Origin of the sequence: Streptomyces sp. NBC_01267 (assembly GCF_036241575.1) — a bacterium.
GTDB lineage: Bacteria > Actinomycetota > Actinomycetes > Streptomycetales > Streptomycetaceae > Streptomyces.
Genome location: NZ_CP108455.1, coordinates 7,311,157 through 7,772,529, shown reverse-complemented (window position 1 = coordinate 7,772,529; position 461,373 = coordinate 7,311,157). Strand labels below are relative to the sequence as shown.

The 461,373-nt window shown below is 70.0% G+C and carries 373 protein-coding genes, 18 pseudogenes and 1 riboswitch (2 of these 392 cut by a window edge); of the genes and pseudogenes, 200 read left to right on the top strand and 191 right to left on the bottom strand.

Translation table 11 applies throughout. The annotated features are described in order from the left end of the window. Positions 1-2,529, top strand: partial view of a BTAD domain-containing putative transcriptional regulator gene (locus OG709_RS34630; protein ID WP_329168962.1) — the 3' portion only. 735 nt of this gene lie to the left of the window's left edge; the window shows 2,529 of its 3,264 coding nt (coding positions 736-3,264); the start codon falls outside the window, past its left edge; its stop codon occupies positions 2,527-2,529. A 158-nt stretch (positions 2,530-2,687) separates the two neighbouring features. Here OG709_RS34630 and OG709_RS34625 read toward each other — a convergent pair whose 3' ends face one another. Continuing rightward, positions 2,688-2,831, bottom strand: a complete 144-nt coding sequence (locus OG709_RS34625) for a hypothetical protein (protein ID WP_266645295.1) — start codon at positions 2,829-2,831, stop codon at positions 2,688-2,690. Between the two features lie 14 nt (positions 2,832-2,845). Here OG709_RS34625 and OG709_RS34620 point away from each other — a divergent pair. Further along, a pseudogene (locus OG709_RS34620) lies at positions 2,846-2,956 on the top strand (winged helix-turn-helix domain-containing protein); the annotation flags it as partial. 11 nt (positions 2,957-2,967) lie between these two features. On the opposite strand, the gene OG709_RS34615 reads toward OG709_RS34620, so the two are convergent. The 4 genes from OG709_RS34615 to OG709_RS34600 all read right to left on the bottom strand — a co-directional run bounded on the left by OG709_RS34615 (position 2,968) and on the right by OG709_RS34600 (position 6,476). Beyond that, on the bottom strand, positions 2,968-3,750 hold the full coding sequence (locus OG709_RS34615; protein WP_250301413.1) for an isoprenyl transferase: 783 nt from the start codon (positions 3,748-3,750) through the stop codon (positions 2,968-2,970). A gap of 226 nt (positions 3,751-3,976) precedes the next feature. Beyond that, positions 3,977-5,464 (bottom strand): MFS transporter, encoded by a 1,488-nt coding sequence (locus OG709_RS34610; RefSeq protein WP_329168960.1) that lies wholly within the window; start codon positions 5,462-5,464, stop codon positions 3,977-3,979. 128 nt (positions 5,465-5,592) lie between these two features. Continuing rightward, entirely contained in the window at positions 5,593-5,952 is a 360-nt protein-coding gene (locus OG709_RS34605; RefSeq protein ID WP_326693445.1) for a hypothetical protein, read from the bottom strand. A gap of 47 nt (positions 5,953-5,999) precedes the next feature. After that, positions 6,000-6,476 carry a nuclear transport factor 2 family protein gene (locus OG709_RS34600; protein ID WP_250301417.1) on the bottom strand — a complete coding sequence of 159 codons (477 nt, stop codon included), beginning with the start codon at positions 6,474-6,476 and terminating at the stop codon, positions 6,000-6,002. Positions 6,477-6,760: 284 nt separating this feature from the next. Here OG709_RS34600 and OG709_RS34595 point away from each other — a divergent pair. From OG709_RS34595 to OG709_RS34585, 3 genes and pseudogenes are all read left to right on the top strand, one after another. Further along, positions 6,761-7,285, top strand: a pseudogene (locus OG709_RS34595) (transposase); the annotation flags it as partial. A gap of 453 nt (positions 7,286-7,738) precedes the next feature. Then, positions 7,739-8,311: a GNAT family N-acetyltransferase gene (locus OG709_RS34590; RefSeq protein ID WP_329169269.1), complete on the top strand. Its 573-nt coding sequence runs from the start codon at positions 7,739-7,741 to the stop codon at positions 8,309-8,311. Between the two features lie 360 nt (positions 8,312-8,671). Then, the gene (locus OG709_RS34585) at positions 8,672-8,890 is read left to right on the top strand and encodes a hypothetical protein (protein WP_250301419.1); all 219 of its coding nucleotides are present in this window, start codon (positions 8,672-8,674) and stop codon (positions 8,888-8,890) included. 9 nt (positions 8,891-8,899) lie between these two features. Here the strand turns inward: OG709_RS34585 and OG709_RS34580 are convergent, their stop codons facing one another. The 3 genes and pseudogenes from OG709_RS34580 to OG709_RS34570 all read right to left on the bottom strand — a co-directional run. Continuing rightward, positions 8,900-9,586, bottom strand: coding sequence for a transposase family protein (locus tag OG709_RS34580; protein ID WP_329168955.1), 687 nt, complete (start codon positions 9,584-9,586; stop codon positions 8,900-8,902). A 156-nt stretch (positions 9,587-9,742) separates the two neighbouring features. Then, positions 9,743-10,953, bottom strand: a protein-coding gene (locus OG709_RS34575; protein WP_266624355.1) for an IS3 family transposase whose coding sequence is annotated in 2 segments (ribosomal slippage) — positions 9,743-10,662 and positions 10,662-10,953 — 1,212 coding nt in all. Because the reading frame shifts where the segments join, the coding sequence is not laid out codon by codon here. Between the two features lie 88 nt (positions 10,954-11,041). Next, positions 11,042-11,851 (bottom strand): annotated as a pseudogene (locus OG709_RS34570) (SDR family NAD(P)-dependent oxidoreductase); the annotation flags it as partial. Between the two features lie 306 nt (positions 11,852-12,157). Here OG709_RS34570 and OG709_RS34565 point away from each other — a divergent pair. Continuing rightward, a pseudogene (locus tag OG709_RS34565) lies at positions 12,158-12,254 on the top strand (site-specific integrase); the annotation flags it as partial. Positions 12,255-12,285: 31 nt separating this feature from the next. Here OG709_RS34565 and OG709_RS34560 read toward each other — a convergent pair. Beyond that, the gene (locus OG709_RS34560; protein ID WP_326695672.1) at positions 12,286-12,597 is read right to left on the bottom strand and encodes a hypothetical protein; all 312 of its coding nucleotides are present in this window, start codon (positions 12,595-12,597) and stop codon (positions 12,286-12,288) included. After that, positions 12,594-13,850 (bottom strand): annotated as a pseudogene (locus OG709_RS34555) (IS256 family transposase). Before OG709_RS34555 ends, OG709_RS34560 begins: the two are co-directional and overlap by 4 nt. A 125-nt stretch (positions 13,851-13,975) precedes the next feature. Between OG709_RS34555 and OG709_RS34550 the strand changes: the two are divergent. Further along, positions 13,976-14,242, top strand: a pseudogene (locus tag OG709_RS34550) (site-specific integrase); the annotation flags it as partial. A 12-nt stretch (positions 14,243-14,254) separates the two neighbouring features. On the opposite strand, the gene thrS reads toward OG709_RS34550, so the two are convergent. The 3 genes and pseudogenes from thrS to OG709_RS34535 all read right to left on the bottom strand — a co-directional run. Then, a complete protein-coding gene (gene thrS / locus OG709_RS34545) occupies positions 14,255-15,490 on the bottom strand; it encodes a threonine--tRNA ligase (protein ID WP_329168953.1) in 1,236 nt (411 codons plus the stop codon). Positions 15,491-16,317: 827 nt separating this feature from the next. Next, positions 16,318-16,440: pseudogene (locus tag OG709_RS36140) on the bottom strand (DUF1214 domain-containing protein); the annotation flags it as partial. A 32-nt stretch (positions 16,441-16,472) separates the two neighbouring features. Further along, positions 16,473-16,709 (bottom strand): annotated as a pseudogene (locus OG709_RS34535) (transposase); the annotation flags it as partial. A 162-nt stretch (positions 16,710-16,871) separates the two neighbouring features. Here OG709_RS34535 and OG709_RS34530 point away from each other — a divergent pair. Beyond that, entirely contained in the window at positions 16,872-17,480 is a 609-nt protein-coding gene (locus OG709_RS34530; protein WP_250301424.1) for an ArsR/SmtB family transcription factor, read from the top strand. Continuing rightward, complete coding sequence (locus OG709_RS34525; protein WP_250301425.1) at positions 17,477-18,790, top strand: MFS transporter; 1,314 nt, start codon at positions 17,477-17,479, stop codon at positions 18,788-18,790. Before OG709_RS34530 ends, OG709_RS34525 begins: the two co-directional genes overlap by 4 nt. A gap of 32 nt (positions 18,791-18,822) precedes the next feature. Here the strand turns inward: OG709_RS34525 and OG709_RS34520 are convergent, their stop codons facing one another. From OG709_RS34520 to OG709_RS34510, 3 genes are all read right to left on the bottom strand, one after another. Continuing rightward, positions 18,823-19,317 carry an AAA family ATPase gene (locus OG709_RS34520; RefSeq protein ID WP_250301426.1) on the bottom strand — a complete coding sequence of 165 codons (495 nt, stop codon included), beginning with the start codon at positions 19,315-19,317 and terminating at the stop codon, positions 18,823-18,825. Between the two features lie 77 nt (positions 19,318-19,394). Beyond that, positions 19,395-20,825, bottom strand: coding sequence for an alpha/beta hydrolase (locus tag OG709_RS34515; RefSeq protein ID WP_401279299.1), 1,431 nt, complete (start codon positions 20,823-20,825; stop codon positions 19,395-19,397). Positions 20,826-21,212: 387 nt separating this feature from the next. Next, a complete protein-coding gene (locus OG709_RS34510) occupies positions 21,213-22,220 on the bottom strand; it encodes a LacI family DNA-binding transcriptional regulator (RefSeq protein WP_250301428.1) in 1,008 nt (335 codons plus the stop codon). A 154-nt stretch (positions 22,221-22,374) separates the two neighbouring features. Between OG709_RS34510 and OG709_RS34505 the strand changes: the two genes are divergently transcribed. The 5 genes from OG709_RS34505 (at position 22,375) to OG709_RS34485 (ending at position 27,888) form a co-directional block, all read left to right on the top strand. After that, positions 22,375-23,670: a sugar ABC transporter substrate-binding protein gene (locus OG709_RS34505; RefSeq protein WP_326693451.1), complete on the top strand. Its 1,296-nt coding sequence runs from the start codon at positions 22,375-22,377 to the stop codon at positions 23,668-23,670. After that, a complete protein-coding gene (locus OG709_RS34500) occupies positions 23,667-24,581 on the top strand; it encodes a carbohydrate ABC transporter permease (RefSeq protein WP_266645305.1) in 915 nt (304 codons plus the stop codon). Before OG709_RS34505 ends, OG709_RS34500 begins: the two co-directional genes overlap by 4 nt. Positions 24,582-24,585: 4 nt before the next feature. After that, complete coding sequence (locus OG709_RS34495; protein WP_250301431.1) at positions 24,586-25,473, top strand: carbohydrate ABC transporter permease; 888 nt, start codon at positions 24,586-24,588, stop codon at positions 25,471-25,473. Positions 25,474-25,530: 57 nt separating this feature from the next. Beyond that, on the top strand, positions 25,531-26,442 hold the full coding sequence (locus OG709_RS34490) for a nucleoside hydrolase (RefSeq protein WP_329168950.1): 912 nt from the start codon (positions 25,531-25,533) through the stop codon (positions 26,440-26,442). A gap of 498 nt (positions 26,443-26,940) precedes the next feature. Next, on the top strand, positions 26,941-27,888 hold the full coding sequence (locus tag OG709_RS34485; protein ID WP_326693454.1) for an NAD(P)-dependent oxidoreductase: 948 nt from the start codon (positions 26,941-26,943) through the stop codon (positions 27,886-27,888). A gap of 210 nt (positions 27,889-28,098) precedes the next feature. On the opposite strand, the gene OG709_RS34480 is transcribed toward OG709_RS34485, so the two are convergent. Then, positions 28,099-28,326: a hypothetical protein gene (locus OG709_RS34480; RefSeq protein WP_326693455.1), complete on the bottom strand. Its 228-nt coding sequence runs from the start codon at positions 28,324-28,326 to the stop codon at positions 28,099-28,101. Between the two features lie 157 nt (positions 28,327-28,483). Next, positions 28,484-28,867, bottom strand: coding sequence for a hypothetical protein (locus tag OG709_RS34475; RefSeq protein ID WP_266645311.1), 384 nt, complete (start codon positions 28,865-28,867; stop codon positions 28,484-28,486). Positions 28,868-29,042: 175 nt separating this feature from the next. Here OG709_RS34475 and OG709_RS34470 point away from each other — a divergent pair. From OG709_RS34470 to OG709_RS34460, 3 genes and pseudogenes are all read left to right on the top strand, one after another. Beyond that, positions 29,043-29,292: pseudogene (locus tag OG709_RS34470) on the top strand (GNAT family N-acetyltransferase); the annotation flags it as partial. Between the two features lie 119 nt (positions 29,293-29,411). Further along, positions 29,412-29,990, top strand: a complete 579-nt coding sequence (locus OG709_RS34465) for an RNA polymerase sigma factor (protein ID WP_250301435.1) — start codon at positions 29,412-29,414, stop codon at positions 29,988-29,990. Beyond that, positions 29,987-30,649, top strand: a complete 663-nt coding sequence (locus OG709_RS34460) for a hypothetical protein (protein ID WP_329168947.1) — start codon at positions 29,987-29,989, stop codon at positions 30,647-30,649. The genes OG709_RS34465 and OG709_RS34460 overlap by 4 nt, the downstream gene beginning before the upstream one ends. A gap of 85 nt (positions 30,650-30,734) precedes the next feature. On the opposite strand, the gene OG709_RS34455 is transcribed toward OG709_RS34460, so the two are convergent. The 5 genes and pseudogenes from OG709_RS34455 to OG709_RS34435 form a co-directional block, all read right to left on the bottom strand. After that, positions 30,735-31,844, bottom strand: a complete 1,110-nt coding sequence (locus OG709_RS34455; RefSeq protein WP_329168945.1) for an NAD(P)/FAD-dependent oxidoreductase — start codon at positions 31,842-31,844, stop codon at positions 30,735-30,737. A 203-nt stretch (positions 31,845-32,047) separates the two neighbouring features. Next, positions 32,048-32,245 carry a hypothetical protein gene (locus OG709_RS34450; protein WP_266646245.1) on the bottom strand — a complete coding sequence of 66 codons (198 nt, stop codon included), beginning with the start codon at positions 32,243-32,245 and terminating at the stop codon, positions 32,048-32,050. Beyond that, positions 32,220-32,494 (bottom strand): annotated as a pseudogene (locus OG709_RS34445) (GNAT family N-acetyltransferase); the annotation flags it as partial. The pseudogene OG709_RS34445 and the gene OG709_RS34450, both read right to left, overlap by 26 nt. A 276-nt stretch (positions 32,495-32,770) precedes the next feature. Further along, positions 32,771-33,367, bottom strand: a complete 597-nt coding sequence (gene thpR, locus OG709_RS34440; protein ID WP_266645315.1) for an RNA 2',3'-cyclic phosphodiesterase — start codon at positions 33,365-33,367, stop codon at positions 32,771-32,773. 672 nt (positions 33,368-34,039) lie between these two features. Beyond that, a protein-coding gene (locus OG709_RS34435) for an IS3 family transposase (protein WP_266624355.1) occupies positions 34,040-35,250 on the bottom strand; the annotation gives its coding sequence in 2 pieces (ribosomal slippage) (positions 34,040-34,959 and positions 34,959-35,250; 1,212 coding nt in all). A 43-nt stretch (positions 35,251-35,293) separates the two neighbouring features. Between OG709_RS34435 and OG709_RS34430 the strand changes: the two genes are divergently transcribed. The 12 genes from OG709_RS34430 (at position 35,294) to OG709_RS34375 (ending at position 47,325) form a co-directional block, all read left to right on the top strand. Next, positions 35,294-35,560, top strand: coding sequence for a hypothetical protein (locus OG709_RS34430; RefSeq protein WP_329168943.1), 267 nt, complete (start codon positions 35,294-35,296; stop codon positions 35,558-35,560). Positions 35,561-36,291: 731 nt separating this feature from the next. Then, positions 36,292-38,898, top strand: coding sequence for a rifamycin-inactivating phosphotransferase (gene rph / locus OG709_RS34425; protein WP_329169265.1), 2,607 nt, complete (start codon positions 36,292-36,294; stop codon positions 38,896-38,898). A gap of 304 nt (positions 38,899-39,202) precedes the next feature. Then, positions 39,203-39,673, top strand: a complete 471-nt coding sequence (locus tag OG709_RS34420; protein WP_326693458.1) for a MarR family winged helix-turn-helix transcriptional regulator — start codon at positions 39,203-39,205, stop codon at positions 39,671-39,673. Further along, on the top strand, positions 39,670-41,088 hold the full coding sequence (locus OG709_RS34415; RefSeq protein WP_250301442.1) for an MFS transporter: 1,419 nt from the start codon (positions 39,670-39,672) through the stop codon (positions 41,086-41,088). Before OG709_RS34420 ends, OG709_RS34415 begins: the two co-directional genes overlap by 4 nt. Positions 41,089-41,129: 41 nt before the next feature. Further along, the gene (locus OG709_RS34410; protein ID WP_326693459.1) at positions 41,130-41,741 is read left to right on the top strand and encodes a cysteine hydrolase family protein; all 612 of its coding nucleotides are present in this window, start codon (positions 41,130-41,132) and stop codon (positions 41,739-41,741) included. Between the two features lie 914 nt (positions 41,742-42,655). Then, entirely contained in the window at positions 42,656-43,261 is a 606-nt protein-coding gene (locus OG709_RS34405; RefSeq protein ID WP_250301444.1) for a transglycosylase SLT domain-containing protein, read from the top strand. A gap of 415 nt (positions 43,262-43,676) precedes the next feature. Then, positions 43,677-43,820 carry a hypothetical protein gene (locus OG709_RS34400; protein ID WP_250301445.1) on the top strand — a complete coding sequence of 48 codons (144 nt, stop codon included), beginning with the start codon at positions 43,677-43,679 and terminating at the stop codon, positions 43,818-43,820. A 258-nt stretch (positions 43,821-44,078) separates the two neighbouring features. Further along, positions 44,079-44,519 (top strand): MarR family winged helix-turn-helix transcriptional regulator, encoded by a 441-nt coding sequence (locus OG709_RS34395; protein ID WP_329168940.1) that lies wholly within the window; start codon positions 44,079-44,081, stop codon positions 44,517-44,519. 29 nt (positions 44,520-44,548) lie between these two features. After that, on the top strand, positions 44,549-46,312 hold the full coding sequence (locus OG709_RS34390; protein ID WP_329168938.1) for an MFS transporter: 1,764 nt from the start codon (positions 44,549-44,551) through the stop codon (positions 46,310-46,312). 59 nt (positions 46,313-46,371) lie between these two features. Continuing rightward, positions 46,372-46,497, top strand: coding sequence for a hypothetical protein (locus OG709_RS34385; protein ID WP_284348180.1), 126 nt, complete (start codon positions 46,372-46,374; stop codon positions 46,495-46,497). Then, positions 46,494-47,066 carry a YbhB/YbcL family Raf kinase inhibitor-like protein gene (locus tag OG709_RS34380; RefSeq protein WP_266645324.1) on the top strand — a complete coding sequence of 191 codons (573 nt, stop codon included), beginning with the start codon at positions 46,494-46,496 and terminating at the stop codon, positions 47,064-47,066. The genes OG709_RS34385 and OG709_RS34380 overlap by 4 nt, the downstream gene beginning before the upstream one ends. A 100-nt stretch (positions 47,067-47,166) precedes the next feature. Continuing rightward, a complete protein-coding gene (locus OG709_RS34375; RefSeq protein WP_374211277.1) occupies positions 47,167-47,325 on the top strand; it encodes a hypothetical protein in 159 nt (52 codons plus the stop codon). Positions 47,326-47,599: 274 nt separating this feature from the next. Here the strand turns inward: OG709_RS34375 and OG709_RS34370 are convergent, their stop codons facing one another. Next, positions 47,600-48,337: a chitinase gene (locus OG709_RS34370; RefSeq protein ID WP_250301449.1), complete on the bottom strand. Its 738-nt coding sequence runs from the start codon at positions 48,335-48,337 to the stop codon at positions 47,600-47,602. A gap of 412 nt (positions 48,338-48,749) precedes the next feature. On the opposite strand from OG709_RS34370, the gene OG709_RS34365 reads away from it, so the two are divergent. Both OG709_RS34365 and OG709_RS34360 read left to right on the top strand, forming a co-directional pair. Beyond that, positions 48,750-49,223, top strand: coding sequence for a hypothetical protein (locus tag OG709_RS34365; RefSeq protein ID WP_250301450.1), 474 nt, complete (start codon positions 48,750-48,752; stop codon positions 49,221-49,223). A gap of 196 nt (positions 49,224-49,419) precedes the next feature. Further along, a pseudogene (locus OG709_RS34360) lies at positions 49,420-49,722 on the top strand (dienelactone hydrolase family protein); the annotation flags it as partial. 77 nt (positions 49,723-49,799) lie between these two features. Here the strand turns inward: OG709_RS34360 and OG709_RS34355 are convergent. The 4 genes from OG709_RS34355 to OG709_RS34340 form a co-directional block, all read right to left on the bottom strand. Beyond that, the gene (locus OG709_RS34355; protein WP_266646215.1) at positions 49,800-50,888 is read right to left on the bottom strand and encodes a MerR family transcriptional regulator; all 1,089 of its coding nucleotides are present in this window, start codon (positions 50,886-50,888) and stop codon (positions 49,800-49,802) included. A 246-nt stretch (positions 50,889-51,134) separates the two neighbouring features. After that, a complete protein-coding gene (locus OG709_RS34350) occupies positions 51,135-52,145 on the bottom strand; it encodes a JmjC domain-containing protein (RefSeq protein WP_266645330.1) in 1,011 nt (336 codons plus the stop codon). Positions 52,146-52,296: 151 nt separating this feature from the next. Next, complete coding sequence (locus tag OG709_RS34345; RefSeq protein ID WP_266645331.1) at positions 52,297-53,340, bottom strand: cytochrome P450; 1,044 nt, start codon at positions 53,338-53,340, stop codon at positions 52,297-52,299. Between the two features lie 627 nt (positions 53,341-53,967). Beyond that, a complete protein-coding gene (locus OG709_RS34340; RefSeq protein ID WP_250301452.1) occupies positions 53,968-54,699 on the bottom strand; it encodes an SDR family NAD(P)-dependent oxidoreductase in 732 nt (243 codons plus the stop codon). 92 nt (positions 54,700-54,791) lie between these two features. Between OG709_RS34340 and OG709_RS34335 the strand changes: the two genes are divergently transcribed. Next, positions 54,792-55,652 carry a LysR family transcriptional regulator gene (locus tag OG709_RS34335; protein WP_250301759.1) on the top strand — a complete coding sequence of 287 codons (861 nt, stop codon included), beginning with the start codon at positions 54,792-54,794 and terminating at the stop codon, positions 55,650-55,652. 464 nt (positions 55,653-56,116) lie between these two features. Here the strand turns inward: OG709_RS34335 and OG709_RS34330 are convergent, their stop codons facing one another. The 4 genes from OG709_RS34330 to OG709_RS34315 form a co-directional block, all read right to left on the bottom strand. Beyond that, positions 56,117-57,079, bottom strand: coding sequence for a phosphatidylinositol-specific phospholipase C (locus OG709_RS34330; protein WP_329168930.1), 963 nt, complete (start codon positions 57,077-57,079; stop codon positions 56,117-56,119). A 252-nt stretch (positions 57,080-57,331) separates the two neighbouring features. Next, a complete protein-coding gene (locus OG709_RS34325; RefSeq protein ID WP_250301454.1) occupies positions 57,332-58,882 on the bottom strand; it encodes an ArnT family glycosyltransferase in 1,551 nt (516 codons plus the stop codon). A 369-nt stretch (positions 58,883-59,251) separates the two neighbouring features. After that, positions 59,252-59,509 carry a hypothetical protein gene (locus OG709_RS34320; protein WP_266645335.1) on the bottom strand — a complete coding sequence of 86 codons (258 nt, stop codon included), beginning with the start codon at positions 59,507-59,509 and terminating at the stop codon, positions 59,252-59,254. Positions 59,510-59,772: 263 nt separating this feature from the next. Beyond that, positions 59,773-60,342, bottom strand: a complete 570-nt coding sequence (locus OG709_RS34315) for a TetR/AcrR family transcriptional regulator (RefSeq protein ID WP_266645338.1) — start codon at positions 60,340-60,342, stop codon at positions 59,773-59,775. A gap of 105 nt (positions 60,343-60,447) precedes the next feature. Here OG709_RS34315 and OG709_RS34310 point away from each other — a divergent pair, with 105 nt between their 5' ends. Then, complete coding sequence (locus tag OG709_RS34310) at positions 60,448-61,314, top strand: SCO6745 family protein (protein WP_266645339.1); 867 nt, start codon at positions 60,448-60,450, stop codon at positions 61,312-61,314. Positions 61,315-61,544: 230 nt separating this feature from the next. Here the strand turns inward: OG709_RS34310 and OG709_RS34305 are convergent, their stop codons facing one another. From OG709_RS34305 to fabV, 4 genes are all read right to left on the bottom strand, one after another. Then, on the bottom strand, positions 61,545-61,715 hold the full coding sequence (locus tag OG709_RS34305; protein WP_374211284.1) for a CsbD family protein: 171 nt from the start codon (positions 61,713-61,715) through the stop codon (positions 61,545-61,547). Between the two features lie 53 nt (positions 61,716-61,768). Beyond that, positions 61,769-62,245 (bottom strand): DJ-1/PfpI family protein, encoded by a 477-nt coding sequence (locus tag OG709_RS34300; RefSeq protein WP_266645341.1) that lies wholly within the window; start codon positions 62,243-62,245, stop codon positions 61,769-61,771. Then, positions 62,233-62,877, bottom strand: a complete 645-nt coding sequence (locus OG709_RS34295; protein ID WP_266645342.1) for an HD domain-containing protein — start codon at positions 62,875-62,877, stop codon at positions 62,233-62,235. Before OG709_RS34295 ends, OG709_RS34300 begins: the two co-directional genes overlap by 13 nt. 519 nt (positions 62,878-63,396) lie before the next feature. Further along, positions 63,397-64,611, bottom strand: coding sequence for an enoyl-[acyl-carrier-protein] reductase FabV (gene fabV, locus OG709_RS34290; RefSeq protein ID WP_266645344.1), 1,215 nt, complete (start codon positions 64,609-64,611; stop codon positions 63,397-63,399). Between the two features lie 340 nt (positions 64,612-64,951). Here fabV and OG709_RS34285 point away from each other — a divergent pair, with 340 nt between their 5' ends. Continuing rightward, the gene (locus OG709_RS34285) at positions 64,952-65,227 is read left to right on the top strand and encodes a hypothetical protein (RefSeq protein WP_266645346.1); all 276 of its coding nucleotides are present in this window, start codon (positions 64,952-64,954) and stop codon (positions 65,225-65,227) included. Between the two features lie 341 nt (positions 65,228-65,568). Here the strand turns inward: OG709_RS34285 and OG709_RS34280 are convergent, their stop codons facing one another. From OG709_RS34280 to OG709_RS34270, 3 genes are all read right to left on the bottom strand, one after another. Further along, complete coding sequence (locus OG709_RS34280) at positions 65,569-66,777, bottom strand: MFS transporter (protein WP_250301461.1); 1,209 nt, start codon at positions 66,775-66,777, stop codon at positions 65,569-65,571. A gap of 65 nt (positions 66,778-66,842) precedes the next feature. Beyond that, positions 66,843-67,031 carry a hypothetical protein gene (locus OG709_RS34275; protein WP_250301462.1) on the bottom strand — a complete coding sequence of 63 codons (189 nt, stop codon included), beginning with the start codon at positions 67,029-67,031 and terminating at the stop codon, positions 66,843-66,845. A gap of 39 nt (positions 67,032-67,070) precedes the next feature. Next, entirely contained in the window at positions 67,071-68,075 is a 1,005-nt protein-coding gene (locus OG709_RS34270) for a helix-turn-helix transcriptional regulator (protein ID WP_250301463.1), read from the bottom strand. Between the two features lie 63 nt (positions 68,076-68,138). On the opposite strand from OG709_RS34270, the gene OG709_RS34265 reads away from it, so the two are divergent. Then, complete coding sequence (locus OG709_RS34265; RefSeq protein WP_266645349.1) at positions 68,139-68,525, top strand: VOC family protein; 387 nt, start codon at positions 68,139-68,141, stop codon at positions 68,523-68,525. Positions 68,526-68,569: 44 nt separating this feature from the next. Here the strand turns inward: OG709_RS34265 and OG709_RS34260 are convergent, their stop codons facing one another. Beyond that, complete coding sequence (locus tag OG709_RS34260) at positions 68,570-68,977, bottom strand: VOC family protein (RefSeq protein WP_250301465.1); 408 nt, start codon at positions 68,975-68,977, stop codon at positions 68,570-68,572. Positions 68,978-69,315: 338 nt separating this feature from the next. Between OG709_RS34260 and OG709_RS34255 the strand changes: the two genes are divergently transcribed. Continuing rightward, positions 69,316-69,897 (top strand): DinB family protein, encoded by a 582-nt coding sequence (locus tag OG709_RS34255; RefSeq protein ID WP_250301466.1) that lies wholly within the window; start codon positions 69,316-69,318, stop codon positions 69,895-69,897. Between the two features lie 181 nt (positions 69,898-70,078). Here the strand turns inward: OG709_RS34255 and OG709_RS34250 are convergent, their stop codons facing one another. Next, complete coding sequence (locus tag OG709_RS34250) at positions 70,079-70,477, bottom strand: SDR family NAD(P)-dependent oxidoreductase (RefSeq protein WP_266645350.1); 399 nt, start codon at positions 70,475-70,477, stop codon at positions 70,079-70,081. A gap of 425 nt (positions 70,478-70,902) precedes the next feature. Here OG709_RS34250 and OG709_RS34245 point away from each other — a divergent pair, with 425 nt between their 5' ends. The 6 genes from OG709_RS34245 to OG709_RS34220 all read left to right on the top strand — a co-directional run bounded on the left by OG709_RS34245 (position 70,903) and on the right by OG709_RS34220 (position 77,407). Further along, positions 70,903-71,529, top strand: coding sequence for a hypothetical protein (locus OG709_RS34245; RefSeq protein ID WP_308409486.1), 627 nt, complete (start codon positions 70,903-70,905; stop codon positions 71,527-71,529). Then, positions 71,526-73,289: a GH3 family domain-containing protein gene (locus OG709_RS34240; protein ID WP_329168923.1), complete on the top strand. Its 1,764-nt coding sequence runs from the start codon at positions 71,526-71,528 to the stop codon at positions 73,287-73,289. The genes OG709_RS34245 and OG709_RS34240 overlap by 4 nt, the downstream gene beginning before the upstream one ends. Then, a complete protein-coding gene (locus OG709_RS34235; RefSeq protein WP_250301468.1) occupies positions 73,286-74,143 on the top strand; it encodes a class I SAM-dependent methyltransferase in 858 nt (285 codons plus the stop codon). The genes OG709_RS34240 and OG709_RS34235 overlap by 4 nt, the downstream gene beginning before the upstream one ends. A gap of 137 nt (positions 74,144-74,280) precedes the next feature. Next, positions 74,281-75,399 carry a hypothetical protein gene (locus OG709_RS34230; protein WP_266645352.1) on the top strand — a complete coding sequence of 373 codons (1,119 nt, stop codon included), beginning with the start codon at positions 74,281-74,283 and terminating at the stop codon, positions 75,397-75,399. Continuing rightward, entirely contained in the window at positions 75,396-76,184 is a 789-nt protein-coding gene (locus tag OG709_RS34225; protein WP_250301470.1) for a DUF6182 family protein, read from the top strand. The genes OG709_RS34230 and OG709_RS34225 overlap by 4 nt, the downstream gene beginning before the upstream one ends. A 635-nt stretch (positions 76,185-76,819) precedes the next feature. Then, entirely contained in the window at positions 76,820-77,407 is a 588-nt protein-coding gene (locus tag OG709_RS34220) for a hypothetical protein (RefSeq protein ID WP_250301471.1), read from the top strand. A gap of 339 nt (positions 77,408-77,746) precedes the next feature. On the opposite strand, the gene OG709_RS34215 is transcribed toward OG709_RS34220, so the two are convergent. Further along, on the bottom strand, positions 77,747-78,205 hold the full coding sequence (locus tag OG709_RS34215; RefSeq protein WP_250301472.1) for a MarR family winged helix-turn-helix transcriptional regulator: 459 nt from the start codon (positions 78,203-78,205) through the stop codon (positions 77,747-77,749). Positions 78,206-78,317: 112 nt separating this feature from the next. Here OG709_RS34215 and OG709_RS34210 point away from each other — a divergent pair, with 112 nt between their 5' ends. The 17 genes from OG709_RS34210 to OG709_RS34130 all read left to right on the top strand — a co-directional run bounded on the left by OG709_RS34210 (position 78,318) and on the right by OG709_RS34130 (position 100,037). Further along, complete coding sequence (locus OG709_RS34210; protein ID WP_266645354.1) at positions 78,318-78,929, top strand: UbiX family flavin prenyltransferase; 612 nt, start codon at positions 78,318-78,320, stop codon at positions 78,927-78,929. Between the two features lie 77 nt (positions 78,930-79,006). Then, on the top strand, positions 79,007-80,518 hold the full coding sequence (locus tag OG709_RS34205; protein ID WP_250301473.1) for a UbiD family decarboxylase: 1,512 nt from the start codon (positions 79,007-79,009) through the stop codon (positions 80,516-80,518). A 138-nt stretch (positions 80,519-80,656) separates the two neighbouring features. Continuing rightward, positions 80,657-81,244, top strand: a complete 588-nt coding sequence (locus tag OG709_RS34200; protein ID WP_329168920.1) for a hypothetical protein — start codon at positions 80,657-80,659, stop codon at positions 81,242-81,244. 333 nt (positions 81,245-81,577) lie between these two features. After that, positions 81,578-82,093, top strand: coding sequence for a lytic polysaccharide monooxygenase auxiliary activity family 9 protein (locus OG709_RS34195; protein ID WP_250301475.1), 516 nt, complete (start codon positions 81,578-81,580; stop codon positions 82,091-82,093). Positions 82,094-82,357: 264 nt separating this feature from the next. After that, positions 82,358-82,813, top strand: coding sequence for a DoxX family protein (locus OG709_RS34190; RefSeq protein WP_250301476.1), 456 nt, complete (start codon positions 82,358-82,360; stop codon positions 82,811-82,813). A 166-nt stretch (positions 82,814-82,979) separates the two neighbouring features. Further along, the gene (locus tag OG709_RS34185) at positions 82,980-86,195 is read left to right on the top strand and encodes a glycoside hydrolase family 2 TIM barrel-domain containing protein (protein ID WP_329168918.1); all 3,216 of its coding nucleotides are present in this window, start codon (positions 82,980-82,982) and stop codon (positions 86,193-86,195) included. Positions 86,196-86,476: 281 nt separating this feature from the next. Then, on the top strand, positions 86,477-87,265 hold the full coding sequence (locus tag OG709_RS34180; protein WP_266645362.1) for an HAD family hydrolase: 789 nt from the start codon (positions 86,477-86,479) through the stop codon (positions 87,263-87,265). Continuing rightward, complete coding sequence (locus OG709_RS34175) at positions 87,262-89,673, top strand: glycoside hydrolase family 65 protein (protein ID WP_266645364.1); 2,412 nt, start codon at positions 87,262-87,264, stop codon at positions 89,671-89,673. The genes OG709_RS34180 and OG709_RS34175 overlap by 4 nt, the downstream gene beginning before the upstream one ends. A 191-nt stretch (positions 89,674-89,864) precedes the next feature. Continuing rightward, positions 89,865-90,653: an SAM-dependent methyltransferase gene (locus OG709_RS34170; RefSeq protein ID WP_326693482.1), complete on the top strand. Its 789-nt coding sequence runs from the start codon at positions 89,865-89,867 to the stop codon at positions 90,651-90,653. 425 nt (positions 90,654-91,078) lie between these two features. After that, entirely contained in the window at positions 91,079-92,032 is a 954-nt protein-coding gene (locus tag OG709_RS34165) for an urea transporter (protein ID WP_250301481.1), read from the top strand. Between the two features lie 4 nt (positions 92,033-92,036). Continuing rightward, complete coding sequence (locus OG709_RS34160) at positions 92,037-92,342, top strand: urease subunit gamma (RefSeq protein WP_250301482.1); 306 nt, start codon at positions 92,037-92,039, stop codon at positions 92,340-92,342. A gap of 25 nt (positions 92,343-92,367) precedes the next feature. Then, the gene (locus OG709_RS34155) at positions 92,368-92,778 is read left to right on the top strand and encodes an urease subunit beta (RefSeq protein ID WP_250301483.1); all 411 of its coding nucleotides are present in this window, start codon (positions 92,368-92,370) and stop codon (positions 92,776-92,778) included. Further along, positions 92,778-94,502, top strand: coding sequence for an urease subunit alpha (gene ureC / locus OG709_RS34150; protein WP_250301484.1), 1,725 nt, complete (start codon positions 92,778-92,780; stop codon positions 94,500-94,502). The genes OG709_RS34155 and ureC overlap by 1 nt, the downstream gene beginning before the upstream one ends. An 83-nt stretch (positions 94,503-94,585) precedes the next feature. Next, positions 94,586-95,272, top strand: a complete 687-nt coding sequence (locus tag OG709_RS34145; RefSeq protein ID WP_250301763.1) for an urease accessory protein UreF — start codon at positions 94,586-94,588, stop codon at positions 95,270-95,272. A 77-nt stretch (positions 95,273-95,349) separates the two neighbouring features. Continuing rightward, entirely contained in the window at positions 95,350-96,027 is a 678-nt protein-coding gene (gene ureG / locus OG709_RS34140; RefSeq protein WP_250301764.1) for an urease accessory protein UreG, read from the top strand. 59 nt (positions 96,028-96,086) lie between these two features. Next, complete coding sequence (locus tag OG709_RS34135; RefSeq protein ID WP_266646216.1) at positions 96,087-96,965, top strand: urease accessory protein UreD; 879 nt, start codon at positions 96,087-96,089, stop codon at positions 96,963-96,965. Between the two features lie 315 nt (positions 96,966-97,280). Further along, positions 97,281-100,037: a helix-turn-helix transcriptional regulator gene (locus OG709_RS34130; protein WP_329168915.1), complete on the top strand. Its 2,757-nt coding sequence runs from the start codon at positions 97,281-97,283 to the stop codon at positions 100,035-100,037. A 60-nt stretch (positions 100,038-100,097) separates the two neighbouring features. On the opposite strand, the gene OG709_RS34125 is transcribed toward OG709_RS34130, so the two are convergent. The 8 genes from OG709_RS34125 to OG709_RS34090 all read right to left on the bottom strand — a co-directional run bounded on the left by OG709_RS34125 (position 100,098) and on the right by OG709_RS34090 (position 111,644). Beyond that, positions 100,098-101,267 (bottom strand): thiopeptide maturation pyridine synthase, encoded by a 1,170-nt coding sequence (locus tag OG709_RS34125; RefSeq protein WP_266645367.1) that lies wholly within the window; start codon positions 101,265-101,267, stop codon positions 100,098-100,100. Next, on the bottom strand, positions 101,264-102,283 hold the full coding sequence (locus tag OG709_RS34120) for a lantibiotic dehydratase C-terminal domain-containing protein (RefSeq protein WP_329168913.1): 1,020 nt from the start codon (positions 102,281-102,283) through the stop codon (positions 101,264-101,266). Before OG709_RS34120 ends, OG709_RS34125 begins: the two co-directional genes overlap by 4 nt. Next, complete coding sequence (locus tag OG709_RS34115) at positions 102,270-104,876, bottom strand: lantibiotic dehydratase (RefSeq protein ID WP_329168912.1); 2,607 nt, start codon at positions 104,874-104,876, stop codon at positions 102,270-102,272. The genes OG709_RS34120 and OG709_RS34115 overlap by 14 nt, the downstream gene beginning before the upstream one ends. 12 nt (positions 104,877-104,888) lie before the next feature. Beyond that, positions 104,889-106,829: a TOMM precursor leader peptide-binding protein gene (locus tag OG709_RS34110; protein WP_250301489.1), complete on the bottom strand. Its 1,941-nt coding sequence runs from the start codon at positions 106,827-106,829 to the stop codon at positions 104,889-104,891. A gap of 78 nt (positions 106,830-106,907) precedes the next feature. After that, entirely contained in the window at positions 106,908-107,090 is a 183-nt protein-coding gene (locus OG709_RS34105) for a hypothetical protein (RefSeq protein ID WP_250301490.1), read from the bottom strand. A gap of 144 nt (positions 107,091-107,234) precedes the next feature. After that, on the bottom strand, positions 107,235-108,845 hold the full coding sequence (locus tag OG709_RS34100) for a SagB family peptide dehydrogenase (RefSeq protein WP_329168910.1): 1,611 nt from the start codon (positions 108,843-108,845) through the stop codon (positions 107,235-107,237). Then, positions 108,838-110,742, bottom strand: a complete 1,905-nt coding sequence (locus tag OG709_RS34095) for a hypothetical protein (protein ID WP_329168908.1) — start codon at positions 110,740-110,742, stop codon at positions 108,838-108,840. The genes OG709_RS34100 and OG709_RS34095 overlap by 8 nt, the downstream gene beginning before the upstream one ends. A gap of 203 nt (positions 110,743-110,945) precedes the next feature. Next, the gene (locus tag OG709_RS34090) at positions 110,946-111,644 is read right to left on the bottom strand and encodes a FadR/GntR family transcriptional regulator (RefSeq protein ID WP_250301493.1); all 699 of its coding nucleotides are present in this window, start codon (positions 111,642-111,644) and stop codon (positions 110,946-110,948) included. Between the two features lie 175 nt (positions 111,645-111,819). On the opposite strand from OG709_RS34090, the gene OG709_RS34085 reads away from it, so the two are divergent. The 4 genes from OG709_RS34085 to OG709_RS34070 all read left to right on the top strand — a co-directional run bounded on the left by OG709_RS34085 (position 111,820) and on the right by OG709_RS34070 (position 115,478). Continuing rightward, positions 111,820-112,779, top strand: coding sequence for a dihydrodipicolinate synthase family protein (locus tag OG709_RS34085; RefSeq protein WP_250301494.1), 960 nt, complete (start codon positions 111,820-111,822; stop codon positions 112,777-112,779). Beyond that, positions 112,776-113,720, top strand: a complete 945-nt coding sequence (locus OG709_RS34080; protein WP_266645376.1) for an ROK family protein — start codon at positions 112,776-112,778, stop codon at positions 113,718-113,720. The genes OG709_RS34085 and OG709_RS34080 overlap by 4 nt, the downstream gene beginning before the upstream one ends. Then, a complete protein-coding gene (locus tag OG709_RS34075) occupies positions 113,717-114,403 on the top strand; it encodes an N-acetylmannosamine-6-phosphate 2-epimerase (RefSeq protein WP_250301496.1) in 687 nt (228 codons plus the stop codon). Before OG709_RS34080 ends, OG709_RS34075 begins: the two co-directional genes overlap by 4 nt. A 268-nt stretch (positions 114,404-114,671) precedes the next feature. Then, positions 114,672-115,478, top strand: coding sequence for an HAD family hydrolase (locus OG709_RS34070; RefSeq protein WP_329168906.1), 807 nt, complete (start codon positions 114,672-114,674; stop codon positions 115,476-115,478). A gap of 39 nt (positions 115,479-115,517) precedes the next feature. Here the strand turns inward: OG709_RS34070 and OG709_RS34065 are convergent, their stop codons facing one another. Further along, positions 115,518-117,032 (bottom strand): FGGY-family carbohydrate kinase, encoded by a 1,515-nt coding sequence (locus OG709_RS34065; RefSeq protein WP_250301498.1) that lies wholly within the window; start codon positions 117,030-117,032, stop codon positions 115,518-115,520. After that, a complete protein-coding gene (locus OG709_RS34060) occupies positions 117,029-118,072 on the bottom strand; it encodes a 2-hydroxyacid dehydrogenase (RefSeq protein WP_266645383.1) in 1,044 nt (347 codons plus the stop codon). Before OG709_RS34060 ends, OG709_RS34065 begins: the two co-directional genes overlap by 4 nt. A 158-nt stretch (positions 118,073-118,230) precedes the next feature. Between OG709_RS34060 and OG709_RS34055 the strand changes: the two genes are divergently transcribed. From OG709_RS34055 to OG709_RS34025, 7 genes are all read left to right on the top strand, one after another. After that, entirely contained in the window at positions 118,231-118,875 is a 645-nt protein-coding gene (locus OG709_RS34055; RefSeq protein WP_250301500.1) for a histidine phosphatase family protein, read from the top strand. Further along, positions 118,872-119,645 carry a DeoR/GlpR family DNA-binding transcription regulator gene (locus OG709_RS34050; protein WP_250301501.1) on the top strand — a complete coding sequence of 258 codons (774 nt, stop codon included), beginning with the start codon at positions 118,872-118,874 and terminating at the stop codon, positions 119,643-119,645. The genes OG709_RS34055 and OG709_RS34050 overlap by 4 nt, the downstream gene beginning before the upstream one ends. Positions 119,646-119,753: 108 nt before the next feature. Next, a complete protein-coding gene (locus tag OG709_RS34045) occupies positions 119,754-121,079 on the top strand; it encodes an MFS transporter (protein ID WP_250301502.1) in 1,326 nt (441 codons plus the stop codon). 46 nt (positions 121,080-121,125) lie between these two features. Continuing rightward, positions 121,126-122,595, top strand: coding sequence for an FGGY-family carbohydrate kinase (locus OG709_RS34040; RefSeq protein WP_326693492.1), 1,470 nt, complete (start codon positions 121,126-121,128; stop codon positions 122,593-122,595). A 215-nt stretch (positions 122,596-122,810) separates the two neighbouring features. Beyond that, positions 122,811-124,115: an MFS transporter gene (locus OG709_RS34035; RefSeq protein WP_266645389.1), complete on the top strand. Its 1,305-nt coding sequence runs from the start codon at positions 122,811-122,813 to the stop codon at positions 124,113-124,115. A 288-nt stretch (positions 124,116-124,403) separates the two neighbouring features. Then, on the top strand, positions 124,404-124,880 hold the full coding sequence (locus OG709_RS34030) for a TlpA family protein disulfide reductase (RefSeq protein WP_266645391.1): 477 nt from the start codon (positions 124,404-124,406) through the stop codon (positions 124,878-124,880). Positions 124,881-125,562: 682 nt separating this feature from the next. Then, positions 125,563-126,270, top strand: coding sequence for a transglycosylase SLT domain-containing protein (locus tag OG709_RS34025; RefSeq protein ID WP_250301506.1), 708 nt, complete (start codon positions 125,563-125,565; stop codon positions 126,268-126,270). 229 nt (positions 126,271-126,499) lie between these two features. Here the strand turns inward: OG709_RS34025 and OG709_RS34020 are convergent, their stop codons facing one another. The 4 genes from OG709_RS34020 to OG709_RS34005 all read right to left on the bottom strand — a co-directional run bounded on the left by OG709_RS34020 (position 126,500) and on the right by OG709_RS34005 (position 129,773). Further along, entirely contained in the window at positions 126,500-127,273 is a 774-nt protein-coding gene (locus OG709_RS34020) for a GNAT family N-acetyltransferase (RefSeq protein WP_250301507.1), read from the bottom strand. After that, positions 127,270-128,190: an NADP-dependent oxidoreductase gene (locus tag OG709_RS34015; RefSeq protein WP_266645392.1), complete on the bottom strand. Its 921-nt coding sequence runs from the start codon at positions 128,188-128,190 to the stop codon at positions 127,270-127,272. Before OG709_RS34015 ends, OG709_RS34020 begins: the two co-directional genes overlap by 4 nt. A gap of 157 nt (positions 128,191-128,347) precedes the next feature. Then, positions 128,348-128,830, bottom strand: coding sequence for an SgcJ/EcaC family oxidoreductase (locus OG709_RS34010; RefSeq protein WP_250301509.1), 483 nt, complete (start codon positions 128,828-128,830; stop codon positions 128,348-128,350). 73 nt (positions 128,831-128,903) lie between these two features. Then, the gene (locus OG709_RS34005; RefSeq protein WP_250301510.1) at positions 128,904-129,773 is read right to left on the bottom strand and encodes a D-alanyl-D-alanine carboxypeptidase family protein; all 870 of its coding nucleotides are present in this window, start codon (positions 129,771-129,773) and stop codon (positions 128,904-128,906) included. Between the two features lie 283 nt (positions 129,774-130,056). On the opposite strand from OG709_RS34005, the gene OG709_RS34000 reads away from it, so the two are divergent. From OG709_RS34000 to OG709_RS33990, 3 genes are all read left to right on the top strand, one after another. Beyond that, positions 130,057-130,710 carry a TetR family transcriptional regulator gene (locus OG709_RS34000; RefSeq protein WP_250301511.1) on the top strand — a complete coding sequence of 218 codons (654 nt, stop codon included), beginning with the start codon at positions 130,057-130,059 and terminating at the stop codon, positions 130,708-130,710. After that, the gene (locus OG709_RS33995; protein ID WP_250301512.1) at positions 130,707-131,471 is read left to right on the top strand and encodes a glucose 1-dehydrogenase; all 765 of its coding nucleotides are present in this window, start codon (positions 130,707-130,709) and stop codon (positions 131,469-131,471) included. Before OG709_RS34000 ends, OG709_RS33995 begins: the two co-directional genes overlap by 4 nt. Before the next feature lie 310 nt (positions 131,472-131,781). Continuing rightward, positions 131,782-133,815: an ATP-binding protein gene (locus OG709_RS33990; protein WP_329168900.1), complete on the top strand. Its 2,034-nt coding sequence runs from the start codon at positions 131,782-131,784 to the stop codon at positions 133,813-133,815. Positions 133,816-133,918: 103 nt separating this feature from the next. On the opposite strand, the gene OG709_RS33985 is transcribed toward OG709_RS33990, so the two are convergent. Both OG709_RS33985 and OG709_RS33980 read right to left on the bottom strand, forming a co-directional pair. Beyond that, positions 133,919-134,419 (bottom strand): GNAT family N-acetyltransferase, encoded by a 501-nt coding sequence (locus tag OG709_RS33985; protein ID WP_329168898.1) that lies wholly within the window; start codon positions 134,417-134,419, stop codon positions 133,919-133,921. Positions 134,420-134,432: 13 nt separating this feature from the next. Then, positions 134,433-136,571 carry a phosphocholine-specific phospholipase C gene (locus tag OG709_RS33980; RefSeq protein ID WP_250301515.1) on the bottom strand — a complete coding sequence of 713 codons (2,139 nt, stop codon included), beginning with the start codon at positions 136,569-136,571 and terminating at the stop codon, positions 134,433-134,435. 446 nt (positions 136,572-137,017) lie between these two features. Here OG709_RS33980 and OG709_RS33975 point away from each other — a divergent pair, with 446 nt between their 5' ends. Continuing rightward, on the top strand, positions 137,018-137,344 hold the full coding sequence (locus OG709_RS33975) for a (2Fe-2S)-binding protein (protein ID WP_250301516.1): 327 nt from the start codon (positions 137,018-137,020) through the stop codon (positions 137,342-137,344). 166 nt (positions 137,345-137,510) lie between these two features. On the opposite strand, the gene OG709_RS33970 is transcribed toward OG709_RS33975, so the two are convergent. After that, entirely contained in the window at positions 137,511-138,188 is a 678-nt protein-coding gene (locus OG709_RS33970) for an SDR family NAD(P)-dependent oxidoreductase (protein WP_250301517.1), read from the bottom strand. Between the two features lie 200 nt (positions 138,189-138,388). Here OG709_RS33970 and OG709_RS33965 point away from each other — a divergent pair, with 200 nt between their 5' ends. Then, positions 138,389-139,300, top strand: coding sequence for a helix-turn-helix domain-containing protein (locus tag OG709_RS33965; protein ID WP_326693497.1), 912 nt, complete (start codon positions 138,389-138,391; stop codon positions 139,298-139,300). A gap of 129 nt (positions 139,301-139,429) precedes the next feature. Continuing rightward, a complete protein-coding gene (locus OG709_RS33960; RefSeq protein WP_250301519.1) occupies positions 139,430-140,500 on the top strand; it encodes a PhlD in 1,071 nt (356 codons plus the stop codon). A 47-nt stretch (positions 140,501-140,547) separates the two neighbouring features. Here OG709_RS33960 and OG709_RS33955 read toward each other — a convergent pair whose 3' ends face one another. After that, positions 140,548-141,228, bottom strand: a complete 681-nt coding sequence (locus tag OG709_RS33955) for a class I SAM-dependent methyltransferase (RefSeq protein WP_250301520.1) — start codon at positions 141,226-141,228, stop codon at positions 140,548-140,550. A gap of 338 nt (positions 141,229-141,566) precedes the next feature. On the opposite strand from OG709_RS33955, the gene OG709_RS33950 reads away from it, so the two are divergent. Further along, positions 141,567-144,692: a GH92 family glycosyl hydrolase gene (locus OG709_RS33950; protein ID WP_329168894.1), complete on the top strand. Its 3,126-nt coding sequence runs from the start codon at positions 141,567-141,569 to the stop codon at positions 144,690-144,692. 111 nt (positions 144,693-144,803) lie between these two features. On the opposite strand, the gene OG709_RS33945 is transcribed toward OG709_RS33950, so the two are convergent. From OG709_RS33945 to OG709_RS33920, 6 genes are all read right to left on the bottom strand, one after another. Further along, on the bottom strand, positions 144,804-145,070 hold the full coding sequence (locus tag OG709_RS33945) for a hypothetical protein (protein ID WP_250301522.1): 267 nt from the start codon (positions 145,068-145,070) through the stop codon (positions 144,804-144,806). Between the two features lie 143 nt (positions 145,071-145,213). Further along, positions 145,214-147,532: a DUF4838 domain-containing protein gene (locus OG709_RS33940; RefSeq protein ID WP_329168892.1), complete on the bottom strand. Its 2,319-nt coding sequence runs from the start codon at positions 147,530-147,532 to the stop codon at positions 145,214-145,216. Then, positions 147,529-148,557 (bottom strand): aliphatic sulfonate ABC transporter substrate-binding protein, encoded by a 1,029-nt coding sequence (locus OG709_RS33935; RefSeq protein ID WP_250301524.1) that lies wholly within the window; start codon positions 148,555-148,557, stop codon positions 147,529-147,531. The genes OG709_RS33940 and OG709_RS33935 overlap by 4 nt, the downstream gene beginning before the upstream one ends. Then, on the bottom strand, positions 148,554-149,336 hold the full coding sequence (locus tag OG709_RS33930) for an ABC transporter ATP-binding protein (protein WP_250301525.1): 783 nt from the start codon (positions 149,334-149,336) through the stop codon (positions 148,554-148,556). The genes OG709_RS33935 and OG709_RS33930 overlap by 4 nt, the downstream gene beginning before the upstream one ends. 2 nt (positions 149,337-149,338) lie before the next feature. Beyond that, entirely contained in the window at positions 149,339-150,265 is a 927-nt protein-coding gene (locus OG709_RS33925) for an ABC transporter permease (RefSeq protein ID WP_329168891.1), read from the bottom strand. Then, a complete protein-coding gene (locus tag OG709_RS33920) occupies positions 150,262-151,749 on the bottom strand; it encodes a sulfatase-like hydrolase/transferase (protein WP_326693500.1) in 1,488 nt (495 codons plus the stop codon). Before OG709_RS33920 ends, OG709_RS33925 begins: the two co-directional genes overlap by 4 nt. 222 nt (positions 151,750-151,971) lie before the next feature. On the opposite strand from OG709_RS33920, the gene OG709_RS33915 reads away from it, so the two are divergent. Both OG709_RS33915 and OG709_RS33910 read left to right on the top strand, forming a co-directional pair. Then, positions 151,972-153,261 carry an ROK family transcriptional regulator gene (locus OG709_RS33915; protein WP_250301528.1) on the top strand — a complete coding sequence of 430 codons (1,290 nt, stop codon included), beginning with the start codon at positions 151,972-151,974 and terminating at the stop codon, positions 153,259-153,261. After that, positions 153,258-154,235, top strand: coding sequence for a formylglycine-generating enzyme family protein (locus OG709_RS33910; RefSeq protein WP_329168889.1), 978 nt, complete (start codon positions 153,258-153,260; stop codon positions 154,233-154,235). The genes OG709_RS33915 and OG709_RS33910 overlap by 4 nt, the downstream gene beginning before the upstream one ends. 11 nt (positions 154,236-154,246) lie before the next feature. On the opposite strand, the gene OG709_RS33905 is transcribed toward OG709_RS33910, so the two are convergent. Next, positions 154,247-156,505 carry an FUSC family protein gene (locus OG709_RS33905; RefSeq protein ID WP_250301530.1) on the bottom strand — a complete coding sequence of 753 codons (2,259 nt, stop codon included), beginning with the start codon at positions 156,503-156,505 and terminating at the stop codon, positions 154,247-154,249. 191 nt (positions 156,506-156,696) lie between these two features. Beyond that, positions 156,697-157,380: an SRPBCC domain-containing protein gene (locus tag OG709_RS33900; protein WP_250301531.1), complete on the bottom strand. Its 684-nt coding sequence runs from the start codon at positions 157,378-157,380 to the stop codon at positions 156,697-156,699. A 390-nt stretch (positions 157,381-157,770) separates the two neighbouring features. Here OG709_RS33900 and OG709_RS33895 point away from each other — a divergent pair, with 390 nt between their 5' ends. The 3 genes from OG709_RS33895 to OG709_RS33885 all read left to right on the top strand — a co-directional run bounded on the left by OG709_RS33895 (position 157,771) and on the right by OG709_RS33885 (position 160,985). Beyond that, complete coding sequence (locus OG709_RS33895; protein ID WP_266645409.1) at positions 157,771-158,544, top strand: GntR family transcriptional regulator; 774 nt, start codon at positions 157,771-157,773, stop codon at positions 158,542-158,544. 80 nt (positions 158,545-158,624) lie between these two features. Then, complete coding sequence (locus OG709_RS33890; RefSeq protein WP_329168888.1) at positions 158,625-160,163, top strand: MFS transporter; 1,539 nt, start codon at positions 158,625-158,627, stop codon at positions 160,161-160,163. A gap of 348 nt (positions 160,164-160,511) precedes the next feature. Then, positions 160,512-160,985, top strand: coding sequence for a VOC family protein (locus OG709_RS33885; protein ID WP_266645412.1), 474 nt, complete (start codon positions 160,512-160,514; stop codon positions 160,983-160,985). Positions 160,986-161,119: 134 nt separating this feature from the next. Here the strand turns inward: OG709_RS33885 and OG709_RS33880 are convergent, their stop codons facing one another. The 7 genes and pseudogenes from OG709_RS33880 to OG709_RS33850 form a co-directional block, all read right to left on the bottom strand. After that, positions 161,120-161,956 (bottom strand): hypothetical protein, encoded by an 837-nt coding sequence (locus tag OG709_RS33880; protein WP_250301535.1) that lies wholly within the window; start codon positions 161,954-161,956, stop codon positions 161,120-161,122. After that, positions 161,956-163,221: a VWA domain-containing protein gene (locus OG709_RS33875; RefSeq protein ID WP_266645414.1), complete on the bottom strand. Its 1,266-nt coding sequence runs from the start codon at positions 163,219-163,221 to the stop codon at positions 161,956-161,958. Before OG709_RS33875 ends, OG709_RS33880 begins: the two co-directional genes overlap by 1 nt. A 133-nt stretch (positions 163,222-163,354) precedes the next feature. Then, positions 163,355-163,924 carry a hypothetical protein gene (locus OG709_RS33870; protein ID WP_250301537.1) on the bottom strand — a complete coding sequence of 190 codons (570 nt, stop codon included), beginning with the start codon at positions 163,922-163,924 and terminating at the stop codon, positions 163,355-163,357. 131 nt (positions 163,925-164,055) lie between these two features. Next, positions 164,056-164,157: pseudogene (locus OG709_RS33865) on the bottom strand (nitroreductase family protein); the annotation flags it as partial. A 44-nt stretch (positions 164,158-164,201) separates the two neighbouring features. Further along, positions 164,202-165,092: a methyltransferase domain-containing protein gene (locus OG709_RS33860; RefSeq protein ID WP_329168885.1), complete on the bottom strand. Its 891-nt coding sequence runs from the start codon at positions 165,090-165,092 to the stop codon at positions 164,202-164,204. Beyond that, complete coding sequence (locus OG709_RS33855) at positions 165,092-165,892, bottom strand: maleylpyruvate isomerase family mycothiol-dependent enzyme (RefSeq protein WP_329168884.1); 801 nt, start codon at positions 165,890-165,892, stop codon at positions 165,092-165,094. Before OG709_RS33855 ends, OG709_RS33860 begins: the two co-directional genes overlap by 1 nt. A 113-nt stretch (positions 165,893-166,005) precedes the next feature. Next, the gene (locus tag OG709_RS33850) at positions 166,006-167,496 is read right to left on the bottom strand and encodes a UDP-N-acetylmuramoyl-L-alanyl-D-glutamate--2,6-diaminopimelate ligase (RefSeq protein WP_250301540.1); all 1,491 of its coding nucleotides are present in this window, start codon (positions 167,494-167,496) and stop codon (positions 166,006-166,008) included. A 478-nt stretch (positions 167,497-167,974) separates the two neighbouring features. Between OG709_RS33850 and OG709_RS33845 the strand changes: the two genes are divergently transcribed. Beyond that, entirely contained in the window at positions 167,975-169,336 is a 1,362-nt protein-coding gene (locus OG709_RS33845) for an NAD(P)/FAD-dependent oxidoreductase (protein ID WP_250301541.1), read from the top strand. 55 nt (positions 169,337-169,391) lie between these two features. On the opposite strand, the gene ligD is transcribed toward OG709_RS33845, so the two are convergent. Then, positions 169,392-170,408 (bottom strand): non-homologous end-joining DNA ligase, encoded by a 1,017-nt coding sequence (ligD, locus tag OG709_RS33840; protein ID WP_266645420.1) that lies wholly within the window; start codon positions 170,406-170,408, stop codon positions 169,392-169,394. A gap of 74 nt (positions 170,409-170,482) precedes the next feature. On the opposite strand from ligD, the gene OG709_RS33835 reads away from it, so the two are divergent. The 3 genes from OG709_RS33835 to OG709_RS33825 all read left to right on the top strand — a co-directional run bounded on the left by OG709_RS33835 (position 170,483) and on the right by OG709_RS33825 (position 173,961). Then, positions 170,483-171,547, top strand: a complete 1,065-nt coding sequence (locus OG709_RS33835) for an ATP-dependent DNA ligase (protein WP_250301543.1) — start codon at positions 170,483-170,485, stop codon at positions 171,545-171,547. A 307-nt stretch (positions 171,548-171,854) separates the two neighbouring features. Next, positions 171,855-172,058, top strand: coding sequence for a cold-shock protein (locus OG709_RS33830; RefSeq protein WP_030072012.1), 204 nt, complete (start codon positions 171,855-171,857; stop codon positions 172,056-172,058). Between the two features lie 370 nt (positions 172,059-172,428). After that, the gene (locus tag OG709_RS33825) at positions 172,429-173,961 is read left to right on the top strand and encodes a DEAD/DEAH box helicase (RefSeq protein WP_329168880.1); all 1,533 of its coding nucleotides are present in this window, start codon (positions 172,429-172,431) and stop codon (positions 173,959-173,961) included. A 77-nt stretch (positions 173,962-174,038) separates the two neighbouring features. Here the strand turns inward: OG709_RS33825 and OG709_RS33820 are convergent, their stop codons facing one another. Beyond that, positions 174,039-174,563: a flavin reductase family protein gene (locus OG709_RS33820; RefSeq protein ID WP_266645424.1), complete on the bottom strand. Its 525-nt coding sequence runs from the start codon at positions 174,561-174,563 to the stop codon at positions 174,039-174,041. A gap of 607 nt (positions 174,564-175,170) precedes the next feature. Beyond that, positions 175,171-176,055, bottom strand: a complete 885-nt coding sequence (locus tag OG709_RS33815; protein WP_329168879.1) for a glycoside hydrolase family 19 protein — start codon at positions 176,053-176,055, stop codon at positions 175,171-175,173. Between the two features lie 200 nt (positions 176,056-176,255). Here OG709_RS33815 and OG709_RS33810 point away from each other — a divergent pair, with 200 nt between their 5' ends. Next, positions 176,256-177,017 (top strand): MgtC/SapB family protein, encoded by a 762-nt coding sequence (locus OG709_RS33810; RefSeq protein WP_250301547.1) that lies wholly within the window; start codon positions 176,256-176,258, stop codon positions 177,015-177,017. Between the two features lie 108 nt (positions 177,018-177,125). Here the strand turns inward: OG709_RS33810 and OG709_RS33805 are convergent, their stop codons facing one another. The 3 genes from OG709_RS33805 to OG709_RS33795 form a co-directional block, all read right to left on the bottom strand. Then, positions 177,126-177,320, bottom strand: a complete 195-nt coding sequence (locus OG709_RS33805; protein ID WP_250301548.1) for an antitoxin — start codon at positions 177,318-177,320, stop codon at positions 177,126-177,128. Positions 177,321-177,417: 97 nt separating this feature from the next. Continuing rightward, positions 177,418-178,059, bottom strand: coding sequence for a DUF6629 family protein (locus tag OG709_RS33800; protein WP_329168877.1), 642 nt, complete (start codon positions 178,057-178,059; stop codon positions 177,418-177,420). A 166-nt stretch (positions 178,060-178,225) separates the two neighbouring features. Further along, positions 178,226-179,008: a DUF1275 family protein gene (locus OG709_RS33795; protein WP_266645428.1), complete on the bottom strand. Its 783-nt coding sequence runs from the start codon at positions 179,006-179,008 to the stop codon at positions 178,226-178,228. A gap of 306 nt (positions 179,009-179,314) precedes the next feature. Between OG709_RS33795 and OG709_RS33790 the strand changes: the two genes are divergently transcribed. Both OG709_RS33790 and OG709_RS33785 read left to right on the top strand, forming a co-directional pair. Continuing rightward, a complete protein-coding gene (locus OG709_RS33790) occupies positions 179,315-180,304 on the top strand; it encodes a PRC and DUF2382 domain-containing protein (RefSeq protein WP_326693507.1) in 990 nt (329 codons plus the stop codon). Positions 180,305-180,532: 228 nt separating this feature from the next. After that, complete coding sequence (locus OG709_RS33785; protein WP_250301766.1) at positions 180,533-180,985, top strand: SRPBCC family protein; 453 nt, start codon at positions 180,533-180,535, stop codon at positions 180,983-180,985. Positions 180,986-181,121: 136 nt separating this feature from the next. Here the strand turns inward: OG709_RS33785 and OG709_RS33780 are convergent, their stop codons facing one another. The 8 genes from OG709_RS33780 to OG709_RS33745 form a co-directional block, all read right to left on the bottom strand. Next, the gene (locus OG709_RS33780; protein ID WP_250301552.1) at positions 181,122-181,661 is read right to left on the bottom strand and encodes an ATP-binding protein; all 540 of its coding nucleotides are present in this window, start codon (positions 181,659-181,661) and stop codon (positions 181,122-181,124) included. A 264-nt stretch (positions 181,662-181,925) separates the two neighbouring features. After that, the gene (gene asnB / locus OG709_RS33775; protein ID WP_266645433.1) at positions 181,926-183,767 is read right to left on the bottom strand and encodes an asparagine synthase (glutamine-hydrolyzing); all 1,842 of its coding nucleotides are present in this window, start codon (positions 183,765-183,767) and stop codon (positions 181,926-181,928) included. Positions 183,768-184,086: 319 nt separating this feature from the next. Next, a complete protein-coding gene (locus OG709_RS33770; protein ID WP_250301554.1) occupies positions 184,087-184,593 on the bottom strand; it encodes a DinB family protein in 507 nt (168 codons plus the stop codon). A gap of 28 nt (positions 184,594-184,621) precedes the next feature. Next, positions 184,622-184,972, bottom strand: coding sequence for a nuclear transport factor 2 family protein (locus OG709_RS33765; RefSeq protein WP_329168871.1), 351 nt, complete (start codon positions 184,970-184,972; stop codon positions 184,622-184,624). 159 nt (positions 184,973-185,131) lie between these two features. Further along, positions 185,132-186,340 (bottom strand): hypothetical protein, encoded by a 1,209-nt coding sequence (locus tag OG709_RS33760; protein ID WP_329168869.1) that lies wholly within the window; start codon positions 186,338-186,340, stop codon positions 185,132-185,134. A 113-nt stretch (positions 186,341-186,453) separates the two neighbouring features. Beyond that, positions 186,454-187,194 carry a Clp protease N-terminal domain-containing protein gene (locus OG709_RS33755; RefSeq protein WP_329168866.1) on the bottom strand — a complete coding sequence of 247 codons (741 nt, stop codon included), beginning with the start codon at positions 187,192-187,194 and terminating at the stop codon, positions 186,454-186,456. Between the two features lie 31 nt (positions 187,195-187,225). Then, positions 187,226-188,266, bottom strand: coding sequence for a DUF6397 family protein (locus OG709_RS33750; RefSeq protein WP_329168865.1), 1,041 nt, complete (start codon positions 188,264-188,266; stop codon positions 187,226-187,228). Positions 188,267-188,386: 120 nt separating this feature from the next. After that, the gene (locus OG709_RS33745) at positions 188,387-188,800 is read right to left on the bottom strand and encodes a roadblock/LC7 domain-containing protein (protein ID WP_250301559.1); all 414 of its coding nucleotides are present in this window, start codon (positions 188,798-188,800) and stop codon (positions 188,387-188,389) included. A 140-nt stretch (positions 188,801-188,940) separates the two neighbouring features. Between OG709_RS33745 and OG709_RS33740 the strand changes: the two genes are divergently transcribed. Both OG709_RS33740 and OG709_RS33735 read left to right on the top strand, forming a co-directional pair. After that, positions 188,941-189,369 carry a PPOX class F420-dependent oxidoreductase gene (locus OG709_RS33740; RefSeq protein ID WP_250301560.1) on the top strand — a complete coding sequence of 143 codons (429 nt, stop codon included), beginning with the start codon at positions 188,941-188,943 and terminating at the stop codon, positions 189,367-189,369. A 58-nt stretch (positions 189,370-189,427) separates the two neighbouring features. After that, complete coding sequence (locus OG709_RS33735; protein ID WP_266645441.1) at positions 189,428-191,065, top strand: molybdopterin-dependent oxidoreductase; 1,638 nt, start codon at positions 189,428-189,430, stop codon at positions 191,063-191,065. Positions 191,066-191,074: 9 nt separating this feature from the next. On the opposite strand, the gene OG709_RS33730 is transcribed toward OG709_RS33735, so the two are convergent. Beyond that, complete coding sequence (locus OG709_RS33730) at positions 191,075-191,605, bottom strand: DUF4383 domain-containing protein (RefSeq protein ID WP_374211278.1); 531 nt, start codon at positions 191,603-191,605, stop codon at positions 191,075-191,077. 137 nt (positions 191,606-191,742) lie between these two features. Between OG709_RS33730 and OG709_RS33725 the strand changes: the two genes are divergently transcribed. Next, on the top strand, positions 191,743-192,345 hold the full coding sequence (locus OG709_RS33725) for a class I SAM-dependent methyltransferase (protein WP_266645443.1): 603 nt from the start codon (positions 191,743-191,745) through the stop codon (positions 192,343-192,345). Between the two features lie 65 nt (positions 192,346-192,410). Continuing rightward, positions 192,411-193,238 carry a hypothetical protein gene (locus OG709_RS33720; protein ID WP_329168863.1) on the top strand — a complete coding sequence of 276 codons (828 nt, stop codon included), beginning with the start codon at positions 192,411-192,413 and terminating at the stop codon, positions 193,236-193,238. A 128-nt stretch (positions 193,239-193,366) separates the two neighbouring features. On the opposite strand, the gene OG709_RS33715 is transcribed toward OG709_RS33720, so the two are convergent. Both OG709_RS33715 and OG709_RS33710 read right to left on the bottom strand, forming a co-directional pair. After that, positions 193,367-193,549: a hypothetical protein gene (locus OG709_RS33715; RefSeq protein ID WP_250301565.1), complete on the bottom strand. Its 183-nt coding sequence runs from the start codon at positions 193,547-193,549 to the stop codon at positions 193,367-193,369. A 68-nt stretch (positions 193,550-193,617) separates the two neighbouring features. Further along, entirely contained in the window at positions 193,618-194,670 is a 1,053-nt protein-coding gene (locus OG709_RS33710; RefSeq protein WP_250301566.1) for a fatty acid desaturase family protein, read from the bottom strand. A gap of 247 nt (positions 194,671-194,917) precedes the next feature. On the opposite strand from OG709_RS33710, the gene OG709_RS33705 reads away from it, so the two are divergent. The 8 genes from OG709_RS33705 (at position 194,918) to exaC (ending at position 207,288) form a co-directional block, all read left to right on the top strand. Continuing rightward, a complete protein-coding gene (locus tag OG709_RS33705; RefSeq protein ID WP_329168861.1) occupies positions 194,918-197,806 on the top strand; it encodes a DEAD/DEAH box helicase in 2,889 nt (962 codons plus the stop codon). Continuing rightward, the gene (locus OG709_RS33700) at positions 197,803-199,074 is read left to right on the top strand and encodes an SWIM zinc finger family protein (RefSeq protein ID WP_329168859.1); all 1,272 of its coding nucleotides are present in this window, start codon (positions 197,803-197,805) and stop codon (positions 199,072-199,074) included. The genes OG709_RS33705 and OG709_RS33700 overlap by 4 nt, the downstream gene beginning before the upstream one ends. Positions 199,075-199,522: 448 nt before the next feature. Further along, complete coding sequence (gene xylB, locus OG709_RS33695) at positions 199,523-200,977, top strand: xylulokinase (protein WP_329168858.1); 1,455 nt, start codon at positions 199,523-199,525, stop codon at positions 200,975-200,977. 137 nt (positions 200,978-201,114) lie between these two features. Further along, positions 201,115-202,596 (top strand): APC family permease, encoded by a 1,482-nt coding sequence (locus tag OG709_RS33690; protein WP_329168857.1) that lies wholly within the window; start codon positions 201,115-201,117, stop codon positions 202,594-202,596. Further along, complete coding sequence (locus tag OG709_RS33685) at positions 202,593-203,609, top strand: acetamidase/formamidase family protein (protein WP_250301571.1); 1,017 nt, start codon at positions 202,593-202,595, stop codon at positions 203,607-203,609. Before OG709_RS33690 ends, OG709_RS33685 begins: the two co-directional genes overlap by 4 nt. A gap of 96 nt (positions 203,610-203,705) precedes the next feature. Further along, the gene (locus OG709_RS33680; protein ID WP_250301572.1) at positions 203,706-204,308 is read left to right on the top strand and encodes an N-acetylmuramoyl-L-alanine amidase; all 603 of its coding nucleotides are present in this window, start codon (positions 203,706-203,708) and stop codon (positions 204,306-204,308) included. A gap of 76 nt (positions 204,309-204,384) precedes the next feature. Beyond that, positions 204,385-205,638: a GAF domain-containing protein gene (locus OG709_RS33675; RefSeq protein WP_329168855.1), complete on the top strand. Its 1,254-nt coding sequence runs from the start codon at positions 204,385-204,387 to the stop codon at positions 205,636-205,638. Positions 205,639-205,764: 126 nt separating this feature from the next. Next, the gene (exaC, locus tag OG709_RS33670) at positions 205,765-207,288 is read left to right on the top strand and encodes an acetaldehyde dehydrogenase ExaC (protein ID WP_250301574.1); all 1,524 of its coding nucleotides are present in this window, start codon (positions 205,765-205,767) and stop codon (positions 207,286-207,288) included. Positions 207,289-207,430: 142 nt separating this feature from the next. Here the strand turns inward: exaC and OG709_RS33665 are convergent, their stop codons facing one another. Both OG709_RS33665 and OG709_RS33660 read right to left on the bottom strand, forming a co-directional pair. Further along, positions 207,431-207,811 carry a hypothetical protein gene (locus tag OG709_RS33665; RefSeq protein WP_250301575.1) on the bottom strand — a complete coding sequence of 127 codons (381 nt, stop codon included), beginning with the start codon at positions 207,809-207,811 and terminating at the stop codon, positions 207,431-207,433. Between the two features lie 191 nt (positions 207,812-208,002). Next, positions 208,003-208,461, bottom strand: a complete 459-nt coding sequence (locus tag OG709_RS33660; RefSeq protein WP_250301576.1) for an ATP-binding protein — start codon at positions 208,459-208,461, stop codon at positions 208,003-208,005. Positions 208,462-208,770: 309 nt separating this feature from the next. Here OG709_RS33660 and OG709_RS33655 point away from each other — a divergent pair, with 309 nt between their 5' ends. The 3 genes from OG709_RS33655 (at position 208,771) to OG709_RS33645 (ending at position 210,786) form a co-directional block, all read left to right on the top strand. Beyond that, on the top strand, positions 208,771-209,637 hold the full coding sequence (locus OG709_RS33655; protein ID WP_250301577.1) for a helix-turn-helix domain-containing protein: 867 nt from the start codon (positions 208,771-208,773) through the stop codon (positions 209,635-209,637). Further along, positions 209,634-209,885, top strand: coding sequence for a DUF397 domain-containing protein (locus tag OG709_RS33650; protein WP_250301578.1), 252 nt, complete (start codon positions 209,634-209,636; stop codon positions 209,883-209,885). Before OG709_RS33655 ends, OG709_RS33650 begins: the two co-directional genes overlap by 4 nt. A gap of 82 nt (positions 209,886-209,967) precedes the next feature. Next, positions 209,968-210,786, top strand: a complete 819-nt coding sequence (locus OG709_RS33645; protein ID WP_250301579.1) for an SAM-dependent methyltransferase — start codon at positions 209,968-209,970, stop codon at positions 210,784-210,786. Positions 210,787-210,866: 80 nt separating this feature from the next. Here OG709_RS33645 and OG709_RS33640 read toward each other — a convergent pair whose 3' ends face one another. The 3 genes from OG709_RS33640 to OG709_RS33630 all read right to left on the bottom strand — a co-directional run bounded on the left by OG709_RS33640 (position 210,867) and on the right by OG709_RS33630 (position 217,211). Continuing rightward, a complete protein-coding gene (locus OG709_RS33640; RefSeq protein ID WP_250301767.1) occupies positions 210,867-211,826 on the bottom strand; it encodes an ROK family protein in 960 nt (319 codons plus the stop codon). 487 nt (positions 211,827-212,313) lie between these two features. After that, the gene (locus OG709_RS33635) at positions 212,314-215,964 is read right to left on the bottom strand and encodes a glycoside hydrolase family 3 C-terminal domain-containing protein (protein ID WP_329168854.1); all 3,651 of its coding nucleotides are present in this window, start codon (positions 215,962-215,964) and stop codon (positions 212,314-212,316) included. 467 nt (positions 215,965-216,431) lie between these two features. Then, on the bottom strand, positions 216,432-217,211 hold the full coding sequence (locus OG709_RS33630; protein ID WP_250301581.1) for a FadR/GntR family transcriptional regulator: 780 nt from the start codon (positions 217,209-217,211) through the stop codon (positions 216,432-216,434). A 617-nt stretch (positions 217,212-217,828) separates the two neighbouring features. Here OG709_RS33630 and OG709_RS33625 point away from each other — a divergent pair. Beyond that, a complete protein-coding gene (locus tag OG709_RS33625; RefSeq protein ID WP_374211285.1) occupies positions 217,829-218,989 on the top strand; it encodes a Gfo/Idh/MocA family protein in 1,161 nt (386 codons plus the stop codon). Between the two features lie 863 nt (positions 218,990-219,852). Further along, positions 219,853-220,896: an enolase C-terminal domain-like protein gene (locus OG709_RS33620; RefSeq protein ID WP_250301583.1), complete on the top strand. Its 1,044-nt coding sequence runs from the start codon at positions 219,853-219,855 to the stop codon at positions 220,894-220,896. A 586-nt stretch (positions 220,897-221,482) separates the two neighbouring features. On the opposite strand, the gene OG709_RS33615 is transcribed toward OG709_RS33620, so the two are convergent. The 3 genes from OG709_RS33615 to OG709_RS33605 are packed head-to-tail and all read right to left on the bottom strand — an operon-like array spanning position 221,483 to position 224,603. Further along, positions 221,483-222,310, bottom strand: coding sequence for a carbohydrate ABC transporter permease (locus tag OG709_RS33615; RefSeq protein WP_250301584.1), 828 nt, complete (start codon positions 222,308-222,310; stop codon positions 221,483-221,485). Positions 222,311-222,312: 2 nt separating this feature from the next. Next, positions 222,313-223,311, bottom strand: coding sequence for a carbohydrate ABC transporter permease (locus OG709_RS33610; protein ID WP_374211279.1), 999 nt, complete (start codon positions 223,309-223,311; stop codon positions 222,313-222,315). Next, positions 223,311-224,603, bottom strand: a complete 1,293-nt coding sequence (locus OG709_RS33605) for an extracellular solute-binding protein (protein WP_250301586.1) — start codon at positions 224,601-224,603, stop codon at positions 223,311-223,313. Before OG709_RS33605 ends, OG709_RS33610 begins: the two co-directional genes overlap by 1 nt. 573 nt (positions 224,604-225,176) lie before the next feature. On the opposite strand from OG709_RS33605, the gene OG709_RS33600 reads away from it, so the two are divergent. The 3 genes from OG709_RS33600 (at position 225,177) to OG709_RS33590 (ending at position 230,383) form a co-directional block, all read left to right on the top strand. Next, on the top strand, positions 225,177-227,555 hold the full coding sequence (locus tag OG709_RS33600; protein WP_250301587.1) for an Ig domain-containing protein: 2,379 nt from the start codon (positions 225,177-225,179) through the stop codon (positions 227,553-227,555). Between the two features lie 162 nt (positions 227,556-227,717). Continuing rightward, entirely contained in the window at positions 227,718-229,412 is a 1,695-nt protein-coding gene (locus OG709_RS33595) for a class I mannose-6-phosphate isomerase (RefSeq protein ID WP_329169261.1), read from the top strand. Beyond that, positions 229,409-230,383: an ROK family protein gene (locus tag OG709_RS33590; RefSeq protein ID WP_329168851.1), complete on the top strand. Its 975-nt coding sequence runs from the start codon at positions 229,409-229,411 to the stop codon at positions 230,381-230,383. The genes OG709_RS33595 and OG709_RS33590 overlap by 4 nt, the downstream gene beginning before the upstream one ends. A gap of 112 nt (positions 230,384-230,495) precedes the next feature. On the opposite strand, the gene OG709_RS33585 is transcribed toward OG709_RS33590, so the two are convergent. From OG709_RS33585 to OG709_RS33575, 3 genes are all read right to left on the bottom strand, one after another. Then, positions 230,496-232,661 (bottom strand): Ig-like domain-containing protein, encoded by a 2,166-nt coding sequence (locus OG709_RS33585; RefSeq protein WP_329168849.1) that lies wholly within the window; start codon positions 232,659-232,661, stop codon positions 230,496-230,498. 291 nt (positions 232,662-232,952) lie between these two features. Beyond that, positions 232,953-234,401 (bottom strand): argininosuccinate synthase, encoded by a 1,449-nt coding sequence (gene argG / locus OG709_RS33580; RefSeq protein WP_250301590.1) that lies wholly within the window; start codon positions 234,399-234,401, stop codon positions 232,953-232,955. Between the two features lie 98 nt (positions 234,402-234,499). Next, positions 234,500-235,240: a hypothetical protein gene (locus OG709_RS33575; protein WP_250301591.1), complete on the bottom strand. Its 741-nt coding sequence runs from the start codon at positions 235,238-235,240 to the stop codon at positions 234,500-234,502. A 214-nt stretch (positions 235,241-235,454) separates the two neighbouring features. Between OG709_RS33575 and OG709_RS33570 the strand changes: the two genes are divergently transcribed. Next, positions 235,455-236,510: a LysR family transcriptional regulator gene (locus OG709_RS33570; protein ID WP_329168844.1), complete on the top strand. Its 1,056-nt coding sequence runs from the start codon at positions 235,455-235,457 to the stop codon at positions 236,508-236,510. 94 nt (positions 236,511-236,604) lie between these two features. Here OG709_RS33570 and OG709_RS33565 read toward each other — a convergent pair whose 3' ends face one another. Continuing rightward, the gene (locus OG709_RS33565) at positions 236,605-238,647 is read right to left on the bottom strand and encodes a phosphocholine-specific phospholipase C (RefSeq protein ID WP_266645473.1); all 2,043 of its coding nucleotides are present in this window, start codon (positions 238,645-238,647) and stop codon (positions 236,605-236,607) included. A 357-nt stretch (positions 238,648-239,004) separates the two neighbouring features. Between OG709_RS33565 and OG709_RS33560 the strand changes: the two genes are divergently transcribed. After that, positions 239,005-239,703 (top strand): esterase/lipase family protein, encoded by a 699-nt coding sequence (locus OG709_RS33560; protein WP_250301594.1) that lies wholly within the window; start codon positions 239,005-239,007, stop codon positions 239,701-239,703. A 32-nt stretch (positions 239,704-239,735) separates the two neighbouring features. Here OG709_RS33560 and OG709_RS33555 read toward each other — a convergent pair whose 3' ends face one another. Both OG709_RS33555 and OG709_RS33550 read right to left on the bottom strand, forming a co-directional pair. Next, on the bottom strand, positions 239,736-240,815 hold the full coding sequence (locus tag OG709_RS33555) for a MerR family transcriptional regulator (protein WP_329168843.1): 1,080 nt from the start codon (positions 240,813-240,815) through the stop codon (positions 239,736-239,738). 134 nt (positions 240,816-240,949) lie between these two features. Then, positions 240,950-242,173, bottom strand: coding sequence for an MFS transporter (locus tag OG709_RS33550; protein WP_374211280.1), 1,224 nt, complete (start codon positions 242,171-242,173; stop codon positions 240,950-240,952). A 244-nt stretch (positions 242,174-242,417) separates the two neighbouring features. Here OG709_RS33550 and OG709_RS33545 point away from each other — a divergent pair, with 244 nt between their 5' ends. Beyond that, on the top strand, positions 242,418-242,957 hold the full coding sequence (locus OG709_RS33545) for an AAA family ATPase (RefSeq protein ID WP_250301597.1): 540 nt from the start codon (positions 242,418-242,420) through the stop codon (positions 242,955-242,957). 40 nt (positions 242,958-242,997) lie between these two features. Here the strand turns inward: OG709_RS33545 and OG709_RS33540 are convergent, their stop codons facing one another. Next, a complete protein-coding gene (locus tag OG709_RS33540) occupies positions 242,998-243,702 on the bottom strand; it encodes a hypothetical protein (RefSeq protein WP_329168842.1) in 705 nt (234 codons plus the stop codon). Between the two features lie 362 nt (positions 243,703-244,064). Here OG709_RS33540 and OG709_RS33535 point away from each other — a divergent pair, with 362 nt between their 5' ends. Genes OG709_RS33535 through OG709_RS33515 form a run of 5 tightly spaced genes read left to right on the top strand, consistent with a single transcriptional unit; the run spans position 244,065 to position 247,980 of the window. Next, positions 244,065-244,250, top strand: coding sequence for a hypothetical protein (locus OG709_RS33535; RefSeq protein WP_250301599.1), 186 nt, complete (start codon positions 244,065-244,067; stop codon positions 244,248-244,250). A gap of 28 nt (positions 244,251-244,278) precedes the next feature. Beyond that, positions 244,279-244,953, top strand: coding sequence for a hypothetical protein (locus OG709_RS33530; RefSeq protein WP_250301600.1), 675 nt, complete (start codon positions 244,279-244,281; stop codon positions 244,951-244,953). Further along, positions 244,950-246,005, top strand: a complete 1,056-nt coding sequence (locus OG709_RS33525) for a DUF6895 family protein (RefSeq protein ID WP_250301601.1) — start codon at positions 244,950-244,952, stop codon at positions 246,003-246,005. Before OG709_RS33530 ends, OG709_RS33525 begins: the two co-directional genes overlap by 4 nt. Beyond that, positions 246,002-246,925, top strand: coding sequence for a DUF6895 family protein (locus tag OG709_RS33520; protein ID WP_250301602.1), 924 nt, complete (start codon positions 246,002-246,004; stop codon positions 246,923-246,925). Before OG709_RS33525 ends, OG709_RS33520 begins: the two co-directional genes overlap by 4 nt. Beyond that, positions 246,922-247,980, top strand: coding sequence for a serine hydrolase domain-containing protein (locus OG709_RS33515; protein ID WP_329168839.1), 1,059 nt, complete (start codon positions 246,922-246,924; stop codon positions 247,978-247,980). The genes OG709_RS33520 and OG709_RS33515 overlap by 4 nt, the downstream gene beginning before the upstream one ends. 53 nt (positions 247,981-248,033) lie before the next feature. On the opposite strand, the gene OG709_RS33510 is transcribed toward OG709_RS33515, so the two are convergent. Further along, the gene (locus OG709_RS33510; protein ID WP_329168838.1) at positions 248,034-248,957 is read right to left on the bottom strand and encodes a glycosyl hydrolase family 18 protein; all 924 of its coding nucleotides are present in this window, start codon (positions 248,955-248,957) and stop codon (positions 248,034-248,036) included. A 517-nt stretch (positions 248,958-249,474) separates the two neighbouring features. Here OG709_RS33510 and OG709_RS33505 point away from each other — a divergent pair. Then, positions 249,475-249,663, top strand: a complete 189-nt coding sequence (locus tag OG709_RS33505; protein WP_329168836.1) for a hypothetical protein — start codon at positions 249,475-249,477, stop codon at positions 249,661-249,663. Positions 249,664-249,722: 59 nt separating this feature from the next. Here the strand turns inward: OG709_RS33505 and OG709_RS33500 are convergent, their stop codons facing one another. Continuing rightward, on the bottom strand, positions 249,723-250,514 hold the full coding sequence (locus OG709_RS33500; RefSeq protein WP_250301606.1) for a transglycosylase SLT domain-containing protein: 792 nt from the start codon (positions 250,512-250,514) through the stop codon (positions 249,723-249,725). A gap of 3 nt (positions 250,515-250,517) precedes the next feature. Continuing rightward, positions 250,518-250,683, bottom strand: a riboswitch (cyclic di-AMP (ydaO/yuaA leader). 835 nt (positions 250,684-251,518) lie between these two features. Then, positions 251,519-252,982: a purine-cytosine permease family protein gene (locus OG709_RS33495; protein WP_329168834.1), complete on the bottom strand. Its 1,464-nt coding sequence runs from the start codon at positions 252,980-252,982 to the stop codon at positions 251,519-251,521. A gap of 67 nt (positions 252,983-253,049) precedes the next feature. Here OG709_RS33495 and OG709_RS33490 point away from each other — a divergent pair, with 67 nt between their 5' ends. The 5 genes from OG709_RS33490 to OG709_RS33470 all read left to right on the top strand — a co-directional run bounded on the left by OG709_RS33490 (position 253,050) and on the right by OG709_RS33470 (position 257,970). Continuing rightward, the gene (locus tag OG709_RS33490; protein WP_329169259.1) at positions 253,050-253,745 is read left to right on the top strand and encodes a TetR/AcrR family transcriptional regulator; all 696 of its coding nucleotides are present in this window, start codon (positions 253,050-253,052) and stop codon (positions 253,743-253,745) included. A gap of 31 nt (positions 253,746-253,776) precedes the next feature. After that, positions 253,777-255,438, top strand: coding sequence for an amidohydrolase (locus OG709_RS33485; protein ID WP_329168832.1), 1,662 nt, complete (start codon positions 253,777-253,779; stop codon positions 255,436-255,438). Positions 255,439-255,843: 405 nt separating this feature from the next. Further along, positions 255,844-256,176 (top strand): hypothetical protein, encoded by a 333-nt coding sequence (locus OG709_RS33480; RefSeq protein ID WP_250301609.1) that lies wholly within the window; start codon positions 255,844-255,846, stop codon positions 256,174-256,176. Positions 256,177-256,238: 62 nt separating this feature from the next. Next, a complete protein-coding gene (locus OG709_RS33475) occupies positions 256,239-256,859 on the top strand; it encodes an L-threonylcarbamoyladenylate synthase (RefSeq protein ID WP_250301610.1) in 621 nt (206 codons plus the stop codon). A 76-nt stretch (positions 256,860-256,935) separates the two neighbouring features. Next, complete coding sequence (locus OG709_RS33470; RefSeq protein WP_405688051.1) at positions 256,936-257,970, top strand: cytochrome c oxidase assembly protein; 1,035 nt, start codon at positions 256,936-256,938, stop codon at positions 257,968-257,970. A gap of 55 nt (positions 257,971-258,025) precedes the next feature. On the opposite strand, the gene OG709_RS33465 is transcribed toward OG709_RS33470, so the two are convergent. Beyond that, a complete protein-coding gene (locus tag OG709_RS33465; RefSeq protein WP_250301612.1) occupies positions 258,026-259,537 on the bottom strand; it encodes a right-handed parallel beta-helix repeat-containing protein in 1,512 nt (503 codons plus the stop codon). Positions 259,538-259,649: 112 nt separating this feature from the next. Next, the gene (locus OG709_RS33460; RefSeq protein ID WP_250301613.1) at positions 259,650-260,231 is read right to left on the bottom strand and encodes a TetR/AcrR family transcriptional regulator; all 582 of its coding nucleotides are present in this window, start codon (positions 260,229-260,231) and stop codon (positions 259,650-259,652) included. Between the two features lie 122 nt (positions 260,232-260,353). On the opposite strand from OG709_RS33460, the gene OG709_RS33455 reads away from it, so the two are divergent. The 3 genes and pseudogenes from OG709_RS33455 to OG709_RS33445 form a co-directional block, all read left to right on the top strand. Next, a complete protein-coding gene (locus OG709_RS33455; protein ID WP_250301614.1) occupies positions 260,354-261,544 on the top strand; it encodes a cytochrome P450 in 1,191 nt (396 codons plus the stop codon). Between the two features lie 2 nt (positions 261,545-261,546). Then, complete coding sequence (locus OG709_RS33450) at positions 261,547-261,762, top strand: ferredoxin (RefSeq protein ID WP_250301615.1); 216 nt, start codon at positions 261,547-261,549, stop codon at positions 261,760-261,762. A 162-nt stretch (positions 261,763-261,924) separates the two neighbouring features. Continuing rightward, positions 261,925-262,272 (top strand): annotated as a pseudogene (locus tag OG709_RS33445) (DUF779 domain-containing protein); the annotation flags it as partial. 21 nt (positions 262,273-262,293) lie between these two features. On the opposite strand, the gene OG709_RS33440 reads toward OG709_RS33445, so the two are convergent. The 4 genes from OG709_RS33440 to OG709_RS33425 all read right to left on the bottom strand — a co-directional run bounded on the left by OG709_RS33440 (position 262,294) and on the right by OG709_RS33425 (position 265,871). Then, positions 262,294-262,488 carry a hypothetical protein gene (locus tag OG709_RS33440; RefSeq protein WP_250301616.1) on the bottom strand — a complete coding sequence of 65 codons (195 nt, stop codon included), beginning with the start codon at positions 262,486-262,488 and terminating at the stop codon, positions 262,294-262,296. Positions 262,489-262,615: 127 nt separating this feature from the next. Next, positions 262,616-263,707, bottom strand: a complete 1,092-nt coding sequence (locus OG709_RS33435) for an acyl-CoA dehydrogenase family protein (protein WP_329168829.1) — start codon at positions 263,705-263,707, stop codon at positions 262,616-262,618. Next, complete coding sequence (locus OG709_RS33430) at positions 263,704-264,906, bottom strand: acyl-CoA dehydrogenase family protein (protein WP_250301618.1); 1,203 nt, start codon at positions 264,904-264,906, stop codon at positions 263,704-263,706. Before OG709_RS33430 ends, OG709_RS33435 begins: the two co-directional genes overlap by 4 nt. Continuing rightward, positions 264,903-265,871 (bottom strand): NADPH:quinone oxidoreductase family protein, encoded by a 969-nt coding sequence (locus tag OG709_RS33425; RefSeq protein ID WP_250301619.1) that lies wholly within the window; start codon positions 265,869-265,871, stop codon positions 264,903-264,905. The genes OG709_RS33430 and OG709_RS33425 overlap by 4 nt, the downstream gene beginning before the upstream one ends. 150 nt (positions 265,872-266,021) lie before the next feature. Here OG709_RS33425 and OG709_RS33420 point away from each other — a divergent pair, with 150 nt between their 5' ends. Beyond that, positions 266,022-266,909 (top strand): SDR family oxidoreductase, encoded by an 888-nt coding sequence (locus OG709_RS33420; RefSeq protein ID WP_326693523.1) that lies wholly within the window; start codon positions 266,022-266,024, stop codon positions 266,907-266,909. Between the two features lie 3 nt (positions 266,910-266,912). On the opposite strand, the gene OG709_RS33415 is transcribed toward OG709_RS33420, so the two are convergent. The 3 genes from OG709_RS33415 to OG709_RS33405 are packed head-to-tail and all read right to left on the bottom strand — an operon-like array spanning position 266,913 to position 269,848. After that, entirely contained in the window at positions 266,913-267,746 is an 834-nt protein-coding gene (locus OG709_RS33415) for an enoyl-CoA hydratase/isomerase family protein (RefSeq protein ID WP_266645499.1), read from the bottom strand. Between the two features lie 47 nt (positions 267,747-267,793). Next, the gene (locus OG709_RS33410) at positions 267,794-268,525 is read right to left on the bottom strand and encodes a PIG-L deacetylase family protein (RefSeq protein WP_329168827.1); all 732 of its coding nucleotides are present in this window, start codon (positions 268,523-268,525) and stop codon (positions 267,794-267,796) included. Positions 268,526-268,549: 24 nt separating this feature from the next. Continuing rightward, positions 268,550-269,848: an alpha/beta fold hydrolase gene (locus OG709_RS33405; protein WP_329168825.1), complete on the bottom strand. Its 1,299-nt coding sequence runs from the start codon at positions 269,846-269,848 to the stop codon at positions 268,550-268,552. A gap of 179 nt (positions 269,849-270,027) precedes the next feature. On the opposite strand from OG709_RS33405, the gene OG709_RS33400 reads away from it, so the two are divergent. Next, on the top strand, positions 270,028-271,185 hold the full coding sequence (locus OG709_RS33400) for a betaine/proline/choline family ABC transporter ATP-binding protein (protein ID WP_250301624.1): 1,158 nt from the start codon (positions 270,028-270,030) through the stop codon (positions 271,183-271,185). 26 nt (positions 271,186-271,211) lie between these two features. On the opposite strand, the gene OG709_RS33395 is transcribed toward OG709_RS33400, so the two are convergent. The 3 genes from OG709_RS33395 to OG709_RS33385 are packed head-to-tail and all read right to left on the bottom strand — an operon-like array spanning position 271,212 to position 273,507. Continuing rightward, positions 271,212-272,153 (bottom strand): ABC transporter substrate-binding protein, encoded by a 942-nt coding sequence (locus OG709_RS33395; protein ID WP_250301625.1) that lies wholly within the window; start codon positions 272,151-272,153, stop codon positions 271,212-271,214. 11 nt (positions 272,154-272,164) lie between these two features. Further along, complete coding sequence (locus OG709_RS33390; protein ID WP_250301626.1) at positions 272,165-272,839, bottom strand: ABC transporter permease; 675 nt, start codon at positions 272,837-272,839, stop codon at positions 272,165-272,167. Beyond that, a complete protein-coding gene (locus tag OG709_RS33385) occupies positions 272,836-273,507 on the bottom strand; it encodes an ABC transporter permease (RefSeq protein WP_250301627.1) in 672 nt (223 codons plus the stop codon). Before OG709_RS33385 ends, OG709_RS33390 begins: the two co-directional genes overlap by 4 nt. A 184-nt stretch (positions 273,508-273,691) precedes the next feature. Between OG709_RS33385 and OG709_RS33380 the strand changes: the two genes are divergently transcribed. The 3 genes from OG709_RS33380 (at position 273,692) to OG709_RS33370 (ending at position 275,745) form a co-directional block, all read left to right on the top strand. Next, a complete protein-coding gene (locus OG709_RS33380; RefSeq protein ID WP_329168822.1) occupies positions 273,692-274,657 on the top strand; it encodes a pirin family protein in 966 nt (321 codons plus the stop codon). A gap of 411 nt (positions 274,658-275,068) precedes the next feature. Further along, positions 275,069-275,605 (top strand): DUF4158 domain-containing protein, encoded by a 537-nt coding sequence (locus tag OG709_RS33375; protein ID WP_329168821.1) that lies wholly within the window; start codon positions 275,069-275,071, stop codon positions 275,603-275,605. Then, positions 275,578-275,745 carry a hypothetical protein gene (locus tag OG709_RS33370; protein ID WP_326693529.1) on the top strand — a complete coding sequence of 56 codons (168 nt, stop codon included), beginning with the start codon at positions 275,578-275,580 and terminating at the stop codon, positions 275,743-275,745. The genes OG709_RS33375 and OG709_RS33370 overlap by 28 nt, the downstream gene beginning before the upstream one ends. A gap of 516 nt (positions 275,746-276,261) precedes the next feature. Here OG709_RS33370 and OG709_RS33365 read toward each other — a convergent pair. Both OG709_RS33365 and OG709_RS33360 read right to left on the bottom strand, forming a co-directional pair. Further along, the gene (locus OG709_RS33365) at positions 276,262-276,669 is read right to left on the bottom strand and encodes a (2Fe-2S) ferredoxin domain-containing protein (RefSeq protein WP_266645514.1); all 408 of its coding nucleotides are present in this window, start codon (positions 276,667-276,669) and stop codon (positions 276,262-276,264) included. Beyond that, complete coding sequence (locus tag OG709_RS33360) at positions 276,666-278,645, bottom strand: heavy metal translocating P-type ATPase (protein WP_326693530.1); 1,980 nt, start codon at positions 278,643-278,645, stop codon at positions 276,666-276,668. The genes OG709_RS33365 and OG709_RS33360 overlap by 4 nt, the downstream gene beginning before the upstream one ends. A 95-nt stretch (positions 278,646-278,740) precedes the next feature. Between OG709_RS33360 and OG709_RS33355 the strand changes: the two genes are divergently transcribed. Then, positions 278,741-279,121, top strand: coding sequence for an ArsR/SmtB family transcription factor (locus OG709_RS33355; protein WP_266645518.1), 381 nt, complete (start codon positions 278,741-278,743; stop codon positions 279,119-279,121). 876 nt (positions 279,122-279,997) lie between these two features. Here the strand turns inward: OG709_RS33355 and OG709_RS33350 are convergent. From OG709_RS33350 to OG709_RS33340, 3 genes are read right to left on the bottom strand one after another with little or no spacing between them, the layout of a single operon-like run. Further along, a complete protein-coding gene (locus OG709_RS33350; protein ID WP_326693531.1) occupies positions 279,998-280,573 on the bottom strand; it encodes a hypothetical protein in 576 nt (191 codons plus the stop codon). Further along, complete coding sequence (locus tag OG709_RS33345) at positions 280,563-282,215, bottom strand: hypothetical protein (RefSeq protein WP_329168818.1); 1,653 nt, start codon at positions 282,213-282,215, stop codon at positions 280,563-280,565. Before OG709_RS33345 ends, OG709_RS33350 begins: the two co-directional genes overlap by 11 nt. A 52-nt stretch (positions 282,216-282,267) precedes the next feature. Continuing rightward, complete coding sequence (locus tag OG709_RS33340; protein ID WP_329168816.1) at positions 282,268-282,813, bottom strand: hypothetical protein; 546 nt, start codon at positions 282,811-282,813, stop codon at positions 282,268-282,270. A 1,002-nt stretch (positions 282,814-283,815) separates the two neighbouring features. Between OG709_RS33340 and OG709_RS33335 the strand changes: the two genes are divergently transcribed. Next, positions 283,816-284,706, top strand: a complete 891-nt coding sequence (locus OG709_RS33335) for a universal stress protein (protein ID WP_266645530.1) — start codon at positions 283,816-283,818, stop codon at positions 284,704-284,706. A 10-nt stretch (positions 284,707-284,716) separates the two neighbouring features. Then, positions 284,717-285,673 carry a universal stress protein gene (locus tag OG709_RS33330; RefSeq protein ID WP_329168815.1) on the top strand — a complete coding sequence of 319 codons (957 nt, stop codon included), beginning with the start codon at positions 284,717-284,719 and terminating at the stop codon, positions 285,671-285,673. Positions 285,674-285,879: 206 nt separating this feature from the next. Here the strand turns inward: OG709_RS33330 and OG709_RS33325 are convergent, their stop codons facing one another. Then, the gene (locus tag OG709_RS33325; protein ID WP_326693534.1) at positions 285,880-286,911 is read right to left on the bottom strand and encodes a zinc-dependent alcohol dehydrogenase family protein; all 1,032 of its coding nucleotides are present in this window, start codon (positions 286,909-286,911) and stop codon (positions 285,880-285,882) included. Positions 286,912-287,055: 144 nt separating this feature from the next. Here OG709_RS33325 and ppk2 point away from each other — a divergent pair, with 144 nt between their 5' ends. The 5 genes from ppk2 to OG709_RS33300 all read left to right on the top strand — a co-directional run bounded on the left by ppk2 (position 287,056) and on the right by OG709_RS33300 (position 290,954). Then, the gene (gene ppk2 / locus OG709_RS33320) at positions 287,056-287,874 is read left to right on the top strand and encodes a polyphosphate kinase 2 (RefSeq protein ID WP_326693535.1); all 819 of its coding nucleotides are present in this window, start codon (positions 287,056-287,058) and stop codon (positions 287,872-287,874) included. A gap of 151 nt (positions 287,875-288,025) precedes the next feature. After that, positions 288,026-288,694 carry a CBS domain-containing protein gene (locus OG709_RS33315; RefSeq protein WP_266645534.1) on the top strand — a complete coding sequence of 223 codons (669 nt, stop codon included), beginning with the start codon at positions 288,026-288,028 and terminating at the stop codon, positions 288,692-288,694. A gap of 342 nt (positions 288,695-289,036) precedes the next feature. Next, on the top strand, positions 289,037-289,669 hold the full coding sequence (locus OG709_RS33310; protein WP_266645536.1) for a CBS domain-containing protein: 633 nt from the start codon (positions 289,037-289,039) through the stop codon (positions 289,667-289,669). A 12-nt stretch (positions 289,670-289,681) separates the two neighbouring features. Next, entirely contained in the window at positions 289,682-290,143 is a 462-nt protein-coding gene (locus OG709_RS33305; RefSeq protein ID WP_266645538.1) for a Crp/Fnr family transcriptional regulator, read from the top strand. 106 nt (positions 290,144-290,249) lie between these two features. Beyond that, positions 290,250-290,954, top strand: a complete 705-nt coding sequence (locus OG709_RS33300; protein WP_266645540.1) for a response regulator — start codon at positions 290,250-290,252, stop codon at positions 290,952-290,954. Between the two features lie 11 nt (positions 290,955-290,965). Here the strand turns inward: OG709_RS33300 and OG709_RS33295 are convergent, their stop codons facing one another. The 4 genes from OG709_RS33295 to OG709_RS33280 form a co-directional block, all read right to left on the bottom strand. Further along, positions 290,966-292,681, bottom strand: a complete 1,716-nt coding sequence (locus tag OG709_RS33295) for a sensor histidine kinase (protein ID WP_266645542.1) — start codon at positions 292,679-292,681, stop codon at positions 290,966-290,968. A 99-nt stretch (positions 292,682-292,780) separates the two neighbouring features. After that, complete coding sequence (locus tag OG709_RS33290) at positions 292,781-293,827, bottom strand: zinc-dependent alcohol dehydrogenase family protein (RefSeq protein WP_266645544.1); 1,047 nt, start codon at positions 293,825-293,827, stop codon at positions 292,781-292,783. 84 nt (positions 293,828-293,911) lie between these two features. After that, complete coding sequence (locus OG709_RS33285) at positions 293,912-294,775, bottom strand: universal stress protein (protein ID WP_266645546.1); 864 nt, start codon at positions 294,773-294,775, stop codon at positions 293,912-293,914. After that, a complete protein-coding gene (locus tag OG709_RS33280; RefSeq protein WP_266645548.1) occupies positions 294,772-295,449 on the bottom strand; it encodes a CBS domain-containing protein in 678 nt (225 codons plus the stop codon). The genes OG709_RS33285 and OG709_RS33280 overlap by 4 nt, the downstream gene beginning before the upstream one ends. 232 nt (positions 295,450-295,681) lie before the next feature. Between OG709_RS33280 and OG709_RS33275 the strand changes: the two genes are divergently transcribed. From OG709_RS33275 to OG709_RS33265, 3 genes are read left to right on the top strand one after another with little or no spacing between them, the layout of a single operon-like run. Continuing rightward, positions 295,682-296,668, top strand: coding sequence for an Acg family FMN-binding oxidoreductase (locus tag OG709_RS33275; protein ID WP_442815252.1), 987 nt, complete (start codon positions 295,682-295,684; stop codon positions 296,666-296,668). Positions 296,669-296,710: 42 nt separating this feature from the next. Further along, positions 296,711-297,619, top strand: a complete 909-nt coding sequence (locus OG709_RS33270; protein ID WP_329168809.1) for a universal stress protein — start codon at positions 296,711-296,713, stop codon at positions 297,617-297,619. Between the two features lie 26 nt (positions 297,620-297,645). Continuing rightward, entirely contained in the window at positions 297,646-297,930 is a 285-nt protein-coding gene (locus tag OG709_RS33265; protein WP_266645552.1) for a DUF1876 domain-containing protein, read from the top strand. Positions 297,931-298,044: 114 nt separating this feature from the next. Here the strand turns inward: OG709_RS33265 and OG709_RS33260 are convergent, their stop codons facing one another. Beyond that, a complete protein-coding gene (locus OG709_RS33260; protein ID WP_329169255.1) occupies positions 298,045-298,710 on the bottom strand; it encodes a universal stress protein in 666 nt (221 codons plus the stop codon). After that, positions 298,647-298,949, bottom strand: coding sequence for a universal stress protein (locus tag OG709_RS33255; protein WP_329168807.1), 303 nt, complete (start codon positions 298,947-298,949; stop codon positions 298,647-298,649). The genes OG709_RS33260 and OG709_RS33255 overlap by 64 nt, the downstream gene beginning before the upstream one ends. Positions 298,950-299,284: 335 nt before the next feature. On the opposite strand from OG709_RS33255, the gene OG709_RS33250 reads away from it, so the two are divergent. Further along, positions 299,285-299,989 carry a helix-turn-helix domain-containing protein gene (locus OG709_RS33250; protein ID WP_266646220.1) on the top strand — a complete coding sequence of 235 codons (705 nt, stop codon included), beginning with the start codon at positions 299,285-299,287 and terminating at the stop codon, positions 299,987-299,989. An 87-nt stretch (positions 299,990-300,076) separates the two neighbouring features. Here the strand turns inward: OG709_RS33250 and OG709_RS33245 are convergent, their stop codons facing one another. Continuing rightward, a complete protein-coding gene (locus tag OG709_RS33245) occupies positions 300,077-300,439 on the bottom strand; it encodes a helix-turn-helix domain-containing protein (RefSeq protein WP_266645556.1) in 363 nt (120 codons plus the stop codon). Positions 300,440-301,623: 1,184 nt separating this feature from the next. Between OG709_RS33245 and OG709_RS33240 the strand changes: the two genes are divergently transcribed. The 4 genes from OG709_RS33240 (at position 301,624) to OG709_RS33225 (ending at position 304,549) form a co-directional block, all read left to right on the top strand. Beyond that, positions 301,624-301,839 (top strand): DUF6243 family protein, encoded by a 216-nt coding sequence (locus OG709_RS33240; RefSeq protein ID WP_030988248.1) that lies wholly within the window; start codon positions 301,624-301,626, stop codon positions 301,837-301,839. 367 nt (positions 301,840-302,206) lie between these two features. After that, a complete protein-coding gene (locus OG709_RS33235; protein WP_329168801.1) occupies positions 302,207-302,638 on the top strand; it encodes a DUF7878 domain-containing protein in 432 nt (143 codons plus the stop codon). Positions 302,639-302,680: 42 nt separating this feature from the next. Continuing rightward, positions 302,681-303,448, top strand: a complete 768-nt coding sequence (locus OG709_RS33230; RefSeq protein ID WP_329168800.1) for a transposase — start codon at positions 302,681-302,683, stop codon at positions 303,446-303,448. A 72-nt stretch (positions 303,449-303,520) separates the two neighbouring features. Then, positions 303,521-304,549, top strand: coding sequence for an NAD(P)/FAD-dependent oxidoreductase (locus tag OG709_RS33225; protein WP_329168798.1), 1,029 nt, complete (start codon positions 303,521-303,523; stop codon positions 304,547-304,549). Positions 304,550-304,695: 146 nt separating this feature from the next. Here the strand turns inward: OG709_RS33225 and OG709_RS33220 are convergent, their stop codons facing one another. Together OG709_RS33220 and OG709_RS33215 are read right to left on the bottom strand one after the other, a co-directional pair. Then, the gene (locus tag OG709_RS33220) at positions 304,696-308,655 is read right to left on the bottom strand and encodes an endo-alpha-N-acetylgalactosaminidase family protein (protein WP_329168797.1); all 3,960 of its coding nucleotides are present in this window, start codon (positions 308,653-308,655) and stop codon (positions 304,696-304,698) included. A gap of 271 nt (positions 308,656-308,926) precedes the next feature. Continuing rightward, the gene (locus OG709_RS33215; protein ID WP_329168796.1) at positions 308,927-309,112 is read right to left on the bottom strand and encodes a hypothetical protein; all 186 of its coding nucleotides are present in this window, start codon (positions 309,110-309,112) and stop codon (positions 308,927-308,929) included. A gap of 71 nt (positions 309,113-309,183) precedes the next feature. On the opposite strand from OG709_RS33215, the gene OG709_RS33210 reads away from it, so the two are divergent. Beyond that, positions 309,184-310,338, top strand: a complete 1,155-nt coding sequence (locus OG709_RS33210; protein ID WP_329168794.1) for an oxygenase MpaB family protein — start codon at positions 309,184-309,186, stop codon at positions 310,336-310,338. A 503-nt stretch (positions 310,339-310,841) separates the two neighbouring features. Here the strand turns inward: OG709_RS33210 and OG709_RS33205 are convergent. Further along, a complete protein-coding gene (locus OG709_RS33205) occupies positions 310,842-311,030 on the bottom strand; it encodes a hypothetical protein (RefSeq protein ID WP_326693540.1) in 189 nt (62 codons plus the stop codon). Positions 311,031-311,238: 208 nt separating this feature from the next. Between OG709_RS33205 and OG709_RS33200 the strand changes: the two genes are divergently transcribed. After that, positions 311,239-312,192 carry a helix-turn-helix transcriptional regulator gene (locus OG709_RS33200; protein ID WP_250301633.1) on the top strand — a complete coding sequence of 318 codons (954 nt, stop codon included), beginning with the start codon at positions 311,239-311,241 and terminating at the stop codon, positions 312,190-312,192. Positions 312,193-312,241: 49 nt separating this feature from the next. On the opposite strand, the gene OG709_RS33195 is transcribed toward OG709_RS33200, so the two are convergent. Further along, on the bottom strand, positions 312,242-314,149 hold the full coding sequence (locus tag OG709_RS33195; RefSeq protein WP_329168792.1) for an AfsR/SARP family transcriptional regulator: 1,908 nt from the start codon (positions 314,147-314,149) through the stop codon (positions 312,242-312,244). A 407-nt stretch (positions 314,150-314,556) separates the two neighbouring features. On the opposite strand from OG709_RS33195, the gene OG709_RS33190 reads away from it, so the two are divergent. The 6 genes from OG709_RS33190 to OG709_RS33165 all read left to right on the top strand — a co-directional run bounded on the left by OG709_RS33190 (position 314,557) and on the right by OG709_RS33165 (position 321,144). Beyond that, a complete protein-coding gene (locus OG709_RS33190) occupies positions 314,557-315,624 on the top strand; it encodes a radical SAM protein (RefSeq protein WP_266645571.1) in 1,068 nt (355 codons plus the stop codon). Further along, a complete protein-coding gene (locus OG709_RS33185) occupies positions 315,621-316,325 on the top strand; it encodes an iron-containing redox enzyme family protein (RefSeq protein WP_266645573.1) in 705 nt (234 codons plus the stop codon). The genes OG709_RS33190 and OG709_RS33185 overlap by 4 nt, the downstream gene beginning before the upstream one ends. Further along, the gene (locus OG709_RS33180) at positions 316,306-316,515 is read left to right on the top strand and encodes an aroma-sacti cluster domain-containing protein (RefSeq protein WP_250301637.1); all 210 of its coding nucleotides are present in this window, start codon (positions 316,306-316,308) and stop codon (positions 316,513-316,515) included. Before OG709_RS33185 ends, OG709_RS33180 begins: the two co-directional genes overlap by 20 nt. Before the next feature lie 89 nt (positions 316,516-316,604). Then, positions 316,605-319,679 (top strand): AAA family ATPase, encoded by a 3,075-nt coding sequence (locus tag OG709_RS33175; RefSeq protein ID WP_329168789.1) that lies wholly within the window; start codon positions 316,605-316,607, stop codon positions 319,677-319,679. Beyond that, a complete protein-coding gene (locus tag OG709_RS33170) occupies positions 319,676-320,536 on the top strand; it encodes a S8 family peptidase (RefSeq protein ID WP_250301639.1) in 861 nt (286 codons plus the stop codon). Before OG709_RS33175 ends, OG709_RS33170 begins: the two co-directional genes overlap by 4 nt. Further along, complete coding sequence (locus OG709_RS33165) at positions 320,533-321,144, top strand: GAF domain-containing protein (protein WP_250301640.1); 612 nt, start codon at positions 320,533-320,535, stop codon at positions 321,142-321,144. Before OG709_RS33170 ends, OG709_RS33165 begins: the two co-directional genes overlap by 4 nt. A gap of 21 nt (positions 321,145-321,165) precedes the next feature. Here OG709_RS33165 and OG709_RS33160 read toward each other — a convergent pair whose 3' ends face one another. The 5 genes from OG709_RS33160 to OG709_RS33140 all read right to left on the bottom strand — a co-directional run bounded on the left by OG709_RS33160 (position 321,166) and on the right by OG709_RS33140 (position 327,532). Beyond that, the gene (locus OG709_RS33160) at positions 321,166-322,284 is read right to left on the bottom strand and encodes a glycosyltransferase (protein ID WP_326693544.1); all 1,119 of its coding nucleotides are present in this window, start codon (positions 322,282-322,284) and stop codon (positions 321,166-321,168) included. Beyond that, complete coding sequence (locus tag OG709_RS33155; RefSeq protein ID WP_329168785.1) at positions 322,281-324,428, bottom strand: prolyl oligopeptidase family serine peptidase; 2,148 nt, start codon at positions 324,426-324,428, stop codon at positions 322,281-322,283. Before OG709_RS33155 ends, OG709_RS33160 begins: the two co-directional genes overlap by 4 nt. 42 nt (positions 324,429-324,470) lie before the next feature. Beyond that, on the bottom strand, positions 324,471-325,958 hold the full coding sequence (locus OG709_RS33150; protein WP_250301643.1) for an MFS transporter: 1,488 nt from the start codon (positions 325,956-325,958) through the stop codon (positions 324,471-324,473). Further along, the gene (locus OG709_RS33145) at positions 325,958-327,151 is read right to left on the bottom strand and encodes a radical SAM protein (protein ID WP_250301644.1); all 1,194 of its coding nucleotides are present in this window, start codon (positions 327,149-327,151) and stop codon (positions 325,958-325,960) included. Before OG709_RS33145 ends, OG709_RS33150 begins: the two co-directional genes overlap by 1 nt. A gap of 111 nt (positions 327,152-327,262) precedes the next feature. Next, a complete protein-coding gene (locus OG709_RS33140; protein ID WP_250301645.1) occupies positions 327,263-327,532 on the bottom strand; it encodes a hypothetical protein in 270 nt (89 codons plus the stop codon). 325 nt (positions 327,533-327,857) lie between these two features. On the opposite strand from OG709_RS33140, the gene OG709_RS33135 reads away from it, so the two are divergent. The 3 genes from OG709_RS33135 (at position 327,858) to OG709_RS33125 (ending at position 332,964) form a co-directional block, all read left to right on the top strand. After that, the gene (locus OG709_RS33135; RefSeq protein WP_250301646.1) at positions 327,858-329,105 is read left to right on the top strand and encodes a cytochrome P450; all 1,248 of its coding nucleotides are present in this window, start codon (positions 327,858-327,860) and stop codon (positions 329,103-329,105) included. Positions 329,106-329,429: 324 nt separating this feature from the next. Beyond that, the gene (locus OG709_RS33130) at positions 329,430-330,329 is read left to right on the top strand and encodes an aldo/keto reductase (RefSeq protein WP_266645591.1); all 900 of its coding nucleotides are present in this window, start codon (positions 329,430-329,432) and stop codon (positions 330,327-330,329) included. Positions 330,330-330,591: 262 nt separating this feature from the next. Further along, positions 330,592-332,964 carry a hypothetical protein gene (locus OG709_RS33125; RefSeq protein WP_329168783.1) on the top strand — a complete coding sequence of 791 codons (2,373 nt, stop codon included), beginning with the start codon at positions 330,592-330,594 and terminating at the stop codon, positions 332,962-332,964. Between the two features lie 53 nt (positions 332,965-333,017). Here the strand turns inward: OG709_RS33125 and OG709_RS33120 are convergent, their stop codons facing one another. Continuing rightward, positions 333,018-333,431, bottom strand: coding sequence for a MarR family winged helix-turn-helix transcriptional regulator (locus OG709_RS33120; RefSeq protein WP_250301649.1), 414 nt, complete (start codon positions 333,429-333,431; stop codon positions 333,018-333,020). A gap of 672 nt (positions 333,432-334,103) precedes the next feature. On the opposite strand from OG709_RS33120, the gene OG709_RS33115 reads away from it, so the two are divergent. The 3 genes from OG709_RS33115 to OG709_RS33105 all read left to right on the top strand — a co-directional run bounded on the left by OG709_RS33115 (position 334,104) and on the right by OG709_RS33105 (position 340,055). Next, a complete protein-coding gene (locus OG709_RS33115) occupies positions 334,104-335,444 on the top strand; it encodes an amidohydrolase family protein (RefSeq protein ID WP_250301650.1) in 1,341 nt (446 codons plus the stop codon). Continuing rightward, complete coding sequence (locus OG709_RS33110; protein WP_250301651.1) at positions 335,441-336,961, top strand: DHA2 family efflux MFS transporter permease subunit; 1,521 nt, start codon at positions 335,441-335,443, stop codon at positions 336,959-336,961. The genes OG709_RS33115 and OG709_RS33110 overlap by 4 nt, the downstream gene beginning before the upstream one ends. A gap of 121 nt (positions 336,962-337,082) precedes the next feature. Beyond that, positions 337,083-340,055: a helix-turn-helix transcriptional regulator gene (locus tag OG709_RS33105; protein ID WP_329168779.1), complete on the top strand. Its 2,973-nt coding sequence runs from the start codon at positions 337,083-337,085 to the stop codon at positions 340,053-340,055. A 52-nt stretch (positions 340,056-340,107) separates the two neighbouring features. Here the strand turns inward: OG709_RS33105 and OG709_RS33100 are convergent, their stop codons facing one another. The 4 genes from OG709_RS33100 to OG709_RS33085 are packed head-to-tail and all read right to left on the bottom strand — an operon-like array spanning position 340,108 to position 347,915. Beyond that, positions 340,108-341,463 carry a cytochrome P450 gene (locus OG709_RS33100; RefSeq protein WP_329168777.1) on the bottom strand — a complete coding sequence of 452 codons (1,356 nt, stop codon included), beginning with the start codon at positions 341,461-341,463 and terminating at the stop codon, positions 340,108-340,110. Between the two features lie 50 nt (positions 341,464-341,513). After that, positions 341,514-343,136 carry an FAD-dependent monooxygenase gene (locus OG709_RS33095; protein ID WP_329168775.1) on the bottom strand — a complete coding sequence of 541 codons (1,623 nt, stop codon included), beginning with the start codon at positions 343,134-343,136 and terminating at the stop codon, positions 341,514-341,516. Between the two features lie 37 nt (positions 343,137-343,173). Continuing rightward, a complete protein-coding gene (locus tag OG709_RS33090) occupies positions 343,174-346,410 on the bottom strand; it encodes a ferritin-like domain-containing protein (protein ID WP_329168774.1) in 3,237 nt (1,078 codons plus the stop codon). Beyond that, on the bottom strand, positions 346,407-347,915 hold the full coding sequence (locus tag OG709_RS33085) for a flavin monoamine oxidase family protein (protein ID WP_266645602.1): 1,509 nt from the start codon (positions 347,913-347,915) through the stop codon (positions 346,407-346,409). The genes OG709_RS33090 and OG709_RS33085 overlap by 4 nt, the downstream gene beginning before the upstream one ends. A 373-nt stretch (positions 347,916-348,288) precedes the next feature. Here OG709_RS33085 and OG709_RS33080 point away from each other — a divergent pair, with 373 nt between their 5' ends. The 3 genes from OG709_RS33080 to OG709_RS33070 are packed head-to-tail and all read left to right on the top strand — an operon-like array spanning position 348,289 to position 350,952. After that, a complete protein-coding gene (locus tag OG709_RS33080; protein ID WP_329168772.1) occupies positions 348,289-349,299 on the top strand; it encodes a methyltransferase in 1,011 nt (336 codons plus the stop codon). Between the two features lie 3 nt (positions 349,300-349,302). Beyond that, positions 349,303-350,478, top strand: a complete 1,176-nt coding sequence (locus tag OG709_RS33075; RefSeq protein WP_329168771.1) for a tryptophan 2,3-dioxygenase family protein — start codon at positions 349,303-349,305, stop codon at positions 350,476-350,478. Between the two features lie 60 nt (positions 350,479-350,538). Beyond that, complete coding sequence (locus tag OG709_RS33070) at positions 350,539-350,952, top strand: GlcG/HbpS family heme-binding protein (RefSeq protein ID WP_250301659.1); 414 nt, start codon at positions 350,539-350,541, stop codon at positions 350,950-350,952. Between the two features lie 174 nt (positions 350,953-351,126). Here the strand turns inward: OG709_RS33070 and OG709_RS33065 are convergent. After that, positions 351,127-351,401, bottom strand: a pseudogene (locus OG709_RS33065) (MBL fold metallo-hydrolase); the annotation flags it as partial. 248 nt (positions 351,402-351,649) lie between these two features. Here OG709_RS33065 and OG709_RS33060 point away from each other — a divergent pair. The 5 genes and pseudogenes from OG709_RS33060 to OG709_RS33040 form a co-directional block, all read left to right on the top strand. After that, the gene (locus tag OG709_RS33060) at positions 351,650-352,051 is read left to right on the top strand and encodes a nuclear transport factor 2 family protein (protein ID WP_266645608.1); all 402 of its coding nucleotides are present in this window, start codon (positions 351,650-351,652) and stop codon (positions 352,049-352,051) included. Between the two features lie 97 nt (positions 352,052-352,148). Beyond that, positions 352,149-352,679 (top strand): DinB family protein, encoded by a 531-nt coding sequence (locus tag OG709_RS33055; RefSeq protein WP_329168770.1) that lies wholly within the window; start codon positions 352,149-352,151, stop codon positions 352,677-352,679. 37 nt (positions 352,680-352,716) lie between these two features. Further along, complete coding sequence (locus OG709_RS33050; protein ID WP_443068564.1) at positions 352,717-353,598, top strand: endo alpha-1,4 polygalactosaminidase; 882 nt, start codon at positions 352,717-352,719, stop codon at positions 353,596-353,598. Between the two features lie 123 nt (positions 353,599-353,721). After that, the gene (locus tag OG709_RS33045; protein ID WP_250301663.1) at positions 353,722-354,231 is read left to right on the top strand and encodes an FBP domain-containing protein; all 510 of its coding nucleotides are present in this window, start codon (positions 353,722-353,724) and stop codon (positions 354,229-354,231) included. A 94-nt stretch (positions 354,232-354,325) separates the two neighbouring features. Next, positions 354,326-354,709 (top strand): annotated as a pseudogene (locus OG709_RS33040) (helix-turn-helix domain-containing protein); the annotation flags it as partial. 168 nt (positions 354,710-354,877) lie between these two features. Here OG709_RS33040 and OG709_RS33035 read toward each other — a convergent pair. The 3 genes from OG709_RS33035 to OG709_RS33025 form a co-directional block, all read right to left on the bottom strand. Beyond that, positions 354,878-355,483, bottom strand: coding sequence for a ClpP family protease (locus OG709_RS33035; RefSeq protein WP_250301664.1), 606 nt, complete (start codon positions 355,481-355,483; stop codon positions 354,878-354,880). 1 nt (position 355,484) lies between these two features. Next, complete coding sequence (locus OG709_RS33030; RefSeq protein WP_250301665.1) at positions 355,485-356,138, bottom strand: ClpP family protease; 654 nt, start codon at positions 356,136-356,138, stop codon at positions 355,485-355,487. Between the two features lie 188 nt (positions 356,139-356,326). After that, positions 356,327-357,961 carry an alpha-L-fucosidase gene (locus tag OG709_RS33025; RefSeq protein WP_250301666.1) on the bottom strand — a complete coding sequence of 545 codons (1,635 nt, stop codon included), beginning with the start codon at positions 357,959-357,961 and terminating at the stop codon, positions 356,327-356,329. Positions 357,962-358,179: 218 nt separating this feature from the next. Between OG709_RS33025 and OG709_RS33020 the strand changes: the two genes are divergently transcribed. Further along, positions 358,180-359,304, top strand: a complete 1,125-nt coding sequence (locus tag OG709_RS33020) for an RICIN domain-containing protein (protein ID WP_329168767.1) — start codon at positions 358,180-358,182, stop codon at positions 359,302-359,304. 94 nt (positions 359,305-359,398) lie between these two features. On the opposite strand, the gene OG709_RS33015 is transcribed toward OG709_RS33020, so the two are convergent. The 4 genes and pseudogenes from OG709_RS33015 to OG709_RS33000 form a co-directional block, all read right to left on the bottom strand. Then, positions 359,399-360,214: an MIP/aquaporin family protein gene (locus tag OG709_RS33015; RefSeq protein WP_250301668.1), complete on the bottom strand. Its 816-nt coding sequence runs from the start codon at positions 360,212-360,214 to the stop codon at positions 359,399-359,401. Between the two features lie 184 nt (positions 360,215-360,398). Continuing rightward, the gene (locus OG709_RS33010; protein WP_329168766.1) at positions 360,399-361,598 is read right to left on the bottom strand and encodes a mannosyltransferase family protein; all 1,200 of its coding nucleotides are present in this window, start codon (positions 361,596-361,598) and stop codon (positions 360,399-360,401) included. 244 nt (positions 361,599-361,842) lie between these two features. Then, positions 361,843-362,337, bottom strand: a pseudogene (locus OG709_RS33005) (GtrA family protein); the annotation flags it as partial. Positions 362,338-362,394: 57 nt separating this feature from the next. Then, complete coding sequence (locus OG709_RS33000; RefSeq protein ID WP_329168764.1) at positions 362,395-363,828, bottom strand: dihydrolipoyl dehydrogenase family protein; 1,434 nt, start codon at positions 363,826-363,828, stop codon at positions 362,395-362,397. A 117-nt stretch (positions 363,829-363,945) separates the two neighbouring features. On the opposite strand from OG709_RS33000, the gene trxA reads away from it, so the two are divergent. Then, positions 363,946-364,311: a thioredoxin gene (trxA, locus tag OG709_RS32995; RefSeq protein ID WP_250301671.1), complete on the top strand. Its 366-nt coding sequence runs from the start codon at positions 363,946-363,948 to the stop codon at positions 364,309-364,311. 45 nt (positions 364,312-364,356) lie between these two features. Here trxA and OG709_RS32990 read toward each other — a convergent pair. The 3 genes and pseudogenes from OG709_RS32990 to OG709_RS32980 form a co-directional block, all read right to left on the bottom strand. Then, positions 364,357-365,792, bottom strand: a pseudogene (locus tag OG709_RS32990) (aldehyde dehydrogenase family protein). A 248-nt stretch (positions 365,793-366,040) separates the two neighbouring features. After that, positions 366,041-367,225: a thiolase family protein gene (locus OG709_RS32985; protein WP_329168761.1), complete on the bottom strand. Its 1,185-nt coding sequence runs from the start codon at positions 367,223-367,225 to the stop codon at positions 366,041-366,043. A 140-nt stretch (positions 367,226-367,365) separates the two neighbouring features. Beyond that, entirely contained in the window at positions 367,366-368,448 is a 1,083-nt protein-coding gene (locus OG709_RS32980; RefSeq protein ID WP_329168759.1) for a glycosyl hydrolase family 18 protein, read from the bottom strand. A 71-nt stretch (positions 368,449-368,519) separates the two neighbouring features. Between OG709_RS32980 and OG709_RS32975 the strand changes: the two genes are divergently transcribed. The 5 genes from OG709_RS32975 to egtD all read left to right on the top strand — a co-directional run bounded on the left by OG709_RS32975 (position 368,520) and on the right by egtD (position 373,439). Beyond that, positions 368,520-368,972, top strand: coding sequence for a type II toxin-antitoxin system PemK/MazF family toxin (locus OG709_RS32975; protein WP_329168758.1), 453 nt, complete (start codon positions 368,520-368,522; stop codon positions 368,970-368,972). A 192-nt stretch (positions 368,973-369,164) separates the two neighbouring features. Next, positions 369,165-370,418 carry an ergothioneine biosynthesis glutamate--cysteine ligase EgtA gene (gene egtA, locus OG709_RS32970; protein ID WP_326693554.1) on the top strand — a complete coding sequence of 418 codons (1,254 nt, stop codon included), beginning with the start codon at positions 369,165-369,167 and terminating at the stop codon, positions 370,416-370,418. Further along, positions 370,415-371,716 (top strand): ergothioneine biosynthesis protein EgtB, encoded by a 1,302-nt coding sequence (gene egtB, locus OG709_RS32965; protein ID WP_250301681.1) that lies wholly within the window; start codon positions 370,415-370,417, stop codon positions 371,714-371,716. Before egtA ends, egtB begins: the two co-directional genes overlap by 4 nt. After that, positions 371,716-372,471 (top strand): ergothioneine biosynthesis protein EgtC, encoded by a 756-nt coding sequence (gene egtC, locus OG709_RS32960; RefSeq protein WP_266645623.1) that lies wholly within the window; start codon positions 371,716-371,718, stop codon positions 372,469-372,471. The genes egtB and egtC overlap by 1 nt, the downstream gene beginning before the upstream one ends. Continuing rightward, positions 372,468-373,439: an L-histidine N(alpha)-methyltransferase gene (gene egtD / locus OG709_RS32955; protein WP_250301684.1), complete on the top strand. Its 972-nt coding sequence runs from the start codon at positions 372,468-372,470 to the stop codon at positions 373,437-373,439. The genes egtC and egtD overlap by 4 nt, the downstream gene beginning before the upstream one ends. Positions 373,440-373,484: 45 nt before the next feature. Here egtD and OG709_RS32950 read toward each other — a convergent pair whose 3' ends face one another. Beyond that, positions 373,485-374,738, bottom strand: coding sequence for an extracellular solute-binding protein (locus OG709_RS32950; protein WP_266645626.1), 1,254 nt, complete (start codon positions 374,736-374,738; stop codon positions 373,485-373,487). Between the two features lie 226 nt (positions 374,739-374,964). On the opposite strand from OG709_RS32950, the gene OG709_RS32945 reads away from it, so the two are divergent. The 7 genes from OG709_RS32945 to OG709_RS32915 all read left to right on the top strand — a co-directional run bounded on the left by OG709_RS32945 (position 374,965) and on the right by OG709_RS32915 (position 384,317). Further along, positions 374,965-375,180 (top strand): dodecin, encoded by a 216-nt coding sequence (locus OG709_RS32945; RefSeq protein WP_250301688.1) that lies wholly within the window; start codon positions 374,965-374,967, stop codon positions 375,178-375,180. A gap of 99 nt (positions 375,181-375,279) precedes the next feature. Continuing rightward, a complete protein-coding gene (locus tag OG709_RS32940; protein ID WP_329168756.1) occupies positions 375,280-376,308 on the top strand; it encodes an MsnO8 family LLM class oxidoreductase in 1,029 nt (342 codons plus the stop codon). A 301-nt stretch (positions 376,309-376,609) separates the two neighbouring features. Beyond that, entirely contained in the window at positions 376,610-377,707 is a 1,098-nt protein-coding gene (locus OG709_RS32935) for a 3-deoxy-7-phosphoheptulonate synthase (protein ID WP_250301692.1), read from the top strand. 199 nt (positions 377,708-377,906) lie between these two features. After that, positions 377,907-379,880, top strand: a complete 1,974-nt coding sequence (locus OG709_RS32930; RefSeq protein ID WP_250301693.1) for an amino acid transporter — start codon at positions 377,907-377,909, stop codon at positions 379,878-379,880. A gap of 180 nt (positions 379,881-380,060) precedes the next feature. After that, positions 380,061-380,495 carry an SAV_915 family protein gene (locus OG709_RS32925; RefSeq protein ID WP_329168754.1) on the top strand — a complete coding sequence of 145 codons (435 nt, stop codon included), beginning with the start codon at positions 380,061-380,063 and terminating at the stop codon, positions 380,493-380,495. 9 nt (positions 380,496-380,504) lie between these two features. Next, positions 380,505-381,866, top strand: a complete 1,362-nt coding sequence (gene lysA, locus OG709_RS32920; RefSeq protein ID WP_326693557.1) for a diaminopimelate decarboxylase — start codon at positions 380,505-380,507, stop codon at positions 381,864-381,866. Positions 381,867-381,974: 108 nt separating this feature from the next. Continuing rightward, positions 381,975-384,317, top strand: coding sequence for an ATP-binding cassette domain-containing protein (locus tag OG709_RS32915; protein ID WP_250301696.1), 2,343 nt, complete (start codon positions 381,975-381,977; stop codon positions 384,315-384,317). Between the two features lie 106 nt (positions 384,318-384,423). Here the strand turns inward: OG709_RS32915 and OG709_RS32910 are convergent, their stop codons facing one another. From OG709_RS32910 to OG709_RS32900, 3 genes are read right to left on the bottom strand one after another with little or no spacing between them, the layout of a single operon-like run. Then, positions 384,424-385,170, bottom strand: a complete 747-nt coding sequence (locus OG709_RS32910; RefSeq protein ID WP_250301697.1) for a succinate dehydrogenase/fumarate reductase iron-sulfur subunit — start codon at positions 385,168-385,170, stop codon at positions 384,424-384,426. Next, a complete protein-coding gene (locus tag OG709_RS32905) occupies positions 385,167-387,116 on the bottom strand; it encodes a fumarate reductase/succinate dehydrogenase flavoprotein subunit (protein WP_329168749.1) in 1,950 nt (649 codons plus the stop codon). The genes OG709_RS32910 and OG709_RS32905 overlap by 4 nt, the downstream gene beginning before the upstream one ends. Position 387,117: 1 nt before the next feature. Continuing rightward, the gene (locus OG709_RS32900; RefSeq protein ID WP_250301699.1) at positions 387,118-387,822 is read right to left on the bottom strand and encodes a succinate dehydrogenase cytochrome b subunit; all 705 of its coding nucleotides are present in this window, start codon (positions 387,820-387,822) and stop codon (positions 387,118-387,120) included. An 85-nt stretch (positions 387,823-387,907) separates the two neighbouring features. Between OG709_RS32900 and OG709_RS32895 the strand changes: the two genes are divergently transcribed. Beyond that, positions 387,908-388,810 (top strand): LysR family transcriptional regulator, encoded by a 903-nt coding sequence (locus OG709_RS32895; RefSeq protein ID WP_329168747.1) that lies wholly within the window; start codon positions 387,908-387,910, stop codon positions 388,808-388,810. On the opposite strand, the gene OG709_RS32890 is transcribed toward OG709_RS32895, so the two are convergent. From OG709_RS32890 to OG709_RS32880, 3 genes are all read right to left on the bottom strand, one after another. Beyond that, on the bottom strand, positions 388,780-390,969 hold the full coding sequence (locus tag OG709_RS32890) for a putative bifunctional diguanylate cyclase/phosphodiesterase (protein ID WP_250301702.1): 2,190 nt from the start codon (positions 390,967-390,969) through the stop codon (positions 388,780-388,782). The genes OG709_RS32895 and OG709_RS32890 overlap by 31 nt on opposite strands. Further along, a complete protein-coding gene (locus OG709_RS32885; RefSeq protein WP_250301704.1) occupies positions 390,966-391,778 on the bottom strand; it encodes an SAM-dependent methyltransferase in 813 nt (270 codons plus the stop codon). Before OG709_RS32885 ends, OG709_RS32890 begins: the two co-directional genes overlap by 4 nt. 450 nt (positions 391,779-392,228) lie before the next feature. Further along, positions 392,229-392,558 carry a hypothetical protein gene (locus OG709_RS32880; RefSeq protein WP_250301705.1) on the bottom strand — a complete coding sequence of 110 codons (330 nt, stop codon included), beginning with the start codon at positions 392,556-392,558 and terminating at the stop codon, positions 392,229-392,231. Positions 392,559-392,643: 85 nt separating this feature from the next. Between OG709_RS32880 and OG709_RS32875 the strand changes: the two genes are divergently transcribed. The 4 genes from OG709_RS32875 (at position 392,644) to OG709_RS32860 (ending at position 395,374) form a co-directional block, all read left to right on the top strand. Beyond that, a complete protein-coding gene (locus OG709_RS32875; RefSeq protein ID WP_329168744.1) occupies positions 392,644-393,408 on the top strand; it encodes a bestrophin-like domain in 765 nt (254 codons plus the stop codon). Between the two features lie 32 nt (positions 393,409-393,440). Then, complete coding sequence (locus tag OG709_RS32870) at positions 393,441-393,902, top strand: universal stress protein (RefSeq protein WP_250301707.1); 462 nt, start codon at positions 393,441-393,443, stop codon at positions 393,900-393,902. 166 nt (positions 393,903-394,068) lie between these two features. Then, complete coding sequence (locus OG709_RS32865; protein WP_308409485.1) at positions 394,069-394,650, top strand: sigma-70 family RNA polymerase sigma factor; 582 nt, start codon at positions 394,069-394,071, stop codon at positions 394,648-394,650. A 214-nt stretch (positions 394,651-394,864) separates the two neighbouring features. After that, on the top strand, positions 394,865-395,374 hold the full coding sequence (locus tag OG709_RS32860; protein WP_250301710.1) for a hypothetical protein: 510 nt from the start codon (positions 394,865-394,867) through the stop codon (positions 395,372-395,374). An 80-nt stretch (positions 395,375-395,454) separates the two neighbouring features. Here the strand turns inward: OG709_RS32860 and OG709_RS32855 are convergent, their stop codons facing one another. From OG709_RS32855 to OG709_RS32810, 10 genes are all read right to left on the bottom strand, one after another. Continuing rightward, positions 395,455-396,645, bottom strand: coding sequence for a sensor histidine kinase (locus tag OG709_RS32855; protein WP_266645638.1), 1,191 nt, complete (start codon positions 396,643-396,645; stop codon positions 395,455-395,457). After that, on the bottom strand, positions 396,642-398,132 hold the full coding sequence (locus tag OG709_RS32850) for a sodium/solute symporter (RefSeq protein WP_329168740.1): 1,491 nt from the start codon (positions 398,130-398,132) through the stop codon (positions 396,642-396,644). Before OG709_RS32850 ends, OG709_RS32855 begins: the two co-directional genes overlap by 4 nt. Then, the gene (locus tag OG709_RS32845; RefSeq protein WP_250301716.1) at positions 398,129-398,491 is read right to left on the bottom strand and encodes a hypothetical protein; all 363 of its coding nucleotides are present in this window, start codon (positions 398,489-398,491) and stop codon (positions 398,129-398,131) included. Before OG709_RS32845 ends, OG709_RS32850 begins: the two co-directional genes overlap by 4 nt. A gap of 128 nt (positions 398,492-398,619) precedes the next feature. Beyond that, entirely contained in the window at positions 398,620-399,372 is a 753-nt protein-coding gene (locus tag OG709_RS32840) for a LytR/AlgR family response regulator transcription factor (RefSeq protein ID WP_266645642.1), read from the bottom strand. Between the two features lie 34 nt (positions 399,373-399,406). Next, entirely contained in the window at positions 399,407-400,249 is an 843-nt protein-coding gene (locus tag OG709_RS32835) for an amidohydrolase family protein (protein ID WP_250301719.1), read from the bottom strand. A gap of 4 nt (positions 400,250-400,253) precedes the next feature. Then, positions 400,254-401,210 carry an aldo/keto reductase gene (locus OG709_RS32830; RefSeq protein WP_266646224.1) on the bottom strand — a complete coding sequence of 319 codons (957 nt, stop codon included), beginning with the start codon at positions 401,208-401,210 and terminating at the stop codon, positions 400,254-400,256. Positions 401,211-401,229: 19 nt separating this feature from the next. Beyond that, positions 401,230-402,633 (bottom strand): wax ester/triacylglycerol synthase family O-acyltransferase, encoded by a 1,404-nt coding sequence (locus OG709_RS32825; protein ID WP_250301722.1) that lies wholly within the window; start codon positions 402,631-402,633, stop codon positions 401,230-401,232. 139 nt (positions 402,634-402,772) lie between these two features. Then, positions 402,773-404,845 carry a SpoIIE family protein phosphatase gene (locus OG709_RS32820; protein ID WP_250301724.1) on the bottom strand — a complete coding sequence of 691 codons (2,073 nt, stop codon included), beginning with the start codon at positions 404,843-404,845 and terminating at the stop codon, positions 402,773-402,775. A gap of 148 nt (positions 404,846-404,993) precedes the next feature. Next, positions 404,994-407,363: an alpha-L-fucosidase gene (locus OG709_RS32815; RefSeq protein WP_250301726.1), complete on the bottom strand. Its 2,370-nt coding sequence runs from the start codon at positions 407,361-407,363 to the stop codon at positions 404,994-404,996. 216 nt (positions 407,364-407,579) lie between these two features. Further along, positions 407,580-407,750 (bottom strand): hypothetical protein, encoded by a 171-nt coding sequence (locus OG709_RS32810; RefSeq protein WP_250301774.1) that lies wholly within the window; start codon positions 407,748-407,750, stop codon positions 407,580-407,582. A 292-nt stretch (positions 407,751-408,042) separates the two neighbouring features. On the opposite strand from OG709_RS32810, the gene OG709_RS32805 reads away from it, so the two are divergent. Further along, the gene (locus OG709_RS32805) at positions 408,043-408,585 is read left to right on the top strand and encodes an inositol oxygenase family protein (RefSeq protein ID WP_250301728.1); all 543 of its coding nucleotides are present in this window, start codon (positions 408,043-408,045) and stop codon (positions 408,583-408,585) included. Between the two features lie 75 nt (positions 408,586-408,660). Here the strand turns inward: OG709_RS32805 and OG709_RS32800 are convergent, their stop codons facing one another. Continuing rightward, entirely contained in the window at positions 408,661-410,115 is a 1,455-nt protein-coding gene (locus OG709_RS32800) for an SDR family NAD(P)-dependent oxidoreductase (protein ID WP_266645646.1), read from the bottom strand. Between the two features lie 273 nt (positions 410,116-410,388). On the opposite strand from OG709_RS32800, the gene OG709_RS32795 reads away from it, so the two are divergent. Next, positions 410,389-410,802, top strand: a complete 414-nt coding sequence (locus tag OG709_RS32795) for an SH3 domain-containing protein (RefSeq protein WP_250301732.1) — start codon at positions 410,389-410,391, stop codon at positions 410,800-410,802. A gap of 67 nt (positions 410,803-410,869) precedes the next feature. Here OG709_RS32795 and OG709_RS32790 read toward each other — a convergent pair whose 3' ends face one another. Both OG709_RS32790 and OG709_RS32785 read right to left on the bottom strand, forming a co-directional pair. Then, entirely contained in the window at positions 410,870-413,215 is a 2,346-nt protein-coding gene (locus tag OG709_RS32790; RefSeq protein ID WP_250301733.1) for a GH92 family glycosyl hydrolase, read from the bottom strand. A 245-nt stretch (positions 413,216-413,460) separates the two neighbouring features. Beyond that, positions 413,461-416,001 carry a PA14 domain-containing protein gene (locus OG709_RS32785; RefSeq protein WP_405688605.1) on the bottom strand — a complete coding sequence of 847 codons (2,541 nt, stop codon included), beginning with the start codon at positions 415,999-416,001 and terminating at the stop codon, positions 413,461-413,463. A gap of 198 nt (positions 416,002-416,199) precedes the next feature. Here OG709_RS32785 and OG709_RS32780 point away from each other — a divergent pair, with 198 nt between their 5' ends. Next, a complete protein-coding gene (locus OG709_RS32780) occupies positions 416,200-417,225 on the top strand; it encodes a LacI family DNA-binding transcriptional regulator (protein ID WP_326693566.1) in 1,026 nt (341 codons plus the stop codon). A gap of 396 nt (positions 417,226-417,621) precedes the next feature. Next, entirely contained in the window at positions 417,622-418,644 is a 1,023-nt protein-coding gene (locus OG709_RS32775) for a DMT family transporter (RefSeq protein ID WP_266645651.1), read from the top strand. Here OG709_RS32775 and OG709_RS32770 read toward each other — a convergent pair. Continuing rightward, positions 418,614-419,966 (bottom strand): transglycosylase family protein, encoded by a 1,353-nt coding sequence (locus tag OG709_RS32770; protein WP_329168731.1) that lies wholly within the window; start codon positions 419,964-419,966, stop codon positions 418,614-418,616. The genes OG709_RS32775 and OG709_RS32770 overlap by 31 nt on opposite strands. Positions 419,967-420,113: 147 nt before the next feature. On the opposite strand from OG709_RS32770, the gene OG709_RS32765 reads away from it, so the two are divergent. Together OG709_RS32765 and OG709_RS32760 are read left to right on the top strand one after the other, a co-directional pair. After that, positions 420,114-422,603, top strand: coding sequence for a glycoside hydrolase family 3 C-terminal domain-containing protein (locus OG709_RS32765; protein WP_329168729.1), 2,490 nt, complete (start codon positions 420,114-420,116; stop codon positions 422,601-422,603). Positions 422,604-422,775: 172 nt separating this feature from the next. Further along, positions 422,776-423,555: an SAM-dependent methyltransferase gene (locus tag OG709_RS32760; protein WP_326693568.1), complete on the top strand. Its 780-nt coding sequence runs from the start codon at positions 422,776-422,778 to the stop codon at positions 423,553-423,555. Positions 423,556-423,562: 7 nt separating this feature from the next. Here the strand turns inward: OG709_RS32760 and OG709_RS32755 are convergent, their stop codons facing one another. After that, positions 423,563-424,891: an ROK family transcriptional regulator gene (locus tag OG709_RS32755; RefSeq protein ID WP_250301740.1), complete on the bottom strand. Its 1,329-nt coding sequence runs from the start codon at positions 424,889-424,891 to the stop codon at positions 423,563-423,565. Between the two features lie 141 nt (positions 424,892-425,032). Between OG709_RS32755 and OG709_RS32750 the strand changes: the two genes are divergently transcribed. Genes OG709_RS32750 through OG709_RS32735 form a run of 4 tightly spaced genes read left to right on the top strand, consistent with a single transcriptional unit; the run spans position 425,033 to position 429,642 of the window. Next, on the top strand, positions 425,033-426,358 hold the full coding sequence (locus OG709_RS32750; RefSeq protein ID WP_266645659.1) for an ABC transporter substrate-binding protein: 1,326 nt from the start codon (positions 425,033-425,035) through the stop codon (positions 426,356-426,358). A gap of 11 nt (positions 426,359-426,369) precedes the next feature. Continuing rightward, complete coding sequence (locus OG709_RS32745; protein ID WP_266645661.1) at positions 426,370-427,377, top strand: carbohydrate ABC transporter permease; 1,008 nt, start codon at positions 426,370-426,372, stop codon at positions 427,375-427,377. Beyond that, positions 427,370-428,239, top strand: a complete 870-nt coding sequence (locus OG709_RS32740; RefSeq protein ID WP_329168728.1) for a carbohydrate ABC transporter permease — start codon at positions 427,370-427,372, stop codon at positions 428,237-428,239. Before OG709_RS32745 ends, OG709_RS32740 begins: the two co-directional genes overlap by 8 nt. Before the next feature lie 47 nt (positions 428,240-428,286). Then, positions 428,287-429,642, top strand: coding sequence for a GH1 family beta-glucosidase (locus OG709_RS32735; protein ID WP_250301744.1), 1,356 nt, complete (start codon positions 428,287-428,289; stop codon positions 429,640-429,642). A gap of 136 nt (positions 429,643-429,778) precedes the next feature. Here the strand turns inward: OG709_RS32735 and OG709_RS32730 are convergent, their stop codons facing one another. Beyond that, entirely contained in the window at positions 429,779-430,225 is a 447-nt protein-coding gene (locus OG709_RS32730; protein WP_250301745.1) for a nitroreductase family deazaflavin-dependent oxidoreductase, read from the bottom strand. A 333-nt stretch (positions 430,226-430,558) separates the two neighbouring features. On the opposite strand from OG709_RS32730, the gene gndA reads away from it, so the two are divergent. Next, entirely contained in the window at positions 430,559-432,016 is a 1,458-nt protein-coding gene (gene gndA / locus OG709_RS32725) for an NADP-dependent phosphogluconate dehydrogenase (protein WP_250301746.1), read from the top strand. A gap of 206 nt (positions 432,017-432,222) precedes the next feature. Here gndA and OG709_RS32720 read toward each other — a convergent pair whose 3' ends face one another. After that, positions 432,223-432,552, bottom strand: coding sequence for a hypothetical protein (locus tag OG709_RS32720; RefSeq protein ID WP_326693572.1), 330 nt, complete (start codon positions 432,550-432,552; stop codon positions 432,223-432,225). Between the two features lie 505 nt (positions 432,553-433,057). On the opposite strand from OG709_RS32720, the pseudogene OG709_RS32715 reads away from it, so the two are divergent. Continuing rightward, positions 433,058-433,272, top strand: a pseudogene (locus OG709_RS32715) (NADP-dependent phosphogluconate dehydrogenase); the annotation flags it as partial. Between the two features lie 338 nt (positions 433,273-433,610). On the opposite strand, the gene OG709_RS32710 reads toward OG709_RS32715, so the two are convergent. From OG709_RS32710 to OG709_RS32680, 7 genes are all read right to left on the bottom strand, one after another. Then, the gene (locus tag OG709_RS32710) at positions 433,611-434,228 is read right to left on the bottom strand and encodes an aspartate/glutamate racemase family protein (RefSeq protein WP_266645665.1); all 618 of its coding nucleotides are present in this window, start codon (positions 434,226-434,228) and stop codon (positions 433,611-433,613) included. 10 nt (positions 434,229-434,238) lie between these two features. Then, positions 434,239-434,709, bottom strand: a complete 471-nt coding sequence (gene panD, locus OG709_RS32705) for an aspartate 1-decarboxylase (RefSeq protein ID WP_250301749.1) — start codon at positions 434,707-434,709, stop codon at positions 434,239-434,241. A 618-nt stretch (positions 434,710-435,327) separates the two neighbouring features. Continuing rightward, complete coding sequence (locus OG709_RS32700; protein ID WP_250301750.1) at positions 435,328-435,528, bottom strand: hypothetical protein; 201 nt, start codon at positions 435,526-435,528, stop codon at positions 435,328-435,330. Next, positions 435,528-436,286, bottom strand: coding sequence for an SRPBCC domain-containing protein (locus OG709_RS32695; protein WP_250301751.1), 759 nt, complete (start codon positions 436,284-436,286; stop codon positions 435,528-435,530). Before OG709_RS32695 ends, OG709_RS32700 begins: the two co-directional genes overlap by 1 nt. A 30-nt stretch (positions 436,287-436,316) precedes the next feature. Next, complete coding sequence (locus OG709_RS32690) at positions 436,317-437,564, bottom strand: cytochrome P450 (RefSeq protein ID WP_250301752.1); 1,248 nt, start codon at positions 437,562-437,564, stop codon at positions 436,317-436,319. 10 nt (positions 437,565-437,574) lie between these two features. Continuing rightward, entirely contained in the window at positions 437,575-437,790 is a 216-nt protein-coding gene (locus OG709_RS32685; RefSeq protein WP_123467710.1) for an MbtH family protein, read from the bottom strand. Between the two features lie 3 nt (positions 437,791-437,793). Continuing rightward, positions 437,794-461,373, bottom strand: partial view of a non-ribosomal peptide synthase/polyketide synthase gene (locus OG709_RS32680; RefSeq protein WP_329168719.1) — the 3' portion only. The gene runs 363 nt beyond the window's last position; 23,580 of the gene's 23,943 nt are visible here — the last part of the coding sequence; its start codon lies off the right edge, out of view; the stop codon is at positions 437,794-437,796.

The following is a 461,373-nucleotide window of genomic DNA, read 5'->3' as shown; positions in this document are numbered from 1 at the left end:
CGGTCACACACCGTGCTGAGTGACGATTTGCTGACCAGGGCCACCGAATTCCCCAGGCCCGTCCGGACCGTGCTGTCCGGCGGAGCGGAGCGGGTGGCAGAGGCGTCTCCCGTGGCCGGGAAGACCGCCATGCGCAGTGTGGGGAAGCCGCAGGAGCCGGGCCGTACGGCACCGGCCACGTCCATGGCCCCCGGGATCCCGCCCTTCGAACCCGTGCTGCCCCCGCCGTTGACAGGCCGGGAGCGGGAGTTGCGGCGCCTGGTCGCCGCGACAGCCGGTGCGGCGACGGGTCGTGGACGTCTTGCCTGCGTGTTCGGCTCGTCCGGGCTGGGCAAGTCCCATCTCATGATGGAGCTCGTCCAGCGCCTCCAGAGTATCGACGAGGGCATCGAGACGATCCGGAGCAGCTGCTTCTCCGGTGAGGGAGTCCCGCCGTACTGGCTGTGGACCCAGGTGCTGCGCCGGCTCTCGGCGGCGCGCCCCGACGCCTTCGAGGCCGCTGCAGCGCCGTTCGGCTCACTGCTCGCCTCTCTGCTGCCCGGACCGCAGGCCGGGACGGGTGCCAGGAGCGGCCTGGACCCCGACGGCTCGCAGAGCCCCTTCCGCACGCACGACGCGCTCTGCGAAGTACTGCTCGCGCTGGCCGCGCAGCGTCCGCTGGTGCTGCTGCTGGAGGACGTGCACTGGGCGGATGCCGTCTCCCTGGATCTGCTCCGGCTGCTGGCCGCCCGCCGCCAGGGGCATCCCCTCAGCATCGTGCTGACGGGCTGGGACCTGGAGGCCTGGCCCGATGCCTCGCGGTTCCGGGTGATGACCGAGATACTCAAGGGCCCGGACGCAGAGATCCTGCGGCTCGCCGGTCTGGCCCGCACGGACGTCGCCACGCTGGTCGACGCGCACGCGGGACCGGGCGTCGACGAGCGGGTCATCGACGCACTGCACCGCCAGAGCACGGGCAGTCCGTACTTCGTCCTGCAGATGCTCTCCCTTCTCTGCGACGCCAGGGACCTGCGCGAGCCCGGCGCCACGGACGAAATCCTCACCCTGATAGTGACGTGCACGCGCAAGGTACTGCGCCAGGAGTTCGCCATGCTGCCGGAACCGCTCCTGCGGCTCCTCCGGCTGTGCGCGGTCGTCGCACCCGATATCGACCTGGATACGGTCTGCCGTGCTACCGGCTGCAATTCGGCCATCGCCATCGTGGAGTCGGCCATCCGGTACGGCCTGCTCGCCCCTGACCGGCAGCGCGCCGGACGGCTCCGCCTCGTCCCTCTGCAGGCTCAGGAGGTACTCATCGGCGAGCTGAAGGACGAGGAGCGCCAACGACTGCACGCCCGGTACGCCGATGCCCTGTCCCCGCACGGCCAGGTCGGCAGCGATCCGGAGGACATCGATCGTGTCGCTCACCACGCCTGGCTCGCCAGGGACGTCATGCCCGCGGAGCGGGTGCTGCCCTGGCTTCTGCGCGCGGCCGAGAACGCGGAACTGCGCCTGGCCTCCGAGGACCGCGAGATGTGGCTGCGCCGCGCGGTCGGCACGGCCGGTTCACTGCCCGACGGCACGACCGCCCGCGATCTGGAGCAGCGGCTCCACCTGGAGCTGGGCCATGTGCTGGGCCAGGTACGCGGATTCGGTGACGTGGAGGCAGAGGAGGAGATCGCCCGGGGACACGCCCCGCGTACGACGCCTCATACGCCGGACGACCCGGCGGTCCTGTCGATGCTGGCCATGTCGCTTCTCGTCCGCGGCTGTTACGACGAGTCACGGCAGCTGTCCGGCCTGCTGAGGAACATCGCGGAGCGTACCGACGGCCCGACGGCCCGGCTCGGCGCGGCGTACGGCGAGGGTATGACGCTGTTCGTCCACGGGCACCTGCCCGATGCGCTCGAAGAACTGGAACGCGGCGCGGAACTGGCGGAGCGCCTCGCCTGTGAGGGCCGATTACCGGACGCGATCTACCGGTCCGACCCACGTGTCTACTTCCGCTGCTACTGCGTCTTCGCCCGCTGGTTGCTGAACGACCGCGCGGCGGCGGCGGAACAGCGCCGGCGCCTGCTGCGGCTGACGAGGTACGACAGCAGGCCGTGGGACCGGGCGCAGGCTCTCTACGTCGACGCGGTCGTGGCCGCTTGGGAAGGCGACGTGGAGACAGCGCTGACGTCCGGGACCGAGGGCGTCGGGCTGGCCGCCGAGCACGGGCTGTACTACTGGAAGGCGATGCTCCATCTGCCGCTGGGCTGGGCCCTCACGTACACCGGCCACCTGGAGGGGATCTCCGACATGCGCAACTCGCTGGCCGAACTGCGGCGGTCCAGAACGAACATACGTCTTCCGCTGCATCTGGGGCTGCTGGCCCAGGCCCAGCACCACGCCGGACAGCGGGAGGACGCCGTGGACACCCTGCGCACCATGGTCGCGGTGGTCGAGCACCGGCGCGAGTACGTGTACCTCAACTCCGCGCTGCCTGCCACGCACCTGCTGCACGAGCTTCTGGGCCCGGAGCCGGCAGAACCGGTACTGCCGGACTGAGCGGTGCTCCGCGCCACTGCCCGGTCCGGCTCGAAGAGGAGCCCGGCCGCGGGCCCGCTGCACCACTCGGAGAGGCAGCCGCCCGCTGCGGCCCGGCCAGTCGGCCACCCCGCCGGCCGGATCGAGTACGCGCGTCCCCACGGAGGCCCGAGCGCCGGCTACGCGTCGCGCCTCTGCAGCAGCAGGCCGCCGGCCAGCAGCGCGGCCGTGGCCCACGCGGCGAGCACGCCCAGGCCGTCCCACGGGCCGATGGGCATACCGGGCAGATCTACGGTGGCCTGGACCGCGAGTCCGGCGGTCATGGGCGCGATACACGGTCACGGTGACCATCAGCCGTCTGCGCCGCAAACTTGGCGACCCTCCGGTCATCGCCACCACACCCGGCGTGGGGTATCGGATCATCGACCCGGCTGCCCCACCCGGCTGAGCGGCTAACGGTCACTTGCCGAATCGCCGTTCACGGTTCGCGTACGAGCGAAGTGCGCGCAGGAAGTCCACATGGCGGAACGCCGGCCAGAAGCAGTCCACCCAGTGCATCTCGGCGTACGCGGACTGCCAGAGCAGGAAACCGGACAGCCGCTGTTCCCCGGAGGTTCGGATGATGAAGTCGGTGTGGTCGGCCGTTGGCGAGTACAGATGCCTGGAGATGTCCTCGATCTCGAACCGTTCGACCAGCTCGGCAGGGTCCCCACCGGCAGCGATGTGTTCCTCGAAGGCGCTCTTCACCGCATCGACGATCTCCCGTCGGCCGCCGTAACCGACCGCGACATCCACCTTGAGTCCGCCGCGCCCCACAGTCGCGGCGGTGGCCTCCTTGAGTACTCGGGCACTTTCACCAGGAAGCATGTCGAGCGAGCCGATCACCTGGACCTCCCAGGGACGACCTGCGGCCGTGATGTCCCGGACGGTCTCTTCGATGATCTCCAACAGCGGGCCGAGTTGTTCGGCAGGGCGCCCGAGGTTGTCGTCGGAAAGCATGAAGAGGGTCACGTGCTCGATTCCGTCGGCAGTGCACCACCCCAGGAACTCGGTCGTCTTGGCGCCGCCCGCCCGGTACCCCTCCCGCACGTCCGCGTGGCCCGCCTTCCGAGCCCAGCGCCGATTGCCGTCGAGCATGATTCCGACGTGCTGCGGGCGTGGCAGCCCAGCCAGAGTGGCGGCCAGTCGGCGCTCGTACACCGCCTCTATCGGCCGTCGGAGAAATAGCGGGAGCAGCCTCATGAACGATCTCCATCGCGTTGTGGTTACGCTCCGCGGACCTTACCAGGGGCTCTTCGGTGAGGTCCGCGAGCATCCTGAACAGCACTGCCACACGAGATACTTGGCCAGGAGAAAGCGCTGCGGTGGGCCTGTTCCGCAGGGAGATACATCAGTTCGGGGAAGAAGCCGACGACTCGGGGAAGTGCCGGACGTTCCGGGCCCGGGAGCACTCAGAACTGGCGAATCGTCAGGAAAGTGCCTCGGTCCGCGTGTTCGCACCCGCCCGCACGTTCTGCCGCGAATCCCTCGCCCCAGCTCCCGGCTTCGGCAGCGCGAGAGCGAGGAAGAGCGCAATCACCGAGGCTCCGCAGGCGATGAGGAAGGCGATCCGCATGCCCCCGTCGCTGTAGAAGTCGTAACCCCCCTCCACGGCCGCGATATGCCCGTTCAGTACGGCGAAGGCGACAGCCGGCAGAAGGGCGGCCAGGGTGCTCTGGAACACCTGGACCATGCTCGACATCGACGCCTGGAGCTCGGAGGGCACCGCATCGATGACGAGGTTCGGTGCGGCGGCGTACGAGACTCCGAGGCCGAGCCCCTCGATCAGTGCCCACACCATCAAGGGCCCCTGGGCGTCGTGCCGGAGAGCGGTGAGCGCGGTGCCCACGACCAGCAGGGCATGACCGGTGATCATCAGGTTGCGCGGAGCGGTCCTGCGCATGGCCCGCCCCACGAGATACCCGCCGACCACGGCTCCGGCCGCGACCGGCACCTGGAACAGGGCGTACCCCTTGGCATCGACACCGAAGCCGTACCCCAGGCCGAGGGCGAGCGGCGACATGCACATCGTCGGCAGCAAAGCATTGAACACACCGGTGTTCGCCGACGCCAGACCGGCGGTGAGCGCGGTGAGGACCATCGGCCGACGCTTGAAGAATCGGATATCGATGAGCGGGTTCCGGCTGCGGAGGGCGGAGACGATCCACACACCGATCAGCACCGCTCCACCCACCAGGACCCAGACTGTCGGTGCCGCACCCCATCCCCATTCGGGGCCGAAGCTGACGCCGATCAGCAGACACGCCAGGCCCGCGCCGAGCTGCAACGCACCGAGGAGATCCAGCCGGGAGCGGTTGCGTACGGGACTCTCGTCCGTGGTCAGCGCCAGCGGCGCGAGCAGCACGGCGGGCACGAGGGCGAAGAACCAGAACACGCCGCGGAAACCCCAGTTGCCCATCAGCCAGCCGGTGATCCAGGGCGCGGGGATGTTGATGAGGCCCATCCCCGCCGTCATGAGTGAGACCGCCATCGGCAGGATCCTGGACGGATACACGTCACGCATCAGGGAGTACCCGAGGAAGGTGCAGGGCACGAGCAGCCCCTGCAGCGCCCGGCCGGCGATGACGACCCCGAAGTTCGGCGCCAGCGCCGTCAGCAACGCCCCGAGTGTGGCTCCGGCGACGGCGAGCACCAGCACCAGGCGCTTGCCGTACGTGTCGGCGAGCTTCCCGGCGATCGGACTGACCACCGCGCCGACCAGGAGGAACGCGGTGAGCAGCCAAGCGCTCTGGTGGGTCGCGTAGTGCGCGCTGATCTCTGACCGCGCCGTCGACGTCATCTGGTAGTTGGCGGCTATGAGCTCCTGGACGCCGACGATCGAGGCGAAGGAGAGAACGAGGCGGGGCGTCCAGCCACCACCGGTTACTGGAGGACGTGCGGCGCCATTCTTCACCATGCGGACGGTTCCTCTCGAACGCACCAAACAATCGTTTGTTTGAGTCGAGGGTCAGCTAACATCCTCACGCCGGGCAGGGTCAACGGAAATGATCGTCAGTCGGACGAGGAGTTCGCGTCGTCCGTGCCTCACGAACCCGGCGACCGGCGGCGCTCACGCCGAAGACGGTGCCGCTCGGCGCACCGGGCGGCCCAACGGGCACATTCGGTGCCGAGTCCCAGCAGCAGAACGAGCAGGACTGCCGCGGCCATCACCATCTGGGTGGTCGCGGTCACCAGCAGATCCGCCCAGTAGAACCCGACACCGATTGCGCCGAAACCGGCAGTCGCGACAGCCAGGACCAGGCAGAAGCGGGCCGTTGGAGCGGCGGTGCGCTGCTCCGCGGCCCACTGTTTGAGGCTCTCCGCGAACCAGTACCCGGCAAGGAGCAGCACATCGAGCATCGTGATCCAGGCCGCCACGAAGATGTCCAGGACCCAAGAGAGCATGAGCGCATCGTCCTGCGGCGCCCTCTCCCCAGCTTGAGTACAACTACTCAGAAATGAAGGGCACTTGGTTCTTCCGTAGAACGGGGACGCGCGGGGAAGGCGATTCCGAGGGCGTCGAGGACGGCCAGCGGGTCGAGGTAGTCCCGCCAGTGCGTGATCCTGCGGTCCCGGATGGTGATCACGGAAACGAAGTGGTTGTCGTACGCCCGGCCCGTGCCGACAGCGCGACCGTGCACCACGTATTCGAGGACGACGACGGAGGTCTCGCGGTCATGATGGACGGCGAGCCCGTCGGCGCTCTCCGCGACCATGGTGTCCCCGTACCCGCGGTACAGCTCGGCCAGGGCGTCCCGGCCGTCGATCCTCCTCGGGTAGCCGGGCACGGTGACCACGTACTCGGTGACGGCGTCCTCGGTGAACCAGTCGAAGAAGTGGTCCCCGTCGACCAATCCGTCGAGCCCTTCCCCGACAACGCGGAAGAACGGATCCAGCGCTTTGAAGTCGTCCAGATCCTTGGCGGTCATGACGATCCCTCGATTCCTGAGGTGAGTGGGGGCACGGGGAAGCCCGGACCGGAACCGGCATCTTCCTCGTCAATCGACGTTACGACGGGATCAGGACAGCTCCGGTCCTGATGAGGCTCCGCCAGCACCTCGACACGCCTGCTCCGCCGTGACCCGCATCAGGCGGCGGCCCGGTGCCGGAGATATGAGAGGGCGGTACGTGGCCTGATGTCCGGTTCGGTTTCGCCGTGTGATTGTGGGAACTCTCAGCCGGTCGACGGACTCGGCCGTGCTGGAGTGGCGGGGTGAGCGACCGCAAGCCCTGCAAGAGCGACCTATCCGAGGAACGCTGGGTGCTGATCGAGCCGGTGACCACTGCATGGAGGGCGAAGCACCCGTCCGTCAGCGGCCGTCAGGGCAGCTACGAGATGTGAGAAATCGTCAACGCGCTCCTGTACCCAGTCCGGACCGGCTACCAATGGGACTACCTGCCCCGCGACCTGCCACCGCCCGGCGCGGTGACGTACTACTTCTGCAAATGGCGCGACGACGGCACCGACGAGGTCATCCATGACCTGCTGCGCTGGCAGGTACGTGAGAGCCGGGGACGATTAGCCGACCCGAGCATGGTGGTGCTCGACACCCAGAGTCTGCATGCCGCCGCGGGGGTACCCGCGCCCACGACCGGGCGGGACGCGGCCAAGAAGGTGCCGGGTCGCAAGCGGGGGCTGGCCGTTGACGTGCTGGGCCTGGTGGTCGCCGTGGTGGCGCTGGCCGCTTCCGTGCACGACAACGCCTTCGGTACCGCGTTGCTGGACAAGGTCGCCGCGGGGACCTCTGACCGCGCTGCTGGACGGACTCGCCCAGGCCGTCGAGCACATCACTATCACCCGCAAGACGCTCCTGGAACTGCCCGACGAAACGCCCTTGGCACCGGCCACACCGACTCCGGCCCTGCCGGACGGCCCCGCCTACCAGCAGATCATGGCCGTTTCGCCGAAGCCGACGCTCCGCTACGGGCGAGGAACATGTGCGAGGCGATGGACCTGAATCTCGTGCCGAACAACATCAACAACGTCCGCATCAAACTGAAGCGCCTGACCGGGGGCAGAATCCTCGATGCGACCGGGCCGGGACTGTTTACCAGCCCGCGACCGTAACCGCCCGGCAAACCCACCACCGGCCCCCTCATCGTTCTGCCAGCCCGCCGAGGAAGCCCGTTGCGAGTGAGCCGCATCGGATGTCTGATTGATCGGCCACCGATCACGGGATGGAACATGATTATGTCGCTGCCCGCCCCCTCGTTGCACACTGCTCGCCTGCGACTGCGTGCCTTCGAAGACGCGGACGCGAACGACCTGTTCGCGCTGCAGAGCAACGCCTACGTGTTGCGCTACTGGGACGATCCACCGTGGACCGAACGCGCGCGCGCCGAGAAATTCATCACCCGTTGCCGAGAGATGGAAAAGGAAGGCACCGGGGCGCGGCTGGCCGTGGATCGTGTCTCCGACGGGGCGTTCATCGGCTGGTGCACCCTGAACAGGTGGAATCCGGACTTCCGCAGTGCGTCGCTGGGCTACTGCTTCGACGATGCAGCGTGGGGCAACGGTTATGCGACCGAGGCCACGCACGCTTTGCTGCGGTGGGCATTCGACACGCTGGACCTGAATCGCGTCCAGGCTGAGGCCGATACGCGCAACGTGGCTTCTGCCCGCGTGCTGGAGAAGCTCGGCTTCGTGCGTGAGGGGACGTTGCGGGAAGACTGCGTTGTCAACGGCGAGGTCTCTGATTCGTGGGTCTACGGGCTGATCAGGCGGGAGTGGCGGCCGTCGTCCGAGTCGGCTCCCGCCCGCTGAGTCCCCTTGCCCGGTACCTGGTACCGACCACGCCCCGAACCACTGATCACTGCGCCTCATCCAAACTCAACCACGAACCGGGAAAAGGCTCCCATCTCGCCCCCTCAGAGGCCCTGAAGGCAATCACCGAAGACTTCGAGCAACCGCACGGCTATCCTCCGGGCGCCAACGAGGTCCGGCCGACCGGTCACGACGATCAGGCCGCGGTTCGCCTGCTTGCCCAAGTGAGTCTCGCTCCTGCCGACCCGGTCACCTTCTACGACAGCATCGGTGATGTCACCTGGGCGGACGTCGGCAACGGCTACTTCGTTGCCCCGGCAGAGGAGGTCCTTCTGCAGCTGGAGGAGTACGGCGCTGTCGATGGGCGCGGGCCAGAAGGCCCGCGGCCTGGTCATCGGCTCGAACGGAGGAGGCCAGTCGTACGTCGTCGTCCCTGGTGGGGCGATCTACCGGACGCGAACAGCATCGCTGGACGAGCCTGAGCTCGACCGCGTGGTCGATGACCTGCGGCAGTTTCTGGAGCTGCTGGAGCATGTCCTGACCCAGTTCGTCGACAGCGGCAAGCCGGGATACCTCTAGGGACGGACCTCAGCGCGTCAATGTGTTAGCCGTTGTTACTTGGCCGGGGAACTCATTGGTCAGACCCCGGTATCCCTCGTCCACCTCGGCTTTCACCGTCGGGTGCTGATGGAACTGCTCGGCGATGCCTTCGCTGCGCACGCACGTCTGGTCGTGTATCCGGCCCGGGCGGAGGGCCCCGGAGAACAGCACACGGCCCTGGTGGTCGCTGAGCGTGGTGGACTTCATGGTGTTCTGCCTCTTCTTGCCGGAGACGAATGGCTTGCGGCCCGGGCGTCCCGCTTGCGGTCGGCGGACCTGGACTTCGGTGCCTTCGATGCACACCGTGACGTCCTCGGCCTCGGCGTAGGCGTAGGCGTAGGCGAACAGGTCTTCCAGGGTGCGGATGCGTACTCCCGGCCGGTCGGGGACGGCGAACCCGCGGTCCGCGAGCATGGCCCTGACCTGGCGGACGGCACTGGAGACGGTGGAGCGGTCGACGCGGTACAGGACGGCCAGCGCCTGGTGCGGCAGACCGAGCCGCAGATGGACCAAGGTGACCAGCAACCGGTCGATGAAGACCAGCTTCGGCTTGCGCCCGGCACCCTCAGCCCGCTTGCGCGGACCGCCCCGCAGGGCCTCCAGTGCGGACTCGCGCGCCAACTCCCTGCGTGGCGCAAGTTCTTCGAGCAACTCGGCGAAGTGTTGGCGCCGCACACCAGTAAGGGCAGGATGGGACATGGCCGTGCGGAGTACCTCGTGATTCACACCCTGAAAACCAGCGTGGCCACCGCCATGTCACGGCTCGTGGCCATCGGTCACAGAACCCACTTCGCAAGATCATGGGGCCTTGACCCCGGATGTTGAACACGTCTATGCGGCTTGGGTCAGGGTAGTTGCTGCTGCTTGGACGGCGTTCTCGTAGGCAATCGGAGACCGCTGACCGAGGCGGGAATGCCGGCGCCGGGTGTTGTAGCGGGTCAGCCAGCGGAAGGCGTCGAGCCTGGCCTCACGCTCGCTCGACCAGGCTTTGCGGCCTTTGAGCGTCTCCCTCTTGAAGGCGGCGTTGAAGCTTTCCGCGGCAGCGTTGTCGGCGCTGGACCCGATCGCGCCCATGCTCTGCCGGACCCCAGCTGACCTGCAGAGTTCCGCGAAGGCCCTGCTCGAATATTGAGATCCGTGGTCGGTGTGCATGATCACTCCGGTCAAGTTTCCGCGGGTCCGCTCGGCGGCCGTGAGGGCGTCGATGACGAGTTCTGTCCGCATGTGGTCAGCGATCGCCCACCCGGCGAGCCGACGTGAGGCGAGGTCGATGACGGTCGCGAGGTAGAGCGGCTTCGCGCCGCTGACCGGCAGGTATGTGATGTCGCCGACGTACTTTCTGTTGACTGCGGCCGCGGTGAAGTCACGGCCGATCAGGTCTGGCGCCTTCGCTGCGGTCTGGTCCGCGACGGTGGTGCGGTGCCGGCGGCGCAGACGGACTCCCTCGAGCCCGATGGACCGCATGATCCTCGCGACGCGCTTGTGGTTGACCACCGGGCCGCCCTCGTCGCGGAGTTCTGCGGTGATCCTGGGGGCTCCGTAGGTGCCGTCGGAGTCTTGGTGGACCTTGCGTATCCGGGCCGCGATCCCGGCTTCGACGGTCTGGCGGGCCGCTCTCGCGGATGCGGTGCGGCGCCAATAGTAGAAGCTCGAGCGGGCCAGGCCGAGGATGTCGCAGAGCCGCTTCACGCCGTGTCGGCGCTGGTGATCGTCAACGAACTGGTAGCGGTTCACCAGCGCGTCTCCGTCGCGAAATACCGGGCCGCCTTGCGGAGAATGTCCCGTTCTTCCTCGAGCTCACGGATCCTCTTGCGAGCGGCGGCCAGCTCCGCCTGAACAGCGTCGCCGCCGGTCTGCGAAGCGGCCGGCGGTGCGGAGTGGGCGCCGGGCCGGCGCCCGTCGGCGGCCCGGATCCAGTTCCGCAGCGTCTCGGTGTTCACCCCGAGATCACCGGCGACGGACTTGATCGTCGCTCCCGGCCTCGATCGGTACAACGCGACCGCATCCGCTTTGAACTCGGCGGGGTAATGCTTCATCCCCACGGGGACTCCGTTCTCCTGGACCATCAAGATCCAAGTGTCTCCGGTGTCCAAAACCCAGGGTCAAGGCCCATGACCCCAGTTCGGGTGATCCGGTCAGACTGCGGGTCAGCTCCATGAGGCGCTGGCGGGCCTCGATGTCGTACGCCTGCTGGTGCGCGCGAGCGTCCGTGAACTGGTCGAAGTAGCGGCCGGTAGTGGATTCCAGTTCCGGGTCGGTGATCAACCGTACGGTCGGCCGTACACCCTCGTCGATGCTTGTCGCCGGGGTGAGGCCGTATTCGCGTACGCCGTCGGTATCCATCAGATGGGCCGGGTGGAGGGTGTTCACGGTGACGCCGGTGCCGTCGAGTTCGGCGGCCAGCTCGAAACTCGCCATGATCAGCGCGAGCTTGCTCCTGCAGTAGGCGCGCAGTCCCTCGTAGTCCTGCTCCAGCATGACGTCGTCGAAGTCGATGGCGTCCTGCCCGATCGAGGCCACATTCACCACGCGGGCGGGCGCGGATGCGGTGAGCAGCGGCAGCAGATCGCGGGTGAGGGCGTGCGGGGCGAGGTGATTCACTGCGAACCGCAGCTCGTACCCCTGCCTGCTCAACTCCCGCCGCAGGGGCTCAGAGCCGCCACCGGCAACCGCGTTGTTGACCAGCGCGTCGAGCCGGGGCTCCGCCGCACGTACTTGGGCGGCCATCGCGTGCACCTGATCGAGGTCGGCCAGATCCGCGAGGTAGGTGCGGACTGCGGCGGCAGGCGCGGTGGCGCGGACCTCAGCTGCAACTGCATCGAGGCGGGTGCTGTCGCGGCCGTGGAGTAGGACGGTGCCGCCGCGTGCGGCAAGGCCGAGTGCGATACCGCGGCCCAGCCCTTGGGTCGCACCAGTGATCAAGGTGGTGTGCCTGTTCATGGTCGCGATCCTGGCATGTCTGGTGCAGCGCTCGGGAGTGTGTGCTGATCCTGGTGTTGCCACCACCAGCCGGGGATTCCCCAACGTCGTTCGCGACAGGCACCCTGCCGAACTGCCCGCCGGACCACCCGCCAACGTCACAGCACCGAACTCGTGCTCGCCCGGCACACCCCAGCCCCAATTTCACCCAAGGTCGTTAGCGCGCTGCTGGGAGTCCAGAGCGTGTGAGGCCGAGGAGACAGAACACCCTGGCCACGGGAACAAGGAGTCAGCACGGCTCAGAGGAACTCACGGGATGTCGCACAGAAGGGCCGCACACGTGGGCCGGTGTTCGTCACCCACCGCCGCCCGGGGCCGGGCAAGGTCGTCAGCCCGCGTGACGTGTGCCCGGACACCGGGCGAGTAATTGTCAAGACCTGTGGATTGATGCTTGATCAGGGGGTCGGGTTGGTGCCCCGCAGGACGTCCCCGGGCTTGAAATGGAGATCGTCCGCTCCAGCACCGGTGAGGACGAGACGGGCGCCGTGAGGCGGGTCCACCTCGTCGACTGGCACCTGGGGGTAGCGGCGAATCTCCGCCAGTACCAGGTCGACGGCTTGTCCGTCCGGACTGGAGCAGCGGAAGCGCGCGCCCAGCCGCGTGGTCGCCAGGCATCGCACGACGACAGCCAGGAGGGCGGTGCCAGTGGCATCCACCTGCACGATCTGGACCTCGGGGCTGGGTGCTTCCGCTGGAGTCATCGTCACGCCGCCATGATCTCAGGGCGTTCGACAAGCTGGCCGCGTTCGAAGTGGGCCCCGGCGCGGACGAGGGCGACGAGGTGGGGTGCGTTCACGGCTCGACAGCGGGCCTGGGCGGACTCGACGAGCTTGAAGACCATCGCCAGGGCAGCGGCTCGGGAGCCGGCCCCCTTGGTGACCTTCTTCCGCAGTCGGACGGTCGCGAAGGTCGACTCAATGGGGTTGGTGGTGCGTAGGTGAATCCAGTGTTCGGCGGGGAAGTCGTAGAACGCCAGCAGCTCATCCTCGTCATCGACGATCTTCTTGACGGCCTTGGGGAACTTCGCCCCGTACTGCTTGGCGAACGCCTTGACCGCGGCGGCTGCGTGCTCCTTGTCTTCGGCGTTGTAGATGTCCTGAATGGCCTTTTTCGCCGCGGGCTGGGCCGACTTCGGCAGGCTGTCGAGGCAGTTGGCCGTCTTGTGAACCCAGCATCTTTGGTGGCGGGTTTCGGGGAAGACCTCGTTGATGGCGTTCCAGAAGCCGAGGGCGCCGTCGCCGACGGCCAAGGGGGGAGCGCGCATGCCGCGCCGCTGGCAGTCCCGCAGCAGACTCGCCCAGGACTCCGATGATTCCCGGTAGCCGTCCGCCATCGCGATCAGCTCCTTCGTGCCGTCCACCCGAACGCCCATGACGACCAGGACGGCGGCCTTCGCCTCTTCGAGGCGTATGCGCAGGTGGATGCCGTCGGCCCAGACATAGACGTAGTCGGTGGCGGACAGATCACGCTCGCCGAACGCCTTGTGGTCGGCCTGCCACTACTGCGTGAGGCGAGTCACCGTGGCCGGGGACAGGCCGGCCGAGGAGCCCAGGAACTGCTCGAGCGCGGGCACGAAGTCTCCGGAGGACAGGCCGTGCAGGTAGAGCAGTGGCAGAACTTCGCTGATCTTCGGGGACTTCCTGGCCCAGGGCGGCAGGATCGCCGAGGAGAACCGTCTGCGCTCACCCGTCGCCTCATCGACGCGCTTATCGTTCACCCGCGGCGCTTTCACCTCGACCGTCCCAGCCGCGGTGGTCACTGAACGGGGCTGGTGATAGCCGTTGCGGACCACCAGACGACGACCCATCTCATCCAACTGATCAGCCAACTCGGCAAGATAGGTGTTGACCTCGGCCTCCAAGGCCGCGGCCAACATCCGCCTCGCACCCTCCCGGACGATCTCGTCGATGAGCGAGGAGCTGTTGGCGGTGCTGCCGTCGGCGTTGACTACGCTGAGCACGGGCGTGCCTTCCCGACCGGTGTTCGCAGCACCGGCCTACTCGATGACCATCAATCGACCACTCGGGAAAGTACGCCCTTCGCGTTCGACCCGATGTCGATCCACAGGTCTTGAGCATTGCTCACACCGGGCTGGCCCGGCTGTCGTACGGGCAGGCCCGCGTCCTTCTCGACGAGTACCCAGCCCGTGCGCGGACCGGGCACGGGTGGGACGTGCACGAATATCGTCACCCCGGCCTCACCCACCTGGGCGAGGCCGGGGCCAGCCTGCTGATGCTGATGGCCAAGTCGAGACACAAGAAGCCGGAGAACGACCGCCGCTACTTCACGCCCTCGCCCGACGCCATTGCGGAGATCACCAGTCTCCTCGCGCCGGGCGACAGCAGGCGCTGATCGCGACGCCTGCTATGAGGCGGGGTCGGCCCACAGGTCGGTGCTGTGGGCCCCGATGAGAGCGCTGATGTGGGTGAGTGCATCATTGACCGGCTGCGGGTCGAGTCGGCGTCCATCACGCAAGCGCAGCGCGGCGTGATCGTCAGCGGCCTCCTTGGCACCGATGACGGCTTGGTAGGGAACCAGGCGGGCCTCTCGGATACGAGCGCCCAGGCTGCCGCGGTCCGGTCCCGCGATCTGGGCACGCAGTCCGAGACGAGTGCAGCGTTGGGCAAGGGCTGCGGCGTTCGGCAGTTCGGTGTCGGAGATCGGGAGGATCACCAGCTGAGTGGGGGCGAGCCAGGCAGGGAAAGCGCCGCCGTGCTGTTCGATGAGATGGGCGACGGCTCGCTCCACACTGCCGATGATGCTGCGGTGGACCATGACCGGGCGGTGCTTGGCGCCGTCCGCGCCGATGTAGTGCAGGTCGAACTGCTCGGGCTGGTGGAAGTCGACCTGGACGGTGGACAGGGTGGACTCCCGGCCGGCGGCATCGGTGACCTGGACGTCGATCTTGGGACCGTAGAACGCGGCCTCTCCCTCGGCCGCTTCGTAAGGCAGGCCGGAGCGGTCGAGGGCGTCGGTCAGCAGCGCGGTGGAACGTTGCCACTTCTCGGGTGCGGCAACGTACTTGCCGCCGGGGCCCGGGAGGGAGAGCCGGTAACGGGTCGGGGTGATGCCGAGCGCCTCGTACGCCCGGCGAATCATCTCCAGCGCCGCCTGCGCCTCCTCGGCGACCTGGTCCAGGGTGCAGAAGATGTGCGCGTCATTGAGCTGGATGGCCCGCACCCGGGTCAGTCCGCCGAGCACGCCCGAGTGCTCGGAGCGGTACATGCCGCCCAGTTCGGCCATCCGCAGGGGCAGTTCGCGGTAGCTGTGGGAGCGGGAGCGGTAGATCACCGCGTGATGGGGGCACAGGCTCGGCCGCAGGACGACCTGCTCCCCGCCGAGGTCCATCGGGGGGAACATGTCGTCGCTGTAGTGCGCCCAGTGCCCCGAGATTTCGTACAGCTCCCGCTTGCCGAGTACCGGTGAGTACACGTGCTGGTAGCCCGACCGCCGCTCGGCGTCACGGATGTACTCCTCCAGGGTGTGCCTCACGGCCGCGCCGTCGGGCAGCCAGTACGGCAGGCCGGCGCCGATCAGCGGATCGGTGTCGAACAGGCCCAGTTCACGGCCCAGTTTGCGGTGGTCGTGCTTGGTGGTCATCGCGGTCTCCTTGCTGGTTGCGGAGCAAGTGACCGGGCCTACGACAAAGCCCCGGGGCACTTGCCCCGGGGCTTCGGATCAGATCGTCTGTCAGCGCGCCGGGACACTCTCCGGCGTCGTCGTCATAGCAGCGCGCTTCATGGCGCAGACGTTAGCAGGATGTAGCGATGTCCACACGGTCATTCCTCATCAGGAGTGCCCGGGTCACTCAGGGGTCGCAGGCCGCCGGGTAGGTCAGGCAGTTGGAAGGAGTACCGGCCGAGCATGTTGATGTGGTGCCGTACAAACGGTGAGAGGCGGGCCACGTCCTCGTCACGCCGTACGCCCCCGCACCCGGGGCTCCGGCCGGACTCCTCGCCCAGCGGCGCGCCGCGCAGTGGGTGCCGGACTTCGAGCGGGATGTGCGACATCCCGTCCGTTCGCGGGTCAGGCCGATCGCGTGTCTGAACAGGGTCAACTTCCATCCCGCCGTACGGGCCGCATGGAGCACAGCAGGAAGCTGGGAGTTGTGGCATCGTCATGCTGACGCGCGAGCGGAAGCAGTGGCTCACGGCCTTCCGTAGCGCCCAGTCTGTCCTTTGTCCGATCCTCGCGAGAAGGGACAGCTCTCTTGGCATCGGCCGGTCCCGGGCGTCAGCGCGTGACCTTGATGACCGCAGGGGGACGCCAGGTGCCGTCGAGGGCTGCCGGTTCGGGCCAGTAGGCACGCAGGTAGAGCGCGAACGGTCCGGTGGGGGCGGGCAGCCAATTGGGCAGGTCTTCGTCGGCGGGCGGGCGGGGGGGCCGAAGTGGAGTGCCAGGGAGCCGTCGGCGCCCGTGCGCAGGCCGGTGTTCTTGGTGCCGAGCGAGTAGCGGTGCAGCTCGTTGCGGTGGAAGAAGTGGTGCTCGTTGTAGAGCGTCACCGACCAGAAGCCCTTCACCGGAGGGAGAGCGCCGACGGGGAAGACCAGCGTATAGCTGTGCTCGCCGGTGAGCCGGTCTTCTTGAACCCCTGGTCCACCAGCGCCTCCGTCACCGTGGAGGTCCCCGCGGCGACCTTGTCCAGCAACGCGGTACCGAAGGCGTTGTCGTGCACGGAAGCGGCCAGCACCACCACGGCGACCACCAGGCCCAGCACGTCAACGGCCAGCCCCCGCTTGCGACCCGGCACCTTCTTGGCCGCGTCCCGCCCGGTCGTGGGCGCGGGTACCCCCGCTGCGGCATGCAGACTCTGGGTGTCTTGCAGGGCTTGCGGTCGCTCACCCCGCCACTCCAGCACGGCCGAGCCCGTCGACCGGCTGAGAGTTCCCACAGTCACACGGCGAAACCGAACCGGACATCAGGTCACGTACCGCCCTCTGAGGCTTGACTCTCGCAATATGTGAGAGGAACCTCTCACATCATGGACTCTGGTAATCGTCTGGGCGATATCGAGATCACTGATCCGCAGGCGATGCGGGCGCTGGCGCACCCGGTGCGGCTGGCGATCCTCGAACGCCTTCAGCGGCACGGGCCGGCGACGGCGACGCAACTCGCGCCCGACGTGGGAGCGACCCCGTCAGTGACCAGCTGGCATCTGCGGCACCTGGCGGGCTTCGGCCTGGTCCGCGATGCCGAGCCCGCCCCGGACCGTCGCCAGCGGCGCTGGGAGGCGGTGGCGCGCGGCTTCCGGTTCGAGGTACCGGAGGACCCGGACGACGAGGAGGGCAGGTCGGCCGCGCGGGTGCTGTCCCGGGAGATGTTCCTGCGTTCCGGAGACCTGCCGAACCGGTGGGCTGCCGAGGTCGAGCCCGAGCTCGAACCGGCGTGGCAGCGGCTTGCGGGGCTGGCCAACACCCGCGTCGTCGTGTCCGCCGACGAACTCGCCGCCATCGAGGACGCGATCCAGTGCATTCTCGCGCCCTACGTGACACGCGACGAGGCCGCGCGTCCGGCCGACGGACGTGGCGTCCGGCTGCTGCGGTACGCCCTGCCCGAGGGTGCGGAGGATCGGACGGGCGGGACGTCATGAACGCTGCAGACCAGCCCGTAGTCATATCGCTCTGGCGCGATCAGCGGTTCCGCCGTTTCTGGGCCGGCCAGTCGATCTCGCAGTTCGGCGACCGGATCACCGAACTGGCCCTGCCACTGATCGCGGTGGGGGCGCTGCGCGCTTCGGCCAACCAGGTGGCGTGGCTGACCGCACTCATCTGGACTCCGAACCTGCTCGCGATCGTCCTCGGCGCCTGGGTCGACCACCGCGTCCACAAACGGCGCCTGATGGTTCTCGCCGACCTGGTGCGCGCCGCAGTACTGCTCTCCCTCCCCGCCGCCTATCTGCTGGGGGCGGTGAGCCTGAGCCAGCTGTACGCCGTGGCGTTGCTGACCGGCGCCGCAGGGGTGCTGTTCAACACCGCCTACCCGCCGTTCTTCACCCACCTGGTGCCCCGGTCGTCCTACGTCGACGCGAACAGCAAGCTCAGTGCCAGCCGTTCCGCGTCATACGTCGTCGGCCCGGCGATCGGTGGCGTGCTGGTCCAGGCGTTGACCGCTCCCGTCGCCGTCGTCGTCGACGCCCTGACGTTCCTGGCGTCCGCGATTCTGGTCGGCCGGGTTTCGACCCACGAATCGCCGGCCGCCCCCGCCCAGGCGACACCACCACTGCTGCGGCGTGCCAGGGAGGGACTGGTGTTCGTCGTCCGTCACCCGGTACTGCGGGCGAGCCTCGGGTGCGCGGCGACCGTCAACTTCTTCACCTTCATCGGGGGCAGCGGACTGATCGTGCTGTTCGCCAGCCGGAACCTCGGACTGACCGCGGGAGCCATCGGCACGGCATTCGGGATCGGCGCCACCGGCTCGCTCCTCGGCGCGGTGATCGCCCCGAGGATCTCGCGAACGCTCGGCTTGGGCCGCAGCATCGTCGTGGGCGCGGTGTTGTTCCCGGCGCCGATCGCCATCGCCGCTCTTGCCGGTGGCCCCCTCTGGACCCGCGCCGGAGCCCTTGCCGTGACCGAGTTCCTCTCCGGCGTCGGCGTCATGCTGTTCGACGTCAACCTCAACTCCCTTCAGGCGGACGTGATCCCCGACGGCATGCGCAGCCGTGTCGCCGGCGCGTACAGCACGATCAATTACGGCTCACGCCCGGCGGGCGCCGTCCTCGGCGGCCTCCTCGCCACCCTCGTCGGCCTCCGGGCGACCCTCCTCATCGCTGCCGTCGGCGGAGCACTGTCGCTGCTCTGGCTGCTGCCCTCGCCGATACCACGCATCCATTCCCTGACTCCCGACGATCCGGCAGCTCCGGACAGCGCGGCGGACTCGGACGCGCGACCATTGCCCTGCTGACCGCCGCGGAACTGTCCGGGTCCGACGGACCGTCAGGCTGAATTGGGAAGTACTGGGGGTTCTTCGCCCTCACCCACAGGGGCTTCGGAGTGCTCGGCGATCCAGGCCAGCGTCTCCGGCGAAATCACGCCATGCTCCTGCTCGTTGTTCCGCTTGGCCAGTCTCCGCAACAACTCGTCGTGATCAGCCTGGAAGTGGACGAGCCGCCACCTGGCGCCGTGCTCCGTGACCAACTGCTTGTAGTCGTCCCGGACCGCGCGGGTGCCCAGGCCGTGATCCAGCACTACCGAACGCCCCTCCCGCAGGAGTGCGACGAGTTGTCGCCGGACGTCCTCGATCACGGGAGCCTGAAGCGCGAGGTGTTCGCGCTCGGGGTGGTCCTTGCCGATCCGTCCGTGCCGGGCCGTCATCTGGTCATCCACCGACAGACGGACGACACCGCCTCGCGCCAACGCCTTCGCGAAGGTGGTCTTTCCCGAGCCGGGCATGCCGGTAAGTAGCCATACGACGGGCTGAAGATCACTCATCCGCCTGACCCTAATGGTCCCGACGTCCTGGCCCCCGGTCGGCGCCGTCCACCAGGATCGTCAGGAGGCCGGCCCGCTCAGGACGGCACGGCCGGGCAGCTGGTGCCGCGTGGTGGCACCGCCAGGTCGGTCAGGTAGTCGTCGACGGCGTGCTCCATGCAGGGGCCGCTGGTGACGCTGCCGTGCCCCTGGCCCTCGTAGGTGAGGAGGGCGCCGCTGCGGCCGAGTTGCCGGGCCACCGAGACCGCCCACGGGTAGCCGGTGGCAGGGTCGTGGAGTGCGTTGGACACCAGGATCGGCGGGGCGCCGTGGGCATCCAACTGGTGCTGCGGGTTGGCGGTCGGTGCGCCCAGGCACGCCGCTGTCATCCGGATCGGCAGCAGGGAGGGCAGGTCGGGTGCGGTCCTGTTCATCACGCCGACGAGTGAGGAGTATTCCTGGTAGTCGTGCACCGGCAGGTGCCAGTCCGCGCAGAAGACGGGGGTCGCCGGCGGCAGCGGCGACATCGAGGGGTGCGAGGCGGGGAGCGGGCTGCTCGATGCCATTCCGGCGATGGTCCTTGCCAGGCCTGCGTAGTCGGCGTCGTAGAACTTCTTGAAGGCTTCCCTGTTGACCAGGTCCGCTGACGAGAGAGGGGTTCCCGGCTTGTCGGGGTTCTCCAGCTCACCGCGTCGGGCCCGGGTCAACAGCCCCTGCCAGACCGCGCGGACGTCGCGACCGTGCAGTGCGCAGGTGGACTCGCGGGTGCACCATTTCACGAACTCGTCGAAGGAGTCCTGGGCGGCGGTCGCCTCGGACCGCAGGAACTCACGGGTGGTGGAGACGCTGTGGTCCATCACGCTCTCCAGCACCATCGCCCGGACCCGGTGCGGATAGGTCTCGGCGTACTCCGCTCCGAGCAGTGTGCCGTACGAGCTGCCGTGGAAGGTCAGTGCGGCCTCGCCGAGGGCGGCCCGCAGGGCGTCCAGATCCTGGACCGTCTGGGCGGTGTCCAGGTGGTCGAACACCGGGCCGGTGCGTGCCCGGCAGTCGGCGCGGAGCTGCTTGTTGTAGACGAGGGTGGCGTCGAAGTCCGCTTGGCTCGCCCACTCTGATGACGGCCGTCGGGCGAGCAGGTCGCCGGAGCAGGTCACCGGGTTGCTGCGGCCCACGCCGCGCGGGTCGAAGCTGACGATGTCGAACCTGCGCCGGATCCCGGAACTGAAATGGCTGATGCCGGTCACCACCCGCTCCACGCCGGAGTCGCCCGGGCCCCCGGGACCGAACACCATCGAGCCGACGCGTGCACCGGGGTCGGTGGCCTGACGGCGGGCCACGGCCAGGCCGAACGTCGGCCCGTCCGGGCGGGCCCAGTCGATCGGCACCGTGAGGGTGGCGCACTCGGCGCCCGGGTGGTCCGGGTCGTCGCACGGAGCCCACTGCAGGGCCTTCGCGGTCACCGGGGCCGCGTTCACGAGGGGTGCGGCGGCGAAACCGGCGACGGCGGCAATGGCGGTTCCCGCAGCCATCGCCGTGCCGCGTACAGCGGCGCGCCGTAACACGGACCTGCCTTTGAACAGCATGAATCGTCCTCCTGACGAGACGGGGAGCGAGAGACGTGCTTCAAGAAATGCGCAGACCCGGCCGGGACTCCTTGAGCACCCTAGGTGCGCTGTCGGCCGCCCGGTGCCGTTGTCAGGGGCCGTTCCGGGGCGAGTCAGGGACGCACCAGGGGTGCCCCTGGTGCGTCCCTGCCGGACAGAACACCTGGCGCACCACGCGGTAGGCGGAGGTAGACGGCTCGCGAACTGAAGGTGCGGGTCTCGGCACGGCGACCCGAGGGCGGCCCCATGGGCACACTCAGTGGCGCTGACCTCGCATCGGCGCGCAACACGAGTCCGGGGCCGGGCCGTCCGTCACGCCGACTCCCTCGGCATCAAGCGGTGCGCCAGCACGATTTCCCTGGCCGTGCCGGGCGAGGTCTCGTCCAGCCGGTCAAGGAGCAGCCGGGCAGCCGAACTGCCGATCTCACGGGCCGGGTTGAGCACGGTGGTCAGCGCGGGTGAGACGAGTGACGCCGCCTCGATGTCGTCGTACCCGGTGATCGCCACATCGTCGGGCACCCGGTATCCCGCGGCCCGTGCGGTGTCGAGTGCGCCGATGGCGATCAGATCGTTGGCGCACACCACGGCGTCGGGGGGCGTGCGGGCGTTCAGGACGGTCCGTGCGCCGAGGCGCCCACCCTCGCGCGTGAAGCCGGTCCAGGCGACGAGTTCGTCGGCCACGGGCAGCCCCGCCGTCTCCAGCGCCTGCCGGTAGCCGAGGAAGCGTTCCTGACCCGGTTCCACCCCGGGAGCACCGCCGATGAAGGCGATACGGCCGTATCCGCGCCCCACCAGATGGTTCACCAGGTCGCACATGCCCTCGGTCTCGGCGGCCCGCACCACATCGCCGAGGCCCGGTTCGAGGTGGCCGCCAAGGCGTACGAGTTTCGATCCTGACGTCACGATGCGTTCGAGGTCGCTATGGGTGGCGCCGTATCGTCCGACCACGATGCCGTCGATGCGGCGTGCGACGAGTTGACGGATCACCGCGGGCAGATGCGGGCCGTCCATCGGCGCCTCGCAGACGACGGTGAGGTAGTCGTGGGCCAGTGCGATCTCCTGCATACCCGCGGCGATGGCCGTGTTGAACGGGTTCGTGATGTCGGGGACGACCAGGCCCAGGGTGTGCGTGCGCTGGGTGCGCAGTCCGCGTGCCGAAGGGTCCGCCTGGTAGCCCAGCCGTTCTATGACGTCCTCGACACGGGCACGGGTCGCGGCCGACACCGGGCGGCGACCGCTGAGCACATGGGAGACCGTCGTGACACTGACGCCCGCCGCGGACGCCACGTCGTTGATCTTGATCCGGCCGCCGCCGCTCACATCGACCTCCCGCTGTTCCCCTGGTGTTCGACGTCACTCTATCCATAATGCAAAACGTTTTGTATCGTGCTTCCTGTTGCGCCGCACCGGGGCGGAGCCAGGTTGTGCAAAACGATTTGGAGATCGCGTTGTCTATCGTACGCAAGAGGGCCGCATGACGCGCCCTCTCAGTCGCAGAAGCCTGCTCGGCGCGGCACTCGGAACGGTCTCGGCCGCCGCGCTGGCCGGGTGCTCGGGCGGCCGGCCGACCGACGGCGCGACGACCGTACAGTTCCTCGGGCCGGAGGCCGCCGAGACCTTCGCACCGGTGATCCGCGGCTTCGAACTCGCCCGTCCCGGGCTGCGGATCGCGTACACCCCGGTCCCGCCCGACCAGCTCAACGATTCGCTCCAGCTGCGGCTCTCCGCGAAGGACAACGCGATCGACGTGTACTGCGTCGACCAGCCGCGGGTCCCCGCGCTGACCGCCCGCGGCTTCCTCACCGACCTCACGGACATCGCGGACCGCGCCAGGCCGCTCGTCACGCCGGAGCAGTACGACGTCAGCTCCTGGGAGGGCCGGCTGCGCTCACTGCCGGTCTGGACGTCCACGCAGTACCTCTTCTACAACGCGGACCTGCTGGACAAGGCCGGGATCGCCCGCCCCGGATCTGCGCCGAAGGACCGATGGAGCTGGGAGCAGACCAAGGCCGCGGGCCGCCGGGCGATGACGCGGGCGGGCGCCGACTACGCCCTGCTGCTGGAACAGACCGATCTCTATTACGGGTTGCAGCCGCTGGTGGAGTCGCTCCACGGCGGATCCGGCATCACCGGCGGCGACATGCTCACGCCCGCGGTCACCACCCAGGGCTGGATTGACGCCCTCACCTGGTACCGCACACTCTTCGCCGACGGTTCGTCCCCGCGTGGCATGCCGTCGACCCAGCTCTCCTCGCTCTTCACCTCGGGCCGGGTGCCGTTCTTCGTCGGCGGCCCCTGGAACCTCGGCGCGTTCGCCTCGCTCAAGGACTTCACCTGGGGCACCGCACCGCAGCCGATGTTCGCCCACGGCCGTGCCGTCACGCCGACCGACTCCTGGTCCTGGGGCGTGAGCCCGTACGCGCAACACCCTGACGCAGCACGGCAGTTCATCGAGTACGCCGCCCTGACCACCGAGGGCAGCCTCGCAACCGTCGCGGCGTCCCCCCTCATCCCGTCCAACCGCGCGGCCTTCGGACGCTATGCGGCGCAGCTGGCGGACGACTCCACCAGGAGCACCGAGGGAGTGGCCGAGATCATGCGGTACGAACTCGCGCACACGGCCGTCAGCAGGCCGCGCAGTATCGGCTACACCCAGTTCGAGTCCGTCATGGGCTCCGCGTTCTCCGACATCCGCAACGGTTCCGACGTGGAACCCCGGCTGGCGAAGGCCTCCGGTGAACTGGTGCGTACCTGGGAGCGCCTGCGATGACCACACCCACACCACCCCTGCGTACCAGGACCGCCTCGCGCAGGAACCGTTCCTCGCAGGGCAGGACCGCCTTCTGGTTCCTCGCGCCCGCGCTGCTCGCCCTGCTCGTGCTGCGTCTGCTGCCCGCCGCGATGGCGATCGTCAGCAGCCTGCGCCACCACAGCCTGCTCGACGGCCGCACCACCTTCGTCGGCCTCGGCAACTACGCCGATCTGTTCTCCGACACCCAGTTCTGGCAGAGCGTCCGGGTGACGCTGCTGTTCAGCCTGATCATCAATCCGCTCCAGGTACTGGTGGCACTCGGCCTCGCGGTCCTGCTCAACCGCAAGTTCGCGGGCGTCCGGTTCTGGCGTTCGCTGGTCTTCGTACCGATCGCGGTGCCACCCGCGGTGTCCGCCGTCATCTGGGGCATCCTGTACCGCCCCGAGGGACCGGTCAACGCGATCCTGGGCACGATGGGAATCGGGCCGCAGCCCTTCCTCACCAGCTCGCAGCAGGCCCTCTTCGCCCTGATCGTGGTGATGTCCTGGGTCGGCGTCGGCTACTGGATGATGTTCCTCATCGCCGGTCTCCAGGACATCCCTCAGGAGTGCTACGACGCCGCGGCGGTCGACGGCGCCTCCTCCTGGCAACGCTTCGTCCACGTCACTCTGCCCCTGCTGCGCCGCCCGCTCGCGTTCGTCCTGGTCGCCGACACCGTCTCCAACTTCCTGGTGTTCGCGCCCGTGCAACTGCTCACCGGCGGCGGCCCCGAAGGCTCCACCAATCTCATGATGTACGACGTGTTCCGCCGCGCCTACAGCGTCGGCGACATCAACTACGCCCAGGCCGAGGTGGTGGTGCTGGTCGCCATCACACTCGCGGTCGTCGCCGTCCAGTTCCGGATGATGCAGGGCAAGGGCGAGGAGTGACCCAGTGAAGACCACGAACTCGCCGTCCGGGGAAGCCCCGGCGCCACCCACCGCTCCCCCGCACCGCCTCTCACCGCTCCGACACATGCCGCTGCTCACCGCTGTCGTCATCGGTGTGCTGTTCGCGCTGCCTCTGCTGTGGGTGCTCACCGGATCGCTGCGCCCCGGCGACAAGGTACTGGCCGGGCTCGACCAGGTCTCCTGGCGCACACTGATCCCGACCGATGCCACCCTGCACAACTACGTGGTGCTGTTCCAGGGCGACTTCGGGCGCTCCGTCCTCAACTCGGTCGGCGTCGCCGTGGCCACCGTGCTGCTCGGCCTGCTGCTCTCCGCGATGGCCGCCTTCGGCCTCTCGGTGTTCCAGTTCCGCGGGCGCGGTGTGGTCTTCGGCGTGATCCTGCTCAGCTTCATGATCCCGTTCGATGCCATCGCCATTCCGCTCTCGGACGTCTTCCGCGACTGGGGTCTGCAGAACACCTACACGGGGTTGATCCTGCCCGGCATCGGCAACGGTCTGGCCATCTTCCTGCTGCGCCAGTTCTTCCTGGCTGTCCCGCGTGAACTCGTGGAAGCCGCCAAGATGGACGGCCTCAGCTGGTGGGGGATCTTCTGGAAGATCTATCTGCCGCTGTCCAGGCCCGCTCTCATCGGCGCCGGACTGACCCTGTTCACCTTCCAGTGGCAGTCCTACATGTGGCCGCTGCTCGTCGGCACCGAACCCTCCAAGCAGCTCGGGCCGATCGCGCTGGGCACCCTCCAGGGCCAGATGGTCGTCGACTACGGCCAGGTCTTCGCCGCAGCCGTCGTACTGACCGCCATCCCGCTCGTCGTCCTGCTGCGCCTGCAGCGGTACTTCACGCAGTCCATCGCGGGCAGCGGTCTGAAGTGACCAGCCGGTGAGGGGCCCAGGCCTTCTCTCCCTATCCGCAACCACCCGAGGAACACCGTGAATCATCCCCTTGCCGCAGTACCCGAGGGCATCACCGCCGATGTCCTCCTCGACACCGACATCGGCAGCGACGTGGACGACGCACTGGCACTCGGCGTTCTCCTCGGCTCGCCCGAGGCCCGTATCACCGGTGTCACCACCGTCTACGGCGACACCCTGCTCAGGGCCAGGCTCACCCACCGGCTCGGCGCCCTCGCCGGACGTGACCTCACCGTCGTACCCGGCGCGAAGGACACCCTGTCGGGCAAGGACGTGTGGTGGGCCGGGCACGAGGGCAAGGCCTTCACCGACCTGGAGCGCGAACCGGTGCGCGAGGACACCGCCGCCGACCGCTTCCTGGTCGACTCGGTACTCGCCAGGCCCGGCGAGATCGACGTCATCGGCATCGCGCCGCTCGCCAACATCGCCCGCGCGATCCGTCTCGACGACCGCTTCGCCGCAGGCGTACGCGGCCTCTACCTGATGGGCGGCAGCTTCGGCCCCGATGCCCGGCCCGAGCACAACATCGTCAGTGACATCACTGCGGCCCGCGTCGTCTTCGGCTCCGGGATCCGCACCGTGGTGACCGGCCTCGAGATCACCACTCGGCTGCGTATCGAGTCGGCAGGCATCGAAACGATCCGCGGAGCCGGCGCGTACGGCGAAGCGCTCGCCCGCGAGATCGACGGCTGGACGGGCTTCACCGGCGAGCCGTGGAGCGTTCCGCACGACCCGATCACCGCACTCTCCCTGCTGCGCCCGGACCTGTACACCACCGAGCGCGGCACGGTGGAGATCACCGACGACGGCCTGACCGTCTTCACCGCCGACCCGAACGGCAACGTCGACCTCGTGGTCGACGCCGACGTCGAGGCAATCGCCGAGGAGATCGTCGCCCGGATCGTCCGGGCCTCCGGTCCCCTCGACTGAGCACGGTGTTCGCGCACACCAGGTGCGCGAACACCGGTGCCCCGGACCCGAATCGACGGGTCCGGGGCACCGCCACGATCAGACGGAGAGGCTGCCGCCGCGCTCGAAGAGAGCGCTCTTGCCCGGCCGGAGGACCGGCAGCAAGCGACCTCGGTCAAAGTTACCTCCGTTCTTCTGCGGGACCTGGCGAGCGCTTCGTACGGTCGGCCCTCCCGGAGGGGCGCGCCGGGTGCGGCCTTCAGCGTTCTGCCGCTCACGGCTGCTGCGGATATACCCGGCTTCGGGCGTTCGGTCGACCGGTTCCATCGAGGGGTTCCGCGTGCTGGAGGCCATCGACGCCGCGACGGATCCGACTCGTGCAGCGATAATCGCTGGGGAACCGCTGACCGCTGAAGGATGTCTGGCACGTGCTCGCGGTACTCGGTCTCATGCCGCGGTCCCGGCTGCAAGCTGCGGGGCCACACAGGTCGAGCCGTCTTCCAGGATCGAGGTACAGAAATGACGTACACCGCCCAGGATCACCCGCGCATCGGCTGGATCGGTACCGGTCGCATGGGCTTCCAGCTCGCCGCTCGGCTGCTGGACGCGGGGCACGACGTAGCCGTCTACAACAGGACCCGCACCAAGGCCGAACCGCTGGCTGAGCGGGGAGCCGCGATCGTCGACCGGCCCGCCGATCTGGCCGACCGTGACGTCGTCTTCACCATGGTCTCGGCCTCGCCCGACCTGCAGGCGGTCACCACGGGCCCTGGCGGCGTGCTGACCTCACCGGACGCCGCGCCGAAGGCGCTGGTCGACAGCTCCACGGTATCCACCCAGACATCCGCGCTGATCCGCGCCGCAGCCGCCGAGCGTGGTACCGACTTCCTGGCCGCCCCGGTAAGTGGGAATCCGCAGGTGATCGCCGCAGGCAAGTTGACCATCGCGGTCTCCGGCTCGCACGAGGTATTCGACCAGGTCGAGCCGTTGCTGGCGCTACTGGGGCGTGGGGTGACCTACGTCGGCGAGGACGAAGTCGCCCGTCTCGTCAAGATCGCGCACAACGTCTTCCTCGGTGTCGTCACCCAGTCGCTCGCCGAGATCACCGTCCTCGCGGAGAAGGGCGGTGTCAGCCGTGCCGCTTTCCTGGAGTTCCTCAACGGCTCCGTGCTGGGCTCGACGTACACCCGCTACAAGTCGCCGGCGATGGTCAACCTGGACTTCACGCCGACATTCACCATGCCACTGCTGCGCAAGGACTTCGATCTGGGGCTGTCCGCAGCTCGCGACCTGGAGGTCCCGATGCCGCTCGCCGCCGCCACCGCTCAGCTCGTCGCGAGTGCCATCGGGGCAGGGCATGTGGAGGAGGACTTCGCGGCCCTGATCCTTGAGCAGGCCAGGAACTCCGGCATCACGCTGGAAGCCCAGAATGTCCCCGTGGACGACGGCCTGTCGCCGCACGCCTGACCGGCTACAGCTCGACCGGTTCGGATGAGACAGCAGGCGACGAACCGGAGCAGCAGACGGTGGCAGGGCGGGCCCGATCGGTCCCGGTTCGCTCCTGCCGGGCTGCACCGGTCAATGTCCGGTGCTCATCCCAGATGTCCGAATCGCCTCGGCCGGTGGCACGGGACGACGGGGCGCCCCCGTACGCGCGGTACGGGGGCGCCGATGGAATCAGGCCGTGGTGACGTCCTGGGCGGTGATGGTGGCCGGGGCCTGGAGGTCGGGCAGCGCGGCGCGTATCGCAGCGATGGCGGCTTCGAGGACGGCCTGGCGCTCGGCCGGGCTCAGGTCGCCGTAGATCGGCTGCCCCTGCTCGATGACGACCGTGATCGCGGCCTTGTACTTGTCCGGGTCGGACCCGGAGTACGGACGGAGTTCAGCGCTGACAGGAGTGGACATACGGATCTCCTTCGGTGCACCTCGCCGGGGTGGCGAGGAAGTCTGAGTAACGCCCCGTGCGTCGATGCGACGGAGCGACCGGCGGGGAGCCCCTGTTCGAGGCATGGCAGGGCCGCGCAGGACCACGGGTGACATACGGTTCACGGCGTAGGCCGCCTCACGCAGGGCAGAGCGTCTTCCGCAGAACAGCGTTCAGCTTCTTACCCTGAGCGATCGTGACCGGGTGCGCGTCGGTCCCGAACCGGGCAGCGGCACATTCGTCCGGGCTCTTCCGGCCACCGCTGAGCGATGAGCACCGATTGCGACCCGCATCGATGACCGTCTCCTCGTCCGTGACGAGTGCCGGGTCAACGGCTCCTGTCGCCTTGAGACAGGCGTCCCGGTCGGCGCCGGTCGGCTTCGGCGGTATCCCGTCGTCAGCCGCGGGGGCGCTGCTGCTCGCTGCCGGTTCGGCGTCGCCCGTCGTGTCTTCGGACGAGCAGCCGGTCAACGACACCACGGCAACGGCGGCGAGGCAGGCGACGGCGGCAGACTTCTTCAACAGGGACTCCGGAAGGGGTGGTTGTGTGTCACTGATGTGACGATCCTGTGCGGTGAATGGTTGCAGGCGGAGCGGCGCCAAGTAGGTTTCCTCTGCTGAAGGTTGGCGTCCGGCCAGACGGTGCGCACCGCCGCGGAGTAGGCGGGGTGTTGGCGTACGCCGCCGACTCCCCGCGGCCGAGGTCGAGGGATACATCAACGCTCAACTCACCCGCGCTGCTACCGGGAAGCTGGCCCCGTACGCGCAGGTGGACCGAGCATCGGGGCGAGCAGTCGGGGCCACGCCACGGCCTACTGGGACCCACGACTGTGGCCGACCGGAGACGGTCTGTGCGCGATCGAGATCGGTTTCACTGGCTCGCGGCGCCCGCCCAGCGCACGGGGACGAAAACCGAGGCCAAGTACTTGTTGTTCAAGCACGCGTTCGGCTGGCCGGCGGACTGCGGATGTGCGAGCGACGGACTGCGGATGTAACGCTTTCCCGCGCCGCGGACTAGTACGGGGTGTAAGGCATCGCACCTTTGACCTGTCCTGAGGAGACGTCCGTGCCAGCGGAGCATCCGACATCACCACCCGCGCGGGATCCAGCCGGGTTCGCCGCGTTCTACGAGCAACAGTTCGACACCGTGCTCGGCTTCGTCACCAGGCGCGTCGACAACGCGCACCTGGCCGCCGACCTGACCGCGGACATCTTCGTGGCCGCCCTGGAAGGCGCGCACACCTACGACGCCCGGCGCGGCGCACCCATCGCCTGGCTCTACGGCATATCCCGCAACGTCATCCACGCCCACTTCCACGGCACCGCACGTGAACAGCAGGCGGTCGCCCGGATCAGCGGGCGGCGGCTGCTGGACGACCAGGACGTCACCGCCATCGAGGCGCGGATCGACGCCGACCGTGCCGCCCGGCAACTCGCCTCCGCCCATGCCGCGCTCTCCGACCCGCTGCGTCAGGTGCTCGACCTGGTCGCCCTGGACGGACTCACGACCCGCGAGGCGGCACAGGCGCTGGGCATCAGCTCGACCACCGCCCGCGTACGGCTGCACCGCGCCCGCAAGGCCCTGCACACCGCCGGCCAGTCCCACGCCGCCACCTACGACACTCTTCTGGAGGCTGCCCAGTGAACGCCCCCACGCACTTCAAGCAGCAGCTCGCCGACGAGCTGAACGCCCGTGCCACTTCCCTGTCCGCCCCAGCGGGCCACCGGGCCCTGCTCCGGCTCCGCACGCCCCGCCGCCGGGTGGCTCTGACTGTGGGCGTAGCCGCAGCGACCGCCGCTGTGGCCGTCGCTCTGCCGCAGGTGTCCGGCTCGCACAGCGCGGAGCGCGCTGCGTCGGCTCCGCACAGCACCGCGAGCCCCGACCTCGGCGCGTCGGCCGCGCCGACCCCGCAGGACACCTTGCGCACTGACGGCCTGAACATCGTCAACGCCGACTACGCCGTGCAGTCCAAGCCGGGCGGCGTGGTCTCCGTGCACCTGTTCAACCTGCGGGGCGCCCCCGGCCTGCAGGCCGCGCTGGACAAGGCCGGCGTCCCCGCGAAGGTGATGACGCCCTCAGCCTCCTGCCCCGCCACCGGCCACACTGCCAACAGCCCGCACGGCAGCCTCCTGAAGGTGGCGCCGCTGTCGGGATTCCACCGCAACGGGGCCCGCGACATCAAGCCCCGTGCCATCGTCCCGGGAGACCACCTGCTGTTCATCCCGGACTCGAAGAGCGGCCCCGTGACATTGCTGGCCATCACACTGGTACGCCAACTGCCCAGCTGCATTCCGGCGAACTAGTAGGACCCGTCCGGCCGATCTTGGCCCCGCGAGCAGATCAGCCGTCACGCCGAGCTCCGGCGGGGGCGTCGAATCGCGGGGCCTGTCAGAGTGGGAACCGCTCCGGGCGGAAGTCCGCGAGCATCTCGTCCCTCTTCCCGCTGAGGATCTCCGAGGCAAGCAGCCGCCCGATCACCGGCCCGAGCGTGATGCCGCTGTGGGAAACGGCCTCGTAGTAGCCCGGCACGGAGGGCACTGCTCCCACCGAGGGGAATCCGTCGGCCGGGATGGGCCGGTCAGCTACCCGTGTCTGTGCGATGCGGGAGTTTCCGAGCTCGGGAACGACGTGTCGCGCAGATGCGTGGAGCAGCCGTGCGAGTTCCGCCGGGTCTTCGCCCGTGTCGATGAGTGCGTCGATCTCGCGGCTGTGAAGGACCACCGAAGCGTCTCCGTCAGGACGGATCTCGATGTGAGGAGCGTGCATGGCCCGGTGAACCGGGACCTGATCACAGCCGATCCGCGTGACGACGCCGGGTTCCCGGCGCATCGGCAAGTGGCGTCCGATGAGCCCGGCGACGTGGGAGGCGCTGGGGCCTGCCGCGTTCACGACGATGTCGACGTCGAGACAGCTCCCATCGGATAGAGCAACTGTCCGGATGCTCCCATCGGCATCGGTACCGATGCCGCGGACCTCGGTGCCGGACCGGAGGTCGGCGCCGGATGCAACGGCCTGGCCGACCAGGCGGCCGACGAGATGACGTCCGTGCACCCAGGCTTCGTCGGGGTAGAACACGACTGGCGCCTCGCCGGGCAACGTGAGAGCTGGTTCGAAGCGGCGGCGTACCTCGGCCCCCGTGTACTCCTCGACCCGGTAGTCCCAGTCAGCCAGCAGTTCAGCTGTTTCGAGGAGCTTCGCCTCCGCTGCGGGATCGTCCGCCCAGCGCAGGTGGCCGTGGGGATACCACCATGAGTCCGGCCCGATGGTCCGGGCAAGCTCACGGTACGCTGCCATGCTGGCGACGTTCAGGTCGAAGTAGGATTTGCGCGCGGTCTTGTTGCTGGCGTTGACCCATGAGAAAGACCAGTTGGTGGCGCCTTCGCCTGGCCGGCCTGCGTCGATGAAGACCACCTTGGCACCGTGCCGGGACAGGTTCCAGCCCACGCCGGCTCCGAGGACGCCCGCTCCGATCACAGCAACACGTTCAGGCCGCTTCACGGATCCGATCCTCACGAACGCCCCCTTCCTCGGTCACGGGAGAATCCCGTTTCCAGCATGCAAGCACGCGTTATCCGTTCAAGCCAGACACCGCCCGCGGAGACCTCGGTGCCCAAAGCACCACTGGAGTGGAATCCGGGGCCGGTCAGCCACACGCGGGTGACCGGCCCCTGACTTCTCCCGTGAGTGAGTGTGTGAGCCAGTCAGTTCCAGCTGCACTTGGCGTTGGTGAGTGGGTCCATGGCCTTCAGAGGCGGCTTCTCCCCACCCATCTCCTGGTACTTCACCAGGATCGCGCCCTGAACGTGGTGTCCACAGATCACGGCGTCATCAGCGGCGGCACGCGGAACCTGGACGACCAGGGCGAGAAGCACACAGACGACGCCCGAGACCGGTGCCACGGACGTCGTCCCGCGTGGCGATCAGATGCACGTAGCTTGTGCCGTCCGGGGTGACGAACCCGAGGACGTACCCATGGATTCCGTCCTCGGCTCGGGCGACCAAGCAGGTCGGTCCAACTCCTGCACCAGTGCCAGAAGGTGCAGCGACCGAAGATCGCGTTCGCCCCGGTAACGGGCGTGATCCGTCAGGACCTGATGCAAATCGTCCACCGCGGCCGGTGCGGTGTGTATCCCCATGATGACGATCATGGCAGGCACTCTGGCCGCGGCAGAACGAAGGTCCGTACGAGTCGGGCAAGTTGTGACGCAAGCCTGGACCCGTGCGGCCGGTTCCCACGCTGCTCCGTCCAGGTCTCCCGCACACGTTCCGGCGAGCCGATCGAATTCCTCGCCTGTCAGGGGGAAGGCCGCCCGTGAGTTGGCCTTGCGTGAGCTGAGCCGGAAGGCTGCGCCGAAGGATTGGGCGCGTCGTGGTTCGACGGCACCGTGCCGACCGGGGCTGCTCAGGCATCGCCATTGGTTCGTTCAGGATCCAGGGGTGTTCCCGCTGCCGAACGCCCATGCCTCGATGTCGCGATAGTGGATCGGTCCGCGGCTACGGCCGACGTTGCTGCCGACCAGGTGCAGACGTTCGGCAGACCATCGGCTGCCGGAGAATTCAGCAAACCCTTCCGCGATTTCCCCTGCCGACGATCGATCCCCTCGGCGGGCACGAGCCAGCGTCAGATGGGGCCGCAGCGGTCGGTCCTCAAAGCTGACCCCGCAGTTCTTGACAGCCGTGCGTACATCGGCGGCGAGCATGCGCAACTCATCGAGGTCTCCGTCGATTCCGCTCCACAGCACGCGGTCGTCAAAGCTTCCGCTGCCGTGCAGTGCCAAACGGAGGGGTCGATGGTCGGCTGCGAGAGCGGCAAGGGGCGGTCGCAGGAGCGGAACCGTCTCGGCCGGCAGCTCGCCGAGGAACGCCAGGGTGATGTGCCAGTCTTCAATGCGGTTCCATCGCATGTGAGGGTGTGTGTCGTAAGCGGGGCGCAGCTCCCTGGCTAGTTCTTCCTTCGCGTGATCAGGCGGGGCGAGGGCGATGAACACGCGAACGGTCGGTCGGTCAGTCTGATTGTTCACACCGGACTTCCTACCGCACCGGATGGTGAGTGCAATGGCCAGGTACCGCAGCAGAACCGCTCAGGGATGATCCCGAAGAGGCGGACGAGATCGACCGGGCCGGCAAGATACCCGGTCTCGTCCAGGATGTGGTCGGCTCACACCTGTCACGACAGGAATTCCGATCCGGTCGGACTCGGCTCGCACGGCGCAGTTACTGATCACTGACAGGGTGATCGTCCTCCAGAGCAGATTCGCCATCTGGATCAAGGACCGGCTCCGGCGCCCGAGGCAATTCCAGTACACGTCCTGTGGGTGCGGCACGACGGCAACCGAGGGCGACCGCGGCGTAGACGCCCGACAACACGCAACGGGCCTTGGCTCAGGGCGAGTTCGACCAGTCCAGTCCAGTCCGGTCCGGTCCCGGTCGTGACCGTCGGCCGCACTCCCGGTATCGGCTGGTCTTCTCAACGCTCCACCCCCCGAAGCCCGCAACGAAGGGTCACGGATCGGCAATGTCAGCGCATGGTCTCCGTCACACTGGCACATTTGGTTGACCGACCAGTGAATGGGGCCTGAATGTCTCCGAATCCACCTCAGCCGCCTCGAGGTACTCCGATATCCCTCGACAGCAACGGAACCCTGACAGTCGGCCAGTGGCATACGGGCCTTGACCCCGGATGTTGAACACGTCTATGCGGCTTGGGTCAGGGTAGTTGCTGCTGCTTGGACGGCGTTCTCGTAGGCAATCGGAGACCGCTGACCGAGGCGGGAATGCCGGCGCCGGGTGTTGTAGCGGGTCAGCCAGCGGAAGGCGTCGAGCCTGGCCTCACGCTCGCTCGACCAGGCTTTGCGGCCTTTGAGCGTCTCCCTCTTGAAGGCGGCGTTGAAGCTTTCCGCGGCAGCGTTGTCGGCGCTGGACCCGATCGCGCCCATGCTCTGCCGGACCCCAGCTGACCTGCAGAGTTCCGCGAAGGCCCTGCTCGAATATTGAGATCCGTGGTCGGTGTGCATGATCACTCCGGTCAAGTTTCCGCGGGTCCGCTCGGCGGCCGTGAGGGCGTCGATGACGAGTTCTGTCCGCATGTGGTCAGCGATCGCCCACCCGGCGAGCCGACGTGAGGCGAGGTCGATGACGGTCGCGAGGTAGAGCGGCTTCGCGCCGCTGACCGGCAGGTATGTGATGTCGCCGACGTACTTTCTGTTGACTGCGGCCGCGGTGAAGTCACGGCCGATCAGGTCTGGCGCCTTCGCTGCGGTCTGGTCCGCGACGGTGGTGCGGTGCCGGCGGCGCAGACGGACTCCCTCGAGCCCGATGGACCGCATGATCCTCGCGACGCGCTTGTGGTTGACCACCGGGCCGCCCTCGTCGCGGAGTTCTGCGGTGATCCTGGGGGCTCCGTAGGTGCCGTCGGAGTCTTGGTGGACCTTGCGTATCCGGGCCGCGATCCCGGCTTCGACGGTCTGGCGGGCCGCTCTCGCGGATGCGGTGCGGCGCCAATAGTAGAAGCTCGAGCGGGCCAGGCCGAGGATGTCGCAGAGCCGCTTCACGCCGTGTCGGCGCTGGTGATCGTCAACGAACTGGTAGCGGTTCACCAGCGCGTCTCCGTCGCGAAATACCGGGCCGCCTTGCGGAGAATGTCCCGTTCTTCCTCGAGCTCACGGATCCTCTTGCGAGCGGCGGCCAGCTCCGCCTGAACAGCGTCGCCGCCGGTCTGCGAAGCGGCCGGCGGTGCGGAGTGGGCGCCGGGCCGGCGCCCGTCGGCGGCCCGGATCCAGTTCCGCAGCGTCTCGGTGTTCACCCCGAGATCACCGGCGACGGACTTGATCGTCGCTCCCGGCCTCGATCGGTACAACGCGACCGCATCCGCTTTGAACTCGGCGGGGTAATGCTTCATCCCCACGGGGACTCCGTTCTCCTGGACCATCAAGATCCAAGTGTCTCCGGTGTCCAAAACCCAGGGTCAAGGCCCTACTCCCGCGAGCGGCGCAACAGTCCAGACCATCGACGGCACAGGTAAACGGATCACCGTGACGCGGCTGTTCGCGACCGGCCTGTTCGCCTTCGCGCTCAAGAAGAAGACCGGTGCACTGTCTGTCGTGATCTGCGGAAGGGACGGAGACAGCACAACGGTGAAGGTCTCAGCCAAGAAGGCGCAGGATGTCATGGCCTGGGCTGTCGCGTTCAACGGCTGGTCCGAAGCCAACAGCTGACAGGCGTCCGCCTTTTGGGCAGTGCGGATCATCGGGAACGGATGGTTGGGACGGTCGACGTGATTGGTCGGCCCCGCACTCGCGTGGCGCGGCCACTCCGCGAGATGGCCGCGCGCTCGACGCTCGGGCCTTGCCCCACGAGGGACAGACCTTCTGATTCCACGGCTGTGTCCGTAGGCCGGTGGGACATCGCCCCTACGCCGGCGACGCGTACCCGTACACGGCGCGCCGCCGCATCACGAGAAGATTGCCAGTTCCATCGGAACGGCGCTGTGCCGGTCGAGCGACTGGCGTCCGGCCGACCCGCCTGCGGCAAACGTTGGACGACTCAAGGCAAAGGCAAGGAGAGCCCTCTCCTTGCCACTTTCAACTTATAGCGCACCGGGGGGCTTGCCACAAGACCCGGGTCACGGCGCAGAATCGTCTGCCGATGCCACAACCAGCAGAAATGAGAGCGCGGCGTGCGTGTGTTGTTGTCGACGTACAGGGGTCGCGGTGACGTCGAACCAGCGGTGGGACCAGCGGTGGGACCAGCCGTGCAGTTGCGGGTGATCGGCGAGGTGCAGGAGTGCGCGCCGCCCGGCTGGGCGGAGCAGTCGGCCGACTCGTCAGAGGGAAGGCAGCCAGGGATGAGGACGTGCTCGACATGAAGTTCGACAGAGTCGGAGGCGCCGGTGATTCGATCGGCCACCCCGGTACAACGGAGCACGGCTACCTCGGAGGTAGCGCAAATGATTGAGCAGTACGTGTGGGATCTTCAAGCGGTCGACGAGACGCAGGTCGCAGTCGTTGGCGGCAAGGGCGCGCACCTGGGCGGGCTGTCGCGGATCGAAGAGATCCGCATGCCGAGTGGCTTCTGCGTAACGACGGACGCCTTCCGGCGGATCATGGCGGAAGCGCCGTCGATCGAGGAGCGGCTCGACCAGTTGTCGCGCTTGAACCCGGACGATCGGAAGGCGATCCGCACGCTCAGCGCGCAGATTCGTCGGACCATCGAAGACATTCCTGTCCCGGACGATGTCGCGGCGGCGATCACCGGCGCGCTCGCCCAGCTCGGCGAGCAAGCCGCCTACGCCGTCCGATCCAGCGCGACGGCAGAGGACCTCCCGACGGCCTCCTTTGCCGGCCAGCAGGACACATACCTGAACGTCGTGGGGCCGACGGCGATCCTCCAGCACGTCAGCCGGTGCTGGGCCTCGCTGTTCACCGAGCGGGCCGTGACCTACCGCCAGCGGAACGGCATCGACCACCGTACGGTCCATATGGCCGTGGTCGTGCAGCAGATGATCTTCCCGCATGCGGCTGGCATCCTGTTCACGGCCGACCCCGTCACGGGCAACCGGAAGGTGGCCACCGTGGACGCCGGCTTCGGCCTCGGCGAGGCCCTGGTCTCCGGCCTGGTGAACCCGGACGTCTTCAAGGTGCGGCACGGCGAAGTCGTCGCCAAGACGATCGCCCCCAAAAAGCGTGCCGTTCATGCCCTGCCGACCGGCGGTACCCAGGAAGTGGCGATCGACGCGCAGCAGCAGGAGCAGCCGGCGCTGACAGATGCGCAGGTCGTGCGGCTCGTGCACCTCGGGCGTCGGATCGAAGCGCACTTCGGCCGCCCGCAGGACATCGAATGGTGTCTGGTCGACGATGACTTCCAGATCGTTCAGAGCCGGCCGATCACGACGCTGTTCCCCATCCCCGAGGCCGGCGACCAGGAGAATCACGTCTACGTCTCCGTCGGTCACCAGCAGATGATGACCGACCCCATGAAGCCCCTGGGGTTCTCCATGTGGCAGCTGACTGCCATGGTGCCGATGCACGAGGCCGGCGGGCGGCTGTTCGTCGACACCACCCGGCGCCTGGCCTCGCCCGCGAGCCGCGCCGCCCTCCTGGACGTCATGGGGAGAGGGGATCCGCTGGTCAGGGACGCGCTGGAGACCGTCCTCGACCACGACGATTTCGTCCCGTCGCTCCCGGACGCCCCGGACGCGCGTCCCGGTGGGCCGCCGGTCGGCGGTGCGCCCGCCCCGATCGAGGCCGATCCTGCCATCGTCACCGAGCTGATCGAGCGCAGCCAGGTGTCCATCGCCGCCCTGGAGCGGGACATCCGGACGAAGACCGGAGCGGCGCTGTTCGACTTCCTGCTGGAGGCCTTCGAAGAGCACAAGCGAGTCCTCGGTGATCGGCAGAACATGCAGGCGATCATGGCGGGGATGGACGCCACGTGGTGGCTCAACGACAAGCTCCAGGAGTGGCTGGGCGAGAAGAACGTGGCTGACACGCTCACGTTGTCCGCCCCCGACAACATCACGTCGGAGATGGGACTGGCGCTGCTCGACGTCGCGGACGTGGTCCGCCCGCATCCGGAGGTGGTGACGTTCCTGCAGGGTGTCGAGGACGAGGGCTTCCTGGACGAGCTGGCGAAGGTCGCGGGTGGGAGCGCGGCGCGCGACGCCATCGAGGCCTACCTCGACCGGTACGGCATGCGCTGCGTCGGTGAGATCGACATCACGAGGCCACGCTGGCGCGAGCGCCCCACCACGCTCGTGCCCGTGATCCTCGACAACGTCAGGAACTTCGAGCCGGGCGCCGCCGAACGGCGCTTCGAGCAAGGGCGCCAGAAGGCGCAGAAGAAGGAACAGGACGTGCTGTCACGCTTGCGGGCCCTGCCGGACGGGGACCGGAAAGCCGACGAGGCCAAGCGGATGATCGACCAGGTCAGAACTTTCATCGGGTACCGGGAGTACCCGAAGTACGGCATCGTCAGCCGCTACTTCGTCTACAAGCAGGCCCTGTTGGCGGAGGCCGAGCGGCTCGTGCAGGCCGACGTGCTTACTGAGAAGGAGGACATCTCCTTCCTCACGTTCCAGGAACTCCACGACGTCGTGCGCACGAATCAGGTGGATGACCGGCTCATCCAGCAGCGCAAGGATGCGTTCCGCTCGTACCACGCGCTCACTCCGCCCCGGGTGCTCACATCGGATGGTGAGGCCGTCACCGGGGCGTACCGGCGCGACGACGTGCCGGTCGGCGCTCTGATCGGCCTGCCGGTTTCCACCGGAACCATCGAGGGACGGGCCCGCGTCGTGCTTGACATGGCGGAGGCCGATCTCGAAGCGGGCGACATCCTGGTCACCACTTTCACGGACCCCAGCTGGTCGCCGCTGTTCGTCGGAATCGCGGGCCTGGTGACGGAGGTGGGCGGCCTGATGACCCATGGCGCAGTGATCGCCAGGGAGTACGGCTTGCCGGCCGTCGTCGGCGTGGAGCAGGCCACCCGGCTGATCCGGGACGGGCAGCGGATCCGTGTGCACGGAACCGATGGGTACGTCGAGATCCTGCCTTGACCCATGGCCCTTGACCCTTGGCCCTTGACCCTGGCCCTTGACCTGGGCCGACAACGCCGAGAAGCCTCGTCCGGCGAGTGATGCCCGAACCCAACGACACATGCTCTCGCTTGAGATCTGCGCAGGCCCGCAGCGGATCCCGAAGGCGCGATGGAGGCCGGCCGACAGGCAGGAGGCGAAGGCGGTCGGTGCCGCCTGTCGCGCGGGACGTCCCTCTGCTGCGGCTTGGGCTTGGGCTGCTCAGCGAACGAAAAACTACACAAGTAACTTGGCAAAGTTACTTGTGTAGTTTTACGTTGGGGGCATGACCAAGAACCCTGGGCCGCAAGAATCCATCGCAACCGCGCAACGCCTCAATGACGCCATGAAGCGGCTTCGGGCGCGGATGCGCGCGGAATCAGGTCAGCATGCGACCGGGCTGAGTGCCACGCAGCTCGGCGTTCTGGCGAGCGTCGTTCGCGAGGGTCCGATCACTGCGGCCCGGCTGGCCGCCGTCGAACACGTCAGCGGCCAGGCCATCGCCCAGAGCCTGGCCGTACTGAAGGCCGCAGGGCTGGTGCACAGCGAGCCTGATCCGAAGGACGGCCGCAAGAAGCTGATGAGCGCAGACCCGTCCGCGACCGAGTTGATCGACAAACTACTCACGGGACGCGCCACCTTCTTGGCGCACGCCATCGCTCAGGTCATCGCTCCGCACGAACGCGCGGACATGGACAAGGCGGTCGAGCTGCTGGAGCGGCTCGCCGACGCCGACCTGAACGAGGCCGCCATATGACAACGGACGCCGTCGAGACCGAATCCGCACCTCACGGCCTCGCCCGCAAGCCCTTCGCCTGGACCTTCACCGCGCCGCTGTACGTGGGCTCCAGCCTCAACCCGATCAACAGCTCCATCATCGCGACCGCGCTGGTTCCCATCGCGACCGAACTGAACGTCACCGTGGGTGCCACCGCCGTCCTGGTCTCCTCCCTCTATCTCGCCAGCGCCATCGCCCAGCCGACGGCCGGCAAACTCGCCGAGGCCCTCGGCGCCCGCCGCACCTTCCTCGCAGGCATTGTGCTGGTGCTGCTCGGCGGTGTGGTCGGTGGCCTGGGCCAGAACCTCACGATGCTCACCGTCGCCCGGGTCCTGATCGGGCTCGGCACGTCGGCCGCGTTCCCCTGCGCGATGGTCATGATCCGACGCCGTGCCGAGCAGGCCGGACTGGACGAACCGCCAGGCGGAGTGCTCGGCGGACTCGCCATCGCAGGTATGGCCACTGCCGCGATCGGCCCGCCCATCGGAGGTCTTCTGGTGGGCGCGGCGGGCTGGCGCTGGTCCTTCTTCATCAACATCCCGGTCACCGCGATCGCGCTGCTGATGGCTCTGCGGCTGCCCAAGGACCCGCCACTCACGTCCACGGACAGCGGGTTCCGCCGCATCGCACAGCGGATCGACCTGCTCGGCATCCTGGGCTTCGCCACCTCGATGACCTCCCTGGTCGTCTTCCTCATGGCTCTGCCCCACATCCGGTGGACCGCCCTCGCCGTCTTCGTCGTGGCTTCGGTCCCGACCGTCTGGTGGGAGCTGCGACGGCCCGCGCCGTTCTTCGACCTCCGTGGCCTGGCCTCGAACGGCGCCCTGAGCCGCACCTACCTGCGCCAGGCGCTCACCCTGCTCGGCGTCTACTCGATGATGTACGGCTTGACCCAATGGATGGAGGCCGCCTACGGCCTGTCCACGGTCCAGACGGGCCTGATGCTCCTGCCGATGGGCGCCGTCTCCGCACTGCTCTCGCGGCCACTCGCACGGCGCAACCTGGTACGCGGGCCGTTGATCGCCTCCGCGCTGAGCATGCTGCTCGGTTCGATCGGCATCATGGTGCTCGATTCCGACAGCCCGGTGATCGCGCTCGTGCTCGTCTCGCTGGTCTTCGGCGTCACGACCGCCACGACCACCGTCGGCAATCAGACCGCCCTCTACAAGATGGCGCCCGCCGAGCAGATCGGCACGGCCTCCGGCCTGTTCCGGACCTTCGGCTACCTCGGCACCATCACCTCATCCGTGATCGGGGGCATTGTCTTCCGCGACGGCGCCAGCGACCACGGACTGCACAGTCTCGGCATCGTGCTCGTCGCGGCGGGGCTCCTGGTCCTGCTGCTGACCGTCCTGGACCGCAGCCTGATGCGCCACCGCGACGCAGCCGCCTGAACCGCGCCGCGTCACCATCCCCTCCCAAGGAGAGACACCGCATGGCCACCCCCGTCCCCACCGTCCCCACCGGTCCCGCCCTCGCTCCCGAGCGGACCGCACTGCTGGCGATGGACTTCCAGAACGGCATCCTCCCGCTCGCCCCCGAACCCGACTCGCTCCTCGTGCGGGTGAAGGATGCGATCGCCGGCGTCCGAGCCGCCGGCGGCACCATCGGTCACGTCCGCGTGGCCTTCACGCAGGACGACTGGGAGGCCGTCCCGGACCGCAACAAGTCCTTCAGCGCCATCGCGGCCGCGAAGGCCATGCACCACGAGCTCGATGCCACGCAGATACACGAGGAGATCGCCCCGCAGGACGGCGACATCATCGTCCGCAAGATCCGTTACGGCGCCATGTCGACCACAGACCTGCACGAACAGCTGGCCAACCGCGGCATCGACACCCTGATACTCGCCGGAATCAGCACCAGCGGCGTCGTCCTGTCGACCCTCATGGAGGCCGCCGACCGCGACTACCGCGTCTACGTCCTGTCCGACTGCGTCGCAGACCGCGACCCCGAAATCCACCGGGTCCTGGTCGACAAGGTGTTCCCGACCCGGGCGCACGTCATCGACACCGCCGTGCTGCACGAACTGCTGCGCACGCCCTGACAACGGCCTGGCCTGCTACCGAGCCACGCACACCAGCCGCGGGGCAGGACCCGCACGCACGAACTGCCCGGTTGCTCCTCAAGAATCCGTCACGGATCAGTGACGCAGGGCAGCTGGCGGGCGCAGGACAACTACGTTCCGTCTCGCAAGGTGCCTCGATCCGGGCCGCCGGCTCCGGCCTTCGCCGGATGCCGAGGAGGCCTCTGTCCGGTCAGGTGCGCCGACCACGGTGCACCTGACCGGACGAACGCCGTGATGGCGCGTATCACGGGGCCCGACGGGACAGCTGATCAACGCTTCCCGGCTCGGTACGGGCCTGGGCAGGCCTTGACTCGGTGATGCAGAGCAGTGCGGCTCGGTGAACCGGCCGCTGCTCCGGTGTGCGTCACAGCGGCAGCCAAGGGCGAGGTGCCGCGCGCACAACCGATCGCCACCGGCACGGGGAACACCCCGATCACGCTCCAGCCGCTTCGCCACGACGGGCGGGCTTGTGGTCGAGACGGCCTCGGCGGCGGGCGGGAGCGGGGCGGGGTTTTGCTGTGTACGGACTGTGACGCCGAGTAGGAAATCGGGGCGCCGGGGCCGGTGGTCTGTGAGCTCGGGCATAGGGCGCCCGTCACATAGGACGCCGCCTAGTAGACCCGCGGCGGGGCTTCCCCCTCTATCACGGGCCCCCATCCACCCCTGTCCGTTTTGTCACTATTTGCGGTCGTAGGTCACATGATTGCCAACGGCCGGGGCTGTCTCGCAAGGTGTTTGACGTACCGGGGAGCCGAGCGCCGGACCGGGCAGAGCACACCGCCCGCCATCCAGACACCGGCCCCACGACACGAACCACGGCCTCCACGCCTGACCCGTGTCGCCGACCCCCCAGTCGGCCTCCCCACGACGTCCCCGAATGGAGAGGTACACCCATGACTGCCACCACCCGCCGCATCCTGAACTTCCGCAAGACCTCCGTGGTCGGCATCGCCGCCGTCGGCGCCGCCGCTTGCGCACTGACCCTGGCCCCGCACCCGGCCCAGGCCGCCGAGCCCGCCCAGGCCGCGCCCGCGTCGGTCTCCACCGTCATCGCCGCCCAGGTCGCCCAGCAGGCCGACCACGCCGAGAAGGCCGCCCAGCACACCGCCGCGGCGAAGAAGGCCCCGAGCGCCAAGCACGCCGACGCCGTCGCCGAGATCGTCAAGAGCACGAAGTACAGCAACAACCTCGACGGCTGGATCCGCGAGTCGCTGGCCATCATGAAGGTCAAGCACATCCCCGGCAGCTACGAGGGCCTGCACCGCAACATCATGCGCGAGTCCAGCGGCGACCCCCACGCCCAGAACAACTGGGACATCAACGCCCGCAACGGCATCCCCTCCAAGGGTCTGCTCCAGGTCATCCAGCCCACCTTCGACACCTACCACGTCAAGGGCACCAAGGACAGCCTCACCGACCCCGTCGCCAACATCGTCGCCGCGGCCAACTACGCCGCCGACAGGTACGGCTCGATGGACAACGTCAACTCCGCCTACTGATCAAGCGGATTGACCGCACACCCCCACGACCACCTGAGTCCGTGGGACGGCTGGCTCCTTCGGGAGCGGCAGGACTCAGGTCCTGACGAGGGCTGGAACAGGTTCACCCATGAACCCGTTCCAGCCCTCGCTGCGTACGGGGCCCGGCCTCCGTACAACTGAGACGCGCACTGCTGCCCCAGGCCGCGAACAACCCAGCGCTACCCAACAGCCCTACCACGGAGCCGAAGTGGGACGGCTGCCGGACCTCGGTGGCCCGCTACGCGGACCGCCGACCAGCGATCCGCTCCATGCACGTCACGGATATCGAAACCATTCCTTGGTATGCAGGTTGCGGTCGTCACGATTGCCCGAAAAAACCACATCCCGAATTTCGCGTCTCTCCCATAGAGATACCGTTGATAATGTCAGGATCATGACACCGGCAATGACGCAGTACTTCCGCACCCCGGACGACGTACGCCTCGCCTACCTCGACCTGGGCGGCGCAGGCCGCCCCGTCCTCGCACTGCGCTGTCGGCCATGGAGCGAATTCCGGCGCGTAGTCGCCAGCGGCTGATGAAGCTCGCCGCCGCTCGGGGGCCCGGTATCCCAGCACGACTACCCGGTGACACCTCACCGTTCCCCGCGAGAACTCAAGACCAGCACGGGTTCAACCACTCGGCGCCGAGCGCCCCATGAACCACGGCCGACGCCGCCACGGTGGCGTACGCGGCGGTGTACGCGGCGGACAGTCCCGCACCGGGCCGCACCGCTCCCTCCCTGGCAGCGCGATGAAGAAATTTACTAAGGCAGGCTGATAAAGTAACCTTAGTATGTGAACAATGACCTGGACCCTGACGGAGTCGCCTCAGCCCTGCTGGCGAGTATCAGCGTGCTGGTGCGACAGGTACGCCAAGTACCGACCGAGGGCGGACTCACGATGCCCGAGCGGACCGCCCTGTCGCACCTGAACCGCTCGGGCCCCACCACCTCCTCGGCGCTGGCCCGGGAGGTACAGATCACCGCACAGGCCATGGGGGCAACTCTCAGCACGCTACGGGCCCGTGGCATGGTCGAACGCCGCCCGGATCCGAACGACGGCAGGCGCGTGGTACTGACGGTGACCGACGCCGGTCTGCAGGCACTGAAGGACAAGCGCAACGCGCGGACCGAACTCATCGCGCGGGCCCTGACCGGCGGCACGTTCACCCCGAGGGAGCTTGAGCAACTCGCAGCGGCCGCGCCGCTGCTGGAGCGGCTGGCCCAGAACACCTGACGCCGACAGAGCCACGAGGAAGCAAGGTGATGACGGATCCTCCCACGGCGCGTGCCTCACGCCGCTCAGCCGATGACGACCGGTACAAGTGGACGGCGCTGACGAACACCACCGCTGCGGTCTTCATGTCCGCACTGGACGGCTCCATCGTGCTGATCGCCCTGCCGGCGATCTTCCGTGGCGTGCACCTGGACCCCCTGGCTCCGGGCAACATCGCCTATCTGCTCTGGATGATCATGGGGTACCGGCTGGTCCAGGCCGTCCTGGTGGTCACGGTGGGCCGCCTGGGCGACATGTACGGCCGGGTCCGGATCTACAACTCCGGGTTCGCGGTCTTCACCCTCGCGTCGATCCTGCTGTCCTTCGACCCCTTCGACGGCGGCCACGGCGCGATGTGGCTGATCGCGTGGCGAGTGGTGCAGGCCGTCGGCGGATCGATGCTGACCGCGAACTCGGCTGCGATCCTGACCGATGCCTTTCCCGATGAGCAGCGCGGCTTCGCCCTGGGAATCAACCAGGTCGCAGGACTGGCCGGGATGTTCATCGGCCTGGTCGCCGGCGGTCTGCTGTCGGCCTGGGACTGGCGGGCGGTGTTCTGGGTGAGCGTGCCTGTCGGCGTGTTCTTCACGCTGTGGGCGTACCGCACCCTGCGCGAGACCGGTAAGCGGGGCGGCGGCCGGATCGACTGGTGGGGCAACATCACCTTCGCGGTGGGCCTCAGCGCGGTCCTGATCGCGGTCACCTTCGGCCTGCAGCCCTACGGCGGGCACACCATGGGCTGGACCAACCCACTGGTCGACGGACTGATTGCCGGCGGACTGGTCCTTCTGGCCGCATTCGTCGCCATCGAGAACCGCGTCTCCGCACCGATGATCCAACTGAGCCTCTTTCGCCTTCGGGCCTTCACCTTCGGCAACCTCGCAGGCCTGGCCATCTCGATCGGCCGCGGCGGGATGCAGTTCGTGCTGATCATCTGGCTGCAGGGCATCTGGCTTCCGTTGCACGGCTACGACTACAGCGCTACACCGCTGTGGGCGGGCATCTTCATGCTGCCGCTGACCGCAGGTTTCCTCGCCGCGGGCCCGGTGTCCGGCTACCTGTCCGACCGGCTCGGCTCCCGCGGCCTGGCCACCGGCGGCGCGCTGCTCTTCGGCGCCAGCTTCCTGGGCCTGATGCTCCTGCCGATCAACTTCAGTTACTGGATCTTCGCGGTGCTCATCGCGCTCAACGGGATCGCCAGCGGCATGTTCGCCTCCCCCAACTCCTCCTCGATCATGGGCAGCGTGCCCGCGCAGTTGCGCGGCGTGGCCTCCGGCATGCGCGCCACCTTCCAGAACTCCGGGACCGCCGTCTCCATCGGTGTGTTCTTCTCCCTCATGATCGCCGGGCTGGCCGGCGCCCTCCCGCACACCCTCACCAGCGGACTGCAACAGCAGGGTGTCCCGGCCCACATCGCCACCCAGCTCGGAAGCCTGCCCCCGGTCTCATCCCTGTTCGCCGCCCAACTCGGCGTCAATCCGGTCCAGCACCTGCTCCAACCCAGCGGCACCCTGACCCACCTGACGGCAGCGCAGCAACAGACACTGACCGGAAGCGAGTTCTTCCCGACGCTGATCGCCGGCCCCTTCCACTCCGGCCTGGTCATCGTGTTCGCCTTTGGCGCCACCCTCGCCTTCCTCGCCGCGATCGCCTCCCTCCTACGCGGTACCAGCGCCGCCGCCAAAGCCACAGGAACGCAAGAGACCACCGCCGGCGCCCCCGCGCTCGAACCGGACAGGCGCACCAGCCTGTGAGACCACCGCGCCCCTCCGAACCCGGCAACCAGCCCACCTGCACAGGAGAAACAACCACCATGGCATTGACAACGATCGACCCCGACGCCGACTCCCACCGCCACAGCATCGAGCGCGTCTTCCCCAAGCTCGGCGAAACAGCCACCACCGCCGAGGTCATCGACCGGGTCGGGGCAACACGATGACTCTGCTCGGCCGACTCCTGAAGAACCGCAGAGCAGGCGAGACCCACGTGGCGTGGAATCTGCCCAACCTGCAAGGCCCCGAGCTGCTGGCCCTCACCAGCCAGCACTTCGGCGACGGCGACACCATGCCACTGGAGCACTGCGCGAAGAACATCGGTGGCGACGACCTGTCCCCTCACCTGGCCTGGACCCCGCCGCCACCCGGCACCGCCCAACTCCTCCTGGTCGTCGAAGACATCGATGTGCCCCTGACCAAGCCCGCCGTGCACTGTGCCGCACTGATCGACCCGGAAGTCGGTCACCTGGAACCCGGCGCCCTGGCCGGGCGGCGGCCCGCTGCCGGGGTGCGGATACTCCGTTCCACCATCGGACGGGGATACCACGGCCCTGCGCCCATCAAGGGCCACGGACCTCACCGGTACACCTTCCAGTTGTTCGCTCTCGCAACTCCGGTGGGCACCGACCCGAACGCAACGCCCCCGGACCGGGCACGGCCCCGCGCCCTCCTGCCCGCCATCACGGCACCCGTTCTCGGCCGCGCCCGACTGACCGGCGTCTTCGAACGCTGACCCGAGGCGCAGGCCCGGGGCACAGATAGCGTGCCGCAGCTGCCGCCGCACGCTCTGCCGAGGCCCGCGGTGAGGGAGTCCAGACCTTCTCCCTCTCTGGATGAGCGTGGAAGCGTTCCAGAACGCCCGCACCCCGAAGGAGCTCCACTGGATCGACGGCGCCGGCCACGTCGACCTCTACGACAAGGAGCAGCACGTGGGGCCCGCGGTCGAGAAGCTGACCGACTTCTTCCGGGCCCAGCTGGCCGACGCAGAGTAGACGCCATCGCGGCCCGCCGCTCGGCCCCCTTCTTCGCCTTCCACTTGGCGAATGGCACCATCGACGTCGGTTCGCCCGCCGGTGTCGACCACCGTCCGACTCTCTTGCCGTCCGGTTCGCCCTTGGTCGGGCAGGCCGGGCCACATCGCTATGACCCGGCCACATCAACCGTCGAGAGTTCCTGCACCCTCACCGACGAACGTCCGCGGAAAGACGTCGACCAGGCTGCTGCCTGAGCTTCCATAGCCACGAGCCGGTTTCAGGGCCGACCGGATCAGCAGGAAATGTTGCCGCCGCCCACGTCGGTACCGAGAACGCCGACGAAATTCGTGTACAGGTTGATCCGGTCCTGGCGCTCGTCCGGGTTCTGGCCGTTGCACTCCAGGGCACCGTTGATGCTACGGATGGTCTCCCCGAAGCCCTTGCCGTTGACCATCGCGTCGTGCGGGGTCATCGTCCCGGCGCCGCTCTGGGTGTCCCAGAACCACAGGCCGGTCTTCCACGAGACGGCGGAGTCCCGCTCGACCTGGTACGGGTCGTTCAGCAGGTCGATGTGCAGGGCGTCACCAGCCGCCTTGTAATTGAAGTTCCAGCTGAGCTGCAGCGGCCCACGCCCGTAGTAGGCACTCTGCCCGGCCGGACAGCCGTACGGCTGTGAGGCGTCGCAGTAGTGGCTGTAGTTGGCCGTGTTCTGCTCGACGACGTACTTCAGGCCGCCGGTCTCATGGCTCACGTTGGCCAGGAAGGCCGCCGCCTCCCGCTTCTGCGTCGCATCGTCGCCGGTAGTGGCGAAGCCCGGGTAGGCGCTCAGTGCGTTGACCAGACCGTCGTAGGTGTAGAAGGGGTTCCGGTTCGGGAACATCTGGTTGAACTGCGCCTCGCTGACCACGAACGACCCGGCGGCTGAGGCGGGCACTGCCGGAACGGCGGCGGCCAACCCGCTCGCGACTGCTGCGGCGCTCAGCACGGCCAGAACACGGGACCGGGTTCGGGGCATGACGGATACGGACATCTGTACTCCTTCGATGGTACGTACCGAGCCGCTTGAGTCTCCTGACCAGCGGACTCGGCTATCCAGAGATTCGAGGACGAAGTAACGGCCGCAGCGTTCCCCGGGTTCGGCTCCAACAAGCGGAAAGCGACGGGAGATCACCCGTTGGAAGAATCTTCCGATCTGTGAGTTGACGATCCGGCGGTCTTCGTCCCACGGCCCGGACGCCGAGCCCGGCCCAACTGATCGCGGCTGCGGTGACGTCGGCCGCGGAGACGCCCAATGCCCCGGACCACACGTGTGCCGAACCGTCGATTGTCCCCGCGGTATGACGGTTGTCACCGTCCGGTCACAGCCGACAGTTGATCGAAACCCCTACCTGTTGTCCGGTATCTCCCACGGTGTCAACCGACCTTCGTCACAGGGGAAGTTCATGAACCACCGTTACGTTTCCACCGCGGTCGTCCTCGGCTCCGCCGCCGCACTCCTCGCCACCATGTGCGGGTCCTCCAGCGCCAGCCCGCGCCCGGCAACAAGCGCTCCAGCCGTAACCTCCGGAAAGGCGGGCGGCAGCTGGCAGCCGTGCCACCTGCCCGCGGGGTACAAGCACTTCTTCAAGCTGGACTCCGCCAAGAACGTCAAGGGCAACACCGTCGTCCGCGTCACCCCGGAGACCTGCCGGGTGAACACGAAGAACGACGAGGACGTCATCTACACCCCGAGCGGAGCGGCCCAGTCACTCGTCTTCGCCTCAGGCGCCTCCGTCAAGGTCCTCAGCGACACCACAACCCGGAAGGTCACACCGAAGTGGTTGGTGAACCACAAGCTTGCCAACACCCCGTACTTCTACTACCGCGTCAACGGCCAGAGCCAGATCAGCGCCATGGAGGAGATCTACCACCCGTAGCGGTTGCGACGTGCCGGTGCCGAAGGCTCCATCTCCCGAGCAGTCCAAGGCTGCGGCCTGTGCAGATCCCGCTGTCGTGGTCTGCTGCGGCTTGCCGGGACCAGCTCACCGGCTCCTAGCCGCACCGGTCCCCGGGTAGTGCTTCGCCCCGCCGCACATCAGCGGGGCGAAGCGATCTGCCCGGATCAACCAGCAGGCATCCCCCGCCGGATTCCACGGCCCCGTGGGCGCCGACGGGCCCGACAGCCTGCGCCGCCTCCTCTCCGGGTTCACCGCCCAGGTCCACCTCGGCCACGCCGAGACCGACATGACAGCCGAGGCCCTCGGCGAGCTCGACCGGGCCCTGGACGCCTCGGGTGTCCGCTACACCTCCGAGATCTACCCCGGCACCGTCCACGGCTTCACGATGTCCGACACCGACGCGTTCAACCCCTCGGCACTGCAACTCCACCGGGACCGCCTGCTGCCCCTCCTCGACCGCACCCTGCCCAGCAGTTGAGGCTCCGGGCCCGATCGAGGTAGTCGTAGCGCGCTCCACTGATGCTCTGATGGGCTGATGCGAGCGGGCACGCTGGTTCAGGCTACGAGCAGGCGGAGGCCGAGCTCTGCCGCGTCGAGGGCGACGAGGTCGCGGTTGCGCTCGGCCCACCGGCCTGAGGAGAGGTCGTCGCGCAGCCTGTTCACTGCCCGTTGCTCGGCCTCCGGCCCGACTCTGGTCCATACCGATACCGCGCGGCGTACATGTTCGTCCAGGTATGCCTCGGGCCGGCGCCAGTGTGCCTCGAAGAAGCCGTCCGCGCAGTCCCACGGGATCAGCACCGGCTCCGCCCTGCCCCCGATCGCGTGGGTCAGGTCGGCCAGCGAAGGCCAGTCGACGAGAAGGTCAGCGAATTCAGGCAGGTAGTCGCGCGTGAGCCAGAACCGCTGAAGCCACCCGGTGCTACTGGCGTCGTATGTGAACACCACCACGCGGCGGGCCACGCGCCGCATCTCGCGCAGGCCCGCGATCGGGTCCTGCCAGTGATGCACCGTACTGAAGGCCATCGCGGCGTCGAAGGACCGGTCCTCGAACGGGAGACTCTCCGCAGCGGCGGCCACGCACGGCGCCGCGCCCGCAGGACGCTGTGCCCGCATGACCGCCGACGGTTCCACCGCGGTGACATCGCGGTCGGTGGGCTCGTAGGAGCCGGTTCCGGCTCCGACGTTCAACACCGTCCGTGCGTCCCCGAGCGCGTCCCAGACCCTTGCGGCGATCCGCGGCTCGGTACGCCGCGTCGCCGGGTAAGCGGACCCGATGGTGTCGTACAACTGCGTGCCCAGCACTTTCAATTGTTCCTCCGGCGTCGTCCTGATTCCCATGGCCCGTGTCTCCAGTTCTGTGTCGATGGCCGTCACCATGGCAGCAGCACGGTCGCGCTGTTCCAGCAGCAGACCGCGCAGTCGGCGCAGGTGCGCGACCGTATCGGTGGCCGGGTCGTCGACCAGATCCGCGATCTCGCGCAATCCGAAGCCCAGCCGGCGGTAGGTGAGCACCTCCCGCAGCCGCTCCACGTCGACCGCCGAGTAGGCCCGGTACCCGGCCGAGCTCCGCGCGGACGGCCGCATGAGGCCGATCTCGTCATAGTGATGCAGCGTGCGGACGCTCACTCCGGCCAGTTCGGCCACGTGCCCCACGGTCAGGTGTTCCTCCACACGACCGACAATGCGGTATGACGCGGCGTGAGGGTCAAGCGCCTCGCTCCTGGGCTCGCCCAGCACGGGGGCGGAAGTCGCGAACCGCTGCTGGGGCAGCAGGTCGCACCGGCGAAACCGACCTGGAGGCTTGAGACGCCACCGAGCCGGCCTCCCACTCGGCCTGGCCACTGCGCCCGGGGGCACGCTCCGGCTGCCGGGGAGCCTGTCGGCTGTGCGTCAGTGCTCGGTGGTGCGTGCCTCGTCGCGCAGCCTGCGCCAGGTGCGAGTCACGGACGTCAGCCCGGCGCGCCTGGCGCCGGGTCCACCGGTCTCCCAGTTCCGGGCCGTCTCGGCGAACGTCTCCGCCCGCGTCATCGTGACCGGCCGCCGCGCCTGCGCGGCCCGTGCGGCGAGCCGCAGGTCGTCTGGTTCGATCGTGTCGAGCTTCGCCCGGACGTGACTGAGCAGCGTGGCGCAGGCGTCGACGATCGCGGCCTCGCCCAGGGGGCGCGGCGGGAGGTCCAGCCCTTCGGACAGCCGCTGCTCCAGGGCCGTCCGCAGGTCCTGCAGGGAGATGTCGCGGATCGTCAGCGACAGGTGGGCGGACAGTCCGGTGGCGCCCACCGCACGGTGCGCGAAGCCGCGCGGAACGTAGAGCACGCTGCCGGGTTCGAGGACGCTGCGCAGGAGCCGCGGGGAGCGCTCGTCGTCCGGGAGTTCTCCCGGCGCCCAGTCCGCCACCGTCGGTGCGTCGTGGACGTACCAGGTCTTGCGTCCGGACACCTGGAGTACGAACACGTCGGCGTCGTCCCGGTGCACCGCGAGGCCCTGACCGCCGGCGGGCGTGACGAAGAAGAAGGCCTCCACACGCCGGTCGATCTCCTCGGACAGTCGCGCCACCAGTGCGCCGGTAGGACGGTGCCACTGGTCGACGTGTCGCAGAAGGAGCGTCGCCCTGGCGCGCAGGAGAGCGAGGACTTTCGCGCGGTCGGCGAAGTCATGGTGCGTTGTGCCGTTGACCACCCGTGCCGTGGTGTAGGCATCGGACGGGATGACGACCTTGTTGGAGCGGACCATCTCCAGGTAGGGGGTACGCAGCAGCCCTCCGTCGAAGGCGGCGTCCAGCTCACCGAGGTCGAACGGTGGGGCGAGTGTCGCCGGCCTGAAGACCGCGGGTTCGCGCTGCCACTGGCAGTCGGAGAAGCTCTTGATGTCGCCGACCCAGTCGGCCAGCGTGGGCGATTCCATGGCGTCTTCCCGTGGTGTCAGGGTGTTCGGTGCTCGTGGTCGGCAGCGCCCACCCGGTACGAGGGTGTGTGCGGGCTCCGTGGCGGGAGGGGGGTGGTGGCCACACTGTCCTCGTCGGGAACTGCGGGTGGCACGAGGGAACGACGCCGTGTCATGCCCCGGCTTCCGCGTCGAACCGCACGGAGAGCAGGGAGCGCAGGGGGACGGGTGCCTCCTGCTGCGGGCTGCGAATGACGAGTCGGTTGTCGAAGGCGACGGTCAACAGGCGCTCGGCCAGGGGCACGACCAGGTGCTTGGCCCAGCAGCGGGCACCCTCGAACCCGAACGGCATGAATGCGGGCGTCTTCTCCGGGTCCGCCACCCCGGCCCACCGCTCGGGCCGGAACTCCAGCGGGTCGGGCCAGTAGTCCGGATGACGGTGCATCAGGAGCGGGAAGAGCGCGACCCTGTCCTCGGGCCGGATCTCAGGGTGCAGTCCGGTGTACGCGTCCCCGCCCTTGCGGAACAGCATCCACGCGGGCGGGAGCAGCCGCAGCGTCTCCCACAGGACCGCGGTGAGGTCGGCGCGGGCCGCCTCCGGTTCGCGCTCCTGCCCCATGAGCCACAGGGCGTTGCCGGCCAGTGCGGCCACGCCGTCGCAGAGGGTGGCCGTCGCTCTCCGGTACAGCGCGATGGCCTGCCTTCTCTCCTGGGTGCCGGAAGCATCTCGGATCTGTTCGGCCAGCGCGGTGCCGCCCTCGGTGTCGGACCCCGGCCAGACGGTGACGGCGCGGTCGACGATCCGGGAGAGCGTGTCCGAGCGTGTGACACCGCGTTTCGACAACAGGGAGACCGGCAGGGGGTCGGACGAGAAGAGCCACCGGCGCAGGTAGGAGGTGGGCGCGTAGGGCCAGGAGCCGGACAGCCCGCGCGTCGGGGGCGGCGGGGTCCGGATGCCCTCCATGACGTCCTGCCCCAGCGCGCGGATCGTCCGTGTCGCGCTGTCGTGGGGGATGTCGGCTCCTGCGGCGGGCTTGTAGACCGAGCGCTCCATCGCCGACACAGGGCGTTCCGCGACGATTTCGGCGATCAGGTGGCAGTCGGAGACACCTACCGTGGTCGCGTCGATCCGGAATACTTTCTCGCCCCTGGCCAGCAGGTCCTGAATCCGCGGGGCGTACACGACGGAGTGGCCGCGCACCGGTGCCGACGCCATTTCTTCCACGAGAATCCCGCCTCCATTGGAATGGCAACGAAATGCGTTCCCCACGGCAGGCGGAGAACTCCGGGCATGGAACGGGCAGGACCGTCGCTCCGCGCCGCGCCGCGGCCCGGTCTGCGGCGGACTCCGGCCCGGTCGTGGCCGCCGCGGGCCGCGGCAGACAGGGGCGCCTTGCAACGTCGGCGGAGGCAGTGGCATGGCCGCGTCCTCCGCCGACGGGCGGTGCATGAGATCGGACGGCCCGTCAGACCAGACAGTGCGTCAGATCAGACATTGCGTCAGATCAGATGGTGCGTCAGATTACGTGCAGCACCCACGCGTGGCTGGCGAGGTCCTCATCCTTCTTGAACTTGCTCACAAGTGCCTTGATCATCTTCATGGCTACTCCGTTTCAAGGGATTGCGGGAGTCGATCACGCGGAGCCGCAGTACTGGCCGACCTGCGGCTGCCCAAGCCATTCTGGCCGCCTCCCCTTGCGTTCGACTAACGTTTCACTGACGTCCACCAGCTGTGCAGTTCGTGAGCGACAAGCCGAACTCCCTCTGTTCACAAGCGATTTGAAGCAGCAGCCAGGTGCGCGGGCGAAGCCGCCTCACCAGGCGGGTGAGGCGGCTTCGCACATCACCAGGGCACTACGCCGGCGTCTTCGAAGAACTTGCCGGTCGGGCCGCCGTCGGGGAGGGTCGCGAGTTTGATGGCGATCGCCGCGCCCTGTTCAGGGGTACGCACACCGCGGAAGCCGTTGAGATCGGTCGCGACGTAGCCGGGGCAGCCTGCGTTGATCAGGATGTTCGTGCCACTCAACTCCCGGGCGTACTGGAGGGTGACGGCGTTCAGGAACGTCTTCGACGGCGCGTACGCCACGGCCACCGGACCCGTCGACTGCTCAGCGGCGATTCCTGACTGCCGGGTGAGGGAGCCGACGCTGCTGGACATGTTCACGATCCGGGGTGACGCTGAGCGGCGCAGCAGCGGCATCATCGCGTTGGTGACGCGGATGACGCCGATCACGTTGGTCTCCACGACCGCCCGGATGACGGCGGGATCGACCCGGGTGGGCTCCTGCGGCATGCCGCCGGTGATCCCGGCGTTGTTGACGAGCACGTCGAGGCGCCCGGACTGCTCCTCGATCAGCCGTGCGGCGGCTGTCGCGCTCGCGTCGTCGGTCACGTCCAGCGGTACGCCGAACGCGTCGACGCCGGACGCGCGCAGTCTCTCCACCGCGTCCTTGCGGCGCCGATCGTCGCGAGCGCCGATGCCGACGCTCCAGCCCAGGGCCCCCAGGCCTGCGGCGATCTCGTAGCCAATTCCCTTGTTCGCGCCGGTGACCAGCGCAATCGTCCGTTCGCTCATGGGTTCCATGCTGCCCCGGCCACCGACGGAGGGTCCAACACCGATAGGGTGGGCGGCGATACCGTCCAGGTATGGATCTGGGGTGTGGCTGCGTGGAGACCCGGGAACTGCGCTATTTCGTCGCTGTCGCCGAAGAGTTGCACTTCGGGCGTGCCGCGCAGCGGCTCGGGATCGCACAACCGCCGTTGTCACGGGCGATCCAGCAGCTCGAACGCCGACTCGGGGCAGTGCTGCTGAATCGGACCAGTCGCGCTGTCACGCTGACCGAGGCCGGTTCTGTGCTGTTGACCGAGGGCCGGACGGCCCTCGCCGCGGTAGAGGCCGCCGAGCGCCGGACCCGGCGCGCCGCACACTCCACGACCGGCCGTCCCGGCCTGGTCCTGGTCACGAAAGCCAGCGCGTCCCGCGAACTGCTGGCGAAACTCCTCGACACGTACGCCGCCGAACCCGGCGCGGTCCCCGTCGACGTCATCCTGTGCGGCCCGGCCGAGCAAGCACGATTCCTGCGCGAGGGCCGGGCCGACGTGGCGCTGCTGCACCTGCCGTTCGACTCGACCTCCGGGTTCCACACCGAAGAGCTGAGCACGGAGAGCCAGGTCGTGGTCCTACCGACCGGGCACCCGCTGACCTCCAGGGCCCATGTCCACATGGCCGACATCACGGGGCTGCCGGGCCTGCCCATGCCACGTTGGCCCGATCCTGACGGCACCTACCCGCCCGGCCCCGGTCCGCAGGTCCGCGACCACGCGCAGTTGTTGCAACTCGTCGCGCTCGGGCGGGCTTGCGCGGTCTCACCGGAGTCGTGCCGAGCCCAACTGCATGGTGACGTCGCCGCCGTGCCCGTGCTGGACGCGCCAAAGGTCACCACGGTGATCGCCTGGCCACCGCACAGCCGGTCCAGAGCCGTCGCTGACCTCGTACGGACTGCGACACGTCTCCAGGCCGTGTTCTGACCACGAACGTTGCCGGGATCGAACAGGCAACTGCGGGGCGCGAGCCGCCCCGATCGGCTGTCGATGACACCGGGGCTGTGGTCGGCGCCTTCGTGACGGCGGACGCGACCTCCAACCCATCGGATGAGCTCCAGCCCACCGGATGAGCTCTGGCCCACCGGGTGAGCTCTGGCCCCCTCGATCGGGATCGGCCCCAACTGCTGTCCAGGGAACCCTGGTTGAACCCGCCGAGGTGATGTCGCCCGGTCAGCAGGACCCCGTTCAGGTGCGCTACGACCTGGAGCGGCCGGCGAACCAGCTGGAGCCACATTTCAGGTACGAGGAGGCGGCGATCGTCACGGATCTCAACGCCACGGCCTCCGCTCCCCGACGTCGGCTGATCCCCCACCAGCGTCCCGGGTCCGGACCGGTCCCCGGTGCCGGAAGTCCGGCGGCGCCGGGGAGCGGCGATCGGCCCCGTGGTGTCAGTGCCAGTTCCAGTCGATGAGGGTGCGCAGCGTGTCCGAGTGGAAGTCCGGGAAGTCCAGCGGGACGACGCCGAGGTGCGTTCGGTCCGACAGTCTGCCGTTCAGGTAGCTCTGTACCCCGGGCATGATCGCGTCCGCGTTGGTCTTGGGCCAGCCGCCGCCCGCGTAACTGGTGAAGTTGATGTACATCAGCGCCGAGTTCTGGTCCCCGGCGGCGTTGTCGAACTGCTGGGTGACCTTGGCGGTCTTCTGGGACGGCCAGGACAGTCCCTGGTAGATGTCCTGCAGCGAGAACCACTGATTGGACAGGAAGTCGTTGTCGCCGCCCGGCCATTGCAGGACCGGCCAGTCGTTGTCGAACTGGGCGATCAGAACGATCCGTCCGCGCGCCTCGCCGAGCGACGGCACCTGGTCCGCGAGGAGGAACCAGGGACGCCAGCCCTTGGTGTCGAGGTAGACGTTCAGGACGTCCTTGAAGCGCGCGCCGACGTCGTTGTTGGTGCCGTTCTCCTTCTTCAGCCGCATCACGATCGTCTCGTGCGGATGCTGCAGGAGGAAGTCGCGGCACTGCGCGAGCACCCCGTCGAAGGTGATGCCCTGGTAGTACCCGGCGTGGTAGATCCCGAACGAGTCGTCGAGATGGTCCTGGAGGCCGTTGGCCCGGATGTCCAGGAACCGTACGCCGCGCTGGAGTTGTTCGGTGATCCCCCAATTCTGGGTGTGCGACCACTCGGTGCCGTTGGCGGGGTCGGTGCAGCCGGAATCGTGGGTGCCGGGGATTGTCATCCGGAGCAGGGACAGCGCGTCGGGCAGCGCGCCCATCCAGTCGGCTGGAAACTCGCTGCCGGTGGATGCGGCGGTGCGCGGGGCGGTCGCGGCGCGCGCGGGCGTCATGCCGCCGCCGACCACGAGGGCGGTGGTGGTAACGGCGGCGGAGCGTATGAGGGATCGACGGCTCATTGTCATGAAGCGGTTATTGCCCCACCGGAGGGTGTTCTCAACATCCTTTCCCGGCAAGACTGTGAGCGGGTGGACGGGTGGACGGATCCGAACGCCACCCCGGGGGCCGCTCGGCGGGCCGCAACGCGTGGATCGCCGCGAGTTGAGGAGCGGGCACCTGGACCCGAGCCCGCCGTGGACGACACGCTCCGGCTCTACCGACGCGTTGCCGACGGCGAAGGTCAGCGGCGAGCCCACGGCCCGGGTCGCGCGTCACGCGTAGGTGCGCAGTTCGGGCCATATCTCGCCCCAGGGACGACGGGGACCGGTGCAGACGTAGACGTGGCCGCCCCATTCGATGTTGTGCACGCCCTGGGGATTGGAGAGGGTGGCGGCTACGCGGACATGCCGGAAGTACCGGCCCAGGTGGGCAGCGTACTCGGGGGCGTGGTCGGGGCCGGGGGCGACAGCCACCACGGTCGAGGCGTGCGGGTTGCCGGGGCCCCACCACCAGTCGGTGTTGTGGACGCTCACAGCGGTGGGCAGCCCGGTACCGCGGCCGAGTTCGTTGATGGCACCGGCCTCGCCGTAGTCCGCCGCAACGATCACCGCGTTCGCACGCTGCTCGGACGGGAGCCCGGTCCACACCTGCCGTACGGTGCCGACCAGTTGGGGCCAGCCCAGGGATTCCCCCGAATTCGAGCTGATGCCGTACGTCCAGCCCACGTCGGAGGGCGGCAGCACCGGCAGCACGATCACGGCGGACAGCGCGGCCGATACGGCGGTTCCGATCGTCAGGCTGCGCAGCCGGTCCGGGCGGGAGTACAGCCACCCGTCGAGCCCTACCGCCCCGGCCGCGAGCAGACACACGTACAACCCGCCCAGGTAGTACACCTGCGCTCCGGTCGTCACGGCGAACAGCACGAACAGCACGGCGTACGCGGTCACCAGGCACCGCCACAACGGCCGGCCGGATCGCCACAGGAACCGCAGTCCCGCCACCCAGAACACCGCCATCGCCAGGCAGGACATGCCGATCTGCCCCACGATCCAGGTGGGGATGTTCCCCGGGCCGCCGTGTTCCCCGTTCAGTGCCCGCGTCATCGCGAACATGGCCCAGCCGTGGTGCGCCTGCCACCACAGGTCGGGAAGCACGAGCAGCACGGCGATCGTGGCGCCCGCGAGCAGTCGACGGTCGGCCACGGTCCGGCGGGCCGGGCCGAGCAGCACCGCGGCCAGCAGGACGATCCCGAAAAAGGCCGCGAGGTGGTTGAATTCCGCGCCGATGCCGACCAGCGCTCCCACGGCGAGCCACCACCGCGTGTCGCCGGTGCGGCCCATCCGTACGACCACGAGCGCGATCGCCGCCCACGCCAGCGCTTCGTACGACGACGTGTTGGCTACGTGCGCGCCGCCCAACACCACGGGCATGGTGCCCGTCGCGATCGCCGCGAGCAGCTGTGCCCGCCGTGCTGCGCCGAACTCCCGCGCAGTCAGCGCGCCGACGACCACCGTGCCTGCGGCGGCGAGCGCGGGCCACAGCCGAAGGCCCGCCTCCGAGACCCCGAACAGCGACAGCGAGACCCGGGCCAACAGCGGTGCCAGCACCGGCTGGTCCACATAGCTCGCCTGAAGGTGCCGAGCGCAGTCGAGGAAATACAGCTCGTCGATGTGGAAGCCGTAGCGCGAGGACAGCGCCATCAGCACGGCGAAGACCACCCCCGCGACGGCGAACACCCGCCGGTCCAGCGGTGCTGTTCGTCCGCCGTCCTCCCCGGCCCGGCCCGCACGCCCCAAGTCCGCTAATTCTGCCGCGTCCGCCATCCCCGACACCCCCCGGTACCAGGCCCCTCCGTCGCTTCGTCCGCACGGCCGGGGCAGCCCGGCGCGCACAGCTCCCGGGCCGCTCGTACCTTACGCAAGCGGGAGCTGGAGGGGCGAGGGGGTGGGAGCCGGTTCTCACGCTCCGGGTCCCGCACCCCGCTTCCCGTCTCACCGCCTCACCGTCTCGGATGCTCGGCGGCTGATCCGGTGCTGTCGCCTTCCTGTCGACCCTCCCGGGGGCACCGGACCGGCGCCACTACTGGCATCCCGCAGCACCGGACAGCGCGTGACCGTGGACGAGCCGCATCCACACTGGACGCGCGAGTCACTGGAGCCCAAGAGCCCGATGTCGGCTCCGGGCCTGCGTGATCACGCCTGCGCTTCCATGCCCTCCAGCAGGTTGTCGTGCGGAGCGTCCGGGTCGGCGTCCGCGCCCGGTAGCGGCCGGTGGCCCTCCGACCAGTGGTTGGACCACCCGCACACCCCGCACGAGTACCGACCGTCCAGGCCTGCGATGGTCGCTTCGCAGATCCGGCATTCGGATTCGGTGATCTCAGGGGTGATCGCGATGTCGGGAGCGGGGAGCGGGTCGAGTTCCGGTTGCCACTGGGATCGCTTCGCGGTCATGGGTGGGAGGGTACCCAGCACCGGGGCAGTGAGAGCAGTGATACGTGCCGTCCGGGCCCTGAATCATGACGGCCCCGCATCTTGAGCAATTCATGCTTGCCCCCCCCTCCGTCGCCGTACGGACAGGGTGCTGCGCGGCGGATGCCCGTACAAGGCTCGGGCACCATCAGCCCTCCTGCGGTGGGGAGTCCTCGACGTAAGGTGGCCGGTCCGCCGGATCAACACCGCACACACCGACGGTCACGATCGGTGCGGTGGACAAGTCAGCCCGTCGCGGGCCTTCCAGCCGTCCGGAACATCTCGCCCGCCAGGGCCCGGAACGTCTCTTCGGGGTCCCGTCCGTCCAGCGGGCCGTCAAGGTTGTGGGAGAGCAGCAGCGTCGCGAAGCCGTGAGCCATGGACCAGGCCGCCATGAAGCCGATGGCCGGATCGTCACTGCGGCCTTCCACAGCCGTACCGAGACGACTCCGCGTCCGCTCGCGTGCCGCGAGGAGCTCCGGGTCGTCGGGGCGCAGGAGTTCCGGGCGGAACATGACCTGGAAGTGCGCCGGGTGCGCGGCGGCGAAGCGCACGTATCGGATGCCCAGGTCGCGCAGGTCCTCCGCCTCCGCCAGGGCGGCGGACAGGAGGTCGTAGCCCTCGGTGGCGATGGCGGTGAGAAGGCCCGCACGGTCCTTGAAGTGGTGTGCTGGTGCGGCATGGGAGACCTGTGCGCGGCGGGCGAGGTCACGTAGGGACAGGGCCGACGGCCCTTCAGAGGCGATCACGTGAAGGGCTGCCGCGAGTACGGCCCGCCGCAAGTCACCGTGGTGGTACGCGCGTTCGGTGGTCATGACGAGCAGGCTAGCGCAATCTAGGCATTGACTAAATCCCCTGTCGGATGCAATCTGGTCAGCGTCAAGATGAGGGTGTCGCGGAGAGCGGAACGAGGAGCCGGTATGGGTGATGACGAAGGACGCGTGCGGCAGATGTGGCACCTGCTGGAGCCCCTGCACGCCGTCGTCTACTACGCGCCGCAGGTCTTCGAGGAGGCCGAGTCACTCGGTTACGACACCGGCGAGCGCTGGCCGAGCTACTTCGCCTTACGGGCGGCGCCACTCGGGGCCGTGGGCTCCCGCCAGGTGGCCTCCGCGTTCTACAGCTTCAGCCCGCGCATGGTCGCCGAGCACGCCCCGGCCGCCTGGGACATTGCCGCACCGCGCGAGGTGATCGCGGCCCGGACGCGCGGCGTCGACCGGGCGTACCGCGCACTCCTCGGCGAGCGGACGGACAGTCCCGATCTCGCCGAGGCCGCCGCGCTCGCCCGCCGGGCAGCGGAGGCCGCGCGCACCGAGGGCCGCCCGCTCGCCGCCGCCAACGCCGAACTGCCCTGGCCCGGGGAGCCGCACCTCGTGCTGTGGCAGGCCGCGACCATCCTGCGCGAACACCGCGGCGACGGCCATCTCGCCGCCCTCCTGACCGCAGGCCTCGATTCCGTGGAAGCGCTGGTGTCCTTCGCCTCGATCGGCGCCGCGCCGGTCGGCGTTTTCGCCAGCCGCGGCTGGAACGAGCACGAATGGGCTGCCGCCGGTGAGCGGCTCCTCGCCCGCGGTCTGCTGAACGCCGACGGCGCCGCGACCGACGCGGGCCGCGCCCTGCGCGCCGAGGTCGAGCGCCGCACCGACCAACTCGCCGCTCACCCCTGGCAGGAACTCGGCGCCGAGAACACCGCACGGCTCGCCGAACTCCTCGGCCCCCTCTGGCTGGAGGTCCTCGGCTCAGGGCTGCTGCCCCGTGAGACCACGCTCGGTATCGGGAAGGTCTGAGATCTCCTGCCGTGCGGTGATCTCGTCGCGGCCGGCCGGCCCTCCGGAGGATTCGAAGCACCTGCGTGTCGGCCGCCGCGGTGGTTCACGAGCGCTACGGACGGACGGGTGAACACTCACGACCGCGAGCGTCCGGTCGCCACGCACGCCGGGTGGAATGCGCCGCCGGACCAAGCGGGCGACGCCGGGCGGGCCCCGCCAGGAGTAACGGGGCCCGCGGGAACGGCGCCTCAGCCGTCGTTCTGCATGGAGTCCTTCATGCCCTTGGCTCGGTCCCTGGCCTCGTCAACAGCGCCCTTGACCTTGCCCTTCGCCTGATCGGTCTTGCCCTCGGCCTCTTGACGGCGGTCGCCGGTGACCTTCCCGGTCATCTCCTTGGCTTTTCCTTTGGCCTTGTCCATCGGGCTGTCGCTCACTGGAGCTCCTCGGTGGGGCGAATAGAGACGACCCCAAACTAAGACATGTACGACATACGCGCCTGGCGGGCGAACCGCCTCCGACGGGCAGCGATTCCTCCTCGCCCCTGCGGGGGCAACGTCACGGCCGCGAGGCCGCCCCAGTCTCTCCTTCGGCCGTACCTGCCCCGACGGCGGCGTGAGAGCGCTGGGGCGCGGTGGCCGAGGTTCACCCACTGGACATGGTCCTGCCGTGCGCCGGGGAACTCGCCGAGGACCTGGCCGCGGCCGACCTCGCCTACCAGAGCTGAGCTCACCTCGCCCAGCGCCCCGTCGGCACCGATCCGCACACCCGAGGAGGTGCGTACGTCGGTGCCGGTGGGCGAAACAACGCGTACGTCGTACCGGGCGCCATAGGTGTTGGCGGTCGTGAACACCTCCGCGGGGCCGGTGACGTCCAGCAGTTGCACGCCGTCGAAAGCCACCACGACGACCACCACCCGGTCCGACGGTGAGCGGGTGGCTAGTCGGCCCACGGGGAGTCCAGGATGGTGCGTACGAAGTCACCACGCCGGAATCCGGGTACGTAGTGGGCGAGCACGTCGGCCTTGACGTTGCCGAACGTGGTCTGCGGCTTGGACCGGATCCCGTCGGTGAAGGCCTCCAGGATGCGTCCCTTGAAGCCTGGGCGCGGGTGCAGGGCGATGACCGCGGCGCGGTCCGTCTCGTCGAGGTCGTCGTAGCCGATCCCGAGGACGTCGTACTCCACACCCGCCGTCAACAGCGCCACCTCCGGCTCCATGAACTCGGGGATGCCCGGGGTGGTGTGCAGGGCAATGGCGGTCCATACCCGTCGGATGCTGTCCTCCGGCAACCGGTGGCCCTGCAGGAAGCGGCGGGCTTCATCGGCGCTGTCCACCTCGAAGCGTCGCCCGCTCTCGTGGAAGGGTTCGCTCAGGCCCAGGTCGTGGAACATGGCCGCGATGTACAGGAGTTCCGGGTCGTGGCTGAGGTCCCGGTTGCGCCCCTGGAGGCTGCCGAAGAAGTAGACACGGCGTGAGTGGTGGTAGATCAGTTCGCTGGTGCTGTCCCGTACGAGTTCGGTCGCCTCCCGCGCGAGCTTCGTGTCCGGCACACGCACCCCTGCCAGTACGGACGAGTTGTCCATCACCGCAATCACCCGGTCCTTCGGTGTGCCGGTCCCTCCGGCAACAGCTCCAGTCTCGGATTCGCCGGATCGCCGCGCCATCGCTGTGAGGCCAGAGATCCCACAGATACGGACACTCCTGGGCGAGGCCGCGGATGCCCGTACGGGTTCCACCGGCGAGGGGGCCAGCGGCCGGCCGGCACACCATCCCCGGTAAGGCCGCCGCGGGCCGTCCACGGTCCGGCACCCGTCCAGCGCGGCGACGCTGCGGGCCGGGCCCGGACAGCCCCGGCCCGGCGGAATCGGCGCCACCGCACCCGCCGTCGCACAACGGCACCCGCACCGCGCCGAGAGCGTCCATGACATCGACAGCCCAACAGCCTTGAGACGACCGGCCTGTTGCCCCTGCCGCCCGACGGCCCGCCCGTGGCCGCCGCACCCGCTGGCGACGACCGGGCAGGCCTGGGCCGGTTCCTCGCGGCGGAGCCCGTCCGGGCAGGCCGGGCTCCGCGTGCGTGCATGCGGCTTCTGCGCCAGGTGTCAGGGATTGGTGGGGTGGGGCCAGGGGATGTCGGTCTCGATCGGTGCGGTGTAGTCGATGCCGGGCACCGCGAAGCCGTACAGCTGATGGACCTGCTCGCGGAACCAGTCGAGGTCCGCGAGCCCGGCGATGTCCGTGGTGGTGGCTGCCTGCCAGCGTTCGGCGACCTCGGCCTGCACGTCGGGGGCCAGTTCCCAGGTGTCCAGACGTACGCGCCCCTCGTCGTCCAGGTCGAGGGCAGCGGCGCCCGTGAGCTGGTCCCACAGGGCGGTCAGCTGGCCGATCGGGGGCACCATGCGGTCTCCGAGAACACCGCGCAGCAGCCCGGCGTAGAGGGCGATTCCGGGGATCGCCGTGGACGACTGGGTGACGGCGGCCCCGTTCACGGATGTCACAGCGCGGCCCCCGCACTCCTCTGCCAGCAGTTCGTCGAGGTCGCGGGCGGTCTGTTCCAGATCGGCCTTGGCCGCGCCGATGGTGCCCTGCCGGTACAACCCGGCGGTGAGAGGCGAGCCGATGTACGACAGCGCGGCCGTGGTGAAGCCGTCGGCAAGGAGGCCGCGGCCGGTGAGGTGGTCGATCCACCGGCGCCAGTCGGCTCCGCCCATCACGGCGACCGTCTGCTCGATGTCGTCGCCGTCGGCGGCTGCGGTCTCGACGATCGCCACCTCGGCTGTCCCGTTGTCGTCGAACGACAGCGACTTGGTGCGGTACGCCTCACCTATCGGCTTGAGGACCGAGGCGTACTTCCTGCCGGTGTCGGGATCGGTCCGGCGCGGGGCAGCGACGGAGTAGATCAGGTAGTCGATCTTCCCACCGAACCGTTCGGTGACGAGGTCTGCGACGGTGTCCTTCATCCCGTCGGAGAAGGCATCACCGTTGAGGAACACGAAGTCGCGGTCGTGCTTCGCCGCCAGTTCGGCGGTGGCCGCGGTTCGGTACCAGCCCGCGGTACCCGTACGCCGGTCGGGGCCCTTCTCGAAACACACCCCGATACCCCGGACACCGGTATGCGCGAGCCCGGCGACAGTGGCCGCCAGCCCGTACCCGGCCGAGGACCCGATGACCAGCGCCACCGGCGCCACCGCGCCGAGACTCGGCACAGTGGCCGGCACGGCGTCCCACATGTCTCCGACGAGGCGCGCACAGCCCGACGGGTGGGAGTCGAGGAACAGGAATCCGCGGTTGCGAGGGGCGATGACTCGTTCACTCATGAGGCTTCCTTGCAGGCCGAAGTGTCCGCCGCGGAAGGGCGACGGGAGACCACTGATTCCTGCAAGTCTCCGACGGTCCGTACCCGGGCAGTCAGCTCATCGGGGACAGTAATGCCCAGGCGCACTTGGAGGGTTTCCACGACTGCGGAGACCGAACCGGGCCGACTGGCCGCGAAGTACCCGCTGGTCCACGGTGGTCGTCCAGCAGGCCGGGCGTACGCCCGTCGCGTCCCTCTTCGCGCTCCGCCGAATGCCGTAACGGTCGCTGGGAAGCGCTCGCCATGATCAATAACCTGACGCCCGGACCGACACGGGGACACGGCACATCTCCGACATCTCGGTGACCAACTCCGGCCGGATCCTTGCGAGTTCGGCAGCCGATGCCGGTGACGACGGCCCGTTCGACTCCGCGGTGAGCGATGCCGGGCGGGTGACCGTGTCGGCTGCCGGCCGGGTCCGGGTGACGCTCGCGGCGCACCCGACCGTGCTCGGGACTTTCCCGCAGTACAAGATCGAAGGAGTGGAGTGCCTACCCGGGTCCGCCGACGCCCTCCTGGGCACCGACGACGAGAACCTCGGCGGATTCCTGCGGACCATGTCGTTCTGCGAAGCCTGACCCGGGTCGCCGTAGGCAGCCCGCACCGAAACGGTGGAGGTCGGCCGGCTGATTCGGGGGCCGCGTGACGTGGCGTCGGTCGCCAAGGGCCCGATGGGGGTAGTGGAAACCGGCGTTGCGCGCCAGAACAGTGCCATGTCAGGCCCCCGCCGTCCGCTCGGCGGGCACGACCGGGGCCTGACGTGGCTGTCGCGGCTTGCCTTGTCCGTCCCCGGGATCGCGTCGAAGCATGGCATCCGGCGCACCGGAACAACCTGAAGCCGCCTGGGCGGACAGCGGTGGTGCCTGACCGGGCGGAGCGACACAATGCCGGGTCACCGCGGGGTACACCTGCCGGAACCTCACAGGTCCAGGCCGTCGGCGCCGGCGGAAACGGGCTGCTTGCTGATCCCGAAACGGGCGAGGCCGGATGCGGCCGCCATCGAAGCAGCCGCGACGACGAGCACCGTCCCTGAGCCGAACGCCCGGGAGACCAGGCCGGTGACCGCGGCGCCCACGGCTCCCCCGAGCGACATGAACGAACTGATCCAGGACTGCGTCTCAGCTGCCATGTTCGCCGGGGACAGATCGCCCGCGGTGGCGAAGAGGGCTACGAACGTCGGGCCGAGGGCGAGGCCCATGACCGCTGCTGCCGCCACGAGCAGACCCCCACCACCTTGACTGGCCGCGGCGACAAGGAGCGTCCCGAAGCACAGAGCGGTCAGGGTCACCGGCAGTCCGGCCCGGCCGGCCCAGACAGGCGGCAGCGCGCCCAGGACCAGGCCGCCTACGACGCTCCCGACCGCCATGCCGCTCAGCAGTACGCCGCTCATCATGGGCGAGCTGTGTTCCTGGGCCCAGGCCGGGAAGGCCAGTTCGACCGCTCGGACCGCGAGAAAGAACAGCACTGCCGCGGTCATCGTGTGCCTGAGCGGGACGCTGCGCAGCGGTCCCATCCAGTCACGCGCGGCGGGCTGCTGATTCCGTTGCTGAGGAACGTGGCGCGAGAGCAGCAGAAGCGTCGCACTCGTGCTCAGCAGGGCCGAGGCTGCCAGGCCCGCCCACGGGGCGACGGCGGTCACCAGGAACGCCGCGAGCGTAGGACCGGCGACGAAGCCGACGTCGGTCAGGACTGCATCGAGTGACAGGACGGTGGTCCGCAGATCACCTGTTGCCAGCGAGCGCCACATGAGCCGGGTGACGATCTGGACGGGCGGGGCCGAGATCCCTGCGACCGTGGCGCAGGCCGCCGTCGCGGAGAACGAACCGCGAGCTCCTTCGTTCAGCACGAGACCGGTCAGCGCCGTCAGATAGAGCAGCAGTGCGGGACACATGACCCGGGCGTAGCCGTACTTGTCCATGAGTCTGCCGCGCAACGGCAAGGTCGCACTGGCCAAGGCGGACATGGAGACGACGGCAGCTGCCCGCCCCATGCCGCGGTAGTGACTGACCTCCAGCAGGAGAGCGAGTGCAAAGATTCCGGGCTGGAGCTTTCCCGCGACCGCGGCGAACAGGGACGGGCCGAATCCCGGTAACGAGAACAGGCGCCGGTAAGCGGAAAGCAGTCTCATACGTCCCCCATGGGCCTTGCACGATTTCGTACGTCGGGCAGTCGGCTCTTTCATACCGCCCTGGATCAGTCGCCGTGAGCGAACCGGCCAGGAGGACAGCAGCAAGCCCGCAACCGTCGCAGGTCCGGAGCGCCCGTTCCGCCGTTGATCCCGGATGGGAATGAATCTTTCGCGCCGATGTCGAGACCGGCGCGCTGACGGAAGAGGAGCGCAACGCCGTGATGCAGGGGCACGGCGATCAGCGTGTACTTCACACCTGCGCTCCTGACCTCGCGGACGCCCTCCCGCAGACGTCACTCGCCTACAAGTCGGTTCCGGTGGACGGGATTCGACGTCGTTCCGCCGCCGCTCTCGTTGTCCGTGACGAGCTCCCGGGTACGGCGCAGCAATGCCTCCCGTACGTCGTCCGGGGACAGCACCCGTAGCGGGGTGGCCAGGCTGAGCAGGTATCCGGCGAGCCCTTCCGCGTCAGGACCACCGATCTCGACGACGGTGGCGTCGGGGCTCTCCGGGCGATGGGTGCCGACCGTCGGCGGGACCAGCCGCAGCGCCTCGTCCATGGGCAACGGGAACCGGACGGTCGCACAGAGCGTGTAGACGCCGCTCGCGATGGACCGGGAGACGAGCAGGACCGGATCGGGCGGGTCGCGGAGTTCCACCCGGTGTCCGGTCGGCCGTATCCGAGTCACCCGGTCGGCGCGGAACGTCCGCCACTCGCACCGTGCCACGTCCTGGGCGACGAAGTACCAGCGGCGCCCTGTGTGTACGAGGCGGTACGGATCGACCTCACGGGTGGTGGCCTTCCCCTCCCGGTCGCGGTACGAGAGGGAGGCGCGCTCGCTCCGGCGGCACGCGGTGGCCAGTTCCAGCAGCATGCCGGGCGCGACCTGCGGCTCGTCGGGCCTTGGGGTGTGCACGAAGGCGGCGTCCATCTCACCCAGTCGGTCCGCGATCCGCGGTGGAAGGACCTGCCGCAGTTTCAGCAGCGCCGACAGCGCGGCCTGGTCACCACCGAGCACGCCGCTGAGCGCGGCCTCGCGCAGCCCGACGGCCACAGCGAGCGCCTCTTCGTCATCGAGGATCAATGGCGGTACCCTGGCCCCGGCTCTGAGGCGGTAGCCGCCCCACGGTCCGGGGTCGGACTCGACTCCGTAGCCGAGTTCCCGGAGTCTCGCGATGTCCCGCCGTACCGTGCGCTCGGTGACCGCCGTCCGGTCGGCCAGTTCGCCGCAGGTCCACGACGGCCGCGCGGACAGCAGGGAGACCAGTCGCAGCAGGCGGACGGAAGTGCTGTTCACACTCCGAAGTCTCCCGCATGACCAGGACCGGACCTGTCCTGGTCACGTCGTAGCTTCTCTTCCATGAGCACTGGAAACACATCCGCACCCGCGATCCGCTACTCGGCCGTCACCTTCGACTGCCCGGACCCCGCCGAACTGGCCCGCTTCTACGGCGAAGCCCTTGGCCTGCCCATTGCCTTCTCCACCGACGACTTCGTCCTGCTCGGCCAGGAGGGATCAGCCGGACTGGGATTCAACCGGCTGGCCGACTACCGGCGTCCCACCTGGCCGGACCCTTCGCAGGAGAAGCAGGCTCACCTGGAGATGGGCGTCGACGACTTGGATGCCGCCCAGGCCCGGCTGCTCGCGCTGGGGGCCGTCGAACCTGCGGCCCAGCCGGAGCCCGACCGGTGGCGGGTCCTGCTGGACCCCGCAGGGCACCCGTTCTGCATCTCCACCCTGGTTTGAGGAATCCCCCACCTGTCCCGGCCGGTCGCCACTTCACCAAGCCGTCAGCTACTGCTCGTGGTTTCCGTGAGGTGGTTTCCGTACGGACGGGTGATGATCTCCATCCCGTGCCCGGCCGGGTCCATGAAGTACAGGCCGCGCCCGCCGTGGTGGTGGTTGATCTCTCCCGGCTGCTTCCGACGGGGATCGGCGTAGTACGTGATCCCGGCCTGCTCGATACGGGCGAAGGCCGCGTCGAACTCCTCGTCGGAGATGAGGAAGGCGTAGTGCTGCATGGTGATCGACTCCGCCGGGACGGTGGCGAAGTCCAGGGTGACGCCGTTACTGGTGGCGACGGGAATGAACGGGCCCCACTCGGCCCCGACCTCAAGTCCCAGTACATGCGCCAGGAACGCGGCCGACTCCCGGTTGTCCCGGGCATGGATGATGGTGTGATTCAGCTCGACTGACATGCGTGGAATGCCTCCGTAAGGCAGTCTCACGGGCACCTCCATGCCTCACCCGGTCGGTGACCGACACGCGATGCCGTGCCCGTGATCCTAGGCAACGCTGTCAAGGGTGTCGAGAGCGTAATTGAGTGCTCGCCGATGGCGACGGCACAAGGTCACCAACACGCCGGAGCGGAACGAGAAATGGTGACGGGCGGATACGAGCGAGGGGCGTTGGTGGAACCAGCGTGACCGGGCTCGGCGAGAGGCCAGAACGTGCATGCCGCTCTGGCCGGTGCCATGTGCGGCTGAGCTGAGCCCGGACACGCGACCACCGACGGCGCGTGGCAGGCTCATGGCCCATGATCGATGAATTCGCGAAGGAATACCTGCACGGCGACCTGCGGGAAGCCCGCGAGGCGATACTGCGGAAGCTCGACGGGTTGCCCGAATATGACATCCGTCGCCCCCTGACCGTGACGGGAACGAACCTTCTCGGCCTGGTCAAGCACCTGTCGGTCTGGGAGTCCAGGTACTTCGGCGAGGTCTTCGGCCGCCCGTTCCCCGAGCCCCTGCCCCGATGGGACGACGTCGCCCAGCGCGGCGCCGACCTGTGGGCGACCAAGGACGAGACGCGCGAGGAGATCATCGGCCGTTACCGCCGCGTGTGGGAGCACTCGGACGTGACGATCACTGCGCTCGCCATCGACTCCCCCGGTCACGTGCCCTGGTGGCCACGCCCTGACGTGAAGCTGTTCAACATCCTGGTCCACGTGCTCACCGAGACCAGTCGGCACGCAGGACACGCCGACATCCTGCGCGAGCAGCTCGACGGCACCACGGAGGCAGCAGCGGAACACTCAGATCCGCAGCGTGAGGCGGCATTCCGGGAAGAACGGCGCGCGACGATCGAGCGGGCCGCCGAAGCGGCCTCCCAGGCCTGACCGGCCAACGACCCGGCCCGGCCGGTGCGCCACGAGAAGCAGTCGCTCATCGGCCCGCTGCGCGGCGATACCCCCTGGCAATGACCGTCTCGATCACGGCGTGTTGGGCACGGTGTTCACCCGGCCGCCACGGGCGCCCGTCCCCGTACCGGGCCGGCGTCCTCCGCCTGCCGTCCCTCTCTCACCAGGGAAGAAGTCCCGCGACGTCGAAGTAGCCACCGGTGGGACCGTCGGGGCGCACCTGCGCCATGCGGACGATGATCTCGGCGCCCTGACCGACGGTCTGCATGCCGGTGTTCCGGTTCAGGTCGGTCTTGGTGAAACCGGGCTCGATGCCCGCTGCGTTGTTGACCAGTACGTCCAGCCCTCCGTCGGCCGCCACGGCCTCGGCCGCCGCCTGCACGGAGGCGTCGTCGGTGACATCGAGCCGGACCACCCGCGCACCCAGCTGCTCGGCGGCCCGGCGCCCGCGTCCGGCATCCCTGCTTCCGATGTAGACGGTGTGGCCCACGGCGACGAGCCGACGGGCGGTCTCGTAACCGAGGCCCTTGTTCGCTCCGGTGATCAGTGTTGTTGTCATGTCTCCACGATGCGGCGCAGCCGCGCGGTCAGCCATCGGTGTGCGGCCGGGCTGCGCCGGGAGGAGCCGGCGCTGCCTGGCCGGCATCCCGGCCGGGGCGCAGCCCAAGACCATCGGCCATCCGCAGGTGGGCGCCTTGACGCTGGACGGCGACGTACTGGGTCGCGGGCAGCGGCCTGCGCGTCGTGGTCCACAGGGCCGAGCCCGGCACCGAGGACGCCGAGTCCCGAAATCGTTGCAGCCGCACCAGGCTCTCTCCACCACGGCCCGAGACGATTGATCTCCACTGTCCGACGAACGTGCAGGACGCACTCAAGGCGGACGCGATTGCCATCGGCTTCAGTGGTGGCGCGGGTTTCACCTGGTCGTGCCCGGTTGTCCAGCGGGTCACCGACCGAGCGCGCGGAAATCGAGGGAGTGTCATGATGGACCGTCAACTCGTTGTACTGCTGGGGCCCGACTATGCCGGGAAGTCCTCCGTCATGGCGGAACTCTCGGCCGCCCTGCCTGGCTGGCAGACGCTGTCGACCGACAGTGAACGCGTCGGTGCCGAACACCAGTTGATCGCCCGGCTGCGCCGCAATGTGGTCGAGGACGTCCTGCCGGAACTCGGAAAGGCCTACTCGGCCGAGTTCCTCGCAAGTCTGCTGCAGACAGCGGTCGTGCACCTGCGGGACCAGGTGGAGCGCGCGGATCCCGGCACACCGCTGCTGGTGGACTCCTACTACTACAAGATCCTCGCGAAGTGCCGGCTGGCCGGCCTCAAGGACCACCCCCTGTACGGCTGGTGGCGTGCCTTCCCCCGACCGAGCGCCGTGATCTATCTGGACGTTTCCCCGGAGTCCGCCTGGCGCCGCTCGGACGGCGGACGGCGTCTCAACTCTCTGGAGCACTACGGCGAGAGCCCCGAGTGGTTCGCCTTCGAGAACTACCAGACGGACCTCCGCAAACTGATGCTGGAGGAGATACGGGGGCTACCGGTCACCATGATCGGGGAACAGCCGGACGCGGCCGGGACCGCCGACGCCGTGCGGGAGGTGCTTGCCGCATGAACGCCCTCCAGGGCTGGGCCTCCCCGGACCACGCCGACCGGTACCGCCGCCGGGTGTTCGCCGAGCGCAGCCGGCTCGCCGCGGAACACACCGACATGCGCGGCATGCAGCAGCGGGTCCTCGCCGATCTTCTCGAATTCAACGCGGACACCGAGTTCGGCAGGCAACACGGCTTCCGGAACATCCGCACGATCGACGACTACCGCAAGGCCGTCCCCGTGCAGGACTACGCCGCGCACGGCCCGCTGATCGAGCGCATGGCCGCCGGGGAGGAGAACCTGCTGAGCGCTGATGCTCCGGTCGTGTACTTCACCAGCAGCGGCACCACGGGCGCACACAAGAAGATCCCGGTCACCCGACGGTTCATGCAGACGACGTTCTTCCCCTTCTACTACGCGGCGTGGGCGCCGCTGATAGAGCACTACCCGGACGTGATGCGTCGGCCGGACGCCGTACTCAACCTCAAGCACGACCCGCTGAGCGCGCCGACCACCACCGTCAGCGGGCACCCGCACGTCGGCGCGAGCCAGGTAGATCTCGGCACCCGGTTCGGCGAACCGCTCTCGGCCGAGCTGGGCACGGCGGCGCCGTGGGCGACCCTGCCGGTGGACGTCGCTCCCGACGACCATGTGCAGAAGATGTATCTGCGCCTGCGGCTTGCGGTCCAGAGCGATCTGCGGGGTCTCATCGGTATCAACCCGGCGATGATCGCTGCTGTTCCGCACCAGTTGAACCTGTGGTGGCCGCGGATCGTGAAGGAGGTACGCGACGGCACCGTGGGCGGGGCGCCGCACGGCTCCCCGGATCCGGAGCGCGCCGCCGAACTCGAACGTCTCGCCGAGTACTTCGGTGTGGTCCGGCCGGCCCACGTGTGGCCCCATGTGCGTGCGCTGTTCTGCTGGACCACCGGGGTGGCCTCGCTCTATCTGCCGGCTCTGCGCGAGCAGTTCGGTACCGGTGTTGCCGCGCTGCCCGCCCCGGTGGCCGCTTCCGAGGGTCCGGTCGGCGTGCCGCTGGACCGGAACGGCTCAGCGGGCAGCCTCGTCCTGTCCGCGTCCGTCTACGAGTTCGTGGATGCCGAGGCCGACCTCGGCCCCGACGCCGAGACACTGCTGCCGCACGAACTCCAGGAAGGCCGCGACTACCACGTGCTCTTCAGCCACGTCGGCGGGCTCTACCGCTACGCGGGCGGCGATGTCGTACGCGTCGTGGACCGTGTCCGCGGCGTCCCCCGTGTGGAGTACGCGGGGCGCGGGACGCGGTCCGACGCGGTGGGCGAGCGGCTGCGTGAGGCACAGGTGATCCGGGCCCTGCAGGCCGCGTCGTCGAGTACGGGGCTGCCCCTGCGGAATGCGGCATGCCGGGTGGAGCAGGATCCCCGCGACGCCGCCGCGGCCGTGCAGGCACGGCCGGGTACCGCGGCTGCGCGGTATGTGTTCGCCGTCGCTCCCGAGACTCCCTGGGACGCGGCCGAGACCGAGCGGTTCACCTCTCTGGTCGACTCCGCCCTGTCGGCGGAATCCGCCGGATACGCGCGGGCACGGTCGGACGCCGCACTCGCACCCGCACGGCTGCGGCTGCTGGACTCCGATTCCTTCGCCCGTGACTGGCACACCTCGGTCGGCCGGGGCATCCGTCCCACACAGGTCAAGGACCGCCTGTTCCGGCAGAGCGACGCCCAGTGGCAGCAGCTGACGGGCACCGACACCACGACACGGCCCGCCGGGCGGGGACACGACGAGGGAGGACAGCAGGCATGACGGACACTCTGAATCCGGTCGAGAAGACCGCCCTGCTCACCGCCGCACTGCGGGCCGCCGAGACGGCGCGGGACGACCGGCTCTACGACGACCCGTACGCCGCCCGGCTGGTGGGCGAGACGGGCCCCGAGCTGCTGGCGGAGGTACGCAGGGCGACCTTCCCGGCGGACCGGCCGGGGGATCTGCCCAGTACCCCCGACTACAACGCGATCAGGACCCGGTTCTTCGACGACTACCTCCAGCGGGCAGCCGCGGAGCCGGGCATGACCCAGATCGTGCTGGCCCCCGCCGGTATGGACTCCCGGGCCCACCGGCTCGCGTGGCCCGGTCACATCCGCTACTTCGAGGTCGACCGTCCCGCCGTACTGGAGTTCAAGGCCGGCCGGCTGCGGGGCGCGGTCCCGCAGGTCACCCACACCACCGTCGCGGTCGACCTCACGGCGGACGACTGGGAGGATCAGCTTCTCGCGGCCGGTTACGACCCGGCTCTGCCGTCCACCTGGCTCCTCGAAGGCCTGCTCTACTACATCCCCGAACGCGACACACGCCGCCTCCTCCAGCGCGTCGCCGCGCTCATGGCCCCCGGGAGCCGCATCGCCGCGGATCTTGTCAACACCGCGGCCCTCACCCTTCCCGACATGCGCGGACTGCTGGACGTGTTCGACGGCTGGGGCTGTCCTTGGGTGTTCGGCAGCGACGAGCCGGAAGCGCTGTTCGACGGCTACGGATTCGACACCTGCGCCGTGCAGCCGGGCGAGCCCGGGGCCGACTTCGGACGCTGGCCCGACCCCGTCCCCGAACGGCAGGTCAAGGATGTGAGCAGGGTGTTCCTCGTGCACGGACAGCGGCGATGACCGCCGCCTCGGCCGTTGGGCGGACCTGCCCGACCGGGCCAGTCACGGCGTCGGCGCCCTCCGGGGCCGACGGGCCGCCCCCACCGGTCCGAGGGGCGCTGCCGCACCCCACCGCCACGGCTGCGGAGGCGTGAACCGTGCTCAGCCGTCACCGTGTCCTGCTCGCCCCCATCACCGTCACGCCCTCCAAGCCATTGACGCCCAGTCACCTCAAAGGGCTGCTGTGGACGGACGTGATGTTCCGGGCCACCGCACACCTGGCAGATGTGACCTACCGGTACAGCCACACCACCTACCATCCCACCGAACAGACCCTCGGATTCTGGGAGTACCTCGACCGGACCCGGGGTGACATCGACTACTCCGCACTCTCGGAGGAGGAGATCGGCGAGTTCTACGTGCAGTACCGGGGCGAGACGACCCGCCCCGGCGCCGATGCCCTGCGTCCGTACGCCGAAGCCGTCGAGATGAACGGCTGGGTGCACGCCGCCGGCGCCCGCGTACTGAGCCTCTGGGCAGACCATTACGCCCGACTGGGCATGCACGACCCGGGCCTGACGAGGCATCAGCCTCCGGGGCTCGGAACGGAGGACATGCTGAAGCAACTGGCCTCCCTCGACATGGGGCTGGACCAGCGGGACAGCGGCGGGCCCGTGTATCTCGACGCGACCCGGTACGGCCTGCCGCTGCGCCAGATCATCGCCGCGGACGGGCGTCCGAACTATCTCGCCTGCGCCCTGCGGGAATTGCTGCCGCTCGCCGCCGACCACGACGAGGTGGTTCTCCTGTACGACCGGGAACTCGATCCGGACTACCAGTTGCTGGAACGCGTACTGGCCGCCACCGGGGCATCGGTGCACCGGATCCAGATCGGCCGGGTGCCCATCGACGGGCGCGTCACCTCCGCACGGCACGGTGGCTGGCACGACCACACCGTGGGCGCCCTCCTCCGCTCGACCGGTCCGGACTGCGACCCGTCGGTGCTCCGGCTCGGCATGCGACTGTACTTCGTCGCTGTGCTCGGACCGGGCCAACAGCAGTCGTTCCGGAAGGACTTGCTGATGAAAAGTCTCAGACGGGCCGAACAACTCCTCGACCGGGCCACCACCGGGGGCGACGCGGAGGACAACCGCGACACACTGCGGCGGCACCGGGGGGACCACACCTACGTCGACCCCTACCGGCTGACGTCGTCCCTCCTCGGCAAGGGGCGCCAGGCACCCGACCACACCCTGCTCACCGGGGTGTTCGTATGACTCTCACACCCGAACTGCTCCTGTCCACAGCCGCTCGGCGGCTCCGGGACGTGCGCCCCGACCTGGCGGATCTGGACCTGTCGAGCCCGGAGTGTCTGCAGGCCGCGAAGAAGCAGATCGCGGACCGCAGCGCTGCCGAGCACCGCGACGAGGCGAGCGTCGTGGCGGTCATCAACCGATTCCGGCTCGACGACTGGGTACGCGAGACCTGCCGATTCGCCCTGTCCCTGCCGTCCGAGCAGGCAGAACGCTGGCGACGCTCCTTCACCCGAACCATCTACCTCGCGGGTCGCCCGGACAACCTTCAGGAGCGGTTCTCGTTCGCCCACATCGCCGCCGACGGATCAGCGGCCTGGACCGGCCCGGCCGTCGACGGGGACACGGCAGCACTGCGCAGACTGCTCAAGACGTTCAACGGGCCGCGCCCCCTGGCCATGTGGTCCCCGATGACCGTCGAGGTCCCCGGGCCGGACACGGTGGACGGCACGGATCCGACCCACGAGACGCAGAATCGCGGCCCGAAGCGCCCCGAGCGCCGTTCCGTGCACCGCGACCTCTACGTCGCCACGGCGGGGCTGACGGTCGCCGACGTGCTGGTCCAGCTGAACCACCACCTCGCCGAAGCGGTCCTGGACTCACTCGTCGCCCCGGGAGACCACCTGACCCTGCACTCCGTACCGCGCCTGCCGGGCCCTCCCACCGCCTACGCCGCACTGCGTGTCGACACCGACATACGCCGCCCACACGCACTCCAGGCGTACGCAGGGCTGACCGAGGAGACCTGACCTGGCGGGTTCTCCTGCCGGACGTCAGGGAGTTGTCGGGTCCTCCACCAGAGCAGGACGGACGCCGTGACCGTCACATACCGTCCGCTGAGCGCGCTGCTGGACTTGCGCCCGGCGGACGGCGAGTGGTGACGCCGGTCCCGTCGGGCGAACAGCGCTCCGAGACATACCAGCAGCGGCCCACACGGTTATGCCCGCGGACGACGAGGGTGATCGCGTAAGTGGCGCGCGAGTTGCAGCGGGTGTGGCGTGTGCACCTCCCGGGCAACCCACACCATGTCTGTTCGGACGATCCGAAGCTGCCGCAGCCGCCACGGTCGAAATACGACTCGAACTTGGTTGCTCCGGATTTCGAGGTGGCGTTCCCCGTCGTCACACGGACGGCGCCGCCCACCGGGACCAGCACCTGGAGCCGTACCCGCCGGGTCCCTGCCCGACCACCTGCAACCTCGTGGCACGGCAGGTAAGACTTTGAATACTCGTGCAACGTGATCGAACAGAAATGGTCCCGCCCGCATTCAATCGGGTACCGCTGAAGAATTGTCTTCGATGGTGTGAGTAGCATCCCCACCACACCCATTCGACACACAGCGAAAGACGAGGACCTCATGTCTACGGTCAACACTGCCTCCGGTGTGAAGGCTGAGTACACACAGAAGGTTGCCAGTGATCTGGCAGCCAATCAGAGCGAGCAGGACCGCGTCCGGGCGGAACTGTCCCGGCTTCAGGAGGAATTGGTTCAGCTGGAGGACAGCGGACAGGTTCTCGTGAAGATGCAGAACCTCCTTGAGACCTCTGCCGGGACGGTGACTGCCGCCGGCAAGAAGTCGGCCAAGGTGCCCGGAGCGCGCAGCCCCAAGAGCAAGGACGCGGGCAAGAAGGCGGGGCGCTCGTCGAAGACCGCAGCGGAACCCGCACGCCGCGGGGCGGCCCGCGCCAAGAAGGCTGCCCCCGCACAGGGTGCGAACCAGCCGACGTGGATCGAGCTGATCAACACCTACCTCGCCGGGCAGAACGAGCCCAAGTCCTCCACCGAGATCGCCGCCGGGGTGGCCGAGGCACACCCCCAGCGAGGTATTCAGGTGACCGTCGTGCGCAACACGCTGGAGCAGGGCGTCGCACGCGGTCTCATCGAGCGCTCCAAGCAGGGCCGGAACGTGTACTACCAGGCCGCACCCACCGGGGCCGGGACCGCGGACAGCGACAAGGCCGCCACGGCGTAGGGAGAGCCCGCGCCAGGCGCCGGGTGAATCGTTCCTGCCTGTGGGGTACGGACTCGGGCTGCCGCCCGGGTCAGCGTGCTCGATCCGACAGGGCCCACCACTTCGGCGCACGGCGCGTCCCACCCACCGGACCGACATCCCCCGGGCGTACCACCAGCCGCGCTGACAGACCGGTTCGGACCGATCGGCGCGGACGAGCGGTCAGCTGCGCCCGGCAGTGACTGCCGACACAGATCAAGAAACACGCCGCCGGTGCGGTGCGAGCGGAAGCGTCCAGGACGCCGGCGGCACGAAGGCGCGCACAGCCTCCCGGACGCACCGGGAGGCGTCGGGGGGGCGTTACCGCTCCGAACGCTGAACCGCCCGTCGCAGCAAGCTCAGGAACTGGTCGCGTTCCTCGGCGGTGAACGGCGCCAGCAACTGCTCGTTCACCTCGGCGACCGCGGGAGCGAGACGGACGGCCAGCTCCCGGCCGGTTCCGGTGATGCGTACGAGCTTGCGCCTCCTGTCGCTCTCGTCCCTGCCGATCTCCACCAGACCCCGTCGGCGCAGTCGGTCAAGGAGCGGCGCCGCGGTCGACTTGTCCAGATGAGCCAGCGCGGCGAGCGTGCCCTGGTCCATGTCACCGCGGGTACGCAGCAGGCTCAGGACGGTGAACTGGGGCCCCGTCAGGTCCTGGTGCACCTGCTCGTACCAGAGCCTCGTATGCGCCTGGTTCAGCTGACGCGCCAGGGGGCCGAGCCCGGCAATCGCGGCAGTCAGAACTCCGGCCTCGGAGTCCGCTCTCTCCTGTGACATCACTCGCCGCCGTTCCCCCGAATTGATTAGGACGTACACGTACTATACCGTGCATCAAATAGGACGTGTACGTAATAACTGTTCGTGACGAAACCGAGAGGAAGGTGACGGCGTGAGACTCGTCGTCGCAATGACAGGGGCCACCGGCGCGCCCATCGGGGTGCGCCTGCTCGAAGCCCTGGGAGAACTCGACGTGGAGACCCACCTGATCGTCAGCCGCTGGGCGCGGGTCACGCTCGCGCAGGAGACCGGGCACTCGCTGCGGGACGTGGAAGCTCTGGCGTCGGTGCATCACAGCCCAGAAGACCAGGGAGCCTCGATTTCCAGCGGATCGTTCCGGACCGACGGCATGGTGGTCGTGCCGTGCAGCATGAAGACGCTGGCCTCCATTCGCACCGGTTACGGAGAGGGCCTGATCGGCCGGGCGGCGGACGTGATGCTCAAGGAGCGGCGTCAACTCGTCCTGGTGGCCCGGGAGACCCCGTTGTCGTCCGTGCACCTGGAGAACATGCTGGAACTCACGCGGATGGGCGCCACCGTGATGCCACCGGTCCCCGCGTTCTACAACCAGCCTTCCAGCATCGCCGATCTCATCGATCACACCGTCGCGCGCATCCTCGACCAGTTCGGCCTCGACCTGCCCACGGCCCGGCGGTGGCACGGCATCAAGGCGACCGCGCGCCGTGACCCGGTTCCGCCGGCGCGGACCTCAGACGCCCCCTGATCCCTTCCCCGGCCGCACGCGGCGCCGCGTGCGTCGCACGGCCCCTTCACACCCCTTACCGAAAGAAAGGTCCTGTCATGACACAACGCGGCAGCGCGCTCAACTTCCGTGACTTCGTCGCGGAGTTGCTTGCCTCCGGCGACGCGGTCGCCGTCAGCGCTCCGGTCAGCCCCACACTCGAAGTCGGCGCTGTCACCCGGCGCGTCTACGAGACCCGAAGCCCCGCCCCGCTGTTCGGCAACCTCACCGAAGGCGCCGCCGGGTTCCGGATCCTCGGGGCGCCTGCCGGCCTCAGCGGTCCCGGTGGAGGGACGTACGGCCGGCTCGCGGCGCACTTCGGCCTGGAGCGTAAGGCCACACCGCGCGCACTGCTGGAGAAGCTCATCTCCGCCATGCACGCCGATCCCGTCGCCCCGCGGGTGGTGGAGACCGGTCCCTGCAAGGAGAACGTGCTGACCGGCGACGAGGTCGACCTGGAACGGTTCCCCGTGCCGTTGCTGCACGCCGAGGACGGCGGCCGGTACTTCGGGACGTACGGCTTCCATGTGGTGCGCTCCCCCGACGGGCAGTGGACGAGCTGGTCGGTGAGCCGCACCATGCTGCACGGGCGCACCACCCTGGTCGGCCCCGCGATGCCGCAGCAGCACCTCGGCAGGATTCACCGGATGTGGCGCGAGAGGGGTGAGCCCACGCCGTGGGCCATGGTGCTCGGCGCCCCGCCGGCAGCGCTGGCCGCGGCGGGGATGCCGCTGCCCGCCGAGGTGAACGAGGACGGCTATGTCGGCGCGCTGACCGGCACCCCCGTCGAGGTGGTCCGCACCGAGATGCACGACCTGTACGTTCCGGCCAACTCCGAGATCGTGCTGGAGGGATACATCAGCCCCGACGGGACCGCTCCCGAAGGTCCGATGGGCGAGTACCACGGATACTCCTTCGCGGAGAGCAAGCCACAGCCCGTCTTTCACGTCGAGACGGTGACTTACCGCGACGATCCCATCCTGCCGGTCTGCGTGGCGGGCCTCCCGCCGGAGGAGAACCACACCATCTGGGGCACGATGATCTCGGCTGCCAGTCTCGATCTGCTGCGCTCCAGCGGGCTGCCGGTCGACCTGGCCTGGTGTTCCTACGAAGCCGCGACCTGTTGGATCGTCGTGTCCGTCGACATCCGGCGGCTGGCGGCGATGCGCATGACCGAACGGGAACTGGCCGACGCCGTGGCCGATGTCCTCTTCAACTCGCACACCGGGTGGCTGGTGCCCAAGGTCCTTCTGGTGGCCGACGACATAGACATCACCGACATCGACCAGGTGGTGTGGGCCATGGCCACCCGGTACCACCCCGGCACCGGCGAGTACGTCTACCCGCAGGCACCGGGCATCCCCATGGTCCCGTACCTCACTCCCGACGAGGTGCACAGCGGACGGGGCGGCAAGTCCGTGCTGAGCTGCCTGCTCCCCGAACAGTTCGACGGTGTCACCAGGGGCGTCACCGCGTCGTTCCGGCATTCGTTCCCCGACGAGATGCAGAAGCGGGTCGTCGAGGGCTGGACCGATTACGGGTTCCCGGCGCCGGGGCTTCCGACCCGCTGAGCGTCGTCCATGACAACCCCTCCCCACCATCGGCCGATTGCACTCTGGCAGGATCGTGTGCTCAAGCACGGCGGCCGTGCGGGTTGCGCCGCCCGGCCGGGCAACGGAAACGTTTTTACGGGGACATGCGATATGGATATGCGCACATGGACGCGTGCTGTTCCGGCGGCGGCGGGTGCTCTGGCACTCGCGGTGGCGCTGACCGGCTGCAACAACTCGGATTCCGGGAAGGACAAGCGCAGTTCCGACTCGGCGGGCCACAAGAAGGCCTACCGGCTGGGCGAAGCCAGCCCGCCGCAGGAAAGCACCATGCAGAGCTCGAAGGGCAGCAAGTTCACGGTTACCCCCACGAAGGCGCAGACCGGGACCAAGGCCGACATGGACAAATCCGGTCTGGACACGAGCAAGGAAAAGAGGCCGGAAGTCCCGGTGTACGTATGGGCCACCGTCACCCACCAGAGCGGAAAGGCCATGGAAGTCGGCGACATGGACGAGGACCTGGTCGTCAGGACGGACAAGGGCGTGCGCACCAGGGCACTCGTCGTCGTCATGGGTGAGGCCGAGTGGCCGAACTGTCCCGCCCCCGACACCGGGAAGAAGCTGAGCCCGGGGCAGTCGGAGAAGATCTGCACCGCGTTCCTCATCCCCGAGGGGCAGAAGGCCGCCGCGGTCGAACTCAGCCAGGGCTTCTCCAGCGACCCGCTGGAGTGGCCGGTCACCGGCTGAACGTCGATCGGGGTCTCGTGGACTCCCACAACGGGCCGGCATCCAGGCGCGATTGAGCACGGATGGCTCAATCACTCCGGGTGCCGGCCCGTTCGTGCGCGACGGGTCGGACGGACGGATCCCCTTGACGCGAACACGTCGGCCTGTATGGTCTAGTCCAAGGTGGTAGAGACCACTGAAGCTCCACTCCGCCCAGCCCGGGACACACCCAGGTTCAGGCGGAGTTCGCACCGCCGCCCTTCGCGTCTCTCGCCCACACGAGAGGCCAGCCTGCCGCAGTTGTGTCCCCCCACGGGCCTTGCGTGCAGGAAGACTTGATGTGAAGGAGTTCTCATGCATGCGAAAAGGAAGACAGCTGCTGCCATCGGCGCCGTTCTCGCGCCGGTACTCGCACTGAGCCTCCCCGCGAGTTCCGCGAGTGCTCACGGATATGTCTCATCGCCTCCCAGCAGGCAGGCACAGTGCGCGGCAGGCACGGTCAGTTGCGGCGCCATCACCTATGAGCCGCAGAGCGTCGAAGGACCCAAGGGCCTCCAGAGCTGCAGCGGTGGCAACGCGCGGTTCTCGGAGCTCGACAACGACGCCAAGGGCTGGAAGGTCACCCCCGTCGCCAGCACCACGCAGTTCAAGTGGACGCTGACCGCCCGGCACGCGACCAGCACGTGGCAGTACTTCGCCGGTGGGCGGAAGATCGCCGAATTCGACGACCACGGCGCGCAGCCCGGTGCGACCGTCACCCACTCGGTGAACTTCGGCGGCCTCAAGGGCAAGCAGAAGGTCCTGGCCGTGTGGAACATCGCGGACACGGCCAACGCGTTCTACACCTGCATCGACGTGAACGTCGGCTGACGCAGCACCTCACCACCGCACATCCGCTCCCACGCGCGAGGAGCCCCTGAACCACCCGTCCAGGGGCTCCCTCGCAGGTACGCTCGCGCGAACTCCTTTCACCCCCTGGCCACTTCCTTCCTTTCGGCTCGCGCCCAAGGGGTGGCCCGGCGCGCACATCAGCGCTTCCTCGGGCTGCTCGCGTCCGGTCCGCCCGGGACCGGCCGGGCCCATCTGCCCGGGAACCCGCCTCACGAATCCACCAGTTGACGGAGGCTCGACGTCATGCAGGAGAAGCTCTGGCCACGCACCCTGTCCCTCTTCCGTGTCATCGTCGGGGCGCTGTTCGTGTGCCACGGCACGGCGACCGTCTTCGGCATTCTCGGCGGAACTCCGGGCACCGGCGCTGCCACCCCGGTGGGAACGTGGCCCGGATGGTGGGCCGCCCTCATCCAGCTCGCCGGCGGCGCCTTCGTCGTCCTGGGCCTGGCCACGCGCCCGGCGGCCCTGCTGTGCTCGGGCTCCATGGCCTATGCGTACTTCACCATCCATCAGCACAAGGCGCTCCTCCCGATCCAGAACGGGGGTGAGCCGTCCGTGATGTTCTGCTGGACCTTCCTGCTGATCGCCGTCGCCGGTCCCGGCGTCTGGGCCCTGGACACGCTGCTCCTGCGCAGCCGTCGAGCGTCCGCCCGCCCGGCTCGAAGTGCCGGGTCCGACGCCGGCAAGGTGGCGGTCTGACTGCTCTCGTGCGGCGCGCCGGTGGCGCCGCGCGGCCACGGGCGGCGCCCGCCACCCGCCAGGCGGACACGGGCCGTGATGCCATCCGTACGGTTCGAAGTCTTGTGCGTTGAGTGCTTCCGTCTGATGCTGGTGGTTCTTGTTGCCTTCCGTTCGGAGTCGCCGCATGAGCCCAAACCGTCCGAGCCGCCGATCCGTTCTGTCGACCGGTGCAGCCCTCGCGGGCTGGTCCGTCTTCGCGGCACAGAAGCAGGCCTTCGCCTCGACCAGTTCCACAGCGACCAGTTCCACAGTGGGCAGTTCCGCGACGGCCGGTACTGCGGACAGTGCCGTATGGGACGGGCAGCCGCGTGTCTTCCAGATCAACAGAGAGGCTGCGCGAGCCCGGCTCGTGCCGTACGCGAGTGCCTCCGACGCGCTGCGCGGAGACATGGAGAAGTCCCCCTACTTCCGCTCGCTGAACGGGAGTTGGCGCTTCCATTGGTCCAAGAACCCGGACGCCCGGCCGACCGGCTTCGAAGCGCCCGGCTACGACGACAGCAGTTGGGACCACATACCCGTACCGTCCAACTGGGAGATCGAGGGCTACCCGGAGCCGATCTACCTCAACATCCGCTATCCGTGGACCGGCTACGAAATCCCCGTACCCCCCAACGTCCCGCACGACTTCAACCCGGTGGGCTCCTACCGCCGTAGCTTCACCGTCCCCCGCGACTGGTCGGGGCGGCGCACCCTGATCTCGTTCCAAGGCGTGAAGTCGGCGTTCTTCCTCTGGGTCAACGGCGAGAAGGTCGGCTACAGCGAGGACAGCTACACCCCCGCCGAGTTCGACATCACCGACCATGTACGGCCGGGCGCCAACACCCTCGCCGTCGAGGTGTACCGCTGGTCCGACGGCAGTTGGCTGGAAGACCAGGACATGATCGACCTGTCCGGGATCTTCCGCGACGTGTACGTCTACGCGATCCCGACCGTCCATGTGCAGGACCTGTTCGTGAGGACCGCGCTGGACGATTCCTACCGTGACGCGGTCCTCACGGTCACCGCGACGGTGCGCAACCGGGGCACCGCCGAGGCCACCGGCCACCGGATCGAGGCGGTGCTCCACGACGGCCGGGGGCGCCGCGTGGGCCGGCCGCTCGCCGGGGACGTCCCGATGGGATCCGGGGACGCGGAAGTGGTGCTGAAGGCCGACGTCGAGGCGCCCGCACTGTGGTCGGCCGAGGACCCGAACCTGTACACCCTGATCGTCACACTCACCGACGGTACGGGAAAGGCTGTCGACATCCAGCGGATCCGTACCGGCTTCCGCCAAGTCGACTACGGACCGGGCACGTTCACCGTGAACGGCAAGCCGATCATGTTCCGTGGCACCGACCGCCACGAGAGCGATCCCGACCACGGCCAGGCGATCCGTGAGCCGCGGATGGTCGAGGACATCCGGCTGATGAAGCAGCACAACATCAACGCGGTGCGCACCTCGCACTACCCGAACCATCCGCGCTGGCTGGAGCTGTGCGACGAGTACGGCCTGTACGTCATCGGCGAGACGAACCTGGAATCGCACGGGGTGCGCGACATCGTGCCGACCTGGTTGCCCGAGTGGACCGACGCCTGTGTGGACCGGCTCCGCTCCATGGTCGAACGCGACAAGAACCACCCGAGCATCGTCGTCTGGTCGCTGGGCAACGAAGCCGGTCAGGGTTCCAACTTCCAGGCCATGGCCGACTGGGCACACGCCAGGGACACCTCGCGGCCCGTGCACTACGAGGGCATGAACGCGGTCGCCGACCTGCACAGCGAGATGTACACGAAACCGGCGGACGTGGAAGCGTACGGCAAGTCGGGCAACCCGACGCCGTTCATGCTCTGCGAGTACGCGCACGCCATGGGCAACAGCAGTGGCAATCTCAAGGAGTACTGGGACGTCTTCGAGCGCTACCCGAATCTGCACGGGGCGTTCGTGTGGGACTGGGTGGACCAGGCCATCCGCCTCCCGGTGCCGGGCGACGCCAAGCACACCTACCTGTCGTACGGCGGGGACTGGCACGCCGGATACCCGACGGACGCCAACTTCTGCTGCAACGGTCTGGTCTCGGCGGACCGCATCCCGCACCCCGGTCTGCTGGAGCTCAAGAAGGTCTACCAACCGGTCGGGGTCGCCGCCGCGGATCTCTCGGCGGGCACGGTCACGGTGCGGAACAAGCACCTGTTCAGCACCCTGGGCGCGTACGAGCTGCGGTGGGACGTGACCTGCGACGGCCGGAGCGTGCAGCACGGCACACTCGCCGCGCCGGACGTGCGGCCGGGCAGCGAGGGGATCGTACACATCCCGTACCGGAAGCCGTCATCGCCCGAGCCGGGCGCCGAGTACTGGCTGAACGTGTCCTTCGTACTGAAGTCCTCGGCCAGTTGGGCCGAGGCCGGGCACACCGTGGCCGCCGAACAGCTCGCGCTGGACTGGCACACCCCGGCCCCCGCCGACCCGCCCCCGGACACGCTGCCCACCCTCACCGTCGACGAGACCGACGCGCGCGTGCTGATCAGCGGGCGCGACATGGAGGTGGTACTGGACAAGTCCACCGGAACGCTCGCGTCGTACCGGGTGAAGGGGCAACTGCTCCTGGCCGGCGGCCCCGTGCCGAACTTCTGGCGCGGTCCCACCGACAACGACATCGGCCGCGGCGCCCAGACCTCGCTGCGGACCTGGCGGTCCGCCGGTACCGACCGCAAGGTGACATCCGTGAAGACCGGCCGTCCGTCGCCGGGAGTGGTCACCGTCGAGGTGGGCTGCTCCCTGCCCACCTCCCCCGCGGCGTCCACCTGGACCACCGTGTTCACGGTGCGCGGCGACGGCGAGATCCGGGTCCGGCACACCTTGGACGCACCCGTCGGACTGCCCGATCTGCCCCTGGTGGGCGCCCTGCTGACGGTTCCCGAAGGCTTCGAGCAGATCGACTGGTACGGGCGCGGACCGCAGGAGAACTACTGGGACCGGCACACCGGCGCGTTCGTGGGGCGCTACCGCTCCACGGTCGATCAGCAGGTCGCGGCGTACGTCCGGCCCGAACAGACCGGCAACATGACCGACGTACGCCGGCTCACGGTGACGGACCGTGCGGGCACCGGGCTGCTGGTGCAGGCCGATCCGGGCGAGGGTGAGCCGATGCTGGAGACGAGCGTTCTGCACTACTCGCCGTTCGATCTGGAGGGGCCGAAGCATCCCTACGAACTGAAGCGGCGCGACGAGACGATCCTGGGGGTCAACCACCGGCAGATGGGAGTCGGCGGCAACGACTCGTGGGGAGCCCCACCGCTCGCGCAGTACCTGCTGCACGCGGGGCGCACCTACACGTACGCGTACCGGCTGCGGGCCGCCTGACCGGAGCCCCGGTCCGTCTGCTCCTCACGGCAGGCGGACCGGGGGGCCGGTCCCGGTGATCCGCCCTCCGGTCAGTGGGGCTTCGTCTTCTGCCGGGTGCATGCCTCCAGCCTCTCGCCCGGAGGGCGCCCGCGACAATTCAGTTGCGGGCACGGGGTCCCCGTTCGAAGCGGTGCACGCCCTGTACGACGTGCCCGGCCGTAGAGCCGTGGTGCCGACGTGCCACGGCCGTACAGCCGTGGTGCCATGGAGTGGACGCCCCCACGAAGGGACCCGTCCACATGACCGCCGAACTGGTGCCGATGCCGCGACTGCGGTCCCTGCGCGCCGTGGTCTTCGATACCGACGGAGTCATCACCGATACCGCCCGGCTGCACGCGGCGGCCTGGAAGCAGGCATTCGACAGCCTCCTTTCGGCACGGGCCGGGCAGCGCCCGTTCGACTCCGGTCAGGACTATCTCCGGTACGTCGACGGCCGGTCGCGGCTGGACGGGGCGGTGGCGTTCCTGGAGTCGAGGGGGCTGGAGCTGCCCCTGGGTGACCCTGACGATCCTCCGGGCACCTCGTCGGTGTGGGCAGTGGCGGCGCACAAGGACGAACTCTTCACGAACGGTCTGCGTGCCCACCCGGTCAGGACCTATCAGGGCACGGTGCGTCTGCTGCACGCTCTTCAGGACGCCGGAACAGCGGTGGCGGCTGTTTCCGCGTCCCGGCACGCGACGGAGTTGCTGTCGAGGGCCGGCCTGCTGAGCCTCTTCGATGCCGTGGTGGACGGCAACGAGGCCCTCAGGCTGCGGCTGCCGGGAAAGCCGAACCCCGCGCTGTTCCTGGCGGCTGCCGACCGTCTGAGCTGTCCCCCGGACGCGGCAGCGGTGGTGGAGGACGCGCTGGCCGGGGTGGAGGCGGGCAGGCAGGGCGGCTTCGCCCTGGTGGTCGGGGTGGACCGTACCGGGGGTCCGGACAGCGCCGAGAACCTTCGTCGGCACGGGGCGGATCTGGTGGTGCCGGACCCCGGCGATCTGCTCGTGCCGGGGACCGGTGCGTCTGCGCCGCCGAGGGCCCGCCGATGACGGCGCCCGCCTGGGTCTGGTCGTACGAGGGCTACCGTCCCGAGGAGGAACGGCTGCGCGAGGCGCTGTGCACGCTCGGCAACGGGTACTTCGCCACCCGGGGAGCCGGGACGGAATCCGGCGCGTCCGGGGTGCACTACCCGGGGACGTACGCGGCGGGGTGCTACAACCGGCTGACGTCCACGGTGGACGGCCGTCAGGTCAGTAACGAGGACATGGTCAACCTGCCGAACTGGCTGCCACTGCGCTACCGCATCCGGCCCGCCGGCCGCGGAGCGGGTCCGTGGCTCACGCCTGATGACAGCGGGTTGGTGGAGCACGGGCAGGACCTGGATCTGCGTGGCGGCACGCTGACCCGCCGGTCGGTCTACGAGGACGGCGCGGGCAGACGGCTGACAGTGGAGGAGTGCCGCCTGGTTCACATGGGCGATCCGCATCTGGCCGCGCTGCGCACCCGGTTCACGGTCGACGGGTGGACCGGCGAGGTGGAGGTGGAGACCGGGCTCGACGGAGATGTCCGGAACAGCGGTGTGGCACGGTACCGGGACCTGGCGAGCCACCATCTGACCGGCTGGACGACGGGCTCCGAGCGGGCGGACCTGCTGTGGCTGCAGTGCCGCACCAGGACCTCGGACATCGGCGTGGCGCTGGCCGCGCGGACTGCGGTGACCTCTCCCGCCGGGGACCACGATGCCGCCCGCCCGACCCTCACGGCCCGGACCGCCGTGCAGCGGCTGGCCCTGCCGGTCGCACCCGGAGAGGACGCGGTCGTCGAGAAGACAGTGGCGCTCTACACCTCCCGCGATCCGGCGATCGGCAACCCCCTGGCCGCGGCCCGCGCAGCCGTGCGCGACGCCCCCGCCTTCGACGGGCTGCTGGCCGGCCACCACCGGGCCTGGGACGCCCTGTGGAGCCAGGTCCGGATCGAGGTACCGGGTGAGGCGGGCCGCATTCTCCGGCTGCATCTCTTCCATCTTCTGCAGACCCTGTCCCCGCACACGGTCGAGCTCGATGTGGGGGTGCCGGCGCGGGGCCTGCACGGGGAGGCGTACCGGGGCCATGTCTTCTGGGACGAACTGTTCGTCCTGCCCTTCCTGAATCTGCATCTCCCGGAGGTGTCCAGGTCGTTGCTCGACTACCGCCACCGGCGGCTGCCCGCGGCGTGCCGGGCGGCGCGCGCTGTCGGCCGCCGGGGCGCGATGTACCCGTGGCAGAGTGCCGGCGACGGACGGGAGGAGACCCAGGAGCTGCACCTCAACCCGCGCTCGGGCCGGTGGCTTCCGGACCGTTCACGGCTGCAGCACCATGTGGGGTCGGCCGTGGCCTACAACGTGTGGCAGTACGCCCAGGCGACCGCCGATACCGAGTACTTGTACACCAAGGGTGCGGACATGCTCGTGGAGATCTCCCGGTTCTGGGCCGACACCGCGGCCTGGGACCCCTCGCTCTCCCGCTACCGGATCACGGGCGTGGTCGGCCCGGACGAGTACCACGACGCCTACCCGGGGGCCGGGGCGGGCGGGCTCGACGACAACACGTACACCAACGTGACCGCGGCCTGGGTGCTGGCACGGACGACGGAGCTGTGCCGCGCTCTTCCCGCCGTCCAGCAGGGGCAGTTGTTCGACCGCCTGCAGGTGAGTGCGGATGAAGTGACTCGCTGGGAGGACGTCTCCCGCCATCTGTACGTACCGCATCACGACGGCGTCATCAGCCAGTTCGCCGGTTACGGGGAGCTGGCCGAGCTGGACTGGGCGGACTACCGCCGCAGGTACGGGGACATCAGGCGCCTGGACCGGATCCTGGAGTCCGAGGGGGACAGCGTCAACCACTACCAGGCGTCCAAGCAGGCCGATGTGCTGATGCTGGGCTACCTCTTCTCCCCCGGCGAACTCGCCACCACGTTCCAGCAGCTCGGATACGACCTGGACGACGATCTGTGGCGCGGCACGGTCGACTACTACCTGGCGCGCACCAGCCACGGCTCCACGCTGAGTTCGCTGGTGCACGCGTGGGTCCTGGCGCGGTTCCGGCCCGCTGACGCCTGGGCGTTCTGCGAGGAGGCCCTCACCGGTGACGTGGCCGACATCCAGGACGGCACCACCGAGGAGGGCATCCATCTGGGGGCCATGGCCGGCACCCTGGATCTGGTGCAGCGGGGCATGACCGGGCTGGAGACCCGCGAGGACACCTTGTGGCTCGCTCCGGCCGCGCTGCCCCAGCTCTCGAAATTCGATGTCCGCATCCGCTTCCGCCGGCACTGGAACGTCGAGCTGCGCCTTCGCGCCCAGCGTCTGCGTATCGCCGTGCCGGACGAGGACGCGGCTCCCGTGCATGTCGCCCTGGACGGCAGCTCGTTCACGATCCCTCCGGGCGCGTCGCGGTGGCTGGACCTGCCCGAATCGTGAAGACCTGCACCCACTACGCTCCCCGAACGGATACGTTGACGGTTATTTTCGTACGTACGCCCGGGACTTGGAGCCCTCACGTCCACGGACTCCGGCCAACTCACCTGAAGGCGAAGGGCGCAGGAGGCGGAGCACCGTGTCCGTCGGGGCGGACACCGGCAGGAATCGACAGACGGATCAGGCGGTAGAGGATGAACAACCAACAGGCCGAACGGGTCGGCAGCCGAGCCCACTCGGCGCGGGTGTACGACTGCATCCTGGGTGGCAAGGACCACTACGAAGTGGACCGCCTCGCGGCCGAGGCGTCGCTGGCGGCCTGGCCCGGCCTCCGGTCGAGCATGCTGGCGAACCGGGCAGCCATGCGGCGCATGGCGCACTGGCTGGCGGCGGAAGCCGGGATCCGGCAGTTCCTGGACATCGGCACCGGGATACCCACCGAACCGAATCTGCACCAGGTCGTGCAGCAGGTGGCCCCCGAGACCCGGATCGTCTACGTCGACAACGACCCGGTCGTCCTGGCCCACGCCGACGCTCTGATGCGCAGCACGCCCGAGGGCCGGACCGACTACATCCAGAGCGACATGAACGCGCCGGAAACCCTGCTGGCCGATCCCGCCCTCGGCCGGACCCTGGATCTGGCGGAGCCCGTCGCCCTGACGGTCATCGCCATGCTGCAGTTCGTCGCGGACGCGCAGAACCTGGTCGAGACCCTGATGGAGCCGTTGGCGCCCGGCAGTTACCTCGCGGTGACCCTCGCCACGGCCGATCTCGCTCCGGGGTCGGAGGCCCTGGCCCGCGAGTACACGCAGCGGGGCATCCCCATGTATCTGCGTGACCGGGCCGAGGTGGAGGGGCTGTTCGCCGGGCTGGACCTGGTGGAGCCGGGCGTCGTACCGATGACCTCCTGGCGGCCCGCCCCCGGCGACGAAGTGCCCGACACCACGACCAACATGTATGCCGGAGTGGCACGGAAGCCCTGACGGTCTTCTCGGCGCCTCCTCGCAACTACCGTCGGCGGAGCACCGGTCCGGCCGCCCCCAGGGGTGTCCGGCCGGTGCTCGGCCGTTTTCCGTTCCTTCCCGCGGTCCCGGCGACACGTGCGAAATACCCGAAGCCGTAGACCCGGTTCGGTCAAATGACCGTCAAATGACAGGTACGAAAGGTTCAACCCCTGACCAAGGATTCCCCGAATCGGGTCTGAACTCCCCCATGGGGAACCGAAGGAACCCGCCCCCGAGCAGCGGTGATGCCCGATCGCGCCCACCTGATCACGCTGCGCGTCCGGCTTCCTGCGCCGCTGTCCCGCTTTCGCCGGGCGTACCGTCTCAACAGAATGTTGATCAAGATCCATAGCCCCCGAAAGCGGGAGTTCTGGTGAATTCGCCATGTCCTCGAAGGAGAAGACATGCCTGTAGCGGAACAGGTGGTGCAGGCAGAGAGCTGGGCCCCTGCCGACACCGGGCGGGCGGGGCTGCGCGGCGTCGCACAGGTCGCACTCAGCTCGAACGCGTGGTCCGGACTGCTGTTCACCGTCGCGCTGTTCGTCGACGGGTGGCAGCTCGGTCTGTACGGTCTGCTCGGCGCGGCGTCGTCCACCGTCGCCGCAGCGCTGCTCGGCGCCGACCGGAAGGGGCTGACCGAAGGGCTGCAGGGCTACTGCGGTTGCCTGACCGGGATCGCTCTCATGGTCCGGCTGGGAGGCTCGTGGCAGACCGCGGTACTGACCGTTCTCGCCGCAGCGGTGTGCTCGGTGCTGAGCGGCGCGGCAGGTCGCTTCCTCGGCCCCCGCGGGCTGCCCGTACTGACGGCCCCCTACTGCCTGGTCGCCGGAGCACTGGTGGTCGCGCTGTCGAAGGCCCCGGTGACCGCCGGTGCGACCACTCGTATCTCCGGGTTCACGAACTTGACGGTCACGGAGACCGGGCGGGCGCTCTGCAACAACATCGGCCAGGTCTTCTACCTGGACAAGTGGTACGCGAGCCTGCTCGTGCTCGTGGGGCTCTTCGTCGCCTCGCGGATCGCCGGCCTCGCGGCGATCGGCGCGAGCGCCCTGACACTCCTGACCTCCTGTGTGGCGGGGCTGCCGGCCGACCGGATCGTCGAGGGGCTGTACGGCTACAACGGCGTGCTCTGCGCTGTCGCGCTGGCAGCCACCTTCCTGACTCTCACCCCGTGGACCGCCGGGTACGCGGCGCTCGCCGCCGTGGCCTCGGTCCCCTTCACCGCCGCCTGGGAGGTCTTTGCCCAGCCGTCCGGTGGATACCCCTTCACCTGGCCGTTCACCGTGACGACCTGGCTCTTCCTGGCGGCCGGTCCAGCTCTGGGCCGGCCCGGCATCTCGTTCGAGAAAGCAATGTGACGCCATGAACCTCGCACCGCGGGAAATCGACAAACTCCACGTCTACGTGGTGGCGGACCTGGCCCGCCGCCGCCGAGCCCGGGGAACCAAACTCAACTACAGCGAGGCCGCCGCGCTGATCACCGAGGCCGTACTGGAGGCCGCGCGCGACGGCCACACCGTCGCCGAGTGCATGGAACTGGGCCGCAAGGTCGTCTCGGGCGACGACGTGATGCCCGGCGTACGGGAGATGCTCACCGTCCTGCAGGTCGAGACGGCCTTCATCGACGGCACGAAACTCGTCACCTGCCACGACCCGATCAGCGCCTGAACACCCGAGGCAAGAGGAGACACAGATGTCGGGCGGAGCCCACTACCTCTACGGGGACGATCCCGTGGAGATCAACGCCAACCGGGCCAGGACCAGGCTCTCCGTCGCCAACACCGGCGACCGGGCCGTCCAGATCGGATCCCACTACCACTTCTTCGAGACCAACCGCGCGCTGCGCTTCGACCGTGAGGCCGCCTACGGCATGCGCCTCGACATCCCCTCCGGCACCGCTGTGCGCTTCGAGCCCGGCGACACCCGCGAGGTGGACCTGTGTGCCTTCGCGGGCACCGGGCGGCTCACCGGCTTCGCCGGACTCGTCAACGGGGGCCTGTCGGCCCCGGACACCAAGCGCACCGCGCTCCGCCGCGCCGAGGAGCTGGGTTTCATCCACCCCGACAGCGCGGACGACACCGACAACGAGGGGGACCGGAACTGATGGCCATCATCCCGCGCAAGCAGTACACGGACCTGTTCGGTCCCACCGTGGGCGACCGGTTCCACCTGGCGGACACCAACCTGGTCGTCGAGGTCGAGTACGACCACAACGCCGGTTCCTACGGGGAAGAGGCCGTATACGGCGGCGGCAAGGCCATCCGGGACGGAATGGCGCAGGACCCGTCCGCGCTGAACCGCGAGGGCGCCCTGGACCTCGTCATCACCAATGTCGTGGTCATGGACCCGGTCCTGGGCGTCGTCAAGGGCGACATCGGCGTCCGCGGCGGCCTGATCGTCGGCGTCGGCAAGGCGGGCAACCCGCACCTCCAGACCGGTGTGGACCCCAAGCTCGTCATCGGCCCCGGCACCGAAGTGATATCCGGTGAGCACCTCATCGCCACCGCCGGCGGCGTCGACACGCACATCCACTTCATCTCGCCGCAGCAGGCCCAGGAGGGCCTGTCCAACGGCATCACCACCTTCTTCGGCGGTGGCACCGGTCCGACCGACGGCAGCAACGGCACGACCTGTACGCCCGGTCCGTGGAACATCCACCGGATGCTGGAGGCCGTGGAGGATCTGCCGGTCAACGTGGGACTGCTCGGCAAGGGCAACGGCAGCCTGCCCGAGGCCCTGCGCGAGCAGGTCGAGGCAGGTGCGGCCGGGCTGAAGGTGCACGAGGACTGGGGCGCCACCCCCGCCACCATCGACACCGCGCTGCGGGTCGCCGACGAGTACGACGTCCAGATGGCCATTCACACCGACACCCTCAACGAGGGTGGCTTCTACGAGGACACCCTGTCGGCGATCGACGGCCGGACCATCCACACCTTCCACACCGAGGGCGCGGGCGGCGGGCACGCCCCGGACATCATCCGGGTGTCGGGCGAGGCCAACGTGCTCCCGGCCTCCACCAACCCCACGCTGCCGTACACGGTCAACGCGGTGGACGAGCTGCTGGACATGGTGATGGTCTGTCACCACCTGTCCCGCGACATCCCCGAGGATGTCTCGTTCGCCGACAGCCGGGTGCGTGCCGAGACGATCGCGGCCGAGACCGTGCTGCACGACCTCGGCGTGATCAGCATCTTCTCGTCGGACTCGCAGGCGATGGGGCGGGTCGGTGAGTCCTTCATCCGCGCCTTCCAGACCGCGCACCACTGCAAGGCGCTGCGCGGCCCGCTGGCGGAGGACAGCTCCCGCAACGACAACGCGCGTGTCCTGCGGTACCTGGCCAAGCTGACGATCAACCCCGCGACAGCGGTCGGCGCCGCGGACGTGATCGGTTCCCTGGAGCCCGGCAAACTCGCCGACATCGTGCTCTGGCCGATCCACTCCTTCGCGGCCAAGCCCAAGATGATCATCAAGGGCGGCATGGTCAACTGGGCCCTGATGGGCGACCCCAACGCTTCCCTGCCGACGCCCCAACCGGTGTACTACCGGCCGATGTTCGGCACCTACGGCCGCGCCAAGCAGCGTACGTCGGTGACGTTCATGTCGCAGGCGTCGATCGCCGCGGGCGTCCCCGGCGAGCTGGGGCTCCAGCGGCGGATCGAGCCGGTTCAGCGCTGCCGGACCATCGGCAAGGAGCACATGGTGCGCAACGACGCGCTACCGCGCATCGAGGTGGACCCGGAGACGTACAAGGTCACCGTCGACGGCGAGCCCGCCACCATCGAGCCTGCCGAGCGGCTCCCGCTCAACCACCTCTTCTACATCGTCTGACCGTCCCCTTCGACGGCCCGCAACGGCCGGACGACATCGGACGGCCAGCTGGCACGAACGGAAACCCCGGCGTGAACGACCCGATGCCGATCCCGGCGCTGCTGACCGGACTTCAGCTCACCGACTCGGCCTTCCCCAGCGGCTACTACACCCTCTCCCACGGTCTGGAGGGCTTCCAGCAGGCCCGCGCGGTCACCCCGCGCGGCCTGCCGGACCTCCTCCACGACCTGCTGCGTCACAGCGCGGGGCCGGCCGACGCGACCGCCCTCGCCCTCGCCCACCGTGCGGTCACCACCGACGCGTGGGACGAGGTGGTGGCCGTGGAACAGCGGCTGCACGCCACCAAGCTGGGCCGTGAGGCGAGGCAGGCCACCGTCCGCACCGGGCGGCAGTTGCTGGACCTGGCCGACGAGGTCTACGCCACTCCCCCGATCGAGCGGTACCGGGCCCTCTACCGGGACGGCGCCGTACGCGGCTGCCAGCCGGTCGTCGCCGCCGTCGTCCACGCGGGCAACGGAGTACCCGCCCGCCAGGCGGTCACCTGCGAACTGTTCGCCTTCGCGGCCAGCTTCGTGGGGGCCGCCCTGCGGCTCCGGCTGACCGACCACCGCCGGGCGCAGGTCGTCCTGCACGGGGCCGCCGCCGTGATCGAGGAGACCGTCGACGCCGCCCTGCGGCGGGAATTGGCCGACCTCGGCGGCTGTGTCCCGGTGGCGGACATCATGTCGGGCCGTCACGAGCGGGCCGAGGCCCGGCTGTTCGCCAGTTAGACCCGCGTCCCCGTCCCCTTCCGTGTCCCCTCCCCCGCGAAGACACCACACCAGACAGGATCACCATGCACGACCCCATGCAGGCCAGGCACCACCACAGCCACGACGAGCTCATCCGGCGGCCCAAGGACGGCGTGCTGCGCGTCGGCATCGCCGGACCGGTCGGCTCCGGCAAGACCGCCCTGATCGAGGCGCTCGTCCCGGTGCTGATCGAGCGCGGCCGGATCCCTGCCGTCATCACCAACGACATCTACACCACCGAGGACGCCGCCCATGTGCGCCGTACTCTGGCCGGGCTCCTGGACGCGGAGCGGATCGTCGGCGTGGAGACCGGGGCCTGTCCGCACACCGCCGTACGGGACGACCCGACGATGAACCAGGCGGCGGCTGACGAACTCCTGGAACGCTTCCCCGAGGTGGACACCCTGCTCTTCGAGAGCGGCGGCGACAATCTGACGCTCACCTTCAGCCCGGCGCTGGTCGACCTCTTCCTGTTCGTGCTGGACACCGCCGAGGGCGACAAGATGCCGCGCAAGAGGGGCCCCGGCATCACCGAGTGCGAGCTCCTGGTGATCAACAAGGTCGACATCGCCCAGTACGTGCGGTGCGATCTGGGCGTCATGGAGTCGGACGCGCGCCGGGTCAGGGAAGGACGGCCGGTGGTGCTGACCAACTCGCTCACCGGGGAGGGGCTCGGCACCATCGCCGACTTCCTCCTGTCCCACGAGGCCGCCGGGGCGGCGGCTTCCGCGTGACCGAGGCGCCCGCGCGGCTGGACCCCGCGCACTACGAACCCCGGCGGGTACCGGCCCGGATGCTCGACCTGGCCGGCCCACCGGACACCCTGGCCGCCGGGCGCCCCGGCAAGGTCGGGCTGCTCGAACTGCGCTACGCGCGGGTGGGCGACCGGACCGAACTCGTCGACCGCTACCAGAAGTCACCGCTGCAGATCATGCGCCCGCTGTACATCGACCCGCAGCGGCCCGACCTGCCGGTGACCTATCTGATGTCGACCGGGGGCGGCATCATCCAGGCCGACCGCAACCGGATGGACATCGACTGCGGCCCCGGCACCGCGGTTCACCTGACCACGCAGGCCGCCACCAAAGTGCACCGGATGGAGTTCGACCACGCGACCCAGGTCGTCAACCTCGCTGCGGGGGAAGGCAGTTACGTCGAGTACCTGCCGGACGCCCTGATCCCGTACCGGGACGCACGCTTCTACCAGCAGACCCGGGTGACCGTCGACCCGACCGCCACCGTGCTGCTGAGCGAGACGATCGCGGCCGGACGGCTGGCCCGCGGTGAACGGCACGCCTACCGCCTGCTCTTCAGCGACCTGGAGATCCAGCGCCCGGACGGGACACTTCTGGCGCTGGACACGGTCCGCCTCGATCCGCACGGCTCGGGGCCGGTCACCGGGCCTGCCGTCTTCGCGGACCACGACCTGATGGCCACGCTGTACGCGGTCACTCCGCTCGCCCCCGCGGCCGAGGTCGCCGACATCCTCCACGAGGCCCTGCTGACCACCGGCCTGGCCTTCGGGGTGAGCACCCTGCCCGACGACTGCGGGGCGTGGGTACGCGTCGTCAGCAGTGACTCGCCGGCCCTGACGCGGGCGATGCGCGTCGCGTGGGACGCTCTGCGGCGGTTGCTCATCGGCGTCCCGGCCCCGGACCTGCGCAAGACCTGACAGCGCTTCACCACAGGGCTGTTGAGCCACCGGGCCGTCGAGCGGGCCCGCGCGCACAGTCACGATGCCGGGCGGGCTTGCGCGGGCCCCGAACTCACCCTCGCCCGGCACGGAACGTACACGCCTCCACACGTCGCGTCACGAACACCATTGAGGCCGACACCCCTGCGGTGTAGGGTGATCATGCATGAAATGGTGGCTTATGGGGCCGGGGTGCAAGGGCTCGCGACTCCGCGTCCGAGTGCCGACCACGACACCGAACTCCGCATCCCGGTGCGGTGGTTGAAGCGCGACAGGTCGTGCGGGGAGGGGCGGATGACCTTGACCGGGCTGACCGGCCGTGGCACCGAACTGGCGCGACTGCGTGCCGCGATCGACAAGGCCCGTACGGGGCGTCCGGTCACCCTGCTGGTGCGCGGCGAACCGGGGATCGGGAAGTCGGCGGTGCTGGAAGCACTCTCCGTGCTCGCCGCCGACACCGGCTTCGAGGTGGCCGTCGCCCGCACCCGGGCCTACCCCGACAGCCCGTTCGCGGCAGCCGATCACCTCCTCGGCCGTCTGCTGAGTGCGGGCGCCCCGGCCACGCCGTCCACGGACCGGCCGGCCCTCCTGGAACATCTGCGGCACCTCGTCGATCTGGTGCGGACACACGCACACCGTTCCCCGGTCGTCCTCTGCCTGGACGACGTGGCCGACGCGGACCCCTGGTCGTTGCGCTGGCTTCTCGCCCTGGCGGGCTCCGCGTATCCCACCCAGGTGGTCATCGCGTTGTCCGCCGACGACTTCGGCGTGGGCCACGAACCTCCGGGCGGAGCCCGGCTCACCGCCCTCGCCGAGCACATCGACCTCACCGGTCTGCCGGCGGCAGCACTCAGCGACTTCGCGGCGGCCCGTTGCGGGGTCGCACTCGACGAGAACTCCGCTTCCGCCTGCCACGAGTTGACCGGGGGCAACCCCAGCCTGGTAGTGGCTCTGCTGTCGGCCCACACCGGCCGCGCCCCGACCGCTGGAGAGCTGCGCGCCACGGTGGGTTCCGCGGTGCTCCCGGGGACCGAACGCTGGCTGGGAGAGCTGAGCCGACCCGCACTCGCACTGGCGAGGGCGGTCGCCGTGCTCGGCACCGACGCGGAGATCGCCCAGGCCGCCGACCTCGCCCGGCTGACCGTCAGCGACACGCTGTCCGCGCTGGACGAACTGTCCGACCGCTGCCTGTTGGCCAACCGCACGCCGCCGGCCTTCCGTCACCCGCTACTGGCCGCGATGGTCATCGGCAGGATCCCGGTCGGCACCCGCGCCGCCCTGCACCTGCGGGCGGCCGAGATTCTGCGCGACGGGCACTTCGGCGCGACCTCCGTCGCCCGGCAGTTGGTCGCGGCCGGGCCGCTCGGCCTGAGCTGGACCGTCCGGCCGCTGCGGACCGCGGCCCGCAGACTGGCGCAGGAGGGCCGGGCCGACGACGCCGCCCAGCACCTCCGCGGAGTGCTGCGGGACCGGTTACGGCCGCGTGTGCGGTCGGCCGTGCGGCGCGAGCTGGCCCGGCTGGACGCGTTCGTCGACCCGGACCTCACCGCACATCAGCTGGACGCGGCCCGACAGGAGGCGGCTGATCCGGTGATCGCGACCGACTACGCCGTGGCCCTGGCCGGTCTGCTGACCGAGTGCGGGCGGCCCGCGGACGCGGTGACGGTCCTCGACGACACCTCGGTCCGGCTGGGCACAGCGGCACCGGAACAGTGCTGGCGGCTGCGGCTGCACAAGGCGTACATCTGTCTGGACGGTCCTGGCCGGCTGGTGGGGACCGCCGACCCGCTGGACGAACTGATCGCCCGGAGCCCGCAACACGCCGCCGCCCGCCGGGAACTGGCCGGGCTGCGGGCCGCCGACGCGGTCCGCACGGGCAAGGACCGCGCAGCGGCTGTGCGATTCGCCGGACAGGCGCTGGCCGAGAACCAGGACGGTCCGGGAAGGTCCTGGTGGCACGGGTGTATCGCCCTGATCCGGGCCGACGAGCTGACCGAGGCGTGGACACACTGCAGCCGGATCCGGCCGGCCGACGGGGCCCGGCCCGGACACTGGGACCATGTCACCGCGGAACTGCTGCGCGCCACGATCCACCGTGTCCGCGGCGACCTGACCCGTGCGGCGGACGCACTGGCGCCCATGACGGAGCTGTTGAGCGTGGCGGCGTCCACGTCCCGGCTGCCGGCGGCGCTCGCCGTGTCGGTCCTGGCCGAGGCGCGGGCCCTGATGGGCGACACGAGCACCGCTCTCGCGCTGCTCACCGGCTGCGGGCTGGACCAGGAGCTGCCGTTGCGGCAGGACACCCCGGCCGTACTGGCCGCGCGTGCGGTGGTGCGGGAGTGCACCGGAGAGCTGTCACGTGCGGTCGAGGACCACCTCGCCGTGGGCCGGCTGCTGTCCGGTCGCCGGGTGCGCAATCCGGCGGTGGTGCCATGGCGGTCGCGCGCCGCGCAGTTGCTCGCCGCGGCGGGTGAGCCCGCCGAGGCCGCCCATCTCGCTGTCGCCGAGTTGGAGGACGCGCGGCAGTGGGGCACCGCCCGTGCGATCGGGACCGCCCAGCACGCGGTCGCCATGGCCGCGACCGGCCCACAGCGCATCGGCCTGCTCGCAGCCGCCGTCGGCACCCTGGCACGCTCACCGGCCAGACTGGAGCTGGCCGCCGCCCGGTTCGACCTGGGTGCGGCACTGGGCGCGGCGGGCAGGCTGAGCGAAGCGCGGACCGAGCTGACCGCCGCCCTGTCGACCGCCACGTCGTGCGGCGCACAACCGCTGGTGCACCGGATCGAGACCGTACAGCAGGAGGTCTTCCCCGAGGGCCCGGACGAACCGCTGCATCCGACGCTGCGGAACCTCACCCCGCAGGAGCTGCGGATCCTGCGCCTCGCGCGGAACGGCCACACCAACCGGGCCATCGCCGGAAAGCTGTTCGTCACCGTACGCACCGTGGAGTTCCACCTGTCCGGCGCCTACCGCAAACTCGGCATCTCCGGACGCCGGCAGCTCGCCGAGATCATCCCGGCGACGCTGACGGCACAACCCGGAGGCCGCTGAGTCCCGTCCGCCCTCCCGGAAGGGGCGGACGGACCGTCGGACCGGGACGGCCGGTACGGCTCACGTCGTCCCCTCCGCCCCCTGTGTGCCTGTCCGCACCCACTCGGGTGTACCGGCCGCGGGCGCCCCGACCACGTACCGCTGGAAGTTGCCGACGGCGGAGACACCGTGCACCGTTTCGACGGTGTTCGCCGCCAGGTGGCAGAGCAACCCACGGTCCACCGGCTTCAGCCCGAGGCGGTTGAGGTGGATGTACAGGTAGTTCACCACCAGCCGGAAGGACGCGAACCAGTGGTCGGCCCGGATGAAGTCCTCGTGTCCGTGGTCCGTCTGCAGCAACTGGTGGAACTCACTGACCTGCTGGGTCGGCATCCGGGGCGCGAGGGCGGCCCCGCCCATCGACACCTCGCCCGACGCCAGCAGCGGGTGCGCCGTCCGCTGATGGCGGCGGACCGCCTCGGCCCAGTCCAGGACGAACGGTGGTGCCGTACCGCTGCCGGCCAGTGCCGACTCCACCGCGCGCAGCCGCTCGGACAACGCGTCCGCCTGCCGCAGGTAGCGCTCGTCGAACGCCGCCCGGTACCCGGCCGGGTCCTGGGTCCGGGACAGGAAGGCGTCCGCGTGGGATCGCAGCGACATGAATCCGCGCTCGATCGGCGCTCCGCCCGCGTCGAAGGGGATGGCCGCCACCGACACGGTGGTCCACATCAGGTCCAGGGCCAGCAGCGGCAGCGCTCCCCCGCGGTCGACGTGGTCGTACATCCGGAACGCCAGCTCGTTGGTGTCACTGAGGAATCCGGCCAGCAGGTCACTGGCCCGCATCGAACCCAGTACCGGAAGCCGGTGGTCATAGGGCTGTTCGAGAACGGTGTTGTCCGCCACCCACGGGTGCCGCGGTCCGGTCTCCATCTCCAGCTCCGCCAGCCTCGCGTGCACCGGAGCCAGCGCGGACTCGTCCGACCGGGCAGTGGAGGGGTGGGCGTCCAGGTACTCGCCGATCACCGAGATGACCGTCGGTCGCACCCGGGCGGCCCACAGCTCCCCGGAGGTGAGGAAGTTGAGCCGCAGATGCGGGCCGCGCAGCCAGTGACGGCCGAACCAGGCGCCGTCGACCCAGGTGCGCACGGCGTCGAACGCCGGTCGGACGGCGTGCAGTACGAGGGCGGGCTCCGCGTTCTCGGCGTGGTGGTGGACGTGGATGCTGTGCCACTGGACGGGCGCTCCGTTCACGAGGCGGCCAACGCCTCGGGCAGCTCCGCGAGGACCCGTCCCACCAGGAAGCGCAGCTGGTTCTCCTGCCACAGGGTGAGTCCGAGCCGGTTGTTGACCAGGTGTGCGCAGCGCAGCAGCACCAGACTCGTGGCCGGGTGGTCGGTGGCTGCCAGGTCGAGGGGGCCGGCCAGCGGAGAGTCGGCCCACTCGGAGACGAAACCGCCGGCTTCCTCCAGGCTGTGCAGTTCGTCCCGGAGCCGGCGCACCGAAGCCAGCCAGTAGGCCCGCTGGTCCCCGACGGCCGTCGGCCGGGTGGCCAGGTGCCAGGTACGCAGGGCCCGTTCGCGGAGCTTCGCACGCTGGGCCCGGTATCGCGGCTCGACGTCGGCGGCCTCCGGGCCACTGCCGAACGGCAGGGGTGGGCCGCCGTGCCGGGCCCATCGGTCGCGCACCTCGTCGCACAGCGCGAACACCCCGATGACGAGGTCGAACGCCAGCAGCGCGCGTTGTTCCACGGTCGTACCGGCGGCCACCACGGACTGGGCCAGTTCGCTGGACTCGAAGAAGTGCTGCTCCACGGCGCCGATGGCCGCGCCGTATCCGTAGTCCGCGTGTTCCCGCTCGTAGGGCCGCAACTCCACTGTGTTGTTGGCCCGGACCACCTGGTCGTGGCCGGACCGGCCCTCCAGACCGGCCAGTCCCTCGGCCACCTGGGCGAAGTGTGAGCGGTCCACCACGTCCGGGGCGGGACTGCGTGCCAGGAACGCCTCGATCCGTTCGACCGCCCGCCGCTCCACCTCGGCCCGGTCGGCGGTGCGGGCGGGCAGCAGCCGCAGCCGGATGTGCGGGCCGCCCTCCCAGTACCGCAGGTAGAAGTACCGCTGCACCAGGCCGTCGTCCGTCAGTGTCCCGACGAGCGGTCGGACGCAGTCGGTCAGCAGCAGGTCCTGGTCGGTGTCGTAGAAGATGTGTGCGCACACCCAGTCCGAGCCCTCGGCCGTACTGGGGTCCAGCCGGTCGCTAACGGTCAGCATCGCGTCCTCCGTTGATCTCGACGAGGTATTCGGTCACCCGGGATCCGTTGTCCCCGTAGCTCGGCGCGTCCGCCGGTCCCGGCAGAGCTTCCTGAAGGAACAGGAGGTGTCGCGGGTCGGTCAGCATCCGTTCGAAGACGCCGACCAGCAGCAGGCTGGCGAAGTCGACGTACAGCGGCTTGCGTGACTTGATCCGCCATACGCTGCCGCCGACCACCGAGTCCGGGTCGAGGCCGCGGACGAAACAGCGCTGCGGCATTCCGTGCGTGTGCAGCCATGCCGCCAGCCTCACCAGACGGGCCCGGTCGCTCTCGCCCTTCTGCCGCGAGGGCACGGCACTCACCGGGAACACCCACTGGCGGCGGCTGACCGTGGTCCTGCCGATGACCACCCTGGGCTGGGCCAGCACACCGTCGACCCCGTCCAGCGAGGTGTCGCCGAACATCCGGCGGCCCGGGATGAGCAGGTTGGCTGTCGCACCGAACGCCTGCATCAGCAGCCGGATCGCGGGCGGAAGCCACAGCTCGGCGATGAGGTTGGGGTGCACCGGGCGCACCACGGCATCGCGGCTGCGCGACCGCAGGGTGAGCAGCTCCAGGTCCGGATCGTGTCGTACGACGAGGTCCCCGACCGGGATGCGCTCGGCGGCGCTCCGTCGGCTGAGTCCCCCCGGATAGTCGATCTCGCAGGCCAGGGCCGAGGTGCGCAGCCCGACGTTGCTCCCGTAGTGGCGGCAGGTGTCCGCGAGGATCTCGTCGGCGGGCGGCGGCGCCGTGGCCACCTCCGCGGCGGTCCCCGCCTGGGCCAGCAGACGCCGTACCCGGTCGCGTCCCCGGCCGTGTCCGGAGTTGACGGCGTTGATCACGAACTGTGGTTCGCCGGCGCCGCCGACGGGCTGTCCGTAGAAGGCCACCGAGTCCGGCGGGCGCATCCAGGCCGGCCACTGTCCGGCCGCCGCGGACAGCTGTTGCGGGTCCAGGCGCAGCACACCTCGCTCGTCCGCCTGCCCTTCGAGTACGGTGGCGCACAACTCCGCCCGGATCCGGGACAGTTCACGGATCCGGGGCAGGCGGTGGTGCGCCAGGGCCTGGTAGCCATGGGTGGCGATGGACAACACGCCCGGCAGATCGGGGTCCTCGCGCAGCCACTGCTGCACCGCCCGGTGGAACACCAGGAACGGCACGGTGGCGCCCGGTCCGATCCGTTCGGCGAACGCCTCGGTGAGTGCGACCCGGCCGGGCAGCGCCGGGTCGAGCACGGCGTAGCAGCGGCGTACGGCGTCCAGGTCCCTCAGCACCGGCGTCCAGCGCTGCCGGTCGGGTCCGTCGGCGGGCGCGGTCAGCAGGGCGTTCTCGATGATGCTGTTCTTGGCCGGCAGGTCGATGCGGTCCGGTCCGGCCAGCGTTCTGATGCGGAGCAGCTCGGCATCGATCTCCCTGGAGCGCCGCAGCCGGTCCGAGGGGCGCGCGAGCACCGGGTAATCGGCGAGGTGACCGGCCAGTTCGGCCAGGGCACTGCTCAGCTCTTCCAGGGGCGGCCCCGCGCTCGCCACCCAGGTGCGGAGTTCACCGAGTGGGTCGAGCGCCTGATCGGCGAAGGGGCGCTCGGCTTCCAGAAGTCCGAGCTCCACCAGCCTGCCCAGGTAGGCATCGGCTGCGGCGGGGGTGCTCCCGGTCCGGGCCGCCGTCTCGTCGACGGCGTCCTCACGGACCCGTCCCGCTCCCGTCACCGCGTCCACGCACGCCTGGACCGGTGCGGTGGCCGCCAGGCTGCGCAGCGGCTCGTCGGATCCGGGGCCGAGGAACTCCCAGCAGTCTCCGGCCAGCAGCGCGCTCGGGTTGAGCCGTAGCCGCAGGCGCCCCGCGAGGGCCGGATGCCCGCTGAGTTGCCTGACCAGTTGCTGCACCACCCAGACGTTGATCTCCACGACGCTCCGCACGGCTGGGCCGGTCGCGGGGGCAGCGGTGTTCCGTCCGTGCCAGTGGCCGATGCCGCTGATGGTGAAGGTGCTGAACGGGCTGGTCTTCGTGGTGATCCGGGCGAGGTACTTGGTCAGCCGGAGCGCCAGGCCGCGGTCCGGTGCGGTGTCGTCCGGCCGGGCCAGCCACTTGCGCAGTTGGCCGTAGCACACCGGGCTGCTCAGGATCAGTCCGTGCTGGAAGGCCGGATCGGCGACCGCCTTCCTCAGCAGGATGTGCTGGTTCCTGGTGTGGTGGCCGACCAGTTCGTCCAGGTGCGCCACGTCGTGCCGGTGTGCGGCCACCAGTTCCAGCCAGGCTCGTACGCCGTCGGCCACGTGGGCCGGCAGGAGCGCGCGAATCCCGTCGTTCCAGCAACGGGCCGCCAGTGGCCTCCCGTTGTGGATGGAACGACGCAGCGCGACCAGTTCCGGTTTTCCTGCCGGGCCTCGTCCGATCAGCTCGAACAGCGCGTCGGACAGCTCGTCCGCGGTGGCCGCCAGTCTTCGTTCACCGGCCAGCACCGTTTCGACCTGGTCCCACAGTTCCGGCGACCGCATGTCGTCCAGCATCGGTACGGGCAGCCCGCCGATCCGGATGCCGAACGTGTCCGGGGTCGAGAAGTCCTCTGTCATGACCGGCTCCAGTCACGGGAACGGGTGCGGATGCGGGTTGATGTCCGCCAGGGGCATGGGTCCGGCGCGGTAGCCGAGGTCGCCGGGCAGCTGGCTCAGCCGGGGCAGACCGTGGGTGCGGCGCATCCGGTGTCCGAACGTCATCGGCAGCAGTCCCGGGATGATCACCTTCGCGCAGGCGAGGCCGCCCGCGCGGTGCTCGTCCGTGGTCTGGTCCACCACGATGACGTCCTGGCCCCGGTCGGTGAACCGTGCCACCACCTCGGCCAGGTCGGCGCGGATGTCGTCGCCGCGCGGCCGACAGGTGGCCCGTCCGAACGCCTCGGCCACCGGCCGTCCCACGTCGTCCTCCAGCAGGAATCCGAACCGGTCGAACGCGGCGGGGTGGCAGTACAGCAGGGCGTGGTCGCGCATCTCCCGCACCAGGGACGGGTCGGCGACCATCGCCTCGATCCTGGCCAGTTCGTCGCGGTACGCGAACCGGTTCCAGCCCAGATTCGCCGCGAGCTCCAAGACCCCGTTGAGCAGGGCCTGTTCGGGATCGAAGTGCGCACCGGCAGCGCAGATCGCCGCGGGCTCCAGGCCGGGAGAAGGGTGCACCGCCATGACCCAGGCCGTGGGGATGCCGTGCTCCGGGGTGGTGGCGAAGGCCAGGACGTGGTGACCGCTGTCCTGGCGGATCCGTTCGGCCAGCATGCCGATGCGCGGGTCGGACACGGTGTTCAGGTCCACCCTGGGTGCGGGCAGCCGGGCGTACCAGGTGAGCAGGAAGGCGTCCCGTTCCGCCAGCTCCGCCACCCCGTGCAGTGCCGCCTCCTCCAGACAGCCGCCCAGAGCACACCCGTTGGACACCTCGTACGCCAGCGGCCGGGCGAGCGGGTTGTCGTGCCGGGTGCGGTAGTAGGCGTAGTCCTCGGGCACCAGTACCGGGGCGTCGCGGGCGAAGGAGTGGCCCCACACCCAGTTCAGTTCCAGATCCGGATCGAACGGCGGGTAGGGGAATCCGGGCTCGGCGTACCGGTCCGGTGGGTACAGTCCCAGCGTGGTCGGGCAGACGGCCCATTCGCCCAGATCCCCGTAGCCGGCCCGCACCGCCGTGCGGTGGCCTCCCGGCCGGGCGCCGCCGAGCCGCTCCAGCGCCTCCGCCAGTGCGGTGCGCCCGCAGCCGGCGTAGTCGAGGTCACGGCCGAAGCCCGCCTCCTGCTCCTGCCCGGGGAGGTGCACGGGGGCGGACACCATGGGATAGCGGTAGTCGGTCCGTACGTCGAGTTGGCGGACCACCCCGGTGTGACCGTCCACGTACGTCTTCACCAGCGTGTCCCAGTCAGCCTTGAGATCGCGGACCCGGTAGGTGTCCCTGGAGAGCTTCGTGCGGGGCTTCGCCATGAGGGTGGGCGGCCGGTCGGCGGGCAGAGCGCCGCACCGGGGGCAGCACGGATCGGCGAGGAACGGGTGCGCGTCGACCGCCATGTCGGTCAGCGACAGGAGTACGACGGCGTTCGTCGTCCACCGGCCGGGTGGATCGTCGAATTCCGCCGCCACCAGGTCACCGACCGCATCGCACGCCCAGGAGGACAGCAACGGGGCCGGGCGTTCGGCCAGTTGACCGCTGAACCGGCGTACCAGTTCGGTCCTGGGGCTACCGGGGCCGAGCGCGCGGTCCCGCCGGGTCCGGGCGCACTGCGCGCAGCCGGCCCGGCCCGGGACGACGGAGGGCCCGATGACGACGTTGCCCAACTCGACCCGTACCGGCAGCCACCTGGTGTCGGTACGGTCCGGCGCGGTGCCGGTGCGCCAGCCGTCGTACGCGGTGACGATCCCGGCGCAGTCGGCGTCCGGACGGGCGACCAGCCGGTGCGTCCGGGAGACGGAGGTCCGGATCGCGGCGGCGAGTCTGCCCCGGCCGAGCACGGCGACACCGGGGGCTGGGGGCGCTCCTGCGGCCTCGGTCAACGTCTCATTCCTCGTCGGTCGGTACGGCGCCGTGCCCGGCGGACGGACTGTCCGCCAGGCACGGCCGTGCGGAACGCGTCAGCAGCAGCAACAGGAGCAGCAGCTCGCGGGTGTGCCGGTCGAGGTGCAGTTGGACGCGCCGATCTCGACCATGGCGTGGCCGACGTTGATCGACTCCAGGCTTGCGCCCGGCGAGGTCGGCAGGATGTCGAGCTCGTTCACGCTGAGGTCAGCGAGGTCCAGGACGAGGTCCGTTGGCATCGATGTCCCCTCTCTCAGTTGTCGGTTCTGGCTCGGACCAAGGGATGGTCCACTCCGATCGTGGGACGAGGGACGGGAGTTGGTCTTCACGGTGCGACCGAAGCCGGGCCGTAGGATCGGCGTGCCGCCGACCCGTGGTCCGGGTCACCAGGTCAGCGGTGGCTCGTACTGAGCGCTGTCCCGGCGGCGGCCCAGGACCAGGGTGAAGACGGGCACGTGGGCCTCGTCCGCGCCGATCAGGGACCGGACCATGCCCTCGTGGTACCCGTTGGTGACACGTGCGGACAGGCCGGTGGCAGCGGCGAGCACGCTGATCCGCTGGGCGACGATCCCGGCCTCGTGGTGCAGGATCCGGTACCCGCGGTCGCCGAACCAGCGGTCGCCCTCGGCCCGATTCACGCTCAGGAACACGATCGCGTGGGCCTTCGCGGAGTTGACCGCGGGGGTCCGGTCGCAGAGCATCGCCAGCACGGCGCGCCAGTCCCGCCCCGGCAGTGCGGTGAGTGCGGGCGTGGTGTCCAGCCGGTAGAGGCCGGCATCGGCACCGGCGGCGTTGAGTACCAGTACATGGCAGTCCGCCAGGGGGCGGCAGGGCGTCTCGGCGTGGTCGGACGGCACGGGCTCCAGTGCGTGCCTGAGCAGGGAGCCCAGTTGGGGAAGGGGCAGGGCAGCGGAGTCGGGCAGGAACATCCGGCCGCCCGAGTCCCGTGCGCGGATCGCCTCGGCCAGTTCCACCTGGCCGGGTGAGGGTTCCCCGAGAGGGACCGGCGTCGGACCAGGGCCGTCGGGCGGAAGGTGGAACGCGGCCTGGTCCACCGGTGTGTTCCAGCCGGTGCCGGTGAGCCGGGCGGCGCGGTTCAGCGCGGTCAGTCCGGACCATGCGGCCGGGTCCGCCGCGTCGGTACGGAGCTGATGCGGCCGGATGACCGGCTGCGGCTCCTCGGGCTCCGCACGGAGTGGCGCCTGCCCGGTCCCGGCCGGCTGCCAGGGAAACAGGTCGAGCACCGCGAAGGCGGTCTCCTCGTCCCCGTCCAGGCCCAGTGCGCGGTTGACGACAGCATCGTCGAACCGGTGGTGCACCCGCCCGCGCAGGCCCAGCGCCCCCGCCACCAGCAGCATGTTCCCCACGGTCAGGCCGACTTCCTGCGCGCAGAGCCGGTAGGCGTAGTCCCGGTAGCGGAACGCCGTCTTACGGAAGCACACGGCCGCCACCATCAGGGCCAGCGTGCCGTCCCGGCCTGTTCCGGTGGCGGTCCGCAGCTCGTCGGGGACGCCCCCCGTACGCAGCCGGGTCAGCGCGTGGTGTGCCGGGTCGTAGTGGTAGCACCCGGCCGGCCGGTTCCCTGCCGGGCGGGCGAGCCACAGGTACAGCTCCACCGGGTAGAAGCACCGGGCGGATGCCACGGCCCGGTGGTAGGGCCAGGCGGCATGGGGTCCCAGCTCCATCCGTTCCAGACCGTAGCTGTGGTGGAGCAGGGCCGACAGAGCTGTCCCGTCCAGGACTTCGCGGTTCGGACCGTCTTCGGACCGGGTCCGGCGGAACCCCGCGAAGGACCAGCGCGCGTCACCGATCCGTCGGGAGGGCTCGCTCAGGACGTGCCGTGGCAGACCCCGGTAGGTCTTGGTCGGCAGCGGGTCGTCCGGGCCGCCCTCCTCGCCGTGCCCCTCGGCGAACAGTTCCTGAACTCCTTCGAAGGTCCGCCACCAGAACCGGAGACCGACGGAGCCGGCGGCCCCGGACGCCGGTTCACCCATCGGCCAGCACAACGCGCAGTACGCCGGGCAGCACCTCGTGCACCGCCGGATCGTGGTCGAGCGGTACCACGACCGGACACAGCCGGCGGAGCCGCAGGGCGCGCATCATCTGTTGCCGGCCGGGTTCGCCGGGCCGTCGCGCACCGGAGGCCGGGTCCGGCACTCCGTGCAGTCCGGTGACCGGGGCAGGCGCGTAGTCGGGCTGGTCGGCCAGGACCGCCTGCCGGTCCAGGACGGCCCGCTCCAGTCCTTCGGCCACCGCGTCCGGGCCGCAGGTCACCGCGATCGGCCGGCCGTCCTGCCACCAGGCCAGCACCGGCACCCCGAGCGCACCACCGATGTCGGCGACCCGGACGGAGCCCCGGGCCGAACGCAGCAGGCCGAGAAGGCGCGCCGCCCTCCCGGTCAGGGCCGCGCCCGCGAGATCCAGGGCCACCGGGTGCGAACGGCGGGCCCGTACGTCGGCCACGGCCAACCGGGCCAGCTGCTGCCCGATTCCATCGGTCACTGCGTGGTGCCAGCCCAGCCGCGCCGCCAGGCCCGCACCCGTACCGAAGGCCTCGGCCGCCGGTACCGCTCTGGCGCGCCGGGTCGCGAGGTCCCAGCCCCACACGGTGGAGCCGGGGCCGAACCTGCGCGGGTCGGGTGCGCCCGCCGCGTACACCGCGAGACCGCGCAGCGCGGCACGGTGTCGTGCCTCGGCGAAACTCGTTCCCGCGCCGAAGACGCGGCCCCCTCGGGCGGTACGGGTGACGGCCTCGGTGACGTGCAGCGGCAGCTGGGTGAAGTCCTGTTCGTCCAGCTTCCGCATGAGGCCCACGTGCGGGTCGAAGCAGCGGGCGGCCCGAGCGGAGAAGTCCTGCTCGGTGACCGGCTCGGCCGTGCCCAGCCGGTCGATCCGGTCGGTGAACTCCTGCTCGGTCTCCGGCCGGGCCGGCCGGGTGGCCGGGTGCGGCAGGAATCCGTGGACCGATGTCCGCAGGGTCTCCAGGTCGATCCTGGTGAGGTCGGTGCCGTCGGCAGGGGTGACGCCCGTCAGCAGCTGGAACGCGGCGAGCCCGAGATGTCCGGCCACCACCGCGGCGGCCGGACCGGTGAGGAACTCGCCGGGTCCGGCCGGACCGGGCGCCCCCAGGACGTGTCCCAGCCGAAGCCAGGCCGACTCCCAGGCCGGGCCGACGGGACCCAGCCACGCGACATCGTCGAGCACGAGGCCCTGCACCAATGGCGTGTCCGAGTCCCTGCACAGTCGGTCCAGGCGCAGCGCACGGTCCACCCCGGGCTCCGACGAGGCCACGTGCAGCACCAGGTCCACGTGGGCCAGCCCGGCCTCCTCCTCGTCGGACAGCGGTACCTGGACGAGTGTCTGCTCCGGGTCCCGGCACGCGGCCTCGGCTGCCAGCTCGGCCAGCCGGTCCGTGTTCGTCGCGGTCTCGGCCGTCCGGACGGCGCGGAGCCGGCGGACCCCCGAGTGCAGCGCCGAGCAGACCAGCGCGGTGAACGCGGGGCCCGCGCCCACGACGACCACCGCGCTGTTGCGGTAGGACTCGAAGCGCCGGGCGGCCGAGTCGCGGTGGTACTCGACGAAGGCGATCTCCGCCGCGTAGGTGGCCAGTTCCCGTTCGGTGAGACCGTGCGGCCGGTCCTCGGCGGCGTCCCGCACGCAGCCGGCCGCGTGCAGCCGTCGTACCAACGCGTCCACCGCCGCGCGTTTGTCGTCCGGCAGGTTGCGCACGAGGTCGTCGAGTTCGGTCGAGCCGTCGAGGTGCGGAGCGAGCCGGTCGAGCCACTGGTAGGCGGTCCGGCCGCCCAGCGCGACGTCAGCTCCCGCACCGAACACGTGCACTCCGTCGGCGGTCGGCACGTACAGCACGTCGGACTTCAGTTTTGGTCGCATCGCCAGCCTTCGGATCGGTGATCAGCCGAGTATCACGGCCGTGCACCCCACCGTCTTGACGGCTGTACCGCAGGCCGACCGCAGGATTACCTTGGCGGCCCATCGGTACCTCAACTCGCTTGACGTCGCTGCAGATTGATCCTGGCGCCGACGGCGCGACCGGCACGGGTCGCACCGCCCGGACCGTCGCGGCGGAGTTCCCGTCAGGCGTCGGACCCCGGGGCCAGGCGTTCCCTGATGCCGTCGAAGTGCGTGCGCATCGCGGCGGACGCGCGGGGGCCGTCCGCCGCGGCGATCGCGTCGACGATCTCCCGATGGTGGGCAAGGGTCACGGCCGTCTCCTGGTGACTGTCGCCGACTTCGCCGCGCACCTGGTCCATGGCGGCCCAGAAGGCGTCGAGCACCTCACTGAGCAGGTGGTTGCCGAAGGAACGGTAGAGCGCGAGGTGGAAGGCCCGGTCGGTGGAGCGGGCGATCCGCCCGCCCGCCGCCTCGCGTTCCATGACCGCCACGATCCCGCGCAGGTCCATGAGGTCCTCCTGCGGCACCGCCGCCGCCGCGACACTGTCGATCAGGCCCACTTCCAACGCCTCACGTACCCGCATGAGTTCGTACAGGCTCGCTTCCCCGCTGCGGTGACGTACGGCCGCCCGGAACGCGAGACCCTCCACCAGGGGTGCCAGGGACAGCGAGCCGACATAGGTGCCGGACCCGCGACGGATCTCCACGACCTGCAGTGCCTGCAGCGCCTTGAGCGCCTCACGGACCGACACCCGGCTCACACCGAAGAGCTCCGTCAGTTCACTCTCGGCGGGCAGGAGGCCGCCGGGCGACAGCTCACGGTCCAGGATCAGCTGCCGGATCCGGGCCTGGATGTCTTCGGACACCGTACTGCGGACCATTTCGGGGGCTCCTTCCGGGCGCTGGGCGGTGTGTGACCCAAGACGCTCTTGACGATTCGTGCCGGGCCGGGACTATTCTAGCTCCAGACATAGGACATCTGACGTCTCATGTTGTGGATGGTTCCACGCCCTCGCAGTACCAGTTCCACGCCCTCGCAGCACCAGGAGTACCGAAATGCCGCTGACCGCCCCCCTCCGCGGGGTCGTACCGCCCGTCTGTACCCCGCTCGACGCCACCGGGGAGGTCGACACCGCGTCGCTCTCCCGTCTGGTCGAGCACCTGATCGGCGGAGGTGTGCACGGTCTGTTCGCCCTGGGATCGACCAGCGAGGTCGCCTACCTCACCGACACACAGCGCAGGACGGCCCTGGACACCGTGGTCCGCACGGCGGCCGGCCGCGTTCCGGTGCTCGCCGGTGTCATCGACACGACGACGCCGCGCGTGATCGACCACGCCCGCGTCGCCGCCGAGGCCGGCGCGGACGCGATCGTCGCCACCGCGCCCTTCTACACGCGCACCCACCCCAAGGAGATCGCCGGGCACTTCCGGCGCATCCGGTCGAGTGTCGACCTGCCGCTGTTCGCGTACGACCTTCCGGTGTCCGTGCACACCAAGCTCTCCGCATCCCTCGTCCACGCGCTCGCCGAGGACGGCACCCTGGCGGGTCTCAAGGACAGCAGCGGCGACGAGGGCGGCCTGCGCCGCCTCATCGTCGAATTCGGTGGCCGCGACGGGCGCGCCGAAGGACCCGCGCCCCGCTTCAGCATCCTCACCGGCTCCGAACTCACCGTGGACGCCGCGCTGCTGGCCGGTGCGGACGGTGTCGTGCCCGGCATCGGCAACGTCGACCCCGCCGCGTACGTGCGCCTGTACGAGGCCGCCCGCGCGGGTGACTGGGCGCTGGCCGCCAAGGAGCAGGAGCGCCTCGTCGAGCTGTTCGCCCTCGTCGACGCGGGTCCGGACGCGGACATGGGACGCAGTTCCTCGGCGCTCGGGGCGTTCAAGGGCGCTCTGAAGCTGCTCGGCGTCATCGACTGCGGCGACACCGCGTTCCCGCAGATCCAGCTCGACACCCGGTCCCTCGCACTCGTCGACCAGCGGCTGCGCGCCGCCGGGCTGACGCCGGTCCGATGAGTACCCGCCGACTGCCCCTGCCGGGCCCGGTGATCGGGCTCGACCTGGGCGGCACGAAGATCGCCGCGGCGCTGGTGGGCCCGGGTGGCACGGTGCTCGCCCGGCACACCCGGCCGACGCCCGCGACCGAGGGCGCCGAAGCCGTGCTCGACGCCTTGCGTGACGCCGCCCGCACCGTCGACGACGGTGCGACGGCGATCGGGGTCGCGGCGGCCGGTGTCATCGATCCGCGTTCGGGCATGGTCACCAGCGCGACGGACTCGATCCGCGGCTGGGCGGGCACCGCCCTGGGCACCGGCCTGGCGGACCGCACGGGCCTTCCGGTCGCCTGCGACAACGACGTCCGCGCCACCGCCGGACCGGAACTCGCGGCTGTCGACGGTGACCGTGCTTCCCTGCTGTTCGCCGCCATCGGCACCGGGGTCGGCGGAGCGCTCGCCTGTGACGGGCGCATGCTGCACGGAGCGGCGGGTATCGCCGGGCACATCGGGCATCTGCCGAGCCCGGAGGCCGCTGGCCTCGACTGCACCTGCGGCGGCGCGGGGCACCTGGAGGTCATCGCCTCCGGACCCGGCATCACCGCCCTGTACGAGCGTCTCGCGGGCCGCACCGCCGACCGGCTGCAGACCGTCGCCGAGCGGGCCGCACAAGGCGAGGACAGCGCGGTCCGCGCCGTCGTCACCGGCGCGCGGGCCGCGGGCCGCGCCCTCGGCGGGCTCGCCAACGCCTTCGGCCCGGACCGGGTCGTGGTCGGTGGTGGTGTCCCGCAGATCGGCCCGCTGTACTGGGACGCGCTGACGGACGCCTTCACGCACGAACTCATGCCGCCGCTGCGGCGGCTGCGCCCCACCGCACCGCTGTACGGCCACGACGCCGCCGTGATCGGCGCCGCTGTCCTCACCACCACCGTTCCTCTCCACCGACCGGGAGTACCGCAATGAGCACACCGTCCTCAGCACTGGTCCAGGCATTCGAAGGCCGGCTGATCGTGTCCTGCCAGGCCCCGCCCGGCGACCCGATGCGGGAGACCGCCACCCTCGCCCGCCTGGCGGAGGCCGCCGCAGCCGGCGGGGCAGCGGCGATCCGCGCCAATGAGCCCGAGGTCCTGGCCGCCATCCGGAAGTCCGTCGACCTCCCCCTGATCGGGCTGTGGAAGGACGGCGACACCGGCGTGTACATCACACCGACCGTCCGGCACGCCCTGGCCGTCGCCGAGGCGGGTGCCGACGTGGTCGCCGCCGACGCCACCGCTCGGCCGCGCCCCGACGGCAGTACCTTCGCCGAGCTGGTCGTGGCGGTCCACGCGGCGGGCGCACTGGTGATGGCCGACGTCGCGACCCTGGCCGAAGGCATCACCGCCGCCGCCGAGGGCGCCGACATCGTGTCCACCACCCTGTCCGGCTACGTCCCTGGTTCACCCCAGCAGGACGGACCGGACCTCGATCTCGTCGCCGAGCTCGCCGCGGTACTGGACGTGCCGGTGGTGGCCGAGGGCCGCATCCGTACTCCCCAGGAGGCTGCCGAAGCCCTGGCACGCGGCGCCCACAGTGTCGTCGTCGGCACGGCCATCACCGCTCCCACCGCACTGACCAGCAAGTTCGTTGCAGAGCTGGCTCAGCGCTGACGCCGGCCCGCCGGGTTCGTCGGCGACCGGATCGGCACCAGGAAGGCGGGTACGGCATCGACTCCGAACGCGCCCTCAAATACGCCGTCCAGCAAACGCGTTCACGTTGCCGGCCTCGCTGGTCTTCGTGTTCCCGGTGAGCCCGGCGACAGGTACTCCCGCCGACACAGCGCCGTGTCGGCGGGAGTACCTGTCGCGGCTCCGGAACCTGACCGTCGTCGCAGGTCAGGGCCGTACGGCCGAAGGCCGATCTCCATAGGCTTGAGCCATGCGCATCCCGCCCGCCCCTGCCATCGTCGCCACCGATCTGGACGGCACCCTGCTACGCCGCGGTGACACGGTGAGCCCCCGGTCCCGTGCCGCACTCGCAAGGGCCGTCTCGGCCGGAGCCAGACACCTGATCGTCACCGGCCGGCCCGTGCCGGGCGTGCGGGACGTGCTCGCCGGTATCGGTTACCGCGGCCCGGTCGTCTGCGGCCAGGGGACGCAGCTGTACGACTCCGACACGGCCCGGCTGCTGCGTTCGGTGACCCTGGACCGGGAGCTGGCCGACACCGCGCTCGGCAAGATCGAGGCAGAGGTCGGTCCGGTCTTCGCCGCCGTCGACCAGGACGGGACCGACGGCCGGACACTCATCGAGCCGGGCTACCGCATGGCCCACGTGGGACTTCCCGCCGTGCGCGTCGGGCTCCGCGCCGAGCTGTGGGCAGCGCCGGTCATCAAGGTCCTGGTGCGCCATCCGGAGCTCTCGGACGACGAACTGACCGCCGCCGCCCGTGCGGCGACCGGGGATCTGGCCACCGTCACGATGGCGGGTCCGGGCACGGTGGAGCTGGCGCCGCACGGGGTGGACAAGGGCACCGGGCTCGCGCTGGCCGCCGACGTGTGGGGGCTGGACCCGATGCACACGATCGCGTTCGGCGACATGCCCAACGATCTGCCCATGTTCCAGCGTTCCGGACACGGGGTGGCCATGGCCAACGCCCACCCCGAGCTCAGGGCGGCTGCGGACGAGGTGACGCTGTCGAACGAGGAGGACGGCATAGCGGTGGTGCTGGAGCGGCTGTTCGCCTGAGCGGGAGCACGCGTTCCGGGCGCTCCCCCTGCGCAGCGGTCATTCCCGCTGGACAGGCATGGGCCGGGGGGCGCGCACCGGCTCGCCCGTGTCCTGCGGACCCGGCTCACCCCACCGTGCGTCGCGGGCCGCGGCGAGTGCGGTGCGGTAGGCGGCGTAGCCGTCCTCGTACACCGCACGTGAGCCCCGGCGCGGCTGCACGGCGCGGAACGCCTGGGGCGCCGTCCCGGCCGGTTCGCCGAGGAACCGGCGAGCCACCCGGACCGCGCCCAGCGCGCCCACCTCGTTCTCGACCGGTACCCGGATCTCGCGCCCCAGCACATCGGCGAAGAGCTGCACCCACGGGCCCGAGCGGGTGCCGCCCCCGCAGGCGGCGAGAGTCCCGGTGAGACCGGCGGCCTCCAGACAGTGGCGGGCGGCATAGCCGATGGCCTCGCACATGGCGCGTACCGCGTCGGCGCGGGTGTGCGCCAGGGTGAGCCCGTCGAGGCGACCGGTGGCGCGCGGGTCCACGAAGGGCGCGCGCTCCCCCGCGTCGGAGAGGAACGGCAGTGAGGTGACCCCGTTCGCGCCCGGCGGGCTGTCGGCGAGCAGACGGTCGAGGTCGGCCATGGCCGATCCGGTGAGGGCGAGCACCCACTCCAGGGCGGCCGTGCCGACCATGGCGGGCATGGAACGCAGCCAGCGGCCCGGATCCGGGGTGCACAGCCACATGCCGGCCGGCTCGGCGGAGCGGTCGGGACGGACCTGGTCGGTGAGGACCTGGCAGGCGAGGGTGGTGCCGACGATCAGCAGCCCGTCCCCGACGTCGCGCACGCCGCTGCCGATGGCGCAGGCAGGAAGGTCGTACGGGCCTGCGGTGAGCGGAGTTCCGGCGGGGAGGCCCAGCAGGTCGGCGCCGTGCGCGTCCAGGGTGAGGACGGTTCCCGGCTCGGCCGGAGCGGGCAGCAGACGGGCCTGGTCCTCGATGCCGCAGGCGGCCAGCGCCTCGTGGGAGTAGGTGCGGGTCACCGGGTCGAGGAAGGGCAGGGTGGCGTCGGAGGCGTCCACGCTGATCCGGCCGGTGAGGCGCTGGGCCACGGCGTCCACGCAGTAACCCGCGGTGGCCGCGCGCCGCAGGGTCTGCGGCTCGTGTTCCTGGAGGTGCGCGAGGAGCGGGGCGTGGCAGCCGGGAAACATGCCGGAGCCTGTCCTTCCGTACACCTGCTGGACGGTGCCGTCCGCCAGCCACCGCGCGACACGGTCGGAGGCGCGCCCGTCCATCCAGGAGATCGCCGGGCGGACCGCGCGGCCGTCGGCGTCGCGCAGCCACAACCCGTCGCCCTGACCGGTGAGGGCGAGCGCGGTCGGCGGCTCGGGCAGCGCGGCGGCGGTCTCCCGCACGACTTCGGCGACCGTACGGACCACGTCGTCGAGGTCCTGTTCGACGCGGCTGCCGGACAGCCGGTGCAGGTGGCTGCGGCGGTCCGCCGAGCCGAGCGGGGCCCCCGAACTGTCGAAGGCGACGGCTTTGGTGACGGAGGTGCCGATGTCGACGCCGATGATCACGCTCATGGCCGTGGGACCTCCTGGACCTCGGGGTTGGCGGGGTGGGCGAGCTTCTCGCCGCGTACGAAGCGGCCCGCCTCGGACGCGGTGATGGCGGCGGCCCGGTGCGCGGTCTGCCGGGTGGCACCGGCCAGATGCGGCGCGGCGACGACGTTCGGAGCATGGTGCAACGGCCAGTCGGCGGGCGGCGGTTCGATGTCGTACACGTCGAGGGCGAGGGCGCCGAGGCGACCGCTCCTCAGCAGTCCGGGCAGCGGGGCGTAGTCGAGGAGGCCGCCCCGGGCGGTGTTGACCAGTACCGCTCCCGGGGGGAGCAGTGCCAGTTTCCCGGCGTCGATGAGCAGGCGGGTCTCCGGGGTGAGCCGGGCGTGCAGGCTCACCACGCTGCTGCGGCGCAGGAGTTCGTCGAGCGCGACCGGTTCGACGCCGTCGGCGCGGGCGGCCGTGGGGTCGGTGTAGGGGTCCGCGACCAGGACGTGGGCGCCGAAGGCGCGCAGGACACGGGCGACGATGCGGCCGACCGCCCCGTATCCGACCAGTCCGACGGTCGCGCCGTCGAGTTCGATGCCGCCCTCGTCATAGGCGTAGAAGTCGCCGCGCCACCTTCCGCGTTTGAGTTCGGCGTCGGCGGTGGTGATGCGCCGCATGGCGGTGAGCATCAGTCCGACGGCGAACTCGGCGGCGGCCGGGGCGTTGCGGCCCGGGGCGAACGACACGGCGACGCCGTACCGGGTGGCGGCTGCGAGGTCGACGTTGACCGGGCCCCCGCGGGAGACGGCGACCATGCGCAGGTCCGGGCTGGCCGCGAACACCTTCTCCGTGAAGGGAGCCATCTGGGTCACGCAGATCTCGGCGCCGGCCAGCGCCTCGATGATGTCGTCCTCCGTACCGCTGGCCTCGTGGACGTCGCCGACCGGGCCGAAGGGCTCGTGCGGCCAGGGCAGGGTGAGTTCGGTGATCTCATGAGCGGCGCCGAGTTCCCCGATCAGGGCGGCGCGGAGGAGGTCGGGGCGGACGAAGTGGTCACCGGCGGCAAGGATGCGCATGGAGCAGGGCCCTTCTTCGGGTCACGGCGTCGCTGTGATCGGTGCTGCCGCAGCATCACCATCATTGGCGCTGTTAGATCTAACAGCATTATGTTGAGGAATCAATGCGGTGACACGGTCGCCGGTCGGCGCGGACCGGCTGTGAGGGAGAACGTCCGATGGAGTCCCGGCTGTTGCTCGTACGGCACGGCGAGACCCGGTGGCATGCGGAGAACCGGTACGCCGGGGTCTCCGACGTACCCCTGACCGCGAAGGGCCTGCGACAGGCGGAGGAGCTGGGGAACTGGGCGCGGCAGCGCGGCGTCGACGTGGTGGCGTGCTCGCCGGTGAGCCGTGCCCTGCTCACCGCGCGGCCCGCCGCACGGGCGCTCGGCGGCGAACCGGAGGTCGTCGAGGCGCTGCGCGAGGTGGACTTCGGCTGGGGGGAGGGCCGCACCGTCGCGGAGATGGCGGCCGAGGACCCCGAAGCCGTACGGCGTTTCCGCGAGGACGCCGAGACGGGCGCCTTCCCGGGCTCCGAGCTGCCGTCCGCCGCCGCTGCCCGCGCCACGGCGGCGCTGCGCGGGTTGGCCGCGGAACACCCGGGAGGCACGGTGCTCGTGGTGGCGCACAACACACTGCTGCGCATGGCCCTGTGCGCGATGCTCGGCATCCCGGTGGGCCGTTACCGGCTGGTGTTCCCGCGGTTGGACAACGCGGCCGTGACGGAGATCGGGGTACGGGGCGCCCGCACCGCTCTTCGTTCGCTCAACGTCCCCACCTGGGCGCCCTCCCCCGGGGGTACGCGAGACTTGGACGCATGACGACGACCGGCGCGGAAGCCCGCAGGCAGATCATCACCGAGCATGTCCTCGAACACGGGACGGCGAGCGGGGCCGACCTCGCCGAGCTGACCGGGGTGAGCCTGATGACCGTCCACCGCGACCTGGACGAGCTGGCCAGGCGCGGGGTGCTGCGCCGCTTCCGAGGCGGGGTCTCCGCGCTGCCGTCCACCGTCTTCGAGTCCAACCTCGAATACCGGCTCGGCGTCAACACCGCCGAGAAGGAGGCCATCGCCGAAGCGGCGGCCGAGCTGATCGAGCCGGGCATATCAGTGATGCTGGACGACTCCACGACGGCGCTCGCACTGGCCCGGCTGCTGGTGGACCAGGGGCCACTGACCGTGGTGACCAACGCGCGACGGGTCATCGACCTGTTCGTGGGCCGGGACGACATCCGGCTCATCTCGCTGGGCGGGGAGTACTCGCAGCCCCACGACTCCTTTCTCGGCGTCCCCTGCCTGGAGGCCATCGAGGCCCTGTCGGTGGACATGGTGCTGGTCTCGACCTCCGCGATGGACGCCCGGATGACGTACCACCAGGAGCAGGACGTGGTCCTGGTGAAGCGGGCGATGCTGGCCTCCGGCACCCGCAAGGTGCTGCTGATGGACCGTACGAAGCTGGCCAGGACGGCGCTGCACCGGCTCGGCCCCGTCCGGGATTTCGATCACCTGGTGGTGGACGACCAGGTGGACGGCGAACTGCTCGCCGCGCTCAAGGAACACACGGACGTCCGGGTCGCGGCCACCGGCTGACAACGAGGCATCCTAAAGTCTTGCGTGTTAATTTCACAGAGGTCATGATGCGTTCTCGTTGCGGCGTAGGTCCGCAGGCCCATGGCACCTCACTGTGGAGGCACGAGCATGAGCAGCACCGCCGCGCGCACCGCGAGCACGGGAACGGTCTGGAACCGCGTCGGCATCCCCCGGCCGCTGCTGTTCGGCTTCATCGGTGTGCTGATCTTCATGATCGGAGACGGCGTCGAGTCCGGCTTCATCGCCCCGTTCATCGAGGGCCACGGGGCCGGCAGTGAGGTGCGGGCCAGCTATGTGATCACGGCGTACGGCGTCGCTGTCATGCTCGCCTCCTGGCTGTCGGGCGCACTGTCCGAACTCTGGGGCCCACGGCGGGTGATGCAGCTCGGGCTCACCGTGTGGATCGTCTTCGACGTCCTCTTCCTCTCGCTCGGCGCCGCCCAGCACAACTTCGCGCTGATGCTGGTCTTCTACGGCCTGCGCGGCTTCGGCTACCCGCTCTTCGCCTTCTCCTTCCTGGTGTGGATCACCGCCACCGCCCCGGTGGCCAGGCTCGGCGCGGCCGTCGGGTGGTTCTACTTCGCCTTCACCGGGGGCCTGCCCACCCTCGGCTCGCTCACGGCGTCCGTCACCAACCCGCTCCTCGGAAAGTTCGGCACGCTCTGGATCGCGCTCGCGGTGATCGCGATCGGCGGGGCCTTCTGTCTGCTCGGCGTGCGCGAACGCACCGGGTACGCACGGCTCGCACCGCCCGGGGTCAAGCCGGTCCAGTCCCTGGCCCGCAGCCTCTCCATCGCCTGGACGAACCCCAGGGTCGCCGTGGGCTGCGTCGTACGCATCATCAACACCGCCCCGCAGTTCGGCCTCTGGGTGATCCTCCCGGCGTTCTTCACCGACGAGATGGGCTTCACCGACGGCGACTGGCTGCGGTTGTTGTCGATCATGTTCGCCACCAACATCTTCTTCAACCTGCTCTTCGGTCTGGTCAGTGACCGGATCGGATGGCGAACCACCATCAGGTGGTTCGGCGCCGTCGGCTGTGCGCTGAGCGTCCTCGCCCTGTACTTCGTGCCCAAGTTGCTGACCGGCAACTACTGGATCGCGGTCGGCGTCGGCATGGTCTACGGTGCGACCCTTGCCGGGTTCGTTCCGATCTCCGCGCTGATGCCGTCGCTGGCGCCCGGGAACAAGGGCGGTGCGATGGCGCTGCTCAATCTCGGTGCGGGCGGCGCGGCCTTCGTGGGTCCCGCCATCGTCTCGGTCTTCCTCGGCCCGCTGGGCCGGGACGGCGTCGTACTGATCTTCGCCGGGCTGTACGTCGTCGCTGCCGGGCTCACGCTCTTCCTGAAGCTGCCCAAGGAGTCGGAGGAGGCCATCGCGCAGGGCAAGACCCTGCACGAGACGACCGAACCGCTCGCCGCCCCCGCCACCTGAACGCCGCCCGTCCGGGCATCCGTGCACGAAAGGACCCACCCCGCACATGAGCTCCACGGCCGACGCCCCGCGTGCTCCCGTCCCCGTCGTGGCCGGTATCGATGTGGCCACCGCCGCGGTGAGGGTGCTGTGTGCCGACGCCCGCGGACGGGTCGTCGCCGAGGGCCGGGCGGCGCTCCCCCAGCCGGTACGCGGCGCGGGCGGCAGCAGTGAGCAGGATGCCCGCAGCTGGTGGCCCGCCACGGCCGCAGCCCTGCGGGAGGCCACGGCGAAGCTGCCGGGCGGCGGCCGGGAGGTGATCGCGGTCGCCGTCTCCGCCACCTCCGGAACGCTGGTGCCGACAGGCCCGGACGGCGAACCGGTGGGCCCGGCCCTGATGTACGACGACCGGCGCGCCGCCGCTGTCAACGCGCGGGCACAAGAACTGGGCGAGCCCCGCTGGCGGGCGCTGGGACTGTCCGTCGGTCCGACAGCCGCCCTGGGGAGGCTCGTCCAGTGCGTCGAGCGGGCCCTTCCCGGGCAACTCGTCCTGCACACACCTGAGTTGATCGGCCGCAGACTGACCGGCCACCCGGTCGCCGTCGATTGGAGCCACGCGCTGAAGAGCGGCTACGACCCGCGCGCCGGCGAGTGGGCCACCGAGGTCCTGGACGCCCTCGGCGTGCCTTCCGACCTGCTCCCCGCGGTGCAGGCCCCGGCCACCCCGGCCGGTTCGGTCTCGGTTTCCGCCGCGGCGGAGACGGGGCTGCCTGCGGGCTGCCAGGTCCGGCTCGGCATGACGGACGGATGCGCGGGCCAGATCGCGACCGGCGCCGTGGAGCCGGGCCGTTTCGTGGGCGTGCTCGGGACGACGTACGTCCTCAAGGGGGTCACCCGGGAGCTGGTCACCGATCCGGCGGGGGCCCTCTACAGCCATCGCCACCCGGACGGTTACTGGCTGCCCGGCGGCGCGTCCAACACCGGTGGCGAGGCGCTGGCCGCGGTGGATCCGGCCCGGCTTCCAGGACTGGACGCCGCGGCGGACGCCCGTGGTCCCGCTTCGTGCCTGAGCTACCCGCTGCGCCGCGAGGGCGAGCGGTTCCCTTTCGTCTCCGGCGACGCGCGCGGCTTCTCCACCGGTACGCCGCTGGACGAGGCGGACGAGCACCGGGCAGCGCTGGAGGGCGTCGCCTTCCTGGAGCGCCTCGCACTGGAGCGCGTACAGGAACTGGGTGTCGAGGTGCGGGGTCCGCTGTACACGGCGGGCGGCGGCAGTCGCAGTGCCCTGTGGACCCGTGTCCGCGCCACGGTTCTCGGCCGGCCGCTGTGCGTGGCCGAGCGGGCCGAGACCGCGTTCGGCGCAGCGCTGCTGGCCGCCGCCGGCACACTGCACCCGGACCTCTCGGCGAGCGCGGCGGCCATGGCAGGAACGGGAATCCTGGTCGATCCGGTGGAGCGGGAGCAGGCCGCACTGGAGGAGTCGTACCAGGGTTTCGTCACGGAACTGAGCACGCGTGGCTGGCTGAACACCGGCTGAAACGGCTCCGTTCCCGGGCGTCGCACGAGGGCGGGAATTCAATCAGCCCGCTCAGGAATTCAGCCGAACCGTTAGCCCGCCATTCGGCACGGCAGGACACCTCGCTCTGTTCATTGCCGGGATAATCGGTGCACGGACGCACGGTCCCGCCGTACACGTACGCGTCGATGTGACCGATCCTGCCGAAGCCGCCATGAACAGAGCCGGAGAGCCACATGTTCCCTCAGGAGAAAGACGCTTTCAGCGATACCGCTGGGGCGCCGGTGGAGGAGTCGGAAAAGACGACGCGTGAACACTGGAAGTGCTCCGCCCTCGCCGGTATGGCGGCATACATGGACGCGGGTTCGATCGTCGCGTTAGGTGCGGGACTCGTCCTGTTCCAGTCGTACCTGCACCTGAGCGACAGCGCGGTGGGACTTCTTGCCGCGTTGGGACCGAATGCCATCGGCTGCGCGATCGGCGCGTTCATCGGCGGTCGACTGGGTGACAAGCTGGGTCGCAAGCGCATTTTCAAGTACGACCTGCTGGTGTATGCGGCGGGAATCCTGTGCATCGCCCTGGCCGTCAATTCGCCCATGCTTTTCGGAGGCACTTTCGTCGTCGGCCTCGCCGTGGGAGCCGACGTGCCGACCTCGCTGGCCCTGGTCGGCGAATTCGCGCCGGCCACGGCACGCGGCAAACTCCTCGGCTTCACCCAGGTGGCGTGGTGCCTGGGCCCGGTGATCGTTCTGCTGCTCGCCCTGGTCCTGACCCCGCTGGGCCTGCTCGGCATCCGGATCGTGTTCCTGCAGTTGTTCGTCGTGTCACTGGTGACCTGGGCCCTGCGAAGGGGATTGTCCGAATCAGTGCGCTGGCAATCGGCTGCCGCCTCCCCGGCCCTGGTCAAGCGCTCCCTCGGCGCACTGTTCCGGGGCGCCAATCGCAGAGCTCTGATCTGGACGGGGACGATCTACCTCTTCTGGGGGCTGGCCGCCGCGACCAACGGAATCTTCACCCCTTACATGATCAAGACACTTCATGCCGGAAGTCAGTCCGCCGGTGTGGGCCTCTCCTGTGCGGGATTCGCGGTGACCATCGGCTCGGCGTTCTTTTTCATGAGATACGCCGACCGAAGCCATCTGACCAGGAAATGGATGTGGGGCGTGGGCGGGGCGATGCAGGTGATCGCCTACCTGATCTATCTGGTCCTTCCCTTCACCATCCCGGTGATCATCCTCAATATTCTGCTCTTCTCCGTGGGTGGGACCTTCGCAGGAGAGCCGCTCTACAAAATCTTCAGCCAGGAACTGTTCCCGACGATGCTGCGGGGCACCGCGCAGGGCCTCACCTTCGGCCTCTCGCGCACGTTCGTCGGTATCTGGAGCCTCTTCGTCCCCACTCTCGCGAGCACCGGAATCCGGCCCGTAGCCGGATTGCTGACCGTTTTCCTGCTGGTCAGCGCCGTTGTCGGATTCGCCTTCATGCCCGATACGGCGGGCAAGCCGCTGGAGGAGATCCAAGCGGAGCGCGCCTTCGCCTGAGTACTCAGCCCCTGGCCGACGGCGCCCGGACCGGCGCCGCACCTTCGTGGTGCCGACCGTGCTGGTCCGTTCCGGTGGCGGGCACACCGCCCGATGCGGTGACAGGCCCGGGAAGCCGACCGCGTAGGAGGCGTGCGAACATTTCACATGCCTCCTACGCGCCCCGCTCGCCGTAACAGCGCTCTCCGCCGCACCGCCTTGTCCGGCGCAACTCTCTTGGCCTGCACGCTCGTTCTGTCGGCCTGTGATTCCGGGACCGGAGCGGGCAGTTCCAAGGACACCGGTCGGGTGACCGACGCCGACGGCATCGTCTCCGTCCGGAAGAGCGACCGCACGTCCGCACCCGAGCTCTCGGGCAAGGACCTCCGGGGCAGTGCGCTCGATGTGCGTGCCGCCTACCGCGGGAAGGTCGTGGTGGTGAATTTCTGGGGTTCGTGGTGTCCGCCCTGTCGCGAGGAAGCCAAGAACCTGGTGAGGGTATCCGGGCAACTGGCGCCCAGAGGCGTGGAGTTCGTCGGGATCAATACCCGTGACAGGCCAGGACCCGCCAGGGCCTTCGAGAAGGACCACGGCGTTCCGTACCGGAGCCTGGACGACCCGACCGGCAAGCTGCTCCTCCGCTTCCCTCCGGGCACCCTGAATCCGCAGACCCTCCCCTCCACCGTGGTCCTCGACCGGAACGGGAAGATCGCCGCGCGGAGGGCGGGTGCCATCAGCGAGGCGCAGCTGCACAAGATGATCGATCCGGTGATCGCGGAGAAGTAGTTCCGCGCGCGTGGGCCCCTCGACAGCCGGGCCGGCGCGAGGTCCGCACGGCCGGTGCGAGGTCCGTACGGCTGCAGGGTGCGCCGTATCGCCGACCTCACGTTCCGTAGCGAGTCCGTCCCCCACCATCGGGTTCCGGGCCGGGAGCCCCTCGGCGGCACGGATCCGGCCCGTACTCCCCTCTCTGTACAGGGGAGACCGGATCCTGAGAGGCACCCGCTCGCCCAGGGCCCTGGCGGCAACGGCCCGCCCCTCCACCGGCAGAGCGGCCGAACTGTGACGGCCGTCTCGCCCAACTGCGGTCCCCCCAGCCGGATTCCCCCACCCGCGCACCCGTATTTCCGTGTGACCCACACAACTTCGGAACGCCTTCGAGGCGCCCTGCCCGGTGACGCCAGACACAGGACCTAGGTCACGTACGAAGGCGGATAGTCGACCCTCTCCCCGGGCACACACGGAAAAAACGGCCACAATTTCGGGCATTTCACACGATCTCACGATGAGGGGTAGTACAAGGGGGCATTGCCTCCACTGATGGGGCGCGCTAACCATGGATCTCGGCAAGCACCGAGAACGAGCCAGCGACCAACGCCAACCGGCGAACGCGGCCAAGCCACTCGGTCCCGCCAGATACGCGCCGCCGAAGGCCACCCCCCGTTGCCCCCGTATGGAAGAGGCCCGCATGCCCCGCTTCACCCTGCCCCGCGTCACCCTGCCCCGCACCACCCGCAAGCACAAGATCGCCACCGCTGTCCTCGTCGCGGCAGGCGCCAGCACCGCTGTGGTGGCCACCGTCGTGCCGAGCAGCGCGCAGCCCCCGGCGTCGCACGCTTCCGCAGCGGTCAAGCCGGTCTCCACCAACGGTCTCCCGGCGAAGAGCACGACCAAGGACGCGGCCAAGGACACCAAGGCGGACGCGAAGAAGACGGACACGGCGAAGCAGGCTGCGAAGAGCAAGCCCTCCACTTCCGCCGCCGACCACGCCAAGGCCGCCGCTGCCGCGAAGAAGAAGCACGTCGCGAAGGAAGCCGCCAACCGCTCCACGGTGCGCAAGGCCCCCGTGGTCTACAAGAACAACCTCGACGGCTGGATCAAGCAGTCGCTCGCCATCATGAAGGCCAAGGGCATTCCCGGTACCTACGAGGGTCTGCACCGCAACATCATGCGTGAGTCGAGCGGCAACCCGAACGCCGTCAACAACTGGGACATCAACGCCCGGAACGGCATCCCCTCCAAGGGACTCCTCCAGGTGATCCAGCCCACGTTCGACAGGTACCACGTCAAGGGCACGGCCAACAAGCTGACCGACCCCGTCGCGAACCTGACCGCTGCGGCCAACTACGCGGCCCACCGCTACGGCTCGATCGACAACGTCAACTCCGCCTACTGAGACGGGTGAAGAGAGCCACGCCACTCGACGCGTCGGCACTTCACCGCCCCGGCAGCGCGGCTCGTCGGCCGGACCGACGAGCCGCCGGCACCACGGGCGACTTCGCTTCGCCCGGCCCCGGTCAACCGCACCCGTAAGAACCGGCTCACCCGGCCCGTCCGCCGGCTGACGCCCGCGGCCCCCGGCCCGCCCGCCAACGGGGGCCCGCCCCGCACACCCGAATTCCTGCTCAAGCGAACGGCCCGGCCACGCGCCGGGCTTTCCGCTGTCCCGGCCCGGCCTGCTCGGCACCGGACCGCTGCGGCGGTACGAGCGCCGAAAGGAACGAGGTCCGGCGACGGAGCCGGAACCCCAGCGATTCGTACAACCGGATCGCGTCGGTGTTGGCCGCCGACGCATGCAGGAACGGTGTCTCGTCCCGCTCCCTGATCTCATGGGCGACAGCCCGTACGAGCCTGCTGCCCAGTCCTTGTCCGCGCACGGCCTCATCGGTGCAGACGCCGCTGATCTCACTCCAGCCCGGCGGGTGCAGCCGCTCCCCGGCCATGGCGACGAGAACACCTTCGCGCCGGACACCCAGATACGTTCCGAGCTCGACCGTACGCGGCAGAAACGGTCCCGGCCGGGTGCGGGCCACCAGTTCGAGCATCTCCGGCACATCGTCGGCGCCGAGCCGTACGGCTTCCGGGTCGGGCGCCGCCTCCACCCCGTCGTCGACGAGCTGGACGCCCTCGGCGTGGAAGGTGCGCTCCCAGCTGTCCGGTGGCGGCCGGCGGAACGCGGTGAGGGTGACAGCCCCACCGGGCCCGGCGAGCGCGGCGGCATCGGCCCAGTCCGACGCGTCCGGGGTGTCGGGCAGCGCGAACCAGGGCGACACCCCGGCCGGGTAGCGCAGTACGCGGCCCCTGCGCTCGGCGAACCGGGCGTGCGGGCCGGTCAGCGAGGCACGGACCGGATTGTCCAGCGGATGGGTCGCGTGAGCGGCCTGGTCCGGGATGGTCATCCGGCCACCTCGATCACGATCTTGCCCCGGGTGTGCCCGCCCTCCACGGCCCGCAACGCTTCGGCGGCCTCGGCCAGCGGGAAGGTCCGCGTGACATACGTGCGCAGGACGCCGCTGACGGCGAGGCCCGCCACTTCGTCGAGGACTGCGGCGTTACGGGCCCGTTCGACGGCAGCCCCGCCGAGTTCCACGGCCAGCGGCTTACCTCCGGCGCTGATCAGCCGCGTACGGTCGGTGACCAGCCCGGCCACGGCCCGCAGCGCGTCACCGCCGACCAGGTCGAAGACCGCGTCGACGCCGTTCGGGGCTACCGCCCGTACCCGCTCGGTGACGCCGGGTCCGGAGGTGATGTGCACCGCGCCGAGCGATTCGACGAAGTTCTTCTTGTCCGCGCTCGCGGTGCCGACGACGCGTACACCGAGATGGCGGGCGATCTGGACGGCGGCCACGCCGACCCCGCCACCCGCGCCGTTGACCAGCAGGGTCGAGCCGGGCGCGGGACCGAGCTGGCGCACGCCGTCGTAGGCGGTCGCTGCCGCGACCGGCAGCACAGCGGCGTCGGTGAACGACAGAGCGTCCGGCTTGTGCGCGGTGACGGCGACGGGCATCAGCGTGTACTCGGCGTAACCGCCGGTCAGCGGGTTACCGAAGACGGCCTGACCGGGTTCGAACCCTTCGACGCCCGGACCGGTCCGCTCCACGATTCCGGCGGCCTCGCTGCCGAAGACGACGGGAAACGTCGGTGGCTCGCTGCCGGGCCTGCGGTATCCGGTCCGCAGTTTCCAGTCGACCGGGTTCACCCCGGCCGCCCGGACGGCGACGAGCAGTTCACCGGGTCCGGGGACCGGTACCTCCTGCTCGACGAAGGCCTCTGCTTCCGGCCCGCCACTGCGGGTGAATACGTATGCCCTGGGCATGAGCTCCCTCACTCCGGTTCAGCACATCGGCCCCCTGCGCGGCCTCCGTCGGATCAGCAGCGAAAAGCCGGTTCCCCCTGCACGTATTCCCGGGGGCCGGAACGTTCACCGGGCCGCAACAAGTGGCGCCGCCGGATTCTCGTCGCGTCCGTACCGTCTACAGGCCCTGCTCCGGCGCGCCCTTGAGGACCTGCCGGAGCTCTTCGGTCTGCTGCTCCACGAGTTCCGGACGGCCGTGGTGGGCCGCCGGAGTGTTCTGGAACAGCGCCACCGACCAGGTTCCGTCCCGGAATTCGGCGACCAGGGTCTGTACGGCGTTCACCGCGGGCTCCAGATCCGTCTGCCCGGGTGGCACCATCCCGACGATCGCGTGGAGCACGACCGCGTCCCTGCCCAGCGGCCGTACGTCCCGCACCTTCGACACGAAGGTGGCCGTCGGATGGTTGGCGAAGATCGGCGTCAGGTGGTCCTCGACCTCCGAGCCGCGTACCTGGCTGCCGTCGAAGCCGACCAGGAGCCCGTCAGGGACGAACAGTGCCGCGAAGCCCCGCGCGTCCCGGCGGTTCCAGGCGCCCAGCACTTCCTCGTAGCGGCGGCGCGCCGCGTCCTGCGCGGAACCGCGCTCAGGTGTCCCGTCCATAACGGCATCCTGGCACAGAGGCCTGCTCGCGGCCTTCCGGTCGCGAGCAGGCCTCCTCGGAATGCTGGACGGGCTACTTCTTGAAGCCGTAGTCCATCAGCTTCTTCACGTCCGCGGTACGGGTCGTCTCCGAGGTGGAGGCGAGCACCGTGCCGATGACCGTCTTGCTGCCCCGGGTGGCGGCGAAGACCAGGCAGTACTTGGCCTCCGGGCCGGACCCGGTCTTGACCCCGATGGTCCCCGAGTAACTGCTGAGCAGTTTGTTGGTGTTGGTCCACGACATGTAGCGGTAGCCGCCACTCTTCGTCGTGACCTTCTGCTTCGTGGACTTCGTCTTCACGACCGTGCGGAACGTGGAGTACTTCATCGCGTTGCTGGCGAGCTTCGTCAGGTCGCGCGGCGTCGAGTAGTTCGAGCCGCCCCCTATGCCGTCGAACGAATCGAAGTGGGTGTTCTTCAATCCGAGGCTCTTGGCGGTGGAGTTCATCTGGCCGATGAACGACTTGACGCGTGCGGCGCGCGTGGAACCGCTGCCGTACTTGTCGGCCAGCGCGTACGCCGCGTCACAGCCGGACGGAAGCATCAGACCGTACAGCAGCTGCCGGACGGTGACCTTGTCGCCCACGATCAGGTGGGCGGACGAGGCGTTCTTCGACACGATGTAGTCGCTGTACGCCTTCTGGATCGTGACCTTCGAATCCAGATTGAGGTTCTTCTTGGCCAGCACCACCCGGATCGTCATGATCTTCGTGGTGGAGCCGGTGGAACGACGGGTGTCCGCGGCCTTGGTGAAGAGGGTCTTCCCCGAGCCGTTGTTCATCACGAAGCCGCCCTTGGCGACGATCGTGGGCGTCTTGGGCGTGGCCGCCTGCGCCGAGGCGCCGAACGCCCCAGCTGCTGTCACCGCACCAGCGGTGACAGCGACGACCGAAACGCGACGCATGCCCTTAATGCCAATTTTCAAGGTGGATGCTCCAAATGCCGCTACAGCGCGGCCCCATGGGAGGGCCGCTCGCACATGAGACGAACGAAAGGGCCCAATGGATGTGGGCTCCGGGAAGATTTCTCAGATTTCCGGACGCACCCACTTCGGACGGCTCCGCGGGTGGACGTGGCGCGCGGGCCCCGACGGCCCGCTCACACTCGCGCACGCCCCCCGACCACACCCGGTACACCCACCGGCCAGCCCATTCGCTTTTAATAATGCCCAGCATTAGAATTGCCGCATGGCGAGAACATCAGGGCCCGAGACCCGGGAGAAACTGATCCGCGCGGCCGAGGAGATCTTCGCGGCGCAGGGCGTCGACGGCGCTCAACTGCGCGACATCATCCGGCTGGCCGGGCAGAGCAACCCGTCAGCCGTGCAGTACCACTTCGGTTCGCGCAACGGCCTGCTGAACGCCGTGATGGCCGGGCGCCAGCAGCGTACGGAGCAGGTGCTGCGCACTCTGATCGGCGAGGACGATCACGACCTGCGCGGGCTGCTCACCGCACTCGTCACCGCCGAGGCGAGCGAGCTGCGTACCGAGCGCGGGCAGCGGTGCCTCCAGATCTCGGCGCAGCTCAGCCATGAGAGCGGGGTCCGCAGCCGCACCCCGCACCCCACCCTTGAGGGGACCGTCTACTGGCTGCTCATCGGACGGCTCGACGAGTGCCTGGACACCCTGCCCGAACCGGTCCGGCTGGAACGGCTGGACCTGGCGCTGACCCTGGTCGGCGCGGCGATGGCGGACCGCGCCCGCCAGTACCTCACCGGCGCGACGCCCCTCACCGGCGAGCCGCTCTTCGCCGCCGACCTGGTGGCGATGACAGCCGCCCTGCTGACGGCGCCCGTACCGGACGAATCCCCCGCACCTGAAGAACGAAGGAAAGAATCATGAACGACCTCACCGACAAGACCGTCATCATCACCGGCGGCGCACGCGGCCTGGGCGCAGAAGCCGCACGGCAGGCGGTCGCGGCCGGCGCCAACGTGGTGATCACGGACGTCCTGGACGAGGAGGGCAACGCGACCGCCGCCGAACTCGGCGCGCGCGCCCGCTTCCTGCGGCACGACGTCACGTCCGAGGAGGACTGGGCCCGGGTCACCGCGTTCGCGACCGCCGAGTTCGGCGGGATCCACGGGCTCGTCAACAATGCCGGTATCTCGACCGGCCAGCTCCTGGAGGCCGAGTCCGTCGAGCACTTCCGCAAGGTTCTCGACATCAACCTCACCGGCGTCTTCATCGGTATGAAGTCCGTCATCCCCGCGATGAAGGAGAACGGCAGCGGTTCCATCGTCAACATCTCCTCGGCCGCGGGCCTGATGGGTCTGGCGCTGACCGCCGGTTACGGCGCGTCCAAGTGGGGCGTGCGCGGCCTGACCAAGATCGGCGCCGTGGAGCTGGGTACCGCGCGGATCCGTGTCAACTCGGTCCACCCCGGCATGACGTACACGCCGATGACCGCCTCGGTCGGCATCCAGCAGGGCGAGGGGAACTACCCGAACACCCCCATGGGCCGGGTCGGCGAGCCGCACGAGATCGCGGGCGCCGTGGTGTTCCTGCTCTCCGACGCCGCGTCGTACGTCACCGGGGCCGAGCTCGCCGTCGACGGCGGCTGGACCACCGGACCGACGGTGAAGTACGTCATGGGTCAGTGAGGTGACGACGGCACGGGTGCTGGTTCCGACGGCCGAGCGTCAGCCACTCCCCCGCCGGGCAGCTCTCCCGGCTCCGCACCCGTGCCGTTCCGCTGCGCCCGGTACGCGGGCACTCGTACACGCTCCGCCGCTCCGGCCGGGGCGCATGTTCCACTCTGTTCCGTGTGGATACCAACTAAGAACTGATGTCGCCACATAACGCCAACACGTGGCGCTTCTTGAACACTTGACATTCACTATCAGCCAATTCTGGCCGTTCCTCGCCGCGGGTATCGGCCTTCGATCGCGACGGGTCCAAGATGTACGCGTGGTGGGCAATCTTCCCGTCGTGACGACCAGTTTCGTCGGCCGAATCAGCGAACTGGGCGATGCGGCACGGGCACTTGAGAAACACCGGCTGGTCACGCTCACGGGCAGTGGCGGAGTCGGCAAGAGCAGGCTGGCTCTTCGCGCCGCCGACCGGGCGAGCGAGCGGTACGCCGACGGCGTGTGGTGGGCCGACCTGTCCCATCTCTACGACGACCGATTGCTCATCGGCACCGTCTCCGATGCCGTCGGGCTCCTGGACCACGACCTGGCGCGCCCCGTGGAGGCGCTCTGCGAGCGGCTCGCCGACAGGAATCTGCTGCTCGTCCTGGACTGCTGCGAGCGGATCATCGACTCGTGCAGCCACCTGGTGCGCGAACTCCTGGCTGCCGCACCGGGACTGGCCGTCCTCGCCACCAGCCGAAAGCCTCTCGGCGTGCGCGGCGAATACCGTCTGGACGTACCCCCGCTGGCTGCGGGCGGTGACGGCGAGGAGGCCATGCGGCTCTTCCGCGACCGCGCCGCTACCGCCGCGCCGCATGTCTCGCTCGACACCCCCGGCACCACCGCGGCAGCCGTCCGGATCTGCCGCCGGCTGGAGGGAATTCCGCTCGCCCTCGAACTGGCCTGCGCCCGGCTCGCGGAGAACAGCGTCGAGCAGATCGCCGACCGGCTCGGGTCCCGGCTCGATTTCCTCACCGACCGGACCGTATGGCCCGAGCGCCACCGGGCCCTGCGCACCGCCATCGGCTGGAGCCACGAGCTCTGCACCCCCACCGAGCGCCTGCTCTGGGCCAGGCTCTCCGTCTTTCCCGGCGCCATCGAGGAAGCGGACGCCCAGGCGGTCTGTTCCGGCGGCCCGCTCCGCGCCGACGCCATTCCCGCGCTCATGGCGAGGCTCGCCACCCAGTCCGTGCTGCAGCACAACGGCTCCCGGTACCGGATGCTCGACACCCTGCGCGAATACGGAGCCATGTGGCTCGACGAACTGGACGAGCGGAAACCCCTCGCGCAACGGCACGCCGAACACTTCGCCGATGTCGCACGCCAGGCACACACCTGCTGGCTCGGCCCGCAGCAGGTCGCCTGGTACCGCAGGATCGCCGAGACCGACGCGGATCTGTGCGCCGCCCTGGACCATCTCCTCGCGGAAGGTTCCGAGAAGGCCGTGGAGATGGCGGGCTGCACCGGGCTCTTCTGGAGCTGCTGCGGCCACCTTCAACGGGCCCGCGTCTATCTCGAACGGGCCCTGCGCATCGACTCCGGCCGGAGCAAGCACCACACCCGCGCCCTGTGGGCACTGGGCATCACCCTCACGCTGCAGGGCGACCACGAGTCCGCACGGGAGTTCGGCGAGCGGTGCAGCGTCGCCGCATGGCACGACCACGACGCGGAATCCATGCTCTCCGCAGCCCATCTCGTCAGTTTCAACTACCTGATGATGGGCCGGCCGCAGACCGCTCACGACGTCAGCGACCACGCTCTGCGCAGCCTGCCCGGCGACCCGCTGGCCGCCCCCTCACAACTGCGGTGCCGGGTGATAAGAGTCTTCGCCCTGTCCGCTCTCGGCCGTCTCGACGACGCGTACGAGGACGCCACGAACCTCCAGCAACTCAGCCTGCGCTACGGCGAGTACTGGGCCCGCGCGTACGCCGACCACCAACTCGCCCTGATACACCTCCTGCAGGGTCGGCCCCGTGAGGCGGAGGACCACGCACGCTCGATGCTCGCGGGCAAGTACCAGCTGCGGGACAGCCTGGGCATCGCCCTCGGTCTCGATCTGCTGGCCGGTGCGATCGCGGCGCAGGGCGACGGCGTGGAGGCCGCCCGTACCTCAGGAACGGGCCATGTCTACTGGCGCATGATCGGCCACCCGCACCGCGGCACACCGGAACTCGGTGTGATCCGCGACGCGTGGGAGCGGCAGGCGCGTGAGGCGGCGGGAGATCCGGCGTACGACAGTGCCTACCACCGGAGTCTCACCGCCGATGCGGAAAGCGGGCTCGTGCGCGCCCTGCAGGGCCACCTGCCCTCGTAGCCCGTACCCGCCCGGCCGGGCGAACGGGCAGGCAGTCGGCCGGTGACCGGACGTCAGCACCGGTCACCGGCGACTGCTCACCGCTCGCGTACCGCGAACGCACTCACCCCGCGGTGACGCACGCGCCCGGTCGGCGCACCATGTGCACGTCGACCGGGTCCTCGTCCTCCACGGTGAATCCGTGCCGCTCGTAGAGCCGTCGGGCAGCGCTGCCCTGCAGCACGTGGAGACGGACAGGCACGCCTTCCGTATCGGTCCGCTCCAGCAGCGTGCGCAGGACAGCGGAGCCGAGCCCCCGCCCCTGGACCCCGGGGTCGAGGTAGAAGCTCTCCAGCCACTGCCCCTGCGGCGCCGGGCGGAGCGTGACGCAGCCTGCGAGAGCTCCATCGACCACGATGACCGAGGTGTACTGCGCGGAGAAGGAATCGCGCAGCCGCTGCCGGACCCGGTGCTCGTCGAACCGGCCGAGCCGTTCCAGATCCGGCCGCATCACCGTCGCCCGCAGCTCCGCGATCGTCTCCACATCGGCGGAACTCGCGGAACGCAGTGACCAGGGGGGCGTCCGGACCGCGGCGAGTTCGGCCTCCCGGGTATTCGCTTCCATGATCGACATTGTCTCAGGAGCCGTGCGGGCCCGGGTCACTGGTGCTGGGGCGGCCGTTCTCCAGATGTCCCGACCAGCGGCGCCGGTACGGCGTGCCGCTCTCCCCGGCCCCGGATTCGGTGACCGTGATGTCGTACCAGCCGGAGTGGGCGCGCACCGACACCGTGACCTCCGTGGAGGCGCCGGCGTGCAGGCGGTGGGTCTTGCCGCTGCCCTTCGTTCCGTAGGCGTCAGCGACCAGCACCGTACGTGTGGTCCGCCCGTGGTTGGTGATCCGGATCCGGATCCGGTCACCCCCGTCGTGGCTGAACCGCGCCCGCAGCCCGTCCGCGGCGGAACCGGCGAACTCGCAGAGGGTGCCGTTGGGACCGTACGCGGCGAGCTGGTAGGCACCACCGGTCGCCGCGGTCTGCCAGTAGTCGCTCAGGGTGTCCCGGGCGGAGACGGTGTAGCGGCGCGGGGCCGACTGGGGGTGCTTGCGGTCGTAGACGTAGAAGGCGGCGCCGGCCCGACCCCGGTTGGCGAGGTCCAGCTGGAACCGCCCCTTGTGCTCGTCGCCCTCGTTGACCAGCACGTCGTACGGCAGGGCGCGGGCCCGCCGGACGCCCGGCTCCTGGGACGGCATGCTCTGGGGCAGCGGCACCTGGTACGGCTTGCCCTCGGAAGTGATCGGCGCGGGAACCTGGATGGAGACCGGAGCGGGGTTCGCCCCGGAGAAGTCGAGTGCCGAGGTGAGGTCACCGCAGACGGAACGGCGCCAGGCGCTGATGTTCGGCTCGTGGATACCGAACCTGGCCTCCAGGAACTGCAGCACCGAAGTGTGGTCGAAGGTCTCCGAGCACACCCAGCCACCGCGCGACCAGGGCGAGACGACCAACAGCGGGACCCGCGGCCCGAGTCCGATGGGCTGGAGACCGCCCGGATCCGCGCCGGGAACCAGCGGGCTCATCTCGCCCGGGTACTTGCCGAGGTCGAGGATCTCGTCGCCGAGGCTCCTCACCAGGTCGCGGGAGACCATGCCCTGGGCGTCGGGCCCGCTGGTGACCGGCGGCATGGGCGGTACGACATGGTCGAAGAGGCCGTCGTTCTCGTCGTAGTTGACGATGAAGACGGTACGGCCCCAGACCTCGGGGTTGGAGGTGAGCGCCTCCAGCACCAGGTTGATGTACGTGGCCCCGTCGGTCGGCGATGCGGACGGGTGCTCGGAGTACTTGTACGGCGGGACGATCCAGGAGACCTGCGGGAGCGTGCCGTGTTCGACGTCGGCGCGGAACTCCTTGAGGGTGTGGTCCGAAGCACCCTTCTCCACGAGCGGCCCGCTCGCCCCCTCGGCCACCTGGTACTTCTCGAAGAACATCAGGGAGTTGTCGGTGTAGTTGTCCGTGGGGCTGCCCGGTTCACCGGTGCCCCCCTGGTACAGCTTCCAGCTGACCTTCGCGGCCTCCAGCCGTTCCGGATACGTGGTCCAGGTGTACCCGTTGGTGTTGTTGCGCTCGCTCAGACCGGGGCCGTTGGGCCGCCGTCCGTACACATTGCGCGGGTCGCTGGTGCCGGTCCACAGATGGATCCGGTTGGGCGCCGTGTCGGCGTGCACCGAGCAGAAATAGGAGTCGCAGATGGTGAACGCCTCGGCCAGGGCGTAGTGGTAGAGCAGGTCCTGGCGCTTGAGGTAGCCCATCGTGAGGGCGTCCTGCTTCTGGTTCACCCACTGGTCGTGGCGCCCCTGGTTCCAGGCCAGGTGGCCGCTGCTCCAGCCGTGGTCGGTGCCCGCCAGGTACTCGGAGGTGTTCTTGGGGTCGATGTACCACGGCAGCACCTCGGTCGCGCTGTCCGGCAGGCCGCGGGAGTTGTACCGTCCGGTGTGCGTCGCGGCGGCCGGCTGGTGCCAGACCGGTTTGCCGTCGGGCAGCAGTGCCGGACGCGGGTCGCCGAAGCCCCGTACCCCGCGGAGGCCACCGAAGTAGTGGTCGAAGGAACGGTTCTCCTGCATGAGGATCACCACGTGCTGGACGTCCTTGAGCGACCGGCTGCGGGAGAGCGCGGGCAGGGCCATGGCCTTGCCGATCGCCGGCGGGAACATGGAGAGGGCGGCGGCAGATGCGGCTGTCGCGCCGCCTGCCTGGAGGAAGCGCCGACGATCAAACGTGGCCATGTGTATGCAACTTTCTGCTGTTGACAAGGGAGTTCCGAGCACTCCCGATCATTCAGAGCAGCAGTGCTTTTCGAGTGGACCTCTGACGGACACTGGGTGATCGACCGGACAATTTTGCGTTTCCGCAGCTCGGACCGGGTCGAGGAATCACCTGTGCGGGACGGGCACCCGATGGACCGGAGCGGTTCACGGTTCACCACTGCCGCCCGGGGGCGACGCGCCACCGGAGAAACGGGACGCGACCGGCTGATCGGCATCATGGCGCGTTCTCGATCGTGAAGAAAAGCTGGTTTCACTAGGACTTTTTCGATATCGGTCCATCCGCCGTGAAACACCCGGTCCGTACCGTCGAATTTTGCCCAAGCTGTGTCTCAAAACATTCGTTCTGCTTGCTCAGGACCGTGAGGATCTCGACAACGGCACATCCGCGCCCATAACGTCGCGCCATGACAACCCCACCGGATGACCGGCGGTTCCGGCGCGAGATGGCCGTGGCGCACAGGTCTGGATGGCATCTCATCGACTTGCTCAGCGCATTGCCGGAGCCCGGCGATTCGCTGATGGTGACTGTCTTTGGTGAGCCCGTCGTAGTCAGCCGCAATGCTGTCGACGGTGAGCTGGAGGCATTTCGGTGCGTGCGACGGCCACGTGGCGCGCCACAGCCCGTCAGGTGTGTCATCCGCTACGGAATGATCTTTGTGAACCTGCAGCCCGACGATCACGAGCACATCTCGTCCGACACCCTACGAACAGCCACCCCCCGGAGCGCCTGAGGCGATTCCCCCCGTCACACCGGATCGCCCAGGCGCTCACCTCACACAGCGGCGCCACCGTGACCTGAACACGGTGGCGCCGCTGTGCTTTCTGCCCGCGCCTCGGCAGAGAGCCGGGCCGGAACGCCGATGCCGCTCAACAGTCGGCACAGCGCTGGGCAGGACGTCAGGAGACCATGAGCAAACGGCTTTCCACCCCGATGTATTCGCCATTAACTCCGTCGGCATCAGGCGACGCCAGCAGCTTGACGTTCTTGGCCGCCGCTGCCAGCAGCGCGGAATCGACGGACGGATGCCAGGCCGACGCCGTACGGGCGGCGCTGCGTGCGGACACGCGACGGCCCAGCGGCGAATTCAGGGTGACGACATTGCAGGTGATGCCGTGAAGTGCCTCGTCCCGGGACATCTGGCTGACGAAGCCCCGGAGCGCCGCCTCGGAGGTGCTGCCGAACTGCCTTGCGGAAAGGCCGTCCTGGCCGGAGGCGCGGAGAAAGATGATCCGCCCCTGTCCACTCGCCCGCAGGCCCGGCATGGCCCTGCGGATCAGACGGAAGGTACCGATGATCCCGTTGTCGGCGACCGAGACGAACCGGTCATCCCTGAGCATCAGATCGCAGGACAGGTCGATGGACGCGATAATGATGTCGACCGGGCCGTGACACTGTTCGACAAGTGCCAGCGCGCCGTCGATCTGGGATTCGTCCGTCACGTCGCACGGCACGGACAGATCGGGGCCCACGGGCGCATCCGGGCCGGAGTACGTCACGGCGACCCTGTCACCGCACTCTTGCAGCGCCTTCGTGATCCCCAGGCTTACCTCGCTGTGACCATCAACGATGAGCACGGACCGGTGGGATGGCATTGCAAGTCTCCTACCTTTCGCGACTGCAGCAGACACTCTGCACTGTTCACCTACGACACGGCAGAGTCTTGCGGCCGTCGCCTAGTCTTTCCACGCAAAAGACCTGCTGATAATTGCAGGCCCGCTACTCAGCGGGCAGTTACGGGGGAAATGTGACGCTCTCCGCCCAAGATGCGGCTGCGTTGAGATCCTTGCTGGAGAGCCGTCGGGCCGCCATCGCGCCCGAGACGGTGGGATACGCCGAGCGCAGCGGAGCGGGCCGCCCGGTGAACGGGCTCAGCCAGGAACAGATCGACACCCTGACCCAGCGGGCCCGGGGCACCTACGGACGACTGATCAACGGACCCGAGCACCGGCCCAATCCGGCCTATCTCGCGAGTCTGGCAAGGCTGTTGAGGATGACGGAGCAGGAATGGACGGCGCTGTACTGGCTGACGCGCCGTGAAGTGCCCGCGCCCCTGCACAACACCTCCGGAATGGAGGTCCCCGGAGCCTGGGGGGCCGTGGAGCTGATTCACGGGGTGATCGCCTACCTGGTCGACTCGGCCTGGAATCTCATCACGTGCAATCAGGAGTACCGGGATCTCTTCCCCGGGGCCGTCCCGCCGGAGAACGCCCTGCTGTTCATGGCCGCGCATCCGGAGCGCCATACCCTGCTGCTGGACTGGGAACGCAGCTGGGCGCCCTTCGTGCTGGGCCAGTTGCGCCGGGCCGCCCAGGAGAGGCCGGACAACAAGGATCTCGCCCGGATCGAGGAGTACGTGCAGCGCGACCCGGTGGCCGGCCCTCTCTACGCGGACATCCCATTTCTGGCCCTGCCGTTCCCCGATGGGGCGCAACGCCCCTTGCGTCATCCCCAGTTGGGCGAGGGCATGGTGAGTGTCTGCGCGGCGGAACCGGTGAGTTCGACGGGGGCCAGGCTCATTCTGCTGGCCTTTCGGCCGGGCCCGCCGAGCGAACACCGCAGAGACCCCGATCTACGGGCCGACCGGTCCGCCTATGCCCGATCGCCTTTCTGGAAAGGAGAATTGACGGACCAGCAGGTGATTCACGACGGCGGGACCGACCGCGAAGGAAGCGCATCCCGGGCCTGACCACGGCAGACGGTTCCCCTTCGGGCGTAGCCGGAAGCACGACCGGCCGCAGCAACTCCCATGAACGAACGGTCGTACTGACGTACGTTGTTGGCACGGAATCTCGAATACATGTGTGGGAGCTGCCCAATGCCCGTCTACGTCAGCCGTCCTGCGATCGCCCTGCCTCGATTCAGGGTGGACACGCGTGCGATCATCGATGACATCGCACGCCATCATCCGGACGATCCGCGGCTGAAAGTGTACGAGCGGGTGATCGGCAATCTCCAGGTGGACAACCGCCATTTCGTGGCCCCCCTGGATTCCCCGGCCATCGCGGGGGACGCCGACATCACGGAACGGGTCCGGTCAGGTTTCGGGCACGCCGTCCGGATGGGCGAGGAAGCCGCGCGCGGGGCCCTGGAGCGCGCGGCCGTCCAGCCGTCGGAGATCGACGCGATCGTCACCTCGCACTCCACGACCTGGGGCATACCCGGTCTCGACGTTCAACTCGCCAATGCTCTGGGACTCCCGGTCCGGGCCCGGCGCATCGCGATGACCACGCTCGCCTGCGCAGGCGGCATCCAGGCGCTGGTACGTGCCGCGGAGTTCGCCGCCGCCCGGCCGGGTTCCAAGGTCCTGGTCGTGGTCTCGGAAGTCATCAGCTCCGTCTACAACCACCGCGACACGAACATCCAGAGCATGATCTACAAGGCACTCTTCGGGGACTCGGCCGGTGCCTGCGTCGTCTCCACGGAGCCGCCGCCCGAGCCCGGCCTGCGCATCGAGGACCCGGTGGCCGCGCACACCTTCGAACTGCTCCTGCACCACACGGAGGACTTCTACAGCGGAAGCCTGGACACCAGCGGGCTCCACTTCGACAGCACCAAGGCGGGACAGAAGGGGGCAGCGGAGTCGATGCCGTACGTTCTTGACTGGCTGGACCACAAGGTTCCCGACTGGGCCGTCATCCACCCGGGAAGCCCCGGCATCATCACCGATGTGGCCAAGAGCCTGGGACTCGGCGAGGAACACACCCGGCATTCCCGTGCCGTACTGGCCGAGACGGGAAGCCTGGGCGGCGTCAGCGTGCTGGCCATCCTGGACAAGCTGCACGGCACGCCGCCCTCCGCCGGTGAATCCGGTGTCGCTCTGGCCTTCGGCCCGGGGTTCGTCACCGCCGCCCTGCGCTGCTCCTGGGCGGGGCCGGACCCCAGCTGACACACGCCCCCGCCCGGAGCGTGCGCCGCCCCGGACGCCGTCGCGGGTCATTCCGGTTTGCGTGCCGTGACGCCCATGACCACGGGAGTGGGAGCGCCGTGCTCGGCGAAGCCTTCGAGTATCAGCCCGGCGTCCAGGAACGCGTTCAGCAGACCGGGCAGCGAAAGGTGTCCGGCCCCGACCTTGTCCCGTATCCCACGGTCCGTCCAGGACTCCTTCGTCCGCCGCCCGTCGAGATAGCCGGGCCGGACCACCACGGCGTCGGGGTCACCGCGGTCGACGAACCCTCCGCAGAAGCACGGGTGAACGCCGATGTGCACGAACACGCCGCCGGGGCGCAGCACTCTGGCAGCCTCGCGGAGCACGTCCGGATAACTGGGCATGTCCGTGTGCACCATGACCGCGAGGACCGCCGGAACGGAGGCGTCGCGGACGGGGAGACACGCGGCGTCGCCCCGCACGACCGCCATACGGTCACGGGCGTGCCGCAGCATCCCGCCGGATATGTCCACACCGACCGGCGTGCGGCCGAGGCGGCGCACCCGGTCGGCGTGGATGCCGGTACCGCAGCCGATCTCCAGGCAGGTCCCGGTTCCCGCGCCGAGGAGCTGACCGAGCAATCCGCCGAGGGCGCGGGGATTGCCGTCGGAGTTCTCGGCGTCCCGGCCGCCGAGAAACTCCTGTTCGTACCAGTCCGCGATCTCGTCGTAAGCCGCCGTCGATGTCATTCGCCCGCCCGTTCCGCCGTCGCCACCGCCCTGGTCCTCCCCAGGGCCCGACCGGCCGGCTGCTGCGGCCGGTCTTCCCTCAACTGCCCCCGGCCGAGCCGCTCCATCCGGCTTCCGCTCCGGGCAGAACCTCCGGACCGGACCCCGGGGCGCGATCTTGTTTCTCCGTACGCCCTCTTGACCGGGCGGGGCCGGTACCTGAGTGTGTGGTGGGCTCGACCCTCGACCCTCAGCAGGAGGCACACGTGAGACGTTGGAAGACTCGTGGCGCAGTCGCCGCAGTCGCGGCGCTGTTGTTCGCCGGAACGGCGACACCGGCTTCATTTGCTCTGACAACGTTGTCACACGGAACGCAGGCCGGTGCGCGCCTCGTGGACGACCCGTCCGACTACGTCGACCCGCTCATCGGTACCGGAAGCGGCGGCTCGACCGTCGGCGAGATCAACAACTTCCCCGGCCCCGCAGCCCCGTTCGGGATGATGCAGTTCTCGCCCGACACGGCCGGTTCGTACGCCGGGTACCAGTACCACAGCGACTCCATCCGGGGCTTCAGCATCGATCACGCCTCGGTCGGCTGCACCGCGTTCGGTGACGTACCGATCCTCCCGGTGACCGGCGATGTCGGTGCCGCTCCGTGGGACCGGACCGAGCACTTCTCGCACACCGGCGAGAAGGCGGAGCCCGGCTACTACGCGGTCACCCTCGACGACTCGAAGGTGCGCGCCGAGCTGACCGCCACGACCCGCACCGGGCTGGCCGCGTTCACCTTTCCCGAGGGCGGGGACGCGGCACAGGTCCTGGTCAAGGGCGGCGCCAGCCTCGCGGGGGACAAGCACGCCGATATGCACGTGGTAGGCGACCGGCAGGTCACCGGGTCCGCGACCACGGGGAACTTCTGCGGCAAGGGGAACGAGTACACGGTTCACTACGCGATCACCTTCGACCGCCCCTTCACCGCACACGGCACCTGGGACGGCAAGTCCGTGTCGAAGGGCAGCGACGCGGTGGACGCGCCCAAGGCAGGCGCGTATCTGACGTTCGACACCGCCGGGACGCGCACCGTGCGCGCCAAGATCGCCATGTCGTACGTCTCCGTGGACGGAGCCAGGGCCAACATGGCCTCCGAGGTGCCGGGTTGGAGCCTCGACAAGCTGCACCAGCAGACCCGGGACCAGTGGACGGCGGCGCTGCGCAAGGCCCGGGTCGCGGGCAGGGACACCGACCAGCTGAAGACGTTCTACACCGCGCTGTACCACTCGCTGATGCATCCGAACACGTTCAACGACACGGACGGGCGCTACATCGGGTTCGACAACAAGGTCCGCACACTGCCCGAGGGGCGTACGCAGTACGCCAACTTCTCGGACTGGGACACCTACCGCTCGCTCGCGCCGCTGCAGGCCATGCTGTGGCCGAAGGAGGCGAGCGACATGGCCCAGTCGCTGGTCAACGACGCGGTGCAGGGCGGGTGGTGGCCTCGCTGGCCTTTCGCCAACGGGTACACGGGGCAGATGACCGGCGACAACTCCGTCGCTCTCATCGCCAACCTGTACGCCTACGGCGCCCGGGACTTCGACCTCAAGACCGCCCTGAAGTACCTGGTCAAGGGCGCCACCACGGTTGACTCCACGCCGGGCGCGTACAAGGAGCGGCCCGACATCGCCAACTACGTCGAGCGCGGCTACGCGCCCAACAACGACGCCTCACGCGGTGACCACCAGCGCGTCGGCGCCTCGGTCACGCTGGAGTGGGCGATCGACGACTTCGCCATCGCCCGGCTCGCGACCGCCGCCGGGGACCACAGCACCGCACGTACCTTCACGCTCCGCAGCCAGAACTGGCAGAACATCCTCAATCCGGCCACGGACTATCTCCAGCCGCGCGGTGAGGACGGCCGCTTCCCCGACGGTCCGGGGTTCCAGCCGCCGCCGGAGGGCAAGTTCGGCCAGGACGGCTTCGACGAGGGCAACGCCGCCCAGTACAACTGGCTGGTCCCGCAGAACACCGCGGGGCTGATCACCGCCATGGGCGGCCGTGCCGCCGCGTCCCAGCGGCTCGACACCTTCTTCGGCCAGCTCAACGCCGGTCCCAACGAGCCCTACATGTGGGCCGGTAACGAGATCGACTTCGGGGTGCCGTGGGTGTACGACTACCTCGGTCAGCCGTGGAAGACGCAGAAGGCGGTACGGGACGTCGCCACCACGCTCTTCAGTCCCACCCCGGACGGCGAGCCCGGCAACGACGATCTGGGTGCCCAGTCCTCCTGGTACGTCTGGGCCGCCCTCGGTGTCTATCCCTCGACCCCCGGCACATCCGATCTGGCCGTGCACAGCCCGCTGTTCGAGCGCGCCGTGCTCGACCTGCCGGGCAAGGGCCACGACCTGGACATCCGGGCCCCGAAGGCTTCGACGGGCACTCCGTACGTCCACGAGCTGAAGCTCGACGGCCGCTCCTACGAGCGCACCTACCTGCCGAAGTCCGCGGTCACGAAGGGCGGGCAGCTGGACTTCGCCCTGTCCGACAGCCCCGACACGCGCTGGGCGACCTCTCCCGCGGCGGCTCCGCCGTCGTACCGCACGGGTGAGCGTTCCTTCCTGGCGAATGCGACGCCCAACCAGGTCACCGCCGCACCGGGCGGTGCCGGGGTGAAGGTCACGGTCGACGCGCAGCGGCTCGCCGGGCGGGACCGCGACCTGACGGTGAAGGCGACCGCGCCGAAGGGGCTGTCCGTGTCCGCGGGCAGGAAGCGGCTCGCGCTCGACGCCGCGACCGGTTCGGGAAGCGTCGAGCTGACGGTCGAGGCCGGTTCCGGAACGGCCGACGGCTACTACGAGGTCCCGCTCACCGTGAGCGGAGCCGCGCCGGGCGACTCCGTGCGGCTCTCCGCGATCGTTCTGGTCGCCGCGCACGGCAGCCTGGCCGCCGCCTACGACAACACGGGCCTGTCCGACGACGCCGACCACGGGCAGGGCGACTACGACCGTGCCGGGAACACCTACTCCCGGCAGGCTCTGGCCGCGGCCGGCCTGAAGGGAGGAGCGCGGGTGGAGGCGTCGGGCACGTCGTTCGTATGGCCCGCGGCCCCGCAGGGGCGTCCCGACAATCTGGTCGCGGGCGGCCAGACGCTGGCTCTGGACGCCGAGGACGCCCGGCGGTTGTTGTTCGTGGGGTCGGCCACCAACGGGGATCACCAGGACAGCGCGACGGTGACCTTCACGGACGGCACGACCGGAAAGGCAGATCTGTCGTTCGGTGACTGGTCCCTGCCGGGCGGCGGCACGGACCCGGTCCTCGGGAACACCCTGGTGGCGCGGGCCGCCCAGCGGAACCAGTCGGGTGGTACCGGTGGTGCGGTGAGCGTCTTCGCCACCACGCCCTTCCAGGTGCCCGGGGGGAAGCACATCAAGAGCGTGACCCTGCCGAAGAACCCGGAGCTGCATGTGTTCGCCGTCGGCCTCGGCTGACGGACGACGCGGTGCCGTGTGTGGGCCGGTGATCCCTTCCAGGGGTCACCGGCCCGTACGGCTACTGCTGCTGCGCCGCAACGGCCCGCCCAGGAGGGCGGTTTCCCCCCGTCAGGGGGTGTCGCCCTCCCAGTCCCACAGCAGCGAGCCGGCTGTACGCGGGCCGTACAGTGCGTGCCCGCCGGGGCCGTGGGAGCCGATCTCGGTGGCCAGCGCGGCGGCCTCCGCCAGCCGCGGTCCGGGCCACCCGGTCACGTCCAGCAGCAGACCGTCGAGCGGTCCGCCCACCAGCTCCCGGTAGACGCGGCCCGGCCGCGGGCCCGGATCCGGGTCGTCGTGGTCGGCGCCGTACACCCGGCGCCAGGTCCGTTCATCCATGTCCGACAGCATCCCAGCCACCACTGACACTCCCCCCGCTGAGCGGTCACGAACGGTCCGGTCGCGACGGATCCGCTTCCGTCGCGACCGGACCGGTGTCACCCTGCCGTGCGTCTCATGTGGTGCGGGGCGGTGCTGTGTTGTCACTCCACGGTGAGATCCACGTACGCGGGTGTCAGCCGGGTGCCGTCAACCAGCCGGAACTCCAGCGTGATCCGGTGGTCGCCGGCCGCGGCGGACGCATCGGCGCGGGCGTCCACCCGGTGCGAGGCGCTCCTGGTGCCGCGGACCCGCAGGCTGCCACGGGCCGGGGTCAGCGTGATGCCGTCCGGGCCGGACGCGGTCCAGTGCACGGTGTGCCCGGTGAAGTCCACGTCCTGCGCCACGACCGTCAGTGCCACCCCGGCTCCACCGCGCGCCAGTGTCAGCTCACCGGGATCGCCGAACCCGGCTGCCGGACAGGAGTAGTTGTCCACGGCTTCCTGCCGGACCGTCGTGTCGCTGTACGGCACCGCGTCGTCCTCGCTGTGCCCGCGCCACCAGGCCTGGGTGTTCGGCAGGGCGACGCCGTTGAACCGGTTGCTCATCAGCTGGGTCCGGTAGGCCGCACGGGCCGCGGCCAGTTCGGGGCTGCCGGCCGGCTGCAGCCCGATGCTCATGTCGGCGAGGTTGACCTCGATCCCTCTGCGCAGCCGGTCGATCACTGTTCGCGCGGAGTCGTCCCCGGCCTGTGCGGCTGCCGTCTTCAGCGCGGCGGAGGCCTGGCTGTAGTTGTCGTGCAGCTTGGTGACCGTGTGGGTGTCGGGGTCGAAGCGGGTGAGGTCGTAGTACTCCCCCATGGATCCCGCGGCCGAGGCGCCGAAGCGCGCCTGGAGGTAACCGTCCCGGTAGGCGTCGGCGTCCAGGCTGTTGTCCCAGGCCAGTGCGGCGACCAGGCTCTGGACGTGCTCGTACGTGATCCAGTCGCCCGGTTCGCTGTACATGCCGATGCCGTTGACACCGAGCTGCGATTCGAAGGCGACATCGGCCGCGATGGTGTCGACGGGCCGTACCGGCTGGCTGCGCCAGCGGTAGCGGCGGTAGTACTCGTACATCACGAGGGAGCCGCGGAAGCTGGTGCGCCAGGCCCCCAGGGCCTTGGCCAGCCCGGTGTTGGCACTCACGGCCGGATCGCCGAGGGATCCGTCGTAATTGCGGCCGTACGGCGCGAAGTCGACGACGACCTGGGGGTCGCACGCGTAGTCGGGGTCGGGCGGCTGGATGGTGGAGTTGTAGGCGATGCGCTCCACACGGACACCGGGCAGCTCGTCGCGGAGCACCTGGGCGAGCTTGTTGACGACCACCGACTCGGCGTTCGCGGCCTTGCCGTACCGGTCGAGGATCGCCTTCTGGAACTTGGGGACGTCGGGCGGCCAGCAGTCGAAGACCGTGATCTCCGGACGGGCCCGCAGGAACGCGACCACCTTGGCTATGTAGGCGTCCAGGGCCTCGGGGTTGTAGATGTCGAAGAGCGGCCCGCCGGATGCGTAGAACTGCGGGTAGTCCGCCGGGGGCAGGAAGCTGTCGTAGCCGTGGCCGCCGGTCTCGATCCTGATGCCGCGCTTGGCGGCCTCGCGGGCGAGCACGGTCCGTACGCCGTCGTACGTGGTGACGCCGAGGCCCAGGTAGTTCGTCGGGTAGACGAAGGTGTTGAGCCGGTTCTTGGCCATCCAGTCGAGCAGCGGGGGCAGGCTCTGCGCGGTGTGGCTGAAGCCCTCCTCGGCGTACTGACGGCGGAATTCCCAGTCGGGCCGGTCGGTGAGGTGCACGGCGGGCAGCGCGAGGGTGCGGACCCGGGGAACGTGCTCGCTGTGGCCTTCGTACGCGGGGAAGGCGGGGGCGAAGAAGCGGACGCCCAGCCGTTCGAGCAGGGCGTACACCGCGTAGAGCGGGGCCCGGTCGCCGAGGCCGGTCAGCAGGATGTCCTGGTCGTCGCCGAGCAGGGTGAAGGTGTCCTCGGGCGCGCCGGAGAGTTCCTGGCCGGCTTCGGTGAGCCGGTTCCCGGACACGGTGTTCCCGGTACCGGTGCCCGCGCGCAGCACGACCAGGCCGGTGACACCCGCGGGCACCGCGCCTTCGGTGCTGCCCGCGGCGGCGCGCAGCGGCAGCGTGGCTCCGGTGATCCGCTGTACGTAGTCGCGGAGTTCGGTGGCGGCGAACCGGGCGCTGTCGCCGCCCCACCACAGAACGGTGGCCGCGGGGCGTCCTCCCGAGGCCACCAGCAGGGTGCGGGCGGCGCCTGCGGGAGCCGTGGTGGCGGTGGCAGCCGTCGCGGGGGCAGCCGCGGACAGCGGCAGTACCGTCGCGCCCGCGAGCCCGGCGGCTCCCACCAGGAACCCTCGCCGTCTCACCTCACTCGTGCCGTTCACCCGGTCCCCCTGGTTCCGGGGTGCCCCGGGGTCCGTACCTCTGCTGGTGCTCATGTGTGGTCCGCCTTTCCGGCCGATGCATACAGGTCACTGAGGTAGTAGTCCTTGGCCTTGCCTGCCTCGGGCAGCTTCTTCATCTGGACGAAGAGGTCCGAGAGATGGTCGAACCAGCCGCCGACCGTGCCGTCCTTGCTGAGCTTCGTCAGCTCCGCGGAGGGAAGGATCTTCACGTAGTCGGTGGAGCCCTTCAGCTGTCCGGCGGGCAGCTTGAGGAACTCGGCTGCCACGGTCTCCGACTCCTGCGGGTGCGCGGCGATCCAGTCGTCGGCCTGCTTGAGGACCCCGGTCACCTTCTTGACGAGTTCCGGGTTGCCCGAGGCGAGCTTGGGCTGGGTGACGAAGACATTCGGGAAGGTCGTCTTCGGGTAGTAGTCCTGGGTCCGGCTGATCTCCTTCAGACCGGGGACCTTCTTCTTCATGGTGTCGATGAGCGGGTACCAGGTGGCGGCGGCGTCGACCTTCCCGGACGAGAAGGCCGTGACGACGGTGGAGGCGTCCATGGTGACCTTCTTGACGTCGCTCTCCTTCAGCCCGGCGTCGCGGAGCGCCAGATTGAGGATCATGTCGCCCGATGTGCCCTCGGCCACGGCGATCTTCTTGCCCTTGAGGTCGGCGGGCTTCTCGATGCCTGAACCCGGCTGGGCGATGACGCGGTCGGCGAGACCCAGCATGTTGACCGAGATGATCGACGCGCGGCCGGACGCGGGCAGCCACAGGGCGCCGGGACCGAGGTAGCCGAAGTCCAGGCTGCCCGATCCGAGAGCCTGTACCTGGAGCGGACCGTTGGTGAAGACCTTCAGTTCGGGGGTGATTCCCGCCTTCTTCCACAGGCCCTGCTTCTGGGCGACCGCGAGCGCCGCGGAGCCGCTGTAGTCGGCGATGTAGCCGAAAGTCACCTTCTTCTTGCCACCGTCCGAGGCGGCGGAGGATCCGCTGGAGCAGCTGGTGGCCGCGGGGACGAGCAGCAGGGCGAGGAGCAGACCCATGGAGCGGCGGCCGATGGCGCGTTCTGTTTTCACGACGTGCTTCCTTCGAGGGGAGCTGGCTGGTGGTGGACGGCGTGCCACACCTGGGCGCGCAGTTCGGCGAATTCGGGTGACAGGCGCTGCTCCTCGGTACGGGGATAGGGCAGCGAGACGGGGATGACGGTGTGGATGCGGCCGGGGCGGGCGGCCATGACGACGACGCGGTTGCCGAGGAAGACCGCCTCGTCGACGTCGTGGGTGATGAACATGACGGTGCGCCGGTCCCGGCTCCAGGTGTCCAGCAGGGATTCCTGCATCCGGACGCGGGTCAGGGAGTCGAGGGCGCCGAAGGGCTCGTCCATGAGGAGGATCTTCGGGTCGACCGCGTAGGCGCGGGCGATGGCGCAGCGCTGTTTCATGCCGCCGGAGAGCGTTTTGGGCAGGGCGTCGGCGAAGTCGGTGAGCCCGACGAGTTCGATGACCTCGCGGGCCCGGCGCCTGCGTTCGGCCTTTTTCACCCCGGCCACCTTCAGGCCGTACTCGACGTTGCCGGTCACGGTCATCCAGGGGAAGAGCGCGTACTGCTGGAAGATGACACCGCGTTCGGGGGCGGGGCCGTGGACGGGGACGCCGTCGACGGTGACTTCGCCGTCGGAGGCGTCGAGGAGCCCGGCCGCGATGTTCATCAGGGTGGACTTGCCGCAGCCGGACGGGCCGACGACGGTGACGAACTCGCCGTCCTCGATGTCGAGGCTGACCCGGTCCAGGGCCAGGAAGTCGCCGTCCTTCACCGGGAAGTCCCGTGTGACGTCGGAGAAGTTGATGGTGGGCATGACTACCTCCGCTCCTGCCAGTGGGTCAGCCGGCGCTCGGCGAGGAGCAGCAGCCGGTCCATGACGAGTCCGATCGCTCCGATGGCGATCACCTGGACGAAAATGGTGGGCAGGTCGTAGTAGAGCTGCGCCTGCTGCATCCGGTGGCCCAGTCCGTCCTGGGCCGCGATGAGTTCGGCGGCGACCACGGTCGCCCAGGAGGCCCCGAGCCCGATCCGCATGCCGACCAGGATGAACGGGGTCGACGCGGGGACGACGACGCCGATGAAGACCTGCGGGTCGCGGGCACCGAGTACCCGTGCGGCGTTGACGAGGGTGACGTCGACGGCGACGACGCCCTGGAAGGTGGAGACGACGGAGGAGAGGAACGACGCCAGGAAGATCACGAAGATCTTCGGGGTCTCGTCGATGCCCATCAGGACGATGGCCAGCGGGATGATCGCGAGCGGCGGCACCATCCGGAAGAACTGGAGCCAGGGCTCGATGAGCCTGCGGACGACCGGGTACCAGCCCATCAGGAAACCGACGGGGATCGCGAGGACGACACCGAGGACGTAGCCGATGAGGACCCGCTCAAGGCTGGCGCCCGCGTCGGAGAACAGGGTTCCGTCGGCGATGAGCTGCCCGGTGCGGCGGGCCACGGAGACGGGCCCGGGGAAGCCGTCGATGCCGCTGTTGGCGAGGACGACCCAGGTGAGCAGTCCCAGCGCGGCGGAGGCGAAGCCGAGCAGTACGGCCGTGAGGCGGCCGGTGCCGCCCGCCTTCTTCTGCGCTTTCTTCTTCTGCGCGTTCTTCTGCGCGTTCTGCCTCTTCGCGGTCGCGGGGTCCGTGCTCACGGCGTCCGTGTTCTCCGTGCGCCGGTCGGCAGGCCCGGTGTCCGTGGCCGTGCGGTCGGACGCGGCGGGTCCGGACAGCAATTCGTCCTTCATGCCACTTCCTCCGCGACCCCGTCGACGTCCGGCGCGCGGTCGCCGCCGATGTCGGCCATGTAGCTCATCCAGGTGTAGGCCGGGTCGCCACGGCGCAGGAGCTCCCGGTAGAGCCGGACGGTGAGGTCGCGCCGGATCTCCGCGTAGGCGGGCGCCTCGTACACGTTGTGCAGTTCGTGCGGGTCGGTCCGCAGGTCGTACAGCTCGTGCGTGCTCTCCGGGTTGTGGACCAGCTTGTGGCGCCGGTCGCGGATCATGCGCTGGGAGTACGGGAAGTGATGGCCGTGGAACTCGGCGAAGATCTCGTCCCGGCCGTCCCCGGCCGGTTCACCGTGCAGCAGGGGCAACAGGCTTTCCCCGTCGCACAGTTCGGGGACAGGTGCTCCGGCCAGTTCGAGGATGGTCGGGTTCAGATCGATGAGGTTGGCGAAGTCGTCGCGGACCTGGGCGGGTGCGCCCGGCACCCGGGCGAGGGCGGGGATCCGGTAGATGTCCTCGTACATCGCCGGGCCCTTGTCGTTGAGCCGGTGGGCGCCGGTGAACTCGCCGTGGTCAGCGGTGAAGAAGACGGCCGTCTCGTCCCACAGGCCATGCGCCTTGAGCGCTTCGAGGAGCCTGCCGACCTGGTGGTCGATCATGGTGACATAGCCCCAGTACACGGCGATGAGCTTGCGCCAGGCAGCCGCGTCGAAGCCGTCGGACGACCAGTAGGCGCTGTACTGGCGCTGCACTTCGGGCTTGCCCGCGAAGGTCTCCGCCATGGACGCGGGGAGCGGGACGTCCGCCGGGTCGTACATGTCGTAGTACTGGTCGGGGATCAGGTAGGGCAGATGCGGCCCGTACCAGTGGCAGGAGAGCATGAACGGCTTGCCGGTCGCCTTCCAGTCGGCGGCGTAGCGGTCCAGCAGGCCGAGGGTGCGGTCGGTGAGGAACGCTTCCATGGTGGCCTCGGCGGGCTGCTGGAGGCGGCCTGCGATGAGGTGGCCGCGGCCGGTGCCGTTGGCGGCGGCGCCGAAGACGGGTTCGCGTACGGCGAAGGGCGGGAAGCCGTTGTCCTCCAGCCACTTCTCGTACGAGGGGTGGTGTACGGGGTTCAGCGCACCGGGCAGGTGCTCACCGTCGAGGCCGTAGAACTCGGGGCCGCGCTCCCGGCCGATGTGCCATTTGCCCGCGTGGCCGACCTGGTAGCCGTGGTCCATCAACTGGCTCCACAGCATCGGGTTGTCGTCGTCCAGCTCGTCCTTGCTGCCGCCGTTGCGCTCGGGGTTGTTGAGCAGTCCGTGGCGGAAGGGGTGCAGGCCGGTGGCGAGCGAGGCACGCGCCGGGGTGCAGATCGCGGTCGGCGTGTAGAAGCGGTCGAAACGGGTTCCCTCCGCCGCCAGGGCGTCCAGGGCCGGGGTCTCCACCAGGGGGTTGCCGTAACACCCCAGGGTGTCGACCCGGTGTTGGTCGGTCATCAGGAACAGGACGTTGCGCGGAGCCATGGACTGGCCGCCCTTTCGGTGGGGTTGTGCCTGGTGCTGTGTGCCAAGTGCCGTGCTGGGTGCGTCCGTCGGTGCGCGCACCGAGCGCCTGCCGGTGCCATTTCAGGCAAGTGCCGGGAACTGTATGGACGTCGGTTTTTTACGTCAACCCTCGGGAATTAATTCGGTGTGAATTCGTCCGGGCGGTTGACATAAACCGCGGGCCCGGCAGACCATGCGTCCATGACCGAACCCACCGACGCCTTGCAACGCCTGCGCAGGGCCAATGAAGCCGCCGTTCTCGGCGAACTGCGCCGCTCCGGCGCGCTCAGCCGCGGCGAGCTGAAGGCGAGGATCGGGCTCTCCCGTACCACCCTGTTCGCGATCGTCTCCGACCTGCTGGAGCGCAAGGCGGTCGTGGAGCAGCCGGCCGCCGAATCCGAGCAGCCGCGCGGCCGGGGCAGGCCTGCCCTGGAGATCTCGCTGAACGCACGCGGCGCCGAGCTGATCGGCATCGACCTCCAGCGCAACCGGATCCATGTGATCGTCGCGAACTGCGCCCATCAGGTGATCGGCAGGTCCAGCGCCCCGGTACCGGCGGACAGCGGCCCGGCCGAACGTGCCGCACAGGCCGTCGAGGCGGTCGAGGAGCTGGTACGCCGCGAGGGCATCAGCCTCGCACCGGTCGAAGGCATCGGCCTCGGTCTGCCGGGCTTCGTACAGAACCCGGCTTCCGGGGACCCCCGCACCATGACGCCGTTCGCCACCCATGTCGCGGCGGAGCTCGGCGAGCACTTCGGTGTCCCGGTCCTCACCGACAACAACTCACGGCTGGCGGCGCTCGCCGAAGTCACCTGGGGCGCGGCCCGCGGCCACGACAACACCGTTTTCCTGGCGTGGTCGGAAGGCGTCGGCGGCGGACTCGTCGTGAACGGAACGCTGGTGCGCGGCGCCCACGGCGCGGCGGGCGAGATCGGCCACACCAGCGTCGATCCCCAGGGGCCGGTCTGCCATTGCGGGGGCCGCGGCTGTCTGGAGGGTGTCATCAGCCTTCCGGCACTGCTGGCTGCCTGCGCCGACCGCGGCGTCAGGGCCCATGACGCGGCCGAGTTCATCGCGCTGGCCGCCGACGGACAGCCGGACAGCGCTGACGTGCTGCGCGGGGCCGCTGTCACCGCGGGTCGTGTGCTGGCCGCACTCGCCGCCCATGTCGACCCCGAGTGCATCGTGGTCTACGGCGAGCCCGCCGCCCTGGACGAGCTGGTACTGACCCCCATCCGGGAGCAACTGGCGGCCCTGTCCCTGCCGTCCGCTCCTCGCACGATCACCGTCTGCGGCTCCGCCCTGGGCGCGGACGCGGCAGCGCTCGGCGGTGTCGCCCTGCTGCTGCACACCACCGGCCAGGACCTGGCGGAACTGCTCGACCGGCCGGTCCCCGGAGCCGGCGGACCGGGCGCGGACCAGGACTCCGGCGCTCCCGGCGGCGGATCCGGCCCCACACTCCGGGCGCTCACCACCGGCGCCGGACAGTGAACGCGTGCTGCGGGCCCGCGCGGGCGACGGCCACCGAGGCTCCCGCCGGACCGGAGACGCCGGCCGCTCCCCCGGCGGACTTCGCCGTCCCCGACCGGCGGCCGGCCGAACTGCTGCGCGGCATGGTGAGCGTGCCGGGTGGCCCCTTCCTGATGGGGGGTGACGACGCGGACGCGTTCCCCGCGGACGGCGAGGGGCCGGTACGGGAGGTGACCGTCGGCCCCTTCCACATCGACGCGGCCTGCGTGACGAACGCCCGGTTCGCCACCTTCGTCAAGGCGACCGGATACCGGACCGAGGCCGAACTCATCGGCTGGTCCTACGTGTTCGGGGCTTTCGTACCGCAGTCCGCGCGCGGGGCGGTGCTTCCGGGCGGCGTCCCGGGCGCGCCCTGGTGGCGGGCGGTGACCGGCGCGTACTGGCGTGCACCCGAGGGCCCCGGTTCCTCGGTGGGCGACCGCCGGGACCATCCGGTGGTGCACATGTCCTGGAACGACGCGAACGCCTACGCCCGCTGGGCGGGCAAGCGGCTGCCCACCGAGGCCGAGTGGGAGAAGGCGGCCCGCGGCGGGCTCGTCCGGGCCCGCTTCCCGTGGGGCGACGAGCTGACCCCGCGCGGCAGGCACCGCTGCAACATCTGGCAGGGCGACTTCCCCGTACGCAACACCCGCGAGGACGGCTTCCTCGGGACCGCCCCGGTCAAGGCGTTCTCCCCCAACGGCTACGGCCTGTACAACACTTCGGGCAATGTGTGGGAGTGGTGCGCCGACCGCTTCAGCCCCGACTGGCACCGGGACGAACGTACGGAGACCCGTATCGACCCGGTGGGCCCGCCGACCGGTGCGAACCGTGTCCTGCGCGGCGGCTCCCACCTCTGCCACAGCTCCTACTGCAACCGCTACCGGGTGGCCGCGCGTACCTCCAACACCCCCGACAGCACCACGGGGCACGGCGGGTTCCGCTGCGCGCTGTGACCAGACAGGTCCTACGCGGCCTTGCGCTCCTCGCGCCCGGTGACCGGTACGTCGAGGGTGCGCGCCAGGCCGACCACACCCTCGTCGAGGCGCTGGAGATGCCGCAGTACCCGGTAGGTGACCGACCCGGACCGGAGCGTCTCGGAGTTGCTGCCCTCCAGCATCGCGGCGATGCTGGCACCGGACTCGACCTCGTCGCCGGTGTCGGCGCTTTCGTCCCGCACGTGCGCGACGATCACATCGATGTTGTGCGCGATGCGTCGGCCGGACCGGGCCAGGCGGGGGTCGGCTGCGACGGTCCTGCTGTACGGCACCAGTTCGGCCGTCGCCGCCAGTGAACGGGCGTGGTAGGCGCTGGTCTCCAGCAGCGCCACCAGGTAGCGGGCGGTCTGCCGCCGCACCCGCAGCGGGGTGATCGGGTGGATCAGCGGCTGGGTGGAACGGCGCAGATCGTCCAGTGCGGTGTCCAGGTCGCGCGCCATGTCGAGGAGATCCACGGCGGGCCCGCCGCTTAGCTGGGTCACCGCGGCCGACGCGACGTCCCGCAGCCGGGCGAGCACCGTGGCCAGGTGCTCGTCGGTACGGCGGTCGGTGTGCACCGGAAGCACCAGCACGGCGGCGATGATCCCGCAGGCGGCGCCCAGCGCCGTCTCCTCGATCCGCAGCACCAGCACGGAGAGGCTGTAGGTGTTGAGCAGGGTGTAGAGCAGTCCCAGCATCGCCGTGACGAAGAAGGACATCAGGGCGTACGAGAGCGGCGCGGTGAAGAACATCCCGAAGATGAAGAGCAGGACCAGCGCGAAGGCGGTCCAGGTGTGGTTGCCGACGAGACCGGCAAGAGCGACACCGGCGACCACGCCCAGCACCGTGCCCAGCAGCCTGCGGTAGCCCTTGACCAGGATCTCGCCCGTGGACGCGGTGTTGAGGAAGACGACCCAGCAGGTGAGCACCGCCCAGTACCAGCGCTGGCTGGAGAGGAACTCACCGCCGATGATGGCCAGGGTCGAGCCGACCGCGACCTGGAAGGCGGCCCGGGTGGTGCGCCGTTGCAGCCCGGTGCGGTCCTCTTCCGTGTCCTCGGACCCGACGATCGCCACGTCCTCGGCCTCGAACTCCTCGCGTGAACGGGTCGTCTCCGGTGTGTCGTCCGACTCGTCCTGGGGTCCGTCCAGCGCGAGCCGCAGACCCAGCACGGAACGGGCGGCCTCACCGATTCCGCGGAACACGTCCTGCACGGCGTGCGAGGCGGGCGGCAGGTTCTCCTCGTCCCGGTAGCCGAGCAGCCTGTTGCGCAGATGTGCCAGCGTGGTGCCCCGCTGGTCGGGCGTCAGCCGCGACACCACCAGATGCAGGGTGTTCAGGTCCCGGCGCAGCGTCGCGGTCGTGGCGTCCTCGGCCCGCGTGCGGTTCGCCGCTGCCGGGACCGGCGCGTTCGGCAGATGCAGGGTGAGGGTGTCGGCCCGTTCCGCGCTGCGGGCGTTGAGCAGCAGGACGCCGAGCCGCTCCGCCGCGATCTCCGCGTCCGCGATCCTGCGCTGCACCAGCGCGGCCGTGGCCGCGTCACGCGTGCCCGACTCCAGCTGGCCCTGGATCATCAGCGCCGTCTCGTGCAGCCGGGCGGTGCCCTTGCGCAGATCGTCGAGGACCTTGTCCAACTGCTCGGGAGTGGCGTCCAGCAGCGCCGCCTGGGTGGCGACCAACTGCGCGAACCGGGCCCGGAATGCCTCCCGCAACCGGCCCAGGGTGCGCTCGGGAGTCTCCGGTACGACGGCGAACCGGACAACCGCGCTGCACGCGAAGGCGATCGCCAGCGTCAGATAGAGCCCCGGCAGGGCGGAGACGGTGGCGTGCACGAAGAGCGAGATGAAGTAGACCTGAAAGCCGATCAGGCCGAGTGCGGTACCGCGGTCGCCGAACCGGCGCGAGTAGACGGCGCCGAAGATCAGCAGGACGAAGAACGCGTCACCGGCGACGACCCGGCTGTTGAGGAGCGCCCCCAGGGACATCGCCGTGAGGGCGACGGGCAGCGCGAACCCGAGCGTGATCGCCTGGCCGCGTACGTCCTTCTCCCTGATGGCGAAGGTGAAGACCATCGCGGCCATGGCACCGGCGACCAGCTGGGTGACGGCGGTGTGGAACAGTGCCAGGACGAGCAGCGCGAGCCCGATCGCACCGACCGTCCGCAGCCCCGCCATCAGTCGCAGAAGCCCGGGATCGGATGCCGCGAAGCGGTCCCAGGTACTGGTCCGTGTCCGCCGTGTTGCTGCCATCGCGCTGCCGTACTCTCCTGACTCCGACCATGATCCGGGTACGCCCCAGCATCGCACGGGCGGGTTCAGCGGGACCCGAGCAGGTCGGTCCCGGTCTGCTCCGGGCGGCCGGACCCGTCGGACGCCCCCGGGGGCCGGCGTCACGACCGCACGTTCTCCGGCTGCCCCGTCGACCCCGGACACCGCCGCTGTCAGCCGGTACGGCCTTCCCGGCCGCCGGGCGCGAAATTCTGGACCGCGAACTCGACGACCGTGGCGATGTCTTCGTCGCTGGTGCCCCAGAAGGCCTGGGATGCGGCTCCCCAGGCGTGGCTGCTCCGGCTGAACAGCTCTCGCGCTTCGGGAGTGGTCCGCCACGACGCCATGTCCCGTCCCTCGCTTCCCCCTCTTCCCTCACCCTCGCGCCTGAGGAACAGGTCCAGGCTCAGCAGTGCGAGGTCCCAGCCCGCTCCGATTCCGACCGGGCCGACGGGTCCGTACGCCCGCACCAGCTCGTCGACGACCTCGGCGGGGGAAACGTGCTCCAGCTCCAGCACGGTATTGCCGTCCGCGTCCGCCGAGAGCCGGATCTCGACCTCGGTGGCCCTGTTCTCCCCAAGTGACCAGGTGAGCTTGAGCAGATGAGGCCCGTCGCAGCGCAGGATCTCACCGGCCGCGTTTCCTTCGAGCTGAAAGGTGCCGCCCGGACGGAGCTCGCCCGAGACCGGCGCCAGCCAGCGAGCGATCCTGGAGGGGTCGGTGCACGCATTCCAGACGTCCTCGGTCGAGGCAGCGTAGGCCCGGCGGAGCAGGAGCGAGCGCCCCTCCCCGCCGGTGACCGGCCGGTCCCGGATCTCCCGGTGGACGGCGTTGATCTGCTTGAGGACGTCGGTCACGGATCTCTCCCTTGTTCTCCTGGGTGGCTTCCCGGTTCCCGGGCCGTACCGGCCGGATCTCACTGGACCACGCCGCGCCGACGTTCGCACCGACCCCCGGCGCTGCCCCGTCACCTCGTGTCGCACCCGGTCCGGGCCGGGAGGCCGCGGCGCGGCTCGTCCGTCGGCGCATTCCCTGATCCACCCGGGGCCCACCGGACGGCCGACCGCGTGGCGGATCGGAGAGCCCGTCCCGCATCACCCCAGGTCCGAGCATCACCGCAGGTCACAGCAGGTGGCGTAACAAGGGCGCAATGTTCGGTACGTAGCTTGGGCGGTCGGTGGTGAGCGTCGCTGCCGGGCGCCGCGAGCCCGGCGTGATCCGAACGAAAGGCCCTCGGGAGGTCAGGAGTGGTGCAGAGCACGGGGTACTCCCCCGGCCCGTCCGACGGCAGCCCGGCCAGACGTGCCGACCGGGCCCGCAACGTCGCTGATGTGCTGCGCCAGCAGGCAGCGTCCGGTCTCTATCCGACCGGCTTCCTGCCGGACGAGCGCCTGTTGGCTGCGGACTTCGCCGTCTCCCGGAACACCGTCCGCCAGGCGCTGTTCATCCTTCGGGACGAGGGCCTCGTCGAACGTCGGCGTGGTGTGGGAACCGTCCTGCTCAACCGTAAGTACGCCCACCCGCTGGGGCGGCTCGCCGGGCTGGCCGAGACGCTGCACGCACACGGCACCGTGGACAACCAGGTCCGTGCGCGTGGCCCCGTCGTACCGCCCGTGCAGGTCGCCCGCCGGCTGTCGGTGCCCGAGGGCGAAGAGGTGGTCCGTCTCGAACGCCTGCGGCGGCTCGACGGCGTACCGCTGTCATTGGATCTGACCTATCTCCCCACGGACATCGGCCTGCCGTTGCTGGACCTCGATCTGGAGAACCAGGATGTCTTCGCGCTGATCGAGCAGTCCACCGGACAGCGGCTCGGCGCCGCGGAAGTGACGGTCCAGGCCGTGAACGCCGATCCGCACACCGCCGGCATCCTCGCGGCCCCCGCGGGGACGGCGCTCTTCGCGGTGGAACGTCTCAGCCGGCTCTCGGACGGCCGGCCCGTCGACCTGGAATTCCTGTCCATTCGCGGAGACCGGCTCACCCTCCGGGCGGACCTGGACCGCGCCGGACGCGGTTCCGGCTGAGCGCCTGCTTCCTCATCTGCCGTCTTCTCCGGTCCGAGCTGCCGGTGCGCTTCCGCGCGCCCGCCGACAAGGAGTTCTCCGTGTGCCCTCGCCCGTCCGTCGTCGACGGTCCGCTCGGCAAACGCCCCCGCCCGCCCCGGTCCCGGTCCGCCGTCCGCCGCCCGGCAGGCGCACGCGCGACGGTCGTCGTCATGTGCCTGTGCGTCACCCTGGTGGTCGGCATGGTGTCCGCCGTCAACCTCGCCATCCCTTCCCTCTCGGCCGGGTCCCTGCATCCGTCCGCCTCGGCGGTGCTCTGGGTGGTGGACGGCTATGTGGCCGTCTTCGCCTGCCTGGTCGTCCCGGCGGGTGCGGTGGCCGACCGCCTGGGCCGCAAAGGGGTGCTCCTCACCGGCCTGGGCGTGTTCACCCTGGGCTGCGCACTCGCCGCAGCCGCACCCGATGTGGGCGTGCTGATCGCCGGAAGGATGCTCAGTGGTGTGGGCGCGGCAGCAGTCCTGCCGACCACTCTGGCCCTCATGGTCACCGGCGCCGCGCAGGAACAGCGGTCCCGGCTGATCGCGCTCTGGGCCTCCATGACCGGACTGGCCGCCGTACTGGGCAACGTCGGAGGCGGCGCGGCGATCGAGAGCGGATCCTGGCGCTCCCTCTTCGTCTACGCGGCGCCGCTGGGCCTCGTCGCGCTGGTCCTGGCTGCCGTAGTGGCCCCCACCTCGGCCCGTCTCGCCCGTCCGGTCGCCCCGCTCAGCGCGCTGCTGCTGACCACCGGCTTCCTTGGGCTGCTGTTCGGTGTCGTTTCCGGGCCGGAGCAGGGTTGGGGCAGCGCCACGGTGCTGGGCGCGTTCGGCGCCGCGGCCGTCCTGCTGGCGCTCTGGAGCAGGCGCGAACTGCGCCAGGAACGCCCGGTCCTCGACCCCCGTCTGCTGGCCGTCCCGGCCGTGCGGGCCGGGGCCCTCGGGATGGTGACGGTGTTCCTCGGCATGTTCGGCCTGTTCTACCTCAACGGCCAGTACCTCCAGTACGTGAAGGGCTACTCCGCTCTCGGCGCGGGTGTCAGGCTGCTCCCGATGGCTGCCGCCCTGCTGCTGGCCCCGCGTGGTGCGGTCCTCCTCCGGCGTCGGCTGAGCGGCCGGACCGTCGTCGGCCTCGGTCTGCTCACGCTGGCCTGCGGGCTGTGCACCGTCTCACGCGTCGCCACGCACACTCCGTACGCGGTGTACGCCCTCGGAGCGGGGCTGACCGCCACCGGGTGCGGGCTCGCCACGCCGTTGCTCTCCGAGACGTTGATGTCCGCTCTCCCGCCGAACCGCGCGGGTATCGGTTCAGGGCTGCAGAGCCTGACCAGAGAGTTGGGCAGCGCCCTCGGCGTGGCCCTGACCGGGACCCTGATCACCTCGGGCTTCACCTCCCGGCTGCCGGACGCGTTGCGCGGCCCCCACGCGCCGACCACGGTGGCCGGTGCGCAGAGTCCGACCGTCGGTCCAGCGCTGCACCGGGCCGTCATCACTGCCTTCACCGGCGCGCTCAGCACCAGCATGCTGGTCCTGGCAGGCACGGTGCTGGCGGCTGGTGCCGTCGTCCTCGCCCAGCTCCCGGCGGAGCACCGTGGCCGGGTGTGACCAGCAGCCCGGAGGCGGCCCGGTTCCGCCTCAGGCACCTGCCTGGCTCCGCGCACCCGGGGTGACGGTCCGCCGCGGCAGGGCCTTCACACGGGCCAGGACGAGAGCCACTCGGGCGAGCACCATGGCCAGACCGTGGCGACCGGCATGACCACCGGGTGCAGGCTGGATCCCGCCTCCACCCACGGTGGCAGGCACGTCCCGGAGAGTGTTCCGCCTGCCCTCTCGCCCGTCCGGTGAGCCGGGCTTCCGATAGCGATGACTTTCATCCGGCGCGAGAGTCGGTAGAGGTACCGGGAGTCGGTACAGGTACAGAGCGGAAACGGAAGACGACAGCAGGAGAGTCCCATGCCCCGAATCACACCCAACCTCTGGTTCGACACGAACGGCGAGGAGGCCGCCAAGTTCTACGTGTCGGTGTTCCCGAACTCGGAGATCAAGAGCATCACGCACTACGGAGAGGCAGGTCCCCGTCCGGCCGGCACCGTGCTGACCGTTCAGTTCTCCCTCGACGGCCAGGAGTACATCGCGATCAACGGGGGCCCCGAGTTCACCTTCGACGAGGCGATCTCGTTCCTGGTCAACTGCGCCGACCAGGAAGAGGTCGACTACTACTGGGACAAGCTGTCCGAGGGCGGTGAGGAGGGCCCGTGCGGATGGCTGAAGGACAAGTACGGTCTGTCCTGGCAGATCGCCCCCGGTGGGATGGAAGAGCTGCTCAACGACCCGGACCCGGCGCGGGGCCAGCGGGCGATGAAGGCCATGCTCGGTATGAAGAAGATCGATCTGGCCGCGATCCGCGCTGCCGCCGACGGGGTGTAGACACCGACAGGCCGGTCACCGTACTCCGTGGACCAGGGGGCGCGGTCGCGTCGTGCACGTCCTACCGGAAGTGCCCCGCATACCGGAAGTGCCCCGCCCGGCGTCGTCGCCGGGCGGGGCACTCCTCGTTCACGTCAGGCCATGGGCACCCTGCGGGAGGGGCCGGGGCCGCGCGACAGTCGGTATCCGGCGACGGCCGCGAGCGCGCCGAGGACACCGCCGCCCACGGTCCAGAGCCAGCGGTCGGACCACCAGCCGGACGACCAGCCGTCCTCCGGCTCGATACGGGAAGCCACCGGAGTCTGAGCCGCGGTACCGGTGGAGTCCGTCGGCTGCGCCGCACTCGCGGACGACGCATCGGATGTCAACGGCACGGAGAGCGCGCCGTCCACGGCGTGGGACCCGCCGCTGTCCTTCGCGGTGGCCACGACGTCTGCCTGTACCGGCAGGCCCAGGTCCTCCTGCGGAAGGTCGAGGACCGTCAGCCGGATGTAGTAGCTCCCCGGCAGCGGATCGTTCGCCCAGGGTTCCGCCCAGGACCTGACCGTCCGCAGGTGACAGGTGAGCGTGACGGACTCGGCGTCCGCGGCGGCCACTCGGGTCTGGCTGCCGTACATGCAGGACTGGCGTCGGCGCAGCCCGTCGTAGACATCGACCTGCCAGGTGGACGCGCCGTGGCGGCTAGCCGCCTCCGGCAGCTTCACCGTGGCGGTCACCGTCGCGGCCTGGCCCGAGTCTGCGGGGAAGACCCAGTAGAGGTAGTCACCGGTGGAGGCGCTCGCGGTGGCGTGCTGCCCCTGTGCGACGACCGTCGCCGTACGGAACGCGGTGCCCGCCTCCGACGGCGCGCCGTTGCTGTCCGACGACGAGGAGGGACTCGGGGACGGGGTGTCGGCCGCGGCCGTCCCCGCCGTGGCGAAGAGCGCCAGACCGGCCAACGCGGCCTGAGGAAGTATCCGGGTGATCCGCATCAGTTGGTCCTCCCGGCGAGACGCCAGCGTGAAATCCAGCCGAACAGGACACCCGAGACCAGGCCGGTGAGTGCCAGGACGCCGAGCAGCCACCAGCCGCGGCCGAGCCCGAAGGCTGCCACGTCGGACGCCGCGTCGGGTGCGTCCACCACGGCGATGTTCAGCTCGACCGGCAGACCGGGCGCGGTCTTGACCGAAGCCGGAGCCGAGAAGGAGTTGCTGACCTGGAGACAGACCGTCTCCGCCGGGGGCTGCGAATCGTCCGAGTCCGCCGGGGGTTTGGGGTAACGCAGACCGGACGAGATCACATCGGTACGGCCGGTGCCGGATTCCTGCCCCCGTACGATCTCCCGTCCGTGGAGCGTCACCGCCCGCAGCAGAACGCCGTAGTCGTTGTTGACGGCCCGGTCGGCGGCGACGCTGACCGAGGCACGCAGTTCCTGGCCGGGCCGGACATCCACCCGGTACCAGCGGTGTTCGGCGAACTTCTCCCGGTCGCTGTACAGACCGGCCTTCAGCTGCGGAGCTCCGGTGCAGCTGTCCGCGCCTTCGGTGGCCACCGGGGTGGCCACCGGATCGGCCGCGCGGTCGACCAACTGCGTCACGCGTCCTGAGAGTTCATCGGTGTGCCGCACGGAGGTGTACGTACCTCCGGTGGCCTCCGCGATGCAGGTCAGTTGCTTGCGGGTCTTGGCGTCGGGCACCAGGCCCAGTGTGTCGACGACCAGATGGATCCCCTGGGCCGCGATGTCCCGGGCGACCTCGCACGGGTCGAGCGGCGCGCAGGTGTCCTCGCCGTCGGAGATGAGCACGATGCGGCGGGTCGCTTCACCGCCCTTGAGGTCTCCGGCGGCCTGCTGCAGGGCCGGCCCGATCGGTGTCCAGCCGGTGGGGGCGAGGGTGGCCACCGCCGTCTTCGCCTCGGTCCGGTCGAGTTGTCCCACCGGGTAGAGCTGGCGGGTGTCCTTGCACCCGGTCTTCCGGTCGTTGCCGGGGTAGTCGGCACCCAGCGTGCGTATGCCCAGTTGCACTTGCTCGGGCACCGCGTCGAGTACTTCGTTGAACGCCTGCTTCGCCGCCGCCATCCGTGATCCGCCGTCGATGTCACGTGTGCGCATCGAGCCACTGACGTCGAGCACCAGCTCGACCTTCGGTGACGGCTTGTCGGACGGTTCGCCGGCGGCGGCGCCGGTGGGGAAGGCTCCGGCTGCCAGGGCCGCCAGGAGCAGACACGCCCCGGCTGCCAGCCGTTTTCTCATGATCATCACCGGATCGTACGGAGCTACCCCCCGGATCTCCAAAACGGTTCCGGGAAAGGGGAGTTCGCCCCGTCAGGACACGTCCGCCATTTCCACCGACGGGCCCGGAGGCAGCTCGGCGGGCCCGGCCGGACGAGACTCAACCGAGGGCGAACGCGGCAGCCGTGACCGCGCCGAGCGAGGCACCGGCAACCGTCTGCGCCACGGAATGGTAGACCAGTGCGACACGTGACCAGCACACGGCGAGCACCAGCGCGTACCCGCCGATCCACCACACCGAGTGGACGGCGCCGAGCATCGCGACCACCGCGGAGACCACCGCCGAGTCGACGCTGATCTTCCAGACGGTGTTGACGGCCAGCAGCACAACGGTCATGGCCCACAGGGCCAGCATCGCCACGAGGACACCCCGGGGTGCCCCACCGGCGAGCATCAACGCCGAGCCGGTGCCGATCGAACCGAGAATGACGAAGAAGATCGGAGCGCGCTGCCTGCGGTCGACCACGTGCCGGTCGCCCCACGTGCCGCGCCGGCGCTCCCACTCGATGAACGCGGCAGGGACGATACCCGCGCAGAGAGCCCCGAGAAGCCCCCAGGGGATGCCGGTCCAGTCGCCCGCGGCGGCGATGCCGATGCCGGGCATGCCCACGAGGAGGACGTTGCGGGGCTGGAGCACATCGGTGACGGTGCGGGCCACAGTGCTGCTCATACGGCGGCCCGCGCCGGCTCCGCGAGGGGAAGGTCCCTGGGACCCCGAACGGTGTTGATCTTCATGACCCCGCAGGATACCGGCCCGTGGGCGGCGCCGGTCCGCCCGCTCCCCGGCACGGCTCGGTGGCCCTACCAGCGGTCGCGGTGGATCACCTGTCGCACCGGACGTCGGCGCACAGGGCCGAAGTTACCTATCGGCAGACCCACCGGGACAGCGGCGAAGGTGCGCATTCGAAGCCCCGCCCCGGTTACGTACTGCCGAGGCGGGGCGCATCTCAGCCGGGGCGGTGCGCGATGACGCCGAACATCGTCACGGACATGTGCAGAGCGCTGCGCTCGGCGGCTGCCGTGAGGTCGGCGTACAGACGGTCCCGCTGTCGCCCGGTGATCAGCTCTTCCTGCACGGCCTTCTCCGCGAGCGCCCGGATGAGCGGCCAGCTGACCTTCCGGGGGTCCTGGATGAGGGCTTGCGAGCCGAGGTCGTCGATCTCCAGTCCCGTCGCGGCGAGTTGGCCCATCAGCTTCCGCCCGGCGTGCGGATTCGCTGCCGCGGCGAGGGCGCCGCCCGTCAGGACGGCGACGACCTCGGCCTCGCCCGGGTAGAGGATCGTGGTCGCCCAGTCCGTGTCGAGAAGGGCAACACGTCCTCCCGGCCGCAGTACACGGGCGATCTCGGCCGCTGCCCTGTCGGGCTCCGAGAGGTGCTGGAACACCCGCTCGCACCAGACCACATCGACGGCGGCATCATCCACGGGGAGCGCCGACGCGTCGCCGCGCACGAATCGGGCCGTGCTGTCCGTCGCTGCCGCGCGCTGTCCGGCGACCGTCCGCAGGCCGGGGTTCGGCTCCACTCCGGTCGCCTCTCCGCTCCGGCCCACCGCCTCGGCGAGCGCCCTGGTCTCCGACCCGGTCCCTGATCCGATGTCGAGCGCCCGCTCGCCGGGCCGCACGGCGAGTCCGGCGTGTGCCCATTCACGCAACCGGCGCACGCCCGCGCTTGCCGCCTGGGCGTCCAGTGCCCCGACCAGCCGGTCGGTCATGGAGTCGGTGATGTTGTCCGTGTGGAACGCCGATGTCGGCCGTGCGTTCCTGCTGTCCTCTGCCGCGGGGCCCGGCGCCGCGCCCCGGCCGCCGGAGTGTGTCCCGTGCTGGTGCTGGTCGTCCATCAGCCGAAACTCACCCGCTCCAGCCAGAAGTCGAGCAAGTGACCGTCGCCGAGCACGTCGACGCTGCCGCCCCGGGCCGGGCGTCGCCGGTAGACGGTCAGCAGCAGGTCGGTCAGCGGTCCGCGGACCGCGACGGCCGCCCTCTCATGAGCCCGGCGCCAGGTGACGGTGTCCCCGGTGAGGTCGACCACCCACTCGGCTTTGAGCTCCGGGGCGGTGTCGGTGGCGTGGAAGTGCAAGGTCCGCCCGGGGCCGAGGAGTTCGCGCTGCTCCGGGTGGATCTCGAAGAGCTGGGGCAGGGACCCGAGTTCCATCCACTCGTCGAGGGCGTCGACGGCCACGTCCGCCTCGACGGTGAACTCCGCGCCGACGGCCAGTGCGGCGTCCGCCCGGTGGATCAGCGTCTCGTGGGCCATGCGGCGGGCGAAGAACGCGCTGCTTCCCCCGGAGCCGGACACCGGCGTCCACAACTGCGCGTCCGGGCCCGCTTCACGCAGCGTCTCGACCAGCCGCTTCGCGCCCTCCACGAGCCAGGCGCCGAGGTCGGCGGGCTGCTCGTCGCCGGGACCGGCGGGCTCTTCCCGGAGTGCGGTGTCGGGGAGTGGCTGCTGCGCCCTGGTCCGTACGATCTCCTCGACCCAGCGGTGGGCCTCACCGAGATGCCGTACCAGTCGGCCGAGGTGCCAGCCGGGGCAGGACGGCACCGGAACCGTGAGGTCCGCCCCCTCGATACAGGCTCTCAGCAGATCGCTCTGCACGGTGATCTCGGCGCAGTGCCGCTCGTAACTCGGAGACGTCATGGCACCAACGTAGAGCCCCACGGACGACCCGCGCCGATCGACACGGGAGGGGCGGTCGGCCGCCGGTCCCGGAGCCGCGGCCCACGACAACGGTGCGGCGTGCCGCCTCTGAACTACTCCTGCGCCGAGGCCAGTTCGCGCACCGTGGCCATGTCGCTGAACGGGATCAGCTGTTCCCCGACGATCTGGTACGGCTCGCTGCCCTTCCCCGCGACCAGCACGATGTCGCCCTGTCCGGCCCCGGACAGGGCGAAGGCGATCGCCTTGCGGCGGTCGGCGATCCGCTCGAATCGGGTTCCGGTGGCCAGCAGACCGGGGGCGATCTGGTCCATGATCGCCTCGGGGTCCTCGTTCCGCGGGTTGTCCGAGGTGAGGACACACAGGTCGGAGCGGGTTCCGGCGATCGCCCCCATCTCCGCGCGCTTGGTGACGTCCCGGTCGCCACCGCAGCCGAAGACGGTGATCACGCGGCCCGTCGCGAAGTCCTGGATCGCGGAGAGCACCTTGTCCAGGGAGTCCGGCGAGTGCGCGTAGTCCACGATGACCGCCGCGCCACGGGCGGTCTCGAAGCGTTCCAGCCGCCCCGGCACCGGAGGCATCCGGTCGAGTGCGGCGATCAGCCCGGCCAGGTCATGGCCCAGCGCATGACAGGCAGCCACGGTCGCCAGGGCGTTGGACACCGAGAAGCGTCCCGGCACCGGGACACCCGCGGGGTACTTGCTGCCCGCGTGGTGGAGGGTGAACCGGGTACCGAAGGCGTCCATGCTCAGATCGGTGGCCCGGTAGTCGGCCTCGGTGTCCAGGGCGTAGGTGGTGACCGCGCCGGGCATCATCGCCAGGATCGAGGCACCCACCGGGTCGTCGGCGTTGACCACCGCCCGCCGGCACAGCCCCTGGAACAGCTTCAGTTTGGCGTCCCGGTAGTTCTCCATGGTGCCGTGGTCGTCCAGGTGGTCCTGCGTCAGGTTGGTGAAGATCCCCACGTCGATGAACGCCTGGTCCACCCGGTGCTGGAGCAGGCCCATCGAGGTCGCTTCCAGGACCACGGTCCCCACCTCGTGGTCGCGCATGTGACCCAGCAGGTACTGGAAGTCGGGCGACTCCGGTGTGGTCAGCACCGAGCGCGGCATCGGGATCAGTTCGTCCCCGATTCTGCTGCCCGCGGTCCCGATCACCCCGGCCCGTACGCCCTCGGCGCCCCGCAGCACGGACTCCACCATGGAGGAGACGGAGGTCTTCCCGTTGGTACCGGTGACGGCCACCATGTCCATGTCCCGACCCGGTTCGCCGTAATAGCGGGAGGTGACGACCGCCGCCGCCGTGCGGGTGTCCGCGACCCGTACGACACACGCGTCGCCGGCGGATGCCCAGGACACCGCGGGGAGATCCGGAGCCGCGTCCTCCACCAGTACCGCCACGGCTCCGCGTGCCAGTGCCGAGCCGACGGCCTCGGGGCCCCCTTCGCGGTGACCGGGCACCGCGATGTACAGCGAACCGGGTGAGGCGCGGTGGGCGTCGAAGCAGGCTCCCGCGGTGATGTCCGTCCCGGGATCGCCGAGAAGAACCTCGTGGTCGTGCCCGGCCAGCAACTCGCTCAACTTCACGGGGGGTCCTTTCGAGAGTGCGGCAGCCCGGCCCGGCGACCGTCGCCAGGAGCGATGCCGCCGATACGTCGAGTAGCCGCGTGAGTGGTGCGGGATGCTGCGGGTTGCTGCCGAGCGGGCAGCCTGGCGGTGCGGAAGCCCCCGTGCGCGGGGCGGAGGAGAAAGGGCGAACGGCGGCGGAGAGCCGGCTAGCCGTGGCCGTGCAACGCGCGGCACCGCGCCCTGGGCGCGCTGGGGCCGAGCGGGCGGGGAGCCTGTCGCAGGCACTCCCTCACCGCACATGTGTGACCCATGTCTGGAGTGTACGTCCCACGGACAAGCCCGGATTCCGCTCCGGACGCGCCCGGCCCCGGAACCCTTCCGCCGTGCCCAGCAGGCGGACTGCCGTCCGGCCCGCGAAGATGGGCTGTGCCAGGCAGCGGTTGAGGGGGCAGGCGGGGAGGGGACGACCGTGCAGACCTGAGAAGGGACGAACACCGTGGGACGACCCAGGATTCTCGTAGTGGGCGCAGGTTTCGCCGGAGTGGAGTGCGTACGCCGTCTGGAGCGCAGGCTCTCCGTGGGAGAGGCGCAGATCGCACTGGTGGCGCCCTTCTCGTACCAGCTGTACCTGCCGTTGCTCCCCCAGGTCGCGTCGGGTGTTCTCACTCCGCAGTCGGTCGCCGTGTCGCTGCGCCGCAGCCAGAAGCACCGCACCAGGATCATCCCCGGCGGCGCCATCGGGGTGGACACCGACGCGAAGGTCTGCGTGGTCCGCAAGATCACCGGCGAGATCGTCAACGAGCCGTACGACTACATCGTGCTGTCCCCCGGCAGCGTCACCCGCACCTTCGACATCCCCGGGCTGGCCGACAACGCCCGCGGGATGAAGACGCTCGCGGAAGCCGCGTACATCCGCGACCACGTGATCGCCCAGCTGGACCTGGCGGACGCCAGCCACGACGAGGCCGAGCGCGCCTCCCGGCTGCAGTTCGTGGTGGTCGGCGGCGGCTACGCCGGTACCGAGACGGCTGCTTGTCTGCAGCGGCTCACCACCAACGCCGTCAAGCACTATCCGCGCATCGATCCGAAGCTGATCAAGTGGCATCTGATCGACATCGCCCCGAAGCTGATGCCCGAACTGGGCGACAAACTGGGGCTCAGCGCGCTCGAAGTGCTGCGCGGGCGCGGCATCGAGGTCTCCCTCGGCGTGTCGGTCGCCGAGGCCCGGGAGGACCAGGTGACCTTCACCGACGGCCGGGTCCTGCCGTGCCGCACCCTGATCTGGACCGCGGGTGTCACCGCCAGCCCGCTGATCGCCACCCTCGGCGCGGAGACGGTACGCGGACGCCTCGCGGTCACGCCGGAGATGAACCTGCCGGGATTCGACGGTGTCTTCTCGCTCGGCGACGCGGCTGCGGTCCCGGACCTCACCAAGGGGGACGGGGCCATCTGCCCGCCCACCGCGCAGCACTCGATGCGCCAGGGCCGCAGGCTCGCGGAAAACCTCGTGGCCACCCTGCGGCACCAGCCGCTGCAGCCCTACGTCCACAAGGACATGGGGCTCGTCGTCGACCTGGGCGGCACGGACGCGGTGTCCAAGCCGCTCGGTATCGAACTGCACGGGCTGTCGGCGCAGGCCGTGGCCCGCGGCTACCACTGGACAGCGCTGCGGACGAACGTCGCCAAGACCCGGGTGATGACCAACTGGCTGATCAACGCCATCGCCGGGGACGACTTCGTACGCACCGGATTCCAGTCCCAGAAGCCCGCCACGCTGCGCGACTTCGAGTACACGGACTCGTATCTCACGCGGGAACAGATCCGCGAGCACACGGCGTCGCTCCACGCCCGCGGCTGACGGATCCCCCCGGAGCGCACAGCCGCGGACCCCGGCCGGGGTCCGCGGCTGTGCGCTACTCCTCGTGGTGCTTGGCGCGGCTGGGCTGGACGCGTTTGGGCTCGCCCGGCATCTTCGGGTACTCCGGCGGATACGGCAGGTCGCCGAGCCCCCGGTCCTGTTCGTCCTTGTCGGCGAGTTCGAGCAGGGCGTCCAGCCGGAAGGCGTGGTCGTCCATGTCCGCGTGCACATCGCCGAGTTCGGCGTAACGCTCGGGCAGGGTGGCGATGTCGAAATCAGCGGGGCGCACATCGTCCACCTCCTCCCAGCGCAGCGGGGCCGAGACCTGCGCACGGGGGTGGGGGCGGACCGAGTAGGCGGAGGCGATCGTGCGGTCACGGGCCGTCTGGTTGAAGTCCACGAAGATGCGCTCGCCCCGTTCCTCCTTCCACCAGGCCGTGGTCACCCGCTCCGGCATGCGCCGCTCCAGTTCCCGGCCGCAGGCGATGACGGCCCGCCGCACCTCGGTGAAGGTCCACCGCGGCTCGATGGGCACGAACAGATGGAGCCCGCGCCCGCCGGACGTCTTGGGCCAGCCACGCAGTCCGCCGAATTCGTCGAGCACGGACCGGAGCTCGTGCGCCGCGCGCACGGCGTCGGTGAAGTCGGTGCCCGGTTGCGGGTCGAGGTCGATACGGAGTTCGTCGGGATGGTCCGGGTCCTGCCTGCGCACCGGCCAGGGGTGGAAGGTGAAGGTCGCGAACTGCGCGGCCCACAGCACGGCGGCCGGTTCGGTGGGGCAGATCTCGTCCGCCGTGCGTCCGCTGGGGAAGGTGACCGTGCCGGTCGGGATCCAGTCAGGAAGGTTCTTCGGCGCGCGCTTCTGGTAGAACGATTCGCCGGACAGCCCGTCCGGGTAGCGCTGGAGCGTGGTGGGGCGGTCCCGCAGGGCGCGGGTGATGCCCGCGCCGACGGTGAGGTAGTAGCGGGCGAGATCGAGCTTCGTGTAGCCCCGCTCAGGAAAGTAGATCTTGTCGGGGCTGGACAGACGTACGGTCCGCTCCCCCGCTTCGAGCTCCACTGCTGCACCCATGCGCGTCACGCTAGGCGCAGGACACCTGGTGCGCATATCGGGCGCGACGCCCGGTGCGACCGCAGAATCGACGTATGGATCTGCCGGTGATGCCGCCCGTCAAGCCGATGCTCGCCAAGTCCGTGAAGAAGATCCCACCCGGTATGCAGTACGAGGGGAAATGGGACGGCTTCCGGGCGATCGTCTTCCGGGACGGTCCGGAGATCGAGCTGGGCAGCCGCACGGGCAAACCGCTCACCAGGTACTTCCCCGAGCTGGCCGACGCGCTGCTGCGGAATCTTCCGCCGCGGTGCGTGCTGGACGGCGAGATCGTCATCGTCCGGGACGGGCAGCTGAACTTCGACGCCCTCACGGAACGGATCCACCCCGCGGAGTCCCGGGTGAAGCTCCTCGCAGAGCGGACCCCGGCCTCCTTCATGGCCTTCGACCTGCTGGCCCTGGGGGACGAGTCCCTGATGGGAACCGCCCAGGCCGACCGTCGGCGCCGGCTGGTGACGGCGCTCTCCCCGGCCGGGGCTCCGGTCCATGTCGCCCCGGCCACCACCGATGCCGCCGTGGCCGAGGAGTGGTTCCGCACCTTCGAGGGCGCCGGGCTCGACGGGGTGGTCGCCAAACCGCTGGATCTGCCGTACCGGCCGAACGAACGGCTGATGTACAAGATCAAGCACGAGCGCACGGCGGACGTCGTCGTGGCCGGATACCGCCTTCACAAGAGCGGCCCGGTCGTCGGTTCGCTGCTGCTCGGTCTGTACGACGCCGACGGCATTCTCCAGCACGTCGGTGTCTGCGCGGCCTTCTCGATGAAGCGCCGCGAGGAACTGGTCACCGAACTGGAGCCGTTGCGGATGGACTCCGCCGACGCCCACCCCTGGGCCGCCTGGGCCGAGGAGTCCGCACACGAGAGCGCCCGGCTGCCCGGGGCCCCGAGCCGCTGGAGCGGGAAGAAGGATCTCTCCTGGGTTCCGCTGCGCCCCGAGCGGGTGCTGGAGGTGGCCTACGACCACATGGAGAACGGGGTGCGGTTCCGGCACACCACCCAGTGGCGCCGGTGGCGGCCCGACCGGGCCCCGGAAAGCTGTACGTACACGCAGCTGGACGAGCCGGCCGGCTATCGCCTGCCGGACATCCTCACCGGGTGAACCCCTGCCCAACAGCGGCCGAATATCTATTTCTGCCGGTGCAGAATTTGAAGTGCTGCGTGTTGAGGTTTGGCCAGTCGGAGGCCGTGCCGAGAAAGCCCGCCCCACCTCGCGACGCACAACGTGCTACTGTCGTTACCAGTTGCAGTTGTGGTTCCCAAAGACTTCAAGTGCTCTCACTGGCTTTCTGTGCCGGTGAGCGCACTTTTGTATTTCCGGATATTTCCGGACGTGGTAATCATCGCGGCGACGTGGGGTTCGCACAGTGCGGGCCTCCGGGCATTTTTGCCCCGAAGGAGAGTTTGACATGGCTACTGGCACCGTTAAGTGGTTCAACGCGGAAAAGGGTTTCGGTTTCATCGAGCAGGAGGGTGGCGGCGCTGACGTCTTCGCCCACTACTCGAACATCGCCGCCCAGGGCTTCCGCGAGCTCCAGGAAGGCCAGAAGGTGACCTTCGACGTCACGCAGGGCCAGAAGGGCCCCCAGGCCGAGAACATCGTTCCCGCCTGACGCACGAAACGCAGCTGGGCCCGCACCTTGGGGTGCGGGCCCAGCTCGTTGCTTTGTCCAGGCCGCACCCGGTTCGCTGTTACGGTTCCGGAGTCGGCCCGGCACCAGGCGTGCACCGTGGTCCTGTACGGGCCCGGGTGCACCGCCCGTCGCTCCCACAGAACGGACGAAGGCCCGCCTGAGCCTTACGAGCCAGCATTCCAGCCGCCTGTTCGGCAGGTGCTGGCTATTTCGATCTCTCCGCCCCGGCTCTTCACCGAACCGGCCGGCTTGGATTTCGTTATTTTCTTCGGCTCGTTCTTGCGATTCTTCGGCTCTGTATTCTCCGCTGAGAATTCCTCGATACGTGCCACATCGAGGGAGGATCCCTATGGACCGCACAGCGCGCACGAACGACCGTTATTCCCGTACCCGCACCGGTGGTGGCTCCGGCCGGGGCGGCTTCCGCTCCCAGGCCCCGAGCCGCTCGGGGGGGTCCGGCCGGTCCGGTGCACCCAACCGTTCCGGTGGCCGGGGCCGCCGGCCCGCCGCTCAGCAGGGCGAGTTCGCCCTGCCTGTCACCCTCACCCCGGCCCTGCCGCCGGCCGCGTCGTTCGCCGACATGGAGATGCCGTCCGAGCTGCTGAAGACGCTCGCCGGTCTGGGGATGACCGAACCGTTCCCCATCCAGTCCGCCACGCTGCCGAACTCGCTGGCCGGCCGGGACGTCCTGGGCCGCGGGCGCACCGGATCGGGCAAGACCCTCGCCTTCGGCCTGGGCATGCTCGCCCGTACCGCCGGACAGCGGGCCCAGCCCCGCCAGCCGCTGGCCCTGGTCCTGGTCCCCACCCGTGAGCTGGCCCAGCAGGTCACCGACGCTCTGACGCCCTACGCCCGTTCGCTGAGGCTGCGCCTCGCCACCGTGGTGGGCGGTATGTCGATCGGCAGGCAGGCGAGCGCCCTGCGCGGTGGGGCCGAGATCGTCGTCGCGACCCCCGGCCGGCTCAAGGACCTCATCGAGCGTGGGGACTGCCGCCTCGACCGGGTCGGCATCACCGTGCTGGACGAGGCCGACCAGATGGCCGACATGGGCTTCATGCCGCAGGTCACCGAACTGCTCGACCAGGTACGTCCCGAAGGCCAGCGGATGCTGTTCTCGGCCACCCTGGACCGCAACGTCGACCTTCTGGTCCGCCGCTACCTGCACGACCCGGTGGTGCACTCGGTCGACCCGTCGGCCGGCGCGGTGACCACGATGGAGCACCATGTGCTGCACATCCACGGCACCGACAAGTACGCGACCACCACCGAGATCGCTGCCCGGGACGGCCGGGTGCTGATGTTCCTCGACACCAAGCACGCCGTGGACCAGCTCACCAAGCACCTCCTGAACAGCGGCGTACGGGCCGCGGCGCTGCACGGCGGCAAGTCCCAGCCGCAGCGCACCCGTACCCTCGCCCAGTTCAAGACCGGCCATGTCACCGTGCTGGTGGCCACCAACGTCGCGGCCCGCGGCATCCACATCGACAATCTGGACCTGGTCGTCAACGTCGACCCGCCCAGCGACCACAAGGACTACCTGCACCGTGGCGGGCGTACCGCCCGTGCCGGGGAGTCCGGCAGTGTCGTCACTCTGGTGCTGCCCAACCAGCGCCGTGAGATGAGCCGTCTGATGGCGGACGCCGGGATCACCCCGCACATCGCGCAGGTGCGGTCCGGGGAGGCCGAGCTGAGCCGTATCACCGGCGCACAGGCTCCCTCGGGTGTGCCTGTCACCATCTCCTCGCCGGTCGCGGAACGCGCGAAGGGCAGCTCGTCGTCGGCCCGCGGACGGCGCAGCCGACCCGCTCAGGCCCGGCGCTCGTCCGGCTCGCCCCGTGGTCGCTCGGGCAATCCGCCGCAGCCGTTCAAGAACGCCGCCTGAGCCAGAACCCGCGGTAGCCGAACAGCCACGTGTCGCCGCTCCGGATTCCACGGAGCGGCGACACAGCTGTCTGCGGACTACCCGCGGTGCGCCTCCAGTGGATCCGGAGCGGCGAAGGCACCCTCGTGGTGGACCAGCCCCGCCTCCTCGCTGCGGCTGCCGCCGGTCTCGACCTCTCCCACGACGAAGAGATGGTCACCGATGCGCTCCCGCAGCGTCACCCGTGCGGTGAGCCAGGCCGGAACGGCATCGAGCAGCGGCAGCCCGTCAGGCTCCGCCGTCCAGTCGGCGCCGGTGAAACGGTCGATGCCGCTGCGGGCGAACTGCCGCGCCAGCGTGGTGTTCTGCGGGCCGAGGACATGGACGGCGAAGCGCTCGGCACTCCGTACAGCGGCGCTGGTGGATGCCGAGAGGCCCAGGCAGAAGGAGACCAGGGCCGGTTCCAGCGAGACCGAGGTGAAGGAGGTCGCGGTGAAACCGGCCGGGCCCGGCACCGTGATCACCGTGACTCCCGCCGCGTGCCTCCGGAGGGTGCGGCGGAGTATCTCGTCGGGGGCCGGGCTCCCGGCGGACTGTGCGGATCGTTCAGCGAAGACGGTCATACCGCGTCCCTCTCGGGGTGTCGATGGTAGGGGTGCTGTTCCACGGGCCGGATCCGGAGTTCGGTGCGGGCAGGCCGGCGCCGACGCAGGCACGGCACAGCGGCCACGCCGGGCAGCGGTCACGCCGGGCAGCGGGCGCTCGAAAAGCGGGAGTGACAGGAAGGCCGACGCCGGATGCGTACGGCTGCCGTCGGCGTCGGGTGACCCGCGTGGTGGGCTGACGCACTGCGGTGGACGTCAACGAGGGGGCCGGTGAACGGCCGCACGCCATCTCCGCGACGGCGGAGCGGGCCGGGGCGCCGTAGGGCCAAGAGGCCCGCTACGGCGGTGGGTTCAGCGACAGAGGGCGCTGGAGGTGCGCCGGTAGTCCACGTAGCGGCAGACCACGCCGGGGTGCATCACATGCATGCCCCGTATCCTGCTGGGCCCGCCTGCCCCTGTCAACGGACACCTTCAGGTGTCTCATCGTCCGAGTCCTGGGGCTGTACGTCCGGGCGGGCCGGATGCCTGAGCTCCGCCCCACCGGCACGGCCCGCTCGCGCGAACCCGGACGCGCGAACGGGCGGGGAGCCGACTCCGCCCCGCCCGTCCGGTCGCTGCACGCAGGTCAGCAGCTCAGGTTGGATCCCGCGGTGGTGCCCAGAATCCCGACGAACCGCTGGTAGGCGTCGATCCGGCTCTGCACCTGGGCCGGGTTGCCGCCATTGCACTCGATGCTGCCGTTGATGCTGCGGATGGTCTCACCGTATCCGGCGCCGTTGACCATCGCGTTGTGCGGGGTCATCGTGCCGGGGCCGGTCTGGGTGTTCCAGTACCAGAGGCCGGTCTGCCAGGCCACGGACGCGTCGGTCTGCACCAGGCCGGGATTGTCCAGCAGGTCGATCCCCAGAGCGTCGCCCGCCGCCTTGTAGTTGAAGTTCCAGCTGAGCTGGATCGGTCCGCGCCCGTAGTAGGCCGCCTGGCCCGCCGGGCAGCCGTAGGGCTGCGAAGTGTCGCAGTAGTGGGGGTAGTTGTCGGTGTTCTGCTCGACGACGTAGACGAGGCCGCCGGTCTCGTGGCTGACATTGGCGAGGAAGGCAGCCGCTTCCTGCTTCTTGACCGTGTCGCTGCCGGTGTTCGCGAAGGCCGGGTAGGAGCTGAGGGCGGCGGTCAGTCCGCTGTAGGTGTAGAAGGAATTCCGGTTCGGGAACATCTGGTTGAACTGGTCCTCGCTGACGACGAAGCCGGAGTTCGTGGGCGGCTCGGTACCGCCGTCACCGCAGGCACCCTGGTCCGACCAGACGTCGGAGGTGCCCGGGGTCTCGTTCTGGGTCCACCATTTCGCCGACCAGTTGTGGCCGTTGTACGAGGCGACCAGTCCGCCGGTGTACACGGACGAGGAATTCCACGCCGTGGCACACGTCGCTGCCGATGCCGATGTCATCGGCAGGAAGACCGCGAATCCGATGGCCGCCACCAGGGCGGTGAGCAGAGCCGTGATGCGTCGTGACACGTGATCACTCCTTCGTGCGGCACATCGCGACAACGATGTCCGCTTGTGGGGGTGAGGGAACTCAAACGCCTTGGTCTGGACCTGTCAAGGGTCTAGACCAAGACTGGTGCACGACAGGCAAGCCCGGTGGCGGCGGGAGTCTTCGGCGAGCCAGGCCTTAGGGTCGGACCCAGTCGTTCCGACACGGTATGGAGGGTCTGTTGCAAGCCGTAGCCCTGCCCCTGTTCGATCCCGGCGCAGGTCAGGGAGCTCGTCAGTTCGCCGAACTGGGCCTGGCTCTCCTGCTGTCGACGCTCATCGGCGCCGAACGAGCCACCAGACAGAAGAGCGCGGGACTGCGTACCCACACCCTGGTCGGAGTGGGAAGCGCCCTGTTCATGGAGGTGTCGCAGCACGGCTTCAACGCGGTTCTCGCCCTGAACAACGTCTCCTTCGACCCGTCACGGGTCGCGGCCCAGGTGGTCTCCGGGATCGGCTTCATCGGCGGCGGCCTCATCTTCGTACGCCGGGACGCCGTACGGGGGCTGACCACGGCTGCCACGGTCTGGCTCACCTGCGCCATCGGGATGGCCTGCGGCGGGGGGCTCGCCCTGCTGGCTGTCGGCGCGACCGTGGTCCACTTCCTCGTCGCCCAGGGCTACCCGTGGCTGACCCGGCGCATCCCCTCCATCGCGACCTCGGAGCAGACCCGGCTGCATCTGGCGTACACGATCGGCACCAGCGTGCTGACCCGAATCCTGGAACGCGCAACTGCCCAGGGATTCCAGGTCGTTCAGGTACGCGTGGACCGCAGCGACGAAAAAGCACCGCAGGACACGGAACTGCGGCACGACGAGGCCGGGACCGCGTTCGTGCACATGGACGTCGAGGGGACCGGCAGTGTGCACCAGCTGGTGGCGGAGCTGTCCGAGTTCGAAGGGGTGCTGAGCGTCTCGTCCGTCAAGGGCGAACTCGCCGAGTGAGCCCGGCGTACAGCGGCCCCGGGCGGCGGAACCCGGATGTACCGGATCCCACCGCCCGGGGCCGAGGTCGCCGTAGGCAGCGAACGAGGCGGGCGCGGAGCGGCGCGGTCAGGTCTTCGGCGGATCGCTCTGGTCACCCTTGGCGCCGAACTGGTTCTTGACCTGGTCCTGGGCCTTGTCGACCTGACTGGTGTACTTGCCGTCGGTCTTCTTGTCGACGGCGTCTCCCGCCTTGTCGACCCCCTTCCCTGCCTGGTCCTCATGGCCCTTCATCATCTGCTTGAGCTTGTCCAACATGGACATGAGTTGTCCTCCTCGCTGCGTTTCCCCCGCCACTCCAGGGTGTGCGCACTTGGCCCAGGGCGCATCCGGACCGGGCGCGGGGAGCGGAAGTCCGCTCTCAGCGGGTACGGAGCCCACCGGCTGCGGGGTTCCGGGGGCCGCGCCGGACCCAGCCGAGCACGATCACGGCGGACACCGCGGCGAAGGCACACCAGGTGGAGACGAATTCCAGCTTCCAGAGCAGGAAACAGACCGCTGCCCCGGCCGCGACGACAGCGCCGAACAACCGCAGCAGCGGATCACCCGCGAGCAGCAGAGATCCGACGGTGGCCAGCAGGTAGCCGACGACGATCAGCCACGGAAGCGGCAGATCGACGACGTATCCGAGGGTGTGGCCACGGACCTCGGCCGTGACGGGCCGGACCGCGACGCAGAACGCGAGGGTGATGCCGGTGGCGAGCCCGGCCGCGGCGGGCACCAGGAGACGGCGCCGCGCGGGTGGCGGTGCGGCGAGCAGTACGCCCGCCGGCACCCACATCGCGAGCAGTGGCAGCGCGATGACCGCCCAGGCCGTGGTGGCCGGGCCCGCGCCACCACCGGAGTTCCAGACGGCCGCCTCGATGATCTGGTGGATCCCCAACAGCAACGGCAGGGCCGCCAGTGGCAGATCCCGGATCCGGCGCACCTGTGTCAGACAGGCCACTCCGACCGCGGCGATACAGGAGCCCGCCACCACATCGGCCGTCGGACTCCAGCACATGGCGCCTCCCCGTGATCAGGAACGTGATCGGGAACGTGATCGGGAACGTGATCAGAAACGTGACCGGAATCCGGCACCGGAAGCCGGCACCGTCCGTCCCGTACCCCGGTCCGGCGGCCGGGCACCATCGGGGACCGTGACAGGTGGCGCCCCGCCGGACGGCCGCTCACAGCAGCCGTTCGTTCGGGCGGACCGGCAGTGCGAGCGACAGCGCCGCCACAGCCAGCAGGGGTGGCGGCAGCGCCGCCCAGGCCGGGGCCCAGGTACGGAGCGCTGCTGCGCACACCGCGCCGGCCACCAGAGCGGCGAGCCGGGCCCCGGCCCGGCCGCCGCCCGCCGGATGCGTCAGAAGGGAGCTGAGCGTGCCGGTGAAGTACGTGGTCGGAGCCCCCGCCGGACCTGCGGCGAGCATCGCGGCGGTCTGGAGGCCCATCGCCACGGACAGTACGGCGATCAGCGCACCACGTCCGGCACCGTCCGGGTGTCCGCCGACAGCCGCCCAGACAACGCCCACGGAGGCGAGCAGGACGACTTCGACGGCGAGGCAGGCATACACCCTGAGCGTCCAGCCGCTTCGCGCTGCTCCCGTGCCGGGGCCGAGGCCGGGGCCGGGACGAGAGGCAGGGCTCAGGCCGGGCCCAGGACGTGAGGCAGGGCTCGGGCCGGGGGCGCCCTCGATCCGGCGGCCCCGGCGGCCTTCGCTCCGGCAGAACCAGCCGCCGCCCCTCACGGCCAGTGAGAAGCCCGCCAGCGCGGCCAGCGGAAAGGCCGCGTCCCCCGGAGAACCACTGCCGAAACCGATCGCCATCAGGATCAGATTTCCGGTCATCACTCCTGCGAAGACATGCCCCAGAGCGATGAAGGCCAGTGCGTCCACGGCTCCCGACGCCGCCGCGAGAAGGGGCAGCACCACGGCGTCCGACCGCCGGCCGGTACCTGACTTCTGCAAGATCGACCTCCGAGCCCATGCTCGCCGCTTTCGGCAGCGGGCACAACGCCAGACGTCCGGAGCACCTTGGCACGACAGTGCAAACCAGAAACCCTCCGCGTTTCACTCGGATGGCCTAACGCGGCGCCATCTTCGCAAGAGGGGCCCGAGAGTGCGCCAACCGCGCCTCCCGCCCCCGGCGGCAGTCGTACAGGCCCGTTCGTGGTTGCCGGGAGGCGGAAATGAGGACCCGATGGAAGAACGCGTGCATCCGCGGGCGGGGCCGTCCGAGCCTCTGCCGGACCACGTACAAGGGAGTGATCACAGATGGCAGCCGACTTCCGCAGCCCCGATGAACTGACCGGCCTGATGGTCTACGACATCACCGGGGACAAGATCGGCGGCGTCGAGCAGGTCTACCTCGACGACCAGAGCGGTCGTCCCGAGTGGGCGACCGTGAAGACCGGCCTGTTCGGCACCAAGGAAACCTTCATCCCCCTCGAAGGTGCCCGGCGTGAGGAGAACGCCCTGCACATCCCCCACGCGAAGGAACTCGTCAAGGGCGCCCCGCGCCTGGACGCCGAGCAGCACCTCGATCTCGCCCAGGAGCAGGAGCTGTACGAGCACTACGGGCTCACCCATCCGGGAGTGGCCGGCGGCGTCGCGGGCGTGAGCAACAAGCGGGCCACCAGCCCCATGCACGGGGAGGCCGCGGACACCGCGGGCACTCGCGGGACGGCGAAGGCCACCGAGGGCACGGACACCCGTGCGGCGAAGCCGGCCCAGAGCGCCGGCGGCATGTACGGCGGGCTCAACTCCCCCACCAGCACCACCACCGGCGCGCGAGGCGGCCAGAGCAGCGCAGCCGCGATGAGCGCGCGCGCGGGCGCGGACGCCGACATGGAGAAGGCCGGCGCCAACGAGGAGCTCATCCGCTCCGAGGAACAGCTGCGGGTCGCCACCGAAGAGCATGTGTCGGGGCGGGCGCGGCTGCGCAAGGTGGTGGTCACGGAGAACGTGACGACCACCGTCCCGGTCAGCCACGAAGAGGTCCATGTGGTGCGTGAACCGATCAAGGAAAGCGACCGCACCGCCGCCGAACGGGCTCGCATCGGTGAGGCCGAATCCGAAGTGATCCTGCACGCGGAACGGCCGGTCATCCGCAAGGAGGCCGTGGCCGTCGAACGGGTCCGGATGGAGACGGAGAAGGTCACGGAGCAGAAGGAAGTCTCCGCGGAGGTCCGCAAGGAGCAGATCCAGTACGACGACGGTCAGGGCACGCAGGAACACGGCGACATGAAGGGCACCGGCCACTGAGCCGTCGGCCCGACGCGTTCCGGACCGGCCCCGGCGGCACGGTCGGCCCCGCACGACGGAGGGTGGTGCGGCTCCCCTGCGGAGCCGCACCACCCTCCGTCGTGCGGTTGGCTGTGACCCCGCCTCCTCACCCGGCAGTACACCTGGCGTGGGGCGGGCCCATCGAGCTCGAACGACCACGGAGTGACTGCGCCCATGCCCCAGTTCCGGCCCGCCCCGGGCCCGCGCGTGACCGGCTTCCGCATCGAACGGTTCAGTGCGCTGTCCCCGGACGAGGCCTGGCACAGGCTCACCCGGTGGGAGCTGCACGCGGCACATGTACCGCTGACCAGGATCAGAGTCGTCACCCCGGGTCCGGCCGGAACCGGGACCGGATTCGTGGCGCGTACCGGACTGGGCCGGGTCGGGTTCGACGATCCGATGGAGGTGGTGCGCTGGGAGCCGCCGGTCCCCGGCCGCGCGGGGGTCTGCCGTCTGGAGAAGCGCGGCAGGGTCGTGCTGGGCCGGGCCGAGATCGAGGTGATTCCCACGGATACCGGGTGCCGGGTCGTGTGGCGCGAGGAACTCCGTATCGCCGGGCTGCCGAGGATGTTCGACGGGCTCACCGCGTGGTCGGGCCGGTTGCTCTTCGGCCGTGCGGTGGCCGGGCTGCTCCGCGAACAGGACGCCGCCGAGGGGTGATCCACCCTCCAGGGCCGTCGTGAACGGGCCGCCCGGCACCACACGTGCCCTGCGCGGCTGAACTGCCTACGCAGGGCACGGTGGGAATCAGCACGGCCCCCGCGGTGCGGTGAGCACCACGGAGGCCGTCGACCGGCTAGGAGGTGGTGTCCACGAGCTCCGCGAACCGCACGTCCTCGACCCGCCGTTGCGGCAGCTCGGGGCTGTCGGCCGTCAGACTCTGGAGCGCCGCCGCGGAGACGGCCGGGGTGGGCGTACGGGGGCCACAGGGATGCCCGACGGCCGCTTCGGTACGGACCGTGAACCACACGACCTTGCCGTCCTCGGTGGCGTGCGTGCCCCAGCTGTCGCTGAGGGTGGCGACCATCGGCAGCCCCGTGCCGAGTGTGACCAGCGGGCTGGCGCAGCGCAGCTGCGGCAGCTGCGGGCTGGCGTCCAGCACGGCAGCGGTCAGGTTCCGGCCGGTCCAGCGCAGTTCCAGGGTGCAGTGCTTGTCCTCACCCGCGTGCCGATGGACGTTGGTGAGCAGTTCACACACGCCCAGACTGACCGGCTGGATCAGCTCTTCGAGCTGCCAGTGGCGAAGATGCGCTGCGACGATACGCCGGACCTGCGGCACCCGGGCGGGTGTTGCTTCCAGGTCCAGTACGTACTCGCGAGGTGCTTCAGTGATCACGACTGCGTCTCCTCATCAGGGTGAGCGGCGATGGGCCGACCTCACCTCGTCTGACATGACAGCCCCGAGGACACCGAAAGTAATGGGATGAACACACTCTGACTTCCACCAGGGTCACCCCATCCGGGTGAATTCGCAACGCGCAGCCACCACACCGCCCTGACCTGGGTCTTTCACCTCCCCCACGAGGACCGGATCAACCGGGAACAGCGCTGGAGCGCCATCTGTGGGCGGCCATTCGACCCGGCCGCCCACAGGTGCGGCTCAGGAGAGCGTCAGCTCCGGGTTGTACAGGTCGAGCCAGAGCGCGAGATCGAGAGTCCGCTCCAGACCTCGCCGGGACGCCTGGGTGATCTGCGGGACCTCGCGGCCCGCGGCGCGGCGTACCCGCTCCGCGTCGACGAGCTCGAAGACCCGGTGGGACGGGTTGGACAGCAGTTCCTTGGCATGCTCCTGGAGAGCGATGGCGTACTTGGGGTCCTGGGTGGAGGGGTACGGGCTCTTCACCCGGTCGTAGACCGACTTCGGCAGGACGTCCGCCGTCGCCTCCCGCAGCAGGCTCTTCTCCCTGCCGTCGAAGGACTTGAGGGACCAGGGGGCGTTGTACACGTACTCCACCAGGCGGTGGTCACAGAACGGAACCCGGACCTCCAGGCCGACCGCCATGCTCGCCCGGTCCTTGCGGTCGAGCAGGATCCGTACGAACCGGGTGAGGTGCAGATGGCAGATCTTGCGCATCCGGTACTCGAAGTCGCTCTCGCCGCCGAGCCGTTCGATGCCCGACACCGCACCCGCGTAGCTCTCACGGATGAACGACGGAAGGTCGAGCGCGGCTGTCACATCCGGGCGCAGCACACCGGCGTCGTCCCCGAAGTGCTGGGCGAAGCGCACCAGCCAGGGGAACATGTCGGCGTTCCTGGCCTCTTCGTCGAAGAACTGGAGGTAACCGCCGAAGACTTCGTCGGCCGACTCCCCCGAGAGTGCGACGGTCGACTGCTCCCGGATGGCGCGGAAGAGCAGGTACAGGGAGGCGTCCATGTCGCCGAAGCCCATAGGCATGTCGCGGGCCCGGATCATGTGGGAGCGCACATCCGGGTCGGCCAGCGCGTTCGAGTCGAGCACGATGTCGCTGTGGTCCGTACGGGAAGCACGTGCCACATCGTGGACGAAGGGGGTGTCGGGGGTGCCACGCAGTTCGTCGGCGACGAAGTTCTCCGCCTGTCCGACGAAGTCGACGGCGAAACTGCGGACCGTCTCGCCGGTCTCGGCGAGCTGGCGGGCCGCGATGGCGGTCATCGCGGAGGAGTCGAGACCGCCGGAGAGCAGCGTGCAGCGCGGCACGTCGGACACGAGCTGACGGCGGACGATGTCGTCGAGGAGTTCACGCACCTTGGCGATCGACGCGTCCTTGTCGTCGGTGTGCGGCCGGGTCTCCAGGGACCAGTACACATGGCGGCGCAGGCCGCCGTGGTCAACGGTCACCACGGTGCCCGGTTCGACCTCGTGCATGCCCTCCCAGAAGCCGTGACCAGGAGTCTTGACCATGGCGAAGAGCTCACGCATACCGTCGAGTCCGACCTTGGCCCGCGCCAGCGGGTTGGCGAGTATCGCCTTCGGCTCGGAGCCGAACAGCACTCCGTCCGGGGTCGGGTAGTAGTAGAACGGCTTGATGCCCATACGGTCGCGGATCATCACGAGCTTCTGGTGACGGCTGTCCCAGACGGCGAAGGCGTACATGCCGTTGAGCCGTTCCGCGACACCTTCGCCCCACTCCAGATAGCCGTGGAGTACGACCTCCGTGTCGGATTCGGTGGTGAACCGATGGCCGCGTCCGGTGAGTTCACGGCGCAGCTCGGTGAAGTTGTACGCCTCTCCCGAGTAGACGATCGCGACGTCGCCCTGCGGTGTCTCCACGGTCATCGGCTGAAGTCCGCCCGGCAGGTCGATAATGGCCAGGCGGCGGTGTCCGAGGCCCGCCGGGCCGCTGATCCAGGTGCCGCGGTCGTCCGGGCCACGGCAGGACATCGTCTCCGTCATCGCGTCCAACGTCCCGGACTCGGCGCGCAGATCGCGGTCGAAGGAGACCCAGCCGGTGATGCCACACATGTGATTCCTCCTGCTTCCGATCCCGGGCCGGAGCACCGGACCCCCGCGATGAGCAGCGGATCCACGAGTGAGAGGTGCCCCGGACCGGGTCAGTTGTAATCAGCACCTATGTGACGAGCGTGTGTCACACGACTGCATGCAGTCAACGCGCCGTTAACACGGCTGCCGTCGGCTACCCGGGCATTTCAGCCGTCCGGGGCAACCGACGGCGGCACCGGCCGGAAGCGGAATCCGTGTTGTTCCCGGCGGGTGGCCGTACGTCCGCACGACGGAAGGGCATGTTCAAGCCACGGGCAAAGACTTCCTCAATCCCGCGGGATCAGGCCCCGACCGTCCCGTCGACCCCTTCGCGGAGGAAGTCGGCGTGACCGTTGTGCCGGGCGTACTCGTGAATCATGTGCAGCATGACCAGCCGCAGGGAGACGTCCTCGGCCCATCTGGCGTTGTGCGCCGTCACATCGAGCGACTCGGCGTCCCGCTCGATGCGCCGGGCGTGCTCCACCTCCGACTGCCAGGCGCCGAACGCCTCGGCACGGGTGGACCCGGTCGCGTCGTACGCCACCTGGAAGTCCTCGTCGTCCGACCACACGAGGGGAATGTCCTCGCCGTTCACCACCCGGCGGAACCAGGTGCGCTCCACCTCGGCCATGTGCCTCACGAGGCCGAGAAGTGAAAGCGCCGACGGCGGCATCGACTTGAGGCGCAGCTCGTCGTCGGTGAGACCGTCGCACTTCATCGCCAGAGTCGCGCGGTGGAAGTCGAGAAAAGCGCGCAGCATCTCCCGCTCCCCCGCGATGAGAGGCGGCCCTGTTCGTTCGGTCGTCACTTTCGGAATCCCTTCGGGGGGCAACACTTCAGGACTTCGGGACGCGCCCCCCGAAGAAGACCTGTGTCTCGACGAGTTGCCCGTCCCGTACCGTGCTCAACTCCACGTTGCGATGGCGTTCGCCGGTCTTGAGCTCGTATTCGTACATGATGAAGACGCCGTCGCCACCGGCGGGTACGACCGTGCGGATCTCCTGCCACCGCAGACGGTCCGCCGTGGGGAAACAACGCTCGAAGAACGCCGCCCTGTCGATGCGGTCGTCCTGCGGGCTGGTGAAGACGAAACTCTCCGCGATCAGCTTCTCGGCCGCTGCGCGGTCCTGAGCGATATAGCTCTCCAGGCACTTGCGCACGACATCTGCATTCGGCTGCTGTGACATGGTGACTCCCTCGTCGCACGGATTCGGGTCATACCGATTCGGGGCGTACGGATTCTGGGCGTACGGATTCTGGGCGTACGGATTCGGGTCTTCTGGTTGTACGAAACCCGGCCCCGAGAAGGTACGTGTTCCCCCATGAGTCGGGCCCGCAGGTGTTTTCTACTTCTGCCGGGAGGCCCCGGTGCTGCGGATCTGCAGCTGCTCCAGGCGGCTCTCCAGCAGCTGAAGGGCCCCACGCTGACGTCCGGGAACCCGGCGGCGCAGCTCGACGAGGTCCGCGGCGAGCTCATGGGCCCGCCCCGCCTCCGTTATCTGGCCCCATTCGTGGTGCGCCCGGTCCACGGCCGCCTCGACCTCGGGGTCGTTCTCGGCCTGTCCACCGGAGAGACGCGCACCGGCGGCCATCATCCACAACTCACAGCTGCGGGCGGCGTCCTGGGCGAGGTGGGCGAGGTCGGCCCGCACCTCCAGCCAGTGGAGTGCCTGCCCGGAGCCCGGTCCGTATGTGCGCAGCGCCTCGCTCTCCCAGGCGGCGGCTGCGGCGGCGGCCTCGGTGTGCCGACCCGCGTGGGCCGCCGAGAGGATCGCCGGGTGCGGATCGGGCGTGGCAGCTACGGCGGTGGGCGGTGGCGCCCCTGCGGCGGCGTCCCTGCTGACCTGCGGCGGGACGGCCGCTCGTGCGCTCGGCTGCTCCACACCGAACGCGGGGGCCGACGGGGCGCCCGGTGCCGGGCCGAACAGCAGGGCGCCTTCGGATCCGCTCTGTGCCACGGCCAGTTCGTGGAGTTGGTCCATCGGCGGTCGGGCCCCGCTGCGCCAGATCTCGGCCATGGCCTTCAGATAGCCGGGGGCGCCGGTCGTACGGCGTCCGGGCGGCGGCGCGACACGCCCGTACATCCGGACCCCGGGGCCCAGACCGATACCGCCACCGGTGAGCTGCTGCCAGGCTTCGGCGTCGGCCACCAGGTCCACGACCACCGTCGTGCTGCCCGGCGGCCGGATTCCGAGTTCGGTCGCCAGCCAGTGCCACGGCAGGCCGGTGTAACGCACGGTCGTCGGCGTCGTACGGGCGAGCGCCAGGTGAATCAGGCGTTGTTTACGGTCGAGTTGCAGTTGTCCCGCGATGTACAGGAAAAGCGGGCCGGGGGTCGCCGCGACGGCGCGCACCCTGGTCAGCACGGTCTGCGGCTCCCTCGGATCCGCTAGTTCGACGACGGTCGCGACCTCGGTGCCGGTGAGCACGCTCGGGGGCACCACGGCGAGCGTCGCCAGCACCGATGTCGCGTCTGTCAGACGGCCTTTGCCCTCCGGAGCGGCTGCGAGCAGCAGCGCGGTTCCCGGTGTCCTGTCGTCCCCGTTGATCACCACACCAGAACCGTAGCCGGTGGGAGGCGACATCAGAACCGCAGGCTTTGGCTCCGGTTTACGGACGGGTGGTTCATAAACCCGGAGCGGCTCCGGGAACGGCTCACGGAGCCGACTCACTTCTTCTCGTGGGCGACCGCCAAGGACGCCAGCCAGCTGGCCACCTGAACCTCGGTGGCGGCCTTGTCGACACCCGTATCGGCGAGCACCCCGTTACCGTCCTCGAATTCGAGGAGCGCGAGCAGGACGTGCTCGGTACCGATGAAGTTGTGCCCGAGCCGCAAGGCTTCCCGGAAGGTCAGCTCCAGCACCTTCCGCGCGCCCGCGTCGTAAGGAACGAGATCGGGCACCTCGTCGACCGCAGGCGGCAGAGTGGCGGTCACGGCCTGGCGCAGGTCGTCCAACCGCACGCCCTGCGCCACGATCGCCTGGGCACCGAGGGCCTCCGGCTGGGTCAGGAGCCCCAGCACCAGATGCGCCGGACCGATTTCGGCGTGGCCGGCCGCTCGGGCCTCGTTCTGCGCCGCCATCACGACGTTCTTCGCCCGGTCCGTGAATCGGCCGAACCCCTGGCTGAGGTCGAGAGGTGGCGCCTCGCCGCCCGCCTTGGGGACGAACCGCTTCTGAGCCGCCTGCCTGGTCACACCCATGCTCTTGCCGATGTCCGTCCAGGAGGCGCCCGAGCGCCTCGCCTGATCCACGAAGTGGCCGATCAGGTGGTCGGCCACATCGCCCAGGTGGTCGGCGGCGATGACTGCGTCGGTCAGCTGTTCCAGTGCGTCGGAGTGAGCCTTCTTGATGGCCTCGATCAGGTCGTCGAGCCGGACCGGATTCGCCATGGGAGTTGGATTCACCATGTGTCAACCTTAGGTTGACAGTAGGCGGGTGTCAACCTGGGGTTGTCACTGATTCCGGTGTCGAAGCGGGAAGTGGTGACGGGAAGTGGTGATCATCCAACAGGGACGGACGCCGCCCGCCGCGGGCTTCGGGCCTGCCCGTCAGGCCACGGTGCGACGCACCGGGTCGGCGGCCGTTCCGGGGCCCGGGGCCACATCTCGCCGGGAGGCCCCTCGCCCGCCCTTCCTCGGCGGATCGAGGCATCGCCGCCGTTCCACGACCACTCCCCTCCGGACGGGGAGCCGGCCGGTCCGCGCGGGCTTCGTCCAGCGCGAGAATCAGGCTCCCGCGATGCCACAAGATCTCGTCCGGGTCGTCCGCCGACAGCAGCCGCTCCACCACCTCCCGCGCCACCGGAGAGTCCGGCAGCTCCCGAACGGGCTCCGGCGGCCGGAGCCTGCTCAGGTACGCGCGCTCGCACGGATCATCCACCACCTCGGCGAGCTGCACCGGATCGAGGGCACCGGCTGCCACCGCCGCCCGAGCCCAAGGATCCTCGGCCAGTCGCAGCAACAGCCCCAGACGGCGCCCACGCCAGTTGCGCGCTCGCCAGTCCTCCCCAGCGGCAAGCCTTTCCCGCAGCACCTCCGGGGTACGGCCCGTGAGCAGTTCCGGCTCGCGGGCCGCGAACTCCCTTACTTCTTCGGCGAGATACATCCAGACCACCGCGCGGTAGCGGTTCAGCCAGAACCTGACCGGCGTGAAGCAGCCCGCCCTGGCCAGCCTGGTGAAGCGGGCCGGGCCGACACCGATGAGCCCGGCCGCATCGGCCGTACCCACCGTCCTCACCCGCTCCCGCAGTGCATCGGGGAACCCCTTGAGCAACTGGAGCCGGCCGATCTCGTCACGCGTGACGCGGCGCCGCCCCCCGCCCACGCCCGGCGTGGACCGGATATGCCCGAGCTGCACGGCCAGATCGAACTCGCCCCGCCTCAGCCCGAGTTGCTGAGCCGCGTGACCGAAAGTCAATGACGCGACCGATGTGGCGAGCGCCGCGGTCACGGCACCACGATCCGCTTCGGTTACCGACATGAAGCCCTCCCCCATGAGGTACGAATACTCTCTGTAATCACCGTAACTCAGGGGAGCCGCTGCCCGCCCGGCCTGTGGACAACTCTCCGGACCGGGCGAACAGCGCAGGTCAGCCGCTTCTCACCAACGCGCGGTGGGGGTGTCGTCGGGCTGCCGGGCAGCAACAGCGAGGTGCTCGCCGACCCGGTTGACGAGCAGAGTCATCTCGTATGCGATCTGTCCGATGTCCGCGTCGGCGGTGCCCAGAATGCAGAGGCAACTTCCTTCACCCGCCGCCGTGACGAAAAGGACTCCTTCGTCGAATTCGACCATCGTCTGCCGGACTCTGCCGGTCCGGAAATGCCGCCCCGACCCCTTGGCGAGGCTGTGCATGCCTGAAGCAACAGCTGCGAGATGTTCCGCGTCCTCCTGGGCGAGCTCCTTGCTCGCTCCGGTCACCAGCCCGTCGTTGGACAGCACCAGTGCGTACCGCACGTGATCGACCCGGTTCGTCAGGTCGTCCAGAAGCCAGTCAAGTCCCTTGCTCAGCGCCATGTCCCGCCCCTCCCCGTTCAATTCGTTCCCCGTGTCCATGTATGACGGCCAGCCTTCACCACTGCCGCGCTCCGGGCAAGAAGACACATTCCCGGAGCGTTCGGTTCGCGATGCCGTCCAGGACGGCCGATGATGTCGCCATGGCACAGCAGATGAGTGAAGACCAGTGGCGTGCGTTCGTCTCGGAGTCCACGCGCACGGCCAAGCTGTCGACCGTACGGGCGGACGGCAGCCCGCACATCGCGCCTGTCTGGTTCGTCCTCGACGGCGCGGACCTCGTGTTCAACACGGGCAGGGGAACAGTCAAGGGGCACAACCTCGCACGCGACGGACGCGTCGCGCTGTGTGTGGACGACGACCGGCCGCCGTTCGCGTTCGTGGTGATCCAGGGGCGCGCGACGCTGAGTGAGGACCTGGACGAGGTGGGTCTCTGGGCCGGTCGCATCGGAGCCCGGTACATGGGCGCGGAGCGCGCCGCGGAGTTCGCCGCCCGCAACGGCGTACCGGGCGAGCTCCTCGTCCGCGTGACGATCGAGAAGGTCCTCGCCCAAGCCCGGGTAGCGGATTGAGGACCGGCCCGCCGGCCCCTCGCCGCTGGGCCGAATGCCCCTGGGATCACTCATCCGCATGAGGAAACCAATCCGGCGGGCCATCGGTTCCGAAGACCAGAGCGTGACGAAAACACCCAGCAAGTGGATCCGCCTGCCACTGGCAGCGCTCTCCGGGCTGCTCGCCGGCTACGCGGCGCTCGCCGTCGCGGAACTGGTGTCGGCGGCGGTCCGCCCCGAGTCGGAGCCGATCGTCGCGGTGGGCGCCGCAGCCATCGACCGCACTCCCCCGGGGCTGAAGGACTGGGCGATCCGCCATTTCGGCACCAACGACAAGCTGGTGCTCCAGCTCGGCATCCTCGCCGTTCTTGCCGTCATCGCCGCGCTCCTCGGACTCCTGGCGCTGTACAACCGCCGGGTCGGCGCGAGCGGCGTGCTGGTGTTCGGTGTCGTCGGGGCCTCCGCAGCGACCACCCGCCCCGACTCGACCGGTCTGGTGGACGCGGTGCCCTCGGTGGTCGGCGCGGTGGCCGGGGCCCTGCTGCTGTACTGGCTCGCCGGACGGCTCACCTCGGCCTTCCCCTTCCGGAGGTCCGGGCACCCGGCGCCCTCGGAGGCCGGCTGGGACCGCCGGGGCTTCGTCGTCGCGGCGACCGCCGCAGCCGCCGCGTCCACCGGCGCCGGGATCCTGGGCAGGGCGCTCAACGACGCCAAGGGGAACAACGCCGTCGCGTCACGGAACGCCGTACGGCTGCCCAGGCCGACGTCCCCGGCGGCTCCCGTGCCGAAGGGAGCCCAGGTCCGGGTCCCGGGCGTCAGTTCCTTCATCACTCCCGACTCCACGTTCTACCGGGTCGACACCGCACTGGTCGTGCCCAAGGTCGATGCGAACAGCTGGAAGCTGCGCATTCACGGCAAGGGCGTCACCCGCCCGCTCACGCTCGACTTCAGGGACCTCCTGCACCGGGACCTGATCGAGCGGACGATCACTCTGACCTGTGTGTCGAACGAGGTCGGCGGGCCGTACGTGGGCAACGCCCGCTGGATCGGTGTCAGGCTGGCCGATGTCCTCAAGGAGGCGGGTGTGAAGCCGCCTTCCCGGGGCGGCCCGGCGAACCAGCTGGTGGCCCGCTCCGTGGACGGAATGACGATCGGGAGTCCGGTCGAGGACCTGATGGACGGCCGCGACGCGATGCTCGCCCTCGGCATGAACGGTGAGCCGCTCCCCTTCGCGCACGGCTTCCCGGTCCGGATGGTCGTCCCCGGCCTGTACGGATATGTCTCCGCGTGCAAGTGGATCCAGGACATCGAACTCACCACGTTCGACGCCTACAACCCCTACTGGGTGAACCACGGCTGGTCCAAGCAGGCACCCATCAAGACGGAGTCACGGATCGACACGCCCAAGTCCTTCGCCCGCCTCAAGGCGGGCACCACCGTCATGATCGCCGGAGTCGCCTGGGCACAGCACCGTGGCATCGAACGCGTCGAGGTACGCATCGACGACGGACCCTGGAGCAAGGCCCATCTGGCCGCTCAGGACACCACGGACACCTGGCGCCAGTGGTCCTTCCCCTGGAAGCCCACTTCGTCCGGAACCCACACACTGACCGTCCGCGCGACCGACCGTACGGGCGCGACCCAGACCGGCAAACGCGTCGGCACCATCCCGAACGGCGCGACCGGCTGGCACTCGGTGGTGGTGACAGTGGAATGACCGGGCGCGTCAGCGTTGCGCGTGCCGGGCGCGCCAGTACGGGTTGTCGTGAGGAAGGCCGCCGGACACCCGCCCGTACATGCCGAACGTCATCAGCAGAAGGCCGACGACAAAGCTGAACAGGACGTTCTGCATGTGGAAGGCCAGGAAGTTGAAACGGGTACCGATCAGGGCGAGGTTGACGAAGCCGCTGACGATGAAGGCCACGCCGATCACCATGTTCATCATCGATGCGACGTTCCCGCCGATGGCGGCGCCCACGAGCAGCAGTCCCCCGATCACGATCGACAGGACACTGAGCGCTCCGTTGGTGTTGAGGCCGGCCACCATGTCGCCGCCGGTGTTGAAGAAGCCGATCTTGTCGATCAGGCCCAGTATGCCGAAGGCCACCAGGACCAGACCCATGAGTCCGGCGCCGAAACGGTAGACACGGCTGAGTTTGTGGTCGACGGGCAGATGCTCGTCCAGCACGAAGTGGCGTCGGGGCGCGCGCACTGCATGGCTCGTAGCCATCTCGTTCCTCCTCCGCTCCGGAGGCATCCCACCCGATCGGCCGTTCAGGAAAAACGAAGGGCCAACATGCCCCATTTGCTGCTCTTTATGGTAAGCGAAACCACGTACTGAAGAGAGACTGAAGAGAGGGGACGCCCAGGCACCGGCTGCGGGATCATCGCTCCATGGCCGATGACCACCACACACATGTCCAGCAGTTCTTCGGCGTGCGGGCTGCCGGCTGGGACGCACGCTTCCCCGACGACGCGCCCGCCTTCGCCACTGCTGTCGCCGCACTGGGGCTGCGCCCCGGTGACGCCGTCCTCGACGCGGGCTGCGGTACCGGAAGGGCCCTGCCCGCACTGCGCGAGGCCGTGGGGCCGGCCGGTCTCGTCATCGGGGCCGACCTGACCCCCGAGATGCTGGCGTCCGCCGCACGTGCGGGACGGCAGCGCGAGGCACAGCTCCTGCTCGCAGACGTCGCACAACTTCCGCTGCTCACACAGGCGCTGGATGCCGTGTTCGCCGCCGGGCTGATCGCCCATCTGCCGCGGCCGGAGGCAAATCTGCGCGAGTTGGCGCGAGTTGTCCGGCCTGGAGGCCTATTGGCGCTCTTCCACCCGATCGGCAGGGCCGCCCTCGCGGCCCGGCAGGGGCGGCAGCTCGGCGCGAACGACCTGCGCGCGGAGTCGATGCTGCGTCCGCTGCTCGCCTCCGCGGGCTGGCAGTTGACCTCGTACAGCGACGAACCCGGCCGGTTCCTCGCGGTGGCTGTGCACCAGGGCTGAACGCATCTGCCGGGCGGAGCCGGTTCGTCCGCTCCTCTCGACGGCGGGGTTACCCACTGGTTAAGGTGCGCCGACGACTGATCGACCAGGAGGCCGCCGTGACCGGGAAGGGCGCTGCCGACGAGGACGCACTGTATGTGCTGACCGCGGTACTGCTGACACCAGCGCAGTTTCCGGGTGTGCTCGGCGACGACTTCCCGGCGGCGTGCGGGTCACTCGGTCTCGATCCGCATCCGGGCGGATACGGGCTGGTACTGGGGCAGGACGGACTCGGTGCACGCTGGACCGTGGTGATCGACGACGTGCCGCTGGTCGCGGTGGCCATCGCGTCCTGGGACTGCGGTATGGAGTACGGCCTCTCGCCGGACGACCGGTCCATCGTCGTTTCCCTACCCGGCTGGCCCCTCGACGTCGCGGTCGCCGCGCCGGATGTGCCCCCACCGCACGACCCCGCAGGACTGGCGGAGGGCAGCCGCCCGCCGCTCGCCCCGCCCGGCGCCGACACCTGGGGGCCCGCCCAACGACGGCTCGGGGCCGACGAGATCGCCCTGCGGTGGGCGGACTGGCGGGCGCAGATCGGCGACGGGATCTCGTTCGTCGCCGCGGAGGGTTCCGGGGGCAGTCCGTCGGGCCCGGCCCGGCGGGTCATCGAGGAGTTGCACGGCTATGTGGACTCCCCGCCGCCGCTGGGACGTATCCGGTCGGCCTTCGCACCGGGCGGGGCGCGCACGCTGCGGGCCGACGGCCCCGGCTGGTCCCTGGTCGCCAGGACCGACGACATCGCCTTCGTTCTCCTCGACGACCGCCCCGGCGACGTGGTGCCGGTCGGGCGCGGGCCCGAGCTGCCCGGTCTGCTCGCGGCGCTGGACGAAATGGCGGCACGGCCCGCCTGACGGGGACCGTGCCGCTTCGACAGCCACGCGACCAGAAACTGTCTGTCCGGGCCGCACTCCGCCCTTCCGCGTCGGCTGCGCTTCCGGCATTCACCGACGCGGCCGACGCGGCCGGGCGAGCCGACCGGTCAGCGGCCTATCTCCTTGCGGGTGATCCTGCGCAGCCGCCTGCGCTGGCTCGGGTCGAGCAGCAGATACGCCGCCACAGGCACCCCGACCAGGACCAGCAGTGCAGGCAGGAATCCGATCAGTGGGATCAGAATGACGCCGAGGACCACACCACCGACAGCGATCATTGCGGGTTTGGACATCGCACGCCTCCTCAGCGGCCAATGCCGCTCTCTGTACATGAAACGCACAGGAGCTCCCAACAGTTCCGCTACGCGGAGCGCAACGGTGCGCCGACCTCGTACATGTGGGTCAGAGCCTGCCGGTACGAATCGGTCAGCGACGTCTGCGCGTACGGAATTCCCAGCGAGCGGCAGTGCTCGCTCACCAGCGACTGGGCGAGCCGGAGATGCGGTCGCGGCATGCTCGGGAAGAGATGGTGCTCGATCTGGTAGTTCAGCCCGCCGAGGAACCAGTCGGTGAGGACTCCCCCGCGTACGTTGCGCGAGGTCAGCACCTGACGCTGCAGGTGTCCCCAGCGGTCGCCGTCCGGGTCGGGCATCTCCATGCCCTTGTGGTTCGGTGCGAAGGTCATGCCGAGGTGCAGCCCGAACAGCGCGTGGTGCGCCAGGGCGAAGACGACCGCCTTGCCGGGTGACATCACCGTCAGTAGCAGCGCGGCGTACGCGGCGAGATGGGTGAGCAGCAGAAGTCCCTCGACGACCCGCTCGCGGGTGGGCTGGCGGCACTCGTCCTTCGAGAGCACGGTCTGGAATCCGTAGATCTTCAGAGCTATGCCTTCGAGCAGCAGCAGCGGGAAGAAGAGCTGTGCCTGGTTGCGGGTGAGCCAGCGGGAGAAGCCCTCGCGGTCCGCCGCCTGCTTCTGCGTCCACACCATGACACCGACACCGACGTCGGGATCCTTGTCCACGTGGTTGGGGTTGGCGTGATGGCGGTTGTGCTTGTCGTTCCACCAGCCGTAACTCATACCGAGCAGCAGATTGCTGTGGAAGAGCCCGACCGCCCGGCTCACCCGGCGGTCGCCGGAGATCTGCGCGTGTCCGGCGTCGTGCCCGAAGAAGGCGGTGCGCGACCAGAAGACCGCCAGCGGGAGCGCGAGCAGGAGCGTCCACCACGAGTCCCCGACGAGGACCATGCCGGCGACCGTCGCGGCGAGCGCCAGCAGATTGGTACTCATGCTGAGGACGTACCAGCCGGTACGGCGCGCCAGGAGTCCATGTGCCTTCACCGTCCTCAACAGGGGGGCGAAGTCACTGCCCGTCTTCTGCTCGGGCTCGGCGAGCATCGAGGCGGTCTCTGGCATGTCGGTCTCCGGTCTGTTGGCCCATGCGCTGACCTCATGAAACGTATGGTTTCGAGACTCCGGGGACCATGGCGTCACCACCCGGCACAGCAGGGGTGCCAGCCCCCCGTCGCAGGGGTGGGCTGCCTGCACCGTGAACCGGGGAGGGACGTGCCGCACGGTGGCGGCGTCACCGGCAGCACCTCTGGTGAGGTACCCTCGGCGATCCCGGCCCACAGTAGTCAAATTTGAGGAATGCGCTATCGCTGTGCACGGACTCCCCACGGCAACGCTCTCCGAGATCGCCCAACTGTCCCGCTGCTCCGCGGTCTTCCTGCCTGCGGACCCTGCCCGTACCGGACGGGTCGCCTTCTGGCACCCCGATAGCAACGAGCCGCCCACGAGCCCCGGCTCCATGGAGGAACTGCTCGTCGTCGGCGGCGACACACGCCCGTACTCCGTACGAACGATGGTGCTGACCGTACAGGAAGCCCTGCCCGTTCTCACCCGGGGTCGCGCTGCCGGACACTCCTCACCGGCTGTCGCCTTCTGGGGCTCGGCCGCCGTGCTCGCGCTCCAACTCGCCGCCCGTGGGCGGCTGCTGCCCGGACTGAGCGCCACCGGCCACGACGCATGGCGGGCCGGCCCCCTCGACGCCGATGACCTGCGGCGCGTCCGGGAACTCGCCGCCGCCATGCCGCCGACCGCCCACGCGGTGCCGCTGGACCCCGAGGAGGAGCCCGTACGCCTGCCCGCGCCCGAGGAGTTGGTACGCGCCTTCCTCGATGCCGTGGCCGACGCACTGCCACGCACACCCGCCGCTCCCTTCGCCGCGGGCGGCGCCGCCTTCGCCACCGCCGCACCGCAGTACCTGCCCGAACAGCAGGCCTGGGCGGCCGATGTCGCGGCAGGCCAGGACGCGGGCGTACGCATCTCCCTGCGGGTGGAGGTGTCGGGCCTCACCGCGTCAGGTGGCGAGGGGGCTGTGGGGCCCGCCTTCCGGGCGGTGTTGCAGATGCACAGCGTCAGCGACCCGTCCCTGATGGCCGATGCCGCGGACGTCTGGTCGGGTACCGCGACCGGATTCGCCCCACGGGCCCGGATGGACGCCCTGCTCGCACTGCGCCGGGCCGCGCGCGCCTGGACGCCCCTCGCCCCTCTGCTGTCGGCCGCCGTGCCCGACACGGTCGAACTCGCCGACGAGGAAGTCACCGAGCTGCTCGGTGAGGCCGCTCGGGCGCTCGCCGCCGGAGGCGTGCAGGTGCACTGGCCCAGGGAGCTGTCGCGCAAGCTCACCGCGCGCGCCGTCATCGGCCCGGCCGACAGTCCGCCGGGCGAGGACTCCGCCGCGCCCGACGCCGCACAGCGCTCCACGTCGGACCTGCCCCCTCTGCTGTCGGCCGACGCGCTGCTCGCCTTCAACTGGCGGTTCGCGCTGGGCGGTCAGCAGCTGAGCCGTGCCGAGCTGGACCTCGTCGCCGAGGCGAGCAGGCCCGTGGTGCGGCTGCGCGACCAGTGGGTGCTGATCGACCCCGAAGAGGCCCGGCGCGCTCGCGGTACCCAGGACCGCAAGGTCACTGCGATCGACGCGCTGGGGGCCGCGCTGACCGGTACGGCCGAAGTCGACGGCGCGCGGGTGGAGGTCACCGCGACGGGCTGGCTGGCCCGGTTGCGCGACCGGCTCGCCGACCCCGAGGGCCGGGAGGACACCGGACAGCTGACGATCCCTCAGCCCGCCGCGCTGGCCGCGGTCCTGCGCGACTACCAGGTGCGCGGGCTGAACTGGCTGCACCGGATGACGTCGCTCGGCCTCGGTGCCTGCCTCGCCGACGACATGGGCCTCGGCAAGACCGTCACCTTGATCGCACTGCATCTGCACCGCCAGAGCGACGAGGCTTCCGCGGGCCCCACCCTGGTGGTCTGCCCTGCCTCCCTGATGGGCAACTGGCAGCGCGAGATCGAGAAGTTCGCGCCGGGTACCGCCGTACGCCGCTTCCACGGTTCCGCACGGAGCCTGGAGGCCCTTGAGGACGGCGAGTTCGTCCTCACCACGTACGGCACCATGCGGCTGGACACCGCGAAGCTGGCCGACGTGGGGTGGGGGCTCGTCGTCGCCGACGAAGCGCAGCACGTCAAGAACCCGTACTCCGCCACGGCCCGGCAGCTGCGGACCATCGGCGCTCGTGCACGCGTGGCGCTCACCGGCACTCCGGTGGAGAACAACCTCTCCGAGCTGTGGGCGATCCTGGACTGGACCACCCCGGGACTGCTGGGCAAGCTGGGCAGTTTCCGTACCCGGTACGCCCAGGCCGTCGAAGGCGGCAAGGACCCCGGGGCGGCCGAGCGGCTGTCCCGGCTGGTCGCCCCCTTCCTGCTACGGCGGCGCAAGTCCGATCCGGGCATCGCGCCCGAGCTGCCGCCGAAGACCGAGACCGATCTGGCGGTCTCGCTCACCAGGGAACAGACCGGCCTGTACGAGGCGGTGGTACGGGAGACCCTCGCGGAGATCTCGGGCACCGACGGCTTCGCCCGCCGCGGCCTCGTGGTGAAACTGCTGACGGCGCTGAAGCAGATCTGCAACCATCCCGCGCAGTACCTCAAGGAGAACGAGCCCCGGATCGAGGGGCGTTCGGGCAAGCTGGAGCTGCTGGACGAGCTGCTCGACACGATCCTCGCCGAAGGCGCGGGCGTGCTGGTCTTCACGCAGTACGTGCAGATGGCGCGGCTGATCGAGCAGCATCTGGCGGCTCGTGGGGTGCCCACCCTGTTCCTGCACGGAGGCACGCCGATCCCGCGCCGTCAGGAGATGGTGGACCGCTTCCAGGACGGTGAAGTGCCGGTGTTCCTGCTGTCGTTGAAGGCTGCGGGTACCGGGCTCAACCTCACCCGTGCGGGGCATGTGGTGCACTTCGACCGCTGGTGGAACCCGGCCGTCGAAGCGCAGGCCACCGACCGGGCGTACCGGATCGGGCAGACCCAGCCGGTCCAGGTGCACCGGCTGATCGCCGAGGGCACCGTCGAGGACCGGATCGCCGCCATGCTCCATCGCAAACGCGAACTGGCGGATGCGGTGCTCGGCTCGGGCGAGGCCGCACTGACCGAACTGACCGACGCCGAGCTGGCGGACCTGGTCGAGCTGCGAGGGAGCCGACGATGAGTACGGACACACCCGGGCGCACCTTCGCCGCCCTGGCGCCCGCAGGTGGCCGGGGGTTCGCGCAGACCTGGTGGGGCCACGCCTGGCTGAAGGCCCTTGAGGAGACGGCGCTCGACGGCGCGCAGCTGAAGAAGGGCCGCAGATACGCGCGCGAGGGCGCGGTCGGAGCGGTGTCCGTACGGCCCGGCCGGATCACCGCTGTCGTACGGGGCTCCGACTCCACTCCGTACCGCAGTGATGTGCTGTTGCAACAGCTGACGGAGCAGGAGTGGGACCGCTTCCTGGACATGGCGGTCGACAGCGCGGGCCACATCGCGGCGCTGCTGGACCGGGAGATGCCGCCCCATCTGGTGGAGGACGCGGCGGCGGCCGGGGTGGAACTTCTGCCCGGCATCGGCGATCTGGAGCCGGAGTGTTCCTGTGAGGCCTGGGACCACTGCTCGCACACGGCGGCGCTCTGCTATCAGCTGGCACGGCTTCTGGACCAGGATCCGTTCGTACTGCTGCTGATGCGCGGCAAGGACGAGCGCGAGCTGCTCGACGAGTTGCAGGTGCGGAGCGTCGCCCGTGCGGCGCAGCCGGCGGACGGCGGGGCGCACGAGGAGCCGCGCGCGCCCGAGGGCGTGCGGGCCGACGAGGCGTTCGCCGCCTGGGACACGCTGCCTCCGCTGCCCTCTCCGCCGCCGGTGCCCGACGAGCCCGGACAGCCACCGTCCCTCGACACGGAGTCGGGCCCGGCCCCGGGGATCGACCCCGACGCCCTGGAGTTCCTGGCGGCGGACGCAGCCGCACGCGCGGCGGCCCTGCTGGCCGACGCCCTGGCACCGGAGCACGAACACCAGCCCGTCGAGGGCGAGTTGACTTCGCGGCAGGACGCTGTACGGATGGCTGCCGGCACGTCGGACATACGGATCACAGCCCGCCTCGCCACGGGCTCGGGGCGGGAGCGCGCCGAACTGGCTCTCGCCGTTCGGGCCTGGCGCTGCGGCGGTTCGACAGCGCTGTCGGTGCTGGAGGAGCGGTGGGCCCCCGGACCCACAGAGCTGACGCGGGCCCTCGCCCAGCTCGACCACGCCTGGGAGGGGGGTTCGCGCCCGAGGCTCCGGGCCGACGGCAACCGCTGGACGGTGGTGGGGACCGATGCGCAGCTCCGCTACGGGCAGGACGGCCGCTGGTGGCCGTACCGCAAGGAGCGCGGACGATGGACGCCCGCGGGACCGGCCGATCACGACCCGGCGGCGGCGCTGGCCGCGGTGGCCGACGCGTAGGGGTGGGACCGCGAAGGCCGGACAGGTGCGGCTCCGGTCCCCGGTGAACACGCCGGGGGCAGAGCGGCGGACGCCGGGGCGCGGGGGGCTGGTCCGCACGCGCCTCGAACACAGTTCCGCGCACCCACCCGCGCGGGCGATTGATCACACATCTGACCTGCGGCAACGTTATCCAAGCCGGTTCGGGGGGATCGACTCGAGGACAACGACAAAGAGCAACGTGCCCCACCACTGCTGACCATCCTCGATCTCCGTACAGGAGATGACGGCGGCGTCTCCCGTTCCTCCCGGGAGGCGCCGCCGTTCTGTTCGACGGCTCGGGGGCGTCGGCGTCGACGGGCTCCCACGACTGTTTCGTCACGGCTGTGAACAAATTAGTATCCAGAGGCATCACGATGCCCCCCGTAGCAGCGCCCGCGCGAACGGCCCTCAGAGCGGAGAACGACCGATGGCAGCACCCGAAGGCCCCCTTGTCGTCGGCGTGGACTCCTCCACCCAGTCCACCAAGGTGCTGGTCGTCGACTCCGGGACCGGGCAGGTCGTCGCGAGCGGGCAGGCGCCGCACTCCGTCTCGGGGTCCGGCGGCGCGCGGGAGAGTGATCCCGAGCAGTGGTGGCAGGCGCTCATGTCCGCGCTCCAGCAGTGCGGACCCGCTGTCGGCCGGGCCGCCGCCGTCGCGATCGGCGGGCAGCAGCACGGACTCGTCACACTCGACGGACAAGGCCGTCCGGTCCGCCCCGCGCTGCTGTGGAACGACGTCCGCTCCGCGCCGCAGAGCGAGCGCCTCATCGAAGAGCTCGGCGGCCCGGACACCTGGGCCGAGCGGACCGGGGGGCTGCCGGGACCGGCCACGACCGTCACCAAGTGGGCCTGGCTGCTGGAGAACGAGCCGGAGGCGGCCCGCGCCGCCGCAGCGGTCCGCCTGCCGCACGACTACCTCACCGAACGGCTCACCGGGCACGGGACGACCGATCGCGGCGACGCGTCGGGCACCGGCTGGTGGGCCACGGCGACGGAGGCGTACGACGAGGAGATCCTCTCGCTGGCCCGCCTCTCCCCCGCCCTGCTGCCGACCGTCGTACGCCCCACGGAACCCGCGGGCAGCGTACGCCGGCTGACCGGCCTCCCGCTCGCTCCGGGCACCCTGGTGGCCCCCGGGACCGGTGACAACGCAGCCGCGGCGCTCGGGCTGGGGCTGCGCCCCGGACAGCCGGTACTCAGCCTCGGCACCTCGGGCACGGTGTACGCGGTCTCCCGGCGACGGCCCGTCGACCCCTCGGGCACGGTGTCCGGCTTCGCCGACGCGCGCGGCGACTGGCTGCCGCTCGCCTGCACACTCAACTGCACCCTGGCCGTCGACCGGATCGCCGCACTGCTCCAGCTGGACCGGGAAGCGGTCGAGGCGGGCGGCAGCCCGGTGGTGCTGCCCTTCCTGGACGGCGAGCGCACGCCTCATCTGCCGCGTGCGGCAGGCCTGTTGTACGGGCTGCGCCACGACACCACGGGCGGTCAGCTGCTCCAGGCGGCCTACGACGGCGCGGTCTTCGCCCTACTGGCCGCGCTGGACCAGGTACTCGACGCGGACGCCGACCCTGCCGCAGCGCTGCTGCTGATAGGCGGCGGCGCGCAGGGCACGGCGTGGCGGGAGACCGTACGGCGGCTGTCGGGCCGGTCCGTCCGGGTGCCCGACGCGAAGGAGCTGGTCGCGCTGGGCGCGGCGGCGCAGGCCGCCGGTCTGCTGCTCGGCGAGGATCCGGCCGAGGTCGCACGCCGGTGGGACACCGCGCGCGGGCCCGTGTTCGCCCCGCTCGCGGTGGACGAGGCAGCTCTGCACCGGATCGGGTCCACCCTCTCGGAGGCCGGCCCACTGCTACGCCAGGAATCACTCAACTCACCCTCCTGACAAGGGAGATGGAGGATTCATTGCAACCTGGGGATCCGCCTCGTCACACGCCCTGGCCTCTTCCACCCCGCCTGGTTCTGCCCGTACGGTATGGCCCGCGGGACTCGTGCCGGCCGACGGACACAGGGAGTCGAAGAATGCCGGGGGAACCGAACCCAGGGCTACGGCGCGATGCCGTCGGGCTGCGTGAGGTCCTCTTCCAGAGCATCACGGCGATGGCCCCCGCCGCGGCCATCGCCGCCTCCATCCCGTCGGGTGCCGCTTTCGCGGGCGGGAGTCTGCCGCTGTCCGTACTGGTCGCGCTGGTCGCCTGTCTGTTCACGGCCTCCTGCGTCGCCGAGCTGGCACGGGAGTTACCCGCGGCGGGCTCGGTGGCGACCTACTCCGCGCGGGGACTGCACCCGGCGGTCGGGTTCCTGGTCGGATGGGGATACGTCTCCGTCGAGGCGCTGGTACCAGCCCTCCTGCTGCTCCAGCTCGGCTTCACCACGGCCGGCACCCTGCACCAGGAGTGGGCGTCCTTCCCGACGGACCTGTGGTGGCCGTGGTCACTGGCAGGGGCCGCGATCATCGCGCTGGCGGGCTTCTTCGGCGTACGGGCGTCCGCCCGCCTCGGCACGGTCCTCGGCATTTTCGAGGTGCTCGTCTTCCTCGTCTTCGCCGTGCTGTTGATCGCGAAGGCCGGTGACGCCAACACCCTCTCGGTCTTCGGCAGTTCGCACACGGCGAGCGGATACACCGGGATCAGCGGCGTCTTCGCCGGTTCGGTCTACACGGTGCTGGCCTTCTCCGGATTCGAGGCGGCGGCGCCCCTCGCCGAGGAGGCCAGGGACCCGCGACGGACCATGCGGCGGGCGGTGCTCGGAGCGGCGCTGGCGATCGGTCTGGTCTACGTCCTGACGACGTACGCCATGTCGGTGTACTTCGGCCCGGACCGTTTCGCCGGGTTCGGCGTGTCCGGGGCGGCCTCCTGGGAGGGGGTGGCCCGCGCGTCGTTCGGACTGTTCTGGGTGGTGCTCTTCCTCGCCGTGGTCAACTCGACCATCGCCAACGCCAACGCGTGCTCCAACGTCTCGACCCGGACCGCCTTCGCGCTCGGCCGCATCGGGGTGTTCCCGCGCCCCTTCGCCCGCGTCCATCCGCGACACCGGTCCCCGGTGGTCGGTGTCGCCGTGCAGTTCGTCGTCGCGGTGGCCGCGGTGCTGGGGCTCGGCCTCGCCTACGACCCGGTGACGGCGTTCGCCCTGCTCGCCACGGTCATCGTGACGGTGGTCATCGGGGTGTACATCGTGGTGAACCTGGCCTGCGCCGGGTACTTCCTGCGGCGCAGACGCGAGGCGTTCCGTCCGGTGCTGCATCTGCTCTTCCCGCTGCTGGGCATCGCCGCTTTCGTCCCGGCACTGCTGACGGCCGCCGGGATACCCGCCTTCGACTTCGTCTCGGAGCTGAAACCGCCCGTCTCGTACGCGGGTCCGGTCGTCGGTGGCTGGATGCTGATCGGCGTCGTGGTCCTCGCCGTACTGGCACGCAGGCATCCGGAACGGCTGGCGGAGACCGGACGGGTCCACCTGGACGAACCGCAGGACCCCGAGGAGATCACAGGAGAGGCAAACCGATGACCGATCCGCGCATCCTGAAGGTACGGCCCCAGGAGGGCGACTACGCCTGGACGTTCGGCGGGGCGGCCCCGGTGGCGCGCATCGCGCCCGGCACCGTCCTCGACCTGTTCACCGAGGACTGCTTCGCGGGACGGGTCCGCTCCACGAAGGACCTGGTGTCCGAGGTCTGCGAGTTCCCCTTCCTCAATCCGCAGACCGGCCCCTTCCACGTCGAGGGGGCGGAGCCCGGTGACACCGTGGCCGTGCACTTCGTGTCCGTCGAACCGGCCCGTGACTGGGCGGCGTCGACGACCGTCCCGCTCTTCGGGGCGCTGACCTCCACGCATACGACGGCCACCTTGCAGCCGCCGCTGCCCGAGGTCGTATGGATGTGGGAGCTCGACAGGGAGCGGCGTACCTGCCTCTTCCGGGCGCGGGACAGCGACATCGAGATCGCCCTGCCGATGGACCCGATGCACGGCACGGTCGGCGTGGCGCCCGCGAATCTGGAGGTACGGTCCGCGCTGGTGCCCGACGCGCACGGAGGGAACATGGACACCCCGGAGATGCGCGCGGGCGTCACGTGTTACCTCGGGGTGAATGTCGAGGGAGCGCTGCTCAGTCTCGGCGACGGTCATGCCCGTCAGGGGGAGGGCGAGACCTGCGGGGTAGCTGTGGAGTGCGCCATGAACACGGTCGTGGTGGTGGAACTGCTCAAGGGTGTGGCAACCCCCTGGCCCCGGCTGGAGTCCGACACCCATCTCCTCTCGACCGGCTCCGCGCGGCCCCTCGAAGACGCCTTCCGCATCTCGCAGTTGGACCTGGTGCAGTGGCTGTCCCGTGATTACGGACTGTCCGAACTGGACGCGTACCAACTGATCTCGCAGGCGGGCGAGGCCCCGCTCGCCAATGTCTGCGACACCAACTACACCTGCGTGGCCAAGATCCGCAAGGAGTGGCTGCCCGCGGGCGAACCCCACCGCGGCCTGCACCGGCACCTGAGGGAGGTCGCCGCCGTACTGCCCCGTCCGTGACCTGCGCGGACGTCGCAAACCCAGGTGCGCGCACCGGTCCTCCGGCCTCTGCGTTCCCCGACACAACGCGTTCCCCCCACACAAGGAGAGAGACACATGGCACGCAACGGATCAGGTCCCAGCCGCAGACGACTCCTCCAGAGCGCGGCGCTCGCGGTGACGGCCGGCGTGGTGCTGCCCGCCACCCACGCCGAAGCGGGTTCCACGGACGGCACCGACTACCCCCTCGCCCACTGGACACCCGCGTCGACCGCCAACTACACGGCCTCCAACCGCCCTTCGGCCTATGCCATCGACCGGGTGGTCATCCATGTCACGCAGGAGACCTTCGCCAATACACTGACGATCTTCCAGGACCCGGCGAAAGCGGTCACCGCCCACTACGTGGTGCGCTCCGCCGACGGATACGTCGCGCAGTGCGTCCGTGAGCACGACATCGCCTGGCACGCCGGGAACTGGGACTACAACACCCGCAGCGTCGGGATCGAGCACGAGGGCTGGGTCGACCAGCCCGCGTACTTCACCGACGCCCTGTACGCGAAGTCGGCGGCCCTGACCGCCTCCGTCTGCGACCGGTACGGCATTCCGAAGGACCGTACCCACATCATCGGGCACGTCGAGGTCCCCGGGACCGATCACACCGACCCCGGACCCCACTGGGACTGGGTCCGTTACATCCGACTGGTCAACCTCGCCTGACAGGAAGCTTGCCCGGCCCCGCCGCCGGGGTGACGATGGGCCGTGTCCGGAGCACCCGGGGGCCGGGGAGGCCGAGTTGACCGACACATGGGTGGCTCTCGAAGCGGGTGCCGACCCCGCACGCCGCCGCAGAGCGCTGCGCGGGGCGTACGAATCGTTCGCGGCGGCGGGACGGGTCGAGCACCCGGTACGGAAGGTGGTGGCCGACTCCTGGCAGCGCTCCGCCCGCGCGCACGTCAGCCGGGAGGGCACCGCGAGCGTCGAGCTGTCCGGTGACGGGCTCGCGGCCTACCGGGACGGGCATCCGCTGGCCCGCGTGATGCCGCTGTTCCGGGAGCTGATGGGCGCCTACGCCATGGACGGAGAACACCTGCTCGCGGTGTGCGACGCCCACGGCCGGCTGCTGTGGGTGGAGGGCCACGCCACGCCCCGGCGGCAGGCGGGCCGGATGAATTTCGTCCCGGGGGCCCGCTGGGCGGAGTCGGCGACCGGGACCAACGCACCCGGTACGGCGATCGCCGTGGACCGTCCCGTGCAGGTCTTCGCCGCCGAGCACTTCCAGCGCCCCGTCCACCCCTGGACCTGCGCGGCGGCACCGGTCCACGACCCGGTCACCGGCCGGCTGCTGGGGGCGGTGGACATCACGGGCGGCGACCGGCTCGCCCATCCGCACAGCCTGGCCTTCGTGGGAGCGGTGGCGCGGGCCGCGGAGTCGCAACTCGCGCTGCTGGCGCCGCCGCCCGCCACGGGCTCCGTACAGGTGTCCGTACTGGGACGGGACGAGGCGCTGCTCGTGGCGGACGGCCGCAAGACCGCGCTCAGCCGCCGGCACAGCGAGATCCTCACCCTCCTCGCCCGGCGTCCGGAGGGCGTCACCGGTGACGAGCTGCTGGTGCAGCTGTACGAGGACGAGTCGGTGACCCCGGTCACCCTGCGCGCGGAGCTCTTCCGGCTGCGCGGGGTGCTCGGCCCCGAGCTGCTGCGCTCGCGCCCCTACCGGCTGACCGCGCCCGTCGACACCGACTTCGACGGTGTGGCACGCCGACTGGCCTCCGGCGCGGTCACCTCGGCGATGAGCGCCTACACCGGTCCGTTGTTACCCGGGTCCCGGGCACCCGGGGTGGTCCGGCTGCGCGAGCGGCTGGCGGCCGAGCTGCGTTCGGCACTGATCGCGCGGGGCGATCCGGGGCTGCTGGCGGACTGGGCGTACAGCCCGTGGGGCGAGGACGACCTGTCCGTCTGGCGCGCCCTCGCCGTCTCGCTGCCCGTGTCCCAGCGCTCGTCCGCGCTCGCCCGGGTGCACGAGCTCGACTCCTGGCAGCGTTCCTGACCGGGTGCCCCCGGCCTGGCCGCTCTCCCGAGCGCCGCCGCAACCAGGTTGCAACCTCGCGCTCCCTAACGTCGGCCCCGGGCGCCGTCCGACGGCGGGCGGCGCGGAATCCGGGAGGCCACTGAGATGACCCGTTACGCAGCGCCGGGTACCGAGGGCGCGATCGTCACGTACGAGTCGCGCTACGACCACTGGATCGGCGGGGAGTTCGTCCCGCCCGCCCGCGGCCAGTACTTCGAGAACCCGAGCCCGGTCAACGGCCGGCCCTTCACCGAGATCGCCCGAGGCACCGCCGAGGACGTCGAACGCGCCCTGGACGCCGCCCACGCCGCGGCCCCGGCCTGGGGCCGGACGTCGGCGGGTGACCGCGCGAACATCCTCAACAAGATCGCCGACCGGATGGAGGCGCATCTGGAGGAACTCGCGGTCGCCGAGAGCTGGGAGAACGGCAAGCCGGTACGCGAGACCCTCGCGGCCGACATCCCGCTCGCCGTCGACCACTTCCGTTACTTCGCGGGGGCGCTGCGGGCCCAGGAGGGAACGCTCAGCGAGGTCGACGACGACACCGTCGCATACCACTTCCACGAGCCGCTGGGCGTGGTCGGTCAGATCATCCCGTGGAACTTCCCGATCCTGATGGCCGTCTGGAAGCTGGCGCCCGCGCTGGCCGCCGGCAACGCGGTGGTGCTCAAGCCGGCCGAACAGACCCCGGCCTCCGTCCACTTCTGGATGAGCCTGGTCTCCGATCTGCTGCCGGCCGGGGTCGTCAACATCGTCAACGGTTTCGGCTCGGAGGCGGGCAAGCCTCTGGCGTCGAGCCCGCGCGTCGCGAAGATCGCGTTCACCGGCGAGACCACCACGGGGCGGCTGATCATGCAGTACGCCTCCGAGAACATCAAGCCGGTCACCCTCGAACTCGGTGGCAAGTCCCCGAACATCTTCTTCGACGACGTGTGGTCGGCGGACGACGACTTCCGGGACAAGGCGCTCGAAGGCTTCACGATGTTCGCGCTCAACCAGGGCGAGGTGTGCACCTGCCCTTCGCGTGCGCTGATCCAGCGTGGCCATTACAGCGAGTTCCTGGAGGCGGGCATCGCCCGCACCCAGCAGATCGTGCCCGGCCACCCGCTGGACACGGACACGATGATCGGCGCGCAGGCCTCCAACGACCAGTTGCAGAAGATCCTCTCGTACCTCGACATCGGCCAGCAGGAAGGCGCCAAGATCCTGACCGGCGGGCAGCGCATCGAGTACGACGGTGAGCTGGCGGGCGGTTACTACGTCCAGCCGACGATCTTCGAGGGCGACAACCGGATGCGGGTCTTCCAGGAGGAGATCTTCGGCCCGGTCGTCGCGGTGACGTCCTTCTCGGACTTCGACGACGCGATCAGCACGGCGAACGACACGCTGTACGGCCTCGGCGCGGGCGTCTGGACCCGGGACATGAACACCGCCTACCGGGCGGGCCGTGCCATCCAGGCGGGCCGGGTCTGGACGAACTGCTACCACGCGTATCCGGCGCACGCGGCGTTCGGCGGCTACAAGCAGTCGGGCATCGGCCGGGAGAACCACCGGATGATGCTCGACCACTACCAGCAGACGAAGAACATTCTGGTGTCGTACTCGCCGAAGAAGCTGGGCTTCTTCTAGACGCAGAAGAGGGGCGCCTGACCAGGGCAGATGCCCGGCAGGCGCTCTCCACGTCGTCATCGTCCGTGACCTCCCCCTATCGCCGCACGGAGCCTTCGATCAGGGTGCCGGCGTGGTTCCGCGCATCAGCCAGGGCTTGGCATCACCGGACGTCGCAGCCCTGTGACGACAAGGGCGCCCAGGTGTACCGGACGCGCACGCCCTGGCCGTGGAGCCAGTCGGCCTCACGGTGCCGGAGTTCGCGCGCGGACTCCGGGGCGATGGCGCAGGGCCAGCGGACGAGTACCGCGGTGACGTGGCCCGTCTGTACCAGCTGTCTCACCCGCCGCCATCCTCTGCGCCGGGCCGGATCGGGCTCACCGTACGTGTCGGTGACGACCTCGGCGATCGTCAGTCCGCGCTCCTGGGCGAACGCGTGACCCTCCGCCTGCGCGCGCTGCGCGGCTCCCCCGACCGCGCCCCGGGCGCGGTCGGCGCACACGTACAGAACGACGGGAGAAGCGGTTTCACCGTGGGGAGTCATGGGCGCCCTCTGCAGACGGATCGGGGTGGAGAGGTTCCGCCCCGCGAAGGGGACGTAGCAGGCCGTACGTTCGCTGTCGTCGGACGGAGCGGCCGGCCCTGTGCGCGGCCGACCGGTTCTGGTCACGCTCCATCCGGGCTGTCGCCGACGGGACCGGCGCCATGTGCGGCGTCGTCCGGTTTGCCACCGCATCAGGGGTGGGTCGCCAACTCGGCCCAGACGAACTTCCCTTCGGCCCGTGTCGAGCGTGCGGAGCCCCAGCTGTCCGCGAGCTGCTGGACGATGAGCAGCCCTCGCCCGCTCTCCCCACCGGGACCGATGTGGTGCTCGGGCGGGCGGACCGGGGTGCTGCCCTCGTCGTGAAGTTCGATGCGCAGACGCCGCTCGTCGCTGGTCAGCGTGAGGCCGCACAGGACATGACCGCTGCCGGTGTGGAGTACGGCGTTCGTGGTCAGCTCGGAGACCAGCAGCACCGCGTCGCAACATGTGTCGCCGGGCAGCTTCCAAGCACGGAGCCGGTCGCGCACGGTGTCGCGGGCGGATCTCGCACTGGTACGCAGGGCGGGCAGGCCGAACCAGTACTCCCGGCGCGGCACGGTCCCGGCTAAGGCAGGGGTCGAGGCCGGGGCCGAGGGCGTGGACAGAGTCACGAATGTCCTTCCAGCGCCTTCCAGAGGGCGCGGTGAGGGGATGCGGGACCGAATCGAGCGGTGAGAGGCGTATGCCGGGGCAGGCACCCGGCAGCGGGGTGCTGATGCCGGCATCGACATCACACGCCCTCTCCGGACCGGATCCCGTGCCATTGCTGTGACTTGACCGCTCACCCGTCCACTATGCGCGTGACGGAGCTCATGCTGCAACCGACTCCCTGATAATTTCAGCAGCACTGTTATCAGCCTGGCGTCAACATCAAATCGCTGTAACAATGGCGCTGTTGACGGTTTCCCAGGAGGTTGGGCGTGAGCGAAGCCCGTTCCAGCACCAGTGCGCCGACAGTTCTGCGCATGATCCTCGGCCGTCGGCTGCAGGAAATGCGGCTAGGCGCCGGTGCCTCGCTGGAGGACGCGGCAAAGGCTCTGCGCGTGACGACCCTGACGGTCCGCCGGCTGGAAAAGGCCGAGGTCGCGCTGAAGCCTCTTTACGCGGAGAAGCTCCTGGAGACCTTCGGCGCGGGCCGCCAGGAGATCGACGAGTTCGTCGACCTGGCCGAGCAGGCCAACAAGCCCGGCTGGTGGCACTCCTATCGCGATGCCGTCCCCAGCTGGTTCACGGCATACATCAGCCTGGAGACGAGCGCCAAGATCCTCCGCACGTATGAACCCCAGTACGTCACCGGTCTTCTGCAGACCCCCGACTACGCGCACGCCGTACTACGCGGCGGGATGCCGAACGGCAGCGACGAGGAGCTCGCACGCCGTGTGGAGCTGCGGCTGCGCCGCCAGAGCCTGCTGGAGCGGGAGGACGCCCCCACGTTGTGGGTGGTCATGGAGGAAGCCGTTCTGCACCGGGTGGTGGACGGCCCTCACGTCATGCGCGAGCAGCTCGAACGACTTCTGGACGTCTCCGATCTCGCGCACGTCAGCCTCGACATCGTGCCCTTCACCGCGGGCGCGCATGTCGGAGCGTGCGCACCGTTCACATACTTCCGGTTCGAAGAACCCGAATTGCCCGACATTGTCTACAGCGAACTCCTGTCCGCCTCGGTCTACCTGGACCAGCGCGCGGACGTCGTCTCCCATCTGGAGGCACATTCCCGCATGGCGCTGCTGACATCGTCCGAGGACAGCAAGGCGCTCTTGAACCGCATGCGCAAGGAGTACTCATGACGATCACCGACGAGGGCGTCTACAACGGCATGCCGGCCCGCAATCTCGGGGAACAGGGCTGGGAGCACCCCTGGAGCGGGCCGAACGGCGGTCAGTGCGTCGAGGCGAAACAACTCGCCGACGGCCGCGTGGCCGTACGCCAGTCCACCGACCCGGCCGGACCGGCGCTGATCTACACGCCGGAGGAGATCGCGGCGTTCGTCCGCGGGGTCAAAGAGGGCCTGGCCGATCACTTGGCCACCGGATGATCCGACGGCGGGCAGAAGGAACGGCGGCACCGGTCCCGTACCCGGTCTGCGAACCGACCGACACACACATGAAGGGGGCAACATGACCACCAGTCAGGCCGGCCGCGATCTCGACACGAGCAAGGCACACTCGGCCCGGATGTACGACTACTTCCTCGGCGGCAAGGACCACTTCGAGATCGACAAGGAGGCGGCCCTGGTCGCCGCCCGGGCCCACCCCGGCATCTACCTGACCGCGCGCGAGAACCGGGCGTTCATGCACCGGGCCACCCGGGTCCTGGCGCAGGAGCACGGCATCCGCCAGTGGCTCGACATCGGTACGGGCATCCCGACCGAGCCCAACCTGCACCAGGTCGCCCAGTCCGTCGCGCGCGACGCCCGCATCGTGTACGCGGACAACGACCCGCTCGTCCTCAAGTACGCCGAACGCCTCATGCGCAGCACGACACAGGGACGCACGGCCTACGTCGAGGCCGACATCACCGACCCCGATGCGCTGATGAGCGCCGTGGAGGACGCGGGGGTCCTGGACTTCGACCAGCCCATCGCCCTCTCCCTCAACGCGCTCATGCACTTCATCACCGACCCGCACGACCCGTACGCCATCGTCCGCCGGCTGCTCGACCCGCTCCCGGCGGGCAGCGCCCTCGCCATGAACCACTGCACGCCCGACTTCGACCCCGTCACCTGGAACAAGGTCGCGGAGGTCTACACGAAGTCCGGGTCTCCGGTGCAGTTCCGTTCGCACAGCGACGTCCGTCGCTTCTTCGAGGGACTCGACCTGGTCGCCCCCGGCATATGCTGCTGCCACCGCTGGCGGTCCGCCGGGCCCGCCACCCAGGGGGCGGAGGTCACGGACGCGCAGATCAGCCTGCTGGCAGGCGTAGGCATCAAACGCTAGCCGGAGCCGGCCCCAAGCATCCGCCCCGCAGAGCACCATCAGGAGCGGCGTTGGGCCAGTGGCATCGGGCCAAGGTCGGTTCAGCCTGGTCGGCAGGAACGGTCGGACAGAAGCTGAGGGGCGTCGGCGAGGACGAGACCGGCGGCGCCGCGGACTTCGGCGCCGTCGCCGAGACCGCCGGTGACGATCTCGACGCTCTCCGCGGCGGAGGGCAGTGTGTGGTTGCACACGCCGGCGCGCATCGGTTCGAGGATGTCCTTGCCCGCGCGCGCGAGGTCGCCGCCGACCACGATGAGCCGAGGGTTGAGGAGGGTGACCAGGTTGGACAGGGCGCGGCCGACCGCGTCGCCGGCGTCGCGAACGGCTCGCAGGGCGCCCGGGTTGCGCTGTTCGATGAGTCCGGGCAGGTCGCGGGCGGCGACCGGATGGCCCCAACTGTCCGCCAGCAGGCGGGCGATGGCGACGGGGCTGGCCACCGTCTCCAGGCAACCGCGGTTGCCGCAGCGGCAGATGAGGCCATCGGCGATGAGCGGGATGTGCCCGATCTCGCCCGCGAGTCCGCGGGCGCCGAGCAGCAGCCGCCCATTGCTGACGATGCCCGCGCCGATGCCCGCCGACAGCCGGACGTAGACCATGTCGCCGGTCTGCCGGCCGGCGCCGTACATCCGCTCGGCGAGGGCGCCGGCGTTGGCGTCGTTGGTGACGCGGACCGGCAGCGCGGTACGGCGCTCGAGCTCTTCGGTCAGCCGCATGCCGACCCAGCCGGACATGATGCCCTCGGCACCGAGGGCGCCGCTGTCCTTCTCCACCGGCGAGGCGATACCGACCCCTGCCCCCAGCACCCGGGAGCGCTCGATCCCGCTCTCCTGGAGGGCGCGCGCGACCAGTGCGGCGACCAGGTCGAGGGTCTCCTCGGGCGCCCGGTCCACTTCCTTGGCCACGCAGTGCTCCCACTGGACCGACCCGAACAGGTCGCAAAGGATCACCCGGACGTGTTGGTGACCGATGTCCGCGCCGATCGCATAGCCCGCGGTCGGCACCAACGACAGGGACTGTGCGGGTCTGCCGGTGCGGCGCGGTTCCGGGCCCTCCGGTCCCTCGTCCTCGATGACCAGACCGACGGAGATCAGGTCGGCGATCAGAGAGGAGACGGTAGCCCGGGACAGCCCGGTGGCCCGGAGCAGCTCGGGACGGCTGCTGTGCGTGGTGGAGTGCAGGGCCTCGAGGACCCGCAGCCGTCCTACCTCACGCAGGTTGACTGGCGTTTCGATCGTGGCCCCCGGGGTGTTGCGAATGGTCAGCCGCAGGCTGCCTTCTCGGTGTTCCCGCCGTCAAGAACCTTGTCCGTGAAGCTCAGGCAGAGAGTTCGTCGGCCGCCGCCGTTCGCCGTGCTGCCGTCGGCGGCGGCACAGCCCGGCAGGAGGCAGTACCTGCTCCCCTGATCCTGGTGGGACAACCAGGCACCGTGCACCCCACGGTGCCTGACCTACGTCTGCTGCGGCTGCCGGCCCCTTCCAGCGACAGGGGTCAGCCGCCGACGGCCACGGAGAAGAGGTGCATGGCGAGTACCTTGTCGGTCGCGCTGCTGCTGACGTTCGGCAGGGTGACGGCCTGCACGGTCTTGCCGGGCAGCAGGTCGACCGTCGCGGCATAGATGTTCACGGGCTGCTGCGACTGCCCGCCGCTGTTGTTGAGGTACGGCAGGCCGGCTGCGATGTCACTGCCCGGGGAAGCGGTCTTCGACCACCAGTCGGCGAGAGTCAGCGCGTACCTCTGGGTGGTGCCGTCGGTATAGGTGATGGTGCCGCTGCCGGACGCGCTGCCGAAGGCACTCGCGCCGACGAAACCCAGCTTGGTACCGGTGCCGGTGATCTCGATCGCCTGGCCACCGGCCACCACGTTGTCGGGCCTTCCGGTACCGGCGGTGGCCGGCCACGGGAAGGAGATCCCGTCATGGGCGGTGCTCTTGCCGGGAGTCCAACCGACGGCCTGTAGCGCCTGGCTGGAGAGGCTGGCGCCCCCGCCGTCGAAGTTGCCGGCCCCGGTGTTGTCGTCGCTGCTGATTCCAGGGTTGGTGTAGGCGGCGGTCAGTGAGGCGTACGGCACGGTGACCGCCGCATCCGCGGTGTGGTCGCCGCCAGGTGTGCTGACGGTGGCGCCCAGCGTGAAGGAGGCCGGGTCGGCGGCGGCCGGGACGGTCACCGACCAGGTGGTGCTGACGGCCTCTCCTGCGCCGACCTGGTGGAAGGTGGCCGGGGTGTCGGCGGTGGCGGTCCAGCCGTCGGGCGCCGTCAGCCCAACCCTGATGTTGTTCACTGCGGCGGCCGAGCCGTTGGTGTAGGTGGTGGTCGCGGTGAGTGTGGAACCGGCCTCGGCGACCGTCGGCGCGCCGAGCTTCAGGGAGTTGCGCACCACGACGGGGGTCGAGCCGGACACCCCACTGACCGTGACGGAGATGGTGGCGACACCGTCGGCGACCGCGTGCACGGTGCCGCTCTTGTCGACGGTGGCGACCTTGGTGTCACTACTCCTGTAGGTGGGCCTGGTGGTGTTCAGGTTCACGAAGGACTGGTCGTTGTTGACCGCCTCCACGACGTTGTCCGCGGTGATCGACGTGTCGCGCTGCTCCTTGGAGTGGTCGGTGTCGTCCTTGATCCACTGGTTCTTGCCGGTGAGGCTGAATGTGTCGCCCGCGTTGTGGACGACGCTCTCCGGCTGCACCGTGACGGTCTGCACCTTCGGGGTGAGGCGACCGCTGATGCGTACGGTCGCGGTGCCCGCGGGGTGCGCGGAGTCCGGGCCGACCTGGAACTGGTAGGGACCGTTGTAGACCGTCTGCCGTGATTTCGCGGCGTCCCAGCTCGACAGGTCGGAGGCTTTGACGGTGATGTTCAGGTGCTGGGTCCGGCCGGGTTCGAGTACGTCGGTCTTCGCGAAGCCGGCCAGCCGCTTCTGCGGCAACTGGACACCCTGGACCTTGAACGGCGTGGCCGCGTAGAGCTGCGCGACGGTCGCGCCGGCAGCCTTGCCGGTGTTCTTGACGTCGACGCCGATCTTCACCGAGCCGTCCGGAGTGATCTGCGTGTGGTCGGCGTCGATGTGCGAGTAGGAGAAGGAGCTGTAGCTCAGGCCGTAGCCGAACGGGTAGGTGGGGGTGCCGGTGAAGTACTGGTAGGTGCGGCCGAGGCCACCGGTCTCACCGGGGGTCAGCCCGTAGTCGGACTTGTCCGGAAGCTGCGACTCGTCCTTGTACCAGGTGAAGTTGAGGCGCCCGGACGGGTTCTGCTTGCCGAAGAGCACGTCGGCGAGCGCGGTGCCCTGGGCCTGGCCGTTGAAGCCGCTGAAGACGATCGAGGAGACCTTCGCCTGCTGGTCGTCGATCTTCACCGGGCCGTCGGACTGGATGACCAGCGCCAGCTTCTTGTTGCCCAGAGCGGAGGTCTGGTCGATCAGCGAGTCGTAGTTGCCGGGCATGGCGAGGTTGGTGCGGTCCTTGCCCTCGTCGGCGTTGCCCGTGTTGGTACCGGCGAATATCACGACCAGGTCGGCGGCCTTGATGTCGGCCTTCGTCCGGTCGCTGAGCGTCGCCGCGGTGGTGGAGGTCGAGGAGGTGCCGGCGGCGTCGAAGACCACATCGGCGCCCGGGTCGGCGGCCTTCACCTCGTCGGTGATGCCCTGCACCGGGCTCGTGGTGTGATCCGGTTCGCCCGAATACAGTCCGAGGGAAGTGGTGTTCGCCATGTCGCCCAGGATGACGACCTTCTTCGTCTTCGACGGGTCGACCGGGAGCAACGGGCTCGCGGCGGCCGGTGCGGAGTTCTTCAGCAGCACCAGCGAGTTGTCGGCGACCTTCGCCGCCAACTGCTGGTGAGCCGGGCTTTCGATCTGGTCCTTGGTGATCGAGGTGTACTTCACGCTCCCGGCCGGGTCGAACTCACCGGTCTCCATGCGGATGGTGAAGACCTTCACCAACGCGGTGTCGATGACGCCCTCGCTGAGCGCGCCGGCGTCGATGGCCTGCTCGATGTTCGCGGTAGTGGCCTCGTCGCCGGTGCAGTTGAGGTCGGTGCCCGCCCGCAGCGAGTACGCCTGGCCGCCCGCCTGGCCCGACATGGTCCTGCCGGTGGCGGTCCGGGTCCAGGTCGGGCTGTCGGCGTCGTGGTCGGTGGTCCAGCCGGGCGGTGCCCAGTCGTGGCCACCGGGGAACTGCCTCCAGTTGGTACCGACCGCGCCGCAGTCCGAGGTGATGTAGCCGTTGAAACCGTAGGTGCGCTGGGCGAGTTCGTTGGTGGTGTAGGTGTCCGAGGTGGACGGGGTACCGTTGATCGCGTTGTACGAGGTCATCAGGCCGGACACGTGCGCGTTCTCGATGAGGTCGCGGAACTGGGCGGTGTAGTAGTCGCGCAGGTCGGTGTCGTTGACGTCGGAGCTGATGCCGGTGCGGTCGTCCTCGACGTTGTTGAGCGCGTAGTGCTTGGCGGTCGCGGCGACCTTGAGGTAGCCGGTCTGCGAGCTGCCGTCCTGGTTGTTGCCCTCGTAGCCGTCGATGAACTGGCCGGCCATCTGGCCGACGAGGTACGGGTCCTCGCCGAACGCCTCGTCCGTGCGACCCCACCGCGGGTCGCGGTCCAGGTTGACCGTCGGGGCCCAGTAGGTCAGATCGCCGTAGTCGTCGGCGGAGGGACCCAGATTGTTCTGCCCGGTGCCGAACAGGGACTTGTCCAGGAAGCCGCGCGCCTCATCCGAAATCGCGGTGCTCTCCTGGTACATCAGGTCCTTGTCCCAGGACATGGACGCGGCGAAGTTGGTCGGGAAGCTGGTGGAGTGCACGCCTCCCTTCACCCCGCCGTTGTTCTGGTCGGCACCCAGGCTGTTGACGCCGTGCTGCCCCTCGCTCCAGTACGTGTACTGCTGGACGCCCAGCCGTGGGATGGCGGGCCCGCTGTTCGTGCTGAGCTGTTGCGCCTTCTCCTGGAGCGTCATTCTCGACACCAGGTCCGCGGCACGCTCCTGGAACGAGTAGTGCGTGTCCAGGTAGGCCGGGGTACTTGGCGCCATGTGCGAGGTCTGCGCCACGGCGGGACTGCCGTAGGTGGCGCTCAGCCCCACCGCGCATGCGATCGCGCAGACCGCGGCCACGCTCGGCCGCCGAAGCCTGCGTCGCTTCCGCTCGTCCATCCTGTCCTCCGTCGTCCGTCGTCCGTCGTGCGTCGTCCGGGACGTGTCATCAGGCTTGGCCATGAAGGGCAGCCCAGGGCCTGTGCCGGACCTGAACCAGCGATGACGTCATTCGGTGCAACTCCGACACAACTCAGGCCTCACGCCCCGCAGTTCGGCAGTTTGTTGTCCGAATTGACGCATAGTCAAGTACCTGACAACACCAATGACCATCATTTTGACCAGTGGCGGAAGAAGCCTGTTGCGGCGATGCCGACCGGCGCAGGCGTCGCGCCTGCCGCCGTTCGACCCCGGCGGCAGGCTTGACGGTGGCGACAGGCCCGATGGTGGCGTCGGCCGCCTCGGTGATCGACGAACCGGCCGCACGGACCGGCACTGCGGGGAACATCTGCGGTCACAGCATCGCGGCAGGAATCAGCAGTGCCGGTGTTCCGGACGCCCGGTCCTACGGTCGGATGTCCGCCGGTTCAGGGCTTGGGCTCGTCGCCGGGTACGACGCGGCGCCAGATCTCCTGCTGGAACTGCTGGGCGGTCATGTCGATGTGCTCGGCCATCAGCGCTTCGGCGCGGCTGGTCTCTCCGGAAGCGATGGCCTCGGCGATGGCCTCGTGCTGTTCGGCGGCCACCCGCAGGGATCCTCCCGCGATGCCGGCCAGCCCTATGGTCGTGACCTGCCGCTGCAGACGCCGCATCGCCTCCACCGTCGACGCGAAGAACATATTGGCAGCAGCGGCCGCGATACCGGTATGGAAGGCCTCGTCGGCAAGGGTGAAAGCATCGATGTCACCCTGCCCCGCCGCCTCCACGGACTGGCGCGCAGCTTCGCGCACGGCCCTGACCTGCGCGGGAGTGGCACGCTGCGAAGCCAGGTTCGTGGTGGTGGTCTCCAGATGGCGGCGGAACTCGAAGAGCTCGTCCACCTGCCGCAGATCCGCGGGCAAGAAGTTGACGAGCGACTGCTGCCAGGAGGACTGCTCCGGCTCGGCCACATAGATGCCGCGCCCCTTCTGCACGGACAGCCGCCCCAACGCCGAAAGGATCTTCACCGCTTCCCGCACCACGGTCCGGCTCATCTGCACCTCATCGGCCAGATCCTTCTCCGTGGGCAGCCGGTCACCCGGCTGCAACCCCTCCCGGACGATGAACTCAAGGACACGCTCAGCTGCAACCTCGTACCCGGGACGGTAGCCGCCTCCCGCGCCCGCAGGCACAGGGGCCGGCGCGGTGGCCTTCTCTGAGTGGGTCAACGGCTTTGCCTCGCTTCCCTCTTGAGGCCGCCGGTCCGGCAGACCTTGGTCTCGACGCCGGCCAAATGTTTCAGATACATCATGCAACACTGGCTCAGTGAATCATATTCAAACCCTTGACGCCAGAATCCGATGACCCCAGACTTTCCTGCGTCCGGTCGCGCCGTCTCCTCCACGTCGTTCCATCCCTACCCGGCCGTTATACCGCTCCTGGGCGACCACTCTCGATTCTCCGCAGCACATCGTCGACGCGAGTAGAACCCCCGATGTCACCGCGCCGGCGCCGGGAGTCCAGCGGACGGCGGCGGTCGGTCCGCCGTCTCATCCACGCCGCCTCGCCAAAAGGACATCAGCCTTCATCACCCCCCGGGGGGGGAACTGCGGACATCCGTATCCCACCGTTCCCCCCAGGGCCCTCCCCCGCTGCCCCTCTGCGACGGCCCGGCCGGCCTGCAGGACGAACCCATCACCGGCCACTGGTTCCGCCGGGGCGCCGGTGGCCTCCGCATCGGAGCCGGCCCTCGTGCCGCACCACGGCATTCCCTCCAGGGCGTCGCCCTCACAACAGCAAACCATAACTTGTCGAAATCCCTTGAAAGGGGAGCACGTTGGACGACATGAAGCTCGGCGCCATCGGACTGGGCATGCGCAGCGATCTGGTCGAGCTGGCCCATCGGCCGGGCTCAGGAAGCGTGGTGGCCGCGGCCTGCGACCGCGATCCACGGATGCTCGCACAGGCCGGGAATCGCTTCGGCGAACAGGTGCGGACCACTGCGGACCACCACGAGCTGCTCGATGCCGGGCTCGACGGCGTGTTCGTCCTGACGCCCGACCACACGCACGAGGAGATCGGCCTGGACTTCCTCGCGGCCGGTGTTCCGGTGTTCCTGGACAAGCCGATGGCGATCAGCATCGAGGGCTGCGACCGGCTGCTCGCGGCGGCCCGCTCGTACCGGACCCCGCTGTACATCGGCCACAACATGCGGCACATGCCGGTCGTGGTGGCCATGCGCGAGCTGATCGACAGCGGGGCCATCGGCGAGGTGAAGGCCATCTGGTGCCGCCACTTCGTCGGCCACGGCGGAGATTTCTACTTCAAGGACTGGCACGCCGACCGGCGCAACACCACTGGCCTGCTCCTGCAGAAGGGGGCCCACGACATCGACGTCATCCACTGGCTGGCCGGTGGATACACCCGGCGCGTGAACGCCATGGGAGGGCTGACCGTCTACGGCGACATCACCTCGCGCCAGGACCGCGGCGGGCAGCTGATGATCGACTGGTTGTCGAAGGACAACTGGCCGCCCCTCGGCCTGACCGGTCTGAACCCGGTGGTGGACGTGGAGGACCTGAGCATGATGCAGATGCAGCTGGACAACGGCGTCCTCGCCAGCTACCAGCAGTGCCACTACACACCGGACTACTGGCGCAACTACACGGTGATCGGCACCGAGGGGCGAATCGAGAACTTCGGCGACTCCGAGGGAGCGGAGGTCCGGGTGTGGAACCGCCGCTCCGAATACCGCGCCGAAGCCGACCTGGTGGTCCCCGTCCACACTCCGACCGGCACCCACGGCGGTGCCGATCCGCTGCTGGTAGCGGAGTTCCTGCGGTTCGTCCGGGAGGGCGGGAGCACCGTCACCTCACCGGTGGCGGCCCGGGAAGCGGTGGCCGCCGGCTACGCGGCCACCATGTCACTGCGGGACGGAGGAAAGGCCGTCGACATCGCTCCCGTACCGGCGGACCTGGCCGCCTACTTCGCACACGGTCAGCAGTGATCCCACTCCCGGTGAATCAGTCTGTGACTGAGCGCCTCGGCATGCGCAGGTGAACGCACCGCCTGGAGAAGCCAGTTGAGCCGCACAGCGCCGCATGAGCCGGAGGGCCCGGGACGGTGACGGCCTCCGATTCCGGTGGGGGATGCGTGGACCGTCGTCCGGCCAAGCCCCGTCCTGGACGTCCTGCTCATGCTGCTCGGGGCGCTGTTGGGCATGGCGGCCAACCAGGCCACCAGTCAGACGGATCATGTCCCGTGGCCACTGCGTCTGTTGTGGGAGTGGTCGGTACCTCTGGTGGCGGTCGCGCTCTTGCTTCTCGTCGCGGGACAGGTGTGGCTGTACTTCCTGGAACGGCCCGTGGCCATCACGCGGACGTGGAACTCCTCGCTGGTGCGGGGCGGAAGTGCTGACCGCCCCGGGAGCCGCGGTACCGCCCGATACGACCGTCGAGCAGGCCCCGGAGGAAACCGGCCCTGGGGGCCGCGGGCGTACGGCGGTGCCGGGACCGGCTGCGGACCGGATACCTGCCCATTGGCGAAGGTACGGCCGCACGATAGATCTGACACATGACCAGGCCTTTACGAGCCTGAACGGCGCGAGGCCCTGGAAACCCCGACGCGGCGACAGCGGGTTCAACGGCATTGACCGGCGGCGGAGCCGCTCGGGGCGGCTCGACCGAACAACTCAGCCGAGACGGGAAGAGCCTGGAGCTACTGGACCCTGGTATCGCGAGTTTGAGTGTGATTCACTAACCCGGATCGCATCATGTATCTGAAACATACGAATGGTGCCGAGGCCGGAATGTGACGACCAGCGGCCTCGTCCTCTCCTGAACTCCGGACCTCCAGCCGTGAAGGACATCCATGCGAATCACCGATGTGACCGTGGAAATGGTCGACCTGCCCGCCCAGCCGCCCTTCCGGTGGCGGGCCGGGCTGCCCGGTTCAGAGCCTGCGGTAGTGGGCGGGATCCTGCGCGTCCACACCGACGAGGGCCTGGTGGGTGAAGCACACACACGGCGCGGAGTGATCGTCTCCGACCTGGTGAACCGTCGCATCCGTGCGGACCTGACCGGCCGCGACCCGCTGATGCGCGAACTGCTCTGGCACCGGCTGTGGGAACTCGACCGCATCGAAGAACTTCCGATCTACGCGCTCGGCCTCGTCGACGTAGCCCTGTGGGACCTGGCGGGCAAAGCAACTGGACAGCCGGTCCACCGGCTCCTCGGCCCGTACCGCGAAGCCATACCCGCCTACGCGAGCACAGTCACCTTCAACAGCACCGAGGAGTACCTCGACGTAGCCGACCAGTGCCTGGAACTGGGCTACGCAGCCATCAAACTCCACGGCTGGGGCGACCCGAAAGCAGATGCAGCACTCTGCCAGAGGCTACGCGCACACGTCGGCGACGACGTCCCGCTCATGTACGACGGATCAGCCGGATTCGATCTCGCCGACTCGATCCACCTCGGCCACGCCCTCTCCGAATCCGGGTACCTCTGGTACGAGGAACCCATGCGCGAATTCAGCGTCACCTCCTACCGCTGGCTGGCCGAACAAGTCGACATCCCCCTCCTCGTCGCAGAAACCTCCGACGGCGCACACCTGAACGCCGGCGACTTCATCGCCGCAGGCACCGCGGGCCGCATCAGGACCAGCGCACAGTACAAGGGCGGCATCACCGGAGCACTCCGCATCGCCCACCTCGCCGACAGCTACCAACTGCGTGCCGAAGTGCACGGCACCGGAATCGTCAACGCCCATCTCTGCATGGCCATACCCAACACCACCTACTACGAGTCCCTCGTCTACACGAACCCCGTCATACGCGAACCCGCAGTGGGTGCCGACGGTCTGGTCCGAGCCCCCACAGCCCCCGGCATCGGATTCGACCAGCCGGGCTGGTAACGACCGTCGGCCTGCGGTCCGTTACCGGCCCTTGGTCTGCCGCAGGCCGGTGGTCTGCCGTTGGGCCGGCTGGGGCGAGCGCCCTTGTAGGCGTACAGCCGGAGGATTTCGACGGGCAGAGTCTCGAACTCTGCTGCGGACAAGGAAGCGTCCACCGCGACAGCGCGGGCGGCCGAGGCCGCGAAGACCTCGATGAGTCGTTCCCCCACCGCCGTGCAGATGCCCCAGGACCGCAGCCGCTCTCGGCGCGATCCTGACGCCACAGCTCCTGGTCCAGTAGTGGCAGCAGGACGCGACCCAGGTACGCGCAGCGACGCCACAGCATGTCGTCGTCCGAGGTCATGTTCGATCCTCTCCGCAGCAGTTGGAGAGCTCGCAGCCCGAGCGCCGCAGGCCCTGGTCCTCGTGGGCTCCTTGCTGTTGCGGAGCAGGTGACCCGGCCTGCGCCGAAGCCCCGGGGCACTTGCCCCGGGCTTCGGATCAGATCGTCTGTCAGCACGCCGGGTCCGGTAGCAGCCGGAGCACACTGGCCCGAGCGGCCAGGCCGCCTTCGTGCGCCGGTCGCCCGACGTCGTCCTGCGGCCGATCAGCCCTTCGTCGCTCCACCCGTGAGGCCCTTGACGAATTGCTTCTGGAAGGCCAGGTAGAACACGAGGATGGGCAGTGTCGCCAGGAACATGAGGGCGAAGACCGTGCCGAAGTCCGCCTGGTGTTCGCCGATGGCGCGATAGATCCCGACGGTCACCGTGGTGCCGGTGGCCGGACCCAGGATGATCAGCGGGTTGAGGAAGTCGTTCCAGATCCAGACGCCGAGGAAGATCAGCACACTGGCCGATGCCGGTCGCATCAAGGGGAAGACCACCTGCCAGAAGGCACGAAATGCGCTTGCGCCGTCGATGGCCGCTGCCTCTTCCACTTCGCGTGGGATCGTCTTGGCGAAGCCGGCGAAGACGAAGACGCCGAACGGCATGTAGTAGCCGACGTACGCCAGGATCAGGCCGGGCACGGTACTCATGAGGCCAAGAGCCCTGAGCACCTCGGTGATCGGGGTGAGGATGACCGCCGGCGGCACCATCAGGCCGCACAGCAGCGCAACCATGGCGACCTTGGCGAGGACCCCGGTCGCCCGCGCCAGGTAGTGGCCGAGCATGGCGGAGATCGCGGTGATGACGAGGATGGAGATCACGGTGACCTCCGTGCTGTTGACCAGGCCGTACCAGAAGAGGTGGTCCGGTCGGGACAGCACACTGTGGATGTTGTCCAAGGTCGGCGGGATCGGCAGACCCATCGGGTTCGAAACGATCTCCGAACCGTTCTTGAACACATTGACCAGCACGAGGTAGATCGGCACGATGAACAGGATGCCTGCGAGCAGTGCGGCAACCGGACGGAGCCAAGTCCTGGGTTCGTTCATGATCAGGAAGAAACCTCGCGTTTCTGCAACAGCCCGAGCGCGATCACCGAAATAGCCGCTACCAGGACCAGCATCGCCACAGCCATGGCGGAGGCATAGCCGACGTGGTTCCCGTTGAACGCGGTCTGGATCACCTGAAAGGCCAGGGTGGATGTGGTGCCGGGGCCGGGGCCGCCGTTGGTGAGGACCTGGATCTGGTCGTATGCCTTGAATCCGCCGATCAGCGACATCACCGTGTTGATGGTGACGGCGGGCGCCAGCATCGGCCAGGTGACATGGCGGAACCGCATGAATGGTCCACAGCCGTCGATCGCCGCCGCTTCCTGCAACTCCTGTGGGATTCCCTGCAGTCCGGCCAGGTAGATGACCACGCAGAAGCCGAGGCTCTGCCAGGCGATGACCCACGAGACCGTGTAGAGGGCCAGGCTCGGATCGGAGAGCCATCCCGGCGGGTTGCTCACCCCCAGCTGACGCAGCATCGAATTGAGCAGGCCGTCGTCGACGAGGATCGCCTGCCAGATGACGCTGACCACCACGGCGCTGAGGACGACCGGGACGAAGAACACGCTGCGGAGTGCGTTGTACAGCCAGCCCCGCCGGTCGAGGAGCATGGCCAGAGCCAGTCCGCCCGCGTTGGTGACGACGGTCACGATTGCCGTGACCAGGGCGGTGTTCCCGAGTGCCTTGAGGAATTCGTCGTCGGAGAAGAGGCTGGTCAGATTGGACAGGCCTACCCACTGGGTCGGCGGGTTGAAGGGGTTCTTGTTGGTGAAGCTGTAGCCGACCGTGATGCCGATGGGCACGAGCACAAGGGCCAGGTAGACCAGGAGACCCGGCACCGCGAAGAGCGCGAAGCGGCTCAGTCCGTCTCTCGAACGTGCCTGCCGGGGCCGTCGTGGCGACCGCTTCAGGGCAATGGTCGGCTGCGGTCCTCCTGGAGCGCCCGGTTTCCCGGGCGTGGCAGGCGAACCTTCCGGTCGGGTGAGGGTGCGGATTCGCATTACCGGGTGGCCTTGTCCCACTGCTCGTCCATGTAGGCGCCGAACTGTGCGGCTGTCATACGGCCGCTGAGGAGTTTCTGGACTCCTGCTGCTGCCTTGTCGGACAGACCGGGCGGCATGGAGCCGTCGCCGGTCTCCTGGGAGAACGAGTTGACGATCCCGTCGGCCTTCTGGGCCTGCCGGTACGCCGCGACGGTCGCTTTGTAGACCGGCCCCATGTTGTCCGGCGGTGTGTAGCCCTTGATGTCGATGATGAGCCCGTCGGCCTTGACGGCGGCGTCGAGGTTCTTGTGGTCCTCCATGAAGGCCTTCGCCCATTTCTTGGCGAGTTTCACATCTGACGCCTTGGAACTCACCGTCATCCCGCCGCCGGTGACGCCAGGGAGCGCAGGCGCTCCCTGGTCGGTGGGCCATGCGAAGACACCCGTGTCGAAGCTCGGCTTCTTGGCGTCGGCCGAGGCGGAGAACCAACTGCCCATCGGGTACATGGCGCCCTTGCCGTCGCGGAATGCCTGCTCGGTGTCCGCGTAGGAACGCGACAGCCCCGCCCGGTCCACGTAACCCTTGTGGGCCAGGTCGGCGACCTTCCCGGCAGCGGTGACGAACGCCCGGTCGGTGAACTTGACTTTGCCCGCCGTGCGTTGGGACAGCCAGTCCGGGGTCTTCTTGTACACGTCGGTGGCCACCGTGCAGATCAGCGGGAACATATCCGCCCAGGAGTCCTTGCCGCCACCGCCGACCACCATCGGATTGATCCCCTTCGCCTTCAACTTGGCGTTGTCGGCGAGCAGTTCGGCGTAGGTACGTGGCGGAGCGCCGATGCCGGCCTTGGTGAAGTCGCCCTTGTTGTAGTAGACCAGCGTCGTCTGGGCGGCATAGGGCAGCTGGTAGACCTTTCCGTCGTACGTGTTGGCGTGGGGCTCGGCGTACGTGGCGAGCTCGCTGTCCGACCATGCCGCCAGCTTGTGCGCCTCGGCGAACCCGGCGGGGTTCAAGCCGATCATGATGTCCGGGAACTGGCCCGTACTGTCCAGTTGCTTCGCGTATCCGGTGCGGTCCGCGCTGGGTGACACGAGCTTCTTGATGGTCACCCCGGGCACCTTCGCCGAGGCCCTGGCGATCGCCGCGTCCCAGTACTTCGCATCGAGGTTCGGCGTTTCGAAGGTGAGGAAGGTCAGGGTGACTTTGTCGCCCGAGGACGCACTCCCGCCGGCGCCGCCGGCCGTGCATCCGGTCAGGACCAGTGCACCTGCGAGGGCGGCTGCCCCCAGGAGTGTCGGTTTGCGTGTCATGCGTCTCTTCCCTTACCCGTCGCTTTCGGAGGCGGCGGCGTGTCGCTGCCCTGTCGTTCCATGACGAGGTGGGGAAATCCCGCTCCCGGCCGTCCGCCGATCCCGCCACATGCTTCGGACTCCCCGGAGAGTCCTACTGCGTTCGAGGGTGGCCGCTCCCCCGAGCGTTCCTCCATCGAAAGCGCTCTGAGTATCGAAGTCCGTCCACAACAGTGTCAAGGGATAAAGCGCAACTATCTGTCGCGGATTGACACGATAGATGTGATGCATTGAATGGCCGGCTGCGGGACGAACACTCCTGCGCCTGCCCGGGAAGCCCGTACGCGAGCGATCGAACTCCAGATAGATCCTAACTAAGCCTTGACTCGCCCCGCGGTCAGCTGCACGCTAGGTCGCACTTGTGCTGGGCGTCCGCCCGGGAGAGGCAAGGGATCTCGACCCAGGCACAGCCGCAGGGATGCACGTTCGTCGTCCCCCTTGCTGTTCGTATCCCACGGAAATGCCCGAACCGTGCGGGTGCCGCCGGTCGATACCCCTTTCCGGCACGAAATTCGCTTCGGCCTCGGAGGAAATATGGACAGACGTCGCTTTCTGGCTGTCAGCGGCCTGAGTTCGATCACGGCGATGGGGACGCTGGTGCCTGCCGCCGCCACCGCTCAGGCGGTGCAGACAGGCACCGGTGGGACGTCTCAGGCGCAGCGGATCATCGCGGGCTTCCTGTCGGTGGGACTCAGCAACTCCGGCCGGGTGAACAGCCTGGTGGATCTGCGCAGTGACACCGACTATCTGGCGGCAGGCACATCGGTGCCGCTGGTCAGCGTGGTGGCCGACGGCACGCAGGAGGTTCCTGTCGAGGTGAAGGCCTCACCGCGCGACCGGCGAGTCCTGGTTTTCCGCAGCGCGAGGACGACGATCGAGGTAAAGGTCGTCAGGTTCGCCACCCACTCCACACTCGAAGTGGTCGGCCTGACGGCAGCACCCGGTGTGGACGTGCAGACACTGCTGTGGGGCCCGCTGCCGACGAAGATCGCCCAGACGATCGGTGAGACCGCCGGAGTGGTCGGTAACAGCGAAGTCGTCCTCGGGGTTCGCCCGCTCAACGACAAGACCGTGGGCGGGTGGCCGAACGAGCACCTGGCCTACGGGTTCGGCCCGGATCTCATCTGGAACCCGTACGGACTGCAGACCGGCGCGAAGGACGAGTGGCTGGCGAGCAACGTCGCGGCGAAGACCACCTGGGGCAGCGTTCTGCGTGCCACGACCTACGACTACAGCCGTGTGCGTCTCCGTCAGCGCACCAACGGATACGAGATCCCGCTCGGGCCGCTTCCCGCGCCGGAAGGCCGCATCGTCGGGTCGAAGATCGCGCTGTTCGGCAGTGCACCGGAGCTCGCGCTCACCGTGCTGAGTCAGATCGCCGAGGAGCACGGCCAGGCGTACCCGACCATCGGAGGCCAGTGGCAGAAGGCGGCCCAGCGCACGTCTCAGTCCCACTTCTGGATCCACGACCTCGACACGAGCAATGCCGCCGCCGCCGGGCGCTACGCCGTGCAGGCCGGGGTCAGGAACATCTACGCCATCACCGGCGACGGCCCCTGGGTGTCGCACGGGCACTACCAGTTCAACAGCTCGTTCGGCGGATCCGACGCCGCTGCGGCCCAGTTGGTGGCCACGGCGGCCAAGGAGGGAGCCGAGGTCGGCGTGCACACCCTGTCCGACTTCATCGACGCCGACGACCCGTACGTGAAGGCGCCTGCCGATCCGCGGCTCGCGGAGGGAGGGAGCTTCACACTGACCCGCCCGCTCGGCGGTTCGGACACCACCCTGTACGTGGACGCCGACCGCCCGCTGGGGCCCGGCGTCGATGGCACCCGGCTGCGGATCGGGGACGAGATCCTCACCTACGGCACCGTCACGAAGGTCGGTACGTCCGAGTGGCGGGTCGACGGACTGGCGCGGGCGCAGTGGGGATCGGCCGCCCGGCCCTGTCCGGCCGGCACCCGTGGCGCCCGGCTCATCCAGAACGGCTACGGCGGCGCGATAGGCGGGCTGCCGATCATCGACGAGATGGCGACCCGGCTGGCCACCGCGTACAACGACACCGGCGTCCGGGCCACGTCCTACGACGGACTGGAGTCGGCGGGCTACAACGGCTGGGGCGGTTACGGATTCGCCCGCCTGGTCAACGGCGTCTACCGGCAGCTCGGCTCCAAGGAGTTCATCACCGAGTGCAGCAACCTCTCGTCCAACACCTGGGATGCCCAGTCCCGGGCCAGCTGGGGCGAGATCGGCAGCACGAGCTACGAACAGCTCATCCGCAGCAACACGTTCTACCGCGCCAACTACCTGCCCGGGATGATGGGCCAGCAGGGATTCTCCGGCGACGACAGCCTTCAGACGATCGAAGTCACCATGGCGCGCGCGGCGTCCCTGAACGCCGGAATCAACTTCGAAACCAGCGTGCAGAGCCTCGCTTCCGGATCGAACACGGCCGCGTTGCTACAGGCGGTCAAGACCTGGGAGTCCGCGCGCAGGAGCGGCGCGTTCACCGCCGATCAGAAGCAGAAGTTGGGCGACCCGAGCACGTACTGGCACTTGAGCGAGGTGACGCCCGATCAGGAATGGTCGCTGCGCCCGGTGGACTCGTCCGGCCGGCCGATCGGCGAGCCGCAGCAGGTCAAGGCCCCGACGCCGGGGTTCACGACGCCGGAGCCGCCGGATGCCCGCGCCGGTGAGTTGTACGCGTTCAAGGTGACCTCGAGCACTCCGCAGACCACCCGGTACGAGGTCACGTCCGGTGGCCTTCCGGCCGGTCTCACCCTCAACAAGGACACCGGCGGTATCACCGGCGTTCCGACCCGCACCGGCGCGAGCAGGTTCACCATCACCGCCCGCAACGGTGGCACCACCGCCGACGCCGAAATCGCCTACCGGGTGACGACCAGGCCCTGAGTACCACGGCACCGACGGGTCTGCCCGGCATGCGCAGGGACGCTGCCTCCTCCGGGAGGGAGCAACCCTGCACCTACTGAGGGGAGTCGAGCGATGGTACCGCCACCGTTCGTTGAGGGAGCGTTCCAGGAGGATGGCGCGGTGCAGGAGCGGGATCCGCATGTGTATGACGCCGAGCCGTGCTACCCGCCCGTGGGCGGCAGCATCGGAGCGGGCTGGGCTGCGGCCGTCGCGACCTTGCCGACCGGCGGAGTCGTACTGGCCGTGGACGGCCCCGCATTCGCCGGATGGGACGCAGTCGCGACCGGTCTGTCCACTGCGCTGAGCTCGCTGGGCAGACCGGTGGATCTGCTGGATCTGCGCGCATGGTTCGCGCCCTGGGAGAAGATCGCGGCAGGAACCGCCCGCGACACCCTGGCCGACGACCCGGACTTCGCCGCCCTGGAGACCAGGATGCTGGCCGACTTCTTCGACGCGCTGCCCCAGCCGGAGCAGCGGCCCGGATCGGTGCTGGTCGTCTTCGGGCCGGGCGCAGCCCTCGTACAGCACGACGTGTTGTGGTACGCGGATCTCCCCAAGCGCTACGCCGAGGAAGCCGTCTCCGCTGGAAGAGGGTCGAATCTGGGCCGGCCCGAAGGTGGTGGCCCGGCGACGAAGCGACGGTTGTTCTACATCGACTGGCCGGTCCTGGACCGGCACCGCGATGCCATCGCCGCGGACATCGCCCTGTGGGCCGACGTCCAGGCTCCCGACCGGCCCCAGTGGCTGGACGGCCCGACCCTGCGGCGCAGTCTGGCCGCATTGGCTGGGCGCCCGTTCCGTACCCGACCGACCTTCAACTCGACTCCGTGGGGAGGACATTGGGCGCAGAACGCACTCGGCTTCCATCGGCAGCAACCCAACACCGCTCTCGGCTACGAGCTGATCGCACCCGAGAGCGGTGTTCTGCTCGGGGAACGCGGCGGCGGCCAGGTCGAGGTCCCCTTCCAACTGCTGGTGGCCCGGCATCCCGAGAGCGTCATGGGCGAGCAGGTGCATGCCGTGTTCGGCACCTCGTTCCCGATCCGCTTCGACTACCTGGACACTCTCGGCGGCGGCAATCTGTCGGTGCACTGCCACCCGCAGCAGGACTACATGAGGGAGGTCTTCGGCTGGCCCTACACCCAGCACGAGACCTACTACATGATGGTGAGCGAGCCCGGCAGCCGGGTTTTCCTGGGCCTCAACGCCCACACCGACGTCGAGGAGTTCCGGCGCGACGCGCACGGTGCCCACGACCACGGTCGCGCCATCACGATGGACGATCACGTGCAGAGCTTCCCGGCCGACCTCCATCAGCTGTATCTGATACCGGCCGGCACTCCGCACGGAAGCGGCGAGGGCAACGTCGTACTGGAGATCAGCGCCACTCCCTACCTGTACAGCCTGCGCTTCTACGACTGGCTGCGGCGCGGCCAGGACGGCACCCGACGGCCGGTGCATGTCGAGCACGCGTTCAACAACCTCGACACGGAGCGCACCGGGGAGCGGATCGCCGAGGACCTGGTCCAACAGCCGCGCACGCTGCGCCAGGGGTCGGGTTGGCGCGAGGAGACCATCGGGAGTCTCCCGGAGATGTTCTTCGATGTGCGGCGTATCGCCCTGGAGGCGGACGAGGCGGCCGACGACGACACCGCAGGCAGGTTCCATGTGATCAATGTGGTGGAAGGCGAGGGCGTGTTGCTGGAGACCGAGGACGGCCACCGTCACACCCTCGCCTACGCGGAGACCTTGACCGTCCCCGCGGCAGTGGGCCGCTACACCCTCCGCCGGCTGGGCTCCGGTCGGGTCCGCGTCGTCAAAGCACTGGTCCGGTGACGTCCCGGCGCCCAGCCCGGCCGGCCGGCCTCAGCGCCTCCTGGATCCCCGCACTGGACGTCGGTGGTACGCACGTGACGGCGGGGATGGTCGACCTCACGACGGGGCAGGTCCGCACCACGGACGCGTCGCGCCGTCCGGTGCCCCCGAACGGCTCCGCGGAGCAGATCGTGGACGCCATCGCGGAGGGCGCCCTCGGCCTCGGCGCCGGTCCGGGCAGGAGCTGGGCGATCGCGATGCCCGGCCCCTTCGACTACGAGCGGGGCATCGCCCATTTCCACGGGGTGGGCAAGTTCCAGTCCCTGTACGGGCTGGACCTGCGCGCGGAGTTGATGGCGGCGCTGCCCCGGCCCTCGGCCATCACGTTCGTCAACGACGCCGACGCCTTCCTGCTCGGAGAGCACTGGGTGGGCGCGGCCCGGGGCCATGAACGCGCGGTCGGGATCACACTCGGAAGCGGTGTCGGCTCGTCCTTCCTGGCGGAGGGCGCAGTCGTCGACCAGGGGCCCACCGTTCCCCCGCAGGGACGCGTGGATCTCCTGACCTACCGGGGTCGGCCGCTGGAGGACGCTGTCTCCCGGCGAGCGATCCGCGCCGCTTACGCGCGGGCGAGCGGGCTCGCGGACGTGCCCCTCGCCGACGTCAAGGAGATCGCCGACAGGGCGCGCGCCGGTGACCTGGTGGCCCGTCGGGTCCTGACCCGCTCCATGAGTGTCCTGGGCCGGGCGATCGCGCCCTGGCTCGCCCGGTTCCGGGCGACCGTCCTGGTGGTGGGCGGATCCATCACCGGCTCCTGGGACCTGATCGCCCCGCCGCTGCGCACCGTGATCGGCGTGCCACGACCGCTCCGGTCCACCGGCTTCGTCCTGCTCCCCGCTGCCCGTCCCGTCCAGGCGCCGCTGCTGGGAGCCGCCCTGTGTCTGGCTGCCGAGGCGACTCCCCCGCACTTGGCCCGTCGTCTCCGCAGGTGACTGGGAGAGCGGGCCGGCGCGTGCACCGCGGACACAGCCAGAACCCGATGGCCGTGGTCAGGGAAGGCGCCCGCGCCGGGCTTCCGCCCGTCAGGCGCCTTCCCTCGTACGGCTACTGACTCCTGGTGCAGCCGGCGGAGGCCGCTCCGACCTTGAGCGTGACCGGTGTGCCACGGACGTCGCCGAGCCGGCTGCTCGTGACGGGCGTGATGGTGACGGTGCCTGCGGCCTTGGCGGTGACCTTGCCGTTGCGGTCGACGACAGCGACGTGCCGGTCGCTGCTGGTGTAGGTGACCGACGGCACGAGCGGCAGGATGCGGTCGGTGCCGTTCTTGGTCACCTCGTCGGTGCTGACCTGGTCGGCGTCGGTGGCGTCGAGGTCGGCACGCAGGTTCAGTCCGTTGTCGAAGTTGTTGTCCTTGATCAGGACTCCGGAGGAACCGCGGTAGGAGAACAACGAGGTGGTGTACGGCGCGGCGGAGGCGAGGGCGCTCACCTCCGTGGTGGTGCCCGGTGCGGGGCAGAGGTTCCCGGCCTGAGCGGTGACCGCCGTCCTGCGGTCGAGCCGGAAGACGTCATTGCGCTCGAAGGTGATGCCGCCGACGCTCTTGGCGTCGAGGAGCCGTACGTCGCCGATCCTGAAGTCGTTGTCCTGGATCCGGATGTTGCGGTGCACCGGATTCGCCGCGTCGACGACCTGGTTGGTGGGTTCGACGAAGATGACCGGGTCGGCCGGGCGCAGGAAGGTGTTGTTCTTGATCAGGACATCGCGGACAGGTCCGGACTCGTACCACTGGTAGGCGTCCGAGGAGATGAAGATGCCGGCCATCTGCGTGCCGTCGAACACGTTGTCCTGGATCACGACCGGCCGCCTGGTGGTGACCAGCACACCGCGGGTGGGGATGTTCCGGAACGTGTTGCCGGCGATGTCGACGGTCGGCGTGTATGTGGTGTTCTCCACCACGAAGTTGCCCGCGGTCACCGCGGCCGGGACGGCCTGGTCGAAGGTGACCGTCATGGTGGTCAGGGGCTTGCTGTGGTCCTGCCCCGAAGGGCCGTCGACCGACACGACCTCGGCCGAGGCGCCCGGAACGGCCGCCATGGTCCGCTTGTCCACGATCTCGACCTGGTCGCCGGGGTGGAACTGCGGGAAGCCCGCGGTCTGGGGGTGCTCGTACGCGAGGGTGAGGGTGTTCGGCGCGGGGTGGCCGGTGACCTCGACGTAGGTGCCGTGGATGTTGATCGCGTCGTCGTGCGCGCCGTCGAAGAGGTTGTTGGTGACGCGCACGGTGCCCTTGACGCCGGACATCTGCACGAAGTCGGCGAAGCCGGCCGTGCTGCGCCCGGTGGCGGGGTCGGTTCGGAATTCGTTGCCGTCGATGGTGATGTTCTCGCTCATCTGCCCGAGGAACCCGAACCCGTGCAGATAGCGCGCCTTCAGACCGCGCACGGTGACGTCCTTCGACTCCCAGAAGAACGCGGACGCGGTGTCCCGGGTGTCCTCACGCATCTGGTAGACGAGCCCGCGGTCGGCGGGGACCTTCGTGTCTGCATACTCGATACGGAGCTTGTGGCCGCCCAGATCCGTCATCGAGGTCACGCCGGAGAACAGCGGATTGGCGCCGCGCCAGGTGCGGTCGGCCGCCGGGTCGTGGATCTGCGTGTAGCTCATGCCGTTGACGCCCGACCAGTACGGCTGACCGGTGGCCGGGCTGTTCTCGCCGCGCCAGGTGACCTGGTTGCCGGCGACCGAGAACGGGCTGCCCGGCGGGATGCTCAGCACCCGGTACGCGTGACCGTCGGCGACGCCCGTCTCGCTGACGGTCGCGTCGACGACTTTGGGCGCGGTCACGTCGAAGCTGAAGTTCCGGACGGAGACGTTCTGTGACCGGATGGCCGCGAACGTGGTCATCAGCCCGTGGAACTGCAGATGCGAGCCGCCGCCGTCGATGGTGACATCGTGCATGTCCTCGACAAGGATGCCGATCCGCTTGTCCCGGTACCTCTGGTCGGCGCCCACGGTGTTGGACAGGTACACCTCCCGTACTTCCGCCTGTTCGGGATAGATCTGGTACGTACCGTGCGGGAACAGCACCCGTACCGGCCCTCGGACCGTCCTGGCCCGGCGCATGGCCTTCGCCACGGCTGCGGCGCTGTCCCGTTTGCCCGTGGGGTCGGCGCCGTACCGCGTCACATCGACAACGGTCTCGGCGGTCGTTGCCGCGGTCGCGGCCGACAGCGGCGCGACCAGGGAGGCGACCACGGCGCCGACGAGCATCGCTGCCCACAATCTGGTGCGACCGCCCTTGCGTGGCGGTCGCCGCTCGGCACCTGTCGGTGCCGGCGGAGGGTCGACGCTCCGTCGCACGCGTGGAGACCGGACTGGTTCCTTCTGAGACCTACGGAAGATCACGAGCGTCACATCCAAACGGAAGCAAACATCACTCGACAGTTCCGCACATTTGAGCGTCGCGTTCCCCGCGCGTCAAGACCTGTTGCGGGATTGGGGAAACAGGAATGGCCGGGCCGGCGCCGAAGGGCGCCGACCCGGCCATTCCGGTGGGGCCGGTCAGTCCGTGCCGAACTCCATCGCGGCACGGTCCAGCAGCTCGTCGTCGTCACGGGAGACCTCGCCGCGGGACGCGATGGCCTCGGCGCCGCCCTCCGGCAGGGCGCCGATCAGCCCGGTCGCGGCTGCCTGCGCTGCACCGATGGCGGGGTTGGCGGTACCGATCAGGCCGAGCCCGGCGTACTGCTCCAGCTTGGCGCGCGAATCGGCGATGTCGAGGTTACGCATGGTGAGCTGGCCGATCCGGTCCACCGGGCCGAACGCCGAGTCCTCGGTGCGCTCCATGGACAGCTTGTCCGGGTGGTAGCTGAACGCCGGGCCCGTGGTGTCGAGGATCGAGTAGTCCTCACCACGCCGCAGCCGCAGGGTCACCTCGCCCGTGACGGCCGTGCCGACCCAGCGCTGGATCGACTCGCGGACCATCAGTGCCTGCGGGTCCAGCCAGCGGCCCTCGTACATCAGCCGGCCGAGGCGCCGTCCTTCGTTGTGGTACTGGGCGAGGGTGTCCTCGTTGTGGATCGCGTTGACCAGGCGCTCGTACGCGGCGTGCAGCAGCGCCATGCCGGGCGCCTCGTAGATGCCGCGGCTCTTGGCCTCGATGATCCGGTTCTCGATCTGGTCCGACATGCCCATGCCGTGCCGGCCGCCGATGGCGTTGGCCTTCATCACCAGGTCGACGGCCGAGTCGAACTTCTCACCGTTGATCGTGACCGGGCGGCCCTGGTCGAAGCCGATCGTCACGTCCTCGGTGGCGATCTCGACCGAGGGGTCCCAGAACCGCACGCCCATGATCGGGTCGACGGTCTCCACGCCGGTGTTCAGGTGCTCCAGGGTCTTGGCCTCGTGGGTGGCGCCCCAGATGTTGGCGTCGGTGGAGTACGCCTTCTCCGTGCTGTCGCGGTAGGGCAGCTCATGGGCGAGCAGCCACTCCGACATCTCCTTACGGCCGCCGAGCTCGGTGACGAAGTCCGCGTCCAGCCAGGGCTTGTAGATCCGCAGGTGCGGGTTGGCGAGCAGACCGTAGCGGTAGAACCGCTCGATGTCGTTCCCCTTGAAGGTGGAGCCGTCGCCCCAGATCTGTACGTCGTCCTCCAGCATCGCCCGGACCAGGAGAGTGCCGGTGACGGCGCGGCCGAGCGGTGTGGTGTTGAAGTAGGCACGCCCGCCCGAGCGGATGTGGAACGCCCCGCAGGTGAGTGCGGCCAGGCCCTCCTCGACCAGCGCCGCGCGGCAGTCGACCAGGCGGGCGATCTCGGCTCCGTAGGCCTTCGCGCGGCCGGGAACGGAGGCGATGTCGGGCTCGTCGTACTGGCCGATGTCGGCGGTGTAGGTGCACGGGACGGCACCCTTGTCGCGCATCCACGCGACCGCGACCGAGGTGTCGAGGCCGCCCGAGAAGGCGATACCGACGCGCTCGCCGGTGGGCAGGGAGGTGAGGACCTTAGACATGGGAAGAGTATGCATCATCTCGCATGACCATGCAAAGCCGGTCGGTGGCGGTGCCCGGACGGGCCCCCGACGCGGGGACCGGCCGGCCTTCGCCGCCGCTACTGCCGCGGCTTCTCGACGTCCGCGCGGATCGCCCGCATGATCGGGGCGACGTCAGCGGCCGTGAAGCCGACCTTGGTATTGGTGCCGTCGCCCTTGATGATGAGGCTGACACTCGCGGCGGTCGTCGCGGTGAACCAGGAGCAGCTGGTGACCGCCGTGGTGAGCATGGTGTTCCGGACCAGGATGGTGTTGCAGATCGCGCGGCCACCGTGCGGCCCGGGACCGGTGTCGATGGCGCTGGTGGTGATCCGGTCACCGGCACCGTCCACCTTGACGGCCGGGGCCTTGTCGAGGGCGTCGTGCAGACGGCCGGGGTCGAATCCGGTCCCGGTGACACCGTTGTAGAAGATCCACGCGCCGTCCGCGCGGTCGTCGTAGTACGCGTGGACCGGTGTGCCGGAGATGCCGAGCCGTTGGGCGGTCTGATGGAGATCGCCGTTCACCTTCTGCACCAGGTCGGCCGACGGCTGCCCCTGCGCGTACCCGGCCGCGGACTGCGGGGCGCCGAGCACGTACGAGGTGCCGCCCGCCGCGCTGCCGCCCGTCCCGCCTGCCGCGCTGCCACCTGCCGTCGCGCCGGCGGGGGTGGCTCCCGTGGTGGCGCCGCTCCGGGAGGCCGGGCCGGCCGGGGCGGCGGCCGAGTGCCCGGAAGGGCCGCAGGCCGACATGAGGGCGCAGGTCGCGGTCAGTACGGCCACGGCCGATGTACGTGTGTGCGGAGAGATGGGACGGGCCATGTGCGGCCTCCTCGGGAAACGGGACGGACCCATGTACGGCATGCGGAACCAGGGCCGACACCAGCCGGAACCCTGGGGCGCCGACAAGTCTGGCAGTGGTGGCGCCGCGAAGCAGTACCGCCGTACAGCGGTACTTGCCATCCCCGACAGCAGAACTGGTGCCGGGCGGTGCGTCCGTGGCACGATGACGTCCGGGCCGAGAGGGGCGGTGGGCATGGACCTCGATCCCAGACGCCTGCTGGTCCTGCACGCGATCGCGCAGAGCGGCGGACTGGCGTCGGCGGCGCGGACGCTCGGCCATACGCGGTCAGCGGTGTCCCAGCAACTGGCCGCCCTGGAGCGGGAGGTCGGCCTCCCACTGGCGGACCGCTCGGGCGGGCAGCTGGAACTCACCGCGGCCGGACGGCTGCTCGCCGTCACCGGCGAATGCATCGCCCAGGAACTCACGCTTGCCGCACAGCAGTTGATCACCGCGAACCATCAGGTGGTACGGGGTCCGGTGGCCATCGGGGCGACGTCCTGGGTACTCGCCCGGATCGCAGTACCGGCGCTGCGGCTGCTCGCCCGGTGGTTCCCGCAGGTCGAGCCGGCGTTCGTGGAGACCGGGCCGCAGGACGGGCTGCGGCAGCTGCGCCTCGGCGAGCTGGACGTCCTGATCATCACCGACGACCGGGACACGGCGTTGCCGCTGCCACCCGCGGTCCATGCGCAGGCGCTGAGCGAGGACGAGTACCGGGTGGTCGTCCCGGCCACGTGGGAGACACCGGCCGACGCCTCAGAACTCTCCGGACGCCCCTGGATCAGTGCTCCCGCCCACTCCGCGCGCGGCCGTGCCTTCGCCCGGTTCGCGAGCGCCCACGGGGTCACGCCGTCGGTGGAACACCTGGCCGAACACCTGATCACCGTCCGGGCGCTGCTGGCCGGGCAGCTCGGCGCCGCGGTCCTGCCCGCGTATCTCGCCGCCCAGCTCGACCAGGTGACGGTGACCACGCTGCCCGTGACCGGCAGCCAGATCACACGGACGCTCTACCGCACGGGCCACGGTGACACCGCCGCGGCGGCCAGGGCGGCGGTCGACGCGCTGCAGCAGGCGGCCCGTGACCACGCCGAGGCGATCACCGTCGCCGGGCTCGGCAGGGGCGACATCATCGTCCGCCCCCTGCACGACCCCGCGGACCCTGCTCCGGCGGCGCCCCGCCGGCCCCCGGCCGCCCCCGCGCCACGGGACGGGCAGCAACCGAGGGCGGCCCGTCGGCCGGACCGGGCCTGAGGCCATCGGCAGTGACCGGCACCGGTCCGGCGGCGGACGGCTCACGAACAGCCCCTGACCGAAAGGCCGTTCGCGAGCCCCCGTGCCGCGCGGATCAGCCGCTGATGCTCGGCGCGCCCGTCTCGATGTGGCCGGTGTACCGGCGGGACCAGCTGCTGTCGCCGTCGGCTGTGACGGTGAAGTCGTACCAGCCGTTCGCGAGAGACACCGCGTTGAAGTAGTCCTCGGCGGAGCCGCCCGCCGCGACCGTGTACGTCCAGGGGCCGTCCGACCGGTAGTTGGCCGAGGTGACCGTGAACTTCACCGTCGCCGAGGACGTGTTGGTGAACGTGAACCAGATGGCCTGCTTGCCGGTGTTCGGAGCGACGGCGTACCTGGCCGCCACCTCCACGTACTTCCCCGCCGTCGACGCGTCCCCGGTGAAGCGGCGCTGGAAGCGGTTCGGGCCCATCAGCGTGAAGTCGTACTTCCCCGACCCGTATCCCAGACCGATGTTGAAGTAGTCGGTCGCCGTACCTCCCGCGTCCACGGTGTACTGCCAGGGTTCCGTGGACCGGTAGGCGTTGGGATGGATGGAGAAGTGCGCGGCACTCTTCGCGGGGGCGCCCTGGTTCGACATGCCGAACCAGGCGAGGATCTTCCCGGCCGCACCGAATTCCAGCCGGTCGAGATTGGCGTTCGGCTGGTAGGGAATCGCGCGGGCCGGGCGGGTGCCGCTCTCCTGCGCGGGCAGTGCGTTGGTCTGCGGGGCCGGGTTGGGCAGCGGCGCACAGGTGCCGATCCCGATGACCTTCGCCGTCGACGGGAGGCCGGAGGGCACTCCGTACACCGGTTTGGTGAAGTCGAAGACCCCCGTGAGGTCGCCGGTGACCCTGCGGCGCCAGGCGCTGATGTTGGGGCAGGTGGCCGGGGTACCGAGGGCCGCGGTCCAGGTCTCCAGGAAACGGAGCACCGAGGTGTGGTCGAAGACCTCCGAGGACACCCAGCCACCACGGGTCCAGGGCGACATCACCAGCATGGGGACACGGAAACCGAGTCCGTACGGGACCCCGTTCAGGAACTCGCCCGCCTCGTCGGCGGGCGGCGACGGCGGGGGCACGTGGTCGAAGAAGCCGTCGTTCTCGTCGTAGTTGAGGAAGAGCACCGTCGAGTCGAACACGTCGGGGTCGGCCGTGAGCGCCCGGTAGACGAGGTCGACGAAGTGCGCGCCGTCCCCGGGCGGGGCGTACGGGTGCTCGGAGAATGCCTGGTTCGCGACGACCCACGAGACCTGCGGAAGCGTGCCCGCCAGGACATCGGCCCTGATGGCCGCCGCGATGTCGTCCGGGGTGGATCCGGTGGCGGCCGGTACGGAGGCCATGCCCCGGTCGTGGAGCGGGTCGCCGGGAGCTGCGTCGGTGAACTTCGTGAAGTACGCGAGGCCGTTGTCGCCGTAGTTGTCCTGGGCGTTCTGGTAGAGCTTCCAGCTGACCCCCGCGCGCTGCAGCGCCTCCGCGTAGGTCTCCCAGCCCAGCCCGGACTCGTCACCGCCGTCACTGCTGGAGGAGTCGACCTTGCCGCTCCAGAGGTAGGTGCGGTTGGGGCCGGTGGCGCTGAGCGTGGAGGAGAAGTACCCGTCGCAGATGGTGTAGTTGTCCGCCAGGGCGTAGTGGAACGGCATGTCGTCGCGGTCGAGATAGCCGAGTGTCCGGACGTTGCCGACACCGGACACCCAGTTGTCGAGCCGGCCCTTGTTCCAGGCGGAGTGCTGGGAGGACCAGCTGTGCGGCAGGTCTCCGTTGCACTGGGCGAGTGTCTCGCCGTCGACCCCGCCGGCCGCGGGGGTCGAGCTGAGCTTCCAGGGGTACTGACGGCCGAGTATGTTCGGCTGGTTGAACACGGACTGCCCGCCGGACAGCGAGATGCCGCTCCGGTCGCTGAAGCCCCGGACACCCTTGAGCCGCCCGAAGTAGTGGTCGAAGCTGCGGTTCTCCTGCATGAGGATCACCACGTGCTTGACGTCCTTGACCGTCCCGGTCGCGGCGTGAGCCGCCCGGCTCGCGGCCTCGGCGCGGCTTCCCGCACCCACGGGGACGACGGCGCCGGCCACCGCCCCCGCACCGAGCGCCACGAAGCCTCTTCGACTGATCGGTGTCATCCGCCTGCCCTCGCATAGGAATAAGTTGCGTACAAGTGATCGCCGTTACGGCATGTCGCGCACAAGAGTGCAGGCTCCGGAGGGACGCCAGCTAGACCCGTGCCACGAGAGCTCCGGAAAACCCGCTGAACGCCCCCGTCCGGACTTCCACCTGCCTGCCGTCCCCGACCATTCACGCACGACGTGGTTACCGAAAGGTAGCCGCGCGTGGTCATGCGGTCTACCATTCCCCTCCGACCGACCTGATGTGTAGTCAGCAACCTCACGGACAAGCCGATTTGTCACTCACTCCTGAAGGGCAGCACGCCGCACCGGTGTCCGGCCCCGGTTCTTTCCCCCCACCAGCAGGAGACACATATGCGACGCGGATCCACCGTACTGCTGTCCGTACTCGGCGCTCTGGCGCTGATCTTCGGCACGGCCCCCGCTTCCCTCGCCGCGAAGGGCGCCACGGCGCAGCCACCGCACAATCCGGTGATCTTCGTGCACGGTTACAACGCCGACCCGGGGGTGTGGGGCGCAATGATCGGCGACTTCAAGGCCGACGGTTACACCGACGACGAACTGTTCAGCTGGGGCTACGACACGCACCAGTCCGTCAACGAAGTCCTCGCCGGGCAGTTCACCGATTACGTGAACCAGGTACTGCGCACGACCGGAGCATCGAAGGTCGATCTCGTCGCGCACTCCTTCGGCAGCCTGACCACGCGCTGGTACGTCAAGTTCGACGGCGGCACCGACACGGTGGACCACTGGGTCTCCCTGGGCGGCCCCAACCACGGCACCTACCTCACCTGGGCGTGCGTGATCTGGGACCAGGCGTGCCGGGACATGTCGCCGGGCTCGTACGTACAGAACCAGTTGGCCGCCGGGGACGGGACACCGGGCGCCGTGAAGTACGCGACCTTCTGGTCGGAGTGCGACGAGGTCATCCTCCCGAACAGCAGCGTCGCGCTGGACGGCGCGGTCAATACGGATGCGGGGTGCCTGAAACACAATGACCTGCTGGGGGACGACGGAGTGTCGCGAGGAGTACGGGACTTCATCGCGGGGTGACCGCCGTCCCTGCGTGCGGCAACAGCGCGCTCCTACGCCTGGAGTTCCAGCACGTCGGCGACCACGCAGCTGATGTTGTCGGGGCCGCCGGAGCGGTTGGCCAGCGTGATCAGTTCGCGTACTGCCACGTCCGGGTCACCGACAGCGGCGAGCACCTCCCCGATCTCCTCGCTCGGCACCACCGCGGACAGGCCGTCGGAGCAGAGCAGGTAGCGGTCTCCGGGCCGGGCGTCGTGCAGGCGCATGTCCGGGTTCGCTCCCGGCTCGCCGGACAAGGCCCTTACCAGCAGCGAACGTTGAGGATGCGAACTGGCCTCCTCGGGGCTGATGCGTCCCTCGTCGAGCATCGACTGCACCAGGGTGTGGTCATGGGTGATCTGGAAGAACTCGCCGTCGCGCAGGAGGTAGGCACGTGAGTCGCCGATGTGGACGAGTGCCAGCTGCGATCCGGTCCAGAGCATCGCGGTGAGCGTGGTGCCCACTTCATCGGACGCCGGGCCGGCCGTGGCGATGCCGCGGACGGCCTGACGGGCCCGCTCTACGGCTTCTTCGAGAGTGTTGAGGAGAGTGCCCGCCGGGACCGTGTCGGTTTCGAGGCTCTTGAGTACGTCAACGGCGGCTTCGGCGGCATGCGCTCCCCCGCCGCCGAAGCCGTCAGCGACTGCGAGCAGGCGGGACCCGGCGTAGGCCGTGTCCTGGTTGCTCGCGCGGACTCGGCCGGTGTCGGAAAGGGCGGCGTACCGGATACCCAGGGGCTGGGTGAGGTCAGACATGGCTGGTTCCTTCCAGGACAGATGGTCGACGAGGAAGGTGGCGAGATCCCGCCGGGCAGCGATATCGGCCTCGGTCTGGGCCCAGAACGCACGGACCGCTCCGGCGGCCTCCGGCGCCTCCAGTTCGCAGACGTCCCGGATGCGGGCCAGCGGCATCCCGAGACGGCGGAGCCAGGCGACCAGCCGGGCCCGTTCCAACTGCTCCGGGGCGTAGAAGCGGTAGCCGGTCATCTCGTCCACCCGGACCGGGGTCAGTAGTCCGAGCCCGTCGTAGAGGCGCAGCGCCTTCGGCGACAGACGGGACGCCCTCGCGAACGCCCCGATGGTCAGCAGCTCCATGCTCGTCCCTCCCTCGTGCCGGGCCCTCGGCCCGGCCCCACCGATGCTGCTGCTTCCCCCAAGGTGAAGGTCAACCTGCCCGTTCCACGTGCGCCACGGGACGGTCCGGCCCCGAGTCCGCAGCTCTTCTCGCCTCAGTCTGACCCGGTGGGCTCGACCGACGAGTGGTGCAGCAGCCAGCCGCCGACCACGGCGGCGAATACCACCACACAAGCGGTGAAGACCAGTCCGGCGTCGCGGAGACCGATCGCGAGAGCGAGCGCGCCCACCCCGATCACAGGCAGCGAGATGCCCAGGTAGGCGACCACGAAGAAGGCCGAGGTGGTCTCCCCGCGCCGGTCCTTCGGCGTCCGGCCGGTCACCGCGGCCATCCCGGCCCGGAAGGACAGTCCCTGGCCGAGCCCCGACACCACCGCGCCTACCGCCAGCAGGGGCAGCGAGGCGGAGAGGAGGGAGCAGCCGATGAGCACCATGCCCACCACGAGTACGAAACATCCCGCGGGCAGTGCCCGCCGCACACCGACCCGGTTCACCGCCAGTTGCCCCACGGTGGAGGCGGCGAACGCCGCGAAGACCACCGCGCCCGAAACCGCCAGGTCGTGCACGCCCAGCGTCTGCGCCATGAAACTGGGCGCCACCGAGGTGAACAGGCCGAACATGGAGAACCCGGCGAACCCGGCCAGCGCGGCGGGCACGAACACTGCACGGACCTCCCGCGGCACGTGCGGCAGCCGAGGTCTCAGCGCCGGGCGGGACTCCCGGCGGGGAACGGTCTCGGGCAGCGGCAGGGTCAAAGCGATCGCCACCGCCAGCAGCCCCAGGTCGGCGAGGTACGGCAACCGCAGTGGCCAGGGTGCGTAGGCCGCCAGGATCCCGGCGAGCAGCGGCCCGCACCCCAGGCCGCCCATGTTCGCCGCGGTCGCCGCGAACCCGGCCCGCCCCCGCCGGTCCTCCGGTGCCAGTTCCATCACGGCGACGGTGGCCGTCCCGGTGAACAGACCAGCGGAGAGCCCGGAGAGCACCCGGCCGGTGAACAGCAGCGGCAGGCCGTCCTCGAAGACGAAGCACAGCGCGCTCGCCACGGAGAATCCGAGCGCCGCCAGGAGCATCGGCCGACGGCCGAGGAGATCGGAGAAGTTGCTCGCCAGGGTGAGCACGGCGATGACTCCGGCCGCATACGTCGCGAAGATCACCGTCACCATCAGCGACGAGAACCCGATGCGCTCCTGGTACAGCCCGTACAGCGGGGTGGGGAGGGTGGTACCGGCCATGCCCACCGCGAAAGTGAAGGCGGCGGCCTTGTAGTGCCAGGGGCGTCCCGGCAGCGTGCCCGTGGGTCCTCTATGCATATCGGTCACGCTAATCACCGGGGTGGCATCCCGCCCTGTCGGTGACGCATCGGGGCATCCCCTGGCCCTTCTCCGTCCCGCTGCCGTTGAGCTGAGTGTCTCTCCGACATCGGATTCGCCCTGCCGGTGGGGCAGGTCACCCCGCTGGTGATCTGAGGTGCAGCCACCGGATCGAGGGTGGGTTCCGGACCGTTGGTCCCCGACCCGGGAGGCCGCCGGGCTCGCCACCGCGCTGGGTCGTAAGGTCTCGTGCATGCAAGCAGACAGTTCTCCGGAACCCCGTTCTCTCCTGATCAACGGCACTGTCGGCGTCGGCAAGACGTCGGTGGCTGAGAGCGTGGGCGGGCTTCTCGCCGAGGCTGGGATACCGAATGCCGTCATCGACCTCGACTGGCTGCGCCGGTCCTGGCCGGCGCCTCCGGGAGATCGCTTCAACTTCGGCATGATGGTGCGGAACCTGCGCAGCATGGCCGGCAACTACCTCGCTGGTGGAGCGGCTCGGCTGGTCCTCGCCGGTGTGATCGAGGAGTTGGATGAGCGAAAGCTGCTCGGAGATGCGGTCGGCACTGAGCTCTCGGTGTGTCGGCTCCAGGTCGATTTGCCTGTCAACCACCAGCGACTCGTGCGGCGCCACGAGAACGAGCCCGAAGCGTTGCGATGGCACCTGGCCAGATCCAGCGAGCTGGCTGGGATCCTCGACCGAGCAGCAGTCGATGACTTCAGCGTCGACGCCACCACGCGCTCGATCGGCGAGGTCGCAGCCGATGTGGTCAAGAAGGTCGGCTGGCTGTGACGCCGTTGCCATGCCTGCGTCGGATCGACGGCGAAGGCAGTCAGAGCGCACGTGCGGCGGGCAGCCCGACCAGGGTGTACTCGAAGGCACGGTGATGGGGCATCAGCGGGCGCCAGGGGCGCGGCGGCAGCGGGTAGTCGTCACGCAGGACGCCCTCCGGGAGCACCCCGGTCGCGGGCGTCGGTGAGGTCTCGCCCGGATGGGCGAGGTAGGCCCAGACCCCGCTGTCCAGCGGCGCCACGGCCCCCTCGTCGCCAGGCCCGCGCCAGGGCGCGCCGGTGAGGGGATGGCGGGGCACGAGAAGGACGTCGGCGCGGGGTCGGGGCATGCGGATCCCCGGGCCGGCCAGCCCCACGGACCGGGCACCGGGCCCGCCCGGGAGGTACCGGCCGACGGCGTGGCCGAGCAGTTCGGCGACGGGGCCGGCCGGGAGGGTCACCGGGCGGTCCTCGGTGGCCGCCACGAGGTGGGCCAGTGCGACCCCGACCGCCGCCTCCCAGCGGCGGCTCCACGACCCGTCGGGTTCGACGGGTGGGACGCGGTGCTCGGCGCGCTCAAGGTCGTCCCGGTCGGCAGGCGGACCGGCGGGGAGCCCCGAGGGGCGGTGTACGACCGCGTCGGGCTCCAGCCACACCGCCAGAGGAGGATGGAGTTCCTCCCAGCCGCCGTGGTGGGTGTGGACGGGGAGGGCGACCCACGACACCGGCGCCGTCAACTCCGTGCCACACACGGTACATACGAACATGTCCAAAGAAATCTCCCTCGCCCTGATCCCCGCGAATTCTGCCTCGCCCCGGCGGAGGCGTGAGGTGGCTTCTGGCCATTTCTTTAGCCCGGCGGTCGATTCCGGCGGCGCAGCCTTCGTCGCGCACTGCCCGCATACCTGGCCGGGGCCCGCATCCGGTCGGGGCCGGCGGCGTGACTCCACGGACATGCGCGGGAGTTCGTCCGACCGGCAGGGCGTCGCTTCCGGGGTCCCGGCGGGGCCTGGCGCGCAGGAACCGGGCGCGGTGATCCCGGGTGGTTTGTTCCGTTTGCGAGGCTCGGTGGCCGCTGCCAGGCTGATGGGGCAGTCCGAATCGAGAAGGACGAGAAGGAGATGATCCCATGACTTCGGATCTCGCAACTCCCGTCGGAACAGCAGCCCTTGCTGCTGAGGTCGAGGGAATGTTGGACTCCACCGAGCCCGAAGGTGTGTACCGGGACACGCGCGAATGCGGCGGCGCCCTGCTGCTGGCCGCACTGCTGCTGATCTCGCCCCCCACTCCCCGTCCGAAGAAGGACGCCCGCTGAGGCAGAGGGGAAAACATTGGCCGAGCAGGTGCAGGGGAACAGTGTACTGAGCGCTGCCGTCGCCGATGTCGCACACGGAGTCGCGCTCGCCCTTGGCGAGGGCGGCTCCTATGCGCTGTCCGGTGTTCTGGTGGCGGACGAGGCAGTCGCGCTGGCGGCGATCCGCGTCCTGGGCGCCGACGTGCTGGCGCCCTACGCGGCGACCCGCCAGGCCGCCCGTGGCCGCGAGGACGAATCGATGGTCCGCGGGGCACTCGCCGCCTACCCCCCGGGCGCGGGCGCTTCCGACATCTCGGTATGGAACTACCAGGGGCTGGTGGAAGCCTCCCGGGTCTTTCTGCCCGGCGGCGCCTGGCCGCCCCCGCAGCCGGTCGGCGCGGAATGGGTCCGTCTCGCTCCCTGGCCGGCGCTGGCGCACCGCGCCTCGCAACTGGCGGCACTGTCCCTGCCCGGCCTGGCCCCCGCGCTCGCCGAGGCACTGGCCGCCCGTACGGATGACCTGGCCAGGGGATTCGTACGCGCCGTACGCCGGCGTGACTGGCTCCAGGCTGCGGGCGTGGGGCGCTGGCTGGCCCGTACGGACGTCCCGGCCTCTCTCGGCCTGGAGTCCGGGCTGGCGTTCGTCCGCCACATGAGCCGCGGCGACGCACGGGTGAGCCTGCACATCTCGGCCGCCCGGCGTTTCCGCGGACCCGGCTCGTGAGTGGCGCCGGACCGGCCCTCGACCACGTGGGCCGGGACCGCCCGAACCAGGGCCCTTCCCACGACCGCGTGGACCGGGAGCTGCTGGACCGGACGGCCGGGCGGGCGCTGCGCCGTATCGACGGCATGCGGCCGTCCTTCCGGCTGCCCGCGAACGTCACGACGGACGCCGATCCCAACACCACGATCAAACCGCTGGGTGAACTGGCCGAACTGACCCACCTGATCGGCGCGCTGCACCCGCTGCCGGAGATCCGTGGCCTGGCCGACGACCTGTTCGCCTTTGCCTGGCAGGAGTCCCGGCACGGCGATCTCTTCGCCGATCTCGTCCGTGCCGAGCCGCAGGCCACGTACCCCGTGGAGCTCTACGGCATCTTCGCCCGCGCCGGGCTGCGGAACGCGTCCGTCGAGGACCTGGTGTCGACCACGACGCGGCTGCGCTGCTGGCGGGTGGCCCGCGAGGATCACACCCGGACGCTCGCGGTGCTCAATGCCGAGCGGCGGATCGGTCTCCCGCCCCACACCGACTTCGACGCCGTGCTCGCCAAGACCGGACTCGGTTCCCGGCCCGAACCGTGGGCGCTGGACCGCCGGGCCGTGTACGGCATCACCCACGACGTCTTCCACCTCACCGACTGGGGACGGGCCTGCCATCGGATGCCCGCCGCGCTCGCCGACTACCTGCGGCTGTGGGTCCCGGCCTGGCTGGAGTGCTGGCTGGACGAACAACTGTGGGACCTGGCAGGCGAACTGCTCGCTGTATCGGCATGTCTACCCACCGCTCCGTACGACGCGTCGGCCTGGGAACGGCTGGCCACCGCGCAGGCACCGGACGGTGGTGTGCCCGAGTCGGGCACCGCACCACCGGCAGATGACTCCCCCGGCGACCCCGGCGACCCTGGCGAACCCGGCGACCCCGGCGAGGCCTTCAGGGCCTCCTACCACTCGACGCTGGTGACCGCCTTCGCTGCCACTCTGGCCCGCGCCGGAGCACAGCCGGCCCCCGCCCACCCGGGCCCCGGACCCCTCACGGAAAGCGAGGCGACACCGTGACCACCGCACCCCCCGCGCTCCTGCACGACGTCGGCGACCGGGCGCTGGCCTGGCTGGACGACAACCGCGATCTCTTCCGGCTGACCGAGGAGGACCGCACCACCGGCAGCTCCCTCGTCGAACGGCTCAAGCCGATCGGCGAGCTGGTGATCAACATGGGGGTGCTGTCCCGCGAGGGTGTGGCCGGGAGCCGGCAGCACGAACGGTCCACCAGCCTGCTCGACTTCGCATGGCGCGACCTCCTGGACGGCGGCAACGTGCTGGCCGGCCTCCAGTTCGACGAGCCCCTCTCGCCCGTGCCGCTGGAGATCTACGCGTGCTTCCACGAACTGGGATACCGGCACCCCGAGGTCGACAGCGGGATCGCCCTGTCCCGGCGCACCGAGAGCTGGCGGGCCCTGGAAATGCTGCCCAACCGACGGCTCGGGGTGCTCAACGCCGAACGCAAGCTCGGACTCCCGCCGAGCAGTGACTTCGGCCGGGCACTGGCCGACAGCTGGCTGGGCAGGACCCCCGAGCCGTGGACCGTGCAGCTGCACATCGCGTACGACATCACGCACACCGTCTTCCACCTCACGAACTGGGGCGAGTCGCCGGAAGGCATCCCGCCCGCCGTCGCCGACTACCTGGCGCTGTACCTGCCCGCCTGGCTGGAGGACTGGGCCGAACTCAGGCACTGGGACCTGCTCGGTGAACTGCTCGTCGTGGACGCCTGTCTGCCCCGTCCCACACTCGACGGCGAGTTGTGGGAACAGTACGCCGCGGCCCAGGCACCGGACGGAGCGATGCCGGTCCAGCAGGCCATGCCGGAGGGCGACCGCGCCGAGGTGTTCGACTTCGTGCACCATCCGACGCTGGTCGCGGCCTTCGCGTCCGCCATGGCCACTTCCCGGGCCCTGTCGGCCGGGACCGCCGCGTGAGCGACGACGACACCGCACTGCGTGAACGTCTGGAGCACGCGCTGACGGAGGTCCGAGCCCCGGATGTCGTCCTCGCCGTCACCCGGAACCGTCGCCGGACCGTCGTCAGCGGCGGCACCACCCCCGCTCCCGTGCTGCCGCGTGCGTCTCTGCGTTACGAACTCGGCTCGCTGTCCAAGACGTTCACCGGGTTGCTCCTCGCCGAACTGGACCGCTGCGGTGAACTGTCCGTCGACGACGCCGTCGCCGACCACCTGCCGCTGCCGCCCCGACTCCCCCGGTACGCGCGCCGCATCACCCTGCGGCACCTCGCCACCCACACCTCCGGACTGCCCCGCGTGCCCCGCGACATGATCGCCGGGGCGGTCCTGCGGCCGTACGCGAACGGCTACGCGCACTACGACACCGGCCGGCTGCTGCACGCCTTCGCCCGGACCCGCACCCGGCACGCCCCCGGCAGCCGCTGGCACTACTCCAACTTCGGTCTGGCGCTGCTCGGTTCGGCCCTGGAGCACGCCACCGGCACGCGATACGCCGCCCTGCTGGCGGACCGGGTGCTGGAGCCGCTGCGGCTGACCGGTGCCACCACGGACCCCGGCAGTGGTGACGGTGACGATTCCGCCTTCGGCGAGGCAACGGGCCATCGGAGCGACGGCCGCACCCCGCTGCCGCGTTCCGTGATGACCGGCTTCGCCCCGGCCGGAGCCGTCCGTGCCACCCCGGCGGATCTGCTCACGTACGCCGAGGCGCATCTGTACCCCGCTTCGACCCCGCTGGACGGTGCGCTGCGGAAGGTCCAGATCCCCCTGCTGCGGCGGGGGCCGGGGCACCGCCACACCCACACGCTCACCTGGTTCCGGCATCCGGCCCCGGGCGGCCCGATGTTCTTCCACGCCGGGGCCAGCTTCGGACAGCAGGTGTTCGCGGGGTACCACCCCGCTTCGGGCACCGGCATCGCCGGGACGGCGACCCGGCACGACCGCGCGTGCCGGATCGTCAAGACCGCGTACGCCCTGCTGTACGAACTGGGCTCCGTCACCCCGGCCGACGGCTGAGCCGCCTCTCCTTCCGGACGCCTCCGCCCGGCCGGGGCAATCGGCTCAGGCAGTCACCCGTTCATGGCCGAAGACATGTTCGCGGCCCACTCCCAGGGGGCAGCTGTCCCGCCCGGGTCGGAATTGAAGTACTCCCATCCCGCTACGCCGCCGAAGTCCCTGTACTCCTTGGAGAGTTGGGAGACGGTCGATGTGAGCGTGTCCATGGGGACGTATCCGCTGCCGCAGTTGGCCGGGTTGGTCAGGGTGCCCGCCACCACCTTCGAGGCCGGGACGACCCCGTGTCCGACGATGCCCTCGTAGCCCGCGGGGCTGTCCAGCGATCCCCAGCCGCAGTAGAACTGCGCGTTGAACCAGCTGATGGACGATCCCTTGTCCCGGTAGAGGGCGTCGTAACCGAACCCGGAGAGGTTCCCTCCCCCGTTCAGGGCCGTGGCGACGGGCGCCAGAGTGACGAGGAAGCCGTCACCGAAGTCGCTGTGCAACTGGTCGATGACCCGTTCGACGCCGGCCAGGGACATGCCCTCTTCGACATCGAGGTCCAGACCGTCCAGGTGGTGGGTGGACACGACGTTCTTGAGCTTCGGGTAGTAGGTGTCGAAGTCGCTGTCCAGCCGCTGGAAGCTGCCCACCGCGGCGCCACCCACCATGCCCAGTACGTGAACGCCCTTGCTCTGCACCGCCGCCAGATCGCTCCACATCTGGTCGAACTTGGCGTCGTCGGGTGAGTTGTCGTTGAGCGTGACGCTGCCGTCACCGTTGAGGTGGACGGCGCCGACGATCACGTCCGTGACACCCGTGTCGTGGTCGGTCAGTTCCTTGGGAGAGACGTACGAGCCGTTGTCGAACTGGGTCTGGTAGTAGACGACCACGCGGTGATCCGCCGCGGCCTGCGCCGATGCTGCCGTCGCCAGGGGGCCCGCCAAAGCGACGGCCACCGCCAATGACAACGTTGTCGACAATCTCCTCAAGCGCATGACCCGTCTCCTTGTGTGGGGGGAAAGTGCCATGAAAGCGTGTTTCGGCCCGGCTCACAAGCCCGCCCGGTCTCCCACGCCGTGACCGGAGTTGACGTCCGGTTCCGGCCATCTCCCGCATGTGCCGCCGGTCCCACGGCCGGCGGAGCTACCCTGCCGGCATGCCATCCGGGCAGGGCGGATTCACGATCCGCGGCAACCGTCAGTACGTAGAAGAGTCCCTGGTCATCGAGGCAGGCCTCGCCAGAGCCCTCGACGAGCACCCGGACGAGCCCCAGGGCGACACCCTTCGCGTGCAGGTCCAGCCGCTGCTCGATGCGGCAGATCGACTGTCCGCACGTGAAGGGCCGTACGCAGCCCGGGAGTTGCTGCTCCGCGAGGTACGGCAGTACACGCGCTGGCTGCGCGCGGTCGACCTCGACCTCGCGGGCAGCGGCGCTGGGCGCGGTGCGGCGCCGCCGTACCGAACGGCGCCGGTCCCGCGCGGAGGCGGGCTGGGACCGGGTCAGGACGCTGCGTGGTACGGGTCGTCCTCGATCTCCACCGGCACGTGCTGCTGCGCCATCTGGAGCTCGGCGTACCGCGCGACCCCGCGGCGGAACGCCGCCTCTGGGACGACCTCACGCAGTTCTATCTGCACTACATGCCGTTCGTCCCCGCGCAGGTGGTGTCTCCCGGAGTTCCTTCCGGACCACCGACGCCGTAAGCCCCGGCCGGTGTGGTCACACTTCCGGCCGGGGCTGCGCTGCGGGTGGAGCGGGTCGATCAGTACGGGCCGTTCACGTTGTCGATCGAGCCGTACGTGGCGGCGGCGTAGTTGCACGCGGCCGTGATGTTGGCGACCGGGTCGTAGCTGTCCATCGACGTGCCGGCCACGTGGTACGTCTGGAACGTCGGAGCGATGACCTGGAGCAGACCCTTCGACGGGGTTCCGGCCACGGCGTTGGAGTCCCAGTTGTTGATGGCCTGCGGGTTGCCCGAGGACTCACGCATCACGTTGCGGTAGATGCCGTCGTAGGTGCCCGGGATGTTGTGCGCGCTCATGATGTCCAGCGACTGCTTGATCCAGCCGTCCAGGTTGTTGGCGTACGTCTTCGTGGTGGCCGGGGTCGCGGTGGTCGCACCGGTCGACGCGTTCCGGGCGTCGGCCTGGGTGGCGCTGTGACCCGCGGTGGATCCGGCCGTCGCCTCCGACGCGGCCTTCTCGCCGAGCGTCAGCTTGAGGCCGGGGAGAATCAGCGAGGGGTTGCCGCCGACGGCCTCACGGTTGTCCTGGTACAGCTTCTTCCAGCCGCCGCCCACGGAGTGGGCCTGTGCGATCTTGGAAAGGGAGTCGCCCGAGACCACGGTGTAGGTCGCGGAGCTTCCCTTCTGAGTGGCGCCGGTCGCTGCCGGAGCAGATTCGGCGGCGACATGCTGTGCCGACGGCGTCGCCGCCGAGGCGCTGGTCGCGGCCACCAGCGGGATCGCCAGTGCGGCGCTGCCGGTGCCCACCGCGATGAGGCGTCGGGCGAGGCGGCTGTTCATGGGACGACGGTTCTTACCCAGTACGGGCATGACGAATTTCCTCTCCGTCGCCTACGAGGTGAGCTGTCGGGTTCGGGCTGGAGATGCCCGGCCGCACGTGGAGTGCGACTTAACCCCAAGCCGGTCCGTGTTCCGGATCGGCGTCTTACCTGGGTTCCCCGCTCCTGCCATAGGTGAGTGGGTTGGGTTTTCCGGACAGCGGCAGGATTCGGCGGTCCGTCCGGATCGAACGAGAACGTAAGCGAGAAGGCCGAGACAAAACAAGTCCCGAATACGGAGCGCTATGGCATGTCTGAATCCGGGCGGAATGGATTCGCATTCCCTCCCTAGATCAAACAGCTCAACTTTCCTTCCCTGCGGGGGAGGTGGCCGCGAGGGCCTGATCGGCGGTCCGCCGACGCCGTGACGCAGATCATGACCGCGCGGAAATCATCGCCTCAATCAACCGCCACAAAGTGCAACAAACCATCATAGAACCGCAGATGCCACCCCTAGTAACAAACCAGACAAATGCCCCATAAGCATTCAGGGAGTCGAAGGCCTCTCGCCACCCATGAGGGCGGATCTGCGCGATTGCGCACCCCTGCCCCACCGGCACCCGACCGACACCCGACCGGACCCGACCTCACCGATACGGTCGAATTGACCGCGCGAGCCTCGTTCCTGACTACCTGTCGCGTCGCAACTCCCGCCCCGTACACACTTCAAAAGACAGAGAGGCGGCCCCGTATGAGACAGAGAGACGGCTCCGCATTCCCGTGTGCGGGGCGGAATTCCACCGCCGAGACCGCGAGTTCCGCACCGACCGGCCAATGGGCCTCTCATAGGTTCTGCCGTCATTCGATCGGGAGTCAGGAACGGTTTCCGCACTTCGCCTTATCGGGCAAGTGATCAAATGCGAAGCCGATCCCCTTGCGATGCCGCTCGCGAATTGGAACCCAGGCCGGTGATCCGGCCGCTGCCGAGTGCGTCCGCCCGCAGTCGACGGCCACCACCGTCGCGGCCCTCTGCCGCACCCCGGCCGTCCGGCGGGCTCAGGCCTGTGGACTCGCACCGAGGCCACTGCGGGCGCGCCGTACGAGGGTCACGTAGACGGCCGAGGCCACGGCGATGCCGACCGGCAGGGCGAGGTCCACCCCGCCCAGGGCTCGGGCGAGCGGGCCCGTGTACAGGGTGTTCACGCTGAGGGCAGCCGCGGCCGTGCCCGTCGTGAGCGCCAGGGCGCCGGCCCGGTTGACGCCTCCGGTGAACCAGAAGGGGCTGCCCGGACTCTCGTCGGTCAGTGCGGGACCGTCGTAGCGGTTGCGGCGCAGCAGGATGTCCATGGCGTAGACGGCCATGCTGGGACCGAGCAGGACGACGGTGAGCTGGAGGACGTTGCTGACGGTGTCCAGGAAGTTGGACACCAGCAGCGCGTAGAGGGTCAGCGCGACGCCGAGGACTCCATCGGCGATGACGCTGAGGGAACGACGGACGCGCAGGCCCACGGCCTGGAGAGCCAGCCCGGAGCTGTAGGCGGTCATGGCGTTGATGGAGATCGTGCCGAGCACCAAGGCCAGCAGGAAGAACGGGGTGAACCAGTGGGGCAGGATCGTCTCCAGCGCGCTCCGCGGATCGGTCATGTCGACCGTGGTCGCGGCGAACGCACCCAGTGAGCAGACGACGACGCCGGGCAGGAATCCGCCGAGCGCGGTCCAGCCCACGATCGCCTTCGGGGATGTCGTACGGGGCAGGTAGCGGGAGAAGTCGGCGCTGTTGGTGTACGAGAGCGGGCCCGAGGCGATGAGGGTGACACCACCGGCGAGGGCCGCCCACAGCGCGCCGCCGGTCAGCGGCTTCGCGGGTTGGTAGCCGAAGTCGGCGTGCCCGAGCACGCTGAAGGCCACGACGGCGAAGGCGGCACCGAGGACGACGGTGATCGGGAGGTACAGCTTCACGATCATGGCGTGCCCGTAGACGCTGATGGTCAGGGTGAGCGCGGCGATGATCACCACGACGACGATCTTGACCCCCGTGTTCGGCGTGATCCCGGCCTTCTCGACGAGCGAGAAGGCTGCCAGCGCGGCGGCGGCCAGATTGAGGGCGATGTAGCAGATACAGATCATCCAGCCGACCACCGCGATGTTCACCCGGTTGCCGCGTACCCCGAACATCGCCCGCATGATCACCTCGCTCGGCGTGCCCGAGGCCGGGCCCGAGACGGCGAGCAGGCCGACCGGCACCCAGAACAGATTGCCCACGACGATCACGGCGAGCGCCTGCCCCAGGCTCAGGCCCAGCAGGATCAGCGCGCCGCCGACCACCAGGCTCAGATAGTTGACGTTCGCCGCCGCCCAGACGGCGAACAGGTCCCGGGCGCGGCCGTGGCGTTCCCGGTCGGGAATGTGGTCGATGCCGTGCACCTCGATGCGGCCCGCCCGGTCCGACGGCGCCGGTATGCCGTCTGCACCCGGCGTGCCGTGGACGGTCGGGGGCGGGTCGGGGATCGTGGACGCCATGGAGCCCTCCGGGTTCGGTCGTACCGCCTGCTTGCTTATTGGTCGCATACTCAATAGCGTTGCGGTCATGTCGTCAAGCGTTCAGCGCAAGCGAATTCGGAAATCTCCAGCCGCCCGACGTGCGGAAATCGTCGACGCAGCCGCCGCCATCGCCCTGACCGAAGGGTTGGAGTGCATCACTCTGCGGCGGATCGGCGAGGAACTCGACGTGCGGCCGGGGTTGATCAGCCACTACTTCCCGTCGGCCGAGGGCCTCGTGGCCGAGGCGTTCGGCAGCGCGGCGAGCGCGGAACTCGACGCCCTCCTGCCGGCCGAAAGACCCGCCGGCACCGTTACGCAGCACCTCGCGCGGTTCTTCGCACACGCGACGGGAGAGGCGTACGACGACATCAGCCGGCTCTGGATCAACGCCCGCCACCTCTGCCGCTACCGCCCGGTCCTGCGTGACTGGGTCGACGACCAGGAAGGAGCGTGGCGCGAGCGGCTGGAGGACCTCATCCGGGAGGGCGTCGCACGCGACGAATTCCGCACGGACGAACCGCATGTGACGGCGATTCAGATTCTGGTCGTGCTCGACGGCCTCAGCGCGCGCACCAACACGCGCGGCGGCGACCGCCCCCAGGCGGTGACACGTATGGCGATCGCCACGGCGGAGCGTGAACTCGGCCTGCCCGGCGGCGCTCTCGACCGGGCCGACGACGCGGACACCGCCTCCGAAGTCGGCGCGGACCGGCCCCCTGTTTCCCCTGCCGACCCCAACTGACCTTCCCCCGGACATCTTTCAAGGAGCTGCTGTGCGCACCCTCCCCCGAGCCCTCGACTCCGCCGGAACAGGGCGGTGCTCCCTCGTCCTGCTCTCCGCCCGGCTGCTCGACCCGGTGACCGGAGAATTCCTGCCGGACACCGCCCTGGCCGTATCAGGGGGGCAGATCTCCGCCCTGGGTGACGACCGCCGCATTCGCGCGCTGGCGGACCCGGCGACGACGGTGATCGACCTGAAGGGCGCCGTGGTGACCCCCGGCCTGGTCGACGGGCACCTCCATCCGGTCACGGGCGCGGAGCTGACCCATGGGCTGGACCTGTCGGCCTGCGCCGGTCTCGACGAGGTGCGTGAGGCGCTGGCCCGCGAGGTCCGGCGCCTCGCACCCGGAGCGTGGCTGCACGGCTGGGGGCTCGACCCGAACGTCTTCGGGGGCCGTCCCGTCGAGACCGCCGCCCTCGCCCCGGTGCTCGACGGCGTACCGGCCCTCCTCCAGCTCTTCGACGCCCATTCCATGCTGGCCAGCCCCCGCGCGCTCGAACTCGCCGGCGTCGACGGGCCGCGCACCTTCGACCAGGCCGCCGAGGTCGTCTGCGACGACACGGGGCGGCCCACCGGGCTGCTCCTGGAGGACGCCGCCGCCGAGCTCGTCGAGCGCGCCGCCCCCCAGCCCACGCACGCGGAGCGCCGCTCCCGCCTCGTCGCGGCACTGCGCGGCATGGCCGCCGCCGGGCTCACCGGCGGCCACGCCATGGACGCCAACGGCGACAGTCTCGCGCTCTACGCCGAGCTCGACGCGGCCGGCGAGCTGCCGCTACGGCTGCGGGTCGCTCCCTGGTGCCAGCCCGGCACCGGCACCGACGCCCTGCGCGCGCTCATCGGGCAACAGGGCACGGGCGGCAGGCTCTGGCGCACCGAAGGCGTCAAGCTCTTCATGGACGGCACCATCGACAACGGCACCGCCTGGCTGGAACACCCGGACTGTCACGGCGAGTCCACGCACGCCTTCTGGCCCGACCCCGATGCCTACACCCGGATCGTCGGCGAGCTCCACCGCGCCGGGGTTCCCACCGCCACCCACGCCATCGGTGACGCTGCCGTACGGCACGCCCTGGACTCCGTCGAGAAGGCACTCGCCACCGGGGGTCGCCCGGTCCGGCACCGGATCGAGCACATCGAGACGGTGCCCGACGACACCCTGCACCGCTTCGCCGAGCTCGGCGTCATCGCGTCCATGCAGCCCACCCACTGCTGCGACTTCACCCGGGCCGACCACACCGACAACTGGTCGCGCCGGCTCGGCGAGGAGCGTGCCGCCCGCGCCTGGCGCTGCCGCGGCCTGTGGGACTCCGGCGCCACCGTCGTGCTCGGCTCCGACTGGCCGATCGCTCCTTACCCACCGCTGGGCGTCATGGCGGGCGCCCGCCACCGGAGGCCGAGCCGCGATCTCGCGCAGCCCCCGCACGGCCCGGAACAGGCGCTCACCGCGCTGGAAGCCCTGCAGGGCATGACGGTGAACGCCGCTCACGCGGCGGCCGAGGAGCACGTGGCCGGCCGGATCGCCGTCGGTCACCGGGCCGACCTCACGGTCCTCGCCGACAGTCCGCTCGTCACCGCCGCCACCGACCTGCCCGACCTGCCCGTGCTGCTCACCGTCCTGGACGGCAGCCCCACCCACCGCGACACGAGTCTGTGACGGGTCCCGTCGGGGGGCCATGACGCACCGGCGGATTCCCCGTGTCGGACGGCCGTCCCGGTACGGCCGCCCGGCACCGTCCGCCCCGGTTGCGTGACCGGTACGCCACGGCGATGCTGGAACGGCTTCGACAGGCTCCGCGCCCCTTCCCCGGCCGGTCCGGCCCCTTCGCGCGACACGCCCGGACCCTCGCAGTCACCCACCGTCCGCGTCCGCACCCCGTCGTCCGCACGTACGACCGTGCCGGCGTTACGCCGGAAAGGCACCGGCAGCGCGGCACAAACACCGCCGAGGACGACATCACCCGTATGCGCGTACTCGCCGACGGCAGGTGCCCGAACGCAGGAGCCCGAGACTGGTTCAATCTCCTCGACATCACCTTCGACGAGCCGAAGGAGCTGACCCATGGATCCCGCACTCGTCCGCACCGGGCTCACCGCGGCAGTCCTCTGTGCCACCCTCGCCGCCGGTGCGGCCACGCCAGGGGTGACTCCCGACCACAAGTCCACGGGCGCCGCACCGCCCCGTGCCGCCGCCCCCCGTACCGAGGGCGACACCAACCCGCCCCCGCTCAACATCCGTACCTTCACCGAGCAGACCGTCGATCTCACCTGGGCCGGCACCACCGAGGCGGGCCGCGACCGGATCTGCGCCCACCCGCACGACTTCACCAGCCCCGCCCTCGACTCGCACTACGCCGCGAAGCTCATCGAGGCGAAGTGCCGGACGCACCGGTGATCACCGGGGAGCGCACCCCGGCGAGCGACGGCGGGGGCGGGGCAACGCCTTAGACTCGGCCAATGGCGAAGTATTTCGACGTGCACCCCGAGAATCCCCAGCGGCGCACGATCAGCACGGTGGCTGACAGCATCCGGTCCGGCGCGCTCGTGGCGTACCCGACGGACTCCTGTTACGCACTGGGGTGTCAGCTGGGCAGCCGGGACGGCATCGGCCGGATCCGGTCGATCCGGAACCTCGACGAGCGTCACCACTTCACCCTCGTGTGCCAGAACTTCGCGCAACTGGGACAGTTCGTGGTCATCGACAACGACGTGTTCCGCGCGATCAAGGCAGCGACGCCCGGCCGGTACACCTTCATCCTGCCCGCGACGAAGGAAGTGCCGCGCCAGTTGCTGCACCCGAAGAAGAAGACGGTCGGCGTGCGGATTCCCGACCACGCCGTCGCTCAGGCGTTGCTCGCGGAACTCGGTGAGCCGCTGCTCTCCAGCACCCTGCTCCTGCCCGACCAGGACGAGCCGATGACACAGGGCTGGGAGATCAAGGAACGCCTCGACCACGAAGTGGACGCGGTGATCGACTCGGGCGACTGCGGCACCGAGCCGACCACCGTCATCGACTTCTCCGGCGGCGAACTCGAAATCGTCCGCCGCGGGGCCGGCGACACCGCGCGATTCGAGTAGTCCGCAGCATCAGGGCCTCGCGTTCGGGTCAGGGGGGTGTCCGGACCCTCGCGGTGGGGGTTTAGCGTGGTCCGACGTGACAGAGACATCATTTTCTGCCCTGCCGGCCGAGTTGCCCCGATTGACCGCAGGCCACCTGGCCGGGAGCTGGCAGCTCGATCCGTACGCACTGGTGCTGGTGGTGCTGCTCGGCGGGCTGTACGCAGCGGGCGTGGCGAAGCTGGCGCGCCGGGGCGAGCGGTGGCCCGTCGCCCGCACGCTGGCGTTCGCGGGGCTGGGACTCGGCGCGATCGTGGTGGCGACGATGTCCGGACTGGCGGTCTACGACCACGAGCTGTTCTGGCCCGCCGCCGTGCAGAACATCGTGCTCGATCTCATCGCCCCGCTGGGCCTGGCGCTCGGCGACCCGCTGTCGCTGGCGCTGTCCGCACTGGCGAAGGACGGGAAGGCGGCGCGTCGGCTGCGCGGCGCGGTCTCCGGGCGCGTGGTGCGATTTCTTACCTTCCCGCTGGTCAGTACGGTCGTCGTGCTGAGCTCCGAGCTGGGGATCTACTTCACCCCGTATTTCCCCGCGGCGCTGCGGCACGACTCGGTGCATGAGCTGCTGTATCTGCAACTCGTGGTCACGGGCAGCTTGTTCGTGCTGCCGATGCTGACCCGCGAGGACCTGTTGCCGTCGTGGTGCAGTCACCCCGTGCGGGCGCTGCTGGTCTTCCTGGACGGTCTGGTGGACGCGGTTCCCGGTCTGGTGGTGATGACGAGCGGCACGCTGGTGGCAGGGGGCTGGTACGCGGCCCGGCGCCAGCCGTGGGATCCGAGTGTGCAGCAGGACCAGATGATCGGCGGTGGGCTGATGCTGACGATCGCGGAACTGATCGGGCTGCCGTTCCTGATCGCCGTGTTCGCCGAGTGGGTGCGCGCCGAGCGGGTCAGGACGGCCGTGCTGGACGCCGGCCTGGACCGCGAACTGGCCGCCGCCGCTGCGGTCCCGGCGCCGGTGACCGGAACCGCGGCTGCCGACGCCCCGGCGGTCGCCGATCCGGACCGGATGCGTCCCTGGTGGGAGACGGACCGTGGAATCGTGGGCGAGCGCTACCGGAGCGGCGGCTGACCGGACCCGATGGGGGCCCGGTCGGCACTGTGCCTGCGTCCCTTCGGGGATCCGGTCATCGCCCCTGGTAGGCGCCCAGGTGGGGAGGGTCGGGGATGAGGTTGCCGAAGTAGTCGCGGGTCGTTCCGTCGTCGACCCGGGTGCCTGCTCCGCGCGCCGGGGAGCCGGGGAGCAGGCGCACGTCGAGCGGGGTGCTGGGGTGCGCGGAGCGCAGGAGCGGATTCGCGTCGACGGCGGCGGGGTCGCGGGGCTGGGCGGTGTTCCAGTAGAGGTTGCCGGTATAGGTGCTGAGGGTGTCCGCGATCGCCGAGCCTCCCTGGGCGCCCACCAGGATGTTGTTCTCGAAGGTCACGCCGGTCTGGCCGTTGTTGGAGACCAGCGCGGTGTCCGCCTGGTCGGTGACGACGGTGTTGCGGTAGATCCGGGTGTCGGTGGTGCTGCCGCAGACGACCGAGATCACGCCGTACGGCAGTGAGGTGTTCCGGTCGTTGACGCTGATGTTGTCGTGGACGCGGTTCCCGTCGGAGGTGGTGGTCGCCCCGTTGCAGACCAGCAGGAAGCCGCCCTCGTTGTCGTGGCTGTAGTTGTAGCGGTACACGTTGCGCATGTTGCCGCCGTCGATGTCGTACGCCATGGAGTCCCGCGTCCCGTGCCCGCCGGTCACCTCGTTGTACTGGTAGAGGACGTCGTCGGAGTTCCAGGCCCACACACCGGCGTTGTAGGCCGCCGAGCGCATGTTGAAGCCGTTGACGTAGTTGTGCTCGACCAGCGCGCCCTTCGCGTTCTGTACGACGATTCCGTCACCGCCCGCGTCGCGGACCTCGTTCCGCTCGATCACCAGACCGGTGATCGCCTCCCAGCTGCTGCCGGTGCCGTCCGGGTTCTCGGCACGGTGGCTCCAGGTCGACGACGTCCCGATACCGGTACGGTCCACGTGGTCGACGGTCGAGTGCGCCACCCGTACGCCGTCGAAGCGGGTCGGCACGCCGGAGCCCTGCACCACGAAAAGGATCCCGCCACTGGGGTCCGGGTCCTTGCTGTCGGAGCCGTTGACGTCGTGCACGTCCACGCCGTCGACGACGTAGTGGTGGCCGACGCCGAAGTCCTGCAGCAGGACGAGGAGTCCGGCCCGGCGGTCCGTGGTGGTGGCCGGTCCCGTGTTGGACAGGTCGAGGTTGCGCACCTCCCAGTCCTCGGCGTTGCGCAGCAGCACGGCGGCCCGCGCACCGGCGCCCTCGATGTGCGGCTTCGCTCCGCTGCCGTAGGCATCGAGCCGGACGGGCCGGGCGGCGGTGCCGGAGCCGGTGGGCGCGAGGGTTCCCGTACAACTGGTGCCGCGTCGCAGCAGCAGCCGGTCGCCGGGGCCGTACGCCCGCGAGGCTCGGGCGAGGCTGCGCCAGGCGGTACCGCTGCTGGTACCGGGAGCGGTGTCGCTGCCACTGCGGCAGTCCACGTAGTAGGTGGTTCCTGCCCGGTCGTGAGCGACCGCCGCGGTGGGCAGCAGGGCCGCCACGGCTGCCGCTGCCGCGGTCAGCGCGGCCTTCGTACGCATGAGTTCTCTCGCCATGGCCGGACCGTAGGCGTGGCGAGGACACTCCGGCCATGGACATACAGCGCCGGTACTTGGACGTACGGCTCCTCCTGCCGACGTCCCGGACCCGGGGCCGGGAGCGCACCGGCTACGAACTGCCGGGGAGTTTCTCCAGGATGGTGCGGGCGGCTTCGAGCATGAGGCGGCAGACGTCGTCCGGATCCGCGCTCGCCAGCGGCTCCCTGCCGATCACGTTGCGCGTGAGGCCGATACCGAGCAGCCAGGCGAGGATCAGGTCGGAGCGCAGTCCGGCGTCGTCGGCACCCGTGAGCGTGGCGAGCACGCTCGCGTACTCCTGGCTCAGCAGACGGCCGGTCTCGGCAGCCGCGTCCCCGTCGCTGCTGGAACGGAGGAACACCTCCAGGGACCGGTCGTGGTGCCCGCTGCCGCCCGGTGCGAGGAGGCCGCGGAGGGCGGCTTCCAGCAGGTGTTCGGGCGGGGTGTCGCGCACCTGTTTCCGGCCGTCGCGGGCCATCACTTCGCCGAACAGCGCTTTCTTGGAACCGAAGTACCGGAAGAGCAGGGCCTGGTTGAAACCGGCACGTGCGGCGATGTCGCGCACGGTGGTGCGTTCGTAGCCACGCTCCGCGAACAGCGCCGCTGCCGCGTCGATGAGGGCCAGCCTGGTCGCCCCGGCGTCCCGTCTGCGCTCCGTTCCTTCAACCTTCATCCATCGGCCCCTCCCGTAAATGGCCGACAGCATAGCCCGGGACGGGGCGCACGCCCCGTTGACCGCCCTCCGACACCGCCCTACCGTATGTAAGCAGACGCTTACATACGGAAGGGGTACAGGTGACCGCCACCGAACTAGAGCCTGCGGCTTACCCGTTCAACGAAGCGACCGAACTGACGCTCTCCGGTCTGTACGAGGACGCCCGCAACCAGGACGGGCTACTGCGGGTCCGGATGACGTACGGCGAGCCCGCCTGGCTGGTGACCCGCTACGCGGATGCCCGGCTGGTGCTCGGTGACCGCCGGTTCAGCCGGGCCGAGGGGGTGCGCCACGACGAGCCGCGGCAGTCCGAGGCGCAGCGCAACAGCGGCATCCTCAGCATGGATCCGCCGGATCACACCCGGCTCCGTACGCTGGTGGCCAAGGCGTTCACCGTGCACCGGGTCGAGAAACTGAGGCCGGAGATCCGTGCGCTGTCCGAGGGGCTGCTGGCCGACATGGTCGAGGCCGGGCCGCCCGCCGACCTCGTCGAGGACTTCGCACTGCCCATCCCCGTCGGCGTCATCTGCCGCCTGCTCGGAGTGCCCGCCGAGGACCGGCCGCTCTTCCGCGCCTGGAGCGACGACGCCCTGTCCACCAGCTCGCTGACCGCGGAGGAGTTCGAAGCCAGCAGGGAGGAACTGCGGGCCTATATGGGTGGTTTGATCGCCGAGCACCGGAAGCAGCCCGCGGACGACCTGATGACCGCGCTGATCGAGGCGCGCGATGTGGGTGACCGGCTGTCCGAGCTGGAGCTGGTCGACCTCTGTGTGGGGATCCTGGTCGCCGGGCACGAGACGACGGCGAGCCAGATCCCCAACTTCGTCTGCACCCTGCTCGATCACCCCGAGCAGTTGGCCCTGCTGCGCGAGGACCCGGAGCTGATCCCCGCCGCGGTCGAGGAGCTGCTGCGCTTCGTCCCGCTGGGCATCGGCGCCGGCCAGCCCCGGTACGCCACCGAGGACGTCGAGGTGGGCGGCACCCTGGTGCGCACCGGTGAGCCCGTGCTCGTGGCGGTCGGCGCGGCCAACCGGGACGCCCTGCGCTTCACCTCTGCCGGGACACTCGACCTCCAGCGGGAGAGCAACGGGCATCTGGGGTTCGGACACGGCGTGCACCACTGCCTGGGAGCGCCGCTCGCCCGGCTCGAACTGCAGGAGGCGTTGCGGGCGTTGGTCCTGACGTTGCCCGGTCTTCGGGTGACCGGGGACATCGTGTGGAAGACCGAGATGCTGGTGCGCGGACCGCGTTCCATGCCGGTGGGGTGGTGAGCATGACGTGGCGCATCGAGGTCGACCGGCATGTGTGCATCGGCTCGGGGATCTGCGCGGGCACCGCTCCCGGGCTGTTCCGGCTGGAGGGCGAGCGCTCCCAGGCGCTCCGGGAGGAGATCTCTCCGCAGGAGGTCGCCCTGGACGCGGCGGATTCCTGTCCGGCGCTGGCCATCACCGTCACCGAGGGTTCGGAGGTGGTCGGCCCCCGTCCGTAGACCGGGCCGGCCGGGCCTGCAACCCTCACGCAACGTCCCGGGGCGTTGGCTGGGACATGCCGTGACGGCGGTCCGGTGGGACCGGGGGCTTCCTGGTCGGCCGCTCGCCGGAGTGGCCCGGCTTCTTCCAGGAGCTGGCCGAGCGACGACGGGGAGAGCGCGATGTCCGACACTCCGCGCGTGGAACTGACTCCCGCGGCAGCCGATCTGGTGCGGCAGCTGCGGGAGACCCATGGCCCGCTGATGTTCCACCAGTCGGGAGGCTGCTGCGACGGCAGTGCGCCGATGTGTTTTCCGGCGGGTGAATTCCGTACCGGCGACTCCGACGTACTGCTGGAGTCACTTCTCGTCGACGGGGTGGCCGAACCCGTCCCGTTCTGGATCTCGGCGAGTCAGCAGCAGGTGTGGGCGCACACCCGGCTGATCGTCGATGTGGTGGCGGGACGGGGCAGCGGATTCTCCCTGGAGGCCCCGGAAGGCGTGCGCTTCCTGATCCGGTCGCGGCTGCTCCGACCGGGCGGCTCGGGCCTGTCAGGGATGGATGCGGGCGACCATGTCAGCGGTTCCGGTGACCCCTTGCTGGATGGTCGGCGCGATGCTGGTACTCGCCAGGCTGAAGCCGAGCAGGGCGCAGACGATCGCGTGTGAGAGTTTGAGCCCGCCGCCGCGCAGGAAGATCCCTGCGAGGACCACGAGAAACAGCACGAGCGAGATCGAGATGGCCATGGTCGTCCTCCTCCGCCGCACCGGATATGCGGCATTCGGCCGCCAGTGTGGCGGAGGAGGCACCCCTCAATGGCGCAAGAGCTGTACGCCGTACGGGTGTTGACTGACGGTGATGGTCACCCTGTGGCTACCAGGGGCCCGGCAGATCCACCAGTTCCGCCAGCGCCGCGCGGTGTGTGCCCGCCGACCCGAGGGCCACGGAGTCGGACTTGGCGCGCTTGAGGTAGAGGTGCGCGGGGTGCTCCCACGTCATGCCGATCCCGCCGTGCAGTTGGACGCACTCCTCGGCTGCGTGCACCGCGACACGTCCGCAGTACGCCTGGGCCACCGACACCGCGAGCGCGGCTTCGGGGCTGCCGGTCGCGAGCGCGTCGGCCGCGTTGCGGGCAGCGGCCCGTGCCGACACGACCTCCAGCCAGAGCTGGGCCATCCGGTGCTTGAGCGCCTGGAATCCGCCGACAGGACGGTTGAACTGGTGGCGCTCCTTCGTGTACCGGACCGTCTCCTCCAGGCACCATTCGGCGATTCCCAGCTGCTCCGAGGCGAGCAGCCCGGCGCCGGCGAGCAGGCCCCGGTCCACCGCCGCGCGCGAAGTCGGCGCGTCCGCGAGGAGCTTGCCCTGCGCCCCTTCGAAGGTGACGGCGGCGAGCGGGCGGGTGAGGTCGAGCGGGACCTGTGGCTCGACAATCACCCCGGGCGCCTCCGTCTCCACCGCGTACAGCCCTTCACCGGTGGGCACCAGCAGTACCTGAGCCGCGACGGCGTCCGCGACCCCGGTGACCGTGCCGGTCGGCCCGGGGCGCTCGTGCGACACGCCGGGGGCGGTGGGGAGCGGCACGGCGAGCACCGCGACACTCCGGCCGGAGGCGAGCGCGGTGAGCAGATCGGCGACCGGGCCACTCCGTGTGTCGAGCCCGAGGAGCACCTCGGTCGCCACCACCGAACTGGTCAGGTACGGCGCGGGTGTGACGCTGCGCCCCAGTTCCTCCAACACGACGGCAGCCTCGCGGTGCGAGGCGCCCTGGCCGCCGAGTTGCTCGGGGACGAGCAGCCCGGCCGTGCCCATCTCCGCGGCGAGTGCGGCCCACAGCTGCGGGTCGTACGGCGTGCCGGACTCCGCTCCGGCCAGCAGGGCCGGCGTGTCGCGGCGGCCGGCGAGCAGGGACCGGACGGCGGAGCGCAGGTCGTCCTCGGTCTGCGAGTAGAGCAGATCGGTCATCGGGCCAGGTCCTTCCAGGCGGCGTCCTTGTCGGTACGTGGCTCGGAAGGCAGTCCGAGCACCCGCTCGGCGACGATGTTCAGCAGCACTTCGCTGGTACCGCCCTCGATGGAATTGCCCTTGGAGCGCAGGTAGCGGTATCCGGCGTCGCGGCCGGTGAAGTCGACGAGTTCGGGACGGCGCATGGTCCAGTCGCCGTACAACAGCCCTTCCTCTCCCAGGAGTTCGACTTCGAGACCGCTGATCTCCTGGTTGAGCCGGGCGAAGGTGAGCTTCATGCCGGAGCCCTCGGGACCCGGCTGGCCGGCGACGAGTTGCTGGCGCAGCCGCTCACCGGTGAGCCGGGCGACCTCGGCCTCCACCCAGAGCGTCAGGAGCCGCTGGTGGAGGTCGTGGGTACGCAGTCCGGGCCGCTCGCGCCAGGTCCTGGCGACGGGCCCGATCATGCCGCCCTCGCGCGGGATGCGGGAGCCGCCGATCGAGACCCGCTCGTTCATGAGCGTGGTCCGGGCGACGTTCCAGCCGTCGCCGACCGGTCCGAGCCGGTGGGCGTCGGGGATCCGTACGTCCGTCAGGAAGACCTCGTTGAACTCGGCCTCGCCGGTGATCTGGCGCAGTGGCCGCACCTCGACGCCGGGGTCGGTCATGTCGCAGATGAAGTAGGTGATCCCGAGGTGCTTGGGGACGTCCGGGTCGGTGCGGGCGATGAGGATCGCCCAGCGGGCGAGATGCGCGCTGGACGTCCAGACCTTCTGCCCGTTGACGATCCAGTCTCCCCCGTCGTCGCGCACGGCCCGGGTGGCGAGCGCCGCGAGGTCGGAGCCCGCTCCGGGTTCGCTGAAGAGCTGGCACCACACCTCGTCGCCGACCCAGAGCGGGCGCAGGAAGCGCCGCTTCTGTTCGTCGGTGCCGTAGCGAAGGACGGTCGGGGCGGCCATGCCGAGTCCGATGCCGATGCGCCGCGGGTCGTTGTCGGGTGCGCCGGCCGCTTCGAGTGCGGAGTCCACGACGGGCTGGAGCGAGCGCGGCGCGTCGAGGCCGCCGAGTCCGGCCGGGTAGTGCACCCAGGCGAGTCCTGCGTCGAACCGGGCCCTGAGGAAGTCGGTGCGACCGGTGGTCTCCGGCGGGTGCGCCGCCAGCAGCTCGCGGGTGCGAAGCCGGAGCGAGGCGGCGTCCACCGTCGGGCTGTCGTCCGTCATCGCGCGGCTCCTTCCGGGACGATCACGACCCGGCCGGTGGTGACGCCGTCGGCGACCCGCTGGACGGCGGCGGCTGCGTCCTTCAGCGCGACCCGCTCCGAGACCAGCGGTCTGACGGTGCCTTCGGCTGCCAGCGCGGTCAGTTCGGTGTGGCAGCGGCCGATCGAGGCCGGGTCCTTCTGGGCGTAGAGGCCCCAGTGCAGTCCCATGATCGTGTAGTTCTTGACGAGGGCGTGGTTGAGCGCCGGGTTCGGGATGACGCCGCTGGCGAAGCCCACCACCACGATCCGTCCCTCGAAGGCGACGCACTTCACCGACTTGGCGTACGCGTCACCGCCGACCGGGTCGTAGACGACGTCCGCGCCCTTGCCGCCGGTGAACCGCTTGACCTCGGCGACGAGGTCGTCCGAGCGCCGGTCGATGACCAGGTCACAGCCCAGCCCGGCCGCGGTACGGGCCTTGTCGGGACCGCCCACCACACCGATGACGGTGGCTCCCGCCGCCTTGCCCAACTGGACGGCCGCGCTGCCGACACCGCCCGCCGCGGCGTGCACCAGCAGCGTTTCACCGGCCCGCAGGTGCGCGCGGCGGTGCAGGCCGAACCAGCCCGTCTGGTAACCGATGTGCAGGGCTGCCGCTTCGGCGTCGTCCAGCGCGGGAGGCGCGGGCAGAACCGTCGCCTCGTCGACGACGACGTACTCGGCGAAACCGCCGTGCGGCAGGGCCGGATTGGCGATCACCCGGCGGCCGTCGGCCGTCTCACCGCAGATCTCCACGCCCGGCGTGAAGGGCAGCGGCGGGCGCACCTGGTACTGGCCCCGGCAGAGCAGCGCGTCGGGGAAGTTGATGTTCGCGGCCAGGACTCTCAGCTTGAGCTGCCCCGGTCCGGCCTGGGGCTCCGCCACCTCGTCGAGGCGCATCACCTCACCGGGCTCGCCGTTCTCGTGTACCTGCCATGCCTGCATCAGGGGCCTCCACACACCGTAGGCTGTACCGCGCTCAGCGCATACTAAGCGGTCGCTTGCCCCACTGTGAACCGTCTCCGCCCCTCGGTTGCCGCCCGCCCCTCCGGCACGGGCCTGGAGGTTTGCGGGCGTACGCGGTATCGATGCCCCATGACGGACGACGCGTACCCGGGACTGCCCGCCCCTCCCCCGCCAGGTGCCTGCGCACTCCCGCCGGGAACCTACGAGGGCCGCGTGGTGCTGGTCACCGGCGGTGGATCGGGGCTCGGCAGGGCGATCGCCGGCGAGTTCGCCCGGCTCGGTGCCACCCTGGTGATCGCCGGGAGGAACGCGGACCGGCTGAGCGGGGCGCGCGAGGAACTGGCCGCGCTGGGCGGGCAGGTGGTGACCGCCGTCTGCGACATCCGTGAGCCGGAGCGGATCTCCGAGGTGTTCGACGCCGCCGAGGCGGCAGCCGGGCTGCCCGACGTGCTGGTCAACAACGCGGCGGCCAACTTCCCCGTCCCCGCCGAGGACATGTCGCCGAACGCCTGGCGGGCGGTGGTGGACATCACGCTCACCGGCACCTGGTTCATGACGCGCGAGTTCGGCCGCAGACATCTGGCGGCACGCACCGCCGGATCGGTCATCAACGTCGGCGCGTCCTACGCCTGGACCGGCGGCCCCGGCTTCGCGCACTCGGCCGCCGCCAAGGCCGGGGTGAAGAATCTGGTCGAGACACTGGCCGTCGAGTGGGGTCCGTACGGCATCCAGGTCAACGGGCTGGTACCCGGCCTCTTCCCGCACGAGGAGATGACCGGGCCGATCCGCGGCGCCCTGGACCCGGCCGCCGACAAGGCCGTACGCCAGCCCGCGCTGCGCGTGGGACAACCACGCGAACTGGGCTGGGCCGCGACCTTCCTGGCGTCGCCCTACGCACGGTTCGTCTCGGGCCACACGCTGGTCGTGGACGGTGCGAACTGGCAGCGTCGCGGGCTCGTCAACCCGCCGGTGGTGACCGTGCGCGAACAGCTGGGGCGCGAGCCGTTCACGGCATGACCCCTACCGCCCCTCGAACCCGGGGCGGCGACGTGCGGCTCCCGCCGCGTACCCTTCGCGCGCGTCCTCGGAGGTGAGGGTGAGTGCCGCCGCCATGGCCGTACGGTCGAGGGCCGCGGCGAGTCCGGCGTCCGCGAAGGCGTCGATGTTGCGCTTGACCGAGCGGACGGCGAGCGGGGCGTTGGCCGCGATCTCCACCGCTACGGCGCTCGCCTCGCCGGCCAGCTCGGCGGGGGTCGTCACCTGCTGGACCAGCCCCAGCCGCTCGGCGGTGCGCGCGTCGATACGGCGCCCGGTGAGCGAGAGGAGTTTCGCCCAGCCCGCCCCCGCCTCCCGGGCGATCCGCAGGTCACCGCCCGCGTCGACGGCGACCCCGAGCTGCGCCTCGGGCAGGGCGAACACCGCGTCGTCGGCCGCGATCCGGATGTCCGCCATCAGCGCGAGCTCGAAGCCGAAGCCCAGGCAGTAGCCCTGCACAGCGGCGACCACCGGCTGCGGAAGCCGGGCGAAGACCGCGAAGCGTTCGTGCACCCAGCGGATGCCCTCGTAGTAGCGGTGGGTCCGCTCCGCCGGGGAGCGGCCGGTGATCGCGCCACCGGGGGCCTTGACATCGATCCCGGCACAGAAGGCGCGGCCCTCGGCGCGCAGCAGCACGGCCCTGATCGAGTCGTCGAACCGGATCCGGTCGGCCAGCAGGCCCAGCTGCCTGCTGGACTCCCAGCTCCAGCCGTTCAGTTGTTCCGGGCGGCAGAGGGTGAGGGTCCCGATGCCGTGCTCGACGTGGAGCGTGATGCGTTCCTCGCCGTCCGGGATGTCCGTGCTCAGTGTGTCGATCATCCGCCGCACCACCTATTCTGACGGCCCATCAGAATAGGTGGTGCGGTTCAGCGGGGGAAGAGCTCGAAGGTGACCGCGGGCCTGCCGCCGAACCGCTCGGCCGCCGACCTGGCATTCCCGGTGAGGAAGTCACGGCAGTACGTCTCGGGATCCTCGTCCGTCAACACGTCGATGTAACTGCGGTGTTCGAGCAGCGACCGGACCGAGCGCTCCAGCCCCTCGGTCGCGTCGACCGCGTGGGTGGGCGAGGAGGAGCCCGCGACGGCGACCCAGCGCACCCCGTTCCACGGCTGGAGACCCTGCTCGGCCAGTTCAGGGAAGATCCACCGGTTCCCGGCGTCCCCGGCGGCGTCGAGGACGGCCCGGCCGACCGCCACATGGTCGGGGGTGTTCCAGGCGACACCGCCCCAGGTGTCACGGTGGTTGAGCGTGACGACCAGCTCGGGACGGTGCTTGCGGATGGCCGCCGCGATGTCTCTGCGCAGCCCGGTGCCGTACTCGATCACACCGTCCCGGTGGTCGAGGAACTCGACCGTGCTCACGCCGACGACCGCCGCGCTCGCCCGCTGTTCCTTCTCACGCAGCGGCCCGCAGCGGGCGGGCTCGATCGTGTCGATGCCCGCCTCGCCCCGGGTGGCAAGAACATAGCCGACCTCGCGTCCCGCGTCGGTCCAGGCCGCCACGGCGGCGGCGCAGCCGTATTCGAGATCGTCCGGATGGGCGACGACGGCGAGCGCGCGCTGCCAGTCCGTCGGCATGGGGTCCAGTTGGTCCGTCATGGCCGCAGGATAGGGCTCCGTGGCTCAGATTTCGCCCCGGACGAGTGCGAGCAGCCGGTCGAGGACGCGCGGTCCGCCCGCCCTGAGCCCGTCGTGCTCGAACTCGTCGGTCACCCAGGTGCGCAGCCCCCGAATGGCACGGGCGGTGCACAGGGCCTGCTCCGTGTCGACGTACATGTCGTCGTGGTAGACGGCCGCCGCAACCGGTACCTCGTTCGCCGCGAGCCGGTCCGTGTCGTACAGCCGGGGCCAGTCCGTACGGGCGGCCAGCAGGTCGGCGGCCTCGCGCAGCGGACGCAGCGCCGGGTCCACCTCGAAGTGCCAGGGATGCACCGACTCCCCGGTGAACGGCAGCGGCGCCTCGCCCGCGAGGGCGCGGTCCGCGTCGAAGGCGGGGAATTCGGCCCGCACCCGTTCGGCCGACCAGGCGGTGGGACGGCTGCCCTGGCCGTAGATCGACTCGTGGACGAGTGCGTACAGCGGGTGCGCCGCGAAGGAGAGTGCGCTGTGCACCTGTTCCTGGAAGGCGTCGGAGAGCTGCGGCCCCTGCGGGGTGTCGACGAAGGCGTCCTCCAGGAGGTAGTGCAGCGTGTGGCTGCCGTCTCCGCCTCCGAGCGCGATGCCCAGCGACTGGAACGCCTCGACGGTGAGGGTGTAGCCGCTGTTCAGGACCGGCCGGTTGGCGTGCAGGTAGGCGGCGATCCGGCGGGCGTTGCCGACGTCCTGCGGATAGCGCGCGTAGTGCGCGGCCGTCTTGCGGGCGATTCGGGGATACGCGGCCCGGTACACGTCGTCGGCGTGCCCGTCGAGCGTCGGCAGCCCTCCGGTGATCAGCGCGGCGGCAAGGCCTTCGGGCGCCGCGGAGAGGTACCGGACGGCGCAGAAGCCGCCGAAGCTCTGGCCCAGCACGGTCCACGGCGCTCCGCCGGTGAGCTGCGGCCGGAGGAGTTCGCAGTCCCGGACGATGGAGTCGGCCCGGAAGTGCGCCAGGTAGTCGGCCTGCTCGGCGGGGCCGCCGCGCTGCGGCAGGGTCTGGCGGTTGACGGGGCTGGACGCGCCGGTGCCCCGCTGGTCGAGCAGCAGCACCCGGAACTCCTGCACGGCGCGGCCCAGCCAGGCCTGCTTGCCGTGGAACCGGTTGGCACCGAAGCCGGGACCGCCCTGGAGGTAGAGCAGCCAGGGCAGCTCGGCGTCCGCCTTGTCGGAGGCGACGACTTCACGGGCGTACAGCTCGATCTGCTCCCCGCCCGGTTCCGCGTGGTCCAGGGGTACCTGGAAGCGGTGGTCGGTGAGGACAAGGCCGGGCTGGTGGTAACGGGTCATCGGTACTCCTGATCGAACGTTCGGCACGGGTAATGATCCACCATGCCCACCGGCCCGGCTCAGGCGGTGACCCCCTCCGGGAACCGGGCGCACCGGAACCGGTCAGAAGTTGAACTGGCCGATGTCCTTCGCGTCGAAGACGGTGAGCGGGGTGCGGCACCCGCGGTTAGCGTGGATCCGTGATCGAGTTCGAGCAGGTGGGCAAGGTCTATCCGGACGGCACATCTGCCGTCGACGATCTGTCGTTCGAGGTAGCCGAAGGAGAACTCGTCACGCTCGTCGGCCCGTCGGGCTGCGGCAAGACAACGACCATGATGATGGTCAACCGGCTGATCGAGCCGACCTCGGGCCGGATCCGGGTGGCCGGAAAGGACATCGCCGGGATCGACCCGGTCCAGCTGCGCCGCGGCATCGGCTATGTCATCCAGCAGGTCGGTCTCTTCCCGCACCGTACGGTCCTCGACAACACCGCGACCGTCCCCGCGCTGGTCGGCTGGAAGAAGGCGAGGGCCAGGGAACGCGCCGCGGAACTGCTCGACCTGGTCGGGCTCGATCCCGGTACGTACGGCTCCCGATACCCGGCGCAGCTCTCCGGCGGCCAACGCCAGCGGGTCGGGGTGGCCAGGGCACTGGCGGCCGATCCCCCCGTGCTTTTGATGGACGAACCGTTCGGTGCGGTCGACCCGGTGGTACGCGAGCGGTTGCAGAACGAGTTCCTGAAGCTCCAGGCGACGGTGCGCAAGACCGTGCTGCTGGTCACGCACGACATCGAGGAAGCCGTGCGGATGGGCGACAGGATCGCGGTGTACGGGCAGGGGCGCATCGAGCAGTTCGACACCCCCGGGGCCGTACTCGGCACTCCCGCCACGCCCTACGTCGCCGAGTTCGTCGGAGCGGACCGCGGGCTGAAGCGGCTGTCGGTCACCCGGATCGAGTCGGACGACCTGGAACAGCCGCCGGTCGCGGGGCTCGACGAACCGGCCAAGGCCGTGGCCGCCCGCCTGCGCGCCGAGGGCGCGCGCTGGGCGGTGGTCCTGCGCGCCGACGGCGCCCTGCACGGCTGGGTGGCTGCCGACGCCCTGACGGGCGCGAGCACCCCGGTGGGCGCGCTGGCCCGCAGGATGGAGGCCTGGGTGCCGGTCGGGGCGCCGCTGAAGCAGGCGTTCAGCGAAATGCTGCAGCACGACGCGGGCTGGGTGGCGGTGCTCGACGGTGACCACTTCCTCGGGGTGCTGACCCCGGCGAAACTGCACGAGGCGCTGCGCCGCTCCGTGGACGCGGACGCACACGGCGTCGCACGGGACGCGGTGGACTTCACATCGATCGCCGACGCCTGAACTCGACGATCCCGGGGGACGACCGGTCAGAGCAGGTCCTTCGACTTCAGGTAGTTCCTGGCGACGTCCTCGGGCAGCCGCCGCCAGCTGTCCACCTGTGCGTCGAGCGAGGCCAGGTCCTCGGTGGTGAGTACCGTGTTGAGCTGGCCGAGTGCCTCGGTGACGCCCCGGCTGCCCGCCCTCGACCGGTTGACGACGGGCACGAGGTAGTCGGCATGCTGCACATGCTTGTCGTCGCGGAGGATGACGAGCCCGAAGGCGCCGAGGGTGGCGTCGGTGGTCGTGGTCAGCACCATCTGGTCCTGCCCGTTCTGTACCGCCTGCTTGGCGGGGGTGGTTCCGACGCCCTTGGGATCGATGCCGGTGATGTCGATGCCGTACGTCTTCCTCAACCCGGGAGCGCAGTACGGGCGCCGGACGCATTCGTCACCGGCGGCCAGCCGCACCGGAAGCCGGGATGCTCCCAGATCGCTCAGGGTCCGCAGGCGGTGCTCGGCCGCGTAGGCCGTGGTGACCGCGTAGGCGTTCTGGTCGAGCGCCCTGCCGGGGTCCAGCACGGTGAGACCACGCGGGGTCGCCAGCGAACGCAGTGCCGTCATGGTGGCCTTCCGGTCGGGTGACCCGGCCGGCCGCGCGCCGGAACCGTTGACCTTGGTGTTCAGCCAGTCGGCGAACGTGGCCGCGTACTCCGGTACGACATCGATCTGGCCGTTCTCCAGCGCGGGTTCGTAGAGCTCCCGGTTGGTGACGGACAGGATGTGGGTGCGGTATCCGGACCGGCGGAGCAGAAGCGCGTACATCTGGGCGAGCAGATCGCTCTCGGTGAAGCCCGCCGAGCCGATGGTCAGCTGTTTGCTGTCCCCCGGCGGCGCGGTGACCGCGCCGCGGTTCTCCAGTGCGGGCCCGGTGGTGCACGCGGTCGCCACGACCAGCAGCGCGGGAAGGCAGTGAAGAAGGCGGGGTCTCACCGATCTCCGTCTCACCGGGGTCCGCCCCTGCTCCACCGGGGCGCCAGGCGTCCGCCGATCTCGAACAGCACCTCCACCAGCAGGGCGAAGACAGCGACGAGCAGGGCTCCCGCGACGACCTGCGGGGTGGAGGCGAGGTTGAAGCCCGCAGTGATGATGCGCCCGAGACCGCCGCCGCCGGCGAGTGCGGCGAGTGTGGCGGTGGCGACGAGCTGTACGGCCGCGATCCGCACCCCGGTGAGGATCAAAGGCATCGCAAGGGGCAGTTCCACGTGAAACATCAGTTGTCGTCCCGTCATGCCCATTCCACGGGCCGCGCCGACCACGTCCCGGTCGACCTCACGCATCCCCACATAGGCGTTGGTGAGCAGCGGCGGCACGGCGAAGAGCACCAGCGCGATGACGGTCGGCCACTGTCCGTGCCTGCCGAGCGGGGTGAGCAGCAGCAGGACCAGTACGGCGAAGGTGGGCACGGCACGGCCGACGTTGGAGATGTTGACCGCGAGCGCTCCTCCCTTGCCGATGTGGCCGAGGACCAGGGCGACCGGGAGCGCGAGCAGACAGCTCAGGGCCAGACAGACCACCGTGAGGAAGAGATGCTGGACGAGCCGGTGCGTAATGCCGTTGTCACCGGACCAGTTGGCCGGGCTGGTGAGCCAGGACCAGGCGGAGGCGAGTGTGTTCACCGGCGCGTCCACGGGGTGAGCAGCCGCTGCACACCGAGGAGTACCAGGTCGGCGGCGACCGCGATGGCCACGCAGAGCACCGATGCGGTCAGCACCTGGGCCTTGAAGTAGGTGTTCATCCCGCTGTAGATGAGATTGCCGAGGCCGCCGTATCCCACGATGGCCCCTACCGTGACGAGAGAGACGGCGGAGACGGTCGCGATCCGCAGGCCGGCCATCGCGGCAGGGAGCGAGAGTGGGAGTTCGACGGCGAGCAGCAGCCGGATCGGCCCGTATCCCATGCCCCGTGCCGCCTGCCGGGTCTCCTCAGGCACGGACCGCAGTCCGGCGAGGATGTTCCGCACGAGCAGCGTGAGCGAGTACAGAACGAGACCCGCGACGACGAGGGAGGCGGAGAGCCCGTAGACCGGGAGCAGCAGCGAGAACATCGCGAGTGAGGGGATCGTGTACAGCACGGTGGTGATGCCGAGCACCGGCCCGGCGGCCCACCTCCAGCGTCGGGCCGCGACCGCGAGCGGAACCGCGAGCAGCAGTCCGGTGAACACGGACACCACGGTCAGTTCCAGATGCTGGACGGCCGCCTCCCAGAGAATGGCCTTACGGGTCGAGAGGTACTCGCCGCAGATCCATTCGTTGCGCGCGAGGCAGTCGTCCGGGGGCGCGGTCATCCGTCCATTCCAGCCCGCTGCCCCAGGCCACGCCCCCGCTGTTGGGCTGTTCGAGTACACGCCCGGCACGTGCCCCGGTCCTCCGTGCTGCGGGGGCGCACCACGGGGGCGCGCCGGTCAGGTGAAGCCTCCCCTGGGTGTCATTGGGTGTGCGGCACCCGGCTGCAGGTCTAGGTTGGGCGCCATGAGCAATCTTGATCGCCAGGCGGCGCTCTCCGTCTGCGGGGGCCGCGGATTCGTCGCGGCGGAGCCGGTACGCGAACTCCTCAGCCCGCGCCGGGTCAAGCTCGGCGAGTCGACCGAGGTACGCAGGCTCCTCCCCAACCTCGGCCGCCGTATGGTCGGCGCCTGGGCTTTCGTCGATCACTACGGGCCCGATGACATCGCCGACGAGCCGGGCATGCAGGTCCCGCCGCACCCGCACATGGGGCTCCAGACGGTGAGCTGGCTGCACGAGGGCGAGGTGCTGCACCGGGACAGCCTCGGAAGTCTCGCCACGGTGCGCCCTCGCGAGCTGGGGCTGATGACCTCGGGCCGGGCGATCAGCCACTCGGAGGAGAGCCCGGCGCCGCACGCCCGCCTGCTGCACGGGGCGCAGCTGTGGGTCGCCCTGCCCGACGCCCACCGCGATGTCGAGCCGCACTTCCAGCACCACGCCAACCTCCCGACCGTCATCGCACCGGGCCTCACGGCGACAGTGATCCTGGGCGAACTCGACGGCGCCGTCTCCCCCGGCACGACGTACAGCCCGCTGGTCGGCGCCGATCTGGCCCTCACCGGTGGCACGGAGACCGCACTTCCGCTCGATCCCGATTTCGAGTACGCGGTACTGGCCATGTCGGGCGAGGCCTCCGTGGACGGCGTACCGGTGGAGCCGGGCTCGATGCTCTACCTCGGCTGCGGCCGAACGGAACTACCACTGCGCGCGGTGTCGGACACGGGCCTGATGCTGCTGGGCGGCGAGCCGTTCGAAGAGGAGATCGTCATGTGGTGGAACTTCGTGGCCAGAACTCAAGACGATATCGCGCAGGCCCGGGAGGACTGGATGCACGGTGATCGGTTCGGCACCGTACGTGGCTATGACGGTGCACCGATCCCTGCCCCCACGTTGCCCCCAGTGCCGTTGAAGCCTCGGGGGCGAGTGCGTTGACCTGCGCATCTACCGGCATTGGGTTGCCCTCATCCGGGACGATTCCGGGGTGGATGACGGCCTCCGCCGAGGTGCGCCAGGAGCGCGACAGGTCCGGGATTCCCAGGACGGCAGTGCGGCAACTTGTGACCTTGTTTGACCAGGTCTGCCAAGACGGATGCTGACCTATTGCTGACTTACCTGATGAGGCATCAGGAAGCTGAAGTCTCCCCGTGCCAGTCACTGCGACAACTGCCCCGGGCCCTGGCTGGAGGCGGGGGCCTCTCCCCAGTCCTTGCGGCAGCGACCGGGGATCCTCCGCAGCTTGCGAAGTAGGGGTGTCGCCGAGGTGCACCCAGAATCTGCCAATAGTTGATCTTGCGGTCCGTGTTGGCGGGGACGTCACCCGTTCAGATCGGTGTTGTTGGTCTGATGTTGGGCTTCGTCGTGGGCCGGGTGGGGATCTTGACGCCGATCGAGCGGACCGCGTACCCGCGGTTCAAGCGGCTGATCACCGCGCATGAGCTGCATCTGTTCTTCTCGCCGACGCGGGAGGAGGCAGCGTGGGCCGCGGAGCGGATGGACGCTGATGGCCATCAGCTCGCGCTGCTGCTGGCGCTGCAGTCGTATCAGCGGATGGGCCGGTTCCCGAAGCCGGACAAGTACCCGGAGATGGTGGTCGACTTCGCCCGCCGTGCAGTGGAGCTGCCGGAGGGCACCACGTTGTTGTGGGCGACGGGCCGGACCGCCGAGCGGCAGCGTACGAAGGTGCGCCGGCGGGTGGGCGCGACGTACGACCAGGCCAGAGCCCGGGAAATCGCCGAGGAGTCGATCCGCAAGGAGGCTGCGGCGAAGAACCGTCCGGCCGACCTGATCAACATCGCGCTGGAGAAGGTGGTGGAGGCCGGGCTGGAGCTGCGGCGTTCTCCACCTTCGACGCGATGGCCTCGAAGATCCGCAGCGAGGTGAACACGTTGATCTGCACGGGCATCCACGACCGGATGAGCGTGGTGGAGCGGACAGAGCTGCTCAGGCTACTGGAGGACCGCGACGGTGACGGAACGACGCTGTTCAACCAGCTGAAGAAGCCCGCGCAGGGCCCGACGTAGTCGCAGTTCAAGAACCTGGCCAGGCGCCTGGAGTGGGTGGACGCCCTCGGCGACACCGGCGCGTGGATGGAGGGGGTGGCCTCCACCAAGAAAACGGAAAGTGCTCTTGACCTGCAACGATGGGACTTGCTGAGGGTCCTCTCGGCTGCAAGGAAAAGAGCACCTTCCAGGTGACAGAGCCTACCGGGTTGTACCCGCGCGTCCGTGTCCAGAGAGACTGCCGCCAAATGGCCTCGCAGGCCAGTTCGGTCCTGCTAAGGAGTCGGCGGACCGTCGAGAAGAATCGCGGCTGGAGGCGGTGGTGCCTGCTCAGCCGTCGGTTTAAGCCAGCAGGATCGCCGACATGACCACTCACGGCGACATCATCGACTGCTTCCACGACAACCCGCTCTATCGCCTGCGGATACTCACCCACTGGCATGCCCCTGCGCATCCCATTGATATCTGCCGTGAGTCGTATGCCACGGGGATGTCAGTCGTTCTTCTGCCATGAACGGTGTCAGCGTGTCGAGGGCATCAGTCGTCCAGTTCGTGGCGGACGCGTCGGGACGGGTTGAACGTGTAGAGGTCGAGAATGTCGGGTGCCTCGGCGAGACCGGGGCCGCCGTTCTTGACCCAGGTGGTGATGTCGGCAGCGGCACCGGGGGCGTTGACCTGCCCGAGCCAGACCGGGCGCCCACCGGCCTTGCGGCCTTCGGCGGAGGGCTGGATGACGATGACGTTTGCACGCTCGCACGCGTCCAGGCAGTCGGTGCGCCGGACCATCGTGATTCCTGCCAGTTGGGTGCGCAGGTCGGTGAGCTGGGCTTCGTGGTCCAGGTGCGGCACCTTGGCCGGGGTGCCGCAGCAGCAGCCGCGGCAGACGGTGACGGTGGGCCGGGCCGCCCCCGAAGCGGGGGCAGCCTTCTTGGTACGGCGACTCACCGCATGTCCTTCGCGGCGCGAGTCCAGGCGGCGTCGCGCAGCAGGCGCAGCCCGTTGAGGCCGACGATGACGGTCGAGCCCTCGTGGCCGAGCACACCGAGCGGCAGCGGCAGGTGGCCCGCCAGGTCCCAGATGACCAGGCCGGAGATGAACACTGCGGCGATCACCAGGTTTTGCACCACCAGACGCCGGGCCGCACGGGAGAGGGCGATCACGGTGGGGACAGTGGCGAGTTCGTCGCGTACGACGACGGCATCGGCGGTCTCCAGAGCGAGGTCGGAGCCGGCACGGCCCATGGCGATACCGGTGTGGGCGGCGGCCAGAGCGGGCGCGTCGTTGACGCCATCACCGAGAACCAGCACCTTGCGCCCTTGGGCCTCCAGGCGCCGTACGGATTCGACCTTGTCCTCGGGCAGGAGACCGGCGTGGACCCCGTCGCTGGTGATGCCGACCTCGGCGGCCAGGCGCGCGGCGGCGCGCGGGTTGTCGCCCGTCACCAGCATCGGGGTCCTGCCGGTCAGCGTGGTCAGGGCGGCAACGGTCGCGGCGGCATCGGGCCGCAACCGGTCGGCTACGCCCAGCACCCCGACCGGGACACCGTCGCGCAGGACCAGGACGGCCGTGCGGCCACCGTCCTCCAGGCCGGCCGCAGTCCTGGCGGCGCCGTTCTCGGTGTCGTCGAGGAGGCGGGCGGGTGCGCCGACCGCGACCGCGTGGCCGTCGACGGTGGCGGTGACGCCGATGCCGGGAGTGGAAGTGAAGTCCCGCATGCCGGCGACGGCCAAGCCGCGGGTGCGGGCGGCGTCGACGACGGCGCGGGCCAGCGGGTGTTCGCTGGGGTGCTCGGCAGCGGCCGCCAGTGCCAGCAGGGAATCCTGGTCCAGGCCGGAGCCGTCCAGAGGGCGGATGTCGGTGACGCGGGGGGTGCCCTCGGTGAGGGTTCCGGTCTTGTCCAGGGCTACCGCGTCGACGTGTCCGAGGCGCTCCATGACCACGGCGGACTTCACCAGGACGCCGTGGCGTCCGGCGTTGGCGATCGCCGACAGCAGCGGCGGCATCGTCGCCAGCACCACGGCGCACGGCGAGGCCACGATCATGAAGGTCATCGCCCGCAGCAGCGAGCCGGTCAGCTCCGCGCCGAACGCGAGGGGAACCAGGAAGACTGCCAGGGTCGCGAAGACCATGCCCAGGCTGTAGCGCTGCTCGACCTTCTCGATGAACAACTGGGTGGGCGCCTTGGTCTCGGAGGCTTCCTCGACCATGGCCACGATCCGGGCGATCACCGAGTCCGAGGCGTCCCGTTCGACCTTCACCCGTAGCGCGCCGGTGCCGTTGAGGGTGCCGGCGAACACCTCGTCGCCGGCCTCCTTCGCGACTGGCAGCGGCTCCCCTGTGATGGTGGCCTGGTCCACTTCACTGGCGCCGGTAAGGACGCGGCCGTCCGCTCCGACCCGCTCGCCGGGGCGGACCAGGACGGTGTCCCCGACCACCAGGTCCCCGGTTGCGACCGTCGACTCGCTTCCGTCGTCGGCCAGCCGGGTGGCCGTGGTCGGGGCGAGGTCGAGCAGACCGCGCACCGCGTCCTGGGTTCGGGCGGTGGCCAGGGCCTCCAGAGCGCCGGAGGTGGCGAAGATGACGATCAGCAGCGCGCCGTCCATCACCTGCCCGATCGAGGCCGCGCCGATCGCGGCCACGATCATCAGCAGGTCCACATCCAGAGTCTTCTCCCGCAACGCCGTCAGCCCCGCCCAGGCCGGTTCCCACCCACCGGTGATGTAGGCGGCGGCATAGAGAGGGCCCCACGACCAGGCGGGCGCACCCGTCAGCTGGAGCGGCAGCGCGACCAGGAACAGCACCAGCGCCGCCGCGGCCCAGCGCGCCTCCGCCAGGGCGAACACCCGCGTACGCCGCCTCGGCGCCGTACGCGAGACGGCCGGAACTGCCCGTCCGGGCCGCTGGAGCAGGGCAGAAGGCATGACAAAACAACCCTTCAGGGCGGAAGCAAGGCGACACACCCACCGTACAGGAACACCTGAACAGGTCTTCACATGTGAACGGTAGGATAGGTACCATGGGTCACGGAGCCGACAAGAACCACGCCACCCCCCGCGAGCGCCTGGACGCGGCAGGGGCCACCGACGTCGCCGCCACCCTCCAGGCCCTGGCCACCCCTTCACGGCTGTACATCCTGGCCCGCCTCCAGGAAGGCCCCTGCGCGGTCGGCGACCTCGCCGAAGCCGTGGGCATGGAAGCCTCCGCCTGCTCCCACCAGCTCCGCCTGCTGCGCAATCTCGGACTCGTCACCGGAGAACGCCGGGGCCGCTCCATCATCTACGCCCTCTACGACAACCACGTCGCCGAACTCCTGGAACAGGCCCTCTTCCACGCCGAGCACCTGCGCCTCGGCCTGCGCGACGCGTCCACCGAGACGGGCAAGTCCCTGGTCCAGTAGCAGGCCGGTATCACCTGCTGCCCGATGCCCACGTCACCGACGTCATCGCGGAACGCGCCCACCAGCTCCTGCCCGGCGAGGAACTGGACCCCGCCCGGCTCGCCGACGCCGACCTGTGGCCGATCTGGTCCTCACCCGCCGACCCCATCCGCACCTGCAACAGTCTCGAAGGCCTCGACCGCCCCGCCTTCCGCGCAGCGGGCCGCACCGCAACGCCGGATGATCGGCATCAGCATCTTCCAAGGCCTCCTGCCGCTGAACCCCGATGAGCACGCCGACGTCGTCGCCAACTGGCCGGCCCTGCCGACCGCCGACTTCCCCCTGTTCCTCGCCGAACCCCTCGGCTGGAACCCCGACCGCGTCGCCGACGCGGTCGGACGCGCCTGCGTCTACCGACCTCGTCCGGACCGTGGGCACTGCGGCGCCCGGGTCATCCTCAGCCCGCCTAGACGTCCCCACCGAACGGCAGAGGAACTGGGTCCACCCCGCCAACCACACTGAACCCTGGCGCGATCCGCGAAACGCGCACCACCGGCCGCTCCAGCGCGACGTCCTCAGCGATCAGGACGCGGCCGTGCTGTTCCAGGCGCCCTACGAGGGCTCCGTCTCCACCGCCCCCGGGAGCCGACCGTAGCCACCGTCGCGGGCCTGCTCGACGCAGGGTGGCCCGCGCCGACGACGGCACCGCCGTACTGGCCGACGACGTCCGGTACAGCCTCCGCCTCACCGACGCCGCCGACGCCAGTACCTACTGACACACCTCGCTGACGTCCAGTGACAGACAGCGCTGACGTTCCGATACCAGAGGACGCCGTGCGCACGACGACACCAGGGACCAAACCCCAGTCTCCAGGTGTCCACGATCAAGGGGAAGCTTCAGTCCAGCGCTTCCCCCTGGAGCAGCCAGTACTCGGCGAGCCGGACAAGGTTCAAGAAGCGCTGCCCTCGCAGATGGTCGGTAGGGGTTTCGTGGACCGCGCGTACCAACACGGTGATGATCTGGTCTGTGTTGGATTTCCGCGTTGCTGCCGCATCCAACCAGGCAATGCATGCCCGGCGAGCCAGTAGGCCGGGCTCAGCCGCTTCCAGTGCGGTGCGCCAGCCGCGGACCACCCAGGCGGGGGTTTCGCCGTGGAGGCCGGCCAGCAATGTGGGTTCGCCTCCTTGGTCGCGTCGCAGCGCCAGGTGCATGAAGGCGCTGCTGGCAGTGCGCTGCAGGGTTTCCCGGTTGCTGTCGAACCAGGCGTTCAGTGTGCTGTGCACCTGGGTACCGAGTTCGTCATCGCTCCACAGGCCGTTGATGACCGCGCCGACCGCGTCCGCGACATCGTCCTTCTGTGAGTTGGCCAGTTCTCCGAGGCGTCGGAGCATCTGCTTGGGGTGTGCGGGGGTAAGGCTTTGGAAGACCCGGGCCAGCGTCTTCAGGACAGGAGCGGGGGTGTCATCGTGCACGGCCCACGTTCCCGTTGCGTTCCGCACGCGCTGGCCGACCTCCGGGTCCAGGATGGCCGCGACCAGGAGATCGTGTGCGTACGGGGCAAGGTTGTCGTTCTCGGACCAGTCTTTGGCCACCAGGTGCAGCAACCGGGTGGACCGGGTGGCCTGGGCATGATGCAGGATCCATGGGGCCATCCGCTGCGCGAGCAGCGTCCCCTGAGGGTGCTTGAGTTTCAGGCACAGTCGAGCGGTCCTTGGTGAACGCGTCGATGAGCTCGGGCCGGTCCTGCCAGAAGTACCGCACTACCGCCTCGGCGAAGCCGGGCCCGGGGAAGGTCAGGTGGCCGTCAGCCCGCGGCACCGCTTCGATCTCGCGAGCGAGCTGGATCAGGCCAGGTCCCTGCTGTCCTGCCAGCAGCGCCGATCGTTCGCCCTTCTCGCCGAACTCCTGGGCCAGTGAGGCAATCTGCAGGTGGACGTTGTCGATTGGTGCCCCGTCGCAGACGGCAGCCAGAAGCAGATAGTTACGGTCGTAGCTGGTGCGTCCAGAGCGCGAGTGCCATTTGGCAAGTACGTCCATCCAGCCCGAGACTGCGTTTCCCGCAGCTTTGGCAACTGCTTCGAACCCGTCGGTTCCCGGCTCGGTCCCTCGACCGGTGGAGGCCCGATATTCGGAGTCGCTCTGAACGAGGATTCGGGCCCAGTCCCAGACCTGTCCGGGGAGCAGTTGCGGCAATTGCGTCCGGAACCGGTGGTCGTCAGCCCATGCCTCTGGGTGGGTGACGCCGGCTGACCGCAGCAAAGTCGTGAAGAGTGTGGCTGGGTCGGGGGGCTGAGGTGTCAACACTAGTTCACCGGCGCCATGTCCGATCCGCTCCCACAGCTCCGTGCCCACGAGCACGGCCAGGTAGGAGTCGTCATCGCGCAAGTCCTCGACTTGGTGGAGTTCAAGGCCGAAGTCGCAGCTGGCGGGGAGACCTTCTTCGGTCTCGCGCAGGTCCAGAATCCATCCGGTGCGTTTTTTGCACTGAAGCCCTTCCATGCTGAAAGCCTCGCCGGTCTCCCGGCGGACCCGACGCAAGGTCCGGGGCTCTCCCGGAGCAGTCGTGAGTAGGCGCAATGCTGCGGTCCAGCGCCCGTTGCCAAGGTTGTCCGCAACGAGCACGATTACCTGGTTGGCTTTGAGGAGCAAGGCGGCCTCCTCCTCGTTCCCGATTGCCGAGTAGTCCGCGAGTTCCCGCGCCACCCATTCAGGTGGCAGAGCTGCACCGCTGTGGCGCCTCACTGCCTCGAACCACTGGCCGATCATCGTGCCGTGGTTGGTGTCCGCATGGACGCTGGAGTAGCCACCACTGCGACCGGCAGCGGGTGAGGTGGATCGGTCGTCGTCTGCGGCTTCACGGAACGGACGATCGGATGTCGTGGACAGCCCGGTCGCCTCGGCTTCCTCCTCAGTTGCCACTTGGGCATCGACGTCTGATGGCACTGGCATGTCTCGGGACTCTTCCGATTCCGTCTGACCGGGAGGGAGCTTGGTCACGTCACCGCGTCCCCCGGTGGGATCCGACACCGGGGGCGATACACCGGCTGAACCAGCCTTGGCCAGCGAGGTCTCGATCAACGACGCAGTGCCGATATCGGGAACGGGCTCGGTCATGCGCGGACTCCTATTGGCTGGTGGGAGAACAAGAATCGGGAAGTGGAGCCAGTCAGCCGCGGCCCTCGATGACCCGCGCCTTCATCCCGACGATCTTCCCTCCGGGCCCCACATCCCTCGCCCGGATCGTGCTCGTGACGGAACCGCGGATTGCCTCCTGCGCCTCCATACCGGTTACCTCGCCTGCCACAGTGCCGTAGCACTGTTCGCTGAACGGTCCGGATCGCGCACAATTCTCACCCTGGAAGGTGAACCGCTGCCCGTAGATGTCTTCCAGCGCCTCGCGTACCCGCCCGAGGGTCTGCATCAGCAATGGATCATTGGCACTGATCTGCACAGGGTCACGCTGGTAGTGCTCCATGCCCAGGGCCAGAGCCTCCACTGCCGCGCGGCGCGCCTCGAGCCGGCCAGGGTCGACTCGCAGTGGCAGCTGCAACTCGCCGACCAGCTGTTCCGGAACTTCGGGCTCACCCTCCGGCCCTACTGTTCTGGCCGAGGAACGATGCGGCAAGACAGCGTCCAAGCGCTGGCAGAGAAAAGTGAAGACCGCTGGAAGCGCACTGCTGGCAACCATGGACAGGTCCAGGGCATCTGGCATGTCATTCCCCTTCTTCGACACGGGCCACTGGAGAGCGGAGCCCCCATTCATATCGCCAAAGAATCGCACCGCACCCCCTTTCGGCTGGCTGTGACTGAATTCAGACCACACCTCGCATGTCCGCAAGTGGAAATTAACAAATGAGTTCGACCGTGCAACTCGGCCCGCGAGAATAGTGTGACCGAAGTGAACTAATGTGACTCACGAGACGGGGGCAGCGAGTGGGGAGGTAGAGGCCTGCGCACCGGATGAGCGCGATGTCCGTGGTCACGGTATCCAAGCTCATCCGGGCAGATCGCAACCCGGGAAACCCTCCAGGCCACTTCGAACGATAGAACCCATCCTGATTTCTGAATCATGCGCATCGCCTTCAAACTAGTGATCGGAGAGAGCACAATACGAGCAGTAGTTGAATTCACGAGGCGAGTGTGCCAGTTGAGCCGAAATTAGCCAGGCCGAGTTTTCAGCCAACTGCCCTGCGATACTTAAAATCTTCAGAAGGCAACTGCCGCCCCACCACTATCGGCCGAAACTTCTGGTCCCTAAGGGCTGTCCCGTAATTCCTGGTGGATCAGCGCACGGCGTCAGATGCGGTGCATCGCAAGGCGGAGGGGCGCCCGAATACTGGATGTATTCGGGCGTTCCGACAACGCCGCGAGGTGCCGTAGCTGTCGTCGTGCGCCCGCCAGGAATTACGGGACAGCCCTTAAGGCTGTCCCGGTGCTGCCGACGCCAGTTGTGAGTCGAAGGACTTGGTGGACAGCGCCGGGCAAGGGCAAGGTTTGGCCGGCTCTCGTCGTCTCGGCCCTGCCATCGTGCCAACGCCGCACGATCCCGCGTATGTCCAGCTTCCCGGGCAATGGGACCAGACCGGACACCTCCGTGGATCCGACCGGGCCGGTCGGCCCACGGCCCCGCCCTGGCCGGCCCTACTCCGGGTGAGTCGTTGCTCGGCACGGTGGGAGGCACCAGGAGTAGTTGCGAGTAGCGGAGGCGACGGTCATGGGCGTGGTCACTCTCGGATATGACGGCTCTCCCGAGAGCGAGGCCGCTGCTGCATGGGCAGCGGAGAAGGCCGTAAGGGAGGACAAGGCTCTGTGCGTCGTCTACGCGTGGGAGTGGTCGCCCTACTCTCTGGCTCTCACAGATGCCAAGACGGAGAGACGTCGGGTGGAGAGCCTCCCTCGTCAGGCGGCATCAAAGCTTGCGAAGCACTACAGGGGTCTCCAGGTGACAGGGGAGCATGCCTCCGGCCCCCCGGCGGAAGCTCTCATCGCTCACGGTCGGGACAGCGAGATGGTGGTGCTCGGGTCGAGGGCCCTCAGCGGTACGCACGGTTTCCTGGTGGGGTCCGTCGCCCAGTCCGTGGCCGCGCGCAGCGACCGCCCGGTGGCACTCGTCAGGGTTCCAACTCTCCCTTCCGACGCCAGTGAGACGGGCTTCTCACCGATACCGCTCGCCGAACGGCGCGAAGTAGTCCTCGGCATCGACCGTTCCGACAACGACCGCCTGTTCACCGTCGCCTTCCAAGAGGCCGCCCAGCGCGGACTGGCCCTGCGTGTCGTTCACGGCTGGAGACCGCCGGGGATCGCCGCGGTGGACAGCAGTCTCATGAGAGACGAACGCAAGGCAGACCTGATCCACGCGGAAGAGAAATGGCTCGACGGCATCATCCAGCCGTGGGCCGAGAAGTTCCCCGAGGTGGAAGTGACCAAGGATGTCCATCCCGGTCGCCCCGCTGAATATCTGGTACGCGTTTCCCCTCAGGCATCGCTGCTCGTGGTGGGTCGCCGCGAGGGTCGACATGACCTGGTCGGACCACGGTTGGGGCACGTGACGCACGCGGTCATGCACCACGCGCAGGCTCCGGTCATCGTGGTGCCCGAGCAATGAGGAGCCCCTCGTGGACCCGACAGTCGGGCGTGAGGTGCGCGGGCTGCTTCTGAACGTATGCAACGACGAGCAAGGGGACGGCAATCAGGGGGTGAGGACGATGGACGGGCCGGTGATCGTCGGGACCGATGGTTCGGCTGAGGCCATGGACGCGGTGGAGTGGGCAGCGCTCGAAGCGGACCGCTGGGCGCGCCCTCTACGGATCGTGCACGCCTTGAGGCACGCGCATGTGGGCGGCCTCCGGACAGCCGGGTGGCTGCCTCCAGGGCCCGTCGGGGATGCCCGAAGGATTGTTGCGCAGGCCGAAGAGCGAGCACGGGAGGTCTGTCCGGGACTTACCGTCCATGTCGGCGTCTTCGATGAGGCCCCTGTGGAGTACCTGGTTTCGGCGAGCAACTCCGCCGGTCTCGTCGTTGTCGGCGGCCGGGGCCACGGGGCGACAGCGGGACTCCTGCTCGGCTCGGTCAGCGGAGCCGTGGCAGCCCGGGCAAAGTGCGCCGTCACGGTGGTCCGACGGCATCGGCGGGACGAACAGGGTGGGGTCGTGGTCGGGTTGGGGCGCAGCACCGCATTCCTCGAGGTTCTGGACTACGCCTTCGGCGAGGCACGCCGGCGTGACAGGGGTGTGGCGGTGGTGCATGCGTGGATTTGCCCGCGTACCGAGAGCGCCACGGCCCACACCGGGCAGTACGACGAGGCGCGCGACGCCCATCGTCGTCAGGCTCAGCAGTGGCTTGACGGGACGGTCGCCGGGGCCGTCGAGCGTCACGAAGGCGTCCCCGTCCGTAGCTATGCGGTGGAGGGGCCGGCCGGCGATGTCCTCGCGGAGGCCAGTCGGGAGGCAGGATTGTTGGTGATCGGTGGACACTCCCGGCATGCGGGGACGGCCGGACAACTGAAAAACGTCGGTCATCGGGTGCTCCATCGCGCCGGCTGCACCGTCACAATCGTTCCGTCGAAGACGTGATCGCTTGTGGGCGCCGTCGTACGGACGTCCATGTTGCCCACCAAGCCAAGGGGCCTGAGTGGGGCTCGGTGAGTGGGGCTCGGTGAAAATCGCAGGCGACGTCGAACCGTCCTCGCCGGTGATGCCACCCGCGGGTGAGACCGGGGGGCCACCGGTTCACCACCCACCGGGCAGCGCCTGATGGCCCGATCTGCCCGGAAGCCGGCTCAGTCGGGAACGAGCACGGCGGCACCGTGGACACGGTCGGCCGCCAGGTCGGCGAGCGCCAGATCTGCCTGGCTCAGCGGGTAGGGGCTCACGGTGACCTGGATACCGATGCGTTCGGCCAGGGCCAGGAAGTCACGGCCGTCCTGCCGGGTGTTGGACGTGACGCTGCACAGATTCCGCTCCTGAAAGAGGTGGCGCTGGTAGTTGAGTACCGGAACGTCGGTGAGGTGGATCCCGGCGATCGCAAGCGTGCCGGAGCGGTCCAGCGCCTCCAGCGCCACCGGCACCAGGTCGCCCACGGGGGCGAACAGGATCGCTGAGTCCAGGGGCTCGGGAGGGAGGTCGTACGCCTCGCCCGCGGAAGCTGCACCGAGTTCCAGCGCAAGCGTGCGTGCCTGCGCCGACCGCGTCAGCACATGGACGGTGGCCCCCTCGGCCATGGCTACCTGGGCCGCCAGATGGGCCGATGCCCCGAAGCCGTAGATACCCAACCGCCCGCCTTGGGGCAGTGCGCTGCGACGAAGCGCACGATAGCCGATGATCCCGGCGCACAGGAGCGGTGCCAGCGCAGTGGCATCCGGAGCTTCCGGGAGGGAGTACGCGAAGGCTGCTGGCACCAAGACCAGTTCGGCAAAGCCACCGTCCGCGTCCCACCCGGTGTAGGTGGACCCGGGACACAGGTTCTCCCTGCCGGACCGGCAGTAGCGGCACCTCTGGCAGGTGCCACGAAGCCACGCCCCGCCCGCTCGGTCACCGGTACGGAACGAGGTCACTGCTTCGCCCACGGCGACCACCCGGCCAACGATTTCATGGCCGGGCACGGTCGATGGCCGGCGCGGCAGGAGGTCCCCCTCAGCCAGATGAAGGTCCGTTCGGCAGACACCGCAGGCCTCCACCCGCAGCAGCAGATCACCTGGGCCCGGGACGGGTGTTGGCTTTCGGCTGCGGATCAGAGGACCACCGCTGATCGGCCCCGGTGTCTCGACGGTCCAGCCACGCTGTACCTCCGCGGCGGAGGCGGCGAACGTCATACCTCAACTGTGCGGTGGCTGCCGGCCGGGGGCAAACGGGGGCCGGTGGTGTCGGGACCTCTTCACCGGGCGGGTGAAAACGCACGGACCCCGTTCGGCCCTCCTGCCTGAGCCAGGGACGGCAATCCTTCGTACGGTCGTCCCATGGCGGAGTCACCGGGCAACGGGAAGCGTGCACGTTTGCCGCGACCCGTATACGAGCGGGAGCTGCACCGGCTTCAGACTGAGCTGGTACAGCTACAGGAGTGGGTGCGTGCCGAGGGCGCCCGGCTCGTGGTGGTCTTCGAGGGGCGCGACGCGGCCGGCAAGGGAAGCGCGATCAAACGTGTCACCCGGTATCTGAATCCCCGGGCGGCCCGGATCGTGGCACTTCCCCGGCCCACCGAGCGTGAGCGGACTCAGTGGTACTTCCAGCGCTACATGGAGCACCTGCCCGCGGCCGGCGAGATGGTCCTGTTCGACCGCAGCTGGTACAACCGGGCCGGCGTCGAAAGGGTCATGGGCTTCTGCACCCCCTCCGAGTACCAACTGTTTCTGCGGCAGTGCCCGGCTTTCGAGCGGATGCTGGTGGAGGACGGGATCCTGTTGCGCAAATACTGGTTCTCGGTGAGCGACGAGGAGCAGGAGCGGCGTTTCCGGCGCCGGCTCAAGGACCCGACCCGCCGCTGGAAGCTCTCCCCCATCGACCTCGAGTCGCTGACCCGGTGGGAGGACTACTCACGCGCCAAGGACGAGATGTTCGTGCACACGGACATCTCGGAGTCACCGTGGTACGTCGTGGAAAGCGATGACAAACGCCGGGCCCGGCTGAACATGATCGCCCATCTGCTGTCCACCATGCCCTATTACGACGTCACCCCGGCGGCCCTCACGCTGCCTCCCCGGCCACCGGCCACCGGCTACCAGCGGCCGCCCCGGGACCTGCAGACGTACGTACCCGATCACGCGGCCGGGCTGGAATAGCGCCTGCTCCCACCCTCAAGTGACCCGTGGGGACTTTCTGCCTGCCCTCCTGCCTGCCTGTCCGGCCCGGACTCGGGACCAGTCGGCCCTTGCACGCTCCGCGCCGCGAACTCAGGCTTTTGGTGGAACAGCTTCTCGTCCAGGAGGGATCATGCACACCCCCCGCCGTGTGAGTGATGTGATGACGCGGCCCGTGGTCGCCGTGAGACTCGATGCCGGTTTCAAGGAGATGGTCGAGACCATGGGGCAGTGGAAGGTGAGCGCACTGCCGGTTCTGGTGGGTGACGGGCGGGTGACCGGGGTGGTCTCCGAGGCCGACATGTTGCCCAAGGAAGAGTTCAGGGATGCGGATCCGAGCCGGTCCGAGCAGATGGACCGCCTCACCGATCTCCGCAAGGCGGGAGCGCTGACGGCCGAGGACTTGATGAGCGTTCCCGCCGTCACCGTCCAGGAGGACGCCACCCTGGCACAGGCCGCGCGGACCATGGCAGTGCGAAAGGTGAAGCGTCTGCCGGTTGTCGATTCCGCAGGCATGCTCCGGGGCATCGTCAGCCGCTCCGACCTGTTGAAGGTGTTCCTGCGATCCGACGAGGACATCGCGGAAGAGGTGCGCCAAGAGGTTGTCCAGCGTCTCTTCCTGGTACCCCGTGAGAGTGTTCAAGTCACTGTCGAGGAAGGCGTGGTCACGCTCAGCGGCACAATCCGCGACACCGCCCTCGTACCGATCGCCACCCGCCTCGCGCGGGCGGTCGAAGGGGTGGTGGACGTCGACTGCAGGCTCGTCGGGCCGGCGGCGGCCCGGCGGGCAGTTCCGGGGTAGTGCGTCGGCCCGGCGTCCGTCTCGGAGGCGGCGTCGCGGGTGGCGAAGAGACCATTGCCGCGCGCACAGCGTCTCGTGCGGGCGGCTCCGTCTGCGGGTCGTAGCCCCTCGTAGTACGTCCAGATCCACCCGTGCACAGTCATTTTCCCCCGCCGGTCGCCCACCGGGCATGGCGTCTCTTCTCCCCCGTCCCCGCGCCCGGCCGCCTCCGCCAACGCGCCGAAGAGTTCCCGCCCGAGGGCCGGACGGCCCTGAGGAGGGCACCGGCCAGCCCCAGCGCGCTGCTCGCTCGGAGGGCGATGGTGAAAGTCAGTGCTCCGCCGATCGACCGAAAGACGCGAGATGAGATTCCGTACGGCCGGTGATGTGATGACGGGCGATGTCGTCAGCGTGGGGTGTGCCACCCCAGCCGACGATGCGGCCCGGTCGCTCATGGAGCACGGGATCGGCGGACTGCCGGTTGTGGACGACGACGACCGGGTGGTCGGGGTCGTGTCCCGGACCGACCTGACGCGATACCGCGCCGGGCCCGGGTCCTCCGGTTCACGCTGCCTCATGACGCTGCCCGGGCGGTATACCTCCGGAGAGCTGATGTCCGCCCCGGCGGTCACCATCCGCGCGATCGACACCGTCGCCCTGACCGGCCGCACCATGGCCCGCAGAGGTATCGGCCGACTCCCAGTGGTGGACGAGGAGGCCCGGCTCATCGGCATCATCACCCGGCGCGATCTGCTGCGGGTCTTCGTCCGGCCTGACTCCGACCTCCGGGACGAGATCCTCGACGGCGTCATGGCCCGCGCCTTGTTCCTGCACACCGCGCCCATCGTGTCGGTCCAGGACGGCGTGGTGACCCTGAGCGGCCACCTTGAGCAGGACACGGACAGGTCCGTCGCAGTACGGATGGCAGCCCGGGTCGATGGAGTAGTGGCGGTGGTGGACCGCCTCACCGGTCAGCGCGCACATGCTTCGGAATGAGGTGCGACGACAATGACAGCCACACGGGACATGTTCGACGGACTGCCTTCCGACCGGCGCGAGCGGCTGCGGGAGGTGGTCTCGGACGTGTCGTTCCCCGGCGGCACCCGGATCTTCGAAGAGGGCCGGCGAGCCGACCGGTTCTGGGTTGTACGGAGCGGCCAGGTGGCGCTGGACCTGCATGTCCCCGGACGGCAGGCGGCGGTGGTCGACACCGTGGGGCCGGGTGAGCTGCTCGGCTGGTCCTGGCTGCTCCCCCCGTACGTCTGGCATCTGGGCGCTCAGGCCGTCCGCACCGTCGACGCCGAGCAGTACGACGCGACGGTCGTACGGGCCCTGTGTGAAGCCGATCCGGTGTTCGGCCGTGCGATGTACCGGGTGGTCGCCGAGGTGGTGGCGGCCCGGCTGCGCGGCAGCCGCACCCGTCTGCTGGACCTGTACGGGCCGCAGGGCAGTGGCGCCGGGCGGGAGTGACGGGCAGAGCGTTCCCGGGGACGGACCCGTCCGGCGCTGGCCCGCCTGCCCGGCCGGGGCGAGGATGGAAGGAAGGCCGCTGGTCCGCGAGCGCCCAGGGAGAGACATGAGCAACGTACGTCGGTTCTCACCGCAGAGCCCGATCCGGGTCTTCCTCCTCGACGATCATGAGGTCGTCCGGCGCGGATTGTGCGATCTGCTCGACGCGGAGCCCGACATCGACGTCGTGGGCGACGCAGCCACGGTCGACCACGCTCTTGCCCGGGGTCCGGCTCTGCGTCCGGACGTGGCCGTGCTCGACGTCCGGCTGCCGGACGGCGACGGGATCACGGTCTGCCGGGATCTGCGTTCGCACATGCCTGAGCTCGCATGTCTGATGCTCACCTCGTTCGACGACGACGACGCGCTCCTCGACGCGATCATGGCTGGGGCCGCCGGTTACGTGCTGAAGGACATCAAGGGTGCGGACCTCGTCGCGGCCGTGCGGACGGTGGCCTCAGGACAGTCCATGCTCGATCCGGCGACCACGACCCGGCTGATGAGCAGCCTCCGCGGCGAACAGAACGACACCGGTCCTGAAGAGGACGCGGTAGCCCAGCTGTCGCCCCGGGAGAGGGAGATCCTCGTCCTGATCGGGGACGGACTGACCAATCAGGAGATCGGCAAGCGTCTGTACCTGTCGGAGAAGACCGTCAAGAACCACATCTCGCGTCTGCTGGCCAAGCTGGGCGTCGCGCGGCGTGTACAGGCAGCCGTGCTCGCCACCCAGGCCGCCTCACACCCTGACAGCGCTGAGCACGGATACCACTGACCCCGCGTGGGTCAGCCGTGGATGAGCGGCACGGTCCACACGAGCCGGGTACCGCCTTGCCCGGGTGCCTCCAGGGTCAGTTCACCGCCGAGGTCCTCTGCTCTGCGGGCGAGGTTGTCGAGCCCACTGCGACGGCTTTTCGGTGCGATACCGGTGCCGTTGTCGGAGACGGTCAAGGTCAGCCGGCCGCCACGAACCACGAGAGAGATCTCTGCGGCGTCGGCGTGCGCGTGCCGCGCGACATTGCTCAGTGCCTCACCCAGGACAGCGGCGACCTGTTCCCCGGGCGCCGCTGGGACGTCGGTGTCGATGAGGCCCTCCATCCGTACGGCGGGAGTGAACCCCAGGGCCCGTGCGGCCTGTTCCACCACGGTCATGATCCGCGCCCGCAGCCCTTGGCGGGTGTGTTCCGTCCCCGGGGCCCGAAGTCCGAAGATCGTCGAACGGATGATCCTGATGGTCTCGTCCAGGTCGTCCACGGCCCGTAGCAGCCGCTCGCGTGCTTCCGGATGATCGACGAAACGTACGGCGCTCTGCAGGGTCATCCCCGTCGCGAAAAGCCGCTGGATGGCAAGATCGTGCAGGTCACGAGCGATACGGTCCCGGTCCTCCAGCAGAGCGACCTGTTCGGCAGAACGCCGCCGCTCAGCCAGCTCCATAGCGAGCGCAGCCTGCCCGGCGAAAGCCAGGAGAGGGGCCGTTCCCGAGTCTGCGAAGGGTTCCCGTCCACGGCTTCGTGCCAGCAGGAGGACGCCTCGCACCGTATCGCCGGCGATCAGTGGCACCGCGACGGCGGACTGCAGACCGCCCCACCGGGGTGGGCCGGCGGTGATGCGCGGATCCTGCGCCACGTCCACGCTGATGATCGGTTCACCGGCCTGGAGTGCGGCGCCGACGAAGGAACCCTCACGGGGCAGGACCAGCCCGTTGTGCAATCCGGCGTCCAGGCCCGAGGCCAGTGCCACTCGAAGACTCTCGCCGCTCTCGGTCGGCAGCGCCAGCGCGCCCAGATCGGCCGAGAGGATACTGCGCGCCCGGTCGACGACCAGACTCAGGACCTCGTCCTCATCCGCGCCCGACAGCAGCCCGGCAATGATCTCCGCATTGGCCTGCAGCCAGCGCTGCCGATCTCGGGAGGTCTCGTACATTCGCGCGTTCTCGATGGCCGTTCCCGCTGCCATGGCAAGCGTCAGCAGTACGGTCTCGTCTTCGCCGTCGAACTCCGCGCCGCCCCGCTTCTCGGTGAGGTACAGGTTGCCGAACACCTGGTCACCGACCCTGACCGGCACCCCGAGGAACGAGTGCATCGGCGGGTGGCCCGGCGGGAATCCGTAGGACGCCGGATGCCCGGAAAGTTCCGACAGCCGCAGGGGCTCAGGGTGTCGGATCAGCTCACCGAGGATTCCCTTGCCGGACGGCAGCGACCCGATCGACACGGCCCGCTCCCGGCTCACACCAGTGGTCAGGAATCGCGAGAGCTTCTTGTCCTCTCCGACGACGCCCAGCGCACCGTACTCGGCGTCCACCAGAACCGCCGCCGCTTCCACGATGTGCCGCAACACCTGAGGAAGCTCCAGCCCACGGCCGACCGAGAGCACAGCCTCAAGCAGACTCCGCATCGATTCCCTGGTCCCCCGCTCGACGGCGGTCAAGCGCTCCTGCAACTCCGGTGGCAGCGCCTCCGGGTCACTCGGAATGCCGTCCGCTCGCCTGCCGTCCTCGGTCACCGTGTCCTCCGCCGGGCCCCGCCGAGCAGAACTGCCTGTATCCCCACCGTAGCGGCGAACGGCGTCCCGGCATCTCGTGGCCGAAGGGGAGGGCCCGGTTCAGGTGATGGCCCGCCCCAGGACGACCTTCAGCGCCCTTTTGTCGGCGGCCCCCGAGAACACTCCGTATGCCTCTGCCATCCGGTCGAGCCCGAAGCGGTGCGTGACCAGCGGGCCCATAGGCAGCCGGCCTGCCGTCGCCATCCGCAGCAGCATCGGCGTCGAGACGGTGTCCACCAGCCCCGTCGTGATCGTCACATCCTTGATCCACAGGTCTTCGAGGTGCAGCAGCGCGGGTTTGCCGTGCACCCCGATATTGGCGATGCGACCGCCAGGACGTACCACGCGGGTGCACAGTTCGAAGGTTTCCGGCACGCCCACGGCCTCCACGGCCGCATCCGCCCCGTACCCCTCGGTCAGATCCGCGACCAACCGCGCGGGATCCTCCGACGCGCGCACCACTGCGTCGGCCCCGAGCCCGCGTGCCGTCTCCAGCCGGGACGGGTCCTGGTCGACGGCGATGATGCGGCCCGGCCCGAACAGCCCTGCCGTGGCGATCACGGCCAGTCCGATGGGGCCTGCGCCCACGACGACCACGGTGTCGCCCGGTCGGACGCGTCCGTTCAGCACACCCACCTCATAGGCAGTGGGAAAGATGTCGGCGAGCAGGACCGCGTGCTCATCGGAGAGAGCGGCGGGCAGGGGGTGGACGGAGAGATCCGCGAAGGGGACCCGTACGTAATCGGCCTGGGTCCCGTCGATCAGATGCCCCAGCACCCAGCCCCCGCCACCCAGACACTGGCCGTAGCGGGACTCCCTGCAGTAGCGGCAGCGTCCACACGCGCAGATGCAGGAGACCAGTACCCGGTCGCCTGGACGTACGGACCGCACGTCCCCGCCCACCTCGACGATCTCGCCCACGGCCTCGTGGCCGAGGACGGTCCCGGGCGCGACCTCCGGGACATCTCCCTTGAGGATGTGCAGATCGGTGCCGCAGATCGTGACGGCGTCGACGCGGACGATCGCGTCCGCCGCGTCCTTGATACCTGGATCCGGGACCTCGTCCCATGAGGCCTGTCCGGGCCCGTGAAAGACCTGTGCCTTCATGGCGTATACCTCCTGACAAATGGCGGCGCCGGGCGTCCGCGTCGCGGGACCGCGACGCTGGGCGGGAGCGCGTCTCCGGGCGCGTCAGTCGTGGGGGACCACGGCCACCGGACATGGAGCGTGGTGCAGAGTGGCCGACAGCACATGCCCGATACGGGGGGAGAACGTGGGACGCTTCTCCCAGCGACCGACGACGAGCAGTCCCGTACCGGCGATGTCGCGCACGACGGCGCGCGCAGGGCTCTCCATCTGCACACGCTCGATGACCATCACGGCTGGGTACCGGTCGCGCCATGGACTCAGCGTCCTGGTGAGATCCCGTTGCGCCTCGCAGGTCAGCTCATGGGAGAGGTACGGGTCGGGTCCGCCCCGGGTGTAGGCCGAGGGCGGCAGGTTCCTGCCGTGCACCGCCCGGAGGGTGGCGCCTCGCCGGATCGCCGCGTCGAAGGCGTACTGGATGAGCTTGTCGCACGGATGGCGCAGGCTCAGCCCCAGCACCACATCACCGTCCTCCGAGATCGGGGCCGCATCCTCCCTGGCCCGGACGAGGACCGTCGGCACCCCGGCCCGCGCGAGGACGTGCATGCCGATGTCGCCGAGGAAATACCCGGACAGCGAACTCAGTGCGCGTGAGCCGAGGACCAGCGTCTGCGACTCTGCGGCCGCTTCCAGCAGGGCGTCCACAGGCGCCGTCGCGACCAGATCCTCGTAGACCGGCAGGTCGGGGAACCGCTCCTCGATTGCGTCGCATGCGTCGGACACGATCCGTTTGGGCCAGTAGTTGGGGTCTGCCTCCGGCTGCCGCTCGGCCCTTTCTGTTGAGAGCAGCACCCAGGCGTGCAGCAGCCGCAGCGTCGCGCCGCGCGCCGATGCCTCCTGAGCTGCCCAGAACGCGGCGGACAGCGACTCGGGGGTGCCGTCCAGCCCCACGGTGACGACCGGATTCATGACATCGCCCCATTTCCCGCCCGGACGGGGTCCGTCCGGGCGCTCAGCCGCTCGGAGACCGAGACGACTCCATCCACGCTCGTGCACAGCCGGATCAGCACAGGGACCAGACTGCTGTCGTCGACCGTGCCGCGCAGAGAGACCTGCCCCTCGTCGACCTCGACGGCGACATCGGACGGCGCGAAACCCAGCGTCGTGGCGAGTACGTCGTGCACGATCTCCTCCCGGATGGCACGGTCCTGCCGCAAAAAGACCCGCAGCAGGTCAGCGCGGCTGACAATGCCCACCAGGGTGTCGGTTTCATCGACCACGGGGAGACGCTTGACGTTGTGCACACTCATCAGCCGGGCGGCCTCCACGACCGTCCATTCCGGATGCGCGCACACCGCCGGAGCGGACATGATCTCTTCCGCGTTGTGCCCCTCGGCCCTGGCCCGCTCCCACGCATCAAGGTGCGGCAGCGGCGTCCTGCCCGACAGGTCGGACCGGTCGGCCGCCTTACGCAGCAGATCCGCCTCCGAGACGATCCCGACCGGGCGGCCCGCGCTGTCCAGTACCGGTACCGCGCTGACGTCGTGTTCCGCGAGTGTCCGGGCGATCTCCTTGAACGGGGTATCGATACGCACGCTGACCACATCGCGGCTCATGAGCTCACTGATCCTGCGATGATCCATGTCCTCGCTCCCTTCCACCGCAACCGCCTGACCGCGGCCGCCTCCCAAGGGTGCGGCTGGCTGTCGTCCGGCGGCAGGAGCCACCCGGTCCCTCCCGGACGGCCGGGAAGGCCCGCAGCGGCGAACCCGAATGGGGCCGTGAGGCTCATGGCAGGGCCCTACCGGCCCCTGCCATGAGCCGCTTCCTCCGGCAACGCTGGTGAAAGAAACCGACGTGCCCTTGGAGGACCTGGTGTCCGCACACACTCCGGACGAGGTGGTCGCGGCCCACCTCGTTCTTGACGCGACGGCCGCGCCGTCCATGCACAACGCCCAGCCCTGGCGCTTCCAGTACACGCGAAGCAACGGCACCTTCAGCCTCTTCGCCGATCTGACGCGCGCCATGCCGCATTCCGACCCCACAGCTCGCGGACTGCACATCGGCTGCGGGGCTGCGCTGTTCAACCTCCGGGTGGCGGCGTCCCACATCGGCCTGCGGCCGGTCACCCGCCTGCTTCCGGACCCAGCCGTCCCCGAACTTCTGGCGACCGTACGACTCGACGAGCCCGCTGACCGCACCGACGGACTTGCTCTGCTGTACCCGGCGGTCCACGACCGTCATTCGAGCCGAGCCCCCTTCGCCGACCGGCGTATCCCGGACGAGGTCCGGCAGGCGCTCAGCGAGGCCGCGCACCAGGAGAGCGCGACCCTGGCCCTCCCCACCGGGTCCCACCTGCAGACCGTGCTCGACCTCATCAATGACGCCGAGGGATACGACCACATGGACGCGGCCCGGGAGGCCGAGACGGAACAGTGGGCACGGAGCGCCACCGATGAGGCAGCCGTGGACGGTGTGCCGGAGTACGCCTTCGGGCCGCTCAAGCGCGGCGGATCAGCTCCCGCACGGGATTTCGCCGGCCGCGTTCCGGTGGACGGCCGTACTCGGACAGTCTTCGAGGACCGGCCCCAGCTGGCACTGCTGAGCACCGCACAGGACGAGCCGGCCGACTGGCTGCGCGCGGGTCAAGCCCTGGAACGCGTCCTGCTCATCGCCACGCTCCACGGGCTGAGCAGCTCCTTCGCCACCCAGGCCCTCGAATGGCCCGATCTGCGCTGGGTGTTGCGCGACCCGCTCTCAGGCACCGGGCAGGTCCAGATGGTGGTGCGGCTGGGATACGGCCCGACGGGGCCGCAAACACCGCGCCGCCCCGTCGCACACGTACTAACGGTCGAAGACTGACGGCCGGTGATCGAATCCTCGAGAGACAAGGCGGTGGGAGCAATGGAGCTTCCCGTGGTGGTCGGAGTGGACGGATCACAGGGGAGCCTTCAGGCGGTCGACTGGGGGGCCGCAGAGGCGGAACGGTCCGGCCGGACCCTGAGAGTCGTCCATGCCTCCCTGTGGGAGCACTACGAAGGGGTCCGGCCGGGAATCTCGGCGGACCGCCCCTCCGAGCAGGTCTTCGCCGAGAACCTCGTCGCCGCGGCACAGGAGCGAGCGAATCGGCTTGCGCCAGGCATCGAGGTCTCCACCGATGTGCGGGCGGAAGAGCCGGTGTCGGCGCTCCTGGAGGAGGGCACCGAGGCCGCGCTTCTCGTGCTCGGACCTCGTGGGCACGGTCCGATCGCGGGCATGCTGCTCGGATCCGTGAGCCTGGCTGTCGCGGCGCGTGCACACTGCCCGGTTGTCGTGACGCGAGGGGAGCCGTCAGCCGGGCCGCCCAAGCGCGGGCGTGTCGTCCTCGGTATCGGGTCGACCACCGGCAGCACACTCGCCGCACGGTTCGCCTTCGAACAGGCACGGTCCAGAGGCTGTGAACTCGTCGCGGTGCGCGCCTGGAGCTTCCCGCCCTACCAGAACATGCCCTACCCGTACGTCGGAGGTGATCAGGCAAGAACGTACCGGCAGCAGGCGGAAGAAACCGCGGACCGGATCCTGGGAGTCGTCGTCGGCGACTACCCGGAGGTGGCCGTCGAGCGAAAACTCGTCGCAGGCACCGCGCATCAGATGCTCCTGGAGGAGGCGGTCGGCACTGATCTGCTGGTAGTGGGTGCGAGACGTCGCCATGCCGCCATCGGGTTGCAGCTCGGGCGCGTAAATCACGCGATGCTGCACCACGCCCCCTGCCCCGTGGCGGTCGTCCCGGAATGGTCCGGCAGTCCGTATCCGGAGCATCAGGAAGCAACGTGAAAAGAGCTGCACCGAAGGGAACGATTATGAAAGCCAAGCAGTGGAACGCGCAGATCTCCCTCACCGAGGATGGCGACGAGACCCGGGCTCGCGCAGTCCTGACCACTCAGGACTCCTGGCGTGACGACACCGCACACGTGGTGGGCCGAGGGGTCGCCCGCCGGAATCCGATCGACCGGCCGGTCCCCGAGATCGGCGATGAACTGGCCGCGAGCCGCGCTCTGGAGGACCTCGCAGTGCGTCTGCACGATGTCGCCTCGGACGACATCGTGGACTTGACCGGGCCGACGCCGACGGATCCGCCCCGGTGACCGCCGGGTCGGACTGACCGCCGATCCGGCGGTCAGTCCGACCCGTCCGCGCGAGGGCCGATCCGTGTGATGGCCGATCCGTCTCTGTGACGTCAGCCGCGCGGGTCCGTGACATCAGCCGCGCGGGATCACGGCGACCGGGCAGGGTGCGTGGTGCAGGACTGCATGCGTGACCTGACCCAGCGGATGGCCGATGCGGTGCGCGGGCTTGTGGGCGCCCACCACGAGCAGCCCGGCGTCCGTGGCCGCCTCCAGCAAGGCTCCGGCGACAGAGGCCGCCCGAACCGTTTCCACGGTGACCGTGAGGTCCGGGAACGCCTCCCGGACGGGGTCCACCATGCGCGCCGTGGCCTTGCTCTCCGCTTCGGCCACTACCGCGCTGGGGTCGTCGAACACCGTCGCCATGGACCCCACGTTCTGGTAGAACAACCAGACGCTGACCACCCGGAGCGACGCGCCGTGCAGCCGCGCGGTCCGTGCCGCGTACATCAGAGCGCTCCTGTCGCTGTCGTCCCGTACGGCGGCTGTCACGACTCGGCCGGCGCTCTCTGCGACCCGCCGCACCACGACCACCGGGCCCTTCGCGCGCGCGGCGGTGCGGAGTCCGACCGAGCCCACGAGCAGGGCGGAAAATCCGCCCAGTCCACGGGAGCCCACCACGACGGTCCCGTGCTCTCCAGCGGCCTCCAGCAGACTCTCCGTCGCCTCATCACGGCTCAGCACTGTGGAGACGCGAATGCCCGCGTGCTCCCCTGCCACGCGTGCCGCCGCCGCGTCCAGCGCTTCCGGCCCGTACGGAGAACGACGTCGATACCGTTGATGTCAAGGGAGGGAGGTTGCAGCCCACCGATCGCGTAAACGATGATCAGTGGCCGGTTCTGCGAGACAGCCTCGTCAGCAGCCCAGAGCACCGCCCGTGTGGCATGGTCCGAACCGTCGGTCCCGACCACCACGGGTGGGACTTTCCGCGCATCCGACGTTCCGTCCGTCGGGCCGCTGTCCGCCGCGCTGCCGTTCATGGCTCTGCCTCCTGGTCCGATAGCCCTGAGGAGTTGTCCCCTTCTCTTCTGCTCCTACGGTGCCAAGGCTGGCTCAGGCGCGGCGAGGGCCGTCGGGGCCGCCTCGGGGGCCGAAAGGTCCCGGAGGCGGCGGACAGCGGTACCGAGGCACGTTCGCCCAGCTCCTCATAGATGTGCGCGTGGCACCGGATACGTATGACCGTTCCCCCGTTGCCCGCCTACGGGCCGGTCAGCCCTGTCCCCGGAACCGGTCGGCCCATGCGTCGCCCCTCAGCGGGCGAGCAGTGTGACATGGACAAGGGCCCGTGCCGTAGCTCGAAGGATGTGTGGACACCATGCCGGATCACTCGAGGGAGACATCGCGTGGCCAGACCGCCCACGCGCCGCGAAGCGACCTCGGCAGACGCGTCATGGCACGCCGGGAGCAGTTGGGGCTGAGCCGGGATGCGCTGGCCGAACGAGCAGGGTCCGTACCCAGCTACGTCGAGTACGTCGAGGAGCGGCAGGCGACCCCGAGCATCGGATTCATGCTGAGCCTTGCCGATGCGCTGGAGACAACGGTCGGTGCACTGACCGGAAGCGATACGGAGCTGCCCCCCGGCACAGGGCAAGCTGCCTACCGTCCAAAGTTGACGATGCTCAGCAGCAAGGAATGTGGCGAACTGCTCTCGACCCACGGTGTCGGCAGGATCGCTGTCTCCACCTGGAACGGGCCTGCCGTGATTCCCGTCAATTACCTTGTCATCGACGGTGAAATCGCGTATCGGACTGCTCCGGGGACAGTGGCTGCTGAGGCTGTCGATCACGAGGTCGCCTTCGAGGTCGATCACATCGACGAGGCGATGAGCAAGGGCTGGAGCATCAACGTGGTCGGCACCGCGCGGGCCGTCGCCGACGACACGGCGGCCCAGGCCCTGGACCAGCATGCTTATACAACGCCTTGGGCAGGCGGGGACCGGCGCTTGTGGGTGTCGATCTCGCCCGCCCGCACAACGGGCCGCCGAATCGACATCGCGTCAGCCGACGGACCAGCGTACTGACTCGGGCGGGAGCAAAACTCACCAAGTTCAGAACCGGCCTTCCCACAGCGCGATCACCCGGGCGCTCCGCAGATGCTTCGTTTGCGTTTATTCCGTTCCGCGCCTGCCTTGAGGGGGAATCGGCTGCCGTCGCACACCTGCACCGTCCGCAGGCCAGTCGATGTGCTGCGGCCAGAGCATCTCGCCGAGCGCGGCCTCCAGGCTCGCCACAGTCAGCATGTCGGGCCAGGTCCTGCCCGCCAGGATGTTAGCGATGACCTGTCGATTGATCCCGGCTTCGGCGGCGAGCACATTGGCGCTCACCTGCCTGCGTTCCATTGCTTCCGTCAGTGCCCGAGCGATTGCCTGACCGACCTGCGCAGGCCGGTAGCCGTCCATCACCGCGTACGGCCAGTGGGCGTCGAGCGTGTACTCGAACGGCTTCTTGTTACGTCTCGTTCCTCCAGGCACGTGGCCAGTCTGGCGGACGGACCACCGGGATGCGTACTCACATCGCACATGCTACTTAAGCATCAGGGGTGTGTGCAGCCCCCAGGCCGACCCCATCGCTCGGGTCCGAGCCGCCGAGACATGACCACCACACACAACGGAGGTGAGCGGTGACGGCACACGGCCGGACTCAGCTGGCACACGATGAGCGGCTGCCGCCCACGCCAAAGATGCGTTCCGACGAGCAGCTCATCGTGCTCCGGGCCGCATGCGCGAGTACCGACTCGTTCGTCGACGGGGCCCGGCTCGCAGCAGCAACAGGTCTGGACAAGAAGAAGTGCGGTTGGTCCCGGCATTCCTGTTCAGCAGCGGCCTCGGGTCCCCGCCTACGGACCGAACGCCGCTCTGCTCATCTACATCGGCTACGCCTGGCTGAGCAACTCCGTCACACGCGCCATGATCGATTCCACCCCCGCAGATTGACACCCCTGCCCCCTGGCGCATCAGCCCGGGAGCGCCAGCGAGCGGGGAGCCGATAAGGATCAAGGACGACCCGCTACACCGGCGGCGATGGCCCGGCCTCACAGCCAGGCCCTCGCCCTGGAGGCAGGATTCGCGTGCCGTGTGCCTGCGGTCCACGTACCTGGCGCACTCCATCCCGAAGCTCCGGCGGAATCCGCGCCCCTCGCTACTTCCCCAAGCCCGGAAGTAGTTCAGGTGCCGCGTCGGCGCGTCCGACCACGCCACCCGGATGTGCGTGTCCAGGTCGGCCTGTTCATCAGGGAGCGGACCGGTCCGCACGAGCGATGGTTGCTCGTCGCCGAACTGCGCAACGAAGCAATGTTCCGTTCCGCTGTACAGCTTCCCCTCCACCCCACATCACGCTCGACCGGCACCGACCGATCAAGGACCGCAGACGGGTCGAGCCCGGTTTCCTCGGTCAGTTCGCGCGGGTGCTGGCGGTGTTGAGATTCCCGGAAGGAAACGGCTGGCCCCGGACGCTCGCCGAAGGCCCGGCCGACGCCGGGGCGGCGAAAGGGCTGGTGTGCGGGGCCGACAGAACCGGGTAACGTGTTTGTCATGTTCTTCCAGACGCCGATTTACGAGTGAGAGCGTGATGGGCCCCTGCTGGCGTCCTTCGACGTCGCCGCCCGTCCCCCACCGATGAATCCGTAGATCACTTCACATCATTACCGGGAGAACCCGTGACCGTGAGCAAGAACATCAACAACCCCGTGGGCATGGGCGGCGGCCAGCGCAAGAGGCTGTCCCGCGCCGAACGGCAGAACAACGGACCGCACCGCAACCTCGACCGCCAGGGCGCAGCCGACCAGAAGGCGGAGCTGGTGCGCAAGATGCGCGAGAAGGCAGGCGCAGCTGAGGGCGCGGGGCAGGCGGGCGACGACACCGCACAGAGCTGACGCAACGCCGCCGCAGGGCGGCACCGCACGGCGGCAGCGGGCCGCTCATGTCGGCGTTCACGTACCCGCGCCCCGGAGATGTTGCGCGTGCATCGCAACAGCCCGCGCAACACACGAGAAGCATCCGGAGCCACACCGATTACCGCCCCGGACACCGTTGTTCACATAGGGAAATTCGATTCGTTCGATTCTTCGTCAGGAACGATCCTGAGAATCGGCTCGATTAGGTCCGGGTCAGCCCGCAGGCGGACGCTAAGGGCTGTCCCGCAAATGGTGCGTCGGGTGGGGTGCCTGGCATAACTTGGTACGGTTGTCCGCATTTGGATGGCCTCGACATGTGGGCCTCGGATTTTATGGAGGCCGAGCGGTGCGGTTCGTCTGCCGGAACTTTGGACTGCCGGATCTGCCGCGCCGCGGTCTCGCCCCGCACGAGGCTCCCCTGGAAGTGCTCCTCCTCGACATAGAAGCCGAGCTATCCATCTGGGAAGAAGGGAGAGCGGTGTGGTCCGAGAAGGCGTTCCCCGTGGCTGAACTGGCGTACCACCTGGCGCTCTGGCTCCAGAGCCCAGCCGTCGGCCAGGAGGGCTTCGAGCTCGACTCGATGCAGGCGGATGCGGGACTGATCCGCATCGTGGGCTCAGATGACGGCTGGCGGGTTGGCTCCGCCTTGACCCCCGACTTCTGGACCGCGCCCGTCGCTTGGGACGTTCTCGTAGCGGAGATCAAGGAGTTCGACCGCTCCGTGCGTGAGGGCGTCGCTGCGATGGGTATCGAGCCGTCCTTCATCTCCGGGGCCTGACGGGTCCTCCGTCCGGTCGGCACCGGCTGGAATGATCATGGTGTGACTGGTGTGATCACGGCGTCAGAGCCGTCTTGTATAGGCCCGTTCACCGGGCTGAGCCCGCGCCAGTTCGCCAAGCTGGTGACCGCGCTGCGGCGCGACGGAGCGGATGCGATCCGCAAGGGGCGGCCTTGGGGTCTTCCGCTGGAGGACCGAGCGTTGTTGATCGTGGTGTACTGGCGAACGAACTTGACGATGCGCCAGCTTGCCCAGCTGTTCGGGGTCTCGAAGTCGGCGGCAGACCGCATCATCGACCATCTCGGCCCGATGCTCGCGCTCCAGCCCCGCAAGCGGTTCCGCAAGGAGACCGTCCTCATCGTGGACGGCACCCTGGTGCCCACCCGCGACCACGCCATCGCCGAGCAGTCCAAGAACTACCGGTACTCCACCAACCACCAGGTGGTCATCGACGCCGACACCCGGCTCGTCGTGCTGGTCGGCCGGCCCCTGCCCGGCAACCGCAACGACTGCAAGGCATGGGAGGAGTCCGGCGCGAAGGCCGCCGTCGGCAAGACCATGACGATCGCCGACGGCGGCTATCCGGGCACCGGGCTCGTGATGCCCCACCGGCGCCGCAAAGGCGAGGGCCTGCCCGACTGGAAGCAGGCACACAACAAGTCCCACAAGCAAGTCCGTGACCGCGTCGAGCACGTCTTCGCCCGCATGAAGACCTGGAAGATCCTGCGCGACTGCCGTCTCAGAGGAGACGGCGTCCATCACGCCATGAGCGGCATCGCCCGCCTGCACAACCTCGCCCTCGCCGGATAGGCGAACGGGCCGAACCCGGACGGCCTCGCCCCCAGCCATTCCAAGATCAGTTACGGGACAAGCCTTAGGGTCGTGAACGTGTTGAGCCCATCGGTGAGTAGGGACTTGGTCGTCGTCGGCGCCGGCATTGTCGGCGCATCTGTGGCCTATCACGCCGCTCGGGCGGGCGCCAACGTGACATTGGTCGACGCCGGGCGGCCAGGCGCCGGCGTGACGGCGCACTCGTTCGCCTGGGTCGGCGCGTCCGGCGTGCGTAAAGGTCCGGCCGCCGGGCTGCGGGCCACCACAACGGCGGAGTACCACCGGCTCGGGGCCGAGCTGCCGGGACTCCCTGTGACCTGGTCCGGCTCGCTGAGCTGGAACAGGGAGGACAGTCCGCCGGAAGCCGGACCCGGGCAGACGATCGTGGACGCGGCCACTGTAGAGACGCTGGAGCCCGCCCTTCGGCAGCCTCCGGAGTGGGCTGTCTGGGCGCCGGAGGACGGCGCTGTTGATTCGGTAGGCGTGACCGAGCGGCTGGTCGCGGGCGCTCGCGCCCATGGAGCCCGGGTACATCTGGACACGCCGGTTACCGCGGTCCGCCGGGATACAGCAGGCCGAATTGCCGGGGTTGAGACGACAGCAGGCCCCCTCTCCGGTGCGACGGTGGTGCTGGCGGCCGGAGTTGCCACGGCCGCGCTGGGCACACCGCTCGGCGTACGCGTCCCGGTCGAACCGTCACCGTCACCGCTGTTCCGGCTCAGCGCCCCGGCCGGTCTGGTCCGCACCGTGGTCAACACCGAGGACTTCGATCTCCGGCAGGTCGCCCCGGACCGGCTGATCGCCGCCGCGGACACGCCCGAACGGACCCTTGCCGCCGTCCGGTCCACTTTCCATGGCGCCGGGAGCGTCGAGTTGCTCAGCACCCGACTCGGCGCGCGTCCGATGCCGGCCGACGGTGAGCCGATCGTCGGCCCGGTCGTCGAGGTCCCCGGCCTCTACGTGGCAGTGATGCACTCCGCAGTCACGCTCGCCCCGGCCGTGGGCCGCTTGGTCGCACGGGAGTTGGTCGACGGAACCGTCGAGTCGGCTCTGGCAGGTTGCCGCCCAGATCGCTTCTGATGGTGAGGGCACTCCTTGCGCTCGTGCGATGAAGGTGGCGTCTCGTCCCAGCATTCCTCCGGACCGGCCCCCGTAAGGCACGGGCTCGGGTGGGTGAGCAGGTGGAGGCCGGTCCAGGTGGGGCCGGCCTCCGGGTGTTCGTCGGGTCAGCTGCGTGGGGTCAGGGCGAGGATGTGCAGCGAGGACTGGGACGGAAGGGTCAGGGAGCGGAGCTCCTTGTCAGGGTTCGCGGGCACGGTGTTGACGTAGAGGCGGTAGTTGAGGCCGTAGTTGGCGGGGCCCGACGGGGTGACCCGGTGGTCGGTGGTGACGGCGATGCGGGCGCCGTTGGCCGTGGGGTCGTCCGTCACCCAGTTGGGCAGATACAGGTTCGCCGTGTCGGTGGTGCCGTCCGTGTAGTGGACAGCGACCTGGCCGGTGATGCCGCCCGCCGAGGCACCGAGGAAGCCGATCTCGCGGGCGCGGCCGCTCAGCGCGATTTCCGCGCCGCCCGTGGCGTTGTCCTGTCGGCCCGGACCGTAGTCGGGGAGCGTGAAGGACATTCCGTCGACGGTGAGTTGGGCGCCCGGTGCGGCTCCGGCCGCAGCGAGTGCCTCGGCGGAGTAGCTGTTGCCGCTGTCGAACGAACCCTCGGCCGGATGGGCGTCGCGGGCGATCATGGTGTTGTTGTACGCATCGGAGAGCCGGGCCAGCGGCAGGGTCGCCGGAACGGCCGCAGTGGTGACGGCGGTGCCCGAGGCGAGTGGGTAGGTGGCGCGGGCCCGTACGGCGCCCGCGGACTCCGCGGCGTCGGCGGCGGGCGGGGTGACCGTGAACTCGGCGGTGACGGTGGCCCCGTCGGCCACGGTGTCCGGGGACTGCCGGTCCGGGGTGACCCGCCAGTCCTCGGGGGCGTCCACGGTGAGGACTACACCGGGAAGTGCGGCGCCGGTGCTGTTGGTGAAGGTCACCTTCACCGTGCCGGGGGTGGAGCGCGCGTAGAGGGCCGGGGCGATGTCGACCCGGGCGGGCGGTGCGGTGGGGCAGACGGCGCCCGGGCCGGCCGGGCCCAGGTCGTCGACGACCAGGTCGTCCAGGACGAAGGCGTCGCCCCGGTTGTGCTTGATGCCGAGCCACATGTCACCGCATCCGGCCTCGCCGGTGGTCACGGTCTGTTCGTACACCCGGTGCGGAGCCGAATGCTGCGGCGGCAGGCTGTCGTCCCAACCAGCGGGCACGGGAAGGGTGTGGGGAGGCGCCGAGTCGAGGGGGCGGGTGGTCGTGGGTGGCAGCAGGTCCTCGGTGACAGCTGAGCCGCCGTCCCGGCCGACAACGGCGCGGTAATCCGATCCGGGGTCCGCCTGGTAGGAGAAGCGGATGCGGTAGGCGCGCCCCGGGGCGAAGCGCAGGGTCTGGGGCATGGTGCGGTAGACGAGCCCTGTGCTGTCGGAGAGGGTCTTGAGGGAGAAGCGGCCTCCGATGGTGTCACGGGTGTAGTTCTCGTGGGTCTCGGAGAGGTGGGTACGGCCGCCGTCGCCATCGCCCGTGTAGACGAACGGGCCCCAGCCCTCGTCCACATGCTCGAAGTCCTCGGCGAACCAGTGGCCGCCGTACGCCGGATCGGCGCCCTCGTTCGCCACCACCCGTGCGTCGGCGAACTCCACCCGGGTGCCCTCGGCGCCCGCGTCGGCGGACAGGGTGAACAGAGCCGTGCCCCTGCCATGCCTGGGAACGGTGAACAGAACCTTCATTCGCTGGAACGAAGTGCCGTACCGGCGGGCGTTGTTGACCTTGTGGGGCAGAGGTGAGGTCGTGGCCCGGACGGTGGCGTCCGGGCCGCCGTGGCCGCTGAAGGTGAGGCTGGCCGTGCGGGTACCTGTGATGCGCACCCAGACCGAGGCGGAGTAGGTGCCGGGCGTCAGGCGGGTGACGCGCTGGGCGGCGGTGCGGGCGCCGGTCGCGGTGATCCGCAGATACGGGAGGCCGTTGCCGTCGTCCGTGACACCGACCTGGCCGGAGTCGGGCACGGTCCAGCCGTCGGTGGTACGACTGGTGAAGGAGGGGTTGGCGAGGAGGCCGCCCTTGCCGTAGTCGGGGTCGCGCAGCGGGGACGGGGCAGTGCGGTAGAGGACGTACGCGGTGGCCGCGTCGGCGGTCACCGTGACGGTGCCGCGGGTGACGGGAAGGTCGCCGATGTGGGTGCGGCCGTCTTCGCCGAGCCGGTAGAGGCCCACGGTCCCGCACTGTGCCCACTTCGCCGGAAGCTGCCAACTGGTCGCGCCGCCCGAGGGGTTCCAGTGATAGATCTTCCGCGGATCGGCCTCTTCGGTGGGCTCCCAGGGGAGGAACACGTTCGTGCCGTCCGCGATCAGCCGTCCGTTCCAGGTGATCCTGGCCGTACCGGTCGCGTCGCTGACGGAGACCCCGCCCGTCAGGTCGACCTGGTGGTCGGCCATCCGCTGGATCTCGAAGTGCTGGAGGAACTTCGTCGGAAGGTTGACCGTGAAGGTGGCCTTCAGCCAGTCCTTCAGGTTGTGCTGGCCCTGCCAGCCCATGTAGTGGGTATTGTCCGCCCCGCGCAGCAGGGAGGTGCGGTTCCAGGCGTCCCGCTGGTGGTTGCGTGCGAATCGGATGATCTGCGACTTGAGGCCACCGCCGGTCTGTCCCGCGTACGTGAAAACGCTGTCCCGCTCGAACTGGGCGTCCGCCTCACCTCCGAGCGGCAGCCCCGCACCAGTGATCACCTGTCCCTGGCGGGCGGGGGCCCAGCCGCCGGTCCAGTAGGTGTCGGAGTAGACGAAGCCGAGGTGTGGCAGATCGTCGGCGAGTCCGGCGAACCGTTGCGCGAACGCCCCGGTCGCCTGGTCCTTGACCGTGTCGGTGTGCCACGACTGGTCCATCCACCGCCAGCCGAGGTCGGAGGCGCCGTTGCTGCGGTCCCAGCGGAAGTTGCGCGATTCCGGGTACTCCTCCCAGGCGTTGATGTGCACGCCCACCGAAGCGTTGTACCGGCGGGACTCCTTGGTGAGGGTGCGCAGCGCATCCAGGCCGCCGGCCCGGGTGTTGTAGTGGCCCGCGTAGTCCATGTGACCGCTGTCGTGCCCCTCGGACTGATAGCCCTTCAGGAGGATCGCCTGCGGCAGCCCGTCCGTGTGCAGATAGGTGCGGCGGATCTCGTCGAGCGTGGTGAGGAAGGGCTGGTCCGCGTTGCTGGCGATGTTGATCGCGATGCCCTGCACCACCCGGGTGCGGCTCCAGTCGTCCGCGTACGGGTTACGCATGATCGTACGGAAGGCGATGGCAGCGTCCTGCCAGTCGGCGACACCGTCTCCGTTGCGGTCGGCGGTGACGACGACCGCGGCCTCGGGCAGCCCGAAGACCTTGCCGTCGGCACCCCGGTAGACCCATTCACCGCTCGCGATCTCCGTGTGGTGGACCCCTTCGATGTCGCTGGTGCGGTACATCAGCCGGTCCTGGGCGCAGGTGAACGACTCGACGGCGGCTGCCAGCCGGCCGGTGTCGAGCATCGCGTAGGAGGTGCGCCGCCAGGTCGAATCGGCGGTCGCGTCAGCCACCTTGACGAACACGTCGGCGGCCTCGGGCCCACCCAGTCCGTACGTCAGGGGGCAGTGCGAGAGCGCGGCATGTTGGGTGGCGGAGGCGGAGACCAGGCCCAGGCCCGGAAGTCCGAAAGTGGTGACCCGGGTGGCGCCGTGCTCCGTCATGCGCACGACCCTGAAGCGCAGGACATCGCCCTTCAGGGTCAGTTCGGCGTCCACGACGACGTCGAGGTCAGGGACGGAGATCCGGTACGCGGCCCGGCCGGCGGAGAGCTGCGAGGTGACGGCGGGGGTGTAGTCGCTGCCGTTGATGCGCACGGTACGGATCGACCCGACGGTGCCGCCCAGGGTGTCCCCGGTGGCTGTCCAGCGGTAGCCGAGGACCCGGGGAAAGCCGGGATCCACGGTCACCGTCAGGGTGTCGGAGACCAGGTCGCCGCGGCGGTCGGACGCCGCTGCCGGCAGTGCTCCGGATGCCCGGATTCCGGTGACGACGCCGGCGGCCGCAGTGGTTCTCAGCACGGTGCGGCGGCTGGGCCCCGTGTCAGTGGATTCCTGCTGGTCCATGAGGTGGTGCCCTCCTGCGGACGGAATGAGGTCCAAAAGCGTGGGTCAGTCTGGGATGTGACGACCCGTCGGACCATGGACAGAGCTGCAGAGCCCCTTGGACTTTCCGGCTACGAAGTGGATCGACATCCGGTCGCGGCGCACCGTGCGGACCCGGTGCGGGGCTTGCCCGGTGCAGTCCGTTCGACCATCGCTGTACGTGACTCCGAAGGAGAGTGGCCGGAAGCTCCCACCGTTCCCGGCACGCTGTTCCTCTCCTCGGCGCCAGGGCTCAGGCGGCGAGAGTCTGGTCACCCAGGTGCGTCAAGTGGTGGAAGAGTTCCGGGGACTTCGGGAAATGGGCGTGACAGAAGTCCCCGGGCACGGGCAGGGGGTGCCGTCCGTCCACCTGGGCCTCGGGGCCGGGGAACATCGGATCCGGGCCCACGCGGAGTGTTTCCCTCGTACGGGTAGTCATCGGCGAATTCCGGGACAGTCAAGATCACGGCGGGTGATCCTTCCCAGGTCTTCGAGCAAAGGAATTCTGCTGTGGCATTGACGACTGCGTCGATCGCGGACGAACTGGAAGCTGCGAACAAGGTCGGCGATCCCGTTGCCGATCAACTTGTGGCCGAGCTGATCGACAACCGGGAGATCGACGGGGTGAACGCCCTGTTCCGTACCATCGGTTCCCTCAAGCCGGACCAGGACCTGCCGACGCTGCCGAAACGGCTGGCGGAGTTCCTCGAGAAGGCGGCGGCCCCGCCACCGGAGTGGAGCGACGCGGACGCCACGGCGGCCGAAGGCTTCTTCGCCCACCACCACGGCGAGGCCTCCATGCTCCAGGGCACCGTCGGTCTGATCGGGACCTACCTCTCCCCGACCGGGGCCTTCACCCTCCGCTCCACCGGCCGTCTGGGCGGGGTGGACGGACCGGGCAGGCGGCTGTCGCAGTCCTCCCGGCTCTTCGTCGACATGGGCAACAAGGGTGCTCTGCGCGACGGGACGCTGGCCGCCGACGTGACCAAGGTCCGCCTGGTCCACGCTTCGGTGAGGCAACTGCACAAGAAGTCCGGGGTGTGGGACTACGCCCGGTGGGGGGAGCCGGTGTCGCAGAAGTACACCACCGGTGCCGCGTTCGTATTCAGCACACAGATCCTCCAGGCGATGAAGAACCTCGGCCTGGAGGTCTCCCGCGAGGATGCCAACGGATTCCTGTGCGCTTGGCACTACGTCAACCACTACCTGGGCACCCAGCAGGAATGGCTGGTACCCAAGAACGCCGACGAGGCGGAGCGGCTGTGGAACCACGAGCGCGACAGGGAATGGCAGAAGAGCGATGACGGCGTGTTCATGACGCACCAGGCCATCGAGTTCTACCGGAAGTTCCTTCCGCCCGGCGTGCACGACGCATTCGTCGCCATGATCCGCACCGCGCTCACGGACCCGTACGCCGATCTGGCCGGCCTCAAGCGCAGCGTACTGGACCTCGCAGGACAGCCTCTCGCCGCCGGGCACGGCCTCGTGAGCGGCGTAGGCGGTGGTCTCCTCGGTGGCGCCGCGAAGAGCACCGTCGGTGTCAACCCCTACAAGGAGATCCTGGGCATCGCCTCGAAGGCCTTCAACCAGGCCGAGCGATACGCGCTGACCCACGACCAGGACGACCAGCCCCAGATGCACCAGGAACTCGACGACAACCGCTGACCGCGCGTAACCGGTGGCCGAACACTGTTGCCCCGCCTGAACACAGGCGCCAAGGGCACCGAGGGGCGGTCCGCCCAGGATTTCCCCCACAGCCCAGGCCCACCCGTAGGCCTGGGCTCATCGGCACGTCCGCCGACCGCATGCGCACGGGCAACCCACCTGACCGGTAGGCCTGTTGCCCGGTCGGTGCGAGGTCGCAGCCACACCGGCACCCCCTGAGGGCGATGTCGCACTCCGCACCCACCCTTGAGCACGGCCCGCCGCCCCGAGGACCCGGGCGGCGGGCCGGCCACGTTGAGATCCCGCAGCAACCGTCCCACGACGGCACCAACCGTGGTGCGCACCGGTCGGGGCATCGGCTTCGACAACAGCGCGTGCCGGATCTCCTCTGGTTCTGCTGTCTCGCGGAGGTCGGTGGACTCCGTGATTCCGTCAGTTCTGACCGGCTCGCGCATCAGCGGTCCCTCGGTCTCGTGCAGCAGCTCCGCCGCCACCGGAACCGGTCACCAGTGGGGTGTGGGTACGGTCGGCGAGTCGCCGTCGTCGCCACGCACGGGTCGCGGAGGTTGGTCGAGGATCTCGCGGGCCTTCGCCCCGTTGCCATCGGCCGGGCGCTGCCAGGCGCGGACCCTGCTGCCGAGGAGGACGAAGCGTTCGAGGAGCAGGGTGAATGCCCCCTTGGTCCGTTCCATGTGATTCCCTCCGAGACGGTCTGGGAATATTCCTCGCACATCTGAACAATGGACATCAGCACGGGCTGGACCGGAGTCATCCGGCTGATGAGGGGGTTGCGTGGGCGGCATCGGTGAGGACGGCAAGAGACCGGGCCTTCGCGAGACGGCCGGGGAAACGCCGCCCGAAGGGCAATTGTCCGAGGACGCCGTCCAGGTGTTCCGGTGGGTGAGCAATCAGGGGCCGTGCGACGCCACGACGTTGGGATCGGCACTCGGGCTGCCGGAGAGCTGCGCGGCCTCGGCGGTGGCGACGCTGATCGAGCTGCTGTTGCTGCGGCATCTGCCCGGGAATCCGGGCCAGTTGGTGGCAGTGGCCCCGGACGCGGCCCTCGCCGCGCTGGTCGCGCCGAAGGAGGCGGGACTGCGCCGGCAGCTCGCCGAGATCGACCGGCTGCGGGCCGAGCTCACCCTTCTGACGCCCTTCTACGCGGAGGGCCGACGGCAGTGCCAGGGACGGACGCCGCTGACCGAGATCACGGACCTGAAGACCGTCGTGGGAATGATCACCGAGGCGACCATGCGGTGCCGGAAGGAGGTCCGTACGTGCCACCCCGGCGGGGGCCGCTCCCCGGCACTGCTCGAGCAGGCGTTCGTACGGGACCGGGACATGCTGCGCCGAGGGGTGCGGATGCGCACGCTGTACCAGCACACCGCCCGCTACCACTTGCCCACTCAGGAGTACGCGCGGCGGATGACCGACGAGGGCGCCGAGATCAGGACGCTGAGCGAACTGTTCGGCCGTATGGTCGCCTTCGACGCGGAGACGGTGTTCATACCGCACCAGGACGACCTGGACGCGGCCATCGTCATCCAGGAGCCGTCCACGGTCACGTATCTGTGCGCGACATTCGATCACGCCTGGTCGCTGGCCGATCCCTACCACCCGGCCTGGACGGAGAGTTCGGCGCGGGACGAGGTGAAGCAGGCCATCGTGCGGCTGCTGGCGGAGGGCATGAAGGACGAGATGGTGGCCCGGCGGCTGGGGATGTCGCTGCGCACCTGCCGCAAGCACATTGCCAAGATCATGGAGCAACTCGGTGCGGCCAGCCGCTTCCAGGCCGGGTATCTGGCTCGGGTGCAGTCCTCCGGTCCCGCGTCCGCGGCGGCAGGCGGAACCTGAACGCCCCGCCTCGAACGGTGTCCGGCAGCCGTGGGCGGCCGGACACGGCCTAACACCGCGTTCCCGACGCGGCAGCCTGCTCCCGCGCGAACAGCAGGGTCAGCCAGGGCAGTTCGTAGCACACCGCCTCCGGGGCCGCCATGTGCGCGGTCACCTCGGGCAGGGACGGTGGAGACAGGACGCCGACGTCGATCAGGTTCTCCAGAGCACGCTGCGCGTCCCGGCCGTCCAGCCCCAGGGCTCCGGCGGCGGTGGGGAGGGTGAAGGAAGGGTCCGCCAGAGCGGCCAGTGCGTGCAAGGTGTCGCGGGCGGGAGCGGGCAGACGCGCCCACGTCCCGGCGAGCCGGGCACGGACACCGAGGCCGCCCGACGCGAGTTCGTCCAAGGCCTCCAGAGGATGTTCGAGACGGTCCGCGTACTGCCCGAGCGTCATGTGGCGCAGCACGGACAGACGGTTCCCGGCTGCTCGCAGAGCGAACGGGAGGAGCCCGGTGGCGCCGGCAATACGTGCGGCGGCGGAGTGCTCGGCAGCCAGCCGGGGCCGCCCGATGATTCCGCCGAGCAGGTCCAGGGCCTCCTCTGCGGAGAGCGGCGGGAGTTCGATCCGGTGCGCGGACTCCAGACAGGACAGCCGGCTCCTGGAGGTGACCAGTGCGGCGGCGGCGCCCGACGGGGGCAGCAGCGGGCCGAGGGCGGTGGCGTCCGGCGCGTCGTCCAGGAGCAGCAGGATCCGGCGCCCGGACAGCCAGGAGCGCCACACGGTGGCGGCCTCCTCCCGGTCGGCGGGCAGTCTCTCGGCACATCCCAGGGATCGGGCCAGCTCGGCCAGCACCGACACCCACGGGCGCGTCGAGCCGTCCTCGGCACACAGCCGGGTGGTGACCACCCCGTCGGGATAGCGCGCGGCGAGGCGATGCGCGAGGTGCACGGCGAAGGCCGTCTTGCCGACGCCGGCCGGGCCGGTGAGAAGCACCGGGGGGCCGCCCTCACGGCCCAGCTGTGCGCTGACGGACTCCAGCTCTCGCGTGCGCCCGGTGAAGTCGGCGAGCTCCGGCGGGAGCAGTCGTGACCCGATGGGGCCGCCGCGCGGCCGGGGCAGGGCCACGTCCTCCAGCAAGGAGCGGTAGGCACCCTGCAGCGCCGCACCGGGTTCCAGGCCCAGTTCCCGGGAGAGCTGCTGACGGCAGTCGTCGTAGGCGGACAACGCCTCCGTTCTGCGGCCGACCTGGTGCAGTGCGGTGAGCTGGGCGGCGCGCAGGCGCTCCCGCAGCGGGTGGCGCCTGACCATCTCGTCAGCGGTGTCCGCGACCGGGGCCGGGTCGCCGGTCTCCAACTGCGCTTCCGCCCATGCTTCGTAGACGGCCAGCCGCCGGGCGTGCTGCCGTTCGGCGGCGGCGCGCAGCACCTCGGCGTAGGCGGCGAGGTCACTGAAGGGGTCGTACTGCCACAGGTCCAGCGCCTGACGGTAGGTCCGGGCCGCGCGGCTCGGCGCGCCCGCGCGCACCTCGGCGTCGCCGCGCCGGGCCAGTTCCTCGAAGCGCAGGGTGTCGCATTCGTCCGCGGTGAGGTGCAGGACGTAGCCGCCGGGACCGTGGTGCAGTCGGCCGAGGTCGTCGGGGTCGAGCACCCGGCGCAGCGTCGAGACGTACACCTGAAGGTTCTTGCGGGCCGTGCGGGGCGGATCGTCCGGCCAGACGGCGTCGGTCAGTTCCTCCAGCGACACCGGTGTGTTCGGACGGGTGAGCAGGACCGCCAGGACAAGGCGCTGCTTCAGCGGACCGAGCGGCAGCGGCAGACCGCCGCGGGAGGCTCGCAGGGGGCCGAGGAGGGTCAGTCGCAGAAGGGCGGCGCCGGTGCTGCACCCGCTGCCGCCTCCGCAGGCGGACTCTCGCGCGGTTCCGGATTCCGACTCCCTGTTGCGGGTTTCTGTGAGGGAATCTGTGAGGGAATCTACCATTTCCCTCGTCAACCCCTTCCCCAGCCGGTGTCGTCGGAATTCTGGAGAGTGAATGCAATTCCGTACACTAAAGCCTCCGAAGAGCGGTCGGGGGGTGAGCGAATCCGCAAGGAGCCGTGAGCACTTCGAGAATTCGATGGAATTCCTTCGGCCTTCAGAGCATGCTCACAAGTCAGTGGCGGGGCCATGGGCCCGAGGATGGTTCAAGGTGCATGCAGCAACGCACCTGCCGGGATATAGGGAAAATAGGCGGACATACCGCCAGGAAACGACGGGCCGTGTCCGGCCCCCTCCAACGGCCTGACTACCCTGCGGCGCGTACCGGCCCCGAACCGCCCGCCAACCGCGACCCAACCGGTGCCGCGCACGCTGGGGCCGCACATCCCAGACCGGACGGAGGTGACGCGATGCGGCTGGCGGAGATCATCGAGCTGCGTCCGGTACCGGCTGCCGGGCTCCTCGCCACCCTGACCAGGCGCTGCCCGCTCAGCTGTGCCCACTGCTCCACCTCGTCGGGGCCACGGGGGGAGGACACTCCGGCCGAGGCACTGCGCCGCTTCGTCGGCGGCTTCACCTCCGGGAACCGTCCGGAGGTCCTCATGCTCACGGGCGGTGAACCGCTGCTACGGCCCGCGCTCGTGGAGGAGCTCGCGGCGCTCGCCGCGACGGCCGGAACACGGACGTCGGTGCTCAGCGGCATGTTCTTCGCGGCCGAAGGCCGGGTACCCGGCCGCATCATGCGCGCGTTGCGGCATGTCGCCCATTTCTCGGCGAGCATCGACGTGTTCCACGAACGTGAAGTACCTCGCGCGGCGGCCTTTCGCGCGGTACACCGCATCATGGAAAGCGGAATCGATGTGAGCTTTCACGTGGTGGGCAACGCGGTCGACGATCCGTATCTCGCGGACATCACCACGTCCATACGGACCGAATTCCGGGACCGGGCAGCCGTACTGGTCAATCACGTCAGGCCGGTGGGGCGGGCGGCCGGCTGGGCAGCCGCCCGAACGGTCCCGTTCCAGGCCGCCCCGGACAAGATTCTCGCCGGGGGACCCGTCGCGCCGTGCGCGATGGCGGCCTGGCCGGTGGTGACCTTCGACGGCACCGTCACGGCCTGCTGCAACCAGCGTGTGGTGGACGACCGCCCGGTGCCGGAGCACCTGCGTCTGGGACACATCGCGGAGGACGACTGGCCGCTGGTACGGCGCCGCTGCGAGGAGTCGCCTGTGCTGCGCACCATCCGTACCGCCGGAGTCGGGTCCTGTACGGACTGCCGCGGCCTGGCCCGGCGGCCCGCGGCACTGGACGTGGCCGAACGCGCCGGTTCACGCCCGGCGGCCGGCGCCATGGACGCGCTCGGCGCCCGGCTCCAGCGCGATGCGGGGGCCGCTTCCCTGCTGCGACGGTACGGAAGCGAGCGGTACGCGCCGCTCGTGCTGCTCGGCGGTCGCGGGGACGAGGAGGTTCCCGCGTGAGCCCGTCGGCCGTCGCGAGCCTGCGACTCGAACTTTCCCTCGTGCAACCCGTCCTGCGGGCCTCCGCCGCCCGCGTCTGGCGCTCCGATTCCGGGCTCCCGGGCCGCTACCGGCACTATCTGTGCGCCATGCACCAGGTGATCCGTGCTTCCGTTCCGCTGATGGAGCGGGCCGCCGCACGGTGCGAGGCGCTGTCGCAGGACCCGGTGGCGCCGCTGCTCACGCGGTACCTGCGGGCCCACGCCGAGGAGGAACGGGGCCATGACGACTGGCTCCTCGCCGACGCCGCAGCGACCGGCACGGCCCCCGGCGAGCTGACCTGCGCCGTCCCGCCGGCCCACGTCGCCGCCCTGGTGGGCGCGCAGTACTACTGGCTCGAACACAGCCATCCGGTGGCCCTGCTCGGCTACATCGCGGTACTGGAGGGCAACGCGCCGGCGCCGGGCCTGGCCGGGCGGCTGGAGCGCGAGACGGGGCTGCCACAGGCTGCGTTCGAGACCGTGCGCCTTCACGCGGACCTCGACGACGGACACGGTGCGGACCTGGACCGGCTGCTCGACCGGCTGCCTCTGGACGCCGCGCAGCGCTCCCTGGTCGCCGTCAGCGCACTGCACACGGTCGCCGCTCTCACCGAGTTGTTCGACCGCATCGCCGCGGCACCAACCGTACGGGAGGGCGCTCATGAACGACCCCGCACCTGATCGCGATTGCCTCCACGCGCTGGAGGACGCCGGGTTCCCGCTGCACAGCCTCTCCCCCGAACAACGGGAGGTGCTTCAGGACCTCAGCGCGGAGGAACTGACCCTGCTCCTGGGTCTGAAGGAGCGGCTCGACGCGGCCGAGCCGGAGGTACAGGCGCACAGTGAGATCGCCGGCGGAGCACTGTTCTGATGACCGGGACCGCACGGACGAGGTGCCCCCGGTGCCCTGAACCACCGCCGGAGGGCGCGGCCTTCTGCCCCCGGTGCGGTACCGCCTGTGTGGCCGCGGCCGACTCCGGCCCGGCCGAGGAGCGCCGGGTGGTCACCGTGGTCTTCTGCGACCTCGTCGGGTCCACGGCCCTGTCCGGGCGGCTCGACCCGGAGACGCTGCGCACGGTGACTCTCCGGTACTTCGCGCTGATGCGGGCCCGGATCGAGGAACACGGCGGCACCGTGGAAAAGTTCATCGGCGACGCCGTGATGGCGGTGTTCGGGGTGCCCGCGCGCCACGAGGACGACGCCCACCGGGCCCTGGCCGCCGCCCGTGGAATGGTCACCGGCCTCGACGGACTCAACGCCGAGCTGGAGCAGGAGCACGGCGTGCGGCTCGCCGTCCGTATCGGTGTGAACACCGGTGAGGTGGTGGTGAACGTCGACCCCGCCGCCCGGCAGGCCCTGGTCTCCGGCGAGGTGGTCAACATCGGCGCACGGCTCGAACAGCACGCCGGCGCGGGGGAGATCCTGATCGGCCCCGCCACGCTGCACGCCGCCGGGCCCTCGGCGGTCACCGAACCCGCCGGATCGCTGTCCCTCAAGGGGGTAGGTGTCCCCGTCGCGGCGCGGCGCCTGGTCACGCTGCACGAGGACGCCCCTGAGCGGGTACGCCGCTTCGACACCCCCTTCATCGGCCGTGAGCAGGAACTGGCCGAACTCCGGCTGCTGTTGAGCAAGCTGGTGACGGACCACCATTCGCATCTGGTGACCGTCTACGGCGAGGCCGGGCTCGGTAAGACGCGCTTGCTGCGCGAGTGGCTGCGGGACTGCCCGGCGTACGGCGAGGGCCGGTGCCGGCCGTACGGCGAGACCGGCTCCCTCTCGCCGCTCGCCGAAGCGGTACGCCAGATACTCGCGGCCGTGGGAGAGGAAGCTGCCCTCGCCGCGCTTCCGGTCCACGAGCGGACGGAGGCGGAACAGGCGCTGCGCCTGCTGCGGACCGGGCTGCTCGCGGACGGCACGCCCAGTCCCTCGGTGGACGACACCCTGATGGCGCTGGCCTGCCTGCTGGACGGGTTGTCCCGTGAGCGGCCCGTGGTCGTCGTACTGGACGACTGCCACTGGGCGTCCGCGCCACTGCTCGACATGGCGGACCGGTTGCTGGACGAACTCGAACGCTCCCCCGTCGCCCTGGTGTGTGTCGCGCGTCCGGAGCTGCTGGAGACCCACCCCGGCTGGGGCAGCGGCCGGATGCGGTCCGTGTCGCTGCTGCTCACGCCGCTCACCCGGGAAGAGGCCGCCGCTCTCGCCGGCGAGCTGGTCGAGGTGGCGGCCCACCGGCAGGGCGTACTGGAGGGTGCCCTGGACCGCGCCGAGGGCAATCCGCTGTACCTGGAACACCTGACGGCCATGGCGGCCGAGTGCGACGACCTTCCCCTCACCGTGCACGCCCTGCTCGGCGCCCGCATCGACGCGCTGCCGCCCGAGGAGCGGACCCTGCTGCAGCTGGCCGCCGTCCTGGGGCGCGAGTTCCGCCGCGCCGACCTGGCCGAGCTGGCCACCGGCGACGAGCCCGTCGGCCCCGCGGAGTCCCCCACCGGTCTGCTGCGAGGCCTCGTGCGCCGCCGGCTCATCGAGGCCGGTGGCCGCACCCTGTCCACGAGCTCCGTGCTCCGGTTCGGCAGCGCCCTGGTGCAGGAGACCGCGTACCGCGGGATGGCCAAGAAGGTGCGTGCCCGGCGTCACGAGCACGCCGCCCGGATCCTCGCCGGGCAGGAGGCGGGTGATGCGGCCGTCGGCGCCCATCTGGCCCGCGCCCACCGGCTGCTCACCGAACTGGGGATGCGCGACGACGAGACCGACGCCCTGCGTGCTCGCGCCGCCGGCCTGCTCACCCGGGCCGGCGCGGCTGCCCTGGCACGCTCCGATCTGCCATGGGCCGACGACCTCCTCACCCAGGGCCTGGCCCTGGCCGCTCCCGGCGAGGCGGCCGCCGGCGAGGCCGCCCGCCGCCTCGGTGAGACGAAGGTAGCCCGCGGCGAACCGGTGCGCGGCCGGGAGCTGCTGGCGGGTGCGCTCGACACGGCGGAGCGGGCCGGTGACCGGCTGGGCGCCGCCCATGCCCGGCTCGCGCTGACCGCCCTCGACCCCCGGCACGGCTCGGCGGCCGACGTGGCCGAGGCCGCACTCGCGCTGTTCACGGTGGCGGGCGACGACCAGGGCATCGCCCGTGCCTGCGTCCGCATCGCCCAGGACCGTCAGCGGCGCGGACGGCACGCCGACGCCGAGTCGCTGCTGTGCCAGGCCCTGGACCACGCCGGCCGAGCCGACGCCGAGCCCGAACGGGCCTTGGCGCTCGGCGCGGTCGGCATCTCCCTGTGGCGGGGCCCGACCCCGGTCGCGCGTGCCGTCGAGCGCTGCGAGGAACTGCTGACCACCCACGGCGCCGGCCGACCAACCGTCCGGGCCACCCTGGGCTGCCCGCTGGCCGTACTCCTGGCCCTGCAGGGACGGCACGACGAAGCGCGCGAGCGGCTGGCCGAGGCGGCGCGCCTCGCCGACGGCCTCGGCTACGCCGAGAGCGCGCTGTTCGTCCCCCTGTTCGCCGCGGAGGTCGAGGCCCTGACGGGCACACCGGGCCGCAGGCTCGCCCTGCTGGAGGAGGCCGCGCGCGCCGGACGCGAACTCGGCGCCACGGGTGCGCTTCCCGGCATCGCCCGCGAGCGGGCGCGGATCCTGCTGGACCGCGGGGAGCAGGCGGAGGCGCTGGCCCTGCCGGATCCCCAGGAGGCCGGCCTGCCCCCGGCGGAGTCCGCCGACGCGTACGGACTGCGGGCCCGTGCGCTCGCCCTCGCCGGGGAGCCGGCAGCCGCGCGCGCCTGCGCGGGCCGGGCGACCGCCGCGGCGGGTGACACGGACTCACCGGTCGTCCGGGGCACCGCGGCCCTCGACCTGGCTCACACGCTGCGCACGCTCGCTCTGCCCGCGGACGCGGCGCGGGAGGCGCGCACGGCGCTGCGGCACTTCGCCGCCAAGGGGCACCGGCTCGGCGTGGACCGCGCGTCCGTGTTCGCCGACGACAGCTCGGCCGCGGCCCGGAGCGCGGATCGTCCGGCCGGGCGGGAAGGCAGGACCGTATGACCGACGCAACGGCGGGGGGGCTCACCTGGAGCCTGCGCGACCGCACTCCCGAGGACCTCACGATGCTCGCCGACACGGTGCCGGCCCTGCCCGCCGACCCCTCGGCGTGGTCGGACGGCGGCGGGGTCCGGGTGTGCGTGGTCGACACCGGGGTGGAGTGCGGCCACCCCTCGGTCGGCACGGTCCAGGGCTCCTACGAGGTGGCACCCGCACCCGACGGAACCCTGCGCGTCGTCGACAGCGGTCCACTGCCCGACGGCGCCGGTGACGGTTGCGGGCACGGAACGGCGTGCGCCGGGATCGTCCGGCGCGTGGCTCCGGACTGCGACCTGTACAGCGTGCGGGTGCTGGGCGAGGGCTTCACCGGCAGCGGCGAGGCCCTGCTCACCGGGTTGCGCTGGGCCATCGACCAGGGCTTCGACGTGGTCAACCTCAGTCTGTCCACCACCCGCCCGAAATTCCTCGAGACCCTGCGGTCCCTGGCCGACCAGGCGTTCTTCAGCGGGACCACCCTGGTGGCCTCGGCCCACAACACACCGGTGGAGAGCTTTCCCTGGCGGTTCTCGTCGGTCATCTCGGTCGGTACGCACCGCGAGGACGACTCGGGGCTCTTCCTCTACAACCCCGCACCACCTGTGGAGTTCTTCGCACCCGGCCAGAACGTACAGGTGGCCTGGACGGGCGGCAGGACCATCCGCACCACCGGCAACAGCTTCGCCACCCCCTTCATCAGCGGGATGTGCGCACGGCTGCTCGGCACCCACCCGAAGCTGACGCCGTTTCAGATCAAGCACGCGCTCTACCTCTCCGCCGCGAACGTACGCATCGGCGAACCAAGAACCCGAGGTGAATCATGAGCCAGTCCCACGGCCTCGTCCCCGCCGCAGGCGTCGGCCCCGCGGCGCTCGCCGACAGCGCGGAGCACGACCTGCTGCAGTCCGTCGTCGAGACCGCCCGGGCCATCTTCGGCGCGGCGGCCAGCTCGGTCCTGCTGCACGACCAGGACACCGATGAGCTGGTCTTCCAGGCGGTGGCCGGGGAGGGCGAGGAGTCCCTCGTCGGTTCCCGGTTCCCCGCCGACCGGGGACTGGCGGGCTGGGTACTCGTCTCGGGCGAGCCCATGATCGCGGATGACCTCGGGGAGCAGGGCATGTTCGCCCGGGACGTCGCGAAATCGACGGGGTACGTGCCGGACGCGCTGATGGCGGCGCCCCTCGCCCACCGCGACCGGGTGCTCGGCGTGCTCGAAGTACTCGACCCCGTCGAGCAGTCCCGTTCCAGCCTCTCCGAACTCGACCTGCTCGCGCTGTTCGCCCGCCAGGCCGCGGCGGCTCTCGCGGTCATCGCCGACCGGCGCCGCGAGGAGACACCACCGGCGGTCCGCACCCGGGGGCTGGAGCTCCTGGCGGCACTGCGGGACGTACTGCTCGACGGGATGCAGCCCCCGGCCCCGCACGAGGGGTAGGGGTCCGCGAGGGGGACCTGGTCAGCGTGCCGCCGACTCCACGGCGTCGGCGGCGCGCGCCTCGCTCTTGCCGTCGGCAAGCAAACCGCCCAACTCCTCGGCACACGCCCGTAGTTCGGCATCGCGTGCGGTTTCCTCCACTGCGGCTCGGAGGTCCGCGGCAGAAGCACCAGGCTCCGGGAGCATGCGGGCGACACCGGCGCGCAGACAACCGGCGGCGAGGACTTGCTGCTCCGAACCGTTGGGGGCGACGAGCAACGGCTTTCCGTGCAGGAGCGCGGCGAGCACCGGGGCTGACGTCGCGTTGGTCAGGACGAGGTCGGCCCGTTCCACGAGCGGCCCCATCCAGGGGCGGCGGCCGACGACCAGGTCGGCGTCCCTGTCTGCATCGGGGGCTCCCGACCGTCCCAGCTCCACGACGGCTCGGTGCGTTCCCGAGGTGAAGGCCGCGTTGAGGCGCGGCCAGAGACTGGTGCCGCCGAAGGTACGGCCGAGATGGACGTATGCCAGAGGTCTGGAATCCGGCAGGGGTTCCACCGCCGGGGGTTCCGGCTCCCACCAGCAGGGGCCGACATGCCGTACCGCCGGGGGCAGTTCGGCGTCGGCCGCTTCCAGGAGGGGGTGGCCGCGCAGCAGGAAGGCGGTGCCGAGCAGCGCGGTATCCGGGAACCGGTCGTGCCGTGGAGCGAGGCCGGCCGCCTCTCGCACCTCCCCGTAGTGCTTCAGGGTCTCCGCCAGCCGCCATGCGCGCCCGTGGGCGTCCACCGGACCGGCGCCACCGCGGTAGGGCCACAGGTGTGCGGTCAGACCCAGGACCACCACCGGCAGGCCGGCGGCCTCGGCGGCCACCAGTGCGCCGTGGCAGAGCACGGAGGTGACCAGGACGTCGGGCCGCAGCAGCCGGACCGCCCGTGCCACCACTGCGTGCTGCTCGGGGCCCCGCACCGTCCAGTGGGCCACCGACAGGGCCGTGCCGTCCCCGGCTGCCGACACGGCCAGACCGGCCGCAGCGACCACGGGCGCGGCCTGCGGTGCGGCGAGGACGTGCACCGCGTGGGCGCGACGGCGCAGTTCCCGGCCCACCGCGAGGGCCGGGTACAGGTAGCCCGGATCGTTCAGCGGGCACAGGAGTACCTTCATGCCGGGCCGCCCCTCGGCAGGTGGGGGCCCGGATGCAGGCCCAGGTGGTGGGCGAAGAAGGCCATGACGTCGGCGTAGAGGCGGGCGCTGCGCGAGGCGCCGCGCGCGCCGTGGCCGACGCCGCTCTCGGTGCGCAGCACGACCGGCCCGTCACCTGTGCCGGCCCACTGGAGGGCGGCGCACATCTTCCGGGCGTGCGCGGGATCGACACGCGTGTCGCCGTCGAAGACGGCCAGCAGCACGGCCGGGTAGCGCGCGCCCTCGCGCACCCGGTGGTACGGCGAGTACGCGAGCAGCCGCGCGAACTCGGCGGGGTCCGCCGCACTGCCGTACTCGTCGCGCCAGCTCATCCCCATCCCCGACAGCTCGTAGCGCACCATGTCGAGCAGGGGCGCCGCGCAGACGACGGCGGCGTAGGTCTCCGGCCTGCGGGTCAGCGCGGCAGCGACCAGCAGGCCGCCGTTGGAGCTGCCGAGGACGCCGAGCCGGCCGGGGGCGGCCCATCGGGTGCGGAGCAGATGGTCGGCAGCTGCGTCGAAGTCGTCGAAGGTGTTCTGTTTGTGCTCGCGGCGCCCGGCCCGATGCCACTCCTCCCCCTCTTCTCCCCCACCGCGCACGCAGGCCACCGCGTACACTCCGCCCGCGCGCACCCAGGGCACGGCCTGCGGGGTGAAGCCGGGGGTCATCGAGGCGCCGAAGCCGCCGTAACCGGTGAGGACGGCCGGGCGGGGCCGGTCGGCACAGCCGGTGGGGGACATCACGAACATCCGCACCTCGGTGCCGTCACGGGAGCGCGCGACCTCCTGGGTGACGCACACGCCCTCGGCGGGCGGCAGCGAAGGCGGGCCGCCCGGCCAGGGGCTCAGGCATCCGGTGACGGCGTCGTAGTGCAGGACGACGGTGGGAGTGATGTGGTCGGTGTACGCGAACCACGCTTCATGGCCTGGTTCCTGACGTGTGGTCAGGCGGGTGACGGTCCCCTGTCCGGGCAGGGTCACGGTCCCTGCCCGGTCGCCGGTCCTGGCGTCGTGCAGGGTCATCTCGCCGACCGCGTGCCGGGTCCGTACGACCACCAGGAGCGGCCGGTCCAGTGCCGGGCCGTCCAGGACCGCGAAGTCCTGGAGCACGGTGCCGGGTTGCTCGCCGACCAGTGTGTGCCAGTGGCCGGGGTCCGTGGCGTCGCGGCGGGCTGCGGCGATCCGGCCGCGCGGGGCACCGGCCGTCGTCCTGAGCAGCAGCGGTCCGCCGCCCGGCCGGATGCGGACGGCGGTACGGGCGTCCGTGCCGTGCTGGAACGGACGCAGGACGGGCCGGTCAGGACCGGTCCTGGCCAGGTCGGCGATCCACAGGTCGGTGCGCGGCGAGGTGCCCTCACTGGCGCCGACGACCAGGAGTCGGCCGTCGGGTGCGGTGGCCACGGTGTAGTACTGGGTCTCCGACCGCCCGGCGCCGAAGACCTCCGTGTCCCGTTCGGCCGGGGTGCCGACCTCGTGCAGACAGACGCGGCGCCGACGACCGGGCCCGCCGGGAGCACGCTCCGGCTTCAGCAGGCGCACGTAGTAGAAGGCCCGGCCGCCCGGCAGCCACGCCACCGGAGAACGGCGGACCCGGTCCACGGGGCCGTCGACCGTCTCGCCGGTCGCCGTGTCGAGCACACGCAGCACCGAGTTCTCCGTACCGCCGGAGGACAGCTGGACGGCTACCAGGTCGCCCTCCCACGACGGCTCCCAGGCGTCGAGCACCGTCGTACCGGACGGGTCGGTGTCCAGCGGGTCGAGCAGTACCCGTGTCCGGCCGTCCTCGCGGACGGCGAGCGCGGCGAGTTCACGCCCCGGTTCCCTGCGCAGGTGGAACTCCCGCCCGCCACGCGCCACCGGCGGGGAGGCACCACCGCCGGCGAGCAGGGTCGTCATCCGCACGCGCAGCGCCTCCCGGCCCGGCCAGCGTGCCTCTTCCTCGGCGTAGAGGAGGTCCTGAGCGGCGCCCCAGGCGGCGGTGGCGGGGTCCTGCGGATCCTCCAGCCAGCGGTAGGGGTCGGCCACCGGCAGCCCGTGGATGACCTCCACAGGTCCGCTACGGGGCGCGGGCGGGTAGGCGTACCGGGCCGGCGCCGGCCTGGCGTCGCGGGGCGGGGACTCGGTCATCGCGGCGCTCCAGGGAGAACGGTCACGGGAGGTGGAGGAGGGTCAGGCGCCGCCGATGTCCGTGCGCCGTACGGGAGGTGCCGGAACCAGGTCCCCCGAATCGGCGCCGCCCGCGACGGCCGGCTCGGCAGCCGACTTGTCCGCCGGCCGGCCGGTGCGGCCCGCGCCCGCGGGCGGGTCCGGGAGGCCGGATGAGGCCTCGGTCTCCGCGGGACCGGGGAGGTCCGGAAGGTCTGCGGGAGGAACGGTGTTCGCCGGACCGGGCGGGTCCGGGAGGCCGGGGGACGGCACGGTGTCCGCGGGACCGGCGTTCTTCGCGCCGTCCCCGTCGGCGTCCAGGCTGGTCTCGCGCAGCAGCGGGACGGACGACACCACAGTGATCACCGCCGCCGTGCCGGCCAGGGCCAGCCAGGTGCGGCTCGCCCCCAGGGAATCCACGAAGGAGCCCGCCAGGACCGGTCCGAGAGAGGCGAGACCGGCCATCAGCAGCCCGGTCGCGGTGCTGACCCGGCCCAGCAGGTCGCGGGGTGCGAGTACCAGCATCGCCCGGCCGACGACGATGCCCGCAGGCGGGCTGAAGAAGACGACCACGACCAGCACCGGACCGATCGTCCAGGGGTGGGTGGTACCGGAGAAGACGGCGAGGCCGAGTGCCCAGACCGCGCCGATGAGCAGGAACAGCCGGGCGGCGGGGATCCTCTTGATCAGCCACGGTGCCGCAGCCGCGCCCAGCAGCGCCCCGACACCCGCGCAGCCCATCACCGCTCCGATCGCCGTGCCGCCGGCGCCGCTCTGCCGCAGGGAGACGACCATGGCCGTCTGTGCCGCAGCCGAGACGATGTTGATGCCCGCGGCGAAGAGCAGCGCGGCCAGCAGCGCCCGCTGGCGCGTGAGCCACCGCAGCCCGGCCGTGAGCCGGTCGTCGCGCTCGGCTCCCGCGGTCTCCGGGGAGGGCCGACCGGCGATCCGCAGCAGCAGTACGGCGGAGACCCCGTAGGACGCGGCGTCGGCCGCGAACGGCAGGATCGAATCCAGGGTGAACAGCCAGCCGCCGAGGAAGGGGCCGATCAGCGAACTCGACGCCATGGCGGCCTGACTGCGGCTCAGCGCATCGGTGAGGTCCTTCTCCGGTACCACGTCGCGCACGGCGATCGTGGCCGCGGGCGCGAAGAGCGCGGTGGCGGCGCCCTCCACCACGGCCACGCCGAGCAGATGTGCCTGGCCGAGCTCCCCCAGTGCCGACATCAGCGGAATACTGGCCAGCGCCACGAGCCGCACCAGATCGGTACCGACCATGATCATTCGTCTGTCGAGCCGGTCGGCGAGATGACCCGCCGGCAAACGCAGCAGCGTCCTGGTCACCAGCGAGCACGTCGCGATCGTGCCGGCCTCTGCGGCGCTGCCGCCGATGGACAGCACCAGCAGCGGGAAGGCGAGCAACGACAGCTGGGATCCGAGGGTGGACAGCGTCGAACTGAGCCAGAAGCGGCGGAAGTCGGGGTTGGTGCGCAGGATGCCGGCGCCCTTCATCACAGCCGTCCGACAGCGTTGAGACCGTCCAGCACGCCGGCGTCGACCCGGTCCTGGAAGACAGCACGGACGGCCGCCTCCTCGTCGTACTGGTAGTGGTCGTGGCAGCTGACCCAGCGGCCTTCTGTCTGCTGGGCGTCCAGATAGCCGTCGGCGACGGTGCCGACCTCCATGCCGGGCTTTCCGGCGGTCTCCCAGCAACTGGCGAGGACACCATCGGCGTTGACGACCGCGCCGTAGCGGCCGTCGGTGAAGGAGCAGGCCTGGCAGGGGACATGGGCGCGCGGACGGGACACCGTGAAGCCGAGTTCCAGTGCGCGGGCGTGCCAGCGGACGAAGTCCGCGACGAGGCCGTCCTCGTGCATCAAGTTGTTCGCGTAGCCGACGCCGACGTCGCCGACGCGTGCGAAGTGGATACCGCAACGTGCCGGATCGAGACGCGAACCGAGCCGTTCGACCAGTTCGTCCACGCCGTTCCGGTTCAGGTGCGAGACGTTGACCCGCAGCATCCAGCGCAGGGACGTCTTCTCGATGGCGCGCGCGATGTTGGAGACGATGACGTCGAAGGTGCCGCCTCCGGAGCGCCTCACCCGGATGGAGTCGTGGTCGGTCCGGTCGCCGTCGAAGGTCACCTGGACCGAGCCGAGACCCGCCGCGTTGAGCTCCTTGGCGATCAGCGGTGTGAGCAGCGTGCCGTTGGACGTCATCGACGCGGTGAGGGCACCCAGCTTCCCCGCCCGTGTGAGCAGGTCGCGACAGCCCCGTGGGTTGAGCAGCGGCTCGCCGCCGAACAGCAGCAGAGACAGCCGGTCCAGACCTGCCGCGTTCATGCGCTCGCGGGTGAAGTCCATGACCTGTCCGACGGCTTCGGGGGTCAGGCGGGCGTGGCGTATCCGCGGCGGACGGCTTCCCCCCTTGGGGTCCTGCGCGGTGTTCTGGAAGCAGTAACCGCAGCCGAGGTTGCAGTCCGTGCTGGTCAGCACGGTGAGCGAGTAGGACGTGTAGGGCCGTACGTCGTAGAGACCCGCGTCGCGCAGATAACGCTCGGCCGAGGGCCGCAGCGTGCCGTCCGGTCCGACCTGGCCGGGCCGCATCAGTGCGTATCCGCCGGCCCCCAGGAACCACCACCCCCTGTCGGCGCGGATCAGACGGGCCCCGGCGGCGGGGACGGCGACGGACTGCGTACCGGACACGGCAACCTCCGGGGCGGGGCGGAAGGAAAGGAGAGAAACGGTCTGCTCGGACCCCGGCCGCGGTGGCGTCGTGCGCCGCCGCGGCCGGGATGGACTACCAGGTGGAACTGATCAGGCGTTCTGCTCCTGGTGGACGCCGCACCACGGGGTGTCCTCGCCCTCCTCGGAGTGCGCGACCACCTCGGGCTCGTCCACCGACTCCTGGTGCACCCCGCACCAGGCAACGTTGGACGCGGAGTGCGCAACCACCTCGGGCTCGTCGACCGACTCCTGGTGCACCCCGCACCAGGCGACATTCGACGCGGAGTGCGCAACGACCTCGGGAGTCTCCTCCGCAGAGGTCTCGGTGGTCTCCTCGTGGGGCTCGACGTTCTCGGCCATGATGGGTCCTCCATACGACGGGCGATCGGGACGACGGGCGGCAGTGCTGCGCCGACCGCCAGGAAGCTAGGAGCACGGGGTTCGGCACCGGTTCGCCGTCGGTTGTCCCGCGGTGAATCCTGCTGCTGGTGGGCGCGCCGATGCGCCGGAGCAGCGGCGTACCGGAAGCGCGGCGGAGCCGGGCCACCGGCCTTCTCTCCAGGTGGTTCGCTGCTGCCGCGGGGGCGGAGGCATACCGGAATCGCACCGGGCGTGAACCGGCGGGCAACCATCCGTTCCTACGGTGGCCGCCGCACGCTCCGCGAACGCGAGAGGACGCCTCCGCATGGACACCGAACCCGCCGTCACAGCCGACGTGCCCGCGGCGGCAGGACAGCAGCGGCTGCCGGAGCCGCTCGGGGCCGAGTTCCTGGCCCGGCCGGACGAGACGCTGGCCTCGATCCGGGAGACCTGTCCCGTGGTCCGGATCAGGACACCCGCGGGACGGCCGGCGTGGCTGGTCACCCGCGCCGACGACGTGCGGGCCGGCTTCGTGGATCCCCGCCTCTCCCTGAGCGGCGGCCGTGTTCCCGACCGCGGAGTGCGCCGCCGCGCGCTTGACGTGACGCTGGTCAACTACGACCCGCCCGACCACACGCGGATCCGCCGCCTCGCGACACCGGCCCTGACCCCGGGCCGGATGGCAGCCCACCGGGAACGCATCGAGCGAGCCGCCCGTGAACTCCTCGACGCGGCCGACGCGGCCCGTGGCGAGGGGCCGGTCGAGCTGATGAACGCCTTCGCGCGCCCGTTCGCCTTCCGGTCGCTGTGCGAGGTCTTCGAGGTACGGGAGGAGGAACGCGCCGCGCTGTACGAGCCCGTGGCGCGTCTCGCGGACAAGGCGAGCTGCACCGCCGCGGCCGTCGAGGAGAGCGTGGCCCGTATCGACGCCTTCGTCCGCGGAGAGATGGCCCGCCGCACCACCGCCCCGGGGGACGACGTCGTCACCCGCGTCCTTGCGGCATGGCGCGAGCAGGGCGGTGCGAGCGAGGACGAAGTCGCCTCTCTCCTGGCGATGCTGCTGCTGGCCGGCTTCGACAGCACGGTGCAGGCGATCGGCATGAGCATGGTGGCGCTGCTGGGCCACCCCGAGGTGCAGGCCTCCCTACGGGAGGAGCCGTCGCGGGTTCCGCGCGCGGTGGACGAGTTGCTGCGCTGGGACACCCCCGGTCCGTTCAGTACCAAGAGAGTGGCTCTGGAAGACATCCCGTTCGGGGACACGGTCATTCCTGCGGGCAGCGGTGTTCTGCTGTCCGTGGCGGCGGCCAATCACGACCCGCGCTGCCACGCGGACCCCGGAACGCTCGACCCGGACCGCAGTACCGCCGGCCGCCACCTGTCCTTCGGCCTGGGGCCGCACTACTGTCCCGGATCTGCGCTGGCCCGCCTGGAACTCACGGTGGCCCTGACCAGCATCCTCGGCCGCTGGCGTGGGCTGACATCGGTGGTACCACTGCACGACCTGGCCTGGGGCGGCGGCTACCTGCACCGACGTCTGGCCTCACTGCCCGTTCTGCCCTGCGGGCCGGGATGAGCGGACCGCCGGCGGCGTGATCGGCGTCCGCCCTCAGCCCCCCCCAGCTCCCGGCCTACCCTCCCGTAACCGGCGCACCGGAACCCACCACGAAGCGGAAGTGGGAGTGACATCGGTGTCGTCCCGTTCGGGTTCGACGGGAGATCCAGGGCCGGAGCGTCACCTACTCCAACTCGGTGCGCGCATCAGGGATTCCCGGTCACGCTGTGATATTCGCCCACCGCCCGGCACCTTCCCGCCACGCCTGTCACCTGCGCATACTCCAGGACCGCCCCGCCTCGACGCTTCCGGGGCGACAGCCGATCGGATGGAGTTATGGAACAGATGACGTCTCGCACGGTCTCCGCCGCAGCCGCAGGCACATGGATGCTCGGTGACCTCGCGGTCAACCGGATCGGTTTCGGCGCCATGCGCTTGACCGGCAGCGCCGCCTTCCACCAAGGCACTCCCAGCAACCGCGGCCAGGCGATCGAGGTGCTCCGCCGCGCGGTCGAACTCGGTGTGAACCACATCGACACCGCGGCCTTCTACTTCTCCCGGCTGCGCTCCGCCAACGAACTGATCAACTCGGCGCTGGCACCGTATGCGGACACTCTCGTCATCGCGGCCAAAGTCGGCCCGACCAGGGATACCGACGGCGAGTGGAGCACCCCGGCCCGGCCCGAGCAGCTGCGCGGCCAGGTCGAGGAGAATCTGCGTCAACTCGGCCGCGAACAAATCGACTTGGTCTACCTGCGCGTCATGGGGCAGGACTGCGTGAGCGAGCATTTCGGGGCTCTCGCCGAATTGCGCGACGCCGGGCTCGTCCGTCACCTCGGTATCTCCGGCGCCCGCCCGGAGCACCTGGCCCAGGCTCAGGAGATCGCGCCGGTGGTGTGCGTCCAGAACCGCTACGGCATCGACGCACCCGACGGGGACGAGATGCTCCGGGCATGCGCGGCGCAAGGCATCGCGTTCGCCCCCTTCTTCTCCATCGCCGGGGAGGGCCGCGAGACCGGCGCGGTCCGGGCCGAGCACGACCAGGTCAGCACCGTGGCCCGCGCACACGGCGTCTCGCCCGCACAGGTCCGCCTGGCATGGACCCTTGAGCAGGGTGCCCATGTGCTCGCCATCCCCGGGACGGGCAACCCGGAACACCTCGTCGACAACGTGGCGGCGGGCGCACTCCGGCTGACGGACGATGACCTCCAACTGCTCGATTCGCTCGGCCACCCCGCAACGTAGGTACCGGCCGAATCCGCCACGCGACCACCATGGACGGGTCGGTGGCAGGTGGGGCAGTTGCCTGTCCGGGTTCGTGTCAGGCCGCGAGCGAAAGGATCTTGCGGGTGATGGCCCCCCACCTGAATACCAGAGCCTGCTGGTACTCGACCCGGACAAAAATGTTTCGTACCTATCCTTGCGGGCTTCTTGTCGACCGTGGCAAAGTGCAGGCCTTGAACCACGTTCCGGTCACAGGAGACACGTACGCGAGGACGGGTGGGAAATGCTCAACAGGAGAAACTATCTTTCCCTACTGGCAGCAGCCGGAGTCGGCGCGAAGATCGCTCTCGATCCGACACCCTCACAAGCCCAGCCACTCCCCCCGGAGATCGAGGGCGCGGATGCCCAGACGGCCGGATTGTTCCGATCTATGCGAGAACTTCACGGCTCTCTGCAGGTTTTTACTCGGAAGTATGAGGGCACCACGCTGCGCCAGACCAAGGAGTTTGACGGCGACACGCTGATCGACGGGCAACAGCGGTGGCAGCTGGCGTGGGACACGCGGCGCCCACCCGGTCGCCAGGGGTGGGACGTCACCTTGACGTGCACCCTGGAGCAGGGAGAGGCCGAGGAAACCGCGATCTCGGTTGATTTCCCATTCGAGAACTGGGAGACCGCGAACTACGTGATGATTCCCGGATCGGTCTACAACGGCAATCGTTACCGCGCCATCGGAAATGGATACAACCCAGACTATCCGGCCGACATGTACTACAACCCGCGGGTATCGGTGGCGATATCGAATAACCCGCGACTCGCCTTGGACACCTCGGAGTCCTCACGGATCGAGCTGGAAACCTGCGCAACCGCTGCTCCGTCGATGAGCTTTTTCTCGCCCAGGCTCAAGAAAGGGTGGATCGTCCTCACCGAGCAAGGCACACGACTTGGCAATAGTGGACTCTCCGTCGAGGAGAGCGCGAACAGGGAAAGCTGCGACTTTCGCATTTCGGCACCTGTCATGCGCCAGTTGGCAGCCGGTTTCGGCGACTTCCGACCGAGCGGGGACAGCGCGCCGAACTGGTCTGCCGGCGACGCGGTGTCGATTCGCTTCCAGGTTTTCACTTTCGATGCCGACGGAATTCCGGCACTCCTGCAGGAATTCATGGACGTACGGAAGTCGCTGACGGGCGCTACGACACCCCGCAACCTGCTTCCCATGAGCAAGCTGACGGAGGTGGGTACCGACATCTGCCGCGGAAACTTCACCGAGACCAAGGCCGGCAAGTACTACCTCCCGGAAAACTCGCATGATTTCCAACTGGGCTGGGTCAGCGGCATGATCAACACCTACCCCATGTTGGCCCTGAACGACGAGACGGAACGCGGCAGGGTCGCTGAGGAGCTCGACTTCATCTGTTCTCGCATGCAAGGGCGAAGTGGATTCTTCTTCGGCTACATCAGCTCGGACGGCGAAATCCGGTCGGAGAAGTCCCACCCCGATTTTCCGGCAGTGCAGGCCATGGTGCGCAAGAACGGGGACATCCTCTTCTGGCTCATCAAACACTTTATGATCTTGAAGGCGCAAGGACACGGCGCAGCCGTCAAGGAGCTCTGGGAATTGGCCGCTCACGATCTGGCCGCGGCTTTCACCCGCACCTGGCGGGAGTACGGTGAATTCGGTCAGTACATCGTTCCCGAAACGGGCGAGATTGCCGTCTACAACTCGTCCGCCGGAGCCATCGCCCCGGCCGGACTCGCCCTGGCGGCTGAATACTTCCGCCGTCCGGACTGGTTGACCGTGGCCGAGGAGAGCGCCGAATTTTATTACGAGCGGGACGTCACGTCCCGCGGATTCACCGGCGGCGCATGCGCAGATATCTCACAGGATGCAGACTCCGAAACGGCGTTCGGTCTCCTGGAGACATTCATGGCGCTCTATCAGTACACAGGCAAGAGCTCCTGGCTGGACCGCGCGAAGGTTCAAGCCGCACTGTGCTCGTCCTGGACGCTCGCCTACGATCCGCAGTTCCCGGCAAGCAGCGATATTGCACGACTGGGCGGAAAGATGGCCGGCGCGGTCTGGGCAAGCAGTCAGAACAAGCACGCTGCGCCAGGTGTCTGCACCTCCTCAGCCGACCACCTGTTCAAGCTGTACCGGGCAACCGGGCAGAAGAAGTACGCAGAGCTCATCAGTGATATCCAGCATGCCCATGCCGAGGCCGTCAATATGCCGGGGCACATCACAACCGACAACTTGATCGGTTCGAGTATGGAACGAATCCAGCCCAGCGACGCCGAGGGCAAGGGCAGTATCGGCAATTTCATCAGGACGAGAAACTCCTGGACCGAGACCGACGGCATCCTGATGGCACTCGAACTTCCCGGAATCTACGTCCGGCCTGGAGAAGATGTCCTCTTCACCTTTGACCATGTCGAGGTCGAACGTATCCGCGGGGACAGCCGATCCACCGTGCTCCGCCTGTCGAACGAAACACCCTATGCGGCAGAGGTGTCGGTGCTGGCAGAAACATCCCGCCAATCGGCCCGCCCCCTGGGATACACGGCGTTCCTCGGCTGGCCACGAGTCGAAGTTCCAGCCGGCGGAGAGGTCACGGTGAGCGTCACGAGCGATGGCAAGGTCACACGGCAGGCCTGATCCGGAGTGGAGCACGTGTCGACCTGAACGCCAGGACCCGACAACGGAAACCCTTACTTCTTTCCCTCTAGTGAATTGAGTGTGGAAACGAAGGAGTTGAGGTCCTCGAGCACGCGGGCAAGGCTCTCCCGTCCGAGAGGTTCGGTGAGTTCCCGTTCCACCTCGCGCGCGACGATATTCCCCTCCCGCAACTGGCGACGCCCGCTTTCGGTGAGGAAGGTACCCACTATGCGCCCCCGAGGCTGCGAGCGCCGCTCGGCCAGCCCCGCTGCCTGAAGTCGGCCGAGCATGGTCGTCACAGCGGCGGGGCTCACGTCGGACCGGCGGGCGATTTCGGCGCCCGCTATGCCCGGCTGTTCATCGATGAGGCACAGGACGGCCCATTGTGAGGCGCTGAGACCGATCGGCGCGAAGGCCGCGTTGACTGCGGCATCCACGGCACGACCCGCCTGGTAGAGCGCGGTCATCAGTGGTGGTTTGGCGGGCGGCGGTGACACCCCCTCAGCAGAAACGTTGCGCTCTGTGGGGTCTGCGGGGTCTTGCGTCATGGCTGGTCGCCGCCTTCTCTGCCACCGGTCCGGCCCACGATGCCGCCGAGGCTACGGACCCGTCCGACTACGCATCACATGGGCGCTGTTTCGAAACGCTCCCCGGCTGCAGCCAGGGAGCGAACAGCGCCCTTGGTGCCCGGCCCACGCCCGCACTGCGGGTCGGAATCATCCAACGCACCTCACGTGCACGGATGTTCCGTCACCTCGCGTCGCACGTACCAGTTGCCGTGAGGCCCACCGCGAGCCGGTCGGCGTCGTCCTCGAAACACCGGCCAGCACAATTACTCGCCCGCAGTCTCCACCAGCGACCCACTCGGCGCCAGTGACTGTGGCTCAGATCACAGGAAGGCGGGGCCACATGGGGCCCGCAGGCACAGCACGCAGCCGACGGAAGCGCATCTTGACGTGCTCGATGTTAACACATTAACATCGAGACGATCGATTGCAGCGTCTGCACCCAACGCGTCCCCCTTGTCCGGCGATTGACATTTCCCTAGAACCGCCTGCCCATATCCGTGTCGCGACATACGCGAATTCCGCGTCGAACCGCGCGCCCGGCATATGCACTTCATCGACGGGAGCCTCTTGATGAGTCACGAAGCGGAATCGCGTGCGGAATCCTTCGGGGGATCCGCCGCGAATCCGGAATCCCCACATGTACACGGAAAAGGCCCCGGTGCTCTCGCCCTCGTAGGCGGCAGTGTCATCGACGGCAGCGGCACGCAACCGATTCACAGCGGCGTGGTCGTCATCGAGAACGGCCGCATCACGGCCGTCGGGCCGGCCTCTCAGGTACGCATCCCGGACGCGGCACTGGTCCTGCGGTGCGACGGGCAGACCGTCCTGCCGGGGATCATCGACTCGCACACACACATCGAGCAGGATCTCCCGGCCACCCTGGGCGCCTTCCTCAAGGACGGCGTGACGAGCCTGGGAAACACCGGCTGCGGACCGGACCTCGTGTCACAACTCCACACCGCTGGAGGGGACTTACATGCGGCCCGTGTCTTCGCGGCCGGGCCCGCGCTCACCGCAGCGGGCGGCTATCCGTCCATGCGCGGTGACGGTTCCGTCGCGCGCGCAGCCGACTCGGCCACGGAGGCCGAGGCCGCGGTCGACGAACTGGCCGCCCTCGGCGCCGATTTCATCAAACTGACCCAGGAGTCTTTCGACTTCAACTACCGCACCCCGGGCCGACTCCCCGTGCTCGGGCCAGGCCCGATCGCCGCGGTCGTCCGCCGCGCGGATACACACGGCTTGCTCGTCCGCTCCCATGTCCACCACGTCACGCAACTGGACATCGCGCTCGACGCGGGTGTCACCAGCGTCGAGCACATGCTCTTCCCCCTGCCGCCCGACATGGGCTACGTCGAACTGCACCGCGAGGGTGCCCTCAGCACGGATGCCCTCCCCGGGCTGCGCAGGCGGATCGCACGCATGGTGGAGCAAGGCGTCTACCTGGTCCCCACTCTCGGCGGTGAACTCATCAACATCCGCCTGCATCTGCCGGACTTCCCCGCCGACGGCCTCCGGGCTGTCGAGGAACTGCTCGTCTCCGTCCTCGCCCTCTACGTCGAAGCGGGCGGCAAGGTCGCCCTGGGCAGCGACTGGGTCGGGCTGCCCGGTATTCCGGCGGGCATGCCGCGGCAGGAGATGGAGTACATGCTGGCCGCCGGTCTGACTCCGCTCCAGGTCATCGAGGCAAGCACCCGGCACGCCGCTACGCTGTGCGGTCAGGGCCAGACACTGGGCGTCCTGGCACCGGGGCGGCACGCCGACCTGACAGTCGTGGGCGGCGACCCCTTGCGTGACCCAGCCGCTCTGGACGACATCCGGGCCGTCGTCAAGGACGGACACCTCGCCGTACTCGCCGACAGCCAGAGCCCGCCGGCCCCGCACCGCCTCGCAGACACCGCCGACCCCCGATGAACCGCGACGCCCGCCCCGGGACCGAGGGCCCGCGGCCCGAACCGTTCGGCACGGCTTCGCCGTGGAAGACACTGATCGCCGTGTCCGTGGGCTCCTTCATGACGATCCTCGACGTCACGGTGGTCAATGTCGCCATCCACAGCATCCAGCAGGAGTTCGGAGCGTCCACCGCCGATGTGCAGTGGGTGGTCAGCGGTTACGCGCTCGCACTCGGCGTCGCCACCCCGTTGGCCGGGGCGCTCGGCGAACGACTGGGCACGAAGAAGGTCTATCTGATCTCCCTCGGCTGCTTCGCCGGAGCCTCCCTCCTGTGCGGTCTCGCGCCCTCCCTGCCGCTGCTCATCGTGGCGCGGGTCGTCCAGGGTCTCGCCGGTGGCTTCGCGCTGCCGCTGGGCTCGGCCAAGCTGTTCACCGCGTTTCCCGCGGCGAAGCGCGGCCTCGCGTTCGGTGTCTTCGGGATCGTCCTCGTCTTCGCCCCGACCGTCGGGCCACTGCTGGGCGGCGCCTTCGTGGACGCCGGGATGCTGCGCTGGATCTTCTTCATCAATGTGCCGATCGGCGCACTCGGCGTACTCCTGGGGAGCCGCTTCCTCACCCCCGACGGGCCCCGGGCGGAATCCGCCCCCCGGATCCACCTGCCGAGCGTCGTCCTCGTCTGTGTGGGGTTCAGCGGGCTGCTGCTCGGCGCGACCCTGCTCGGCTCCCCGAGCGGCTCCCACAGCAGTTCGCGCGGCACCACACTGGCCGCGTTCGCCGTGGGCGCCCTGGCCCTGGTCGTGCTGGTACGCGTCCAGCTCCGCTCGGCCTCTCCCCTGCTCAACCTGCGGCTCTACCGCGTCCGTACCTACTGGATCGGCAGCGCCATCAACGCGCTCGGTCAAGTCCCCTTCTTCGGAACGCAGTTCCTGCTGCCGCTGTCCATGCAGGTGGTGCGCGGTGTCAGCGCACTGGATGCGGGGCTGGCCCTGCTGCCACTGGCGCTCTCCTCCGGTGCAGCCGGTGTCCTGGCGGGCCGGGTCAGGGACCGGTGGGGGCCGCGGCTCCCGCTCGCCGTGGGCTTTCTGCTGTTGGCCGCAGGCATCGCGATGCTGCGCGCACGCGCCGCGGATCCCGACCCGCGAGGCCTGGTGTGGCCCTTGCTGCTGGCGGGTGCAGGCGCGGGTGCGATCCCGCCGACGACACAGGTCACGGCTCTCAGCGACGTTCCCCGGGAGAGCGTCGGCAGTGGTACAGCACTGCTTCAGGCAACCCAGCGGGTCTGCCAGGCACTCGGCGTCGCGGCACTGGCCGCCATCGTCGCGCGAGGCGTCACCGCACCGGCGAACAGCCACGTCTTCATCGCACAGTACGCGGCAGGACTTTCGGCCGCCTACACGGTCGCCTTGTACGTGTCACTCGGCTGTGCCGTGCTCGCCACGCTCCTCCCCGGGTGGCCGATTCGCAGCACGGAAGCCATACCGGAGACAGGCCCCGGCACCGGAGCGGTGTCCGGGCAGAAGACGCCACCGGATTCGTAGAAAGAGCGGAGACCGGTGCGCCAGAGGCACGCGGCCCGCGGCCGTGGGCCCACGATCCGCAGTCCGCCCGCTGCGCAGGTGCTTCTCCTGTCTCCCGTCCGTGAAAGGTACGCCCCCCGCCATGGCAAAGGTGCCCGCACTCCACGACAGCGAGCGAACTTCGTCGGGTGGTGCCGAGGAACCGGTCGGCCGGTCCGGCGTGAGCGTACGGCCGCTGCGCGGACGCACGGAGCAGACCGAGCTGATCGGCCGCGCCTTCGAGCGGGCACAGAATTCACGGCGCTGCGTCCAGGGATGGATCAGCGGACCGGCCGGGATCGGGAAGTCCCGCTTGCTGGCCGAGGCCCGGAGGGCGGCGTCCGCGCGGGGCTTCACGGTCATCCACCTGGAGGGCGACGAGTTCTCCCCGGCCCTGCCGATGACATCGCTGTTCCATGCCCTGGCCCGGTCGCTGGACGCCGACCGTCGCCCGAGCCCGCGCCGGGGAGCTCGGGAAGTGCGGGACGAGCAGCGGGACGACCGGCATTTCCATGCGGCCTCGCTGTCACTTCTGGAAGCCCAGCTCAAGAAGGCCCCGCTGCTGCTCACCTGCGACGAGGGCCGGAGCCCCGTCCCACTGCTCGCTGCGACGCTGCACCCGCTGATGTCACGTCTGCGGAATTCCCCGGTGGTGTGGCTGACCGCCCGACGCACCGTTCAGGAGGATGAACCGGCCCTTCCGGGTGGACCGGACGTCTGGCCGCAGAGCCCCACGGAGGCCCTGCGTCTGCCCCTCGGGCCGCTCTGCGACTCGGCCGTTTCGCAGTTGTTCGCCGACTGCGCCGACGGGCGGCCCGACGCCGAACTGAGCACCCTGCTGGGTCTGGCCCAGGGCAATCCCCGGCTGCTCGTTGCCGTCATCGGACAACTCCTGGAACAGGGCGACGTCTGTGTGCAGGGAGGCACCGCCCGCCTGTCCGGCGCACCGGCCGGCACCGGGCCCCGGGCGGGCACCTCGGCCTCCGGGCGGGCACCTCGGTGGTTCAGCGCGTTGATGGAGGACCGGCTGGCGACGGTGTCACCGCAGGCACGACTGCTCATGGAGGTGGCAGCGGTACTGGGTCCGGCCTGTTTGCCCGAGGACATCGCGGAGATGCTCGGTGAACCGGTGGGCGCACTGGTCCCCCGGTTTCGCGAAGCGGTCGTCGCCGGGATGGTCAAGTGCGGCACCGAAACAGTCACCTTCCGCCATGAACTGATGCGACAGGTACTCATGGAAGACATGCCGGGTGTGGTCCGTGGAGCCCTGCACCGGCAGGCCCTGGGCATCCTGCTCGCGCGCGGTCACTCCCCCACGTCGGTGGCCCCACATCTCATCCACGGGGCCCACCGCGGGGACCCGGCCATGGCCGGGCTGTTGCGCCAGGCAGCCGAGGAGTCGGTGACGAACGCCCCGCAGACCGCCGCGGACCTGGCGCTGCGCGGTCTCGAACTGGTGCGGCCGGTCGTCGACGCGGCACATGAACCGCTCACGGTGATCGCGGTGGAGGCATGCGTACGCTCCGGGACGCTCCCGACGGCCGTCACCCTGGCCCGGGACGCGCTCACCCGCCCGGCCGGTCCGGAGATCACCGCCCGGCTGCGCTACTGGCTGTCCACGGCACTGCTGCTCCTCGGCCGGACAACGGACTGCCTCGAAGTCGCCGGGGAGCTTCTCGCACAGCCCGGCGTACCGGCCCACCTGCGCCAGAAGGCCGTACTCAACCAGTTGTCGGCCTGGTCGGCCCACGACGGGCATCAGGTCGCGCGCCACGCCGAACAGGCGCTTGCCGCTGACGGTGGCCGTGGCGATGGCAGCGGTGACGGTGATGGTGACGAAGGGCTGGACATCCAGGCAGGTGTCACCACCGCACTCGCCGTACTGCGCTGGCGCGAGGGGAAGCTCAACGAAGCGCTGGCCCTGTGCCAGGACGCCGTAGCACTCGCGGACCGGGGCTCGGCCTTCGAATGGCACACCCATCCCCGGCTGGTGTCCGCGATGATGCTCGCCCATACCGGCAGATTCAGCGAGGCGGAGGCCGCACTCGGAACAACCCCGGACCCGGTCGAGTTCGTCTCGGCCGACGTCCCCAGACTCGTACACGCGCGGCTCCGGCTCGCCGACGGCAGGCTGGACGAGGCGGAACGGGAGGCGGCAGCGGGACTCGCCGTTGCCGAGGAGTCCGGGGTCTGCGTGTTCATGCCGCTGGCCTGGCAGTTGCTGGCGACGGTGGCCTCGCACCGGGGCGAGCTGGCACGGGCCGGTGACTACGCTCGCCGCCTCAGGAAAGCGCTGCCGGACGACCGTGGGCAGGTGTGCACGGCGGCCGGTGCCTGGATCGAGGCCCAGATCGCCCTGGCAAGCGGCAGTGAACCCGATCTCAAGAACGCTCTCGAAGAGCTGTGGTCGAACGAACCCGGTCGCGGCGCCCTGTTGATCGAGGAGCCCGGGTTCGCCCCGTGGCTGGTTCGTGTACTGCTGGCTACGCGGCACCCGAGCCGGGCGGCCGAGGTGTCCGCGGCGGCTGAGAGGCTGGCGCGTGCCAACCCCGGTATCACTGTGGTGTTCGCGGCAGCCGAGCACGCCCGGGGTCTGATCGAGGGGGATGCCGACGCGCTGGAGGAAGCCGTCGCAGGTCACCGTGATGCCTGGGCCCGCGCGTCAGCAGCCGAGGACCTGGGTGCGCTGTTGCTCGAAACGTCGCGGGCACGCGCCGTCCGGAGTCTGGAGAGCGCGCTCACGCTGTACGGGCAACTGGGCGCGGAAGGCGACACCGCCCGGGTCCGCCGCAGACTGCGGGCCGTGGGGATCCGCCGCCGGCACTGGTCGCATTCCCCTGAGCCGCAGACCGGCTTGCGGAGCCTGACCAGGACCGAACTCACCGTGGCCGAACACGTGGTGCAAGGATTGACGAATCGTCAGGTCGCTGACCGCATGTTCCTCTCACCTCATACGATCGCCTTCCACATGAGGCAGATCTTCCGCAAACTACAGGTCCATTCCCGTCTGGAACTCGCGCGCTGCATACAGGGCATCGGGCCCGAGGGAATGTCTCCACCGGGTACGGGAGGGTGACGGCGGAGCGGGTCGCGCCGGTCTGATCTGCCCGACCGGCGTCCGTCCCGGCTCAGCCGCTCGGCCGCGCCCCTCCGGTAACGTCCGGCCGCACCGAGTTGCTCCGTACTCCGAGCGGTACACCGGCCCGGTTTCCGGGCCGTGCTCCGGTGTCCAGCCACAACTCCGCCGGTCCGTGAAAGACCAGATCGTCCGTGTACCGGACTCCTGGGCCGGTCGGACTCGCCCCCGGCAGGAACTCCAGCAGCGCAGCGAGCCCGGTCTCGACTTCCGTCCGGGCCAGTGCCGCGCCCAGGCAGAAGTGGATTCCCAGGCCGAATCCGAGGTGTCGGTCAGGGGGCCGGTGCACGTCGAGCACATCGGGGTGGGGGAAATGGCAGGCATCCCGATTGGCCGAGCCCAGCATGAGGACGATTTTCGCTCCCCGCCGGATCCGGTGTCCGCCGAGCGCTTCCTCCTGGTACGCCCATCGGCTCACGGCCTGGACCGGCGGGTCGAATCTGACGAGTTCCTGGACGGCCCCTGGCAGCAGCTGCTCCGCCGTGCACAGTTCCGCGAGGGTGTCGGGTCGGTCCAGCAGGGCCAGGGCCGACTTGGCCAGCGCATGGGTGGTGGTCTCGTGTCCGGCGGTGAGCAGGTGGACACAGGTCGCGGCGATCTCGTCGTCCGTCAGGGGCTCGCCTTGTTCGCCGGCTCTGACCAGCAGAGAGACCAGATCTTCCGCGTCCCCGCCGTGGCGGCGCCGGGCGTGGTCGCGGAAGAATTCGACGAGTTGCCGGGCCGCTGCGTCGGCGCGCACGAGCCCGTCCGTGCCGCTGCCCGCCCGCGACGTGCTCGCCTCCTGCAACTGGACGGAGAGTTCACGCAGCCAGTCGCAGTGCCGGCGCTCCACCCCGAGCAGTTCGCAGATCACCATGACGGGGAAAGGCGCGGTGAACTCCGCCACCAGGTCCACGACTTCCTTGCGCCGCATCTCCGCGAGCAGTTCGCGAGCGATCTCCTGCATGCGCTCGCGCAGACCGAGGACAATCCTCGGGGTGAACTCCTTACTGAGCAGCGTGCGCAGGGTGGTGTGCCGGGGCGGGTCGAGGAACACCAGCCAGTTCCGGAGCATGGTGCGCAGGGTTTCGTGGCGGTCCGCCGGCCGTGGCGCCGTGGGGCACGCGGAGCTCGCGACCGGGGGTTCGGTGTTCGCGGCGTCCGCGCTGCGTCCGAACCGTGGGCTGGTGAGCACCTGCACGACTTCGTCGTAACCGAAGACGTAGTAGGTGTCCGGCTCGCCCGGCAGGCCCGGCACATGGTGTACGGGGGACCTCGCCCGGTAGCGCAGGTAGACGGGGTAGGGATCGGCGATGGCCTCGGCCGGCCAGCCGCGCAGGTCGAAAGGTGGCAGTTCTTCGAACAGCATGGTGCCTCTCCCTGAGAGTAATGGCATCCGTCCGCGCACCGGGGGGTGCGTCACCGGGCGCCGCGTACCGTGTCCGCGAGCGCGCCGGGGTCGGTGGGGAGCTCCGAGCCCCGCCAGGCCACGTGTCCGTCGGGCCGCACCAGGACGAACGGGCGCTGGTAGAGGGCGGCCACTTCGGAGTCGTGGCACACGGTGACGCCCAGCGGCATGTGCCGGTCGGCGAAGGCCCTTTCGAACCCTTCGTGCTGCGGGCACGGGTGGTACCGAGGAGGTTCCGCGAAGTTCAGCAGCCGGAAGCCGTCACCGAACAGGTCGAGTGTGGAGAGTCCCGGCTTCAGCCAGGCGTGCGGGGCGCGTGATCCCGGCTTGCTGTTGGGACGCTGCTCGTTCTCGTCGGCCGGTGGTGTTCCGAGGTCGGGGACGATGACCGGGGACTCGTACCGGTATCCCATATGGATCATGGGAGCGTCGAACTCGCGGCGGATTCCGCTGCGTTCCAGCTGTTCGGCCATCGCGGCACGGGCCCGCTCGCCCGCGGGTGTGTCCTCGTGAAGATCCTCGGACAGGGTGCGGCTCATCGTACGGACGAGATTGCGGTTCGCCTCCTCCACCGCCTGCTCCGCGACGGGCTGCCGCTCGATTCGGTACGTGTCCAGGAGCGTGGGCCCCGACCAGCCCGCCAGTTCGGCTGCGAGTTTCCAGCCCAGGTCGGCCGCGCCCGCGATGCCGGTGTTCATACCGAACCCACCGGAGGGCGACAGGGTGTGTGCGGCGTCTCCGGCGAAGAAGACCCGGCCGCTGCGGAATTCCTCCGCCACCCGGTGTGTCAGATGCCATGCGTGGTCGGACAGCACCTCGACCGGCGTGTCGACGGCCAGCGCCTGCCGGATCAGCGCCAGGGCGGGCTGGGCTGCCTCGGGACTGCCGTCGACGCGGACCGACAGCCGGAACAGCCCGCGGCCGTCCATCGCCCGCATGGGAAAGCGCAGCGACGTCGACAGCAGGAGGAAGTAGAAGAGCGCTTTGCGTGTTCCCAGCTGTTCACCGAGCTCAGGGGCGCGGAAGAGGATGTTGCGGAACGTCTGGGTGGGATGGCGGGCCGGGGCGGCGACGCCGCATGCCTTGCGGATCGGTGAGGAGGCACCGTCGCAGGCCACGAGGTACTGGGCATGGATGGTGCCGACCGTCCCGTCCCTCTGGTCGGTGACGGTGGCGACGACCCCGTCGTCGCCCTGCTGGAAGGTGTCCATGCGGCAGTTCAGCCGCAGCGGTCCGTCCGGGTGTCTGCCCACCTCGTCGGCGAGCAGGGGCGCGAGCCAGTGCTGGGGGCAGATCTCGTCGGGCTCCGGGGTGTGCGCGAAGGGCCGCCGGGTCTCGCTGGTACCGATGGGCAGCCGCAGTACCTCGTGTCCCCCGATCCGGGTGACCCAGACGCTGTCGAGTGTGTGGTCCCTCGGCCAGCCGGCGGCGCGGATCTTGTCCGCGACGCCCCACCGGCGGAAGAACTCCATGGACCTCGGGCCGATGTTGCTGACCTTGGGGTGGGAGACCGATCCGTCGCTCGCTTCGACGACGGTGTGGGCCACCCCTCGCGATCTGAGGTCCAGGGCCAGGGCCATGCCGACCGGGCCGCCGCCGACGACGAGGACGTCGGTGTCGTACGCAGTGGTCATATCTTTCGCCTTTCCTGCTGTTGAGGAGCGGGGGGAGTCAGTACGCGCCGAAGCGGTCGGCCAGGAAGCTGAGCGTGTCCGCCACTCGGGCCGGGACGACCGGGTGTTCCCGGGCCGTCCGTGCGAGCTCCGTGCAGCGCCGTGCGAAGACGCGTCGTGCCACGTCCGGGCGGGTGAGGGGCTCCGGCGCCCTCTCCAGCGCGAACGGTGCTCCTGCCGTCCGGCCCGGTACACCCGACGGCAGGACTGCCAACAGTTCGGCCAGGGGTTGCAGCACACCGTTCATGAGGTCGATCGAGTAGTTCATGAGCTCCGATCGCCGCAGGCTCGCGTCGGGCTGTTCGCCGAAGTGCTGGACCATGAGCTGGGCCATCATGAAGTAGGAGCCGTTGCAGAGCCGGGCGACCTCACGGGCCGTCGGTTCGACGATGACCTGCCGGATTCCGGTGCCTTCGGTCAGGGTCGGGTTACGCAGGACCGGATAGGCGAAGTCCGGGGCCGGGCGGTGACCGGGCGGCCGGTTCAGCCGCAGGTTCATCAGGAGATCCGAGATCCGCAGGAAGGCGTCGAAGTGGCATTCCTCGCTCGGGGGGTCCGCCTCCTGAGAGAGGATCTGTCCTTCGCCCTGCTCGGTGATGAAGTCGACCGCGAACAGGGCGCTGGAGAGGTCGTCGACCTCCAATTGGTAGTCCGGGTGCGCGGTGTTCACCGACTTCCGCAGAAATACGTGGTGTTCGCCGCCGCCTCTTCCCCGGTCCACCATGAAGAGCCCGGGGATGCGCTGGAGCGCCTCTCGTACGTCGGCGTAGAGATCGCTCAACGAGGCGTAGCCGGGAGGCCCCGGCCGCGGGCCGCGGACAGGGCCGCCGAGGGCGCCGTACCGGACGTCGTGGCTGATGCGGTGGGGTGACTCGATGGCGATGAACCGCTGGACACTGCCGATGTCGAGGCCTTCCAGCGAGAAGTCCAGCGGTACGAGCAGTTCGCCGTTGAGGGTGCCGAAGTCGATGGCGGGAAAGTGGAAGGGTTCACCGAGCGCCATGACGATGTTGTTGACGACGAGGAAGTGGATCATTTCCTCGCGGGCCACGCGGAGCAGGGTGTTGCGGATCCCGTCGTCGAGTGTCTTTCCGCCGTCGCCGCTGACGATCCTCAACTGCTCTTCTGTCCACTGCCCTTGCCGGACGTATTCCAGTCCGGCCCCGTGCAGTGGGAGGGAGTAGGCCGCGTAGAGGTACTGGAGGGTGACTGCCAGTTCGATCATCGCGGCGTGCCGCAGTGTCGACACCAGCTCCTGCCGAGTGGTGATGCCGCCGCCCGCGCGCGTGGTGGCCGGGCTGGTGGTGAGGACCTGGTCCGGGGTGTTGCGCACGCGGAGGTAGGCCAGCAGCAGACGGGCCTTGGGTTCCGACAGGTCGCGGGTCGGTGGCATGTAGTACGTCTTCGGCTTGTTCTCCGGGTCGGACATCTGCCAGATCAGCCGGGCGTACGTGTCCACGCGGAACTGGTCCGCCAGGCTGAAGACCTTGTCCTTCATGAAGGCGAACATGTGCTCGTAGAAGGCGAAGACCTCCGCGTGGACCAGGTCGAAGGTCACCTGGTCCTGCGGTACGTCCGCCAGCCACCAGTCGTCGGGGAGAACCCGCACCGAGAGATGTCCGGCGCCGGCCCAGTAGCCGAGCCGGTCGTCGTTGTCGTAGGCGACGGCGGCGGACCCGGGGAGCGAGGGATCGGCGGGAGGGTCCTCACCGGCCGCGGTCAGCAGAATTCTGGCGCAGCCTGGCCGCGCACCCCGCAGGACGAACGCCCCGCGCCCCCGGACGTCGGTACTGATCGTGCACTCGGCCGCCCAGTCGGTGCTCTTCACAGGGCTGTCGGGGAGGTCGGGGCGCAGCCGCACGATATCGATGTCCGTGCAGCGTGCCCGGGGTGAGCGGGCCGCCTCGTCCCGGGGCAGGGCACGGGGGTTGGCGTACTGCCGGACATGGAGGGCGTTCAGGGGGCCGGGCCTGCCCCGGATCAGGGAGAGGACGGATACACGGACGTCGTAGGTGTCGTCGTGTTCGCCGTCGGGGTGGTCGACGATGATGCACGCGTCGTCCGCCTGGATGTTGACCTCACGCTCGCTCAGCAGCGGGGTCGTTGTGCCGTCGCTGTTCCGCCTCACCAGACACAGCGCTTCGTGTTCGGCGGCATCCGCCCGCGGTTGACGAGGCACGGTCAGCACCCCGCTGGTCAGGTCCTCGGCGGCTGTCCGGGCACCCGTGGGAAGTTCGGCGACGAGATGGTCGCCGTGTGCCGTGCGCAGTTCCCAGGTCTCCCCCTCGCCGGCCCGGACGGCGAGTGTCCCCGGCGGTCCGGCGACCAGGTTGAAGGTGACATGTGCCGCTCCCACGTCGACGGTGACCTGGCGGGGTACCGGGGACGGGTGCGGGCGGGGCGGGTCCTGCGCGGTGAGCAGACGTCCTGCGGGGTACGAGCGGGGTTCGTCCGCTCGCCAGGGCGCGACGGTGCCGCGGAGCTGCCAGGTGACGGGCTGCTCGGGAACGGCCGGTGCCGGAGTGCCGTGGAGTGCGAACTGCACGACGATCCCGTCGGCCCCTGCGGTCTCCACCGCGTCTCGCAGCCGGGTCACGACAGCTGAGCGGGACGGCTGCTCCAGCCAGTGCAGCGCGCCGTCACCGGTGACCACGAACTGGTGCACCGACGAGGAGGGCAACCGGGACGCCGACGGCCGGACGTCGGCGTTGATGTGCGGGTCGAAGACCTGCCATCTGGGCGGCTGGAACCCTTCGACGTCGCCGGTGAAGAGGTATCCGACGTCGTGCGAACGGCCTTGGCGGCCGAAGCAGAACTGACCGACCATCAGCGTGGTGGTCCAGTGGGAGGACGGGTCGATGTCGAACACCCTGGCGCGGTTGGCCGTGGTGGCGAAGTACTCGTTGTAGTGGCCCCACATATCGACGTGGCCGCCGATCACGGGGTCGTCGGTGATCAGCGTTCCGGCGGAGAGTTCCGCGCCGACCATGCGTGCGTCCACGGCGAAGTGGCCGCTGCCACCGAAGTTCTGGCCCTTGGCCGGTCCGGGCCCCGGATCTGTCCTGTCCAGGATGTCGTGGTACTCACCGGCCGGGCGGTCCGCCGGGAACGGCCGGCCGTTGGGGGTGAGGGCGGTGTTCGTCGCGAGATCGACCAGTCCGCCGCGCGGTCCGGTGGGCAGTTGGGTCGTGGCGGTTCCGGCGAAGTGCAGCCGCGGGAGATCGAAGAGGCTCATGCCTCCGCCCCCGACGCGCTGTGGCGGCCGGCGACGGCTCTCTCGCTCGCGCCGGGCTGGTAGAGATCGATCTCCCGCACGACGTTGTCGGCCGACTCGATCGCGCCCTCGATCCAGGCGGGAAATGTGGAGCAGTGTTCACCGGCGAAGAACAGCCGTCCTTGCCGGCGAGCCGCAGAGGCCCGTTCCGCCTCACACGTGGCGATGTCCTTCCCCCAGCGGACGGCAGCCGCCCCCATGCTCGACGGAGCACTGCCCCACACCTGATCCACTACGCCGAGGATCATGCCGTCCTGCCGCAACTGCGGGTGTACCGCGGTCAGTTCGTCCAGCACGGTGGCGAGGCGGGCGCGGCGCCCGAGAGCACCGAGCACGTCGGCGTCGTCACCGATGGTGTAACTGGCCAGCAGGGCCGCGCCGAGCGCGGGGTCGCTCTCGGTCGGAGGGTAGTAGGTCTGGCGGATCAGGCCCCCGGTGAAGGATCCACCGCCGGTGATGCCGTCCGCCTCCCAGAACGGCTCCCTGCAGTGGAAGGCGACTTTGGTGGCGGACCAGTAGCTCATGTCGTGGACGATCGCCCGTTTGTCGTCGTCGAATCCGACCAGGTCCATGGTCCGCAGTACGGAGAAGGGAATGGTGCACAGCACGTAGTCGCACGTCTTGGTGACCGTGCCGAATCCACGCCGCATCCGGAGGACGACGTCGTCGTCCCGTAGTTCGATCCCGACCACTTCCTGGCCGCAGCCGATCGGCCCTTGGATCCGGTCACGGAGCTCGTGAACCATCTGGTCCATTCCGCCCTGCAGCCGCACGAGGCTGGAACTGGTCTCGTTGACGATGTCCTCGACGAAGCGGTACAGCCTGCCCGTGCACCCCGCCTGGATCTGCGGGTGGTCCGCGAACAGGGAATGCAGGTCGATCCGGTCCTTGCCCGGTCCGTACACATAGGGCGCGAGGTCGATTCCTTCGACCAGTCCGAGGATTTCGCGGTCCAGTCCGTTCTGGATACTGTCACGGAAGCTCTTGGGTGCGATGGCGTTCACCCGTACGGACAGCCAAGCGGCGAAGAGCACCGTCGCATCGCTGTACTCGCGCTCCGGCAGGCGCAGTCTCAGCTCCTGTACGAGAGCCGGTGAGGCGTCATGTATCCGCTGGTGCCCCGAGTGTGTCTCCAGGTACCCGGTGTCGTCCTGGAACAGCGTCTTGAACTCCCTTACCCGGTCGGCCAGTCCGAGTTCGCGCACATAATGCATGGTGCGGTGGTGGGTGGCCGGCACCCGCATGGCGCCGAGTTCCACCGAGGGCCCCGGGCGGTCGGGCAGGAATCGGTGAGTGCGTACCCTGCCGCCGAGTTGCAGTCTCCCCTCCAGCATTTCGACGGTGTGGCCACGCCGTTCGAGTTCGTACGCCGCCACCAAGCCGGATATGCCGGCACCGATGATGGTGATCCGTTTCTTCGTCCCGGCCCGTGAGGAGCGGGACTGCCCAGAGCTCTGTGACGGCATGCTAAGCATTCGCACCAACTTCCTCGATCACGTTCGCCGCCCATTGTTGAGGCCGGTCAGTCTCTGCCACATCCCCAGTTCGGGTGGGGACACGGGTAGTTGATGCATGGTCCGTCGCGGCCGATCCTCCAACAGCACGGGCGGCACCCCGCACGACCGGACGGTTTATCGGTCGCCGCCCCGGAAGGACTCCGGATTCGGGCCATGCTGAGGCCCACACGCTCGTGGTGGATTCCGATGGCCTGGCGAAAGCCGGCGAGAGGGGGCAGCAGTGGGGCACGCTGCACAAGACGGCCTCGGCAACCTGGACTCATGTCGCACCGCACCACAATTCCCGGTGGGCGGCGCACTGCCGGAGCGGACCGAAAGCGGGATGCCCGAGACGCTGGAACGGGCGGTATTCGGCATGCACGCCACCCATGCCGTTCACTTGGCCGACCGGCATGGCGTATTCGCGTTTCTGATCGAGCACGGAGCGAGCAGTACCGGGAAGATCGCCGCCGGCACCGGGGCCGCCGAGGAGACTCTCGGCCGGCTACTCATCGCGCTCCGTGCGTTCGGGGTCCTGGACGAGGACAGCCACGGCCGGTACCTGGTGCCCACGGAATCCGCTCCGTATCTGGACCCGGCCCATTCCCGCTATGCCGGCGCGTTCGTCGGGCATCTCGTCACCAGCACCGCCGGTCGGATGCCGCAGCTGGACGCCTATCTGTCACAAGGCAAGGCGTCGGTGGACGCAGCGCTCCCCGCCCCCTTCGAGGCGATGTACGCGGACGCCGGGTCGGTGGCCGACTTTCTCCGTGCCATGTGGCAGTTGAGCTTCGACGTCTCGGGTGAACTGGTGGAGCTCGCCGGGCTGCGTGGGGTCCGCCGACTGGTGGATGTCGGCGGGGCGAACGGTCCGTTCTCGGTCTCCGCGCTGCTCCGTACGCCGGCGCTCCACGCCACCGTCTTCGACCTGCCGCATGTGGCACCTCACCTCGCGCGGACCCGGGAGGACTACGGCCTCGGCGACCGGCTCTCCTTCGCACCCGGGGACTTCTTCCGCGACCAGCTGCCCGGGGGTGACTGCCTCGCCTTCGGTTACATCCTCTCCGACTGGGACGACGCCACCTGTCTGGAGCTGCTGCGCAAGGCGCATCGGGCCTGCGAACCCGGCGGTCGGGTGCTGGTGATGGATCGGCTCTTCGACGACGACGGTCACCGACCGCTGGCCACGGCGGTGATGAACCTCTCCATGCACGTCGAAACCCGGGGCCGGCACCGAACCGCTGGTGAATTCCTGGATCTGCTGCACGCATCGGGCTTCGTCGACTGCGAGGTGCGCCGCTCCAGCCGCGAGAAGCACCTTGTCGTCGGCCGTTCAGCAGAGGACGGGGGCTGACCCATGCACGGCACGCCGACCGAGCCGACCGGACCGAGCCTGCCCGGCGACGCCGAGAACATAGCCAGACTCCAGAGCACCCGCGGCCGGGCCGCGCTGACCGAATCCGAGCGCGATCGACTGGCGGGATCGTACGAGGCCGTGGCGGTGGACAGCCACGCAACGGAAGCGGAAACGATCCGGTTGCTGACCCGGCCGTTCAGCCGGAGTGAGCGGATTCCCGAGTACTACCGCTACACCAGTCTCCATGTCTACGACTGGTTCCTCGCACCGTACGGGGAGGATCCGGTCGCGGCCGTGACTCTTGCCATGCGCGCGACCCTCGCCGATCTGGCCGCCTGGGAACAGGCGCGGGAAGATGTCCGGCCCGGCGCTCTTCCCTACCTGCCGGAGCGACTTGCCCGGCTGCACGCGGTGATCGGGCAGGTGGACGACGTGGTCATCAACCCGGTGGGGCCGGTGCACGGGGCCGATGTCGCCCACGGTGCCGGGACCGACGCGGCTTTGCGGTGGCGGCTGTACGTACTCACCCGGTGCACGGCGTTCACGCAATCCGATGACGACAACGAGCACATCTTTCTGCGCTCCGTTCATGCGTGCGAACTCGCTTTCTATCTTTCCCGGTGGACCGCCTGTCGGGCGATCGTCGCCATGGACTCCGGCGACCGGGAGGAAGCCCAGTTCCGTATCGGTCAGGTGGCTGCGTGCTCCGAGCTGATCAAGGGGATTTTCCATGCCCTCAGGACGCTCTCGCCCGAGCAGTTCATGAACTTCCGAGAGGCCACCGGGGCTGCCAGCGCGGTGCAGTCATTGAATTTCCACCTGATGGAGTTGGCGCTGTTCGGATACGACCCCCGGAAATCCGAGGTGTTCGAACGAATCGATCATCTGCGCATGTTGAACGATCCACCCTATCGGGCCCATTGGTCACTCCGGGGAGCTGTTCTGGCCTCTGATTCCCCGGAGTTGAGCGCCGCATTCGCTACGGTGGAGCGTTCACTGATGACCTGGCGGGGACGGCACTACGGCTTCGGCCGACTGTATCTTCCCCGTCAACTCAAGGGATCCGGTGGGACCGAAGGAGCGGGGTACCTGAAAAGGTTCGTGGACAAAGACAGTTGCCTCCCCGGAACGCCGGGACCGCTCAATGAGGCCATGTTCCGCTTCGCCCTCCGGTAAAACTCGATCCCCCTACTCCCCCGTCCCGAGAAACGACACCACAACAACAGGAGCCATTCCGTGACCACTTCTCCGGTACTGTCCGCCGAGGTCGCCCGTCGAGTCCTGGACGCCGCACTGGCACAGGCAGCGAACCTGAAGGTCGCCGTCACCGTCGCTGTCGTGGACAGCGGCGGCAATCTCCAGACTCTCGCCCGTATGGACACCGCCACGTTCTGGTCCACGAACGTCGCCACCCACAAGGCGATCACGGCAGCCGGGCTCGGCTTGCCCACGGTGGCCTTCGCCAAGTTCGCCGCGCAGGACCCCATCCTGCTCGCCACCATGGCCACACAGCCGGGTTCCGCGCTGCTCCCCGGCGGCATCCCGATCTTCGTCGACGGAGCGATCGCGGGAGCCATCGGTGTGGCCGGCGGGACCAAGGGCGAGGACGAGCCCATCGCTGAGGCGGGTGCGGCTGCCGCGGCGGGCTGACCCGAGTACGTACAGCGTCTCCCTCCCGCGAACCACGGGAGGGAGACGCCGCTCTGCACCACGTGCCCGTCCGCGTCGGCTGCGGCGGTGCCCGGACGGAAAGCAGCCGGACAGACCGCACTGATCCGCGCCATGACGGCGATGGCGGTCGCGACGGGTATCCATGAGTTCCGGAAGCCGGAACCGGGGCGTGGCCGTGCGGCAGCACGCCGAGCAAGCCGCCGAAGTGGTCGCCGTGCGATGCGTGTAGATCAGCCCGGTCATGGGGCGGTCACCGCGGTGTTCGCGGTACAGCGCGAGCGCCGCCGACGCGGTCTCGGCGGAGATCAGGGGGTCGATGACGACGACACCTGTGTCGCCCTCGACCAGTGTCAGGTTCGACAGGTCCAGGTTCCGGACCTGGTAGAGACCTGGTAGATGCCGTCGATCACCTCGAACAGGCTCTGTTTAAGCCCCGCTCCGCGTCGTCGAAGTCTGACCTGTCGGCATGGTCGAATTCGCCCACATGCCACAAATGGGCTGACTTTCCCGATTTACACATCTCCTCGAGGGGAGGAAGGCGGCTTCGGATCGCGTACGGATCCCCGTATCCGGAGCCGCCCGGCTCGCCCGCGCGTTCCGGTCGGCTATCCTCGGGCCGCTGTTGATGTCCGGGGGCTCCGAGTCTGTCCAGAGGCCCCACGACGAAAGGACCGTCATGGAGCTGGCCGCAGAGGACCGCGACGCGATCACCGATCTGATCTCCATGCACGGCCATCTGATCGACGCGGGAGAACTGGACCGCCTGGAAGAACTGTTCACCGCCGATGTGGTGTACGACGTCACGGACTTCGGCCAGGCCCCACTGCGGGGAGTAGCAGCCATCAAGCAGGCGGCGCTCGCGCTCGGCGAGGCGAACCCGGTAGCTCACCATGTGACGAACATCGTCCTCACACCGGCGACCGGGGACCTGGTGCACGCCCGGTCGAAGGGGATCGGCGTGAACGCGGACGGAACATGCGGAAGCGCTACGTACGAGGACACGATCGTCCGCGGTCCACAGGGCTGGCGCATCACTCACCGCACGGTCCTCGCCCGGCGCAAGCCTCTGGGGGCATGACGCGGCGGTCAGTGGTCGTTCGGTCCGGCGCGGGCCCGGCCCGGCCTGTTGCTCTCTGCCAAGGGAGTTGTCGTACCCCGCTGGCATGATGCAGATCATGACTGCAAGCGAGCGCACCATGCCCCCGTTGAACGGCGATGAGCGGACCACGCTGGAGAGTTGGCTCGACTTCTACCGCGACACGCTCGCGATGAAATGCCAGGACCTCGACGAAGAGCAGCTGCGACAGGCTTCCGTGGCGCCGTCGTCCCTCACCCTGCTCGGCCTCGTCCAGCACATGGCGGAGGTGGAGCGGAACTGGTTCCGCCGCGTGCTGGTCGGGGAAGAAGCCCCGCCGATCTATCCGTCCGAATCCGACTCCGACTCCGGCCGGTCCGACGGCAGGTTCGACGGCGGGTTCGACCTCACCGACGACGGCTCCTTCAGGACAGCCCTCGCCACCTGGCACACCGAGGTCTCGCTGGCTCGCGGCAACTGCGCCTCACGCGCACTGGACGGCACCAGCCCCTACATGGGAGGCGAGGTGACGCTGCGCTGGATCTACGTTCATATGATTGCCGAATACGCCCGGCACAACGGCCACGCCGATCTCGTCCGCGAACGCATCGACGGCCGCACCGGCGTCTGACAGCGGGTGTCCGACCACCACTTGCACTGGAGTACGTGTGCCCGAGTTCGCCCGACCCCCGCTCTTCCGCCGCAGGGGCGCAGTCGTCGGCATGGCGGTGGTCTCCGTAGCCGCTCTCGGAGCGGGTCTGTTGCTGTGCCACACCCTGGCCGGCAGCTCTCCCGACGATGCGGCCCCCGCCGCGGAGAAACCGGCCCGGTCCGTGGTCGCACCCACGGCCGGTATGGCCTTCGACTACCAGATCGGAGGCGCCTACCCGCCGCCGGCCGGGACGGAGGCCGTCGCCCGGGACCGTGGTGACAAGCCTGCCGAAGGCCTGTACAACGTCTGCTACGTCAACGCCTTCCAGGCTCAACCCGACGCGCTGGACTGGTGGGAACACCACCATCCGGACCTGCTGCTGCGCGACGACGACGGCAGACCGGTCACGGACGAGGACTGGGACGAGGCGCTGCTGGACACCTCGACGGCCGCCCACCGCGCCCAGCTCGCGGAGATCGTGGGTGGTTGGATCGACGGCTGCGCGGCGCACGGCTTCCAAGCCGTCGAGCCGGACAATCTCGACTCGTACGAGCGCGCGGAGGGCGGGCTGTCCCGGGCGGACAACGCTGCCTTCGCCAGGCTGCTGGCCCGGCGTGCGCACAGCGCCGGGCTCGCGATCGGCCAGAAGAACACCGCCGATCTCACCTCCGAGCACGTCGGGATCGGATTCGACTTCGCCGTGGCGGAGGAATGCGGTCACTACGACGAATGCGGCACGTACGCCAAGGCCTACGCCGATCGCGTGTTCGTCATCGAGTACAGCAGGAGCGACTTCGACAAGAGCTGTTCCGCGTGGGGGTCGAAGCTGTCCGTCGTGAACCGTGACATCGATGTGCGCCGTGCCGGTCGGAAGGGTTACGTCTTCCGGTCCTGCTGACGGGGCCGAGGTTCTGTTTCGCGCGGGGCCGCTCAGCGCCGTCCGGTGGTGCGGCGGCCGGTTCCCGGTGGGCGCGGAGAAATGCGGATGTCCGTGTCGGGGACGCCCTGTATGGTCCCGCTCGTGGAACCGCTCAGTGAGAATCAGATCCGCTCGTCGTTCGTCAACTGCACGAAGGGCGAGGCAAGCCGGCTTCGGCTCCCTCTCGACTTCGGCGAGTTGCCGTGGCCGGACCTGGACTTCCTCGGCTGGGTCGATCCTGGAGCCCCGTTGCGGGCCCATGTCGTCGTACCTCGGGAATCCGGCCCGATCGGCGTGACCTTCCGGGTCCCCGGAGCCAAGTCGGCCAGCGCCGTGAAGTCCAGCATCTGCCAGGTCTGCCTGACCAGCCACGCCTCGTCCGGTGTGAACCTTCTCGTGGCACCCCTGGCGGGTAAACGGGGGCGGGAGGGCAACTCCGTGGGCATCTACCTCTGCGAGGACCTCGCGTGCTCGCTGTACATCCGCGGCAAGCGGCAGCCCAAACTCCGGGCGGGCCGTTACGAGGAGACACTCACTCTGGAAGAGAGGGTGACCCGCACCATGGACAACCTCAACGGCTTCGTCGCGAAGGTCGCCGGACCCTCGGTCTGAGGCCGGGGCGGGGCGGGGCGGGGCTCGGGGCGAATTCGCCGAGGGCAGAACGCTGCTGTCGCCCTGCCGGGCACATCGCTCCTAGTCTGGAGGAGTGAGCAGCCACGCGTCGAACCAAGCCCGCGTCCTTCCTCTGCGCCCGGTTGTCGCCGCCGCGCCGGTGCCGCCCTCCGAGGCCAAGGAGCCGCTGTGGCGTGACGTCGTGGGTGACGTCCTGCGTCGCGAGCGTCTCGCCCAGGAACGCACGCTGAAGGATGTGGCCGACGCGGCCCGGATCTCGATGCCGTACCTCTCCGAGTTGGAGCGCGGGCGCAAGGAGGCCTCGTCCGAAGTCCTCGCGGCTGCGGCCCGCGCCCTCGGGCTGGGACTCGGTGACCTCCTCGCCCTGGGCCAGCGCGAGCTGGCCCGCCTCACCGGTCCCGCCCGGCCGGGACACGCCGGGCCCCGCACCGCCCCGGCCCCCGTCACCTCGGCGCCCGGCCGCAGTTCCGGACGCGCTCTCGCTTCGGGCGGCCGGGACGGCGCCGTGACCTCCGTGACGCGGCTGAGCAGCCGTTACGCCGGACCGTCCGCCGTGTCCCGGCAGGGGAACGTGCGCCTGGCCGCCTGACCGCGCCCCTCCCGGAGCCCCGGCCGGCGCCGCGTCTCAGAATCGCCCTCCGGCGCGCCGGCTGAGGACCTGGTCGGCGAGGCCGTACGCCACGGCATCGTGCGCGGTGAAGACCTTGTCCCGGTCCATGTCCGCGCGGAGTGTCGCGATGTCGTGGTGGGTGTGCCGGGCCAGGACGTCCTCGATCTCGGAGCGGATCCGGAGCATCTCCTTGGCCCGCAGGCTGAGGTCCGAGACCGTCCCCTGCTGACCGCCGCTCGCCGGCTGTCCCAGCAGCACCCTGGCGTGGTCCAGGACGAAGCGCCGTCCCGGGTCTCCCCCGGCCAGGAGTACCGCAGCGGTCGAGGCCGCCTGCCCGACACAGAACGTCGAGACGGGTGAGGTGATGAAGGTCATCGTGTCGTAGATCGCCATGAGCGAAGTGACGGATCCGCCGGGCGAGTTGATGTAGATCGCGATCTCCGTGTCGGGGCTCGACGACTCCAGGTGGAGGAGTTGCGCGATCACCACGTTCGCGACGCCGTCGTCGATCTCGGTGCCGAGGAAGATGATCCGCTCGGAGAGCAGCCGGCTGTAGATGTCGTACGCCCGCTCGCCCTGCGCGGTCCGTTCGACGACCGTGGGAATCGTGTACTGGCTCATGTCAGAGTCCGATCCGTCGCTGCGTACCGGCCGGCCGGACGTCGTCCAGCGACTCGACGACATGGTCGACCATTCCGTACTCCTTGGCCTGCTCGGCCGTGAACCACCGGTCGCGGTCACCGTCCCGGGAGATCGTCTCCTCGTTCTGGCCGGTGTGCTCGGCCGTGATCCGTTCGATGGCCTTCTTGGTGAATTCGAGGTTCTCCGCCTGGATCGCGATGTCGGCGGCCGTCCCGCCGATCCCGGCCGACGGCTGGTGCATCATGATCCGCGCGTTCGGCAGCGCGAAGCGCTTCCCGGGCTCCCCGACCGTGAGCAGGAACTGGCCCATGCTCGCGGCGAATCCCATCGCGAGGGTGGAGACGTCGTTCGGGATCAGCCGCATCGTGTCGTAGATCGCCAGCCCGGCTGTCACCGAGCCGCCGGGGCTGTTGATGTACAGGCTGATGTCGCTCCGCGGGTCCTCCGCCGAGAGGAGCAGGAGCTGGGCGCAGACCCGGTTCGCGGAGACCTCGTCGACCTGGGTGCCGAGGAAGACGATCCGCTGCATGAGAAGTTGCGCGGCCAGATGGTCGTCGAACCGTGTCGCGGGGGTGTCTTCCTCGCTCGCCCGCGGGGCGGGTGCGGGGTCCGCGCCGGTGATGAGAGTGCGCATCGGTCCTCCTTGTGGTGGTGCGGCTGCCGTTGCCGCGCTCCTCACCACTCTCGGTCCGATCGGGCGTCCACCTCGGCTTTCTCGGCCCGCAGCAGATTCGCTGAGGGCAGAGCGACGGCCCACGCCGGACGGACGGCGTGGGCCGTGGCACTGCTCAGGGCCCCTCTGGAGGTGCGGCGTCCGGCTGTTCAGACCTGCGAGCGGTAGAGGCCGAACTCAGCGATGTGCGCGGGCAGTCGGGAGCCCGTCACGCGCAGCCGCCACTGCTGGGCGGTGACCGGGGCGGGCAGCAGGACGATGCGGTTCGCGCCGATGGTCCCGACTTCGGCGATCTGCGTCCACCCCTGTGCCGTACGGGCCTCGACGACGACCTGTTCGACCTGCTGACCGTGGTGGATGTCCTCGGCGAGGCGGATCCGGTCGACCTCGCGGGAACGGCCGAGGTCCACGTACAGGGTGCCCTTCGACGCGGCGGGCGCGGTCCATGCGGTGTCCGGGTCCCCGTCGACCGCGCGGGCCGGGGAGCGCCCGTCGCCCCAGGCCCGCGTCCGGTGCGCGAGGTCCTCGGGCAGTTCGCTGCCGATGCGCTCGTGGAAGGCCCGCAGCACGGCGACGTCCGCTGCGGGGAGTTGGCCCTGCTGGTCCGGTGGGATGTTCAGCAGCAGGACGGAGTTGCGGCCGACCGATCTCATGTAGATGTCGGTGAGCTGCTCGACCGTCTTGGGCTGCTGGTCCGCGTGGTAGAACCAGCCGGGCCTGATGGAGACATCGCACTCGGCCGGCCACCACTGAAGGTACTGCGCCACGGACCGCGACGCGGCGAGCGCGTCACGGCTGCCCTGGTCGGGGGCGTCGTAGGCGAGGGCGTAGTCGGTGCGGCCGTAGTCCGTCTCCGCCACCGGGATGGTGCTCCACTCGTTCTCGCGTGCCAGCCCGCCCTCGTTGCCGACCCAGCGCACGTCGGGGCCGGACACCGCGATGGAGGCGCCGGGGGCGAGGGCGCGGACGACCTCGTACCAGCTGTCCCAGTCGTAGCGCTCGACCTTCTCCGGGGGGATCCGGCCCTGTGCTCCGTCGAACCAGACCTCGTCGACCGGCCCGTACTCGGTGAGTACTTCGTAGAGCTGGTTGAGCATGTGGGCGCCGTAGTCGGTGGCCTGGAGCTCGAAGGTCCGCAGCTTCTTTCCTGCCCGGTCGTCCCCGTCGACGAGGGCGGGGACCGTGCGGGTGGTGCGGGCGCTGCCGTTGGCGTAGACGCCGTGCAGGTACTGGTTCTCGTCGGCCGGGGAGATGTAGACGCCGACCTTGATCCCGTGGGCCCGCATGGAGTCGGCGAAGGAGCGCAGTACGTCACCCCCGCCGCTGCGCCAGCTGCTGGAGGCGACGCTGTGTTCCGTGTAGCGGGAGGGGTAGAGGACGAAGCCGTCGTGGTGCTTGACGGTGAGGATGGCCAGCTCGAAGCCGCCGTCCCGCAGCGCCCGTGCCCACTGGTCGGTGTCGAGTCCGACCGGCTGGAACACATCGGGGTCCTCGTCGCCGGTGCCCCATTCGAGGCCGGTGAAGGTGTTCACCCCGAAGTGCAGGAAGGCCGTCTTCTCCAGGCGCTGCCAAGCTATCTGACGCTCCGTCGGGCGGAGTCGGGCCGCCTTGGCGACGAGTTGGTCCGGGGTGTCGTCCGGGCCGACCGGGATCCGGTAGCCCGGTTCGACAGGTACGGAGCGGACCCGGGCCGCAGCCCAGGCGTCCGGGCCGAGCAGGGACGTACCGGCCGTGGTGGAGACTGCGGCGAGTGCGGTGACGAAGAGGCGGCGGCTGAGAGCCATGGGCGGGTCCTCCGGTGTCAGTGAGCGTGAGACGCGGGTTCCTGTTCCGTATTCATCGGATGTTCTACGGAATGCAGCCTCTCAACTCCCGCCCACCGTCGGGGTGTCGAATGAGAAGAGTCCATCTGCCCGTTCGGAAAGTCCATCCCGCGACGGCTCCCCGAGAGACCACTCTCGACGTGAACATGCCATCATCCACGTTCGACGGAGGAGACACCGTGCTCCGTGTCAAAGCACTCTGCACCATCGCCGTACTCGCGCTCGCCGCCTGTCTGGGCTTGGCCGGGCCCGCTCAGGCAGGCGGTTCGACCCCCGGCACCTACACCAACTACGGCTTCCCGTCCGGGACCACTTCCCTCACGGATGTCACCTTCGCCACGACCGTGCAGTCCGACCCCGGGCGTGGCAATGTCTTCTGGTCGCACCAGTTCGGCTTCACCAATGGAGTCGGCGGATACATCGGACAACAGCGCTGGCGCACCGGGAACGGAATGTTCCTGTTCTCGCTCTGGGGCTCCACCGCCGCCAAGGCCGGCTCGGCAGGTACGTACTGCCAGACCTTCGACGAGAGCGGCACCGGATACACCTGCCGCTCCGAGCAGAAGTTCACGGCCGGGCACCGTTACGCGTACCACATCGAGCCCGCCGCAACCGACGGCTGGTACCAGGCGACGATCTCCGACACCACGGCCGGGACCTCGTTCGTCCTCGGCAGCCTTCAGATCGGTTCGGGCGCGCAGGTGGCCGCGGGCGGGATGACCGACTGGGTGGAGTACTTCGACTGGAACAACAACGCCGCGACCTGCCAGGACGAGCCCTTCTCCCAGGCCCGTTTCGATCTGCCCACCGGAACGTCGACCAGCGGTGGCGGCGTCACGGCCTCCGTCAGCGGCACGTCGAAGAGCGGCACCTGCGACCCGTACGCCGCGGTGACCACACCCAGTGGCGGCAGTGTTCACCAGGACGGCATCGGCAACTCGTCGTCGGGGGCCATCACCGGCACGGGCGGCAAGTGCGTCGACATCACGGGCGGCAACAGCGCCGACGGCACCCCGCTGGAGCTGTGGACGTGCAGCGGCGGCGACATGCAGAACTGGGTACTCGCCGGTGACGGCACGGTGCACGCGTTCTTCAAGTGCATGGCCGTCAGCGGCACGGACGTCCAGCTCAAGTCCTGTGACGGTTCCACCGCCCAGCAGTGGAAGCGCACGGGGAACACCCTGGTCAACACGGGATCGGGGAAGTGTCTCGACGCCTCGGGCGGCGGCAGCGCCGACGGCACCGAGCTGATCGTGTACACCTGCCAGGGCAGCGCCAACCAGCAGTGGAACACCCCTGCCTGAGGGCCCTCACACCCTTCGTGACGAGCACCCGGCCGTGGTGCACCGCGCGCTGCGCGGCGGGCACCGTGGCCGGGTGCTCGTCACTGCCGGGAGGTCAGTTGTCAGCAGTCGGGATCCTGCCGGCCTCCTGCCCCTTGAGCCCGGGGAGATAGCGCCCGATCAGGAACTTGTACACCGCGGCCCCGAGCACACCACCGATCAGCGGGCCGACGATGGGGACCCAGAAGTAGAGATTGCCGTACTGGTCCCGCCAGGCGCCCCGGTACCCGGTGATGAAGCTCGCGAACCGGGGTCCGAGGTCACGTGCGGGGTTGATGGCGTATCCGGCGTCGGCGCCGAACGCCATGCCGATCGCCACGATGAGCAGCCCGATGAGCAGCGGTCCCAGGTTGGCGAGGGGCGGGTCGTTCAGTGCGTCGGTCAGTGCGAAGAGCACGAAGAGCAGGATCGCGGTACCGATGATCTGGTCGCGCAGGGCGCCCCATTCACTCACCGGCAGGGTTCCGTTCCCCGGCAGCGTGGAGAAGACGAACTGTGTCTTCAGAGTGTGCCCGGGGTCGAACTTCGCCAGCACCTCCGTGTAGTTCCAGCGGACCAGCAGAGCGGCGGCGAACGCACCGGCGGTCTGCGCTGTCACAAAGGGAACGACCTTGCGCCAGGAGAATCCCCTGAAGACGGCGAAGGCGAGCGTGACCGCGGGGTTGATGTGGGCGCCGCTGATCCGGCCCGCGACATAGACGCCGAAGGTGACACCCAGGCCCCAGGCCCAGGCGATGCTGTCGTGGTCTCCCAGACCCGCCGCGACCACCTGGGCGACGACTCCCGCCCCGAAAAGGATGAGGATGAACGTGCCCGCGAATTCCGCGGACAGCTCTTTGACCAGACCCGTTCTCTTCAGGCCTTTTGCCATGAACATCTGCCTCCAGACGGTCCGGGCCGAGCAGTGCGGCCGAAAGCAAGGGGACGGGCCGCGGACTGATACCGAATCACCGAAGCTCTCGCCGGTGTGCCCATTCGACTTCGGCGGTGGCTCCTCCGCAAGCCATGACGGGCAGCCGGGTGCGGCCGGACGCCGGATCAGCGGCCGATATCGCTCACGGGGCGGTGGTGGAGAACAACAGCAGGTACTCGCCGTACGTCAGCGAAAGTACCGTCAGGCTGCCCGTCAGAACAGCGACCGTACGCGGCCTGGCTTTCGCCATGGCCCGTGCGGCGGGAAACAGCAAAGGAAAGGCGGGGAGCAGGAATCGCGGTCTGGAGGAGTAGTAGTGCGAGCCGCCGACCGCGAGCACGAAGAGCACGAGCGTGTAGATGAGCAGGGGAAGCGGCGGGCGGTCGAGAATGAGCAGGACGAGCGCCGGTACCGCGACGAGGACTCCGGCCACGCCCATGTAGTAGGCCAGATGGGGAGTCCCGCCCTCGTCGGTGACGAGCCGCCGGATGAAGTCCAGTTCGCTCCGGCCGAAATCGAAGCGGGAGCCCCACTCGCGCTGGATCCGGAAATAGCCGAGCGGTCCGCCGGAGCGGGTGCCCACCCAGGCGACGTAGCCGAGCCAGCCGAGCGGCGCGAGGAGGGCGCCGGTCCAGATCCGCCAGTCGCGCCGGGCACCCTCCCGTTGCCACAGCACGATCAGCGCCGCGCTGAGCACGGCAGCGGCAACGGCGATGCCGCTGGGCCGGGCGAGCCCGGCGAGCAGGGCGAGGGAGCCCGCCCACAGCCAGCGGCGGGTGAGGAGGGCGTAGAGCGACCACGCGGCCAGCGCGGTCATCAGCGGCTCGCTGTAGGCCATGGTCATGACGACGGCGTGCGGAAGCACCGCGTAGAGCAGGACGAGCATGGTGGCTGCCCGGCGGCCGTAGAGCCGCTCACCGACGGCGTGGATGCCCCAGGCCGCGAACACGGCCGAGACCCAGGCCACCGTCAGTCCGGCGACGACCAGGCTGACCGGGACGAGCGCCGTGACAGCCCGTTCGAGGCCGGGGAAGAGCGGGAAGAAGGCGAGGTCGCTGCGGACGATGCCGGGGATCCGCGAGGGGCGCGTGGTGCCGTAACCGTGCTGGGCGATGCCCGCGTACCACCGGCTGTCCCAGGAATTGCCGAGCGCCGACCACATCGACCGGCCCGTGTGGTGGGCGACGATCGCCACCACGACAATGCCTGCGAGCCGCACCACCACGTAGAGCAGGAGCGCCGGAGCCGCCCTGCGCAGCGCCCCGGCCAGCCGTTGGAACGGAGGGGGCGCGTGTCCCCGGGGCGGGGACAGCGGCGGATGCGTCGCGGGATCAGCGGGCACAGCTCACCTCTGCCGTAGGTCCGACGAGTTGCCCACGCATTCGGCTCGCTCCGGGCCGGGCAGGTCCCAGGACCTGCCCCGCCGGTCTTGTCGGGTCAGCCCGGGGCGTCTGGTGCGGTGCATCGCAAGGCGCCGAAGTGTCCGCAGGGTGGTTTCCTGTGGGCACTTCGGCAACGCGGCGAGGTGCCGTATCAGACGCCCCGGGCCCGGCGAAGATCGGCCGGACAGGTCCTAATCGCCTTCGGGCGTCCCCGCCACGGGCATCGGCCGGAACCGAATCCGCGCCCTCGCTCTTCGGCAGCGCCTTGAACACCCAGGTCCGGTAGGACCAGAAGCGGAAGAGCGTGGCGACACCGATACCGAGGAACTTGAAGATATTGCTCTGCAACGTACTGTCCCAGCCGAAGCCGTACGTCGCCATGTAGAGAATGCCGTTCTCGATGACCAGCCCGATCAGGCTGAAGAAGACGAAGAGGGCGATCTCCCGCGTACGCTGCTGCCTTCCTCTGTGCCGGTAGGTGAAGTATTTGAATCCCACGTAGTTGAAGGCGATCGCGACCACGGTCGCGACGACTCCGGCCCGGATCACCTGCAGATGGGCGAAATGGCGGGCCAGATTGAACACCACGAGATTGACGGCAACTCCCGCGGCCCCGACCGTCACGAATTTGGCGACTTCCCGGTGAAGCCCGTCCGTACACTCATCTGTACGAGAATGCGCAGCGACCCGTTGGCTCATAGTTCGTCAACCTTCAGCGTGAAGATGCTCGCCCTGAGTTGTCGCCCCCCGTACGGTTCATCCGCGGTAGGTCTCCAGCAGCCGCAGCCATACCTCGCTGATCGTCGGATACGCGGGCACCGCGTGCCACAGCCGGTCGACCCGTACCTCGCCCGCGATCGCCACCGTCGCCGAGTGGAGCAGTTCGCCGACTCCCGGGCCCACGAAGGTCGCGCCGACGATCACCTCCCGGTCCAGGTCGACGACCATCCGGGCGTGTCCTCGGTAGCCGTCCGCGTACAGCCCCGCTCCGGCCACCACCGACATGTCGTAGTCGACGCCCCGGACGCGCAGGCCCGCGCTCTCCGCCTCGGCCAGGGTCAGCCCGGCCGAGGCCGCCTCCGGGTCGGTGAAGACCACCTGGGACACCGCGGCGTGGTCGGCGGTGGCGGAGTGGGCTCCCCACCGGTCCGTCTCCAGGAGGGGGACGCCCTGGGCCCGCGCGGTGATCGCCGCACCGGCGATGCGGGCCTGGTACTTGCCCTGGTGGGTGAGGAGCGCCCGGTGGTTGACGTCTCCGACGGCGTAGAGCCAGTCGCTGCCCTCCACCCGGCAGCTGTCGTCCACGGTCAGCCAGGAACCCGCTTCCAGGCCCACCGTGTCCAGGCCGATGTCCTCGGAGCGTGGGGCCCGGCCGGTGGCGATCAGGATTTCATCGGCCTCGATCCGTTCGCCGCTCTCCAGCACCACGGTCACCGGCCCGTTGTCCCGTTCGACGGACGCGGCGGACGTACCGGTACGGATGTCCACGCCCGCTTCGGTGAGCGCCGCGCCGACCAGTTCACCGGCGAAGGGCTCCATCCGCGGCAGCAGTCCGCCGCCGCGCACCAGCATGGTCACCCGGGAGCCGAGAGCCTGCCAGGCGGCGGCCATCTCGACGCCCACCACTCCCCCTCCGACGACCACCAGCCGTCCGGGCACGGCCTGGGCGCTGGTCGCCTCGCGGCTGGTCCACGGCCGGGCGTCCGCGAGTCCGGGAAGGTCCGGCACGACTGCCCGGGAGCCGGTGCACACGGCCACCGCGTGCCGTGCGGTCAGTACCTGTTCTCCGCCGTCGGGGCCGGTCACGGCGACCGTCTTCTTGCCCTGCAGACGCCCGTGTCCGCGGTAGAGGTCGGCTCCGATGGCGTCCAGCCAGGCGACCTGGCCGGCGTCCTTCCAGTGCGAGGCGTACGCGTCACGATGGGCGAGCACGGCCGGTACGTCGAGCGGGCCCTGGACGGCCTCGCGCAGTCCGGGAACCTTCCGTGCGTCGGCGCGCGCGGTCATCGGGCGCAGCAGCGCCTTGCTGGGCATGCAGGCCCAGTAGGAACACTCACCGCCGACAAGTTCGCTCTCGACCACCGCCACGCTGAGCCCCGCGGCTCTGGCCCGGTCCGCCACGTTCTCGCCGACCGGGCCCGCGCCGAGGACCACCACGTCGTACGCCCTGTCTTCCATGCGATCCGTCATGCAAGCCAGTCTGATACGGGGTGTGCGGGGCGGCCACATGGGCAGTCGGAATACGACAGCGGACGCGACGGTTGACGCGGGCGAATACACCGGTCAGTCAGAGAAAGCGGGCACAGTATGAGCACGGTGGAACTCACCAAGGAAAACTTCGACGACGTCGTCAGCGACAACGATTTCGTCCTCATCGATTTCTGGGCTTCCTGGTGCGGACCGTGCCGTCAGTTCGCCCCTGTCTACGAGGGTGCTTCGGAGCGGCATGCCGATCTGGTCTTCGCCAAGGTCGACACGGAGGCGCAGCAGGAACTGGCCGCGGCCTTCGAGATCCGGTCCATCCCCACGCTGATGATCGTGCGTGACAATGTCGCGGTCTTCTCCCAGCCCGGCGCGCTGCCGGAAGCCGCTCTGGAGGATGTGATCGGCCAGGCGCGCGCGCTGGACATGGACGAGGTCCGCAAGTCGGTGGAGGACGCGAAGAACGCGTGACGTCAGGTCTCCGTCGGGGGCCCGGCGGAGACCGGCCGGCAGGGCCTAGAAGGGATGGCCGGGCGGCTCCCGGCGGACGGTGGTCCAGCGCAGTTCGGTGAAGGCGTCCAGATTGGCCTCACCTCCGAATCGCGCTCCCGTCCCCGAGGCCGCCACTCCGCCGAAGGGTGCGACCGCCTCGTCGTTGACCGTCTGGTCGTTGATGTGGGCGATCCCGGTGGGGATGCGTTCCGCCAGTTCCAGGCCGAGTGCGGTGTCCCTGGTGATGACGGACAGGGAGAGACCGTACGGGCCTGCGGCGGCCAGGGACGCGGCCTCGTCGAGGGTGGCGAAGGAGCGCACGGGTGCCACGGGCCCGAACACCTCCTCCGTGTATGCGGGCGTGTGGTCGTCGGCGCCCGCGAGCACGGTGGGCCGGTAGAAGAGGTCCTGGTGGGTGCCTCCGGCGGCGAGTTCGGCGCCACGGGCCGTGCTCGCCCGTACCAGTTCGTGGATCTTCCCGAGCTGGGCCCTGTCGATGACCGGGCCCAGGTGTACCTGCTCGCGGTAGGGGTCGCCGACGGCGAGCGATTCGGCCCTGGCCGCCAGCCGCTCCACGTACTCCTCGTACAGCGACGCGTGGACGAGGTGGCGTCCGGTGGTCATGCAGATCTGGCCCTGGTGGAAGAAGGAACCCAGGACGCCTGGGCGACGGCCGCCTCGATGTCTGCGTCCTCCAGTACGACGAGGGCCGAGTTGCCGCCCAGTTCCAGGTGCACCCGCTTGAGCAGCCGGCCCGCAGCGGCGCCCACCGCCCGGCCCGCCGCGGTGGAGCCGGTGAAGGAGATGACCGGGACACGGGGGTCGGCGATCAGCGCCTGGCCTGCTTCGGCGCCGCCGGGCAGGATCTGCAGCAGCCCTTCGGGCAGACCGGCCTCGGCGAAGACCGCACCGAGGGAGATTCCCCCGCAGACGGCGGTGCGCGGGTCGGGCTTGAGCAGTACGGCGTTGCCGGTGGCCAGGGCGGGGGCGACGGACCGGATGGAGAGGATCAGCGGTGCGTTGAACGGTGCGATGACACCGACGACCCCGACCGGGACCCGCCGCGTGTAGGAGAGACGCGGTTCCTCGCTGGGCAGCACCTGGCCGGTGGGCCGGGAGGCGAGAGCCGCGGCCTCGTAGCACTCCTGCGCCGCGACGTGCAGCTCGAAGGCGGCTTTGCCGGGGATCGAGCCGGATTCGCGGACCAGCCACTCGCTCAGTTCCTCGGCGTGTGCGGTGAAGAGGTCACCGGCCTTGCGCAGGACAGCGGCGCGCAGGAAGTGCGGGGTTCGCGCCCAGGCGCCCTGCGCGAGGTGCGCGGCCTCGGCGGCCGGGGCGACGTCCTCGGCGGTGGCGAGGACGACCGTGGCGAGGGTCTCCCCGGTGGCGGGCTCGATGACGGGGGATTCATCGCCGCTGAGCTTCCGGGGCTGCCAGGTCTTGGGGTCGAGCAGGGGCATCGCACATCTCCAGCGGCTCAATGACAGCTCGGTAGCGGATCATTCGTGGCTCGGACGGCGGGTCATCAGCGCTGCGCAGGCGCGCAGAACCCGCCCGGATCGAACACGCTGCCGATGCGCCCGCGTGCAGCATCGTAACCAGTCCGTCCGGGGAAGGTCGGCCCGGGGAAGGAACGCCCTCACGCACCTGCGCCCGACCCCAAGTCCGGCCGCTTCGACGCGAGTTCGGTGCGGTCCGACCCCGGCCGTCAGCGTTCGAGTACGAGCGCGAGGCCCTGGCCGACGCCGATGCACAGCGCGGCGAGTCCCGTTCCGGAACCGGCGGCGGCCAGTTGGTGCGCCACGGATCCGGCGAGCCGCGCACCCGAGGCGCCGAGCGGATGGCCGATGGCGATGGCGCCGCCGCGCGGGTTGACGAGGGCCGGGTCGAGTTCCGGCCACTCCGCGAGGCAGCCGAGCGCCTGCGCGGCGAACGCCTCGTTCAGTTCGAAGGTGGTGAGGTCACCGAAACCCTTGCCCGCCTTCGCCAGGGCCCGCCGGACCGCTTCCACCGGGCCGAGCCCGAAGAGCTGCGGCTCGATTCCGGTGACCGCCGACGCCCGGATGCGGGCGAGGGGTTCACGGCCGGTGGCCCGCAGCCCTTCGTCGTCGACGAGCAGCAGCGCCGCCGCGCCGTCGTTGAGCGGGGAGGCGTTGCCCGCGGTGACCGTGCCTCCCGCGCGGAAGACGGGCTTCAGCCCGGCGAGGGCGTCCATGCTCGACCCCGCGCGGATGCACTCGTCGCGCGACAGAGTGGCGCCGTCGTACGGGACGACCTCACCGTCGTAGAGGCCCGCGTCCCAGGCGGCGGCTGCCTTGCCGTGGCTGGCCAGCGCGAAGGCGTCCTGCTGGGCGCGGGTGATGCCGTGTCTGTCGGCGACGAGTTCGGCGCCCTCCCCGAGGGCGACGGTCCACTCCTGCGGCATCCGCGGGTTGGTCATCCGCCAGCCCAGCGTCGTGGAGTGCATCTGCTGGTGTCCGGCCGGGAAGGCGCGTTCGGGTTTCTGGACCACCCAGGGCGCCCGGGACATGGATTCGACCCCGCCCGCGACGGCCACGGACGCGTCGCCGAGCGCGATGGCGCGGGCCGCCTGGATGACGGCTTCGAGCCCGGAGCCGCACAGCCGGTTGACGGTGACACCGGGCACGGAGACCGGAAGTCCGGCCAGGAGTACGGCCATTCTGGCCACGTCGCGGTTGTCCTCGCCCGCGCCGTTGGCATCGCCGAAGTACACGTCGTCGATGCGCGACGGGTCGAGGTCCGGGGTTCGGTCCACGAGCGCCTTGACGACATGGGCCGCGAGGTCGTCGGGACGTACCGCGGAGAGCGCCCCTCCGAACTTCCCGACCGGCGTACGGACTGCGTCGACGATGTAGACGTCGCGGATACTCATCGAATCTCTCCCACGCGCACTGTTCGCCCAGTGAACTATTGTTCATGAATGGCTGCTGCCCGAGTGTCTGTCCAACTCCGGCCCCTGTCAACGGGGCACCGGACGGGAACCCGCGGGGAAGCGGAACCCCGTCCGCCCGGTCAGCCCCGGGCGAGCACCTTCCACAGGCCGGGGTCCTCGAACCCGAGGGCCCAGAGCGAAGTGTTGCGCACCCCGTACTTCCGGAGCGGGGCCAGCTGCACACCGATCCCGCGGGCGTCCTCGTACCAGACCGTCCTGGACACCGGCCCTTCGTCGTACGTGAAGTGCGGAGTGCCGGAGGCCGGGTCCAGCGCGTAGGGCGCGCCCACCTTGCGGCGCAGCGCCTCCGCCTCCTTCCACGTCACGTGGCGCGCCGGGCGGGTGCCGTCGGCGCGCCAGTCCCATCCGTACGCGGGCAACGCCATCTCGATCTTCGCGGGTGCCACCAGCGCCGTGGCCCGCCGCAGGATCCGGTCGTACCAGCCGGTGCCGGACACGGGTCCGGGTTCCCCGCCCGACCAGTGGAGGTCGTACGCCATGATCCGCATCCGGTCGGCGGCGCGGCCGATCGCGGCGTAGTCCCAGATGCGGCCGGTGGTGGCGGTCTGCGGCGAGACCGTGACGACGCACTGCTTGTGCCTCGCGTGGAGGGCGGCGCAGAGCTCGGTCACGAACTCCGCGAAGGCGGCACGCACCTTCCGGTACATGGCATCGGGCGTCGGGGCGATGGTCTCGTAGTCGAGGTCGATGCCGTCGTATCCGTGGCTGTTCGCGAGCCGCACCAGCGTGCTGATCTGTGCCGAGCGCAGGCCGGGCGTGGTGAGGATCGCCGCCAGCTCGCCCGGCTTCATCGTGTCCATGTCCATGACGGTGGGCACCACGTCGATCCCGGCCCGGTGCAGCCCCGCGACGATCCGGGCGTCACCGGCGCCCGGGTGGCCCTCGATGCGGTCGGCCGCCGCGGTCCTGTACCAGAAGGGGCTCACGGTGTGCAGTTGGCCGGCGTGACGCAGCGCGTCCCGGTAGGCGTTCTCCCGGTCCCAGTACGGGAGCCAGGCCGACGCCGTACGGGGTACCGGTCCGGCGGCCGGGGCGTCCGGCGGGGGCGAGAGCGCCGTGGTCGCGGGCAGGGCGGCAAGCAGCAGGGACACCAGGGCGGACACCGGGCGGAGCGCCCGACGGGAGGTACGCGGCAGGGGCATGGCCCGAGCCTGGAGCCCGGTCGGAGGTCCCGCCCCGCGGAGTGGTCCGTCCAGGCTCTCACGTGACCCGGATGACTACGTATCAGGCTGACCGCACCGACCTGCCGGGCAGCTCCGGCCCGACCGCCACGACCGAGGCCGAGCCCCGCGACATCGGCCCCGTCCGGACCTCCTACGCCCCCGACCGTGACGGCGCACCCGACCCCGGCGAGATCGTCTGGACCTTCGTGCCGTACGAGGAGAACGACGGCCGCGGCAAGGACCGTCCGGTCCTGGTGGTGGCCAGGGAGGAGGCCGGCACCCTGCTCGCGGTACGCCTCTCCAGCAAGCCGCACGACCGCGACCGGGAGTGGCTGGCGATCGGGGCCGGGCCCTGGGACCGCGAGGGCCGGGAGTCCTGGGTCGACCTGGACCGGGTCCTGCGGGTGTACGAGGACGGAATGCGGCGTGAGGCGTGCGCGCTCGACCGGCCGCGGTTCGACGCCGTCGTGGAACGACTCAGGGAGCGCTACGGCTGGCGCTGACCTGCGTGATCGCACCGAGGGCCGCACCCGGGTGGCCGGGTGGGGCCCTGTCGGGCACCGTGGACCCGTGAACGATCCGGTCTCCCGGGGCGCACTTGTGCGGACGATCGACAGTGGCTTAGGTGGAACGGAGCGTTCTCCGAAAGGCGACCGGAGGACGCCGGAAGGTGTCTTCGGAACGAGGAGCCGATCATGCCCCCACCCCTGCTCACCGAAGCGGCCGCGGAGCATCTGCTTCGATGTATCTGCTTCAAGACGGGCCCGCCCCGGACCGTCGGTGTCGAACTCGAATGGCTCGTCCACGACCGGTACCGGCCACACATCCCTCTGTCCGAGGCCCGGATCGAGCAGGCGTACACCGCGGTGCGGGCGCTGCCTCTCTCTTCGGCTCTCACGTTCGAACCCGGCGGCCAGCTGGAGCTCAGCTCGCTTCCCGCCGCTTCCCTGACACAGTGCATCGAGTCCGTCTCCGCGGATCTGGACGCCGTTCGCGCCTCGTTGCGCGGCTCGGACCTGGTGCTGACCGGTCTGGGCCAGGACCCCTGGCATCCTCCGCGCAGGCTGCTGCGTGAGCCGCGGTACGACGCGATGGAGATCTGCCTGGACCGCAACGGGACCGCGGGCCGCGCCATGATGTGCGGTTCGGCTTCCATCCAGGTCTGTCTGGACGCGGGGCACGCGGAGCCGGGGCCGCTCGGCTACGGCAGGCGCTGGCAGCTGGCCCATCTGCTGGGCGCGGTGCTGGTGGCCGCGTTCGCCAACTCCCCGCACCGCCAGCGCCGTCGCACCGGCTGGCTCTCCACCCGCCAGTCCCAGTGGGCGGATCTCGACCCGGTCCGCTCCCTGGCGCCGCCCGGCGACCGGGAGCCGCGGGAGGCCTGGGCGGCGCACGTCCTGGATGCCCCGGTGATGTGCATCCGCGCCGAACAGGGCCCCTGGCCGGTGCCGGAGGACCTGTCGTTCCGCGACTGGCTGCGCACGGGCCTGCCCCGGCCGCCGACCCGCGAGGACCTCGACTACCACCTGACCACGCTGTTCCCTCCGGTACGCCCCCGTGGCCATCTCGAACTGCGCATGATCGACGCCCAGTCCGGTGAGGACGGGTGGATCGTCCCGCTGGCGGTGACCACCGCGCTCTTCGACGACCCGGCGGCGGCCGAGACGGTGTACCGGGCCGTCAAACCCCTCGCGGAGACGGCAGGTCGGGCTCCCGCCCCCTGCAATCCGCTCTGGGTCACCGCCGCCAGGTCCGGACTCGCCGACCCGGAACTGCGGGCGGCAGCCGCGGCCTGCTTCGACGCCGCGCTGGAGGCACTCCCCCGGCTCGGCGCCGGCGTCGCGGTGCAGGACGCGGTCGCCTCGTTCGCCGACCGCTATGTCGTACGGGGCCGCTGCCCGGCCGACGACCTGCTCGATCCCGACCAGGGGAAGGAACACTGCCGATGACCGCCGACCCGACGGCGCTGCGCCGGACCGCGCTGGACGCGCTCACCACGGCGCGCAGCCGTACCAGCGCCCTGACGGACTGTGTCGACGACGATGAACTCACCGCCCAGCACTCGCCTTTGATGTCCCCGCTGGTCTGGGACCTGGCGCACATCTCCAACCAGGAGGAGCAGTGGCTCCTGCGGGCGGTCGCGGGCCGGGAGGCGATGCGCCCGGAGATCGACTCGGTCTACGACGCCTTCGAGCACCCGCGGGCGACCCGCCCCTCGCTGCCGCTGCTGCCCCCGGCCGAGGCGCGCCGCTACGCCTCGGACGTACGCGGCCGGGTCCTCGACGTACTGGAGAACACTCCGTTGCACGGCCGTCCCCTGGTCGACGCGGCCTTCGCGTTCGGCATGATCGCCCAGCACGAACAGCAGCACGACGAGACCATGCTGATCACCCATCAGCTGCGGCGGGGCCCGGTCGCGCTCACCGCTCCCCCGCCGCCGTCCACCGATGCCGCCGGGCTCCCCGGCGAAGTCCTGGTGCCCGGCGGCCCGTTCACCATGGGCACCTCGACGGAGCCGTGGGCGCTGGACAACGAGCGGCCCGCGCACCAGCGCCTGGTACCGGCCTTCCATATCGACACCACCCCGGTGACCAACGGCGCGTTCCTGCACTTCATCGAGGACGGCGGGTACCGCGAGGAGCGCTGGTGGCAGGCGAAGGGCTGGGACCTGGTCCGCGGGCAGGAGCTCGGCGCGCCGCTCTTCTGGCACCGCGAGGGCGGCCAGTGGCTGCGCCGGCGGTTCGGCGCGGTGGAGCCCGTGCCGCTCGACGAGCCGGTGCTGCACGTGAGTTGGTACGAGGCGGACGCGTACGCCCGCTGGGCCGGGCGGCGGCTGCCGTCCGAGGAGGAGTGGGAGAAGGCCGCCCGGCACGACCCCGCGACCGGCACGTCGTACCGCTACCCCTGGGGCGACGCCGACCCGACCCCCGAGCGGGCCAATCTCGGCCAGCGGCACCTCGGCCCCGCCGTGGCAGGAAGCTATCCGGAGGGCCGAGCACCGTCCGGCGCACGCCAGTTGATCGGTGACGTGTGGGAGTGGACGTCCAGCGACTTCCTGCCCTATCCCGGCTTCGTCGCCTTCCCCTACCGGGAGTACTCGGAAGTCTTCTTCGGCCCGGACCACAAGGTGCTGCGCGGCGGCGCCTTCGCCGTGGGCGAGGTGGCCTGCCGGGCCACCTTCCGCAACTGGGACCTGCCGGTGCGCCGTCAGATCTTCTCCGGTTTCCGTACCGCGAAGGATGCCTGATGTGCCGTCATATCGCCTGTCTGGGACCGGCGGAACCACTCGGCGAGGTCCTCGTGAAACCCGGACACGCGCTGCTGCGCCAGTCCTGGGAGCCACGCCGTCAGCGCCACGGCACGGTCAACGCGGACGGATTCGGCGTCGGGTGGTACGCGCAGGACGATCCGGTCCCCGCCCGCTACCGCCGCGCCGGGCCGATCTGGGGCGACCTCTCCTTCGCCGATCTGGCCCGGGTGGTGCGCAGCCGGGCGTTGCTCGCCGCGGTGCGCGACGCCACCGGGGCGGGCGCCGACGGGGAGGCCGCGGCGGCGCCGTTCGCCGCGGGCCGCTGGCTGTTCAGTCACAACGGCGCGGTCAGCGGCTGGCCCGCGAGCGCCGCTCCGCTCGCCGCTTCGCTCCCGGTCGCCGAACTGCTCGCCCTGGAGGCGCGTTGCGACTCCGCGCTGGTCTGGGCGCTCGTCCTGCACCGGCTGCGCGAGGGGGACCCGATGGGGCAGGCCCTCGCCGACACCGTGACGGAGCTCGCCGAGGCGGCGCCCGCTTCCCGGCTGAATCTGCTGCTGACCGACGGCGATGCGATCACCGCCACCGCGTGGGGCGACACCCTCTGGTACCGCGTGGAGCCCGGTCACCGCACGGTGGTGGCGTCCGAGCCGTACGACGACGATCCCGCCTGGCGCGAGGCACCGGACCGCACCCTGCTGGTGGCCACCCGCACCGAAGTCCTGCTGACCCCCCTCAAGGAGCCCACGGCGTGAGTCCGTTCCTGCTGACCCGCACCCTGCCCGAGGACGCCACGGACGCCGCACTGCGCGCCGACGTCCTCGACGGCCTGACGCGCGCGCCCAAGACCCTGCCGCCCAAGTGGTTCTACGACGCCCGTGGCAGTGATCTCTTCGAGGAGATCACCGCGCTGCCCGAGTACTACCCGACGCGTGCGGAGCGGGAGATCCTGCTCGCCCGCGCCGACGGGATCGCACGGGCCACCGGGGCACGCACCCTGATCGAGCTGGGTTCGGGGTCCTCGGAGAAGACCCGGCATCTGCTCGACGCGCTGCCGGAGCTGGAGAGCTACGTTCCGGTGGACGTCAGCGGGAGCGCGCTCACCGCCGCGGCCGACGCGCTGCTCGCCGAGCGTCCCACCCTCGCCGTGCACGCGCTGATCGCGGACTTCACCCGCGAACTGGCGCTGCCCGCGGCGCCCGGCCCGCGGCTCGTCGTCTTCCTCGGCGGCACCATCGGCAATCTGCTGCCCGCCGAACGGGCCGCCTTCCTGCGGTCCGTCCGGGATCTGCTGGAACCCGGCGACAGCCTGCTGCTCGGCACCGACCTGGTGAAGGACGAGCGGGTCCTCGTGACTGCCTACGACGACGCGGCCGGGGTGACCGCCGCGTTCAACAAGAACGTCCTGAGCGTCATCAACCGTGAACTGGGGGCCGACTTCGATCCGGCCGGCTTCGCCCATGTCGCGCTCTGGGACCGGGAGAACGAGTGGATCGAGATGCGGCTGCGGGCACGCCGGGCAGTCACCGTGAAGATTCCCGAACTGGATCTGGTGGTGCCGTTCGCGGCGGGCGAGGAGGTACGGACCGAGGTGTCCGCCAAGTTCCGGCAGGACGGGGTCCGTACGGAACTCGCCGCTGCCGGGCTGGAGCTGCACCACTGGTGGACGGACACCGGGGGCAGGTTCGCCCTGTCGCTCAGCGGACCACCGGCCCGTCCGTGAGCCGCGTCGCTCACCATCCACCAGCCCGTCCGTGAGCCACGTCGCTCAGCGGTCCACCAACTCGTCCGTGAGCCGCTTCGATGCCTTCTTCGCAGCCGCCTCGGGGTCCTGGCCGGTGAGGACCTCCGTCATGTAGGGCTTGATCGGGTTGTCCGCCTCGACCGCCGCCCAGCGCGGCGAGTTCGGGGTGGCCCTGCCGTGCGCGGCGCCCGCGGCCATCGCGGCGGTGCCCTCCTCGCCCTGCACCACACCGGCGAGGCCGGCCTTGTTGGGGACGTAGCTCATGGTCCGGGCGAGTTCGGTCTGCCACTTCTTTCCGGCCAGGGCTTCGACGACCTTGACCGCAGCGTCACCGTCATGGGCCTTGTCGGGGATGATCAGGTCCGATCCGCCGGTGAACACCGCCGCCGGTCTGGCGGCCGTCTTCCCCGGAATCGGGAAGAAGCCGAGCTTGCCCTTGAGTTCCGGATTCTTCTTCAGGATGGTCTGGGCGGTGCCGGGCACCGCGACGATCTGGGCGACATCGCCACCCGCGAACACGTCGGCCTGCTGCGGGTGGGCCTCGTCCGCGTTCCTCGGCCCGTCGCCGAGGGACTGCAGTTCCTTGTAGAAGGACATCGCCCGGAGGGCGGCCGGGCTGTCGAGGACGCCGGTGTAGTTCCCGCCCGCTTCCTCGGCCAGTTCGCCGCCCTCGTCCCAGATGAAGCCGGAGAGGGTGTACCAGTCCTGCCCTGCCAGGTAGATGCCCTGCCGACCGCCCTGGTTGAGCAGCCCGGTGTCGTGGATCCACTCCGCGCGGGTCCTGGGCGGCTTGGTGATCCCGGCGTCCTTGAACAGGTCCTTGTTGTAGATGACGACGCGGTTGGCGGCGTACCAGGGGATGCCGAACTGCGCGCCGTTGATGCTTCCGGGATCGGCGAGACCCGGCAGCCAGTCCTTGCTTCCGAGGTCGCGGACGGCTTCGAGGGTGAGATCGCGCAGACCGCCGCTCTGCGCGTACATCGCGACCTGGGTGTTGCCGACCTCGATCAGGTCGGGGCCGTCACCGGACTGGAGCGCCGCGGTGACCTTGGCCCCGATGCCGCCCCACTCCTGGATCCGGACATCCAGCTTGATGTCCTTGTGCTCGCTCTCGAACTGCTGGGTGAAGTCATGGATGAAGCCGTCGGACGCGCTGCCCTTCATCAGCCAGACAGTGACCGTGCTGGTGTCACCGCCGGTGCCCGGCAGATAGCCGCAGCCGCTGAGGGCGGTGGCGGTGAGCAGGACGGTGCAGCACAGACCGAGACGGTTCTTCACGGAGGTCACCTCTGACGTAAGGACACGACAGTTCATGACCCGACGTGGGGGAAGCACTGACGGCTTGAACGGGTTGGCTGGATTTTGGTACAGACCATTCGTCGCGGTCAAGTCACTGAACGCACACTCTTGCGATTCCTGATGTTCATGAGGCTCCTGGGTCGCCTCGCGGAGCCGCGCCGGGTGGGGGACGGTGGAGTGGGGCGACCAAAGGAGTGTGACGCGCATGTCGGGAAACACCTACCGGGTGACGGAGATCGTCGGCACCTCGCACGAAGGCATCGACCAGGCCATCCGCAACGGTCTGGGACGGGCGTCCCGAACGCTCAGGAGCCTCGACTGGTTCGAGGTCACCCAGGTGCGCGGCCAGATCGTGGACGGCCAGGTCGAGCACTACCAGGTCGGCCTGAAGGTCGGCTTCCGGCTGGAGGACAGCGAGTGACCGGCCCTTGGCCCCCCGCGCCGCTCGGCCCCCCGCCCCGGCCGGGGTGCACCGGACCGGGCCGGGGAATGCCCGCGCTCTCCGCGCGTTGAACCCTGCGTGAGCTCTGTGATCTCCTCGACCCGGTTCTCCGTACTCGACCGGTCCCGCACCCGCGAGGGGCACGACGCCCCGCAGGCGCTGCGCGACACGGTGCGCTTCGCCCAGCAGGCGGAGTCGCTCGGCTACCACCGGTTCTGGGTCTCGGAGCATCACAGCGTGCCGGGCGTCGCGGGCTCGGCACCCACTGTCCTGGCCGCCGCGGTCGCCGCCGCCACCTCGACGATCCGGGTCGGTACGGGCGGGGTGATGCTGCCCAACCACCAGCCCCTCGTCGTCGCCGAGCAGTTCGGGGTGCTGGAGTCGCTCTTCCCCGGCCGGATCGACATGGGCCTGGGGCGGTCGGTCGGATTCACCGACGGCATCCGCAAGGCTCTGGGCCACGACCGCGGCGACGCCGAGCACTTCGCCGCCCAAGTGGCCGAACTGCTGGGCTATTTCTCCGGCACGCAGGACGTGCACCCGCAGGTCCACGCCCACCCCGCAGAGGGGCTGCACCTGCCCGCATTCATTCTGGCGACGGGCGCGGGCGCCCAGGTGGCGGCTGCTGCCGGGTTGCCGCTGGTGATCGCCGCCGTGCGGGGCGAGGACGAGATGCTGCGCGCCGTCGACGGCTACCGGGACGCCTTCCGGCCCTCCGCGTGGAGCGAGCGGCCGTACGTCGTGCTCTCCGGCACCGTTGCCGTGGCCTCCTCCACGGAGGAGGCCCGGCGGATCCTGCTGCCCGAGGCGTGGTCGACCGCCTACTCCCGTACGCACGGCGCGTTTCCCCCGCTCGCCCCTGCCGAGCAGATCGCGGGCCGGCGGATGACCGCGCGGGAACGGGCGCTCTTCGAGAAGGCCCAGCGCGGTCAGCTGCACGGCACCGAGGACGAGGTGGCCGACGGGCTGGAAAAGGTCCTCGGGCGCAGCGGTGCCGACGAGTTCCTGGTGACGACCAGTACGTACGACCGGACGGCGATGCTGGACTCCTACCGGCGGCTGGCCCGGATCACCGGCCGCCGCACGGCCCCGCCCGCTACCGGGTGACCGGCTCTTCCGTCGCCCATCAGGCGCAGGTGTCCTCCGGCACCGACCGCCCGGACGGGTTGCCGGGCTGTCCGCACGCTCTGCTACGGTCTCTCCCATGTCCGCAGTGAACTGTTGGTATTGGCGCTATGAGCCGGCTCCGGGTGGAGCCGGAGGTCACGTGCGCTGACCCACCGATCACCCGGAGCCAGCAAGGCAGAGACGCATCCGTCTCTGCCTTTCGTCGTACAGGCGGGCTGGTACCGGGTGACACACACGTCACTGCCGACGGCCTCCCGCCGCAGCAGAAACGGGAAGCACCATGCACACCGCCACCACCGCCGCCTCGTCCACCGGCACGTCCGACACCGGCGACCTCCGGGTCACCGACTTCCAGCGGCTCGTCCCACCCTCCGCGCTGCGGGACGAACTCCCCCTCGGCGCCGAGCGCGTGGCGCTGGTCCGCGAGAGCAGGCGTGAGGTACGGGACGTGCTCACCGGAGCGGACGACCGGCTCCTGCTCGTCGTGGGGCCCTGCTCCGTCCACGACCCCGCCGCGGCCCTGGAGTACGCGCGGCTGCTGGCCGCGGCCACTGCTCCGCTCCGCGGTGAGCTCTGCGTCGTGATGCGCGTCTACTTCGAGAAGCCGCGGACGACGCTGGGCTGGAAGGGACTCATCAACGACCCCGGTCTGGACGGCACGCACGACGTGCAGCGGGGGCTGCGCCTCGCCCGTCAGGTGCTGCTGGACGTACTCGACACGGGGCTTCCGGTCGGCTGCGAATTCCTGGAGCCGACGAGTCCGCAGTACATCGCCGACGCGGTGACCTGGGGCGCCATCGGTGCGCGAACGCCGGAGAGCCAGGTGCACCGGCAGCTGGCCTCGGGGGTGTCGATGCCGGTCGGGTTCAAGAACGCCACGGACGGAGACGTGCAGTCCGCGGTCGACGGCTGTCGCACCGCCGCGGGCAGTCATGTGTTCTTCGGGATCGACGGCGACGGCCACGGCTCGGTCGTCTCGACGTCCGGCAACCCCGACTGCCACGTGATTCTGCGCGGGGGCCGCGGCGGCCCCAACTACGGTCCGCAGGACGTCCGCGAGGCGCTCGCGCTGCTGGACGCCGCGGGCATGCCCGGCCGGCTGGTGGTGGATGCCAGCCACGCCAACAGCGGCAAGGACCATGTGCGTCAGGCCGAGGTCGTACGGGAGATCGCCGCCCGGGTGGCCGCGGGCGAGCAGGGGATCGCCGGGGTGATGCTGGAGAGCTTCCTGCTGGCGGGGCGCCAGGAGCCCGGCCCGCTGGACACGCTGGTCCACGGACAGAGCGTGACGGACGCCTGCGTCGGCTGGGAGGAGACCGAACGGCTGCTGGGCGAGCTGGCGGCTGCCGTCGCCGAGCGGCGCGCGGCACGCGGCTGACGCACCCGGGCCGGGCGCCGCGGCTCGCCGCGGACCTCCGCCGTGACGGCGCCCGGTACCGGGCGGCGGTGCCGCCGCCCGAGGACACGCCGGGGAAGGGGCGGCGGCCGGGGCCCGGCGGCGCGCCGGGTGACGATGTGGGGAACGCTCACCGCCCGTTGCCCTTCCGTCGTCCGACCGTCCGCCAGGGGGACCCCGCATGACCGGCACCCAGGCCGAGCCCACCCCGGAAAAGGCTGCCGGGTCCTCCCGTTCCTGGCGCGCCTGGCTGCTGGAGGGGCTGAGCGAGCAGACGGCGCGGCACCCCGGTCCGCACGGCACTCCCCCGGCCGAGCACAAGGGACATGCCTGGTGGCGGGTCATGTGTCTGACCGGTGTGGACTACTTCTCCACACTCGGCTACCAGCCCGGTATCGCCGCGCTGGCCGCCGGGCTGCTCTCCCCTCTCGCCACCCTGGTGCTGCTGGCCCTGACGCTCGGCGGGGCGCTGCCCGTCTACCGGCGGGTGGCGCACGAGAGCCCGCACGGCGAGGGCTCGATCGCCATGCTCGAGAGACTGCTGCCCTGGTGGGCGGGGAAGCTCTTCGTCCTGGTGCTGCTCGGTTTCGCGGCCACCGACTTCATGATCACCATCACTCTGTCGGCCGCCGACGCCTCCGCCCATGTGGTGGAGAACCCGTTCGCCCCGCACTGGCTGCACGGTGCCAACCTCTGGATCACCCTCGGCCTGATCTCCGGACTCGGCGCGATCTTCCTGAAGGGCTTCAAGGAAGCGATCGGCATCGCGGTCGTCCTGGTGGCGATCTACCTCGGGCTGAACCTGATCGTCCTCGCCGACGCGGTCTGGAACGTGGCGAACAAACCGGTGGACGTGAGCAATTGGTGGCAAGCGGCGAGGGCGGCGCACTCCTCACCGCTCGCCATGATCGGCGTGGCGCTGCTGGTCTTCCCCAAGCTCGCGCTCGGTATGTCCGGCTTCGAGACCGGGGTCGCGGTGATGCCACAGATCCGCGGCGCCGCCTCCGACACGTACGCGAACCCCGCCGGGCGGATCCGGGACACCCGCAGGCTGCTCACCACGGCCGCACTCATCATGAGCGGCTTTCTGCTGGTGTCCAGCCTGGCCACCACGATCCTCATCCCCGCCCCCGAGTTCAAGGCGGGCGGCCAGGCCAACGGGCGCGCGCTCGCCTATCTCGCCCACACGTATCTCGGCGAGGCCTTCGGGACGGTCTACGACGTCTCCACGATCGCCATCCTGTGGTTCGCGGGCGCGTCGGCGCTGGCCGGGCTGCTCAATCTCGTACCGCGCTATCTGCCGCGCTACGGCATGGCCCCCGAGTGGACCCGCGCGGTCCGCCCCCTCGTGCTCATCTTCGTGGCCATCGCCTTCTTCATCACCTGGCAGTTCGACGCCAACGTCGACAAGCAGAGCGGCGCCTACGCCACCGGTGTGCTGGTCCTGATGCTCTCCGCGTCGTTCGCTTCCACGGTCGCCGTCCTCCACCGGCGCCGCCGCCGGGCCGCGCTGGGCTTCGGCGCCATCACCGCGGTCTTCGCCTACACCCTGGTCACCAATGTCATCGAGCGCCCCGACGGCCTGAAGATCGCCTCCCTCTTCATCGTCGGGATCCTGCTGACCTCGTTCGCCTCGCGGGTGCGGCGCGCCTTCGAACTGCGCGCCGCCGAGGTGACGCTCGACGCCGCCGCGGTCCGGCTGGTCGACCTGGCCGCCCGTTCCGGACCGTTGCAGCTCATCGCCAACGAACCGCACGAGCACAGTGCGGCCGAGTACCGCGCCAAGGAGAACAGCCAGCGCGAGGCGACGTACATCCCGGGCGGACGGGCGGTGCTCTTCCTCGAAGTCACCGTCCAGGACTCGTCCGATTTCACCGTGGACGTGGCCGTACACGGCGAGGAGCGCTACGGGGTCCAGATCCTGCGGGTCGTCGGGCCGGGGGTGCCGAACACCATCGCGGCCGTGCTGCTCCAGCTCCGGGAACACACCGGCGAGGTTCCGCACGCCTACTTCAACTGGACCGAGGGCAACCCGGTCGGGCATCTGCTGCGCTTCCTGGTGTTCGGTGACGGAGAGGTGGCCCCGGTGACCCGCGAGGTCCTGCGCCGCGCGGAACCCGACCCGGCGCTGCGGCCCCGCGTGCACGTCGGCTGACGTCCGCACGCGCCTTTTCGCCCTCCGGCGTCAGCGTCGCGTCAGTACCGGGCAGCCGCGCGTCAAGCATCCGTCAGCGGGACGGGAGGTCCCCCGGGACAGGGGCATAGCGTCACCGATGTGTCCGCGGCCCGACCGGGCCGAGGGCGCCCACCCACCTCTTCGTCCAGGAGAACCGTCATGCCCACGAGTGAGAACGCCGACACCACAGAACCTCCCGAACAACTCCCGGCCGGACCCCTCTTCGTGCCCGTCCGGCCGGGATGCACGAGCTGCTCGGTCCGGGTCTTCCGCACTCCGCCCGGTGTCCGTACGGCAGTCGGCTTCACCTCGGAGGCACGGCTGCGGAACACGCTGGGCGGCGGCCAGCCGTGGATCAGGCTCTCCGAGGCCGCGCTGCGGGCGCTGGTCGGGCCGCTCGGGATCGCCGCGCTCACCGTCGACCCGCCGTTCTCCGCGCCCGCGGCCCAGTCGTACCCGTACCCGTACCCGTACCCGTACCCGGAGTCCGGCGGACGGGAGGCCGTCCGGCCCGACCGGGGCGAGCGGCCCGCCGCCACGCCGCGCGCCGCGAGTCCGTCGACGGGCTCCGCTCTCCGTCCGCTGATCGGCTGAGGAGTACCCATGACTGTCTCCGTCCCCTCTCCCCTCTGCGCGGCCTCCACCCCGTCCGGTCAACAGCCGGACACCGACGGGCTCTCCGTCTGGCCCGCCTCCGCCCGGTCCGTGCCCGACGGGGACGTGACCGTGGGCGGGGTCTCGCTCGCCGAGGTCGCCGACCGGTTCGGCACCCCGGTGTACGTGCTCGACGAGGCCGAGGTCCGGGGGCGCTGCCGCGCCTACCGCGCGGCCTTCCCGGAGGCCGATGTCGTCTACGCCGCGAAGGCGTTCCTGTGCCGGGCCGTCGCCCACTGGGCCGAGGAGGAGGGCCTGGGCCTCGACGTCTGTTCCGCGGGCGAGCTGGAACTGGCGGTCACCACGGGCTTCCCGCCCGAGCGGATCGTGATGCACGGCAACGCCAAGAGCCCGGCCGACCTGCGTGCCGCTGTCCGGCTGGGCGTGGGACGGATCGTCGTCGACAGCGCGTCCGAGATCGCCCGGCTGGCCGCGACCGTCGCCCCGGGCGAGCGGCAGTCGGTGATGGTCCGGGTGGTGCCGGGGATAGCCGCGGGCGGGCACGCCGCGGTCCGTACCGGTACGGAGGACCAGAAGTTCGGTCTGTCGATCACCGACGGCTCCGCGCAGCACGCCATCGCCAAGATCCTCGGCCAGCCGCACCTCGAACTCGTGGGCCTGCACTGCCACATCGGGTCCCAGATCTCCTCGGCCAGACCGTATGTCGCGGCGGTGCGGCGCCTGGTCGGGCTGATGGCCCGGGTGCGGGAACAACACGGCGTGGTACTGGGGCAGTTGGACATCGGGGGTGGCCATGCCATCGCCTACCGGCCCGGCGAGGAGAGCCTCGACACCGCCGTCCTGGCTTCCCGGGTCCACGCGGAGCTGGCGGACGGCTGCGCGCGGAACGCACTGCCGGTGCCGCGGCTCACCCTGGAGCCGGGCCGCGCGGTCATCGGGCCCGCCGGGGTCGCCGTCTACCGGGTGCTCTCCGTCAAACGCACCGGTGGGCGTACGTTCGTGGCGGTCGACGGCGGGATGAGCGACAACCCCAGACCGGCCCTGTACGGCGTCCGGTACGCACCGCGGCTGATCGGCCGCCGTCCGACCGCGGGGCCCGCCGTGGTCACCGTGGTGGGGCGGCACTGCGAGGCGGGCGACGTGCTGGCGGACGCGGTGGCGCTGCCCGCGGACGTACGGCCCGGTGATCTGCTGGCGGTACCGGCCGCCGGCGCCTACCACCTCTCCATGGCCTCCGCCTACAACCTGGTCGGCCGGCCGCCGGTGATCGCCGTACGGGACGGCTCGGCCCGGGTGCTGGTGCGGCGGGAGTCGCTGGACGACATGCGGCGCCGGGACGTGGGGATCTAGACCGGGCGAGGTACGGGGTTCGGGCGGGGCCGGGGTGCCTCGCGGTGCGGGGGCCGCGGGGCGCTCCTCGACCGGCCGGCAATCGCTGGTCGGTCTTAGAATTCCGGTATGCAAAGCCCTCATGACCCGTACGTACGCGTCCGTGGCGCCCGTGAGCACAATCTGCGCGACGTCGATGTGGACATCCCCCGTGACGCCCTGGTGGTGTTCACGGGGGTCTCGGGTTCGGGTAAGTCCTCGCTCGCTTTCGGGACGGTCTACGCCGAGGCCCAGCGCCGGTATTTCGAATCGGTCGCGCCGTACGCCCGGCGGCTGATCCACCAGGTGGGCGCGCCCGCGGTCGGCGAGATCACCGGGCTGCCGCCCGCGGTCTCGCTCGAACAGCGCAGGTCGGCCCCGACCTCACGGTCCTCCGTGGGCACGGTCACCACGCTCTCCAATTCCCTGCGGATGCTCTTCTCCCGCGCGGGCGACTACCCGGCGGGCGCCGAGCGGCTGGACTCGGACGCCTTCTCACCGAACACGACGGCCGGGGCCTGCCCGGAGTGCCACGGACTGGGCCGGGTGCACCGCACCAGCGAGGCGTTGCTCGTGCCCGATCCCTCGCTGTCGGTACGGGAGGGGGCGATCGCCGCCTGGCCCGGTGCCTGGCAGGGCAAGAACCTCCGCGATGTGCTGGACGCGCTCGGGTACGACGTGGACCGGCCGTGGCGCGAGCTTCCCCAGGAGGAGCGGGACTGGATCCTCTTCACCGACGAGCAGCCGGTGGTGACCGTGCACCCGGTGCGGGACGCGGGGCGGATCCACCGGCCCTACCAGGGCACGTACATGAGCGCCCGGCGCTATGTCCTGCACACCTTCGCGGACTCCAGGAGCCAGTCGCTGCGCGCCAGGGCGGAGCGGTTCCTGGCGAGCACGCCGTGTCCGGTGTGCGGCGGGAACCGGCTGCGGCCGGAGTCCCTCGCGGTGACCTTCGCGGGCCGGACCATCGCCGAACTCGCCGCGCAGCCGCTGTCCGTGCTGGCCACGGTGCTTGCCGGAGAGCACAGCGGTGAGACGGCCCGGGTGCTGACCGCGGATCTGCTGGCCCGTATCGCGGTCGTCACCGAGCTGGGGCTGGGATATCTGAGCCTGGACCGCGGCACGCCCACCCTGTCGTCGGGCGAGCTGCAACGCCTGCGGCTGGCCACCCAGTTGCGCTCCGGACTGTTCGGTGTCGTGTATGTGCTCGACGAGCCGTCCGCGGGGCTGCACCCGGCCGACACCGAGGCCCTGCTGGTGGTACTCGACCGGCTGAAGGCGTCCGGCAACTCCGTCTTCGTCGTGGAGCACCAGCTGGATGTCGTACGCCGTGCGGACTGGCTCGTCGACGTGGGACCGCACGCGGGCGAGCACGGCGGCCGGGTGCTGCACAGCGGGCCGCCCGGACTCCTCGCGGAGGTGGCCGAGTCCGTGACCCGCCGCTATCTCTTCGGTGAATCCGCCGCTCCCGCGCGCGCCGTGCGGGAGGCGTCCGGGCTGCTGGAGATCGGCCCGGTCACCCGGCACAACCTCGTCGCCCTGCGGGCCACGGTCCCGCTGGGTGCCTTCACCGCCGTGACCGGCGTCTCGGGCTCCGGCAAGTCCACCCTCGTCGGCGAGATCACCGAGGAACTGCCCGGCGTGAAAAGGCTGGTGACGGTGGATCAGAAACCGATCGGCAGGACGCCGCGGTCCAACCTCGCCACGTACACCGGCCTCTTCGACGTCGTGAGGAAGCTCTTCACCGCCACCGAAGAGGCACAGGCACGCGGTTACCGGGCGGGCCGGTTCTCCTTCAACGTGACGGGCGGGCGGTGCGAGACCTGCCAGGGCGAGGGGTTCGTCTCCGTCGAACTGCTGTTCCTGCCGAGTACGTACACCCCGTGCCCGGACTGTCACGGCGCGCGCTACAACCCCGAGACCCTGGAGATCACCTACCAGGGGCTCGACATCGCGGGGGTGCTGGATCTGACGGTGGAGTCGGCGGCGGACTTCTTCGCCGGTTCACCCGCGGCCGTGCGCAGTCTGCGGGCGCTGCTCGACGTGGGCCTGGGCTATCTGCGGCTGGGACAGCCCGCGACCGAGCTGTCCGGCGGCGAGGCGCAGCGCATCAAGCTGGCGGCCGAGCTCCAGCGTGCCCGCCGCGGTCACACCCTGTACGTCCTGGACGAGCCGACCACCGGGTTGCACCCGGCCGATGTCGAGGTGCTGATGCGGCAGTTGCACGGGCTGGTCGACGCGGGGCACTCGGTGGTGGTCGTGGAGCACGACATGGCGGTGGTGGCCGGGGCGGACTGGGTGATCGACCTGGGGCCCGGCGGTGGCGACGAGGGTGGACGGATCGTCGCCGCGGGGCCGCCGGAAGAGGTGGCGCTGACGGCCGGCAGCCGGACCGCTCCCTATCTCGCGCGGGCGCTGTCCCGGTCGTGACCGGCCGGTCCGTGCCGCCGGCCGGTCACCCGTCTTCCGCCGGCCGGTTCAGCGGCCCGGGGTGCAGGGCCCAGGGTTCAGCGGGCCGGGGTGCAGCGGCCGGGGTTCAGCGGCTGACCTTGCGGGCCGCCCGCAGCCACTCCTTGTTCATCGCGGTGATCGACGGCAGCGGGATGCCCTTGGGACAGGCCGTGGCGCACTCGCCGGTGAGGGTGCAGCCGCCGAAGCCCTCGTCGTCCATCTGGGCGACCATGTCGAGGACACGGGTCTCGCGTTCGGGGGCGCCCTGCGGGAGCACGTTGAGGTGGTTGATCTTCGCCGAGGTGAAGAGCATCGCGGAGCCGTTGGGGCAGGCCGCGACGCACGCTCCGCAGCCGATGCACTCGGCGTGCTCGAAGGCGAAGTCGGCGTCCGGCTTCGGCACGGGCGTGGAGTGCGCCTCGGGGGCCGCGCCGGTGGGCACGCTGACGTACCCGCCGGACTGGATGATCCGGTCGAAGGCCGACCGGTCGACGACGAGGTCCTTGACGACCGGGAAGGCCGAGGCCCGCCACGGCTCGACGTCGATGGTGTCGCCGTCCTGGAAGGAGCGCATGTGGAGCTGACAGGTGGTGGTGCGCTCCGGGCCGTGGGCGTCGCCGTTGATGACCAGGCTGCACGCTCCGCAGATGCCCTCCCGGCAGTCGTGGTCGAAGGCGACGGGCTCCTCGCCCTTGAGCGTGAGCTCCTCGTTCAGGGTGTCGAGCATCTCCAGGAACGACATGTCCTGGGAGATGCCGTCGACCTGGTAGGTGGTCATGGCTCCGGCGGCGGTCGCGTTCTTCTGGCGCCAGACGCGCAGGGTGAGCTTCATGCGTAGCTCCGCTGAGTGGGGTGGACGTACTCGAAGACCAGGTCTTCCTTGTGCAGGACGGGGGCGTCGCCGGTGGCGGTGAACTCCCAGGCAGCCGCGTACGAGAACTCCTCGTCGCGGCGCGCGGCCTCGCCGTCCGGGGTCTGCGACTCCTCGCGGAAGTGGCCTCCGCAGGATTCCGACCGGTGGAGGGCGTCGAGGCATATCAGTTCGGCCAGTTCCAGATAGTCGACGACGCGGTTGGCCCGCTCCAGCGACTGGTTGAACTCCTGGCCGGTGCCCGGCACCTTGATGCGGCGCCAGAACTCCTCGCGGATCTGCGGCAGTCGGGCGAGGGCCTTGCGCAGGCCCTCCTCCGTGCGGGCCATCCCGCAGAACTCCCACATCAGTTCACCGATCTCCCGGTGGAAGGAGTCCGGGGTGCGGTCGCCGTCGACGGCGAGCAGCAGATTGAGCCGGTCCTCGGTCTCCGCGACGGCCTCGGCGACGGCCGGGTGGTCCGCGCCGATCTCGTCGTGGTGCGGGTTGCGGGCGAGGTAGTCGTTGATGGTGGACGGCAGGACGAAGTACCCGTCGGCGAGCCCCTGCATGAGCGCGGACGCGCCCAGCCGGTTGGCGCCGTGGTCGGAGAAGTTCGCCTCGCCGATCGCGAACAGGCCGGGCACGGTGGTCTGCAGGTCGTAGTCGACCCAGAGTCCGCCCATCGTGTAGTGCACGGCCGGATAGATGCGCATGGGGGTCTCGTACGGGTTCTCCGCGGTGATCCGCGCGTACATGTCGAAGAGGTTGCCGTACTTCTCCTCGACGGCCTTGCGCCCCATGCGGCCGATCGCGTCGGCGAAGTCCAGGTAGACGCCCTGTCCGCCGGGGCCGACGCCGCGGCCCTCGTCGCAGACGTTCTTCGCGGCGCGCGAGGCGATGTCGCGCGGTACGAGGTTGCCGAACGACGGGTAGGTGCGCTCCAGGTAGTAGTCGCGTTCGTCCTCGGGGATCTCGTTGGCCGGGCGGGCGTCGCCCTTCGCCTTCGGTACCCAGATACGGCCGTCGTTGCGCAGCGACTCGCTCATCAGGGTGAGTTTGGACTGGTGGTCACCGGTGCGCGGGATGCAGGTGGGGTGGATCTGGGTGAAGCAGGGGTTGGCGAAGTACGCGCCGCGCCGGTGGGCGCGCCAGGCCGCGGTGGCGTTGGAGTTCATGGCGTTCGTCGACAGGTAGAAGACGTTGCCGTAGCCGCCGCTGGCCAGCACCACGGCGTCCGCGAAGTAGCTGGAGATCTTGCCGGTGATCAGGTCGCGGGCGACGATCCCGCGGGCCTTGCCGTCGATGACGACGAGGTCGAGCATCTCGGTGCGCGGGTGCATCTCCACGGTGCCGGCCGCGATCTGCCGCGACAGCGCCTGGTAGGCGCCGAGGAGGAGTTGCTGTCCGGTCTGGCCGCGGGCGTAGAAGGTGCGCGAGACCTGGACGCCGCCGAAGGAGCGGGTGTCGAGGAGTCCGCCGTACTCGCGGGCGAACGGCACGCCCTGGGCGACGCACTGGTCGATGATCTCCACCGAGATCTGGGCGAGCCGGTGGACGTTGGACTCGCGGGACCTGAAGTCGCCGCCCTTGACGGTGTCGTAGAAGAGCCGGTGCACCGAGTCGCCGTCGTTGCGGTAGTTCTTCGCGGCGTTGATGCCGCCCTGTGCGGCGATGGAGTGGGCGCGGCGCGGCGAGTCCTGGTAGCAGAACTGCACGACGTGGTAGCCCTGTTCGGCGAGCGTGGCGCCCGCGGAACCGCCCGCGAGTCCGGTGCCGACGACGATGACGGTGTGCTTGCGGCGGTTGGCCGGGTTGACCAGTCTGGCCTCGAAGCGGCGGGTGTCCCAGCGTTCGGCGACGGGCCCCTCGGGGGCCTTGGTGTCGGAGAGCGGCGCGCCGGTCCCGTACTGCGTGTAGTCGGTCATGTCAGCTCACCACTCCGGTCATCACGGCGACGGGTACGGATATGAAGCCCACGGTCAGCACCAGCGCGAGGACGTTGGCGACGGCCTTCAGGACGCGGTCGCGGGTGGCCTTCCCCGCGCCGAGGGTCTGGGCCGCGCTCCAGAAGCCGTGCCGGATGTGCAGGCCGAGCGCGAGCATCGCGACGATGTAGATGACGTCGCCGTACCAGGTGTGGAACGTCGCCACGACGTTCTCGTACGGGTGGCCGGGCTGGGCGTTGTCGTTCACCGTGAGGGTGGTGAAGTCGAGCAGGTGCCAGACGATGAACAGCGCGAGGATGATGCCGCCCCAGCGCATGGTGCGGGTGGCGTAGCTGGCGCGCGGGCGCTTGTGCACATAGGCGACCGGGCGGGCCCGGAGGTCGCGGCGGCTGAGCTGGTAGGCGCAGACGGCGTGCAGCACCACGGCGGCGACGAGCACGACGCGGATGATCCACAGCGCCCACTCGTAGTGCAGGAACGGCTCTCCGAGGGTGCGCAGCCAGTGCGCGTAGCTGTTGAACTGCCCCGACCCGAAGAAGATCTTGAGGTTGCCCAGCATGTGGACCACCAGGTACAGCAGCATGACCAGACCGCTCACGGCCATGATCGTTTTTTTGCCGACGGTCGATCCCCAGACCGATTGCGCCATGGACGGCCGTCGATCCGTCTTGGTTGCCAGTGCCATGTCACAAGACGTTACGGCTCCACCTGGCCAGAGGTCCAAGACATGACACGGCTCATCTCCATAGCCATCGTCTATCGTGGAATCCATGCAGCTCCAGCAGCTCAGCTACTTCGTCGCGGTCGCCGAGACCCGCCACTTCACCCGCGCCGCCGAGGAGGTGCACGTCGCGCAGCCGTCCCTCTCCCAGCAGATCAGGGCGCTGGAGAAGGAGTTGGGGGCCGAGCTGTTCAGCAGGGCCCGGGGCAACATCACCCTGACCGACGCGGGCGAGACCCTGCTCCCGCTCGCCCGGCGCATCCTCGCGGACGCCGAGACCGCCCGCCACGAAGTGCAGGAACTGGCCCAGCTGCGGCGCGGCCGGGTGCGGCTCGGTGCGACGCCGAGCCTCTGCACCGGGCTGCTCCCCGACGTCCTGCGTTCCTTCCACGACCAGCACCCCGGCATCCAGCTGCTGATCGAGGAGGGCGGCTCCCACGACCTCGTACGGGAGCTGGCGCGCGGCGCCCTCGATCTCGCGCTGGTCGTCCTTCCGCTGCCCACCCCGTCACCGGCGCTCACCACGATCGAGCTCCTCCAGGAGGATCTCGTCGTGGTCTCGTCGCCCGCCGCCGCCGCGCCGCGCTCACCGCTGCGCATCACCGACCTCGAAGGCGAGCCGATGGTGATGTTCCGGCACGGCTACGACCTCCGGGACCTCACCCTGTCCGCCTGCCGCACCGAGGGCTTCGAGCCGTACTTCACCGTCGAGGGCGGCGAGATGGACGCCGTGCTGGGGTTCGTGCGGGCCGGTCTCGGCATCGCCGTCGTCCCCAGCATGATCGCCGTCCGCGCCGGCCACGGCCTGCGCGTGACACCGCTGGCCCGTCCGGGGCTGCGCCGCACGATCGCGCTCGCGCACCGCAGCGACGTCGCGCCGCCGCGCGCCGCACGGGTCCTGCAGGACGTCCTGCTCGGGCATCACACGGCGTCGGCCAGCGACAGGCGGTGAATCCGGTCGGGCGCTCCCGGCCTGGCGTAGTACCAGCCCTGCGCGGTGTCGCAGCCCAGCTCCTTCAGCTGGTCGGCCTGCGCCCCGGTCTCCACCCCCTCGACGGTGACCGCGAGCTGCAGGCTGTGGGCCAGCGCGACGATCCCCTCGACGATCTTGAGGTCGACCGGGTCCGCCGGATGCTGCTGCATCGACCGCGTGAACGACCGGTCCAGCTTCAGCACGCTCACCGGCAGCCTGCGCAGATTGGCGAGGTTGGAGTACCCCGTGCCGAAGTCGTCCAGCGCGATGTCCACGCCCATCTCGGCCAGTTGCCGCAGCGGCTTCAGCAGATCGTCGTCCGCGCCGATCAGCGCCGACTCGGTGACCTCCAGGCAGAGCGCCCCGGGATCCAGACCGGTGCGCTCCAGCACGGCCACCGTGTCGGCGACCAGGCCGGGGTGGTAGAGCTGGGTCGGCGACAGGTTGACGTTGATCCGCAGCGGGCCGCCGTCGGTGTGTGCCGGATGCAGTTGCTGCCAGCCCCTGGCCTGCCGTACGGACTCCTCCAGGACCCAGCGGCCCAGCGGCACGATCAGTCCGGTGTGCTCCGCCAGCGAGATGAACCGGTCGGGTCCGAGCACCCCGTGCTGCGGATGGGACCAGCGCACCAGCGCCTCCGCCCCGTGCACGCTGCCGTCCCCGAGGTGGACCAGCGGCTGGTACTCGATGAAGAACTCACCGCGCTCCAGGGCCGCGGGCAGCGCGGTCGTCAGCCCGTGCCGGGTGATGGCACGGGCGTCCGCCTCGGCGTCGGCCCGCTGGAAACGGTTGCCGCCCGCCGCCTTCGCCCGGTACATCGTGATGTCGGCGCTGCGCAGCACCTCGGCGGGGCTCTGGGTGCCCGCGAGCCCCTCGACCACACCGATGCTGCCCCGCACGGTCAGTTCCCGGCCGTCGATCCTGATGGGAGTGGCCAGGACCGACAGGATGCGCACCGCGAGTTCCTCGACCGCGTCCGGCGACTCGTACCCCGTGGTGAGGGCGACGAATTCGTCACCGCCGAGCCGGGCCACCATCTCGCCGGATGCCGTCGCACAGCTCTGCAGCCGGTCGGCGACCTCCACCAGCAGCCGGTCGCCCGCCGAGTGTCCGAGACTGTCGTTGATCGCTTTGAACCCGTCGAGGTCCAGATAGCAGAGGCCGAAGGGCATCCCCTGCGCCTGCCCCGCGGAGAGCGCCTTGTCGAGCCGTTCGAAGAAGAGCGTCCGGTTCGGCAGCCCGGTCAGGGCGTCGTGCGTCGCCTCGTAGCGCAGCCGCAGATTGAGCAGCCGGCGCTCCGTGGTGTCCTCCATCAGCGCCAGCTGGTACTGCGGGCAGCCCTCGGCGTCGCGCAGCAGCGACACCGTGAGATTGGTCCACAGCACGGTGCCGTCGTTGCGGTAGTACGGCTTCTCCACCCGGTAGTGGTCCCGCTCGCCGCGTACCAACTCGGCGTGCATTCCCCAGACCTGGGGGGCGTCCTCGGGGTGCACCCATTCGTTCACGTTGCGGCTGCGCACGTGGTGGTCGACCCCGCCGAACATCCGCAGCAGCGCGTCGTTGACCTCCAGGACGTTGCCGTCCAGGTCCGCGATGCCGATGCCGACCGCAGCTCCTTCGAAGACCGCGCGGAAGCGCGTCTCGGTGATGTGCAGCGCCTCCTCGGCGGCGCTGCGGGCGGAGAGCGCCGAGCGGGCGATGGCCTCCTGCTCGCTGAGCGTGCGCTCGCGCAGCGCCTGGGCGAACCCGGCGGCCAGCGCGTGCTGGAGACGCGAGCAGCGGATCCGGATCTCCTCGGGTGCCAGCGCGGGATCCGCCCCGCTCGTGCCGCAGTAGAGCACCAGATACGAGTCGACCACCCCGAGGGTCTGGCTGAGCGCATCGGAATCCGTGCAGTGGGCGGCGACGAGGTCACCGCCGACGCGGTGGGCGGGCGCCGGGTCGAAGGGCCGGGCGTGCAGCGCGGCGCTCAGCCGGCCGGCGAGAGGCAGCAGGTGCCGCTCGAACTCGGGACGGGTCAGGGAAGTGGCGGTCGACGGGAAGATGGCCCGGCTCCAGATCGTCGCGAAGCGGCCGAGTCTGTCTTCCGGGCTGTCCTGGTCCGCCAGGGACGCCGACTTCTGCTGCGGCACGTTCACGCCTTTAGCCCCACACCCACGAAGCCTGCGAAGGCATACGGGTCCTCCTGGTCGACCGGGGCCTCGGGCCGCCACTCCGGCATGGCGACCAGTCCGGGCTCCACCAGTTCGAAGCCGTCGAAGAACCGGGCGACCTCCTCGCGCGAACGCATCACCAGCGGATTGCGGATGTTCCGGTAGACACCGACCGCACCGCCCGCCTGCTCCTCGGGGACCGGGATGCCCTCGTACGACGCGTGGGTGAGGATCAGCAGACTTCCGGGAGCCAGCGCGTCGCGCAGGGCGGCCACGGCCGCGCACGGGTCGTCGGCGTCCTCGATGAAGTGGAGGACGGCGACGAGCAGCAGTGCCACCGGCCGGTCGAGATCGAGACCGGCGACGACTTCCGGGCTGTCCAGGATCTCCTGCGGCTTGCGCAGATCGGCGGCGACCACCGAGGCCAGTTCGTTGCCGTCGAGTACAGCCTTGCTGTGGGCGACGGCGACCGGGTCGTGATCGACGTACACCACCCGGGCCTCGGGGGCCATGGCCTGGGCGACCTCGTGGACATTCCCGAAGGTCGGTATGCCGGAACCGATGTCGAGAAACTGTGTGATGCCGGACTCGACGGCGAATCGGACCGCGCGGCGCATGAAGGCGCGGTTCGCCTGCATCACCTTCGGGAGCCCCGGCATGAACTCCATGGCTTTGCGCGCGGCCTCCCGATCCACCTCGAAATTGTGCGAACCGCCCAAGTAGTAGTCGTAGATCCGCGACACACTCGGCACCGAAAGATCGATGCCCTGCGGGGCCCAGGCAGGACGCTCCATCAATGTCTCCAACAGGTCGGTGCGACGGTCCGGCCATGTCCATGGCCAGTGTTCGAGCCGAATCTACTGACCGCCTGCCAAGAGAGCGAGCAGAAACGGAAATTGGCGGTCCGTTATTCGTCACACGCCTGTGGCAAGTGCCTCCGGCCACACGCTGTGTGGTTGGCCGGAAACGTTGTGTTCAACGCCTCCGATGACAATTCCCTTGCCGGGTATGCGAGATGACCGATTCAAACACAAAGCCAGAGATCTCCCCCCTTCCGGCGAATCCACGGCAACACCCGGATGCCACCCGCTCGTCCGGATCATGCTGCTCGGCATGTACCGATCGCCGCGGACGTTCGTTCCGCTCGCCAGGCTGCTGGCGGCCTCGGGCCTCCTCTGGCTCGCCCTGATACCCGTACCCGCAGCAGCGGACGACTGTTCCTACGCCTACGTCTCCCAGTCAGGTCAGGCCCCTTCGGGGACCGCGGTCGCCATCGGCGGGAGCGGCAGCTGTACGGCGGAGCACACCACCCCCGTACCGAAAGCCCCGCCCCGCCCGAAACCGCCCCCACCACCGGCGCCCCCGCCTCCGCCTCCCCCGCCCCGGCACGTGTACCGCCCGGCCCCCGGGCCGACGCCGCCGCCCCGGCCGTCGAAACCGCCGGCGCCGCCGAGAGCACCCGCACCGCCGAAACCGTCGGTACGCCCGGAGCCGCCCACGCTGAAGCCGGTGGCCCTCCCCGCGTACCGGGCGCCTGCGCGCAAGAAGCCGCGCAACGACTCGCCGGTGCTCACCCGCGTTCTCCTGATCATGGCTCCCGCGGTCTTCGCCGTGGCTGTGCTGCGCCCTCGTTCCTCCCGATGACCGACGGAGACACCCGTGTCGGAATGGCTTGTTCTCACGATCGCGATGGCGGCGGCCTGCGCCGTCGTCCTGACCATCACTCTCATCAACAACCGCCGGATCGGCGATGACGACGACCCCTCGGAGACCCCAGACGTCATCGAATACATGACCATGATGATCGGCGTGATCTACGCGATCGTGCTCGGTCTGGCCATCGCCGGCGTCTGGGAGGGACGCGGCGCCGCGCAGGAATCCGTACGTACGGAGGCCCAGGCGCTGCACGAGGTCGACGCCCGCTCGGCCGTCTACCCCGCCGATGTCCGGCAGCGCATCCACACCGATGTCGGCACCTATGTCAGCTATGTCCTGGACACCGAGTGGAAACACATGGGCGAGCACGGCGGCCTCACCCCGCGCGGCGGTCAACTCCTGGACCAGGTACGGCGGGACGTCACCGACTACAAGCCGAGGAACGACCACGAGGGCGAGGCCTACCAGCCCCTCGTCGACCAGGTGGCGGCGGCGGACGACGCCCGGAGTTCCCGGGGGCAGAACGCCGGGGCCACCATGCCGGGGGTGGTCTGGTTCGGTCTGGTCGTCGGGGCCGTCATCACCGTCGGACTGATCTTCACGTTCCAGATCAGGCGCACTCCCAGAGAGCTGCTTCTCGCCGGACTGTTCACCGCGCTCATCGCTTTCCTGCTCTTCCTGATCTGGGACTTCGACGCACCGTTCGGCCGCGGCATCGCCGCCACCGCCGAGCCGTTCCGCGCGCTCTTCCCGAACCTCTCGAAATAGGTGCCCGAACGGGGAGGCGATAGCCTCTGCGCGTGACAGATCAGCAGCCTCACCAGTTCGAACGCGGCACGGACGGCCCCAAGGTGATCGTCGTCGGCATAGACGGATCGGAGTCGTCCCTGCGGGCCGCCTCGTACGCCGGCGGGCTCGCCCGACGGCAGAACGCGCTGCTCGCCATCGTGTACGTACAGCCGGTACTCGCCGCCGGGGCCTCCCTGGGGGCCCCGGTCGCCGACACCACGGGTGAGATCGCCGAGGGGTTGGTCAACGAGATCCGGACGGCCACCGAGCGGGTGAAGGAAATATTCGCCGTGCGCTGGGAGTTCCACACCTTCCGCGGCGACCCGTACAACGGTCTGGTCACCGCCGCCGACGAGCTCAAGGCGGACGCCGTGGTGGTCGGGGCGTCGGAGTCGGCCGGGCACCGGATCATCGGATCGGTGGCCGTCCGGCTGGTCAAGGCCGGGCGCTGGCCCGTCACCGTCGTGCCGTAAACCGCCCGTCCCGCACTCGACGTGCAGGAGGGCTGACGTCGCCGAATCGGACGCGTGTTTCCCCCGCCGACCGCTCGGCGTGCCGCTCGTCGCACGTTTCAACCGCTCGTCGCAGAGCCGTGCCGGGCCGCTGTCCGTTCCCGCCGTGCTGCGCTCGTATACGCCCGTGACCTTCACACCGATACCCCACGGAACCGACGAGCGGGCGCTCCGGGAACTCCAGCGCACCCACGGCGCAGCGTTGTTGCAGTTCCTGCTGGGGCTGTCGTACGGCGACCGGCAGCGCGCCGAGGACCTGCTGCAGGAGACACTGCTGCGCGCCTGGCAGCATCCCGAGGCCTTCGAGGGCCCCTACGAGTCCATGCGGCCCTGGCTGTTCACCGTGGGCCGTCGGCTGGCCATCGACGCACGCCGGTCCCGGCTCGCCCGGCCGGCCGAGGTCAGCGATCACGTACTGGAGTCCACCGCGGCCCCGGGGGACCTCACCGAGCGCTCGGCCGCCGCGCTGGACGTGCGCCGGGCCGTGCGGGCGCTGAGTCCCGAGCACCGGGCGGTGCTGGTGCAGATCTACTTCCGCGGGCTGAGTGTGCGGGAGGCGGCGGGCGTCCTGGGTATACCGCCCGGAACGGTCAAGTCCCGTTCCCACTACGCGCTGCGCGTCCTGGGGCGGAATCTGCCGGGCTACACGGAACGCACCGCCGGAGCCGGCGCACCGCCCGGCGGTGCCCGTCGGGCGGCAGTGCGCTGAGCGCCGGTGCGCGGAGCGGCCGTCGCCCGTGCGGGGCCGCAGAATACTCGGCGGACATGAACACCTCGCGCAGGAACGGGAAATCCTGTGCTTCTGGCGACGTGGGGCCTCCTGCACCGGTTCAATGCTCCCTGGAGGTCCGGCGGAGTGCTGACGCGCGCGCCTGGACGGTGACCGGAAGTGCCTGGCCAAGAGATGAAAGAGGCGAGACGGGATGCGTCCCGAGAGCACCAACGGGACCAGTGGTGGCGAACTGCTGGTACCGATGGACTGGATGTACGCCGAGTACATCGCGGATGAACTGCTGCGCACCGGCGATCTGATGCCGCCCACGACGATCGAGTACCGGGCGGGACGGGACGCGCTGGCGCTGACCGTCTTCCTGTCGGACGGTGCGGTCACGGGGGCCGGGTCGGTGCTGCGGCTCGACGAGTGGCTGTCGCTCACCGCGTACGACACCGGGTGGCGGGAATGGGTCTGCGCCCGGCTCGGAGAGCTGACGGCGGGGGGCGGTCACGGCCCCGATCTGCCGCTGGCCAGGGCGGCCTGGCAGTGGCTTGAGGACACCGAACTGCTGGCCGCGGACCTCGACGCGGTCACGCCGGTCGCGGTGTCCGGCCAGGAGGGCGGGCCGCAGATCTGGACCCCGGCCTGGCAGTTGGGGCTGCCGTTGGGGCATCTGGCGATCCATCTCTTCCAGCCGGATCCGTTCGGGTGCGGATGAACCGGGGACTCCCTCCGGTGCGGATGAACCCCCGGCTCGTCCGGTGCGGATGAACCGCGGACTCCTCCGGTGCGGTCGCGCTACGAACCGTGCACGCCCGCACGGTACTTCGGAATCCGCAGGGTGACCTTCATCCCCGCGCCCACACCCGTCTCGATGACCAGCCCGTAGGCGTCCCCGTACACCTGACGCAGCCGTTCGTCGACATTGAGCAGCCCGATGCCGGACGAGGGCCCGACCTCGCCGCGCAGGATCCGGCGTAGCCGGTCGGGCTCCATGCCGATGCCGTCGTCCTCGACGACCACCTCCGCCTCGGAGCCCGCGTCGAGAGCGCTGATGGTGATGCGGCTGCGCCCTGCGTCGCCCTCGATGCCGTGCTTGACGGCGTTCTCGACCAGCGGCTGCAGACAGAGGAAAGGCATCGCGACGGGCAGCACCTCCGGCGCGACCTGGAGCGTGACGTCCAGCCGGTCACCGAAGCGGGCCCGCACCAGCGCCAGGTACTGGTCGATGGAGTGCAGTTCGTCGGCGAGCGTGGTGAAGTCGCCTCGGCTGCGGAACGAGTACCGGGTGAAGTCGGCGAATTCCAGGAGCAGTTCACGGGCGCGTTCGGGGTCGGTACGGACGAAGGAGGCGATGGCGGCGAGCGAGTTGAAGATGAAGTGCGGGGATATCTGGGCCCGCAGCGCTTTGATCTCGGCTTCGATCAACCGGGTCCGTGAGCGGTCGAGTTCGGCGAGTTCCAGCTGCACGGAGACCCAGCGGGCCACTTCACCGGCCGCCCGCGCCAGTACCGCGGACTCACGTGGCGCGAAGGCCACGAGGGCGCCGAGCACCCGGTGGTCGACGGTCAGCGGGACCGCGACGGCCCAGCGCAGCGGACAGTCCGGATCGTCGCAGGCGCTGCTGAACGCCCGGTCCCTGCCGTTCTCCAGCAGGCCGCCCAGCTGGTCCATGACCTGGGCGCAGTGGTGCTCCGCCAGCCCGTCCCAGGCGAGGACGCGCTCGCCGTCGGTGAGGCAGAGCGCGTCCGTGCCGAGCAGCGACCGCAGTCGGCGGGCGGATCTGCGGGCGCTCTCCTCGGTGAGCCCCGCGCGCAGCGGGGGCGCCGCGAGCGAGGCGGTGTGCAGGGTCTCGAAGGTCGCGTGTTCGACCGGTGTGCCGACGTCGCTGCTGCGGGCGGGACGTGCGGTGCGCCTGCCCAGCACGAACCCGCCGACGAGCAGGAGCGGCCCGAGCACGATCAGCGCGGCCTGCGCCGCCCCGCTCATCTGCGGGCTCCCCTGGCGACGGCCAGCGCCTCGGGCAGGTGGAAGCGGGCCATGGCGGCGCTGGTTCCCGGCGGGACGCGGCCGGGGGTGGCCAGTGAGACCAGGATCATCGCGAGGAAGCCCACCGGCACGGACCACACGGCGGGCCAGGCGAGCAGGGTGTGGGCCCAGCCCGGTCGTACGGCGCCGCCCATCGTGACGGCGACGGCGATCAGCGCCGAGCCGCCGCCGAGCAGCAGACCCGCCACGGCGCCCGGCGGGGTGAGCCGGCGCCACCAGATGCCGAGCACCAGCAGCGGACAGAAGGAGGACGCGGAGACGGCGAAGGCCATCCCGACGGCGTCGGCCACCGGTACGCCGCTGACCAGCAGGGCGCCCGCGAGGGGAACTCCCATCGCGAGCAGGGTGGCCAGCCGGAAGTGGCGTATGCCGCGGGAGCCCTGGGTGAGGACCCCGGCGACGGCCATGGTGAGCCCCGAGGCGGTGGAGAGGAACGCCGCGAAGGCGCCGCCCGCGACGAGCGCGCCGAGCAGATCGCCGCCCGCGCCGCCGATCACCCGGCCGGGGAGGAGGAGCACGGCCGCGTCGGCGTCGCCGGAGAGCGGCAGCTCGGACGCGTACAGGCGCCCCAGCGCGCCGTACACCGGCGGCAGCAGATAGAACACGCCGATCAGCGCGAGGACCACCACGGTGGTACGGCGCGCGGTGCGCCCGTCCGGGCTGGTGTAGAAGCGGACGACCACGTGGGGCAGCCCCATCGTGCCGAGGAAGGTCGCGACGATCAGTCCGTACGTCGCGTACAGCGGGTGGTCGGCACGGCCGAAACCGGCGGACAGCGCGAGCGAGGGCCCGTCCGACGGCACGCCCGGCCGCCCGTCGCCCGTCCAGGCGAGCACCAGGAAGAGCGCGGGGACCAGCAGCGCGGTGAGCTTGAGCCAGTACTGGAACGCCTGGACGAAGGTGATGCTGCGCATCCCGCCCGCGGCCACCGAGAGCACGACGACCGCGGCGACGATCACCGGGCCCAGCCAGTCGGGCGCCCCGGTGAGGATCTTCAACGTCAGCCCGGCACCCTGGAGTTGAGGCACCAGGTACAGCCAGCCCGCCCCGATGACGAAGATGCTCACCAGGCTGCGGACCTGCCGCGATTCGAGCCGCCCCTCGGCGAAGTCGGGCAGTGTGTACGCCCCGGAGCGACGCAGCGGCGCGGCGACGAGCACCAGCAGGACGAGGTATCCGGCGGTGTAGCCGACCGGGTACCAGAGCATGTCGGGGCCGTGGACCAGCACCAGGCCGGCGATGCCGAGGAAGGAGGCGGCGGAGAGGTACTCGCCGCTGATCGCGGCGGCGTTGAGCCGGGGTCCCACCGTGCGGGACGCCACGTAGAAGTCGGAGGTGGTACGGGAGATCCGCAGCCCGAAGCCGCCGACCAGGACGGTGGCGAGGACGACGGCGGCCACTGCCACCACCGCGTACGTCCGGCTCACTGCGCGGGGCGGCCTTCCACGAGACGGGCGAAGTCCTGTTCGTTGCGCTCGGCGCGGCGTACGTACCACCAGGCGATGAGCACCAGCAGAGGGTAGGCCCCGCAGCCGAGTACGACCCAGACGGCCAGGTCGCTGCGGAGCGCGACGAAGGCGAGCGGCAGAGTGCCGGCGAGGAGCGCGAGCAGGGCGAACGCACTGAGACCGGCGCGGAGTTGACTGCGCATCAGAGAGCGTACATAGGCGTCGCCGAGTGCGGTCTGCTCGTCGATCTCCGACTGCGCCCGGTAGCGCGGCAGCGGTCGCACCCGCCGGGGCTCGCCGGTCACGGTCTCGCGTCGGGGCACCGGCTCTGCTGACATGGCGCGGAGTGTACGCAGCGCGGCGAACCGCTGGGAAGCTCTGCCTCGGAGGCTGACGGGTGACCGCCGGCCGGGCGGCCGTGCCCCGGCACGCACACGTGTCCGGTCCGAGGCCACCCGACAGCCTGTCAGCGGCCCGCCCCGCGCATGAGCCGGTCGCGCAGCGCACGGGAGTGGCGTCTGCTGACCGGGAGTTCGACCGCGCCGACCCGGACGCTCATGGATCCGGCGTCCAGGCGCAGTTCGTCGATCCGGTCCAGCGCGACCAGATGGCTGCGGTGGATCCGCACGAAGCCGCGCGTACGCCAGCGCTCCTCCAGGGTGGACAGCGGGACGCGGACGAGATGGCTGTCGTCCATGGTGTGCAGGCGGGCGTAGTCGCCCCGGGCCTCGGCGTAGGTGATGTCGGAGACGGCGACGAAGCGGGTGACGCCTCCGCGTTCGACCGGGATCTGGTCGGCCGCGGTGTCCAGGACCGGGGCGGCCCGGTCGGTGACCAGTTCGGCCGCCCGGCGCACGGCTTCGGCGAGGCGCTCCCGGCGGACCGGTTTCAGTACGTAGTCGACCGCCTTCAGGTCGAAGGCCTGGACGGCGAAGCCTTCGTGCGCGGTGACGAAGACGATCAACGGGGGTCTGGTGAAGCCCGCGAGCAGCTGGGCGATGTCCAGGCCGGTCAGCCCCGCCATGTGGATGTCGAGGAAGACGACGTCGATGGCCGCGGTGTCGTCGGCGTCCGCTTCGAGGGCGCCGCCTATCCGGCGCAGCGCCTCCGTGGCGCTGACGGCGCCCTCCGCGCTACGGACGCGGGTGTCGGAGCGGAGGAGGTAGAGCAGCTCTTCGAGGGCGGGTGCTTCGTCGTCCACGGCCAGTACGCGCAGCATGAGGCTGGAGTGTAGGCGCCGGCCCGGTGGGCTCTCAGACGATTCCGTAGACCCGTGAGGCGGTGGATTCGAAGACCTGGCGGCGCTCGTCGGCGCTCAGTCCTTCCGTCAACCGCTTCGCGGTGTCGACCACTTCACCGTACGAGGCGCCCAGGACGCACACCGGCCAGTCGGAGCCGAACATCAGCCGCCCGGGGCCGAAGGCGTCCAGCACGGTGTCGGCGTAGGGACGCAGCCCCTCCGTCGTCCAGCCGGCGCCCGCCTCGCCCACCATGCCGGAGAGCTTGCAGACGGTGTTGGGGCGTGCGGCCAGGGCGCGTACGTCCGCGGCCCACGGCTGAAGCGTCCCGTCGGCGATGGGCGGCTTGCCCAGATGGTCGAGTACGAAGGTGAGTTCGGGCAGTTGCTCCGCGACAGCGGCGGCGACGGGCAGCTGGTGCGGGAGCACGACGAGGTCGTAGGCGAGCCCCGCCGCGGCGACTGCCGCCAGTCCGCGCCGGACGTCGGGGCGCAGCAGCCAGCCGGTGTCGGGTTCCCCCTGCACCTGGTGGCGGATCCCCACGAGGTGCTCCCCGCCCGGCAGTTCGCGCAGGGCGGCGAGTGTGTCGGCGACGCCGGGGGCGGTCAGGTCGGTCCAGCCGACGACTCCGGCGACCAGGTCGCTTCCGTGGGCGAGGGCCAGGAACTCGGGGGTCTCCTCGGCGACGGTGACGGTCTGCACGAGGACCGTGGCGTCCACTCCCGCGGCGCGGGCCTGCGGGGCCAGCTCGTCGAGCTCGAAGTTCCTTCTCAGCGGGGCGAGTTCCGGACCGGTGATCCAGTCCTGGTCCCGCACGGAGAGGTCCCACACATGATGGTGCGCGTCGATGATCCGCATCTGCTCAGACCTCCTGGAGCTCGGCGAGCTCGCCCCACAGGGCTTCCGGTATGTCGCGACCCAGCAGTTCGGCGGCGTCCCGTACCTCGGCCGCCGACCGGGTGCCGACGAGGACACCGGCGACCGCCGGATGGCGCTGGGGGTAGCGGAGGGCCGCGGCCCGCAGGGGGACGCCGTACCGTTCGCAGACCGCCTTCATCCGCAGGGCGCGGTCGAGCACGGCGGCGGGTGCCGCGCTGTAGTCGTAGGTCGCCCCGGGCCTGGGATCGGCCAGCAGCCCGGAGTTGAAGACTCCGCCGACGACGACGCTCCTGCCCCGGGCGGTGGCCTCGGGCAGCAGGGTGGTGAGCGCGGAGCCGTCGAGCAGGGTGTAGCGCCCGGCGCAGAGCACCAGGTCGACATCGGTGTCCCGCAGGAAGCGGGTCAGCATCGCGGTCTGGTTCATCCCGGCGCCGATCGCACCCACGACGCCTTCGGAGCGCAGCTTCTCCAGGGCCGGATACGCGGCGCCGAATGCCTCGGCGGCGTGGCCGTCCGGATCGTGCAGATAGGCGATGTCGATCCGGTCCAGGCCGAGCCGGACCAGGCTGTCCTCGATGCTGCGCCGTACTCCGTCCGCGCTGAAGTCCCAGACCCTGCGGTGCGTGGCGGGGACCGCGAATCCGTTCCCGAGGTCGTCGCCCTCGCCGCTGTCGGGCTCCAGCAGTCGTCCGACCTTGGTCGAGATGACGTACTCCCCGCGCGGTCGGTCACGCAGCGCTTCGCCGAGCCGCCGCTCGGAGAGCCCGAGGCCGTAGTGCGGCGCTGTGTCGAAGTACCGGATGCCTGATTCCCAGGCCGCGTCGACTGCCTCCCGGGCCTCCTCCGGGGCGACCTGAGTATAGAGATTGCCGATACCGGCTGCCCCGAAGGCCAGTTCGGTGATGTCGACCGTGCTGTTTCCGATCTTGTTGCGCCGCATAGGACGAATATTCATCGGATCACTTCGGGGCGTCAACACCTGGGAGGGATCTCGCGGCCGTGACTTTCAGCAGTTCACCGAGCTCGTCCGAGAAACACGCCGCCAGCCGTCCGGCATCCGGGACCGCCTTGCCGTCCGCGACCAGGCCGACATGCACCTGCCCGCCGTACGTCGACAGCGCCACCGCCAGGGACTGTCCGTGGGCCAGCGGCGCCAGCGGGTACAGCTCGCGGAGCGGGCAGCCGCCCAGGGACAGGGTCGAGCGCGGCAGCGGCACGCTGGTCACCAGGACGTCGAAGAGGACGCGCGCCGCGTTCCCGGCCAGTTGGGCGCCGACCCGGTGGGCGAGCGGGGGAAGCCGGTCGGCCAGGACGGCCACCGCGCCGGCGCCGCGCGAGGGCCCTGCGGCCTTGTTGCGGTCCATGGCGGTACGTACCCGGCAGAGCCGCAGCCAGGGGTCGGGCTCGGAGACCGGCAGTCCGAGCAGATAGGCGGAGAGCTTGTTGGCGGAGCCGGGCGGGGAGCCGGGACGCCGGCGGGACACCGGCACCAGGGCGCGCGGATCGGCCCCGGGCAGTCGCTCACCGCGCTCCAGCATCCAGCGCCGCAGCCCGCCCGCGACCACCGCGAGCAGGACGTCGTTCGCCGTGCCGCCCACGGTCCTGCGGACCCGCAGGACGTCCTCCTGGTCCAGCACGGCGGTGGCGAGCCGCCGGGTGCCGCTGGAGCTCGCGGCCAGCGCCGAGCCGCCCCGCAGATCGAGCCGGCTCGCCCGCATCACGGAGGCCCCGATCCCCACGGCCTGCCCGAGCTCCTCGATCCGCTCCCTGGCGAACCCGGCGAACTGCCGCGGTCCGGGCATCCACGACCGGGGCGGTACGGCGCGCACCAGCCGGCCGGGGGCCGCGCGCCCGCCGGCGATCTGGTCGAAGATCCCGGCGCCGATCGCGACGGCACGCATCCCGTCGGCCAGCGCATGGTGCAGCTTGACCAGTACGGCGAAGGGGCCGCCCGGTTCCCGGCCGCCGGTCAGGACGTACATCTCCCAGGGCGGCCTGCCCCGTTCGAGCGGTCGCTCCATCAGCTCTCCGGCGAGCCGGTTGGCCCCGGCCGCGAAGTCACCGAAGTCACCGGCGCCGTCGGCGTCCCCGAGGGGGACAGCGACCGGCCGGACATGACGGCGCACGTCGAAGTGCCGGTCCTCGGACCAGGCCGCCCCGCCGAGCGGCAGCCACACCGTCCGTACGCACATCCGCAGCCGGGGAATCGCAGCGGCCCGGGACGCCAGCAGGTCCACGGCCTCCTCGGGCCCGAAGCCGGGAGCGGGCCCGAAGACCGCGAGGGCCCCGAGGTGCATGGGGTGCTCGGCGGATTCGAGGTGCCAGAACGCGAGATCAAGCGGGGCCAGAAGCTCGGTGCTCAACAGATCCTCAGATCCTCGATGTCGTCGGGAGCCGGTACTGCACGTCCGGGGGCGGAGTCTCCGGACTCAGCAGCCAACCCCCGATGGTCGGTTACGGTCAAGTGCGATCCCGATACTGACAGTTACCGTTCGGTATCCGTCACATTTCCGTCTGGTCCGGTACGTCGAATGCGCACCAGACGCACTTGCCCGCGCCCCGGGATTCGACGCCCCATTCGTCCGCGAGCTGGTCCACGAGCAGCAGCCCGCGCCCGGAGACCCCCGACTCCCCCGCCTCCCTGCGGCGCGGCAGCGCGCTGGAGGTGTCGTCGACCTCGATGCGCAGCCTGCGGCGCGGCAGCGAGAGCATCCTGATGGTGACGACGGCGCCGCCGTCGGTGTGTATCAGGGCATTGGTCATCAGCTCGTCCGCGGCGAGTTCGACCGCGTCCGCGCGCTCTCCGGCCCCCCAGGCCTGTACCGCCGCCCGGAGCATGTGGCGGGCGGAGCTGAGCGCTGCGGGATCCGACTGCCCCACCTGCTGCTGGAGACGGCCACCGTCCTGGGGCGCGTCGAGGCCCTGTCTGCGGAGCAGCAACAGCGCGACGTCGTCCTCGCCGCCCCGCTCGTCGACCACCTCGCACAGCTGGTCGGCGAGCAGTTGGAGATCCCGGGGGCCGCCCTCCACGAGCCGGGTGAGCTGCTGCATCCCGTCGTCCAGATCGGCGCCCGGCTCCTCCACGAGACCGTCGGTGAAGAGCAGCAGGGTGTGCCCCGGGTCCAGTTCGGCGGTGGTGACCGGGTAGTCGAGCTCCCCGAACTCCGCCGAGAGCCCCAGCGGCAGACCGCCGTCCACCCCTACCCGGCGACAGGTCCTGTCGGGTGCCCGCAGCAGCGGGTCGACGTGCCCGGCCCGGACGAGCTGGACGACGCCGGTGGCGAGATCGGCCTCGGCGTAGAGACACGTCGCGAACCGATCGGTGTCCAGGTCGTGCAGGAATTCGGAGGCGCGCGCCATCACCGTCGCCGGGCTGTGCCCCTCGGCGGCGTAGGCCCGGAGCACCGTGCGGAGCTGGCCCATCACCGCCGCGGCATGGATGTCGTGCCCCTGCACGTCCCCGATGACGGCGCCCACCCGGCCGCTGGGCAGCGGGATCACGTCGTACCAGTCGCCGCCGATGTCACGGCCGATGCGGGCCGCGCGGTAGCGGACCGCGAGCTGTGCGCCGGGAACGGAGGGGATCCGGCGCGGCAGCATGGCCTGCTGGAGGCCCTGGGCCAGGTCGTGTTCCTGTTCGTAGAGCATGGCCCGCTGTAGGCTCTGGCCGACGGAGCTGCCGAGCGCGATCAGCAGATTGCGCTCGTCGGCGCTGAAGCCGGTCTTGTCGCGGTAGAGCAGCCCGATCGCCCCGATGGGGCGGGCCTGCGCGATCAGCGGGAGGTAGGCGGCCGAACTGATGCCGAGACCCTTGATCTGCCGCCACAGCTGCGGATAGGAAGCAGCGAAGTCTTCCGCCGATTCGATGAAACGGGGGGCGAAGGTCCGGACCACCTCACTCATCGGGAAGTGTTCGTCCACGCGGGTGTAGCGGGTACCGGGCACGAAACCCCCCACCGGCCCCTCGGCGACGAGCACGAGCCGGCCCGCCTCGACGAGCCCCATCACGAGGCTGGCCGCGCCGAGGTATTCGAGCCCGCGGGAGTCGTTGAGCACATCGATGACGTCCTGCACGGTACGGGCGTGCGCCAGGGCAGCGGTGGTGCCCGCGACGACGCTGGTCCTGCGACGGCCCTCGGTGTCGAGCGCGATCCGGACGGAGGCGTCCGCGAGTTCCTGGGCCGCGTGTCTGACGATGCCGATGATGCGGTGCGGCCGGCCGGTGGTGTCCCGGCGGACGACGCCCTGCGTATGGGTCCAGCGCAGCGAACCGTCCCGGCGGCGGATGCGGAAGTACGCACCGTAGAACGTGCTGCCGTTCTTGAGCGCCTGGGACACCAGCGCGTCCAGCCGGGAGGACTCCTCCCGGGGTACCCGCCGGGCGAGCGAGCCGGGCCGGCCGTCGTACTCGTCCGCGTAGAGGTCGAACACGTCGAGCGCGGCCTGATCGAGGTGCATCAGCCCGCTGTCGAGGTCCCAGTCGAAGCTGCCCATGCGGTTGAGGGCAAGACTCAGATCGGGATGGGCGGGCCAGTCCGCAGGAAGGGAGAAGGCGCCCGGTGCCCGTTCAACCATGCGATCACTCTGCCATGGTTTGTCCTATTCTTCGAGGGGTCCCGTTCAGCCGGGGACGGGCTCGGCACACCGGCCTGCGGGTCCGCCGGTTCACGTGCTCCGGCGGACCCGCCACCCGTCACCCGAGGGGCTCCGGGAGGGGTTTCCCCTACTTGACCTGCTCGACCTTGAAGACCCACGCGTACCTGCCCGCCGAACGGGCCGCCGCGGGTACGTCGATCACGAGCTTGGCGCCGCTGGTGCGCCAGTTGAGCGGGCGCCCGTGGCCGAGCATGGTGATCTTGTCGCCACTGCGGGCCGGTACCGGCGCCTCGACCGTGAGCGTGGCGCCGGGCCGGGCCAGCGAGTGGATGTAGAACGCCTTGCCCGGCCGGACCGTGAAGCGCAGGTCCTGACCCAGCTGCGGCATCCGCGCCCAGTAGGTGCTGCCGTAGATCGCCTCCCCGTTGACCTCCAGCCACTTCCCCGTCTCACGCAGCCGGGTCTGCATGATCTCGGGGATGGTGCCGTCCGCGCGCGGTCCGATGTCCAGCAGGAAGTTGCCGTTCTTGCTGGACGTGTCGACGAGCGTGTGCACGATCTCCTCAGCGGTCATGTACATGCTGTCGGGAGTGGCCTGGTTGTAGCCGTAGCTGTACGGGTCGAGCCCCCGGCTGGCCTCCCACTTGTCGGTGACGATCGAGTCGTACGTCGCGTACTCGGGCGTCGTGAAGTCGTGCGGGCCGATGCCCGACCGGTTGTTCACGGCGACCTCGATCGGCCGGGCACGGTTCTTGGCGTGGTTGTAGTACTCCGCCAGCACCCGGTGGCTGTCGTTCGCCCCGCCGATGTCGCACCACAGCACCTCGGGGTCGTAGCCGTCGATCAGTTCCAGCATCTGCGGGGCCTGGTAGTCCTTGATGTAGTCCTTGCCCGCGGTGTAGCCGGTGTACGGGACGGGCTCCAGGGTGTACGGGTTGCGCGGCGCGTACCCGCTCCAGGGGTTGTCCGGGTTGAACCACTCGGGCATCGAGAAGTACAGGCCCCGGTGGAGCTCCGGCGCGTATCTGCGGGACGCGTCGAAGAGCTCCTTGACGAGATCGCGCTTCGGGCCCATCTTCACGGCGTTGCGGTCGGAGACCTTGGTGTCCCAGAGCGCGAAGCCCTCGTGGTGCTTGGAGGTGAGCACGTGGTACTGGGCTCCGGCGTCCCGGAACAGCTCGACCCAGGAGCGCGGATCGAACTTCTCGGCCTTGAACCGCGGGATGAAGTCGTCGTAGGTGAAGTTCTCGCCGTAGACGTCGCGGTGGTGGGCGTAGGTCGCGTTGTTCGGGTCCTGCATCTGGTTCCAGTACCACTCGGCGTACTGCTTGCCGACCGGCGCCCAGGCGGGTACCGAGTAGACCCCCCAGTGGATGAAGATCCCGAACTTGGCGTCCTGGAACCAGTAGGGCGCCTGATGGGTGGAGAGCGACTCGTCGGTGGCCGCGAAGTCCGGCACCCCGAGGGTGAGCCTGCTCCGGGCCGTGGCCGCGTCCTGGCCGCGGCCCCGCGCCACGACCTGGCCGTCGCGGGCGGTTCCGGGCTTCACGCCGGGCTTGTTGCGGATCCCGATCCGCACCCTGGCCTGGTCGCCGGGGGCAAGCCTCGGGATCCGGGCGGGGATCACCGTCCCGGCGCCGTCGACATCCACGGAGACGGTGAGTGCGTCGGCGCCGAGGATCGCGACGGTCCCCGCGTTGACGACGGTGACCTCGACGCTCTGCGCGCGGGAGTCGAGGAGGCTGGTGGTGGAGTGGGCGTCCCGCAGGGCCAGCGCCCTTCCGTCCGCCGCGGGCTGCAGGGAGAGCGCGAAGACATGGAGGGACGACTTGTCGGCCTCGGCGGGGTTCGTGGTCGGCAGCGTGAGGCCCACCACCTCCTTGGCCGGGTCGATCGACAGCTCGGCGACCCCGAAACTGACCTGGTGCTGGTCCTTCTCGCCGGAGGCCGTGTAGCGGTAGGGGGCCGAGAGCGGCCCGCCGCCCGCGTACCAGTCCGGCCCCCCGAGCCCCGCCGTGGACGTGGAGCCGTCCGCGTAGTGCAGGGTCGCCTGGCCGGACGCCTCTCCGTAACTGCACGAGACGAGGAACGACCCGGACAGATACTTCCCCCGGGGCAGGTCGATGTGCTGTCCGAGGGCCACGATGTTGTTCTTGGCGCCCGCCGCGGAAGCCGGGAAGAGGAACGGGACGCCGTTCAACTGCACTGTTCCTGAGGGGAGTTCTTCACCGGGGAAGGTGTATCCGGAGCCGTCGAAGTCGCCTCCGCGGGCATCCGCCGTGTCGATCCCGTCGTTGTCGAACCAACTGTCGAGCGGTACGGGAACGGCGGCCGGGACCGCGCCCCAGTCGCCCTTCGCCTTTCCGGCGGTCTCCGTCGCTCCCGGAAGTGCTGGAGCTCCCGGAGCCGCTTCGGCCGTGGCCGGGGTGAGCAGGGCAGCGCCGACTGCCGCGCCCGCCGTCATTCCGAGTACATGGCGCCTAGGAAGTTCGGTCATGAGGTCCGATGATTGAAGCACCACAGGCGCCTGTCAATACACTTCACCGCACAGAGTGGAAGTTGCATCACCCAGACATCGGATGCCTGAGGAAATGAACCTGTACGTACGGGTCTCCGCACCGCGCACCCCACCGGCCGGGCGGAGAAAACGAGAACGGCGCCCGGCGCATCAGTACTGCATGCGTCGGGCGCCGTGCGCTCAGAAGAGAAGCGGTCAGTCGATTCCCTGCAGGATGTGCGGCTCGGCGAGATCGTCCTCGTAACCTGCCAGCCTGATCGGGGCCGACCTGGCCCAGACGTCGAGGTTGAGGAGCTTCTCGGGCCGGGCCCGATCACTGCGTTCTGCGGGGCGCTGCTCGCGCTTCGTCATGGTCTCTGGTGTCACCGCGCACTCCTTTGTGTCGCGTTACCGCGTGGACAGGGGCAGTTCGGACGCGGTGGCGCCGGTCTTCTGGCGGGACCCCGGCCTTGGTACGTGCCTGTCCCGGGACGGGCCGAGGAACTTTGTGGAGTCCCGCCGGCTGACCGTCCACATCAGAGTAACCAAATGAGCGGGGTTCCGCTCGATAGGGGCGGCATTCGGATGGCCAAGTTTTCTTTGCCCTGTGTTCAGCGGCACGTTCATCCCGTCATGATCTGCTCGATTCCGCCCGAAGGCACTCCGGGGAGGAATCGCCATGACACCGGCCACCGTGGACGAACTGATGGATCTGCTGCACGGCTGCCGGGGCGCGTGGGACGCCCCGGACCGCAGCGGGGATCCCGTCGACCTGCACGACCACGCGCTCCAGACCGCGCATCTGCTGCGCCGCTCGCACCCCAGCGACAAGGAGCTGCAGGTCGCGGGGCTCGTCCACGACCTGGGGCATCTGCTCCATCCGGGCGACGACGCGGGCCACGCCGACCGGGCCGCCGACGCGGTGCGCCCGCTGCTCGGCGGGCGGGTGGCCGGACTCGTACGGCTGCACGTGCCCGCGAAGCGCTATCTCGCGGCGATCGAGCCGGGACGGCCGCTGTCGCCGCAGAGCGCACTGACACTGCGGGCCCAGGGCGGCGCGATGGCGCCTGCCGAGGCTGCCGCGTTCGCGGCGGATCCACTCGCGGAGGCCGCCGTCATCCTGCGGCAGGCCGACGACGAGGGCAAGGTCGTGGGACTCGACGCGGGCGTCATGGAGGACTGGCGTCCGGTGCTGGAGCTGGTTGCCTCACAGGCCTTCTGACGGGCCGCCCCGGGCACTGCGGGCGGCCCGGCCGCAAACACGTGGCGGCCGGACCCGGCAGTCGGCGGGACGGGCCTACCAGTTGGCGGGGGCGTAGTCCTTGAGGAAGACGCTGTGCAGGTCCTCGCCGCCCTCACCGCGCACGATCGGGTCGTAGACCCGGGCCGCCCCGTCGATGAGGTCCAGCGGGGCGTGGAAGCCCTCGTCGGCGAGCCGCATCTTGTCGGGGTGCGGGCGCTCGTCGGTGATCCAGCCGGTGTCCACCGCGGTCATCAGGATGCCGTCGGACTCGAACATCTCCTGGCCGCTGGTGCGGGTGAGCATGTTCAGTGCGGCCTTGGCCATGTTCGTGTGCGGGTGGCCCGCGCCCTTGTAACCGCGGCTGAAGACGCCCTCCATCGCGGAGACGTTCACCACGTAGGTGCGCCTGGCCTCGGCCGCGGCCATCGCCGGGCGCAACCGGCTGATCAGGATGAACGGCGCGGTGGAGTTGCAGAGCTGGACCTCCAGCAGTTCGACCGCGTCGACCTCCTCGACGGTCTGGATCCAGCTGTTGGTGTCGTGCAGATCGGGCACCAAACCTCCGGCGTCGATCGCCGTGCCCGCCTCGATCCGGGCGAGCGAGGCGGACCCGGTGACCAGCGCCAGCTCGGAGACGTCCTGGGCACTCAGCCCGCCGGGCCGCGCGCTGGGCAGGGACACCTGCGCGCCGCTGCCGAAGGCACCGATGACCTGCGACGAGGGCAGCTCGCCCGCGGGCAGGGGTGCGGTCTCGGCGGCGATCAGTTCGCTGTACGCCTGCGGGGAGCGGCGTACCGTCTGCGCGGCGTTGTTGATCAGGATGTCCAGCGGCCCCTCGGCGGCGACCGAATCGGCGAGCGCGACGACCTGGGCGGGGTCGCGCAGATCGATACCGACGATCTTCAGACGGTGGATCCACTCGGCGCTGTCCGGCATCGACTTGAAGCGGCGGATCGCGTCCTTGGGAAAGCGCGTGGTGATGGTGGTGTGCGCGCCGTCGCGCAGCAGCCGCAGCGCGATGTACATGCCGATCTTCGCCCGGCCGCCGGTGAGCAGCGCCCGCTTGCCGGTCAGGTCGGTACGCGCGTCACGCCGGGAACGGTTCTCCGCGGCGCAGTCCCGGCAGAGCTGGTGGTAGAAGACGTCGACCTCGACGTACCGCTTCTTGCAGATGTAGCAGGACCGGGGGCGCTGGAGTATGCCCGCGATCTCCCCACTGGCCGTCGACGACGGCAGCACCCCCTGCGTCTCGTCGTCGATGCGCTCGGCGGAGCCGGTGGCGGTGGCCTCGGTGACGGCCTTGTCGTGGGCGGTCTTGGCGGCGCGGCGCTCCTGGCGGCGGCGCTGCTTCACGGTCCGGTAGACACCCGCGGTGGCCCGGCGTACGGCCACCGCGTCCGGGTGGTCGACGTCGATCCTGTCCAGTTCCTCGAGCACGCTGAGGCAGAGAGCCAGCCGCTCCGGATCGATGCCGGGGCCGAACGCCTGGCTGTCCTCTGTCACCGTCATCGTCGTTCCTCTGTCTTATGTCTTACGCCGTAGCCCCAGGTCAGCAGTCGACCGACGGCCAACTGACGAAGATATACGCAGCCGGGCCGGAAGCCAAAAACGCCAGCCGGGCGCTCGGACACCCCGAGCCGCCGCCCGCGCGGCGCCCCGGACAACTTTCACCTCACACGTTCGGCCCAACACCGTGGTTTCTCCGACTCGTTGGGACCTTTGAGCCGTAATGTCTCTTTCGCGTCAATGGGTGTCATTGCGCAACAAGAACAGGAGACTTCCTTGTCCACACATGCCGTCCTCCGCTCTGTCCGAGGCAAGAAGATCGTCGCCGGGGCGGGTGCACTGGCCACCGCCGCCGCTCTCGGCGCGACGCTGCTCGCCGCGGCCCCTGCGCAGGCAGCTCCGCCGCGTCCGTACGGCACGGTCACCGCCGGCGCCGGTCTCATCGAGCGCCAGTACCCCAGCACCGACTCTTCCGCGAAGGGGTCGCTCCGCTACCGCGAGCAGGTCGGCCTGCGCTGCAAGGTCCGCGCCCAGAACATCGAGGGCAACGACATCTGGTACCTGCTGCGTGACCGCTCCACCTGGGTCTCGGCGAAGTACATGGACAACACCGGCTACGTGCAGTACTGCAAGGACGTCATGCGCGACGGAAGCCAGACCTTCGTCGCTCCGCGCGGCGCCAAGGGCTGACCCACCACAAGAGCCGCCCGTCCCCGGTCACCGGGGGCGGGCGGTTCCGTGTTGTGCTGCGCTGTGGTCAGCCGATGGACGGCGGCGCCGCCGAGGCGCCCGTGCCCCAGTCGGACGGCTCGGCCCCGACGGTGAAGGACAGCGTGCGCGCCTTGCGGATCTCGGCGGTCGTGAGATACGTCTTCGCGTGCCCCTTGCCGTCGACGGAGGCCGACTGGATGTAGCGGTCGGTGTCGGAGGCGCCCGGCGCCGTCACCGTGAAGCTTCCGTGCGGGTAGTAGCGGCGGTCCAGCTTGATGTCGACCCGCTGGAAGGCCGGCGTCGACAGGCCCCAGGTGTCACTGCCCGGCTGCACCGGGTAGACGCCGATGGAGGACAGGACGTCCCAGGCGGACATGGTGCCCATGTCGTCGTTGCCCGTCATACCCGTCGGGGTGTCCGTGAAGAGGGTGAGCGCGGCGTGCACCACGTCGGTCGTCTTCCACGGCTGGCCGGTCGACAGGTAGGTGTACGGGGCGATCAGGTCCGGCTCGTTCTGCGGGTTGTACTTGTCGGCGTTGTAGTAGTCGTACGGACCGTTGACCCACACCTCGCGGGCCGTCTTCGCCGGGTCGGCGAGCAGCTGGTCGTACGCGAAGAAGGAGTCGAGACGCTGGTTGGCCGCGTCCTTGCCGCCGATCAGGTCCACCACCCCGGACAGGTCCTGCGGCACCATCCACTGGTACTGCCAGGACGTGCCCTCGTGGAAGCCCTCGCTCTTGGCGGGGTCCGCCGGTCCGGCGAAGGCACCGTTCTCGTCACGGGAGCGGAAGAAGCCGGTCGAACTGTCGAAGATCTTGCGGTAGTTCTGGGCGCGGGCCGCGTAACGCGCGGCGTCCGCCTTGTGGCCGAGGTCACCGGCCATCTGGCCGAGCATGGCGTCCGAGAGCGCGTACTCCAGCGTGGCGGAGCCGCCGTGGTCGAAGTCGGAGTCACCGGGCTTCGCGTGGGTCCAGTCCTTGATGTACGGGACGAAGCCGTTCGCCAGGTACTGCTTGTTGCCCTCGCGGCCGACGGCCGGGGAACCGGCCGGGGGCACACCGTCCGCGTTCTTCTTGAGCGCGCGGTACGCCTGCTCCTCGTGGCCCTTGAGCAGCCCCTGCTGGTAGGCGTTGGTGAGGTACGGAGTGACCGGGTCACCCGTCATGATGTTGGTCTCGACCGTGCCGTAGCCCCACTTGGGCAGCCAGCCGCTCTGCTCGTCGATCTTCAGTACGGAGAGCGCCATGTCGCGGGTCTCGGCGGGTGCGAGCAGCGACAGGAGTTGCGCCTGGGTGCGGTAGGTGTCCCACAGCGACCAGTTCTGGTAGTACGTGAAGCCCTCGGCCCGGTGGATCTTCTGGTCCCAGCCGGTGTAGCGGCCGTCGACGTCGTCACCGATGTTGGGGCCGAGGAACGACCGGTACAGGGACGAGTAGAAGGTGCGGCGCTGGGTGTCGCTGCCGCCCTGGGCGCGGACATCGCCGAGCCGGTTCTCCCAGGTGGACTGTGCGGCACGCGCGGCGCGGTCGAAGCTCCTGCCGCCCTCGGCCCGCAGGTTGCGGGCCGCGCCCGCCGGGTCGACGTAACTGAGGGCGGTGGTCGCCTCGACCGTACGGTCCTTGGTGGTGTCGAACCGCACCCAGGCGCCGTTGCCGCCGGAGCCGGTCGACTTCTTCGACCCCTCGGTGACGGTGCCGTCCTTCCAGGTTCCGGAAGTCGTGAAGGGCCGGTCGAAGCGGGTGATCGTGTACAGCGTGTACGGCTTGGTGTCCTGGCAGAACCCACTGCCGGTGAGGGTGGTCCTGATGGTGCGCGAGTCGAGTACCTCGACCGAGGTGCTGACCGTCCGGTGCAGCGACTGGCCCGCGTTGAGCAGGACGTTGGCCTTGGTGGTGGCCGGGAAGGTGTAGCGCTGGACGCCGGTGCGCTGCGTCGCGGTCAGCTCGGCCGTGATTCCGCCGTAGGACTTCAGCCCGACCTTGTAGTAGCCGGGGCTCGCCTGCTCGCCGTCGTGGCTGAACTCGGCGGCGTACTTCGCGTTGTCGGTCTCGGTGATGTCCCCGGTGGTCGGCAGCACGGGCAGGTCACCGCCGAGGCCGCAGCCGACGCCGGAGGGGTGGAGGCTGCTGAAGCCGCGGATGTGGTCGGCCGTGTAGTCGTAGCCGGTGGAGTGGCCGGTGTCGGGCGACAGTTGGACCATCCCGAAGGGAACTGCCGCCCCCGGGTAGGTGTTGCCCTCGTTCTGGCTGCCGATGAACGGGTTGACCAGGTCGGTCAGCCTGCCCGTACTCGGCGCCGCGGCGTGGGCCGCCGGTGCGGCGAAGACGCCGCCCAGGAGCGCGGCGGCGGCGATCGCCGTCCCTGCGCCGCGCAGCCGTTGGGTCCAGTGCATGGGTGAGAACCTCCGGGAGGATCGATGAGGTCGGGAATCGCCGGCAGCTGGGCGCACCGGCGCGGGCCCGGCTCGTACGAAGCGTGCGACAAGCCGGATCACCCTGTGGACAACGTTGTCAGAACGCGATCATTGTTGGTTCCCGTTGTGCGCCCGTCAAGGGTTCGGACCGGTTCGGACGGGAAACCCTTCCGGCCCGCCCGGGGAGGGGCGGGCCGGAGAACACGGGCGGTTCGGCGGACAGGTCAGGAGGCGGGGCACCCTGCCGGGACCGCCCGGGAGGCGTCGTGGATCAGCGCGCGCTGGGCGGCCTCGACCCGCTTCACATCGGGCTTGACGATCTTTCGGTCGTAGGTCAGCAGACCGTTCAACTCGCCCTCCACATCGGAGATCTGGGTGTAGACGGCACCGTTGCTGCCCTGGCAGGCGAGCGCCCGCACCTCGTCGAGCTTGGCGAGGTAGTCGTCGGTGTACGTGGCCGGGTCGACCGCGATGTACGACTGCTGCACCGCCCAGGCGTGCCCCGGCACCGCGAGCCCGAGACCGCCGTACTCTCCGCTGACCAGCGCCCGTTCACCGTCGGGCCGGGGCAGCGCCGGGCTCGGGTAGCCGTGTTCGTCGATGATGTCGCCGGTTCCGCCGTCGGCTCCCAGGTTGATGCCCGACATGCTGTTGACCAGCCGCGTCGGATCCCAGGCCTTGGCCTGGTCGGCGATGCGCGCCATGTCGTACTGGCCCCAGCCCTCGTTGAAGGTCACCCACATGACGACCGACGGATGGCTGCTGTGCTGGTCGATCATCTGCTTCATCTCGTGTTCGTACTCGGTGCGCGCGGCGGCGGACGGGTTCGTGCCCGCCTCCATGGCCGGCATGTCCTGCCAGACCAGCAGACCCAGCTTGTCGGCCCAGTAGAACCAGCGGTCGGGCTCCACCTTGATGTGCTTGCGGACCGAGTTGAAGCCCATGGCCTTGTGCATCTCTAGGTCGTACGCGAGGGCTTCGTCGGTCGGCGCCGTGTACAGCCCGTCGGGCCAGAACCCCTGGTCGAGGGTGGCCATCATGAAGACGGGCTTGCCGTTGAGCACGGTGCGCGGGGTGCCGTTCACCTTCTCGACCGCGATGGAGCGCATCCCGAAGTAGCTGCCGACGCGGTCGGAGCCGACGGTGACCTTCAGCTGGTACAGGTGCGGATCGTCCGCGGACCACAGATGCGGCTCCGGGACCGGCACGGTGAGCGTGGCCCCGGTACGGCCGGTGGCGGTACCCACCTCGCGCTTGCCGTCGTACGCCGTGGCCGTGACCGGCACACCGCCGCGGACGCCCTGTACGTCGACGGCGACCCGCTGCGCCTTGATGTCCGGGGTGAGTTTCAGCGCGTCCGCGTGGTCGGCGGCGACGGGCTCCATCCACACGGTCTGCCAGATCCCGGACGACGGCGTGTACCAGATGCCGCTCGGGTCCAGGCGCTGCTTGCCCATCGGCGGGTTCTCGCCGCCGTCGGCGTCGGTCGGGTCGTAGACCCCGACGATCACTTCCTGGGTGCGGCCGGGCTTCAGCGCGTCGGTGATGTCGGCGCTGAACTTGTCGTAGCCGCCCTTGTGTTCGGTGACCCTCCGGCCGTTGACGTACACCTCGGCCTGCCAGTCGACGGCGCCGAAGTTGAGCTGCAGGCGCTTGCCGCTGCCGACCTTCCAGCCCTTGGGGACGGTGAACGTGCGCCGGTACCACATGCGGTCCTCGTGCCGCTCCACACCGGAGAGCTGGGACTCCACCGGGTAGGGGACGAGGATCTTCTCGGCCAGGTTCTTGCCGACCGGGGGCTTCTCCCCCGCCTTGGCCGCGGCGAACTGCCAGGTGCCGTTGAGGTTCTGCCAGGAGTCCCGGGTCAGCTGGGGCCTCGGGTACTCGGGGTGGGCGTCGGTGGGGCCGACCTGGTCCGCCCACTTGGTGCGCAGTTCGTACGCGGAGTTGTTGGCGCCGCTCGACCAGAAGTCCCCGACGGCCTTGCCGTCCCGGCCGCTCAGACCGCCCTGTCCGTCGTAGCGGACATCGGCCAGTCCGGCGGCGCCGCCGCCCTTCCTGCCGACGACGGGTTCCTTGAGCGCCACGGTGAGACCGCGCGGGTCCGAGGGGTCCGCCTCGACGGCGCCCAGCGGCCAGGTCGCGCCCCCGATGACGGCTTCGAAGTGGTCGGCGAGACCGGCAGGCGGGGCCGCGATCTGCTGGGCGAAGTCGAGTTTGAGGGTGCGGCCGTCCTTCTGGACGGTGGCGGCGACTGCTCCGTCGTAGTCGTACCCGTCGGGCAGCCGGAAGGCCGACTGCGGGACCGGCTGCTCGCTCCCGCCGGGCGGCGTCCACTTGAGATGGAGGTTGGAACCGCCCTCGTGCTCGAAGTACTCGACCTTGAGGTCGTAGGCCTTGCCCGCGGTCAACTCGACCGGTTGCGAGGTCTGTTCCTTCTCCCAGTCGTCGACCCAGTGGTCGATCACGAGCTTTCCGTCGATCCACAGCCGGAAGCCGTTGTCACCGATCATCGAGAAGGTGTGGGAGCCGGATTTCTCCGGGACGATCTTCCCGGTCCAGCGGATGCTGTCGTTGTCCGACTGCCCGGTGGCGGACTGCAGCCGTGACTCCAGAGTGGGGAAGTCGATGGCGGGGTCGAAGCCGGTGGCTTTGAGCTGGTCGAAGTCGAAGGCGCCGGGGGCGGACTGGGTGTAGTAGTCGCCCTTCAGGCCGTGCACCTCGGCAGAACTCGCCGGTTCCGGCGACGCCGAGGCTGCGGGCATTGCGGACAGCCCTGCGACGCCGACAGCGGCGGCGAGGAGTAGGGCCAGTCGTCTTCTGATGCGCACGGATCCTCCTTGGTGAGGAAGGGTGGCGGCTCGTTGCGGCAGTCTGTACAACGTTGGAAGGAACGGCAGTTGGCATGAGAGCACGACTCCTACCCGCTGTCCAGGTGCATGACAACTCGGAGGGGAGGCCCAGTGGGCGTGAACCTCAAGGACGTCGCCGAGCTCGCGGGCGTCTCGATCAAGACCGTCTCGAACGTCGTGAACAACTACCAGCACGTGACACCGGCGATGCGGGCCCGGGTGCGGGCGGCGATCGACGAGCTCGGCTACGTACCGAATCTCACCGCCCGCCACCTGCGGAAAGGGCGCACCGGAATCCTCGCCCTGGCCGTCCCCGAGCTCGGCAACCCGTACTTCGCCGAGCTGGCGGGCGCGGTGGTGGACGCGGCGGCCGAGCACGATTACACGGTGCTGCTCGACCACACCCGCGGTGAGCGCGAGCAGGAGATCCTGGTCAGCCAGGGCTTCCGGTCCCGGGTCATCGACGGGCTGATCCTCAGCCCCATCGAGCTGGAGGCCGACGATCTGCGCGGTCGCAGCCACGACGCGCCGCTGGTCCTGCTCGGCGAGCGGGAGTACGACCTGCCGTACGACCACATCGCGATCGACAACGTCGCCGCCGCCCGCGCCGCTGTGCGGCACCTCGTCGGGCTGGGCCGCACCAGGATCGCGTACCTCGGTGCGCGCACCGACGGCGTCAACCGTCCGGCGCAGCTCCGACTGCGCGGCTGGCGCGAGGAGTTGACCGCATCGGGGCTGCCCGCACCGGACACCCTGGTGGCTCCCACCAGCGGCTGGGACCGCGGGGACGGCGCCCAGGCGATGGCCTGGCTGCTGGAATCGGGCCGGCGTCCGGACGCCGTGTTCGCCTACAACGACCTGGTCGCGGTGGGGGCGATGCGGGTGCTCTCCGAGTGGGGACTGCGGGTGCCCCGGGATGTGGCGGTGGTGGGGTTCGACGACATCGCGGAGGGGCGGTTCGGAGCGGTCACCCTCACTACGGTCTCCCCCGACAAGCCGTCGATCGCCCGGCTCGCGGTGGAGTCCGTGATCAGCGGGCTCCAGGGCCCCGGCCAGCGGCCGGACGCGCACGTCGGACGTGAACTCGCCGCGGAATTCCGCCTGGTGGAGCGGGAGAGCACGCTTGGCCGCCGGTGAAGCGGGAACGGGTCGACCGGTGTAAGCAGGAACGGGCCGACCGGTGTAAGCGGCGGGCCGCGGACCGGATGATCGCGTCGGCCGGCGGCGAGGGAAGAACGCCGTCCTGCTCGGTTCCGCGGGGCGACGACGTCACCACCGAGCGCACGCCGGTTGCCCGGCTTCACGACGCGAAGCCGGGTCTGCCTCCGCGGACCGGCTGGTTCCTCCCCGCGCCTCCGCCGTGTTCCCGGCGTAGCCTCGAAGTACCCCTGAGGTGCCCGTTTCCACATGTGGCGGCCCGGACGACCGCCGGGAGGACGACTTAGGAGGGAGTGCCGTACTGCTCTGGTAGTACGACGGATTCGGTGCCTGGGAACGACGACATCCGGTCCGGAAGGGGAGATCGTTGAGAACATGAGTGCCCTCGCGCTGTCCGTACTGTTGTCGCTGGTCTCCGCGGTCGCCTACGCGGGCGGGGCCATCGTGCAGGAGCGCGTGGCCGTGAACACGCCCGGCAGCCCCTACGCACCTCTGCGTCACGGCGGCTGGTGGGCCGCCATGACGATGAACGGCCTCGGCGCCGGGCTGCACGTGGTGGCACTGGCCTACGGGCCGTTGAGTCTGGTGCAGCCGCTGGGCGCGCTGACGATAGTCTTCGCGCTCCCGATGGCCGCGGTGTTCGTACGCCGCAGAGCCGGGGCGACCGCCTGGCGCGGTGCGATCATGGCCACGGTCGGTCTGGCCGGACTGCTGGCGCTGACCGAGGGGTCCGACGACTCCTCGCTACCTGGCGGGGAGCGGACCGTCCTGGCGCTGGCGACCTTCGGCGGGATCGCGTTGCTGTTCCTGGCCGCGCGCCGGGTGCACAAGCCGGTCGTACGCAGCGTGGTGCTGGCGACGGCCGCCGGTGTGGCCTTCGGTGCGGCCTCGGTCTTCACCAAGACCGTCGCGATGGACTGGTCCTGGCGGACGCCGGTGGCCGAGTGGCCGAGCCTGCTGGCCATCGCCGGGTTCGCGGCGACCGGAGTGCTGCTCTCGCAGGCGTCGTACCGCGGGGCCGGACTCGCCGCCCCGCTGGCGACAGTTACCGTCGTCAACCCTGTTCTCGCCGCGGCCATCGGGGTCACGCTCTTCGGCGAGGACTTCCGGTACGGCGTGGCCGGCACCGTACTCGCGCTCGGTTGCGGGATCGTCGCGGCGGGCGGGCTGATCCTGCTGACCACGGAGCGGCTCTCCGCGACCGCCGAGCAGCCCGGACCACCGCGCCGCTCACAGCCCCGGCCGCCGGCCGTGGTCCCTCCGCCGTACGGATCGCCGGCGAAGACCCGGACGGGATCGTCACCGAGGCCACGCACGGCGCCCGACGGGTCCGGGAAGGCGTCCGGAAAGGCCTCCGGGAAAGCTGATCAGACGGCGACGCCGCCCGCCCTCAGGTAGGCCAGCGGGTCGACGTCCGAGCCGTACTCCGGCCCTGTACGCACCTCGAAGTGCAGATGGGGCCCCGTCGCGTTGCCGGTGGATCCGGAACGGGCTATGCGCTGGCCCTCTCGGACACTCTGTCCCGCACGGACGGTGAGTGCGGACAGATGGGCGTACTGGCTGTACTTGCCGTCCGCGTGCCGGATGACGACCTGATAGCCGTACGCGCCTCCCCATCCCGCCGAGACGACGTGGCCCGCGGCGATCGCCTTCACCGAGGTGCCGGTCGAGACCGGGAAGTCGATGCCCGTGTGGTGACCGCTCGACCAGGAGCCGCCCGATGCGCGGTAGGGGGTGGTGTGGTGGCCGTTCACGGGTGCGATGAGCGTCGTGGCCCGGGTGGTGTGATGGTGCTTCTCGGGTGCGGCTGCGGGTTTGGCCTTGGCCGGTTTCGGCTTGGCCTGCTGGTGCTCGGCCGGCCGGGGCCTGGTCTTCGGCCCGGCCGTGGCCGGTGCACTGCCCGTCGCGTGCTCCGGGGCGGTGTGCGGGTGGCGCTGTGCGCTCAGACTCAGCCGCTGCCCCGGGTAGATGAGGTCGGGGTCGCTGCCGACCACGGTGCGGTTCGCCGCGTACAGCTGGTGCCAGCCGCCGTCGACCTCCTCGGCCTCCGCGATGCGGGAGAGCGAGTCACCACTGGCCACGGTGTACGCGTGGGAGTGGGAGTCGGAAGCGGGTTCCGAGGCGGTTCCGGGCGCGGTCTTCGATGTGGACTTCGACGCGGATTTCGCGGTGGATTTCGCGGTGGATTTCGCCGTGGACTTCGGTTCGGTTCCTGACGCGGGCCCGGCTCTGCCCGGTTCGCTCTTCGGCTGCGCCTTCGTTCGCGCCTCGGGGCGCGCTTCGGGTCGTGCGCCGGGTCGTGCGTCGGTCCGTGCCTCCACGACGATCTTCGGCGCGGCGCCGCCCCGGGCGAGCCCGGCGCGCACCGAACAGACCGGCCAGGCGGTGGGCCCCTGTGCCTGGAGCACCTTCTCGGCCACGGCTATCTGCTGCTGCTTGGTCGCCAGGTCGGGGCGGGAGGCGTACGCGCCGCCGCCGTACGCCTGCCAGGTGGTGCTGCTGAACTGGAGCCCGCCGTAATAGCCGTTGCCGGTGTTGATCTGCCAGTTGCTGGTGGACTCGCAACGGGCGACCTTGTCCCAGACATCCACCGACGCCGCGCCCGCCGATCCCGCCGTGAGCAGCGGCAGGGCGATCCCGGCTCCTCCTGCGGTGACGGACAGCGAGGCACGGTTGATTCGGCTCGGCTGGTATCGGCGATGACGACCGGATGCGGCCATACTCGGCTCCCCCACTGGCACGTCGGACATGTCGCAGGGCGCAAAAGTACGGCCCCTGTGGAGGGAATGACAAGAGCGCGTGTTCACCGTAGCCTTGCAGCCGATACGGGAGAGCGCTCTCCGAACAGGGGCGCGGAGGGGGCCGTCATGACGGACGAAGAGCTGGACGCCTTGGTCGCGTCGCTGGGTCCGGCGGGCAAAGTACGTCTGCTGACCGGTGCGTCCGGGTGGCGTACGCAGGGCGAACCGGCCGTCGGGCTGCGCCCGTTGGTCACCTCGGACGGTCCCGTCGGTGTGCGCGGCGAGTCGTGGGACGAGCGGGAGACCTCGCTGGTGCTGCCCTCCCCCACCGCCCTCGCGGCGGCCTGGGACGAGCAACTGGCCCAGGAGATGGGCGGGTTGCTCGCCTTCGAGGCCCGGCGCAAGGGAGTAGACGTCCTGCTCGCACCGACACTCAACCTGCACCGCACCCCGCTCGGCGGCCGGCACTTCGAGTGCTACGCCGAGGATCCACTGCTCACCGCGCGTACCGGCGCGGCGGTGATCCGCGGGGTCCAGGAGGGCGGAGTGGCCGCCACGGCCAAGCACTTCGTGGCCAACGACGCGGAGACGGACCGGCTCACGGTGGATGTGAGGGTCGGCGAGCAGGCCCTGCGGGAGGTCTATCTCGCGCCGTTCGAGGCCGCCGTCGACGCCGGTGTGTGGGTGGTGATGTCGGCGTACAACCGCGTCAACGGCGCCACCATGTCGGCGAGTCCGCTGCTGGCCGAACCGTTGAAGGGCGCCTGGGGGTTCGACGGCGTGGTCGTCTCGGACTGGGGCGCGGTGCGCAGCACGGTGGAGACCGCGCGGGCCGCGCAGGACCTCGCCATGCCGGGGCCCGAGAGCGCCTGGGGGGACGCGCTGCTGGCAGCCGTACGGACAGGAGCGGTGGCGGAGTCCGCACTGGACGACAAGGTGCGCCGGCTGCTGCGGCTGGCCGACCGGGTGGGAGCGCTGGGCGCCCCCGCGCCCCGGTGGCGCCCGGTGGTGCCGGAGTCCCACCGGCGCGCGCTGCTACGCAAGGCCGTCGCGGCGGGCACCGTACTCGTGCGCAACACCGGGAGCGCCGGTCCGGTGCTGCCGCTGGACCCCGGGCGGCTGCGAACGGTCGCCGTGATCGGTCCCCGGGCCGCCGAGCCGCGGATCCAGGGCGGTGGGAGCGCCGAGGTGTTTCCGGCGCGCACCGTCTCCCCGCTGGCGGGGATCCGGCAGGCGCTGGGCCCTGATGTGCGGGTGCTCCACGCGCCGGGTGTGCCGCCCGAGCGGCGGCCGGTGCCGCTTTCAGGGGCGCTGGCGCACAATCCGATGTCCGGCCAACAGGGGGTACTGGTACGGCTGTTGGATGCCGAGGGCAGGGAGCTGCACGCGGAGCACCGGCTGTCGGGGCGGATCGTGGAACCGGCGGGGGTGGACGGTGCGGCCACCGTGGAGATCCGCGCCCTGTTGCGGCCCGGGGTGACGGGCGAGTGGACGCTGGCGGTCGGCGGGTTCGGGCCGATCTCCCTGGCCGTGGACGGCCTGACCGTCCTGGCGGGCGAGTTCGCCCGTGACACGGACGATCCGACCCGGGTCCATGTGTCGCCGCCGTACCGTCGTGCGACGCTCCCGCTCACCGCGGGGCAGGGGTACGAGGTCGTCGCGCGGCGCGGTCTGGCCCCGGACACCGGCGTCGCCACGGTCCTCGCCGCCGCGCCGCCGCCCGGCTGCCCGGCCGCGGCCCTCGCCGAAGCGGTCTCGGCCGCCCGCGCCGCCGATGCCGTGGTGCTGGTCGTCGGCACCACGGAGGCGACCGAGTCCGAGGGCAGCGACCGGGGCTCGCTGTCGCTGCCGGACGGGCAGGACGCGCTGGTCCGGGCCGTGTCCGGCGCCCACCCGGACACCGTGGTGCTGGTGAACTCCGGCGGTCCGGTCGCCCTGCCGTGGCGCGAGGAGGTGGCCGCGCTGCTCATCGGCTGGTTTCCCGGGCAGGAGGCGGGGCACGGGCTGGCGGACGTGCTCCTCGGGCGGGCCGAACCGGGCGGCAGGCTGCCGACCACCTGGCCGGTGCGGCAGAGCGACGTCCCGGTGCTGGACACCGTCCCGGACCGCGGCGCCCTCCGCTACGACGAGGGCCTGCACATCGGCTACCGCGCCTGGCTGCGCGGACGGTCGGCGCCCGCGTACTGGTTCGGGCACGGCCTCGGGTACACCAGCTGGCAGTACGAACGGCTCGACGTGCCCCGATCGGTGGCCGCCGACGGCTCGTTCGAGGTGCGGGTACAGGTACGCAACACGGGCGGGCGCGAGGGCCGAGAGGTCGTCCAGGTCTATCTCGCGCGTCCGGAGACCACCGTGGAGCGGCCCGCCCGCTGGCTCGCGGGCCACGCGGCGGTGCGCGCGCGGCCGGGCGAAACCGCGGAGGCGGTGGTCCGGGTGGACCGGCGGGCGCTGGAGCACTGGTCCGTGACCGGGCACGGCTGGCGCACCGAGCCGGGGGGCTTCACGGTGTACGCGGGGCGGTCGGCCGGGGATCTGCCGCTGACCGCGGAGATCCGGGTCCCCGCGCCCGCGTGGCAGGCCGCCGGGGAGCGGTCGGAAACGGTCACGCCCCGCTGACCCGCCGCTCACGACCCCGCTCGCCGGAGCTGCTCACCGGCCGACATTTTCCGGCCGGAGTGACAGACTGCGCAGAGGACGGACAGCGGGACGGTGCGGGGACGCCGCAGTGGCCGGCTGACGGCCCGGCTCGATCTCACGCGCCATGTCCGGACCCGCAACGGAGCTCTCCATGACGGCAGGCAACCCTCAGCACCCGATCGACACCAGCAAGCCGCACCCGGCCCGCGTCTACGACTATCTGCTGGGTGGCAAGGACCACTATCTCGCCGACCGGGAACTCGGCGAGAAAATGGGCGACTTCATCCGGGTCGGTGCCAAGCAGAACCGGGCCTTCATGCACCGTGCCGTCGCCTGGACCGCGCGCAAGGGCATCGACCAGTACCTGGACATCGGCACCGGGATCCCCACCGAGCCCAATCTGCACCAGATCGTGCAGCAGATCGTTCCGGCCGCCCGGGTCGTCTACGCGGACAACGACCCCATCGTGCTGCGCCACGCCGAAGCCCTGCTCGTCAGCGCCTCCGAGGGGGCCACGCACTACATCGAGGCCGATGTCCGCGATCCGCTGGCGATCCTCGACCACGCCCGTACGTTCCTGGACTTCAGCCGCCCCGTCACCCTGTCCCTCGTCGCGATCATGCACTTCATCCTCGACGAGGAGGACCCGCACGCCCTTGTGCGCACCCTCGTCGGCCAGCTCCCTCCGGGCAGTTACCTGGTGCTCGCGCAGGCCAGCCTCGACTCGCTCCCCGAGGCCGGGGAAGTGGCCCGTACGTACTCCAGCCGGATTCCCTTCCAGCCCCGGACGCGCGCCGACATCACGCGCTTCTTCGACGGTCTCGACCTCGTCGAGCCCGGTGTGGTCACGGGACCCGAGTGGTACCAAGAACCTCCCGCCCCCGAGATGACGCCGTATCCCGGGTACGTGGGCGTGGCACGCGTGCCGTGAGCCGGGCTCACACCGATCTCCGTTCGACCACGACGGGGCGCCAGTTCCCCTGGTCCAGCAGGTCCGCGGGATCGGCTGTCGCGTCCGCGGAGTCCTGGCGGCGGCGCCCGCCGCGGGCGAAGAAGTCGGCGAGCGGCAGGGTGGCGGCGCCGAGGGTCACCGCGTCGGGGCCGAGTGTGCCGAGGTCGATGCTGACGTGCTCGGCCGGATGTCTCATCGCGTACTTCTTCGCGTAGCGCCGTACGGCGGGCAGCAGAGCCGGTCCGAGCAGCAGCCCGGCCCAGCCGCCGACGAGGATGCGTTCGGGCCGGAAGAGATTGACCAGATCGGCGATGCCCGCGCCCAGGTACTCCGCGGTCTCGTCCAGGAGCCGGGCAGCCGCGGGATCGGCCGGCGGTCCGTCCGGCGCGGGCAGGGCGGCGGCCAGCAGGGCGGCGAGCGCCGTCTCCTCGTCGGCCGACGATGCCGGGGAGCCGCCGCTCTCCAGCCAGCGCTCACGGATGGCCTGGGCTCCGACGTACGCCTCCAGACAGCCGGGGGAACCGCAGCGGCAGTGCCGTCCTCCCACGCGCACGGTGGTGTGGCCCCATTCGACGGCCCGGCTGCCCGCGCCCCCGTAGTGCGCGCCGTCGACCACGACGCAGGCACTGACCCCGGAGCCGAAGAGCACGACGACGGCGTCGCTCGCGCCGCGTCCGCCCCCGAACCACATCTCGGCCTGGCCCAGGGTCTTGGCTCCGTTGTCGATGAAGAACGGTACGTGGGAGGGGAGTTCGGCCGACTCGCGGAGCAGCTTCTCCAGCGGTACGGCGTCCCAGCCGACGGTCTGGCCGTGCACGACGACCCCGTCGGCCGAGCTCCGGTCGATGATGCCCGGGACGCCGACACCGACGCCGACGAGCCGGTCCGCGGTCACGTCCGCGTCCCGCAGGACATCCGTGACAGCGGCCCGGATGTGGCCCACGATCCGGTCGACGTCGTAGCCGTGCTGGACCAACGGCCTTTCGGAGCGTGCCAGTTCACCGAGTGACAGGTCGAAGAGCTCGACCCGCACCCGGGTCTCGCCCACGTCGATGCCGATGAGATGGCCGCTGGCGGGGGCGACGCGCAGCAGCGTGCGGGGGCGTCCCCCTTCGGAGTCGACCACCCCGGCCTCTTCGAGCAGTCCGTCCGCGGCCAGTTCGGCGACGACATTACTGATGGAACCCGAACTCAGGCCGGTGGCGGCGCCGAGCTCCTGACGGCTGAGCGGGCCGTCGAAATACAAACGTTGCAATACCTCTGCGCGGTTGACCCGCCGCAGGTCACGCACGGTTCGCTTGCTCTGTGCAGCCATGTGTCTCCTTCCCGGGAGGCAACATACCCCTGCGCAAGCTCTTGACGCGACCTTCTCTCACTACTTAACTCACGATCTGAATTAAGCCTGAAGGCCGTTCGAACACTGAACGCAGCCCTCCCCGGGAAGGGGCCACTGAACATGCGCAGAATCCGAGCCGCAGCAGCAGTCGTCATCGCCGTCTCCACCCTCGCCGGAGCCACGGCGTGCGGCGGTGGGAGCGACACCAGCGGCGGAGGCAGCAATGACTCCCCCAAGACGCTCACCTACTGGGCGTCCAACCAGGGGCCGAACATCGCGGCCGACAAGAAGATCCTCACGCCCGAGCTGAAGAAGTTCGAGAAGCAGACGGGCATCAAGGTCAAGCTCGAAGTGGTCCCCTGGGCGGACCTGCTCAACCGGATCCTTGCCGCCACCTCCTCCGGCCAGGGCCCCGATGTGCTCAACATCGGCAACACCTGGTCCGCCTCGCTCCAGGCCACCGGGGCTCTGCTGCCCTGGGACAAGGCCAATTTCGACGCGATCGGCGGCCGTGACCGGTTCGTCGACGCGGCAGTGGGCTCCGCGGGTGCGGCGGGCAAGGATCCCTCGGCGGTTCCGCTGTACTCGCTCTCGTACGCGCTCTACTACAACAAGAAGATGTTCGCCGACGCGGGCATCGCCAAGCCCCCCGCCACCTGGGACGAGTTGGTCGCCGACGGGCAGAAGATCTCCAAGAACGGCACCAGCGGCAAGTGGGGCCTCGGCGCGGAGGGCGGCAACCTCTCCGAGAACATCCACCATGCGTTCGTACTCGGCAAGCAGCACGGCGCCGACTTCTTCGACGGGTCGGGCAAGCCGACCTTCACCTCGCCCGGTGCGGTGGCCGCCGTGAAGCAGTACGTCGACTTCATGGCCAAGGACAAGATCATCGCCCCCGGCAACGCCGAGTACGCCCAGAACCAGTCGCTCAGCGACTTCTCCAAGGGCAAGACCGCGATGGTCCTCTGGCAGGCGGCGGCGACCACCTTCGCCTCCCAGGGCATGAAGCCGGAGGACTGGGGAGCAGCGCCCGTCCCGGTCGAGTCCGGCACTCCTGGCCAGGGCAAGGGCACCAACTCCATGGTCGCCGGCATCAACATGGCCGTCTTCAAGAACACCAGGAACACCAAGGGCGCCCTGAATTTCGTGAAGTTCATGACCAGCGACGACGAGCAGAAGATCCTCAACAAGTCGTACGGCGCGATCCCGCCGGTGAAGGCCGCCCAGCAGGATCCCGCCTTCTCCGCCCCCGATCTGAAGGTCCTCAAGGACACGCTGTCCACCAGCGCGGCGCCGCTGCCCCAGGTCGCCTCGGAGTCGCAGTTCGAGACCACCGTCGGCACCGCCATCAAGGAGCTGTGGGCGGACGCCGCCGCAGGCCGCGCCGTCACGACGGAATCCGTCAAGGCCAAGCTCACCAAGGCCCAGCAGCAGATGACGCAGTGAGGCACTGACCGATGACTGCCACCGAGACCCCTTCCCAGGTCCCGCAGGCGGCCGGCGGCGATGTTCTGACGTCAGGGGGTGCGCGGGGACGTCTCCCGCGCATCCCCGACCGGATCCGCCGGGGCGGCCTGCCGTATCTGCTGCTTCTCCCCGCGCTCGTACTGGAACTGCTCATCCACATCGTGCCGATGATCATCGGCATCGTGATGAGCTTCCGCGGACTGACGCAGTTCTTCATCCGCAACTGGAGCGACGCCCCGTGGACCGGCCTGCACAACTTCAAGGTCGCGGTGGACTTCAACGCCCCGATCGGCGAAGCACTGCTGCACTCCTTCTACGTCACCCTCGCCTTCACCGCGCTGGCCGTCAGCATCTCCTGGCTGATCGGTACGGTCGCCGCGGTGCTGATGCAGGAGAACTTCCGTGGCCGCGGCGTGCTGCGTACCGTCTTCCTGATCCCCTACGCCCTGCCCGCCTACGCCGCGATCATCACCTGGGCCTTCATGTTCCAGCGGGACAACGGCCTGGTGAACCACGTCCTGCACGACCAGTTGGGCATCACCGACAAGCCGTCGTTCTGGCTGATCGGCGACAACAGCTTCTACGCCCTGGTCATCGTCGCCATCTGGAAGTCCTGGCCGTTCGCCTTCCTCATGGTGATGGCCGCGCTCCAGAACATCCCGCGTGAGCTCTACGAGGCCGCGTCGATCGACGGCGCGGGAATGTGGCAGCAGATCCGCAAGATCACGCTGCCGTCGCTGCGCTCCGTCAACCAGGTACTGGTCCTCGTTCTCTTCCTGTGGACCTTCAACGACTTCAACACGCCGTACGTGCTGTTCGGCAAGTCGGCGCCGGAAGCGGCGGACCTGATGTCCATCCACATCTACCAGTCCTCGTTCGTCACCTGGAACTTCGGCAGTGGTGCGGCGATGTCCGTTCTCCTGCTGCTCTTCCTGCTGCTGGTGACGGCCGTGTACCTGTTCTTCACCTCGCGCGGGAGGAAGACTTCCGATGTCTAGTACCACCGCTCATCGGTCGCCCACCGCGCCCCCGCGGTCCTTCGTCTGGACCCGGCGCATCGTGCTCACCCTGATCTCGGGATTCACGCTCGTTCCCGTCTATGTGATGCTGAGCAGCTCGCTGAAGCCGCTGTCCGACGTGTCGGGCAAGTTCTCCTGGATACCGTCCGGGTTCACCCTCCGCCCGTACATCGACATCTGGTCGACCATCCCGCTCGCCAAGTACTTCATGAACTCCCTGATCGTGGCGGGCACGGCGAGCATCTGCTCGGTGGTGGTCGCGATCTTCTCGGCGTACGCGGTGAGCCGCTACCGCTTCCGCGGCAAGCGGTTCTTCACCGTGACCGTGCTGTCCACCCAGATGTTCCCCGGCATCCTGTTCCTGCTCCCGCTGTTCCTGATCTTCGTGAACATCGGGAACTCGACGGGGATCCAGCTCTACGGTTCCCGCGGTGGTCTGATCCTCACCTATCTGACCTTCTCGCTGCCGTTCTCGATCTGGATGCTGATCGGGTACTTCGACTCCATCCCGAAGGACCTGGACGAAGCGGCGATGGTGGACGGCTGCGGTCCGCTCGGGGCGCTCTTCAGGGTCGTCGTCCCCGCCGCGATCCCCGGCATCGTGGCGGTCGCCCTCTACGCGTTCATGACCGCCTGGGGCGAGGTGCTCTTCGCCTCGGTCATGACGAACGACACCACGCGGACGCTCGCCGTGGGCCTCCAGGGCTACTCGACGCAGAACGACGTGTACTGGAACCAGATCATGGCCGCCTCACTCGTCGTCAGCATGCCGGTCGTCGCCGGGTTCCTGTTCCTCCAGCGGTATCTCGTCGCGGGTCTCACCGCGGGCGCCGTCAAGTGAGACCACGCTCCGCCGCTCCACCCCACAGCACAGCAGAGAGGCAGTCCGTGAACGCGTACAACTCCCTTCCCGCCGACTTCACCTGGGGGGTGGCCACGGCCGCTTACCAGATCGAGGGTGCCGTGGCCGAGGACGGCCGTTCGCCCTCCATCTGGGACACGTTCTCGCACCTCCCCGGGAAGATCGACAACAACGACAACGGCGATGTGGCCTGCGACCACTACCACCGGTGGCGCGAGGACATCGGGCTGATGAAGCAGCTCGGCGTGGACGCGTACCGCTTCTCCGTCGCCTGGCCACGCGTGGTACCCGGTGGTGACGGACCGGTCAACGAGAAGGGGCTCGCCTTCTACGACCGGCTGGTGGACGGTCTCCTCGAAGCAGGCATCACCCCCTTCCCGACCCTGTACCACTGGGATCTGCCGCAGAGCCTGCAGGACCGCGGCGGCTGGCCGGCCCGGGAGACCGCCGAGCACTTCGCCGAGTACGCCGCCGTGGTCGCCCAGCGGCTCGGCGACCGGGTGAAGGACTGGGCGACGCTCAACGAGCCGCTGTGCTCCTCGTGGATCGGCCACCTCGAAGGGACCATGGCGCCCGGCCTCACGGACATCACCGCCGCCGTCCGCACCTCGTACCACCTGCATCTCGGCCACGGCCTGGCGACGCAGGCGATCCGGGCCGCCGTGCCCGGTGCGCGCGTCGGCATCGTCAACAATCTCAGCCCGTGCGAGGCCGCCACCGAGCGCGAGGAGGACCGGGCGGCGGCGGTCCGCGCCGACGGCCACACCAACCGCTGGTGGCTGGACCCGATCCACGGCCGCGGCTACCCGCAGGACATGGTCGACCTGTACGGCGTCGACCTGCCCGTCAGGACCGGCGACCTCGACACGATCGCAGCCCCGCTCGACTGGCTGGGGGTGAACTACTACTTCCGCAACGTCGTCACCGACGACCCGACCGGCCCGCTGCCCAGGGCCAAGCAGGTCTATCTGCCCGGCTCCCGTCACACCGCGATGGACTGGGAGGTCGACGCCGACAGCCTGGAGAACATCCTGGTGCGGGTGGCCGACGAGTACGGCGCGCGGAAGATCTACGTCACCGAGAACGGCTCCGCCTATCCGGACGTGGTCCGCGCCGACGGCTCGGTCGACGATCCGGAGCGCGTCAGGTACCTCGACGAGCACCTGGCCGCCTGCGCCCGCGCCGCCCGCAAGGGGGCTCCGCTGGCCGGGTACTTCGCCTGGTCGCTGCTGGACAACTTCGAGTGGGCGTACGGCTACGACAAGCGGTTCGGCCTGGTGCACGTGGACTACGCGACGCAGCGCCGCACCGTCAAGAGCAGCGGTCGCCGGTACGCGGACATCGTGCGCTCGGCCCGCGGCCGTGGCCGCCGGGCGGCGTGAGCGGCCGAGGGTGAACGAGCTGTCCCCGGCCCGGGAACTCCGGGCCGGGGACAGCCGGTTGGCCAGGCGGCGCCGAGACGCTTCCGGACGACCGGGAGCACCATGCGCACCACACGGTCGTACCGGACGTGACGTCTCAGTGGGTGCGAGCCGCCGGCTCCAGGACGAAGACCGGGATCTCGCGGTCCGTCTTGCGCTGGTAGTCGGCGTAGTCGGGGAAGGCCGCGACCGCACGCTCCCACCACACGGCCTTCTCGGCACCCGTGACCTCACGGGCTGTCATGTCCTGGCGGACAGGGCCGTCCTGGAGCTCCACCCGCGGATCGGCGACGACGTTGTGGTACCAGACCGGGTGCTTGGGCGCACCACCCTGCGAGGCGACCACCGCGTAGGCGCCGTCGTGCTCCACCCGCATCAGCGGCGTCTTGCGGATCTTGCCGCTCTTCGTGCCCAGGGTGGTGAGGACCACGACCGGCATGTCGCGCATCGTGGTCCCCTCCTTGCCGCCCGAGCTCTCGTACAGCTCGACCTGGTCCCGGACCCACTGCGCCGGGCTCGGCTCGTACTCTCCGTCAAGAGGCATGGCGTTCCTGTCCCATCATCGAAGTCAGGTGGCACGGCGGTCGTGCCACCGCGGTCGCTGCACAGCGGTCGCCGGTACGGACAACACCCACGACCGCCACGACCTTCCCCCCGACGACCCGTGCCGCGCAAATGCCGACACACGTACCGGCGCGTCAGAGCGCGGCGCCGCCGTGACACGCCTCCGGCCCTCCGTCCGTACACCCGGGCCCGGACCGCCCTCCGTGCGACGATGACCACCCGGCGCCCGGCCTCCCTGGAGAGCCTCGCGGCTCCGTGGCACAGCACACCTCGCGCACGTCTTCGATGCAGGCGACAGGAGTGGGATTCCGCAATGCCCCGCACAACCGAAAACCAGGCGACCGCCCAGATCGGCGTCACGGGACTCGCGGTCATGGGCCGCAATCTCGCCCGTAACTTCGCGCGCAACGGCTTCACCGTCGCACTGCACAACCGCACCACGGCCAGGACGCACGCCCTGGTGGAGGAGTTCGGCGAGGAGGGTGTGTTCGTACCGGCCGACAGCCCGGAGGAGTTCGTCGCCGCCCTGGAGCGCCCGCGCCGCCTGGTGATCATGGTGAAGGCGGGTGAGCCCACGGATGCCGTGATCCAGGAGTTCGTGCCGCTCCTCGAAGAGGGCGATGTCGTCATCGACGGCGGGAACGCGCACTTCGAGGACACCCGGCGCCGCGAGAAGGAACTCCGCGAGCGGGGCATCCACTTCGTCGGCACCGGGATCTCCGGCGGCGAGGAGGGCGCGCTGCACGGGCCGAGCATCATGCCGGGCGGCAGCAAAGAGTCTTACGACACGCTCGGGCCGATGCTGGAAAAGATCTCTGCGAAAGCCAAGGACGGCGCCCCGTGCGTCACGCATATCGGCCCTGACGGCTCCGGGCACTTCGTGAAAATGACGCATAACGGCATCGAGTACGCCGACATGCAACTCATCGGCGAGGCGTACCAGCTGCTCCGCGACGTGGCCGGATACTCCCCGGCGCAGATCGCGGACATCTTCCGCTCCTGGAACACCGGGCGCCTGGACTCCTACCTCATCGAGATCACCGCGGAAGTGCTCTCGCATGTCGATGCGGCGACCGGTAAGCCCTTCGTGGATGTCGTACTCGACCAGGCGGAGCAGAAAGGCACTGGTCGCTGGACCGTGCAGATCGCCCTCGACCTGGGGGTTCCTGTCTCCGGCATCGCCGAGGCCGTCTTCGCCCGCTCCGTCTCCGGCCACGCCGCCCTACGAAATGCCTCACGCCACCTCGCCGGACCGGCCGCCCGCAAACTCGGCGAGGACGAGGCGGCGGCATTCGCCGACCAGGTCGAGCAGGCACTGTACGCCTCGAAGATCGTCGCCTATACCCAGGGCTTCCACGAGATCGCGGCCGGCAGCGAGCGGTACGACTGGAACATCGACCTCGGTGCGGTCGCCTCGATCTGGCGCGGCGGATGCATCATCCGGGCCGCGTTCCTCGACAGAATCACCAGCGCCTACGAAGCCCAGCCTCAGCTGCCGAGCCTCCTCTCCGACAAGAGCTTCGCCGAGGAGATCGCCGCCGCACAGAACGACTGGCGCACCGTGATCGCCACTGCCGTCACCCGCGGCGTCCCCACCCCCGCCTTCGCTGCCACCCTCGCCTACTACGACTCCCTGCGCGCCGAACGCCTCCCGGCCGCCCTCACCCAGGGCCAGCGCGACTACTTCGGCGCACACACCTACCACCGCACCGACCGTGACGGCACCTTCCATACCCTCTGGGGCGGCGACAGGACCGAAGTCAGAAGCTGACCGGCACTCGCAGCCGTCGTCGGCCCTGTTCTCGGCTTGGAGCCTGCGTCCTGGCACCGGCAGGAGCTCATCGCGGCACGGGCCGGTTCACCGGTTCGCCGGTTCGCCGCGAACAGGAGTGGGTTCCGGCTCCGGCTCCGGGGCAGTCGCCGACCCGCCCCAACACAGCGCGGCCAGGACCAGGGCGCCACGCCGGCCGAGGAACTTCACCGTGCGACCACGGCTTCGGACTCGGAGGAGGAAGGGGAGGAAGGGGAGGAGTTCCCAGCCGTCACCCCCGCTTCCGCGCCTTCCGTCGCCTTCGGCAGGCCCCTGGCCCACAGGTCGGAATCGGCCCAGGCCCCGACGATCGCGACGTCGGGGTCCTGGTGGCGCAGACCCGCGAAACGTTCACCGAGGAGCTGGAGCCTTACGGTCAGGGGAATTTGGGCCAGGACCGGAGGGAGAGCGGGGGCGCCGGGGTGGCAGGTGAGCGTGGTGACCGGGATGGCTTCCCGGGCCGCCGCCTCGCCGAGAGCGGCCGTCAGGCCGTCCACGTCGGCGGAGGGTTCGAGGACCAGAAGGCCGTCGGCTGCCGTGAGGCCGTGGCGACACGGACGATGCCCGGCGCGTGAACGCTGAAGGAAGCGCACGCGTAGTCGCCGTACACCGCCTCGCAGGTGGAACCGGCCGTACGGAGCAGTCCCCGCGAGCTCGTGGGCGCTGAAGACAGGTAGTCGGCAGTGGACGTGCAAGCCCGGAAACCGGGGGCTGCCGGTTCGGTCACCGTCCAGCTGATCCGGCTGGTGAGAGGGTCGAAGTGCTGCTCACCGCGTCAACTGGCAGCCAATTCTGCAAAGTTACGGATTCCGCTGTCAATAGCTTTTGGATGTACGGATTTCGTCGCAGTGGTGGGCGCTTGAAGGCGAATCCACCAGGGCGAGGATGTTGGGCGTACGGCGGGTCGGGGCGTCCACACACTCTGGTACCGACCGGCGCGGTTGCCGAATTCCTCCCGAACAACCATCCCCCCGGACCACCCCGGCTGCGGAGAGCAGCGGCAACGCCCGGCCGGACCTGGCAAGTCCGCTCTCCGACGGCAGATTCGCCGCGGAGATCCGTGGAGCACTGGACGACTGGCGCGCGGTGGTCGCCACCGCCGCGCGCCAGGTGTCCCGACCCGGGGCTTCTCCGCGGCTCCCGCCTCCGGGGCCGACCGCGAGGGTTCGTTCCACACGCTCTGGGGCGGCGACCGCTCCGAGGTGAGTACCGGCTGAGACGCCGTGCACCGGCTCGCCGCGTCGGCCTCTGTCCGCGCCGTCCGCGCGTGCGCGTCAGTGGCGGAAGGCGGGACCGGGCTGCGGATCGGGTACGGGTTCGGGGCCGGGCGGCTGCGGAACGGGATCGGGCAGCGGGCCCGGCACCGGGCCGGGGCCACCCGGTCCGGGCTTCGGGGTGGGCGTGGGAGTGGGAAGGGGTGGCAAGGGGTCCGGCGTGCCCGGATCCGGGATCGGGGGCACGGGGTCGGGGTTCGGGTGCGTCACGTGGACTCCTCCGGTACGGGGGTGGCTGTCCCGACCAATGTCTCCCGCAGCGCCTGCCCACGCCCGCCGGGTCACACCAGTCGGGCCGCCGCGAGAAGCCCGGGGCGCGGGCTGGAGAGGACCGGCACCGACGTGTGCGTACGCCCGGCCGCGTCGGCCATCGATGCCTGCGCCAGCACGATCACATCGGCGTCCGTGACCCCGTCGACCGCGCGGGCCACGGCGTCCAGATACCCGGTGCGGTCCCCCTCCTCGAACAGAGTCCAGGCACCTTCCGCCAGCACGGACCGGATCCGGACGTCCGGCCCCTCCTCGCGCAGCAGGGCGACCGTCGGCTCCAGGGTGCTCTCCAGGGCGGCGACCACGGTGATCCGCGGGCCGGTGGCCACTGCCGCGGCGGCCATCGGCCGGTCCACCCGCAACACGGGAACCCCGAGCGCCGCCGAGGCCGCCTCGGCGACGCCCCCGAGGGTCGAGCAGGTGCACAGGACGGCTGTCGCGCCGTCGGCAACGGCACGGGCGAGTACCCGCCGCACGTCGTCGGCGACCGCGGCGGGCCCTGCGGCACGGGCCCCGGCCAGCAGCTCCTCGTGCACCGAGTGACGCAACCGCAGACCGGGGAGGTCCCGGTCCCGCAGCGTGTCGAAGACCGGGACATGGACGGGTGAGGTGTGCAGCAGGGCGAGCATGACCGCGATGCTAGGCCTCCGCGAGGCCGCCGGGGACGGTCGCAGCGCCCGTCACCGGGGCCGACGGGCCGGCCGCCAGCGGACTGCGCTCCTGATCCGTACCCGGGACGGGCGCTGCCGCGTCGGTGCCGAGGGCGACGATCCGGTTGTCGGCATCGACATGCACGACGCTCGGCCGGAGCGCACGCGCCTCGGCGTCCTCGACCTGGGCATAGCTGATGAGGATGACCAGGTCACCGGGGTGGACGAGGTGGGCGGCGGCGCCGTTGATGCCGATGACGCCCGAGCCGCGCTCCCCCTCGATGACGTACGTCTCCAGGCGGGCGCCGTTGTCGATGTCGACGATGTGGACCAGCTCGCCCGGCAGCAGATCGGCGGCTTCCATGAGTTCGGCATCGACGGTGACCGAACCGACGTAGTGCAGGTCGGCCTGCGTCACGGTGGCACGGTGAATCTTGGACTTGAACATGGTGCGCAGCATCGAGGTACTCCCGGGACTAGGCTCCCTGCCTGCGTTTTTGCAGGTCAAGTGCCATTTTCCCATCTTACAGGATCCGTCCCGCCCGAGGGATGCCTACGCCAGAGGCCGCACAGGCGAGAACAGACGTCGGGCGGCGGGGGAACACCGCAGCAAATGACCGTCATACAAGCCGGACCCGCGGTGCGCGAATTTCACTGTTTGATCAGGACAACAAGGAATCATCTTGCACGAATCGACCCCCACACGTGCACTGGTTCGCGTACGCAGGGGGCACCCCGGGCGAAGCCGCTGGGGAGTGTGCGGACGTTCCGACAACGCGGCGGGGCGCCACAGCTTTCGTCGCGTGCCTGCCGGGAATTGCGGGACGGCCCTTGGCGGGCTTCTTGCCCGTCGGCGCGATCCGCGTCGCCCGGCAGACTTTGCGTCGCTGCACCGTGCTTCCTCCGGAGGCCGCCCCGTGATCGCGTCAGCCGATGTAGCACCTCATCGCCGCCACATACGCACAACAGAACACGTTCTGCCTTCTGTGGGTGCGTGGTGAGCGGTAGCAGGCCACAGCAGCGGGAGCAGATCACGGCGCAGCGCCTCGAAATTCTCCAGCTTCGGTGCCGGCCCGGACTACCAGCGGCGGCGCTGCGGCACCGGGTGGAGCCTGGCGGTGAGCGCCGAGAGGAAGGTCGGGAGCTTGTCGACCATGGCTTTGGGGACCGGGGTGGACTGGACGGTACCCCTCCTCACGTCCTGGACGACGAGGGCGTAGGTGCCGTTCTCCTCGACGAGTTCGGCGGCAAAGAGCAGTGTCTGCGTGGAGGTTTCCATCAGAGCTCCTGAGCTTGGGTTTCGTTGAGCCAGGCGGTCCACTCCTTGGTGGCCTGCTGCTCGTCGGCGTGCCCGGCGAACAGGTGGTGGCCGAGCCAGATCGGCACGTTCCAGGTGCTGCCGTTGAAGAACCGGTACAGGGCGTCCGGGCCTCGCAGACCGACGAAGTCGGTGCTGAGCCAGTCGACGACCACCTCCACGGGGTCACGGTCCGGGCCGGGGGCGAGGAGCGTGAACCGGTCGCCGACGGCCGCGTCGTCGGCGAGACCGAGGCGTCGGCGCAGGGCGGCGAAGTCGGCCGGATCGGCGGTGGATTCGGGGTGCTGGGACCTGACGTACGTGGCGGGGCGGCCGGCGAAGTGCCGGAGGTACTCGGCGAGGGCGTGCTGGTGGAAGTCGACGTACTTCTCGGCCACGTCCGTCTTGGCGTCCCAGTTCCAGGCGCCGTCGACGATGCCTGTGTGCACCCAGTGGATTCCCATCCGCAGGTGGCTCGTGACGCCGTCGGCCGACTCGATGCGGTAGCTGAGCGTGTTGGAGAACCCGCCCTCCTGAGTCGCCCGGACGGCGAAGTGGTGCGGCGGCTCCCACGCCACGACGGTGGCGTCTCCCCGGGTGACCTTTCCGCCGACACGCGGCTCGATCTCCATCGGATAGAGCCAGCCGAGGTTGCCGGGGCCGGTGGCGACCGCGTCCCAGACCTGGGCGGGTGGGACGGGCAGGTCCTGCTCCCGGCAGACCTCGAACTCTCGGGCCATGGTCGGTTCTCCTTCGTCGTCGTTCAGGTATCAGTAGGCAAGCGGGAGGGCGGTCAGCCGCCGCTGCAGCGGGTTGTCCCGCCAGTCCAGCGCCGCCCCGTCGGCCAGCCGCAGCTCGGGGAGCCTGCGCACCAGCGTGCCGACGGCCACCTCCGCCTGGAGCTTGGCCAGCGGGCCTCCGAGGCAGAAGTGCGGACCGTGACCGAAGCTCAGGTGCCGGTTGCCGGGGCGGGACAGGACGAGCCGGTCAGGGTCCTCGAAGCGCTCGGGATCGCGGTTGGTCGCGCCGAGGAACAGGTACACCAGCTCGCCCTCCCGCAGCGTCCGTCCGCCGATCTCCAGGTCCTCCGCGACGACCCGGACAATCGCCTGGGTCACCGTGTCGTAGCGGGCCAGTTCCTCGACGGCGCCGCGGATCAGGCCCGGATCCGTGCGCAGCCGGGCCAGTTGGTCCGGGTGGCGCAGCAGGGCCAGCACGCCGTTGCCGATCAGGTGGGTGGTGGTCTCGTCGCCGGCGGTGATCAGGACGAAGCAGGTGGACAGCAGTTCGGAGTCGGTGAGCCGGTCGTCCTGTGTCTGGGTGGCGACCAGGGCGCTGATCAGGTCGTCGCCCGGTTCGCGCCTGCGCTGCCGGATGAGCCCGGACAGGTACTCCTCGTACTGGTCGATCGCCGCCTCGGACTTGTCGATGTCCTCGCTGAGCCGGCCGAAGCGGCGGAACCAGCTCTTGACCTGCGGGCGGTCCTCTTCCGGAATGCCGAAGAGTTCGCAGACCACGGACATCGGCAGCGGGGAGGCGACCGCCTCGATCAGGTCCATGGCCGGCCCGGCCGCGACCGCCTCGTCGATGAGGCGGTCGACGATCCGCTGGACGCCGTCGCGCAGGGCCTCGACCCGCCGGGCGGTGAAGGCCCTGTTGGCCAGTTTGCGCAGCCGGGCGTGGTCCGGTGGGTCGGTGTTGGTCATCACCCGGCCGAGTCGGTCGGTGAGCCGGCTGAGGGCTTTGAGGTCGCCGCCGAGCGCGCTGTAGGCGCGGGTCATCCTGTCCCGGTCGTTGGACAGCCGCAGGTCGCTCAGCGCCGCCTCGACGTCGGCGTACCGGGTGAGGTACCAGATGCCCTGGGGACTGCGGTGGACCGGGTCCTCGCGCCGCATGCGGGCGTAGAACGGGTACGGGTCCCGCCGGGCCCCGGGGGTGAGCAGGGCTGCGGCGAGGTCGTCGGGCCGGGCGGGGCCCGCGGTTTCGCGGGCCCCGCCCAGTGTGTCGGTGGAGGTCACGTCGGCCGTGCTACCGCTGGGCGTTCATGGCGTCGGCGAGGCTCTTGGGCCGCATGTCGGTCCAGGACTGCTCGACGTGTTCCAGGCAGGCGGCGTGGGAGTCGGGGCCGTGGACGACGGTCCAGCCGGCCGGGACGTCCGCGAACTGCGGCCAGAGCGAGTGCTGGTTCTCGTCGTTGACGAGGACGAGGAAGGTGCCGTCCTGGTCGTCGAAGGGGTTGGTCATGGGTCAGTCCTCCTGAAGGGAAAGGGTGGTACCACCGGAGTCACCGGTGGCCTCGGCGATCCTGGCGGCCAGGATCGGCCCGATCTGGGCCAGCGATCCCGCCTGGGTCATCTGGTCGTGCCGGGTGGTGATCTCGTGGGATTCGATCCGGCCCGTGATGTACGGGCGCCAGACCTCTGGACCGGCGTCGTCATGGCCCCGGTCGATCGTGGAGTTGAACAGCAGTAGATCCCCGTCGTACCTGCCGGGGACGAAGTCGACCGCCAGCTTCGCGTTGTTGATCATGATTTGGACGATCACCTCGACCTGCCGCTCGTTCAGGCCGGCCAGCGCGCTGCCCCGCCGGTTCAGCACCTCGGCGACCTCGGCGTAGGTGATCTCCTGGTCGTCCAGCTCGTCCGGGTCGACGTCGAGCACCCCGACGAGCACGTCCCGCACGGTGGGTACCGGCTCCTCCTCGAACCGCACGTCCTTCACCGGGTAGGCGTCGAGGATCGCCAGCAGTGCGGTCCGCTCGCCGCGGGCCTGCAGCTCGCAGGCCAGTGCGTGGGCGATCAGGCCACCCGCGGACCAGCCGAGCAGCAGGTACGGGCCCTCCGGCTGGATCTTCTGGACGTGGTCGGCGTAGTCGGCCGCCATCTCTTCGTAGGACGTCGGCAGCGGCTCGGGCCGGCCGAGGCCGCGTGCCTGGATCGCATAGACCGGGTGCTGCGGGCCGAGGTGGTTCAGCAGCCCGCTGTACGACCAGCTGATGCCGCCGCCGGGGTGGACGCAGAACAGCGGTGTGTCCATCCCGGTCGAACGCAGTGGCAGCAGCACATCCAACGCGTCGTCCGGATCGTTCATGGCCAGGTGTTCGGTGAGTCCGGCGACGGTCGGCGCCTCGAACAGCAGGCGCAGTCCCAGCTCCAGGCCGAGGGTCTCGCGGACCCGGGAGGCCAGCCGGGCGGCCAGCAGCGAGTGCCCGCCCAGATCGAAGAAGCCGTCGTCGATGCTCACCTGCTCCCGGCCCAGGACCTCGGCGAACAGGCCGCACAGCAGTTGCTCCTGCGGCGTCCGGGGGCCGCGCCCGGCATCCGACGCCCCGTAGTCGGGGGCGGGCAGGGCGACTCGGTCCAGCTTGCCGTTGGCGGTCAGCGGCAGCGCGTCCACGGTGACGAACGCCGCCGGCACCATGTAGTCGGGCAGTTCGCGGCGCAGTCGGCCGGACAGCTCGGTCATCTCGGGTGCACCCTCGGGAGCGGGCACCAGGTAGGCGACCAGCCGCTTGTCTCCCGGCCGGTCCTCACGGGCGACCACGGCGGCCTGGGCGACACCCGGGCAGCCCGCCAGGACGGCCTCGACCTCTCCGGGCTCGATCCGCAGACCGCGCAGCTTGACCTGGTGGTCGACGCGTCCGGCGAACTCCAGCGTGCCGTCGGGGAGCCACCAGGCAAGGTCGCCGGTGCGGTACATACGGCTCCCGGCCGGCCCGTACGGGTCGGCGGTGAAGCGCTCCGCTGTCAGGCCGGGTCGGCCGAAGTAGCCTCGGGCCACACCCGTCCCCGCGAGGTACAGCTCACCGACCATGCCGGTCGGCATCGGCCGCAGCCGGTCGTCGAGCACGTAGGCACGCATGTTCGCCATCGGCCCGCCGATCGGCACGGTCGCGGCGTTCTCGGGGAGGCTGCGCACCGGGTGACAGGTGGCCAGGGTGGTGGCCTCGGTAGGCCCGTACCCGTTGACCACCTCGATACCCGGGCAGGCCGTGAGCACCCGGGCGGCAGCGGCCGGGGAGACCACGTCGCCGCCGGTCCACACCTCGCGCACCCCGGTGAGCAGGCCCGGACGCTCCTCGGCGACCAGCCGGAACAGTCCGGCTGTCAGCCACAGACCGGTCACCCCGTGCGTGGCGATCGTGTGCTGAAGCAGGTCGAGGTCGAGCTGCTCGGGCGGTGCGACCACGACACGGCCACCGTTGAGCAGCGGAACCCACAACTCGTAGGTCGAGAGGTCGAAGGCCGTCGGGGAGTGCATCAGCACCCGCTCATGTCCGCCGCCGCGCCATTCGGGGGTCAGCGCCAGGCCCACCACGTCCCGGTGGGTGACGGCCACGCCCTTCGGCCGTCCGGTCGAGCCGGAGGTGTACATGATGTACGCCACCTGCCCCGGTTCACAGGGGACGCCGACGTCGGACGGGTCGGAGGCCGCGGACTGCATGAGTGCGGCGAACACCTCCGGGGTGAGCACCAGGGCGGCTCCGCTCTCCCGCAGGATCAGGTCGATCCGGGAGGAGGGGAAGCGGGAGTCCAGCGGTACGTAGGCGCCGCCCGCTTTGATGATCGCCAGGATCGCCACGACCAGCTCCGCCGAGCGGTCCATCAGGACCGCGACCGGGGTCTCCGGCCGTACGCCCTGGCGGATCAGCGCCCTCGCCAGGCGGTCGGCCCGCAGGTCGAGCTCCGCGTAGGTCAGCTCGGTGCCGCCCGCCACGACCGCGACCGCGTCCGGGGCGACCCGCACCTGGCGGGCGAACAGCTCCGGCACCGAGGCCGACGGCAGCTCCACGGCCGTGTCGTTGAACCCGTGCAGCAGCCGGTGGCGTTCGGCGTCGGACATGAGGTCGATCCGGCTGATCGGCCGGTCCGGGTCGGCTACCGCCGCGCGCAGCAGGCGGGCCCAGCGCTCGAACAGCAGCTCCACCGTGGACCCGTCGAACAGGTCGGTGGCGTACTCCACCGCGCCGACCAGGCCGTCGGCGCCGCCGTCCGGGCGGAACTGCTCGGCCAGACTGAACGTCAGGTCGACCCGTGAGGTCCCGGTCGGCGCCTCCAGGTGGCCCGTCTCCAGCCCCGGCAACGCGAACTCGCCGAGCGGCGCGTTCTGCAGGGCCAGCATGATCTGGAACAGCGGGTGGTGGGCCAGCGACCGCACCGGGTTGGCCACCTCGACCAGGTACTCGAACGGCACGTCCTGGTGGTCGTACGCGGTGAGCGCCTTCTGCCGCACCCGGCCGAGCAGTTCGGTGAAGCCGGGGTCGCCGCTGGTGTCGGTGCGCAACACCAGGGTGTTGACGAAGAAACCGACGAGCTCGTCCAGCGCCTGGTCGGTACGGCCGGCGATCGGGCTGCCGATCGGGATGTCCGTACCGGCACCGAGCCGGGTGAGGAGAGCGGCGAGACCGGCCTGGAGCACCATGAACATGCTGGTGCCACGCGCGGTGGCCAGGTCGCGCAGCGCCTGGTGCAGCTCGGGGTCCAGCCGGACCACGACCCGGTCGCCCCGCTGGGAGGCCACCGGCGGCCGGGGCCGGTCGGCGGGCAGCTGCACCTGCTGCGGGATTCCCGTCAGCTCGTCCTTCCAGTAGGCCAGTTGCCGGGCGAACAGGCTGTCGGGATCGGCGGCGTCGCCGAGCAGGTCGCGTTGCCAGCCGGTGTAGTCGGCGTACTGCACCGGCAACGGGGACCACTGCGGCTCCTCGCCCCGGCAGCGCGCCGCGTAGGCCGTCGCGAGGCCGCCGGAGAGCGGCCCCATCGACCAGCCGTCGGCGGCGATGTGGTGCACCACGACCAGCAGCACGTGCCGGTCGGGGGCGAGAGCGTACAGCTCGGCCCGGATCGGCGGCTCCGCGGCCAGGTCGAAGCCGCGCCGGGCCGCTTCCGCCAGCCGCTCGGCCAGCCGGCTCTCGTCGAGTTCGACCACCGGCAGCGCCGGGTGTGCCTGCGCGGTGCTCAGCACGACCTGGTACGGGACGCCGTCGGTCTCGCGGAAGACCGTCCGCAGGCTCTCGTGCCGGGCGATCACGTCCGCGAGCGCGGCGTGCAGGGCCGGCCGGTCGAGGCCGCCGGTCAGGCTCAGCGCGAGCGGCATGTTGTAGGTGGCGCTCGGCCCGTCCATCCGGTGCAGGAACCACAGACGCCGCTGGGCGAAGGACAGTTCCACGCGCTTCGGTCGGGGCCGGGCGGTCAGCGCGGGCCGCGCTGCTCCGGAACCGTCCAGGTGGGCTGCCAGTCCGGCCACGGTCGGGGTCTCGAACAGGGTCCGGACCTCCAGCTCTGCGCCGAGCGTCACCCGGACCCTGGAGGCCAGGCGGGTCGCCAGCAGCGAGTGTCCGCCGAGGTCGAAGAAGCTGTCGTCGACCCCGACCTGTGCCAGCCCGAGCACCTCGGCGAACAGCTCCGCGAGGAGCTGCTCCTGTGGGGTACGCGGTGCCCGTCCGGCAGCGGCCGGGCCGAGATCGGGGGCGGGCAGTGCGCGCCGGTCGAGCTTGCCGCTGGCCGTCAGCGGCAGCGTGTCCAGCGAGACGAACGCCGACGGAACCAGGTAGTCGGGCAGCCGCCCTTGCAACCAGACGCGGAGTTCGCCGAGAAGGGCGCCGGTGCCACGGCTGCCGGTCGGGCGGTTGGTCAGCGAGGAAAGTGCCCTGCCGGTGGCCCCGGCCGGCCGGTACGGCTCGACCCGCGAGCCGTGGAGAGCCTGTGGATCGGCGAGGACGACGTCCACGGCGTCAGCCGCGGTGTCCGACCAGGTGACGGCCACCACGCGGCCGAACTCCCGCCCGAGGGCGTGGAAGTCCTCCGGGTCGGGGAGGTCGCTCTCCGCCGGGGCGTGCAACCGCTCCTGCAGTTCCGCGAGCGGCCCGTCCTCGTCCTGTACCGCCCGGGCCAGGGCGGCTTCCGCCACCACACGGCGATTCGGCACCCCGGTGATCCGCAGCACCTCGGCGGGTGGCTGGTCGAGCAGCTCGCGCAGCCCGGCCAGACCGGTGATCTGCTGCCCCCATGCCAGCTCGACGGACCGGCTCGGGGTCTGCCGGGCGACCGGGGGCTTGTGCAGCGTCACGTCGTAGCGGTAGCGGGTCAGTTCGTTGTGGTGACGGCCGCGCTTGACCTCAACGGCCATCGCGCCGATGTCCGTGCCGTGCTCGTGCAGGACGGTGAAGAAGTCCGGGTCGACCAGGAGTTCCTTCTCCACCCTGAGAGCCTGCTCCACCGCACGGCGCACGGCCGCGCGGTCGGCGCTGTCGTCGGCCCGGTGCAGCTCGACAGCGGTGGCCAGCGGGCGCAGCAGTCGCAGGTTGCGGACGTCGCCGACGAAGAGCGCGCCGCCGGGGGCGAGCAGCCGCATCAGTTTCCCGATCACGTCCGCGAGGTAGTCGGCGGACGGGAAGTACTGCACCACCGAGTTGATCACGATGGTGTCGAACTCCCCGGCCGGCAGCCCGTCGGTGTCGTGCGCCGGACGGGTCTGCAGCACCAGACGCCCGGTCAGCCGCTCCTCCCGCGCGACCTGGGCGGTCAGGGCGTCGATCGCGGTGGCGGAGAAGTCGGTCGCCCAGTAGGTCTCGCAGTGGGGTGCGATCTGTGAGAGCAGCAGACCGGTGCCGACGCCGACCTCCAGCACCCGGCGCGGGCGCAGGGCCAGGATGCGGGCCACGGTGGCGTCCCGCCACTCCCGCATCTGCTCGACGGGAATCCGGTCGGCATCGTAACTACTGTTCCAACCCACGAAGTTGTGGCCGAAAGCCGCTTCGTCGGGGGCAATGGGCAGGTCGTCGTAGATGTCCTGCCACTCGCCCACGTGGTCCGCCTCCAGCCCGCTGTCCCGGGCCGCGTCCTGGTGCGGGACGACGTAGCCGACGAGCCGGTCGTCCTGGGCCGCGACGGCGGCCCGGGCGACGGCGGGGTGTTCGGCCAGGGCGGCCTCGACCTCGCCGGGTTCGACGCGGAAGCCGCGGACCTTCACCTGCTGGTCGGCGCGGCCGACGTACTCCAGCTCGCCGTCGGGCCGACGCCGCACCAGGTCGCCGGTGCGGTACATGCGCTCACCGGGTCCGAACGGGCAGGCGACGAATCTCCCCGCCGTCAGGCCAGGCCGGTCGAGGTAACCGCGCGCCAGGCCCGCGCCCGCGACGTACAGCTCCCCCGTCACGCCCGGCGGCACCGGCTGCAGTCGGTCGTCCAACACGTACACCCGGGCGTTGGCGATCGGCCGACCGATCGGCGGCACACCGGACCCCGGGGACAGCGGGTCGCTCATGGTCGCGCACACCGTGGTCTCGGTCGGGCCGTACGCGTTGATCATCCGACGCCCCGGCGCCCAGCGCTGCACCAGCTCCGGCGAGCACGCCTCACCCGCCACCACCAGCGTCGACACGGTCACCGTGCCGTCCGGCACTGCGGCGAGGACGGACGGAGGCACCGTCACGTGGGTGACGCCGAGGCCCGGGTCGGTCAGCGCGGCAAGCGGATCGGCGGCGACGGGGAGCACCAGGGTGGCGCCGCCCAGCAGGGCGGTGAAGATCTCCGACACCGAGGCGTCGAAGCTGGGCGAGGCGAACTGGAGCACCCGGCTGCCGGGTTCGATCGCGAAGCGCTCGATCTGTCCGGCGACCAGGCTCGCCACACCGCCGTGGCCGACCACGACACCCTTGGGGCGGCCGGTCGAGCCCGAGGTGTAGATCACGTACGCCGGATGCCGGACGTCGAGCGCGACCCCCGGGTCCGTGTCCGGCCAGTCACCCCCGACCACCATGGCCGGGTCGTCGACCACCACGGCCGGACGGGCATCGTCCAGCATGAACGCGATCCGGGACCGCGGATACGCCGGATCCACCGGCAGGTACGCCGCCCCGGCCTTCAGCACGCCCAGGACCGCCACCACCGACTCCACCGACCGCGGCAGGGAAACCGCCACCACCTGCTCCGGACCCACACCCCGCGCGATCAACGCATGCGCGAACCGGTTCGCCCGCACATCGAGTTCCCCGTACGACAACTCGACCCCGCCACAGACCAGCGCCACCGCCCCCGGCACCGCCGCCACCTGCGCCGCGAAGGCCTGCGGCACCGGGACGGCGCCCACGTCCCGGGCGGTCTCGTTGTCCCGTTCCAGCAGCCGGTGCCGCTCGTCGGCGTCCAGGAGGTCGATCCCTCCGATCGGCAGCTCCGGGTCGGCGGTGACGGCCTCCAGCAGGAGCGTCCAGCGCCGGACCAGAGCGGCGACCGTCGAGCGGTCGAACAGGTCGGTGGCGTACTCGACCGCGCCGGCGATTCCGGCCGGGCTCCCGTCCGGACCGAACTGTTCGACCATGCTCACTCCAAGGTCGAACTTGGCGGTTCCGGTCGCGACCGCGTACGTGGTGACGTCCAGGCCGGGCAGCGAGAACCGGCCCATCGGCGCGTTCTGCACGGCCAGGATGTTCTGGAACAGCGGGTGGTGGGACAGCGAGCGGGACGGGTTCAGCGCCTCCACCAGGTGCTCGAACGGCACGTCCTGGTGCGCGTACGCCGACAGCGCCGTCTCCCGCACCCGCCCCAGCAACTCCGCGAAACTCGGATCACCACTCGTATCAGTACGCAACACCAGCGTGTTGACGAAGAACCCGACCAGATCGTCCAGCGCCTCATCCGTACGCCCCGCGATCGGACTCCCGATCGGAATATCCGTACCCGCACCCAACCGCGTGTACAGCGCCGCCAACGCCGCCTGCAGCACCATGAACAGACTCGTCCCGGTACTCCGTGCCAACTCCACCAGATTGCTGTGCAGTTCGGCGTCGAGCTCCAGGCCGATGTGGTCTCCCTGCCAGCCGGCGACGGCCGGGCGGGGCCGGTCGGCGGGCAGCTGGAGCAGCTCCGGCAGGTCGGACAACTGCCGCTTCCAGTAGTCGAGCTGCTCGGCGAACCGGCTCCGCGGGTCGGCAGCGTCGCCGAGCAGCTCGCGCTGCCACAGCGTGTAGTCGGCGTACTGCACGGGCAGGGTCGGCCGGTCGGCCGTCCGGCCCTCGCAACGGGCCGCGTACGCCTCGGCCAGGTCGCGGGCCAGCGGCCCGGTGGACCAGCCGTCAGCGGCGATGTGGTGCATGACCAGCAGCAGCACGTGCTCGTCCGGCGCGAGAGCGAACAGCTCCGCCCGCAGCGGCGGCTCCGTCGCCAGATCGAAGGGCTGCCGGGCGGACTCGGCGAGCCCCTGCGGCAGTCCGCCCTGTGTCGCTACGGTCGGCCGGACCCGGAGGCGGACCGCAGCCGGGTCCAGTACGCGCTGGCAGGGTACGCCGCCGACCTCCGAGAACACCGTCCGCAGGCTCTCGTGCCGGGCCACCACGTCGGCCAGGGCCTGGTCCAGTGCGGGGCGGTCGAGCGTTCCGGTCAGCCGCAGCGCCAGCGGGATGTGGTACGTCGCGGCGGCGGCGTCCATGCGGTGCAGGAACCAGAGCCGGCGCTGGGCGAAGGACAGCGGAACCGCCTCGGGCCGTTCGTACGGGCTCAACGCCGGGCGGGCACGGCCGGCCTTGGCCAGCGCCTCGGCCAGGCCCGCCACGGTGGGCGCCTGGAAGAGTGCGCGCAGCCCGAGTTCCACGCCGAGCACCGAGCGCACCCTGGCGGCCAGCCGGGTGGCGAGCAGGGAATGCCCGCCCAGCCTGAAGAAGTCGTCGTCGACCGAGACCTGCGGCACGCCGAGCACCTCGGCGAACAGCCCGGCGAGGATCTGCTCCTGCGGAGTGCGCGGCACTCGCCCGCTCCCTGCGGGAGCGGCTTCGGGCGCGGGCAGCGCCGCCCGGTCCAGCTTGCCGTTCGGCGTCAGCGGCAACACGTCCAGCACCATGAAAACGGTCGGCACCAGGTAGTCCGGCAGCCTCTCGCGCAGGTGCGCCGCCAGCTCCGCGGGGCGGGCGGCCAGGTCGGAGCGGGCCACCACGTAGCCGACGAGCCGGTCGTCCTGGGCCGCGACGGCGGCCTGGGCGACGGCGGGGTGTTCGGCCAGGGCGGCCTCGACCTCGCCGGGTTCGACGCGGAAGCCGCGGACCTTCACCTGCTGGTCGGCGCGGCCGACGTACTCCAGCTCGCCGTCGGGCCGACGCCGCACCAGGTCGCCGGTGCGGTACATCCGCGCGCCCGCCGGACCGAACGGGCAGGCCGTGAACCGTCCCGCCGTCAGGCCCGGCCGGTCCAGGTAGCCGCGTGCCAGACCCGGGCCGGCAACGTACAACTCCCCTGCCACGCCCGGCGGTACGACGCTCAGCCGCTCGTCCAGTACGTACGTCCGGAAGCCCGCGACCGGTCGCCCGATCGGCGGCACACCGGACCCCGGGGACAGCGGGTCGCTCATGGTCGCGCACACCGTGGTCTCGGTCGGGCCGTACGCGTTGATCATCCGACGCCCCGGCGCCCAGCGCTGCACCAGCTCCGGCGAGCACGCCTCACCCGCCACCACCAGGGTGGTCGCCGTGAGTTCGGTGCCGTCCAGCGCGGCCAGGGCCGAGGGCGGCAGCGTCACGTGAGTGACGGAGAACCGGAGGTCCGTCAGGGCCTCCAGCGGAGTCTCGGCGGGGGCCAGGACGAGGGCGGCACCGGTGAGCAGCGCGCTGCACAGGTCCCAGAAGGACGCGTCGAAGCTGGGCGAGGCGAACTGGAGCACCCGGCTGCCCGGTGCCACGCCGAGCCGGTCGACCTGGGCCGCCACCAGGCCCGACACTCCGGTGTGGCTCACGACGACGCCCTTGGGGCGGCCGGTCGAGCCCGAGGTGTAGATCACGTACGCCGGATGCCGGACGTCGAGCGCGACCCCCGGGTCGGTGTCCGGCCAGTCACCCCCGACCACCATGGCCGGGTCGTCGACCACCACGGCCGGACGGGCATCGTCCAGCATGAACGCGATCCGGGACCGCGGATACGCCGGATCCACCGGCAGGTACGCCGCCCCGGCCTTCAGCACGCCCAGGACCGCCACCACCGACTCCACCGACCGCGGCAGGGAAACCGCCACCACCTGCTCCGGACCCACACCCCGCGCGATCAACGCATGCGCAAAACGGTTCGCCCGCACATCGAGTTCCCCGTACGACAACTCGACCCCGCCACAGACCAGCGCCACCGCCCCCGGCACCGCCGCCACCTGCGCCGCGAACAGCTCAGGCAGGCTCGCCCCGGCCGCCGCCCCGTCCTCGACAGCGGGCAGCAGATCGTCGCGTTCCTCGGCGGACAGCAGGTCGATGCCGCCGATCGGCCGGTCGGGCGCGGCGGCGACCTCGGCCAGCAGCCTGGTCCACCTGGCGGCCATGACCTCGACCGTCGAACGGTCGAACAGGTCGGTGCTGTACTCGACCGCACCGCTGAGCCCCGCCGGCGCTCCGTCGGGCCCGTACTCCTCCACGAATCCGAAGGTCAGGTCGAGCCGTGCGGTCCCGGTGAGCACGTCCATCCCGGAGACCTGGAGGCCCGGCAGTTCGAAGTCGCCCCCCGGCGCGTTCTGCACGGCCAGCCCGGTCTGGAACAGCGGGTGGTGGGACAGCGAGCGGGACGGGTTCAGCGCCTCCACCAGGTGCTCGAACGGCACGTCCTGGTGCGCGTACGCCGACAGCGCCGTCTCCCGCACCCGCCCCAGCAACTCCGCGAAACTCGGATCACCACTCGTATCAGTACGCAACACCAGCGTGTTGACGAAGAACCCGACCAGATCGTCCAGCGCCTCATCCGTACGCCCCGCGATCGGACTCCCGATCGGAATATCCGTACCCGCACCCAACCGCGTGTACAGCGCCGCCAACGCCGCCTGCAGCACCATGAACAGAGTTGCCCCCGATCGTCGTGCCAACTCCACGAGCGCTGTGTGCAGTTCGGCGTCGATCCGGAGTTCCAGCAGGTCACCGCTGTACGAGATGGCGGCCGGGCGCGGCCGGTCGGTGGGCAGTTGCAGCTGCTCGGGCAGACCGGCCAGCGTCTGCGTCCAGTAGGCGACCTGGCGGGCGAACACGCTGTCGGCGTCGTCCTCGTCGCCGAGGATCTCGTGCTGCCACAGGGTGTAGTCGCCGTACGTCACCGGCAGCGACGGCCATGCCGGTGCCCCGCCATCCTGCCGGGTGGCGTAGGCGGCGGCCAGGTCACGGGCCAGCGGGCCCATGGACCAGCCGTCCCCGACGATGTGGTGCATGACCAGCAGCAGCACGTGCTCGTCCGGCGCGAGAGCGAACAGCTCCGCCCGCAGGGGTACTTCCGAGGTCAGGTCGAAGCCGCGCACAGCCGCCTCGCGCAACAGGGCGGGCACCTCCGTCTCACCGGCCGTGCGCACGGCCAGCGGGAGAGCGACTTCGGTGGTGTCGAGCACCCGCTGGTACGGAATTCCGCCGGCGTGCGGGAAGACCGTGCGCAGGGTCTCGTGCCGGGTCACCACGTCCACGAGCGCGGCGCTCAGCGCGGCCCGGTCGAGGTCTCCGGACAGCCGCAGGGCCAGCGGCATGTGATAGGTGGCGCTCGGCGCTCCGAACTGCTGGAGGAACCAGAGCCGGCGCTGTGCGAACGACAGCGGCATCAGTTCGCGGCGGGGCCGGGGCACCAGAGCCTGCCGCGCGGTCCCGGCGTCGTGCAGCCCGGCCGCCAGTCCGGCGGGGGTCGGGGTCCGGAACAGGGCGCGCAGCTCCAGTTCGACCCCGAGGGTCGCCCGGACCCGCGAGACCAGCCGGGTGGCGAGCAAGGAGTGCCCGCCCAGTGCGAAGAAGTCCTCGTCGACCCAGACCCGCGCGAGGCCCAGCACCTCGGCGAACAGTTCGCACAGGATCTGCTCCTGGGGCGTGCGCGGGGCCCGGCCGCCGGCGGTCGTGCCCGGCTCCGGCGCGGGCAGCGCCGCCCGGTCCAGCTTGCCGTTCGGCGTCAGCGGCAGCGCGTCGAGCAGCACGAACGCGGACGGAACCAGGTATTCCGGCACCCGGTCGCGCAGGTACGCCGCCAGCGCAGCCGCGGACACCCCGGTCGAGTCCGAGGGGACGACGTACGCGACGATCCGGTCCTCCCGGGCGAGTACCGCGACCTGGGAGACGTCCGGGTGTGCGGTCAACTCGGCCTCGATCTCGCCCGGCTCGATCCGGAACCCGCGCACCTTGACCTGGTGGTCGACCCGGCCGGCGAATTCCAGCTCGCCGTCGGCACGCCAGCGCACCAGGTCGCCGGTGCGGTACATCCGCGCGCCCGCCGGACCGAACGGGTCGGCGACGAAACGTCCGGCGCTCAGCCCGGGCCGGTCCAGGTAGCCGCGGGCGAGCCCCGCTCCGGCCAGGTACAGCTCGCCCAGCACACCGGGGGCCACCGGTCGCAGCATCGAATCCAGCACGTAGACCCGGCAGTTGGCGATCGGACGGCCGATCGGCACCGGGAGCGGGCAGTCGGCGGGACCGGCCGGAAGTGCGTAGGCGGTGATCACGTGGGTTTCGGCGGGCCCGTAGTGGTTGTGGAGCACCCGGCCCGGCCGACGGGTCTGGAAGCGGCGCACGGCACCGCCCAGCCGCATCGCCTCTCCGGCCTGCGCGACCAGCCGCAGGTGCGGCAGTTCCAGCCCTGCCTCCTCGGCGGCCTCGGCCAGCGCCTCGACCACCAGGTTCGGCGCGAACAGCTCCTCGACCCGGTGCCGGTCCAGCCAGTGGGCGAACAGCTCTGCGCTGCGGCGCTGCTCCTCCGTCGGCACCACCAGGGTCTTGCCGTACAGCAGCGCGGACAGCACCTCCTGCACCGAGACGTCGAAGCTGATCGCAGTGAACTGCGCAGTGCGCGTGCCGGGTTCGCCACCGACGGCCCGGTGGTGCCACGCCAGCAGGTTCAGCAGTCCGGCGGCGGGCATCATCACGGCCTTGGGCCGGCCGGTGGAACCGGAGGTGTAGATGACGTAGGCGAGGTGCCGGGTGTCCACAGGGACGGCCGGATCGTGCTCCGGCTGCCGGTCGGACGGGGTGACGGCCGCGAGGTCGTCGAGCACCACGGCCGGGCGGGCGTCCTCCAGCATGTACGCGATGCGGGCGTCCGGGTAGTCCGGGTCGATCGGCAGGTACGCCGCGCCCGTCTTGAGCACCGCGAGGACGGCGACCACCAGCTCGGCAGAACGCGGCAGTCGCAGGGCGACGACCCGCTCAGGGCCCACGCCGCGCGTGATCAGTGCGTGCGCCAGGCGGTTGGCCCGGCGGTTCAGCTCGCGGTAGGTCAGCACGGTGTCCTCGAACACCACGGCCGGGGCCTCCGGAGTCGCCCGGACCTGCGCCTCGAACAGCGCGGGCAGGGTGACATCGGGGGCCGGGCAGGCGGTGTCGTTACGGGTGACCAGCAGCTCGCGCCGTTCCTCCGCGGTGAGGACGTCGATTCGGCTCAGCGGACGCTCCGGGTCGGCGACCACCGCCGCCAGCAGCCGCAGCCACCGGGCGACCAGCGCCTTCACCGTGTCGGGGGCGAACAGGTCGGTGCTGTACTCGACCCGCCCGATGATGCCCTCGGCCGGTCCGCCGGTGCCGCCGCGCTCCAGCAGGTGGAAGCCGAGGTCGAACATCGCCGTCGGCGTCCGCACCAGGACGATCTCAGCGGCCAGACCGCTCAGCTCGAACTCGGTGCGGGGCACGTTCTGCAGCGCGAGCAGTACCTGGAACAGCGGCTGCCGGGTGAGTGACCGGGACGGGTTGAGGGCCTCGACCACGTGCTCGAACGGCAGGTCCTGGTGCGCGTATGCGCCGAGCGCGCCCTCCCGGACTCGGACCAGCAGCTCGGCGAAGGACGGGTCGCCGCTGGTGTCCGTGCGGAGCACCAGGGTGTTGACGAAGAACCCGATGAGCTCGTCCAGCGCCTGGTCGGTACGGCCGGCGATCAGGCTGCCGACCGGGATGTCCGTGCCCGCACCGAGCTTGTCCAGCAGCGATGCCAGGCCGGCCTGCAGCACCATGTACACGCTGGCGCCGTGCTCCCGGCCCAGCCGGACCAGCCCGGCGTGGAGCTCCGCGTCCAGTTCGATCGCCAGGTGGCCGCCGGAGCAGGAAGGGGTCGCGGGACGGTGGCGGTCGGCGGGGAGCCGGATCTGCTCCGGCAGGTCCGCGAGCGTCCGCGTCCAGTAGTCGGTCTGACGGGCTAACAGGCTGTCCTGGTCGGCCGCGTCGCCGAGCAGCCGGTTCTGCCACAGGGTGTAGTCGGCGTACTGCACGGGCAGTGACGCCCACTGCGGCGCCCCGCCCCTGCGGCGCGCCGCGTACGCGGTGGTCAGGTCGGCGGCCAGCGGGCCCAGCGACCAGCCGTCACCGGCGATGTGGTGCATCACCAGGAGCAGTACGTGCTCGTTCGCCGAGACCTCGAACACCTCGGCGCGCAGCGGCGGTTCGGCAGCGAGGTCGAATCCGCGTGCAGCAGCCCCCGTCAGCAGTTCCGGCAGGGCCGACTCGTCGGCCGGGGTGATCGACAGCTTCGGGCGCGCCTCCCCTGCGGCCAGTACCCGCTGGTGGGGCACGCCGTCCGTAGCCGGGAAGACCGTGCGCAGGGTTTCGTGCCGGTCGACGAGGTCGCCCAGCGCCGCCTCCAGGGCCGCCAGGTCCAGCGGTCCCGAGAGCCGCCACGCGAGCGGCATGTTGTAGACCGACTCGGCGCCCTCCAACTGGCGCAGGAACCACAGCCTCCGCTGAGCGGACGACAGCGGCACCAGCTCGGGCCTCTCCGCCCGCTCCAGGGCGAGCCGGGCCCGGTCCGCGCCGCCCAGCCCGGCGGCCAGCCCGGCCACGGTCGGGGTACGGAACAGGGCGGACAGGGCCAGCTCCACGCCCAGCGTCGCACGGACCCGGGCCACCAGCCGGGTAGCGAGCAGGGAGTGCCCGCCGAGATCGAAGAAGTCGTCGTCGACACCGACCTGGGACCGGCCCAGTACCTCGGCGAACAGCCCGGCCAGCACATGTTCGTGGGGAGAGTGCGGTGCCCGGCCGGCCGGCGTCGCGCTGGACTCGGGCTCGGGCAGGGCGCGCCGGTCCAGTTTTCCGTTCGGGGTCAGCGGCAGAGCGTCGAGGGAGACGAACGCGGCCGGCACCATGTACTCCGGCAGCCGCTCGCGCAGGTGCTCCCGCAGGTCCTCCGGCCGAAGCTCCGCCCCGGTGACGGTCTGCAGGTAGGCGACCAGACGGGGGCCCTGCGCCCGGTCCTGCCGGACGATCACGGCGGTCCGCGCGATCCCCGGGTGCTCGGCGAGGACCGCCTCGATCTCGCCGAGTTCGATCCGGAAGCCACGGACCTTGACCTGGTCGTCGGTGCGGCCGAGGAACTCCAGATTCCCGTCCGGGTTCCATCGCACCAGGTCACCCGTGCGGTACATCCGCGACCCACCCGCACCGAACGGATCCGCCACGAACCGTCCCGCAGTCAGGCCCGGCCGGTTCAGATACCCCCGCGCCAACCCCGCACCAGCGATGTACAACTCACCCGGCACACCCGCGGGCACGGGCTGCAACGCAGCATCGAGCACATGCAGCCGGACACCACCGAGCGGCCGACCGATCACTTGGCACGGACTCGACTTCAGGTGCGCGACGACCGAGTCCACCGTGCACTCGGAGGGCCCGTAGTAGTTCAGGGCGAGCACCCCGTCGGCCGCCCGCAGCCGCTCCCACAGCTGCTCCGGAACGGTCTCCCCGCCCAGCGCGACCACCGAAGGACGCCACCGCGGGTCGTCCAGCAGACCGTGTTCGACCAGGACCTGGAGGTAGGACGCGGTGCCGCCGACAGTGTCCAGCCCGGCCCGCACGGCGTACTCGAGGTAGGCCTCCGGGTCGGACCAGGTCGCCTCGTCCAGGACGTGCAGCTCGTGGCCCGCGAACACGGCGAACAGCTGGTCGCAGGAGCCGTCGAAGGACACGGAGGTGGTCAGCCCGATCCGCATCCGCTCCCCCGGCCGGGAGATCAGCGGACGCTGGTTGGCGAACAGGTTGACCAGGCCGCCGTGCGTCGCCACCACGCCCTTGGGCCTGCCGGTGGAACCCGAGGTGTAGATCACGTACGCCGGGTGACCCGGATCGACGGCCACCCCCGGATCGACCGCCGGGCAGCCTGCCACCAGAGCGGCCGTCTCCGGCTCGTCGAGCACCAGCCGGGCAGTGACGCCGTCGGGCAGCCGCCCCAGGGTGCGGGTGTCGGTCACCGTCAGGACCGGGCGGGCGTCGTCGAGCAGATACGCGACCCGGGCCGCCGGATAATCGGGGTCGACCGGAACGTACGCCGCGCCGGTCTTCAACACCGCAAGGATCGCCACCACCAGCTCGGCCGACCTCGGCAGCGACACCGCCACCAACCGCTCCGGCCCAGCACCCCGCGCGATCAGCGCATGCGCCAACCGGTTCGCCCGCACGTCCAACTCCGCGTACGTCAGCGACACGTCACCGCACACCAGCGCGAGGCCGTCGGGAAGCATGCGCACCTGAGTCCGGAACAGCTCCGGCAGGCTCGCGGTGGGGGCCTCGGCCACCGGACCGGTAGCCAGCGCCGTCAGCTCATCGCGCTCCTCGGCGGTGAGCAGGTCGAGCCGGCTGAGCCGCCGGCGCGGGTCGGCGACCGCGACGCGGAGCAGCCGCTCCCACCGCCCGATCATCGTCTCGACGGCGGCCGGGTCGTACAGGTCGCAGGCGTACTCGACGGACCCGTCGATGCCCTCCGGGGAGCCGTCCTCCGCGTGCCGCTCGGACATGGTGAAGATCAGGTCCAGCTTGGCGGTGGTCGACGCCGACGGCATCTCGCCGACGCGCAGCTCGGGCGGCGCGAAGTCGGCCCGGGGTGCGTTCTGCAGCGCCAGCATGACCTGGAACAGAGGGTGGTGCGCCAGCGACCGGGACGGGTTCAGGACCTCGACCAGGTATTCGAACGGCAGGTCCTGGTGGGCGTATCCGGCCAGCGCGGTGTCCCGGACCCGGTCCAGCAGCTCGGCGAACGTCGGATCGCCCGAGGTGTCGGTACGGAACACCAGGGTGTTGACGAAGTAGCCCACCAGTTCGTCCTGAGCCTGGTCGGTCCGGCCGGCGACCGGGCTGCCGACCGGAATGTCGTCCCCCGCGCCGAGCTTGCTCAGCAACGCCGCCAGCCCGGCCTGGAGCACCATGAACAGACTGGTCCCGTGCGCACGGGCGAGCTCGCGAAGACCGCGGTGCAGCTCGGCGTCGAGACCGGCGAGCACAGAACCGCCCCGGTGCGAGGCGACCGCCGGGCGGGGCCGGTCGGTCGGCAGCTGGATCCGCTCCGGCAGACCGGCCAGCTGCCGGGTCCAGTAGTCCGCCTGTCCGGCGAACAGGCTGTCCCGGTCGGTGGAGTCGCCAAGCAGTTCGTGCTGCCACAGGGTGTAGTCGGCGTACTGGACGGGCAGGGGAGCCCACTGCGGCTCCTCGCCGCGGCGGCGCGCCGTGTAAGCGGCGGTCAGTCCCTGCACGAGCGGGCCCAGCGACCAGCCGTCACCCGCGATGTGGTGGAGCACCAGCTGGAAGACGTGCTCGTCCGGCGCCAGCTCGAACAGCCCGGCCCGCAGCGGCACATCGACCGCCAGGTCGAACCGGCAGTCCTTCGCCGCCGCCATCAGAGCGGACAGCTCGGCCTCGGTGGTCCGGCTCACGAGCAGCCGCGGGCGGGCTGCATCCACGTCCAGCACCTGCTGGTGCGGCACTCCGTCCACCGCCGGGAAGACGGTGCGCAGGCTCTCGTGCCGGGCCATCACGTCGGCCACAGCGGCCTCCAGGGCCCGCCGGTCCAGATCCCCGGACAGCCGCCACGCCAGGGAGATGTGGTAGTTCGCGCCTGCACCCTCCAGCTGGTGCAGGAACCACAGCCGCCGCTGCGCGAACGACAGCGGGATCACCTCGGGGCGCTCGCGCCGCGCCAGGGCGGCCTGCGCCGGTCTGGCCGCTGCCAGGGCGGCGGCCAGACCTGCCGGGGTCGGCGCCTCGAACAGGGTGCGCAGCGGCATTTCCACGCCGAGCGTCGCGCGGATCCGGGCGGCCAGGCGGGTGGCGAGCAGCGAGTGCCCGCCCAGCTCGAAGAATCCGTCCTCGACGCCGGCCGACGCCACACCCAGGACCTCTGCGAACAGCCGGCAGAGGATCTGCTCCTGCGGGGTGCGCGGCGCACGGCAGGTGGCCGCCGGGGTGAGGTCGGGGGCGGGCAGGGCCCGGTGGTCCAGCTTTCCGTTGACGGTCAGCGGCAGTGCGTCCAGCATGACGAACGCCGACGGCACCATGTACGCCGGCAACCGCTCGCGCAGGTGCCCCCGCAGGTCGTCGGAGCGTGGTGCGGCGCCCGCGGCCGGCACCAGGTACGCGGCCAGTCGGGTGTCGTCGGACCGGTCCTGCCGAGCCAGGACGGCGACCTGGGCGATCCCGGGGTACGCGGCCAGCGCCGCCTCGATCTCGCCGAGCTCGATCCGGAAGCCGCGCACCTTCACCTGCTGGTCGGCCCGGCCGACGTAGCGCAGGCTGCCGTCCGCCGCGCGGCGCACCACGTCGCCGCTGCGGTACATCCGCGATCCCGGTGGTCCGAACGGGTCCGCCACGAACCGCCCGGCGGTCAGGCCGGGCCGGTTCAAATAGCCGCGCGCCAGGCCCGCGCCCGCCACATACAGCTCGCCGGGCACGCCCGGGGCCACCGGTCGCAGGCCGCCGTCCAGCACATACGCCCGCAGGTCCGGGAGGGCCGCGCCGACCTGGCCGACGGCGGTCCCGGACCGGTCGAGGGCCGCGTACGTGACATGCACCGTGGTCTCGGTGATGCCGTACATGTTGACCAGCCGCGGCGCGTCCTCCGCGTGCCTCTGATACCAGCTCGCCAGCCGGGCGTGCTCCAGCGCCTCGCCGCCGAACACCACCGTGCGCAGGGCGAGTCGGCGGCCGGTCTCCGGAGCCTCCGCATCCGCCTGCATCAGCTGGTAGAAGGCGGAGGGCGTCTGGTTGAGCACCGTCACCCGCTCGTGGGCGAGCAGTTCCAGGAACCGGCCGGGCGAGCGGCTGGTCTCGTGGTCCACGACCACCAGGCGGCCGCCGTGCAGCAGCGGGCCCCACAGCTCCCACACCGAGAAGTCGAAGGCGTAGGAATGGAAGAGGGTCCACACGTCATCGGCGCAGAACCCGAACAGATCCCTGGTGGTGCCGAACAGGCGCACCACGTTGCGGTGCGGGACCACCACACCCTTGGGGTTGCCGGTGGAACCGGAGGTGTGGATGACATAGGCGGCCTGGCCCGGGTCGACGGCGACCCCCGGGTCCGTGTCCGGCAGCCCGTCCAGGTCGACGGTGTCCAGCAGCAGCCGGTCCACGTGCTCCGCCCCCAGCCGCTCGTCGGCCCGGCTCGTCGTCACGAGCAGCGCGGGCCGGGAGTCCTGGAGCAGATAGGCGATCCGGGCGGCCGGGTACTCCGGGTCCACCGGTACGTACGCGGCGCCGGCCTTGAGCACCGCGAGCACCGCCACGACCAGCTCCGCCGAGCGCGGCAGGGCCAGCGCCACCAACTGCTCCGGCCCCACCCCCCGGTCGATCAGGGCGTGCGCCAGCCGGTTGGCACGCGCGTTCAGCCGGCCGTACGTCAGAGTGGTCTCGCCGTCCGTGAGGGCGGTCGCGGCCGGGTTCGCCCGCACCTGCCGCTCGAACAGCGCGGGCAGGCCGCACTCCGGCAGCTCCCCGCCCTGGTCGGAACCGGCCGGCAACAACGCACGGAGCTCGTCGGCGGACAGCACGTCCACCTGGCCGATCCGTCGGCCGGGGTGGGCGACGACGGAGCGCAGCAGCCGCAGCCACCGTTCGACGATCTCGGTGACGGTGGCCGCGTCGAACAGGTCGGTGCTGTACTCCACCACGCCCGACAACCCGTCCTCGCCGGGCTGTTCGGCCAGGACGAAGGTCAGGTCGCACTTGGCCGTTCCGGTGGGTACCAGGTCGGTCGCCACTCGCAGCCGCGGCAGGTCGAAGGTGCCGAACGGGGCGTTCTGCAGGGTGAGCATGGTCTGGAAGAGCGGGTGGTGTGCGAGCGTCCGGGTCGGGTTCAGCGCCTCCACGAGGTGCTCGAACGGCACCTCCTGGTGCGCGTACGCGGCCAGCGCGTCGGAGCGCACCCGGCCCAGCAGTTCGGTGAACGACGGGTCGCCGGACAGGTCGGTGCGCAGCACCAGGGTGTTGACGAAGAAGCCGACCAGGTCGTCCAAGGCCTCGTCGGTGCGTCCCGCGATCGGGGTGCCGATCGGAACGTCGGTACCGGCGCCGAGCTTGCCAAGCAGGGCGGCCAGACCGGCCTGGAGCACCATGAAGAGGCTGGCTCCGCCGTCGCGGGCGAGTTCGCGCAGGCCCTGGTGCAGCTCGGCGTCGATGCGCACCGGAAGGTGGGCGCCCCGGTAGGACATCACCGTCGGCCGGGGACGGTCGAAGGGCAGCTCGACCTGGTCGGGCAGGTCCGCCAGCCGCTCCCGCCAGTACGCGAGTTGGCCGTTGAGCAGACTGTCCGGGTCGGCTCCGTCACCCAGCAGCTCCTGCTGCCAGAGGGCGTAGTCGGCGTACTGGACCGGAAGCGGCGACCACTCCGGCTTCGCCCCCTCGCTGCGGGCCGCGTAGGCGGTCGCCAGATCCCGCGAGAGCGGGCCCGTCGACCAGCCGTCACCGGCGATGTGGTGCACCACCAGCAGCAGTACGTGCTCCTCGGCGCCGAGCCGGAACAGTTCGGCGCGCAACGGTGATTCCTCGGAGAGCTCGAAGCCGTACCGCGCCGCCTCCGCCAGCCGGTCCGGCAGGTCGCGCTCACCGACCTCGGTCACCCGTAGCCGCGGCCGTGCCACGTCGAGGTCGAGCACCCGCTGGCACGGCACTCCGTCGACCACCGGAAAGACGGTGCGCAGGCTCTCGTGCCGCTCGACCACGTCCGACAGGGCGGCTTGCAGGGCGCGCTGGTCCAGGCTTCCGGACAGCCGCAGAGCGAGCGGGATGTTGTAGGTGGCACTCGGACCCTCCATGCGGTGCAGGAACCACAGTCGGCGCTGCGCGAAGGACAGCGGGACCGTCGCGGGCCGTTCGCACCGCCCCAGCGCCGGCCGCGCCCGGCCCGCGACGTCCACCGCACTCGCCAGCTCAGCCACCGTCGGCGCGTCGAACAGTTCGCGCAGCCTCAGCTCCACGCCCAGCACGGACCGCGCCCTGGCGATCAGCCGGGTGGCCAGCAGGGAGTGTCCGCCGAGGTCGAAGAAGTCGTCGTCGACACCGACCTGCGGCAGGCCCAGCACCTCGGCGAACAGCCCGGAGAGCAGGTGCTCGACCGCGGTGCGCGGAGCTCGGCCCGGTGCGGTGGGCTGCCGCTCGGGTGCCGGGAGGGCGCGCCGGTCGAGCTTGCCGTTCGGGGTCAGCGGCAGTGCGTCCAGCACCACGAGCGCCGACGGCACCATGTATTCGGGCAACCGTTTCCGCAGCCGGGCCCGCAGTGTGTCCGTGTGGACGACCTGCCCCGTGGCAGGGACGACGTAGGCGACCAGCAGGGGTTCCTCGTCGGTGCGCACCGTGACGGCCGCCTGCGCGATCCCCGGGTGCTCGGCGAGGACCGCCTCGATCTCGCCGAGTTCGATCCGGAAGCCACGGACCTTGACCTGGTCGTCGGTGCGGCCGAGGAACTCCAGGTTCCCGTCCGGGTTCCATCGCACCAGGTCACCCGTGCGGTACATCCGCGACCCGCCCGCACCGAACGGATCTGCCACGAACCGCCCCGCGGTCAGACCCGGCCGGTTCAGATACCCCCGCGCCAACCCCGCACCAGCGATGTACAACTCACCCGGCACACCCGCGGGCACGGGCTGCAACGCGGCATCGAGCACATGCAGCCGGGCGTTGGTGACGGGGCGGCCGATGACCGGGCGCGGGCTCGATGCCGTGGGCGCGGCCACCGAGTTGACGGTGCACTCCGAGGGTCCGTAGAGGTTGAGGCAGGAGGCCCCGTCGGCGGCCCGCAGCCGCTCCCACAGCTGCTCGGGGACGGCCTCGCCGCCCGCCGCGACCAGCGCGGGACGGCGCTGCGGATCGTCCAGCAGTCCATGGGCGACGAGGACGTGGAGGTAGGAAGGGGTGGCCTCGACGTAGTCCAGCCCGTGGCACGCCGCGTAGTCGACGAAGGCCTCCGGGTCGGTCCAGGTCGCATGGTTCAGAACGTGCAGCTCGTGGCCCGCGAAGAGGGCCATCAGCTGGTTCCAGGAGGCGTCGAACGACACCGATGTGGTCAGCGCCACCCGCAGCCGCCGCCGGTCCACCAGCAGCGGTGCGAACTGCACCAGCCGGTGGTCGGTGAGCAGGTCGAGCAGGCCGCCGTGCCTTGCCACCACACCCTTGGGCCTGCCGGTGGAACCCGAGGTGTAGATCACGTACGCCGGGTGCCCCGGATCGACGGCCACCCCCGGATCGACCGCCGGGCAGCCTGCCACCAGAGCGGCCGTCTCCGGCTCGTCGAGCACCAGCCGGGCAGTGACGCCGTCGGGCAGCCGCCCCAGGGTGCGGGTGTCGGTCACCGTCAGGACCGGGCGGGCGTCGTCGAGCAGATACGCGACCCGGGCCGCCGGATAATCGGGGTCGACCGGAACGTACGCCGCGCCGGTCTTCAACACCGCAAGGATCGCCACCACCAGCTCGGCCGACCTCGGCAGCGACACCGCCACCAACCGCTCCGGCCCAGCACCCCGCGCGATCAGCGCATGCGCCAACCGGTTCGCCCGCACGTCCAACTCCGCATACGTCAGCGACACGTCACCGCACACCAGCGCGACGAGGTCCGGAGTCGCCCGGACGTGCTCCCGGAACAGCTCCGGCAGGCTCGCGGTGGGGGCCTCGGCCACCGGCCCGGTGCCGAGGGCCGCCACCTCGCGGTGCTCCTCGGCGGTGAGCAGGTCGATCCGGCCAACCGCTTCGTCCGGGTCGCAGTCCGCGACGGCGTCGAGAAGGGCGAGCAGCCGCTGCTGGTGCGCGGCGAGGTCGTCGTCGCCGTACGCCTCCGGCGCGCCGTGCAGCCGGAGAAGCGGGGGGTTGCCGTCCCGGTAGTCGAAGAGCCAGACGGCCAGGTCGGTGGTCGACCCCGACACGAAGTGGTGAACCGAGGCAGGGTGCCCGGCGAAACTAGGCCTGGCGTTGAAGGCCATAATGTTGATGATCAGCGGGAACGCCGTTCCGATGCTGCCGGGCGCGCCGAGGTCGCGCAGCAGGTCCTCGCTGCGGTAGCGCTCGTGCGCGACGGCCGACTCGACCTCCCGCGCCACCTGGGCGACGAGATCGCCCCACGGCATGTCCGGTCGCACGGTCAGCCGCAGGGGCACGACGTTGGACATCGTGCCGGGCACCGACATCAGGTCGCGGTCGGAGCCCCGACGGGCGGTGACGGGGAGGGCGAGCACCACGTCCTGGGCGCCGCTCAGACGGTGGGCGTAGAGCGCCGTCGCCGCGACCACCACCCGGGACCACCTGACACCGGCCCGGCCCGCCGCCGCTCGCAGTGCCTCGGGGTTCCGCAGCTCCAGCTCCCCGGCCACGCGCAGGGCCTGGTGCGGGTCGGTCGCGGCGGTGTCGGTGAGCCGTGTCGGGGCGGGCAGATCGGCGAAGCGCTCGGTCCAGTAGGAGCGGTCGGCGCTGAAGTCGGCGGACGAGCGATAGGCGGCGTCGCTGTCGACCAGGTCCCGTAGCGAGCCGAACGGAGACGGCGGAACGGCACCGCTCCCGGCCAGTGCCGAGTACACCTCGCCGACCCGCTGCCGGACCATGGAGCTGCTGATCGCGTCCAGCACCACGTGGTGGTAGTTCAGGTACCAGAGGAACTCCGTCGGCGACAGCCGGATCAGCGCATGGCC

Excerpts from the sequence above, each read along its gene's own strand:
- OG709_RS33130 (WP_266645591.1), top strand. The coding sequence starts at position 329,430 with ATGACGTCTCGCACGGTCTCCGCCGCAGCCGCAGGCACATGGATGCTC.
- OG709_RS32755 (WP_250301740.1), bottom strand. The coding sequence starts at position 424,891 with ATGGCTGCACAGAGCAAGCGAACCGTGCGTGACCTGCGGCGGGTCAAC.
- OG709_RS33700 (WP_329168859.1), top strand. The coding sequence starts at position 197,803 with ATGAGTACGGACACACCCGGGCGCACCTTCGCCGCCCTGGCGCCCGCA.
- OG709_RS33195 (WP_329168792.1), bottom strand. The coding sequence starts at position 314,149 with ATGGTAGATTCCCTCACAGATTCCCTCACAGAAACCCGCAACAGGGAG.
- OG709_RS32760 (WP_326693568.1), top strand. The coding sequence starts at position 422,776 with ATGACGGCAGGCAACCCTCAGCACCCGATCGACACCAGCAAGCCGCAC.
- OG709_RS33750 (WP_329168865.1), bottom strand. The coding sequence starts at position 188,266 with ATGTCGGTAACCGAAGCGGATCGTGGTGCCGTGACCGCGGCGCTCGCC.
- OG709_RS32885 (WP_250301704.1), bottom strand. The coding sequence starts at position 391,778 with ATGGAGCGTCCTGCCTGGGCCCCGCAGGGCATCGATCTTTCGGTGCCG.
- xylB (WP_329168858.1), top strand. The coding sequence starts at position 199,523 with ATGGCAGCACCCGAAGGCCCCCTTGTCGTCGGCGTGGACTCCTCCACC.
- OG709_RS33960 (WP_250301519.1), top strand. The coding sequence starts at position 139,430 with ATGCCCGTCTACGTCAGCCGTCCTGCGATCGCCCTGCCTCGATTCAGG.
- OG709_RS33380 (WP_329168822.1), top strand. The coding sequence starts at position 273,692 with ATGAGCAATCTTGATCGCCAGGCGGCGCTCTCCGTCTGCGGGGGCCGC.
- OG709_RS33440 (WP_250301616.1), bottom strand. The coding sequence starts at position 262,488 with ATGGCCATCTCGATCTCGCTCGTGCTGTTTCTCGTGGTCCTCGCAGGG.
- OG709_RS33880 (WP_250301535.1), bottom strand. The coding sequence starts at position 161,956 with ATGCGGATCACCCGGATACTTCCTCAGGCCGCGTTGGCCGGTCTGGCG.
- egtB (WP_250301681.1), top strand. The coding sequence starts at position 370,415 with ATGACCGCCGACCCGACGGCGCTGCGCCGGACCGCGCTGGACGCGCTC.
- OG709_RS33975 (WP_250301516.1), top strand. The coding sequence starts at position 137,018 with ATGACAACCCCACCGGATGACCGGCGGTTCCGGCGCGAGATGGCCGTG.
- OG709_RS33745 (WP_250301559.1), bottom strand. The coding sequence starts at position 188,800 with ATGGCGCTGAGCAAGGGACTTGACTGGCTTCTGGACGACCTGACGAAC.
- OG709_RS33140 (WP_250301645.1), bottom strand. The coding sequence starts at position 327,532 with ATGGCCGAGAACGTCGAGCCCCACGAGGAGACCACCGAGACCTCTGCG.
- fabV (WP_266645344.1), bottom strand. The coding sequence starts at position 64,611 with ATGAGTGAACGAGTCATCGCCCCTCGCAACCGCGGATTCCTGTTCCTC.
- OG709_RS33985 (WP_329168898.1), bottom strand. The coding sequence starts at position 134,419 with ATGGAAGCGAATACCCGGGAGGCCGAACTCGCCGCGGTCCGGACGCCC.
- OG709_RS33270 (WP_329168809.1), top strand. The coding sequence starts at position 296,711 with ATGGAGCTTCCCGTGGTGGTCGGAGTGGACGGATCACAGGGGAGCCTT.
- OG709_RS33575 (WP_250301591.1), bottom strand. The coding sequence starts at position 235,240 with ATGGCCCGTCCCATCTCTCCGCACACACGTACATCGGCCGTGGCCGTA.
- OG709_RS32985 (WP_329168761.1), bottom strand. The coding sequence starts at position 367,225 with ATGAGTATCCGCGACGTCTACATCGTCGACGCAGTCCGTACGCCGGTC.
- OG709_RS32790 (WP_250301733.1), bottom strand. The coding sequence starts at position 413,215 with ATGCACTGGACCCAACGGCTGCGCGGCGCAGGGACGGCGATCGCCGCC.
- OG709_RS33980 (WP_250301515.1), bottom strand. The coding sequence starts at position 136,571 with ATGGCCACGTTTGATCGTCGGCGCTTCCTCCAGGCAGGCGGCGCGACA.
- OG709_RS34530 (WP_250301424.1), top strand. The coding sequence starts at position 16,872 with ATGGACTCTGGTAATCGTCTGGGCGATATCGAGATCACTGATCCGCAG.
- OG709_RS34320 (WP_266645335.1), bottom strand. The coding sequence starts at position 59,509 with ATGACCGCGAAGCGATCCCAGTGGCAACCGGAACTCGACCCGCTCCCC.
- OG709_RS33600 (WP_250301587.1), top strand. The coding sequence starts at position 225,177 with ATGGACAGACGTCGCTTTCTGGCTGTCAGCGGCCTGAGTTCGATCACG.
- OG709_RS33930 (WP_250301525.1), bottom strand. The coding sequence starts at position 149,336 with ATGCCCACCATCAACTTCTCCGACGTCACACGGGACTTCCCGGTGAAG.
- OG709_RS33215 (WP_329168796.1), bottom strand. The coding sequence starts at position 309,112 with ATGACTACCCGTACGAGGGAAACACTCCGCGTGGGCCCGGATCCGATG.
- OG709_RS32860 (WP_250301710.1), top strand. The coding sequence starts at position 394,865 with ATGCGTCCCGAGAGCACCAACGGGACCAGTGGTGGCGAACTGCTGGTA.
- OG709_RS33585 (WP_329168849.1), bottom strand. The coding sequence starts at position 232,661 with ATGCTCGTCGGCGCCGTGGTCGCCTCCCTGGTCGCGCCGCTGTCGGCC.
- OG709_RS33110 (WP_250301651.1), top strand. The coding sequence starts at position 335,441 with ATGAACCGCGACGCCCGCCCCGGGACCGAGGGCCCGCGGCCCGAACCG.
- OG709_RS33995 (WP_250301512.1), top strand. The coding sequence starts at position 130,707 with ATGAACGACCTCACCGACAAGACCGTCATCATCACCGGCGGCGCACGC.
- OG709_RS32785 (WP_405688605.1), bottom strand. The coding sequence starts at position 416,001 with ATGCCCGCAGCCTCGGCGTCGCCGGAACCGGCGAGTTCTGCCGAGGTG.
- OG709_RS33280 (WP_266645548.1), bottom strand. The coding sequence starts at position 295,449 with ATGGATCATCGCAGGATCAGTGAGCTCATGAGCCGCGATGTGGTCAGC.
- OG709_RS34225 (WP_250301470.1), top strand. The coding sequence starts at position 75,396 with ATGACTCTCACACCCGAACTGCTCCTGTCCACAGCCGCTCGGCGGCTC.
- OG709_RS34325 (WP_250301454.1), bottom strand. The coding sequence starts at position 58,882 with ATGGCGGACGCGGCAGAATTAGCGGACTTGGGGCGTGCGGGCCGGGCC.
- OG709_RS32835 (WP_250301719.1), bottom strand. The coding sequence starts at position 400,249 with ATGCGGATCATCGACGCGCACCATCATGTGTGGGACCTCTCCGTGCGG.
- OG709_RS34180 (WP_266645362.1), top strand. The coding sequence starts at position 86,477 with ATGACCGCCGAACTGGTGCCGATGCCGCGACTGCGGTCCCTGCGCGCC.
- OG709_RS34485 (WP_326693454.1), top strand. The coding sequence starts at position 26,941 with ATGACGTACACCGCCCAGGATCACCCGCGCATCGGCTGGATCGGTACC.
- OG709_RS33940 (WP_329168892.1), bottom strand. The coding sequence starts at position 147,532 with ATGAGCACCAGCAGAGGTACGGACCCCGGGGCACCCCGGAACCAGGGG.
- OG709_RS34390 (WP_329168938.1), top strand. The coding sequence starts at position 44,549 with ATGACGGATCCTCCCACGGCGCGTGCCTCACGCCGCTCAGCCGATGAC.
- OG709_RS34310 (WP_266645339.1), top strand. The coding sequence starts at position 60,448 with ATGGGTGATGACGAAGGACGCGTGCGGCAGATGTGGCACCTGCTGGAG.
- OG709_RS34520 (WP_250301426.1), bottom strand. The coding sequence starts at position 19,317 with ATGAGTGATCTTCAGCCCGTCGTATGGCTACTTACCGGCATGCCCGGC.
- OG709_RS34370 (WP_250301449.1), bottom strand. The coding sequence starts at position 48,337 with ATGTCCGTATCCGTCATGCCCCGAACCCGGTCCCGTGTTCTGGCCGTG.
- OG709_RS33290 (WP_266645544.1), bottom strand. The coding sequence starts at position 293,827 with ATGAAGGCACAGGTCTTTCACGGGCCCGGACAGGCCTCATGGGACGAG.
- OG709_RS33820 (WP_266645424.1), bottom strand. The coding sequence starts at position 174,563 with ATGACCGTCTTCGCTGAACGATCCGCACAGTCCGCCGGGAGCCCGGCC.
- OG709_RS33460 (WP_250301613.1), bottom strand. The coding sequence starts at position 260,231 with ATGAAGGTTGAAGGAACGGAGCGCAGACGGGACGCCGGGGCGACCAGG.
- OG709_RS33335 (WP_266645530.1), top strand. The coding sequence starts at position 283,816 with ATGGGCGTGGTCACTCTCGGATATGACGGCTCTCCCGAGAGCGAGGCC.
- OG709_RS32730 (WP_250301745.1), bottom strand. The coding sequence starts at position 430,225 with ATGCCTCTTGACGGAGAGTACGAGCCGAGCCCGGCGCAGTGGGTCCGG.
- OG709_RS34525 (WP_250301425.1), top strand. The coding sequence starts at position 17,477 with ATGAACGCTGCAGACCAGCCCGTAGTCATATCGCTCTGGCGCGATCAG.
- OG709_RS34480 (WP_326693455.1), bottom strand. The coding sequence starts at position 28,326 with ATGTCCACTCCTGTCAGCGCTGAACTCCGTCCGTACTCCGGGTCCGAC.
- OG709_RS34255 (WP_250301466.1), top strand. The coding sequence starts at position 69,316 with ATGATCGATGAATTCGCGAAGGAATACCTGCACGGCGACCTGCGGGAA.
- OG709_RS32750 (WP_266645659.1), top strand. The coding sequence starts at position 425,033 with ATGCGCAGAATCCGAGCCGCAGCAGCAGTCGTCATCGCCGTCTCCACC.
- OG709_RS34035 (WP_266645389.1), top strand. The coding sequence starts at position 122,811 with ATGTTCCCTCAGGAGAAAGACGCTTTCAGCGATACCGCTGGGGCGCCG.
- OG709_RS33080 (WP_329168772.1), top strand. The coding sequence starts at position 348,289 with ATGCCCGAGACGCTGGAACGGGCGGTATTCGGCATGCACGCCACCCAT.
- OG709_RS33420 (WP_326693523.1), top strand. The coding sequence starts at position 266,022 with ATGACGGACGACGCGTACCCGGGACTGCCCGCCCCTCCCCCGCCAGGT.
- OG709_RS34115 (WP_329168912.1), bottom strand. The coding sequence starts at position 104,876 with ATGACAGAGGACTTCTCGACCCCGGACACGTTCGGCATCCGGATCGGC.
- OG709_RS32820 (WP_250301724.1), bottom strand. The coding sequence starts at position 404,845 with ATGGTTGAACGGGCACCGGGCGCCTTCTCCCTTCCTGCGGACTGGCCC.
- OG709_RS34605 (WP_326693445.1), bottom strand. The coding sequence starts at position 5,952 with ATGCTCTCTTGGGTCCTGGACATCTTCGTGGCGGCCTGGATCACGATG.
- OG709_RS34330 (WP_329168930.1), bottom strand. The coding sequence starts at position 57,079 with ATGAGCCGTCGATCCCTCATACGCTCCGCCGCCGTTACCACCACCGCC.
- OG709_RS32745 (WP_266645661.1), top strand. The coding sequence starts at position 426,370 with ATGACTGCCACCGAGACCCCTTCCCAGGTCCCGCAGGCGGCCGGCGGC.
- OG709_RS34400 (WP_250301445.1), top strand. The coding sequence starts at position 43,677 with ATGACACCGGCAATGACGCAGTACTTCCGCACCCCGGACGACGTACGC.
- OG709_RS33405 (WP_329168825.1), bottom strand. The coding sequence starts at position 269,848 with ATGACCCGTTACCACCAGCCCGGCCTTGTCCTCACCGACCACCGCTTC.
- OG709_RS33860 (WP_329168885.1), bottom strand. The coding sequence starts at position 165,092 with ATGGACGACCAGCACCAGCACGGGACACACTCCGGCGGCCGGGGCGCG.
- asnB (WP_266645433.1), bottom strand. The coding sequence starts at position 183,767 with ATGTGTGGCATCACCGGCTGGGTCTCCTTCGACCGCGATCTGCGCGCC.
- OG709_RS33060 (WP_266645608.1), top strand. The coding sequence starts at position 351,650 with ATGGAGCTGGCCGCAGAGGACCGCGACGCGATCACCGATCTGATCTCC.
- ligD (WP_266645420.1), bottom strand. The coding sequence starts at position 170,408 with ATGGGTGCAGCAGTGGAGCTCGAAGCGGGGGAGCGGACCGTACGTCTG.
- OG709_RS33725 (WP_266645443.1), top strand. The coding sequence starts at position 191,743 with ATGGCCGATGACCACCACACACATGTCCAGCAGTTCTTCGGCGTGCGG.
- OG709_RS33925 (WP_329168891.1), bottom strand. The coding sequence starts at position 150,265 with ATGAAGGACGAATTGCTGTCCGGACCCGCCGCGTCCGACCGCACGGCC.
- OG709_RS33625 (WP_374211285.1), top strand. The coding sequence starts at position 217,829 with ATGAAGCTCGGCGCCATCGGACTGGGCATGCGCAGCGATCTGGTCGAG.
- OG709_RS33310 (WP_266645536.1), top strand. The coding sequence starts at position 289,037 with ATGAGATTCCGTACGGCCGGTGATGTGATGACGGGCGATGTCGTCAGC.
- OG709_RS33650 (WP_250301578.1), top strand. The coding sequence starts at position 209,634 with ATGACGATCACCGACGAGGGCGTCTACAACGGCATGCCGGCCCGCAAT.
- OG709_RS33345 (WP_329168818.1), bottom strand. The coding sequence starts at position 282,215 with ATGACCGAGCCCGTTCCCGATATCGGCACTGCGTCGTTGATCGAGACC.
- OG709_RS33465 (WP_250301612.1), bottom strand. The coding sequence starts at position 259,537 with ATGGCGAGAGAACTCATGCGTACGAAGGCCGCGCTGACCGCGGCAGCG.
- OG709_RS34200 (WP_329168920.1), top strand. The coding sequence starts at position 80,657 with ATGCGCACATGGACGCGTGCTGTTCCGGCGGCGGCGGGTGCTCTGGCA.
- OG709_RS34080 (WP_266645376.1), top strand. The coding sequence starts at position 112,776 with ATGAGTACCCGCCGACTGCCCCTGCCGGGCCCGGTGATCGGGCTCGAC.
- OG709_RS32740 (WP_329168728.1), top strand. The coding sequence starts at position 427,370 with ATGTCTAGTACCACCGCTCATCGGTCGCCCACCGCGCCCCCGCGGTCC.
- OG709_RS34600 (WP_250301417.1), bottom strand. The coding sequence starts at position 6,476 with ATGACCGCCAAGGATCTGGACGACTTCAAAGCGCTGGATCCGTTCTTC.
- OG709_RS33915 (WP_250301528.1), top strand. The coding sequence starts at position 151,972 with ATGACCGAACCCACCGACGCCTTGCAACGCCTGCGCAGGGCCAATGAA.
- OG709_RS34175 (WP_266645364.1), top strand. The coding sequence starts at position 87,262 with ATGACGGCGCCCGCCTGGGTCTGGTCGTACGAGGGCTACCGTCCCGAG.
- OG709_RS34380 (WP_266645324.1), top strand. The coding sequence starts at position 46,494 with ATGACTCTGCTCGGCCGACTCCTGAAGAACCGCAGAGCAGGCGAGACC.
- argG (WP_250301590.1), bottom strand. The coding sequence starts at position 234,401 with ATGTCTAAGGTCCTCACCTCCCTGCCCACCGGCGAGCGCGTCGGTATC.
- OG709_RS33355 (WP_266645518.1), top strand. The coding sequence starts at position 278,741 with ATGGGTCACGGAGCCGACAAGAACCACGCCACCCCCCGCGAGCGCCTG.
- OG709_RS34240 (WP_329168923.1), top strand. The coding sequence starts at position 71,526 with ATGAACGCCCTCCAGGGCTGGGCCTCCCCGGACCACGCCGACCGGTAC.
- OG709_RS33855 (WP_329168884.1), bottom strand. The coding sequence starts at position 165,892 with ATGACGTCTCCGAGTTACGAGCGGCACTGCGCCGAGATCACCGTGCAG.
- OG709_RS33835 (WP_250301543.1), top strand. The coding sequence starts at position 170,483 with ATGGATCTGCCGGTGATGCCGCCCGTCAAGCCGATGCTCGCCAAGTCC.
- OG709_RS32840 (WP_266645642.1), bottom strand. The coding sequence starts at position 399,372 with ATGCTGCGCGTACTGGCCGTGGACGACGAAGCACCCGCCCTCGAAGAG.
- OG709_RS33830 (WP_030072012.1), top strand. The coding sequence starts at position 171,855 with ATGGCTACTGGCACCGTTAAGTGGTTCAACGCGGAAAAGGGTTTCGGT.
- OG709_RS34610 (WP_329168960.1), bottom strand. The coding sequence starts at position 5,464 with ATGGTGAAGAATGGCGCCGCACGTCCTCCAGTAACCGGTGGTGGCTGG.
- OG709_RS32945 (WP_250301688.1), top strand. The coding sequence starts at position 374,965 with ATGTCGGGAAACACCTACCGGGTGACGGAGATCGTCGGCACCTCGCAC.
- OG709_RS34590 (WP_329169269.1), top strand. The coding sequence starts at position 7,739 with ATGTCGCTGCCCGCCCCCTCGTTGCACACTGCTCGCCTGCGACTGCGT.
- OG709_RS34235 (WP_250301468.1), top strand. The coding sequence starts at position 73,286 with ATGACGGACACTCTGAATCCGGTCGAGAAGACCGCCCTGCTCACCGCC.
- OG709_RS34585 (WP_250301419.1), top strand. The coding sequence starts at position 8,672 with ATGGGCGCGGGCCAGAAGGCCCGCGGCCTGGTCATCGGCTCGAACGGA.
- OG709_RS33340 (WP_329168816.1), bottom strand. The coding sequence starts at position 282,813 with ATGCCAGATGCCCTGGACCTGTCCATGGTTGCCAGCAGTGCGCTTCCA.
- OG709_RS33710 (WP_250301566.1), bottom strand. The coding sequence starts at position 194,670 with ATGCCAGAGACCGCCTCGATGCTCGCCGAGCCCGAGCAGAAGACGGGC.
- OG709_RS34215 (WP_250301472.1), bottom strand. The coding sequence starts at position 78,205 with ATGTCACAGGAGAGAGCGGACTCCGAGGCCGGAGTTCTGACTGCCGCG.
- OG709_RS33255 (WP_329168807.1), bottom strand. The coding sequence starts at position 298,949 with ATGAACGGCAGCGCGGCGGACAGCGGCCCGACGGACGGAACGTCGGAT.
- OG709_RS34195 (WP_250301475.1), top strand. The coding sequence starts at position 81,578 with ATGCATGCGAAAAGGAAGACAGCTGCTGCCATCGGCGCCGTTCTCGCG.
- OG709_RS32765 (WP_329168729.1), top strand. The coding sequence starts at position 420,114 with ATGACGGACGAAGAGCTGGACGCCTTGGTCGCGTCGCTGGGTCCGGCG.
- OG709_RS33055 (WP_329168770.1), top strand. The coding sequence starts at position 352,149 with ATGACTGCAAGCGAGCGCACCATGCCCCCGTTGAACGGCGATGAGCGG.
- OG709_RS34095 (WP_329168908.1), bottom strand. The coding sequence starts at position 110,742 with ATGCGACCAAAACTGAAGTCCGACGTGCTGTACGTGCCGACCGCCGAC.
- OG709_RS34295 (WP_266645342.1), bottom strand. The coding sequence starts at position 62,877 with ATGGACAACTCGTCCGTACTGGCAGGGGTGCGTGTGCCGGACACGAAG.
- ureG (WP_250301764.1), top strand. The coding sequence starts at position 95,350 with ATGCAGGCCAGGCACCACCACAGCCACGACGAGCTCATCCGGCGGCCC.
- OG709_RS34345 (WP_266645331.1), bottom strand. The coding sequence starts at position 53,340 with ATGGCGTCGGCACCGGTGCGCGGCCACTCCGTCGTGTACGCCCCGCGG.
- OG709_RS32770 (WP_329168731.1), bottom strand. The coding sequence starts at position 419,966 with ATGGCCGCATCCGGTCGTCATCGCCGATACCAGCCGAGCCGAATCAAC.
- OG709_RS34050 (WP_250301501.1), top strand. The coding sequence starts at position 118,872 with ATGACGACGACCGGCGCGGAAGCCCGCAGGCAGATCATCACCGAGCAT.
- OG709_RS34130 (WP_329168915.1), top strand. The coding sequence starts at position 97,281 with ATGACCTTGACCGGGCTGACCGGCCGTGGCACCGAACTGGCGCGACTG.
- OG709_RS34170 (WP_326693482.1), top strand. The coding sequence starts at position 89,865 with ATGAACAACCAACAGGCCGAACGGGTCGGCAGCCGAGCCCACTCGGCG.
- OG709_RS33905 (WP_250301530.1), bottom strand. The coding sequence starts at position 156,505 with ATGGCAGCAACACGGCGGACACGGACCAGTACCTGGGACCGCTTCGCG.
- OG709_RS33730 (WP_374211278.1), bottom strand. The coding sequence starts at position 191,605 with ATGCCTCCGGAGCGGAGGAGGAACGAGATGGCTACGAGCCATGCAGTG.
- OG709_RS33540 (WP_329168842.1), bottom strand. The coding sequence starts at position 243,702 with ATGTTCGTATGTACCGTGTGTGGCACGGAGTTGACGGCGCCGGTGTCG.
- OG709_RS34145 (WP_250301763.1), top strand. The coding sequence starts at position 94,586 with ATGCCGATCCCGGCGCTGCTGACCGGACTTCAGCTCACCGACTCGGCC.
- OG709_RS33735 (WP_266645441.1), top strand. The coding sequence starts at position 189,428 with ATGAGGAAACCAATCCGGCGGGCCATCGGTTCCGAAGACCAGAGCGTG.
- OG709_RS33155 (WP_329168785.1), bottom strand. The coding sequence starts at position 324,428 with ATGACCGAGTCCCCGCCCCGCGACGCCAGGCCGGCGCCGGCCCGGTAC.
- egtA (WP_326693554.1), top strand. The coding sequence starts at position 369,165 with ATGCCCCCACCCCTGCTCACCGAAGCGGCCGCGGAGCATCTGCTTCGA.
- OG709_RS34500 (WP_266645305.1), top strand. The coding sequence starts at position 23,667 with ATGACCACACCCACACCACCCCTGCGTACCAGGACCGCCTCGCGCAGG.
- OG709_RS34410 (WP_326693459.1), top strand. The coding sequence starts at position 41,130 with ATGGCCACCCCCGTCCCCACCGTCCCCACCGGTCCCGCCCTCGCTCCC.
- OG709_RS33150 (WP_250301643.1), bottom strand. The coding sequence starts at position 325,958 with ATGAAGGGCGCCGGCATCCTGCGCACCAACCCCGACTTCCGCCGCTTC.
- OG709_RS33430 (WP_250301618.1), bottom strand. The coding sequence starts at position 264,906 with ATGACGGACGACAGCCCGACGGTGGACGCCGCCTCGCTCCGGCTTCGC.
- OG709_RS33560 (WP_250301594.1), top strand. The coding sequence starts at position 239,005 with ATGCGACGCGGATCCACCGTACTGCTGTCCGTACTCGGCGCTCTGGCG.
- OG709_RS33635 (WP_329168854.1), bottom strand. The coding sequence starts at position 215,964 with ATGGACGAGCGGAAGCGACGCAGGCTTCGGCGGCCGAGCGTGGCCGCG.
- OG709_RS33605 (WP_250301586.1), bottom strand. The coding sequence starts at position 224,603 with ATGACACGCAAACCGACACTCCTGGGGGCAGCCGCCCTCGCAGGTGCA.
- OG709_RS33885 (WP_266645412.1), top strand. The coding sequence starts at position 160,512 with ATGCCCCGAATCACACCCAACCTCTGGTTCGACACGAACGGCGAGGAG.
- OG709_RS33535 (WP_250301599.1), top strand. The coding sequence starts at position 244,065 with ATGACTTCGGATCTCGCAACTCCCGTCGGAACAGCAGCCCTTGCTGCT.
- OG709_RS33090 (WP_329168774.1), bottom strand. The coding sequence starts at position 346,410 with ATGAGCCTCTTCGATCTCCCGCGGCTGCACTTCGCCGGAACCGCCACG.
- lysA (WP_326693557.1), top strand. The coding sequence starts at position 380,505 with ATGACTGTCTCCGTCCCCTCTCCCCTCTGCGCGGCCTCCACCCCGTCC.
- OG709_RS34090 (WP_250301493.1), bottom strand. The coding sequence starts at position 111,644 with ATGGTCCGCAGTACGGTGTCCGAAGACATCCAGGCCCGGATCCGGCAG.
- OG709_RS34070 (WP_329168906.1), top strand. The coding sequence starts at position 114,672 with ATGCGCATCCCGCCCGCCCCTGCCATCGTCGCCACCGATCTGGACGGC.
- OG709_RS33180 (WP_250301637.1), top strand. The coding sequence starts at position 316,306 with ATGAACGACCCCGCACCTGATCGCGATTGCCTCCACGCGCTGGAGGAC.
- OG709_RS33205 (WP_326693540.1), bottom strand. The coding sequence starts at position 311,030 with ATGGAACGGACCAAGGGGGCATTCACCCTGCTCCTCGAACGCTTCGTC.
- OG709_RS34085 (WP_250301494.1), top strand. The coding sequence starts at position 111,820 with ATGCCGCTGACCGCCCCCCTCCGCGGGGTCGTACCGCCCGTCTGTACC.
- OG709_RS32685 (WP_123467710.1), bottom strand. The coding sequence starts at position 437,790 with ATGACCAACCCCTTCGACGACCAGGACGGCACCTTCCTCGTCCTCGTC.
- OG709_RS34245 (WP_308409486.1), top strand. The coding sequence starts at position 70,903 with ATGGACCGTCAACTCGTTGTACTGCTGGGGCCCGACTATGCCGGGAAG.
- panD (WP_250301749.1), bottom strand. The coding sequence starts at position 434,709 with ATGCTGCGCACCATGTTCAAGTCCAAGATTCACCGTGCCACCGTGACG.
- OG709_RS33360 (WP_326693530.1), bottom strand. The coding sequence starts at position 278,645 with ATGCCTTCTGCCCTGCTCCAGCGGCCCGGACGGGCAGTTCCGGCCGTC.
- OG709_RS33500 (WP_250301606.1), bottom strand. The coding sequence starts at position 250,514 with ATGCCCGTACTGGGTAAGAACCGTCGTCCCATGAACAGCCGCCTCGCC.
- OG709_RS33570 (WP_329168844.1), top strand. The coding sequence starts at position 235,455 with ATGGACCTCGATCCCAGACGCCTGCTGGTCCTGCACGCGATCGCGCAG.
- OG709_RS34260 (WP_250301465.1), bottom strand. The coding sequence starts at position 68,977 with ATGTCAGTCGAGCTGAATCACACCATCATCCATGCCCGGGACAACCGG.
- OG709_RS33160 (WP_326693544.1), bottom strand. The coding sequence starts at position 322,284 with ATGAAGGTACTCCTGTGCCCGCTGAACGATCCGGGCTACCTGTACCCG.
- OG709_RS32980 (WP_329168759.1), bottom strand. The coding sequence starts at position 368,448 with ATGCCCCTGCCGCGTACCTCCCGTCGGGCGCTCCGCCCGGTGTCCGCC.
- OG709_RS34060 (WP_266645383.1), bottom strand. The coding sequence starts at position 118,072 with ATGCGCATCCTTGCCGCCGGTGACCACTTCGTCCGCCCCGACCTCCTC.
- OG709_RS34420 (WP_326693458.1), top strand. The coding sequence starts at position 39,203 with ATGACCAAGAACCCTGGGCCGCAAGAATCCATCGCAACCGCGCAACGC.
- OG709_RS34515 (WP_401279299.1), bottom strand. The coding sequence starts at position 20,825 with ATGGCTGCGGGAACCGCCATTGCCGCCGTCGCCGGTTTCGCCGCCGCA.
- OG709_RS33285 (WP_266645546.1), bottom strand. The coding sequence starts at position 294,775 with ATGAATCCGGTCGTCACCGTGGGGCTGGACGGCACCCCCGAGTCGCTG.
- OG709_RS33075 (WP_329168771.1), top strand. The coding sequence starts at position 349,303 with ATGCACGGCACGCCGACCGAGCCGACCGGACCGAGCCTGCCCGGCGAC.
- OG709_RS32935 (WP_250301692.1), top strand. The coding sequence starts at position 376,610 with ATGCACACCGCCACCACCGCCGCCTCGTCCACCGGCACGTCCGACACC.
- OG709_RS34100 (WP_329168910.1), bottom strand. The coding sequence starts at position 108,845 with ATGGGTGAACCGGCGTCCGGGGCCGCCGGCTCCGTCGGTCTCCGGTTC.
- OG709_RS33370 (WP_326693529.1), top strand. The coding sequence starts at position 275,578 with ATGGCCTCGAAGATCCGCAGCGAGGTGAACACGTTGATCTGCACGGGC.
- OG709_RS33955 (WP_250301520.1), bottom strand. The coding sequence starts at position 141,228 with ATGACATCGACGGCGGCTTACGACGAGATCGCGGACTGGTACGAACAG.
- OG709_RS33105 (WP_329168779.1), top strand. The coding sequence starts at position 337,083 with ATGGCAAAGGTGCCCGCACTCCACGACAGCGAGCGAACTTCGTCGGGT.
- OG709_RS33120 (WP_250301649.1), bottom strand. The coding sequence starts at position 333,431 with ATGACCGCGCTCTACCAGGCGGGTCGTGCCGTGGATGCCGCAGTCAAC.
- OG709_RS34405 (WP_250301444.1), top strand. The coding sequence starts at position 42,656 with ATGACTGCCACCACCCGCCGCATCCTGAACTTCCGCAAGACCTCCGTG.
- OG709_RS34165 (WP_250301481.1), top strand. The coding sequence starts at position 91,079 with ATGCCTGTAGCGGAACAGGTGGTGCAGGCAGAGAGCTGGGCCCCTGCC.
- OG709_RS34205 (WP_250301473.1), top strand. The coding sequence starts at position 79,007 with ATGACACAACGCGGCAGCGCGCTCAACTTCCGTGACTTCGTCGCGGAG.
- OG709_RS33690 (WP_329168857.1), top strand. The coding sequence starts at position 201,115 with ATGCCGGGGGAACCGAACCCAGGGCTACGGCGCGATGCCGTCGGGCTG.
- OG709_RS34505 (WP_326693451.1), top strand. The coding sequence starts at position 22,375 with ATGACGCGCCCTCTCAGTCGCAGAAGCCTGCTCGGCGCGGCACTCGGA.
- OG709_RS34305 (WP_374211284.1), bottom strand. The coding sequence starts at position 61,715 with ATGGACAAGGCCAAAGGAAAAGCCAAGGAGATGACCGGGAAGGTCACC.
- OG709_RS33095 (WP_329168775.1), bottom strand. The coding sequence starts at position 343,136 with ATGACCACTGCGTACGACACCGACGTCCTCGTCGTCGGCGGCGGCCCG.
- OG709_RS33300 (WP_266645540.1), top strand. The coding sequence starts at position 290,250 with ATGAGCAACGTACGTCGGTTCTCACCGCAGAGCCCGATCCGGGTCTTC.
- OG709_RS33825 (WP_329168880.1), top strand. The coding sequence starts at position 172,429 with ATGGACCGCACAGCGCGCACGAACGACCGTTATTCCCGTACCCGCACC.
- OG709_RS32925 (WP_329168754.1), top strand. The coding sequence starts at position 380,061 with ATGCCCACGAGTGAGAACGCCGACACCACAGAACCTCCCGAACAACTC.
- OG709_RS33030 (WP_250301665.1), bottom strand. The coding sequence starts at position 356,138 with ATGCGCACTCTCATCACCGGCGCGGACCCCGCACCCGCCCCGCGGGCG.
- OG709_RS33805 (WP_250301548.1), bottom strand. The coding sequence starts at position 177,320 with ATGTCCATGTTGGACAAGCTCAAGCAGATGATGAAGGGCCATGAGGAC.
- OG709_RS33715 (WP_250301565.1), bottom strand. The coding sequence starts at position 193,549 with ATGTCCAAACCCGCAATGATCGCTGTCGGTGGTGTGGTCCTCGGCGTC.
- OG709_RS34315 (WP_266645338.1), bottom strand. The coding sequence starts at position 60,342 with ATGACCACCGAACGCGCGTACCACCACGGTGACTTGCGGCGGGCCGTA.
- OG709_RS33680 (WP_250301572.1), top strand. The coding sequence starts at position 203,706 with ATGGCACGCAACGGATCAGGTCCCAGCCGCAGACGACTCCTCCAGAGC.
- OG709_RS34265 (WP_266645349.1), top strand. The coding sequence starts at position 68,139 with ATGAGCACTGGAAACACATCCGCACCCGCGATCCGCTACTCGGCCGTC.
- OG709_RS32700 (WP_250301750.1), bottom strand. The coding sequence starts at position 435,528 with ATGGAAACCTCCACGCAGACACTGCTCTTTGCCGCCGAACTCGTCGAG.
- OG709_RS33545 (WP_250301597.1), top strand. The coding sequence starts at position 242,418 with ATGCAAGCAGACAGTTCTCCGGAACCCCGTTCTCTCCTGATCAACGGC.
- OG709_RS32895 (WP_329168747.1), top strand. The coding sequence starts at position 387,908 with ATGCAGCTCCAGCAGCTCAGCTACTTCGTCGCGGTCGCCGAGACCCGC.
- OG709_RS33920 (WP_326693500.1), bottom strand. The coding sequence starts at position 151,749 with ATGGCTCCGCGCAACGTCCTGTTCCTGATGACCGACCAACACCGGGTC.
- OG709_RS33025 (WP_250301666.1), bottom strand. The coding sequence starts at position 357,961 with ATGGCTCTCAGCCGCCGCCTCTTCGTCACCGCACTCGCCGCAGTCTCC.
- OG709_RS33315 (WP_266645534.1), top strand. The coding sequence starts at position 288,026 with ATGCACACCCCCCGCCGTGTGAGTGATGTGATGACGCGGCCCGTGGTC.
- OG709_RS34010 (WP_250301509.1), bottom strand. The coding sequence starts at position 128,830 with ATGGACGGGACACCTGAGCGCGGTTCCGCGCAGGACGCGGCGCGCCGC.
- OG709_RS34155 (WP_250301483.1), top strand. The coding sequence starts at position 92,368 with ATGTCGGGCGGAGCCCACTACCTCTACGGGGACGATCCCGTGGAGATC.
- OG709_RS34055 (WP_250301500.1), top strand. The coding sequence starts at position 118,231 with ATGGAGTCCCGGCTGTTGCTCGTACGGCACGGCGAGACCCGGTGGCAT.
- OG709_RS33415 (WP_266645499.1), bottom strand. The coding sequence starts at position 267,746 with ATGATCGACACACTGAGCACGGACATCCCGGACGGCGAGGAACGCATC.
- OG709_RS34190 (WP_250301476.1), top strand. The coding sequence starts at position 82,358 with ATGCAGGAGAAGCTCTGGCCACGCACCCTGTCCCTCTTCCGTGTCATC.
- OG709_RS34350 (WP_266645330.1), bottom strand. The coding sequence starts at position 52,145 with ATGGAATCGCCCACGCTGGCCGACTGGGTCGGCGACATCAAGAGCTTC.
- OG709_RS34075 (WP_250301496.1), top strand. The coding sequence starts at position 113,717 with ATGAGCACACCGTCCTCAGCACTGGTCCAGGCATTCGAAGGCCGGCTG.
- OG709_RS33685 (WP_250301571.1), top strand. The coding sequence starts at position 202,593 with ATGACCGATCCGCGCATCCTGAAGGTACGGCCCCAGGAGGGCGACTAC.
- OG709_RS33740 (WP_250301560.1), top strand. The coding sequence starts at position 188,941 with ATGGCACAGCAGATGAGTGAAGACCAGTGGCGTGCGTTCGTCTCGGAG.
- OG709_RS33410 (WP_329168827.1), bottom strand. The coding sequence starts at position 268,525 with ATGACGGACCAACTGGACCCCATGCCGACGGACTGGCAGCGCGCGCTC.
- OG709_RS32915 (WP_250301696.1), top strand. The coding sequence starts at position 381,975 with ATGCAAAGCCCTCATGACCCGTACGTACGCGTCCGTGGCGCCCGTGAG.
- OG709_RS32975 (WP_329168758.1), top strand. The coding sequence starts at position 368,520 with ATGACTACGTATCAGGCTGACCGCACCGACCTGCCGGGCAGCTCCGGC.
- OG709_RS34120 (WP_329168913.1), bottom strand. The coding sequence starts at position 102,283 with ATGCTGACCGTTAGCGACCGGCTGGACCCCAGTACGGCCGAGGGCTCG.
- OG709_RS33435 (WP_329168829.1), bottom strand. The coding sequence starts at position 263,707 with ATGACCGATCTGCTCTACTCGCAGACCGAGGACGACCTGCGCTCCGCC.
- OG709_RS33425 (WP_250301619.1), bottom strand. The coding sequence starts at position 265,871 with ATGCAGGCATGGCAGGTACACGAGAACGGCGAGCCCGGTGAGGTGATG.
- OG709_RS32815 (WP_250301726.1), bottom strand. The coding sequence starts at position 407,363 with ATGACCGAACTTCCTAGGCGCCATGTACTCGGAATGACGGCGGGCGCG.
- OG709_RS33115 (WP_250301650.1), top strand. The coding sequence starts at position 334,104 with ATGAGTCACGAAGCGGAATCGCGTGCGGAATCCTTCGGGGGATCCGCC.
- OG709_RS33565 (WP_266645473.1), bottom strand. The coding sequence starts at position 238,647 with ATGACACCGATCAGTCGAAGAGGCTTCGTGGCGCTCGGTGCGGGGGCG.
- OG709_RS33035 (WP_250301664.1), bottom strand. The coding sequence starts at position 355,483 with ATGAGCCAGTACACGATTCCCACGGTCGTCGAACGGACCGCGCAGGGC.
- OG709_RS32910 (WP_250301697.1), bottom strand. The coding sequence starts at position 385,170 with ATGAAGCTCACCCTGCGCGTCTGGCGCCAGAAGAACGCGACCGCCGCC.
- OG709_RS33385 (WP_250301627.1), bottom strand. The coding sequence starts at position 273,507 with ATGACCGCGCCCCCGGACGACTGCCTCGCGCGCAACGAATGGATCTGC.
- OG709_RS34250 (WP_266645350.1), bottom strand. The coding sequence starts at position 70,477 with ATGACAACAACACTGATCACCGGAGCGAACAAGGGCCTCGGTTACGAG.
- OG709_RS33875 (WP_266645414.1), bottom strand. The coding sequence starts at position 163,221 with ATGATCATGAGAAAACGGCTGGCAGCCGGGGCGTGTCTGCTCCTGGCG.
- OG709_RS33480 (WP_250301609.1), top strand. The coding sequence starts at position 255,844 with ATGGATCCCGCACTCGTCCGCACCGGGCTCACCGCGGCAGTCCTCTGT.
- OG709_RS33170 (WP_250301639.1), top strand. The coding sequence starts at position 319,676 with ATGACCGACGCAACGGCGGGGGGGCTCACCTGGAGCCTGCGCGACCGC.
- OG709_RS33450 (WP_250301615.1), top strand. The coding sequence starts at position 261,547 with ATGACGTGGCGCATCGAGGTCGACCGGCATGTGTGCATCGGCTCGGGG.
- OG709_RS33220 (WP_329168797.1), bottom strand. The coding sequence starts at position 308,655 with ATGGACCAGCAGGAATCCACTGACACGGGGCCCAGCCGCCGCACCGTG.
- OG709_RS34045 (WP_250301502.1), top strand. The coding sequence starts at position 119,754 with ATGAGCAGCACCGCCGCGCGCACCGCGAGCACGGGAACGGTCTGGAAC.
- OG709_RS32710 (WP_266645665.1), bottom strand. The coding sequence starts at position 434,228 with ATGCTCGCCCTGCTGCACACCTCACCCGTCCATGTCCCGGTCTTCGAC.
- OG709_RS33165 (WP_250301640.1), top strand. The coding sequence starts at position 320,533 with ATGAGCCAGTCCCACGGCCTCGTCCCCGCCGCAGGCGTCGGCCCCGCG.
- OG709_RS33610 (WP_374211279.1), bottom strand. The coding sequence starts at position 223,311 with ATGCGAATCCGCACCCTCACCCGACCGGAAGGTTCGCCTGCCACGCCC.
- OG709_RS33790 (WP_326693507.1), top strand. The coding sequence starts at position 179,315 with ATGGCAGCCGACTTCCGCAGCCCCGATGAACTGACCGGCCTGATGGTC.
- OG709_RS33135 (WP_250301646.1), top strand. The coding sequence starts at position 327,858 with ATGGACACCGAACCCGCCGTCACAGCCGACGTGCCCGCGGCGGCAGGA.
- OG709_RS34020 (WP_250301507.1), bottom strand. The coding sequence starts at position 127,273 with ATGACCATCCCGGACCAGGCCGCTCACGCGACCCATCCGCTGGACAAT.
- ppk2 (WP_326693535.1), top strand. The coding sequence starts at position 287,056 with ATGGCGGAGTCACCGGGCAACGGGAAGCGTGCACGTTTGCCGCGACCC.
- OG709_RS33945 (WP_250301522.1), bottom strand. The coding sequence starts at position 145,070 with ATGGATGAACGGACCTGGCGCCGGGTGTACGGCGCCGACCACGACGAC.
- OG709_RS32845 (WP_250301716.1), bottom strand. The coding sequence starts at position 398,491 with ATGTCAGCAGAGCCGGTGCCCCGACGCGAGACCGTGACCGGCGAGCCC.
- OG709_RS34340 (WP_250301452.1), bottom strand. The coding sequence starts at position 54,699 with ATGAGCGAACGGACGATTGCGCTGGTCACCGGCGCGAACAAGGGAATT.
- OG709_RS34040 (WP_326693492.1), top strand. The coding sequence starts at position 121,126 with ATGAGCTCCACGGCCGACGCCCCGCGTGCTCCCGTCCCCGTCGTGGCC.
- egtC (WP_266645623.1), top strand. The coding sequence starts at position 371,716 with ATGTGCCGTCATATCGCCTGTCTGGGACCGGCGGAACCACTCGGCGAG.
- OG709_RS34615 (WP_250301413.1), bottom strand. The coding sequence starts at position 3,750 with ATGAGGCTGCTCCCGCTATTTCTCCGACGGCCGATAGAGGCGGTGTAC.
- gndA (WP_250301746.1), top strand. The coding sequence starts at position 430,559 with ATGCCCCGCACAACCGAAAACCAGGCGACCGCCCAGATCGGCGTCACG.
- OG709_RS33250 (WP_266646220.1), top strand. The coding sequence starts at position 299,285 with ATGCCGGATCACTCGAGGGAGACATCGCGTGGCCAGACCGCCCACGCG.
- OG709_RS33755 (WP_329168866.1), bottom strand. The coding sequence starts at position 187,194 with ATGGTGAATCCAACTCCCATGGCGAATCCGGTCCGGCTCGACGACCTG.
- OG709_RS34385 (WP_284348180.1), top strand. The coding sequence starts at position 46,372 with ATGGCATTGACAACGATCGACCCCGACGCCGACTCCCACCGCCACAGC.
- OG709_RS32900 (WP_250301699.1), bottom strand. The coding sequence starts at position 387,822 with ATGGCACTGGCAACCAAGACGGATCGACGGCCGTCCATGGCGCAATCG.
- OG709_RS34375 (WP_374211277.1), top strand. The coding sequence starts at position 47,167 with ATGAGCGTGGAAGCGTTCCAGAACGCCCGCACCCCGAAGGAGCTCCAC.
- OG709_RS34005 (WP_250301510.1), bottom strand. The coding sequence starts at position 129,773 with ATGCGTCGCGTTTCGGTCGTCGCTGTCACCGCTGGTGCGGTGACAGCA.
- OG709_RS33555 (WP_329168843.1), bottom strand. The coding sequence starts at position 240,815 with ATGGAGCTGCTGACCATCGGGGCGTTCGCGAGGGCGTCCCGTCTGTCG.
- OG709_RS34105 (WP_250301490.1), bottom strand. The coding sequence starts at position 107,090 with ATGCCAACGGACCTCGTCCTGGACCTCGCTGACCTCAGCGTGAACGAG.
- OG709_RS33100 (WP_329168777.1), bottom strand. The coding sequence starts at position 341,463 with ATGCTGTTCGAAGAACTGCCACCTTTCGACCTGCGCGGCTGGCCGGCC.
- OG709_RS32695 (WP_250301751.1), bottom strand. The coding sequence starts at position 436,286 with ATGGCCCGAGAGTTCGAGGTCTGCCGGGAGCAGGACCTGCCCGTCCCA.
- OG709_RS33645 (WP_250301579.1), top strand. The coding sequence starts at position 209,968 with ATGACCACCAGTCAGGCCGGCCGCGATCTCGACACGAGCAAGGCACAC.
- OG709_RS33015 (WP_250301668.1), bottom strand. The coding sequence starts at position 360,214 with ATGGCAAAAGGCCTGAAGAGAACGGGTCTGGTCAAAGAGCTGTCCGCG.
- OG709_RS33265 (WP_266645552.1), top strand. The coding sequence starts at position 297,646 with ATGAAAGCCAAGCAGTGGAACGCGCAGATCTCCCTCACCGAGGATGGC.
- OG709_RS34625 (WP_266645295.1), bottom strand. The coding sequence starts at position 2,831 with ATGACCGCCGGACTCGCGGTCCAGGCCACCGTAGATCTGCCCGGTATG.
- OG709_RS33490 (WP_329169259.1), top strand. The coding sequence starts at position 253,050 with ATGTCGTCAAGCGTTCAGCGCAAGCGAATTCGGAAATCTCCAGCCGCC.
- thrS (WP_329168953.1), bottom strand. The coding sequence starts at position 15,490 with ATGACCACCAAGCACGACCACCGCAAACTGGGCCGTGAACTGGGCCTG.
- OG709_RS33495 (WP_329168834.1), bottom strand. The coding sequence starts at position 252,982 with ATGGCGTCCACGATCCCCGACCCGCCCCCGACCGTCCACGGCACGCCG.
- OG709_RS33475 (WP_250301610.1), top strand. The coding sequence starts at position 256,239 with ATGGCGAAGTATTTCGACGTGCACCCCGAGAATCCCCAGCGGCGCACG.
- OG709_RS34000 (WP_250301511.1), top strand. The coding sequence starts at position 130,057 with ATGGCGAGAACATCAGGGCCCGAGACCCGGGAGAAACTGATCCGCGCG.
- OG709_RS34135 (WP_266646216.1), top strand. The coding sequence starts at position 96,087 with ATGCTCGACCTGGCCGGCCCACCGGACACCCTGGCCGCCGGGCGCCCC.
- ureC (WP_250301484.1), top strand. The coding sequence starts at position 92,778 with ATGGCCATCATCCCGCGCAAGCAGTACACGGACCTGTTCGGTCCCACC.
- OG709_RS34365 (WP_250301450.1), top strand. The coding sequence starts at position 48,750 with ATGAACCACCGTTACGTTTCCACCGCGGTCGTCCTCGGCTCCGCCGCC.
- OG709_RS33375 (WP_329168821.1), top strand. The coding sequence starts at position 275,069 with ATGTTGGGCTTCGTCGTGGGCCGGGTGGGGATCTTGACGCCGATCGAG.
- OG709_RS32800 (WP_266645646.1), bottom strand. The coding sequence starts at position 410,115 with ATGACGGTGACAGAGGACAGCCAGGCGTTCGGCCCCGGCATCGATCCG.
- OG709_RS33620 (WP_250301583.1), top strand. The coding sequence starts at position 219,853 with ATGCGAATCACCGATGTGACCGTGGAAATGGTCGACCTGCCCGCCCAG.
- OG709_RS33125 (WP_329168783.1), top strand. The coding sequence starts at position 330,592 with ATGCTCAACAGGAGAAACTATCTTTCCCTACTGGCAGCAGCCGGAGTC.
- OG709_RS33800 (WP_329168877.1), bottom strand. The coding sequence starts at position 178,059 with ATGTGCTGGAGTCCGACGGCCGATGTGGTGGCGGGCTCCTGTATCGCC.
- OG709_RS33190 (WP_266645571.1), top strand. The coding sequence starts at position 314,557 with ATGCGGCTGGCGGAGATCATCGAGCTGCGTCCGGTACCGGCTGCCGGG.
- OG709_RS33000 (WP_329168764.1), bottom strand. The coding sequence starts at position 363,828 with ATGACGGATCGCATGGAAGACAGGGCGTACGACGTGGTGGTCCTCGGC.
- OG709_RS33870 (WP_250301537.1), bottom strand. The coding sequence starts at position 163,924 with ATGAGCAGCACTGTGGCCCGCACCGTCACCGATGTGCTCCAGCCCCGC.
- OG709_RS34280 (WP_250301461.1), bottom strand. The coding sequence starts at position 66,777 with ATGAGACTGCTTTCCGCTTACCGGCGCCTGTTCTCGTTACCGGGATTC.
- OG709_RS32855 (WP_266645638.1), bottom strand. The coding sequence starts at position 396,645 with ATGAGCGGGGCGGCGCAGGCCGCGCTGATCGTGCTCGGGCCGCTCCTG.
- trxA (WP_250301671.1), top strand. The coding sequence starts at position 363,946 with ATGAGCACGGTGGAACTCACCAAGGAAAACTTCGACGACGTCGTCAGC.
- OG709_RS32775 (WP_266645651.1), top strand. The coding sequence starts at position 417,622 with ATGAGTGCCCTCGCGCTGTCCGTACTGTTGTCGCTGGTCTCCGCGGTC.
- OG709_RS33305 (WP_266645538.1), top strand. The coding sequence starts at position 289,682 with ATGACAGCCACACGGGACATGTTCGACGGACTGCCTTCCGACCGGCGC.
- OG709_RS33615 (WP_250301584.1), bottom strand. The coding sequence starts at position 222,310 with ATGAACGAACCCAGGACTTGGCTCCGTCCGGTTGCCGCACTGCTCGCA.
- OG709_RS34025 (WP_250301506.1), top strand. The coding sequence starts at position 125,563 with ATGCCCCGCTTCACCCTGCCCCGCGTCACCCTGCCCCGCACCACCCGC.
- OG709_RS32830 (WP_266646224.1), bottom strand. The coding sequence starts at position 401,210 with ATGCGGCGCAACAAGATCGGAAACAGCACGGTCGACATCACCGAACTG.
- OG709_RS34065 (WP_250301498.1), bottom strand. The coding sequence starts at position 117,032 with ATGAGCGTGATCATCGGCGTCGACATCGGCACCTCCGTCACCAAAGCC.
- OG709_RS32930 (WP_250301693.1), top strand. The coding sequence starts at position 377,907 with ATGACCGGCACCCAGGCCGAGCCCACCCCGGAAAAGGCTGCCGGGTCC.
- OG709_RS33765 (WP_329168871.1), bottom strand. The coding sequence starts at position 184,972 with ATGTCACAGCAGCCGAATGCAGATGTCGTGCGCAAGTGCCTGGAGAGC.
- OG709_RS33510 (WP_329168838.1), bottom strand. The coding sequence starts at position 248,957 with ATGCGCTTGAGGAGATTGTCGACAACGTTGTCATTGGCGGTGGCCGTC.
- OG709_RS34415 (WP_250301442.1), top strand. The coding sequence starts at position 39,670 with ATGACAACGGACGCCGTCGAGACCGAATCCGCACCTCACGGCCTCGCC.
- OG709_RS33085 (WP_266645602.1), bottom strand. The coding sequence starts at position 347,915 with ATGCCGTCACAGAGCTCTGGGCAGTCCCGCTCCTCACGGGCCGGGACG.
- exaC (WP_250301574.1), top strand. The coding sequence starts at position 205,765 with ATGACCCGTTACGCAGCGCCGGGTACCGAGGGCGCGATCGTCACGTAC.
- OG709_RS32905 (WP_329168749.1), bottom strand. The coding sequence starts at position 387,116 with ATGACCGACTACACGCAGTACGGGACCGGCGCGCCGCTCTCCGACACC.
- OG709_RS33665 (WP_250301575.1), bottom strand. The coding sequence starts at position 207,811 with ATGACTCCCCACGGTGAAACCGCTTCTCCCGTCGTTCTGTACGTGTGC.
- OG709_RS33325 (WP_326693534.1), bottom strand. The coding sequence starts at position 286,911 with ATGACGTTCGCCGCCTCCGCCGCGGAGGTACAGCGTGGCTGGACCGTC.
- OG709_RS34185 (WP_329168918.1), top strand. The coding sequence starts at position 82,980 with ATGAGCCCAAACCGTCCGAGCCGCCGATCCGTTCTGTCGACCGGTGCA.
- OG709_RS34160 (WP_250301482.1), top strand. The coding sequence starts at position 92,037 with ATGAACCTCGCACCGCGGGAAATCGACAAACTCCACGTCTACGTGGTG.
- OG709_RS34015 (WP_266645392.1), bottom strand. The coding sequence starts at position 128,190 with ATGCCCAGGGCATACGTATTCACCCGCAGTGGCGGGCCGGAAGCAGAG.
- OG709_RS32805 (WP_250301728.1), top strand. The coding sequence starts at position 408,043 with ATGACACCGGCCACCGTGGACGAACTGATGGATCTGCTGCACGGCTGC.
- rph (WP_329169265.1), top strand. The coding sequence starts at position 36,292 with ATGATTGAGCAGTACGTGTGGGATCTTCAAGCGGTCGACGAGACGCAG.